This is a genomic window from Fibrella aquatilis (genome assembly GCF_017353255.1).
GTDB classification, from domain to species: Bacteria; Bacteroidota; Bacteroidia; order Cytophagales; family Spirosomataceae; genus Fibrella; species Fibrella aquatilis.
Map to the genome: position 1 here is coordinate 1 of NZ_JAFMYU010000004.1, position 371,375 is coordinate 371,375.

Here is a 371,375-nt window from a genome sequence, read left to right on the forward strand (position 1 = left end):
AAGCCCGCGTCGACGGTGGTGTTGTTCTCCCCTGAGGTCAGCGTCACACTGCCCGAGCGGCCCGTGAGCAGATCAGCGTCCGAGTCCAGGGCCTTGTCCGTACCTGAGAGCGGCGTGGTGGTGCTGAAGTTGGCCGGTGGGGTGAAGCCCACGACATAGCTGTTGCTGACGCCCGGCGTCAGACCCGTAAAGCTGTAGAGGCCCGACCCGTTGGTGGTGGTGGTGGCCACGGCCGACCCATTGAGGTAGAGCGTGACGAGCACACCCGGAATGGGGGTGTCACCCGCATTCTGCACACCGTCTTTGTTCTTATCGTTAAAGACGTAGTCGCCAATTGAAGCAGGCTTGATGTAGCCAGCGTCCAGATCAGGGTTGAACTCACCGGGAGCCAACGTAACTGAAGCAGTCTTACCCGTAACTGGGTTGACGTCCGAATCAATCGCGCCATTGCTACCTACCAACGGCGAGGTAGTGGTGAAGCCGGTTGGCGTGGCAAACCCAACGGCATAGCTGTTGCTGCTGCCGGGGGTCAGACCCGTGAAACTATAGAAGCCCGTGGCATCGGTGGTGGTTGTCGCTACGGCACTACCATTTTGGAAAAGCGTGACCAGCACACCCTGGATAGGCGTATCGACACCTGCATCCTGGAGACCGTTAGCATTTTTATCCTCAAAGACGTAATTGCCCAAACCTGCGGTTCTGCCAGGTTGAACGATAATGTTACAGCAGTTGCTGACGGGGCACGCATTGCGGGTGGCCGCAAACGAGAAAATGCCGGGTCCTTTGATGACCAGGTTGCCGTTGGCGTCTACGCTAGCTACTGTGCTCGACGCTGAAATGGGTTGGCCACCGGCCAGCCAGGTGAAACTCGTAAAGCCTGTTGGCTTGTCGACCGTATACTCGTCGCCAGGGTACCAGGTAATGGGTACCGAGAAGCAGGCATTATCATAATCATCTTCCAGCAGATCGCCGTTGCCGGGAATCGAGTTGGCATCGGTACCATCCATCGACTTCACCTCGGCGGCGTTGAAGGCCACGCCCTCTGCGTCTACCCGCGCCTTCACCAGCAGGGTTACGGTTTGGTTGGGAGCAATGGAACCAATCGTCCAGGTGCCCAACCCTGTGGCAGCCGTGGCACTATACGTACCAACCGAAGCCGTCGACGACTGCATGGTACTGTAGCCCAGCGCCATCGAGTCGCTTACCACCACACTTGTGGCCGTAGCCGAACCGGTGTTGGTAACTGCTACAGTATACGTAACGACCTCGCCCAATGCAGGCGAGGCATTACTGATAGATTTGGTGAGGCTTAGATTGACCTGGCTACTTTGAGCAAATGCCCCAGTAAGCAGCCCGGTCAATGACAGCAACCCCGCCAGCATTATCTGGCGATAAAACCTTAGCCCACTTGTGCGCTGAGGAGGTACTGACATGGCTGAAAAAGCCAACAAATAGGCCATATATGTGCCTATTCGGTGCCAGACCTGATTAAGTAAAGATCGATCATTCATTGTAAGTGGACTTATTAAGAGGCTTAAAAACTGGACTAGCGGCATATATCTGGATCGCCTGTCGGGGGGTTCAGCTCGATGAGGTGGTTTATCAGCCTCGTGAGATGGCCTTCGTACAAAAGCCCGCCGGGCCGCTGTAGCCTGAAATGCTGGTGTATATTGAGTAAAAAACCGCCACACAGGCAGTATGCACAGCAGTTGTGCGGCCACCTGCCAAATGAAACGGAGCAGTGTACTCCCGTTGGCAGGAATCATGGCGTAACGCCGAGGCATGTTCTGTTCTGAATACGTCCGAATCAGGCCGGATTTCAGCGTAGAGATTACGTTCATCTGCAACTAATTTGTGGCGGTTAACTCACTATTGACCTCCATACAAGCGCAGCCAATTATTTCGACTGCCCCACCCGTAAAAGTCACGGGGGCCAGACTGAATGGCTTGTATGAATTACACAATGCTTATTTATCTAAAACTATGCCAAAGGGATAGTTAATCAGTTCGATTCGTTACTTAGATCGTTAATGATCTCATATTAAGCTGATTACGGTATTTTCCCTTAGCGAGGCTTTTATCGACCCCGCAACAGATATGGCTGGCGGTGAGCCAACATTGGATGGGCCTGCGTTTTGGGGGTTAAGCTAAAACTATGCCAAATAACCCGCCAGTGGTGGATGCTTCCGAATCGTTTTGGCCAAAAGAGATTAGCCAACAAGTAGCTAAATCGTAATTGATGGCACCTATTTTACTTAAGTCTTTATACGGTAACCAGCTATAGTTACGTGCTTATCTCAACAGCATGTTCACAAAAAAAGCCCCGTTCTCACGGGGCTTTTTCACAATATTAAAGACGGCATTTGTTAAAAATCGTACCCCAGCGTCAAGTAGCCAATAGGCTTGTTGACCACATTGTTTTCCAGGCCCCAGGCATAATCAAACTTCACATAGTAGCCCAGCAGCATAGTGCGGGCACCCACGCCGTAGCCAATCAGGAAGGGGTTTTTGAAGTTGGTCACCTTGGCGCGGAAAGGGCTGCTACTACCAACCGGAGCTTCAATCACGGTGGTATTCAAACTATTTTCCCGGCTGAGTGGGCCACTGCCGCCCGTCCAGGCGGTACCAATATCGCTGAAGCCCACAAACTGTAAATTACGCAGGAAATTAGAGGTGATATTACCTTGGTACAACAACCGAACCAGCGGAAAACGAAGCTCGGCATTAGCCAGCAAATGGCTGGTACCCGTAACCTTACCCAGGGCAAAACCCCGTAGCGGTGCTACGAATTCAAGGAAAAACGCGTTGCGCACATTGTAGCCAACAGGCAGTAGCAGGGGGTTACGGCTAGTGGGTTCTTTGCTGTTATTGACCCAGTTTTCCATACCACCCAGTACGCTCTCTTTGGGTGCTGCCCCACCGGACTGACTGTACGATAGCCGCAGAGCTAGAACCAGGTCACGGTAGATGCGCTGGTAGTGGCGCACGTCGGCGGTGATCCGGTTGAATGATTCCCGCGACGATGCCAGCCCGGCATAGTTATCATACCGGAGTTTAAACCGGCTGCCCTCCAGCATATTCATGCCATTAATTTTAGTGTTGTCGAATACCAATTCGGCCCGCGCACCGGCATAGTCCGACACCCGGTCGGGCTTACCCTGAAACGACAAATCAATTTGCCGCGTCATGGTGAAATTGGGTGATACGCTAAGCCGGGTGTTGACCGAAATTGGGTACGAAGCCGTCAGCGCTACCCGATTATACCGATACCGCTGACTGAATTCGTTCGCATCGACAAAAAGGGTATTGCGGTCTACGCGCAGCCCAAAGTCTACCCGGTGCGTTAGGTTTTGGTACTCAAACCAGAGGTCGCTATTACGCAGTTGGTTAAACGTGACAAAGAAACCAGCCTTCACAATGTGGTTTTCGAGCAAGTCATTGAGGGCAATATTCTGCGAATAACCAAAGCCCCGAATCGGGTCTACGCGAAATGCGGACTTAGAATCGCTGGCCACAAATAGGCCATTATAGTTAAACGGGCCCCGCACAGTCACGTTTTCACGCCGCCGCGAACGGGGCAGCCCAGGGCTTTGGGTGGTTGTGCTGCCCAGCGTGGTGGCTGCCGTGCGGCGCTGCCGGTACTCGGCCGCCTTCAGCACGTCGGGGTCAAATTCGTAATTCTCGGTGTCTACCTCGCCGGGGGCCAGGGTCATGCGGGGGGGCAGCGAGGGGGCAACGGCGCTCTGTGGCTGGGGCTTAGCCACCGCCACAGTGTCGCGACGAGGCACGGCCGTGGTGTCACGTTGGGCAACCGGAGCAGCTTTCGGCACTGGTTTCACGTTCAACCCCAGACTAATGGCCCGCTGGGTCATGGGTACGTCGGCGGACGATTCGGTGAGTTTAGCCCGGAAACCAATATGTATGGCCCCATTTTGCATGGCGCTATACACAAAGCCGCCGTTGGCTGGCACGTAGTCGTAGTGCATGATGCTGGTAGGCAACGACGTCACCACGGCGTCGGTTTGTTCCTCTATAGATCGTTTGTAGAGCGTCCTGATGCCATTCCGGTCAGAGAGATAATAGACTTGATTCTCGTTCAGGGGCAGGGGCATGGTAGCCCGCGCCAGCGAGTCGGTAATGCGTCGCACTGACGTAGTACGGGGTGTGGCCTCCATGGCATACAAACTAAACTGGTCACGGATGGTCTTATACGACCCCTTGTCTACATTGAGCGTGTCCTGATACCGGTTCGACGAAAACACGATCTGCCGACCTGACCGGCCCACAAAGCGCGGGTTCAGGTCGTCGTAGAGATCGTTGGTCAATTGCTGGTAGTTGTTGCGATTTAGGCTGTAGAGAAACAGATCGTTTTGTCCCTTGCGAACGGCACTCAAAATCAGACTCCCCCCGTCGACCGAGGCATCGATGCTGCTGATCTGCGACAGCCCGCTGATCTGCTGATTCAGCACCAGTTTGGGACGCTTGTCGAGATCTGCATATATATATAGGTATGGATGCCCGCGCTCTTCTACCAAAATCACCAGCCGGTTGTCCCGTTGCCAAGAGATCAACGGGGTGTTGGGCCGGTAGCTGATGCCATCCAGACGATAGCCGCCGCTGAGTATCGAGAATGATTTTTTGGTGGTCGTGTTGACTACTTCCACCTTGTACTTGCCATCACGAACGGTTGAATAAGCGAAGTACTGCTTGTCGGGGCTTAATTTTAGGCTGTTTAATTGAACGGGCGTTTTAGAATTCGACAGCGTAATTCGAAAATCGTCAGGGTTGGCTTTAAATGCAGCCGTAAACGGACTTGCCTGATTAGTATAGTAGTCGCGCCAGTCGCGCAGGAACCGGTTGTAGGGAATGCCCAGTGTGCTCTGAATGCTGCTCTGCTCGTTGCGGATGATCCGGGTCAGGTTCAGGATGTTCGATATATTGTCGCGGCCGTATTTCTGACCGATGTAATTCCAGATTGACTGCCCTACGCGCTCAGCCTCAATGCCCGTCAGATTCGACGGTTTACGGATGGGGCGGTTGATCGATGCGTCGCGGATGTAGTCGTCCAGTTCAGCACTCCAGCCTTCGGCCACGTAAGCTGCCATGCCGGGCATAAACCAGTCGGGTAGGGTAAGCAACAGCGAACTTTGGAGTGCATCCTTCAGGCTACCCCCATAGAGCATGTCATAGACGTAGAGCATCGACACGTCGCGGAGCAGCTGCCGCCGGAAGCTGACCTGATCGCCGGTGAAGGCCAATTCAACCCGCGATTTCGACAAATCGACTTCTTTGCGGTTCAGATCGCCCAGGGGTGCCGCGCCAATATTGCTTTGGGCCAGTTCTTCGGGCGAATTATACAGAAATAGCTTAATCCGGTTGTAGGGGGTATAGCCCAGCAGTTCGGTGATGCGGTCGAAATCTGATTCGGCGTACTGCGCGGCTAGGTTGGCGATCTGCTCACCGTCTTCGTAGAAATAAATTTCGAAGTTCGACGTCCGCACAATCTTCCAGTCGAAGGTGCGGTATTGAATCCGGTTTTTGCCGAACTGTTCCATCGAGGGGTAATTCTGCGCAACGGCGGCGGTACCCAGCCCCAAACACAACAAAAGGAGATATAACTGACGCATACTGAGCGAGCTAACTAACGTTTTGGAGTAACTTACTTATAACGAATGAAAACGGCTAATATTTACGGCCTCATTTATTTCTTGCCCTGCCCACAAGGCACCCGCAAAGTGATTGGCCAGGTAGGGCGCGAGCGATACGCCTTTGGTACCCATACCCCCAAAAATACCGATTCGTGGCAACTGAGGGTGTATACCCACAAACGGGCGACGGTCTTTGGTAGATGGCCGGATGCCCGCCTGCTGCTGGGTAACGGTAAACGGAATGCGCAGCAACGCACGGGCCTTTGTCTCTAGAAACGTACGCCCCGCCCCGGTTGTTTGCCAGTCTAGTTCATGCCACGAATACGTAGCCCCAATACGAATGGTGGTGGCGTTAATGGGCATGATGAAAATGCCCTGGTTGATGATATCCCGAACGGGGTAGTCGGCCACGGTGGCAGTCAGGATTTCGCCTTTCACCACGTTATAGGGCAGGTACGAAAACAGCGGATTAGCCTTGCCATGCGGGCCTTCGCAGAAGAGTACATACCGGTAGCGAACGCCCGCATACGTCACCGAGTCTGCGCCAATAGTCAGGCTATCTAACTGAATGTCAGCGGATAAGAACCGGTTTTTTGCTACGAAATACGCCCGCACGGCTCCCACAAACGCGGGCAAATCGACCCAACCGGCCTGCGTAACGCGCAACCCACCATAAGGATTGCTGACCACAGCACCGTAGACCGTTTCGTCGCCGGGTTCGCCAACGTACGCCGCCAGGTCTGAGTTAGCGGCAATGGCCTGATAGTCAGACCGCTCTTTCTCGTCGCGATACGGGCGGTAGATGCACAGCGGAGTAAAAAACGACCGGTTTAGCTGCTGTTCGGCGGCGGTGTAGAACTCATGTAGATAGGGAAACAGGCGGTCAGCCTCCCAGGTGCGCACCAGTTTCCGGCCCGTGAGGGGGTTCACGATGCCCGCCGCTACTGCCGATGCCGCCGGTAACGCTGCCGATGAGGCCACCGTGACTGAGCAGCCGTAGCGTTCCAGCGTGAGAGCCAGCACTGACCCGGCCACCCCCTGCCCCACCACGAGCACGTCGGCCACGCTCATGAAGTGAAGGGTTCGCGGTCACGCCCGAAATGACCCCGGCGGTGCAGCTTGGCAATGTGCCGGTCGGCCAGTTCTACCACCCATTCCACCTGCTCATCAATCATCATAAACGAGGTGTCGAGCAGGATAGCATCGGCGGCCTGCGTGAGCGGACTTTCGGAGCGGGTGCTGTCGATATGATCGCGCTTTTCCAGGTTGCGCACAATGTCGTCGAGGTTGACGAGTTCGCCTTTTTCGAGCAGTTCCACCTGCCGCCGCTTAGCCCGAATGAAGGTGTCGGCGGTCATAAACACTTTCACCTCAGCATCGGGGAAAACTTTGGTGCCAATGTCGCGGCCGTCCATGACCACGCCCCGTTTGCGGCCCATGCGCTGCTGCTGCGCCACCATAGCCCGCCGCACTTCTACGATGGTGCTGACTTCAGAGACCATATTGGAAATGTACATTTTCCGGATCTCGTCTTCCACGTTCAGCCCGTTGAGGCAGGTTTCATTGCGGCCCGTCTTTTCATTGAAATTAAACGATACGTGCAGGTTTTCCAGCGCCGTGGCAATGGCCCTGGGGTCGGTATGCGAAACGCTGTTCTGGTGAAAGTACAAACTCACGGCGCGGTACATGGCCCCGGTGTCGATGTAGGCATAGCCCATGCGGGCGGCAACCGCTTTGGCCGTGGTGCTTTTCCCACAACTGGAATACCCGTCTATGGCAATGATTATTTTCGACATGAATCTCCGTTGAACTGGCCCGCAAAGAAACCACAATCGGGGCGTTTATGAAAGTTGGCCCTGCTGCTGAAGGTACTCGTCGCGCAGGATGGCGTAGATGTGTTCGTCCACAAATTTGTTGTTCTTGATGGCCCCTTGCAGCAGCGTGGCCTCGTGCCGGAAGTGGGCGCGTTCCAGCACTTTCATCGAGCCAATGTTGCCATCTAACACGCAGGCAAACACCCGGTTAACCTGCGTATTGTTGAAGATGTAGTTGACCATTACGGGCATTACTTCTGTGATGATACCCCGCCCCCAGTAGGGTTCGGCCAGCCAGTAGCCTACCTCGGCGTTGTAGCGGTAGAGATCGTCGCGAACGGTATAACCCACGTTACCCACGGCCTCACCGTCGACCTCAATGGCCAGGTTAGTAGGCAGTTGATACGTTTTGTTCGAGCGCACCCAGGAGGTGGCATCGCGTAGGGTATAGGGATAAGGAAAAAAATCGCGCACCCAGTTCCAGATGTTGCGGTTGCTGGCGTGCCGCGACAGGGCCTCTTCATCGCCCTCGCGCCAGGAACGCAGTCGGCAGGTGGTTAAATCGATGCTGGTCAACGGAATAGTCTTATGGCGGGCAAATAGGGGGTTGTCTCGCGAAATAACAACCCTACGGCCTGTTTGTTACCCGAACATTACCCAGCAGGCACCCTACAGGTCGCGGGCTTTCACATGCACGATCTTGCCATCCCGCACAATCACCAGCGTCTCATCATCACGCTTGGCCCGCTCAACCAGCTTTTTGTGTGCCAGACGAAACCCTGTCAATACTTTCTCAGAAAGGTCTTTCTTATTCTGAATATCCATCGTGATTCATGATTTGCGTCCAGCAGTCTAGATCAAAAACAACCGTTTCTTCACCAAGTCCACCAGCAGCTACTTCTATTACAGCTTCTTCACCATTGTTTAGCACGATGAAATAATCGCAGACGGGTATGTATAGCGTTAGCAAGTTATGCAATGCCCGGTCATACCGACGGCGAATAACGGCCTCTGGTATATTATGACCGCCCGCAGCTACTCGTTTTGCCACCCCTTCAACGGCTACCTCTGGCGAGGAGAGATACACAAAAACTAGCGTAACCGTATACCCCAACGCCCTGGCTCGCCGAATGGTTTGGACGTACGACCGTGTCGACAACGTAGTTTCTATGGCAAAGTCAGCGCCGTTAGAGCGTAGCGTAATGACCAGTTAATCAACATCTTCCAGACTAAACAAAGCCTCTACTGACTGGGTAAATACGGCGGCTAATTTAAGAGCCAGCACGGTTGAAGGCACGTACCGGCCCGTTTCGATGGAGTTGATCGTTTGCCGACTCACACCGATCCGTTCGGCCAGTTCCGCCTGCGACAGGTTATGCTCGGCCCGTGCCACTTTGAGTCTGTTTTTCATGCCGTCAGCAGTTTATCATTCTTGTAAATAAGCCACCGAAAACGCGCAATGAACACCAGCAACACGGTGAACATATTATAAATCATGACGTTGAAAAATGCTACATCGTATAGCGTTAGAATAGCGACAGCCAGTATCAAATAGTTGGCATATACGCTCCATTGCAATGCTTTAAGGCGTAGCTGACTAATCATTTCATCTTCTGTTTTTTCTTTTGAAAAAGCAATCAATAAAAGACCAACGATGAGGCCAATCCCGGCTAACTCATCGACCATATTGCCGTGAGCAATGCTAAGCATATTGTTGAGTGCCGATGTGCTATCTGTAGTCCTCCCTATCACATCGGCTGTATACAGATTCACCAGACCCACAAAAGCCGACGGCAGGAAAATCAACCAGCCAATAAGCCGGTAACGATGCGGAAATAACAAGCGTGTGTTCATGATGATGTAAAGTATGTTTGACAGCACAAGTATCAAACAAGTTTTCCTTATTGTCAAGTATTCTTGTCATAATTTTTCAAACCTATAAGGAAAAGGAAACCTTATAGGTTGCATCGGCGTAGACTGCTGTAGCTCAACCTATAAGGTCTCCTTCTCCTTATAGGTTTACAAAGCGTAAATCTGCTTCATCAACACCCATTTCTCGCCGGGCTGGGCAAAGGGCAGGGCTTGTTGATAGGTCCACATCAGGGCTTCCCACTCCTGCACCATTGGGTTGTCGGCGTCCATCTGCGCCTTTCGCTCAAAGGAAAATGTATCGTCGGTCTCCATGAGCATCACCAGCCGGTTGCCTGCCCGGTAGAGATCCATACCGGTGATGCCAGCCGCCCGGATCGTAGCCTCTATTTCGGGCCGCATCGTGGCGTGGTAGTGTTCATACTCGGCAATTAGCGCCGGGTCATCTTTTAAATCGAGAGCAAGGACGTGGAGCATGTGGTGAAAGAGCGAATTGTGAAAGAGCGAAAGAGTGAATAGTGAAGGAGCGAAAGAGTGTGGTCCGGTTGGAGTACGCTCGCGTCAGTCGGACCACACTCTTTCGCTCTTTCACCATTCACTCTTTCACCAAATGCCCCCGCCAGCCGTACCAGGCTACGACCAGGAAGCATAGCAGGGGGACAATGTAGGCCAGTTGGATATTGCTTTGGTCGGAGATGAGGCCCATGAACAGGGGAAAGAACGCGCCACCCGCCACCGACATCACCAGTAGCGACGAACCAAACTCACGGTCCTGACCCAGTTTGTTGATACCCAGCGCGAAAATGGTGGGAAACATGACAGATTCGAAGAAGGGCACAGCGAACACCGCCAGCACGGCCAGTTCTGACTTGAACGTGAGCGCCCCCAGCAACAGCACCATACAGGCTAATGAGCAGATCATGAGCAGGCGGTTTGCAGGTATAAAGCGCGTCAGGTATGTACCCACAAACCGGCCGATCAGGAAACCCAGCAGCGCATAACCCAACCAGGCAGCCGCCTGTTTCTCGGGTATATTGCTGGTGTATTTGGCAAACCGGATAAAGAAACTTGTAACGCATACCTGCGCCCCGACGTAGAAAAACTGGGCAATTACCGCGCCCGACAAATGCCGGTGCCGCCACGCCGACCGCAACGATGATACCCGACCGGTTACCTGCTCCTGCACGGCGGGCAGTTTGGTAAACATGAAAAAGGCCATCACCGCCAGCACTACCAGCGCAATAATGATGTAGGGTAGTTTGACCGAATCGGCTTCCGATTGCAGGTACTGATTCAGCGCCGTGGGCGTCATGGCAGCTAGTTCGGCGGGGGTGTGCTCAACGCCGCTCAGGATGAACTTACCCCCCAAAAACGGCGCCACAAACGACCCCAGCCCGTTGAACGACTGGCTTAGGTTCAGCCGCGTTGTGGCCGATTCGGGCGGGCCTAGCAGGGTAACGTAGGGGTTGGCGGCCGTTTCGAGAAACGCACAGCCCGACGCAATGATAAACAACGCGCCCAGAAATAGCATATACAGCCGGGTGTTGGCAGCTGGCACAAACAGCAACGCGCCAATGACGTACAGGCCCAATCCCATCAGAATACCCTGTTTGTATCCGTATTTCCGCATCACCAACCCCGCCGGAATAGCCATGATGAAATAAGCCAGATACACTGACGAGTCGATCAGGGCCGACTGTAAGTCAGTGAGTTGACACGCTTTCTTCAGGTGTGGAATCAGGATCGGCTCCAGGTTATGGACAAAGGCCCACAGGAAAAACAGGCTCGTAATGAGTGCAAACGCCAGCTTAACGTTGCCGGTCGGAGTGGCAGTGGTGGCAGTGGTGGGATGGGTCATGGGAGTAGGTTAAATAGCTCTGTCTAAATGCGTATAGCCTCCATCCACGTGGATGAGTTGGCCGGTGGTGTGGCTGGAGCGGTCAGAGAGTAAGAAAGCAACCGTATTGGCAACTTCGGTGGGGGTAGTCATCCGGTTTTCCAATGGAATATTGGCGGTAATCTGTTGCAATTTGGCGGCGGGGTCGGGTAGGGTGTTAAGCCAATTTTCGTAGAGCGGTGTCCAGCATTCGGCCACCACCACAGCGTTGACCCGAATGCCGTTGGGCAGGAGTTCCACGGCCCATTCGCGGGTGAGGGCATTACGTCCCCCGTTGGCGGCGGCATAGGCCGAGGTGCCCCCCTGACCCGTTTCAGCCACTTTCGAAGTGATATTCACAATAGCCCCGCGCGACATTTTCAGGGCGGGCAAGGCATGATGTGCCATGAGGTAATAATGTACTACGTTGCGGTGCAATGAGGTCATAAATGCATCGTAACTACCTGACGTTAAGCTCACGCCATCGTTCACGCCCGCGTTGTTGACCAGCCCGTGCAACTGCCCGCCAGTTTGTGCCAGCACATCATCTACCGCCCGTTGGCAGTCGTCGGGCCTGGTTAAATCAGCAACGGCCCCGATAGCCCGGCCACCGCCAGTGGTCAGGTTGGCAAGCGTTTGTTGCAGGGCGGCTTCGTCACGGTCTACCAGCGCCACCGTGGCACCCTCCCCCACCAGCACCCGCGCAATGCCCTCGCCAATGCCCTTGGCCCCGCCCGTGATGAGAATGACTTTGTCTTGTAGGTTCAGGTTCATGGCTTTTTATAGTTTGTAAAACCGTTGTGCATTGCCGCCAAACACCTTTGCCCGGGCCTCGTCGCCCCACTTCGACACGTATTCTTCTACTACGGTTTTCACCTGCGTATAGTCAGCAGCGGTAAGACAAACGGGCCAATCAGAACCAAATAGGAGCCGGTCAGGGCCGAAATGTTCAAAGACCACGTCGAGGTAGGGAAACAGGTCGGCTTTGCTCCAGTTTTGCCAGTCGGCCTCGGTCACAATGCCCGACACTTTGCACGATACATTGGGCTGCTTGGCAATCTCGGCCATGAAGTTCGACCAGCGGCTGATCTCTTGCTTCCGAATCACGGGCTTAGCCAGATGGTCGATCACGAAGTTGACCTCCGGTATGGCCCGCACCAGGTGCAGCGCAGCTTTCAATTGGCTGGGGTAGATGAGAATATCGTAGGTAAAATCGAAGGCGGCGAGTTGCCGAATGCCCCGAACAACATCCGGGCGCGTCAGGAAATCATCGGGTTCGGCCTGCGCCACGTGCCGAAATCCCCGGATCTCTTCATACTGCGAATAAGCCTCCAGCCGGTCGTAGATATCGTTGGCCTGCAAATCGACCCAACCCACCACGCCCCGGACAAAACCATAGGCCTGCATCATATTAACCAGAAACAAGGTCTCTTCGTCAGACTGACTGGCCTGCACAGCCACGCACCCGTCTATGCCATTGGCACGAAGAACAGGCTCCAGATCGGCCGGCATGAAATCACGCCGCAACACGGCCATCTCGTCGGTGAGCCAGGTGTCACGGTCGGGGTTATAAACCCAGAAATGTTGGTGTGCGTCGATGGTCATGGAAGGACGTTAGATGTTGGACGTTGGACAATCCTTTACACTAGATTTGAATGATTTAACCACCGTATCATAATGCACAACTTTAAGGAACTTAGGATATGGCAGCAAGCCATGGATATTGCTCGTTTCTCTTACCAAATCACCAAAGAATTTCCTCGTGAAGAAGTTTTTGGACTCACATCACAAATGAAGATATCTTCTGTTTCAATACCATCTAACATTGCAGAGGGGTGTGGCAGAGGAACAAACGCCCAACTAATTCATTTTTTAGACATTTCAATTGGATCTTCCTGCGAATTGGAAACGCAAATTATCCTGGATAAAGATTTTGATTTTTGTTCGAAAGAAAAGTTTGACCAATGGACAAGTCAAGTAAATTCCTTCCAGCGTCAGACCCGCGTATTTAGAGAACGCCTGGCCAAAAACAACTTTGAGGACGTTGGAAAATGGATGATAGACGTTGGATATTGGACACTGGACTACGTTAAGTAACTTATAACCAGCGTTCAATGTCCAATGTCCAGCATCCATTATCCAACGTCCTCATTCATAAGACACCGCCATCTGCTGCTGCTCACCCAGCCCCTCGATGCCCAGGGTTACTACGTCGCCGGGCTTCAAGTAGCGGGGTGGTTTAAAGCCCAGGCCAACACCAGAGGGAGTACCGGTGGAGATGACATCGCCGGGAAGCAGGGTCATGAATTGGCTGATGTAACTGACGAGGGTGCGTACGTCGAAAATCATATCGTCGGTGTTTGAGTCCTGGAGTTTTTCGCCGTTTACGCTTAGCCAGAGGTTCAAGGCATTGGGGTTAGAAACTTGGTCTGCCGTGACCAGGTAGGGACCCAGCGGCGCGAAGGTGTCGCAGCCTTTGCCTTTGTCCCACTGCCCGCCGCGCTCCAGTTGAAATGCCCGTTCGCTGTAGTCGTTCAGCACGGCATAGCCTGCCACATAGTCCAAGGCATCGTCAAGCGCCACGTAGCTCGCCCGCTTGCCAATGACCACGGCCAATTCCACTTCCCAGTCGGTCTTTTCAGAGCGCTTGGGTATCACCACATTGTCGTTGGGTCCGCAGAGTGAGGTGGTGGCTTTGAAAAACAAAATCGGCTCTGCGGGGGGCGTAGCCCCGGTTTCGGCGGCGTGTTTGGCGTAGTTGAGGCCCACGCAAATGATCTTCGACGGGCGTTTCAAACAGGGGCCAAAGCGCGAATCAGCGGGCACGTCGGGGCAGTGGGGTGCGTGGGCGGTGAGCCAATGCGCCAGGCGGGCGGGGCCGTCGGTCTCGAAAAATGTTTCGTCAAAATCGCCTCCAAAATGCGTCACGTCGATGTGGCGACCATCGGGCAGCAGCACGCCGGGGTGTTCGTGGCCGTCGGGGCCAAAGCGGAATAGTTTCATAGGGAAACAAAGCAACTAAGCCGGAAAAGATACCGCTACACGCTCAGACTCCATAACCTACTTCATACCGCCACTTGTTTTACCGGCATGGATAAGAAAACCGTCATCATCACCGGAGCCGGGCAGGGTATTGGCCGCGCTACCGCCGAGTTTTTGCTCAATCACGACTACGCTGTTTCGATCTGGGAAAACAACCCCGACGCCCTCGCCGAAGTACAAACCGAACTGGCCGCAGCCCTCCCCGACGCGCAGTTTCTGCGCTGCGACGTATCGGACGAAAAGTCGGTTAAAAAGGCCGTTTCCGATACGGTAAAGCACTTTGGCCGCATCGACGCACTTATCAATAACGCGGCCGTGATGCAGGAAAAATCGCTTGACGAACTGACTTTTGCCGAATGGAACGAGGCCATTGGTGTGAACCTGTCGGGGGCTTTTCTGTGCGCCAAATACGCCGTGCCGCACCTGCGCGAAAACCGGGGGACCATTATCAGCCTTTGCTCAACGCGGGCGTTCCAGTCTGAGCCAGACACGTTTGGTTATTCGGCCTCGAAGGGCGGCATTTTTGCTCTCACGCACTCGCTCGCCATGAGTCTCGGCCCTGATGTACGCGCCAACTGCATCAGCCCCGGCTGGATCGACGTGTCGGGCCTGAAAACCGGCCACCCGGACGCGGAAAAACTCAGCACCGCTGACCACAGCCAACACCCCGCCGGGCGCGTGGGTCGCCCCGCCGACATTGCCCGGATGATCCTGTTTCTGCTCGACGATGCCAACGATTTTATTACCGGACAGAACTTCATCATCGACGGCGGCATGACCCGAAAAATGATCTATGTGTGACGTCCCACTACTCCATTCACCTGACCGGATACGTGATAACCTATTGGATTATAAAGCCGAATTCATAGATTTAGCATAAGCACGCCGGTTGGTGTTGCCGTCCTAAATCGACGTTGTTATGATACGCTTTACCACTCGTTTTAGCCTGATTAGTGCGCTTTTTTTAAGCGTATTCAGCGGCCTGATGGCCCAATCACCAACGCCTGTTGCGGCCAATGGGCAGCTTAAAGTACTGAACCGGCAACTTTGTAATGCGGCGGGCAACCCCGTTCAACTGCGGGGTATGAGTTCGCATGGTCTGCAATGGTTTGGCAACTGCTATTCGCAGGCATCGGTGCAGGCCCTCGCTACGCAGTGGGGTGCCGACGTTTTCCGGGCCGCCATGTACGTAGACGAAGGCGGCTACCTGTCGAACAAAACCGGCATTCAGGCGCAGGTTGATCAGCTGGTCGATTGGACCGGGCAGGCGGGCATTTATTGCATCATCGACTGGCACGTGCTTAACCCCGGCGACCCAAATGTGCATCTGAGCGACGCCAAAGCATTTTTTGGGGCAAATGCGCAGAAACACGCGGGCAAAAAACACGTCATCTACGAAATCTGCAACGAACCCAACGGCGTAGACTGGAACACCGTAAAAGCCTACGCCGACCAGGTTATTCCCGTCATTCGCCAATACGACAGTCAGGCCATTATCCTGGTTGGTACCCCCACCTGGTCGGGTACGCCCGGCGACGTGCGGGCTAATCCTCTGACGGGTGCCAACGCCGCCAACGTGCTTTACACGTTCCACTTCTACGCCGGGTCGCACTACACGCAAGCGTATATGGACGACGTGATGAAGACGCTGCCCATTTTCGTGTCGGAATGGGGCACAAGCAATTATTCGGGCAATGGCGGCAACGATTACACCAACGCCCAAAAGTGGCTGGACCTGTTTGCCGGGCAAAACACGTCGGGTCAGAAAGTGAGCTGGTGCAACTGGAGTTTCGCCGACAAAGCCGAATCGTCGGCGGCGTTGAACCCCGGTGCGTGTGGCAACGGCGGCTGGAACAACACCTCCGAGTCGGGTACGTGGGTGAAAAATCACCTGCTCAGCCCCGCCGATAGCTGGGCTACCACCACACCGCCCCCGCCGGGTAATCAAGCTCCCACGGTGGCCCTCAGCAGCCCGGCCAACAACGCCACGTTTACGGCCCCCGCCACCGTTGCTCTAACCGCCAACGCCGCCGATGCCGACGGTACCGTTGCCAAAGTCGAGTTCTTTAGCGGAGCCACGAAACTGGGGGAAAGCCTCGCCACACCCTACGCCTACAACTGGACTAACGTAACGGCGGGCACCTATGCCCTCACGGCCAAAGCCACTGATAATAAAGGCGCTACGACTACGTCGGCCACCGTCACGATCACCATAAAATCCGGCAGTACCCCGCCCCCGCCGCCACCCACCGGCGATCTGCTTGGTGCCGACTGTGCCCGGATTAATGACATAAAAAGCTATACGTTGAGCGCGGCGAAGATGACCAATGCCACGGCCTTTTCATGGTGGGTAAACGGGTCTACGCAGAGCATCACGCCCACGCAGCCGGGGCGGGCCACCATCAATTTCGGACCGTCGTTTACGGGTGGGCAGGTGTGCGTGGGGGTCAACTATTCGGTGTCGCCCTGGTATCAGCAGATTTGCAAATCGGTAACGGTTTGTGCGCCCGGTGCCCGCATCGCCGCCGCCGAAACAGCCGACAACGTGGTCTACCCCAACCCTACCCGCGACCAGTTTTCGTTCACCACCGAACGCTCCGTACAGGCCATGACCGTGGTTGACCTGACCGGGAAAACCCATCTGCGCCTCGGCACGGCCAAAGCCGACCAGACTATTACTTTCGGCGAGACACTGCCAAGCGGCGTGTATGTGCTTCGTATTCAATACGATACGCAGCGCCAGCGCACCGTGAAGCTGTTAAAAAGTGAATGATCACCACCCGCAACGGCGGACCGCCCCTCCCCCCTCCTTGGTAAGGAGGGGGAGGGGCGGTCCGCCGTTGCGGGTGGTACTACGTACTCAGCCGTACCACGCCGCCGTCGATGGGGTAGTCGCAGCCGGTGACGAAACCCGCCTCGTCGGAGCAGAGGTAGAGGGCCAGGGCGGCAATCTCGTCGGGGGTACCCATGCGGCCAATGGGTTGTGCTTTTGCCAGTTTGTCGAACATCTCGGCCTCCTTGCCAGCATAGTTTTTGGCAATAAACCCATCCACAAACGGCGTATGCACCCGCGCTGGGCTGATGCAGTTGCAGCGGATGTTGTGAGGCAAATAATCTTTGGCCACCGACAGCGTCATGCTCAGCACGGCACCTTTGCTCATAGAATAGGCAAAACGGTCGTTCAGACCCAGCGTGGCAGCAATGGAAGCCATATTTAGGATCACCCCGCCACCCGCAGCCCGCATATGGGGCAAGATGGCGTTCAGACAGTTATATACGCCCTTCACGTTCACCGAAAATACCCGGTCAAAGTCGGCTTCGGTGGTGGTCTCGGCGTTGCCGATGTGGGCAATACCAGCGTTGTTGACCAGTATATGTACCGGTCCTTCGCCGGCTATCTCACCGATCACACGCTGCACGTCGGCCTGATCCGTCACGTCGACGGCATGGAGCGACACACCACCAGCATTGTGGCTAATAGCGGTAAAGAGGGTCTCTGGGTTATCCATTGACCGGTCCAGCACATGCACGTGCGCCCCGGCCTGCACAAACGCCCGGCAAATAGCTAGCCCAATGCCACTAGCCCCACCCGTCACGATGGCTGTCTTGTTTTGAAGTGAGAACATGAATGTGATTTACGACTTACGATGTACGATTTACGATTTGTTGCTGACGCACGAATATTGCTAATACGAAGATTCGTGCGTCAGCAACAAATCGTAAATCGTACATCGTAAGTCGTAAATTTTTAAAGGGAAACCCCCCGTTTCCAGGGGATGAAATCGTTTTGTCCGAGTTGTTCGGCTTTGGTCAGGTAGGTGCCGGAGGCCAGGCCAATGAGCCAGTCGAGGAGGGCGTCGCCGTTTTGTTCAATGGTCTGCTCACCGCGAATGATCGGGCCGCTGTCGAAGTCAATTACGTCGGGCATCCGGGTTTGTAGGGCGGTGTTGGTCGATATTTTTACGACGGGACAAATAGGGTTGCCCGTGGGGGTGCCCAGGCCCGTGGTAAACAAGATCAGGTTAGCCCCCGACCCCGCCATGCCCGTAGTGGCTTCCACGTCGTTGCCCGGTGTACAAAGCAGATTCAGACCCGGCGCGGTGATCGGTTCGGCGTAATCGAGCACGTCGGCCACCCAGGCTAGCCCCCCCTTCTTGGCCGCCCCCGCCGACTTGATGGCGTCGGTGATCAGCCCGTCTTTGATGTTGCCGGGCGAGGGGTTCATGTCGAACCCCGACCCGGCGGCTTCGGCCTGGGCGGCGTAGGTTTCCATCAGGCCAATGAACTTCTCGGCCTGGGCATCATCGCGCATCCGGTCGATCAGGTTTTGTTCGGCCCCGCAGAGTTCGGGAAATTCGGCCAGCACCGTGCGCCCGCCCAACGCCCCCAGCACGTCGGACAAATGCCCGATGGCGGGGTTGGCCGACAGACCCGAAAATCCGTCGGACCCACCGCATTTCAGTCCTACACATAGCTGACTCAGGGGCGCGGGCTGCCGCTCGATTTTGTTTATGTCAATCAGGTGCAGAAACGTTTCTTTAATGGCCTGCGAGAGCATATCGTACTCGGTACCGGCCTGTTGCTCATAAATCAGCATGGGCTTTTTGCCGTGCGGATTCTGGCGTTTTACGGCGTGGACGAGCATGTCGCCCTGTAAGTGCTGGCACCCCAGGCTTAGCACGGTAGCGCCGGCCACGTTGGGGTTGTTGATGTAGCCCGCCAGCAATTCGCACAACATGGCCGAATCTTGTCGGGTGCCGCCGCAGCCCATCTCGTGGGTCAGGAATCGGATACCATCCACGTTTTTGAAGGGCCTTTCGGGGGCCTGCGTCAGCGTTTTGTTCTGCTCGGCATCTACAAAGGGCTGCATCTTTTTGATCACTTCGATCTGCCCATGCTGGTAAAGGTGCAACAGTTCACGCACCTGATCGCGGTAGCGGTCGGTTTGACCGTAGCCCAGTTCGCGCTCAAAGGCCTCTTTCATCATCAGCACATTGCGGTTTTCACAAAACACCAGCGGAATCACGAGCCAGTAGTTGCGCGTACCCACCCGGCCGTCGGCGCGGGGGTAGCCCATAAAGGTTTTTCCGGCGAACGCCGATACGTCAGGGGCCTCATACGTATAGGGGTGGCGTTTGTCAATGCCATAGGCATCGGCCTCGTGTTTGAGGTTGAACGTAGTGATCATTTCGCCCCGCGCAATGGGCTGCGTGGCCCGCCCCACCGTAACGCCATACATCCGCACGGGGTCGCCGGGCTGGCGGTCTTCGGTCATGAATTTGTGCTTGGCGCGGGCACCATTGGGCAGCGTATAAGTTTCTGCCCCCAGCGACACCTGCCCACCAGCGGGCAAATCTTGGAGCGCCACAATCACATTGTCGGTAGACTGTAATTTAAGAATCTGGTCTGGCATGGGCATGAAGATTGCCTGAATAAGACTATTGGTAAAAAAGCAGTGGGCCAGTTTGGTATACCTACTGTTACGTAGGCTAAAACTTTACGGTTTCGTTTGGTTATCTACCAGCCAATGTAAACATTTGACTTCCGAACCCCACCCATCTGTATATGCTTACGGCCAACATTCTGAATTTATTCGATAAGTCGATCTATTATGGAACCATCCACCTCGACCACGGCCGTATTCTCCGCATTGACCGCCTCGGCCCCGAACGGCCCGAAGAGCCTTATATCCTGCCCGGCTTCATCGACGCCCACGTCCATATAGAAAGTTCGCTGCTGACACCCGCTCAGTTTGCCCGGCTGGCGGTGGTGCATGGTACGATAGCCACGGTGTCGGACCCCCACGAAATTGGCAATGTGCTGGGCGTACCGGGCGTGGAATATATGCTGGCCGACGGCCAGCGCACACCGTTTAAATTCTGCTTTGGGGCACCCTCCTGCGTACCCGCTACCACGTTTGAGACCGCCGGGGCCGTTATCAGCGTGAAAGACGTGCGTTATTTGCTTGGCCTGCGCGACATTGGCTATCTGGCCGAGATGATGAATTTCCCCGGTGTGCTGAATGAAGACCCCGACGTAATGATGAAGATCGCGTACGCCAAAGCCTTCAGCAAGCCCGTGGATGGCCATGCCCCCGGCCTGCGCGGCAACGATGCTCAACGCTACATCGACGCGGGCATTGAAACCGACCACGAATGCACCACCTACGACGAAGGTCTCGACAAAGCCCGGCGGGGCATGAACATCCTGATTCGGGAGGGTAGCGCGGCCAAAAACTTCGATGCCCTCATTCCACTCATCGACGAGTTTCCACAGTTGGTCATGTTCTGTTCTGACGACAAACACCCCGATACACTGGCCGAAGGACACATTAACCAGCTAGTTGTCAGAGCTATTACGGCGGGTTATAACCGCTGGAACGTGTTGCGGGCCGCCTGTATCAACCCTATTTTGCACTACCGCCTCAACGTGGGTCTTCTCCGCGAAGGCGACCCCGCCGACTATATTGTGGTGGCTGACCTGACCAGCTTCCGAGTGCTCGAAACCATCATCAACGGAAACATCGTGGCTCAGCACGGGCAGTCGCTCCTGCCCGACCTGCGCTCTGAGTACGTGAATCAGTTTGCCTGTTCGCCCAAAGAACCAGCCGATTTCTGGGTACCTGCCCACCGCCCCTACGGTCAGCTACGGGTGATCGAAGCCATTGATGGTCAACTCATTACCAATGAATTGCACCTGGACGGAACCGTCCGGAACGGTGCCTACGTGGCCGACCCTAGCCGTGATCTGCTCAAGATTGCCGTGGTCAATCGCTACACCGATGCCCCGGTATCGGTTGGTTTCATCAAAAATTTCGGATTAAAACACGGAGCCATTGCCTCGTCGGTGGGGCACGATTCGCACAATATCACGGCCGTGGGTTGCGACGATGACAGCCTTTGTCATGCCGTCAATGCGGTGATTATGGCGCGGGGAGGCCTGTCGGCGGTCGATGTGGTGAGTCAAGATAGTACAGTATTACACATCAAAAAGCTGTTGCCCCTGCCCGTGGCGGGCCTCATGACCGACGTAGACGGCTATGACGTGGCTGCGCAATATGCCGAACTTGACCACTTTGTGAAACATACGCTGGGCAGTACGCTGGGCGCGCCCTTTATGACGCTTTCGTTTATGGCACTGCTGGTTATCCCCTCATTGAAATTAAGCGACAAGGGTCTATTCGACGGGCAGCAGTTCAAATTCACGCCGCTAACTCTGGCTAAGTAGACGTCTTTTTGTCACAGAGAGCAACCTAATTCTGTACAATTCTTTCCATCTATTGCGCTATTTGTACATTGTTGAATTCAGGTACTATTTTTTTGTACTTTCCCTATAGATATAAACGCACCGATACTAAGTTTACGGTGAACTCTCAACTAACTCATTCATAAAACAATGGCCCGTCAGCGCAATACGCCCAAAATCGACGAAGTTAAACTGTGGGATGAATTCAGAGGTGGCGATCAGTCTGCCTTTGCTCTACTCTATCAGGAATACGTCAATGTGCTTTTTCATTATTGCGTTCACTTTTCGCCCGACCGGGCACTGATCAAAGACTGTATTCACGACCTGTTTGTGGAACTCTGGCGGCACCGGCAAAATATTGGTCCTACTACGTCGGTCCGGTTCTACCTGATGGCTTCCATCAAACGGAAACTCGTTCGTCACATCACCGCCGACCAGAAATTCTGCAACCCCGATGACCTGCGCCCCGGCGAAGGCTTCACCGACAGCGACCGGTCGCACGAGATGACGCTGGTGCACATTGAAGAAGAGACACACATCAACGATTGCCTGGGCCGCGCCATGGAACGCCTGCCCCGCCGTCAGCGTGAGGCCGTTTACCTGAAGTTCTACGAGAACATGGGTAACGAAGAGATCTCGAAGATGATGAATATCAATATCCAGTCGGTCTATAACCTGATCTTCGGTGCCCTCTGCAACCTTAAAAAGCACGTTTCTACAGACAATGTGCTGCTATAATGTAGAGCCAAGAGGTGAGAGGCAAGAGACAAGATAGCATCTGTCCGCAAACAAAGTCTTATTTCTTGCTTCTCATCTCTTGCTTCTCATTTTGACTCTTTGCTCTATTCCTAAATCTCCCTTGCGGGGCCAGCGGTTCGACCGACTGGCCCCGTTCGTTTTGGTACCTTTGTGGTATGAATACAGCCACGATTCCCCTGCCCGAACGGATTCGGCCACGCACGCTGGACGAGGTGATTGGACAACGAAAGCTGATTGGTCCCGGCGGGTCACTGCGCATGGCCGTGGCGTCGGGGCGGTTGCCATCCATGATCTTGTGGGGCCCACCCGGCGTGGGCAAAACCACCCTGGCCCTGCTCCTGGCCGAGGCCGTAAAACGCCCATTTGTGGCCCTCAGCGCCATCAATGCCGGGGTAAAAGAGATCCGCGACGTGCTGGCCCGGCCCTCCGGTATGTTCCCGCCCGTGGTGTTCATCGACGAGATTCACCGGTTTAACAAAGGGCAGCAGGACGCCTTGTTGGGGGCCGTAGAAAAAGGGCAGATCACGCTCATTGGGGCCACCACCGAGAACCCGTCGTTTGAAGTAAATGGTGCCCTGCTCTCCCGCTGTCAGGTCTACGTGCTGGAGGCCCTGGACCGCGACGACCTGGTGCTACTCGTGGACCGGGCACTGCGAAATGATACGGTATTAAAACAACGCCCGGTGCGTATGGAGCAGTACGACGCGCTGTTGCGGCTGTCGGGTGGTGATGGTCGAAAGCTGCTTAACCTGCTTGAGTTGGTCGTGTTGAACCACGTCGGCACCGACGAACTGGTCGTCACCGACGAGTATGTCACGAGCGTGGCGCAGCAGAACATTACCCGCTACGACAAGTCGGGCGAGCAGCATTACGACATCATTTCGGCGTTTATCAAATCGCTGCGCGGCTCGGACCCCAACGCGGCGCTCTACTGGATGGCCCGGATGCTGGTGGCGGGCGAAGACCCCGTTTTCATTGCCCGGCGGATGCTGATCCTGGCGTCGGAAGACATTGGCAATGCCAACCCCACGGCTCTGATTATGGCCACCGAAGCCATGCAGGCGATCCGCGTGATCGGCATGCCCGAAGGCCGCATCATTCTCTCGCAGGTGGCGGTGTATTTGGCCACGTCGCCGAAGAGCAACGCGAGCTACGTGGCTATTGACGCCGCAATGGAATTGGCCTCAACAACGGCCCACCTGCCCGTGCCGCTGCACCTACGCAACGCCCCTACCAAGCTGATGAAGCAGTTGGACTACGGCAAAGGCTACCAGTATGCCCACGATTACAACGGCAATTTCAGCCAGCAGAACTACCTCCCCGACGAGCTGGAAGGCCACAAACTCTATGAACCCGGCCAAAACCCGCGCGAAAACGATATCCGCAAAACCCTCCGCGCCTGGTGGGGCGAGTGGTATGGGTACTGACTAGTTCACTAATCCTCTTACCGCACTCGTACCAGCACACCCGCCTCGTCAAGTTCGCCATTTTGGTAGCCATTGCCGGGGGTGGCGTTACTGACGGGTTCGGCCACGTCGAGGACTTGCGCCTGCACCGCGCCGTTGCCTGTGCTTACCTGCACGGGCAGCACCAGTACCGTTTGCCCATTGGGGGCCAGTTGGTTCACGTAGGCTTTCACGGTTTGCCCGCTGACAATAAAACCCGTGCTGTTGGTCAGTTGCCAACCTGCAGGCAGCAGCGTTTGCACCACCAGGTTGTTGGCCGTGGCCCCACCCCGGTTACCCACCGCCAGGCTTAGGCTGATCACGTCGCCAGCTTTAGGGGTCAGGCTACTGCTCCGTAGGGTCAGCGACAGTTCCACGGCCGTAAGCGACACCGGGGGCTGGTTGACCTGCACACGCGGCAACGGCACCTGATTAGGGTTGGCCGACGCCACCAGCGCTCCTCCGGCATCGACGGTACGGAGATCAACCGAGGCCACGTCGTCCTGCCCGTCGCCGGTGCCGGAGTTGGGTTGGCTGTCGGGGTCAGGCGTGGTGGTATTGACCACCTGGGCGGCGGTGAAGAACATGCCCGGCTGGGTAATGCGCAGGCGATAGGTTATTGTGGTGGTCATACCCACCGGTACCGTGCCCACATTACCGCCCACCACACCATTGACTGCACTGACCCCCGGCGAACTGGCATCGATAAACTCAACGCCAGCCGGTAATCGGCTCGAAACCTGCACATTATCGGCCTGTTGCGGACCCGCGTTGGTCACCAGCAATGAATAGGTAACGACGTCATTGACCCGTGGTGTCCGACTGCTGACCTGCGCCGCCAACGACACGTCGGCCTGCCCCGACCCCACCGTTACCGTGGCCTGCCCCACCGCCGTACCCGTTCCGCAGGCATTCTCAATACCCACAATAGAATAGGACGAAGTAGCCATGGCCGTCACCGACAGCAGGTACGGGTTCAGGTACGTATTCTGCACCGACTGCCCATTACTCAACGTAAACGACCACGGCGCAGGCCCTGTAAACGCTACCGGCAATTGAACCGCCTGCCCCGTATTTACCAGCGCATTACCCGTTAACGTAGCCGCAGTTGGTTCACCAATTTTGATCTCGACGGGGTCGGATTCACGCCAACACCCATCGTAAGTGTAGGCGATAGTATATCTGCCCGATTCCGATGGATAATAGATATAGCTGGTTTCATCAGGAATATCAACACCATTGCGTCGCCACTGTCCTGGAGAACCTTCGTAAGACCTGAGCGCAACTACCGTGTTAAGGCATCGTTGCGCTGGAGTGGGCAGAATACTTGGTTTCATATGTTGGCCAACCGTAACCGACACCGGACGAGACATACCATCACAAGCCCCGTTTGTTATAGAAACACTATATACACCTGATTGATAAGCGTATAAATCCCTATTCGTCACTCCTGACAGCAGCAGGCCGTTTCTATACCATTGGTACTGATATGGGTTTGGAGTGTAATCATCAACGTACATATAGGCGTATCTACAGCCAATAAACGATGACCTTATCATTGGCTTAATCTGATTGTTGAACGTGAAGGATAGCGGGTTAGAAGTAGACGAACATGATCCCGCCGCTACTTTTACAGTATAAATGCCCGTGGAAGAGAAGCTGTAAGTTTGCGACGTTTCACCTGGCAAATCAATTCCATCCTTCTGCCACTGATAATTACTCACCAAGGATTGGGCGGCAATCCAACGTGTCTCTCCCACACAAACATTCATGTTGACATTATTGGGGTACCATGCCCTAACAGTCAATCGATCTGACAGAGCAATCTTGATTGGATTACTCACTGTTTCGCAGGTGCCGACTTTCACTTTAACTGTGTACACACCCGGCTCATTAGCATAAACTGAAAGACCATTTTGTCCAGCGAGTAGCAAACCATCTCGGTACCACTGAAGCACCGAATTACTTGCTCCCTTGAAGGTGATTGGTGTAGCGTATGGACGACAAATAGTAGTGTCAGTGCACTGGATCTCAGCTAAAATAGCACTGCTAAATTGAAGATTAATCCGTTGTGACATACCCCGGCATGTACCTAAACTAAAGGAGTACGAATAAGCACCTGTTTGGTTAGCTTGATAAAGAGACAGACTGGCGTTTGGTATGATTACGCCATCTTTCATCCACTGTATAGTAGCGTTCTCTCCAAAATAGCTTGCCCCAATAGTCAATGTCTGGTTAACACACTGAGGTGATGTGTCAGGTGTTTCCAAATAAGGCTGGGGTGCTGTCGAATACCTTAAAGAATAGCCGTTAACAATTCTTATACAACCGTTTCGTGAGAGTACCACGCCATATGTACCTGCTTGCTGTGCCAGCAATGTTGCCGATGTAGCACCACTGATTTGTTGTCCATTAAATGTCCATTGATACGAATCGATTGTTGCTGGCGTACCATTATAACTACGCAAGGAAGTAGACGATAATACCGCCACATCACCTGGGCATAACGTTCCTCCTGAAACCGTTGCTATACGCCTGTCTTTGATGCCACCCGTGGAAATATCTCCGATTGATAATGAGATTTCGTTGGCCGATATAAGTGCAGGATCAGTTGACACCACTCTGAGCTTGTAAGCAGGACTATCTAGGTTAGGGGGAATTTGGGCCGTTAAGGTTGTACTGGTCCCTGTTGTGAGCACCAAAGGATTACTAAAATTACCGGCGGCGTCTGACAACAATAATTTAAACGTATTGCTCCCAGAGGCAACGCTTCCAACTAGTGAGAATGAAACAGTTATAGAACTGTTGGCACATATACTTACGGCTAATGCAGAAGTAACAGATAGGTAAGGAACCGCTAATGCATTGGTCTCGAAAATGCCTCGGCCAGCAGTGGCAGCCAATAAGCGACCATCAGAGGCACGATAAGAGAGTTGAGAGATCTTAAGTAGTCCTAAACCCGCGCTACTCAACGTCCAGCCGGGGTTAGTAGCTGTAATGTCGTTGCTAGACCAAATTCCCAGGTCTGTTCCCAGAATCACTTGTTTCCTATTTTGTGGGTTGAACATCCCCATCCGTACTGGTACATCGGGTAGCCCTGATCCAGCCGCGTCTTTACTTACCCAAGTGGCTCCACCATTGTTTGTATACCACACCGATGAGGCACCATAATTTGCAAGGGTGACCAACAATTCATTATCACTGGCCCCTATGTCAATGCTTGAAACAGAAAGATATTGTTGTGGGAAGAATCCCCTTCCAACAATGGTTGTGGCTGTAGGTACTGTCTGAGAGAGATTCGTGTATTTTACAATTGCGCACTTATCATAGCCAATAAACAGGCTATTCTGATTAGTACCTAGTTTTAAAAAATAAGCGTTTTCAGGAAGTAAAAATTTCGAATAGTTAACTGTTCCACCGATGCCTGTATACCGCCTAACCTCTTCAGAAATATCAGAGTAATGAACTGTGTATAGAATGTTATTCTGACTATCATATTCCGCCTGCTGGGTGTACGGAATACCATTTGGGAGTAGTTGAGTAACTGTATTTCCGTTATACCTATACCATGTGCTACCGTCTCCTATTAACTGTATTTCAGGTTCATTTGTATCGATAATTAGTCTCTCTGGATTACTATTCCCATCGTAGTTAGGATAGGGTAAAAGCGTTACTTCGCTTAATCCACTAGCGGTAAGAGAAAATGGCCCAATTCCAAACGTTGAGCTTAATAGGTAATCATTGCTAGGAATTCCCTTCATCGCCACATTATATATGGCTCCCACCCGATATCCCTTGTTACGTTTGACAACGGTTGGATTAACCTGGCTAGTGGCTGTGTGCCAGTTTGATGTCCAATTAGCGCCAAGGCTGGTAATCAAAACTGCGTTATTTACACTTCCTGGCTGAAAAATTAAGCTGAACTGAGCCACATCCGCGTTAGTATTACCAAACAGAGTAGCCCAAGATGAGCCACCGTTCGTTGATAAATACCAAGCGGTTTTAAAGCCTCCTGCTACATAAATTCTGTCTGGATCAGACGGATCAACAACTAAGGAAATGCAGTAGTCACCCCTACCATTAGTGAAGTGAGAGGGTGGGCCGGATACGCCAAACGATGGAATAGCAACTGATACCCAGGTCATCCCGTCATCAACACTCTTACGAAACCATCGAACATCCTGGGTATATTCCGCATTGCTTTCTGCTGCCATCGCTGCATAGATTACTTGTCCAGAGCCAGCGGTCGACGGCGCAAGGGCTAATTCTGTACGAACGCCATCTGTTGAATTTCCCATTGGAGAAATCTCAGTCCAGCTTGTACCTGCTGATGTTGTTGACTTAAAAATCTGACCCTGCATAAACGCAGCGTATAGGATGCCACTACTACTGATTTCTAGATCAAAAGCTACATCGTATGTGCTGACCGGTGGACTGCTACTTCCAATACCCCGGCTGGGAGCCAGCACATATGACCACGTTGTGCCACCATCCACAGAGCGAAGAATCCCATTGGCTGTGGCCGCGAAAACATGCCCATTGCTATTAACAGCTAATCGTTGCGTATAGTAGAAGCTGTTCTTAGTGGAGAGATCTATATCATCAGGTATCGTTGCTGGAAGCCTTGACCATGTCTGGCCACCATTGGTGGTTTTCCAAATGCCACCTCCGGGTAAACTGTTAAACCACAAATAGCGTCCTGTGCCAGCATACATCACCTGCGGATTAGAAGGATCAGCAGCCAGACAAATCACAGCCGTATTTTCCCAATCATCGCTCACACATGTCCAGGGGGTATTTATGTCCGTAATATCATTTGTATACCAAAGGCCGCCCATTGGACCGCCGATCCACACTTTCTTATGTGCGGCATCATTAGGATCAAAAAGGGCTGTATAGGTACGCCCTCCGGCGTTGCTGGGGCCGCGCTCCTGCCAGGTCATGCCGGGGATGGCGGAAGCGGTGCTGAGGTTGCCCGATTTCTGTAATTTGAAAATTCGTTCGCGCTCCTGCGCCAGACGTTCGTAGGGCACCCGGCCCAGCGCGGGGTCTATTGTACTGCGATCTTCAGCCTCTTGCTGTCGGCCCGGCGTGTCGCGGGGATCAGATGTGTAGGAGAAGGGCGTTGTGGTTTGAGCGAAACCCTGAACGGCGAATAGGCAGGTACAGAGCAAAGTTATGCTCCAACGAAGAACAGTATAAATACGCATCAGGCAGAGGTGAGTGGGCAGGTATATATAATCAGGTGACAATATAGATCATATGTCGCTCATCTTACAGAGTACGTTCCTTACTGCTGCAAATAATATGGCGACTTTCCCCTACAGGGCTTATGCGTACCTTTGCGGCATGAAATCCCACCGCCCCGGCGACGCCAACTACGTTAAGCCCAAGAAACACTTAGGCCAGCATTTTCTGACCGACATGAGCGTGTCAGCGCGTATTGCCGGGCTGCTCAGCGGCCACGGCGGCTACCGCAACGTGCTCGAAATTGGCCCTGGAACGGGCGTACTGACACAGTTTCTGCTTCAGAATGATCAGATTGACCTCGACGTGGTCGAGATCGATACCGAGTCGGTGGCGTACCTGAAAAAGAACATGCCGCAGCTTAACGGACATATCATCGAGGGTGATTTCCTGCAAATGGAGTCGGCGCAGTTGTACGGCGACACCCAGGCCAAGTTTGCCGTAATCGGCAACTTCCCGTACAATATCTCCAGCCAGATTTTCTTCAAGGTGCTCGAAATGCGCGACCGGGTGCCCGAAGTGGTAGGCATGTTGCAGCGCGAAGTGGCTGAGCGCCTCGCCTCCTGCCCCGGTGGCCGCGACTACGGCATCCTGAGTGTTTTTCTGCAAGCCTGGTATGACGTCACCTATGAATTTACCGTTGGCCCGGAGGTGTTCAACCCACCGCCCAAAGTGCATTCGGGCGTGATCCGCTGCCGCCGTAACGACAAGACTGACCTGGGCTGCAACGAACGCGGGTTCATTATGGTGGTCAAAGCCGGGTTCAACCAACGCCGCAAAACCCTGCGCAACGCCCTGAAGCCCTTGGGCATACCCGAAGCCGCCGCCGAGAGTCCCTACATGGACAAACGCGCCGAGCAACTATCCGTGGCTGATTTCGTCACGCTCACCCTGCTGATGGACAGAGGTTAACACGCGAGGACAACGCGGGCACGGAACAGGCCCAGGCAAACGGGCGTTACCTGATCAGTACATTGCCCGCCGTTATTGATCCAGTTATCGTACCGCTTCTCCCGCCGACATCATGACTTTTGAGCTGACCAAAGACTATCTCGACCGGATTCAGACGGCTATCGACGTCGGCGACGAGACCACGCTCCGTGCCGAGATGGACGAGTTGTACCCGGCCGATATTTCGGGAATTCTTTATGAGTTAGAAACCGAGTCGGCGCGGTACCTGCTCAGCTTACTCGACCGGGGCGTAGGGGCCGAAATCCTGGCTAACCTCGACGAGTCAGACCGGAGCAAATTCATCGCTTCGTTTACCTCTGCCGATCTGGCCCCCTTCGTAGACCGCATGGACTCCGATGATGCCGTGGATTTGCTCAACGAGCAGTCTGTTCAGGTGCGCGAAGAGGTAATTGGCCTGCTGGAAGACCGCGAACAAGCCCGCTTCATCATCGACCTGCTGCACTACGACGAAGACGTGGCCGGGGGCCTGATGCAGAAGGAGTTGGTGAAGATTAACGTCAACACCAACGTCAATCAGTGCATTGAAGAAATCCGGCAGCAGGCCGAAAACGTCGAGAAAGTCTACGCCGTGTATGTGGTGGATGATGCGGGTAAGTTGCTTGGTTTCGTCTCGCTGAAGAAGATCGTGCTGGCCCGGAAATACGCCAAGATCGCCGATATCTACGAGGCCGACGTAGTGTCGGTAGAGACCTACCGTCCGGTGGAAGAGGTAGCCGAGATCATGCAGAAGTATGACCTCGACGCCATTCCGGTGGTCAACGTGCAGGGCCGGTTGCTGGGCCGCATCACCATCGATGACGTGGTGGACGTGATTACCGAACAAGCTGAAGACGATTTACAAGCTATTTCCGGCCTGTCGGGCGAAGTAGAGGAAGATGACAGCATCTGGCTACGGGCCAAGGCGCAACTGCCCTGGCTGGTGGCGGGGGCGGCGGGTAGCCTCATGGCCGCCACGGTTATCAACGGTTTTCAGAGCGAGTTAGGCAAGGTGGCGGCGCTGGCCGCGTTTATCCCCATTATTGGGTCTACGGGTGGCAACGTGGGCATCCAAACCGCCTCGCTGATTGTGCAAAGCCTGTCTGATACCTCCGGCCTGACCGCTACACTGGGCCAACGCCTCTTGCGCACACTGCTACTGGCCCTGCTGAACGGAGCCGTGGTAGGCCTCATGGCGGGGTGCTACACCCTGCTCATCGGCGAACCGCGCCTATTTCCGGTGGTGGGGTTGTCATTGCTGGCCGTGGTCATGCTGGCTTCGTTTATGGGCACCATCACCCCACTCTTGCTCGACCGCATTGGTATTAACCCAGCGGTGGCATCTGGCCCGTTTATCACCACCGCCAATGACCTCATCGGCATTGGCGTCTACTTTCTCATCGCCGATTTTCTACTGGCCGAATTATAGCTTTCTAGCCCACTTTACCTCTTGCCCCTTTCTACTCGCGTTACTGGTTCGCTTCGGCATGGCCCCGTCCAGGGGTTTCAGGTTGGCTATTCGCGGTTGCCGTGGCCCCGGCCTATTCCGGTGTGGACGTATTATGTCGATGGCCTACTGATCGATACCGGGTCGCGGCAGATGCAGCGTGAGGTGCTGACCCACTATGCCTCCTACCCCATTGCGCAAATTGCGCTGACGCATTTCCACGAAGACCATGCCGCCAACGCCGCTGCCCTGGCCCGGCAGCACGGTTGCCCGGTGTATTGCGGCCCGGAAACGGCCCGGCTCATTGAACAGCCGTATCACCTGCTGCCCTACGAGCACTACTGGTTTGGCCCCATTGACCCCTGTTCGGCCAAGGTAGGGGTAACGGTGCTACCCACGTTTCCGGCCCCGCTTCAGACGGAGCATCACCGGTTTACCCCCATCCCTACGTTGGGCCATTCCGACGATCATTTTGTGTTGCTGGAACCCGATAAAGGCTGGCTCTTTTCGGGCGATTTCTACGTGGGCAACCTGCGGGTGTTCCGGCGGGGAGAGAACATTTACCAGCAGATCGAAGCCGCCCAGCAGGTGCTAACCCTCCCCTTCGACACGCTTTTTTGTGGCCATCGCCCCACGCTCACCAAGGGAAAAAGCGCCGTTCAACGCAAACTGGATTACCTGCAACGTATTGTCGATCAGTCGCTCACTGGTAATAAACAAGGCCTGTCAGAAGCCGCCATTGTGCGCAGTCTGGGTATGCGCGAAGACTGGTTCATGCGGGCTTTCACCAGCAACGACGTAGCCGTAACGTACCTGGTGCGGTCGGCATTAACCGACGGGCCGGTCTAGTTAATCCCATCACCGCCGCCAGCCGCCTTTGGCTTGTTGTTGCTGAAGGATCGCTGTCGTTTCGAGCTTGATGATGCCCGGATCGCGGGTCAGGATGTCGTGTACGATAGGCAATTTCCCCTCTTTTTTGGCCAGAAAAGCCTGCACAGCCGGGTGCTGCCGGGCGTTGGCCGCCAAAGACCATTTGGCGGTTTGCGCGGCCAGGAAAGGCATCAGATACGTTCGCTCGGCATCATAGCGGACAGCATTAGTCAGAATGCGACCAATGTAAGCAGTATCGCCGGTGGCGAAAAACGAAGCCCAGTACATGTCGTTTTGGCCGGGGCCAACGGGTTCTTCGGCATGGAGTGAGTCGATGGGGTGTTTGGCCAGAAAATCAAGCAGGCGTCTACCGTTTTCACCCATCGTGGACCGTTTGCCGTAGAAGGCTTTTTTAATGGTACTGTCCTGCTTGAACAACGCACCAAACCAGGCAATCAGCATGGGATAGTGGTTGGCCATAACGCCCGCTTCGTCCAGATGCGCCACCATAACAGGCACAAGCCGGGGGTCGTGGGTTGGGTTTGGTAGTAGGTATGTATGATTACGTTGGCAAGAGAATCAGTACTGGACTTAGCCTGTTGGGCCATTGATAGCGTAGCAACAGACAGTAAGGCAAATAGGAAAAGCGTTTTCATGACGAGTATTGGTTTGTCGGACAAAAGTGAAGCCCCGCTGCAGCCCGAACATTGACCGATATCAATTTCTGCTGAATCCTGCACCCAATGTTTGTCCTGCTTCCTGATGCCGTTTAGCGATATATTTGGTTCACGAATCAACCGCACGTTTATGCTTGTTACCACTACGTCTACGCTCGAGGGCAAACGCATTGTCAACTACATCGGTCTGGTCAATGGCGAGGCCATTATTGGGGCCAATCTGGTAAAAGATTTTTTTGCAGGCATCACCGACATCGTGGGTGGCCGGGCGGGGGCGTATGAACAAGGGCTGCGCGAGGCCAAGAGCATTGCCATCAAAGAAATGATTGACCAAGCCACGCGGTTGGGGGCCAACGCCATTATTGGCGTAGACCTTGATTATGAGTCACTTAACGGCACTATGCTCATGGTGTCGGCCAATGGTACCGCAGTTATTATTGAGGGTTAACCAATATCAACACGTTATGAAAACGATACCTACCTTATTTGACTGGGCGGGCGGCCAGGAAGCTCTGGAAAAGCTCACCCGCGTTTTCTACGAACGGGTAGCCGACGACGAACTGATCGGACCTGTTTTTGCGCACATGAGTCCTGAACATAGCAGGCACGTAGCCCATTTCATTGGTGAAGTTTTTGGTGGGCCAACCCTCTACACGCAGGCCGACGGTGGTAGTCATGCTAGCATGGTGGCACACCACATTGGAAAAAATCTTACCGAACCCCAACGTAAGCGCTGGATGCAACTATTACTCGACAGCGCCGATGCCATTGGCCTTGCCGACGACCCCGAATTCCGATCAGCCCTGGTTGGCTATCTGGAGTGGGGCAGTCGCCTTGCTGTGTTAAATTCGGCCGAGACTGAAAACCCCATTAGTAACCACGAACCCATGCCGCGCTGGGGTTGGGGTGAAACAAAAGGCCCCTACCAGCCATAGCTACAGAAGGGGTATTTCGTGCAATTAAATACTCTTTCTGTCCGATGAATTTTGTAGCCTGATTACCTGTTTTCTTTGTAGACTCGTCCCCCACCATACTCTCTGCATCGACAACCCAATTCATCACCTTAAGCCACCGTTTTACCCAACTATGCACGTAGCCATTCCGATCAGTTCCGATGGGGAGGAACCGATGGAGAATCAACCCATTACCTACACAACTACGACAAGAGAACGAGCCGAAGCCGCCAATGAGCGCTTCGACGAACTGGTTAAACAGTACCTCCGCGATTGGATCAGTCACGGTACGGTAACGCATTTATCCGACGATCTGTCCAGCGGTGACGCTGCGCATGACCTCGACGAATTTATTGAAACCGGTGCCCTGCGCAGTTTTTTCAAACACCACGACGACCCGCTGGCTCTGCTGCTGGCCCACGACGGCATTGCCGACCACCTGCTTCGTACGGGCTGCGACGTGTATTTTGAACCCGACGCCTACGAGCCGTTGCTGGCCAAATTCGAGCGGCGTATCTATAACCTGGCTGCCCACCGCGAACACCGCGAGGTACCGTTTCGCTATAGCCCTACCAGCCGACAAGGTGCTCACGGCGACTCCATTGGCTGGACAGACCTACCCCTCGACCATACCGTGCGGGAAGATATTGGTTACTATTTCGGCACGCGGCGATCTGACGAAACGGCCCTGAACATCTTGGCCCGGCAGCTGCATCGCGAAGCCGATCTGGCCCACGAAATGCCGGTCTACGCCATTACGGAAGGTTACATGCTGGAATCGTTGCAAGCCATAAAAACCGCTGCCGAATGTTTGCTAGCTACTGACAATGAACAGTTTCACTGTTTTGTCGTGCAACGCCGTCACGCGGCTAACGACCGCCATCTGGGGGCCGCGCTTGTCTTAATGCACCCCGCCCAGCCTCACACCCCACAGCGGGTTATTTTCTGCGACACGCTCTCGCCCAACGGCCAACCACCCTGGTGGAATACGTTTCGGAACACCGTCGACGCGGTGTTTCCGCAGCCTGAGGGAGCCGCGCCGGTATCGGACAGGCTGGAAGATGGCGCGCTGAACCTGCAACGGCTGCACGAGGGTGTACCCGTTCGGCATCAGGACATCGACTGCGCGTTTTACAGTGCCTCTATTGCCCGTGCCCTTATTCAGTTGGCCGTGCAATTTCCCGACCTGATCCTGAGTGGCTCTATGGAGGCCATCGTTCATGAAATGACCGCCCGTATGCCCGACTACTTCGTGGAAGCTAACATACCCAAGCCGCCCACTATAGTCCGCGAAATCAACGTAATCCGCCGCTGGAATACCGGCCGTGAAGCGCTGATGCAAATAAGTGGTAAGTGATGAGTGGTGAGAGGTAAGTCTGCTTACGCAAGAATGGATGCATCAGCAAACTTACCTCTCACCACTCATCACTTACCACTTATTTTCAATACCTCTCGCCAGCGTTTGTAGCCAGTTGTGTTTAGGTGCAGGCCGTCGGCTTCGTAGAGGGTCATGTCGGGCTTGCCGTTGGGGGTGAGCATGGCGTTAGTAGCGTCAACAAACTGAAAACCAGCTCGTTGCCTAATAGCCAAGGCAATAAACTGGTTCGCCAGCCGGATAGGCTCCACGATATGCCAGCGGGCGGGGCTTGGTTTTATGGAGAGAAACGTGACCGGAACGCCCGGTAGCTGCCGCTCAATTTTCTCAGCCAGGGCATTGAAAAACAGGCATACTTCTTCAGGCTGTCGGCCTTCGCCGAGGTCATTATCTCCGGCATAGAGCACCAGGGCACGAGGCTTAGCAGGGGGCACCAGTCGCTCGAAATGCCAGGCGCAGGCTGCCAGCGTGGCCCCGCCAAACCCCAGATTAAGAGGTTGCTGGTCGGGAAAGTCGGTTTCCAGGGTGGTCCATAGCCGAATCGATGAGCTACCGTAAAAGACGGTGCCACCCGGCGTATTTGTCCGTGCTTTTGTTTCCAACGCACGAACTTCTTCGTCAAACAAATTCATATTGACAACCTAACCCGCCACCCAGGGCAACAGGTTCAGCCATTGGTCTACTAAACTAACCGATTTAGTAGCGACACAAAGGCGTGAACTGATTATACGGGCAAAAAAGTGGGGGGAGTTTGTGGTTGGGCAAATCCTGTTTTTACAAGAAAGCCTTGATGAAGGTAGTTAGGCAACTGCTTTAAGCTTCTTGCCGAATAAGTGTTTTCAACCCTGCGGCCAGTTCGGGAGTGACCGTTACGCCGTGTACCGTGCTAGCGTGTTCAGCGGCCTGGGCGAGCACTTCCTCGTCGGTTTCGGCCTGGATTTGGGCAGTACAATCGAAGCCGGCATCGCGGCACTTGAGCGTTTTCATGGTGGTTTGTATGTTAGGCAACTGCTCTACCTTGCTATTTCATGCGGTGTAATACAACTGATTAGGGCCAACTATGTAGCAGATCCCACTTGTTACTGGCATCGCTGAGTACAAACTGCCCTTGTTCGATGGCCATATCGCCCAATTCTTCGAGCAAAAGTGGCCTCGAAGGCATCGCTGCAGCGACGAAGTTGCTGCTCGATAGGCTTGCCCTGCGTTTGCATGGTATGTATGGTTTACGGGGCAGACATCGGTCAACTCAGACACGACAAATGTTGGCATAGCTACCCTCGTTGGCAATACCGTGAAAGGGGTATTTTGCGTGAGTATGCAATGGCTTTACCTTCGCCGGGTACTCAGCCCTGTCGCCTATGCGAACCTACCTGACGATTGGCCTTCTCTGCGTTACCTCGCTGGCTGGGTGGGCGCAACCCATCGGTCCGATCCGGCTAAGTAACGAACCGGCGTGGCCGCTCAGTCAGCGGGCATACCTTTACAAAACACCCAACCCACTCACGCCCGCCCAGTTCTTTGCGGTAGCACCCACATGCGGGTCAGCCGTTATCAGCAGCGAGCATATCAATTTAGGATTGGAACCCAACGACGTCTGGCTGTATTTCCGCCTCCGAAACGATGGCACCGCCCGAACTGTGCTGTTCACCCTTGATCGCATCGACATCCACCAGGTGCATTGCTTTCGGCGACGGGGGGCACGTATTGACACCCTCGCGCTCACGGGCGATGCCAGGCCATTCAACAGCCGACCGGTACAACTCAACTACTTCGCCATCCCGATACCAATGCTTGCCCATGAAGAGGCCGAGATCGGGGTGCTTCTGGAGAAGCATAATGAGTTTATTTCAGGCAATATAAAGCTACTTTCAGCAGCTCAATTCCTCCAACAAGTACGTTCCGACTCGGCCCTAATTGCGGGTTTTCTGGGTGTAGCGGGCTTTTTGTTTGTTTTCAATCTCTTCCTGTGGTACTCCCTCCGTGACCGCGTACACCTATTTTTCATGGCCCACCAAATCGGAATAGTGCTGTACGTGTTGAGCAGCGTCGGTTATGGTTACGAGTTTATATGGCCCAACTACCCCTACAGTAATTCACTGATTATGACCATGCTGTCGGGGGTTTGGGCGGCTACGGACCTGTTTCTGCTGAAACGATTTCTAAACCTGACCCCCGCCACAAGCCGCTTCGCCAAAACCACCGACGGGCTGGCATGGTTTATTCTGCTGATTTCGCTTATAGGCTGCTCGCTGGCACTGCACCGGCCCGAAACCCTGCCGTTGCCAATTCTGAACCTTGGCCTGGTACTACTCATGGGATGGCTTGTGGCCAATGCGGCATTGCTCGTCGCTATTTTCATTGAACAAATCAGGTTGCGTAATCAGGCTGCTTACGTTTACGCCGCCGCCCTAAGCTTTCTGCTGGTGGGTAGTGTGATCTATGTGCTCACGATGCTCAATCTGATGAATGCGGGCCACTTCACCATCATCTGGCTAATACCCGGTTTTCTGTGGGAAGAAATCATCATCGCCTTTGGCCTCACAGTGCGCTATAACCGTTTTAGGCAGCAGAATTTTAATCTGCAACTGTCACTGGCTGAAACACGCCAATCGGCTACCCAACAGATACTGCTTGCCCAGGAAACCGAACGGCAACGCCTGGCCGCCGACCTCCACGATGACCTCGGCGGTACGCTTGCCACCATCCGCCAACGCCTCTCGGCCATTCGGCATGACCTCAGCGACCCACAAGCTACCAGGCAACTCGATGCGCTCGAGCCGCTGATCCAGAAAAGCGGTCACGACCTGCGGCGAATTGCCCACAACCTCATGCCGCCCGATTTTGGCCGGTTAGGCCTTCTGGCTGCGCTGGAGCAGTTAGTCAACAACCAGCCCGCCCAGCCAACCCGCTTCGCCTTCATCGTGGCCGGGCAGGTACGTTCATTACCCACCGAGCTAGAGTTGAATGCCTACCGAATCGTGTCAGAACTGGTGCAGAACATTCACAAGCACGCGCAGGCAGAACGTGCTGCGGTGCAGTTGCTCTATCAGGCCGATTCAGTGATCATTACCGTGGAGGATGATGGGCTGGGTAACCGTTTTGTAGAAAAGACAAGCGGCTCAGCTGGTATAGGCCTCAAGACCAGCTACTTACGAGCCGATTACATCGGTGCAACGCTGCGGCGTGAAGCGAGTGAGGCAGGTACGTTGGTCATTCTGGATATTCCCTATCCGATAGCAACGAATACTGTTTAGACCTCAACCTCTACTCAGTCAGCAACTTACTCTCCACGAGTTGCCCGGCGGCGGCGGGCCTTATGACTAGGCTGTAATCATCTGCTTTTACGTCCAGCACTTTTCCTACCATACCGTCTTCGGGGTATTTTTTATCGTCGGCTCACTGCCTTACTTTGTCAGTAACCTCCACACGCAATGGTACGTCGACAATGAAATCGGGCTGGCTTCTCTGTTGGTTACTGCCGCTCGCGCTGACCGGCATGGCGCAAACCGTGCTGCCATTACCGGCTGACTTTGAGCAGGTTACCATTGAGAAACCCTTTCTTTACCAGCTTGTTCAACCACCAGCCCGGCTAGGTGCGGCTGGTGAGCTGCCTGCTGATCTGGCCTACTGGCAGTCGGTAGGCAGTATTAATTACGGGCGGGGTTCGGCAACGGGCTGGGCGCGGTTTTCGGTACGCTCTGAGCAGGACCGCACCTATTGGCTGGAGTTGACTACCCATTTCATGGACTCGGTAGCAGTATGGGTACAGTCGGAACGGGGGCCGCTGCAACGGGTAGGCGGACCAGCTATGCACCGCGATCAGGCCACGCCACTGGCCCCCGTCAACCACCACTATTTTCTGTATGCCCTGCCCCTGCCCGCTCACCAGACCACCACCGTCTGGGTGCGGGGTTGGGTTATTCCCGGCGATGCCCTAAAGTTTGGCGTACGGCTCTACACGCCCAACCGATTTCTGGCCCAGCAACAGCGCGACCTTTGGGGGTGGGCCATGTACGTGGGCGTGGTGCTGGCCATTTTGGGGGGCGTTGTTATTGCGTTTGTATTCTCACAGCGCACCATCTACCTGCTCTACGCAGCCTATGTCGTCTGCCTGTCGGCCTATGCGCTACTCAACGACGGTTGGGGGGCCTTCCTGCCCAACTCACTGGCCTGGTTCGACCAGATCACCACCATCGTGCATTGGCTCAACCTGGGCTTTGGGGCCTTCGTCATGTTCAGCAGGCGGTTTCTGGTCGTATCGGTTGGCACCCGAAAAAGTCTCATTTTTCGTTGGCCCGAAGGGTTACCGATGGTTGTTATCTGCGGGCTTATTTTTTGGGTAGAACAAGCACACCGTTCTGACAATGAGTTACTTGCCCGAACGCTTTACGTAGTCGGCTTTGTCTGTTTTGGGGGGTATGCCTACATCTGGTACCGGTACCTGGCCGATGCTTTTAGCCGCCAGTCGAAGCTGGTTTGGCTGCTGATCGGGGCGGTATCGGCCGTGCTGGGGTTCTTTGCCATTAACGCCGTGCTCATCAATTTCGGCCTTATCCAGAACCCTCTGCCCGACATGGTGTCTCTGCGTATTGCGTTGCTGGTAGAATTTGGCATCCTGTCGGCGGGCTGGCTCTACCGCCGCAAACTAATGCAACAGGCCCGTCAACAACTCGAAATCCAGAACCACCAGTTGCAGTTGGACGTGATACAGACGCAGGAAGCCGAACGCCAGCGCATTGCTGCCGACCTCCACGACGACCTGGGCGGTACGCTGGCTACCCTCCGCCGCCGCCTGACCGACATCAGTCAGCGCACCACCGACACCAATACCCAACGGGCTTTTGCCGACGCCGAACCACTGATCCAGAAAAGCAGTGACGACCTGCGCCGCATTTCACATAACCTGATGCCGCCCGAATTTGCCCGCCTGGGGCTGGCTCCAGCCTTGGCTCAACTCGTGCGACAACAACCGCCACAGCCTACGCAGTTCAGCTTTGTGCTGTCGGGACAGGAAACCAGGTTGCCGCTTGACCTGGAACTAAATGCATATCGCATCGTATCAGAGCTAATTCAAAACATCCACAAACATGCTCAGGCTCAACGTGCTGCCGTGCAGGTGCTGTATCAGGCCGATAAAGTAACCATTACCGTAGAAGATGATGGACTAGGCAACCGCTCAGTGACTAAACCCACCCACTCTACAGGTATTGGGCTGAAAAATAGTAGTTTACGAGCGGAATATATCGGCGCAACATTGTGGCGCGACGTGAGTGAAGCGGGTACGCTGGTCGTGCTGGATATTCCTTATCCATCACCGCTCTATGCTGCCCGAACCAGTCTCCCGAATTCTCCTAATTGATGACCATCGGCTCTTCAACGACGCCCTGAAAAGCCTGCTCAACGAACAGCCCGACCTAACCATCTGCGGGCAGGTATTTAAAGCAAGCGACGCCATTCATGCCGTTCATCGCAGCAGTCCACACCTGATTTTGATGGACATCAACCTTCAGGGTTCCAATGGCATTGACCTCGGCAAAGCTATCGTGAGCGACTATCCGACGGTTCGAATCATTATGCTGACGATGTATAACCAGCCTAAGCTGCTGGACGAAACCCGCCGCGCCGGGCTGCACGGGTATTTGCTCAAAGACGCGGGCACTACCGAACTGCTCCGGGCCATCAGAGACGTGCTGGGTGGCACTACCTCCTTCGACACCAGCGTATCCAGTTCACCAACCCCCACCGATGACCCCTTCGGCGACCGGTTTGCCAGCCGCCTGAACCTTACGTTCCGCGAAGTAGAGATCATTGCCCTAATCCGGGAGGGCCTCAGCAACGAACAAATCGCCGACCGCATCCACCTCAGCCCCGAAACGGTGAAGACCCACCGAAAAAATATTCACTTCAAACTCGGCATCAGCAAGGTAACCGAGCTAGTGCAGTTTGCGATTAAGAATGGGATATAGCGATCAAACGTTAGACGATGGATATTGGACGTTGGATCTGTCAGTCCAGCAACGGGCTGATCTGTCCACAATCCAACGTCCAATATCCATCGTCTAATTAGTACCGATCATCATCGTCCTCGTCATCTTCCTCACCAAAGTGCTTGGTGGGGTCGAACATCGAACCGACGAGGTCTTTGAATTGCAGGCCGGTATCGAGGGCTTTTTTGCCAACCAGCGAATATTCGGCGATGCCGTGGAGGGCAAATTCCATCATAAACACGCGCTCCTGTTTACTGAGGCGCGGGTGAAACTGATCCACAAGATCATCCAGCCCGTCGATAGTGCGGAGGCGGCTTTCGTAGTCGCGGTTAGGCAGGTCGTTCAGGATATCCATCGTGTTGCCGTCGCCAAACCAGTCGGTGATTTTTTTGTAGGGATTGCCACGCTTGTCTTTCTTGGCTTTCTCCGGGTTGGGGAAGAAGTTCAGAAACTGCGTACGGATGGCCTTGCCAATCAGGTTTTGAGCCACAATAACGGGGCCTTCCACTTCGCCTTCGTACACCAACTCTACCTTACCACAAATGGCCGGCACCACGCCATAGAGGTCGGCAATGCGGACGTAGGTCTCTTTTTCGCTGTTGAGCAAGGTACGGCGCTCCGCCGACGATAGCAGGTTTTCAAAGGCCGAAATGGTCATCCGGGCCGACACGCCACTTTTGGCATCGACGTATTCGCTCTCGCGGGCTTCCACGGCAATCTGCTCGATCAGGTCGGCCACGAGATCATTGGTTTTCACCAGGCCCTTCTGCTCGGTTTTCACCACGGCTTCCTGCTCGGTAATCTTCCGCCCCGTGGCAATGCTCTTGGGGTAGTGAGTCACAATCTGGCTGTCGATCCGGTCTTTCAACGGCGTTACAATGCTACCCCGGTTCGTATAGTCTTCAGGGTTAGCCGTAAATACAAACTGAATGTCGAGCGGCAGACGCAGTTTGAATCCCCGAATCTGGATATCACCTTCCTGCAAAATATTGAACAGCGACACCTGAATCCGGGCCTGCAAGTCGGGCAGTTCGTTGATCACGAAAATGCACCGGTGCGACCGGGGAATGAGGCCGAAGTGAATCGTGCGCTCGTCGGAATAAGGCAGCTTCAGCGTGGCCGCTTTGATGGGGTCCACGTCGCCCACGAGGTCAGCCACCGATACGTCGGGTGTGGCCAATTTTTCGGTGTAGCGGTCGTTGCGGTGCATCCACGAAACGGGCGTGGCATCGCCGTGCTGCGCTATGAGATCCAAGGCAAACCGCGACAGGGGCTGCATAGGATCATCATTCAGTTCGGACCCCGCCACTACCGGGATGTATTCATCTAACAGGTTGACCATCAGGCGGGCAATGCGGGTTTTGGCTTGTCCGCGCAGGCCTAGCAGGTTGATGTGGTGCATGGACAAAATGGCCCGCTCCACATCGGGAATAACCGTTTCTTCGTAACCCCAGATGCCCGGAAATACTGCTTCTTTCGCCTTGATCTTCTGGATCAGATTCTCGCGTAGTTCCTGTTTAATAGCCCTGGGCTGATACCCGGCTGCTTTCAGCTCGCCAAGGGTGTGTATCGCCAATAATTCCTTTGCTTTCAGGTTGTGGTAACTCATGTATGAGAGATTTACGATGTACGACTTACGATGTACGATTTATTGCTGAAGCTGACAGGCCACAGCCAGGGTGCTCCTGCGTCAGCAATAAATCGTACATCGTAAGTCGTACATCGTAAATCAGAACAGCCTTTTCCGGCAAATGGTTTGGGGGCAGGGCTGGGGGCGAGACATTTGGCCTGCCCACCTAAATGGGCTAAATTTGACTACGCTTATCATGTTCTGATGTTGATGAAAAACGGGTTACCTGTCCTCTTTTGGAGTTTTATTCTTGTGTGCATAGCCTGGGGCTGTAAGGTAGAACAGTACCCGCCCGAACTCTGGAGCGTATCGCCGAACCGGTTTGAAATCGGGCGGACAGTGGAAGTAAAGGGAGCCCAGTTTGGCGACTCGCCCCGCGTCACGTTCGGTCAGGCCGAGACCGCCGTGCAGGCCGTCGTTCAGTCGAAAACAGAGCAGTCGCTGGTCGTGATTGTGCCCCGTATGACTACCGGCCCCACCCAGATTCAGGTAGCCAACAGTCAGGGCATGACCCCGCCACTGTCGTTTACGGTACTGCAACCTCAACCCGCGCTGGGCAGTGTTTTGCCTGCAAACGCCCCCCCCGGTGCTATCATCCGCATTTTAGGCGAGAACTTGAATCTGCTTCAAAGCCTGAAATTCGATACTACCCGCGTTACTTCTTTTACGGTGGTGTCGCCCAACGAGCTACAGGTTGTTATTCCGCCGAAGCTGAATCGCGGGCAGTCGACAATCCTGGTCGTGACCGAAGGGGGGCAGTTTCGCTTCCCTTATCTGGTGGCGGGAACGCCCGAAATTACTGGCTTCACTCCCAAACGCAGCCGCGCCGGGCAGGAGATCACCATCACGGGCCGCTACTTTACCGATGGCACCGTGCGCATTAACCGGGGCCTGGTAGACCCCGCCACCATCCGCATCACCGACACCGAAATTAAAGGCATCATCCCTAAGGAAGCCACCACGGGGCGAATCACCGTCACCACCTTCGATAGGCTCATTGGCACCAGCGCTGACAGCATTTACATTGCCGGACAACCAGTGATCACGTCGGGCGGACTGGCACAAACGGAAGGCATTGTTGGCGACAAATTCCTGATCACGGGCTTCGGCTTCACCGATGTCACGAGCGTGAGCTTCGGCCCCACCACTGCCGTCTTTCGCCTTGTCAGCGACAGCCAAATTGAGGTGACGGTACCGGCCCGCACCCAACCCGGCGAGGTAGCCATTACGCTCAGCGGCCTGGGTGGGTCGGTGAGCAGCACCCAGCCGTTTCTGTACATTCTGCCACCGGCCAACCTGACGTTTTCGCCCCTGCGCCGGGGCAAAACCAAGCTGGTGTCAGTGACGGGTCAGAATCTCACGCGCATCACGCAGGTGACGCTCAATGGTAAGCCCGTAGGCATCCACACCCGTACCGAAGGCACTGACCTTCAATTCTTTGTACCAACGGATGCCACCACCGGCCCCATTGCCGTTACCAACCGCGCAGGCACGACCACCTCAGCCCGGTCACTCACGGTGGTGTTGCCCCCCGTCCTCACCGACTACCCCCGACGGGCGGCCGTGGGGCGGCGGATGGTGCTCAAGGGCCAGAATCTGAAAGACGGCGTAGTGCAGTTTGCCGGTGCCGCCAACCCTGCCGTCAACGATGGCCGCAACGACGATACCGAACTGTGGGTGATTGTGCCCAACGATGCGCAGGCGGGCCAGTTTACCGTCACCACCGACGCGCCCGAAGTGTTTCCGTCGGAGTTGTTCACGCCCATCAGGCCCGTGACAAACATTGCCTTTACGCCTGCTGCGGGTAAAGCGGGGGCCGAAATTATCGTGACCGGGCAGGTTATCGACGACGTGACCGATATTCGGTTTGGGGGCGGGGCTTCTTTGCCGGCATCGTTCCGGCGAGAGGCTACTTCGCTGCGCGTAATTGTGCCTGCCAACGCCGTAGATGGCACTATTTGTCTTACCAACCCCGGCGGGCTGGCCTGTTCGGTAGCCAAATTCGATGTGTATCAGCTGGTGAGCGGGCTGTCGTTTTCGCCCAAAACGGGTAAAGCAGGGGCCGAAATCACGTTCACCGGTCAGAACCTGTCTGACGTGACGGAGGTACGTTTCGGCGCGGGCAATTCATCACTGGCCCCCTTCCGCTTGGTGGGCAACACACTCATTGTCACCCTCCCCGCCGATGCCACCACCGGCACCGTCTGCCTCACCACCCCCGCCGGTACCATCTGCACGCTGGAGACGTTTGGGGTGGTAAATTAGTTTACTGCACCACCTTCCACCGCAACGCGTTGATGTTCTGGCCAATGAGGCGGCCTTCTTTTAGGCCGGCTTCGTTGTCCTGACGGGTGTGGATACCGCCCAGAATGCGAGACCAGCCCGATTCTTCAGCAGCTTCCCAAAACGACTTGTAGGTACGAGATTTGAAATCAACATTACGCTTGGCATCGCGCACCCGCCCCAAGTGCGAATCGTCGGTGAAGGCGAACGCAGAACCGTACATATCGGTGAGCACAATGGCCGTGGCAGCCGACTGCGTGGAGTGGCCCGACGAGAAGCCCGGAAACGGTGGCGCAGGCCAGAATGGCACCCAGTTGGGGTCGATAGCGCGACGGACGAAGGTGTAGGGGCGCTCGTTATTGTAGGTGAATTTGCACTTCCAGCAGGCCACAAAGGCATCGGAAACGGCAATGCCCACGCGGGCAAAGGTCTCGGCGGCTTTGGCCAAGTTGGCTTTGTCGGCCTGAACGGCAATGCGGGCCAGGTTATACGAGTGGCCGGGGGGCGTGAAGGTCTCGCTCGGGTCGTCGGCCCACCAAACGGCAATCTCTTTTTCTTCCTGCGACAGGCTTGTGTTTTTGGCATATACCTCCAGGTACTGCGCAAAATAGCTCGACGTGGTCTGGGTAGACATAGGCAGCGGCGCGGGCATGGGCAGGGTTTGGGTGCTGCTCAGGAACGTCCGGTTTTTGCCCCAATAGGGCTGCATGGGTATTTTACGACCATTTTCGGTCGTTTGCCAAGCCCCCGGATCGGTAGGCACTACGTAGTCGGTGGGGAAATTGCGGTTATAACCTTCATGTCCGCCGTCTGTTTTCGACCAGTCAAAAACAGCTGCCCCGACGGCTTTTCCGTAGGCCAACGAACGGGTATCCTGCTCGGCGTCGGTACTCTTGAACTGGTTGGTGTAGAGCGTCTCCAGCGAATCAATCTTCTTTTTGTAAGTGGCGCTTGTGTTGGCAAATAGCCCGCGCAGCACCTCGGCCTGGGCGGCGTTGGCGCTGAGCGCCCAGTTGTAAGTCTTACTAGCCTCGGTAACGGGCAAGCTGGTGAGGCCCTGCACCTGCCGCAACAGCGACTGGTTGGCGGGCATACCCGCCACCACGGCTTCATACATGGCAATGCCCGCGTAACCAAACGTACGCGAAGCTACGGGGGGCGTGAAGCCGGGACTGTTACGAATCAGCTTCAGGTGCATGTCGGTCCAGCCAAGCAGCACCTGACTGCTGTAACTGGTAGCGTTGTTTACCTGTGGGGCCACCGGCGTGGTGACGTCGCTGGGGCGACAGGCCTGAAGCAGGACGACTGCCAACAGCACAGGCAGGGCGCGTTTTCGGAAGGTAACTGCCTGATTAACGGGCCGAAAGAACGAGGATAGTTGTTGCGTCATAAAAAGAGTATTGCCAGCTACCTGTGGCCGGCGTCACTCAATTTTTAGCAAAAACGAGGCCAAAAAATTGACTGCTCCGGCGGGCTCATCACCACTCACAGCACCAGATTAGGTCGAAAAGGCCTTAATTCGCGCTCTCCGTTACCATAACTCAATTCCTCACAATGCTACGTTGCTTGTTTATATGCCTGCTGGCGGGCTACAGCCTTACCGGAATGGCCCAGTCGCGGCGGCGGCTCAACGCCATGCCCCCTGTCACTACCAGCGCTCCCATGCCCGTAATGACGGCCCCGCAACCTCACCTGCTCGAGGGCATTACCCACAATAGTTCGCTGTTGAACAGGGGAGTACGTTACTCGGTCATTTTGCCGCCCGACTATTACACCTCCAACCGCCGCTATCCGGTGGTTTACCTGCTGCACGGCTATTCGGACGATGAGACGGGCTGGACTCAGTTTGGCGAGGCTGACCGCATCATCGACGAAGGTGTGCGCAAGGGTACCCTGCCCCCCATGATTGTGGTCATGCCCGACGCGGGCGTGACCTGGTACATGAACGATTACCAGAACAAGACCCGCTACGAAGACATGTTCGTGACCGAGTTCATCCCCCACATCGACTCGACCTACCGCACCCGCACCAAACGCGAGTTTCGGGGCATATCGGGCCTGAGCATGGGCGGGCACGGTGCCCTGCTGCTGGCCATGCACCACCCCGATTTATTTGGTAGTTGCGCAGCCCTGAGCGCGGCCGTATTCACCGACAAAGACATCATCAACACGCCCGAAGACCGTTATAACAACGTGTTTAGTTTCCTGTTTAGCGGCCCCGTTACGGGCGAGGCCCGGCTGACGGCGCATTACAAGCGCAACAGCCCCATGATTCTGTCCATGTCGGCACCAGAGAATGACCTGAAAAAAATACGCTGGTACCTCGACTGCGGCGATGACGACTTTCTCTCTGCCGCTAATGCCCAACTGCACATGAACCTGCTGGACCGGAAAATTCCGCACGAGTACCGCGTCCGCGACGGTGCCCACACCTGGTCCTACTGGCGCACCGGCCTCTCCGACGCGCTGAACTTCATAGCAACGAGCTTTCACCGATAAAAAAAAGTGGCAGTGGGCAGTGGCAGTAGGCAGATCTGACGCAAGCGTAATGTGCTGGCGTAAGCTACTGCTTACTGCCACTGCCCACTGCCCACTTCGTTTTCATGGTTCTCACCATCGACATTGGCAATTCAGACATCGTGGTTGGCTACTATGCTAATCAGGCCTGGCAGCATGTGTGGCGCGTTCCCAGCCGGCCAGCCCAGCCACCCGCTTTCTACCAGCGTCAACTGCGCATGTGGCTCCTGGAGGCCGATTTGCCCCTGAGCAGTATCCGACGGGCGGTGATTAGCAGCGTGGTACCGGCGCTCACGGCCAACGTGCGCGAGGCTGTGGGTGAACTGTTCGCGCTCTCGCCCGTGGTAGTGGGACCGAGCGTGTATCCCTACCTGCCCGTGGAAGTAGTACGCCCACAAGAAGTAGGCACCGATCTGGTTGCCAACGCCGTGGCGGCACTAGCCCGCTATAACCGCAACTGTGTGGTGGTCGATTTTGGCACCGCGCTGACGTTCACTACCATATCGGCTACGGGCAAAATGCTGGGTATTGCCATTACGCCTGGTTTGAAAACGGCCATTCGGTCGTTGTTTGCCAATACGGCCCAACTGCCCGAAGTGCCTATTGAAATGCCCCCGTCGGCGCTGGGGACAAATACCGTGCTGGCCATTCAGGCCGGGGTGGTTATGGGCTACGAAAGCCTGGTGCGCGGCATGATAGCCCGTATCCGCGCCGAACTCAACGGCGACTGCATTGCCGTGGCCACGGGCGGCCTGGCGCAGGCTATTCCCAGCCTGCATACTGAGTTTGTCGATGTGCTACCCTCATTAACCCTCGACGGCATCCGGCTCATTGGCGAGTACGTTCCCGCTGAGCTAAATTGACGCTGAGGAAATGGCACCTTACTACTGATCTACCACATCGTAGAATGGTTTCTACAACAAGCTGACAAGCAAGTGTTTATCTAAAATTATTATACGGATTAGTGATGAATAATTTAATGAATCAGAAACGGGTTTTCTGGTATATCAAACCCGATTTTATCTAATTCCGGACGTGAGTTTCCTGCATTTATTTATTCAATAACCCGCCTGGTTGTTTCAGCTTTTCAACTGGCACGACTTTATCATGTGTGTTGACGTGAACCTGATACAATGCTGTTTGAAGCAGCATCAGTATATGGTATAAACGCTCAACTATCATGAAAAATAGTCTCCTCATACTCCTGATCTGGAGCCTGTCGGTGTCTGGCACACTGGCGCATAACGACACCTGGAATACAGGGCATGCAACACTGCCTGACGGACAGCGGGTAGAAGGGCAACTCAACTATAACTGGAAGGCCGAAGTGCTTCAGGTAAAACTGGCCGATGGCACCGTGAGGGCTTTCTCGGCGGGACGTATCAGCTCGTTTACCTATTTTGATAATGAGCAGGACTTGTTGCGCAAATTTTGCTCAATCGGTTTTGCAGGTCCTGACGACACGCAACGCTTTGTTTTCATGGAAGAGTGCACCACTGGCAAGCTATCTGTATACCGTCGGTTGCGGCACTCGCACGAGCTTATCAAGATAGCCCGCCCGTCGATGTTTGGCACTGACCGGGAAATGACCAAAGACTACGACAATTTTGACTACATTGTACTTGACGACAATCAGGTGACTGACCTTCAACAATTTGGTACACACCTTTGGCCTCAGATGCATGACGAGTTCAGCAAGCCGCTCACCGAATACATGAAGGTCCGCCAGTTAGACATTACCTCAACGGTGGCTAAGTTGATGCTCATCAACCAATATAACTATTTAAAAATCAAGGCGGAGCGAGACGTAGTGGCAGATCAGGAGCAGGCCGTTCCCACTGAACAAGCAGAACCCGCGTCAGCCATTAACAGCGCACAGGACTAGCCCGTCACAACAAGCTAAGCCTCAGCAACCGGGGGCGTCCGGCTTGGTATCTTTAGCGTCTTTGGGCGTACTCTTTCTACGCCTGCGTAGCGCCTCAGCCAACAGGTATTCGATCTGCCCGTTCACGCTCCTAAACTCGGCCTGCGCCCAGCGTTCCAGTTCAGCCAGCGTTTCGGGGCTAATCCGCAGTAGGAATCCTTTTTTTTCGGCCATAAGTAAAGAGTGGTAAGTGCTGAGTGGTAAACCACTCAGCACTTACCACTAATAGAGTGAACCCGCATTTACCACTGGGTTGACGTTCTTTTCGCCGCAGAGTACCACCAGCAGGTTACTCACCATAGCGGCTTTGCGTTCTTCGTCGAGGGTCACTACGTTTTTTTCGGCAAGCCGGGCCAGGGCCATTTCTACCATGCCCACGGCCCCATCTACGATTTGCCGACGAGCTGCTACCACCGCCGATGCCTGCTGCCGTTGCAACATAGCCCCCGCAATTTCGGGCGAATAGGCCAGGTGGCTAATCCGGGCTTCAATGATGGTTACCCCCGCCCGCGACAGCCGCTCGTTCAGCTCAACCTCCAGCACGTCGTTGATGTGGCCCGTGTTGTCACGCAGCGTTACGTCGCCATCCTCGGCGTTGTCATAGGCGTGTGAATTGGCTAGATGTCGCACCGCCGCCTCCGACTGAATTTGCACGAACAGCGTGTAATCATCGACGGAAAACAAAGCCCTGGCGGTATCGGCCACCTGCCAGACCACCACCGCAGCAATGTCGATGGGGTTGCCCATTTTGTCGTTCACTTTTAGGGTCTGTCCGTTCAGGTTTCGGGCGCGGAGGCTGATTTTCTTTTTGGTATAAAACGGATTGACCCACCGTAGCCCATTCTGTTTCATCGTGCCGACGTAATCGCCGAAAAAGGTGGTTACGATGGCCTCGTTGGGGTTAATAACCGACAGGCCAATCAACACAATCCAAGCACCAATGAATATAACAAAGGCCAAAACGCCCAACCCAAAGCTGGCTTGTTTTAAGGCGTAGATAAAAAGAGCAGGACCAACAAGTAGTCCAAGTAAGCCAATCAACAGGGCGATGTAGCCCGAAATGGAGGTAAGTGGTTTTTCAGTCATGGTTCAGTTGCGTTATCAAAATGATAGCACAATAGTAGCGCCCTAAACAAACGAACCTGCTGATTTATAGACCAGCGGGTTCGTTTATTGTTGAACGGTATTCAGGAAGTTATTATAGGTGTTTTTGTCATCCCGACGACAGGAGGGATCTACTTTCCTTCAGACAGATTCCGAGTTAAGAAAGTAGATCCCTCCTGTCGTCGGGATGACAAAGACATCCACGACTGGATTACATGATTTAAGTATGAATTACTGAAAGTAAATTAGTTAGATGCATCCGGGTCAGTCGTCTTTATGTCTCGGATTCAGATTCGGCCCGTTTTCGGAAATAGAGGGTAGCTGACGTACTTTTGCACCCTAAATTTTTCGAGAATACTGCCGGGTGGCCGGTACCCTATTGATGTTAAGCGAACAAGAAGTAAACAGACGACATAAGCGCGAAGAACTCATGCGGATGGGCATTGACCCCTACCCCGCCGACCTCTTCGACGTGACCCATACCATTGCCCAGATTCGCGATGCCTTTGCCGATAAGTCGGGGCAGGAAACCCAGGGCGGCTACGAACCCCACCTCGATTTTGCCGGAGATCCCACCTGGGGCACCGTGCGGCTGGCCGGTCGGCTGATGGGCTTCCGCATCATGGGTGCGGCGGCCTTCGCCGAAATGCAGGACAGCACCACCCGGATGCAGTTGTATTTTAAACGCGACGACATTTGCCCCAGCGACGACAAAACGATGTATAACACCGTGTTCAAGAAGCTCCTGGACATCGGCGACATCATTGGCGTGGAGGGCAACGTGTTCACCACCCAAACCGGCGAACTGTCGATCTACGTGCGGTCGTTCAAGGTGCTCACCAAATCGCTGCGGCCCCTGCCTGTGGTGAAGGAGGTGATCAACGAAGCCACCGGCGAGAAAGAAACTTACGATGCCTTCACCGACCCCGAACTGCGTTACCGCCAGCGCTACGTAGACCTGATCGTGAATCCGCAGGTGCGCGAGGTGTTTATCAAACGCAGCAAGCTGGTCAACTCCATTCGCCAATACCTGAGCGGCAAGGGTTACCTGGAAGTAGAGACGCCCATTTTGCAGCCCATTCACGGTGGGGCTACGGCACGGCCATTCCAGACGCACCACAATACGCTGGATATGACGCTCTACCTGCGCATTGCTAACGAACTGTATCTCAAACGGTTGATTGTGGGTGGCTACGACGGTGTGTTCGAATTTGCCAAAGATTTCCGCAACGAAGGCATGGACCGGACGCACAACCCGGAGTTCACGCAGGTGGAGTTTTACGTGGCCTACAAAGACTATAACTGGATGATGGACACCATTGAAGAGATGGTGGAAAAGGTGGCCATCGACGTAGCGGGCACCACTCAAGTGACCGTGGGCGAGAACGTTATTGATTTCAAACGCCCCTGGAAACGCCTCACCATGTTCGAGGCCATTCAAGAATACACCGGCGTGGATGTGTCGGCGATGGACGAAGCCGCGCTGCGCGAAACCGCCGAAAGTCGGGGCATTAAAACCGACCCAAGCATGGGCAAATCGAAGCTGATTGACGAACTGTTTGGTGAAGCCTGTGAGCCAAACATGATCCAGCCCACGTTCATCACCGATTACCCCGTCGAGATGTCGCCGCTAACCAAAAAGCACCGCAGCAAGCCGGGGCTGGTGGAGCGGTTCGAGGCTATCTGTAACGGCAAAGAGATTGCCAATGCCTATTCGGAGTTGAACGACCCCCTCGATCAGCGGGCGCGGTTTGAAGAGCAACTGGAACTAGCCAAACGCGGCGACACCGAAGCCATGGCTATGGACGAAGACTTTTTGCGAGCGCTTGAGTACGGTATGCCTCCCACGGCGGGCGTGGGCCTGGGCATCGACCGGCTGGCTATGATTATGACCAACCAGCCCAGCATTCAGGAGGTGCTTTTCTTCCCCCAAATGCGCCCCGAAAGGAAAGAAGACGTCTCGACCGAAGCCGATTTTGTGGCGGCGGGCGTTCCCGAAGCCTGGGTGCCGGCCCTGCAAAAGCTGGGTTACCTAACCATTGCGCAACTCCACGCCGCCAGTCCCAACAAGCTCTTCAACGACCTCGGCGGCGTGCGCAAGAAGCTGAAAATGACCGACGTACCCATGCCCTCCATTGCCGACGTGCATACCTGGACGGGACACAAGTGAGTTTACAGTTTGGAGTTTAGCGTTTTGAGTTGGCTGACGCAGGAGTACGCGAGCGTCAGCCAACTCAAAACGTTAAACTCCAAACTGTAAACTCAAAACTCTAAACAGCCCTAAAATCAGAAAGCCCACAACCTTGCGATTGTGGGCTTTCTCATTTTAGGGCTGTTTAGTCAATCTTGCGAACCTTGACTGCGTTGAGGCCTTTTTTGCCTTCAACGACTTCAAACTCAACCCGGTCTTTTTCGCGAATGGTTGTACCGTTCAATCCGGTAATGTGAACAAAAATGTCACGGCCATCAGCGTCGTCAACGATAAAGCCGAAGCCTTTGCTTTCGTTGAAGAATTTAACCACACCTGTTTGCATGATAATTGGTAGAAATTAATGGGGTAAAAAATATCAAATTAACGGCTAACAAAGCACGCGAAACAGGTACCAATGCACACGCAAGACGGCGTACCGGGTAAAACGCACTGAACTTTGTAGAAAAAATCGTCAAAAATCCGGTCGGATTAATCACGATGACGAAACACAAACATAAAAAATTAGTTCAAGTGACACGACTAAAGGCCACGGAAAATGCCTAGCTTAGGCAAATCGTCGGCGACCAAATGAGCATACGGTCCTAAGAAAGAGGCCCGCACGTGTTATTTTTGTACTGAATTGGTTCGGCAAACCAACTAATAGACGTAACAGACAATGGATCAGGGAATCAATAAGCTTCGTTACTTCGTTGAGCAGCAGGCCTTCGGTGTCTGTGCCAGGCTGGGTGCGCGGATGAACATTTCCGCCAGCAGTATCCGTCTGTACTTTATCTACACGTCGTGCCTCACCCTCGGCTCACCCGTGGTGCTGTACCTCATCGCGGCCTTCTGGCTCGAAATGCGCACCCACGTCCGCCGCAACGCTAACCCTACGGTTTGGGAGTTTTAGGTTAGAGACAAGAGCTGAGAGGTTAGAGCTAAGAGCCAAGAAATAAGAAGGGGGGCTTCGCCAATAGACGATTACGTCTCTTAGCGAAGCCCCCCTTCTTATTTCTTGGCTCTTAGCTCTAACCTCTCAGCTTTTGGCTCTAACCTCTTAGCTCTTTCTCTTAAATAAAGGAACCGTACTACAAGGCTCGCCAAACAGCAGGCTTTGCACCACAGGGGCAAGTACCCGCGTGATTTCGACGTAGGCCGCCGTGGGGACGGGCACTTTGCTACAGCCTTTTACCACCACTTTTGCCCCGCGGTAGGCCTCCGGGTCGATGGTGGTGATGGCGTCGAAATAAAGTTTCTCGGCCAGGTCGTCCAGTGTTCCGTACACTACGGTATGCGCGTGGGGTTGCAGTTGCAGCGTCAGCAGCATATAGGCCCAAGTGGGGATAATGGCGTCTTCGGTGCAGGTTATAGCCACATTCTTGCCTGCATATTGGCTCCAGTCGTGCTCTTTCAGGAAGGCCCGGAAGTCTTTCTCCTTCAGAATAAGCCCCATAAAGAGGTTGTCTTTCAGATCATACACCACGCGTTCGCCAGTGTGGTAGAAGTCTTCCAGATCAAGTGTGACCAAGCCACTGCTGGCCACCCGGTTAATGATAACGTCTGCTTCCATGCAGGAACAACAGTGAGTTCGAGGTCTAAAGTTTAACGTCCAATGTTCAAAGTTGTTCTTGCTCAGGCGGGCACTACCTCTCCCCCGGCCCCTCCCCTTTGGGAGAGGGGCCGGGGGAGAGGTAGTGCCCGCACCCTGGCCTGTGTCCTCACAGGCCTACGCAGGCGTAAGCAGCGCAAACCATTTGGACGAGTAGGCCTGTGAGGACACAGGCCAGGGTGCGGAACCTTGGACTTTAGACTTTGAACTCAGACCTTGAACCTTGAACTTTAGACCTTGAACCTACCCTACTGTATGGCTAACCTAAATACGACCGTCAACAAAACCCACCGCTACGACGCCATCGTGATTGGCTCGGGCATGAGTGGGGGCTGGGCGGCAAAAGAACTGTGTGAAAAAGGACTGAACACGCTGGTGCTAGAAAAAGGCCGCATGGTCAACCACGTAGAAGACTATCCCACCATGATGAAAGATCATTGGGAGTTCGACCATCGAGGCGGCCTCAGCTACAAAGACCAACAGAAATACCACATCCAGACCCGCAGCGGCTTTGTGGGTGAGGGTACCAAGCACTTTTTCACCGACGACCTGGCCAACCCCTACGAAGAAACCAAACGCTTCGACTGGATTCGGGGCAACCAAACCGGCGGACGGTCGCTGACCTGGGGCAAACACTGCTACCGCTGGAGCGACCTCGACTTTACGGCCAACGCCCGCGAAGGCATCGCCGTTGACTGGCCCATTCGCTACAAAGACATTGCGCCCTGGTATAGCTACGTCGAAAAGTTTGTGGGCATCAGCGGCGAAAAGCTCGGACTCGACCACCTGCCCGATGGTGAGTTTTTACCCCCAATACCCCTCAACTGTCTGGAAACACACTTTAAACAGGCAATGGTGAAGAAATACGGCAACAGTCGGCATGTAACGCCGGGGCGCGTGGCTCACCTTACCGACCCCCAGCCCTGGCACCTGGCGCTGGGCCGGGGGCAGTGCCAAAACCGGAATCGCTGTTCGCGGGGGTGCCCCTACGGTGCCTATTTCAGCAGCAACGCCGCCACGCTGCCCGCCGCCAACAACACCGGCAAGTTTGCCATCAGGCCGCAGTCGGTGGTGCATTCGATCATCTACGACGAGAAGACGAACAGGGCCACGGGCGTGCGGGTGGTCGATGCAGAGACGAAGGAGATGACCGAGTTCTACGCCAACCTGATCTTCTGTTGCGCTTCATCCATGGCCACGACCCAGATTTTGCTGCATTCTACCTCCACGCGGTTTCCTAACGGCATGGGCAACGACAGCGGCGAACTGGGCCACAACATCATGGACCACCACTACCACGTGGGGGCCATGGGCAGCTACGATGGCCTGGAGGACCAATACTACAAAGGCCGCAAACCAGCCGGGCTGTTTATTCCGCGCTATGTAAACCTCGACGAGAAATCGCGGAACCCAAATTTTGTGCGGGGCTACGACTATCAGGGTGCGGGCGCAGGCCGGGGCAACTGGGGCAGCGGCGTGAACACACCCGGCGTGGGATCGGCGTTTAAAGAGTCCTTGTTTAAACCCGGTGGCTGGGGCATGGGCCTGATGGGCTTCGGCGAAGTGCTGCCCAACCACGACAACAAAGTGACCCTGCACCCGGACAAAAAAGACCAGTGGGGCCTGCCCGTGCTGGTTTTCGACGCCGAGTTCAAGCAAAACGAGCTGGCCATGCGCAAGCAGATCATGGCCGACGCCGCCGAGATGCTGGAGGCGTCGGGCTTCCAAAACATCACCACCTTCGACTATTCGGGGGGCATTGGCGTGGGGGTTCACGAGATGGGCACCGCCCGTATGGGCCGCAACCCCAAAACGTCGGTGCTGAACGGCAATAACCAACTCCATAGCATACCCAACGTATTTGTTACCGATGGGGCCTGCATGACCTCGTCGTCGTGCGTGAACCCGTCGATCACCTACATGGCCCTCACCGCCCGCGCCGTCGATTTCGCCACCAAAGCCCTGAACCGCCACGACCTATGAACCGCCGCGAAGCCCTCAAAAATTCAGCCCTGTTTGTGGGCTATGCCGTATCGGCCACGGCCCTGACCGAGACGTTTGTGGCCTGCTCGAAAACGGCCCACCTGAGTTGGAAACCCGTTTTTTTGTCGGAGAATCAAGCCAATACTATTGCCGAAATCACGGAGACGATTCTGCCCAAAACCACCACGCCCGGTGCCAAAGAACTAGGCGTACCCCAGTTTGTCGACAAGATGCTCCACGACCTGCTGTCTAAAGAAGATCAAGCCAATTTCCTGACTGGACTGGAAGCCCTGGAGAATCGTTGCGAGAAAGAAACCGGCAAGGCTTTTGTGGATTGTACACCCGCACAGCGCGAGGTTTTTCTATTAAAAATAGATCAGGAGGCCCCTCCCCTGCCGCCCTCGCTCTGGGGTATTACGCTGAAGCCGTCAGGCCCGCCCGCGTTCTTCCGCCGCCTGAAAAGCCTGACCCTGCTGGGCTACTACACCAGCGAACAGATTGGCAAAAACGTGCTGGCCTACGACCCCGTACCGGGTACTTACGTGCCCTGTATGCCGCTAAATGGCCAGAATGCCTGGAATGAATAAGGCGGCAGACGATACATTTCCGGCCATCAGCCCGGCCATGGCCCGCGAGCGTTTTCTGGTGAAAGATGAGTTGTGGGAAAGCCGGTTTCGGCCTAATTTCAACCAGTTCATTATCGCTTCATTCGAGTTTGCCCGGCCCGTTATTAAGCTGCCCATGCCAGCCGGGCGTACCGGCAACCACGCCGTTTTTTTGCTCACGGGCGGGCAGGTAGAGCTGACCATTGGGCATCAGGCCTACAGCGTTGGTGCTCAGGAACTGGTCGTTATTCCTGCTTTGCAGATATTCTCGCTACATACAATTCGGGAAGATACCACCGGCTTCCTGTGCTTCTTCAGCAACGAAACGCTACGGGGTACCACCAGTGAAGCAAACTTCGATTTTTTGCGCCTGACGAGTCACCCAATAACCGCATTGTCGGACCAGCAGACCAGTTTTTTGGCGCAACTGCTGGCCCGGCTCCTCGTTGAATACACCGAATCGGGTGCCAGCCGAACCGATATCATTCATCCGTATTTACTAGCCCTGCTAGCCGAGATCAACCGGCAGTATGCCAGCCAAACGCCCGCTAAAACCGACGTGGGTGATCGGCTCGTGCAGGGCTTCATGAGCTTACTCAACGAGAACAGTCGGCAGAAAAGTCAGGTGGCAGACTACGCTAACCTACTGAATATTAGCCCTAATCACCTGAACAAGGTCATTAGAGCCAGAACCGGGAAGTCGCCATCTCGCTGGATCGACGAGCGGCGGGTACTGGAAGCCAAGGTACTGCTCTACCAGTCGGCGTTGAGTATTGGGCAGATCGCCGCCGAACTGGGCTTTACTGACCAGACCAGTTTCGGCAAGTTGTTTCGCCGGTATGCACAAGTTAGCCCGTCGGCTTTTCGGAAAATGATTGATGCTGACTAATTTTTGCCGAATTTGACCTAACAATGCGGGTGGGTTGAGCGCGACCTTTGAGGGCACAACATGCTGCTTCACTGTATGCTTTATTCTGTCATTCTGTTGCTTCATAATGCCCTGCGCTGGCTTGTGCTGGGCAGTTTGTTGGGCGTACTCGTCAGTGCCTACTCAGGACTTTTGCGCCGTCGCCCCTACACCCCCACCGACCAGACGTTACGGATTGTGGCTACTTCCATTGCGCACACACAACTGCTGCTGGGCATATACCTGTATACCATTAGCCCCATCATTCGGTATTACTGGCAAACGAAACCCAGTTTTGGCCAGGCCCCTGAACTATCTTTTTTCGCCCTGATTCACCTTAGCCTGATGCTCACGGCCGTGGTGCTACTAACCATCGGATCGAGCAAGGCTAAGCGCCAGACCAGCGCCCCGGACCAGTTTCGAACCACGGCTATTTATTTCACCATCGGTCTCGTGCTAATTCTGGCGGCTATTCCCTGGCCATTTTCACCCCTTGCTGCCCGCCCCTGGGTGCGTTTGCTCAACTAAACACAGCGTATGAATACGTTCATCAACTCCCCAAAAATTCGCCTTCGGGTAGTCGGCATTACCGAAGGCGTGTCGCTTTTAATACTGGTGCTGGTGGGTGTTCCGCTCAAACACATGGCCAATTACCCCAACGTAGTACAACTGATGGGGCCAATTCACGGGCTACTGTTCGTGCTCTATGTGCTGACCATTATTCAGGCTAAAACCGAGTATGACTGGCCGCTGGGCAAAACGCTTTTGGCCATACTGGCTTCGTTTATTCCCGGCGGCACATTCTACGCCGACTACACCATCTTTCGCCACCTGCGCGCCCTACCCGAACAGCCATGACCCACCTTAATTATGACCAGCTACGCGGTTTGTGGCTTCGCGCATCGCGCCCTTCGACAGGCTCAGGGTGACAGGCCAGTAGAGCAATATCAAAGAGTTGAATCAAGGTCGTTGTCACCCTGAGCCTGTCGAAGGGCGCGATGCGCGAAGCCACAAAGCGCCTATCAGGCCCCCGCAATCCGATTAATTAACGACCATACCGGGCACCGACACAGGCCCTGACAACTGGCTAATGAAATTCGGGAAGTAATAAACCCGGAACTGACCGTTGTCGTTGACTACCCACCGCTCGCGGCGGGCAATACGAAACAGCCAACTGGATACATCGGCCTGGGTGGCGCGGTAATCCTGATCACGGAGGTACGCTTTTACATGAAGCGTAGTGGTGCTGCCTTCGGCCAGCATCAGGGTAGTGGCGGCCATCCGTACCGCCTGCCGGGTTAATGATTTGAGTTTCATAGAGCGAAAGAGTGGAAGGGTGAAAGAGCGAAAAGGTGAAAAGAGAAAGTCTGAAAGAGTGAAGGAGCAGAAGGAAAGCCACTCTTTCGCCCTTTCAGACTTTCACTCTTTCACTTATACCTTCACCCGCACCAGGTAGCGGATGGTGCTTTGGTTCTGGTTGTAAACGATAAACTCGTTTTTCAACAGACTCTTGCCCCGTTGCGCGTAGACCGAATCGTGCTGTTTGCCGCGCTGCAGGAGGGTGTCGGCGTTGAGGTCATAGCACCAGGTTTCGTGCTGGTCAATGACGAGTTGCTTGCCCACGTGTACTTCATAAATAGCCAGATAGGCCTCTTTCTGCCGACCACCCGCCCATACCGAACCTGATAGCGAGGTGTAGTTCAGCGACTTGCTGAACTGATCGGCGAAATAGACGCCGTAGCCAAACATCTTGCCCGTGATGACCGCGTTGGTGGGGCGCAGCACAAGGCCCGTTTTAAGAATCGACATCCAGTTTTCGCTGCGGCTACCATGCCAGAGCAACTGCGTTTTGGGGTTGCGGGCTTCGGCTTTGTGGAGCGCAAATGCCACCTCGGTCCGGGCCTGACTTACGGCAAAGGCCGCATCGAACTTGTCGGCGTCAGTGCCCATCATCCGTTTGATCAACGTCAGCACCCGGTCGTCGGCAACGGGTTCTACGATCAGGCCAAGGCTGTCGAGCAGCGAAGGTGGGGCTGTATCGGGGCCATCGTCGGTGGTTTGCTGATTCATTTCCACCTGACTACGCATCACGTCGAGGGTGTCCTGTTCGGCGGCGAGGCGGTCGCGGAGGGGCTGCAAGTCGGCATCGGTCCGGGGGGCCTGCGCCATCAGGTGTTGACTCACGCGCCCCATTTTGCGCGGAATTGTCTGGAACAACGTCAGCAACAGGTCGTTGTAAGTAGCTGGGTCAACGTTCAGGGCAAGCTTACCGGCCAGTTCGTCGAGTAGTTGCTGCGCCTTTTGCACCTGTTGGCTCGTTACCTGCTGCGCCGTTACCACATAGTTCTGATAAATCGACTCGCGGGCGAAACCAATGAGCTTGTCAATCAGCGACTTAACGGCCTGGTCGGTAATAGTTTCGGTGCCGGTCGCGGCGGGCTTGTCGGCATAGAGGTACGTCTGGTCAACGTAGCCTTTGGCTTTCTTTTCCCGGATTTTGCTATCCCACAAGGTCAGCGGATAGGTGGCGGTGCTTTTGGTACTGCCCACCCGCCCATATTCCACGGTGAATGTACCCGAAGCGGTTTCGCGCATTTCGTAGTACTTATTGTTGTTGTTGGCCGTCACCATGATCAGCTTCACAGTGCGGAGAGCCGTTGTATCCTCCGCTACCATGGGCGCGGGGGTGGATGTAGCCGTGACCACAGTCGGTGTGGTGGGCGCGGTTAAGGTGGTGGCCTGAAGGGCGTTGGCTGGATTGAGCAGGCCGGTTACCTGCTGAAGGAAGTTGTTTAGAAGCTGAGGACGCTGTGTATGGCTCATGTTGATCTTTGGTTATGTCCTACACAAAGATTCAGCCCACAGAACGTATTCTTTTTACGTTGATCTAGAAATACTACTTTTTTTATAGAAACTAAGACTACCCCACCGCCTGCCGGGGCTTGGTTGTCATGAACTCTTTCAGGTAATACGGTTCAAACGCAACCAGGTCCTCAAATTCGCCAGCAGCGTAAGCCCGAAGGGCCAACGCACCCACCGTGCGGGCCGAGGGACGTACCGGCATGTCAGGGAAAAGGGCGTTTGGATGAGTCAACACCGGTTGGGCTTTGGTGGCTCCATCGCCGAAGAAAACAACGGGGTGGTCGGCCAGTAGGCCAGCAAAAGACGTATCATCCAACACCAGGGCCTGCGTAGACTGTTTTTCAGACCCATCCTGCTCATACACAGCGCAATACACTTCCATCCGACGGGCATCGATCATGGGACATAACAGGGTATTAGCTGGGTAAAATGCCCGAATTTGTTCGGTCATGGCGGCCAGTGTGTTGATGCCGATGAGCGGTTTATCCAGCGCATAACAGAGGCCCTTGGCCGTAGACACACCAATGCGCAAACCCGTATACGACCCCGGCCCCTTCGCCACGGCAATAGCCGACAAATCGGCCAGGGTATAGCCTGCGTGGGTCACCACATCCTGCACGAGCATGGTCAGCCGCGACGAAGCCGTGCGTTCGGTGTAGAGTTCATAGCAACCCAGCAAGGCCCCATCAGGGGTATGCAGAGCTACGGAACAAACGGTGGTGGACGTGTCGAGGGAGAGGATCATAACAGTAGTGGTAAGTGCTAAGCGGTAAGCGGCCCGCCGCCCGGTGATGAGTTTGCTTACGCCAGCGTAAATGCTTCTGCGTAAGCAAACTCATCACCGGGCGGCGGGCCGCTTACCGCTTAGCACTTACCACTATTTATTTTTTAAAATCGCCTGATACTTAGCCATATCACCAAACAGCTTCAGGGCGGCTTTTAGGTCGGGATCGGTGCCGAACGATGATTCTTTGATACCCTTCTGGAGGTAATACTGCCCGGCGATTTCCCCTTCCAGCAGCATTTTGATCTCCTCTTTGAAGGTTTTCATGTCGGCGTCTTTGCTGTGCGACATTTTTGATTTCAGGGCCTTCAACTGATCCTGAATCTGATCGAAGTATTTCTCTTTCTTAGCCGACGCCTCCAGCGTGCCGAGGTCCTTTTCTACCTGCGTGGTGTAGTCGTAGTCTTTGTCGCCGGCCCACTTCACAAAGTCCTGGTATTCAGCGTCGGTCAGCCGGAACTCACGGGCAGGTTTGATTGTGGGGTGGTCGTGATGGTACTTCACGGCATAGTCGAAGATAAGGCCTTTGCTACTCAGGCTCTGGGCCAGGGGCGTAGGCGTGGGGGCCTCTGTTTCAATGTCGGGTGTAACGCCGCCACCGTCATAGACCACCCGTCCGGCTTTGGTTTTGAAGGCTGTGCGCAACGAATCGGCAATCTTGCCCGCGCTGCCGTCGGCGTTGCGGTGGCTGTAGTCGATAGCCTGAATGCACCGTCCGCTGGGGATGTAATATTTGGCCGTCGTGATCTTCATCCGGGTGCCAAACGACAGCGGCCGCGTGGTCTGCACCAGCCCCTTGCCGTAGGTACGCTGCCCGATCAAAACGCCCCGGTCATAATCCTGAATCACCCCCGATACGATCTCCGCCGCCGACGCCGAGTGGTTATTGGTTAGCACAATCACGGGCATGTCGGTGTCCAAAGCGGGCGAGAGTGCGGCGTAGGATTTGTTCCACTCCGTCACCTTACCCTTGGTCGTTACCACTTCTGAACCCCTGGGAATGAACACGTTAGAAATATCAATGGCCTGATCGAGCAGCCCGCCGGGGTTTTCGCGCAGGTCGAGCACGAGTTTTTTCATACCCTTGCCCTTCAAATCCTGATACGCTGCCCGCACTTCGCGGCCCGCCGCCGCCATAAAATCTTTCAGATCGATGTAGCCCACCTCGTCGTTGAGCATGCCGTGGTAGGGTACGTTGGTCATCTTCACCACGTCGCGCATCACCGATACGTCGATGGGATCTTTCTGGCCAAACCGCTTCACGGTCAGTTTCACGGCGGTGCCTGTTTGCCCACGCAGCAGCTTGCTGGCATCTACGTCGCGCCGGGTCTTAATATCAACGCCGTCGATTTTCACAATCTCGTCGCCGATCTGCAAACCCGACTTTTCGGCGGGGGTACCTTCATACAGCATCATCACGATGCTCTTGTCTTGCCGCGACCCGATCATGGCCCCGATACCGTTGTAGCGGCCGGTGGTCATGGTCATGTAGTCTTCAATGTCGTCTTCGGCGTAGAAGTTCGTGTACGGATCGAGCGATTTCAGCATGGCGTCGATGCTGGTTTTCACCATCCGGTTGGGGTTCACCTCGTCGACGTAATACATGTTCAGTTCTTTGAACATGGTGGCGTAGATGTCGAGGTTACGGGCGATCTCGAAAAAGCGGTCGTCCTGTTTGTAAGCCGTCAGGCCGCCCGCAACGAGCAGCGCCGAGGCACCGAGTATAAGTTTCTTGCGGAGGCGCATGGGAATTCAATTAAGAATTAAGAATTAAGAATGGCTCCGCCAGCGTGTAGTATGCTAGTTGGCAGGTCCATTCTTAATTCTTAATTCATCATTCTTAATTCTTTTCAAAGCCAATTTCATACCTTTTTCTATCTCTTCAAACGAAATCTTAGCCTTGGCGGTATAGAGAAACGCGATAGAAGCTGGGGGTTGCATCAGAGTATGCTTATGCAGCCGGTACGCCTCCCGAATACGCCGCCGGATGGCGTTGCGATCAACGGCTTTTTTGAAGGCTCGTTTGGGTACGCTAAACAATACTTGCGGCGGGGCTAACGCAGGCGTTTCGGGCTTATTAACACCCTCAGCAACAGCAGCATCCGGCATCGGTGGTATCGGTTGCCGGAAATAGATAACCCGAAACGGAAACAGGTAAAACGTCTCTGGTGGCTCGTCAGGGCCATTCTTCGCCCGCACCGGAGCCGCCTCACCCGGCTTTGGCCGGTGAAACAATCGGTCGATGACCTTCTTGCTGGTCAGTCGTTCGGTTTTGGGGAAAGTGAAGCGCATATGCGTACATTATCGTACTGATTAGTACGCTAATTTAGATAAAGTCGTTCGTAGCGGAAGCCGACGAAGTCAACAGACAGGGATGAAATGCCAAAGCCGCAACATTCTCCAGCAGCTATCATCCTAACCAACCGATATTCCTGTTTTTGAGCCGATTGACCTGGCCCACTTGCCAGTTGCCTCTGTATCTTGTTGTTTGGCAGTACGTTAACTACACCCAAAACACCTAGTCGCTATGACCGCCGATGAATGGTATGCCAAAGGCTTTGAAGCTTATGAGAACGGTCATTCTAAAGAAGCCATCAATGCATATGGACAAGCTATTGCACTTCGACCTGACCACGTCAATGCTCACAACGCCATAGGCGTTATATACTACGAGCAAGGGCATTACAAAGAAGCTATTGAAGCCTACCAAACCGCCATCAATTACCAAGCTAACCTTTCCTTTGCCCTTCATAATTTAGGAGCTGTATATATAATGCAAGGGCAGTACGAGAAGGCTATTGAAGCTTTTAAGACTGCCATTCATTACCAGCCTGATTACGCAAATGCACACAAAAGTTTAGGTATTGCATACAAAAACCAAGGACATTACGAAAAGGCTATTGAAGCTTACCAAACTGCTATTGAATACCATCCTGACTACGCCGATGCTTATTACTCCTTAGGCAATGTGTATAAAGATCAGGAGCACCACAAAGAAGCTGTTGAAGCCTACCAAGCTGCCATTCATTGCCAGCCCAACTACTCCAGTGCTCACACCAATTTGGGAACTGTATATATAAAGCAAGGGCAGTACGAAAGGGCTATTGAAGCTTTTAAAACTGCCATTCATTACCAGCCTGACAACCACACTGCTTACTTAAATTTAGGCCTCGAGTATTACAGACAGGAGAGATATGAAGAGGCCATTACCTTCTACAAAACTGCCGTTCGACATCAGGATAGTTGTGCTGAGGCTCACAACAACTTAGGCTTAGTTTATGCTGAACAGAATCGGTATGAAGAAGCCATTGAATCCTACAAAACCGCTATTCATCACCAACCTAATTTTAGCGCAATACACATTAATTTAGGTATCGCCCACAAGGAGCAAGGCAACTATCTGGAGGCTCAATACCATTTCAACCGAGCCTTGTTCATGGCAGAAGATCCGCGCCAGCGCCAGATATCAGAGTTCTTCTCAACTGTTGTCCCCTTCTTTCGTGAGTATGCCGATGCGCCCTACGTACTCAAGGCATTGTTTGCGCGGTTTCCATATGTCGATAATTTAGAGAGCTATAAAAAGGCAATCCTCCAAACGGAACGCCAATGCGCCGCTGTTGATACCCTATTAGGCTACTACGCCAGCCTAACCGATGAACAGGGCGAAGATTACGGGTACGCCCTCGCGCTCACCAGTTACTTTATGGGTCATACCGCCGAAGCGTTTAGGCTATACGACGATGTACTGGACAAGGAGTTTTCGCTTAGCCTGATGGGGCAGTTTTATTACCTCTGCGCGTGGGCCGATTTTCTGGAGCCAAAACTCGATGCGGCTCTGCTCGATGCGCTGACAAAGAAGGTTGAGCCGTATGTCATCAGCTTCGACCGAGACATACAGCCCGTCAGTGAGTTATACTACGCCGGTTTAATTTACTACTGGGCGTGGCAACAGGTTAACGAACCCACGTACCTACAAGCCGCCGACACCATATTCCGCAAGGCCGACTATTACGTTCCTGCCCAATATATGCGGCTACTCACGCTCGACGCCCTTAACGACGCCGAGGGAAAACAGCGGCAACTGGAGAAAATACAGCGGAGTCGGTTGCGGGTCTATGAAGACGGCTTCAAGCAACAAACCATTGACTTCGCGCAGCCACTCCTGCCGCAGTTGATGCACTACGCCCACTTCCGCGAGATTCAGGCGGCTATCGAACTGGCAACTGGTAACGGTGCGCCTGTCCCGCCTTTTTATGAAGCCTGGCGGATAGACCTCACCAAAACACAACGGGAAAAGGCGGCTGAGTACCAACGGCAAAAAGCTTCTGCAACCGCATTGGGTGCGATTCAGGACAATGCCCGGCAGCAAGAGTCGGCGTTTAGCACGCAAAGCCAGGACGAACGTACCCAACGCCTCACCAACGATGAAAGCATTGCCGAGGCCTTGCACCGCCTGACCCACCCTGCCCCGCACGATACTCACTTACTCGAAGAACGGCTGGCGCGGTTCATCAACAGTTGGCAGCTCACGATTCCCAAGCAGGCCCGCCTCGACAAAGCATGTGTATATGCCGATTTTGTAAAATATTTCTTCTGCGAAAAACACTACGACCTGCCTACGATGCTGCGGCTACTGCATTATGTGTATCACCACGCAGCCGAAGAGGCACAAAAAAGCGGTGTCTTCAGCAAGACCAAGGAACAGGCAATTCAATCGGGTGTTTCGTCGGGTGTAGGCGAAGTCGCAACTGTTGCTGGATTTGTGACGGGCTTCACCCTACCCGCGCTATTAGTCAATCTGCTGACTAAACCGTTCAGCGACAAAATGGGAAGTAAGTGCGAAGAATGGCTTTCCAAGGATAAAACGCACCTAACGGGTATTGGGCATTACCGGGATTTCTGCGAGCATTACCACGAAAACCTCGGTGATTACTTGGGTACGTTGGAACACGACGACTTGTTCGATGAGGATGTCATCCGATACTGGAATGAGTGGCATGCCCACCAGGTACGTTTGCTGCATGACGATCTGCCAACAAAGGCCGATGAGGTGCGTTAATCGGTTAGGCATTTAAGCAAAAAGCCGCTCCTGATAATCAGGAGCGGCTTTTTGTTGGCCTCTACGGCAAGCATTACATCTTGAACCGGTTGCCTTTCTTCTCGTCCGAAACGGTCAGTTTCCAACGGCCTTTGGCGCGGCGGCGGGCCAGTACATTTTGCCCGTTGGGCGTTGACATCCGCTCGCGGAAGCCGTGCTTATTGCGGCGCTTGCGGTTCGACGGTTGATACGTTCTTTTCATTGTATGATTCGGTAAATATGCCTGTTCCTGAATTGAGTGCGCAAAAATAACAGATTCAATCGAGAAGGCAAAACAGTGGCTTAACTGTTTGTGTGTTTGTCTGTTTGGTTGTTGGCCTGTTGAGCAGATAACAGACAAACAGACCAACAACCAAACAGACAAACCGTATTTTTGCGGTCGATACGTTCAGCATCAGCCCCTTCTTCAGTTACTCCATGTTTAAACGAACAAAGATTGTTGCCACCGTTGGTCCGGCCTCAGACACCAAAGACCAACTGCTGGCCCTTGCCCACGCGGGCGTCAACGTATTCCGGCTCAACTTTTCGCACGGCACCCACGACGACCACCTGCAACGGTTGACCCGCATCCGCGAAATCAACGAAGAGCATAACCTCAACCTGTGCGTGTTGCAGGATTTACAAGGCCCGAAAATCCGCATCGGGGCCGTTGAAGACCCCGTCAATGGCGTTCAGATTGTGGCCGGGCAGCAACTAGTGTTCACCAACGACGAAATGATTGGGACGGCCAACCGCGTCAGTACGCCCTATAAAGGCATGTACCGCGATGTGCGCCCCGGCGAACGCATCCTGCTCGACGATGGCAAACTGGAAGTGAAAGTGGTAGGCGTGGATGGTACCGACGTCGTGACCGAGGTAGTCTACGGCGGGCCAATGAAGTCGAAAAAAGGGGTGAATCTGCCCAACACGAAGGTATCCATGCCCTCGGTAACGGATAAAGATTGGGCCGACCTTGACTTTGGGCTGGAGCACGACGTAGAATGGATCGCCCTCTCGTTTGTGCGGGAAGCGCAGGAGATTCTGGAGATCAAAGACTACATTAAATCGAAAGGCAAGCTGGCCCGCGTGGTGGCCAAGATCGAGAAGCCCGAAGCCATCGTTAACATCGACGCCATTATTGAAGCCACCGACGCCATTATGGTAGCCCGCGGTGACCTGGGCGTGGAACTCCCCGCCGAAGAGGTGCCCATGATTCAGAAGATGCTGGTGGAGAAGTGCAACCGGGCCGCTAAGCCCGTGATTGTGGCCACCCAGATGCTGGAAAGCATGATTGACGCCCCCCGCCCCACCCGCGCCGAAATCAACGACGTGGCCAACTCGGTACTCGACGGGGCCGATGCCGTGATGCTCTCGGCCGAAACGGCGTCGGGTAAATACCCTGTGCTGGCCGTAGAAAACATGACCGCCACGATTCGCAACGTAGAGGCCAAGTCGGAGAAAATCTATTACCGTTACCACACGCAGGTAAATGATTTCCCCAGCGAAAACGTGCTTAACGACAACGTGGTGATGAGCGCCTGCCGCCTTGCCCGCGACACCCACGCCAGAGCCGTGATTGGCATTACCACGTCGGGCTACACGGCCGTGCGGCTTAGCCACCACCGGCCCAAAGCGAGCATCTTCGTGTTCTCGCCCGATGCCCGTTTGCGCAATGTGCTGGGTCTATACTGGGGTGTTCAGGTGATCCCGTTCACCCCCCAAACCGAGCTTACCGTAGATCAGACCGTGGAAAGTATCAAGCAAACGCTCATTGCCCGCGGCGAGCTGGAATCAGGCGATATTTTCATCAACACCCTGAGCATGCCTCTCGCCCAGCAGCGCAAAACCAACACCGTCAAGCTAAGCATTGTGGATTAGAATACCCCTCGTTCTTCACATAAAAAGGCCCCACAGACTGTCTGTGGGGCCTTTTTATGTGAAGAACGACATTCACAAGACGGCTTTACGCATCATCCGGTTGCGGAGGCGGCTAAGCGATTCAGGGCGTATACCTAAGTAGGAAGCGATGTAATGTTGCGGTACACGCTCAAAATAATGCCGGTTGTCGGCCAGCGTCTTTTCGTACCGTTCCTCTGGGGTTTTCAGCAGCAAGCTCGCCATTCGGTCGCCGAAACAGGTTAGCAGGTGCTCGGCAATGAGCCGACCGAAACGCTCGAACATGGGGTGTTTTTGATACAGGGCCTGCATGTCATCATAAGACAATACCAGCAACTCACTCGTTTCCATCGCCTCAATAGTGACCTCACTGGGCGACTGCCGAACAAAGTCAGCGTAGGCCCCTATCCAATCGTTCTCGAACGAAAAGTAGGTGGTTACTTCTTCGCCATCAATATCCTTATGATAGCGAAATGCCCCACAAACTACAAAGGCAATTTCCCGGCTCAGCTGCCCCTCGGCTATCAGCACCTGCCGTTTTTGATAGATACGGTAGTGGAGTCGCTGTTGCAGGTCGGCCCAGAGGGCCTCGTCAAGAGGTATCCACTGCTGCATAGACGCACGCAGAACGTCGAGTTGATTTTGCATAGTCTGAGGCATTGATTTCTTAACCATCGTCAACGAATTGGGCTTTAAGGTGCCGGTAGCTTTGCAGTGTAATATAACAAACACAGAGCAACATCATGAGCACATTCAGCGCAGCCCCCAGCCTCCAAAACACCAGCCAGGCTACTTTCGTTAGCCAGCAGGTGGTATTCCCCCACATTGTTGAACCCGAAGAATTTATTCTCCAGCGCCACACTCTGCCCCACCCGGCAGCAGGGCAGGTGGTTGTCCGGATCGAAGCCAGTGGCATTTCCTTCGCCGAACAGTCAATGCGCCGGGGACGTTATCCGGGCCAACCGAAATTTCCGTTCACGCCGGGCTATGACCTCGTGGGCACGGTTGCCGCCGTTGGTCCCGGCCTTGATGCATCATTGATAGGCCAACGCGTGGCGGCTCTGACCAAAACCGGGGGTTGGGCCAGCTATGCCCTGCTTGCCGCCAGTGACCTGTTGCCCGTTCCAGCGGGTATTGACCCCGCCGATGCCGAGACACTGGTAGTAAACGGCATCACCGCCTGGCAAATGCTACACCGCACGGCCTACGTTCAGCAGGGACAAACCATTCTGGTGCATGGGGCCAACGGCGGCGTGGGCAGCATTTTAACGCAATTAGCCCGTCACGCTGGTGTCCGGGTAATTGGCACGGCCTCGCCCCGGCACCACGCCACACTCCGGGCGCAGGGTGTGGAACCCGTTGACTACAATGATGTGAACCTGGTTCAACGCGTTCGTGAGCTTGCCCCCGACGGTATCGATGCGGCGTTTGACAACGTGGGTGGGGCAAGTGTAAACCGGTCCTTTAGCCTGCTGAAGTCAGGGGGTACACTAGTTTGTTACGCCATTGCTTCTGCCAAAAACAGCACAGAATCGATTGTGCCAAAATTCATTGCGCTACTGGCTAAACTAACCTGGTGGACCCTGATGCCTAACGGCCGAAAAGTAGGTTTCTATAATGTCCTGGCCGGGCGGGGTAGCAAGGCCTTTCAATCTCGCCTGCGCGATGACTTCGCCCAGCTGATGAGCCTGCTGGCCAAAGGAGCAATCACCCCAAAAATAGCTGACCGCTTTCCCTTAGAGCAGATCACCGTCGCCATGAAACTCGCCGAATCACGCACTGTCTACGGCAAAGTGATCTTGCAACCAAAGCATGAGGAGTAGGTTATGATGACCAGACAATACCTACCTGGCAACCTAAAATCCCTAAGCTCGGTAAATCCTACTTACTTGCTAGACATGAAACTAATCGGTTTTTAACGGCGGTTGATACGTATTGGCCCCTGGCTTTTCTGGGGGTCGTCAATTGAATACTAACCGATTTACTCCATGTTATTTCAGTACAAACCAGGCCGGTGGGGGGCAGTTGCCCTTCTTTGGCTTCTCAGCGTGGCCGTGGGCTTCGCGCAGGGCGTGCAGGGGCGCGTTACCGACACCAAAAACAGTTCTTCACTGCCCGGCGTGACCGTTTTTGTGGTTGGCACCAACACGGGCGCATCTACCGATGCCGACGGCAATTACGCTATCAGGCTAAGCCCCGGCAACTATACTCTCCGCTTTTCTTTTGTGGGGTACGACAGCGTAGAACGCCCCGTCACCGTAGCCGAGTCGGGCACTGCAACCGTCGATATGGCGCTGGGCGAAGGGCTGGCCAGCCTGAGCGAAGTAGTGGTCATTGGCTCACGCGCCGCCACCGCCCGCAGCAACATTCAAACACCCGTGCCCGTTGATGTGATCGGCGCGAAAGAGATGCGGTCCTACGCCCAAACCGACGTGACGCAGATTCTGAATTTCATTGCCCCCTCATTCAGCTCCAACCGGCAGGCCGTTTCCGACGGCACCGACCACATCGACCCGGCATCGTTACGCGGCCTGGGTCCCGACCAAGTGCTCGTGCTGGTGAACGGCAAGCGGCGGCACAATACGGCCCTGGTGAACATCAACGGCACCTTTGGCCGGGGCACCGTGGGTACCGACATGAACGCCATTCCGGTGGCGGCCATCGAGCGCGTGGAGGTGCTGCGCGACGGGGCAGCGGCGCAATACGGCTCAGATGCCATTGCAGGCGTGATCAACATTGTGCTAAAGAAAAACACGCCCTGGAGCGTCTCAGCGCAATATGGACAGTCGGCCAGCCATAGTGATGCGTTAAACAAGTCGTTCACAGATGGCAAGACCGTGCAGGTTGATTTGAGCAAAGGCTTCCAGATTGGTCAGAAAGGCTTCATCAACGTCGGCGCGCAATACCTCGACCGGGGGGCTACCAACCGGGGCGGTATCGACACGCGGCCTTTGCTGTATACCAGCCTGCCCAGTCGCAGTTCGGGCGAAACTCCTGACGCGTTTGTTGCCCGCTATGAAGGTCTAGTGAACGCTACGACCAAAGCCGCCGATGACCAGAAAGCGCAGGCGGGCGGCCTTGACCGGAACAACATGCGGGTGGGTAACGCCGAACTACGCAACATTGGCTTCATGGCCAACGGACAGTTTGGCGTAGGCAACGGCAGCACGGAAGTGTATTTCCAGACTGGCCTGACCAACAAACTGGGCACAGGCGCGGCTTTCTACCGGCTGCCTTCGCAGGCCACACAGGTTGACCTGACGCTATACCCGAACGGATTCCTACCCCTGATCAACACCAGCGTCTATGACCTATCGGGATCGGTGGGGGCGCGTGGGCAACTGGCATCGGGCTGGCGGTGGGATTTGAGCAACACCTATGGCGGCAACAGCATCCGGTTCGACATCAGCAACACCCTCAACGCATCGCTGCCGTTGGGCACCAGTCCCAGTTCGTTTTACGCAGGCACGTTGCAGTTCCGGCAAAACACCAGCAACCTCGACTTCAGCCGCCGCTATGCCCTGGGCGGGGGCACCACGCGGAGCATCAACACGGCTTTTGGCGTGGAACACCGGATCGATAATTTCGAGATCACGCCGGGCGAAGAACGGTCGTACTCGCGTGGTTTCCCCGACGGGCAGAATTTCCGGGGCAATAACGCCGCCGGCGCGCAGGGTTTTCCGGGTTACAAACCATCGAACGCCCTGAACAAGTCGCGCAATAACACGGGCATCTATGCCGATATAGAGGCTGAACTGGGGCCGCGTGTGTTGCTGGAAGCGGCGGGACGCTACGAGAACTACAGCGATTTTGGGTCAAACTTTTCCTACAAAGCCACAGGCCGACTGTCTATCATTGACGACCTGGCCCTGCGCGGGGCGGTGGCAACGGGGTTCCGGGCACCGAGTTTGCACCAGCGGTATTTCAACAGTGAGAGTACGCAATTCGTCAATAGCGTACCCCGGCAGGTGCTGACCGTTAACAACGACAGTCCCATTGTGGGCCTGTTTGGCGTTGGCAACCTCCGTGCCGAACTCTCGAAAAGCTACAGCTTGGGCCTGGCTGGTAAGCGGGGATCGTTTTCTTTTACGGTAGACGCCTACCAAATCGACATCACAAACCGGATTGTGTTTTCGAGCCAGTTCAACCGCGAGTCGGGCAACCTGACCACGGGCACCGTCAACCAGATTCTGAACACCGTTGACCCTGTCCAGATCACCACGCAACCCAGCGGTACCACGGCGCAGGTGGCCAACATCAACACGGTTCAGTTCTTCACCAACGCTATCAACACCACTACGCGGGGCATCGACCTTGTCCTGAACGAACGGATACGCATTGGGGCAAACACCTTAACCCTTACTGCCGCCGCCAATTTCAACAAGACGCTGGTGACCAACATTGCCGTGCCAACGGAGATTTCGAGCAACACTGCCGTCACCAACAGCCTATTCGATAGGCAGGAACGGTCGCGGTTCGAGAGTTCAGTGCCACGCAGCAAAATCAACCTCAGCGGGAGTTACGGCTTTGGCCGCTGGAATGTATTTGCCCGGTCGGTGCGGTTTGGCGAGGTTACCTACCTCAGTCCTACCTCGCCCTACCTGCCCAACGGCACCCGCACGCAGGTAGCAGGTCAGGATTTTCCAGTTGAAAACGATCAGACGTTTTCAGCCAAATGGATCACCGATCTGACCGTAAGCTATAACGTCACCAAAGCCGCGCAGCTTCAGGTAGGGGCCAACAACCTCTTCGACGTCTACCCCGATGTACTGTATGTAAATCCGCGCAACAACGCCAACAACCTCACGGGCAACCCCGCCACCAGCTATTCGGGCGGGCTTGACAATACATCTAACGGGCGGTTTGTTTATAGCCGAGCTGTGCAGCAGTTTGGTTTCAATGGTCGATTCCTGTTCGCACGGGCTTCATATACGTTTTAGGCCAAAGCCAGTTTTTCTGCTACCAAAAAGCCCCATAGCAAACGCTGTGGGGCTTTTTAGTGAAAACTTGGTCAGATTGATAGTCCTTACTGTAATGCATCGTTGAGGTAGTTTCCCTTCTCCGTCACTTCACCGTCGGCATCATATAGGGTACCCGGCCCGGTGCGCCTACCACTGCGGAAGGTACCCACAAACCTATCACCGTCGGCAAAATAATAAGTGCCCTTACCGTGCGGTTGGTCATAGGCAAACTGCCCGGCATAGCGGTTAGTAGTAGGTGCCGTAACCGGTTCGAAGATTCATCAACACACCGCCTTTGTACTTCAGCCGACCGTCAGTATAAAACTGCGTCACCAGCGTAGGCGCAACGCCAGCTGTCACCTCGGCCAACTGCCCTCTTGGCGCAGCAGACACAAGTGGTGCTGCCGGACGGCTGGGGTCTACTGGTTTAGTGCGTGGATAAAGTGCATCGGCCTCGGCCCAGCCTTTCTGAATTGCCTCCAGCCGGGTGGCGCGGGCGGGGTGCGTAGCCGAAGCATTCACCGCCCCAATTGCCCGAATAGCAATTAATGCCTCGTCGAGGGTAGCGCCAAGTTGATGCAACACGAACCCCGAAAACCGGTCGGCTTCCAGTTCTTTCTGGTGTGTGCTGCCACCCGTGGTCAGCGTGTGGCCCTGCAAATGGTGCCCAATTTCGTGCGCCATCACGCTGGTAGCCGTCCAGTCGGTTTCGGTGGCCTCTTCAAGTTGCTGCATAAATGCGGCATCGTAGATGATGTAGCGCTGCCCGTTCAGCACGGCGGCAAAGCAGTTTTGGGTGTTGGCACACTCCATCACCTTAAAATTCCGCATCAGCCCAATTGGCTTCAAAATGCGGTCTACCACCCGTCCGGCATGGCCAATGCTAGCCGCCTGCGGATCATAACTGCATTCAATTGACGGCGCCCGCCCACCAGTATAGTTGCAAATAAATGAAGCTGGTTTTGGGGACGGTAACTGGGCTAAAACGGGTGTAACCGCCAGCAATAAGCTTAAGCACAAGGGCATTTTTATCAACATGAGCAAGCAGAAGATAGCTGCTTATAAAACGACGCGGTAGGTGACTTCATTATAATACAGAACGAAGCCCAGTCTTGGCCTGATCGACCAGCAGACTGGACTTCGTAAATCATTAGACTAGACACTAAAAACCAGCTTATTAATTTTTTCGCCATGCCACAAGCTCCCCACTGGCAGTGTTGACACGTGTATAGCCGTTGATGGTGAAGGTGTTTAGATCAACAGGACTTAACAGACCTGTTATGCCTGTATCAAGTTGCCCTGTAAAACAGTGTGTCCGGCCTCTGTCGAGCGGATCTTGCGTAAATGGGTTGATGGCTACATCTGTGCGGACCAGAATATTTCTACCGCGAATAATGAATGCGTCACGGGTCCCACCAAGCGACGCTTGTGCATCGACATTGGTGATATTTTGCACCACATACAGTGTGCCATTTATTCGACGAGCTTCAATGGGGCAGCTAACCGAAGAGTTAATAACCCAATTGCCGATTAGACGGCGATCATGTGCACCATCCGATATACCATCAAACCGGGGACTACACTTTACCCTATACGCAGGAGAACCGTCATTAGCATTAAACTGCTCAAACTGAGGGCCCAAATCACCAACACTAAACCCCGGCACAAACCAGCCTGGGCCACCGCCTGTGAATCCTCGAAAACAAGACGCGCTAGCATTGATCGCGCCTGTTTTGTCTATATCTCCTCGGTTTAAAAAGTCACCGCTACGTATGATGAAGTTGCCACTGTTACCGTTATTTTCTTCTGTTATTTGGGCAACAAACAACCCACCCGCTCCCTCAACCACTTGGAGGCGACTGCCGGTTGCTGTCCAGGTGCCTAAAAATTGCCCGCTAACGTAGTCGAATCCGCCACACGAAACACGGGCACCGGCATCACCAGCCGTTTTTGATTGAGCATCACTCTTTGGTGAAACACTTTCTCCTGTCTGCTGATCGCAGCTAATGGGGATAGTCAACAAGCCGCCTAACAGGGCGTAGATGCCTGCACGCAGCAGGCCTTTTTTGTAGAAATGCATGATTTAGCTGAGTTAAAGATGTTAGCGCCCAGCCAGCGGCCATTCTGACTAGGCAACGATTTGCGTGAATCGATTCGCCAGTCAAAGGTCTACTAATAAATTAATGGCATCAATACGTAAATTCTCTGATATATTAATAAACAATAAGGGTTTACCCTTACCTTATTCATAACCCCCGGCCAATAGTAATGGCCAGATGACGCAACTCGCTGGATGACTGTACTGCCAACTTATGAATCAATTTCAATTTATGCGTCTCTACTGTCTTCACACTAATAAACAGCAGGTCTGCTATCTCCTTATTTGAATAACCCTGCCCAATTAGCTTAACTACTTCTTTTTCGCGCTCCGTTAACTGGCTAATTAGTTGTCTTTGGCAAGGCAGATGAGCCAGTTTAGCCTGTCTATCTCCAGTATACCGATAACCTTTGGCCAGGGCAGTCAGGCAGTCTAGCAGTTCATTATCTGTAAAATCAATGGGTAGATACCCGCTCAGATCAAGCGCGTTATACTGTTGGCTGACTAATTCAGATGCATTAAGCAGTGCTATGCATTTGGTGGCCAATTTGGGGATAGCCCGAATCTGCTTCAACAGTTCAAACCCACCCGACAGAACCTGTGCGCTGAATCCCTGGATGATTAAGTAGTCAGGGGCCAGGTAACTGACAGTTCTGGGAATGTCATCGCCATAACGACTTACATCGATGGTGTAGTAATCTACCGCCAGTGAGGTTAAGTATACGCGCTGTTTGACAGGTAAAGTGGGCGAAAAATAGGCAATTGTAAGCGGTGGCGTTAGTAATGACATACATCCGATGACAAATGTGCTAACTAGTAAAACTTATCATGTCATAGGTCAAAAGCAGGCACCACACATAAGGCAGATATACCTATTTATATGCGGGTTATGACAAAACGATTGCAGGCAAGATTGGTTTAGATGTAACCACCTTTTACGTTAATCAATGTAGTCCGATCCTTCATCATTAATCGCGACACTGGTCGTTTGTAACCTAATCAGAAAACTAAAAAGGGCCAACAAACCGTAGTTGTTGACCCTTTTTAGGAAATGACGATGCCCAATCAATCCTTCAGCAATTCTTGCGACTCTTTTAAACGCGTCCGTTGTATAGAAGCCGACACCAGAATACTGATCTCATAGAGGATTACCAATGGAAAGGCCACCAGCAATTGGCTATACACGTCGGGGGAGGGAGTAATAATACCAGCCACCACCAGAATCACAATCCAGGCGTGCTTGCGGAACGTACGCATAAACGACGGCGTGAGCACACCCACTTTCGAGAGGACAAACGCGATCATAGGCATCTGAAACATCAGCGCACAACCCAACGACAGCGTAGCCAGAATAGAGATGTAAGACGTAATATCGTACTGGTTTTTTATCTCCGGCGATAGCTGCCAGTTAGCTAAGAAGTTGATAGCCAACGGCGAAGCCACGAAGTAGCCAAACATTAGGCCAATGAAAAACAACAACGACACAAAGAACACAGCACCACGCGCTGCCCGCTTTTCGGTTATCCGCAGGCCCGGCTTAATGAACCGCCAGATTTCCCAAAAGGCATACGGAAACGCAAACGACAGCCCGATAATAAACGAGATGGTAATGCCCATCGTGAAGTTGTCAGACATCCCCAGCGCCTGCAACTGGAAGTCCAGTTTCTTCACACACAGGTCGGCATAACCCGTCAAGTCCGACAGTCGGCAAAGTTGGCGGTAGGCCCAGAAGTCCGGGCGCGAGGGGGCCAAAATAACGTAATCGAAAATCTCGTGAATGTAAATGAACGCGATAATGGCAAACACAAAGATTGATGCGAACGCCCGTATCAGGTTCCATCGGAGCTCTTCTAGGTGCTCCAGAAAGGTCATCTCGGTACCATCGCTACTTTCGCCCGCCTCGTCTTCGTCCTCGTCGTAACCCCGCTGGTCAAATGCCTGATCTAATGCCATGTGGTGAAAGAGTGAAAGAGCGAAAGAGTGAAAGAGTGAATGGCCTTCGATACAGGAAAGTGCCTGATATATTGTAATGCAAAATTCACTCTTTCACTCTCTCGCTCTTTCACCATTAATTTATGCGTATAACGGAAATGCCTTCATCCAGGCGTTAATTTCTGTCTTAATGGTACTGATTTTGGCCTCGTTATCGTGGTTGGTCAGTACTTCATCAATGTAGGTAACAATCTGAACCATGTCGGTTTCTTTCATGCCCCGCGTGGTCATGGCCGCCGTACCAACGCGCATTCCCGACGTTACCATCGGCGATTTATCGTCAAACGGCACCATGTTTTTGTTAATCGTAATGTCGGCTTTAATCAAGGTGTTTTCAGCCAGTTTGCCCGTTAGGTTCGTGGTCTGTCCGCCCTTTGTACGCAGGTCAATGAGCATCAGGTGGTTATCCGTCCCACCCGAAATGATCTGGTAGCCTTTGTCTACAAATGCACTCGCCATAGCCTGCGCGTTGGCTTTCACTTGTACAGCGTAGTCGTAAAACTCGTCGGTCAGGGCCTCACCGAAGGCAATGGCTTTGGCTGCAATGATATGCTCCAGCGGCCCACCCTGCGTACCCGGAAACACCCCCGAATCGAGCAGCGACGACATCATGCGTAGTTCGCCTTTTGGTGTTTTAATACCAAGCGTATTCTCGAAATCGTTGCGCAGCATGATCAGCCCGCCCCGCGTACCGCGTAGTGTTTTGTGGGTGGTGGTGGTCACGATGTGGGCGTACGCCAGTGGGTCATTCAGCAGGCCTTTGGCAATAAGCCCCGCCGGGTGGCTTACGTCGGCCAGCATCAGAGCCCCTACCGAGTCGGCAATGGCGCGGAGACGTTCGTAGTCCCAGTCACGGCTATAGGCCGAGGCACCGCAGATCAGCATTTTGGGCTTCTCGCGGTGAGCCGTTTCTTCCACAACGTCGTAATTAATCACACCCGTCTCGCGCTCTACACCGTAGAACGTTGGCCGGAAATACTTACCCGAAATATTGACCGGCGACCCGTGGGTAAGGTGCCCGCCGTGGCTCAGGTCGAAACCCAGAATGGTATCACCCGGTTTAAGCGTGGCCAGAAAAACGGCCGTGTTGGCATTGGCACCTGAGTGCGGCTGCACATTGGCCCACGACGCGCCAAAGAGTTCTTTCACGCGGTCAATGGCTACCTGTTCCACTTCGTCAACTACCTCACAACCACCATAATATCGCTTACCCGGTAGTCCCTCGGCATATTTGTTTGTCAAGACGCTCCCGGCTGCTTCCATCACTTGTGGCGACACGAAGTTTTCCGAAGCAATCAGTTCAATACCCGACTCCTGCCGGTGCTGTTCTTTGGCAATCAAATCAAAAATTTGCGTGTCGCGAGTACGGGAGGTGGTGGTCGTCATTTCGAACTGTTTTTGTACTCACCAAAGGTACGGCGTTTCGGGCAGATGCGATTTGGCGGGCACGAAAAAAGCCCCCCATTTGAGTGGGAGGCTTTTCTAAATTTACACACCGCTTTTGGTCCAGCAACGCGGCCAAGGGGTAAAACCTGAACACCAGAATAATCTGATTGCCAAGCCTTTGGGCCAGCGCATTTGCTAGAACCGGAAGTGTGAGAACGCTTTGTTTGCTTCGGCCATGCGGTGCGTATCGTCTTTCTTCTTAACGGCAGCACCTTCGCCCTTGGCAGCGGCAACGATTTCGGCGGCAAGCCGGTCAACCATTGTCTTTTCACCGCGTGAACGCGCAAAACGGATCAGCCATTTCATGCCTACCGAGACTTTCCGGTCAGCGCGTACTTCGGTGGGGACCTGAAAGGTAGCCCCACCAACACGGCGGCTTTTTACTTCAACCGATGGCATTACGTTGTTCAACGCTTTCTTCCACACGTCGAGGCCATTTTCGCTGGTGCGTTTCCCCACCACTTCCAGGGCATCATAGAAGATTGCATACGACAGCGACTTTTTGCCTTCGTACATCAGATTGTTAACAAACTTGGTTACCAGCACCTCCTTGTATTTAGGATCGGGCAATACGTAACGCTTGGGTGGTTTCGACTTTCTCATTGTATGTCTTCAGATTGCTCTTACTCTGCCGTGATCTTTCAACGGGCAGTTAATTTGATTTTGGATTGGGGATTTCGGATTTGGGATTGTTGCTGACGCCAGAGTACGTTTGCGCTAGCGTCAGCAACAATCCCAAATCCCCAATCCAAAATCATTTTACTTTTTCTTCTTAGCAGGTGCGCCTTTTTTGGCAACCGGAGCCTGACCTGGTTTGGGCCGTTTGGCACCGTATTTCGAGCGGCTTTGCAGACGACCGCTTACGCCAGCCGTATCCAGGGCACCCCGAACAATGTGGTAACGTACACCCGGCAGGTCTTTCACCCGGCCACCGCGGATCAGCACGATTGAGTGCTCTTGCAGGTTGTGGCCTTCGCCCGGAATGTAGGCGTTAACTTCTTTCCCGTTCGATAACCGAACACGGGCAACTTTACGAAGAGCCGAGTTGGGCTTCTTCGGGGTGGTGGTGTACACGCGCGTGCATACACCCCGACGCTGTGGGCAAGCGTCCAAGGCTGGCGACTTCGATTTAAAGTCCAGCTTTTCGCGGCCCTTGCGAACTAACTGTTGTATGGTAGGCATTACTGTTTGTTTATAAGAGACTTACTAGGCGCAACCCCTTGCGCCATTCCGAAAAATCGGACTGCAAAGGTAGCAAAAAAAATTTACTGTTTTTACGCTTCTCCTACCGGGCCGCCAAAGCCGCCGCTGGGAAAACGGAATGTGTCGTCGGGCTGGCTGATGGGACCAAAACTCTCTTCATATTTGCGAATGTTTTCTTTCAGCGCTAACAGCAGGCGTTTGGCGTGTTCGGGTGTCAGAATAATACGTGACTTCACTTTTGCCTTAGGTACGCCAGGCATCAGTCGTATAAAATCGACAATAAACTCGCTGTTTGAATGAGCAATCATGGCCAAATTAGCATAAATGCCTTCGGCTATTTCTTCGCTAAGCTCAACGTCGATAGAGCTGTCGTTATTAAAATTCTGCTGTTCCATGGGTCAAAATTAGGGTATAACTACCGGCAATAAAATAGCCCTGACACCAGGGGTGTCAGGGCTAACCTTTACAAGTGGGGAAGGTTGAAACTATAAACAAGGCTAGCCGGAGCTTCACCGTTGTTTTTACATGAATAATACTTGTTTTATCAAGTATGGTAACAAAGATACAAAATCTTACCTGAAGCGCCAAAGCCTGTGTCCCGTTTCGAGGTAGCGGTATGCTAGTAGTCTCTTATGCCTCAACCTGCGCTGGTGCCGACGTCATAGGGGCGGGTACAGCGGCTCCGGCCAACTCAATCTCATCGCCCGATTTGTTCTGGAATTTGAATTCAGTGATACCCAGTGAACTGTCTTTGATGAGCGTAACCCAGGTTTTGTATTTCAGATACCAGCGACGTTGTTTCGACAGAATGCCCTTGGTGAAGTAAGCATGAAGGAATGGGTGGAGTACGATCTGAATACCCCGTTCATTCTGTTTAGTCAGGATGTAATCGAGGTTACCCTCAATCACGTCGGTGATCAACACGCTGGCCTGAATAGTGCCCGTACCACCGCAGGTGGGACATACCTCCCGCGTGACGATGTTCATTTCGGGCCGCACCCGTTGCCGGGTAATCTGCATCAGGCCAAACTTGGTTAGGGGCAGAATCGTAAACTTAGACCGGTCGCCCTTCATCTCGTCGCGCATGATGTCGAAGATCATCTTCTTATTATCGGCCTTCTTCATGTCGATGAAGTCAATAACGATGATTCCGCCCATATCGCGCAGCCGAAGCTGACGGGCAATTTCGCGGGCGGCTTCGCGGTTCACGCTGATAGCCGTGGCTTCCTGATCTTCCTCCGAATTAGACTTATTGCCGCTGTTGACATCGATTACGTGCAGGGCTTCGGTATGTTCGATAATCAGGTACCCACCGCCCGGCAAACTCACTGACCGGCCAAAGAGCGACTTAATTTGTTTTTCCAGGCCTAAGGCCTCAAACATCTTGGTCTTACCCGTGAAGAGCTTTACGATTTTCTCTTTCTCCGGGGCAATGGTATGGATAAACTCGCGCGTCTGGTTGAAGCTCTCTTGCGTATCGACGGTGATACTGTCGAAAGATTCGTTCAGCATATCGCGCAGGATCGACGAGGCGCGGTTCATTTCGCTCAGCACCCGGTCGCGGGGTTTAGCGTCGCGCAGGGTCTGCATGGCGCGGTCCCACTTGTCAATCGAATTCTGGAGGTCGCTATCTAATTCCTCCACCTCTTTTCCCTGCGCCACCGTACGTACGATGACACCGAAATTTTGGGGTTTGATAGACGACATCAGGCGCAGGAGGCGGTTTCGTTCGCCCCGGTCGGTGATTTTCTTGGAGAGGTTAACCCCGTTTGAAAAAGGCACCAGCACCAAATACCGACCGGCAATGGAAATGTCGCATGAGAGGCGCGGTCCTTTTGTGGAGATGGGTTCTTTCACCACCTGCACCAAAATGGACTGCCCTTTGGTCAATACTTTGTCGATCTTCCCGATCTTCTCGATGTCTGGTTCCATTTCGAAACCCGACAACCTGCCCGTATTGACCCGTTTGGCGATTACATCTTTAGTTAACTTGTTTAGGGAGTTGATATGCTGACCAAGGTCCTGGTAATGCAGGAACCCGTCTTTTTCATGACCCACGTCGACAAAAGCGGCGTTGAGGCCCGAAGACAACTTCTTAACGGTACCTAAATATAGATCGCCAACCGTAAAGCTGCTTTCCGACTCATCGAGGTGGTACTCTAGCAGGCGCTTATCCTGCAACAGAGCAATCCGATCCCCTTTTTGAGTCGAACTGATAACTATTTCGTTGCTCACAAGCTGATGGCACGGTTAGAATGGCGTATGATAAAACAAAGAAGCCACGCACGCAAAAGACGGCGGGGCTTCTTAATAACGGTAAGTGGTGAGTGGTAAACGGTAAGTGTAACAATCTGCTTAAGCTGGCGCAGGCAAACTCACCCGCACCGGCGGACCGGTTTATCGTTCACCACTCATCACTATTTTTTCTTGTGCCGATTTTTTCTTAGCCGTTTTTTCCGCTTGTGGGTGGCAATCTTGTGCCGCTTCCGTTTCTTTCCGCAAGGCATAATGCTGTGGGGTTAATGAGTTAAACTAGATGTCGGCCCGCCACTCGGCAAGCCCTATTTTTTGAGTTTACAGTTTTCAGTTGCTTCATTGAGGTTGCTGCTTCCCCAGCGAAGCAACTAAAGACCGCAAACTGAAAACTGTAAACTCTTATTTTACCCGTTCTTCCAACTCCTTGATCGCCGCCTGAATTTGCGGGTCTTTTTCGTTGGCTTTCACGTCGGCCAAAACCGTTTTGGCTTCCTCTTTCTGGTTTGTTTCTACCAAACTGACACCCAGATAAAACTGAGCGCGGCGGTTGGTGGGATCGTTAACCAGAATTTGCCGAAACCGGTCGATGGCTTTGCTGTACTGCCCTGAACGCATAGATAGCATACCCAGGTTAAACAAAGCCAGTTCGTTGGTGGGGTCCTGTTGAAGCACCTCGCGAAGCAGCATAATACCCTGCATCGGCGTTTGGGTGTTCACGTAGGTCATCGCCATATTGGCTTTGGCCGCCAGCAGATTTGGGTTTTTGTCGAGCGCTTTTTGATAAAACTCCCGTGTCTTTTCACCCAGATAAGCTGTCTTTTTCTCGTTTACGGCAAACCCGTAAGCTTCAAAGTACTGGTCGCCGGCACGTAGGTAGTTTTGTTCGGTGGGGGCCAACTGCGCCAGGATACCCGTATAGTGAGCAGCACTGTCGAACCGGCTGGCCGACCGAAAAAAGGAAACCAGACGCTGAGCGACGGCGGGACGAGTAGCGGGCGTTGCCGTGGCGTAGGCCTGTTGCAATGTCTCTACCTGCTTCTGCTGACCGGGTGTAAGTGGCTGATTATGCTCAATAGTCGACTCGTCTTTAGTGCCTGTGTTAGCCACTACGTTCATCGAATCGGACACGGGCGTTGCCGTTGAACGACCACCCGGCGCATTACCCAATTGCTTGGTTTTGTTCTGCACTACCCATCGGGGCAGACTGTACAGACCAGCACTTAAGCCAACCGTAGCTACCAGCACATACAGCGTGGATGCTTTCATATCGCTAACTACCTGGTCACCTGCTTAGTACCTGTTTGGTTAGGCTTGCCTAGGATGCTGCCTAACCAAACAGGTAGTGTGTTACTCAGCCGATACTTTGGCTTTGTCGCTGGTTTTTACCTGCTCAACGAAGACTTTAGCCGGCTTGAAGCTGGGGATAAAGTGCTCGTCGATGACCATAGCGGTGTTCTTCGAGATGTTCCGGGCAACCTTCTTTGCTCGTTTCTTATTGATGAAGCTGCCGAAGCCCCTCACATAAATGTTCTCTCCTTCAGATAGCGAGTTTTTGATTACCGCAAAAAATTGCTCCAGGGTAGAGGTTACATCTGCCTTGTCAATTCCGGTTTTATCTGAAATTTCGGCGATTACGTCTGCTTTCGTCACGACTTTACTAAACTTTAGCGTTTACTTGAATGTTGATTTTCTGGCACCCAAAAAGGAGTACAAAGGTAGAGCTTTTCAATTGAAAATGAAACCCTTCGCTCCTTTATTCACTACCAACGCCAAAACTCAACGCTTTATTTTGGACTGGCAATCAGACACAAACGCATCGGAAAGCGCCGATGTTCACCTTCGCTTTGCGCCTACCCTTGAACGCTGGTATGACCATCACCGGCGCGATCTTCCTTGGCGACATACCACCGATCCGTACCGCATTTGGCTGTCGGAAATCATTCTGCAACAAACGCGTGTAGTCCAGGGACTTCCGTACTATCTCCGTTTTGTTGAAGCCTACCCAACCCTGCCCGACCTGGCACAGGCCGACGAGCAGGCTCTGCTGCGACTCTGGCAGGGACTGGGCTACTACTCCCGCGCCCGCAACCTGCATCAGACCGCCAAACACATCCATACTGCGCTTAACGGCTCATTCCCGACCACGTACCGCGACTTACTCAGCCTGAAAGGTATTGGTGCCTACACGGCGGCGGCGGTAGCTTCTTTTGCCTACGGCGAACGGGTAGCAGTGGTAGATGGCAACGTGTATCGGGTACTGGCGCGGGTGTTTGGGATCGAGGAAGATATTATGAGCACGGGGGCCAAAAAAACATTTGCCGCTTTGGCCACGAGGTTGATAGCTCATGCCATCGACCCGGCTACGTATAACCAAGCCGTTATGGAGTTCGGGGCCATTCAATGCACACCTGTGGCCCCCGACTGCCTTATTTGCCCCCTACAGCAGCAGTGTGTAGCCTACCAGACCGGGAGGCAGCGGGTATTGCCGGTAAAGAAAAAGAAAGCGGCCGTGCGGGCGCGTTTTTTTCTTTACTTGGTCTTTTGCACTCACCAAAGCGGCGAGCTTCGGGTGGCCATGCATGAGCGCGTGGGCCGCGATATCTGGCAAAACCTGCACGAATTCTACCTGCTGGAAACCGACGAGCCTAAGGCTACCCTAAGCGATTTATCCTTGCCGACGGAGGTGAACGATTTGGCAAAACGGGGCGTTTTTCATGGCCCGGCGGCAACGGGTAGGCAGCTACTGTCGCACCAGCGGATCGAGGCCGTTTTCTATAAAATCGATCTGCCAGCAGCGCTTTCCGAAGCCCTGCCCGACGGTTTTCGTTGGTACAGTATGCAGCAGATCAGCCAGTTACCCAAGCCCGTGCTGATTACAGAGTATTTGGTCAGCGCGTTTGCATAAGTCGCCGAAAATCGGTAAATTTATTTCTCTAAACCCACGTAAACCATCTGTTATTCTAACACACAGCACAATGGCAAGCTTGAACAAAGTCACACTTATTGGCAACTTGGGGGCAGACCCGGAAGTCCGTTATCTGGACGGCGGGACTGTAGTTGCACAGTTTAACGTTGCTACAACCGAAAAGTACACGAACCGCAGTGGCGAGCGCGTGGAACAGACCGAATGGTTCCGGGTTGAACTCTGGAACGATCAGGCCAAAGTAGCCGAGAAGTATTTGCGTAAAGGTAATCCCGTATATATCGAAGGGCGTCTGCGCACCGAAACATGGGTTGACAAAGAAGGTAAAGAGCGTTTTTCGCTGCGCGTGCGGGCCAACACCATGCAACTGCTGGGTAGCCGCAACGACGAAGCAGGCGGCGATTATCAGGAGACCCCGGCACCACGTCAGCAGCAGGCTGCTCCGGCCGCGCAGGCACCCCGCCCACAGGCGGCGGCACCCGCCGCGCAGCCCGCTGCCCCGGCCCGCCCGGCAGCCAAACCTGCTCCGGCTCCCGCCGCCTCGTTTGATGCCGGTGGTGCCGACGATGATTTGCCCTTTTAACTATGGACCCAGGCGACCCCTCTTCCACACAGGTGCTTCCAGTTGGCAACGACTGGGGCACCTATTTTAGTTTTTATGGCCCCTACGTGGCTGTAGTGTTGCTTTTGCTGGTCGTTGCCGCCCTGGCCTCTGCCGCCGAAGCCGCCTTTTTCTCCTTGTCGGCGCAGGATAGGCTCCGTTGCCGCGACAGTGAAGACCCCGCCGAGCGACGCATTGCGGTGCTGTTGGAGCGCCCCAAGCGGCTGCTGGCGTCGCTGGTCATTCTCAATAACCTGTTCAATATCGCCATTGTCCTCATCGTCACCTACGTGACCTGGCTGGTGTCGGGCTGGGCGCACGCGTCGGGCTGGTTGCTGGTGGGCGTTACGTTAGCCACGGCGCTCATGATTGTGTTGTTTGGCGAAATGGTGCCCAAAATCTACGCCTCTCAGTACGCGCTGGCTATCAGCAAACGCACCCAATGGCTGGCACGTACGGCCCTGGTTGTCTTTGCGCCGCTGGCTGCCCTGCTGGTGAACCTAAGCAATCAGGTTGACAAGCGCATTCGGCGGCGTGGGTACAAACTGTCGGCTGAGGAGCTAAGCGAAGCCGTTGAACTGACCGGGGCCGATGCCACCGCCGAAGAGAAAGAGATACTGAAGGGCATCGTGAATTTTAGCAACCTGGCCGCCCGACAGGTGATGCGCGCCCGGATGGACATCACGGCGTTTCCCAATGATTTGACGTTTACGGAACTGCTGGCCCAACTCAACGAAGCGGGCTATTCGCGGGTGCCGATCTACAGCGAAACCATCGACCAGATCGAGGGAATTTTGTACCTGAAAGACCTGCTCCCCCACCTCAACGCCGATGATTCGTTCGACTGGACATCGCTGCAACGACCCGTTTATTTTATACCAGAGACCAAAAAAGTAGACGATCTGCTTCAGGATTTTCAGAAAAAGCGTGTACACATTGCCATTGTCATTGACGAATACGGCGGTACGCGGGGCCTGGTAACGCTGGAAGATATCATTGAAGAAATCTTCGGCGACATCAACGATGAGTTCGATGAAGAAACGCCAACGGGCTACCAGCGCATCGACGACCATACGGTCATTTTTGAAGGCCGCACCCCCCTCACCGACGTCTGCCGGGTACTCGATGTAGACCCTACCACCTTCGACGACGTACGTGGCGACAGTGAATCGTTGGGTGGTTTGCTGCTCGAACTGTTCAGCCGCCTCCCCCGCCCCGGCGACGAAGTAAACGTGGAGTCGTTCACCTTCCACGTGCTCGCCGCCGACGACAAGCGCATCAGCGAAGTGCGCGTGACCCAGCAGGATTTGACAGAAAAGTAGAGTCTTTTTTTCTCAACGCACTGGTAATCAACTACTAAAAAAGGGATAGCCCCGCTACCATTGGTAGCGGGGCTATCCCTTTTTGCTGAAATACCTTCGCTTAATATCCTTCGTTTTGAACGAGCGACGGGTTTACGTCCACTTCGCGCTTAGGTATTGGCAGCACCAGACGGGGTGAGTTCCAGACGAACGTACCCACGCTTTGACGGAAGCGTTTGATATCGTGAAGGCGGTGTCCCTCAAAAGCCAGTTCCCAGCGACGTTCCTGAAGGATTTGCGCCAGCGTGGGTACGGCGATGGGACCAATGCCCGCCCGCGCCCGAATCAAGCTGATGTCGTCGCCGGGGGCAGCGCCTACTTTCGAGTTCAGGCGCGTGTTGGCTTCGGCCCGGATTAGGTACAGTTCGGCCAACCGGATAACTGGGATGTTGGCACCAAACTCAGTGTATTTGCCCGAATAAACGCGGTTACCTCCTTTGTAGCCAATGTACAACAGCTCGTTGCGGCGGGCATCGGCAGGGTCGAACGTGGCCACAAACGTATTGCTCACCTGCACGTCACCGCGCCCAATTGGAGCTGCATCGGTAGGTATACTGGCGTAGAAGGTAGTGAGGCCATCATTGGCGGTACCAGCGTTGTTCTGGTCGTTTTGCTGGATTTCGAAGATACTCTCCGGCGTGTTACGGTTCCGAAAAACGGCGTCTACAGCAGGATTTAACCGGTAGAAACCTGTCTGAATTACGGCATTGGCAGCGGCCAGAGCACCCGCGTAATTTTCCTGTTGCAGGTATACTCGCGCCAAAAATGCCTGTGCTGTGTACTTATCGGCACGAGTGGTGTTGTCTTCGGGTAGCAGTGCAACAGCCTTGGTCAGGTCGTCGATCACCTGCTTGTATGTATCGGCCACCGAAGCGCGGGGCACCTGAGCAGCGGCTTGCTCAACGGTGAGGCTGGGCGTAAGTACCAATGGAACGCCCGGCTGCTGATTTTGCGTACCAGTGGTCCAGGGCAAGGCATAGAGGCGCACCAGTTCAAAAAACAGAATACCCCGAATGAAACGAGCTTCGCCTTCCAATGTTTTGCGCAGGGTGGCATCTTTCACAGACCCAATAGATGCTAGCGCATTGTTGACCGTATTGATGGCGCCATAGGCCGACAGCCATATTCGTTGCGCTTCGGCGTTGGCGTTTGTCTGTGTTTTCAGGGCCAACTCGCGGTATGAAGCAAATGTGCCCCGCCAGGTAACGTAGTTGTCAGGGGCGTAGATGTCGGGCACCAGCAGCAGGTTGGTACCATACAACGCCCCACCACCCAACTGGCCGTAGGCACCAATGATAGCTGAGGCTACACCCTGGTCATTGTTGAGCGCCGTGGCTGCGTCGATGCTTTGGCGGGGTTGCAGATCAAGGCTATTCTGGCAGGCCGACAGGCTGATGAGCAGCGCCGTGAGGCTATAAATCAGTTGTTTTTTCATGATGCTGAGGGGTCTTTTAGAAACCGATGTTGATACCGAAGGTGATGGTGCGCTGTTGTGGCGGGGTGTAAAAATCATGACCCAGCGTTACATTGGCCGACTGGTTACTGGTCGACGCATACTGCGTGTTTACTTCGGGATCATAGCCGGTGTATTTGGTAAATGTGAGTAGGTTCAGGCCCGTTACATACACCCGCGCTGTTTGCAGGTACACTTTTTTCAGCAAGGTCGACGGGATGGTGTAGCCTAGCGATGCTGTCTTCAGGCGAACGAACGTGCCGTCCTGCACCCACCGCGACGAGGGCTGACTTCCGTTGGCACCATAGAGCCGTACCTGCGGCACCATAGTGATGTCGCCGGGTTTCTGCCAGCGGTTCAACTGATCAACAGTCTGATTATCAAAGTAATCAGCGCTTACCGACTGGTAGAAGCCCGCTACGTTATAAAGATCGTTGCCGAAAACGCCTTGAAACAGGAAGCTCAGATCGATACCCTTATACGAGAACGAGTTGGTCACGCCCGCAATAAATTTAGGGTTGGGATCACCTACTTTAGTCAGCGCTGCAGCGGCGTAATCGTTGGTAGGTTTACCGTCGGGGCCTTCGTAGATCGCGTCGCCGTTCTGGGGGTCGGCACCCAGGAATTTTTTGCCATAGAAATACCCCAACGGCTCGCCCACGGCCACCCGACCCAGAAAACGCGAACCGGGTTCGATAGGTTGGCCGTTTAGTTTTGTCACCGTATTGCGGTTGAGCGAGATGTTGAAATTGGTCGACCAACGGAAGGCTTTGATCGTGTTCTGCGAGGTAAAGCTGAACTCGATACCTCGGTTGCGCAGGCTACCCACGTTTTGAGCAATGGTGGTGAAACCATTCACGCCCGGCAGGGGACGATTCAGCAGCAGATCGCGGGTATCTTTGCTATACACATCGATCTGACCGTTGATGCGGTTGCGCAGAATACCAAATTCAAGTCCAATATCAACCTGCGCCGAGGTTTCCCAACCCAGGTTCGGGTTAGCTAATTGTGTGGGGCGAATACCAGCCTGATCGGCGTAGAAGATGGCACTGTATAGACCCCGTGATGAGAAATTGCCGATCTCCGAGTTACCCGTGAGGCCATAGCTGGCCCGCAGCTTCAGCAGGCTAAGGGTCTGATTACCCTTCAGGAAGCCTTCTTCGTTAATCAGCCAACCTACCGACACCGCCGGAAAAACACCGTAACGGTTGCTGGCCCCGAACCGGCTCGACCCGTCTATCCGGCCCGACAGGCTAAGCAGGTACCGCTCACGAAAGCGGTAGTTAACCCGGGCGATGTACGACAGAATGCTGTAGCCGGTCTCTGACGAACTACCCCCCACAATCCGGGCGGCACTGGCCAGTTTGGTAAACTGGTCGTTGGGGAAACCACGGCCCGTGGCGTTTACATCCTGCGTATTAGCTTCCTGATACGTAATCCCCGCCAGGGCATCTATGGCATGTTCGCCAAAGGTGTTGATGTAGCCCAGCGTATTGTTGGTGGTCCAGTTTAACGCCCGAATCTGGTTCTGGTATCCGAATCCCGACGGCGAACCGCTTTCGGTGCGGCGGGTGCGGTAGATTTCTTCCTGCTGGTTGAGCAGATCATACCCAAACTCCGACCGGAAGTTTAGCCCCTTGGCCAGCCGCAGCGTGCCGTTGAGGTTACCAAATGACCGGTAGGACGTAGCCCGGTTGGTAGCGTCGGTGATTTCGATCAGCGCGTTGTAATAGAGCGTACGGTTGTTCAGCTCGCCAGTGGTGGGGTCAATAACGGGTTGCAGGGGTGGCAGCGCGTTGAGCTGCACCGGGTTAGCAAAGTCGTTGTCGTCGGGCGTTTTGTTGTTGATGGTGCGGGCAATGGCAAATTTAGCCCCAAAGCTCAGTCGGTCACTGGCCGTGTGATTTAAGTTCAGCAGCAGGTTGTTACGCTGAAATTCATTAGCCTTAATGATACCCAGTTGCTTGTTGGCCGAGCCGCTGAGGTAGAACTGCGTCTTGTCGGTACCACCGTTCACGTTGAAATTCAACTGGTTGATGTTACCCCGGCGGAACGCCTGCTCAGACCAAAGAACATCGTCTTTTGAATTGATATCAATACCATTGCCGTCAAATTCTTCGGCGGGCACCAAACCCTCATTCTTGGCAGCCTCTGAAAACAACTCGATGTACTGATCGCGGTTCAGAAATTTGCGCAGGCGGGTAGGATCGCTGATGCCTGTATAGTAGCCGATGTTTACATTGGTCCGACCAGCCTTTCCACGCTTAGTGGTAATCAGCACTACGCCGTTTGATGCCCTTGAGCCGTAGATAGACGAAGCCGAGGCATCTTTCAGGATGTCGATGCTCTCAATATCGTTGGGGTCAATGTCGGCTAGTGGGCTGTATGGTTCGGTGGTGGTGGTCCCTATGTCTTGCGAGGTAATGGGAATACCGTCGATGACGTAGAGCGGTTCGTTACCAGCCGAAATAGAGGCCGCACCCCGCACCCGAATCTGAAGACCTGCCCCTAGTTTACCGCTGCTTTGCGTTACCTGTACCCCCGGTGCACGGCCTTGGAGGGCTTGCTCGAAAGTTTGTACGGGCAGGTTGGCAATATCGGCCGATTTAACCGTAGCCATCGAGCCGGTCACGTCGCGGCGTTGTTGCGTACCATAGCCCGTTACCACTACCTCGTTGAGTGAACGGGTATCTCCAGCCAAAGATACGTTGATGACCGACTGATTACCGATGATGATCTCTTGCGAGGCATAGCCAATGAAGCTGATAACCAGTATGTTGCTCTGCGCCGGAACCGATATCGAGTAGTTACCGCTGGCATCAGATTGGGTGCCACGGGTGGTGCCTTTCACCTGGATGGTTGCTCCTGGAATGCCGTTGTTGTCGTCGGCTTGGGTTACACGGCCGGTCACGCGCCGTTCCTGCGCCAATGCCGGGGTAGCCAAGAGGGCACCATAGAAAAGTAGAAACAGTAGGATGTTCTTCATGCAATTGGTTGTTTAAAAAATTGAGTAAGTGAAAAAGTAAACATACGTATTAAAGCTCTATTAACCGGTTGGGCTGGTATTTTTCATAGCTTTCTGTAAAATAGATACGATTCCAGGTGCGAAGCGGTTGCTTACAAACAGGTAAGTAATAAATAACCAGGTTTGGCAAATGACTGTTTGGTCTTTTTTTCCGCGTCAGGCAACGGCTATGGTCATTGGGAACGTTATTTTTACGAACCGCTCGTTCCGCAGCCCTGCCCTCAACCCATGTCGCAAACTACCACAGCTTCGTCTCGCCAGAATACGCCCCGTTCCGATCAGGCTGCCCCGTCGAAGCGGGCTGGGCGGCGGGAAAAAACCAACACCCCGCCCCGCGCCTGGACCCTGTCCTTCGAGCGTGTGCGCAACGATCAGCGTACCAATCTCACCATGGGTGTGCTATTGATGCTGCTGGCCGTTGGACTGATGGTGGCTTTTGTCTCCTACCTCTTCACCGGCCCCGCCGACCAAAGCCTGCTCGGCTCTGACGAGTCGGTGAAGGAGGCGGGTAAAGACGTGCAAAACTGGGTAGGGTTGCTTGGTGCCCATGTAGCCCACGTATTTCTGTTCCGCTGGTTTGGTATTGGGGCGCTGGGTTTGCCCGTTATTGTGTTTTTGGCAGGATTCAAGCTTACGTCGGGTCGTGAGCCGTTACCCTTGGCCCGCACCACGCAGGTGATCCTGTTTTTGGCCGTCTGGGTTAGCCTGGTGCTGGGTTATGTGGTTATGGCCACCAACTCGGTCAGTGCGGGTAGCGTATGGTGTGGCGGCGTGGGCTACGAGATAAACCGGCTGCTCTACGGCCTGCTGGGTTTTGGCAGTATCGTACTGATTGGCTTTCTGGGCTTCGCCTTCGCCGTTTTTTACTTCGACATCACCAACCTGGCCCTCTTTAACCGCTTCACCCATCCGACCGCCGACGACAGTGACTCCGTTGCTCCCAGTGCGCCCAAATCGGCGGGTAAGCAGCGGCAGTACGACGACGAAAACGACCCCTATGACAGTATAACGCCCGAACCCGTTGATGAGGCGGCGGATGCGTATGAAGAACCCGTTGCTACCCCCGCCAGCCTACTTCACGACCCCCTACCCGACCGGAATGGTGCCACGCTGCCCCTTACCCTGACTGATCCCCCGCCAGCCTTGACGCCAGTCGTCAATGGCCGTGGCGACCTGGTCATGACCGTAACTGAGGGGCTGGAACTGACCGACACCGAACACCCCTCGGCGGTGACGCCTCCGTTTGAACCCGACATGTTTGTGGAAGGCGACCTGGTAGCGCAACACGGCCTCTACGACCCCACGCTGGATCTGCCTTACTACCAGATTCCTACCATCGACCTGCTCACGAATTACCCGGAGAATCAGAAAGCGCAGGTGTCGGCTGATGAGCTGGAGGCCAATAAAGACCGCATTGTCGACACGCTGGGCAAGTTTAACATTGGCATTCAGCGCATTCACGCCACCATTGGCCCCACCGTAACGCTCTACGAAATTGTGCCCGCCGATGGGGTGCGGATCTCAAAAATCAAGAGCCTCGAAGACGACATTGCCCTGAACCTGGCGGCGTTGGGAATCCGTATCATCGCGCCTATGCCCGGCAAAGGCACCATTGGTATTGAAGTGCCCAACAAAAACCGCGAGATGGTGTCGATGCGGTCCATGATTGCGTCGGAGAAATTCCAAAAGGCCAGCATGGACCTGCCCGTGGTACTGGGTAAAACCATTGCCAACGAAGTGCTGGTGGTGGACCTGGCCAAAATGCCCCACCTGCTCATGGCCGGGGCTACGGGTCAAGGCAAATCAGTAGGACTTAACGTGCTGTTAACCAGCCTTTTGTACAAAAAACACCCCGCTCAACTGAAGTTTGTGCTGGTTGACCCGAAGAAGGTAGAACTGACCCTGTTCAACAAAATAGAACGCCATTTTCTGGCCAAACTGCCCGACGCCGAAGAAGCCATCATTACCGATACCAAGAAGGTGGTGAACACGCTGAACTCGCTTTGTATTGAGATGGACAACCGCTATAATCTGCTGAAAGATGCCGAGGTGCGGAACATTAAAGAATACAACGCCAAGTTCGTCAATCGCCGCCTGAACCCCGAAAAAGGCCACGCCTACCTGCCCTACATCGTCCTGATTATTGACGAATTGGCCGACCTGATGATGACCGCCGGCAAGGAGGTAGAGCAGCCTATCGCCCGCCTGGCGCAGTTGGCGCGGGCTATTGGCATTCACCTGGTGGTGGCCACGCAACGACCTTCGGTCAACGTGATTACGGGCCTGATTAAAGCCAACTTCCCGGCGCGACTGTCGTTTAAGGTAACCTCTAAAATAGACTCGCGCACTATTCTTGACGCGGGTGGTGCCGAACAACTCGTGGGCATGGGCGACATGCTGCTCTCGTCTAATTCCGACATTATCCGGCTGCAATGCCCCTTTGTGGACACTAATGAGATTGAAGAAATCTGCGGCTTTGTGGGGGCGCAGCGCGGCTACGACGAGGCCTATCCCCTCCCCGAATTCTACGGCGACGATGCGGGCAACAGCAGTATGGATGAAAAAGACGTGGACCTTGCCAACCGCGATGCTATGTTCGACGAAGCAGCACGGCTAATTGTGACGCACCAACAGGGCAGCACCTCGCTCATTCAGCGGCGGTTAAAACTAGGCTATAACCGCGCCGGTCGCCTGATCGACCAACTGGAAAAAGCGGGTATTGTTGGCCCCTTCGAAGGCAGCAAAGCCCGCGACGTGCTGGTCCATGACCTGGGCCATTTGGAAGAAATGCTGAAGAATCTGAATTGATGAAATAGGCGTGCTATAGGCCCTAAACCTGGACTGCTATGGAATATGAGCTTAAGACCGTAGGGCATTTGCCAGACGATGCTATATTAAAAGCTGTCAAGGGGTTTCTACAGTCACGGTCAGGCTTGCCCATGGGCTTCTTACCTGACTATGAGCCTATCCTGGTTGCTATACCAGGCCCAACACCGACTTCCTCGCGTAACGCGTTGGCCATGCTAGGGCCAGGCAGAATAACGACTATAAAACCGGTTAATCCCTTTGCCCGAAGGCCGGTTAGCCCGGGCATCAGCGGTCCGCATATTGAGTTTACGCAACGGAGTAACTGGGGTGGTACCAGTCAATACTATTTCCTGGTAGGTCCCCGTCGTATGCTCGTCGTCACGGCGGGTTCGTGGCAACACCGGTGGGTTACCATTCCTCCCGGCTGGCATCGACCCATCGTCATCCGCCCGCAGCTCATGCCAACGGCTAAGGCGGCTCCGGTAGTGAAGTCAGTGGCGCAAATGAGCCATACAGAGCGCCTGGAAGAAGCCATACTACGGTCTATTCACCGGTTCCCCAACCACCTTGCCAATGTAGCCAAAGAGCTATTTACCCCCGCCAACATCATCACTTTTGTGGGCCTCACAGTAGCCCTGATGGCATCGGGCGTGGGGGAGGTGCTGGGACTGGGCTTGCTCGTGTTTGGGGCCGTAGTGGGCGGTTTAGACCTGTGCATCGATGTGTTGCGAATGCTGGTCGATTTTTACCATAAGGCCATCAATGCCCAAACCGACCCAGAGTTAGATGAAGCCGCCGATCTTTTTGCTGCTGCTGTCACCCGTGGCGGCTTCGACATCATCGACATCGTTATTGGCCGACGGGCCGCAGGCAAACTAGCCGGGCGGGGCCTGCGTGGCGTTGGGGAATACTTTGCGTATCTGGAACGGGAGATGAAGCTCTGGCGGGGCCGACAGGTCAATAACGGCGCATCGAGCCAGCGAATGACTGCCCCCGCAAAAGCACCGCCCAAACTCAAGCCAGCAGCTAAAGCAGAAAACCCCGCTTCGACAACTACGCAGACAAGTCAGGGGAACAAGCCAAACACCCCTCCGCAACCCAAATCGGGAAAAGGCAAAAATAAGCTTGAACCAAACAAAGATGCTCAGGGCGACCACACTGTGTATGAACGAGACCAGAATGGAAACGTTTATAAATACGAGACATACGAGAAAACTTCATCAGGCCATTACAACCCCAAGGGTCGTTATGATGGTGGCAAACCTGATGGTACGCCAGGCGCACCTCATGTGAATAAACAGACGAAGAAACCAATTCCAACACCACATATGCAAGGCAAGCACATACCTGGTGGCGTAAGACCAGCGGAACCAGCTGAAATTCCTAAAATAAACCCTAAGCTAAAATGAACGAACTTCAATCAACACTTCAATGGATCAGTGACTGGTTTAAAGTCAACTGTGACGGTGATTGGGAGCATGAAAATCAGATTATGATTCAAACTATTAGTAACCCAGGATGGCTACTTACAGTTGATCTTTCTGACACTACTTTGGAAAATATAGAGCGGGAAGAAACCTTTGACAACAGCGAAACAGACTGGTATTTTTATACAATTAGTGAGAAAAAATTCACAGGTAGTGGTGACCTTTCCAAGTTACCATCTTTACTGTATGCTTTTCAGGAAAACGCACTTTTGAGTCAAGAATAGCTATAAAGCAGCAGTGCGGGGATTTACATAGTGTTGCCCGCCGGGCGGGGCCTGCGTGGCGTTGGGGAATACTTTGCGTATCTGAAACGGGAGATGAAGCTCTGGCGGGGGCATCAGATCGACAACGGCGCAACAAACCAGTGGATTGGTACCTTTGAAGAACCATCAAATTCCAAACCGTATCAGAAGCCTTCTTTCTCGTCTTCCTTGTCTTTCTTTTCCTCCTTCTTAACCGGCTCTTTCTTGGCTACTTTGGCGGGTTCGCCCTTCACGGGCTTACCTTTGGCAGCAGCTTTGGGCTTGGCGGTTTCTTTGGCTACGGGGGTCGTTTCACCAGCCGTTACCTCCGTTTCGCCGGGGGTAGTTTCGGCAGTGGCAGCTACGCGCTCAGGCTTGGTTTTGGCTGTTTTACCCTTGCCTTTGGTAGGTTTGGCGGGGGCTTCCTCAGCGCCGAATCCCGTATCAGCAGCCGGTTCGGTTTCTTTGGCTACGGTCGGTTCGGGCTTGGCGGCGGGTTTCGCTTTCTGAACGGGCTTGGCAGGCCGCACCCGCACCCGGTATTGGGACTCGTAACGCTCCACAAACAGCGACTTCTCATCTTCCGTCCCCGGCACTACTTCCAGCGTTGTCTTGCTTTTGTTGTTGCTCAGCAGGGCCGTTATGCGGTCGTTGATATCCTGTTCTGAGGTCACAACGGCCAGTTGCCCGCCCGATGTGCCCCCCGGTTTGTAGTCGTAAAACACCCACACCTCCGGCGACGATTCGATGTATACGCTCAGTTCGGCGCCATTGCCACCTTTTCGAATTTCCAGCAGGCCCGTCATCTGCGCATTAATGTCTGTCGCCATAATGTTCGATACACCCAGCTTGCCGACTGTATAGAACGCGCTGAACTTATCCGACCAGCGCAGGTTGGCATTGGCCAGCACCAGCGCGGTATTCAGCTTGGGCGATGCCTGCGCCAGCGACACGTGCTGATTCTGGGCCTTATTGCGGTAATCATCCACAGCCTTTTGCCCAATCAGCGGCAGCAGTTTATCTGAAATTCGGTTCAGGTCATCGTCGGCGGGTTCATCGTTTTTCTCCTCCAGATTACCCTCCACCAGTTTAGCCGCAATGGCCTGATTGATCTGTTCGGGCAAGGCAAACGTCAGCGCCAACAAAGCGTTGATGCGGTATTGCACGCTATCGACATTAACCCGCGCCGATCCACTGGCCAGCATATGCTGATTGGGGCGGGTGCTGAGCAGGTTCATTGCCCCCCGGAAAGTCATAATGCCTTTGTCGTCGTTGAATAAAAAGCTGCTCTCGAAGGCATCGTTCAACCCCTCGGACCCCACTTTAGGACCAATGACAAAGGTTTTTTCCTTTTCGTCATAATGCATTACCCCCGCCGCCCGGAAAATGTCGTCGTCGCGGCTGTCTTCTTTGGGCGACAAAAACGACGGATAAATGCCGGGGCTACCGTAGCGCGAATGAATGCCCGCCACCAGCACCTGATCGCCTTCGTTCTTGAGTTTGTCATTCACGGGTACTTCAATAGTTTCCAGCACCTTTTCCTTAAACGGAATCCAGCCGCTGACCAGATCTGGGCGTTTCTTCAGCAGGGGTTTGATGTAGCCGTCAAGCGCCAGATCCTTATCGGGGGCGCGCATCAGAATATCGCCCTTGAATTGAATCTTGGGAGCCAGGATGAGCCGGTCAGCCTCCTGAATGTCGGCGCGGGCCACGGTATAGAACGTAGCCAGGGGTTGCGAAGAGGCCTTCGCACCGCCCCGTTTGCGAGCACGGCTGGCCACGGCGCGGGTGGGGGTTGTTACTACCGGTCCGGCTTCTTTCAGTTCAAAACTACCCATTTTGATGGCCGCCGTGTCGCCTTTAGCCGTGGTGAACAAGTAGGTAGCATCGCCCGAAAAGCGCGTACGCGACTGCACCTGGATGTTGCCGTTGCGCAGGCGGTGGTGCAGGCTGGTGGTATCCAGTTCAAGCCGGGCATTGGTAAAGGGCAGCATGTCGCCGTTGCGCCGCACCGTCACCAGGCCTTTGTTGGGATAAATTCGTGCATCGGCAGCCGTCACATACGGCACACCGCTGATGTTGAGCGTCATTTTATCAATATCATACAAAGCCGAAGTAGCGTTGAAGGTCAACCCCTCCTGCTCATCGGCAGTGGCTGTGAAAAGCGACGTTTTAACATCACCTTTCATGGCAATGGTTTTGCCCGACACGTTCCAAACCGCCCGGTTGATGTTGGTTTTGTAGGCCGTATACGGAAACTCCATGCTTGAGCTGAGCGTGTCGTCTACACTCCGGTTGTCGCGGTTGATGGCCAAATCGACAATACCCTTGGCCTGATCAAAGTCAACGTCGATAGCCGTTCCTAGCAAGACAGGCTTGTTGGCCACACCCCGAACTTCGGTGTTCGAGAGTACCTTCAGTTTGGCATTATCGGCCAGGAAACCGTCTTTGTTAAACTTGATGCTTTCCGATACCACCTCGGCATCGTTGCGAGTAAGCATCCCATTTCCAAATAACCCCGACGCCCGCACCAGCAGGTTACCCTCTAGTTTGGTGGTGCCGTTGAAAAAGTTGAAGCTGTTTTTCTGGGTGGCAATCACCATGCTGTCGGCTTGTGGCCACCACTTCATGGTGTAGTTATTCAAGGCCACGTTGGGGTAATAAGCTGCCGTAGTGGCCGTGGGGCGCTGCCCTTTTTTGGTCGTTGCCGCTGCCAGCTTGGTTGCCTGCGATTCCACAATCTGCCCGGTTTCACCAGTAGCCATCACCGAATCGGGCATAAACGTGAGCTGTTTGGCGTTGAGCGTGGCAGCCAGGTGGGTGATCGTGCCGGTGGTATGGAGGCCGGTTTTGTCCATCACCAGTTCGCTGGTAGTTTTCACCGTCGACTTGCTGTTGTAGATCGGGTAAGTGCCCAGCATAGGCGGCGTGTGGGTAAAACCCAGCGTCTGGTCGGGCATGGTTTTCAGCTCGGCCCGAAACGGCGGGAAGATGCCATCGGAATGGAATGTGCCAATAAACGAAATGTCACCCTTGCCCACGCTGTCGTTGTCGATGGCCGGAATCTTGAAATACACCTTCCGATTGTATTTGTAGTCGCCCCGAACATCCTGATCAAAATACACCGTCATGCCTTCGGGCATCACCAGCCGCTGCGTGGTCTTCTTGCCCTTCACTTTACCCGATTTATTGTCGGCGGCGGCGAAGAGTACCGAACCCGGTTTTTCGTATTTAATGTCGCCCCCAATTTCGTCGGTACGGCCCTGCGCGGCCAGTTTTTCGGGCGTGAACGTGATCGACTCGATCTTGTTCATATTCAGGGCAAACTTGTCGTAGTCGAAAGCCAGGTCATTGCCATTGTAGCGCATATTGCCCGACTTCATTTGCCCCGTAAACACCAGCGACCGGCCCTTGCCAATATAGATGATATTGTTGGTGGGTAAGCCAAAAATTCGGAGCGAGTCGCTGATTACGAATCGACTTACTCCTCTCACTGTCATCACTTTGCCTTTATTATTCAGGTCAATCGTCGCGTTTTTGGTTGAATCGTTACTGCCAAAAAACGAGTTGATCTGGAAGTTGTCGAAGTCTTTTTTCTCGTTGTAGGCCAGCACGTACAGGATGCCTTTCCGGCTCAGGCGCATCTGCTGGGTCCGTTCGTCGCGGTCAACGTAGCCCTCCAGCACCATACGGCTTAGGGCACCCCGCAGCACCTGCGGGTTTATATTGGGCGCAAACCGCGTGATGTCATCGTCGAGAAACGACTGCTGCTTGGTCTTGGTAATGTAGTTGCCAATGATCTGCAATGGATGAAAGCCGTAGTCGGTGGCGATGTCGGAGTAGCGTTGTGGCTGGAAATAATCGTACGACTCCATCCGCACGGGCACTTCGCGCTTGGCGCCCACCTGGTAGAAGTCAATCTTCTTGCGGGGCACGTCCCAGCGCGCCACTTCGGGCTGAATGTAGAATTTATGGTAGGTATCGGAAAAGGGCACCCGGCCATAGTCGAGCCGGTCTACTTTGTTAAACCAGGCCACCCGCGTTTCCTTGTCGAACTTAAACTGCACGGCGGGGTGCGTGATCGAGTCAGCCACGTCGATATAGCCCGTTAGTTGCGCTACCGGGGCCGTAATGAGCGAATCGCGAAACTCAAACTTGCGGCTTTTCACCCGAAACGCCGTTTTCCCATCACGGTCGGCCACGGTCAGCGTAGCCGGTTGCCCACTCGCCGACGCCCCAATCAGTTGCTTACCCGCCAGCGCCAGGCCACCCCGGTACGTGAGGCCACTGCCCAGGCCCGGAATAGATTCGGCGTTTTGGTACGACGCAAACCGCGGGTATTGATCCAGCACGTTGCTGAACCGTTTTTTGCTTTGGTACTCAAACACACCCCGAATGGGTTTGGCCCCTTTTTGCATGGTCAGGGTCACTTCGTCGGCCAGCAGGCGCGGGTTCATCACCACCATGCTGTAATCAGACAGGGTTACGTAGCGGTCGGCCAGGCCCTGCAAGGCCCACGAGAACGTGCCGCCTTTTCCTACCCAAACACCATCGCGCAGCATGTAGTCGCCCGCCGTGCCGTCTACCATAGCCGAATCGCCGTTGGCTACAATGGCCACAATGGCGTTGGTAATCGTAATCACCGGCCCCGACACCGTGGGAATGGGCCGCCGCTGAATGGGTTTGTAGTTCACATCGATCTCTTTCGGCTGCGTGGTGTCGACACCAACGGGCGCATCCCACCCATCGAAATTCGACTTCGCGGGAGCCGCAACGGCCGTGGCACTCGTAGCTGACGTTGACTCTGTAGCCGTGGCCGCCTGTCCGTTTTCTATGTACCGAAAAGCAAACGTGCCACCCAGCAGATAGGTCTTGTTGAATTTGGCGCTGTATAGTTCGCGCCGCTCCAGAAATGCCCATGCCCCGTCCATGGTCCGGGCAAAGGCTTTAGCATCGTTAGCCTCGAACTGTTTTTCGGCAATCAGAAGCAGGTTATCAATGTCGGGGGCCGTTACAGCGGGCTTGGCCGTATAGATGGCGTGGTAGAGCGACTCGAACAGGGGCGCAAAATGGGCTACGGGCGCGTATCGTTTCTGATTCATTTTCCGGCAAAGCACCATCAGCCGGTCGCGCTGTTTGGCATCCAGCCGCGACTCGCCCAGTACGGCGTTTAGGTCGTTGGCGGCTTTCACGGCCACCGCCCCGCCCGTGGCCATCAGTTTCTGCACGTCGGTCGCAAACTGTTCGGGATTATCGGACAGCTTTATCACCTGCGCTGAGGCCACCAACGTGGTCAGGCACAGCAAACAACAACTATATAGGATACGTATCATGCTCAACTTATGGCTTCTCACTATAGAACGCTGAACAGGCCCTTTTCTATAATGTTCCGGTCAAAATTTCAGGGTAATACTGGCACTGACCGCCTTGCTACTTCCTAAACCCGATAGATGCCCATTGATTGCGCGTGAGGTAGCCCACTCGTACCAGACCGACCTCTTCTGCTTTGGCCTGAATGTCGGGCGCGTCAGTCTCGTAGAACCCACTCACCAGCAGCAAGCCGCCGGGTTTCAGATGATTTACATAGGTCGGAATTTCGGCCAGGAGCACGTTGCGGTTGATGTTGGCCAGGATTATCTCAAAGCGTTCGTCAGCAGCTACACCCGCGATGGTACCCTGAAAAACGCGTAGCTGGGGGCAGTCATTGAGCGCCGCATTTTCAATGGCGTTTTCCACGGCCCATTCCTCAATATCAAACGCCAAGGCATCGGTAGCGCCCAGTTTCAGCCCCAGAATAGCCAGAATGCCCGTGCCACTCCCCACGTCGAGAATGGCTTTGTCGGTATGGTCCAGCCCCAGTTGGTGCTGCATCATCATGTGGGTGGTCTCATGGTGTCCCGTCCCGAACGACATCTTTGGGTTAATAACCAAGTCGTAGGTAAACGCCGCATCAGGTTCATGGAACGACGCCCGCACCCGCACCGACGGACCCGCTTCCGTTCTGACCTCAATAGGCTGGTAGTTCTGTTCCCACTGGGCGTTCCAGTTCGTCTTCTCCAGCGAGGTAATGGTGTAAGAAATGGCCGTCTGCGGGGCATACCGTGACACAATTTCGGCTACGGCATCGGCATCAAAATCGGGTTCAGGAATATAGGCGTTGATACCCTCGTCGGTTTCGGTGAACGATTCAAAACCAAGCTCGGCCAGTTCAGCAGTCAGGATATCGGCAAAATCAGGATCAAGCGTGAGTTGCAATTCGGTGTAATTCATACATCAAAATTACAACAACACAGGCCATTTTGCGGGTTGACAAGAATGTTGCAGTACTTGCTACAATAGTCCCAGGCGAATCATTTCCATTCTCTCGATAATGGCATCTGGGTGATTTAAGCCAAGAATCTTAATTGTGGCCCTCCCTATATCCGTTTTATCATTCAGTAGGCCCGTTTTATCTACGCTGAAATGGTCTTGCCACGAATCAATGCGGGGATTATAAAAACGGATGGCCGTTCGTATATCATCTAAGAATGTGGCTACGTCTGGCCCTTTCGCGATGTTACAAATTGGGCAAGCATAAGCCAGATTGTTTAACGTAGTTTCACCACTATGTTTTAAGCTTACGACGTGATCAATATGGAATGTAAAGAAAGATGCGGTATCTGGAAGCTTGCAATATTCACATTGCCAGTTAGCACGGTCAATTACTTTACGTCTTAATGAGTCGGAGATATAATCGCTCATAGTTAAGCAGTAGCACGCAGTTTGGCCAACCGGATAAGGCGCTCCAGCACAATATAATGATCCAACTCGTCTTTATCTTTCGAGCTGATTTGTGCCTGTTTCGCCTGATTCGCCAGTTGTTCAAACCGTTGCTGCATGGCAGGCGTGGCTTTCAGCGACATAAGCTTATCTATGTCTAATCCGGCCATCAGCGTGGCTACTTCGTCATACATATTGTAGATCGTCATCAGCTTGAGTGTTTACCAAATATAACAAAAAAGGCAGCCTCATTGCTGAGACTGCCTTTTCCTTAATGCGGTTGCACCCTATGCCGCTAAAACGGCTTCAGCCAACACCAGCACTTTATTGCGGAGTACTTCCACCACGCCACCATCAACGGTGAACGTTTGCTGACCGGTTGCCGTGGCAATGGTCACCGGCCCGCGCGCCAGTGTACTCACCAGCGGAGCGTGGTCGTTGAGCACCTGAAACTGCCCTTCCGTACCCGGAAACGTCACCGACGAAGCCTCGCCAGAGAACACTTTCCGATCTGGGGTAATGATGTCGAGTTGCACGTTGTGATTTACGATTTACGAAGTACGAATTACGATTTAGCTAACGCACGAGTATAAATCGTACATCGTAAATCGTAATTCGTAAATCAGTTTATTGTCCTGCTTCCTTAATCAGGCGTTCGCCTTTTACAACGGCGTCTTCAATGGTGCCGACGAGGTTGAAGGCGGCTTCGGGCAGGTGGTCATACTTGCCATCGATGATTTCATTGAAGCCTTTAATCGTGTCTTCAATGTTTACCAACACCCCTTTCAAGCCCGTAAACTGCTCGGCCACGAAGAACGGCTGCGACAGGAAGCGCTGCACCCGACGGGCGCGGCTTACCACCAGCTTGTCATCTTCCGAAAGTTCTTCCAGACCCAGGATGGCGATGATGTCCTGCAATTCTTTGTAGCGTTGCAGAATCTCTTTCACGCGCTGAGCCGTGCCATAGTGCTTCTCGCCCAGTACGTCGGCGCTCAGGATACGCGAGGTAGAATCGAGCGGGTCAACGGCGGGGTAGATACCTAACTCGGCTACTTTACGGCTCAATACCGTGGTGGCATCAAGGTGAGCAAAGGTTGTAGCCGGGGCGGGGTCAGTCAAGTCATCGGCAGGTACATAAACAGCTTGTACTGAGGTGATTGACCCACGCTTGGTTGAGGTAATACGCTCCTGCATGGCACCCATTTCGGTGGCCAGCGTGGGCTGATACCCTACCGCCGATGGCATCCGACCCAGCAGGGCGGACACTTCTGAACCGGCCTGCGTGAAGCGGAAGATGTTGTCGATAAAGAACAGGATATCACGACCCTGACCTTCGGCGTCATCACCACCGTCGCGGAAATATTCGGCAATTGTCAAACCCGACAGGGCTACGCGGGCACGTGCTCCGGGTGGTTCGTTCATCTGACCGAACACAAACGTGGCCTGCGATTTCTTCAGCTCTTCAAAGTCAACTTTGCTCAGGTCCCAGCCGCCTTCTTCCATGCTGTGCTTGAACTCGTCGCCGTATTTGATGATACCGGCTTCGATCATTTCGCGCATGAGGTCATTGCCTTCGCGGGTACGTTCGCCCACACCGGCAAACACCGATAGCCCTTCGTAGGCTTTGGCGATGTTGTTGATGAGTTCCTGAATCAATACGGTCTTGCCCACACCGGCACCACCGAAGAGACCAATCTTACCACCTTTTACGTAAGGGGCCAGCAGGTCGATCACCTTGATACCCGTGTAGAGTACTTCGGTTGAGGTAGCGAGGTCTTCAAAACGGGGGGCAGCCCGGTGAATAGATGAACGGCTGGCGTTGGGCAGGGCACCCAGGCCGTCGATAGCCTCACCTACCACGTTGAACAGACGACCTTTGATACCGTCGCCGATGGGCATGGTGATGGGGCCGCCCAGGTCAACAACCTCCATGCCCCGTTGCAGGCCTTCAGTAGAATCCATGGCGATGGCGCGAACGCGGTCTTCGCCGAGGTGCTGCTGGCACTCCATAATAACGACCTGGCCATTGGCGCGGGTCACTTGCAGGGCATCGAGAATGGCCGGGATGCGAGAGCCTTCGGCCTCGAAACTCACGTCCACCACTGGTCCAATCACCTGGGTGATTTTACCTGTATTGACTGCCGTTTCCGTAATCATTGTATATGACGAGCTAAGAAATTGTGTACGTATTGAGGCCGCAAAAGTAGGAATAAAACCGCGAAAATACAACTATCCCAAAAAGCATATCCAGACCACATATGGCCTAAACAGGTCGTTTACAAGGTTTTTAGCGTAGAAAGAAGCATTTTAGGCAGCATATGCGTTTTGGACAAAACGTAGAGACGCAACACTTTGCGTCTCAAGCGCGTCAGCAACGCTAGGGATGATTCATGGCTGACGCATGGGAGACGCAAAGGGTTGCGTCTCTACATTTGCCCTATGGGAATCCGTTCGATTTTTAGCAAACCGCTGGCCCGGTGGGTGCGGCAACGGCAGCAGCCCTGGCGCGAACAGCCGGGCGAGACGCAACAACGCTGGCTACACCACCTGGTTAGCCGTGCTGCCACCACGCAGTTTGGCCGTGATCACCACTTTACCGACATCCGTACCCAAGCCGATTTTCAACAGGCGGTGCCCATTCGGGACTATGAAATCCTGAAGCCGTACGTAGAGCGGGTGGTGCATGGCGAACCTGATATTCTCTGGCCCGGTAAGCCCGCTTATTTCGCCAAAACGTCGGGCACCACGTCGGGCACGAAATACATTCCGCTGACGAATGAATCACTGCCGAACCACATTAATTCGGCCCGCGACGCGCTGCTTTGTTACGTAGATGAAACGGGTAAATCGGCCTTTCTGGATCAGAAGCTGATCTTTTTGTCGGGTAGCCCCGAACTGGAGCAGAAAGCGGGTATTTACACCGGGCGACTGTCGGGCATTGTGAACCACCACGTCCCGGCCTACCTCCGGTCGAACCAAATGCCGAGCTACGAGACCAACACGATTGAGGATTGGGAAACTAAACTCGACCGCATCATCGACGAAACCATCGACCAGCCGATGTCGCTCATTTCGGGTATTCCGCCCTGGGTGCAGATGTATTTCGACCGGATTCAGGTACGGACGGGCAAGGCCATCAAAGACGTATTTCCGCAGTTTTCGCTATTTGTGTATGGTGGCGTCAATTTCGAGCCATACCGGGCGCGGCTGTTCGAGAGCATCGGCAAGCGCATTGACAGCATCGAGACCTACCCCGCCTCTGAAGGCTTTATTGCCTATCAGGATTCGCAGGACGCCGAGGGACTGCTTTTGCTGGTAGACAGCGGCATTTTTTACGAGTTCGTCCCCGCCGACCAATACTTTACCGAAAACCCACCCCGCCTGACCGTCGATGAAGTAGAACTGGGTGTGAACTACGCCGTCATCATCAACAACAACGCGGGCCTGTGGGGCTATTCCCTGGGCGACACGGTGAAGTTTGTGAGCCGCCACCCCCACCGGATTGTGGTGACGGGGCGGATAAAGCATTTCATCTCGGCCTTTGGTGAGCACGTCATTGGCGAAGAAGTAGAGAAGGCGTTGCAGTACGCCATGCAGCAACAGCCCGGCACCGAAGTGGTTGAGTTTACCGTGGCCCCCATGGTGACGCCCGCCGAGGGTCTCCCCTACCACGAATGGCTGATCGAGTTTGCCCAGCCCCCCGCCGATACCACCCGTTTCGCCCACGACCTCAACACCCGCCTTGCCCAGTTGAACGTGTATTATGACGACCTCATGCAGGGTAACATCCTGCGCCCGCTGGTACTCACCCCGCTACCACGCGGCGCGTTCCAGCGATACATGAAAGCACAAGGCAAGCTAGGCGGCCAAAACAAAGTCCCCCGCCTCAGCAACGACCGCGCCCTGGCCGACGGGCTTTTGCAGGTAATGCGTTAGCTTTGAGTCATGGAAGCGCAATTGATTGCCCCCGACCGACTGGCCCACATACCTGACCATGTTCGCCATGTGTTAGCGCAGGTGAAACGTGAACTTGTTGATTACTACGGCGATAGGCTACAAAAATTGGTTCTTTTCGGTTCATACGCACGGGGCGATTTTCACGACGAGTCAGATATTGATCTGATGCCTGTAATAGATGGCACGTCAAAGGACGATCTAAAATCGGAGGGTCTGTTCGACATCATGTACCCACATTTGCTCCAAGATGGCATAAAGGTGTCTGTTATTCCGTCTTTGGCCCACCAGTACGAATGTGCCAATACTTTCCTGCTCATGTTTATTCATAAAGACGGTATCGAGTTGTGAAAGGATAAACTAAAAACTATGAAGATCACCGGCATCGAGATTGGTGAGTACCGCCAGTTCAAAAACATCAAGTTCGATTTCACCTACCCAGCAGACTTTCACGACAAATCAAAAGCAGGGAAGGCGCTGGAGAAGGTATGTTTCATTGGGCAAAGTGGAACGGGGAAGACGACATTATTGAATGCTATTGAGGATCATATATCAGTTTTGAACCAAGCGTTAAAAAGAAATACCTCAGATCACATTCCATACGAGGAGCTGTCTAACTACTCTTATATTTCTTCTTCATTTCAGTTCCAATTTGCTTTAAATCAAAAAAACACTATAATTCCCCCACATAAAGGGTTAGGAAGATTTGATCCTGAGTATATTGAAAAAAGTATTTTAAATAGCTTAGATAAAAAATCAATAGACTCTTTACTTGAAACTAATAAGCTGTGTATCTGCCTTAGGGAATCCATCGCAAGAGAGGCCGATGCATTCCTTGCCGACCAATCAGAAGCTCCTCAGTTTTTTTCAGATTTTGTAAAAACTACTACTCAAATTGAGAGGGAGAAAGAAGCATTAAAGAAGCGTTTAAGAGATGCAGGAGACAGGAAAGTAATTTCACTGGGTGATATGAATTCTCTTTCTATCTGGCAATACCTGCTCGAAGACATCAGCGATTTTGACGAAGTTAGCCTAGTACTATTTAATGAATTGATTAAAAACATTGAAGACCCTTCTGCGGTAGCACAGACAGCACAAATACAAGAACGCATACGGTCCAAGGAAAATCCTCGTAATAAACTATATGATAATTGCCTTAAATCTGTTCTTGATAACTTCTTTTTAGAGATAGACCCTAACTATGCGAAAGTCCCTATTGCTTTGCAAACTAAGCAAGGGGTGAAAATCAATGGTGGTAGCCTTAGCACAGGCACTCGTCAGCTTCTTGCTACGTCCATTCCAATATACAAGTTTGATACGACTGATACAATAATTCTGTTTGACGAACCGGAACGGTCGCTATTCCCTGACATTCAACGTCAATTAATCAAACACTACACCTCACTTGCCCCCAAAGCACAATTTTTCTTTGCAACCCACTCCCCTATAATTGCAGCTTCGTTTGAGCCTGAAGAACGGTTTATTCTCCATTTTGACGAAGAAGGCAATGTAAAGTGCCGTAAGGGAGTTGCGCCAATTGGTGACGACCCAAATGACATTTTGAGCGAAGATTTTGGTTTAAATGAGTTGATGCTGGATGAGGGATTAGAAGCTTATGCTCAATATCGAAATTTATTTGTTAAAATAAAAAACGAACAAGATCAGAATCGAAAGAATAAACTTATTGCTGAACAAGCTCATCTTGGCAACAAGTATAATTTTTGATTTTCATGAGAAGAGTAATAAAGTTTGATAATTCAGAAATTATCAACAAGAAAATTTCGTATAAAGATGGTGATAATGACGGACTTAGAGAAGCACTAGCTACGGAGCAGAATAGGCTTTGTGCTTATACTGAGACGTACCTCGGCGCATCAGATGACGCACACATTGAACATTTTAATCCTACACTAAAAAAAACACCTCGTGACAGTTACACCAACTGGTTTTTAGTAAAGGCACTGTGGAATACGAGAAAATCGACCAAATGGGAAGAGTATCAACCCATATTGTCTCCCACTGCTGAAGATCTGGAAGACCGCATTCTCTACATTCAAGGAAATTATGTAGTTGATTGGGACGATGAAGAAGCTACCCATCTTTTCGACTTACTCAACCTAGGTAATGAGCGGCTGGCTGAAGAGCGAAAAAGGTACATAAAACGTTTGCAAAAGCATATAACAGGCTTACATCAAAACCCGCAACAATATATTGACACGTTGCTGGCTGAATGCCCCGAAGATGTCTATTTCATCCGGGCCATTCAGGAGGAACTGAACGTAACGGTCAATTTTGATCTGTTAAAGACTAAATGACAACTAATCCTAAACGCCGCATTGCCATTTTGGGGTCTACCGGCTCCATTGGTACGCAGGCCATTGACGTGGTGCTGGCGCATCCCGATCAGTTTGAGGTCGAGGTGCTGACCGCCAACCACAACGCCGAGCTGCTAATTGAACAGGCCCGGCTGGTGCGGCCTAAGGTAGTCGTAATCTGCGACGAATCTCGCTACCACCAGGTGTTTGCGGGGCTCGATCCGCTTGATATCAAGGTTTATGCCGGGCTGGCGGCCATTGCCTCGGTGGTGCAGATGGATAGTATCGACATTGTGCTCACAGCCATGGTGGGCTACGCCGGGCTGCTGCCGACCATGAAGGCCATTGAGGCGGGGAAGCACATTGCCCTGGCCAACAAGGAGACGCTGGTGGTGGCGGGCGAACTGATTACGCAGATGGCCGCCGCCAAGGGCGTGAACATCTACCCCGTCGACTCCGAACATTCGGCCATTTTTCAGTGCCTGGTGGGCGAGTTTCACAACCCTATCGAAAAGATCATCCTGACGGCGTCGGGTGGGCCGTTTCGGGGGAAAGACCGGGCGTTTCTGGCGGGCGTAACCAAAGCACAGGCCCTGAAACACCCTAACTGGACCATGGGCGCGAAAATTACCATCGACTCGGCGACGCTCATGAACAAGGGGTTAGAGGTCATCGAAGCCAAATGGCTTTTTGCGCTACGCCCCGATCAGATCGACGTGGTGGTGCATCCGCAGAGCATCGTGCATTCGCTGGTGCAGTTTGAAGACGGTAGCCTGAAAGCGCAAATGGGCCTGCCCGACATGAAACTGCCCATTCAGTTTGCCCTCGGCTACCCCAATCGGCTAAAGTCGGACTTCCCCCGGTTCAACTTCGCCAACTACCCGTCGCTCAACTTCGAACAGCCCGACCCGAAGACATTCCGCAACCTGCAACTGGCCTACGACGCACTGGAACGGGGGGGCAACATGCCCTGCATTGTCAACGCCGCCAACGAAATCGCGGTGGAGGCTTTCCTCCACGACCGGGTGAGTTTCCTCGGCATTTCCGACGTCATTGAAGACGCCATGCAGCGGGCCACATTCGTAGCCAGGCCAACGTATGATGATTACGTGACCTCCGACAGAGAAACCCGCCGGTTAGCGACCGAAAAGATTGGTACTTTTGTTGTAAAATAGACGTTAGAACTTGGATGTTGGACCCTGGACTTTGCCTGTTGGCCCTGTAATCCAAAACCCAGCGTCCATTGTCCAAATACCTTTAGATGGAAACAGTAATCATGGTTGGTCAGCTGTTGCTGGCCTTGTCAATTTTGGTAGGTCTCCACGAGTTGGGGCATCTGGTAGCCGCCCGTATGTTTGGCATGCGGGTGGAGCAATATTTTATTGGCTTCCCACCCAAAGTATTCAGCTTCAAAAAAGGCGACACCGAATACGGCCTCGGCGCTATTCCGCTGGGGGGATTCGTGAAAATTTCGGGCATGATCGACGAGTCGCTGGATACCGAGGCGATGGCGCAGGAGCCGAAGCCGTATGAGTTCCGGGCTAAACCCGCCTGGCAGCGGCTGGTGGTCATGCTGGGCGGCATTATCGTCAACATCATCACAGGCATTGTCATCTTCGTGTCGCTGATCTACAGCCTCGGGAGTACCTACATTGCCTCACGCGATGCCAAATTCGGCATTGTGGCCCTGGAGTACGGCAAACAAATTGGTCTGAAAACCGGCGACCACATTGTTGAGATCAACGGCAAACCCTTCGATAACATTGCCGATGTGACCAGCCCCGACGTGCTACTGGGCAACAACAGCTACTACACGATTGAGCGCCCCACGGCTGGTGGCAGTCTGGAGCAGATTCGGGTCGACGTGCCCAATGATATGGTGGCTAAGTTCTCGGACAAAGAGAGCGCCGCGAATTTTATTCAGCCCATCTTTCCGTTCAATATCGGCGAAGTAGAACCCGGTTCTGCGGCCGCCAAAGCCGGTTTAAAAGCTGATGACCGCATTACGAGTGTCAATGGCAAACCCACTGCCTTTTTCCACGAAGTGCAGGAGGTTATCCGGGCCAATAAAGGCAAGCAAATCACGCTTGGTGTGCAGCGCGGTACCCAGTCGCTCACCCTTAAGCCTACCGTTTCGGCGGAGGGTACAGTTGGTTTTCGCCCCAATTCGCTGTTGAAAGAAACCCACGTCGATTACACCTTCGGCGAAGCCCTGAGCAAGGGCACCGAGCGGGCTTTTGGCGTGATTTATGACAACATCCGGGGCTTTGGCAAAATCTTCAAGGGTCAGATTTCACCCTCGAAGGCACTCAGCGGCCCCGTGGGCATTGCCAAAATGTTTGGTGGTGTCTGGGACTGGACCCGGTTCTGGTCACTGGCGGGCCTACTCTCTATGGCGCTGGCGTTTATGAATGCCCTGCCCATCCCCGCCCTCGACGGTGGCCACGCCACGATGTTGCTCTACGAAATCGTATCGGGCCGCAAACCGTCTGATAAATTCGTAGAAGGTGCCCAACGCGTAGGCATGGTGTTGCTGCTGGGCCTGATGGCGTTTGCGTTCCTGAATGATATCTTTTTTAAGTAGGTGGGAATGAGAAAAACAATAAACAATGAACAATGTACAATGCACAATGTACAATGGGCTGACCGGTCCGCCGGCGCGGCGGGAGTTTGCTTGCGTCAGCCCATTGTACATTGTGCATTGTTCATTGTTCATTGTTTATTGTTCATTCTCTTCTCCTGCTTCACCTTCCACCCCTTCCACACCAGCCTGACGCAAATGGAGTTTGACCCTAAGAGTCAAACTTTCGAGATCAGTGTGCGGGTGTTTACGGATGATTTCGAGACAGCACTCACCAAAGAGAATGGTGGCAAACCCCTGCACCTCAACCTAGGGCAGAAGCAGGATAAGCTCGTTGAGCAGTATGTACGCAAGCATTTTGCTGTGGCTGGTGCCGACCGTAAACCTATACCTGTCACTTACGTGGGTTACGAGCAGGAAGCCGACGCCCAGTGGGTTTATCTGGAAATGCCGTATGCTGGCAAATCACAGAACGTATTCATAAAACAAGATTTATTCATAGATTTATTCGCAGATCAGGTTAACTTGGTGACGATTCAACTAAATCAAGTCAAGAAAACAGTTGTGTTCCGAAACAATCAGCCGGTGCAGGCGGTAACGCTTTAATGTTACCTTGCACTATATACACTCGTCAACAGATACAGTGCGCGTAATTAAGCAATGCGTCAGTTGAAACAGGCTGGCACACTCCTTGACGCCCTTATTGGTCCTTGCCCACTCATCACAGTTTTCCTCTTTCCATGTAAATACACTGCCAGTTTGGCAGGCGTACTATGATGTTTCCCCACAATATGGCATCAGACTTATTTCTGGCCGACAATGATTTAGATAGTATTGAAATGATTCCGCTTGGTTCGCCCGATGGCGACGACGCGGATTATGAAATACCCGAAAACCTACCCATTCTGCCCGTTCGTAACACCGTACTCTTTCCCGGTATGGTGGTGCCTGTTACCGTTGGACGGCAAAAATCGGTGCGGTTGGTGAAGAAAGCGTATAAGGGCAACCGGATTATTGGCGTGGTAGCGCAGGCCAATCAGCAAAAAGACGAACCTACCCCCGACGACCTTTACCGGTTAGGTACGGTGGCTTATATCATCAAGATGATTACCCTGCCCGATGGCAATATCACGATCATCATCCAGGGCAAAAAGCGGTTTGAAATTGGCAAGATCACCCAGGAAGACCCCTTCATGACGGCCAACGTGCGGCCCATTGACGATTCGTTTAGTAATTCAGGCAAAAAAGAAGGTAAAGCCCTGATTCAGACCCTGAAAGAAGCCGCCTACAAGATTTTGCGCCTCAATCCCGAAATCCCTCAGGAGGCCCGCATTGCGCTCGACAACATTGAAAGCCCTATGTTTCTGGTGCATTTCCTGTCGTCGAACATCAACGCCGACGTGGCCGACAAACAGCGGCTGCTCGAAAAAACCGAGGGTGCCCAACAGGCGCAGCTCCTGCTCGAATACATGCTGAAGGAGGTACAGTTGCTGGAACTGAAACGCGAAATTCAGAGCAAAGCCAGCCTCGACCTCGATCAGCAACAGCGCGACTACTACCTGCGGCAACAGATGAAAGTGCTTCAGGATGAGCTGGGTATGGACACACCCGACCGTGAGCTGGACGAACTCCGGGCCAAAGCCGCCAAGAAAAATTGGTCGAAGCCCATCCGGGAGCATTTTGACAAAGAACTGGCTAAACTCCAGCGCAGCAACCCTATGGCCCCCGAATACCCGGTTACGATGAACTACATCGAACTGATGGTAGACCTACCCTGGAACGAGTACACGAAAGATAATTTTGACCTGAAACGGGCGCAGAAAATCCTGGACGGCGACCACTTCGGGCTGGAAAAAGTAAAAGAACGCATCATTGAATATCTGGCCGTGCTAAAGCTCAAATCCGAGCGGCAGTCGGAGGCACTGGCCGCGCAGGAGGCCGCCCACGAAGCAGCCGGTACGGCTGCCAACGGGGTAAATGGCCGCAGCCGCGACGCCAAACACCGGCACAACCCAGAGGCGATGAAAGCACCGATTCTGTGTTTGTATGGTCCGCCGGGCGTGGGTAAAACCTCACTGGGGCGGTCTATTGCCAAAGCGCTGGGCCGCAAATACAGCCGGATGGCCCTGGGTGGCGTACACGACGAAGCCGAAATTCGGGGGCACCGAAAGACCTACATCGGGGCCATGCCAGGCAAAATTATCCAGAACATCCGCAAAACGGGTGCGTCGAACCCGGTATTCATCCTGGACGAAATAGACAAAGTAAGCAGCGATTTCCGGGGTGATCCCTCGTCGGCGTTACTGGAAGTGCTTGATCCTGAGCAGAATTCAACGTTTGTGGATAATTACCTCGACGTGGAGTTTGACCTCTCGAAAGTTTTGTTTATTGCCACTGCCAACTCGCTTGACACCATCCACCCCGCCCTGCGCGACCGGATGGAGATCATCGACATTACGGGCTATACCGTGGAAGAGAAAGTGCAGATTGCCAAGAAGTACCTCGTGCCCAAGCAACGCAAAGAACACGGCCTGAAAACGAAAGATCTTCAGATCGACGACAAGGCTGTGGTGAAGATTGTGGAAGGTTACACCCGGGAGTCGGGCGTACGGAACCTGGAGCAGAAAATTGGTGCGATGGTACGCAAGATTGCCAAATCAATCGCCATGGATGAGACCTACGAACACCACATTCGCCCCACCGACGTGACGCGCCTGTTGGGTACGGAAGTGTTCGATAAGGACATCTATTCCGACGACGACATTGCGGGCATCGTGACGGGCCTGGCCTGGACACAGGTGGGTGGCGAGATTTTGCTCATCGAGAGTAGTCTGAGCCGGGGTAAAGGTGCCCTGACGCTCTCGGGACAGCTCGGCGACGTGATGAAAGAGTCGGCCATGACGGCCCTCTCCTACCTCAAAGCCCATGCCGATGACCTAGGCATCGACTACCGCATTTTCAGCCATTACGACCTCCACGTCCACGTACCGGCGGGCGCCGTACCGAAAGACGGACCTTCGGCGGGGATTACGATGGTCACGTCGATGGCCTCAATCTATACGCAGCGCAAGGTGAGGCCCTTTTTGGCCATGACCGGCGAGGTAACCCTGCGCGGCAAGGTGCTACCCGTGGGGGGTATTAAAGAGAAGATTCTGGCAGCTAACCGGGCGGGGGTGAAAGAGATCATTCTCTGCACCAAAAACCGTAAGGACATTGAAGAAATCAACTCAGCTTATATTAAAGAACTTACCTTCCATTACGCCGACACCGTAGGTCAGGTGCTGGACATAGCGCTGTTACCCCAAACCGTCAGCCGTCCCCTGAAATTCATCTTACCTGAAGAAAAACCAGAGACAGATAAGGCATATTGAGCATTCATTTTTAGGTATAAGTAAAAGAGGGAACCGGCTAGCTAGCCGGTTCCCTCTTTTACTGGTGTCAGGTCGGGAATCTGATGACACCCTTACCACATCATTCTGTTTTAGAATGGGTCAGTCAACTACACCTACCAATTCCACGACAGCGTGGCCGATACCTGGCGTGGGGCGATGGGGTTGATACTATTGTCGTCGTGGACGTTGTAGCTCAGGGCGTTGAGTAGGTTCGTTGCGCTGGCACGAATGGCATAGCGGGTCTTAACATAGCCTACCGAGGCGTTTAGCTGCGTGTAGGCGGGCAGCGGGATCAGCCGGTAGGCATCGTTGGCCACGGTAACGCGGGTAGACCGGCCCGCCACGCGCTCACCCATATAGAAGGCCGTGAGACCCAGTTGTACGCCCTTGCCGAAACCCATCCGCTGCACGGTGTAGAATACGCTGGCGTTGGCAGTGTGGTTGGGGTTATAGCGCAACAGGCTGCCCACCACAAACGTATTGCTTTGCGTATAGCGAGTTTCGTTGTAGCTGTAGCCCGCCAAAAACGAGATACCCTGCATAGTCTTGCTCTTCACGTCGATTTCCAGACCACGGCTGGTTACCTCCCCGGCTAGCTCTTTAATGTTGGTGTTGGTATTGCCATTCTGAAGGCTCGTCTGGGCAAGGTTGCTGTTCCTGATCTGGTATACCGTGGCGTTGGCCGACAGGAATCCGTTGAACAGATCATTTTTGATACCCGCCTCATACTGGTTTATAAATGAAGGCGGCAGGGCGTTACCCGCTATGTCGACACCCGTGTTCACGGCAAACGAGTTGGCATAGCTCACAAACAGAGCTGTGGTTTGGCGGGGTTGATACACCAGGCCCAGGCGGGGGGTAAAGGCATCGTCGAAGGTAGTGGCGGTAGTGGCTTTTTTGTCGGCCAGCGTCGTGACGGTGCTGCTCGTTTGCTGGTAGCTCCAGCGCATCCCGGCCAGCAGTTTCCATTGCTCCGACAGCGCAACCAGGTCCTGCACATAGACCCCGGCGCGGTTGATGGGGGCCTCAGTTAGTTGGCGGGTAGTCAGCGTGGGAATGTCCTGACGAAGGCGGAATTTGGCAGGGTTAAACACGTTGACGGTATCATAAACAGCCAGTGGATTATAGGCCGTGGTGTTAGTACGGTACTGATCGGCATCGGCACCCAGCAGCAGGGTGTGCTTAATACGGCCCGTGCTGACGTTGCCGGTAAAATCGACCTGACCGATCCAATAGGTTTCGTTGATGCCGGTACGTTGCAGCCCCCGCACCCAGTCGCCGTTGGTTTTAATCAACTGGTTGCTGGCGTTGGGGCGGTTGGTGCCAAACAGATCATTGTTGAAACGCTGTACTGAGCCAGTAGCCCGCACCTGCCAGGCATCGGTCAGGCGGTGGGTCAGCGTGGCGGTGCTGCTGGCTTGTTCCGTCCGAATATAGCCCCAGGACGTGCCCAGGAAGCGGTTTCGGGGCAGATCGGGAATGGCATAGTTGATCGCGCCAATACCGAAATCAAGCGTACGGTTGTCCTTCAGGTAGTCGGCTTCGAGCAGGAACTCGGTGCGATTACCCAGCTTTATCAGCAGCGAAGGGTTCACGTAGATGCGTTCGCCGTTCACCTCATCGCGGAAACTGCGGCTGTTCTCATAGGTGCCATTCAGCCGGAAGGCCACATGCTGCGTAATGCCGCCATAGACGTCGAACGATGGTTTGTAGAAGCCGAAGCTCCCCACCCGCATGGCCACCTGCCCACCCCCGTCGAAGCGCGGTTTCTTGGTTACTAGGTTCAAAATGCCACCCGCTGCCACGTTACCAAACAAGATGGCCGACGAGCCTTTTAGCACCTCCACCCGCTCCAGCGACGAGATTTCGGGCATGGCGCTGTTGTTGTACCGGGCACCGTTTTTAAACGTATTGCTACTGTTGAAGGCAAACCCGCGGGCAGCAATTTCTTCCTGGTAGCCCCCCGTGGTGCCCATCACATAAACGCCGTTGGTATTCATGAGTACGTCGCTGAGGCGCAGTGTCTGCTGCCGGTCCAGCACGTCGCGGTCAATGACGGCTACGCTCTGGGGCAGGTCCATGGGTTTAATAGCTACCTTACCTACGCTCACCGGCACCTGATTGGCCGATTTGTAGCCCCGTACCTGTACCTCATCCAGTTGGCGAGCCGTTTCCTGAAGCGTCAGGTCCAGTTGCGTGGTTTGCCCCGGCTGAATAGTAATTGCCTGTTCCAACGTTTGCAGCCCTACAAATGACACCACCAGCGTGTGCTCACCAACGGGCAAATGCCGAAGCTGATAGCTGCCATCTTCGGCGGTAGTGGTGCCTTTGGTACGGGTCGACGGGTCGGTACCCTTCACCAAGATCGTGACAAAGGCAGCCGGACGGCCATCCTGTGTTACAACGTGGCCTTTAACACTCCCATGTTGGCCATCATCGTCATCGTTATTAACAGCTGCTGCCCGTAGGGTTCTCAGCGGATTATCATGAGCAGAAAGAAGCGTTGGCAAGCAAAGCGATAAAGCAATGAGTGAGGCAATGAAGCGTATGTGTTGAGCCATGACAGCGTGATTCCTTGTTTAGAATCTTTATTGATAGCGCAAAGGTTGGTCTTATTTAGATTAAATCAAAATAACTGGACGAATTTATGTTTCGCCCTGCCACATCACATCGCTCAGGATATAAGTTGAAATAAACCCACCACGCCACGCATCCTTTGGCTTGTGTTTGTCGTAGTTGGTAGGTATGAACAGTATCATCAATTGCCAGTTTATGTAGAGGAATCTGCTTCTGGCGCTTTTGTGCCTGCTAACCGTTTTTTCAAAAAATCCCAATCATTCAGTATGTCACTACGATCTACTTACCTACCCGCCATGGCGCTTGCTATGGGTGCGTTACTCACCGCCTGTGATCACCGCGAACTCAATATTTCAGCTACACTTGCCTCCAACGCTCAGGTACCGCTGGTAGCCACTCTGAGTGGTGCTGCCGAACGTCCAACGCCGGTTTCGTCGCCGGGAACGGGTACATTCATGGGTATGCTTGACCGTTCTACTCGCGTACTGAGCTACACTGTGACCTACTCGGGTATCACACCCACGGCGGGTCACCTACACCGGATCACGCCCAACTCGGCCACCGGCACTGGCCCTGTCGAGGTGCCGTTTGCCGCTCTTGGGTCGCCCATCATTGGCACCGTCACGCTGGCATCACAAGGCCGCGCTGACAGCCTTATCAATGGCTTCTATTACGCCAACCTCCACACACCAGCCAACCCCAGCGGCGAAATCCGGGGTAATATTCGCGTGGCAGGTCCGGTACGGTTGCGGGCTGCCATGAACGGTGCGGCTGAAAAACCTACGCCAAACTCATCGTTGGCAACGGGTATGTTCACCGGGGTTGTTGACCCGGCTACCCGCGTGTTGAGCTACACCGTGACGTATTCGGGGCTCACCCCTACAGCAGGCCACCTGCACCGGGTTAACAACTCAACCACCGGCGTTGGCCCCGTCGAAATTCCGTTTGCCGCTCTGGGATCGCCCATTATTGGCACGGCCACACTCACTACTGCCAGCCGTGTCGACAGCCTGCTAAATGGTTTCTACTATTCGAACCTGCATACGCCAGCCTTCCCGGGTGGCGAAATCCGGGGCGATATCAAACCCTTCTAGCTGCTCTATTTTCGACAAAAAACCCCATCAGGTGCTTCTGATGGGGTTTTTTATTGACGACAGAGCCATAGCACCCGTTACCTGACTATTACTGGCTGAATGACCAGACACAAATGGTACCGGCACCCACCGATCAGGTTCGGCCTCGACCGCGTTGAGCAGGTCGCCATTACGCTCTACAAAAAATGGCTGTTACCTGTTGTGCTCGCTGTCAACTGTATTATTGGCAGCACTTAGTTTGCTGATGGTAATAAGACTGGCAAGTTGGTCGATTGACGCTGGTTTGGTCATGAACGCACAGGCCCCCAGCGCCTCACTTCGGTTTCGGTCTTCAGGGCTGCTTGACGTGGTTAGGATCGCAACAGGAATTCGCTGCCAGTTTGGATTTTGCTTTAACAGGGCCAGCGCCTCGAAGCCAGTTAGGCGGGGCATGTTAAGATCCAGAATAATAAGGTCTGGCAGGGGTTGTGTGGTGTGTTCTGACACGTAATCTACCAATTCCTGACCATCACTAAAACTGGTCAGTTTCCAGTCAGGAAAATGTTCACTGAACGTGAGTCGTGCCAGGTAAATATCGTCTTCATCGTCATCAACTAAAAAGAGGTTATTTTGAGACATGCCTGAGTAGTTGTTGTTACGGGAGCTAGTTATGCATCAGCTAAGTTACAAAAAATAGGTTAAAATTTGGCACTAACCAAGCCACCAGTGATACCTATTAGCCGCGTTTTTAAACTTTCCCACCTCGAAAAGCGTCTAAGAATAGATTAACTCGCCAATGTTGGCAGTTTGCCCGCCCGCGTTGGGCATTGAATTCGTTCCAATGAAACAAGTAGTGTATATGACCCTGTTGGTGCTTGGCGCTATGGGGTCGGCGTTGGCTCAGAAAGACAAACGAGCCGAAACTATTCTGGACGCTATGAGCGCCAAATATAAAGCCTTAGCCAGCTACCAGGCTGCTTTTAGCTACATCAGCGGGCGCGAAACCTATACCGGCGATATATCGGTGAAAGGTCGCATGTTTCGCCTGAAAACCGCCGGGCAGGAGGTCTTCACCGATGGCACCGTGATGTCAACCTACGTGAAAGAGTCGAACGAGGTGAACATACAGGACTACGACGCCAGCGCATCGGGCGATTTCAACCCCACCAAAATCTATTCGATTTACAAGAAAGGCTTCACCTATAGCTACCTGCGCGAACAGAAAGTAGGGGGCCGCACTGCCGACGTGATCGAGCTGAAGCCTGACAAGAAAAATGCCCAGATTGCCAACGTTCAGATCAGCGTAGACCGGGCCGACAAATCGGTGCGGAACTGGCAGATTACGGACAAAAACGGCAAGAAGACAAGCTACGTCATCAGCAAATTCACCCCCAACCCCACCCTACCCGACAGCTATTTCGTTTTCGACAAAAGCAAGTACCCCGGCGTGGAAGTGGTAGATTTGCGGTGATTACCTTTGCCTCATGAAAATCCACTCGGCTGAGTTCGTTATCAGCAATACTGACCCGGCCAAATGCCCCAAACCCGACCGGCCCGAATACGCGTTCATTGGCCGCTCGAACGTGGGCAAATCGTCGTTGATAAACCGGCTGGTGCAGAAGAACGACCTGGCCAAAACGTCGGGGAAGCCAGGGAAGACGCAGCTCATTAACCACTTCAGCATCAACGCCAATACCAAGCTCGAAAAGCCCTGGTACCTGGTCGATTTGCCCGGTTTTGGGTTCGCCAAAGTACCCAAAACCATCCGTGAGCAGTTTGCTTCTATCATTTCGGGCTACCTCACCACCCGGCCCAACATTCAGTGCATTTTCGTGCTGATCGACATGCGCATTCCGCCGCAGCAGATCGACCTTGATTTCATGACCCGGCTGGGCGAACAGGAACTACCCTTTGCCATGGTTTTCACCAAAACCGAGAAGCTGAAATCGGGCGGGCGGCAAATGGCGCTCGATGCCTACCGGCTGGCCATGTCCGAAATCTTCGACACGTTTCCGCTTTACTTCATCACCTCGGCTGTCTCTGGCGAGGGCCGCGACGAGGTACTGAACTACATCGACGAGCTAAATCAGGCCTACGTAGGGAGTGTAACGCGCAAGTAAGTGGAGTGTTCTTTATTGATGCCATCGCTTAGAGCGATGGCATCAATAGACGGCCTGAATCCTGAACACCACGACGTTCCTCACTGTCATTTCCCCCGCCCAGGTTGTACCTTTGCCCCTACGTATGGAAGCATTAAAAACCATAGCCAATGTCTCTGGCTACCCCGGCCTGTACCGGATTCTGAAACCGGGCCGTTCAGGCGTTATTGTCGAAACTATCGACGCTAAAAAAACCAAAACCATGATGGGTCCGCAGGCCCGCGTATCGGTACTGAACGACATTTCGATGTACGTTGACCGCCCCGATGCCGCCCAGGCCGACCAGTCGGTACCTCTCGGCGAGGTGTTTATGGCCGTGGCCAGCACCTTCGGCGACAGCCTGCCCGTGACCTCGAAAGCCGATGGCTCGGAACTTGCCAATTTCATGGGTCAGGTCCTGCCCGACTATGACCGTGAGCGCGTGCGCGATACCGACATCCGTAAACTCATTAGCTGGTACGGTATTCTGCGCGAGTTCGCCCCAGAAGTATTTACCGTGACCGAACCCGCAGCTCCCACCGCCGACGAAGCCGAAGCAGCACCGGAAGCAGCCGCCAGCACCGACGAATCTCCTGCCGCCAGCGAAGCACCCGTTGCTGCCGCTCCTGCTGAAGAGAAGGCTACCGAGTAAGCAATAAACGGCTTAGCAAACACATCAAAACCCCACCAGAACGAGTCTGGTGGGGTTTTGGCATTTTGTATGGGCTGGGTTTTGTGACCACTAGTTACCTATGCGTCAAGAAGTAGCGTAGTGCATAACCCATAGACGATTTGACGAAATGTTTACCTCACCCTCTGGCCTGAACACCCGGCGCTGGCAACGCATTCTATCCATACTAATTGGTTGGCTGGTGGCTACTTCGCTACATGGCCAGTCGCTCCCCACCGGATTTTCCAACAGCAAAACGCAGGAAGGCTACATTGCGCCAATGGGCGTGCTCTTCACACCCGACGGACAGCGGCAGTTTATCTGGGACAAGGCTGGGCGCGTGTATGTGTCGTCCTGGAACGGCGTACAGTATATTCAGCAAACCACGCCCGCCCTCGACATCAGCGAAGAAGTTGGCAACTGGCGCGACTTTGGTCTGCTCAGCCTCTGCCTCGACCCCAACTACGCCCAAAACGGCCTGGTGTATCTCTACTACATGGTCGACCGGCACCATTTGATGAACGCGGGCACGGCCGCGTATTCGGCCACCAAAGACGAGTACTTCAACGCCACCATCAGCCGTGTTACCCGCTATAAACTGCTTACCGTCAATGGCTTGCTAACCACTGACGCCACCAGCCGGAAGGTGCTGCTGGGCGAAAGCCCCAGCACGGGCGTACCGCTGTTGCACGAGTCGCACGCGGGCGGTACGCTGGTATTTGGCCGCGACGGCACGCTGATGCTGTCAACAGGCGATAATGCCAGTTATAACGTCACGGATATTGGCAGTGCAGCCGACACCTATTTTCAGGCGGCACTCAACGATGGCATCATTCGCCCTAACGAGAACGTAGGGGCCTTCCGGGCGCAGTTGCTCAACTCGCACTGCGGCAAGGTGCTGCGTATAGACCCCGCCACGGGCGACGGCCTGCCCAGCAACCCCTTCTACGACGCCACCAAGCCCCGGTCGGCGCAGTCGCGGGTGTGGACATTGGGGCTGCGCAACCCCTACCGCATGACCTTTCAGCCCGGCACCGGCAGTACCCTGGCCACTGACGGCAACCCTGGCACACTGCTCATCGGCGACGTGGGTTGGGGCACCTGGGAAGACATGCACATCGTGCAGCGGGGCGGCGAAAACGCGGGATGGCCCATCTACGAAGGCCTCACCGAACATTCGGGCTACGCCGCCGCCGCCCAGACACTGGAAAACAAAGACGAACCCAACCCAGCATCGACAGGGACAACCGGTGCATGCCCGAAGCCGTTTTTAACCTTTGCCAACCTGCTAAAGCAAGCCACCAACCCCAACTCCATCACGGTGGCCGTGACCAACCCGTGCAGCAACCTGCCCCTGCCCGGTCTGCAACGACGCTACATCCACAGCCGCCCCGCCCTGGACTGGAATCATGGCCAGGACATTGCCAGAAGCCCCACGTTCAGCGGCACCCTGGCCACCGCCACCACCATCAGCGAAACCGCCACTACGGGTACGGTGGGTACGCCCTTTCGGGGAAACGCCTCGACAGCAGGCGCCTTTTATAACGGTACGGTATACCCCGCCATCTGGCAAAACACCTATTTTTTTGCCGACTACGGGGCCAACTGGATCAGATCGGCGACGCTCAACACCAACGGCACGGTAGGTACTGTGCGTGATTTCCTACCCAATGGTGCCGGCAAAGGCATTGTCGACGTGGAAATGAACCCGCTCGATGGGGCGCTGTATTACGTAAACATCAATACCGGCGAGATTATGAAAATCGCCTATGGTGGCAACCGCCCGCCGGTGGCCGTGGCTACGTCTACCTCGCTGACGGGCACCTCGCCACTGAGCGTCACCTTCACGGGCAGCAACTCAACCGACCCCGACGGCGACGCACTCACCTACGAATGGGACTTTGGCGATGGTAGTACATTTGGCACTACAGCCAACCCTACCCATGTGTTTGTGGCCAAACCGGGTAAGCTGGGGCAGGGGCTTATTTTGAGCTATACCGTGCAACTAAAAGTGACCGACAGCAAAGGGCTGGCAGCAACCACCACCCTGCGGGTATCGCTCAACAACCTTCCCCCTACCGCCAAAATTACCAGTCCGGTAGCCAACGCCCTTTACCCGCTCGACAAGGCCACCAGCTACACCCTCACGGCCAACATCACCGACGAAGTGCCCACCACGGCTATCTCGGAATGGCAGGTGAGCTTGCGGCACAACAACCATGAACACCGCGAACCCGTCATGAGCGGCGTGGGCATTACACCCGTAGTGACCGTCTCGCCGGTAGGGTGCGACGGCGAAACGTACTACTACTTCATCACGCTGAAAGTGACCGATGCCGGTGGGCTGGTGGCGCAGGATTCGGTGAAAATTTACCCCGACTGCAACTCGCCCAAACTGGCTATCACGGGCCTGACCGCCACCACCTTGACCAACGCCGTGCGGCTGAACTGGACCAACCCCACCGTGGCGTTCGATAACGTACTGGTGGTGGCCAAAGCCGGTTCGGGTTTTATTAACCGCCCCGTAGACCTGGCCTACACCGCCAACAGCAGCTTCACGGCCACCGGGGCAGCCTTTGACGGCGGCAAAGTGATGTACCAGGGGTTGTCTACCTCGCTGGTGGTTACCGACCTTGCGCCGGGGCAGCTCTATTATTTTCGCGTATTTACCCGACGGGGCAGCGCCTGGACGGGGGGCGTGGAAGTCAGCGCGACGCCAGCGACACCACCCGCGTCGGCATCGGTGGTGATTACGTCTGGCAGTTGCTACCGCCTAACGGCGCGGGTGAGTGGAAAAGTGCTGGGCGTCGAAGCGGGTGACCAAACCGACGGGGGTACCGTGCGGCAGCGCACCGATGCCAATCAGGCGTGGCAGCAATGGAAATTCACCCCCACCTCCGACGGCTATTATCAGCTCATAGCCACCCACAGCAACAAGGTGCTGGACGTACAGTGGGGGCTTACCAGCGACGGTGCGCCCGTGCAACAGTGGGCCTATGCGGGGGCGTATCAGCAGCAGTGGACTATCCGTCGCGACGCCGAGGGCTATTACCAGTTGGTAGCACGGCATTCGGGCAAGCTGCTCAACGTGGACGGCAACAGTCAAGCCGACGGGGGCGTTGTTTCGCAGTATACCGCCAACAGCACTCAGGCCCAGCAATGGCGCATTGAGCAAGCTACCTGCGCGGTATCCTCGACGGTGGTGTCTACCACGGCTACCCAGATAGACCCTATTGCCTGCTACAGTATCCAGTCGCGGAGTAGCGCCAAGGTACTGGGCGTCACCACAGGGCAACCCAACGACGGGGCGCTGATTCGGCAGTATGCCAACACCAGCCAGATGTGGCAGCAGTGGAAAATTCAGCCCACCGACCCTGGCTTCTATCGCATCACGGTGCTACACACGGGTAAAAGCATCGACGTACCCAACGCCTCTACCGCCGACCAAAGCCCGTTGCAACAGTGGACATTTTGGGGCGGCAGTTTCCAGCAATGGGCCATTCAGCGCAACACAAGCGGTTTTTTCACCTTCACCAACCGAAATTCGGGTAAGGCCATCGAGGTAAAAGGGGCCAACACCACCGAGGGCGGCGACATTGTGCAGGCCACGTCGAGCACGGCCACCAGCCAACAGTGGATACTCGTAACGGTAGGCTGCCCAGCCAACAGTGGCCGATTAGCAACAAACGCTGAGTCTGGTTCACTATTCCGTATCTGGCCCAACCCGGCGCAGGACGTGGTGCTGATTGACCTCCAGGCCGCAGCGGGCACGCCAACCACCATCGGCCTGACCGATTTGGCGGGCCGGTCACTGCTCGTGAACCAGGTAGATGCCCCCACCGACGGGCCCTATCGGTTCGGCACCGCCGCGCTGCCCAACGGGTTATACCTCATGAGTATCACCCCCACCGGCCAGCCCGCCACCACCACCCGCCTCCTAATTCAGCGGTGATAAGTGATCTTGGTCAAAAGGCTGTTCATGTTAAAGGCGTTTTTTGTCATCCCTCCTTCCGTCGGGATGGCAAAAAACGCCTTTAACCTCATTGCCATTACTCCTCTCCTACGCCAGCTTCTTATACCGAATCCGCTTGGGCGTGGCGTCGGTGCCGAGGCGTTTGCGGCGGTTTTCTTCGTAGTCGGAGAAATTACCTTCAAACCAATAAACTTGGCTGTCGCCCTCGAAGGCAAGGATGTGCGTGGCGACACGGTCTAGGAACCAGCGGTCGTGGCTGATGATCACGGCGCAACCGGCGAAGTTCTCCAGACCCTCTTCCAACGCCCGTAATGTGTTCACGTCGAGGTCGTTGGTTGGTTCGTCCATCAGCAGCAGGTTGGCCCCTTCTTTCAGCGTCATGGCCAGGTGCACCCGGTTGCGCTCCCCACCCGACAGCGTCCCGATTTTCTTTTCCTGATCGGCCCCGGCAAAGTTGAACCGGCTGCAATAGGCGCGGGCGTTGGCCTGCTTACCGCCCAGCATGATCCAGTCGTTTCCGTCGGCGATGGTCTGGTACACGGTCTTGTTGGGGTCGAGGCCGTCGTGTTCCTGATCGACGTAAGCCACCTTCACGGTCTCGCCCACCTCAAACGTACCGGCGTCGGGTTTGTAGGCGTCGGTGATGAGTTTGAAGAGCGTAGTCTTGCCTGCGCCGTTGGGGCCAATGATGCCCACAATGCCCGCCTGTGGCAGCTTAAACTCAAGGTGCTCAAACAGCAGCCGGTCGCCAAAGGCTTTGGCAACATCCTGAGCTTCAATTACTTTGTTACCCAGGCGCGGACCGGCGGGGATGAAGATTTCGAGCTTCTCGTCGCGCTGTTTCGAGTCTTCGTCCAGCAGACGCTCATAGGCACCGAGGCGAGCTTTCGACTTGGCCTGCCGGGCTTTGGGAGCCATGCGCACCCATTCCAGTTCGCGTTGCAGGGTCTTTTGCCGCTTCGATTCGGTTTTCTCTTCTTTCGCTAGTCGTTGTTGTTTCTGATCGAGCCACGAACTGTAGTTGCCTTTCCAGGGGATACCCTCGCCGCGGTCAAGCTCCAGAATCCAGCCCGCTACGTTGTCGAGGAAATACCGGTCGTGGGTAACGGCGATGACCGTACCCTTATACTGCCGCAGGTGCTCCTCCAGCCACAGCACCGACTCGGCGTCGAGGTGGTTGGTAGGTTCGTCGAGCAGCAGCACGTCGGGTTCTTTCAGCAGCAGGCGGCACAGGGCCACGCGGCGTTTTTCACCACCCGACAACGTACCCACGAGGGCGTCGGACGGGGGCGTGCGGAGGGCATCCATAGCCCGTTCCAGCTTGGTGTCGAGTTCCCAGGCGTTGTGGTGGTCGAGTTTTTCCTGCACCTCGGCCTGCCGGGCAATGAGCTTGTCGAAATCGGCGTCGGCATCACCAAAGGCTTCGTTGATCTGATCAAATTCTTTTAGCAGATCAACCACCTCCTGCACGCCCTCTTCCACTACTTCGCGGACGGTTTTGGTGGGGTCGAGCAGGGGTTCCTGCTCCAACATACCGACCGAATAACCGGGTGAAAATACGACCTCGCCGTTGTAACTTTTATCGATTCCGGCGATGATACGGAGCAGCGTAGATTTGCCGGAACCGTTGAGTCCCAGCACCCCTATTTTGGCGCCGTAAAAGAAGGAAAGGTATATGTTCTTTAGGATTTGTCGGTTGGGGGGAATAATTTTACTCACACCCGCCATAGAAAAGATAATGGTTTCCTGGCTCATTTTTTGTCTATGTTTGTGGTGGGGCAAATATCGGTAAATAACCCCAGAAGGACCCTTCAGTAAGGAAAAATGGAAAACGCTTCATTGGTAGATGAATACGGTTACGTCGCAGACGGAAAGGTATTTTTGAAAGGCTACCTCGACTATCCAGACCGCCAGATCGGCGAAGTGAAACGCACCGAGCAAGAAGCACTCGATTACTTTAAGAACCGCTTTATCATTGCTCAAAGTAAGGTTGCCCAGTTGGAGGAGGAAGTGACGGACGCCCAAAACAAAGGCTCGTACCTCACTAAACTGCTGCAACTCAGGAAGAAGCTACTCAGCTTCGATGCCATAGGCGACTTCCCCCCCCTGCTTGACCGGCTCGATCAGCTCGAAGACGTACTCTCAGGACTGATCCACACGAACCAGCTCAAGAACCTGGAAATCAAGCGTGCGCTGATTGGTGAAGCCGAGGTGATTGCGGGTAGCGATGACTGGAAACCCACCGCTGAAGCGCTCCAGGAAATCAAGACGAAATGGATCAAAACAGGCCCCGTCGACAAGTCGGTAGAGGCCGAAGTGGAGACCCAGTTTCAGGAATTGATGGACGGTTTTTTCCAGCGCCGCCGCGAGTTCTTCAACGAGCAAAACAAGGTTATCCAGGAACGTCTCGACCAGTATGACGAACTCATTCGGCTGGTGGAACGCGCCGCACGGGGTAACGATCTGGAGGTGTCGTACCAGGAGATTCGGAAGCTCAATAACACCTGGAAAACGGTGGGCGAAGTGCCGATCAAGAAAGGCGGCAAGCTCTTCAAACGCTTTAAGCGCACCGTGCAATATGTCTTCAACCGCTATAACGAGTCGAAGGGTATTGTGTATGAGAAAAAGGTTGACCCCCGCATTGAGGCGCAGATGAAAATGGCCGACGAAGCCGAAAAACTCGCCAAAGCCCAGGGCAAAGCCATCTTCGATTCGGCCAACCGCGCCAAGGAACTGCTCAATGCCTGGAAGGAGGTGAAAGTACCGTTTAAGCTGCAAGACAAGCAGATCAACGAACGCTTCCGCGCTGCCTGCGACAAGATTTTTGAGCTAAGCTACCTGGGCCGCGTCCTCGACCGCAAATACCCTGCTTTCGACCTGAAAAGTCAGGCAGAACAACTGCGGACCAAGATCAGGGAGATGGAATACCTGGTGAAACGGGAGAAAAACGATCTTCATTTTGCCATGCAGGATGCCGACGGACTGGACCCCGAAATTCCTGAAGACAAGCAGATTTTGAACAAAATCAACACGCAAAAGCGGAAGATTGCCATGAAAGAGGTGATCCTCCGCGAGTTTACGAAAGCCCTCGAAACGGCCGACTAAATCCGCGTATACCCCCTACCGTTGAGCCGGTCATCTATGCAACTAGTTGACCGGCTCTTTTTGTTTGATGAGAAACAAGAGGTGAGAAGCAAGAGACAAGATGTAATCGCTCAAAATCTTGCCTCTTGCTTCTCACCTCTTGTTTCTTCCTTCTATGACAACCACAGATATCACCGACTTTAAGGCAGCCATTGAACCCCGCAAATATGTCCGGCTCGAATACCTGACTGACCTCAACGAATTTATCAAAGCCGACGCAATGGTAGTTGGCATCAACGCGCAAAACGGCCTGGAAACGCTTGTTCTGACCGACGGTCAACAGATTCCGCTCGACCGGGTGGTGAGCATTGACGGTCGGCTGTCGCCGCTTTATCCGGGTTATGCCAACTACTCCTGCGATTGCTAAAGCGCCATAGCGCCGTGTTGGGCAATGCTATGGGAGACGTATATATTTGAGCATTTTTACGGTCAAACTACAGACATATGCTCAGATTCTTTACCCGTCTCTTTCCCATTTATTTGCTTGTGACTGTCATTGCCTCAGCAGGTGTAATGGCCCAGAAAGTCGACCTCGACAAGTTTTCGTTCGACGTAAGCTACATTCAGCTGCCCCGCGAGTATGTGCCTGTCGATCAGCGCACGTTTGGCATTCGACTGGAAGTATCGCCCATTATTTCAGAGGCTTATCCGTCAGATGATGTCTATGAAAAAATCAATCTGTCGGGCTTTGGCAAGGTGCAACAGGCCCCAACGGTTGGTATCACTGTTCGGCTGACTGATTTTCGTTTTCTGAAATCGGAGGTCGAAACCCGCACAGAGCAGGTCAAAGATAAAGACGGCAAGGTGACGGGGACCAACTACTACTACCGCCAGGTAGCCACCTACGAAGGGCTGGGCACTTACCAGATTAACGGCCCCAAAACCAGCGATCAGGTTAGTGCCAAAGCCCCCCCGGCCGACGCACCCACCAACCGATTTTTAGCCAAAGCCACCACACCCGCCACCGCCGATGCCCAAGCGTTACCCAGTGTGGTTGTCAATAAAGGCTGGCTCAACCAGACGCTTACCTACCGGTCAGACGAATATCGGAACTCGTACGATGCCTCGCGGGCATTTCGCGATGGACAGCTATCAATCCGTCGCAACCTGATTAACGACTTCGTAAATGTCGGCATTAATACGGTGAACTATGCCCTGGCCAACAATTACGGCTACGTACCCATCAGCGACCGCGACCATTTGTGGATTCTGGATTCGAAGAAGCATCCCGAATATGATGTGCAGCAGGAAGCCATCAGGGCCGTACAGACGCTGATGAAGGGAATGAAAGCTACCGAGCCGCTCACGACGCTGTCGGCCAACCTGCAACCCCTGATCGACTATTTCGAGTCGCTCAAAGGCAAGTATACGCAGGACGAAAAGCCCGACCGGAAAATGCGGTACTCAGCTTATTTCAACCTCGGCAAGCTCTACCTCCTCCTCGACCAGCCCGACAAGGCCATTGCTGAGGGCAACGCGCTGATTAAGAACGATTACGACACCAAAGACGGTGAACGCATCATTGAAGCGGCCGAACAGATCAGGCAGCAACTCAGCTACCACCACATGACCGAGCGGCACTTGAAACTTTGACAGTATGCAGTTCTACAGTATGCAGTATTGCTTACTCCAGAGCGCTGCATACTGTAGAACTGCATACTGTTATGAGATTACCTCGAACCCACAATACGGCACCAGCACGGCGGGGATGCGAATGCCTTCGGGTGTCTGGTTGTTTTCCAGAATAGAAGCAACAATGCGCGGCAGAGCCAGCGCCGAGCCGTTGAGGGTGTGCAGCAAAGTGGGTTTGTTGCCGTCGAGTTTGGCGCGGAGTTTCAGACGGTTGGCCTGATAGGTCTCGAAATTACTGACTGAGCTTACTTCCAGCCACCGCCCCTGCGCCGCCGACCATACTTCCATATCATACGTCAACGCCGACGTGAAGCCCATGTCGCCCCCGCAGAGACGCAGCACGCGGTAGGGCAACTCCAGCTTTTGCAGCAGCCCCTGCACATATTGGCTCATCTGCTCCAAGGCCGCGTATGAGTTTTCGGGCCGCTCGATCCGCACGATCTCTACTTTGTCGAACTGATGGAGCCGGTTCAGCCCTCGTACGTGTGCCCCCCACGAACCGGCTTCGCGCCGGAAACAGGGTGTATACCCCACATGCCTAATGGGCAGTTCGGCCTCGGCTACCAGCACGTCGCGGTAGAGGTTGGTAATGGGCACCTCGGCGGTAGGTATCAGGTAGAGTTCATCGGCGGTGGCGTAGTACATTTGTCCCTCTTTATCAGGCAGTTGACCCGTACCAAAGCCCGACGCCTCGTTGATGACAATGGGCGGTTGCACTTCGCTGTAGTCCGCCGCCAGGGCCTCGTCCAGGAAGAAATTGATCATGGCACGTTGCAGCCGGGCCGCCTTACCCTTGTACACCGGAAAGCCTGCACCCGAAATCTTGTTACCCAGGTCAAAATCAATCATCGGACCACCGTTGGGGCCGTAACGTTTTATCAGTTCCCAGTGCGGTTGCGCGTCGGCGTGGAGGATAGGCTTTTCGCCCCATTCCAATACCACCTCATTGTCTTCGGCAGAGCGGCCCACAGGAACGCTGCTGTGGGGTAGGTTGGGGACCGTGACCAGGATAGCCTGTAACTGCTGTTCCAGATCGGCGAGTTGGTCGGTCAGCGTTTTCGATTGCGCTTTCAGATCGGCGGTTTCGGCCTTAGCGGCTTCTGCGGCCTCTTTCTGACCAGTTTTCATCAACTGCCCAATCTCTTTGGCAATAGCGTTTTGACGGGCCAGTCCATCGTCGAGGGTCTTCTGCGTATCGCGCCGCTGCTGATCGAGGTCCAGCAGCTGCTCAACAACGGCTTCAGCATTGGCAAAATTGCGTTTGCGAAGACCCGCCAGCGTCAGTTCCTTGTTGTCGCGGATGAAGGGTATTTGTAGCATAGCTAAAGAAATTCTAGGAGTACAAAACTTTTATTGTATTGGATCCGTTTCTGGTTCGGAGGCTTTGATCGGGAAACTGGCATTGCCTTTTTTGTTTTCTATTAGAGCTATACTTGATGTTCGCTGCTTCTCGCCATTGAACACACGCTCTGTAATATAACTCATCTGCTTAACTAGCTTCGATAGAGTATCTAGCTCCGCTCTACGTTCTTTTGTCATTCGTTTCAGGCGCAACCCCCACGATATAATATAAGCGACTAAGTCAGCAAGTTGAACACCCGTCGTTAAATCGCTATGAACAAAAAACGGCTCTGGCAATACAAGTGTTGATCGTAGAATACCTTTTTCTGTTCGTTTAAAATAGGTGTCCATTTGGTTTATAATAGTGTAACTTCTCGTTTTGTCAAGCTCATCGAACACGATAATTCCCTGCTGCTCATGCTGACAATCTTCCAAGAAATAAAAAAAACGCTCAAATAAATAAATGTAATCTTTTCGCAAGTAGGATACATTTAACTCATTGTTTTCAAGTTTTCTTAAAAGGATTGAGGCAAAAATCTTACAACCATATTTATCACACAGTTTTAAGACCTGATCAACATAATCGAGCTTAGCCTGTGCCATTGCAGTCAGCTCATCTTTCGTTGTTGACTCCCCAGTTAACAGACACGATTTCACCAATTCAGACTTCTGAAAAGGATCTAAATGAGCAAGTTGTCCTTGTTTAGCTAGTCTAAATACTTTTGTCTTCAGAAACTTTTTTGCCTTGATTTCATCACCAACGGATTGTTTATACCTTATTCCAAATAACCGTATTTCTAACAAATGAATTTCTTTAATCAGTTTCCATAAATTTTTATCCTCAATCGCTACTCCAGCCAATACTTCGTAAGGTGAAACATTGTCTGTACCGCTTTCATCAATGAAAAGTAAGTAAGCCATTTTAGTGAATTATGAATATGTTGATTTTGAATGACAAATCTAAGTCATAGCTTTTTACCTTCCTCAACAACGTTCTGATACAATTCAGTGACCATCCAGAAAGGGGAATCAGTTGTGGATTGAATGACTGTACTAATTATGTGATTGGTACGGAATCCGATCTCATAAAGCTGGTCACGTACCTGACTTTTAAAACCCCAGTTAACGTGCTTCTCGGTCAAGACCAGAAAATCCCAATCTGAGTCGGGGCGGGCGTCGCCACGGGCACGGGAGCCGAAGAGCCACACCTCGGCCTGCGGGTCGATCTCAAGGACTGACCGCTTCACAGCTTGCAGAAATTCGGGGTCTGTCATGGCTTTAATAAACCTGCAAGGTTGAAGGAAACCTTACAGGTTCTGGCTCTTAGTGGTTCGTAAACAGGCCTTCGTTTAGGGCGTTTAGGGCTTCGTTTTTATAACGACCGTGCATTAGCAATGAGATATTATGCTCGGTGCCGCCGTAAGAAATCATGCGAATTGGAATGCCTTTCATGGCCTCCAATACCCGCAGGGCAATGCCGGGGTGGTCGGAGCTAAAGTTGCCTACGATACACACAATCGTCTGGTCATAATCAGGCTCTTCCAACTCGCAAAACTGACTTAGCTCGGCCTGAATAGCCGCCAAGTTATCGGTATTGTCAATCGTAACCGAGACCGACACTTCCGAAGTGGCAATCAAATCAATAGGCGTTTTGAACCGCTCGAAGATCTCAAAAATACGGCGCAAAAAGCCATAAGCATTGAGCATCCGGGTCGAGTGGATATACAGCGCCGTGATGCCGTCTTTCGCTGCTATAGCTTTAAACACCTGGCCATCAGTGGCTTGCGCAATCTGGTCGGAGATTAAGGTACCGGGTGCGTCAGGGTCCATCGTATTTTTTAGCCGGACGGGTACGCCGCGCAGTTTGGCGGGCGTAATGGTGGAGGGGTGCAGAATCTTCGCGCCGAAATACGCCAGTTCAGCCGCTTCGTTAAACGTCAATTCCCGAATGGGGAACGTGTTTTTCACAATGCGCGGGTCATTGTTATGCATCCCGTCGATATCGGTCCAGATCTGGATTTCGTCGGCCCGGATAGCCCCACCAATCAGCGACGCCGTATAGTCGGAGCCGCCGCGCTTGAGGTTGTCTACTTCGCCACGGGGGTTGCGGCATATGAAGCCCTGCGTTACGATGATCTGCTTATCGGCGTGGGGCGGCAGCATCTCGCGCAGGTTTTGCTCGATCTTGTCCAGTTCAGGCTCATTGTCGGCATCAATCCGCATGAACTCCAGCGCGGGCAACAGCACCGACGACACGCCCTCTTCGGCCAGGTAAGCCGCAAAAAGTTGGGTGCTGAGCAGCTCACCTTCGGCCACCAGTTCTTTTTCCTGCTTTAGTGTGAACGGCTTGATGCGTGTCAGCGACCGGATAAACGAAAACTCGTTCTCCACGATCCGCTGCCCGGCGGCCAAACCATCGGACGTTTTGTAGAGGTCGCGCACGAAATTGTCGTAGTGCGCTTTGAGGTGTTCGATCTTCTCAAACGCCTCGTCGTCGGCCCCGTTTTTCAACGACTCACCAAATGACAATAGCGCATTGGTTGTGCCCGACAGCGCCGAGAGCACAACTACTTTCCGGCTGGCATCAGCCGTAATCAATTTTCGAATCGAGTGCATCCGCTCGGGTTTTCCAACCGAGGTTCCGCCAAATTTCCAGACGTACATAGTGAAAGAGTGAAAGAATGAATGAGTGAAAGAGCGAAAAAGTAAAAAAGCAGTTGCCTCAGCTATACGCCGTTGCGAACACTCTTTCACTCATTCACGCTTTCGCTCTTTAATCCCAGCATCTTGATAGCCGTGATGGCGGCCTCGTCGCCTTTGTTACCGTGGATGCCGCCTGCCCGGTCGAGAGCCTGCTGCTGGGTGTTGGGGGTTAATACACCGAAAATGACGGGCTTGTTGGTCTTCAGCGAGACGTTGGTCAGGCCCTGCGCCACGGCGTGGTTGATGTAGTCGTTATGCTTGGTTTCGCCCTGAATGACGCAGCCAATACAAATAACGGCGTCAATATCAGCCCGTTGTGCGTACCACTGCGCGGCCAGCGTGAGCTCGTAACTACCCGGCACATTACCACGAACCACGTTTTCGGCAACGGCCCCGTACTGGATAAGCCTATTATAAGCTCCCTGAAACAGGGCTTCGGTCACTTCGGTATTCCATTCGGCCACCACAATGGCGAACCGCCGCCCGCTCACGTCGGGCAACTCGTTGGTGGTGAATACACTAAGGTTCTTATCGGCAGAAGACATAGAAGAGAGTTTTCAGTTTTCTGTTGGTCCCGCGTCCGGGCGGGGGGATACACCGAGACCAACAGAAAACTCCTTAAACTAAAAAAAGGGACGAACCCGATGCGGCTTCGTCCCTTTCACTGTGTTATACTGACACGCGTTTGCGACTACTCACCGGCCTGGGCTTCCAGTACGGATTTGTATTTTTTCGCATTAGGGGCCTCAGCAGCATTAGGATACTTATCCAAAATCTGCTGGTAAGCGTCGGTGGCATTTTTGTTGTCTTTGGCCTGCTCATAGGCAAGGGCCAGTTTCATCAGATAACCCGCCGTGAAAAACTTATTGGGCTTGTATTCAGCCGCTTTTTTATAGTAGTCAGCCGCGTCGCCGTAGCTTTTCTTTTCCATGTAAGCATCGCCGATGAGGGCATAAGCGCGGCCTTGTACCAACAGGTCCGACGAGCTGAAGTCTTTCAACTGCTCAATGGCCTGATCGTATTTTCCGTCTTTCAACAGGGCAATACCAGCGTACAGGTGCGCCAGATTACCCGCTTTAGTCGAACCGTATTCGTCGGCTACGGCCAACAGACCGGGTGATTGCCGGGTGCCGTTGAGGGCCAGTTTCAGCGAGTCCTGCTCGAACTTCATCACGGGCGCAAACAGTTTGGCCTGCGCCTCGTCGTTGCGGGTGCTCTGGTAATAGCGGTAGCCAAAGAAGAGGGCAATAATAGCCACAACGCCCACGGCGGCACCAATGAGGATGTTTCGGTTCTTTTCTACGAAGTCTTCGGCCTGCTCTAATTTGTTGGCTAGCAGGTCAGGGTCTTCAATGTACTCCAGACCCGAGTTTTTCTTACTCATACAAGTTGCAATTTAAGGCGCAAAAGTAGGAATTATTCTCCTCTTTACTCCATCAAAAACGGATAATCTTTCTGCATGTACACGTCCTTGAAGGCTTCTTCGGCGGGCGGGTACGGCGACTCTTCGGCAAACTTCACTGACTCGTCTACCGTGGCTTTAATTTTCTGATCAATAGCTGCCAGGTCTTCTTCCGTGGCCAGGCCGTTTTTCAGGATATGCTGCTTTACGGTCTCGATGGGGTCGCGCTGCTTATAGGTTTCCACCTCGTCTTTGCTGCGATATTTCTGCGGGTCAGACATCGAGTGGCCCCGGTAACGATACGTGCGAAACTCCAGGAAAGTTGGCCCTTCGCCAGCGCGTGCCCGTTCGGCAGCGCGGCTCACAGCCTCATGTACTGCTTCAACATCCATGCCATCTACGGGTTCGGCGGGCATATCGTAGGCTTCACCAATGGTATACAGCTCCGTCACGTTCGAGGTTCGGGCTACCGACGTACCCATAGCGTAGCCGTTGTTTTCGACCACGAAGATCACTGGCAGCTTCCAGAGCATGGCCATGTTAAACGCCTCATGCAACGCACCTTGCCGCACGGCACCGTCGCCGAAGAAGCAGATGCAGAGGTTGCCGGTTTTGTTATATTTCTCGGCGAAAGCGATGCCAGCGCCCATCGGAATCTGCGCACCAACGATGCCGTGACCACCAATAAAATTGACTGATTTATCGAAAATGTGCATCGAACCGCCCTTACCTTTCGACGATCCCGTCTGCTTGGCATATAGTTCGGCCATGACGGCCTTGGGGTCGCTGCCCAGGGCTAGTGGAATGCCGTGGTCACGGTAGGCAGTGATCCATTTATCGTCTTTGGTAAGAGCCGTGTATGACCCCGACGAGCAGGCTTCCTGCCCGATGTAGAGGTGGCAAAACCCTTTAATTTTCTGCTGTCCGTAGAGTTGACCGGCCTTCTCTTCAAACTTGCGCTGAAGCTGCATCGACTCGTACCAATACATATACCGCTCCTTGGGGTGCTGCGTTTTTGCGGGGGCCGCGGCAGGTGCTTTGCCGTTGCTCTTGTTCCCGGCGCCATTGGCCGTAGTCTTGTCTTTAACGGTTGCCATTCTGAATGCTGAAGTAGAGGTAAATTGCCCGTCCGCAGGGAGAACAAAGCGGGTCTATCTTTGTTGCTTTCTGGGGCAAAATGCTTGCAAAAGTAATGATAAAGGAGGAAAGGGAAAAAGGAGGAAGGGAGCGGTCCGCCGTCGCGGAAAGGGATTGCTAACGCAAGCGTATTGCTTTGGCGTCAGCAATCCCTTTCCGCGACGGCGGACCGCTCCCTTCCTCCTTTCTTCCTGTACTCCATAGCCTTTATGTACCTCGATAAACTAAGCCTCACCAATTTTAAGAATTACGAAGATGCCCTCTTCACGTTTAGCCCGCAGGTGAACGTGCTTGTGGGTCCAAACGGGAGTGGGAAAACTAATTTGCTCGACGCCATCTATTTTCTGGCCCTCTCGAAAAGCGCCTTTCAGACCCTCGATGCCCTCAGCGTTACCCACGACGAAGACTATTTCATTCTCGACGGCATTTTTGTTCGTCCCGACACCGACCACGACCGCACGACCCAAATCACCATTAGCCTGCAACGGGGGCAGCGCAAGGTGATTTTAGCCGATAAAAAGCCCTACGAACGTCTGAGCGAGCATATTGGCCGGTTTCCGGTGGTGCTCATGATTCCGAATGATACCGACCTGGTGCGCGGTCATAGCGAGGAACGTCGCCAGTTTGTGGATGCCGTACTGTCGCAGCTTGACCCTGAATACCTCCAGGATTACCTCCAGTACCAATATGTGCTGAAGCAGCGCAACAGCCTGCTCAAGCTATTTTCAGATCGCAATGGTCGACCCGTTGACCACGATTTGCTCGACACCTACGACGAACCGCTACTGTATATAGGTCAGCGGATTTACGAACGCCGACAACGTTTCATCACCGAGCTGCTGCCCGACGTACAGTCGCATTACACCTACCTGAGCGATGCCCGCGAGGCTATCACCATCGTGTATGACTCGGACGTAAGCAAGATGGGGTTCGATGACCTGTTTGTACAAAACCGGAGCCGCGACATTGCCATGCAACGCACCACCATGGGTATTCACCGCGACGATTTCGAGTTCTTAATCGATGGCATGGCGCTGAAACGGTTTGGGTCGCAGGGACAGCAAAAGACGTTTGTGATTGCTCTCCGGCTGGGGCAGTTCGACCAACTGATGGCCGCCAAGCAGACCAAACCCATTTTGCTGCTCGACGACATCTTTGACAAACTTGACGACGGGCGTATTGCCAAGCTCATTCAGCGCATTACGGAAGGCTCCTTCGGCCAGCTTTTCATCACCGACGCCCGCCCCGAACGTACCGAGCAACTTCTGGCCACTGTCCCCGGCGACGTGCGATACTACAGAACAGTGAACAGTATGTAGTGATTACAGTATGCAGTTCTACAGTATGCAGTATGCAGTATGCAGTGTTGCTGACGCGAACATCCACTTGCGTCAGCAACACTGCATACTGCATACTGTAGAACTGCACACTGTAATCACGCCCTTCCGAACAACAAGTTGCTGGTGAGTGAGTTGACTTCAGCGTCTTGCGGGGTTCTGGGGGGCTGGTAGGCCGTGGGGACCGTGCTGGTGGGCGTGGTCATTGGGCCGGACAACAGCGACGGAACGTCCTCTTCCTCCACCGTAATTTTTACTTTGTGGCCTGCGTAGAAGGTACACAGGCGTTGCACGAACTGCTCGTTGAGTTCATTAGCATCTAATTGGAAAATAGTTTGCATAGCGATGAGATGTTGTTCATCAGCTATAACACGGTACATAGCAAAAAGTGTTGACGGTCAATACTTTCTGAGCGTAGAACGGCATACTGTCTAGATGTAGCGCAGCCAGGTTAATTGAGGGTGGTTGGCTTTGTAACGTCCGTACCAATGGCAAAGGGGGTAGAGCAACGCGACCAGTAGCAGCCAGACCACGTAGACCACTGGCAATGACACCCCGGCTGCGGGCGGACGACCAAAATTGAGTGGTCCAAGCGGCATGTCGTGCAGCGCATAGCCCTGGATCAGGATCGTAAGAATCATGGCCAGTTTTACCAGATACCAATGGATGAGGTAATAGAATAATGGTACGTTGCCATAGACCCTCAGCAGGCGCGTAAACCTATTATCAGGTCCATCGGCTAGCCAGAGCAAACCGCACATGATGCCCAACATCAGCGCCGTATACAGTAGCGAGGGTGGATATTTACTGACGTTCAGGAAAGATAAGATTGTAAATAAGGGGCTTTTCTGAATGGTCCACGGAGTCGGATCACCATATAGGTTCAGCAGACGTAGCGCCAGGAAAACACCCAGGCAAATGGCCCCTGCCTGCAAAAGACGCATCTTTCTGACTGTTACAGGCTGGTTTATAAATGGACCGCAGGCATACCCCAGCAGCATAATCCCAAACCACGGGATTATGGGATATGCCACCAACAGGATGAAATCGGTTCCAAAAGGAAACACATCCGTTCGGAATAGTAGTGACCACGCCAGCCGCGCAGGAGCACTGGCAAAGGGCGACAGGGACGTAAGCAGATCATGGCCAAACACGATCACCAGCCCAGCCACAGCCAGCCAGCGAACAGGAAATTTAGACAGCCACGATAGCAGGATCAGCCCCGTGCCAATCACAAAAATAACTTGCAACATCAGCGACCGGAACTGGATATCGGTCCAGAATGCGAAGTTGATCAGGGTAAGCTCCAGCAAAATCAGCACCAGCCCGCGCCGAAGCAAAAAAGCGCTTGACGATGAACTAATAAACTGATTGTCAGTCAATTTTATATCTTGTAGACTGCGTTTTCGAAGTGATAAAAAAGCCGATGTGCCTGACAAGAAAACAAAGGTGGGTGCACAGAGGTGGGTAACCCAGCGGGTTAAGAAAATAGGCGCGGTGGTTGTGGTCAGGTCGGTGGGGTTTTGCGTAAGAGCAGGAAGATGTAGTAAATCGCGGACGTGATCCAGCGCCATGATCACCATCACTAATCCCCGCACCACATCAATGGCAACAATGCGCCCGGTTTCTGTATTATTTGTCTGCATAGACTACCAACATACGCATTTACGGCCAATGACTTAGCTAGTATTCGCTCATTCACTCATTAGATACGCTCAATCCACGCACGAAGCCGTATTTTCGTTTTTCCCGAATGATACACTTCTCCTTCGTGCCATGACTGCTCCTTTATTCCCCATTTTTCGCCGACATAGCCTAATGGCTTTGCTCTGTGTGCTGTTAACTAACTCCACCGCCAGGGCCCAAACTTCCGACGAAACGCGACTGCTGCGGCAACCCAGTTTGTCGAAAACACATATTGCCTTCAGCTACGGCGGTGACCTCTGGGTGGCCAACCGCGACGGGTCACAGCCCCGCCGCCTCACGGTGGCTCCCGGCCCCGAAACCGCCCCCCTGTTTTCGCCCGATGGGCAGCAGCTTGCCTTTACGGCTACCTACGACGGCAATATGGACGTGTATGTAGTGGGCATCAATGGAGGCATGCCCCGCCGCCTAACCTTCCACCCCAGCATGGAGGCAGCCAAAGGTTGGTCGCCAGATGGGCAACGCATTGTGTTTGTCTCCAACGCTACGTCGGCGGTGGCGCGGGCACCCAAGTTGTTTACGGTTTCGCTGAAGGGAGAGCTGCCGCAGGAACTACCCGTACCCATGACCGGTAACTGGGCCAAGCTATCGCCCGACGGGAAAGAGTTGGCCTACACGATCATTACCGATGCGTTTGGCACCTGGAAACGCTACCGGGGCGGCATGACCACGCCCATTCGGCTACTAAACTTACAAACGCTTGATTTTGAGCTGATTCCGCACAAAAATGCATCGGATGTGCAGCCGGTCTACGTAGGCAACGTGGTCTATTTCCTCTCGGACCGCAACCGGACCATGAACGTGTTTGCCTATGACCGGACTACCAAACAGGTACGGCAGGTAACGAAGCACGACGATTTCGACGTAAAAAACCTGGGCACCGATGGGCAGCAACTGGTGTATGAACAGGCCGGACGGCTGCACCTCCTGGCCCCACAGAACAACCAGACGCAGACCCTGCGCATTGCCATTCAGCCCGATATGCTCACCATGCGACCCACCTGGAAACCCGTGGGCAGCATGGTCCGGGCCATGCACCTCTCGCCCACGGGCGTACGGGCGGTGGTGGAAGCGCGCGGCGACATTTACACGCTGCCATCTAAAAAAGGCGATTGGCGCAACCTCACGCTCAGCGACGGTGCCCACGACCGCAACCCGCTCTGGTCGCCCGACGGCAGCCGCATTGCCTACGTCTCTGACCAGTCGGGGGAGTATCAACTCATGCTCCGCGATGCTAAAGGCGACAAACCTGCCGAAGCGGTTTCATTGGGAGAACCCTCTTTTTATACCCTCAACAAATGGTCGCCCGACGGGAAGAAGCTCTTGTATCAGGATAAGAAGCTGAACCTCTGGTACATGGACATGACCACGCGCAAGCCCGTGAAGATCACGACCGATACCTACGGCCCCAATTCGAGCATCGAAGCCGACTGGTCGCCGGACTCACGGTGGGTGGCTTTTTCGCGAAAGATGGACAACTACCTCAACCGGGTTCACCTCTACGAACTGGCTTCGGGCACTACCACGCCCGTGACCGACGGGGCCAGCCATGCCGATAATCTGGCCTTCAGCCGTGATGGTAAGTACCTCATATTCAGTGCCAGTACCAACGTGGGCAACTCGTTTGCCTGGCTCGACATGGCGGGGCTGGACCGGCGCGGGCTGGTAACGCAGAACCTATATGCCGTGGTGCTGAACGCCAAAGACCTCAGCCCGTTTTCGCCCGAATCGGATGAGGAAAAGGGAAGCGACACTCCCGCCAAACCCGCTGGTGATACCACGCTGAAAGCATCGAAAGCCAAAACAGCTACCCTTGCAGCACCCACCTCGGCCACCACAAGCGCTGTGGTAGCAGTGTCCAAAACGGTGATCGATCTGGCCAACATTGGTCAGCGGATTGTAGCCCTGCCCGTACCCGCCGGCAACATGGGCAAGCTCGCCTTTGCCGACGGGGGCAAACTTTTTTACATTGGCTACACCCCCGCCGCCGCCAAACCCAGCCTTTACCGATTTGATTTTAAAGAGCGCAAAAACGAGCTGCTCATGCCCGACGTGGCTGATTATGTGGTTTCGGCCGATGGTAAAAAGCTGCTCTACATGGCCGGTTCAGACAAATTCGGTATCGTGGACGTAACGGGCAAACCGGCACCCGGCGATGGTAAGGTAGACGTGGGTGTGTTGCAGGCGCTGATTGACCCCCGCCACGAATGGGCGCAGATGGTGAACGAGTTCTGGCGCATTGAGCGCGATTATTTCTACATGCCCAACTACCACGGTGCCGATTGGCAGGCGGTGAAGGCCAAGTATACCCCCCTGCTGCCCCACGTAGCCCACCGCGCCGACCTGAACTACCTCATTAGCGAGATGATGGGCGAAATGGTGGTGGGCCATAACTACGTCCGCGGCGGCGACATTCCTGACAGCAAACCCGTTCCGGTGGGCATGTTGGGCGCTGATTATGAACTGGTTGACGGAAAATACCGTGTCAAAAAAGTGTATAACGGCGAAAACTGGAACCCCTCACTCCGCGCGCCCCTGACCGAACCGGGCGTGGGTGTGCAGGCGGGCGAGTTTCTGCTAGCCATTAACGGTCAACCTCTCACAGCCACCGATAACGTGTATCAGCGGCTCGAAAACACCGTAGACCGGCAGATCACGCTCACCATTGGCCCCAATGCGGGCGGAACGGGCAGCAGGCAGGTAACGGTAGTACCCATCGCCGAAGAATCTGGCCTCCGGCTGATGGATTGGGTAGAGGGCAACCGCCGCAAGGTGAGCGCCGCCACGGGGGGCAAAGTGGCCTATGTGTATCTGCCCAACACTGGTCAGCAGGGCTACGACTATTTCAACCGCTATTACTTCAGCCAGGTAGATAAGCAGGCCGTGATTGTGGACGAACGTTTCAACGGCGGCGGCTTCGTGGCCGACTACGTGATCGACATGCTGAACCGGCCCTTGCTGAGCTACTGGTCGTCGCGTGAGGGCAAGCCCTTTACCAGCCCCGCCGCTTCGATCTACGGGCCGAAGGTGATGCTCGTCAACGAATACGCCGGCTCAGGGGGTGATGCGCTGCCCGCCTTTTTCCGTCGCCGGGGTCTTGGCACCATCATCGGGAAACGTACCTGGGGCGGTCTGGTGGGCATTTCGGGCTACCCCACGCTCATGGACGGTGGCTCGGTAACGTCGCCCAGCTTCGGTATTTACAGCCCCGACGGTAAGTGGGAAATCGAAAACGTCGGCGTCTCGCCCGACATTGACGTAGACATGCTGCCCAAACTAAGCCAGAATGGTGCCGACCCCCAATTGGAAAAAGCCATCGAGGTAGTGCAGGCGCAACTCCAAAAAGCCCCCGTCGCGCAGTTGCCAAGTCCAAAGCCAGACCGGAGAGCAGTGGAATGATTTACGATGTACGATTTACGAATTACGATTTGTTGCTGACGCCAGAGCAAACCCTGGCGTCAGCAACAAATCGTAATTCGTAAATCGTACATCGTAAATCAAAGCCTAACTCCCAGCACCCGCACGGGCCTTCGCTCAAACCTTGTTTTTACGAAGCGTTTTTGGCGAGGGCTGTAGCGGTAATAGTGGGTGCCAACGCGGATAAATGTGCTTCTGGTGAGTTGGTTAGGTTCAACATCGTCTTCGAGCGTGTGGATGCTGCCACCCGTTTGCTGGGCAATCTGGTAGTGCTCGGGATGGAAAGGATTGGCGTTGTTGAGCGGTTCGCCGCAGGCAATCACATGCACCGGCTTTTTCAGGCCCGCCAGCAACGGCATGTCTTTTACCCCGCTGCCATTATCGGCCAGCAGAATCAGGTGTTTGCTTTGTGGGAACGTGCGTTGCGCATAGCGCAGGGCCTCCACCACGTTTTCGTCGCCGTCGCGGTTATTGGCTGTATTGCGGGCTGCCGCTAGTAGGGTGGGTAGGGCCGCGCGGGGGTCACGTTCGCGGGTGGTGAAAAAAGCTCCCGGTGGGCCATTGGGGCGTGTTTGCTGCCCCAGGCTGTCGCAGTCGGTGAAGAAGACCACGCCATTTACGTTTGGTTTTTTGGCGTTGCGCCGAAACCAGGCGTAAATCTGGGCAGCATAGGGATCCATACTGGTGGTTAAGTCGCAAACAATGACCGCGTTGGGCCACTGCCGCAAATTGCGCGACAAGGCCGCAAACACGGTAGAATCAGCCCCGATCTCTCCCGAAAGCAGTTTATTTTCCAAATCCTGCTCCTTTGGCGACAATGGCCGTTGCGTCACGGCGGGCCAGGTTTGCGGGGGTGTTTTCACGATCCATAGCCCCGTCATCGGTCTCAGACCGGGCGCCGCGGGGGCTTCAGCTACCACGGTTTCTTGGGGGAAAACACGTGGCTCAGGTGGTACCGAAGTGCCCGTATTTACTGTTCGCAAAGCCAGATGGCGAGGCGACGCGATAGGCTTCTGCGCGAGTATTCTTATGGGCGAACTGATCGGCGTTTCAGGCAATGAGCTTATCGAAGTAGCAGGCCGCTCAGAAACTGAAATAGGCTCTTTTGAGATAATAGGGGCTTTTTTTGGGGGTTCATTGTCCAGAAAATACCAGCCTAGGCCACCTACCAGGCCGACTAGTGCCAGCAACCAAACCCAGCTCAATGGCCGCTGTTTGTGGGGAAACAGGCGCGGACGCAGCAACAGCCAGTCCTGCCCCGACTCGTGGGGGTCAACGGCGGGTTCATGCTCGGTCAGCGACTGCCGCACCCGGTTGTGCAGGGGGTTATCGGTTAGGTCGTTCATGGGTCAGGTTGGTTTGCGAGGTCAGGGCGCGGCGCAGCAGGCGGTTGGCTTCGGTGAGGTGAGCGCGGGAGGTGCTTTCGGTAATGTGCAGTTGCTGGGCAATGTCGCGGTGGGCATAGCCTTCCAGCACGTTCAGGCTAAACACCAGGCGGTAGGCCGGGGGCAGCGTGTGGAGTATGGCCAAAATATGGTCGGCAGAGAGTTGCGCCAGAATGGCCTCGTCGTTCTGGTATGGTTCGGCCACGGTCTGCTCAATATGCTCGGTCGAGAGGGTTGTGGGCAGCTTCTTTTTTCGGTAGTGGTCAATGGCCGTGTTGACCATAATTTTCCGCAGCCACGGCTTCACCGACGCTTCGTTCTTGAGGTCGGCCATGCGGCTAAAAGCTTTCAAAAAACCATCGTTCAGCAGCTCACGGGCATCTTCGCGGTCATTAGCGTAGGCTAGACAAACCGACAGCGCATAGCCGTAGAACCTGCCATAGAAGGCACTCATGGCGGCCTCCTGCCGTTGGCGGCACCCCTCAATCAGGCTGTTGGTGGTCGCGTTAGTCACAAGTGCCGTCGTAGGTGTAGGTCTGGGTATTCTTACGAATGCGGGGGGTGGGTGGCACGGGAAGGCCGTTTCGTTGGGTATCGGTTGTTTCAGCCGTTTGTTGGTAGCCCGCGCCGGTCAGTTTATACTGCGTCTGGGCATCATTGGTCAGGTAGAAGGTAGGGGTATTCATGTCAAAGCGCCAGAACGTTTTGTAGCTGGCCGGGGCCGATGGTTCTCCCGCAGGATTGGCCATAACCGGAAACCCTTTCTTGGCAGGCAATGACTGCGTAGGTAATCTGGCCGACGACGGGGTGAACTCCGTATAATATTTTAGCTTACCATCTCGCCAATATTCATCTTTCGTTAGCCGTCGTTGCGCATCATAGGTATATACGCTAGCCGAGCCAGACAAATCGTGCTCCATGCGCACAAACAGACCGTTTTGTAGGGTATAGGGCCTTTTCTCAACCCCATCTACTTTCAGCACATAGGCGGTGGCTTTGCCGTCCTTATAAGTCCATGTTGTGCTATAGCCATCGGGGTATAACGTTTGTTTCCGCAACGAATCGGGCAGGTTCAGGTAGGTGGTCACCTCCGTCAGTTGGGTAAGCTGGCCGTTCGCATCATACGTGTATTGACTGGCCACCTTTGTTTGCGCGTTGTTTGGTGCTACGGTGGTGAGCAACGCTTGGGTTAGCCGACCGGCATCGTAACCGTACGTCGTCCGTTCGGTGATAGCCCCGGCATCATACTCCGTTTTCCATTGCGCTTTCGATGAGCGAACAATGGCATACCCGGCAGCGTCATACGTGTAGCTATCGTCGTAGGAATAGGTGTTGACCACCTTGCCCTTTTCCCGCTGTTCGTAGTTCACCAGTGTCTGAGCTAAATCGCCGTTGGGTGTATAGGCATAGGTGGTTTGGCGGGTGTTGGTCTGGAGCGTAGCGGTGCCTTCAGTAATGGTTTCCAGTTCGGCTTCCGTTTTTATCCGGCATGGGCCGTCGGCCTTTTTCTCAACCGCCTGCTGCGTACACTGGCTGCCCAAGCCGAGAAGACAAATCAACAGCACAATCTGCTGCCCCCCAACCACTAATCTATTCTTCTTTGTCATAACGCGGTCCGTTTAATCCGTTTACTATTCAGACGCAATTGCCCATTGAAACGCTGGGTCTGGTGCTTTCTTTTGTCAATCACAGCCACCACTATACACATAGTTGATGGTCATGGCAATGGGGTACGTCAAAGGTTTGGGACTATTGCGGGTAATGGTAATGGCGGCGACCGATTCCCTCACATAACCACTACCCGTTAGGACATACTTCGTCTGCCAATCGGATGTCAGGTTGACTATGCCGTTGCTCGATAGGGTATAGATTCGATACGCCGTAGTGGGCCCCGTTTGGCCGTATGGGTCAGCCACAACCGGAAAACCTTTAAACAGGGGCAGGCTGCTTTCGGGCGTTTTTGCGGGTCCGTACACCAGTTCCGTGTAGCCCGTTCGCGCACCGTTGGTCAGGTAATCCACCCCGACAACGCGGCGCTGACTGTCGTAGGTATACCGGGTCTGGTCGCTATTGCTGGTTAGGGCCGAGGTAATCAATCCATTCTGAAAGGTATAGGGCTTTGTGGTCTGCCCGCCTGCTTGCTGCACACAGTCTGTTGCCTGGCCATTTTTGTAAAACCACGTCTGGGTAAACCCGTCGGGGTATTTTGGCTTGCCTGGCGTAGGAATAACCGGGTAGGTGGTAGCATCGGTCCGTTGACTGAGCATTCCGGCCTCGTCGTGTGTGTACGTCTGTACCAGCTTCGTTTGCCACCCGATGTAGTCCAGCTTGTCGGTAGTAGCCTGCGCCAAACGGCCATTGGCGTAGGTGTAGACCCGGCGAACGGTACTGTTCCGAACAACCCCACTATCAGTATCCTGACTCGTGATGGCTTCGCTGATGAGCAGCCCCGACGCATCGTACATAAGCACACGAGCAGTGGTAGAAACGCTCGAATCAGCTGGGCTATATCGGTAAGCGGTTCGGTCGGTTTGGCCCACCAGTTGCCCGGCGGCATCATAGGTGTAGACCGTTTTTTCGGTGATATCGGAGTCATTAGTACCTGAACCGGTTGTGACCATATGGCACGTCATCTGCTCTAGCCGACAAGGACTATCGACCTGCCTGTCTACGGCCTTCGGTGTGCATTGGCTCAACAGGGCGAGGAGGCAGAGGGAGATAATATAGCGTAAAGCCCCACCCCTACTTTGTATCTTTTTTTCCATAATGTCGCTGGTTTAAATCGTCATAAACCAGGACGCAGTAGCCAACCCAAACGCTGGTAAGGGCTGGTTAACTTTTATATTAAGGCCAGGGAGTGGGTTATAAAAGGAACATTTGTTGCTTTCTCCTTCACCAACTAGCCACACGGGCTATTAAACAAGGTAAATAAACCCTTTTCGTCAATGAAAAACGGCACTGTTCTCTCACTAGCTACCACCGCCTTAGCCCTCGCCATGGGCCTCTCGGCCAACGCCCAGGTAGGCCTGGGTACCAAAGCGCCCAAGGGTGCCAAAGTTTATTTCGATGGTACGCGCCAGAGCATCGACAAAAACTGGATGTACTGGCAGGGACCGGGCTTTGAAGCGGCCATGCCCATTAAATGGCAGATCGTGAAAGACCCTGTTGACGGCGGTACGGCCATGAGCAGCAACGACCCCACCTCGGCAGGTGGTAAATATGGCTCGGCCGATATTGTCACGAAAGATGAGTTTAAAGACGCCCGTATACACGTCGAATTTCTAGTGCCGAAGGCGGGGGGTAACAGCGGCGTATACCTGCAAAACCGCTACGAAATTCAGATTTTCGACGGCGATACTACCCACCACGGCCTCGGCGCAGTGATCAACGAGTCACCCTCGCCCTACTACGCCTATGCTGGTGTAGGCAAGTGGAATGCGTATGACATTGTGTTTCGCGCCGCCCGCTTCGCCGACGGCAAAAAAACCGAACCCGCACAGGTGACGATGTATTTCAACGGTAAAAAGGTACACACCAAACAGAACATCAGCCAGGTATGGGGAGGCCCAAAATCGGGTGTCGACGGGGGTAACGACGGCGGGAAAGGCATCACTGACGCACCCGCAGGCCTGAAACTACAAGCTGAAGGCCACGACGTGATGTACCGCAACATCTGGATTAAACCGCTGGACCTGAAGAAGGACACCGACATCGCGTTTTAATCTAAGAAGATGAAAGGGGACCGCAGATGACGCGGATCAGGCGGGTTTACACAGATTTTCTTTTTTACTCTGGTCCATTCGTACTGTTCAGAGTAAAAGAAAATCTGTGTAAACCCGCCTGATCCGCGTCACCTGCGGTCCCCTTAATCTTTCACCGCAGCAACTCAATCACCGCGTTATGCTGCGGGAACTGCGTCAGCATTACGTCAGCGTCGGCTAGTTCAAAATCGGCGAAGTCAAAGCCGGGGGCCACAGTGCAGCCTACCAGCGAAAAGGGCGGGTCGTTGGGAGCACCAATGGGTTTCGACCCAAACCAGCAGCCTGCCGGTACTACCGCCTGAAATACCTCGCCCGCATCGAGGCGATTACCCAGCCGGATGGTGGTTAGGCCACCCGTCTGAGGATCAATCACATAAATCAGCAACGGTCCACCGGCATAAAAGTGCCAGACCTCGTCGCTCTGAATACGGTGCAGGGCAGACCGATTCTGGTTTTCCAGCAAGAAATAGATTGCCGTGCTAAACGAACGGTCACCTGAAAAGCGGCTTGGCAACGCCTCCTGAGCCACTTTTTCAGCCGCCTCGTATGTCTGCGCGTAGTAGCCCCCTTCTGGGTGCGGTTGCAAGTTCAGCGCGGCGATATAATCAGAGGCGGTCATCAGGCAGCTTTCACTACCGTCAGAAAGTCGCGCGATTTTAGCGACGCGCCGCCGATGAGGCCCCCGTCAACGTCGGGTTGACTGAAGAGTTCGGCAGCGTTCTGGGCGTTGGCGCTGCCGCCGTAGAGGATGCTGGTGTTTTGCGCTACCCCGTCGCCGTACTTACCAGCCAGGTGTTGCCGCAGTTCGTAGTGCATGTCCTGCGCCTGCGCCGACGAAGCCGTCAGGCCCGTGCCAATGGCCCAGATGGGTTCATAGGCAATCACGATGTTGGCCATCTGTTCGGCCGAGAGGTGAAAGAGGCTGTCGGTAAGCTGACCTTTCACAAAGCCCACGTAGTCACCATTTTCGCGCATCTCCTGCGACTCGCCGCAGCAGAAAATAGGGGTCAGGCCGTTTTCCAGGGCTATGTTCACTTTCTCAGCCAGTTGGGCGTTGGTTTCGCCGAAATATTGCCGCCGTTCGCTGTGGCCCAGAATCACATACTCTACCCCTACCGACTTCAGCATCGGGGCCGAAATCTCGCCCGTGTAGGCACCAGCGGCTTTTTCGTGGCAGTTCTGCGCACCCAGGGCCAGCTTGCTGCCAGTCAGGTACGGTTTGATCGTGGTCAGGTAGAGAGCCGGTGGGCAGAGCACTACCGTAACGGGGGCCGTCACTTCTGCATTGACCATATTCACCACCTCCGACACCAAGGCCAAGCCCTCGTCGGCGGTTTTGTTCATCTTCCAGTTACCGGCAACTAGTTTCTTCCGCATTTTGCTAAAAAAGTAAGTAAATCTGTCGTCCCTTCACCTCGAAAACAGGCCTAGAGGGGGCTAAAATACGTGTTTTCGCCCGAACCTTATAAAGCCATCTAAATCAGTAGAATAGGCTGCAACTTTTTGTAGATTAATCTGATTTTTAATAGTAAATTTCTGATACTTACACAAAAGGTCATGAAACGGGTTGGTTTGGCACTACTGCTGATATTGGGTTGGCTCTCAACCGTGGCCGGACTACGCCCACATCCCAGTGCCAAAGATCGTCCCGACCCTGACACTGAGCGATTTGGCTACTACTTGGCCAAGGGGCATTCATCGGTTCGGCTACCGTTTGAACTGCACTCTAACCTGATTATCATGAAGATGCGCGTCAATGATTCAGACACGCTCAACTTCATCCTCGACACAGGGGTAAGCAACACCATCATCACCGACCCGCTGGCCTTGCGTCGGCAGCCGCTGAAACTGGCACGGCAGGTGAAACTTAGCGGCGTAGGCGAAGGTCTTCAGCTAACAGCCTCTGTGTCTATTGATAACAAGCTGAGCATGGGTATCCTGCGGGCTACCCACCAAAACCTGGTTATCCTCAACGACGACGTGCTGCGGCTGTCCGAATACGTAGGTATTCCTATTCACGGCATCTTCGGCTACGAACTCTTCAGCCAGTTTGTGGTCACTATCGACTTCAGAAACCGCGAACTAACGCTGACTGTCCCCCCAAAATATACCTACCGCAAACGCTTCGGAGACCGTTATCCGATACTGATTCAGAACACTAAACCCTACCTCGACGTAACGGCCCAACTGGGCGGCGACCGCACTGTGCCCCTACGCGTAGTGCTCGACACGGGCGCGGGTCACGCCCTAATGCTCGACGGGCAGCAGCGTGAGTGTGCCCTGCCTCGCCCCGAAAAAGTAATTCGGGCGCAGTTGGGTCGGGGGTTAAACGGGGTCATCAACGGCAGCCTGGGTCGGATTGAGGGCATAAAGCTCGGGCGACATCAGTTGCTCGATGTAATCGCGTCGTTTCCCGATAGTGCCTCTTTCGGCATGAAAATCGTGAACACCGCCGACCGGCAGGGCAACATTGGCTGCGAATTGCTGCGGCGGTTTCGGGTCACGTTCAACTATCCCGAACAGTATATTGTGCTGAAGCCAGTGCGGAGCCTGCTGCGCGAACGCTTCGAGCACGACATGAGTGGCCTGGAACTGAAAGCCAAGGGCCTGGACCTACGCACCTACGTTATCGAAAAAATTTCGGCCCGTTCTCCAGCTGACCTTGCCGGTTTGCAGGAAGGTGACGAGCTGTTGTTTGTGAACAGCGACCTGGCTACATCGCTGAGTATCAGCGATATTTACAAAACCCTGCAACGGGGCGAAGGCAAAGAAGTAACGCTGGTCGTACGCCGATCAGGCCGGATTGTAGTGGCTAATTTCGCCCTGAAACGGATTATTTGAGAGGGCTTTTTTATTAGTTTAAGGTCTAAAGTTGGCTGACGCACGCTACTCATGCGTCAGCCAACTTTAGACCTTAAACTAATAAAAAAGCCCCCCTGCTTACTGGCGGGGAGGCTTTATCGGACGTGCACGCAGCGGGTGCTACGGTCGCTTAAAGCGACAACGTGCCTTTTTTGTAGGCAGCTACGAGTGTTGCTTCCAGACCTTTCTTGTTGATAGTCTTGATGGCCGACGTCGCAACTTTCAGCGTGATCCACTCCCCCGTCGATTCAACGAAGAACCGCTTCTTTTGAAGGTTGGGGAAAAATTTACGCCGCGTTCTGTTGTTGGCGTGCGACACGTTGTTTCCAACCTGCGTCCGCTTTCCTGTAATTTGACAAACTCTGGCCATAACTGTACTCGTTTTCCGTATTAGGGTGCAAATTTGCGGAAAAGGCTGTAAATGTGCAAACTATTTTTCCTTTTTGAACCCATACGGGCAGTGCAAACAACCGTTCTTGCAGCAGTAGCCCCGCTTTTGGTGGTAGGCTGCCGTGAAAACAACAAACCCCTGTGGGCTAAAATAGTAGTCGTCATCGGCCAAACCCGGCATCTTTCGCTTTCTCTCCACAGGCTTCATCATCTTGTACGGCTAGGCTTAATTGGGTACATTTAAGCACGCAACGGGCTGTTCATACAAATGGTTTTACCTTATTTTACGGCCCTTTTTCACCCCATTCACTTTATCGCAGTATGACTATCGTTTCTCCCGTGTCGCTTGCCGAGCAGGCCATTCAGCTTGAAGATCAATATGGTGCGCACAACTACCATCCGCTACCGGTGGTGCTCACGCGCGGCGAAGGGGTGTTTGTCTGGGACGTAGACGGGCGGCGGTATTTCGATTTTCTGTCAGCCTATAGTGCCGTGAGTCAGGGCCACTGCCACCCGCGCATTATTGGCGCGTTGGTGCAGCAGGCCCAACGCCTCACCCTCACCTCGCGGGCGTTTCATAACGATCAGTTGGGCAAGTGCGAACAATATCTCTGCACCTACTTCGGCTACGACAAAACGCTGCTGATGAATTCGGGCGTGGAAGCGGGCGAAACCGCCCTGAAACTGACCCGCAAATGGGCCTATAAAGTAAAGGGTATTGCGCAGGATCAGGCGGTTATGGTCTTCGCCGAAGGCAACTTCTGGGGCCGCACCCTCGCCGCCATTTCCTCGTCAACCGACCCCAGCAGTACCAACGACTACGGCCCCTTACTGCCTGGTTATCAGTTGGTTCCTTATAATGACCTCGCCGCGCTAGAAGCTACCTTTCAGGCTAACCCCAATATTGCGGGCTTCATGGTGGAACCCATTCAGGGCGAGGCAGGCGTGCTGGTGCCCGACGAAGGTTACCTGCGCGGGGTACGTGAACTCTGCACCCGCTATAACGTGCTTTTTATTGCCGACGAAGTACAAACCGGCATTGGTCGCACCGGCAAACGCCTGGCCTGTGATCACGAAGACGTAAAGCCCGATATCCTGGTGCTGGGCAAGGCGCTTTCCGGCGGTGTCATGCCCGTGTCGGCGGTGCTGGCCTCCGACGAGATTATGCTCACGATCCGCCCCGGCGAGCACGGTAGCACCTTTGGTGGTAATCCGCTGGGGTGTGCCGTGGCTATGGCGGCGCTAGACGTGATGCAGGATGAGCACCTGGCCGAAAACGCCGAGGCGATGGGGCAGCTATTCCGCCACCGGATGAACGCCCTCCGCGTCCACACCGACCTGATTCAGCTGGTACGCGGCAAGGGTCTGCTCAATGCCATCGTGATTAAGGAACGTCCCGCTTTCGGTGAAGAAACCGCCTGGGAACTGTGTCTGCGGCTCAGCGACAACGGCCTGCTGTGCAAACCCACCCACGGCGACAAGATTCGTTTTGCCCCACCCCTGGTTATCACCGAGGCGCAGATGAACGAAGCCTGCGATATTATTGAGCGAACAGTTAAAGCGTTTTAAGTAGTAGAGAAGCCAATAGACGGAGTGATCAATCGGGGAAAAACGGGGAAATCACGTTTGGTAAATAGGTGAATTACACGGCTGTAGATCAGCCCGATATGACTCATATTTGCCTGACAAACAGCCGTTTACTTGCACCTTTAACTCCCCCTCGTTATGCTACGCGTCATTTTCCTGGCGGCTATCGCCTTCTTTTTGCTCTATCTGTATGCCTACGCCACGTGGTATGCCATACAGGTACTGAAGTGCCTGAATACACCGGGATGTGTGGCCTTCGCATATCCAGCAAAATCGCCCGACACGCCGCTTTCGTTCTTACCCCTGGTGGGGGGACTGGTTTCTGCACTGGTTATCAGCGTATTAGCCATTACACCTCCTAAAGATTCACCCGACACGACGATTGTGAGCAGCGTGCAAAACATGAGCCGCGCCGAGGCCGAAGGCGTAGTAGACTGGGCCAAAGTGGTCACGCAGGTGCTGACCTACGTTTATTTGTTAGGCTGGTTTGTGTGTGGTGTGGCGTCGGTGTATTACGTCTACATGAAAGGCAATACCATACCATTACCCGAATTCACCGCCGCTGCCAAATCATGGATGGGTCTGGCCATTGCATCGGCTTATGCCTTCTTCGGGTTAAGGCCTAGCGCATAAGTCATTGGTCATTTCGCGCGAAAAAACGCGTCGGTTTTGCGGTTGAACTCGTCGGCATGGTCGATAAGCGTGGCGTGGCCGCTGTTGGGTAGTATCCACAGTTGGGCACCGGGAATGTGCTGCTGAATAGCTACTGTATGCTGAGTCACGATCACGTCGCGGTCACCAGCCACAATAAGCGCCGGGCAACGAACGGCCTGCAATGCACTCATTGGAATGTTGGGTTGCAGCATGTCGAGCATAAAAACTTTCCAGTCGTTTTTCTCTTTGGCGGTAGTCCGGGGCTTGTTGTGGTCGGCGGCATAGATTCGCTGCATATCCTTCCACGAAGCCGGTATCAAGGCAGTTGAATCGGGCGTTAGGTTGGCGCCTGTCGAGACGAAGCTGTGGACTTTTTTGGGATGGCGCATGGCTAATAAAATCGCGTTGATGCCGCCGTCGCTCCAGCCAATCACATCGACCGAATCCAGTTTGAGGGTAGTAAGCAGAGCCGCAAAATCGTCGGCCATTTGCTCGAAGCTAAGCGAATCGCCCAGGTCAACCGATTTCCCCTGCGCCCGACTATCTACGGCAATGACGCGGCGGCTTTTGGCGAAATATGGGATGGTTTTGCTGAAGGCTTCTATGCTGCCGCCGTTGCCATGAATCAGCAGCAACGGCTTTCCCCGACCATATTCTTCCACATACAGTTTCACGCCATTAACGGCATAGTATTTTCCCGCAGCGGGGTTACTCCCGTACCGAATCTGGGCTACCGATGGTAAGGTTATCAGCAGCAAAAGAATAGCAATGGCGTGTTTCATTGTACTGATTATCAGTTATTTGTAATGCTTTTAGATCGAAACGGTTTTATCCTAGAAACTTATCCTGCTCATTCGTCTTTCGTGCTGTTTCTACAAACCGCAAAAACACCAATCTATGCTGGCATTGAGGACAAAATTTGTCCAATTCAGGCTGTGGATCTATCAGTTGCCTAATGAAAGCGAACTTCCCTACATGCCATCGCACGTCCTTTTTTAAATCAAAATAGGCAGGTGGATACCTTGCAAATTCAAGATCGCAGATATTACACAGTGTCAATCTGAGACCAGGCATGATCTCATAAATGGTGTATGTATGTTGTCCTTCCGTCAGATGATTTATTTCAGCGGGCACATTCCAGCCACAGTCATGGCATGGCGCACATAACCGTGGCTCAAGAGGGGTAAAACAAAGTGGACACTGCTTCATGGTTCATCTTAGTCAGTCAACCCCAACCGCATGACCTGATCATAGTACCGGTCGATGTGGAATCGGGCGGCGTATACGTCGTGCAGAAGTTGGTTGATGTGGTTCATGGTGGTGAATTTTCTGCCTAATTACCGTTTTTCGCGTTTCATTGCAACGCACTCCTTATAAAGCGTACCTCCATGCCCCTTTCCGTGTATATCGGCGTCGACCTTGGCACCACCAACCTGAAAGCGCTGGCCATTGATGCCCGCAGCAGCGCTATTGTGGCCCATGCTGCCCGACCCGTAGCCACACTGTCGCCGAAACCGGATGTTGCCGAACAAGACGCTGACCAGTTATGGACGCTATTTCTGGACATGATGGCTGAGTTGGCCAGAGAACTACCTGCTGAGGTGGCCATTGGTGGCGTTTCATTTAGTACGGCTATGCACAGCCTATTGGCCGTCGACGAAGCGGGCAAGCCCCTGACCAACGCCCTGATCTGGTCGGACAACCGCGCTGCTACAGATGCTGCTACGATTAAACAAGAGCACCCCGACCTATACCAGATTGTTGGCGTACCCATCCACCCCATGCTGCCCCTATGCAAACTGGCCTGGTTTAAACGCACCAACCCACGTTTGCTGAAACGGGCTAGTCGGTGGGTGTCGGTGAAGGATTATTTCTGGTGGAAACTGACCGGCCGCTACGAAATAGACTATGCGATGGCCGGGGCCACGGGTATGTTCAACAGCACCAAAACGGCCTGGCACCTGCCCGCCCTCGCCCTGGCCGGCATACGCCCCGATCAGTTGTCTACCCCCGTGGACACTACCCAGACGGTGCCGTATGTACCACCCGCAACGGGAGCCGTGCCGGGCCTACGGGCGGGGGTGCCGCTGGTCATTGGGGCGTCGGACGGGTGTTTGGCGAATATTGGCGCGGGGGCCTTGGAGCCGGGCATCACCACCATCACCATTGGCACTAGCGGGGCCGTGCGGCGCACCAGCCCGCGCCCCGTGCGCGATGGTCAGGCGCGGCTGTTCTCGTACATGATGCACCACGGCAACCGACAGCAGCCCACACTCTATGCTGTGGGCGGACCGACCAACAACGGGGCCAATGTACTGCAATGGGTGTCGGAGAAAATCATGCATCTGCCTGTCGATGGGGTACTTAAACAAGCAGCCACCGTACCCGCCGGGGCCGACGGACTGTTGTTCCTGCCCTACCTCCACGGCGAACGGGCACCACTCTGGGATGCGTCGGTAAGGGGGTCATTTCAGGGGCTTGATTACGTCCACACCTCGGCGCATATGGCGCGGGCGGCGCTGGAAGGGGTGCTGTTTAACCTCCGCCGCATTGAACTTCTGCTGGCCCGCCACGCCGGACCCACACATGTGATTCATGCTAACGGTGGCTTTGCGCAATCGCCATTCTGGGTGCAACTCATGGCCGACATTTTCGCCGTGCCCGTGCGGCTCAACGCCAGCAACGAAAGCAGCGGTATTGGTGCGGCTCTGCTGGCCCATTTCGCCCTTGCCAACCCACCCACCTCCCTGGCCGAGTTAGCCCAAACCGTCCAGTTCGGCCAGATGTTTACTCCCAACCCCGACGCCGTCAAAATCTACCGCCAGCATTACAACCAGTTCGCCGCGCTCATTGAAGGAAGTAGCAGTGGGCAGTAGCAGTAGGCAGTACCACTTTCTCCGTATCTTCCCCCGTTGAACCTAACCCCCGTAGCACGCATGGATTTTCTCAATACCCTCTTACTCCTGACCGTCGGTGTGGCGGGGGGCGTTGGCCTTACCACATTCCTGCGCCGTAAAACCCAGGCTCCCGTAACCGACGTGCGCCACGAGTCGACGTTGTTACTGGAACGGATAGAGAAGGTGTTTAAGGTGGTTATGGCCGAGGGGTACTTTTCGGAGATCTACAACTACCAGGACCAGAAGAAAATTCTTTACGTATTCAACGACCCCAAAAAGGCCATGATTATTGCCAAATCGAAGGTGCTGGTGGGGTTCGATTTCCAGAAAGTGCGCTTCCGCCTGCCCGAATCCGGGGACAAAACGCTGGTGGTCGAGGCCTTCCCCGCCCCCGAAATCCTGTCGGTCGATACCGATTATAAGTTTTACGATATCCAGTCGGGCATCCTGAATTATTTCGATAGTGAGACGTACACGGGCATTTTAGAAGATGCCAAACAGGCCATGCAAGCCCGCGCCATGGACAGCGACTTGCCCCGCATTGCCAACAACCAGATTCAGTACATGATGTACCAACTCGCCGGGTCGATGGGCTGGGCACTGCAACTCCCCGAAGGCGACCAAAAAAAGATTGAGGCGCTGGAGGAAGGGAAAGAGAATGTACAATGAACATTGTTCATTGTACATTCCTCATTCTCTTCCTTTCCTGCCAACAACCCGAAACCCGGCACTCGCCCCCGCCTGAGCCTGCGTTTTATCACTGGAAAAGCACCTTTGCCCCTACCCCTGCTGACAGCGCGGTATTGCGCGAAACAGGCGTGCAGACGCTGTATGTGCGGTTTTTCGATGTTGACTGGGATGAGACCACCCGCCAGCCTGTGCCCAAAGCGGCGGTGGTCTTTCGGGAGAAACCGGCTGTGGCTACGGTGGTGCCGGTGGTGTTTATCACGAACCGAACACTGTTGAACCTGTCGCCAGCGGAGGTGCCGAGTCTGGCGCAAAAGCTGGTGCAAAAAGTGGCGCAACTAGCTAAAGACCAGGGCATCCGACACCACGAAATTCAACTCGACTGCGACTGGACACGCAGCACCCGAAGCCGTTATTTCGCCCTGTTGCGGGCCATTCAGCAGGAGGCAAAAATGCCCCTTTCGGCCACGATTCGGCTGCATCAGGTGAAGTTTGTGGCGCAGACGGGGGTGCCGCCCGTGGCGCGGGGGCTGCTCATGACCTACAACCTCACCGACTGGAAACGCCCTGAAACCCGCAACTCTATCCTCGACCTGACCGAACTACGCCGCTACACGCCCTACCTGCCCGGCTATCCCCTGCCGCTCGATCTGGCCCTGCCCCTGTTTCGGTGGACGGTGGTGTTCCGCAACAACCGGGTGATGACCCTGCTCAACAACGTAGACCGGCAAACGCTGCTGACCCTGCCCGCGCTCACGCCCCAGCCCGACTCTATGCGCTTTGTGGTGGCCCGCGATACCATGGCTTTGGGGCTGTCGTTGCGGCGCGGTGATCTGCTGCGGGCCGAAGCCTGTTCGATGATTGATTTACAGAGGGCCAAAGAAGAAATTTTGGCGCAGCTGGCCACCCAACCGCGTACATTTATCCTCTATCATCTTGACGCCCCTGTTCTTCATGCATACCCCTCTGCTGCCCTTAAAGCCCTCCTTTCGTCAACGCCTCACCAAACTCCGTAGACCCCTGTTGCTGGGCGCCATTCTCATCGGTTTCGCCTGTGCGGGTGGTGATGAGTCGTACTTCAAAAGCTTCTTCCAGCCCGAAGCCGCCACCACCAAACCCGACGACCGGGGTTATTTTTTCACCCCCCTGCTCTACAATTCAGACTACGCTGGCTATGACGATGGGCAAATGGACGACTCACTATCGAACGAAGCAAATGCAGCAGCATGGGCGGCGTATCTGGGTAGCGGTTACACGAACAGCCAGATAAACAAGGCATTAACTGATTCAGTAGCAGGCGAACAACTGCATAGCAAGCTGGCAAACAGCAAGCCAGCGGCAGCCGATTACCTGCGGTTTACCCTCGATGCGCAGCATTCTGAACCAACGGGCGATGCCTGGAATCGCACACCGGGCGATACGGTTCAACTGGCTCAACTGGCCAAACAGGCCCGCGACCTGGCGGCATCCACCACCGATGCCTTTTTGAAAGAACGGTATGCATTCCAGGCAGTAAAACTCGCCGACGAGGCCCATGATTTTGCCCAAAGCCGCGACTACTACGCGCAGTTGATTGCCCCTCTGAAAACCAGAACGTTCATCAGCGAATGGGCACGGTGTCGGCAGGCGGGGGCGCTGCTGTCGCTGGGCGAAAAAGACCAGGCCGTGTTTGAGTTTGCGCAGGTGTTCGCCAACTGCCCCAGTCGTCGCCACGCCGCCGAACGAAGTCTCCGCATCTATGGCCTGCGCTTCACGGAGCAGGCACTGGCCCTGGCCAAAACCGATGCCGAACGGGTAGCAGTCTACGCCATCTGTGCCATTCAGCCCAAACAGGACGCCCTGCCCTTACTGGAAAAAATGGTCGCCCTCGACCCTAAAAACTCCCTCAACGAGCTGGTTTTTGCCCGCGAGATCAATCGAAACGAATATTATTTCGATCAGAAAACGTACCCCGGCTACGTAGATACCGACCAAAACCGGGCCGATTCAGTGGCCTTCGTTAATCGTCGCCAGTCTCTGCCCGACTATTCGCAGAAGCTGCTGGCGTTTGCGCAGGAGGCGGCCAAAAACGCGGCCCTGGGCAACCCGGCGTTTTACCTCACCGCCACCGCTTACCTCCAATACCTTGCTGGTGACTACACCAATGCCAAAACCACCCTCGACGAAGCTGCCAAACAGCCTAACACGAACAGGGCGCTGTCGCAGCAAATGGCCCTGCAAAACATGCTGCTGCTGTCGGCGCAACCGGGCGTACCCGATGCCACCACCGAGACCCAGTTTGTGAGTTACCTAACGCAATTCAAGCAGGCCGTTGCCCCCAAAAACAAGGAGGAATACAACCCTTTCGAGGCCAATTTTCGGTTCACCAACGCCCTCACAGCGGCTAGTCAGCAGATGGCCAACCGGTATTTGAGTCATGGCGAAACGGGCAAATCGTCGGGCGGGTGGCTGTCGGGGTGTAGCTCGAAAAAGGCCGAAACGGTGATCTCCGGGCCGAATCTGGCCAAGGCATACGTGCTGCGGGTGATCTCGGCGGGGGGCAACGACAACTTTTTTTACAGCTACGGCGGGGAAGTGCCCATCCTGGAAGATACCACCAGCGCCCAAACCGCCCAGGCCGTGGCCGAGTACGTGACAAGTCCCACCGGCGAGTATGACGAGCGCCTAACAAAACTGGCCGGCATCGACGCCGACTATGCCAATCAGTTGTTGGGACGGCGGCATATGGCCGAGGGTAATTACGAGGCAGCTGTGACGGCGTTCAACAAGGTGAAGCCCGCCGTTTGGCAGGGCGAAGCGTTTACGCAGTTCATGACCGTAAACCCTTTTACGGTGAATATGCCCGGCGAAGGCAAGCCCCAAACGCCCTATGCGCCGCTTCAGTTTGCGCAGCGCATGGCCGACCTGCAAGCTAAAGCCAAACAGGCCGAAGCCGCTAACAAAACCGGCGATGACATAGCGAAACTGCACTACGAACTGGGTTGCGGGGCCTACAATCTCAGCTACTGGGGTAATGCCTGGCTCATGAACCACCGCCGCTGGAGCGGCGGCGAAGCCCATTTCTACAGCGCCTCCCCCGCCGACATAGCCCGCACGCTGGCCGACCCATACTATACCAATAGCCTGGCCCAGAGCCACTTTGAGCAAGCCGCCAAACTGGCCAAAACCGACGAGCTGGCCGCCAAAGCCACCTACATGGCCGCCCGCTGCCAGGACGATGCCCTGCGCGTTCGCCGCGAAGCCGAGCGTGAAAAAACCGGCACTTACATAGCCGATGATGACCCGGCGTTTATGGAAAAAATGGCCAATATAGCTCAGACGGAGTACGGCATGCAGAAAGCCGCCTATCGCCAGCGCTACCTCAACACCCGCTTCGCCAACGACATGCAAACCCACTGCGCCCTGTATCGGGATATTGTGAAAGAGTGAATGGTGAAAGAGTGTGGTCCGGCACTCTTTCACCATTCACTCTTTCACAATAGTCTGAAACTCAGCCGGTGGTGTTCGGTGATGCCGTGTTCGCGGAGGGCGGCGCGGTGGTGGGCGGTGGGGTAGCCTGCGTTTTTCGCCCAGTTGTAGGCGGGAAATTGCAGTCCTAGTTGCTCCATCAGCTCGTCGCGGTAAGTTTTGGCCAGGACCGATGCGGCGGCGATGCTCAGGTAAAGGGAATCGCCTTTGATGACACAGGTGTGCGGCACCATGGGGTAGGGCACAAACCGGTTACCGTCGACCAGCAGGTGTTCGGGCCGGAGGGTCAGCGCGTCGGTGGCGCGGTGCATGGCGAGGTAGCTGGCCTGGGCAATGTTGATCCGGTCAATGTCGGCGGGCGACACTTCGGCAATAGCCCATGCCAGCGCATCACGGCGAATGTCGGCCTGGATACGGTCGCGTTGGTTGCGGGTAAGTTGCTTGGAGTCGGTGAGGGTTGGGTGGGTATAGTTGGGCGGCAGGATCACTGCCGCCGCTACCACCGGCCCTGCTAAACACCCCCGCCCCACCTCGTCGAGGCCCGCTTCTATCAAACCAGGCGTATAATGTGATTTTAGCATCCTTCAGTCTTCCAAGCTATTACCCAACACCGTATTCTTCAATAGCAGCGAGACGAGTAAAAACACCACGCCCCAATATAGATACGGGCGGTATTGGTCCTGAATGTCCTCGTAGGTACGCACCTGTACAGGCACGCGTTCGAGGCGGTCTATCTGGGCGAACACCTGCCGGAGTTGGTCGGCGTCGGTGGCGCGGAAGAAGGAACCCCGGCCCACTTTGGCAATAGACTGTAAAATCCCTTCGTCGAATTGCCCTGCCGTGCTCAGCGTATCGCGCGTTCGGGCGGGGCGCTTACCCACGGCAATGGTGTAGAGCCTCACGTTGAAACCCGTGGCCAGCCGCGCCACGGTGATCGGGTCGAGGTTACCGGCCGTGTTGTCGCCGTCGCTGAGCAGCACCAGCACCCGGCTCTTGGCGGGCGAATCACGCAGGCGGTTGATACCCCGCGCCAGCGCGTCGCCGATGGCCGTGCCGGTGGTGCGTATCAGCGCCGGGCTAAGGTCGCGGAGGTACTGGCGGAGCAGGGCATAGTCGGTGGTGAGGGGGCAGAGCGAGTAGGCTTCTCCGGCAAAGACCACCAGCCCAATTCGGTCGTTGCGGCGTCGGGCCAGAAACCCCTGCGCCACCTGCCGCGCCGCCGCCAGCCGGTTGGGCTTCAGATCGGTCTCGGTCATAGACGACGACACGTCGATGGCCAGCATAATGTCGATACCCGCCGACTCTTCCTGCCGAAGTTGCCGCACCAGTTGGGGACGGGCCAGCGCCACAAGCAACAACCCAATAGACACCCACAGGCTCAGCGGCATGGCAAACCGCAGGTAACTCAGCAGCTTACCCCATCGGCTGGGCGTGCCCACAGCCCCCGTCAGTGACATCCGTAGCCGCTGCTGCCCGCGCCTGCCCAGCACCTGACGTAGCACAAACAGCCCCGCTACCGCCGGAATCAGCCACAAGGCCCACCGGTGCTCAAACTGAAACGTCCGCCACGTCGACGGCAAAAACCAATACAGTGCGTACCAGGGCATAGGCGAATGATATTCTAGTGATGAGTGAATTTCTAGTGGTGAGTGGTGAACGGTGATTGATGAGTTTGCTTCCGCCAGAGCAGTTACGCTGGCGGAAGCAAACTCATCAATCATCGTTTACCACTCATCTCTAAACCTTCACTCAATTGTTAATTTTCGTTCATAAGCGCTCACGGCCACGTCGCGCAGGGTGCGCAGGGCCAGGGGCGATTGGTCGGTGAAGGAGCCGCCGTAAACAATGCGGTCGGTTTCGCGGAGGGCATCGGCTAGGCGGTCGTCCTGAATACGATCGGCTATTTCGCGGCTTGTCAATGACGTGTAAGGCTGACTTTCAACGTTTTCCAAATATTGTTTCCAAATCACAATCGCTTCATTTGATGTTTCCTGGGCCGATTCTGGCCCAAGGTTGCGGGTCAGGCGATTATAGGTAGCTAGAAACTGAGCATGTCGCCGGGCCAGTTGAAATCGTCGCCAGCGGCGTTGCAGCACTTTCCCAAACAAGATATAAATAGCCCCTAGCAGCACCCCGATACCCGTGCTTACCAGCGCCAGATACGAGTAGTTGAACTGCTGCGGCAACGGAACGGGTTCGGTTCGGGTAGCCAGCTGAAGCGTATCGGGCCGGTTGGTAATGGGTAAACTCGACCGCAAAAATACAGTATCGGCCAGCGAGAGTACGGCGGTGCAGTCCTGCTTGTTGGCCAGATACACCGGCACTTGCAACACCCGCGCCCGGCTTACTTCAAATGACACCAGCGTATACACGGCACTGTCGGTGCTGATGTCGGCCTGGGTGCGGGTGGGGAAAACGGCCACTTTCTGCACCAGAAATGGCGCAAACTGCCGAGCCGTATCGGGAAAAAACACGTCCTGCGTAACCGGGTGTCGCACCGTCAGCGCATACTGAAACGGCCTGCCTAGTTCAATAGTGTCAGTTAGGAAACGACCAACGGGCTGGGCCTGAGAGGAAGAATGTACAATGATGTATAATGTACAATGTACAATGATCCAAAGAAAGCGTAATCCCACCCAACGGCGAACCACAACTACTCGATTAATAGCAGTACAAAACAGACTCTGTTCACTACTCATCAGCCATTCAACCGCGACATTCATTGTACATTGTACATTATTCATTGTACATTCCCTACTTTCTCCCCCTATGCTTCCTGGCTCTGAACAGTTCGGCGAGGGTGGGGACAAAGTCGGCCTGGGCGTTGAGAGGTACGTAGTCGGCGTCGTATTGGCGGCAGAGGCGTTCGAGGCGGGTGCGGCTTTGGGCAAACTGCTCGTGCAAGGCCTTCCGAAACTGCGCCGACGAGGTGTTGAGCCAGACCGTGCGGCGCGTTTCGTTGTCATACACCGGAATGATGCCCAGCCTCGGCAGGTTTACCTCGCGGGGTTCGTAGAAATGGATCACCACCAGGTCGTGCTTGCGAGCCAGGGCTTTCAGGTTATGCTCATAGCCCTCGTCAATAAAATCAGACAATACAAATACTAAGCTTCTGCGTTTCAGCACGTTAAGTGTGAACAGCAACGCCTCGGCCACGTTAGTGCGTAGCGATTCGGGTTGCAGTTTGCCCAGCGCTGTCACGAGCTGATACCCTTGCTTCAGGGTGTTGGCGGGCTTGAGGTACTGCTCTTTCTGGTCCGAAAAGCAGTAGAGTCCCACGTGGCTGGCCTCGTGCAAGGCCGACAAGGCCAACGCCCCGCAGACCTCCTTAGTAGTGTCGAGTTTTGACCGTTGGTAGGTGCCTACCTGTTGCGACGCGCTCACGTCGACCACGAAGAAAACGGTCTGGTCTTTTTCCTCCCGAAACACCTTTACAAATGCCCCATGACCTTTCGACGACACGTTCCAGTCGATAGCCCGCACGTCGTCCCCGTACTGGTAGGGCCGCAGGTCAGCAAATTCGAGGCCGGAGCCTTTGAACACCGACCGGAAATTGCCCTTCAGCTGCGAGTTGACGGCTTTACGAATGCGAATCTCGAACTCGCGGACCTTAGCCAGAAAATCATCCATAGTCGGGCAACGTTAACGATTTTTACGTCCCCGCCGCAAACGTTTTGCCCGGCAGCAGGGGTTATTGAGTAAAAGTAAATCATGATCCGTCAACTTGCCCTTTTTCTGTGCGTGGGCCTGCTGTTTGCGCAGTGTGGTTCGGGTAAAAACGAGCTGGGTGATGCCCCCGCCAACCTGATTCCGCCTAACAAGATGGCCGACCTGCTGACCGACATACACCTGGCCGAAGCCCGCGTGGCCAAGCTAAATATTGGCAACAGCGATTCAGCATCTATTGTCTTTAAACGCCTGCAAGGCAAGATCTTCGCCAAAGCCCAGGTTGACACGTCGGCCTATGCCAAGAGCTACGTCTACTACTCATCGCACCCCTCCGAACTGGCCGGTATCTACGAACAGGTGATTGAGAAACTGAAAACCGGACAGCAGAAGAAAGAGGAAGAGTTGCGGAAAAATCCGCCTAAACGCCCCATGATCTGATGACGACCGGCATCATCGGCGCGGGTATTTCGGGTCTCACGCTGGCCTATGAACTGCAACAAGCCGGGCAGGACTACCACCTCTGGGAAGCCACCGGTCAGCCAGGCGGTTACATAAAATCGGTGCGCGACGGTGTTGCTGACACCCACCCCGGCTACCTCCGCGAACTAGGTCCCAACTCGCTCCTGGGCGATCAGGCACTGCTGGACTGGCTCGACGGCCTGGGCCTCACGCCCGACCTGGTGTTTGCCAACGACGTGAGCAAATCGCGCTTTATTTTCCGCAACGGTGCCTACCAAGAACTACCCGGAACGCCCCCTGCGCTACTCCTGGGGTCTTTTTTTTCTTGGAAAACCAAATGGAAAGTCTTCCGTGAGCTAAGCAACAAGACCACCTCACCGCCGGGCGAGACGCTCGGCCAGTTTTTTCGGCGGCGTTTTTCCGACGAAATCGTAGACTATGCCCTGGGGCCTTTTGTGGCGGGTATCTACGCCGGTGACCCCGAACGGCTATTGGTTTCGGAGACGTTTCCGGTGCTGTTACAGTATGAACGCGAGTACGGCTCGGTGCTGCGTGGGTTAATCAAAAACCAAAGCAAAACGGGTCGGCGGCAGTCGTTCAGTTTCCGCGAAGGCATGCAGATGCTGCCCAACGCGCTGGCTGCCCGGCTGGAGCATCTTCAGTTCAACAGCCCCGTTGTTTCGCTAGAGCGCACGGACCGAAGCTGGACGGTGCATACCGCCACGGGCAGCGAGGCAGTGGACCGGCTGGTGCTGGCCGTAGGCACCGATGCTGCCGCCCGCTTGCTCGAAGGCCATTTTCCAGCATTCGCTGCTGCGCTTGAACAAATTGAGTACCCGCCCATGGTAGCGGTGCATTCGGCCTACAAACGTGCCGACGTGGCGCACCCGCTCAACGGTTTCGGTGGCCTGAACCCCGCCGTGGAGGGTCGGTTTTCGGCGGGGCATATCTGGAGCAGTTCCAGCTTCGCAGGCCGCTGCCCCACCGACGAAGTCCTGATTACGACCTTCGTGGGTGGCCAACAACGCGCCGACAACGCCCGCCTGCCCGAAGCCGACATCCGCGCCCAAGTACACAAGGAATTAGTAGAATCGTTTGGCATCAGTGCCACCAAACCCATTTTTCAGCAGTCGTTTTCATGGCCCCGCGCCATTCCTCAATACGATGCTAAGCTACTGACTGTGAAGCAACTAGTTGTTAACCTGGAAGCACAAAACCTCTTCATCTGCGCCAACTGGTACGGCGGCGTTTCGCTCTCAGACTGCATCGGCAAAGCGAGGAAAATGGGGGAAAGTTAGTTGGTGGTTGGCTTCGCGCTGTGAGTTGCTGTCGCGCGGCCGGAACGCCGGACCGCCCTCAACTGCGCTCGGGGTGACAGGCCACTAGAGTAAGTATCCTAGCTTGAGTCAAGGTCGTTGTCACCCCGAGCGCAGTTGAGGGCGGTCCGGCGTTCCGGCCGCGCGACAGCAACTCACAGCGCGAAGCCAACCACCAACTAACTCTTTCCCCTTACCGACTCAAAATCAGACTTGATACGGCCTACGGTCTGAGCTAAGAACGTCTGTAGCTGCTGGTTGAAACTGGCTTGTTCGTCGGGGGGCAGGGCGGCGTAGAGGTCTTTTAGCTCCTGATTGATGGCGGCCCGTTCGGCGGGGGTGGCGGCGTTGATAGACCGGGTATGGTAGGTCTTGAAATCGTAGGTAATCATGCCGGGAAAACGGGTAGGCAATGTCCTGAGTTCAGCGAATCAGATTTTGGGGTTTCACTAAACCTTTTGGGTAAAAAAAAGTCATATTAACGTTTAAGGAAGGACAGGTTTGGCCTATTATTGGGGTTTGGACCGTCTGCCATACCTTTACAGTTCAGTGTTTTACTACAACCAATTGCTTGTTTAACCCATTTGCCAATCAATCATTTCTGATGAAAAAAACGTTAGGCTTCCTTCTCGCCACTGCCAGTTTGGCCACGGCATCGTTTACGGCACAGGCGCAGGACAATATTCCTGACGACATGAAAGCCCTGATGTCTAAATATACCTGTATTGCCTGTCACCGGGTAGACGTCAAACTAGTTGGTCCGGCTTACAAAGACGTGGCCAAGCGTAATTATACAAACGACCAAATCGTTGAGCTGATTTATAATCCCAAGCCTAGCAACTGGCCGGGCTACATTGCGATGGCTCCCATGAAACAAGTACCCAAAGAAGATGCCCTGAAACTGGCCGGCTGGATCAACACCCTCGACGGTACCCCTGGCTTAGGCCCCGCCAAAGGCGCTAAAAAAGGCGCCTCCAAGAAGGGGAAGAAAGCATAAGGATAATTAAGAATTAAGAATTGTAAATTAAGAATGGCGGTTCCGGTTCGGGCTGACACAAGAGCGAGTTCTCCTGCGTCAGCCCGAACCGGAACCGCCATTCTTAATTTACAATTCTTAATTCTTAATTACATTCCCTGATCGCTGCCGCACCACTTCATAGAGCATCACGCCGGTGGCGACGGAGACGTTGAGGGAGCCGACGGTGCCGAGGAGGGGGATTTTGATGTGGCCGTCTACGGCGCGGAGAATTTCGGGCGAGATGCCGTCTTCTTCCGACCCCATCACAATGGCCAACGGACCCGTGAGGTCGTTGTTGAGCGTATACAGATCACGGTGCGATTTTTCGGTACAGGCCACCACCTGCACGCCCGACTTTTGCAGGAACCCAATCGTATCGACCAGGTCAAATTCGCGGCAGACCGAGATGTGGTTCAGGGCACCCGACGAGGTCTTCATGGCGTCGGAGTTGATGGCCGCTGAGCCTTTGCCGGGTATCACAATACACTGAACACCAGCGCATTCGGCCGTGCGGGCAATGGCGCCGAAGTTGCGCACGTCGGTGATGCGGTCGAGCAGGAGCAGGAACGGGGTTTCGCCGCGCTCGTGTACGTCGGCCATCACGTTCGAGAGTTTCACGTAGGTGACGGCCGCCACCAGACACACCACACCCTGATGATTCTTGCGCGTGAGGCGGTTTAGTTTATCTACCGGCACCCGCTGAATGGTGACGCGGTTCTGAAACGCCAGGTTCTGAATGTCGGGGTTGCTCATCCCGATCTCCATATACAGCTTGTCAATCTGCTGATCAGACTTCAATGTCTCGATCACCGACTGTATCCCGTAGACCATCTCTTCCGGCGACGGCCCAGTGCTGTTTTCCTCAAAACGTGGCCCCTGCTGTTCACGGCGGGGTTTATCGTGCCCCTGCCGATCCTGGCTGGGGCGGCTGTTGTACGGTTTTTTTGGCCCGGAACGATCTGACTGATATCCACCCGACCGCGGTTGTTCGCGCCGATCACCTCCCGACTGCGGGCGTTTGGGCCGGTCATTGTTGCGGTCATTGCTGTACGGGCGACGTTCGGGGCGGGCCTCATCACCATCCGTTGCGGGGCGACCACGGAACTCATCACCGGGACCTTCTGCTGGGGCGGGGCGCGACCGGCCCACTGCCGAACGGCTTCGGTCAATATCGGGCTGGTCGGTAGCGGACCGGGTAAAATCGCGGGGACGGCGGGCGTCGGCGGACTCGTCGGGCGACGAATCGTCGGGACGGGTGGTGGGTTTGTTTAGTCGCGTATTGCGCCGGTTCTCCATGCTTCGACAATCGGGAACCAAACGGGGCGGTACTCTTCATAGCGTACCAGCTCGTAATGGTCATCGACAAATTGATTTTGCTTTCTATTAAAGGTAAAATTCACTTCCGACTGGTTGTTGCGGCGGTTGTAGACCCACACTTCGCGGTCTCGGCTACGCTGCACCCGGTCGGGGGCACCCAGAATGATGTAGATCATCCCCTTGTCGGTTTTCCAGCCTTCTTTGTAGGTGGTAAACAACTGGTTGGCTTCTTCCACCCGGCCATAATAGGCCCTGATGGCCCTTTTCGCCACCTCTTCACTACCCGACATCAGCGACAGCCAATACCGGTCCAGGGCCTTTTTCACTTCTTTTGAACTGTTCAGTTCGGCCATTTCGGTACCGGTACTCATGTACAAAAGGGGCCGAATAAGGCGTTCGGGACGGGTCAGGCGGGGGAAACGCGTGTCGGTCACCACCAGCCCCAACCCGGCCACGTCGTTGGTGTCGGCCACGAAATAATACAGGCCTTCGCCGGGTAGGCGAATAGGTTCGTTGGTACGCACGGTCATGGTGGTGTCTACATTCAGCGTACGTGGGGCGGGCCGCTGCGACGAACTCATGGGCGGCAGGGCCGGGTCGAACTCGTGTTTGTAGCGGAAAACGGTCAGCGTCTGCGGCGTACGGTTCACGTCGCGGATCACCACCGTGTCCTGCACCTGCACAAAGTTGCGCAGCAGGGGTTGCCCACCGGCCGCGTCATATATGGCGAATTGGTCCGACAATTTAGTGGGCTTAAATCGCAAAGGCAGGTCGTTGAGGGCCTTTTTACCCGTTGCCGACTCTGAAATTTCGGTCAGCAGCACGGCGTTGGTAGCACCTTTGGGCCGGTTGATCTGGAACGTCATCCGCAAATGATCGCCCTCGCGCACTACTGATTCGGGCGTGACAGGGATGTTGCCATAGCCCAGCCGTTCACGGTTGTTATAGTCGGGGTACATGACGTAGTTGACAATAAACCGCTCCTGAAAGGTGGCTACCGACATGGGCTGATTGTTGGGCTGGCTGGTGGTGATGTTCAGAAACACCCGAACGCCCGTGGTATCGATGGCCAGGAATTTCCCCTTGATCGCCGTGACTACCCACTCGCTGGTCACTGGTTCAGCAGCCATAGGCGCACTGCCCATGGGCGTAGATGGCACTGAGGCTGAACGCGTTGCTGGCCGCGACGATGGGCGGGAGTCAGCTTGCCGCACATCACCTTGCCGCGCCGTGCTGGGCGTTTCTACCCGGTCGCGGGCCGTGGGCATCGGAAACTGCGGCTTCGACGGCGCGCAGGCAGCCAGTAAAGCCACTATAGGAAGGAAACGTAGACTACGCATGAATGTGTCAGTTGGTCAATAGCACAGCACAGTATAAACGAACAACCATACCTGTTTCGTTTGGTTCGGCGGGCAATGCAGTGCCCTCTATAAATGAACCATCAATGGCAAACGCGAAGAGATACCCGGCCAGTTGTCCACAGGCGCTACCGGGGTTGGGCGCCATTCAGTATAAAGTGGTAAGTTGTGCTTCGGTTAAGTCAAATATACAACATGCGCCTTCTTATTCTGCTGGCTACGTTTTCCGTTAGCCTTGTTGCTAAGCCACCTGGCGGGCGGTTTTTTTATGTGGCTAACAGTGGCAGCGATGCCAACGACGGACGAACTGCCCAAACCCCCTTCCGGAGCATTGGCAAACTCAACGAGATCGACTTTGAGCCTGGCGACCATATTGCCTTCAGGGGCGGCGACACCTTTGTGGGTCACCTCCAGCTAAGCCACGAAGACGAGGGCACGCCAGCTAACCCGGTGCAGATAGAAAGCTACGGCGCGGATAGAGCTGTGCTCCAAAATGCCGACACGTCGACCATCAGTATTCAAGATGCAGGCGGGATCGTTGTGCAGCAGTTGACGTTGACCGGCGTAAACCGAACCACTAACCGAGGGCGCGGTTTGCACCTGCTCAACACCCGCCCCAAGGCCGATAAGCGGCCATTTATTCAGCTGAAAAATATCAGCGCTTCGTCGTTTGGGCTAGACGGTATCTGCCTGGCCGGGCAACCAACCGATAGCAGTCAGAGTGGTTTTGAAAACGTACTGATTACCCAGTGCGACCTGTTCGACAACCAGTATCACGGCTTGTTTGTAACCGGCTTTTGGGATACTAACGCGGCAGGTTATGCCAACAAACACATCAAAATTGACCACTGCGTTGCCTACGAGAACACTGGCAACCCGCTGTTTATGACCAACCACAGTGGCAGCGGCATGGAAATAGACGACGTTGAAGATGCCGTTATTGAGTATTGCGAAGCCTACAACAACGGCTATTTGTGCAACTCACGCGTTGGTGGCCCCTGCGGCATTTGGCTTCATGCCGCCAACCGATCTGTTATTCAGTATTGTGTGGCTATCAATAACCGAACGGGCAGGGGCTTAGACGGGGCTGGTTTTGATCTTGACGGCGGCACTACCAACTGCATTATTCAATACTGCTACGCCCGCGACAACGACGGAGCCGGTATTCTGCTATGGAATTATGAGCAGGCACCCCACACCCTGGAAAACAACGTCCTGCGATTCAACATTCTGGAAAACAACGGGCGGCGCAATGATTACGCCGATATCTACATTGGCTCAAGCGGTACGCCCATTCGAGGTATTCAGGTCTACAACAACACTATTGCTACCAGTCAGCAACCGCGCACAAAAGCCGCCGCAATCCGAGTGACAAGTGGGGTAAACGTTGGGTTTACATTTGCCAACAACCTGATTATCACCAACAACTGCCTTGACAAAGATGTACAGCCCCAAAACAAAGACATTGTTTTCGAGGGGAACAAGTGGTATCACTACCCAACTCAACGGCCACCGATATCGGGCGTTTTTACGTCTGAATCGCCTCAGCCAACAGCCTTTGCGCAGCTAAAAGGCTATCGGCCCATTCAGCAAGCAGCTTCTGTGTTGATGGGCAAAACAAAAGCACCCAACGCAGCCAAAGGACTACGCGATTTTGCCGGTCAGCCGGTGCCGGTTGGGTTAGTAGGTGCATTGGCCAGGTAGGTAAGGCCTGTCGGAGTATAGCCACCTGCATGGCTCGAATAAACTCACCTATTTCCGATACTTACCCCCACTTTTTCTGACTTTCGCCGCCAAATTTTCCTGTGCGTAATTCGGCTGGTAATCACCCACCAGGCGTTTGGCTAAGTCGTTGCGGTTGAGACGGGTAAGGCGGTTTTTTATCCAGCGTTTGAACTCCGGTTTGTACCAGAAAAAGTAATTGTTCTGGTTCTGTTTTTCCTCTTTCGTCTTGGCCGTGTATACCGGTTGCAGCGTGTAGGGATGCACACCCGTATAGTAGATCACCTCGGCCACGGTCATGGGCGTGGGCGTGAAATCCTGCACCTGCTCCAGCCGGAAACCCAGGTCTTTAGTCTCGGCGGCGAGGTTGGCCATGTCCTGCTCTTCGCAGCCGGGGTGTGAACTGATGAAGTACGGAATCAGGGGCTGATTGAGGTTGTGCTTGTCCTGAATCTGATCGTATTTCTCTTTGAACTTCTTGAAATACTTGAACGACGGCTTCCGCATCACCTTCAGCGTGGCATCTGACGTGTGTTCGGGGGCCACTTTCAACCGGCCCGACACGTGGCGCGTCACCAGTTGCTCCATGTACTCGTCGTGGTTGCCGTCGGCGTTGTTTTTGTTGAAATCATCGACCAGCAAATCGTAGCGAACGCCGGAGCCGACGAAGGCTTTTTTGATGTCGGGGTGGGCGTCTACTTTCTGGTAAATGCTCGTCAGCGGCTTGTGCGACGTATCCAGGTTTGAGCAGATGACGGGGTTGATGCAGCTGGGAGCCTGGCAACGGGCGCAGATGGACTCGTCCTTACCCTTCATCCGGTACATATTCGCCGAGGGGCCGCCGAGGTCAGAAATGTAGCCCTTGAATTCGGGGTGTTTCGCAATCTCGTCGACCTCCTTCATGATCGACTCTTCCGACCGCGACGCTACGAACTTGCCCTGGTGCGCCGAGATGGTGCAGAAGCTACAGCCGCCGAAACAGCCCCGGTGCATATTGACCGAAAACTTGATCATGTCGTAGGCTGGAATAGGTCCGCGATTTTTGTATTTGGGGTGCGGCAACCGCGTGTAGGGCAGATCGAACGAGCGGTCCATTTCAGCTTCGTCCATGGTCTTGAACGGCGGGTTGATCACCAGCGTCCGCTTGCCCACTTGCTGCACAATCCGGTTCGCCTGCCACTTATTCGACTCTACTTCAACGATTTTGAAGTTCGACGCATACTTGATTTTGTCCCCTAAACACACTTCATGACTCGCCAGGGCCACCGTGCTCCAGGTTTCATGCTCCGGCACCAATGGCGTATTGTCCATGTACGCGATCTGATTCACGTCGCGGATTTCGTTGAGGGGTACGCCACTTTTCACCAGCCGCAGAATTTCGCGCAGGGGTTGTTCGCCCATGCCATACACGAGCAAATCGGCCCCGGAATCTTCCAGAATGGTGGGCATGAGCCGGTCGGCCCAGTAGTCATAATGCGTGACGCGCCGGAGCGACGCCTCGATACCGCCAATGAGCACGGGCACGTCGGGGTAGATGGCTTTGAGGATTTTGGTATAGACCGTGGTGGCGTAGTCGGGCCGGAAACCCGCCTCCCCACCGGGCGTGTAGGAGTCGTTCGACCGCAGGCGTTTGTTGGCCGTGTAGTGGTTCACCATCGAGTCCATGCAGCCAGCGGTGACCCCAAAGAAATACTTCGGTTTGCCGAGCTTTTTGAAATCGCGGAGGTCATCGCGCCAGTTGGGCTGGGGGATGATGGCCACTCGAAAGCCCTCACTCTCAATGATGCGCCCAATGACGGCGGTACCAAACGAGGGGTGGTCTACGTAGGCATCTCCCGAGATCAGGATCACGTCTACATCGTCCCAGCCCCGCTGTTCGACCTCTTTCTTCGTAATGGGCAACCAATGAGTAATGGGCCGTTCGCGGATGGTTATCATAGTACAAAAATACGTCTGCTGATGCTATATTGGTTCCGGTCTAGTACATTGCCACTCAGGCACATCGTCACTGTTTCAGCCCTCCCGTAAGTAGTCAACAAAGCCTAACCCGCAGATGTGCCACTAGCTATGAATATTTATCCACTGCAATCCGTGCTCCTAAGAAGCCCCATTGCATGAAACCATTGCTCTTCATCGTCTTCTTTCTACTTAGCTTCATGGAGCAGAGAACGGATGCATTGTGGTATATAAAAGTATTTAAGGCAAAAGGTCTTGATAAGAAATATCAATTGAGCAGTTTTTTGCAACCTACTTATATCCGAGCGGATTTTAACGGAGACTCACTAGAAGACGTAGCCCTGACGATTACCGAGAAATCAACAAACAGGAAAGGTATTCTGTTAATTCATAAGAAATCTAATAACATCTATATTTTTGGTGCAGGAACAAACTTTGGCAGCGGAGGAAATAATTTTAAATGGATAGATAGATGGGGACTATATAATAATAAAACAGCATCCGAGGCACAGTTTGATGAAGCAACTGGTGATATGATTGATGGCAAAGAAATAAAATTAAATCATCCAGGTATATTGTTAGAAGATCATGAAGATGGTGCATTCATCTCTGGTGGAATCCTATATTGGAATGGAAAAAACTATAGTTGGATACATCAGGGAGAATAAGGAAAACAAATCGTAATTATTATCGATCATTTTTTCGCAAATTACTCACATCTCTATTACTCAAATCACCATCTATTTCCCTATTAACCGCTTGGCCTCCTGCGGAAATTTCTGGATTAGCCAGGCCAGTACGTCGATTTGTGCCGCTTTGGGGGCGAGGCGGGTTTGGATGAGTAAGGTGCGTGAGTCGGGGCGGATCAAGGTCAAGTTGGAGAATGAATAATGTAATGCGAACTGTGGGACTATAGGCTTACTTAGCCTTGGGTAGCTCAGGCCCAAGGGCGGTCGGCCGCTGCCGCCCCTGGGCCTGAGCTACCCAAGGTTGAAAGTGTGTTTATTATACCATGTATTGACAGTCAATTAGATGCCTAGTTTTAAAACCTCATAGTTCGCGTTAATATAGTACACTGCGATACTCAAGGTTACGCTCCCTTATTTCTTCAACTCCGTCCAATGGCCCGCCATATAATTCGGGCGTGGCTTAGGAGGGTGGGGAGCAGGCCGAAATGCGTGGTCAGGACTTTGAACCGGTCGGTTAAGGAGCGGCGGTGTTGCTGCACAGAGAGGCCCCCGACGAGGTACTTACACAGCGTAAATGGCAAGTAGTCAATACGTTGCGCGGCTTTGAGGCAGCGGATTTCCCAGTCGAGGTCGGCGCTGAGGTTGGTGATGTCGTAGTCAGGGGCAATGGCGCGGCGGGCCACGAAGGCCTGATGACTCACTTTCATACCCAGGGCCATATCCTGCCAGCGGAGGGCCATCGGCAGTGTGTGCGGCGTGACTTCGCTACGCAGGCCTACGGGCGGGCCGGAGTGGGTGGTGCCGTTGTCGCTCACAAACAGGGCATCGCTATAATAGACGTCGGCGTGGGTGGTGCGTATGGCCATTAGCAACTTCGACAGCACAGCAGGGTCATGGATTTCGTCGCCGGCATTCATGAACCAGACATAGTCGCCGGTGGCCAGGTGCAGGCCTTTGTTCATGGCGTCATAGAGGCCGCGGTCGGGTTCAGACACCCAGCGCGTGAGCTGTTTTTCGTGCTGCCGGATGATGTTCAGCGTCCCGTCCTTCGAAGCTCCGTCTACGATAATGTACTCATAATCAGCCCCCAAGACGCACCCCTCCTGCCCCATGATGCTGTCTATCGTGCGCTCCAGAAACCGCTCGGCGTTGTAGGTGATAGTGATAATGGAGATCATTCACTCATTCACTAATTGACTGTAGAGACTCGCATATTGCCCGGCTACGACGGCTTCGTCGTAGTGGGTCAGCACGTGTTGGCGGGCGGCGTGAGCAATGGCGGCGTAGTCGTGGGGGGGTAGTTGCAGGAGCCACTGCATGCCCGCGCCCAAGTCTTCGGCCGATTTGTACTGCGCCAAATAGCCCGACTCGCGGTGCTGAATCATTTCGGGAATACCCCCCACCGAAAATCCCACGGCGGGGGTGCCGCAGGCCATCGCCTCCATAATGGTGTTGGGCAGGTTTTCGGCCAGCGACGGGATCACGAACATATCGGCGGCGTTATAGGCCTGACCAATCCTGGTCATGTCGCTCAGCGGACCCAGGAAATGGTACTGAAACGGCAGTTCGTGCAGTAGCCCCTTGTCGCCCGCGCCGAAGATCAGCAATTCCACTTCACGGGGATTTTCCAGTTGGCTATGTAGCTGATGGAGCGCACGTTGGAAATAGGTAAACCCCTTGCCCGCCGTGCTTACTTTGGCCGCCGCAAACAGGATCAGCCGTTTGTTGGTGGGCAAGCCCAGCGCCTGCCGGGATTGGGCTTTGTCTACGGGGCTAAACTGCTCGGTATCAATGGCATTGGGAATACTCAGCACCGAAAACGGCTGGAACAACCGGCTTTGGCGGGCGCGGTGCGTAAGCCAGTCGCTGCACCCCACCGGTACCAGATGCGCGGTTTCGTAGGCCTGTTGTTTCCGTTGCCATACCGAATGCGACAGATCGTTGGGGCCGGGGTTGCGCAGAAAGGGCACGCAGTTACCGCAGTCGCGCTGGTAGTTTTCGCAGGTGCCGCTGTGGTGGCAGCCCCCCGTAAACGGCCACATGTCGTGCATGGTCCAAACCACGGGCTTACCCAGGCGCATGAGACTACCCAGCCCTTCCACCGAAAAAAAGCCGAAGTTGACCCAGTGCAGATGCAGCACGTCGGCCTGCATGATAAGGGAATTGTAGGTGAGGTCGACACCCGTAACGGCGGGCGAAAACTGGAACCGCACGGCCTTGTCTTTCTCAAACGGCAGAAACGCCAGTCGCTCAGCACCGAAACGGGCAAAGGCCATTTTCTTGGCCAGAAAACTCGTTGCCAGGGCCTCCACGCCTGGTTCAGGTCGGGTTTCTTCCTGCACCAGCAACGTGCTGTCGATGCCCTGCTTTTGCAACGCCCGGTTTAGCCGCCCAGCCGCAACGGCCGCGCCGCCCGTGGTGTGGTATGTATTTAGGTGAACGACGCGCATAAAACTGTTTAGTGTTTTCTGTTTGCTTCGGCGTAGCCCCCCGCCCTAAAGGGGGCCTTGCTGGCGCAAAACCTCTAGCGGGAGTTACTCCTGCGCGAGCAAGGCCCCCTTTAGGGCGGGGGGCTACGCCGAAGCAAACAGAAAACCATGTAATCAATCCCGTTTGATGAAACGAGTCACTATATCATTGAGGTCAGGATAAATGCGGAGGGCGAAGATAAGGCCCATGTAGAGGGTCACAATGCCCGCCGACCGAATGGCGATGTCGAGTAGTGTAATAACCTTCGTGCCGGTGGCGTAGGGGGGCCAGACGGCCAGCGCCCAGACCAGCAGGCCAATACCCACCACGGCCAGGTTTCGCCACGTAAACGGTTGTAGGCCAAAGCGATACCAGACAAACAACGTCCGCGACAGGTTGAATAAGCCGATGGTGATGGCTGCGCCAATGGCCGCGCCCTCCAGCCCGTAGCTGCGCAGGAGCGCGGGCGTGATCATGATGGTTAGCACCACCATCATCAGGTTGAAGAGCGAATCATAGGCGTAGTGCTGCGACGTAACGATGATCTGCCCGTTTACGCCCGTGGCCATGTCGAAGAGTTTGCTCAGGCCCACCCACAAGATGACGTAATAGCCCGCCTCGTAGCCTTTCGGCAAAAACGTGAACAGGCTGTTCAGGTTGGCAGCAATGCCCACAAACACCAGCCCACCAATGATGAGCTGGCTGAGGCAGCTTTTTTCGTAAACCAGCCTGATGTTGGCCAGGTCGTTGCGCTTCCACGAGTCGGCGATGACCACGCCGCTGACTTTGTAGAGCATCATGGCGGGGGCGGCAATAACGGCCCCGAAGTTGGCGCTGATGCCATACACGCCGGTGTTGGTCAGCCCCAGCGAATCATTCACCAGCACCTTATCAATATGCAAAATTACCTGCGACGACAGGCCCGTGAGGAGCGTCAGGCCCGCATACCGGATCAGCGACCGGCGCAGATCAGGCGGGAGGGCGAGGTGGGCGGGGTCGAGAGTGAAGTGGCCGTTGCGCACCAGGCTCAGCACCATTAATACCAACGGAATCAGGTATGAGGCCAGCCACCACCAAAGCAGGGTGTAGAAGTCGATGAGGTGGACAGAATAAGCCACCACTGCCAGCAAAAACCCCACGCGCTGCCCGATATCGCGCAGAAACGTGCCCGTCACGCTGTCGTAGAGCAGGCGGGCATAGGTATCGAAAAGGTTGAAAAAGAGCGTGAAAAAAGTGAGCGGCAACAGCAGGTAATAGTATTCCACAAACAGGGCCGACTTAGCCTGATTCTGTTCGACCATCCACGGTCGAGCGGCCCACAGCACCCCCGCGCACCCCAAAAAACCCACCGCCGACACCCCCACCGCCAGCAGCAAAAACCCGCCATGCCCCCGCTCGTAGTCGCGGAAGTACGGAAAATACCGCCCCCCCGCCCCGTTGATGCCGAGGTTGGCAAACTGCGTCAGGATAATGGCCAGGCTGCTCAATAACTGAATCAGGCCGTTCTGGTCTTTAGTCAGAAAATTAGGCAGCAAGAACCCCGCCGTCAGGAATCCAACGACAATGCCGACGTACGAAATCGCCGTGCCCTGAAGGGTTTGTTTCTGAATGAGGCCCATGTAGAAATGTACAATGGATAATGAACAATGCACAATGTTGCTTACGCCTAAGTAGTACTATAGCGTAAGCAACATTGTGCATTGTTCATTATCCATTGTACATTATTTATTTTATCAATTCCCACGCCAATGCCGTGCCAGCTTTGATGGGTTTGGCGGCGGTTTTGGTAAGAATTTCGTCGTAATGGCGGGTGTGGAGGCCATTGGCGGGGCGGATGCTGCGAACGTTGTCGGGAGTGAAGGATTCGCCCTCGGCTATGTCGCGGACCACGTAGAGCGACCGCTTGAATTGCAGGCTCTTAAGTTCTTTGGGTGTGGGGATGTAGCTCACCTGCCCCAGGGCCAAAAACGCCCGTTCCGACTCAACAACAAGGTTTTTAAGCTCGTCGGGTTCCAGCGAAAAGGCCGAATCGACGCCCCCATCGGCGCGGCGGAGGGTGAAATGCTTCTCCAACACCACCGCCCCCAACGCCGTAGCCGCCACCGACGCGCCAATGCCCATGGTGTGGTCAGAGAGGCCCACGGGCACGTTGAAGAGCGTACTCATGTGCGGAATGGTGAGCAGGTTGGTGCTTTCGGGCGTAGCGGGGTAGGTGCTGGTGCATTTAAGCAAAATCAACTGCTCGCACCCATGATCGCGCAACACCTTCACCGACTCGGCAATGTCGGCCACGGTAGCCACGCCGGTGCTCATAATCACAGGCTTACCCGTCTGGGCTACTTTTTTGAGCAGGATATGATCAGTGTTTTCAAACGAAGCAATCTTATACAGCGGCACATGCAGCGACTCCAGAAAATCAACCGCCGTGGTATCGAATGGTGAGCTAAACGCCACCATGCCATGCTCTCTTGCCCGGTCGAAAATGGGGCCGTGCCATTCCCAGGGCGTGTAGGCATCCTGATAGAGTTTGTACAGGTTCTTATCAGCCCAGAGGGATTGGTTGTCGCGGATGAAAAACTCGTCGCTCTGCCCGTTGAAGGTGATCGTATCGGGCGTGTAGGTCTGGAGTTTCAGGGCGTGGGCACCCGCCTCGGCCGCCGCATCGACCAGCGCCAGCGCCCGGTCGAGCGACTGATTATGATTCCCCGACATCTCGGCGATGACAAAGGGCTTATGCTGCGGGGAAATAGTATACTGAGCAACCTGAATGGGTTGGAACATAGGAGTTGGGAATCAGTTCAACGTTTAAACCTTGAACATCAAACACAATGCATTTACCCCAAATTTACGGCTTTCGTGGTCGAAATGGAATCCGGCGCGCTCGAAGGCCCGGACCGAGGCCTTGTTGTCGGGCTTGATGTGGGCCGCTATCGGGGTGTTGCCCCACTGCTCCTGGCATTGGCTAACGGCCGCCCGAATCAGCGTCGAGGCCAGCCCTTTTCCCCGAAAATAGGCATCGAGCGAAACACCAATAACGACTTCACCATCAGCCTGTTTTTCGAATCTAACCTGCCCAATAGGGTCGCCGCTTTGCACCTCAAACACTAGCATCAACGCGTTAGGATCAGTCAGTTTCCGGGTAAACCAAGCCTCGTGATTTTCCCACAAAATGGGTTCCGAATTGAACGACTGCTGCCGGGTAACGGGATCGTTAGCCCACTCGAAGTAAAGCTGAGCATCGGCAGGTGTGGCTAAACGGGCGTGATAAGGAGGCGGTGTGACCATAAGCAGGGATGTGTTGACGTGCATTGGTCGATGCTTGATAGACCCAGATTGTTTACGCGCACAACTGACTGAAAACCTGCTGATAACGGGTGGTCGCTTTGCCGTCGAAGACAATGCGCTGCTTGAAAACGGAGGGCGTGAGGCGGGATTTTTTTACGGCCAGAGCCAGCTTCTCGGCATCGATGGGCAGGGTCAACGCGCCTACAACCAGATGCCGGTCGCGCATGAACGACACCATACGCGACTGGTTATCAGCCGTTTGAATAATAATCATTGGCCTGCTTATGGTGGCTACTTCGTAGGCAATGGTGCTGGCAGCTACCACGCTCAGGCCACTGCCGCCAATAACGCGGGCCATCTGCTTGGCGCTCAAATTCTGCTGTACACTTACATTGTCTTTCGGAAAATCAGCGAAGGTGTCGGCGTGGGGGTTGGCCGCACCCAGGGCCACCGTGATGCGCAGACCGGGGTTGATGCTCAGCAGCAGATCGACAACCCGGTGGCTGACGTTGTGCAGATCGGCCCCACCCATGTTTACAAACGCTTTGTTCTCGCCGTCTTTGGGCTGCGTTTTTTGCACGAAGGCGGGGTTCACCAGGGCGTAGTTAGCCCCCAGCAGCAGCGTGGTATAAGGCTCGGTCTGGTATTCGGTGGCGGTTACGTCGCCCGCGTGGTTGATGACCACGTCGGCCACCTGAGGCCCCTGCATGAGGTCGTCAATGAAGACCAGCTTGTGTGCTTTTTCACGCACGGCCCGCTGAAACGTTTCGTCGAACTGATACCCATCCAGCACTACCACATCCTCAGTAGACACCTGCGTCAGCAGTTCAGCCATCTCGCCCGATTGAAGCGTGACCACTGGCATATTTTGTTTAGCCAGCAGCTTCAGTACGGCATCGGATGGGTTTTGAATGGCAAACCGCCGGTCGAAGCTGTCGCCAAGCATATCGGCCAGCGCCAGGCTGCGCATAATGTGGCCCAGGCCGGTTTGGGTGGTGCCATCGGCGCGGAAGAGTAACTTTTTCATGTGAGGCTAACCGTTACGGTGTCGATAGAGCGTGGTATGCTATGACAAAGCTACTACAGGAACGGCGTTCTACTCGCCAGCGTGTAGACTTGTGATAAAGCGGTCTACATATCGGCCCGTTGCTGCCACAGAAGGCGGTATTTCAGTTCGGCCAGGTCCCAGTCTGTTGTGGTATCAATGTCCTGCGCCTCCAGTTCCGACAGTTCAATACCACTGCTGTTGGCGGTAATGAGCTGCCCCGTTTGCCGAAAACGGGGGACGTTAAAGAAATAAAACTGCCCAGCATCGTGAAAAACGGGCTGTAAATCCTGCGACCGGGTCAGGGCATGTTCGGGTTGCAGCCAGGCTAGTCGGTCGTTCTGGAACGTGACGGCCCGCTGCACCGGAAAACCGTAACGCACTACGGGAAAAACCGTATCGAACCCGCCCGTTTCGAGCTTGCCGAAGGCCTCCCGCAGCCGCTCGGCAGCTACCAGCGGGGCCGTGGCGTAAAGGCAGCAGGCACGGTCGAAGGTGTGTCCGTGGGTGGCGTAGGTGGTCAAGACCTCGGTGAGCACAGCGGCCGTAGTAGCGCGGTCATTGGCGGTTTCAGCCGACCGGGCAAAGGGCACCACAGCCCCGTAGAACTGCGCCATCTGAGCAATTTCGGCATCATCGGTCGAGACCATCACCTCGTCAAACAAGCCCGATTCCTGCGCGGCTTTGATAGAATAGGCAATGATGGGTGTACCTAAAAACGTCCGGATGTTTTTCCGTGGAATGCGTTTGCTGCCCCCACGGGCTGGAATGATGCAGATGGCTGACATAAATGTAAAGCTGAAGAACGGCCTGATTTTACGAAGATAGCTACGGTTGGCATAGTGCCCTTGTAGGGAATAATGGCCGTAAAGCCGGTGTCTTTGTCGTTGGCAGAATCGGCTTTGTCAAGGCGTTGGTGGAATAGCGTGGTGTAGTACTGCCAGCCCGCGGGAGTCTGAATACCAACAAACGTATCGTTGAAATTCGCCTTCCGGCCCGCCACTTTCGCCCAACCGCTTATGACCAGATAACCCGCATCAATCAGTTGAATATCAATGCCGTAGACTAGTGAATCGCCAGGAGTTGCGGTAGGCACAATGACCACCGGGCGACTTTGTAGTGAAGCCAGCGATGCTGTTTCTGGCTTAAAAATACCCCGCAGGGCCAATTGCTGAAGGTGTTGCACAGGCCGGTATTGCGGAGCCGAAGCCCGGATCTGACCATAGCGTTGCCACAGCAGGTTATCGGTCTGTTTCAACTCCTGAAACCGCACTATTTTACTGTGGTAAGTTATATTGGAAACCAGCCAAAGTCCCGCCGTTGCCAGAGTGGCCGTTCCCACAAACCAGTTAACCGCCCGACGGCTTTGCCAGCGGGCGTTGTAACGCACCAGCACAGCTACCATAGTCAGGTAAACCGCTGCCATGTGCAGGGCCGTGATGTTGCGATAGCGTGAGGCAAAAACAATACTTGTATCATTCTGAATCCGATTGACGGCCAGCATCAACCCCGACAGGTGGAGGAAAATGAGCAACCAGAACAGGGTCGGATTTTGCCTGTCGAAGCGGATCCGTAGTAAATAGATTGTCCAGATAATGGTGAGGATACCGAGCAGAATAGGCAACCAAGGCACAGCCGGATGGTATACCAGCGCGCCCAGAAACGCCGTATCCAGTGCCAGCGGATGCCCTATCTTCGCCGGACTAAAAAGGGCTGAAATAGCGCTACCAGCCGGGTTTTGGTAGTTCTGGAAATAGAAAAGCAGCGCCGGAATTGTCACAGCCGCAGTGGCCAGCACCCACCGCCACCGCAGTTGTAACGCCCAGCAAACGGCCAGCAAAGGCAGCACCAAAATGCCGTTTCCGTTGGTAAACAGGGCCACCAACCCCACCACCACAGCCCACCCCTCACGCTGTCGATTGGCCAGAAAAAACGCCAGCAATGCCAACGCCGGTGCTCCCACGTTCGACACCGCCACAATGCTCCAGAAAGCGATGTTCCACCCCTGAAATTGGAAGAGCAGGAAGAGAACGGGAAGGGATGGTAGCACCGAAGCTCCAGCTTCGGTAGTAAGCGAGGTGTTACTGACTACCGAAGCTGGAGCTTCGGTGCTACGCCACAGCAACCAGGCCGTGAGCAGCAGGAAAAGCAGCCCTACGTACTGCAAAACGCGAAAATCGACGGAGCCGGTGAGTAGCACGTTGGCCCAGGCAAGGCCTTTGGCTAGCACCAGCCGGTGGAAATTGTTCTGCTCCATCAGCAGCGCCACCTTCTCCCCCACCGACGTAGCAGCGGGCAGCCGGTTCAAAAAATCGACCACCACGGGGTAATCGTCCATGTAGGGGAAATCGTAGGCGTACCAAAGCACCGTGCCTGCGTAATAGCCCACTACCAAAGCAGCTATGAGCAACGTCAGCCAGTACAACGCCCGTTTCATCGACCTACGAAAGCCAGAACCTCGTTGATGACGTACTGCTGCTCGTCGTCGGTGAGGGTGGGGTACATGGGCAGGCTTAGGCAGCGGCTGTAGTAGCGTTCGGCCAGTGGGTAATCGCCGGGTTGGTTACCCTGCTGCTGATAGTACGGCATCGTATGCACCGGAATGTAGTGTACCTGCGCGAAGATATTTTTCGTCCGCAGATAGTCGTATAACCCTTTCCGGTTATCAGTTTGAATCACGTACAAATGATACGCGTGACCCACATTGGCCGGTGGTACAATAGTTTGCACTGGGGTCTGGGCGAAGGCGGCATCATAGCGGGCAGCGATTTCACGGCGACGGGCCAGCATAGCATCGGCACGTTGCAACTGACTTAAGCCCAATGCAGCCTGCATGTCGGTGAGGCGGTAATTATAGCCAAGCTCCTGCAACTGCATATACCAGCCGCCCCGCTCAGGTTCGCCGTCGTAGGGGGGGGTGAAGTCGCCGGGTTTGTTGGTGATGCCGTGGGTACGTAGCCGCATGAGGTGGTTATACAGTGCCTCGGTACCCGCCGTAATCATGCCGCCCTCACCACAGGCAATGTGCTTTACAGGGTGAAAACTGAAGATAGCCAGATCAGCCAGCGATGCGTCGCCACACCGGTGGGTTTTTCCGTCGGTAGCCTCAAACGACCCGCCCGGCGAGTGGCAACTGTCTTCCAGCAGCCACAGTCCATGCTCGTCGGCCAGTGCCCGAAACGCCACCATATCAACGGGGTAGCCCGCGAAATCGACAGGAATAATGCCCGAAAAATAGCCGCGTGGATGTGCTTCGATCAACCGTCGAACGGCGTTTACATCCAGCAAAACGGTATCGGGATCAATATCGGCGAAGAACACCTCGCCACCGCAATAGCGAACACAGTTGGCTGATGCTGAGAACGTTATAGGTGTAGTGATGACCCGCGTGCCGGGGCCAACACCCAGCGCCATGGCGCACAGATGCAGCGCAGCCGTACCGTTGGAAACCGCTACGGCATAGGGCGCACCAATGTAATCGGCGAAGGCTTTCTCAAACGCGCCAATGCTCGGCCCCTGCGTGAGCATAGGACCACGCAGTACCTCGGCCACGGCGGCAATGTCTTCCTCCGTAATATGTTGCCTGCCGTAGGGAATGGGGTTATTCATTGGACGTTGGATATTGGATATTGGATATTGGACCATCAAATGTCCGGCATCCAACATCCAGTGTCATTTACACATTAAATGCTGGATCAACATGCTCCCGAATCTGCTCCCGAATCTGCTCGACGTCGAGCCATTCGTCGTTGGTGCCGGAGTTGTATTTGAATCCCTCGACTACGCGCTTGCCGTCGAAGGCTTTCAGGTAATCATCTACTTCCCAGGTAGGTGTTGAGGGTGTGATAACGTAATACCGGGCCGTCTCGACGGTGTTGAGCGAGTCGGTTTCGGTAATCATTTCCTCATGGAGCTTCTCACCGGGCCGAACGCCCACCAGCTTCTGTTCGCAATTGGGGCCAATGGCCGTGGCAAGTTCGGTGATGCGGTACGACGGGATCTTGGGTACGTAAATTTCACCACCCCAGGCGTGTTCCAGGGCATATAGCACCATCTCAACCCCATCTTCGAGCGAGATGTTAAACCGCGTCATATCGGGGTGAGTAATGGGCAGCACACCCTCTTTGCGCTTTTCCAGGAAAAACGGCACCACCGACCCCCGTGAACCGATGACGTTGCCATAGCGCACCACCGAAAAGGTCAGATCGCGGCTGCCTTTCATATTGTTGGCCGCTACAAACAGTTTATCCGAACACAGTTTCGTGGCCCCGTATAGGTTAATGGGCGCAGCAGCTTTGTCGGTCGAAAGGGCCACCACACGCTGCACACCATTGTCGAGGGCTGCGTTGATCACATTTTCGGCCCCGAAGACATTGGTTTTTATGCACTCCATCGGGTTGTATTCGGCGGCAGGCACCTGTTTCAGCGCGGCGGCATGGATAATGATGTCGACACCCTCACAGGCCCGTTTTAAACGTTCGCCGTCGCGCACGTCGCCGATGAAGTAGCGCATAGCTTTATACTTGCTGGTGGGAAACGTCTGACTCATCTCGAACTGCTTCAGCTCGTCGCGCGAATAGACAACCAGGCGTTTGATGTTCGGGTGGCGATGGAGCACTATCTCGACGAATTTTTTCCCAAACGAGCCGGTCCCGCCGGTAATGAGAATGGATTTATTGGTTAGATCAAGCATGCTAGGGTAATGTACAATGAACAATGTATAATGTACAATGAGCTGTGCTAATGGCAAGCGCTCAGCATACATCAGGTTTCATTGTACATTATACATTGTTCATTATACATTAAATTTTGACTCGTGTAAACGCATCAACGTAGCTTTTGGCGCTGGCGTTCAGGACGCGGACGTGCATGAACTGGGCGTAATCGCGGAGGATTTCGTAGCTAAAAAAGGCTTTGGAGAGGGAGGCAAACTGCGCCGACATCCGCGAGGTTTCTTTCTTTACTACGTCATAAACGGCAACGTGCGTGGCATCGCCGGGTTTATCGTAGAAGTGTTCCTGCTTCATTAACAGCTCATTCGTGTCGGAAACGCGGATTTCTTCGTGCCATGAATGGTCGGCGCCGAAGAGGTAAATATCGGTAAACCGGCGCGTGATGGCGAGGTAAAGCGAGGCAGCCAGAATATTCTGTGATTGCGGCATCCCCCACCCCTTCCGGAAAACAATGTGCCGGAACCAGGCGTAGCCCCGCACCACCGTATAATTATAAAAAATGACCCTGACTGTAGCGTGTTTCCCCGCCAGTTGCTTCACCAGATAACACCCCCGCGCCGACTGTGGCACAAACAGGTTCATGGGCCAGGTGGTGAGGTTAACCAGACACCGGATGGTCTTTTCTACGTCCTTGCGGCCACTGTTCTGTTCATTATATAGAAAGAACGCTGGGTCGAGCAAGGCATAGTTAGCGGGCTGTAAGAGGGCGTATTCGGGCGAAGAGGCAAAATTATTGACGCAGTATAATTCGGCCTGTTGAATAAAAGCCAGGTCATTCTCCAGCGACTGCCGTAATGAGGGGCCATTGCCCAGAATAGCACAAACCGGTCGTTGGGGTGCCGGAATTTCTACCGAAAAGCGCGATTTGATCAGGATTTTCAGCAACGAAGCCAGCGTATTGATGAACGTAGTTACCTGTTCACTGACTGCATTGACGAGATTTTCTAACATGAATGGTTTACGAAACTACACCGATAGCCTGTTACAAAGTTCGCAATAAACGGTATACCTCAGAACTGGAAATAGATGAACTGATTGGAGGTGAATACGCCGAAGATATAGGTGGCGAAACAGATTAGGGTGATAATGGCAAAGAAGAGTGGTGTGCTGCGGGTGGGGATCACCAAATAGCGCGATTCTTTCACCAGCAAAAACCCAATCAGCAACAGGCTAAACCATAGCTCGGTGGCATTGAGGGGTGTTTTGAGGGCGTCTAAAGGCGACAGCGTACCAATCTTTTTAAGAATTAACAAAGCTGACCGGACGCTCGTAGCCCGGAAGAACACCCACGTCAGCATGACCAACCCAAACGTAATCAGTACATTACCAACGTGCCACAGCCGCTTTGGTAGCATAAAGCCGGCTTGTTGGGGCATAACATGTTCTGTACCGCCCGACCGCGTTGTGCCACCATTTCTCCCTTCCTCCTTTCTTCCTGTCAACCATTTGTCTCTTAGGCCTGCTGCTACCTGATATAGGCCATGTAAACCGCCCCAGATTACGTAGGTCCAGTTGGCACCATGCCAAAGACCGCTGGCCAGAAATACCAGCATCTGGTTCACGTTGCGCCGGGTCTCACCCTTGCGATTGCCACCAAGCGGTATATATAAGTAGTCGCGGAACCAAGTAGAGAGTGAAATATGCCACCGCCGCCAGAACTCGGTGATCGACCAGGCCATGTAGGGTGCCCTGAAGTTTTCCATCAGGTTGAAGCCCATGACCCGCGCCGCCCCAATGGCGATGTCTGAATAGGCCGAAAAGTCGCAGTAGATCTGGAAGGTGTAAAGGAACGTGGCCATCAGCAGTGTCAGGCCGTTGTGATTGGCAGGGTCGGCATAGGCAGGGTCGACCATCATGGCGAGGCGGTCACCGATGACGCATTTTTTGAAGAAGCCAAAGGCCATCCGCATCAGACCCGCTTTGATGTTCTCGAAGTCGTAGGCAAAGTGCGTATGGAACTGATGCAGTACATTCTGCGGACGTTCGATAGGCCCGGCCACCAGTTGCGGATAAAACATTACGTAAAGCGCATAGATGCCAAAGTGCCGCTCTGCTTTCTGGTTGCCCCGGTACACCTCGATGGTATAGCTCATAGCCTGAAACGTATGAAACGATAGCCCAATGGGCAGAATGTTCAGCTTGTCTTTATAGGAAGTAACGCCACTTTGCCCAAACACCGAGATTACCTTCAAAAACACTCGATTGGCCAATGAAGTCACCTGCACGGCCAACTCAGGCTGATAGAGATGACGGAGTACGCTGGCAATATTTTCAGTGAAGAAGCCGAGGTATTTAAAGAACGCCAGAATGCCCAAATTGGAGATCAGCGAGATGATTAGCAGCCACTTACGCTTTGGCCCAATTGGTGTTTTCTCTAACCAGATGCCCGCGATATAATCGATCACGATGGTTAGAAACAAGATGAAGATGTAGGTTGGCTGGAAGACTGCGTAGAAGTAGCAGGAAGCTATCAGCAGTAACGACCAACGCCCATTACCCTTCGGCAGGCTATAGTAGGTCAGCGTGACGGCCGTAAAAAAAAGTAAAAATTGAAGCGAATTAAACAGCATAGATGGTGGGCAAAGACTTTGCTACGAGGCTGACGAAACAACTGGCGCCGGTGTACTTACAATGGGTAGGCTATCAACGCGCTCAATAAAATCGCGATACTGATTGGCGGGCATAAAATGCTGCTGCGTTCGGTAGCTCAGCACCATAAAAATCAGCAATATAGAGATCAAAAATGCCTGTAGAATAACCACAAAAAACGACAACACCAGAAAACTGGCCCAGCCGGGTACATCAACGTTGGTAAACAAATGCAGATAAGCCACCGCGGCCATTCCCAACAGCGAAACGCCGGTAGCCAACACGCAAAATAAAGCAATGCGTACAGCAGTCGTATCCATCAATACCGATATCGTACTCAAGCCATGTAGGACCAATGACACAAAATTCATCTTGGAATTACCCGCCAGCCGGTTGCCCCGTTCAATGGGTATGGCCATGTATGATAACCTCGACCGGATAACCCCACCTGGGTAGTTATTCCAGATTTCGGATACGTGCACCAGTTTCTGCAACTGGTGCGGGGGTATCAAACTGAAATTACCGAACGTGATGATCCGCCCGGTGAGCAGCCGAAAAATGGTTTTATAAATAAGATAAAAGAACCGAAAAATAACCCCTTCGTGGCGCTGCGACCGGTGCGCAAACACAATTTTGTTGGGTTGCTGCGTAGATGCCTCCATCAGCTTAGCGATGTCAGCAGGCAGGTCTTCGCCATCGCTATCCATAACCACCGTAGGGTACTGGTCGGGCTGGTCAGCAAGATAGGCAAGGCCCAGCGCAATGGCTTTCTGATGCCCCACATTGCGCCAAAGCCGTAGTATCGACAGCGACTGCCCTACGTAGCTCTGAGTAGGTTGCTTCAGGGTAGCGTCGGAGCAGTCGTCGACTACCAAAAAAGCAAAACGCCCGTATAGCACGGGATCAACGGTGCTGCTTATCTGCTGCATGAGCAGCATAAGTGCTTCCCAGTCATTAAACAGCGGGATGACTACATTAATGCGTGGGGATAGGTTGTTGGGCAACTGATTCAAGGCAGTATAAGGTTAAGGTTATAAAAGTACGCGTTTAAGCTGCGCCAGACCTGTTTGATCGAGATTACGGATGAAAGCCAGCCGGTTGGTCTATATCCAGAAAACACATTCTGTATGTTCCCTCTTATCTTTGCGCGCGTTTAATCAAACTAACTAAGGTTGTTTGATAACCACTTTATGGAAGATAAAAAGCATATAGATACCGTGTCGGCAGCCGGACTGCTGGTGGCACTCGGTATCATCTACGGCGACATCGGTACGTCTCCGCTCTACACCCTTCGGGCCATTGTTGGGCCTACCAGCGTTATTAACGCGGAAGTAGTCAAGGGAGCACTCTCCTGTATTTTCTGGACCCTAACCCTCCAAACAACCATTAAATACGTGGTGCTCATCCTGCGGGCCGACAACCGGGGTGAAGGAGGGATTTTCGCCTTGTATGCCCTGGTGCGTCGCCATGCCCGCTGGCTTACCTTGCCTGCTATCATTGGTGGCTCAGCCCTATTGGCCGACGGCATCATTACGCCACCTATTTCAGTAACATCGGCCGTAGAGGGGCTGCGGCAACTTTACCCTACCATTACCGAATGGCAGATCATTACTATCGTGATTGGTATCCTGTCGGTGTTGTTTCTGATTCAGGCGTTCGGTACCAGCGTGGTAGGTACTGCCTTCGGCCCTATCATGATCGTCTGGTTCGGTATGCTGGCCGTGCTGGGTATTGGCAGTATTGCCCTTGATCCCACTATTCTGTCGGCTGTGAATCCTTACTATGCCTATCAGTTACTGGTCGAATATCCGGGTGGCTTCTGGCTGCTGGGGTCCGTTTTTTTGTGTACCACGGGGGCCGAAGCACTTTACTCCGATATGGGCCACTGTGGCCGGGCCAACATTCGGGTTAGCTGGGGATTCGTGAAAGTGTGCCTGCTGCTCAATTATTTTGGGCAGGGCGTGTGGCTGATGAGCCATGCCGGCGAGAACCTCAACGAGCGCATCCCGTTTTATCAGCTGATGCCGTCCTGGTTTCTCACCATCGGTATTGTCATTGCCACCTCAGCCACGGTTATTGCTTCGCAAGCTCTTATCAGTGGTTCATTTACGCTCATCAGCGAGGCCATCCGGCTTAATTTCTGGCCCAAAGTACGGCTGCGGTACCCATCTGTGCAGAAAGGGCAGATCTACGTACCCAGTGTGAACGGCCTGCTCTGGATGGGCTGTGTGGGGGTGGTGTTGTACTTCCGCGAATCGAGCAATATGGAAGGTGCTTATGGCCTGGCTATTACGCTGACCATGCTGATGACCACCATGCTCATGGCCTATTACCTCTACAGCAAAAAGTATCAGGCCTGGGGCGTGGTGCTTTTTTTAACTGTTTATGTGGCCATCGAAGGGTCTTTTCTGGTCGCCAACCTGATCAAGTTCATGCACGGCGGTTATGTGTCGCTGCTATTGGGAGCTACTATCGCGGGCGTCATGTACATCTGGTTACAGGCTTTTCAGATCAAGCTTCGGCTCACCGAATACGTTCGCATCGACCACTATCTCACCTCGCTGAAAGAACTAAGCCGCGACATCAGTATTCCTAAATATGCCACCCACATTGTGTTTATGAGCAACGCGGCGCGGCAGTCAGAGATTGAGTCGAAAATTATTTATTCCATCTTTCAGAAACGCCCCAAACGCGCCGACATCTACTGGTTTGTGCATGTCGATACCACCGACGACCCATACACGATGGAGTATAAGGTGAACACGATTGCCTCTGATGATGCCTACAAGATCACGTTCAAGCTGGGTTTCCGGGTCGAGCAACGCATTAACCTGTTTCTACGGAAAGTGATCGAAGACATGGTGCGCAATAAGGAAGTAGACATCACCAGCCGATATGAGTCGCTAAACCGGCAAAACGTGATCGGCGATTTCCGGTTTGTGGTGCTCGAGAAATTCCTTTCGTTCGAAAACGACCTGCCCACCTTCGAGCGGATCATTATGAACACCTACTTCTCTATTAAAGGCTTCACTACCTCCGAAGACCGCTGGTTTGGCCTCGACAGTAGTTCCGTGAAAATCGAGAAGGTCCCCCTCGTGATCCGCCCCGTCGAAAACATTTCTCTCAAACGTATACCTAGCTAATCGTGAATGAGTGGATAAGCGAATGAGTAAATAACTTGGAGTGCTTCGCGCATATAAAAAGCACATGTGCGAAGCACTCCAAGTTATTTACTCATTCGCTTATCCACTCATTTGCTCATTAATCTATGAAACTACTAATTACCGGCGGTGCCGGATTTGTTGGTTCGGCGCTGGCCATGTCGCTCAAGCGCAACTACCCCGATTATACCATTTATGCCCTCGACAATCTGAAACGGCGCGGGTCTGAACTGAATATCGCGCGGCTACGGCAGGCGGGCGTTGAATTCGTACATGGCGATATTCGTAGCAAAGAAGATTTCGACGTCATTCCCGCCGTCGACGCGGTCATCGAAGCCTCGGCAGAGCCATCGGTACTGGCCGGCCTGGATGGTACACCCGACTACCTGATCAATACCAACCTGTTTGGCACGGTCAACTGCCTCAACTTTGCCCTGAAGCACAAAGCGGCATTTATTTTCCTCTCTACGAGCCGGATTTATCCCATTAAGGCACTGGAAAATCTGAACTTCAAGGAGGGCGCTACCCGCTTTGAACTAACCGATGATCAGCCGGTTCCGGGTGTGTCGAGCCGAGGTATTGCCGAGAATTTCCCCCTCGACGGTGCCCGGTCGCTCTATGGCACCACCAAGCTGGCCTCGGAACTGCTCATTCAGGAATATAACGAGTTTTATGGCCTCAAAACCGTCATTAACCGCTGCGGCGTGATTACCGGCCCCTGGCAGATGGGTAAGATCGATCAGGGCGTGATGGTGCTGTGGGTAGCCAAACACTATTTCGAGCAACAACTGGCCTACATTGGCTACGGCGGCACCGGTAAGCAAACCCGCGACATGCTCCACGTGGACGACCTCTACCGACTCATCGACTGGCAGTTGCACAATCTAGACAAAGTCAATGGCGAGATCCTGAACGCGGGCGGTGGCGTAGACAGCAGCGCCTCGTTGCAGGAGCTAACTAAGATTTGTCAGGAGGTAACGGGCAAGACCATCCCAATCCGCGAAGTGGCCGAAAACCGCACTGCCGACATTCGCCTTTACATCACCGACAACACCAAGGTAACAGCCCTTACCGGCTGGAAACCCGAAAAAGGGATGCGCGAAATTGTGGCTGACATCCACGTTTGGCTCGACGAAAACCGCGCCGCACTAGAGCCAATCCTGAAGTGACAGTACCCCTTGTTTTTATTAATGAAAAAGGGCCAATCCGTAGCGGATTGGCCCTTTTTCATTTAAAATTGGCCGAGATAACTGCATAGATTATCACGCTAAATGCCTACATTGGAGTACTGCTGCACCCGCAAGAGACATACCTTTTTAACCTCTTTTTTCAACCTAACTTTTATGAAAACCATCTCACTACTTGTGTACGAAGATGCAGTACTCTCGTCGGTATCAGGGGCCGTAGACCTGTTGGCCGCTACTAACGCTTACCTGCAACAAATGGGCGAACCACCCGCCTTTCTGATAGAACTGGTTAGCGAGAAAGAGCGGCATATTCAGCTAAACGTGCCTGCCCAGTTTGTCTGCACTAAAACGCTGAGTGAGGTGACCGACACATCGCTAATTCTGGTGCCCGCCTTCTACACCGCTCCCGATGAGACATTAGCCAAAAATACGGCCATAATCGACTGGCTGAAAGCCAGGCACACCGCAGGAGTTGAAATAGCCAGCCTCTGCAAGGGCAGTTATTTTCTGGCCGAGGCGGGTATACTTTCAGGCAAAAGCTGCACCTCGCACTGGATGTCGCTCGATGACATGCAACGCCGCTACGCCGACGTGCAGGTGCTCAAAGACAGCGTCATGACCGACCATGAGGGTATCTATACCAGCGGGGGTGCGCTGCTCTCCTGGAACCTGATTCTGTACCTGGTTGAGAAATTTTGTGGCCGTGAGGTAAGTATTGGCGTGAGTCGCATGTTCAACATCGACCTTGACCGGGCCAGCCAATCACATTTCGTGGTATTCCAGGGACAACGTCAGCACAACGACGACGACATTTTGAAGGCGCAGACGTTTATTGAGCAAAATTTCCACCTCCCTATGTCCGTCGACCAGATTGCCGAGCGCAGCAACATGAGTAAGCGCAATTTCATTCGCCGGTTTAAAAGTGCTACGCAGAATACCCCACTCGAATACCTGCAACGCGTAAAGGTAGAGTCGGCCAAAAAAGCCCTCGAAAAAAACACCGATGATGTGGCTTCGGTCATGTATAACGCAGGCTATAACGACACCAAGACCTTTCGCAAGGTCTTCAAACAGGTTACTGGACTAACCCCACAGGCTTACCGCAAAAAGTACAACCGTGACGGCATCTTGACCAAATGAAGCTTCGTTTTTTAACTACAAGCTATCTTTGCCTGTGCCTTTAACTGTATGATTATCATGACAACAACTAAGTTCAACCCCGTTCAACTCCATCTGCTCCAGCTATTTGCTCACGAACTTGGGCAAAATGAACTGGCAGATATCAAGGCACTACTGGCCGACTATTTTGTGCGTAAAGCTGACGAGGAGATGCAGCGTTTACAACAACGAAACCCAACAACGCAAGCAGACTTAGATGCACTATTGAACACACACCTACGTACTCCTTATAAAAAACCATGAGGGTAGTCCTTGACACTACTATTCTGTTGGTCATTGCCCATACTTCTCTGCTTATCGGTGGGTATATGACGAACTTCGACAGGGAACATTTGAACTGGTCGTGTCAACTGAAATTCTTGACGAGTACGCGGAAATTCTTGAAAGGCACTATTCAGCCGCCTTTGGGGAACGTACTTTATTGGCTATAGACAATTTCTCTACGGTTATTCGTACAGAAACTGCTTATCGTTTCCTGCTTATTGAAGTCGACGCTGACGATAATAAATTTGTAGACGCGGCTATAGCGGGTAATGCTGATTTTATCGTCACAAACGACCGCCATTTTAACTGCTTGCACGATATAGATTTTCCTAAAATTGGCCTGCTAGATTTTTCAAGTTTCTGCACACTCCTACAGCAGTCGATGTAGGCATCTGGTTTCCTATAACAATAAAAAAAGGCCAATCCTGTACAGGATTGGCCTTTTTTGTATTCTCAATAGCCTGCTTAGTCATTAAACGGTTGCCCGCTTTTTGCTTTTGGCAGTCGTAAACTGATCTTTCGATTCGGTGATCACATCCATCTCGTCCTGCGAACCAACAATGGTTTGCAGATACTTGCGCGTACCCGTACCAGCTGGGATCAGGTGACCCACAATCACGTTCTCTTTCAGGCCTTCCAGGTGATCCTGCTTACCCCGGATCGAGGCTTCGCTAAGCACCTTGGTCGTCTCCTGGAAAGAAGCGGCCGAAATGAAGCTGTCCGTACCGAGCGATGCCTGCGTAATACCCTGCAACACCGGCTGCGACACCGCCGTCATGGCATCACGTACCGTCACCGTTTTCAGGTCGCGGCGTTTCAGACTTGAGTTCTCATCGCGCAAACGACGAGCCGACACGATCTGACCAGGCTTCAGGTTCTCCGAATCACCGGCTTCCATCACCACTTTGGCGTCCATCATCTTATCGTTTTCCTGACGGAACAACCACTTGTCCACCACTTGCCCCTCCAAGAAGTTAGTGTCGCCAGAGTCGGTGATCTCCACTTTCTGCATCATCTGCCGAACAATCGACTCGATGTGCTTGTCGTTGATTTTCACCCCTTGCAGGCGGTATACCTCCTGAATTTCGTTCACCAGGTACTCCTGAACGGCGGTTGGGCCTTTGATAGCCAAAATGTCGCTTGGCGTAATGGCTCCGTCAGACAGCGGTGCCCCCGCCCGAACAAAGTCATTATCCTGCACCAGAATGAACTTGGCCAGCGGCACAAAGTACTTCTTCTTCGTGCCATCGCGCGACTCGATAAAGATTTCGCGGTTACCACGCTTGATCGTACCGTACGTAACAACACCGTCGATCTCCGAAACGACCGCCGGGTTCGACGGGTTACGGGCTTCAAACAGTTCCGTTACGCGAGGCAGACCACCCGTAATGTCGCGCGTTTTACCCACGTTACGCGGAATCTTCGCCAGCGGCTGACCAGCCAGAATCTTCTGACCTGCTTTCACCACCAAACGAGCACCCACTGGCAGGTTATAGCCTTTCTCAGTTACGTCTTCCAGCAGTGTTGTTGTGCCATTGACAACAATAGAGGGGTTCTTTGCCTTGTCACGCGTTTCAATTATCACCATCTCCTGGAAGCCCGTCTGTTCGTCGAACTCTTCGCGGTAGGTGATACCGTCTTCGATAGCATCAAATGAAACCGCACCACTCAACTCCGACAGGATCACGGCGTTGTAAGGATCCCAAACGCAAAGCTCGTCACCCTTCTTCACCACGTCACCTTCTTTTACCCGCAGGAAAGCGCCATAGGGCACGTTATTGCTAATGAAGATCAGGTTCGGATCAGTTGGCGAAACGATTTTCACTTCACCCGAACGACCCATCACCACCGTCTGATCATTGCCTTCGCTGTCTTTAGAAGCCACCGTACGCATTTCTTCAAACTGCACGATACCGTCGAACTTAGCCCGAATTGACGCATCAACGGCGATGTTCGAGGCCGTACCACCCACGTGGAAGGTACGAAGGGTCAACTGCGTACCTGGCTCACCGATTGACTGTGAAGCAATCACGCCCACGGCCTCGCCAATATCGACCATGCGACCCGTGGCCAGGTTGCGGCCATAACACTTGGCGCACACACCGACTTTGGCTTCGCAGGTCAACACCGAACGGATTTCCACCATTTCAATGCTGGTCTCGTCGATCTGAGCGGCAATTTCTTCCGAGATCAACTCACCCGCACCGATGATGAGCAGAGGCTCACCGTTAGCGTCTTTGTTCAGCGGATCGTAGATATTGTGTACCGATGTCCGGCCCAGAATACGCTCCGACAGCGGCTCAACAATATCTTCGTTGTCTTTCAGCGCCAGCGTCTGAATACCCCGAAGCGTACCACAGTCGTTTTCGCTTACAATTACATCCTGCGCTACGTCGTGCAAACGACGGGTCAGGTAACCGGCATCGGCCGTTTTCAGGGCAGTATCGGCCAGACCTTTCCGGGCACCGTGCGTCGAGATAAAGTACTCCAACACGTCGAGACCTTCTTTGAAGTTCGACAAAATTGGGTTTTCAATGATCTCACCCACAGAGCCTTGCAAGTTTTTCTGTGGCTTGGCCATCAGACCCCGCATACCACCCAACTGACGAATCTGCTCCCGCGAACCACGTGCGCCTGAGTGCATCATCATGTAGATCGAGTTGAACCCTTGCTGGTCTGCCTCAAGCTGCTTCATGAGCGTCTCTGTTACCCGAGAATTCACGCGCGTCCAGATGTCGATAACCTGGTTGTAACGTTCATTTTCCGTAATTAGACCCATCAGGTAGTTATCCCAAACGCCCTGTACGTCGTTCTTTGCTTCGTCTACCAATCCCTGCTTTGCTTCAGGAATCTTTACGTCGCTCAGACCAATTGACAGACCGCCTTTGAAAGCCTGCTGGAAACCAAGTTCCTTAATATCGTCAAGGAAAGCCGCCGTTTTAGCCACGCCCGCAATCTTGAAGATCAGGGCAATGATTTGTTGCAGCTTCTTTTTGGTCAACAGTTCATTGATGAAACCAACTTCGGCAGGCACCCGCTGATTGAACAGCAGACGACCAGCTACGGTCTCAATAATCTTCGACTCCAGTTCGCCCTGCTCGTTCCGCACGTTCACGCGGCACTTGATGTTGGCGTGCTTCGATACTTTGCCTTCGTTGATGGCAATCACCACCTCTTCAGCACCGTAGAAGGTCATGCCCTCACCAACAATGGGGTACTCCGGCGTTGATTTCCGACCCTTTGTCACATAATACAGACCCAACACCATGTCCTGCGACGGTACCGTAATGGGCGCGCCGTTGGCAGGGTTCAGAATGTTATGCGAGGCCAGCATCAGCAGCGACGCTTCCAAAACGGCTTCCTGACCCAGTGGCACGTGAACGGCCATTTGGTCACCGTCAAAGTCAGCGTTGAAGGCCGTCGTTACCAACGGGTGCAACTGAATAGCTTTACCTTCAATCAGCTTCGGCTGGAACGCCTGAATACCCAGACGGTGCAGCGTTGGTGCCCGGTTCAGCAATACAGGGTGTCCTTTCAGTACATTTTCCAGAATGTCCCAGATAACAGGGTCTTTCCGGTCAACGATCTTCTTCGCCGACTTCACCGTTTTCACAATACCGCGCTCAATAAGTTTGCGGATAATGAACGGCTTAAACAACTCAGCGGCCATGTCTTTCGGCAGACCACATTCGTGCATTTTCAACTCAGGACCTACCACAATAACTGACCGGCCAGAGTAGTCAACACGCTTACCGAGCAGGTTCTGCCGGAACCGACCCTGTTTGCCTTTCAGCATGTCAGACAGCGATTTCAGAGCACGGTTGCCTTCCGAACGCACAGCATTTACTTTCCGCGAGTTGTCGAAGAGCGAATCCACGGCTTCTTGAAGCATCCGCTTCTCGTTCCGCAAAATCACTTCGGGTGCCTTAATCTCGATCAGACGCTTTAGACGGTTATTCCGAATGATAACGCGACGGTAGAGGTCGTTCAAGTCAGACGTAGCAAAACGTCCACCATCCAGCGGCACAAGCGGGCGCAGTTCGGGCGGAATAACCGGCACCATGCGGATCACCATCCACTCGGGGCGGTTTTCTACGCGTGTGTTGGCTTCCCGGAATGCTTCTACTACTTTCAACCGCTTCAGCGCTTCAGCCTTTCGCTGTTGCGAGGTATCGGTGGCCGCAGCATGGCGCAAGCTGAACGATAGCTCGTCCAGGTGCACGCGTGACAACAGCATCTCCAGCGCATCGGCCCCCATTTTGGCAATAAATTTATTGGGGTCTTTATCGTCGAGGTGCTGATTAGTGGCGGGCAGTTTGTCGATGATATCGAGGTACTCGTCTTCCGTTAAGAAATCAAGTTCGTTGATACCATCGGCGGCTTTGATACCGGCCTGAACCACCACATAGCGTTCGTAGTAAATGATTTGGTCTAACTTCTTGGTCGACATGCCAAGCAGGTAACCGATTTTGTTAGGCAAACTGCGGAAGTACCAGATATGGGCAACGGGCACTACCAGTTCGATGTGGCCCATGCGCTCACGGCGCACCTTTTTCTCGGTTACTTCTACCCCACAGCGATCACAGATGATGCCCTTGTAGCGAATACGCTTGTATTTGCCGCAGTGACACTCCCAGTCTTTCACCGGCCCGAAGATCCGCTCGCAGAACAACCCGCCCATTTCGGGCTTGTATGTTCGGTAATTGATGGTTTCGGGCTGGGTAACCTCGCCGTATGAACTCTCCAGAATTGACTCGGGCGATGCCAGGCTAATGATAACGCTGGAAAAATCGCTGTTGAGCTTCTTGTTCTTTTTGAACGACATGTGTTGGAGATTGTATAGTTGAAAAGGGTTCAAAGTCTAAAGTCCAATGTTTAAAGTCGCTCTGCACATTGACTGATGCGAAGCAACTTTAAACCTTAGACATTGAACATTGAACTTTACTCTAACGTAATTTCAAGCGCCAGACCACGCAACTCGTGAACGAGTACGTTGAACGACTCAGGAATATTTGGTTTCGGCATATTCTCGCCTTTCACAATGGCTTCGTATGCCTTAGCGCGGCCTACCACGTCGTCCGATTTCACAGTCAGGATTTCTTGCAGGATGTTGGCCGCCCCGAAGGCTTCCAACGCCCACACTTCCATCTCGCCAAACCGCTGACCACCAAACTGCGCTTTACCACCCAGCGGCTGCTGCGTAATGAGCGAGTAAGGTCCGATAGAACGGGCGTGCATCTTGTCGTCAACCAGGTGACCCAGTTTCAGCATGTAGATGATACCCACTGTTACTTTCTGATCGAAACGCTCACCCGACAAACCGTCGTAGAGGTATGTCCGGCCAAATTCGGGTAGACCAGCCGCCGTTAACTCATCAGACACCTGCTGCTCGGTAGCCCCATCGAAAATTGGCGTGGCGTACTTGCGGCCCAGCTTCTGACCGGCCCAGGCCAGTACGGTCTCATAAATCTGACCAAGGTTCATCCGGGATGGTACACCCAGTGGGTTCAGCACGATATCAACTGGCGTACCGTCTTCCAGGAAGGGCATGTCTTCGTCACGAACAATACGGGCAACTACACCCTTGTTACCGTGACGACCGGCCATCTTATCACCCACCTTCAGCTTACGCTTCTTGGCGATGTATACTTTGGCCAGCTTCACAATACCCGCGGGCAGTTCGTCGCCCACTTCGAGCGTAAACCGTTCCCGCTTAAACCGACCCGTGATCTCGTTGCGGCGCGTGTTGTAGTTTTTCACCAACTTCACCAGCAACTGATTCGTGTGTTCGTCTTCGGTCCAGTTATCAAGCACCAAATCCGACAGTAGGTTCACCTCTTCAGGCACCGCATAGCCACTTTCGTCGCGATACGGGTTCTTGTCGGGGAACAGGTTTTCGGTGATGTTCTTGCGCGTGAACTTGGTGCCCTTGCTGAAGATCTCGTCGCCGAAACGGTGCTTAACGCTGTTGCTGGTTTTGCCGTCAAGCAGTTCCACCAGTTTGTCAATACCCCGCGTACGGAACGTGTTTAAGTCACGGCCATACTTCTTCATCAGCACCTTCAACTCTTCTTTGTGCTTACCCCGATCTTCTTTCGAAGGGCGGGCAAACAACTTGGTGTCGATAACAACGCCTTTCAACGATGGTGGTGCCTTTTTCGAGGCATCCTTCACGTCGCCAGCCTTGTCGCCGAAGATGGCGCGGAGCAGTTTTTCTTCCGGCGTCGGGTCACTTTCTCCTTTTGGCGTAATCTTACCAATCAGGATATCGCCTTCCTTCACCTCAGTTCCCACGCGAACAATACCGTTTTCGTCGAGGTTACGAACTGTCTCTTCCGATACGTTCGGAATCTCTGAGGTCAGTTCCTCTTCGCCCCGCTTTGTGTCGCGTACTTCCAGTTCAAACTCTTCGATGTGGATCGACGTGAAAATGTCTTCGCGCACGACCCGCTCCGAGATCACAATAGCATCTTCGAAGTTGTATCCCTGCCAAGGCATAAATGCCACTTTCATGTTCCGACCCAAGGCCAGTTCACCCGTTTGCGTGGCATAGCCTTCGCAAAGCACATCGCCTTTCTTCACCTTCTGGCCTTTCAGCACAATCGGTTTCAGGTTGATGCAGGTATCCTGGTTCGTGCGGCGGAACTTGATCAGGTTGTACGTTTTGACGTCTTCGTCGAACGTGACCGAATCCGTGTCTTTGTCCAGAATGTAGCGAACCACAATCTTGGTCGAATCCACAAAGTCAATTGAGCCATCGTTTTCGGCAATCACCAGCGCACGTGAGTCAGTGGCTACCCGACCTTCCAGACCCGTGCCCACAATGGGGGCCTCAGGGCGGAGCAGGGGCACTGCTTGACGTTGCATGTTCGAACCCATCAGGGCACGGTTAGCATCATCATGCTCCAGGAACGGAATCATCGACGCGGCCACCGACACAATCTGGTTGGGGGCAATATCCATGAACGTTACGCTGGATGGCTCCGAAATGGGGAAGTCACCTTCAAAACGCGCCTTCAGCTTATCAACTTTAAAGTTGCCTTTATTGTCGAGTGCCGAACTGGCTTGGGCAATGTAGTGTGTATCTTCTTCTTCGGCCGTCAGATACATCACTGGCTTGTCGGGCACTTTACCGTTTTCAACAACCCGATAAGGCGTTTCGATAAAGCCCATGCTGTTCACTTTCGCAAACACGCACAATGATGAAATCAGACCAATGTTTGGCCCTTCAGGCGTTTCAATCGTGCACAACCGACCGTAGTGGGTGTAGTGAACGTCACGTACTTCGAAACCCGCCCGTTCCCGCGACAGACCACCCGGTCCGAGTGCCGACATGCGACGCTTGTGCGTCACTTCGGCCAGCGGGTTCGTCTGGTCCATAAACTGCGAAAGCTGGTTGGTACCAAAGAACGAGTTGATTACCGACGACAGTGTCCGGGCGTTGATCAGATCAACCGGCTTGAAATCTTCGTTATCCCGCACGTTCATCCGCTCTTTGATGGTCCGGGCCATACGAGCCAGACCAACCCCAAATTGCGCATACAACTGCTCACCCACCGTGCGCACACGACGGTTGCTCAGGTGGTCAATATCATCGACAACCGCTTTGGCGTTGATCAGACCAATCAGGTACTTCACAATCGAGACGATATCACGAGTGGTGAGTACTTTGGTATCCGAGGCTACGTCCAGACCCAGCTTTTTGTTAATCCGGTACCGGCCAACATCGCCCAAGTCATAGCGTTTGTCTGAGAAGAACAGGCTCTGTATCACTTCCCGCGCAGCCTGTTCGTCAGGTGCTTCGGTGTTCCGCAGTTGCCGGTAAATCTGCTCAACAGCCTCCTTCTCCGAATTCGAGCTATCCTTCTGGAGGGTGTTGTATATAATGTTGTAATCGGCCATGTTCATATCTTCCTTGTGCAGGATGATCGATTTCTGACCCGATTCTGTAATCGTATCAATATCACTGGCAGCCACCACCGAGTCGCGCTCCAGGAGCACTTCATTCCGGCTGATCGACACTACCTCACCGGTATCTTCGTCAACGAAATCTTCCGTCCACGTGCGCAATACCCGCGCCGCCAGCCGACGGCCAATGGCTTTCTTCAGGGTTACCGGCGTGGCAGAAATTTCTTCCGACAAACCAAACAGATCCAGAATGTCTTTGTCTGAACCAAAGCCGATAGCCCGTAACAGCGTTGTTACAGGAAACTTCTTTTTCCGGTCGATATAAGCATACATGACGTTATTCACGTCAGTAGAAAACTCAATCCAGGACCCCTTAAAGGGTATAATCCGGGCTGAGTAAAGCTTCGTACCGTTGGTATGCTTGCTCATCGAGAAAAACACACCCGGCGAACGGTGTAGTTGTGAAACAATGACCCGCTCGGCCCCGTTTATGACAAACGATGCCTTTCCGGTCATATAAGGGATGTTTCCCAAGAACACTTCCTGCTCAATCGTCTCGAAGTCTTCGTTATCCTGATCATTATTGATGAGGCGAAGTTTCGCTTTGAGCGGTACAGAATAGGTTAAGCCCCGGTCAATACATTCGTCGACCGAGTACTTTGGTGGATCTACCGAATAGTCGATAAACTCCAGAACGAAGTTTTCGCGCGAATCAGAGATAGGGAAATTTTCCTGAAACACCTTGTACAGACCTTCCTGCGAACGGCTGTCTGAAGGGGTATCAAGTTGGAAGAAGTCACGGAATGACTTAAGCTGAATATCCAAGAAATCAGGATAGTCAACTACAGGCTGAATCGTCGCAAAGTTTTTGCGAGTGTTGTTGTTTTTAGCGTTTGTAGCCAAGGCTCGTCTGCGTTTAGTTGAGCGACTGATTCCTAATCAAATAAGCCCTATTCAAAAAATAACCGAACGAATAGTGAAAAGGGCGTAAAAAAGCAACACTGTCGCCGAAAAATAAGTTTTTCGGTATGACGTATATAGATAAAAAAGTCTCCAAGCGGAAAAAGACCTGACAATTAGCCAGGCCCTTCTCTGCTTGGAGTACCAGATAAGCTAATCTGCTTATTTAACTTCTACTTCAGCACCAGCTTCTTCCAGTTGCTTACGCAGGGCTTCCGCTTCGTCTTTAGCAACACCTTCTTTTACTGGCTTCGGAGCTGTGTCAACCAGTTCTTTGGCTTCTTTCAGGCCCAGACCCGTCAGGTCTTTCACCAGTTTCACCACGGCCAGTTTGCTGGCACCTGCCGACTTTAGTACTACGTCGAATGAGGTTTTTTCAGCAGCTGCAGGAGCGGCTTCGTCGCCACCGCCACCACCGGCCATCATAACGGGTGCCGCAGCAGCAGGCTCGATGCCATACTCATCTTTCAGGATAGCAGCCAGCTCGTTTACTTCTTTAACGGTAAGGTTGACAAGCTGCTCAGCGAATGCTTTCAAATCTGCCATTTCAGTATTGAAAATTAGTTGTTACAAGATTGATTGAAAAATGAACGTCGGGCTTAGTTTTCTTCGCGCTCCGACAGCGTTTTCAGGATACCAGCCAGTTTGCTTCCGCCGCTTGTCAACGCAGATACTACGTTTTTCGCAGGTGATTGCAGCAAGCCAATGATTTCGCCAATCAACTCATTCTTGCTCTTCAGGTTGATGAGCGTATCCAGTTGGTCAGCACCAATGAACAGGCTGTAGTTAACCGAAGCGCCCTTCAGTTTCAGCTTGTCATTTGTTCTACGGAATTCTTTAATCAATTGAGCAGCGGCCTTACCGTTCTCAGGGTGAAACATCACACCAGAAAAACCGGTCAGTACTGTACCATCAAATGATGAATAATCCGTATCGTTTACTGTCTCAAGAGCCTTCCTGATAAGGGTGTTCTTAACAACCACATATTCAATACCCCGCTCAAAACATAGGCGACGGAGCTGATTGGTTTCAGCAACCGACATGCCGTTAGCATCGGTGATATAGAAATAGGGGATGGTTTGGAACTTCTGGCTCAGTTCGTCGATGATCGCGCCTTTCTCTTCCCTTGTCATAATTACAGGCCCGCAACGGTGGCTTTATCGATGTTCACACTCGGACTCATCGTGCTTGACAAATAGATTGTCTGCACGTAAGTACCTTTAGATGAAGAAGGCTTCAACCGAACTAGCGTAGCGATAACCTCCTGGGCATTCTCAACTAGTTTTTCGGGGGTGAAAGACACCTTGCCAATGCTAGTGTGAATGATACCGGTCTTGTCAACTTTGAAGTCGATTTTACCAGCTTTCACCTCTGTCACGGCTTTGCCTACTTCTGGCGTTACTGTACCCGATTTCGGGTTAGGCATCAGACCACGGGGACCAAGCACCCGACCCAAACGACCAACTTTGGCCATCACGCTAGGCATGGTAATGATCACGTCTACATCTGTCCAACCTTGCTCGATTTTCTGAATGTAGTCGTCAAGGCCAACATAGTCGGCACCCGCTTCTTTTGCTTCGTTCTCTTTGTCGGGTGTGCAAAGCACCAATACCCGAACATTCTTACCTGTACCGTGGGGCAGGGTAGCCACGCCGCGAACCATTTGGTCTGCTTTGCGTGGGTCAACGCCCAACCGCACGTCGATGTCTACAGAAGCGTCGAATTTGGTGTATGAAATCTCTTTCAAGACTTCAGCCGCCTGCTGCAACGAGTATGCTTTCGTTCCATCAAACTTCGACTGTGCTTCTTTTTGTTTTTTTGTCAACTTTGCCATGATTCGTTAAGATGCCTTCGGCAAGTTTACTAATTGTCCCAGGGGGCTGCGCCTGATACGGTGATACCCATGCTACGAGCCGTACCCGCAATCATCTTCATAGCCGACTCGACCGTGAAGCAATTCAAATCGGGCATTTTCGTCTCGGCAATTACACGTACCTGATCCCAGTTAACAGACCCTACTTTGTTCCGGTTTGGCTGAGCCGATCCACCTTTCAGTTTAGCAGCTTCCATCAGCATGATCGGAGCAGGAGGCGTCTTGATAACAAAATCAAACGACTTGTCTTTGTAGTACGTAATCAGTACTGGCAAGACTATGCCCATTTTATCCTGCGTACGGCCATTAAACTGCTTGCAGAATTCCATGATATTTAAACCCTTGGAACCCAGCGCAGGACCGATTGGAGGAGAGGGATTGGCTTGACCGCCCTTTACCTGCAACTTAACGTAGCCAGCTACTTCTTTTGCCATTGTTCGTACTTGTTTTACGACCCTTGCCCGGCATCTGTCTCAACTGTGCGTGTCATACCAACACAACCGCCGATTACCTTGCTGAAGTCACTTTTTGTGCCAGCCACGTCTGTAGGAAGCATCAGTGGCCAACGTGAGTGCTAACAGTGCGTTAGTCCTCTTTATCAACTTGTGCGTAACTCAATTCAACTGGGGTGCTACGACCAAAGATTTTAACGACCACATTCAGCTTCTTGCGATCATCAAATACTTCTTCAACCGTGCCAATGAAGCCACTAAACGGTCCGTCTACGACCTTCACTGACTCACCCCGCAGATAACCAACTACAGGGGCGGCTGCCTCCTGCGTTTCTTCATCTACTTTACCCAAAATCCGTTTCACCTCGGCCTCGCGCAGGGGCACCGGAATTTTGGAATTACCTGACCCTGTATTGCCTAAAAACCCAATCACGCCGGGCATATTGGTAATCAGTGCCAAGGCACGTGCATTACTCAAATCGGCGGAAATAAGAATATAGCCAGGGAAAAACGACTTCTCACGTACACGCTTCTTGCCATTACGCATTTCATACACCTTCTCAGAAGGAATAAGTACCTGGGTGATGACCTCAGACAGTTGTTGCCGATGGATTTCGTTGTCCAGGTAAGATTTTACTTTCTTTTCCTGACCCGAAACAGCCCGAATAACATACCAATTGATGCCTGTTGTCATCTGCGTAGTGCGGTTAAAATGCCTAACCTGTTGCCTGCACAAAAGCAAAAGATGTGCATGATCAATCTGATTGGCAGCGTATTAGAATGAGCGATAGAAGAAATTCAACGCGTTTTCAAACACGTAATCGATTAGTCCAACCAGCAAGGCAAAAATCAGAGAAGCGATCAACACCAGCGATGAGCTAGCTTGCAGATCGCTGAACTTTGGCCAGGTCACGTTATGCTGAACCTCTTCCCAGGAGTGTTTTAGGAAGGTTGTAACTTTTTCCATGTCAGTAAGGATTGGCACGGGTGGAGAGATTCGAACTCCCATCAACGGTTTTGGAGACCGCTATTCTACCCTTGAACTACACCCGTGTATGTTAGTAGAAGCAAGCAATAAGAAATGAGAAGCAAGATTTTTTGAACTGAACTATCCTGTTTCTTGTCTCCTATATCTTTTTTCCGTAATTGGCCTATTCCCGTTTTGGGACTGCAAAGATCCGAAAATCTTATCAAAAAACAAGTGCACCCCCTTTCGGAAATGCACTTGCTATTGATTTTTGACAAACTTAGTCGAGGATTTCAGTCACCTGACCGGCACCTACGGTACGGCCACCTTCGCGGATAGCGAAACGAAGACCTTTTTCCATAGCGATCTTGTTGATCAGCGTTACCTCAATAGTGATGTTATCACCGGGCATTACCATCTCAACACCGGCTGGCAGTACAATCTCACCCGTTACGTCTGTGGTACGGAAGTAGAACTGAGGACGGTACTTGTTAAAGAATGGCGTGTGACGGCCACCTTCTTCTTTCGACAGTACGTATACCTCGGCTTTGAATTTAGCGTGTGGAGTTACTGAACCTGGCTTACAAATAACCATACCACGACGGATATCGGTTTTTTCGATACCACGGAGCAGCAGACCTACGTTGTCACCGGCTTCGCCACGGTCCAGAATTTTCCGGAACATTTCAACACCCGTCACAACTGACTTCAGGTTTTCAGCACCCATACCCAGAATCTCAACAGGCTCACCTGAGTTGATCACGCCCCGCTCAATACGACCGGTGGCAACCGTACCACGACCTGTGATCGAGAACACGTCCTCCACAGGCATCAGGAACGGAAGATCCGTCTGACGGGGAGGCAGGGGAATGAATGAGTCTACTGAATCCATCAATTCTTCGATGGTAGAAACCCATTTGGCTTCGCCATTCAGGCCACCCAGTGCAGAACCTTGGATAACAGGAATGTTATCGCCGTCGAATTTGTAGAAGCTCAACAGCTCGCGGATTTCCATCTCAACGAGTTCGAGCAGTTCGGGGTCATCTACCATGTCAACTTTGTTCATGAAGACAACCAGTTGGGGTACACCTACCTGACGAGCCAGCAGAATGTGCTCACGCGTTTGGGGCATTGGACCGTCGGTGGCAGCAACTACTAGGATGGCACCGTCCATTTGCGCGGCACCCGTTACCATGTTCTTCACATAGTCGGCGTGGCCTGGGCAATCAACGTGTGCATAGTGACGATTTTCCGTTGCATATTCCACGTGTGAGGTGTTGATCGTGATACCACGCTCTTTTTCCTCAGGGGCATTGTCAATAGACGAGAAGTCACGCATAGCAGCAAGTCCCTTGCCGGCGAGTACTTTCGTAATGGCTGCCGTCAGCGTCGTTTTGCCGTGGTCAACGTGACCAATCGTACCGATGTTGACGTGCGGTTTCGAGCGGTCAAAATTCTCTTTTGCCATGTCTTAAAAACGCTTTAGTTAACTATAGTTAGTGTTAGTTGATTTGCCCTTACGCAAAAGGTGCCCAAACAGAGCACCTCCTAAAAAGCCACCTCAACAGAGCAACATTTGGCAGCTTAGAGCCTTCTATCGGATTTGAACCGACGACCTCTTCCTTACCAAGGAAGTGCTCTACCACTGAGCTAAGAAGGCAGGTAATAAGTTAACAACGTGGAGCGGGAGACGAGGTTCGAACTCGCGACCTATAGCTTGGAAGGCTATCGCTCTACCAACTGAGCTACTCCCGCAATCACTCAGCTTTCAGTTAGAAAGTTTTTGGTTCTCGGTTGTAAACGAATGCTTACACTGAAAACTGTAAACCACAAAACTGAAAACTGTTTTGGTGGGGAGTGGAGGATTCGAACCTCCGAAGGCGTACGCCAGCAGATTTACAGTCTGATCCATTTGGCCACTCTGGAAACTCCCCAAAAAACACTTGCAAAGAACATTTTCCGCCCCGTATCTCAGTTTGGAGTTGCAAAATTACGCCGTTTTTGTCCGTTGTCAACAGGGGGACCAAAAAATTCTTTTCGATTTCAACAAAAGAGGCCCCTTTGGTGTAGTAGGGGCCTCTTCGGGTTATACTTGTATTTACCTTACAAGCTTGTAGTCAGATCGTGATGCCAAAACTTAGCGGGCGCACAGCTGGGCCGCGACCATCCTGAAAACTGTTGTTAAGATTGTATTTGACAAAGAAATTGAGGTTAGCAATGCCAATGTTGCCTTGCAGGCCATACTGAAGGTTGTTCAGGTAGAAGCTGTTGTGGTCGTGAAACTTGTCGCCATTGTCTAGCTTGATCTTCGTATAACTGTCGAGACGGTAGCCTACGAACCCACCAAAACCGATGTTGAATGCCCGCTTGCGGCTGTTATTATATACCGAGAATTGAGGAACAAAAGGCAATTCGAGGTTGCAGACAGTTAGTTTACTTTTCGTTAAGTGGCTGGGGTAGGTGGCAAATGCAACAACATCGGGGCCACGCTCAACTTTGACGTTCTCCTGGAACATGAAATTGTTCCAGGCTATCTGCAAGCCATAGCGGATGCTTATTTTCAGTTTGCTATTCCGCACAATAGCTGGGTTCTGCGTGAAACTAAGCGCGGCATATCGCGACCCTAGTGGGTCAAGTTCATAAGAAGCGCCATTGTATCTTGGGGTAGACGTGGCACCAGTCCATGTGTTCAGTCCGAAATGGAAGTCGGTGCTTACCCGCCAGTTGTTGCTAGAGTAATTCCTGTTTCTTCGGGTTTTCCGGTCACTGGGCTGGTTGCTATAGCTGTTGGTGTTGTCTGACGACTCACCTGTTTTAACCGTTACCGTTACGTTACCGTCTGTTTTTTCCACCACGATCAGCGTGTCGCGGAGGTAACGCTTACCGTTCTGTTCGTTTACAGCATAGACCTGACCCTCTGGCACCGAATCGAGCTTAGAGACCATATCGTTAACGATTCGGTTCAGGTCATACTTCGTAATTTCTTTTAACTGTCCTTTCGTTGGTGCATAGATGGCCACGCGGGATGCTTTACCAAACCGAATGATGAGCGAATCGGCAGGATTTATAGCGGCCGTGGCTACATGAGCACACAGCAGGCTGGTGAGGATAGTGAGCATTTTCATTGGTCAGCGGTGTTATCATTCTTAAGACTTTCTTTCATGCCTTCGAATACACGGCCAAAACGGCTGCGTGCGTCTGAATGGCGTTTTACAGGTGTAGCGCGGGCCAGGGCATCACCATTTTTCAATTGCTTCACTTTGGCAAACAGGCCAGCCAGGCTACCCGTCTGTGCAGGCGACATTGATGCGACCTTTGTAGGCTGCATATCTGGCGCGCTCTCAGCAGATTCTGGTTCATCGATGGTTAGCACAACTACCCGTTGCTGGTCTGCCAGATGCGTGCTCACAGAAACTGTCTGTGGTACTTCCTGAACAGGATGGGCCAATTTGCTAGTGGCGACTGTAGCTAATGCCTCAACTTTTATCGCTGTCGGTTCAGGTGTAATAGAAGAAATAGCTACCTGTTCATCAACCCTGGTGGCGGTCCTCGGTGTGGCAGATTGGGTTGCATTTTTAGCTATTACTGCCTTTTCGGCAACCTCCGGCATTGGCACACGTTGTTTATTCGTTATGACCACCGTCCCTCTTTCCTCTTCTAGTATCTGCTGTTTTCGGCCCGGTTTGGCACCCTCTCCTACCTTGGCAATAAGCGGTACAGGCACCTCTGTATGGTTGGGTGCGGCGGTTAGCTTTTTAGTCTGTGCGGTGAGTGAGGTTGACTCTGCCGATTTGATCGAACGATTGTTTTGGTAAGAGAACAGGGCAACCAAGATCAGACTGGCTGCGGCTACCCCATACCACCACACAGCCACTCGCCGTCTTTGAGTAGGCAACGGGACACTATTCAGCCGGCTTTGCAGTCGGCTCAAGGCATCAGGGCTGGGAGGTAGTTCAGCCTCACGCAGCTTCCGGGCAAAAAGATCATCTATTGGCTGCTTTTCCATATTGGTTTGCTGGCTTATGTCCTGTTTCCATGCTACGGACTTTCTGTTGTAGTAAAGCCCGGGCACGTGATAATTGTGATTTTGAAGTGCCTTCACTAATGCCCGTCAGTTCGGCAATTTCGGCGTGATTATATCCTTCAATGGCATAGAGGTTGAACACGGTACGGTAGCCGTCGGGTAGCTGTGCCACGAGCCGGATCAGGTCTTCGCTTTGCAGGTTGGCATCGGCCCATTCGTAGTCAGGTTCGACGGTGATGGTGTCGAGCGGAAGCTCTTGGCGCCAGGCTTTATTCTTTCGGAGGTACATCAGTGATTCCGTGACCATTACCCGACGAACCCAACCTTCAAAACTACCATCGCCCCTGAACTGATCGATTCGATTAAAGACCCGCATAAATCCATCAATCAACACTTCTTCGGCATCATCGCGATTGCCCACATAGCGCATACAGACAGCCATCATTTTGCCGCCAAACCGCTCATAGACCACCCGCTGGGCACGGGCCTCCTGCTGTTGCAGGGCAGCAACCAGTCGGCTTTCCGTGAGGTAGTATGGTAGAGTTATGGCCATATGGCTAAGCATTTGCCCTGAAGATGCAGCTACTTTGCTTCCGGGTTGCACGGCACAAAAAAAATCCTGACCGTAGGTCAGGATTTCCAATAAGCTTAAAGGGCTATCAGAGCGCCGGATCGTAACGTATACCTGCTACGTAATGCAGCCAGATAACGCGCGACAGCCGGAAGTTGATAGTTGAAATTACCACCACACCTACCGACACAATCAGGGCATACACCCAACCGGGTGGATTATTGAATCCATAGAAGAGTAGAAAGCCTAGGATCAGCGCAAGGCCACCTGAAAAGGCATAGCTGACGTACATGGCTCCGATGAAATAACCTGGTTCAACCTCGAATCGGAGTCCGCAGTGCGGGCAGAATTCGTTCATTTCCCCAAACCCAATTGGGTTGTAGAGGGCGGTTTTAAATATTTTACCCTGCCTGCATCTAGGACATAGCCCGGCGGACACGGCTTGAAATTTTGAGACGTTGGCCATGTTCTTTTTTACTGGTACGATACCACAAATAGCTGACCGTAGCTACGATCAGGTAGGGGGCGGCCAACAAATAAAGGATACCCAAATTGAGGTTCGATGCTACCACACTACGCCCGTTACTAACGGTACTTTCAATTACCCCACGACACATGGCGCATTGCGCAAACAAATCAGGACCAGCGAAGAGAATCAATCCCAGTACCACTAGCCAACTCCACTTTTTCATAGCTTGTTGTCATTAATTAGTGATTGTAATAGGGCCTAATCATCAGGTAGACGATTACCCCAGTCGTACTCACATATAACCAAATGGGCAAGGCCCATCGCGTCATCTGCTTGTGCTGTACAAACTGCTTCGTGAGCGCGAAATACACCGCCCGCAACACAAACCAGAGGACAACAACTGAAAGAGAGATGTGAGAGATGAGCAGGAAATAATACACAGGCCGAATCCACCCCTGACCACCAAACGTGGTAGATGGGTTAGAGATGTGATACAAGACATAACCAACCAGAAAAAAGGCACCCAACGTAAAAGCGGCCAGCATCGTAAGGCGGTGGGCAGCTACATTTTTTTGCCGGATGAAGTAATAACCAACTACCAGCAGCACCGACGTGATCGAATTAATCACACCGTTGATATGGGGCAAATACGTCGTCCAGCTACCCAGATCGAATTTTTGCCGGATACCCAACATAAGCGCCACTACAACCGGTACGGCGATAGAAACGGTATTGATGAACCGGTTGGCATTGCGTTCACTCTTCACTAACTCGACAGTTTCCATGAGGTCAAGCTTGTTTCCTATAACCATCAATCAGTACCCTGATTTCCAGTATCAAGCGTTCGATATCTTTCTTGTCGGTACCATCGTAAAAACCACGAATAACACCCTCCTTATCTACTAAAACTAACTTTTCGCTGTGGATAAAAGTTTCGTCGGGCGACCCGTAGCTCACCCCATGATCGACCACCGGCAGGAAGTAGCCGTGCTGCCCCAGGTTATAAATCTGGGCCTTGTCGCCCGTCAGGAAATACCACTTTCCGGGCAGGGCGTGCATCTTCTTCGCGTAGGCAGTCAGCTCGGCCGTCTTGTCATTAACGGGATCAACGCTGAAGGACAGAAACACCAGATCCTGCCTATCTTTAAAGATATCCTGCACCCGAGACAGGTTGGTGTTCATTTTTGGGCAGATGGTGCCACAGCGCGTGAAGAAGAAATTGGCTACGTGAATTTTCCCTTTTCGCAGTGCCCCGGTAGCGGGTTTGCCATCTTGATCGGTTAGCGTGAAGTCCGGTACTTTTCGGAATAAGGTATCGGTATGCTCACCAAATTGATCAGTGACCTTCTGCATGACCGGCTCATTGGTGGTTGAGTCAATGACGGGTATGAACCGGGGCAGGGTGTAATAATTGGTCGTACCAAACCTGTAGATTATGTACGACAAAGCCGGGACCATCAACACGAAGAAGAGGATCCCGGCCTTTCGGAATGAAGCCATAGTTGCTTACCTGGTCATAAAGATGGAACCGCCTTCATACATCAAGGCTAACAAAAGCCACATTACAAAAATGACGGGTAACATGATAAACCAGATCAGGCTTTTCACTTCGTGCTTTAGGTGCATAAACTCACCCACGATGTAAAACGCCTTAATGATTGTCATGCCTACGAAAATGGAGACCCGCAGATAACCAGCTTTCATGGTAAAAGCAATCAAAAACTCAAAGGCAGTAATAACGCATAAGATCAGGAACGTACGCCAGATGATCTTTGTGTTGGCAGGTGGTGGCGCAACGTCGGTGCCGCCGTGATTATCAGTGTATGGTGTATTGGCCATGACGACAAAAAAATTAAACCAGGTAGAAGAAGGTAAATACGAAGACCCAGACAAGATCTACAAAGTGCCAGTAGAGCCCTACTTTCTCCACCATTTCGTAGCTACCCCGACGGTCATACATACCCGTAGACGACCGGTAGAAAATCAGGATATTTAGCAGTACACCAGAGAAAACGTGCGTACCGTGGAACCCGGTGATGAAGAAAAACAAATCGGCGAAGGCAGGTGGGCCATACTGATTTTCGGCCAGGTTAGCCCCAAAGATGGTATGCTGTGTCCACTGACCCGCTACCAGTTCCCTGATGGTGCTACCCTCTTCCGTACCGTGGATAAAGTGTGACCACTCCCAAGCCTGACTGCTCAGAAAAGCAAAACCACCTAGGATTGTCCAGAGCATGTATTTCTCTACATCCTGCCGGTCGCGCCGGTGGCCTGCCTCAACAGCAAGTACCATCGTTACCGATGAGAAGATCAGGATAAAGGTCATCAGGCCCACGAAAATCAGAGGAGCGTTCAGGCCATGCAGAAACGGCAGTGCGTTGAATACATGGTCAGGCACGGGCCAATAGGTATTTGAGAAATGGAACGGAACGCCGTGAATTTCGGGCGAATAAGCTGGCCAGCTATACCGAATTAGGCCATAGGTAACCAATAAAGCCGAGAAGGTGAAGGTATCTGATATGAGGAAGAACCACATCATCAGCTTACCGTAGCTGGCGTTCATTGGTTCAACGCCGCCCATCCACGCCTTCTTGTCAAATACTACTGACTCGTCAGTTGTTGCTGCTGTAGCCGCCATGCGATTTTAAACGTATTAATGGAAATAAAGTAAAAAGAAAAACAAGTAAAGCCAGAGTATATCCAGAAAATGCCAGTAAACGGTCGCAATGTGTATCTGATCGAGCGACTTGGCATGTATCCTCAACCGAAACGCAGCCACCAACGCAAAGACCAGCACAATCAGTCCCGATATCAGGTGAAACGCGTGCATTCCTGTAAACACATAGATGAACGAGCCAGCGGGGTTGCCAACGAAATACACATCGCTTTTCACCAGTTCGACCCATCCCTGGAACTGCATGTACAGGAATATCATTCCGAGCACAAAAGTAACAGTAATCGCTATCCTGAGGGCATTGAAATTGTCTTTTTTGGCGGCCAGATAGGCCCAGTGCATCGTTATACTGCTCACAATAAGCACCCCTGTGCTGTAGGCAAACACAGGCGGCATGACAAAATCAAGCCAGTTGCCCTCTGCCCTACGCACCAGATAAGCACTAGTAAAGGAGGCAAATAACATCAGTATGCTCACGATGAATAACCACAGAATAAACCGTTTAGGGTTCACCGAGAGGGTTTCTTCCGGCTCTTCTTCGAGCCATTTTATTTCTTCTGTTTCCTCTTTCATGTCAGATGCGATCTAGAACAAACGCAATTTGAACAATCGGTAAATAAGCAAATGCTGAAAACATGAGGCGCTTAGCTGTTGCCACGGTTGGGCTACGCACTAGTGCCACGTTAAATACAATGAGCACCACAGCCATCACTACAGCTATTAGTGTTGACACTAACCCCACGTAGCCCATCAGATAAGGCACAATAGCCAGCGGTACCAGCCAGATAGTAAACAACAAAATAATAGTAGCCGTGCGGCTAGAGGGTGGCCTTTTCAAGGGTAGCAATTTGAAGCCTGCTTTTGCATAATCCTGGTCTAGTACCCAAGCCACAGCCCAAAAGTGCGTGAACTGCCAGACAAACTGGAGTGCAAACAACCACCACGCCTCGCCATTGACGGTGCCAGTGGCGGCTATCCAGCCAATGAGTGGCGGCAAACCGCCGGGTATAGCCCCTACGTATACGGCAATTGATCCTACACGTTTCAATGGTGTGTAAACAAAGCCGTAGAGCAAAAAAGAGACGAACGAGACACCAGCCGTAAGTGGATTGAAGCTATTGGTCTGGATGAATAAACCAAGAAAGAGTGTTACCGCTACAAAGATCAAGGCCTTTTGCTTGCTCAACCGGCCCGATGGCAAAGGGCGATCTCCAGTGCGTTGCATCAGCCGGTCAAATTCTACTTCAAGCACCTGATTAACCGCATTAGCTGCACCTGTAACTAGTAAACCACTAATACTGAACAAAGCCATCGCCCAAAGCGAATAAGGTCTTTCGGCAGCCATCATGTAGCCCAGTACGCCTGAAAACGCAACCAGGAACGAGAGCCGGAACTTGAGTAGTTCAAAATAGGTATACCACCAAGGTTTACGCACAGGCTTTGGGCGTTGCTCGGTAGCTACTTCCACAGGTGTGCTCATAACATTGGGGTATCTGCACGTTGTATCGTGCTACTGTTTTTGGGCAGGACGGGCAATAGCCGGTCAGCGTATAAAAACAGGATGATAATGAATTGTAACCCAAGGACCGTAACCGCCAGCGTCAGATGAACAGGCTGTGCCCATCCGGGAATGGCAAAGTAGCCCATTATGGCTCCGGTTAGTATCTCCATCAAAACGAGAGAGACAATGGCCAGTGACAGTATATAGGTGATGTCTCGCTGCTTTGCCTCCTTACGAAAAGGAAGAATCCAGGCCAGTTGGCTTGCTAGCACTACCAAGGAAAGCGAACGGTGCACGTAGAACCGTACGCCAAGCTCATCGATCCAGCGATAGCGCTGCTGCTGCCCAAACTGATTGGCTACTTCGTCGACCATTTCGCGCACCTGCGTACCAAGCAACAGTTGAAACAGCAACAGTCCTGTACTAATCCAAAGCCATCGATAGACGGTGGGCTTCGCCGTTACAGGCACTACTGATTTCACATGAGCCTGACTCCGTGCTGCAACGTATAGCAACACCCCAACAATGATGAGGGCTAACAGCATATGCAGCGTAATAAGCCAGCCAGACAATACACTTGCCACAACTTTCGCACCCAACCAGCCCTGAAAACCAACTAACAGGAAAGCCAAAAAACTAAAGCCTACAATGGGGCGATCCCGCCGCCAGTAGGCTTTAATTGAGGCTGCAAAAGTGAGAAAGATAAATAGGCCTATCAGAGCACCCAACAATCGGTTCAGATACTCAATCCAAGTCTTAGTGGCGTTGAACTGAACGTCTTTATAACCTCTGTGAGCGTAGATCTGCTGGTAATTGGCTGGCAACTCTGACACGTCCGTAGGCGGTACCCATTGCCCAAAACATTTAGGCCAGTCAGGGCAACCCATTCCAGATCCTGTGCTCCTAACTACTCCGCCGACGAGTATTAATAAAAAAACCGACAGAACAGTTAGGAGCGCCAGACGCCTAAACGAACGCTCATTAATGAGGTTGCTTAAACTGGTCATTATAGTTTTGTGCTTCAATCGCTTTTTCCAGCGAAATCAACTCATTCTCATGCGGAAGGTTTGATTCTGGCGTAGCCGAGTAGGGCACGTTTTGCGGAATGAAATCGTCTTTTGCACCTGGCTTGCTGTAATCATAGGGCCAACGATACACCGCTGGAATCTCGCCAGGCCAGTTACCATGCCCAGGTACAATTGGCGTGGTCCACTCCAGCGTGTTCGACTGCCAGGGGTTCTGCGTTGCTTTTTTACCCTTGATCAAGCTATACACAAAGTTGTATAGGAACAGGAATTGCGCTGAGAACGTGACAATGGCCATTACGCTGATGAAGGCGTTCATATCGTGGAAGATATTCTTCGTAAAGTCGTTCGCGCTGAACGCGTAGTAACGCCGTGGGAAACCAGCAATACCGATATAGTGCATTGGGAAGAAGATGCAATAGATACCGATGAATGTGAGCCAGAAGTGTATATAGCCCAGTTTCTCGTTCATCATGCGACCAAACATCTTGGGGAACCAGTGATACACACCAGCCAGCAAACCAAACGCTGACGAAGCACCCATTACCAAGTGAAAGTGAGCAACTACGAAGTAGGTATCGTGTAGTTGAATATCCAGTGCCGAGTTGCCAAGAATGAGACCCGTAACACCACCCGATATGAAGAACGACACTAAACCAATAGAGAACAACATGGCTGGTGTAAACCGGATGTTACCGCGCCACAGCGTAGTGATGTAGTTGAACGCCTTTACCGCTGAAGGTACCGCAATAATGAGCGTCAGAAACATGAACACAGACCCAAGGAATGGGTTCATACCCGTCACAAACATATGGTGCGCCCACACGATGAAAGCCAGAAAGGCAATACCCATCATAGACGCAATCATAGCCCGGTAGCCAAAGATTGGCTTACGCGAGTTTGTAGCGATGATCTCTGACGTGATACCCAACGCAGGCAGCATCACGATATATACCTCTGGGTGACCTAAGAACCAGAACAAGTGCTGAAACAGAATAGGGCTACCACCAACGTTCGGTAGGGCTTCGCCAGCAATGTATATCTCTGAGAGGAAGAAGCTCGTACCAAAACTACGGTCGAAGATCAAAAGCAATGCCGCTGACAACAAAACCGGGAACGAAATCAGGCCAAGGATGGCCGTTAGGAAAAACGCCCAGATAGTCAGTGGCAACTTGCTGAACGACATGCCCCGGGTACGTAGGTTAATTACTGTGGTGATATAGTTAATACCACCCAGTAGTTGCGACACAATGAACAGTGCCATGCTGCTCAACCACAGCGTCATACCTAACTCAGAACCCATGTGAGCTTGTGGCAGTGCACTCAACGGTGGGTACACTACCCAACCACCAGCCGCTGGCCCTGTTTCCAAAAACAACGAGACAAACATGAGCATACTGGCCAGGAAGAAAAACCAATACGACAGCATGTTCAGAAACCCAGATGCCATATCACGGGCACCAACCTGTAGGGGAATCAAGAAGTTACTAAATGTACCACTCAAACCGGCTGTCAACACAAAAAATACCATGATGGTACCGTGCATAGTGACAAGAGCCAGATAGAAGTTAGGATCTAGTTTACCACTCTCGTCAATCCAATTGCCAATAATCGGACGTAGAAACTCCAGCTTCATTTGGGGGAAACCCAGTTGAAGACGGAACATCACCGAGAAGGAGATACCAATGATTGCCCAGACAATACCTGATATCAAGTATTGCTTGGCGATAGTTTTATGATCTTCCGCGAAAATGTATTTTCGCCAAAAGCTCAATTCTTCATGATGGTCATGCTCGGCGTCATGAACCGATAGAGTCGAGACAGCGCTTTCAGTTGCCATAGTTAGTTGTTGTTGTCGATTGGAATATTAACGCAGAGAAGCATTTCCTGAAGCAGCTACACCACCTGCCGATGCCGTAGCGGTGCTATCTGCACTGGGCAAATACTTGGCCGCCTTGGCTTTCAGGTTGGCAGGAATGCGTGAAGCATATTCAGGGAAAGAAGTCAGCAGAGGCTTTTGTTCAGCACACCACTTTTTCCAAGAATCTTCGTCTTCAACAACCAGGTTCAAACGCATGGCAAAGTGGTTGCGACCACACACTTCCGTACAGGCAATCTCATATTTGAAATTCTGATTACCAGTCTCGTTGCGCATCTGTTCGGTGGTCTTCTCTGGCTTGAACCAAAACCGCGTCGGCATACCTGGCACTGCGTCCATCTTCACCCGCATGTGGGGAATAAACACACTGTGAAGCACATCACGCGCACGAATACGGATCAGCACAGGCTTACCCACCGGAATATGCAATTCGGTGGTATTCGTGAAGTCATCAAACGCGTTTTCGTCCGAGAAGTCAATACCTGTGTCGTTATTGTTATCAATCAGTTTGTAATTGTAATTGCCAAGCTTGTTATTATCAACGCCGGGGTAGCGGGCAATCCAGTTAAACTGCTTACCAATTAGCTCTACTTCTTGCGCACCAGCGGGGGCCTCCGACATGATGTCACGCCACGCCTGCCAGCCGGTAAACACCATCAGCGCCATAACGATGGCGGGCGTAACCGTCCAGTACAGCTCCAGCTTGTGGTTTTCAGGATAATACGTTGCCCGCTTACCATTTTTGTACTGGTATTTAAATGCGAAATAAAACAGAAAGATATTGGTCAGCAGAGCCGAGCCGGTCACAATTGCCATCGACACCCAGAAGAGCGTGTCAGTGCGACGACCGTGTTCTGAAGATGCTTGTGGCAAAAAATATTGGGTCGAGTGAATAAACGACCATGTTGCCGCCACAACGCCCAAAATCAGGAACACCATAAACATGGCTCCGTTGATTTTGTTGCTGGTGCTGCCATACTGCTCTTCACCCTCCTGAGGGTTGCTTACCCCTTTCATTACATTGGTCAGCCGACCAAATACCATGAAGGCAAGCGCTAGAAAAACAATCGAGAGAAGTCCTACGATGTATACCATGTGATAACGTGCTTTAGATAAAGTCTAAATGTCGTGATGCAATGCTTCTTCAAGCAGCGGATGATTTTTTGCAATCAAATTTGCTTTGGTCAACTGTGTCGATACAGACCAGATAAATGCACAGGCAAAAATCAAGATCATACCAAACTCAATCGGGCCAAATCCACCATGCTCGCCAACGGTTCCGGGCATAATGTTCGTGTAGAAATCGAAGTAGTGACCTACAAGAACACCCCAGCAAGCGACCTTCAAAATAAGGTTTGTGCGTTTCGCATCCCTTGTCATGAGAACGAGGAATGGAAAGACAAAGTTTAGGAACAGGTTGACAAAGAAAGGGGCCAAATAAATGCCGCCATACCCGCTGAATCGCTGACGATAGTAAATAGTCTCTTCTGGCAAGTTGGCGTAATAGATCAGCATAAATTGAGCGAACCACACGTAGGTCCAGAAAATGCTGAACGCAAAGACGAACTTACCCAGATCATGCAGATGACTCTCATTTACCGCTTTGAGATAACCCTGTTCCTTTAGCATCACCACCACCAAGGTCATCGTTGCCAAACCTGCTACATGCCAGCTTGCCAGGGTATACCACCCAAACATCGTGCTGAACCAGTGCGTATCGATTGACATGATCAGGTCCCAGGCAGCCGTTGATGAGGTTACAGCAAAAACAACCAGAAATACCACACCAAACTTCATGCTCTTGTAGTAATACTCCGTTCCTCCATTTAAGTCTTCCTGCAACGAATAGTTACGCAGAATACGCCATAGGAAATACCAGGAAACAAAGTAGAAAACCAGTCGTCCCAGGAAGAACGGTGTATTTAAGAAGCCACGCTTACCAGCAATAATTGCATCATAGCTCTCACCGCCTTTTTCATATAGCTCAGCATGTGTCCAGTGAAAAAGATCATGCCCAGCAATGAAGAAAGTAGCCAGCATGATGACGCCTGTCACTGGCAAGAAAGCAGGCATAGCTTCTGGCACACGTTTGATAACTGATGACCAACCCGCCTGTGCCAAATAATTATAGGACAGGAAGAACATACCTGCCACGGCTATACCGGTGAAGTAAACACTGTTTACCCATACGTTGGCCCAGAAACGTGTCATCCAGGTGTAATGGCCGTGAGCGCCTTCATGTCCTTCGCTAAGACCGTGACCCTGTACGGCTTCATGGGCGTGTTCACCTACGCCCGATGCAAGTAAAAATGATCCAATTGCGACCAAAGCGACGCCAACAACGCCTCCGATAATCAACCGCCGCTTTGCATCAGCTGTGAATTCGTATTGTTCGTCTAGAGAAGGTATCGCGTGTACTGATGCCATTACCGACAATTTTAACTGTTAAAAAAAGCCCCAACATGCATGAACAGATTGAGGCTGTTTATCTAAATCTTATCCTTGTTGAAGCTTGTGTACGTAGAGCACAATCTTCCACCGTTCTTCGGGAGTCATCTGTGAGCCGTGCGGCCACATACGGCCTTTACCATGTGTGATGACGTGGAAAATGTGGCCATCATTCATCGTTTTGTAATCGCCAACCGAGTAATTAGGCACACCCGCATACTCTTTACCAACTAGCCCATCACCTTTGCCATTCTCACCGTGGCAGTGAATGCAGAACCGGCCATAAAGAATTTTGCCTTCATCGAGATTGGCTGCGTTGGATGCAATGGGATTCACTAAGGTGCGCTCAGCAATGGCAATGCTATCCTTAGGAATGTTATAGATCATCAGATCTTTGGTGGTACTATCTCCTTTGCCAAAGCTAGTGTGATAGTTTGGCCGGGCCACTGTTCCACGAGCCGGATCACGCATATTCAACCCGTAGGGGTTAATCGTATTTGCCTTTACCTGCCTATATGGCTCATAACCAACAGCATCATACATCTGAGGCGCATATTGCGTCCCTGTATCGTTGTGGTCATCTCCACATGAGCTAAGCAACAGTGTACCAAATGTACCTACTGCCAAAAGAGCTATGTGATTAAACTTCATGGTCTGTGCTTAAAACTGCTTTACGTTTACTTCTGCGGCTCCTGATCGTTTCAAAATAGACTCAATAGCCGTTTCCTGCAATGAGTTCTTTTCCAGATCAATGGCCATCGCAAACTTGTTATCCGTGGTCCGGAGGTCAAACATTAATGGTTTCACCGTGGGACCCATGTTGTTCGAAATGATGAACGTAGACACCATCCCAAGCGCAGTAAACAGCACTGTCAACTCAAACGTGATGGGTATGTAGATGGGGAAAGAGAATGAATCCTTACCACCAACGATCATAGGCCAATCGAACTTTTCGGTGTATGACATCAACAACAAAGCCGTGATACAACCAGTGAGGCCAAACATAAATGCTGCAATACCGAGGCGCGAACGAGGATGGCCCAATGCTACGTCAAGCCCGTGGATCGGGAATGGCGTATACACTTCGTGAATACGAACACCCGAATCACGTACTTCCCGTACCGCTTTGAGTACTACATCGTCGTCATCGAAAATGCCGACCAAAAATTTACTATTTACTGGCGTTGCCATATAGTCTAAAAATTAATCGACGTTTTTGTTAAACGTTGGGTTAGTTACACGCTCACCTTTAGCAACACCAGATACGGACTGTGGCAGTCGCTCTGACGACGACTTGATGATTGCTTTTACTTCGGCCATGTTTACCACAGGCAGGAATTTGGCAAACAACAGGAAGAGTGTAAAGAAGAGACCAAACGAGAAGATATAGTCACTGATGTCGAATAGTGTTGGGTGGAACATAGCCCAGCTCGAAGGCAGGTAGTCGCGGTGCAGCGACGTCACGATGATGACAAACCGCTCGAACCACATGCCAATGTTCACCACCACAGATAGCACGAATGTCCAAACAACAGAGGTCCGAATTGTCTTCGACCAGAACAGTTGTGGCGAGATAACATTGCAGGTCATCATTGCCCAGTAAGCCCACCAATATGGCCCAGATGCCCGGTTGATAAACGCGTAGCTTTCAAACTCGCTACCAGAGTACCAGGCAATGAAGAACTCGGTGATATAGGCTACACCCACAATAGAACCCGTGAGCGTGATGATCTTGTTCATCGACTCAATGTGCTCTGTGGTGATGTAATCTTCCAGTTTAAATACGACCCGGATAATCAGCATCAGGTTCTGCACCATAGCAAAACCCGAGAAAATAGCACCAGCTACGAAGTAAGGCGGAAAGATGGTAGTGTGCCAGCCGGGAATCACCGACGTAGCGAAGTCCATACTTACAATGGTGTGTACCGAGAGTACCAGAGGTGTAGAGATACCGGCCAAAATAAGGCTCATGTATTCGTACCGCGCCCATGTTTTGGCTGAACCGTTCCATCCTAGTGACAGCGCACCATAGATATACCGACTCACTTTAGAACGGGCACGGTCACGAATGGTGGCCAGGTCAGGCACCAGACCCATATACCAAAATACTAGCGATACAGTGAAATAGGTACTGATGGCGAATACGTCCCAGACCAGTGGCGACTTGAAGTTTACCCACAGTGAGCCAAACGTGTTTGGCAGGGGAAGCGCCCAATAGGCCATCCAGGGACGACCCATGTGCATAAAGATGAACATTGCCGCACAGACTACAGCGAAAATGGTCATGGCTTCGGCAGCCCGGTTCACTGAGGTCCGCCATTTCTGACGGAACAGCAGCAGGATAGCAGAGATCAGCGTACCAGCGTGACCAATACCTACCCACCATACGAAGTTAGTAATATCCCAGGCCCAGCCAACGGTTTTGTTTAAGCCCCAAACACCAAGACCTTCCCACCAGGTATAGAACACACAAGCAGAACCATAAACCAGCACCAAAGCAGAAATAGTAAACGCAATGGTCCACTCACGGGTGGGCTTGCCTTCTACCTGCCTGCAAACGTCTTCGGTAACGTCGGCATATGTCTTACCGCCAGATACCAGCGGTGTACGTACGGCTGAAGTGATATGCATTTTAGTTAATTTTAATCAGTTAGTACGTTGATACTTACGCGGCAGTTTCTTGAGTGCTTTCTTGCTTAGGACCTTCATCTTTGTTACGGATCTTGGTCAGATAAGCAATTTGTGGCCGTACGTTGATTTCCTCGAGTACGTGGAAAGCACGCTCGTTTAACTCGGTACTCAACACCTTCGAGATTGTGCTCTCTGGGTTATTCATATCACCAAAGATGATGGCATCCGTTGGGCAAGCCTGCGCACAAGCTGATTGAATCTCGTCTGGCAATGGCCGACGGCGTTCCTTCTTGGCTGTCAGCTTGCCTTCCTGAATACGCTGTACGCAGAATGAGCATTTTTCAATAACACCCCGCGACCGAACCGTAACGTCTGGGTTAATGACCATTTTGCCCAAATCGTTATTGAACTGATAGTCAAACTTGTCCTCATCATGGTATTTAAACCAATTGAAGCGGCGGACTTTGTATGGACAGTTGTTAGCGCAATAACGGGTACCAATACACCGGTTATAGGTCATTTGGTTCAATCCTTCTGTGCTATGGGTCGTTGCCAATACCGGGCAAACCGTTTCGCAAGGAGCGTTGCTACAATGCTGGCAAAGCATAGGCTGAAACGTGACCTCAGGATTGGCCGAAGCAACCTCCAACGCTTTGTACCCAGCGATAGCACCCATCTTTTCCGGTTCGGCATCGCTACTGTAATACCGGTCGATCCGCATCCAATGCATCTCGCGACGAGCAAGCACCTCATCACGACCAACTGTGGGCGTGTTATTCTCAGAGATACAACCTACTACACAGGCGCCACAGCCAATACATGAGTTCAGGTCAATAACCATACCCCATGAGTGGTTTGGCTTGCCATAGCCATGCCAGAGCGTAATGTCGGTGGCTGGAACCGGGCCTTTAGCCGTTTCCACTTTGGGTTCATAGCGACCCTCGCGCGGATTTTTCTGGTAACGAGCCAAAATACCTTCTTGGAGCACCGCCTTACGGCCCATCACTGTTTCGTGGGTCTGAGTCTGGGCAATTTCGTGACGACCGCTACGTTTAGCAACTGTAGCAACAGGTGCAGCCATCTGAACAAATCCGCCCGCCAATGTAGCCAGCGGGTACGCATTCTGACCAACGCCATCAGCGCAACGACCTGCTTTTGACCGACCATAACCAATAGCTACTGCCACGGTTTGATCTGCCTGACCAGGCTGAATCAGGATAGGTAATTCAATCGACTTACCAGCTACGTCAATGCTGACCAACTCATTTTGTTCAACGCCTAGGTCAGCAGCTGTTTTCTGCGATACGGCAGCGTAGTTATCCCAACAGGCCTTAGAGACCGGATCTGGGAACTCCTGTAGCCAGGGGTTATTAGCTTGCGAACCAGTACCGATACCCACTTTTTCGTACAGCGCCACTTCCATACCCGTGGTAGGCTTGTAGCGGGTGGCAATGGCAGCACCAGCAGCGGCTAGGTTACCAGCAAAAGTGGCAGCAACGGGAATAATTGCAATAGCAGGCTCGAAAACACCATCGTGTAAAGCCTTGATCCAGAAAGCGTCAAAGCTAACAAAACCAGTTGCTTTTGGATATTGGTTGGCTTTCCACTGACGCTTCACGTACTCCTGATAATCGTTTGGCAAACCCGCCCACGTTAGCAGGCTCGTCTGCATCTGACGGGTTTTGTAGATGTGCGTAATGGCTGGCTGCGTCAGGCTGTAGTGGCCCGTTATTGGCTCAGCATCGTTCCACGATTCCAGAAAGTGAGGCGCAGGCGTAATATATTTCGTTAATGAGCCAGTTTCATCGGCACGGTCGCCGAAGTAAACAGACAGAGGCACCTTCGCAAGAGCTTGTGCAATTTCGGCACCACGAGGATGGTCGTATACCGGGTTGGCAGCGAAGAACATAACGCCCTGTACCTGACCAGCCTTTAGCTCATTTACAAAGGCATTCATCTGCTGATCATTGCCCTGGCGGGTGTTGACCGCAACAGCTAGGTTAATAGTCGATGCATAGCTACCAAGGAGGCTGTTCAGGGCATTAACAACGACCTGCACGTTAGGATCATTCGATCCGGCTACTACCAGCGCCCGCCCACGTGAGGCGATCAGGTCCGCAGCGGCTTTGTCCAGATATTGAACCGTCACGGCTGGCGCACTGATAGGCGTGGCACCCAACTTAGCAGCTACCTTATTATACAAACTGGCAACAACCAGACCCTCCTGCGAAGGCTTATACGTACCACGGTAGTCAGCGTTAGAACCAGTCATTGATAGAATCGTCTCAAACTGGTAGTGACGCGACATTTGTTTGTTGCCCCCTCCTACTGCACCAATCTTACGCGTTTTAGCGTAATCTTTCATGTAGTTCAGCGGGGCAATCCAGGTACCCAAAAAGTCAGCACCAATGCTAACAATAGTTTTGGCCTTGCTGAAGTCATAAGTAGGTACAACCGCACGACCAAATGAGGCTTGGTTAGCCTGTACAATGCCCGATGCCGAATTGGCATCGTACATGACGTGCTTAACCGTAGGGTATTTTGTGGCAAAATCAGCGATCACCGCTTTCGTCGATGGGCTAATGATAGTAGACGTCACTAACCGGATGGCACCACCTTTTGCAGCAATGGCCGCTAATTGGCTCGTGATTTCTTTATCAACAGTTTCCCACTTGGCATCATTAGCCCCCTTCTTTGGTCCTTTCAGTTTGTCGATGTCATACAACGACAGCACAGCAGCCTGAACGCGGGCTGTTGTGCCACCCTTAGTAACACTCGACAGTGGGTTGCCCTCAATCTTGATGGGTCGACCTTCCCGCGTTTCTACCAGAATACTGGCATACTCACCACCATCTGTGTAGGTCGACGCGTAATAGTCTGAGATTGATGGAAACGTCCCCTCTGGCTTATTGAGGTATGGGATTGCTTTATGTACAGGGGTTTCGCAGGCGGCTAACGATACAGCAGCCATACCGAAACCAATTGTCTTCAAAAAATCGCGGCGGGGGGCATTTGAACCATCAAATATGCTTTGCAAATCGTTTGCCGAAGGTTCAACGAACTCCGACTGCGAATGCTTCACGAAGGTTGCGTCGTTACGCAGTTCCTCTACACCCTTCCAGTACCGCTTGGTTACTTGTTCCATATAGTCATTGTTCCAACCAGAAAACCCCTGTGGTTGGGCTGAGAGATTAATAGTGGCACTTTGAACATTCAAGACCGCCAATGTTGGCCACCTTCAATGGCTCCCTTGATTCTTTGCGGTGCAGGGCAACCAGCTTATCGTAATAAGCATTGTCTTTGGTATTCACCTCCGTCTTACGATGGCAGTCGATACACCAACCCATAGTCAATGATGAGCGCTGCTCAACAACCTCCATTTTCTGAATTTCACCGTGGCAGCTTTGGCATTGAACGTTACCCACATTTACGTGCTGAGCGTGGTTGAAATACGCCAGGTCGGGTAGGTTATGGACCCGAATCCACTCGATCGGTTGGTTGTTTTCAATGGCTGCGTAGATCTTCTGAATCTCTGGCGACTCTTTCTTGATGACGCCATGGCAGTTCATACAGATGTTGGCCGCCGGAATGGTGGCCGACTTGCCCTTGTTCACGCCTGTATGGCAGTAGTTACAATCGATCTTGTATTGACCGGCGTGTAGTTTGTGCGAATAGGCTATGGGTTGCTTTGGCGCGTAACCCTGCTGAATACCAATAGAATAAAGACCGTCGATAGACATCTTGGTAGCCACAAATAAGAACAGCCAAATAGCTACCGAACGAACTGTCGAGTTGCTGACGGTATTGGTCAATCCTTCACGCAGGCGCTGAACAAGCGGTACGGTTGGTGTCGTAGAATCCAGCCCTACGGCCTGTGGGCTAACGGCTTTCGACAGAATGTTGACGATGACAAACAAAACGCCCAGTACCAATAACATGACAACCAGCAGAGCCACCAACACAAGGGTGAATAGCTCTGATGGGCCAGATGAGGCGGCGGCTGTAGTAGTACCACCAGAGGCGGCACCACCTGCTGGAGTTGCAGCAACTGCTGCTTTTGGTGCACTCTCTGAATCGATGTAATCCAGAATACCATCAATATCTTTATCGGTCAGATTGGGAAACGAAGACATCTGCACCTTATTATATTGATTGTAAATCTTCACCGCGTAGGCATCTCCAGATGCAACCACAGCAGACGAGTTACGAATCCATTTATGGAGCCAGTCGGCACTAGGCGTGCGCTGACGAACGCCTTTCAAACCTGGTCCCACCAGCGCTACTTCGCTGGTATTGTGGCACTGTTGACAGTTATTGGTAAAGAGTTCTTTTCCCTTTGCCACGTCCCCTCCACCTCCGGCGGCGGGTGCTGCTGCGGCCACTGCTGGCCCGCCCCCACCTTGTGCTGCCGACGAGTCCTGCGCATTGACTTGACCTCCATTGACTAATAGAGTCGTCGCCAGAGCAAATGCTCCGCAAAACTTACCTAAACGGCTCATAACGAATGATTTATGATCTTGATTTACTTGCATGATGTGCCTCCGTAAAGCATTGGCCCACAAAAGTAAGCCACGATTGCCACAATACAAAAGCCGCTCCAAAGCTATTTCAAAGGGGTTTTTTGATTGGGCGTAAGCCTACTTAACTACTAAACTAAGCCGACCTCCAATAGGCTAAAAAGTTCACGGAATTTTATCAAAAAAAGAGCCGCCATCGCAAAAACACGATGGCGGCTTCGGAAAACGGTGAGGTTCCGAGCGGATTCGAACCGCTGTAGCAGCTTTTGCAGAGCTGAGCCTAGCCACTCGGCCACGGAACCTTATTTACTGATGTTGCAAAGGTACTCCTTTACCCGTTAAGGACAAAAGCGTTTCCCAACTTTATGCCAGGAAACGCTTTTGTACTGTACTCAATTACTAGACCAGCAGGCTGCTTAGTTACGGCCTTCCATCTGCTCTTTCAGCGCAGCCAGTGCGTCGAGATCGCCGAGGGTAGCGCCGCGCTGATCACCCTGCGCTGCCGAAGTAGCAGGAGCTTTGTCGGCCTTGGCGGCTTTGGGCTTTGCGTCTTTGTTGGCAGAAGCAGGCTCACTCTTCTCCTGCCAGGTGCGCGTGTGTGACAGCATGATCCGCTTGTCTTCCTTCGAGAACTCGGTCACGCGGAAGTCGAGCGACTCGCCGACTTCAGCGAACGACCCGTCTTCCTTAGCCAGGTTCCGCAGGGTGCAGAAGCCTTCGATACCGTAGGGCAGTTCCAGCGTGGCCATCTTGTCGTTTTTCGACAGAACGGTGCAGCGGTGAACCGAGCCTACGGTGAAGGTATCTTCAAACGTATCCCAGGGGTTTTCTTCGAGTTGCTTGTGACCCAGTGCCAAACGACGGTTGTCTACGTCCAGCTCAAGTACTACCACGTCGAGGTTCTCACCTGCTTTGGTGAAGTCTGATGGGTGCTTGATTTTCTTGGTCCATGACAGATCTGACACGTGTACCAGACCGTCGATGCCCTCTTCCAGTTCGAGGAACAGGCCGAAGTTGGTCAGGTTACGCACAATACCCGTGTGGCGGCTGCCAACGGCATATTTGGTGGTCAGGTCTGGGCGCGTCCAGGGGTCAGCCGAGAGTTGCTTAATGCCCAACGACATTTTCCGGTCTTGCCGGTCGAGCGTAAGTACGACAGCTTCTACTTCGTCGCCCACTTTCAGAAATTCCTGTGGGTTACGCAGGTGCTGCGACCATGACATTTCCGACACGTGGATCAGGCCTTCTACACCCGGCATAATTTCGAGGAAGGCACCGTAATCGGCAACGTTCACGATGCGGCCTTTCACTTTTGAACCAACCTGAATGTCTTCGGTGAGGGCATCCCACGGGTGAGCCTGAAGTTGCTTCATGCCCAGTGAAATACGCTTCTTCTCTTCGTCGAAATCCAGCACCACCACGTTCACACGCTGATCGAGGTTGAGGACTTCCGATGGGTGGCTGATACGGCCCCACGAGATATCGGTAATGTGCAGCAGACCATCTACACCACCCAGATCGATAAATACACCGAAGTTGGTCATGTTTTTGATCACGCCTTCTAGTACCTGACCTTTTTCGAGGTTGTTAAGGATTTGGGCGCGTTGTGCTTCCAGATCTTTTTCGATCAGGACTTTGTGCGAAACCACCACGTTATCATTGGCGTAGTTGATTTTCACCACTTTCACTTCCATCTTCTTGCCAACGTAGATGTCGAAGTCACGAATGGGCTTCACATCAATCTGCGAACCAGGCAGGAAGGCTTCAACGCCATAGATGTCAACGATCAGACCGCCTTTGGTGCGGCGCTTCACAAAGCCGTCGATCACCAGATCATCATCGAGGGCTTTCTGAATATTTTTCCAGGCAGTGATTACTTTGGCTTTCTTACGCGACAGCACCAGTTGCCCGTTGGGGTCTTCCTGATTCTCTACGTATACGTCAACCTGATCGCCAACTTTCAGGTCAGGCAGATCCCGGAATTCGGATGAGGGCACCAAGCCGTCCGATTTAAAGCCGATGTTGAGGAGGATTTCACGGTCTGTAATCCCTACAACCGTTCCTAGCACTACATCTTTCTCATTTACCTCGGTCAGTGTACCGTCGTACATCTGCTCTAGGCTCTCCCGCTCAGCGGCGGAGTAGCCGCTACCGAACCCTTTGTTGTCTGCCCGATCCCAATCAAATTCGGGCAAGTTTGCAGTCTGCTGCGATTTGCTCATAAAATGGTTTTACCTGACCCACTCATACATCCACCTGCCGGGTCGTGACAAATAGACTTTAGTTTAAAATTAGATGGGCCTTAATCAGCCCTGTTTGTCATTTACCTTCTCTTTTACGAAAAGGACTGCAAAGATAGTGATTACATGACAAAAAAAAGCCCGGCGTTTCGGCCGGACTTCTGTGTTACTTGTGTATTAATCGTAAATGCGTTCTCGCTTCGATGTTAAGAAAGGCATCCAGCTATCGTCAAGTACGCCAGAGAATTCTCGGAGGAAGACAATGAACGATGGCTTAAAGGGCTTGTGCCGCATTTTCATGTTGGCCTCCTCCGGGGTGAAATCGCCTTTTCGCGAGTTGCATCGTTTGCAGGCGGTAATCAGATTATCCCAGTTAGTCTTGCCACCGCGCGATTTGGGCATTACGTGGTCCAGGGTCAGTTCATCGGAGGTGCCGCAGTACTGGCAATGATGCCCGTCGCGTTTGAAGATATTCTGCCGGGTGAGCATAACGCCTTTGTAGGGCAGATGAACGTAACGATGTAGCCGGATAACCGTTGGCATTGGATACTCTTTGTCGATTGTCCGAAGGGCGAGTGCTTCGGCTTCGGCCACCAGTTCTGCTTTACTAAGGTAAACCAGCAAAAATGCTTTAGGAACAGAACAAATGCTCAGCGCACTGTAATCTTGATTTAAGACTAATACTTTCCTGCCCATATAGTGGTTGTAGGTCCTCTGTTTGGTAGCAATTTACTCACTTTTCAACATTTCTACAACCATGTTTGCCGGGCCGGAAAGACAACCTTATCAGGCGGCTTTAGTCCTCGTACTGACCGCGTTGCATGTTTCGGGTAGCATCGCGTTCCTTGATGCTATCGCGCTTGTCATACAGCTTCTTACCCTTCGCCAGCGCAATGTCGATTTTGGCAAATCCACGCGGGTTGGTATACAGGCGAATGGGCACGATGGTTAGCCCCTGATCTTTCAAATTTTCGATTAAACGCCGCAGTTCACGTTTGGTGAGCAGCAATTTCCGGTCACGCAGGGGGTCGTGGTTATTGTAAGTGCCTTCTGTATACGTGGAAATGCTCATTTGGCGGATGAACAGTTCGGTACCTAGAAACAGGCAATAGGCATCCTGCAAGTTTACCTTGCCCTGCCGGATGGACTTTATCTCCGTACCCGTCAAAACCAAACCGGCTGTGAAGGTATCGACAAACGAATATTCAAACGAAGCACGACGATTACGAATATCGACTTGCTTAACAATAGAGACTGAGGCCATACTGAAAAAAGGGAAATGGGTAATTAGGGGACCGCCCCCCTTGGGGTAGCAGGACAACGTTAAACTGGCTGTATAAACGAAAACCCCGGTCGGTGGACCAGGGTTCGGGAAGTTAATCAATAAACAGACTATTCGATTAGAGAGTCGCCTAACTGGCCAACGTTTCATAAGCAAACTTGCGCTTACTTATGGCATTGAAGCCACAGCCTCAGGACCCAATACGGCATTGACCAGTCAGAGCGATGTATACAAGACGAAGCGGAGATTTTCACTCCTCTTGCCTTGTGAGGCATCTAAGAATGGGCAAAAACAATGCCTAACCGTGCCATGCGGGGCGGATGCACAGGAAAATCGTTAAAAAAAGATCATTCCGGTGAGCAAAGCAGGTTTTTAGTTACTGCTTAAACTAATACGCACACTTCTACAAAAAACGTGCCAACAAAAAAGTCAGCTCATCTATAGGCTGACTTCTTAGCAAACGAGTTTGGCACGATTATTTCTTGGTCGCCGCAGCCTGTTTTTCTTTGTAGGCTTTGTTCAACCCATCAATGATGCGTTTGGTAGCGTCGTTGCCGCCGTCGGCATACAGGATACTGCCGCCTTTCTGGTACCCCAACACAAACTCATACTTGTTTTGGGCGTTCTCTTTTTTGAGGTAATCAAAAATCTGGTTGTACAGCGCCTCTTCTTCTTTCGCTTTTTCAACAGCCAGCCCCTGTGCGGCGCGTTCGCGGTAGGCCATCAGGTCCTGCTGTTTCTTTTGCAACGAAGCCTCGGTAGCCCGGCCCTGTTCCATGGTCATGGTTTGGGCACGTTGCTGGAAGAAGGCAGCTTCGTTTTGCAACGACCGGGCGCGGTTTTGCAGGTCGTTCTGCAATTGAAATTCTTTGCTCTCCAGCACTTTGCGGGTGTCTTTGAAATACTCATAATTCGTCACCAGCGAATCGACGTTCACATAGACCACTTTGCGGCCTTCCACTACAGTGGGGGTGACTTTGGTGGGAGTGGCGGGGGTGGCACTTTTGAAATGGAGGTAGTACAGTACGGCAACAGCGATGGCCAGGACGGCGTTGATCGCCAGGGATGCATTCTTCACGAGAAACTTGGTTATTGATTGATTTTAGGACAAAGCTACGACTTTACGGCTACGGTCGGCATGAGCGCCTGCCGGGTGAAGTAACCCGCCATTCCGGCCAAGCCTGCCACCAGCCCACCCACCAAGGGGGTGATTACCAGCAAAAAGACAGGGTTGGCGGGCAGTTTCAGCACCTCGCTAATGCGGCTGGTGAGTACGCCATCGGTCTGAACGTGTTGCAGCAACGCATAACCAAACCAGACCAGCGCCACCCCCACAAAGCTGTATGGAAACGCCCGGCCACTGCTCTGTGGCCGACCAAAACAAAACGCAAAAGCCACGAGCGCCATGCTCCACCAGGGCAACACCAGTTGGGCCACTGCGCTGAGCAGGGCAATTAATAGAATCGAGATCATGGGTTAGTTTAGTTTCCAGCGCACGTAGGTACCGGGCGCTTTGGGTGAAGTGAGGTATTGTAGTTTGGTAAACTGGCCTCTACGCCACGTTTCCAGCATATTCAGGTAATAGTGGCTGCCCGGATTGCCCGACTGACCACCCGGCACAGCGGCATAGCCCGTGGGCATTGGTCCCAGCTCAACCACTAACCGCCACGACGGGCCCGTACGGCTGGTGATGGCGTTGACTACAGTGGCCCCTCCCCCAACCTGCACGTTCAGCGCACTAAGGGCATCGAGACGGGCCAGGTGGCTGATTTTGGTGGCTTTGGTAGTAGCCCATTGCCAGCCTGTGCCCTGCGGCCCATGACGTTTGGTGAGCGTATCGACGGTGGCGCGGAAACTCTGTGTTACAATGTCGGCCACGGTTTCCTTGGCGGGCGTGCGTACGTCATCGAACCAGCGGGCGGTGGGGGCTTCTTCCAGCATACGGATGGTGCGGTCGGCGCTGGGTTTGCGGAGTGGCAGTGAATCAGAATCGGGCAGTTCATCACCCCAAAGCGCGTCCATAAACCGCTTTTCCCACTCCACAAAAATGGTTGGTCCCAACTCGGCGGTGGTCTGGTTATAACTCCATTGTTGCAGGGTGGTCAGCGCCTGCTTTTGCGCGGCCGAAAGGCTCCCCGACTGTACGTGGCTAAGCAGTTTCGGCAGTAGTTCGGCAGCCCGTATATTATAGGTATCGGATTGCAGGTTTCGGATGCTGTCGGCGGTGGCGTGTTGCATAGCCGTGAGTCGCTGATTGATGCGCGACCCACGCTCATGGGGAGCAAACTGCCAGTTGAGGTAGTACGGGTACGTGGGGTCGGTTGAGGACTGGTTGGCCGAACTGACAAACCCACGGGGCGGATTTTTCACGTGCGGATTCTGGTCGGCGGGAATGTAAGCCCGCCAGTCGTCATCGGGGTTGGTGCCGTCGAGCAGGAACTTGCCTTGAAGCTTCTTTTTCAACGGAAAACGGCCATTGGGCGCAATGGCGATATCTTTGTTTACGTCGGCAAAGACAAAATTCTGCGCCGGAGCACCATAATAGGTCAGGGCTTCGCGGTAGTCGGCGTGGTTCTTGGCGCGGTTTAGCAGGTAGAAGCACTTCAGTTCATTGGCCGGGTCGTGGGCTACCCACCGCACGGCATAACCCACGGGGAAATTTTTGGCGAATGACTTCTGCCCCGGCTCGTACATCACCGGTCCATGGTGGGTGTACAAGACTGTATCGATTAGATCGGGCTTGCCTTTGATCTTGACCACCTCAATACGGCGGGTTACGGGCTTCCACTTGTTGTCGTGCCAGTATTCGCGGCGGGTATTGTCTTTGAACTTGATCTTATAGAAATCGAGCACGTCAGACCCCACGTTGGTTTCACCCCAGGCAATGTGCTGGTTGAACCCGCCGATGATCCCCGGCGAACCGGGCATGGAGGCACCCATCACGTTGAGCGTGGGAGTGTGCAACTGAATCAGGTACCAGATAGAGGGCAGGCTGAGGTTCAGGTGCGGGTCGTTGGCCAGGATAGGGTAGCCCGTGGCCGATTTGGTAGCCGCCACGGCCCAGTTGTTCGACCCAATGGCCGGATCGTGACGGGGCCAGTTGAGGGCGAACCCATTCTTTCCCGGCACCGGATTCTGCGGCGATTTGATGTAATAGACCGGCAGGAAATCCCACTTGGTACCCGGCGGAATGATGGGATCTTCGTGGCGGGGGTAGTTGGGAAACAGGTCATTGGTGACCTCCGGGCCGTATTTCGCCAGAATATTGGTCATGGCCACGTCGTCGGCACCCAGAGCCAATACGCCCGACATGTATTTCAGAAAATAGGCGCACTTAAGTGGCGTCCATGGTTCGGGGGCGTAGCCTAACAGCTTGTATTCCAGCGGGTACTGGGCGGGTTTAAGCCCGTTGATGTAGGCATTGACCCCCGCCGAATAGGCCTCCAGCGACTCCCGCGTGACAGAATCTTCCATCATGAATTTAACCGACTGCTCAGCGGCGAAGCCCATGCCGAGACGGCGATTGTAGCGGTCAAGCTCCGTGGCGCGGTCGCCCACAATCTCGGCTACGCGGCCGGCGGCGGCGTGGGTTTGGAACTCCATCTGCCAAAGCCGGTCGCGGGCCGTGAGGTACCCCTGCGCGAAGTAGGCGTCGTGGTCGTTTTGGGCAAATACGTGGGGAATGTGCAGGCTGTCGAACAGCACCTCGACGGGTTGCTGCGTACCGCCAATGGTCAGGTCCTGTGCCTGAAGCTGATCGGGCTTTTCGGCGTTTTGCCAAAAACCGGTGAACGGACTAATGAAGGAACCAAGGGCGGGAACAACACCCCAGCTTCGGTTTAAGGCGTAAATGAGGGCTACGGCTAGTATAGTAGTTACCAGTGCTTTAAGTATGCGCATGAAGCAGACGTTTAGGAAGCCTCGAAATTGCGCAAAACTTATAACAGTTTACAGTTTTCTGTTTACTGTCTTCTGTTGGCTGGCGCGTCTATACACTTGCGCCAGCCAACAGAAGACAGTAAACAGAAAACTGTAAACTCCCTTCTACGCCGTTTGCACGCGTCCTGCCCGGCGCGACGATTTGCTGGAGGTGGGGGTGGCAGCGCGGTGGAGGGCAGCCAGAAACATACCACCCACCCGGCTGTGCCATTGATGGAAATTGGTTTGAACGGCGGGGCTGTAGGTGGGCAGGTGGTTCAGGAAGCCGTCTAGGTCGAACGATTCGGCGGCGAGGCCCGCCCCGGCACGTTGGCCGTCTTGGGCATTACAGGCCTGTTCGTAGTGGTTGGGTTGCGGCATCATTAGCACGGGTTTACCCAGGTACATAGCCTCGCAGACGGACTCAAAACCCGCTGTGGTTACCACCGCCGAACAACGCGCCATGTCGGTCAGGTAGCGTTGGCCATCCAGCTTGCACTCTGTAAACGCCTCATCTACAACCTGTTCTGCATTAGCAGCGCCAGCATGATAGTACCGAATAGCCTGGTTTGGGTGCTGTTTGTGCGCCGCCAACACCTGCGACCGGAGGCCTGGCTGCGTGGTATAGGCCAGAAAAAAAGGCTCGGTAGTTGGCTTTAGCTTGCCCAGTTCCTGCCGAAGCAACGGCGGCACCACGCGCAACCGGCGGTCGGGTGCATCGGGTTGCTGATCGAACGAGAGGCCGAGCACTTCTGATGAGCCAATGGCATTCATCCGCACCAGGGCCAGAAAGCTGAGTTTATCGGCCCGTTTTTTGGCGGGAAACGGGAAGTCGGGGTGCAGGGCCATGAACTGATGGGCCACGCTGACCACCGGGGCCTGAGGCCGATAGAAGGCATACGTCAGCCCGCAAAGCAGTTCAAAAAAATTGACCACCACGTCGGGCTGATGGGTTTCGATAGCCTCGTTTAGCTGACGCATGCTTTGCCGGAAGGTGCCGATTTTTCCCAGGCTCTGCCAAACCGTAGCCCCCACATTGAGGCGGTTGGTGTTGGGGCAGTAGACCATGGCGGGCGTGGTAATCGTGGTGTGTGGTGCCGGAAACTGTTCGGCAAAAAACGCGGGAATGGGCCTGCCGGGCGCGAGGCCCACCACTGCCGTGGCCACCGTATGCCCCGCCGCCTGCACGATCTGCGCCAGCGAAATAGCCTGCGTCAAATGGCCGCGTCCTTCGCCCTGAATCACAAATAAGAAGCGCATAGCCTATTTCGTTGAGGTGAACAGATCGGTTAAAATTGTTTGCTGAATGGGCTGATCGGCTGGTATAAACACATCGTCGTCAGCACTATTCAACTCATTATCAGGCCCTTCCGAAGCCATATCGTCTGAGTAATAGAGCAGATGCCAGCCGCCTTTGTGGTCTTCTACCAGCGCACTCATTGACTCAACCCAGTCGCCGGAGTTCATGTAGGCGATGCCGTCGATATCGCGGATGGCGGGTTGGTGGATATGGCCGCAGATGATGCCGTCGCAACCGCGGGCGCGAGCTAGTTCGGTGAGTTTCTCTTCAAAATCAGAGATATAGCTCACCGCCGTTTTGATCCGCTGCTTTACCACTTGCGACAGCGAATAGTAGCTCAGCCCCCGCCAGGCCCGGTATTGGTTATAGAACTTGTTTACCCAAAGCAAGAACGTGTAGCCAATGTCGCCGAGGTGGGCTAGCCACTTCATGTGCGACGTAATGGAATCGAACACATCGCCGTGGGTGACGTAGAAGGTCTTTTTGCCCGATTTGAGCAGGTATTCGCGCTGAATGGCGAAGTTCTTGCCCACTTGAAGGGGTAGCACCTGATCCAGAAAATCATCGTGGTTGCCGCGCAGGTAGATGACTTTGGTATCGTGGTGAACGATTTGCTTTAAAACGACCTTAAAAAAGGCGGTGTGCTTTTTTTTCCAGACCCCCTGTTGGCGCAATTGCCAGCCGTCGATGATGTCTCCGTTGAGAATAAGCTTCTGGCAGGAGTGGTATTTGAGGAAGTCAGTGGCCTCTTTGGCGCGCGAACCTGCCGTTCCCAGATGAAGGTCCGAAAGGACAATGGTTCTGAACAGCGTTGCCTGTTTCATAACCCAAAGGTGCAGTCTACGTATGATGTAGAGTTTATGCACTGATTACTAAATCAAGACGATACAATCATCAATATTGCCTACTTATTAAGCATGGAGAACCCAGTAATGATTTTTGGTGCCGGTAGCTTGGGGCTAACCGCCTTAGATATTTTTCAACGGAATGAGGTGGTCGTCTACGGTTTTCTGGACGACAACAAAGCCCTGCACGGCCAGGAATTTGGCGACGTGAGCGTATTGGGCGATACCGACGACGATGGATTTCTAAAGATTATTGGCCCCAAAACAGAGGCCTGCATTGCCATTAGCGATGGCCGGGTGCGGAAACAGTTGGTGAAGCTGCTCAACGAACGCCGCAAAACGCAGCCCGTCAACGCCATTCACGACACGGCAGTGGTGTCGAAATTGGCCACCATTGGCCACGGCAACCTGATTGCGGCACGGGCCGTCATCAACCCAATGGCTACCGTGGGCCAGCATTGCCTGATTTTGACCGGAGCCATTGTTGACTCCCGCGCCACCCTCGCCGACTTTGTGCAACTAGGGCCGGGAGCCATCATCAACAGCGGGGTACAGATAGAAGAAAGTGCCTATATCGGCGCGGGGGCTGTGTTGGTATCGGGTATCACCGTCGGCAAAGGTGCCCGCATTGGGGCCGGTTCGGTAGTCGTAGAAAACGTGCCTGCTAACAGCACGGTATTCGGCAATCCGGCGAAGGGAATCTAACAAACCTATAAACGGTCCGCCGCTGCGGGTCGAAAAAGACCTTATAGGTTGCACTACAGCAGTTGAGCCGATGCAACCTATAAGGTCTTTTTCGACCCGCAGCGGCGGACCGTTTATAGGTTTGTTAAACCGCGTAAACTTCCTCGTTTTGGAGGAAATCCTGGTAGGTGTGTTCCAGGCCCTCGCGGAGTTCGATGCGGTGTTTCCAGCCCATCGCGTGCAGTTTCGACACATCCATCAGCTTACGGGGGGTGCCGTCGGGCTTGTCGGTGTTCCAGACCAGATCGCCCTGGAAGCCAACGACGTCTTTCACCAGTTCGGCCAGTTCCTTGATGGTTACGTCTTCGCCGGTGCCCACGTTCACAAACTGTTCACCGTCGTAGTTATTCATCAGGTAAATGCAGGCCTCGGCCAGGTCATCAGCGTGGAGGAACTCACGCATGGGTGAGCCGGTGCCCCAGATTTCTACCGTGGGTTGGTTGTTGACCTTTGCCTCGTGAAACTTCCGGATCAGGGCGGGCAACACGTGCGACCCTTGCAGGTTATAATTGTCGTTGGGGCCGTAGAGGTTGGTGGGCATCACCGAAATATAGTTGTCGCCATATTGGCTCCGGTAGGCTTCGCAGAGCTTGATACCCGCAATTTTGGCAATGGCATACGGCTCGTTAGTGGACTCCAGTAAGCCACTGAGCAGGTATTCTTCCTTCAATGGCTGCGGGGCCATTTTCGGGTAAATGCACGACGACCCCAGGAAAAGCAGCTTCTTCACCCCGCTCTGGTGAGCACTGTGGATGATGTTGGCTTCGATGACCAAGTTTTCGTACAAAAATTCGGCACGGTAGATGTTGTTGGCCAGGATACCACCCACTTTGGCAGCGGCCAGAAACACGTAATCCGGCTTTTCCTGAGCAAAGAAATCGGCCACCGCCGCCTGATTGCGCAGGTCCAGCTCCGACGACGTGCGGGCCACGATGTTGGTGTAGCCAATGGCTTTCAAATGGCGAACCAGCGCGGAACCGACCATTCCGCGGTGTCCGGCAACATAGATTTTAGCGTCTTTTTCCACTGTGTTGACAGGAACAGCCGCCACCCCGTTGGGCCGACCGTTCGTTTGTATACTTTTCAGACTTTACAAGCGTTGCAAAACTAACAAAGTTCGTCCGTCTGTCTGTCCCGCCTACTCATTGGTTGGTTGTGCAGTCACTCTTTTATCTACCTATGCGTTCGCTATTGCTTGTCTGTTTTTTGCTATCTGCTGGTCTTCAGACCTTGGCCCAGACGGCTCCCTCTGCCCTTACCACGGCGGCGGGGCCTCCCGTGGCTATTCCAAAAAAGCAGAAGGGCAGTTTTCTGAAAAAAGTAGCCGAGCAGGCCGGTGTACCCTCGGCAGTGGCCAGCAATCCCCTCTCAACCACATCATACGGCCTGCCTGGCAGCCTACCCAAAGCCGATTCATTGAAGGGTATGATGAGCGATATGCTGGGGTCGAGCATTCCTGACCTGGGCCTGAAAATCAAGTCGTTCGTCAAGAAAAGCGATAAGCGGGGCAAGAAAAAGGAGTCTAAGACAGACTACAAAGGCCTGTCTATGATTAAACAGTATACCAAAATTGGCAGCGGCGACCGGGCCATTGTGGAGGAATTTCACGTGCTGAAAACCTGGCAGGACCCCAGCCCCTACGTGCGCGAGGTGTGGTCGTACAGTGCCAAAGAAGGCCGGATTAAGCCCATGCCGAAAGACATGTCGGGGGTTTATTTGCTGCACGGCCCCTACAAACGCTACCAAAACGGCGAGCTAATGGAGGAAGGCTACTACTTCGCCGGTACGCGTGACGGCCGCTGGGAAAAGTACGATGCCAAGTTTATGCTAATCGACAAGACGCACTACCACCGTGGCTTCCCCGCCGATTCGCGCATTGTCTATTACGATTCCACGCACACCAAGATTAAAGAGGTCTTTCCGTATGTCTACGGCAAGCTAACGGGCACCTACGTGGCGTTTCACCCCAATGGGCAAATTGCCGAAGAAGGCAAATACGATAATGGTGTGAAAGTTGGCCGCTGGACCGAGTGGTATCCTATTAAAACAAACCGCTTCCGCAAGCGCGTGACCCAGTACGCCGCCGACCGCTGGGACGAAGCCGCCGAACCCATTGTACTCTCAGAGTGGGACGAGCGCGGCAAAAAAACCTTCGACCGACCCAAGGAAAAAGCAGAAGCGACAGAGGAGGAAGAGGGGCAGTAATTAGTCATTTCGCTGCTCTGTCATTGGTCATTAGGTCGTTGCTTGGCTGACTTCGAGCTGTAAGTTGCTGACACGCGGCCCCTCGACTGCGCTCGGGGTGACAGGCAGTTAGATTCAGGTTCTTGAATTGATTCAAGGTGGTTGTCACCCCGAGCGCAGTCGAGGGGCCACGCGTCAGCAACTTACAGCCCGAAGCCGACCAGCTATCAATGGCCGCACAGCATAATGACCAATCACTTAAACAACCCAACCGGGTCAGGTTGTTTCAGGAGCAGTTCGTGGATGTAATCCAGATCGACTGAGGAGATGTTGGTGGTGTAGGCTTTGTGGACGTAGAGCCAGGCATCGCCGTAGTTGGCTTCGAGGTAATTGGCCAACGAGAGTTTCATGTAGGCCGTGGCGTGGTCGGGGCGGAGGAAGATGGCTTTGGCCAGGTGCTCACGGGCATCTACCATACTGGCGGTGTCCTGCTTAGCCTGATACTGCTCCAGCTCTACCGTGGCCAGGTCGGTTAACAAAACGGCATTGGTATCGGCCAGGCTGGCACCGCGCTTCAGCATCTTGATGGCCGTTCCTAACTGGTTGCGCTGGTAAGAAACCACCCCTAGTCCCCAAAACGCATCGGCGTTTTTATCGTCGAGCAGGTTGGCCAGGTTGAATCGATAGGCGGCGGTATCTAGCTGTGCTTCAGCCACATACTCCCAACCACGGGCCGCAAAAAACTGGCTGGCTTCGGTGCGGTTGGTGAAATTCTGGTCGCAATCGTTCAGGAACCGGATCTCCTCTTCAATCTGCGACGGCGACTTTGACCGTTCACCGAAGAGGGGCAAAATCTTGCTATCAATAACGCGCTCCGGGGCTTTTTCAACAACATCAGCGGTTGGGGCCACCTCTTTCGGAGTCACCGCCTTTGGATTGGTAGCCGCCTTGGCTGCCCGCGACGCCGACACCATCACGGGAGTCTGTGCCTGCCCAACCGCCAGTACCGGCAACAACAACAGGCTCCACACCAACGGGTGCGGCGTGAGCAGGATGCGTGGAGTAACGTAGCGTGAAAGGGGGCCGTTGTTATGCATAGTTATCGTAAAAACGACGGGGCATCCAAGTTAGTACATTGCGGGCAATTACCGTTTGCTCGAACCCCGTTTACCCGTGTTTTTGGGTCCTGAGCCTGAGCGGGTTGCTGGCTTTCGACCCGGATTGGCGGGCTTCTTTTTTAATCCGCTGGCCGCTGCTGCCGCCTGCCCCGCCCGGCTGTGTCGCGCTGCGCCACCCAGGCGTTCCTGTTTGGCACGAGCCGCCGCCTTCGGGTCTTTCTTTTCGTGGAAAGCACCCTTGAACGTAGGGTCATCTTTGCGGCGTTGCTCATCTATTTCGCGCAGCATATCCTGCTGCTCCTCTTTCGGCGTTTCCACCTGCTCAACCTCCCGCGGAATAGGCAGGCGGTTGATCTTTTGCCGGATGATGCCCTCAATCTTGTCGATGTGGTACGCCTCAGCGATGGTCACAAACGTGATGGCCTCGCCCGCGTGATTCGCCCGACCGGTGCGGCCAATGCGGTGTACGTAGTCTTCGTAGATGATGGGCACGTCGAAATTAATCACGTGCGACACCTCAGCCACGTCGATACCCCGCGCGGCCACGTCAGTAGCAACCAACACCCGGATGTTGCCTTCCTTAAATGCCTCCATCGAATTGATGCGCGTGTTCTGGCCTTTGTTGGCGTGAATTACCCGGATGTTCCTGTCATCCACCACTTTACGTGCCAAAAATTTATAGATATTCTCGGCGGTCTGTTTTGTGCGGGTGAACACAATCACGCGCTGGGCGTCTTCCCGCGTAACGAGGTGGGCCAGCAGGTTGATCTTCGTGCGGAAGTTGGGCACCTCATAAATCGCCTGATCCACCATTTCGGCAGTCATGTTCTGCGGCGTTACCTCAATGCGGATGGGCGCTTCCAGAAACTCCGCCGAAAACCGTTCTACCTTATCGGGGAACGTGGCCGAGAAGAGCAGGTTCTGCCGTTTGCGGGGAATAACCTCCAAAATAGCCCGAATCTGGGGCATGAATCCCATATCGAGCATTTTGTCGGCCTCATCCAGGATCATGGTTTTGAGGTCTTTGGTCACGATCTCGCCTGCCCGGTAGAGGTCATTAAACCGGCCCGGCGTGGCTACAATGATGTCGACGCCCTCCTGTAACCGGGCTATCTGCGCCTTCGGACCCAGGCCACCATATACGGCCACGTGCCGGATGTCGGTATGCACAGCAAACTGCGCAATGGCTTTGTCTATCTGCATGGCCAGTTCGCGCGTGGGGGCCAAAATAAGGGCGCGGGGGTTGGTGCCCTGCGCGTATTTCACTTTCATCAGCAGGGGCAACACATACGCCGCCGTCTTGCCCGTACCCGTTTGGGCAATACCCAGCACGTCATGATTGCCCAGCACCACTGGAATGGCCTTTTCCTGAATGGGTGTCGGCTCAGTGTACCCCGCCTCGGCCACCGCGTTGAGTAACTGCCGGTTCAGCGCAAAGGCTTCAAAGGTTTTTTCTTCCATACCGCAAAGGTAGGCAGGGAGTTTTCAGTTTAGAGTTTTGAGTTGCTTCGCGCTTTAGCGTAGCCCGGACGCGGGACCACCCCCGCCCTAAAGGGTGCCTGCTGGCGCACTAATACGCCTTTGGCAGTTTACTCATGCGCCAGCAGGCACCCTTTAGGGCGGGGGTGGTCCCGCGTCCGGGCTACGCTAAAGCGCGAAGCAAACTCAAAACTCTAAACTGAAAACTTAAAACTTAAACCCCAACTCCAGCGCTACGGTGTTATTCCGTGACTCCAGCTCATTGGCACGCATCACGTTGATGAGGCCGCGCTGGTAGCTGAGGCCTACGTTGACGGCGTTGACGTTGTTGATCTTATACTGCATACCGGCACCCAGCAACACGCCGAAGTCCATAAGCCCGTATTGCCGCTGGTAGCTGCCGCCCGCATTGGCGAACTTATATAGGGCGTTGGTGGTAGGGTCGAGGGCTTTTTCGGCCAGCTTAACGTCGAGCAGGCCACCGCACTGAATGTAGCCGCGCAGGTCGGGGCCAATGTTGTTGGCGTACATTTTCACCGTCAGCGGAATCTGGAGATACTGCAAATTATACACCGACTCGCCCACGGGGGCACCCGGCTTAAACCGGTCCTGCCCAAAAGAACCCGGAATAATGAACGACGACCGTTTGATGGTGTACCATAGCCCCGAACTGAAAGCGTAGCGGTCTTTGAAGAAAAAATAATCGAGTGATGGTCCCACGCTCATACGCACACCTACGCCATTGGTCTGAAACTGACTGTACGACCCCGTACCGTCGGCCGAGTTGAACCCAAAGCCGGGAGCCACCCGAAAACTCATCTCGATCAGGTGCGCCGGGCGTTCATAGTCGGGCAATTGGTCTTCGGTATAGCCGTTACTTCCCTGGCGGCGGGCATCGCTTTCGCGCTTGTAGTCGCGCAGGGTTTGTTTAGCCGCTTTAGCGCTGCCTTTGGGGTAATAAACGGCCGGTTTTCGAGCTTGTGCGCACCCTACCTGGCCAGTACCGATCAGCAGGCATATCGTCGCCACAGTAGCCAGCCAACCCATTGCTGCAACTTTTTTCATAATTTTGTACGTTTTCAAGATAGCAAAAGAGCCATCCGTATGGGAGTTAGGGAACGCTTGGGCCAGTTGACCAACGGATTGGTAATTGGCGCAGGCTTTATAGGTAGCGTACTGTTTACTTCTTGTACCAAAACCGAGCCAGTCTCTGTTGAGCGACTTGAGGAAGGCCTTTTCGCAGCACAGTCTCCTGCTCAAATGAGGCAGTTTTTGGCTAGTCATTCCGGTACCGCTCAATTGTACTTTAACGCGAATGACCCCGCTTCTGATACAGCCCTGATCGCAGAATTGACCAACCGGGTCAACAACCCCGAACTGCGGGCACTTTATGCGCAAACGAAAGCCGAATTTGGCGACGCTGCTGCGCTGAAAGCGGGTCTTGCCCAAGCGTTTACCAACATTCAGAAAGACTTTCCCAGCTTCAGACCACCCCGAGTAGCCACCATTGCAACTGGCTTTATGGGACCTGATTTGCTGGTGACCGACAGCCTGATCGTTATAGCACTCGACTATTTCGCTGGACCTAAAGCCAAATATCGGCCTATCGGTCCTGAATTTCCGCAATATGTGCTTCGGCGCTACCAGCAGGCCTACATCGTGCCTACCGTTGTGCGCATGATTTCGGACCGTTTCAACGCCACCGACCCCGCCGACCAAACTCTTCTGGCCGACATGATCCACAGCGGCAAGGGCCTGTTGTTTACCCGCACCATCCTGCCCGAAACACCCGACAGCCTGATCATTGGTTATTCAGACCGGCAACTGACCCAAACGTTTAATTCACAGGACCAGGTTTGGGCACATTTCATCGACAATCAATTACTGTACAATACAAGCGGCGAAATAAAGCAGCGGTATATGGAAGAACGACCCTTCACCGCCGAAATCGGCACAGCCTGTCCGGGACGGATCGGGCAGTGGCTCGGCTGGCGAATCGTGTCGTACTACCAAACCCGCCAGAAGGCTTCGCTGTCCGACATTATGCAGCTTAAAAACGCACAGACAATCTTCCAACAGTCTGGTTATAAAGGGCAGAAGGAGGAAGAATAGTCATTTCGCCTGCGTAACCCCCCGCCCTGAAGGGGGCCTGCTGGCGCGTTCACAACACCTACATATATTTTGATATTGCGCCAGCAGGCCCCCTTCAGGGCGGGGGGTTACGCAGGCGAAAGCAATTGACTAAAGTTACAGTGCGTCTTTCACGCACACCAGACGATGGCACAACGAAGACGAAATTTTGGGGAAGAGACGCCCGAAGAAGATAAAAAGAAGCTGAGCGGGCAGGCATTGCGCCGGGCGTCGCGGCTGTTTGGGTTTGTGAAACCCTATTGGGCATATTATGCCGTTGGCTTTGTGTTCTTGGGACTGTCAACGGCCACTACGCTCAGCTTTAGTTTGATAATCAGGGAAGTAACAAACGTGCTAGATGGCAAATCGCCGTACAGCCTGAATCAGATCATTGCCTTTTTTGTGGCGGTGCTGGCTGGGCAGGCGGTGTTTTCATTCTTCCGCATCTACTATTTCGCGCAGGTCAGCGAACGCTCCATGGCCGATATCCGGCGGGCGGTGTATGACAAGATGGTATCCCTGCCGATTACTTTTTTCGAGCAGCGGCGCGTGGGTGAACTCACCAGCCGGCTGTCGTCGGACGTGACGCAGTTGCAGGATGTGCTGTCAATTACGCTGGCTGAGTTTTTCCGGCAGATTGCCACACTCATTTTTGGTACGGCGGCTATTTTGTATTTGTCCTGGAAGCTCACCCTGTTTATGCTGGCTACGTTTCCGCTGCTGATTGTGTCAGCCATGTTTTTCGGGCGATTCATTCGCAAGCTCTCGAAACAGGCGCAGGACGAGCTGGCCAACGCCAGCGTGGTGGTGGAAGAAACCTTGCAGGCCATTAACGTGGTGAAGGCCTTTACCAACGAACGCTACGAAAGCAACCGCTATGCTAACGCTCTAAGCCGAATGGTGAGTATTGCCCTCAGAACAGCTACCTACCGGGGGGCCTTTGTGTCGTTTGTGATTACGGCCCTGTTTGGCTCTATCGTGGGCGTATTGTGGTACGGCGGCAACCTGGTGTTGCAGCACGAAATGAACCTCGCCGACCTTATCACCTTCCTGTTTTTGATGGCCTTCATTGGCGGGTCGGTGGCGGGCATGGGCGATATGTATGCGCAGATTCAGCGCACGCTGGGTGCCTCGGAGCGGATTCTGGATATCCTGGAAGAAACCCCCGAAGTGCAGCTTGACCAGGCCCCCGCAGCGCTTGCCGCCCCCATCGAGGGCGACATTGTCTTCGACGACGTGCATTTCTCGTACCCCACCCGGCCTGATATTGAAGTGCTGAAAGGTGTTTCGCTGCGGGTAAAATCGGGGCAGAAAATTGCGCTGGTGGGTCAAAGCGGCGCGGGCAAATCGACTATCGTGCAACTGCTGATGCGGTACTACCCACTGGCCGAGGGGCAGATTACGGTAGATGACCGGGCTATTTCGAGCTACGATATCACCAACCTGCGGCAGCACATAGCCATTGTCCCTCAGGAGGTTATGCTGTTTGGCGGCACTATTGAAGAGAACATTCGCTATGGTAAACCCGACGCCACCGCTGAAGAAATCAACGAAGCCGCCCGCCGCGCCAACGCCCTAGAGTTTATCAACTCGTTTCCCGAAGGCCTCGGCACGGTGGTGGGCGAACGCGGTGTGAAACTGTCGGGTGGTCAGCGGCAGCGCATCGCCATTGCGCGGGCTATCCTGAAAGACCCCGCCATCCTGATTTTGGACGAAGCCACCTCGTCGCTCGATGCCGAATCGGAACGGCTGGTACAGGAAGCACTGGATGAGCTGATGCAAAACCGCACCACGCTCATCATTGCCCACCGCCTCGCCACCATCCGGCAGGTAGACCAGATATACGTCCTCCGCGACGGCCAAATCGCCGAGCAAGGTACCCACGACGAACTAGCCACCCGCGAAGCCGGCCTCTACGCAAACCTAGTTAAATTGCAGTTTGAGATGCAGGAGAAAGGATAAGGTTGCTTCGCGCGTTGTGGCTTCGCACTACGTGCCCGGACGCGGGACCGCCTTCGACAAGCTCAGGGTGACAACAACCTTGAGGCAACTCAAGGGCACATATAAAGTTCCCTGTCACCCTGTGAGCTTGTCGAAGGCGGTCACGCGTCCGGGCACGTAGCGCGAAGCTCTGTGTTAACTCAGTTAATAGTTTCACTTTCGAGGTTTTAACCAATGAATCAAGCCAAAATCATTCTACTAATGCTGTTTTCGCTCTTTTGCGGTACGGTTTGCTTTGGCCAGACAGGAGTTAGTGCTGCAAAAGTTGAACAACTATCTGCAAAGAACAGCGAGAGAGTTTATAACGAGGATGAGGTTTCGCGAAAGCCAGAATTTGTAGGTGGAGTAGCTAGGATGTATGCTTACTTGGGCAAGCATATCAGATATACCAAGGAAGCTGAGAAGGCTAACGTAGCAGGGAAGCTTTTTACACGCTTTGTAGTAAACACTGATGGGTCCATCAGCGATATTTCAATATTGAAGGGTTTTGGTTTCGGAATGGATGAAATGCTGATTGATGTCATTAGTAAAATGCCCAGATGGAAGCCCGGAGAATTAGCCAGTAAGCCTGTGCGCACTATGTATAATTTACCAGTAACTATATGTGGTCTAGATTAACCCCCACCCCATGACCGCCACACAGACACTGAAAGATCATAACCTGCGGCATACTAATAACCGCGAGGAACTGCTCGACCTGTTTATTCAGACCGACCACGCACTGGCGCATGGCACCATCGAAGAACGCCTTGGCCCCGACCACGACCGCGTCACGATCTACCGCACCCTGCGCACCTTTGTCGATAAGGGCATTGTACACAAGGTGCTCGACGATACCGGCGACCCCAAGTATGCGCTGTGTCGGCATACCTGCGCCAAAGACGACCACCACCACGACCACGTGCATTTCAAGTGTCAGCAGTGCGGGCAAACCACCTGCCTTGACCACGTACAGATTCCTGCTATTTCGTTGCCAGATGGCTACAGCCGGGTCGAAACCAACCTGCTGATTCAGGGCACCTGTCCAGAATGCGTTTAGCCCATCTCAATGACCACCTTCCCTACTCGACAAGCCCATTTTCAACAACTGGCCGACAGTGCTCAACAACGATACAACCAACTGGCAATCATCCGGTTGATTTGGTTTCTCGGCGCAATTTTCGGCGTCTTTTTCCTATATAAAATTGAACAATCGGGCTTCGCAGCGGGCCTTGGAGCTATTGGGCTGGTTGGCTTTGCGTGGTTGCTAAAACGGCATCAGCGCATCAGGCGTGAGCGCGACCTGAACCGGCAACTGGTGTTTATCAACGAAGACGAACAGGCACGTCTTGACCGTACCTACCTCCGCCCTGAAACTGGCCTCGCCTTTGCCCCGTCCGATCATGCCTACGCGCAGGACCTGGACGTTTTTGGCAAGCAATCACTTTTCAAACTCCTCAACCGCACCCACACGCACGATGGCTCGGCCCGGCTGGCGCAATACCTGTTGCACCCCGCCCTACCTGCCACCATTATGCTGCGACAGGAGGCAGCGGCGGCCCTGAAACCCCATATCGACTGGCGGCAAGAGGCCGAAGCGCTGGCCCGTCTGAACGAACGCGTGGCCGAGTCGCCGGAGGGGTTGCGCGAATGGGCTAATACACCCACGCCCCTGCCCGTCTGGACTAATCTGGTGCGATTTCTATTGCCCATAATTACCCTAGGCGTGTTGGCGGCCTGGATGCTTGGCTACCTGCCGGGGCTAGCCGTCATCATCTGCCTGGCAGTACATGGCGTAGTGCTGGGGCAGACCAACAAGCTGGCTCTGCTGGTGGGCGAACAAACCAATACCGTCAGCCAAACCCTGCTGGCTTATACCGATCTACTCCGCCACGCCGAACAAATGCCCGGCGATACCCGGATGCTTCAAGACCTGCGCCGACGGCTAAATACCCCCAACGGGACAGCCTCGACGGCCATTGCCCGGCTGGCGCGGTTGGTAGAAAACCTCAATTTCCGCCAAAACGTGTATTTCATGTTGTTTGTAGGGCTGCCCACGCTCTGGGACCTGCATTACCTGCAAGCACTAAACCGCTGGAAAGCCCAATACGGCCCGCTGTTGGCCGATTGGCTAGCCGTAGAAGCTGAGATCGAAGCTATCAATAGCCTGGCCGGCTTAGCCTATGCCCATCCAGACTACGCCACCCCCGAACTGGTAGAAGACAACGGTATCTATCTGGAGGCCGACACCGTGGCGCACCCGCTGCTACCACCAACCCGCGCCATTGCCAATACATTATCGCTGATTGGGTCGGGCAAAACCGTATTGATTACCGGCTCGAATATGTCGGGGAAAAGTACATTTCTGCGTACGCTGGGGCTGAATGTGGTGCTGGCGCAGGCGGGGGCGGTCACGTCGGCAAGGCGGTTTGCGTGTTCGCCGGTGCAGGTATACACTAGTATGCGCACGCAGGATTCGCTGGAAGAAAACACATCGTCGTTCTATGCCGAACTGAAACGGCTACGCACGCTGATTCGCCTAGCCAAGCCCAGCGGCGATCCTGCCCAACTGCCTGTGCTGTATTTCTTGGATGAAATTTTGAAAGGTACTAACTCCGCTGACCGCCATAAGGGTGCTGAGGCGCTAATCCGTCAGTTACACCGCACCACGGCATCGGGCTTTGTATCAACTCACGACGTGGAACTAGGCAGCATGGCCAACGCCGATGGGTTTGTGACCAACTACCATTTCCGCTCTGACATCGACGCCGGGCAGGTCACCTTCGACTACCACCTGCGCACCGGCGTCTGCGAAAGCTTCAACGCTAGTCAATTGATGCAGGCGATGGGGATAGAGGTGTAGTGAAAGAGTGACTGGCGAAAGAGTGAAAGAGCGAAGATTGCTCACGCGAGGTTTATTCCTGCGTGAGCAATCTTCGCTCTTTCACTCTTTTGCCAGTCACTCTTTCACTTCTTAAACTCCCCCTTATAGGTGTCAAACACGAGGGCGTTGATCCAGTAGGCGTCGCGGGTGAAGTAGAACGTCTTAGTATTGAGGTTGCCGATTTCGCGGAACACCTGCTGGGCCAGCAGCGTACCCGCCAGGCAACCCTCGCGGTTATAAACACGCTTGGTGGCCTTGACGTGGTCTTTTTCAACGAGTTCGCGTAGTTTCGGATCGTCAATCTTGGTGAACGTTTTGCCTTGCCAGTCGATCCAGCCCGTTGGTGAACTAAGCATGTCGATAAATTGATAGAAGTCGTTCATGGTAAATTCAACGATCTCTTCACGTACTTTTTCGGGGTATTTCCAAGTGATGAACTGATAAGCAGCCCCGCCCGTAAGGTACACGATAGAGCGGCTGATTGTCTTTATCTCCGGGTTGTCGTTGAGCGACATCCGGATCAGAGGTGAGATAGAGTCTTCGACCATCACCCGAAGTTCATTTTGATACTCAGCGGGGTCCGTTTTGCGCATCATGATCCGCTCAGCAATGCGCCGCGCACCATATTCAATGCTATATGATTTAAACGTGTACCGAACTGCTCCTGACGCACTGGTGTAGGGCTGGAGGATCCCTCCTTTCAGGTTACCCCCACCCACATCGACCAGTATGGCTTTGTCGAAGTCTTCACGGGCCAGCCCTGCCCGGACGCTATAGGTAGCCTCTACCTTAGTGGGCATACTCGTCACGGTGGGCATGTTCAGAATCTTCTGCGTCAGCGCATCGATATCAGCCACATTGCTAGCCAGATTCACACCCGACGATGTGTAGATAACAAAGTCGCGGTTCGACATGCCGTAGGTTTCGCTGGCATCCTTTAGCATTTCCTGCACAGTAGCTACCGCATCCTGAATGTCGGCAGAGCGGAGTTTGCCGTTATTCAATTCCATGCCTTTCACTAGGCCAACGGTTTCCTGACGGTCATAGACTAGTCGGTACTTCAGTTTACCATCGCGATGATAAAAACCAATGATAGACAGCTTCACACCCTGTGAACCAATGTCGAATCCACCCCGGTAACCATCGTAGACAATAGGGCTAGGGATTTCCTGCGCTCTAGAAACCGTAACAACAACGGTTAGGCAGCATGTTAATAGCCAAAGAAGCTGGCGAGTAAATAAGTACTGCATTGAGATATAAAATGCTGGTTAAGAAAAGGACAAGTCACGGAAACAATAACAACTAGGGGTCTATCTCGACATCTTCGTCATTCTTCGCTTTACGTTTGGGTACGGGGGCAGCACTGGCTGTGAGTGGTATTGGCACTGATGTAGATACAGGCGTTGAGACAGCGGCCACTGGCACCGGAATGGGTTGTACTACAGGTTTAAGCTCAGTTTGCACCATAGCTGGCGCGATGTCAGGCGCTTTCGAACGAGTATCGGCCGTTAACGGCGCAGCCTCAACCTGAACAGCTGGCACAACAGCTGGCCGTTCAACCGGAGGAAGCGCTTTCGCCGCAGTGGGGGGTGTTTTTGACACAACCGGTTCAGCAGCGGCAACAACGTAAACCTCATCGCGCTCTTTTGCTAATTTGGTGGGTCGCTTGATTAGAGTGGGTTTGCTTACCGGTACATCTACAGGCAAACTTTGTGCCGAATCTGCTTTAGGCGCAGCAACTACTACTTCAGATGGTGACGAGACAGGCTGCTCTATAACGGGCGCAACCTCATTGATTACCAAGGGTTTAGCAGGTACCTCGATACGCTGTTGCCAATATAAACCACCCAAAACAAGTAGCACTAAAAGGCCAATTAGTAGAATACGTTTGCTCCAACGGCGCGGTTGTAGCTTTTCAGGTTCAGTAAGCATGAATCTGTTCTAAGTTAAAATATGAGGTCTGTCATTAACTGCAAAAATAACTAAATAGCTAGATTTCTTGCTGCCGGGCGCATACGTTAGATAAATAATCAGTTACATTAATTACTTGGAAAAGGCTGCTTGTAACTCTCTGATAGATAGACTGTCATGTCATTGACTCATAGAAAAAGCCCATTCGCTAAATAGTGAATGGGCTTTTTCCGTTACTCGGTTTCCTTATTAAACCATGTGTATTTCTACAGATGAATGGCTTCATCATAAGCCGCCTCAGTAGCGTCTTTAATGGCTTCAGACATAGTAGGGTGTGGGTGTACCGTGTTTAGGATCTCGTGGCCGGTTGTTTCCAGGCGACGGGCGGCTACCACTTCGGCAATCATTTCCGTCACATTGGCTCCGATAAAGTGAGCACCCAAAAACTCGCCATACTTGGCGTCGAAAATAACCTTGACGAAACCTTCTGGCGCACCAGCCGCTTTGGCCTTGCCCGATGCCGAAAAGGGAAACTTACCCACTTTCAATTCATAACCAGCCTCGCGAGCGGCTTTCTCGGTATACCCTACTGAGGCAATCTCCGGCGTACAGTACGTGCAACCAGGAATGTTGTTGTAGTTAAGCGGCTCAACGTGGGGCAGACCAGCAATTTTCTCCACACAAATGATGGCTTCGGCCGAGGCTACGTGCGCCAGTGCCTGCCCTTTCGTTACGTCGCCGATGGCGTAATAACCGTCTACATTGGTTTTGTAGAAATCGTCGGTAACAATCTTGCCGCGCTCGGTTTTAATGCCCGTTTCTTCCAGACCAATGTTCTCGATGTTGGCCACTACACCCGCCGCCGAAAGTACAATGTCGGCCTCGAACGTCTTCTCACCTTCGGGGGTTTTCACCGCCACTTTGCAGCCTTTGCCGCTCGTATCTACGTTCAGTACCTCTGAATTAGTGAAAATCTGAACACCCATTTTCTTGTACTGACGCAACAGTTCTTTCGAAATGTCTTCGTCTTCAACGGGCACAATGGTGGGCATAAACTCCACAATAGTCACTTTAGTACCCATGCTGGCATAGACATAGGCAAACTCGACGCCAATGGCCCCTGAGCCAATGATGAGCATCGAATCGGGCCGATTGGCCAGGGTCATGGCCTTGCGGTATTCAATCACTTTTTCGCCGTCGAGGGGTACCGTGGGTAACTGCCGGGCACGTCCGCCGGTGGCGATGATGATGTTTTTGGCCTCATAATCAGTGGCTTTGCCGTCGGCACCCGTCACGGTCACTTTCTTGCCGGGCTTTACCACGCCGTTGCCGCTGAGCACGTCGATCTTATTTTTCTTCATCAAGAACTGAACGCCCTTACTCATGGCATCGGCCACGCCACGACTGCGCTTAATGACCGCACCAAAATCGGCCGACGAGTCGCCTACGGTGATACCGTAATCTTTTGAGTGCTTAATGTATTCAAACACCTGTGCGCTTTTCAGCAGGGCTTTGGTGGGAATACAGCCCCAGTTAAGGCAGATGCCACCCAGGCTTTCCCGTTCAACAACGGCCGTTTTCAGCCCTAATTGCGAAGCCCGAATGGCTGCTACGTAGCCGCCGGGTCCGCTTCCAACCACGATCAAATCGTACTGTGAAGCCATTTTTACTGGTTATAATATATGAGTAACGCTTACTGAAGGAACGCAAAGGTAGGCCTAAAAGTTGACGGGAACCGTGCCAGGCCAAACCCAACCCGCCCCTGTCTTTGTTGTATCTTTGACGATTCAATGATTCTCAGAGGGAACGCTTTTTGTCATTCCGAAGCATGAGCGGTCCGCCGTTGCGAGATGGCAAAAAGCGTTCCCCTGCATTATATATGACGACTGAACAATTACAAGACCTGCGGGAGCGTGTCGAAGCGTTGCGGGGCTACCTAGACTACGATAATAAGAAACAACAGCTTGCCGAGTTGGAGCAACAGACGTTTCAGCCCGAATTCTGGACCGATGCCGCCCGCGCCGAAGGCGTAATGAAGCAGGTGCGAGGCCTCAAAGGATGGATCAGCGGCTACGAAAAGCTCCTCGGCGAGTTTGGCGACCTAGAAACGCTCTACGAATTCTACACCGGCGGCGACGTCACCGAAGAAGAGGTTGACGCTGAGGGTCAGAAGCTACAAGTAACCCTCGACGAGCTGGAGCTGAAGAAGATGCTTAGCAACGAAGAAGATCAATTGTCGGCAGTGCTGGAAATCAACTCTGGCGCGGGTGGTACCGAAAGTCAGGACTGGGCCGACATGCTCTACCGGATGTATATGCGTTGGGCCGAAAAGCATGGCTACGGCGTGAAACAGGTTGACTATCAGGACGGCGACACGGCGGGCATCAAATCAGCTACGATTGAAATAGATGGTCCACTGGCTTATGGTTTCCTGAAATCGGAAAACGGCGTACACCGGCTGGTACGTATCTCGCCCTTCGATTCCAACGCCCGGCGGCATACGTCCTTTGCGTCGGTCTACGCCTACCCGCTGGTAGACGACAGCATTGAAATTGAAGTGAACCCCGCCGATATTACCTGGGATACGTTCCGGTCGGGCGGGGCTGGTGGACAGAACGTAAACAAGGTGGAGACCGCCGTACGGCTGCGGCACAGACCGTCGGGCCTGATTATCGAATGCCAGCAGGAGCGCAGTCAGCTCATGAACAAGGAAGTAGCCCTGCGGCTGCTGAAATCAAAACTGTATCAGATTGAAGTAGAGAAGCGCAATGCCGCCCGCGCCGAGATTGAGGCCAGCAAACAAAAGATTGAGTGGGGGTCGCAGATACGCTCGTACGTGCTGGACGACCGCCGCGTGAAAGACCACCGCACCGGCTACCAAACCTCCAACACCGAAGCCGTACTAGACGGCGACATTGACGGGTTTATTAAAGCTTATCTGCTGGAGCAGTAAATGGGTTACAGAACATGAGTTTCGGGGATTCTCCAAAACTCAGTTCTGCCGGTTCTCCAAGTTGATAGCGCTTTTCGCCAGTTGCTGTTGAATAGCTTTAATTTCATCAGCGTCGAGCGTGATGCCGATAGCCAGTAGTTTCTCATACATCTCATACAGGGTATCAATCCGCTGCGAGAGTTCTACCAGGCGTAATTCAAGTCTATCAATACGTTCGTCGATTGTCATAGGATCAGTCATTTACGGTTGGCGAATTAATCAATTCACACTACCACCAGTACCTTTCCCATCACTTTACGGCCCAGCATGTCGTTGAGCGCATCGGCGGCGTGTTCCAGCGGATAGGTGGCGTGAATGTGGGGGACCAACTGCCCCTGCTGCCAGAACTGGAGCAGCTCACGGATATTCTGGGCGCTGTCTTTGGGCTGTTTTTCAGCGAAAGCACCCCAGAAAACGCCCACAATAGAGCAGCCTTTGAGCAAGGGCAAATTGAACGGCAGCGCCGGAATAGGCCCCGCCGCAAAGCCCACCACCAAATACCGCCCGCCCCAAGCCATGCTGCGCAACGCAGGTTCGGCCAGGTCGCCACCCACGGGGTCATACACCACGTCGACTCCCTTCTTGCCCACTAGTCCGGCCAGGGTTTCGCGGAGGGGTTGGGTGGTATAGTTGATGGTTTCGTCGGCACCGTGGTCGCGGCAAAGGGCCAGTTTCTCGTCGGTGCTGGCCGCGGCAATCACGCGGGCACCCATCAGCTTGCCCAGCGTAACGGCGGCTAGCCCTACCCCACCCGCCGCGCCCAGCACCAGCAGGGTTTCGCCGGGTTGCAGGTTGGACCGCTGTTTCAGGGCGTGGTAGGAGGTGCCGTAGGTATACATGAGCGCCGCCGCCGTGGTGTAGTCCATACCGGGGGGCATGGGAAACGTCTTGTAGGCATCGGCCACCACACCTTCGGCAAAGCCACCCCAGCCTGTGAGAGCAAAGACATTGTCGCCGGGTTTCAGGTGCGCGACGCCCTCCCCCACTTCGCGCACAGTGCCTGCTACTTCACCGCCGGGTGCAAACGGAAAGTCGGGTTTGAACTGGTATTTGCCTTCGATAATGAGCGTATCGGGGAAATTAACCCCGCAGGCTTTCACATCGATGACCACCTTACCCGGTGCTGCATCGGGCCAGGCAACATCATCGACAACAAGGGTTTCAGGCGGGCCAAACTGGCGGCAGAGAACGGATTTCAAAGTGAGTTTACTGTTTAAGTCTAATGTCTAAAGTTGCGCTGCCAGATGCAATCTTCATGTCCCGGCAGTGCAACTTTAGACATTAGACTTAAACAGTAAACTCACCTATGCGTACATCTTCACGTCGTCGAGGGTGATGACGTCGCCGCACATGATGACCAGTCGCTCCACTACGTTGCGCAGTTCGCGCACATTGCCCGTCCAGGGCATCTGTTGCAGGTAGCCCATCGCCTCTGGCTCAATGGCTTTGGCGGGGGCGTTGTATTCACCGCTGATGTCGTGGAGGAATTTCTCGGCTAGCAGCGGGATGTCTTCTTTGCGGTCAGACAGGGCAGGCACGTGAATCACGATCACGCTGAGGCGGTGGAATAAGTCTTCGCGGAAGTTACCGTCGGCAATTTCGCGGCGAAGGTCTTTGTTCGTGGCCGCAATCACGCGCACGTTGACCTTGATCTCTTTGTCGCCACCCACGCGGGTGATTTTGCTTTCCTGCAACGCCCGTAGCACTTTGGCCTGCGCCGAGAGGCTCATGTCGCCAATTTCGTCCAGAAACAAGGTACCACCGTCGGCCTGCTCAAACTTGCCGATGCGGCGGGCGGCGGCTCCGGTGAAGGCCCCTTTCTCGTGGCCAAATAGCTCGCTCTCAATAAGCTCGCCCGGGATAGCAGCACAGTTGACCTCTACCAGCGACATGGCCGACCGGTTGCCTTTTTCGTGGATGCCCTTAGCCACCATCTCCTTACCCGACCCGTTTGGTCCCGTCACCAGCACCCGCGCTTCGGTGGCAGCCACGCGATTGATGGTTTCCTTCACCTTCCGAATTGGCTCAGAGTCGCCAACGATCTCGTTGATTTTGTAGATCCGCCGCTTTAGCGACTTAGTCTCCTGCACCAGTTTCGACCGGTCGATGGCGTTGCGAACGGTGATCAGTAAACGGTTCAGATCGGGTGGCTTGGTGATGAAATCGAAGGCACCGTGCTTGGTCGCTTCTACGGCATTTTCGACATTACCGAAAGCCGAAATCATAATAATCTGGGTGCCGCGTTCGGCTTCGCTGATTTTCTTCAGCATTTCCAGACCGTCCATTTTGGGCATCTTAATGTCGCACAAAGCCACGTCGTAGCGGGTCTTCATGAGCATATCAAGGCCTTCTTCGCCGTCTTTGGCTTCGTCGACTTCGTAACCCTCATACTCTAAAATGTCGCGCAGGGCGGCCCGGATGCTCTTTTCGTCATCAATGATGATGAGTTTGGCCATAATTAAGCGGTATAACTGGATCGACTAATGGGACGTTTTGTTTGTGAACAGATCGTATGTAAGCTGCTGGGTAAACAGAACAGCCACGACCCCACAGCCGAAAATACGGTCTTTACTGCGCAGGAAACAACTGCGATCTGATATTTTTGGCACCGTATGAATCGCCTCGACCGACTGACCGCCATCCTGATCCATCTGCAAACCAAGCGCGTGGTGCGGGCGCAGGAACTCGCCGACCGCTTTGGCACCAGCCTCCGCACCATCTACCGCGATGTGCGGTCGCTGGAAGAAGCGGGCATACCCATTGGGGCTGAGGCAGGCGTAGGTTATTTTCTGGAGAACTACCACCTGCCGCCGGTGATGTTTACCAACGCCGAAGCCAGTGCGCTGGTATTTGGGGCTAAACTCGTAGCACAATACGCCGACGCCTCGGTGCAGCAGGGGTTCGATTCGGCCCTGTACAAGATTAAATCGGTGCTGAAAGGGTCAGAAAAGGAGCATCTCGATGACCTCGACAGTCAGCTCACGGTACTGCGACCCGCTACTCATGCCGCCCCCACCGATCAGTTGCTGAATACACTGCAAGCGGCCATCGTGGGGCGTAAGTGTCTACTGATCAGCTACCAGGCTCAGTATAGCGATGTGGCAACCGAGCGCGAAGTAGACCCCATTGGACTGGTACACTATAGCGGTGGCTGGCACCTGATTGCGCATTGCCAGCTTCGGCAGGATTACCGCGACTTTCGTACCGACCGCATTAAGCAGATCAACGTGACTGGCCGTCTATTTCAGGCACCCGACCGACTATCGTTGACTAATTATTTGGAACGGTTAAGAAGCACCGCCGAACTCACTGAAGTATGGATTAGCATGGAACCACGAATGGCCCGCTTTGCCCACCGGGAGCGCTATGGCTATGGGTTCATCAAAGAAGAGACCCGCGGTGATCGGGTACATATGCAGTTTCTGACCCAATACACAGGCGGGCTGTGCCGGTGGCTGCTGATGTACGGGCAGTACGTGCGGCTCGAATCGCCCGATACATTGCGTACCCAAATACAACAACTAGCACAAGAGGCCGTGGCTCATTGGCAATGATTTTTGTCGGGGCATATTGCCTACTGACATATAGCTGTCACCACGCTCATTGATCTTCGACCTGTTGTTTCACCAAAACCAGTTCACTCATGATTACTGAACCAATCACGATTTCGACCATGCCAGTGCTGACCACCGGGCCATTCACTGGCCTGTGTTTCCAGATGCGCACTACGCTGGCAAACATGAAACAGGGTGTAGGCGACATACCAGGACGGATGTATGCCGAAGCAGGCCGTTTGGGGCTTACAATTACCGGCCCTATGGCGTTCCACTATAATGGCGCGACGGGCGACCCGACAAACGAGTTTGACTTAACAATTGTAGTACCCATTGCTACCGAAGGGACCGAACCAACCGGGTTTACCTATCAGACCATTGCGCCTTTCCATTGCACCCAATATACCTATAAAGGCCCCTGGGAAGGCCTCAGCGCTACGTACGATGCCCTTTTTCCCGCCTTTTACGCCCAGGGTCATACCTACAACAAGCAGGTTCGGGAGGTGTATGCCGTGGTTGACTTCGACAATACCAACAACCACGTAACGGAAATTCAGGTAGGGCTGGGTGTGTAATGGTAAGTGGTAAACGATAAGTGGTGAGTTTGCTTTCGCAAGAACAGATGCGAAAGCAAACTCACCACTTATCGTTTACCACTTACCATTACTTACTACTGAACTCCCATCTTGCCCTCCATGTCGCGGGCTACTTTCAGGTGGGTTTTCACCAGCGGGTGCGCGGCTTTGGCCACGGCGGTCAGGTTGTCGTCGGTGCCTTTCATTTTCACCTTCGACATCACTTTGTCTAATTTCTCGTGGCCTTTTACGCCATGTTCTTTAATGTAGTGACGGTCTAGCGCGGCACCCGACATACCCTGCATTTTCGACACCATCTGCTGCGTTTCGGCGTCGGGTGTGGCGGGTAGGGTAATGCCCTTGGCCGAGGCAATGGCCTTCAGCTTATCAGAAAGGCCCGTTTGCTCGTCTACTTCGCCCTGGGCAAATTCACGTACGGCAGGGTCGGTTGATTTCTGCACAGCTACTTTGCTCGTTTCCAGTTGCATCATACCACCCATGGCTACTTCCTTCATCAGGGCTTCGTCGGCGGCCGAGAGTTTTTTGCTGTTGGGCATGATTGAGGCCACAGTGGCGGCTCCTTCTTTATTCTTGCGCTCAAAATCGACTTTGGTCATCTTGCCGACCATATTGTTGTCCATGCGGCTCTGAGCCTGAACGGTGCCCATGGTCAATAATGCCGCCACCAGGCTTACGCTTACCAGTACTTTTTTCATAACGTTGTTGATTGTGTATGTACTAGGTCAACAACACCTAATGATGACAAGTGTTTGATCCGATTGAGCAAATTACTTTTAGTCCATAGATTTTAAGAAGTAAAACAAAACAACAGTCCCTACTTCTATTTTTACCCTACCTCATTTGTCGTCTTTCTATGACCATTCAAGACCTCCGCGACCGTAACCTGATTGTGTTTGAAACCGTTAGCGGCAGCAAAGCCTACGGCACCAACCTGCCCCATTCAGACACCGATATCCGCGGGGTGTTTATACTGCCCCAAACCGACCTTTACGGCCTCACCTATACCGAGCAGGTCAACGACCGCACTAACGACATAATCTTTTATGAGCTTGGGCGGTTTGTGGATCTTTTGTCAAAAAATAATCCTAATATCCTCGGACTGCTCTGCGCCCCCGCCGACTGCATCATCCACCGCGACCCAATCATGGACCATATCCGGGTGGCTGATTTCCTGTCGAAACTATGCCGCGATACGTTTGCGGGCTATGCCATCAGCCAGATAAAAAAGGCGCGGGGACTGAACAAAAAGATTGTGAACCCCGTGGAAAAAGAGCGCAAATCGCTACTCAATTTCTGCCACGTACTCGTTGGCGACGGGACCGTGCCGGTGCTGACGTGGCTGGAAAGGCAGGGCCTTACTCAGGAGCAATGTGGGCTGGTTAACCTGACTCATGCCCGCGATGTATTCGCCCTGCACATTGATAAAACGGACCTGCTGGGATTCAGGGGCATTGTTTTGTCCGACGAATCGAATCAGGTGGCCCTCAGCAGCATTCCGGAGAGGCACCCGGTTGAAGCACACCTGTATGTGAACCACGACGGCTATTCGTACTACTGCAAAAGCTACCGCGAGTACTGGGAATGGGTTTCGACACGTAACGATGCCCGCTACCAAAATACGCTCGACCATGGCAAGAATTACGATGCCAAAAACATGATGCATACCATCCGGCTGCTCGACATGGCCGCCGAGATTCTGGAGCGGGGCGAGGTTATCGTGCGCCGCCCCAACCGCGACTATCTCTTGCAGGTCCGTGTCGGCGGCTTCGACTACGCCGACTTACTGGAACAGGCCGAAGCACGGGTAGCCCAAATCGACACCCTCGCCGCCAACAGCCCCCTCCCCGATGCACCCGACCTGGCTCAGATTGAAAAAACGCTGATCATTATGAGGCAAACGTGGTACGGGAAATAAGCTTACAACACCAGCAGATTACAGCCCCTCACGTCGGAATTGTCGAACCGGCCGATGATGCGGAAATGGCCCTCGGTACCCACGTACTGGCCCAAATCCTGGGTTTCAATGAAGGCGCACGAGTCAAGGTTAGCCAGGTCGATCACGTTTACGCCCCCTGTTTGGCGGGCGGAGGTTTGGGTGGGTGGGTAGATATGGAACGGGTCGTTGAGGTCGCGGAGGAAAACGCGCAGTGTGGCGCTGGGTGCGAAAATGCCCTCGCCCGTGGAGTAGGCCTGCGAAAGCAGTTCGGTCATGCCGTATTCCGAGTGAATGGTCGGCCGGTGCAATGCCTGAGTCAGTTCGGCGTGGACCTCATTGCGGAGCATCTCGCGGCGGCGTCCTTTCATGCCCCCCGTTTCCATCACAATCAACTCCCTGTTCTGCGCCAAAAAAGCCAGATCGGGCGTTTGCTCTACCCAATCGAGCAGGCCGAAGGTGACACCGATAAGCAGGATTTTCCGGCCGTCGGGCTGCCCGGTGAGCTGGCGCAGGTGGTGCGTAAGGGCATCGAAATCAGCCAGATAAAACCCCGACACAGCCGAGCCGGACTGCTCCATAAACCGCTGAACCATATACACCAGCGACGAGTTATTTCGTTCAAGATACGACGGCAGCAACCCCAGCACATAGTAGTGGCTCAGCGGTCCATAAACGGCCTCGAACGTGCTGGTACAAACGGCATCGTAAAGGGCCAGATCCGTCACAAAATGACGACTGGTGGCGGGGCCGGTGGTGCCGCTGCTGGCAAACACCGTGGCTGGCAGATCGGGCGTTAGTTCAGGAATCAGCAGCTGGTGCGATTTGAAAAACCGGATCGGCATAAATGGAATCTGCTCCAGGGTAGTTACCGTTTCGGGGTCTCGGCGCAGGTGATGCAGGTACTCGGCATAGGTGGCGTTATGGCAGGCCTGATACCGAAACAGGTCGAGCGCCAGTTGAGTAAAAGTGGCCTCCGTAACGGTCAGGATGCGTTTTCTAAGTTCAGAACGCTGATTGGATAGGGGCAAAAGCACAGTAAATTTGGATCAGAAGAAGCGATATTGATCAATCAACAGGATGCGTAAACAACTAATTCAGGGCTTGGTAGTACTGGGCGTACTGGGCACGGCCGCCACCGCTTGTTTTGTGGAACCCAACTACAGCGACACCCCGGAAATCCGGTTTCTGTCGGTCACGAAACAAACCCTTGAAGCAGGCACGGGCGTAGGCCGTCCCCGGCGCGATTCGGTGATTGTAACCATCAATTTCCAGGACGGCACCGGCGACCTCGGCGAGAACACGCAGGATACCACCCGGCAGCGAGTGGTGTTTGGTAAAGAAACCTGGGGCAACTACGAGATCAAGACGTTCCAGCTGGTGAGTGGCAAATATGAAGAACTGCCCCTGGCCGTTTTGTCGAAATTATACTTCCCCCGCCTCACCCGCGAAGGTCAGAAAGGCTCTATCGAGGGTGTGCTCGATTTCAGCCAGATATTTCCCTACCAGCGCAATTTCAAGATGGTGCCGGTCAAATTCCAGATCCGCATCCGCGACCGCGGCCTCCGGATCAGTAACACCATCGAAACCGACACGCTGTCCGTGCCGATCAATGGAAGGTGAAATGATTTACGATGTACGAATTACGATGTACGATTTGAGCTGACGCACGAATAGGCTAAGACATGAGTGTTCGTGCGTCAGCCCAAATCGTACATCGTAATTCGTACATCGTAAATCATTTCACCTTCGGTCCTCGCAACTTCAATAATGATGGTCGTTTGCGGCGGGGTTCGTCTATTTCAGGGAGCGGGCCGGGTTCGCGGTGGAGCACGATGCGGAAGGTGGTGCCCTTGCCAATTTCTGAGCTTTTCACAAACAGACGCCCGTTGTGGTAATCTTCCACAATACGCTTGGCCAGCGTGAGGCCCAGACCCCACCCTCGTTTTTTGGTGCTATAGCCTGGTGCAAACACCTTGGTCATACTGGCCTTGCTCATGCCCTTCCCCGTATCGGTAATATCGATGGCTACCTCGTCGTGGGGCAGGGGTAGTAGCCGGATGCGTAGTTCGCCTACTCCGGCCATGGCATCGACGGCGTTCTTGCAGATATTCTCGATCACCCACTCGAACAGCAACCGGTTGATGCGCACCATCAGCGAGGCAGGCAGGTTGCTTTCCACGGTCATTTTCACCTTCGTCGAAATGCGCCGGGCCAGGTAGTCGGTGAAGTGGGTTACTACCTCGTCGATGTTCTCGTCTTTGAGCGTGGGCACCGACCCGATGCTGGAGAAACGGGCTGTGATGGTTTCCAGCCGGTTCACGTCTTTCTCAATCTCGTCGGTCACCTCGGCTTCGTAATGATCCGGGTCGGTGCGCATATAATCGACCCAGGCCATTAGTGACGAGAGCGGCGTGCCCAACTGGTGAGCCGTTTCTTTGGCCAGCCCCACCCACACGCGGTTTTGTTCGGCCCGCCGCGACGAACTGAATGACAGGTAGGCTAGTACGCCCAGGGCTGTGAGCGTGGCAATGAGAGCAAACGGAAAATAGTTTAACTGCTTCAGCAGCAGTGAATTGTCGTAGTAGATAAGCCCGAAGTTGCCGTCTTTCAAATCGACCCGGATGGGGTAGTGATTGCGGCGCATCTTCTCTTTTTGCTCCAGCAAATACAGCCGCGTCTCTTTGGCCGACAATCCCGTTGGCAAGTCAATGTTCTTACTTTGTACAGGCTCGTTATGCTCATCGACGTAGATAGCAGGAATGGCGTTGTTCTGGTTGGCCTGAAGAATGCCGTCTACAATCAGGTTTATATTCTCCTCATTGTCAGCCGTTTGAAAGACATATTTCAACGCACTGGCATACAACTGCATATATTGCTCCTCGCGGGCTTCCAGCTTATTGATAATGCGGTTGGTAAACAGCAACGACCCCGTACCGACCAACAAAAGGTTGACGGCAACAATGATCTTGAGAACGTTATTCTGATTGTAAATATCGAATGACTTCAGCATGGGCATCAGGCAGCGGTACCGCTGTTGCGATCGGCTACCTACGTTAAATCAACAGCTACTACGTTTGCTCTCTTTCCTAACGTACAGACGAACCGTAACGTACCTTAGGGTGTTTTTTAGGCAGGGAAGTTAGTTGGATTTATCGAAGAAACGAATTGCTATTTGTACTCTTTCTAAATAAACTCCGATTACCTGCTTTGGTTTACTCTACTCCATTTGTGGCGTAATTTTGTTTTCACGTTTAGCAGTTGCCTGAGCGTATTAGCTATGTTCGACGTTTTTAAATCGATAAGTCTGTCGCACAAAACAGCCCCCCTGGCTGTTCGTGAACAAATTGCACTCAACGAAGAAGAAGCCAAACGGCTCATGCTTCGTTTACGCGATATACTCGGCCTGTCTGAGTTGCTGGTGGTCTCTACCTGCAACCGCACCGAAGTATACTACACTGCCCCGGAAGATCATAACGACACCATCATCAGGCTGTTGCTTATCGAGAAAGGGCTGACCGATACCGCCGACTATCTCCCCTATTTTCACCAAATGGCCAACCACGACGAAGCCGTGCGCCATTTGTTTGCCGTTTGCGTAGGGCTGCACTCGCAGGTCATCGGCGACATGCAGATTCCAAATCAGGTGAAGCACGCCTACCAATGGTCGGCTGATCTGGACCTGGCCGGGCCGTTTCTGCACCGCCTGATGCATACTATCTTTTTCACCAACAAGCGCGTTGCTCAGGAAACAGCCTTCCGCGACGGAGCCGCTTCGGTGTCCTACGCTGCCGTTGACCTGATCGACGAGCTAGCAGGCGAACGCACCAACCCGTCGGTATTGGTGGTGGGGCTGGGCGAAATCGGGGCCGACGTTTGCCGTAACTTGGTAACGCGGGGCATCAAAAACATTACGCTCTGCAACCGCACCCGTTCTAAGGCCGAAGATTTGGCTCAGGAACTGCACGTGCGCTTTGCCGATTTCGATCAGTTAAGCACCGAAATTGCCCGCGCCGATGTCGTGATTTCGGCGGTGCAACGCAACGAACCACTCTTCACGCCCGAACTGCTGGGCGACTTGCAGGTACTGACGTTCAAGTACTTCATCGACTTGTCGGTGCCACGTAGCGTCGACGCCGCCGTTGAGCAGATTCCGGGGGTGCTGGTCTACAACATCGACCACATTCGCAACCGCGCCGACGAAGCCCTGAACCGCCGCATTGCTTCTATTCCGAAAGTAGAAAGCCTGGTCGATCAGTCCGTTGCTGAGTTCGGCGACTGGTCGAAGGAGATGATGGTGTCGCCCACGATCAACAAGCTGAAGAATGCGCTCGAGCAGATTCGGAAAGAAGAGATTGCCCGGCACCTGAAAACACTCAGCCCCGACGAGTCGGAGCGTGTAGAGAAGATTACGCGGGGCATTATGCAGAAGGTGTTAAAACTGCCCGTGCTGCAACTCAAAGCCGCCTGCAAACGCGGTGAGGCCGAAACGCTGATTGACGTGTTGAATGACCTCTTCAACCTCGACAATCAACCGGTCGATACCACCGATGACCACCATTAACCGTAACCTATGATGTACTGAAAAGCCCCTGCCACGCCGGTTTGGGGCTTTTTTATGCCCAAAGCGCTATGACTTCCCCCTTCCCCACCACGCCACTGACCGGTACCCCGATTTGGCTCCATCACCTCGACCTGGCTACCTATGCGCGGCTGGCTCAGGGGCAGGACATGACCTTTTTCTGCCAAAATCTCACCAACTACCACGAAGCACGGGGCGAACGAATTATTCATTTGTGGGACGATGTGACGCGCCAGAAACCCGCCGTAGTGGCCTCGCGCTTGCAGGCGTTGCAAGGGCAATCTGTGCGGGTGCCAGGGCGGCTGATGCAGGCAAGGCGTATTGACAAAGCAGTAGCCGTGGCGTTTCTGGAAACGAATCATTTGCAGGCCGCTTTGCCCGGTAAGGTGCGCTATGGCCTGTTTTTACCCGAACGCTACTACCGCGTCCTGCCTCCGGCTGGATTGCCCCCGGCTGGATTGCCCGACCACTACCGCGCCGACCTCCCCCCCACCGAGGTTTTGCTGGCCGTAGCCACGTTTGCCCAGCCCCGGCAGATGACCCGCCAACAGCCCCCCACCCGCTCGGCTGAGTTGCTGCGTTTGGCCAACCGGCTGGGCTGTACCGTGGTAGGTGGCGTTGACAAGCTGCTGAAAGCCTACCTCACCAACCACCCCGCCGACAACCTAATGACCTATGCCGACCGGGACTGGTCAGATGGGGGTAGCTACCGCAAGCTGGGGTTCGAGGCCGTGGGCGACACGCCCCCACAGGAGTTCTGGATTCACCCCGATGAAGGTATTCGGTACCCCCCCGCTACCCTGCCCCCCGGCGTTACCGAAGCCAACGCCCGCATACTGGGATACGTGCCCATTTACAACGCGGGTAGTCGTAAGTTTGTCAGATGACCCGTCCCATACCCACCTCCGAATACATCAAGGGATTTTTGCGCCTCGTGCGGGTGCAAAACCTGCTGATTGTGGTGGGAACGCAGTATTTGGCACGGGTGGCGCTTATTGGCCCACGGCAAGACTGGCCCCGCCTGCTGCTGGAACCCCGGTTGTTTATCCTGACCCTCAGCACGGTCTGCATTGCGGCGGCGGGGTACATCATCAATGATTATTTCGACGTAAAAATAGACATTGTCAATAAGCCCGACCGAGTGGTGATTGGGCGGTACCTGAAACGGCGCTGGGCCATGACCGCGCATCAGGCGCTGAATGTGCTAGGTTGCGCCCTGGGGCTACTCTTGAGCCGCTGGGTATTTGCCATCGACGTGCTGTCGGTATCGCTGCTGTGGTTCTATTCGGCCAATCTGAAGCGGCAACCCTTTGTGGGCAATTTCACGGTATCATCCCTGACGGCCCTCTCGCTGGTGATTATGGCTGTTTACTACCGCCAAAACACCGATCTTCTCCTGATTTACGCGGCCTTCGCGTTTGTGGTGACGCTGGTGCGCGAGGTTATTAAAGACATGGAAGATGTGCGGGGCGATGCGCGTTATGGCTGCCGCACACTGCCAATCATCTGGGGCCTGCGCCGCACCAAGCAGTTTTTGTATATACTGATTGCCTCGTTTATCAGCACCCTGTTTCTCATCGCCGATTCGCTTCATAACCCTAATCTGGGCTGGATATTCATGCTGCTACTGATTCCGGTAGCTTGGCTGGTATATTGCCTGGTGCGGGCCGACACCCGCCGTGACTTTGCTTACCTCAGCAACCTCTGCAAGCTAATTATGCTTATGGGCGTGGTAAGCATGGTCTGGGCTTAGTCGCCAATTTCATCGAGGCCATCTACCAGATCCTTCAGATCGTCGATCAGGCGGTCAAGGCGCTCCTGCCCAATAATGGTTGTGAAATGGTCGTGGGCTTCTTTCATGCAGTCATGTACGGCGTGCAATAACTCGAAACCACGCTCATTTAGAAAAATCCGGCTGGCCCGGCAGTCCTGCACATCTTTTTGTGTGTAGATATAACCCTGCTCCTCCAGTAAGCTGACCACCTTACTCATCATCTGCTTGGTCACGTCGGCTTTGCGAGCAAGCTCGTTGTTGGTAATGCCATTTTCCTCAATGTTGGTAACCAAACGCAGGTAACTGAGTTTAAAATCAGTGAAGCCCCGTTGATGCAACTGAGGCTCCATGAAGCCATCCATGTACCGCTTGAACCGCCAGGAAATACGCCCCAACGACCGGCCACGTACCTGCCGGAAGTAAGCAAAATCGAAGGCTTTGTTATCTATGCCCATAACTGCATTGGTCATTACGCTGCGCGGTCACTGGTCATTTCGCTGCGCGGTCATTGGTCATTAGTTGTATCCAGCCGACCCGTCGGACCGTACCAATGGCTAATGACAGCGCAGTACAATGACCAATGACTAAGAACTAACCACCTAAAATAGGTCAATCCAAAATAAAGGGTCAAATATAGTCAACTTACTTGACTTTTATAGTCAACTCGGTTTACCTTTGTTTATCATCAACGAATTAATAGCAAGCACCATTACATCAGCGGCTCATTTTCCACTGCAATACAACCAACTATGGCAACAGATAATGCATCTCCGGTTAAAACTTACTTACCCCGCGTAATCGGATTAATTGCGCTTTTGGCTGGTCTCTACTGGGGTTTCACGGCCTATCGTCGTGGGCAGCAGTTCGAGTCGACTGACAACGCGCAAATTGAAGGCACTTCGGCACCCGTGCTGGCTCGTGTAGCGGGCTATGTGCAGGAAGTCAACGTGAATGACTATGCCGTGGTGAAACGCGGGCAGCCCCTGCTCACCATCGACCCGCTGGAATATACCGTGGCCCTGCAACAGGCCGAAGCCGATTACCAGTCTACCCTGGCCGACATCAGAACGGCGCAGGCCGACCTGGCCACGGCGCAGGCTAACTCACGGCAAGTGGTGCAGAACCTGCGGGTGGCTCAGTCTAACGCCGACGTGCAGGCTGCCCGTCGCGCCAAAGCCCAGGCCGATTTGCAGCGCGACCAGAACCTGTATAACGACCAGTCGTTGACCCGCAAGCAACTCGACGACTCGAAAAGCACCGTCGACATTCAGGCGCGGACCTATTCCGCCAACGAAGAGCAGGTGGGCCTGGCCCGGTCGCAGCAGGGTGTAGCGCAGGCGGGTATCCAGAAAGCACAGGCCGCCATTCAGAAAATGCAGGCTGTCCTAAAGGTGAAAGCCGCCGCCGTAGAAGCCGCTAAACTGCGCCTCAGCTACGCCAAACTGACGGCTCCCATTACGGGTAAAATTGGCAAGAAGAGCGTGGTTATGGGCCAATACGTGCAGCCAGGGCAGAATCTGATGACCATCGTCAACGATAGTACGTTCTGGGTGGTAGCCAATTTCAAGGAAACACAACTAGACAAAATTCGTATGGGTCAGGAAGTAGACATCAAGCTTGATGCCTACCCCGACCTCGACATTAAAGGCCGCGTTGCCTCACTGTCTGAAGCTACCGGTGCCCGGTTTGCCCTGCTCCCCCCCGATAACTCGTCGGGCAACTTCGTGAAGATTACCCAGCGGGTGCCCGTGAAGATTGAGATCCTGAATCCCGAAAAATACAAAGAACAACTCCGTGCCGGTCTCAGCGTAGATGCCGCCGTTCACGTGGCGAAATAGAATTAGCCATGACAACCTCTCTTCCCGCACCCGCGCCGAGTTATCCGGTGGGCATTCGGCGGTGGATCATCGTGCTGACGGCTGTCACGGCGGCCATTATGGAGCTGATCGACACCTCGATTGTCAACGTGGGCCTCACCGACATTGCCGGTAGCCTGGGGGCTACCATCGAAGATGCCGCCTGGGTGGTTACGTCCTACGGCATTGCCAACGTGATTGTGATTCCGATGACGGGCTTTTTGCAGCGCTATTTTGGCCGGAAGAACTACTACATCAGCTCTATCATTCTGTTTACCGTGGCCTCGTATGGCTGTGGCATTGCCCCCGACCTTTGGACCCTGGTCTTCTTCCGGTTTATGCAGGGCGTGGGGGGCGGGGCGCTGCTCTCTACCTCGCAGGGCCTCATGTTCGACGCCTTTCCGCCCAAGCAACGTCCGCTGGCTTCAGCTCTGTTTGGGCTGGGCATTGTGCTGGGTCCTACGTTTGGCCCTACGCTGGGTGGCTACATCATTGACAATTTTCACTGGAGCTGGATGTTCTACATCAACATCCCGGTGGGCATTGCAGCTACATTTCTGAGCCTGAGTTTTATCGACAAAAAGGAGGACGAGTACGATATTGACCGAAAGAGCATCAACATCGACTGGCTGGGCATTATGCTTCTGGCGGTCAGTGTGGGCAGTTTACAGTATGTGCTGGAGCGTGGCGAAAGTGATGACTGGTTCGACGATCAGTTGATCCGCTACCTCACGGGGGCGGTTGTGCTGGCGTTGCCCTTGTTTATCTGGTGGCAGTTGCGCGGAACCAAAACGCCCGTGCTCGACCTGCGGGTGCTGAAAAACCGGAACCTGGCCGTTGGTTCGATCCTGATGTTTATTGTGGGCTACGGCCTGTTCACGTCGGTGTTGTTGTACCCCCTGTTTGTGCAACGGGTATCGGGCTTTACGGCTACCAAAACCGGGCAGTTGCTCATTCCTGGCGGGGCCATTGCGGCCATCTGCTTTCCGCTGGTGGGGCGCATTTTGTCGAAAGGCGTGTCGCCGCGTTACATCGTTATGGCAGGCTATGTGGCCTTTGCCGTATTCTGTTTTGTCATGTCAACTTTCACCGCCGACACCACCGACGGCTACTTTGTGCAGGCGCTGCTGATTCGGGGGGTGGGGCTGGCCTTTGTTAACGTGCCACTCATCAACTCGTCGGTGTCGGGGCTGAAACCGCAGGAGCTACCAGCGGGCATCGCCTTCACCAACATGATGCGGCAACTAGGTGGCGCGTTTGGCGTGGCCATCACCAATACCTATGTAGCCCAGCGGGTGGCCTATCACCGGGTTGATCTGGTGTCGAACATCACGCCCGACAACCCCCTGGCTACTGACCGCATCAATGGCATGACCCAGACGCTGACAGCCAAAGGTATGAACGCCCTGGATGCCGTAGGCGGTGCTTACCGAACGCTGGAACTGGCCGTACAGAAACAGTCGCTACTATTGGCTTACCTCGATACGTTCCGGCTGGCGGGGCTGTTTTTCGTAGTCTCGTTCCCTCTCTTGTTCCTACTCAAACGTGTAAAAATGGATGCTGCCACGGCCAAAGCCGCCGCGGATGCAGCACACTAAAAGGGATTTGGGATTGTGGATTTCGGATTGTGGATTGAGCTAACGCCGGTCCGAAATCCGAAATCCCCAATCCAAAATCCCAAATCATTTATGAAACCATACCACCTATTCCTTCTTACGTTGTTGCCGGGCTTGTCGCTGGCGCAAAATCCTGCGGCGCTGCCCGGCGATTTGCGGGCGTTGTTGCAACAGGCCACGGCCAATTATCCGGTGCTGAAACAGCAGGAGCAGCAGATCCAGGCAGCTGGTCTGCAAGCCGACATCGCCCGCACAGCTCTGCGCCCGCAGGTAGCAGCCAATGGGTCGTACCTCTACCTTACGCCCGTGGCCAAGGCTACCCTGCCCGTGGCCGGTCGCGAGGTGGAATTGCAGTTTCAGCCCAACCACAACATCAACGCCAACGTATCAGTATCGCAGTCGATCTATGATTTTGGCCGTACCAATGCCAACATTCAGCGGGCAGGCGACAACCTACAGGTGCAACGCCGACAGCAGGAGCTTACCCGCCATAACCTGACCTACCAGGTGGCAGCGGCGTATTACGGCATTGGTTATCTCCACAAAAGCATGGTAGTGCAGGATTCGGTGATCCGGACGGCGGCGGCTAACGTACGCGTACTGGGTGCCCGCCTGCAAAACGGCGATGCCCTGCAATATGACGTGCTGTCGCAGCAGGTGCGGCTGAAAACGGCCCAGAACCGTAAGATTGATCTGCAAAATCAGCTAGACCGTCAGTTAGCCCTGCTCACCTACCTGACCGGCAACGGCAACCCTGAGATTGGCCCCGAAGCGTTGCAATTTGGCGAACCCGTGCAGCCCTTTAACCTCGACGGCCAATTACAAACGGCATTGGCCAGCAATAAAGACGTACTGGCTGCACAGGATCGGGTGCGGGCGGCGCAGACCGACATTCGGATCGATGAGTTATCGGGGCGGCCCAGCATCGGCTTTTCGGGCAACACCGGCTACCGCAACGGCTACGTACCCGACGTGAATCAGTTGCGCTACAATGTGGCGGCGGGGGTGTCTATAACGGCCCCAATTTATGCTGGTCGGCGGTACCGGTTGCAAAATCAGGCGGCTAGGTATAACCTCAACGCCAATCAATATGCCGTGGAAAACGCCTCAGCGCAGCTTCGGCAGCAGTTGTCACAACTCAACGCCGACATTGTGGCTAACCAAACGCGGCTGCAAAATCTGGAGACGCAGGTGCTTCAGGCCCGCAAAGCCCTAGAGATAGCCCAAACCCGGTTGCGCAACGGCGTCATCACCAGCGTTGAACTGGAGAGCGCCGAAACAGGCATTGAAGAAGCGCAACTGGCACAGGTACTCTATCAATACCAGTTGCTGCTAAACCGCCTGGAAATAAAACGCTTACTGGGTGAAGCGCTCTGATGGTTTAAGTGGGTTGTTGGTGGGGTGGTCCCTCGTGGGGAAACAACCTACCCACCCAACCCCCAATCCTTAAAATTTACAAAAAACACGACGAACCGCATTTTGTAGCAACAACAAATTCAACAAGTTGGCAGTTAGTCAGGAAAGACCAGTCACTAATAAACACAAGTTCGCACTTGCATCAACATGGATACGAAATCACGCGTTACTGACATCTTAGCCTCGTTTGGCATTAATGCATCGCAGTTGAGTGGCGATGCGCATTTCACACGTGACCTCGGCCTCGACAGCCTCGACACGGTTGATCTGATTATGCAACTAGAGCAGACGTTTGGTATTCGAATCCCCGACGAAGACTACCCCAAACTCACTACCTTCCAGGGTGTGCTGGATTACCTCGCCCAGGAACACCACGCCGAAGTTGCAGCTTAACCGTATACTGTTCTCAGATACTAAAAAAGGCCCCTGACACGCGTCAGGGGCCTTTTTTGTACAGTTTATCCTAACGTATACTAAAGTATAATTACTGCTCGAGTTAAAATAAATACTTATAGTAGTAGAGGCCGATTAATAGATAATAAACGACTATTATTTCAGCACTTAAATTTTTAGCTACGTTTAGGCGTTTACTCAAACCAAATCTGTTTACTAATGAAAAACTTTTCGCTTTTCGGTTGGCTTCTATTGCTTACCATTCTCTGCACCGCCATTACCTGCGCTGACCACCGCGACCAACCTGCCTTACGCTACCGGCTCAAGACGGTAGCGCACACCTACCCCCTTCCAGATCCGTACACGCCGTATACGCGTGAATTCACATTGATATATAATGCCAAGGGTCAGCTAGAATCGTATATCCGACCTGGCAACAGGCAATATTCACCAGTTTATGAAAATGGGCGCATCAGCTCCGTAACTATTAAAGTAGACGATTTTGTTTTTCATACGACAAGGTACAAGTATGATGCTCAAGGTCGGGTCAGCAGTATTACTCTGTACGTTGATAAAATCAAGACTAAAAGCGAAGATAAAGTAGTGTCCATATACAACTATGAGGGCAATAATACTTTGCCCTCATCACAGACAGTAACCCGCTTTGAAAACATGATAAGCATTGGTAGTAGAACAGAAACCTACGCGTTTGCAGGCGGCAATGCTACCACTATCAATGGTACTTCCTATTCCTACGACAACACACCTAACCCATACCGGGGCTTGTTGGGATTCAGCATTTACTACTCACTGTCGAATGATTATGAGAGTCCTAGTGATGGCACAGCAAATGCCTTAAACCGACCTTTTAATATCGGTGAGGCCTTTGCAGACCAATCTGTAAAGGTGTTTAATCAGAACAATCGCACTACCGGCGCCCAACTGACGTATAACAGCAACGGCCTTGTGTCGAAGATTGCCTACGATAACGGGAACATCGAAGAATTCACCTACGAAACGTATTAATTTCGTTACGGAACCTACGAAAAATGCCCCTGACACGTGTCAGGGGCATTTTTCGTGCTTGCTATTTCACTCGGGCATTAGGTGCGGGGTCGCCGACAAAGCGCTCGAAGAACTCCCAGATGCGGAGCAGGCGGTCTATGCGTTGCCGCACGTTACCCGACCGGCTTAGCTCGTGGGTAGCTCCGGGCATACGGACATATTCGACGGGGCGGTTCAGGATTTTCAGGCTCTTATACATCATCTCCGACTGAATGATGCCCGTGCGGAGGTCGTTTTCGCCGTGCTTGATGAGCAGCGGCGTTTTAATGTTTTGCACAAAACTGTAGGGCGAATTGGCATCTAGAATGGCTTTAGCACCCGCATCCCAGGGATAGCCGAAGTAGTTGGGCACCAGGTTATATGCGTTGCCTTCGCCCATGAACGTGGTGAGGTCGTAAACGCCCCGCTGGGCAAAAGCGGCCTTGAACCGGTTGTCGTGCGCTACAATCCAGGCTGTCAGGTAACCCGCATACGACCCACCCGTGATCACCTGCCGGGTGGTGTCGACCCAGGCTTCGCGGGCGGCGGCGGTGGCAGCGGCCAGTACGTCTTCGGCGGGGCCGGTACCCCAGTCGCGGACGTTGGCTCGTTGAAACGCCTGCCCATACCCACCCGACCCGCGCGGATTAGCGTAGACCACGCCGTAGCCCTGGGCGCAGAGGTACTGCAATTCGTGCCACATCGAGACCTCACCCGGCCCCCACATGGCCGTAGGGCCGCCATGCATATTGAGCACCAGCGGGTAGGTTTTCCCAGCCTGCAACCCGGCGGGTTTCATGATCCAGTAGTCGATGGCCTGCCCTTTCGAGTTCGTATAAACACGCTTTTCGGGGTAACTGAGCACTTTTCCGGTTAGCCAGCCTGCGTTGGGTTGCTCCAGCACCTGCGCATTCTTTCCCGAAACAGCCGCCATTTCCAGCGCCGACGGGTCAGCTACCGCCGTAGTGGCATACACCAGCCAGTTTTGGTCGGCGGCGAAAGCCGTAATGCCCCGCTCCGGCGCGGTTAGCTTATCAATAGTGCCAGTTGTTGGGTTGAGGCGGTATAAGGGGACGTCGCCGTTGGTGGGGGCGGTGAAATAAAGGCCTTCGTCGTTCGGGGTAGTGGTTTTGGCACCCCGGCGTTGCTGACCAGCAGTGGCCACGGTAGCCCAGGCCATGCCACCCGCTGCCCGGTCGAAGGCCACCTGTTTTGGGTTGGTGGCGGTGGTTCCGTTGAGCGTGGCTAGACCCAGTTGGGCAAAACCCACGTCGCGCGATTGCCCCACGCTGTAGGCCAGCCACGCGCCCGATGGCGAAGGCGTGGGGTTGCCAAATGACTTACCTGCCTCGCTCAGCACCGGCGTGGTCGTGCCCGACCCGTCGGCGGAAATGGCCACAATGGCACTGTCATATTCCCGGTCGGGGTGCTGGGCGGGGTCGCGGTCGGTAACGGCCAGAATGGTTTGGCCGTTGGGCAACCAGACCGGCGCCAGGTACGACGCAAAGCCCCGCGTGAGGGGCCGTGGCGTGGCTCCCTCGCGCACGTCGATCACGTAGACGTGCTGGAACGACAGCATTGGCTCGGTGGTGGCTTCGCCCTGGAAATTCATTCGGGTGATGACCTTGGCCTTCTTGTCGGTCTCGTCTTTGGTCAGATACGCCCGCACTTCGGCCAGTGACCCGTCGGGGTTGGGTTTGGCAGTACTACCCGTTAGCGCCGACAGCGACAGCCCCGGTTTTTCAATAGACCATAGCGGCCCGCGCTTGCCCGGATTAAGGAGCGTGTCGGCCTGGAGTTCGGCGAAGGTGACGTTGGCGGTGAACAGCAGCCGCTTGCCATCGGGCGAAAAAACGGGGTTAGTGGCCCCGTAGGGCACATTGGTGAGCGCATAGGCCTCACCACCCGCCAGGGGCATAATGAAAATCTGGGGCTTGCCTTTCACGTTGCGCACAAAGGCAATCTGCTGACTGGTGGCAGTGCCATTGGCTGATTTAGCAGGTTGCCAAACGGGTTGCCGGGCGCTTTCGGTACCCCGCGTGAGCGCTACCGCGCTGTTGGGTGTGAGGCCGCTGAGGTAGATGTGGGTGCGGTAGTCGAACTCGTCGGGGGCATCGGGCTGAGGCTCGGTGGTGGTGAGCGTATAGAGTGCCCGGCTGCTGCCGTCGGGGGCCAGTTGGATGCCACCCACCTGCTTAATCCGGGTCAAGTCGGTAACGAGCACCTTGGCCGTTTTGACACTCAGGGGGCGGGCTGTTGATGACGATTGGGGCGGTGTTTGCGCCAGGGCCAGTTGACCACCAAACAGGCCCAACAGCAGCCACAAAGATAGATTTCGGTTCATAGCTGCAAGATACAGTCCATGCCCTTGCCAGAATTAGTAGCCCAAGTCTATGGGAAAATTATCTATTCACCTCAGGTTTAGTCCCTTTCATCGCCGAATGGGTTATCTGCTGCAACAGAAAGGCCTTTCGTCACGTAACAGACAAGGCAATGGCACTATACCGTACAGCCGTTGTACTGCGCTGCCTACCCAGCTTCATACTGATTTACAACCGGTTACCAACAAGCAATGAAGACGAATTTTTTCTACCGCAACCTGCTGTTGCTGAGCCTCTTGCTGGCACTGCTGGCCATTGATGCCTGCAAAACCACCACCGACCCCGTAGTTACCTCAGGGGCTTCTATCTCGACTATCGCCTGTGCGTCAGCCACGTTTTCGACCACGGCGGTGAGCGGTGCTACCTACACCGGCACAGCCACGGTACCCTACACGGGCGGCAACGGCGTAGCCTACGGTGCAGGCACGGCGGTTGGCTCAACGGGGGTAACCGGGCTGAACGCTATACTTCAGGCGGGTACGCTGGCTAGTGGCGCGGGCAACCTGACCTACAGTATCAACGGTACGCCTTCAAGCAGTGGTATTGCCGCTTTTGCGCTGAGCTTCGGCGGACAAACCTGTACCCTCTCGCTGGCCGTGGGCGGAACGAGTTCTGGCACGGTCACAGCCAACTCGTCGGCCGTAACGACGGCCCTTTCGGTCACGGCATCAGCCAATGCCACCTGTAATGCCCAGACTGGGCTGGCTAAAGTAGTTTGTCTGACGGAGGCCTTCAAAGCCACCCTGACCGCCACCCAACTGGCCACCACCCAGTTAACCTATAGCAAGGCCAACGCCCAGAAATGGTCGAACCTGCCCGCGTCACTCTCCAGCCGGATCGGTATTAGCTTAGGATCGCTCAACAGCACCCAGCTTGCCGCTTTCCGCGATCTGATGGTGGCCGTTTTAACCACAGGTGGCCTTGACGAAGGCTATGACGAAATGCTCGGCAACATGGTGGCCGACGATTACCTGGCCACGATTGGCGGCGGGTCGGGCTACGGCGCGGCCAATTTTTATATCGCTGTTTTGGGTACACCGAGCACTACGGGGTTATGGTCTATTCTGTTTACAGGCCACCACTACACTCAGCCGTTTACCTTCAACGCGGGGGCCGTTACGGGGGTTACGCCAGCGTTTCGGGCTGTGGAGCCAGCCGCAGTCGTGACGGGTGCCAACCGCAGCTACCAGCCCATTGAACAGGAACGTGCCGCCTTCGCGGCTATGCTCACGGGCCTAAGCAGCACGGAACAAACTACGGCCAAGCTCTCATCTACGTTTAGCGATGTGGTGTTGGGGCCTGGCAAAGACGGGCAGTTTCCCGCCATTAAAGCAGGCCTGCGAGTAGGTGATCTGAGCGCCGCTAAACAGGCACTGGTGCTGAATGCGATCAAGCTCTATGTCAGCGACTTAGATGCCAATACAGCTACCGCTAGTACCATTCTCGCCAAATACACGTCGGACCTGGCCAACACCTACATCGCTTATTCGGGCACTACGGCGGTGGCTTCGCAAAACGACTACGTGCGCATTGACGGGCCGGGCGTCTGGATCGAATTCTCGTATCAGGGCGGGGTTATCGTTCGCAACACACCCCACCCCCACTCCGTCTGGCGCGACCATACCGGTGATTATGGGGGGAACTAGGAATGTACAATGAATAATGAACAATGTACAATGAATGGTCAGTTTGCCGATGTGGTACAATGGTTTTGCCGGAGAACCATAGGGAGGTTGAGGCGCTGGCCCTCACTATTCCGCATCAGCAGATTAGCGGTGGCTGCTCGTTGTACATTGTTCATTATACATTGTACATTAATTCCGCAAGCCACCGCCCACCCCATGCCCAATTCGGTGGTGCTGCTGAACGTACATGCTGACCGAATTGATGCAGAGGTGCAGATTCCGCTGAGCGAGTTGCAGGCGGCGTTTGGCTACGCGGTCAATGATTCGTCGGCAGGGCTGGTGGACCGGCTGGGTTCGCAACTGCGCAGTTACCTGGCTAAGCACATCCGCCCTCAGACACCCGATGGACGCTATTGGGTCGTGAATGTGGGTGCGCTGGGCGTACAGGAAACCCAAAACGCGATCAACGGCCCTTACCGTGAATTGACGGCACAGATCAGGCTAATTCCCCCACCCGGTGCCGACATTCGGCGGTTTACGTTTTACTACGACGTGGTGCTGCATCAGGTGGTGACGCACAAAATTCTGGTGTCTGTGCGGCAGGACTGGGCGCGGGGCCTGCTACCCGAATCGGGGGCCGACGCCCCTCTAGATCAAGTAGGTGCCATTGAACTGGATATTGTCAATAACCGAATCCTGCCGCTGTCGGTCAACTTGGCCACGGGCAGCGTCTGGACGGGGTTTGTGAGCATGGTCAGGCTGGGCATGAATCACATTGCCGAAGGCACCGATCACCTGCTGTTTTTACTGGTGTTGCTACTACCCGCGCCGCTGCTGGTGCAGCGCAAAACGGGCCGAAGGGCCAGTTGGGGCCGTTTTGGGGGTGTTCGCTACAGTCTGCGGCGGTTACTGCTGATTATCACGGCCTTCACGCTGGGACACTCGCTGACCCTGCTGGCCGGGGCAACGGGCTGGGTGCGGTTGCCCGGCCAACCCGTTGAAATGCTTATTGCCGTGTCTATTCTGGTGTCGGCTATTCACGCCGTTCGGCCCTTATTTCCGGGGCGGGAAGTGTGGGTGGCGGCGGGATTTGGGCTAGTGCATGGGCTGGCCTTTGCCAGTACGCTCGCCAACCTCGACCTCGACGGAGGGCGCATGGCCCTGAGCATTCTGGGTTTCAACGTAGGCATCGAACTCATGCAACTCATTGTGATTGCCCTCACTATGCCGTGGCTGATTTTACTAAGTCTGGGAACGTTCTACAGCACAGTGCGGGTAACAGGAGCCATTTTGGCGGGCATTGCTGCGCTGGCCTGGCTCACCGAACGCGCCACCGGACAACCCAATCCGTTGACGGTGCTGGTGGCCAGCCTAACCCAGTTTGCCCCCTGGTTGCTGGGGGCACTGGCGTTGCTGGCATTGGTAAGCTGGTGGCTACCTGTAATCAGAAAACCGTCATCGCTCTAGCCCAATCTGGCCCGGAAGCAACGCACCAACCTTAGTCGTTGATCGACTTATCAATCGTGTTCTTGATGTCGCCAGTAGCGTCTTTGAATTTGCGGATGCCTTTGCCCAGTCCGCGGGCGAGGTCGGGGAGTTGCTTGGCTCCAAAAAAGAGCAGCAATACGCCTACAATGAGTACAACTTCAGAAGCGCCTAGTCCGAGCATGGTTTGTCGAGCACCACCTTGACTCATTATCCCTCAAAAGCTCAGCAAAACAGCCAGCCACGCGCTCCGGCCAACGCCATCTACGCCAGAGCCATGGGTGCGGTAGGCTTCGTTGGTCAGGTTGTGCAGTTCGGCACTTAGGGTCATCTGCTGCTGGAAGCGATACCCCGCGCTGATGTTGATAATCTGCCAAGCGGGTGTGCCTCCCTTTTGGATCCGGTTATCGTCTTTATCGCCCTGCGCCAGCCGGGCTTGCGCCCTGGCATAGAGCAACTCGGCCCGTGCCCAAATGGATGTAGCCGGTTGGTAGCTGATGCCCACGCGGCCGTTTAGCGGGGGAATGCGGCGGAAAGGTTCATTCGCCGTTATATTCTGCCCATACGTGTATGTCAGGCTGCCATACACCAGCCACTTGCGAACAACTTCAATTTCGGCTTCGGCTTCGATACCCTGGATAAACGACTCTGAACTGTTTTGTTTCAGATACACCGGATAGCCCTGAATGGAATCCCGGCCAACACGGACCCGCGTGATAAAGTCCGTCAGGCGGTTGTGATACCCCAGCAACGAAGCCGATATACGGCCAGTACGGACTTTAATGCCCGCTTCGATGGTAATTGACCGTTCCGGTTTAAGGTTACTATTTGGCGTTTCGTAGCGAAAATCGACAATGCCGAGCGTCCCCATATCGTCGATGTTTGGAGCACGGAAAGCGGATTGAACCGAGCCTACCAGCCGCACAGCTGGCAACACAGCGTAGGAAAAACCGGCATTACCTACTAACGCCGACGGGTTGATGGTGGCTTCACCAACGGTTTGCTCAGGAATGGTAATCGTGTAGCCGTTATAGCGTGCGCCACCGGTTAATGTCAACTTGTTGAACGTCAGCGTGTGCAGCGAATACACGGCTAAACTGCTCATCGTGGCCTGATCGGGGTATAGCCCACGTCGATTTACGACCACGTTTGTAACGGTATTTACCTCCCGGCGGGTACTACCCACGCGGTCATGGTAGTAATCCAGGCCGGTCTGAATAGTCCAGTACGTAGTGGGGGCTGAACGGGCGATGAGCGTCAGGCCTGTTGAGGCGGTGCCGTCCCGTTCAGACACGACCGTTGGGTTTCCATTGCGCTGACTTTGCCGCCCTTCAATTTGGCGTTGCCACGAACCCGTAACCTGTACCGATTCGAGCCAGCGCATCCCGTAAAAGCCTTCTAGCCGGGTGTAGGCTAACTGCCGCCGTTGTGGGTCGAACTGATAGAACCGAAAATTTTCGAGTTTCACGCGGTGATATAAGGGTACGCTGTCCTGCCGTACGTCCTGATAAGCGAACGTGGCGACATACCGATTCGATACTTGAACACGGGCTTTCACATCGCCCGATACCTGATTATAGCCCGTTGGCGTTTGCCGCCCCAGCCCTGTACCCGCAATTAAATCGCCAAAGTTCCGGTAAGCGAAACCACCTAGTACCGCCACTACCCTCGATTGATAACCCAACTCAGCGCGACCGGCGTACTCCATATCTCGCGTCATGGCTTTGCCATATAGCCTACCCGTGAAACCGGCTTTCTGGCTAAACTGAGGGGAGGTTGTCAGCACATTCACAACACCACCGATAGCATCGCTGCCGTACGCAACGGAACCCGTACTACGGACAACCTCGATTTGATCCAGACTTTGAGCGTCGATGGTTGTCAGGTACTGATTGGGGCCAGCGCGGAACGTGGCATTATTGAGACGGATACCATCTACCAGCAATAGCGTCTGCTGACCTGTCAGGCCACGCACAAACGGGGAGCCACCACCATGATTAGTCTTTTGTAAAAACACACCCGTCATGCCGAACAACGCTTCGGGTATCGTCCGAGATGCCCGCTGCCGTATGTCTTTTTTGGTTAGTACGCTAGTAAATTCGGGCCGCACAAAATCCGGCGTTTCGGCCCGTTGCGTGGTTGTTATGGTTTGTTCATTGAGTTGAACTACGGCTGGCCTGAGCACAACATCCAGTTCTGACGACTGCGCCGTAACCAAAACGTCGGTTGTACAATAGCCCACTGAGCTGATTATCAGGCTGATCGTGGTTTTTGATGGGTTGCGAAACTCGAAGTGACCATTTATATCTGTGGTGGTGCCCAATGCAGATGACTGTAACCGGATATTGGCACCAGAAAGGGGTTGTTGGGTTTGCTGATCACGAACGGTGCCACTAATGGATTGGCCCGATACTGACGCCGTGAGCCAGCAGAAAAGAAGACAGCAGAGTAGACGCATGAGTAAATACGGGGTTAAAAACTAAATGTCTCACCTTAAGCCCGTATTGCAGGTCTTCGCTATATTATACTTTAGTTATGTCGTGGTAATAGGACTCGACAAACTACCCAGCAACCTATCCACCTAACAAGCTGATCTGAAAAGCGCTACCATTATAAGAGTCGCTTAACTGATCACACACAAGACAGTAAATGGACGAGTCTTTTCAAATACGGACAAACAGTTTCCGCCGATATAGCCACACCATCAGCCACCACGCCAGCACAAAGGCAATCAGGCCAATGATGCCGAACTGAACACCTTCTGGCAGGGCCGTGAGCCAGTAGCCGATGTTGGTACGTACGTTGGCCACCAGCCAACTATGGATAGTCCAGTGGAGCAGGTAAGCCGCCATGGAGTTGGCCCCGACTGCTATAAACCAGAACGCACCCCGCCGCCACTGCCACAATTCCACGGCGGCAATGCACAGGGCCAGCAGCAGCAACACCAGCCCACCGCTGAAGAGGGTCCAGGCGGGGGCCCAGATGCGTTTCACGATGGGGCAAATACCGGCGTACTGAGCCACTAACCCCAGCAAAATGGCCCCTGCGCCCCAGATGAGCATTGTCTGCACCTGTTGCCGAATGGGTCTTTCCAGCCGAAGCAACTGCCCCGCCCGCAGCCCCAGCAACATAGTCCCCAGTGAGGGAATGAAGCTGAGCGTAACGTAGCCACCACCATTTGTCACGAACGGCTGCTCACGCGGAAACAAATTCAGAAACCACTGATCGAAGTAATTGGCGGGGTTAGAGTGGATGTTCCAATGGGCGAAAAAGCCCGTCAGTGGCATGTATGGCTTCTTTTCCAGCAACACCTCAGGCATTGCGCTGGCCGCATCGGGCAGGGGCCAGAACGCGAATAGTGCCCAGTAGCCCACCAGGATAACGGCCAGGGCCGCCCACTGCACCCGCGCCGACAGGAACGCCAGCCAGAACAAAATCGGGTAGCCCAGCCCAATCTGCGAGATCACGTCTTCAAACGTGAAATACGTCTGCGCCCGCCCCATCGACCGGAGCAGAATACCAAGGCCAACCAAAATGGCCGCCCGCCGCCAGGTGTGCTGCCAAAGCTGGGCATGGGTAGCGCCTTTGGCTAGCCGCGATGCAATAGAAAACGGCACCGCCACCCCCACCATGAGCATAAACGACGGCTGAATCATGTCCCACAGCCGACAGCCCACCCACCGTTCGTGCGAGGTCTGGTAGCCCACAAATTGCCAAAACGCACTGTCGGGGTAAAACGCCGCCAGCTGGGGCAACTCCAGCGTGGCCTCGGTCATAAGCAAGACCATGACAAGGCCACGAAACACGTCGAGAGAGAGGAAACGGGAAGTCATACAGTATGCAGTGAAGATCAGTATGCAGTGTTTATTGCGATCCAACGTCTCAGCGCGCCAGTATCTACATGTGCAAGCAACCACTGCATACTGCATACTGATCTTCACTGCATACTGTATTTAATCAAGCAGCACCATCACATCCTCCTTGGTCAGCGACTTCATGAAGCTTTCTTCTGTTGTAACCAGTTCACTGGCAAGGCGTTGCTTGCTGCGCTGGAGGGCTAGGATCTTTTCCTCTACGCTGTTTTTGGTGATGAACTTGTAGGTAAACACCGGCTTCTGCTGACCAATGCGGTGCGCCCGGTCAACGGCCTGCGCTTCAATGGCGGGGTTCCACCAGGGGTCGAGCAGAAAGACGTAGTCGGCGGCGGTGAGGTTGTGACCCAGGCCCCCGGCTTTGAGCGAGATTAGGAACAACTGCACCGTCTCGTCGGTCTGGAAACGAGCCACCTGTTCGGGGCGGTCGGTGCTCGAGCCGTCGAGGTAGGCATAGCGGATATTGCGGCTGGTGAGGTACTGCTTTATTACGGCCAAGTGCTTAATAAACTGACTGAATATCAGAATCTTATGTCCTTCCATGATAGCCGTTTCCAGGCGCATCCTGACGTCGTCGAGCTTGCCCGAATCACCTTCGTAGGCCTGATCTACCAGGCGGGGGTGGTTGGCAATCTGCCGCAGCTTGGTCAGGCCCTGCAATACCACCATCTGCGACTTGGCCAGACCCTCTTCTTCAATGCGCTCCAGAATCAGGTTGCGGTAGTACGACTTGGCCTCTTCGTAGGTTTTTTCCTGTTCGGGGGTCATTTCGCAGAAAAGCACCGTCTCCACTTTTTCAGGCAAATCGGTGGCCACCTGCGCCTTGTTCCGCCGCAACATAAACGGCTTGATGAGGCCGTAAAGCTTATGCATCTTCTGCTCATCGTTGCGCTTCTCGATAGGCACCTGATACGTGTTTCGGAAAAACGACTGACTGCCCAGCAACCCCGGATTGATGAACGTCATCTGCGTCCAGAGGTCCATGGTGCTGTTTTCCAGGGGCGTACCCGTCAGGATGAGCCGGTGCGCCGACTGCACCTGCATGATGGCCCGCGTTACGTAGGAGTTCGGGTTTTTAATGGCCTGCGACTCGTCCAGAATCACGTAATCGAAGCGGTACTGCTGCAACAACTCAATGTCGATCCGCACAATGCCGTAGGAGGTCAGCACCAGGTCATAGTGGTCAAAGAGGGCCGTGTTTTTGTCGCGGTAGGTGCCCGTGTAGATCAGCACGCGCAGGTCGGGCGTGAAGCGGCGGGCTTCCAGTTCCCAGTTGTAAATCAGCGACGTGGGCATCACCAGCAGACTGGGGCCGGGCCGCGATAGGCCGGGTTCGCCGACGTTGGCTTCCTTGCGGCTCTGCAACATGGCCAGGGTCATCACGGTTTTGCCCAAGCCCATGTCGTCGGCGAGGCAACCGCCAAAGTGGTACTGCCGCAGAAAATTCATCCAGTCATAGCCCGCTTTCTGGTAAGGGCGCAGGGTGCCCCTGAAGCCCGTTGGCAGCGGAAACTCGTCGATCCGTTCAAATTCGCGCAGCCCCTCCAGCCGACGGCTCATCACCGTGTCGGCCAGCGATTCTTTGTCCAGGTCCTGCACCAGGGCCAGGTGGTGTTTTTGCAGCACCAGTTGATCGGCTCCGTCGGGGTCTACCGTGGTTTCGATAAAGCCCAGCAGCTCAGCGTACTTGGCAAACCAGGCATCGGGAATCACCGCGATCTCGCCGTTGGGCAGGGTAAACTCGTGTTTGTTGTTCAGAATCAGCGACCGCAGCTTGATAAACGGAATCTCGAACTCGCCGAACCGCACGTTGGCGTAGATATCGAACCAGTCGCGGCCTTCACGGATGGAGATGGACAGGTCTGAGTAACCCAGAAAATAACGGCGGGTGTCTTCGGCATGCTGACGAAGCTGAAAACCGGCTTCGGTCAGGGGCTGTACCTGCTCGGCCAGCCACGAAAACGCCTGCGATTTAGGCAACGCCAGCCGACCGTTGCGCAGGTCGAGGCCATGTTCACGCAGAAACGTAAACCGCTGACGTTCAAGCCGCAAGTCGCGCTTTATTTTGTGAAAAATATAGTCGTCGCCTACTTTTTCCAGGCTCACGTTGGCCGTTTGCGAGAAGCTGTCGAACCGGAACGTATGGTCGCCGTATTGAAACGACAGATCGAGCACCACCTGGTTGTGGGCCGTGTCGTCGGCCACGTCGACGGGGTCGCCGAAGAGCGAGGCAGGCACCTTTTGCGCCCCCACCTGCTCCGACAGCGTTAGTACCGGCGCGGGCGTCACCGACTCGGTCCTGATCTCGAACCCCTTGGCGAAAACGTCATACTGGGCAATAAGCGGCACCATAAAGCGCTCATAATACTGGGCTTCCATCTTTTTGGGCACCACAATATTGTTCTTGTTGAGAAAGGGCCGCAGCTTTTTGCCATCTACCTCTGCTCCCTCGCCTTCCGTGCGGTTCACCACGTTGCGGTTCAGCTTGGCGAAGTGATAAAGCCGGTTGTTGACCAGCAGCCAGGCGGGTTCATCGCACAGAATCAGGGCATTACGATGCTGAAAGTCAACGCGTTCCGTTTGCGGCGTACCATCGGCGGCGGGCGGAACGGGGTAGCGGATAACGGGAAAATAGGTGGTCGACTCGTCGGTGCGGACAAAGTGAAAATACACGCGGGCGGGTTCGGGCATGTAGGTGATGGGGTCACCCACGGCGTTGCCGTCGTTGCTCATGGCGAAGAGCGGCTTCCCGGCCAGCAGGGGCAAAATCTGCGCTTTGGTGTGTTGCACGTAATCGCAGATAGCCTCCTGCGTCACTTTGTCGCCCTTTTGGGCGTCAAACGTTTTCAGAAAAAAATCGACCGCCGACTGTTTGCGGTGGTTAAACCGCCGCAGCAACGCATCCTGACTGATTTGGTCGGTGAGGCGCACGAGTTCAAAATCGCGTTCATCGAGGCTTGCCGAAAACTCGGCCACGTTTTGCGGCGATAGGCTCTGCACCTGCAAGGTTAGCTCTCCTTTGGCGTTGAGTTGCACCACAAATGCCTCGACCAGATAGCCGACGTATTCATGTTGCAGTAGCGAATAGATGACCTGAAAGGGTTCGGAAGGGGAAACTTTCATATACAACTGTACGAGACGACCTCAAATATACGATTGCCTGCCAACGCCGCAAATCGAATTACTGAGTGTTTTCCGCCAATTGTATATTAACAAATTGTTTCGCCGCCCCTTGACCCCGTTTCGGTAACGCTTACTATATACGTCAGGGCTTATTTAACGGTGTAACGTACCGATGTGCCAATTGATTAGGGAGTCGGTTTGATAACGGTACGTTTTGTAATCCCTAGCGAAATCGCCAAAAACCAGGAAGGCCGTAGTGCCCGGTCTGTCACCTCATCGATCTTGACAGCGGGATATGATGTACCGACCACGTATTGTCCTTCTTTCAGACGGCTAATCGGCAGATAGCTAACCCCAGTTGATACAATGACTTTCTGCGAGCGCCCAAAAATGGCCGAAACGCCCGTTAGGAAGCCCAGTTTAATATCCGTAAACTCCTTGAAACCCGCATTGATCCCAAATAGCCCACCAACAGCAAATCCTGTATGGCTGCGTTTGAATACGTGCATCATTGAGGAAACGGTCGGTGTGATGGTACTGAATAACCCCCCTTTATCGCGTTGACGCAGTGTATTTTTATCACCGCTCACCTCGAAGAAAAACTGGTCATCGGCAATGAAGTTCGCCACCGGCCCCACACTGTAGTCAATTTTCCAGCCGCCCTTAACGGGGAAAGGATCGATAAACTGTTGATCGTCTATGTTGACTTCGTACTCCACCTCATCGGCATCGCCTGCTTTGCCCGCCAATTTCACGGGCAACGATTTCACAGAATAGTTAGCCGAATTAATAGCGTCGGTGAATAGTTGACCGATGTCGGCTAGTGTGTTTTTGTATTTTTTCTCCAGTTCGCGGTACGACTTATCAACCTGGTTTAATGCAGTGCTGATCCGGGCTTCTTTATCTTTTTCGTTAGCGTTGTGTGCTGCTTTGATAGCCGCTTGATATTGAGTCGCTACTTTATCGTAAGCTTTATCAAAAGCCTCAAAATCAGCTTTTAATGTATTGATTGTATCCTGATTAATCTCTCGGTTAGCCAATGCTGTTTGCATAGTGACAGCGTCATAGAAGCGCTTATCGCCCATAGTACCAATCAAGCGTTCCTTGACAAAAAGAGCATCATCAATCTTTCTGGCTTTTCTGTAGTAGTCTCTGCATTCGGCAATCAACGAATCCATGGCGGTTTTTAACTTGCCTGCACCTCCTGCATCCTTTTCTACATTTACCATTTCCTTTACCTGCTCATCGGTATTGGTCAGCTCCTTAGCTGCTTCCAGCTTGATGCTAAACAGCGCCAGTAGCTGAGCAGGTATGGGTGTAGTCATACTGTACAACTTAGTGTTTATGAGCACCTTCTGCGCAAACGGGTTGATATTAAGGAGACAGTAGCTGCTATTAGTACCATATAGCAAATGCAGTTTGCTAGTGTCCGGTACAGGTATGTATTTACCTGTACCGGGATTGAGTGAGACGTACGTCCGGGCTGCATAATCGTACGTGATGACTTGGGCGCGGAGAGTCAGCGCTGCTCCGAGGAGCAGTAGCATTAGTAGCGTTTTCATGGTTGTGAGAGAGGTAAATGGTGTGGATGGTATTCACAGAAATAGAAAATTCAAATGTTCTCTAAAAACGTCATGCTTGGCGCGAAGAAGTACTCGCCGCCTTTCATGTTCACGAACTGGGCAAACGTGGCGGGGGACATCGAACCAGAATCGCCCCAGGTTGTAGCGTACTTACCCGTGCGGGTGCCGTCGCCTTGACCAATCACCAGGTCGACACCGATAGCAGGCACACTACCGTTAGGATTAGTGTTGTCAGGCATGTTAGGGCTATTGGCCCAGTTGCGCTGAATAACCTCAAACTGCTTTTCGAGACTGGCCTGGTAGCTCATAAACAGCAACCCCACGCCGCCTTCGGGTTTGTTGTAAATCTGCCCGTCGTTGGGTCCGTCGGTACGGGGGGGGCCAAACGGGATGCCGCGCCGGGCCATAATGTGCTTTTTAGCCTCTGCCATACCCCCATTCAGCAAACCCGAACGTGGGTTCACCTTACGGATGTGCGCGTGAAACGGGCATCTGCTTCCATCGGCAATGGCATCTCCCTTGGCCGTTTTGTAATCGAAATTGTTGATCGTTGCACTATCGATCATGCCTTCTTCATCGCTGGCCTGCACGGGCGTACCGTCTTCAAAACGCCCAACGATCATAGCTCCGGCCCGCTCGCGATCATCGCCTTTCAGGTTCAGTGTAGTAGCTAAATTGGCCTCTTCCTGCTTGAATCCTTTCACGTTTTGTTCGAGCTTTCTAAACACAAAGTAGCTACCTCTGCCTTCTGTATTGCCTTTGGCAAAAGGATCGTTTACTAACACTAACTTTTTATCGGCGCGAGGGTCGAATAGCACATTCTTGTCCGCTTTTATGTGATTCTGCTCCTTGTAGGTGTCCCATTCATCCTCGAAAAACAGGGGCTGCGATACTCCATCTACGTAGCCAAAATGCTCGATACCCGCTTCGGCATGGTTAAACAGCGCATTGCCCGGCTCCAGGGTCGTGATAAAGCCGAAGGCACAAACCGCCTGCTGAACATCGACGATGGCTTTTTCCAGCTCATTCGGTTTCGCATGGGCCAGCAGCAGCATAAACTCAGGCTGTTGATGGAAGCCTACCTCCCAGTCCTCGCGGGCCGGGTCGCCAAGGTCAGCGCTGTCCATCCCATCTATGAATGTCTTCTCAAACTTTTTTAGCCGGGCATCACCCGGAAACAGGTATTTGTAGCCTGCTGCGCTGATGTGAATGCAGGCAAACAGGCCAGTATCGACCTTGCCGCCACTTGATTTAAACAGTGCGTTGCTGCGTAGGTGTGCATAGGCTGACTTCACTACTTCGGTAGCTACCAGACTTTTAAGCCACGCTTTGGCGTTGGCCCTGGAATCGTCGTCGGGGTTGCAACGGATAAAGATGTTGGCGGTGTGGTGCCGCCCGTGGGCTTTCAGAATGTTGCCCTGAATGCCCTCCAGCATAGGCCGGTTGTTGGGGTCGAATTGGTTAATCATCGGATAGGGGGGGGTGGTTATTGGCCATTCAATGGTCATTCAGTAGTCATTCATTGTCTTTGCGACTAATCACCATTGAATGACTACTGAATGACCATTGAATGACCAATGACCAACTACTTACATGATGTGGATAGAGTCGGAAAGCCGCCGAGATGGCTTGTCAACCCGCTGTTTTAGCATACCAAAGGTCAGCAGACCTATAGGGAGGAGAAATCCCTGATTAGCACGATTTTCCATCCTAGAATTAGAGGATATTGCAGATAAATACGTCCTGCCAGCGCATTTAGTTGGGGAATTAAGGTCTGTGTACGTACGTTTATCCGAACAGCTAAGCCATTAATACTCAGCCAGTCATGAATAAACTATTGCTGGTTTTGTGTTTACTGGCATCTCCCGGCTTCGCCCAGAAAAGCCGCCTCGACAGCCTCAAAAAAGTGCTGACACGGCTGGCCACACGATCAGCAGACCACGTCACCGACACGTTGCGTTGCCGGACTACCAAAGCTCTTGTACGTGCCTACCTAAACCTAAACGTCGACTCGTCGGCGCATTATAACGAACAGTTGATTGGCCTGTGTCTGCGGGCAAACATGCCGAAAGAACTGATCCACGCCTACCAGTATGCAGGGTACCTCTATCAGATAAAAGGCGATTACTACCAGAGCATCCGGTTTCACTATAAAGCCCTGCCCCTGACCGAAAAACAAAAAGAATACACGCTCATGGCGGCTTCGTACGGCTGGCTGGCCCACGCCTACTTCAGTCTTAAAGACTACAAACGAGCCTACGCTTTTTGCCAGCAGGGCATTGATACCCTACAGCATCACCCCGCCGCCTACGATGTCTACGTCCACGCCACAATACTGAATACGCTGGGGGCCACCTACCGGGAGCAGGGTAAACTGACACAGGCGCTGAAAACCAACCAGGACCTATACACGATGGCCAAAAAAGCCGGTGTTAGTACCCAGTGGTATGAAGTACAGGGGCTAAACGCCATTGGGCAACTCTATAATGAACTGGGTGACACGACAAACGCCTGGCTTCACTACAGGCAAGCCCTGCCACTCAGCCGCGCACTGGGCAGCGTTGACCTTGAGTGCAGCCTGCTGCTCAACATGGGGCAATTGTGCCTGAAGCAAAAAAACTGGCAGCAGGCACTCATCTATGCCAATATGGCCCGGGCGAAAGCGGTTCGAACCAAGAACAGCAGCAATGTGGCCGAGGCCGACGAAACCCTTTACAAAACGTATCGGCAAACCGGCGAAACCGCCAAAGCCCTGCAAGCCTATGAACGGTTTGTGCTGCTGAAAGACAGTTTGCAGAAGGAAAAGAACGAACATCGAATCGAAACGTTACAGGCCGAATACGATAACGTACAGAAAACCAGCACCTTACAACAGCAACAGGTTGAAATGCTGTCGCAACGGGTAAATAACCAGCAGTTAACCCAGACTCGCAACGGCCTGTTTGCCACCGTGGCTATTATCCTGGTGGTGGCGGGGCTACTGCTGTGGAACAACCGCCGCTTGCAGGCCAAGAACCGCGAGATTGACCTTCAGCGCGGCCTGCTCGAAACCGCCCGCGCCGACCTGGCCAACAGCAACAAAAACCTGGAACACCGCGTGGCCGAACGCACCGCCGAACTCCTGAGCGCCAACCAGTCGCTGCTACAGAAAAATGCCGAGATCAAACAGGCGCTCTTTAAAGGGCAAACCATTGAGCGTAAGCGCGTTGCTCTGGAACTGCACGACAACCTGAGCAGCCTGCTCAGCGCCGTCAACATGAGCATTCAGTCGCTTAATCCGCACAACCTGTCGGAACCCGAACAGTCACTGTACCGGAGTGTGAAGCAGCTCATCCAGAACGCCTACGCCGAGGTCCGCAACATTTCGCACAATATTTTGCCCGCCGAACTCGACCGCGATGGGTTGGCCCCCACGCTGACTACCTTCCTCGATCAACTGAATCATAGTTTAGCCATCCGGTTTTCGCTGGTACTCACCGGCCTCTCGGCGCGGCTGCCCGTCGAGATCGAGTTCAACGTCTACAGCATTGTGCTGGAACTGGTCAACAACGCTATCAAACACGCCAACGCCACGGCCGTGCGGGTTGAACTGACCCGCACCGACGAAGGTATCGCCATTGCCGTCTCTGACGATGGCGTGGGCATGGGGCAGCAAACGGGCAAACGGGGCGTGGGGCTTCAAAACATTCAGGCCCGCCTCGACTCACTGGGCGGCACTTTCAGCGTGCTGCAACCCCACGAACCCGGTACCCGGATCCGCATCCACATTCCCGTTGATATAGTCGATGCGTAGCTGCTCCTACTGCCTGTTACCTCGGTGGTGGTCCTGTGGGCGTCATGCCACCCAAACCTTCTGATCTTTCCAGCTTATCCCATCCTTCCACCATTGGGTCAACAACCTGCAACGTAGCTTTATTACGGATATAACCTCCTTCAGTAAATGAAGCAATCATGTGCAGGTGATGGCACATCAGGCGCAGGCCCTCGGTCTCATCAGCATAGACAAACAAGGGGTTTGTACCAACCAGCGGCTTGAATTCACCATCTACGAACGTAACCTGCAGCACAGCTTCGCCAGATTCGGGATCTGTGAAAGGCCGCACGATGGCCCGCCCCTCCAGGTGAACATACCGGCGTTCTACTACAGCACTGACAGCCCCGTTGCTTGCAGCGCCATTGTTTTGTGTATTCATCTTTTAAAGATTTGAGTGTGAATAGATCAATTAAACGAGTTGGTATTTAAGGGCATATTTCACCAAACCAATGGTAGTCTGCACCCCCAATTTCTGCATCAGGTGCTTGCGGTGCGTTTCAACGGTGGTAGGGCTGATGAACAGTATCTCGGCAATGACCGTCCCCGAATGTTCCTGCACAATGAGCCGCAGCACGTCCAGTTCGCGCTTGGTGAGCGTTATTTTCTGGGGTTTGTCCACATCGGGCGTAAATTCAATAGTGGGGTCTCTGGCCAGGAGCATCAGCACCTGCTCGCTGTAATACTTGTTACCCTGGGCAATGTTCTTGATGGCCGTTTCGAGTTCGGCCCGTTCGGCACTCTTCAACACGTAGCCATCAGCCCCGGCCCGGATGGCCTCTTTGATGGCTTCGGGCTGGTCGGCCACGGTGAGCAGGCATATTTTTACGCCCGGAAACCGCTGCCGTAGTTGCAGCGTCAGCTCGATGCCGCCCATGACCGGCATCTGCACGTCCGACACGATCATGTCAATGGCAGGGTCGTGTTCCAGCGCCGCCAACGCCTGCCGTCCGTTGGTATGCTTCGAAACCACCTCCAGTCCATCGATGCTGGCCAGGAGTAGCGCAATGCTTTCCAGTAAAATTCGGTGGTCTTCAACAACAAGGATACGCATAGTGCTGGTAATCAATGGTTAATCAGATGCAAGCTGACGTTTTCGTCCTGACTACCAAACAGATTACTGCAAAAGTCTGCTCTATTGCTCCCACCGACAATCCTTCAGTTCCATGATTTTACATCCTTAAATTATAGGATGCACACCGTTGATGCGCCACCATGGGCGCTTCCCGCCCGCCATTTGCAACTGACCCAGGCAACGCCCTGACAAAGGTGATACGCGGGCAGAGTAGGTCATCCAGGTAATCTCCCGTTTGCGGCGGGGTATTTTTCCCGTTTATCGGCGCTGCAAAACCAAGCTGCAGCCAGTTACGTACATGCACATATCTTTACCTGTTATGAAAAAAATCTTCCTGCTAAGCGGCCTCTTTCTGGCCCTGTGTTGCATCCGGGCAGTTGCCCAAACCACCGACATCGATGTATCGGTGCGTGAACTGACTCGTCAGCAACCCATTGTGGGCGTGACGGTCTACCTGGAAAACCCCGCCATTGGCCTCAGCCGCCAGGCTCAGACCGACGCCAATGGGCAAGTGCGGTTCGGAGCCGTTTCGCTCAATGGTGCCTACCGCGTATCTACCCGTGAGGACGCCAACTACCTGGAAACCAGCGCTGACAATATCATTCTTCGGGCCAACGCCCAGCGGAGCGTAGCCTTGTTTCTGGCCAATAAACGCGAGATCAACCTCAGCGAAGTGCAGGTACGGGGCCGGAGCACGTCGCAGATCAACACGGTCAACGCCGAGGTATCGTCGCAACTGACGATCCGGCAGGTGGAGGAACTGCCCGTAGAAGGCCGCGACATCACGCGGGTGCTCTACCGGCTACCCAACGTGAGTCAGGCCACGGGCTTCTACCCCGAAGCTCCCAACGTGAGCATCAACGGAGCCAACGGCCTGTTTAACAATTACTTGATCGACGGCATGGACAACAACGAGCGCTTTCTGGGTGGGCAGAAATTCGCCATTCCGGTGGGGTTCACGCGCAACGTATCTGTGTTGACCAACAACTATTCGGTGGAGTTTGGCAACACCGGCAACGGCATCATCAACATCACCAGCAAGTCGGGCAGCAACAACACCACCGGCGAGGTATTCCTGCTCAGCCGCCCCGGTGCCGCCCTCGACGCCCAAACCAGCTACCCCCTCCGCGACTTGTCGGGCAACCAGGTGAAAGATGGCTTTCAGCGCTACCAGGGTGGTTTTGGCCTTGGCGGGGCTATTGTAAAAAACAAGACTTTCTACTACCTCAACGCCGAACACACTACCGACGTGAAAGACAACCTGCTGCTGTCGCCGCAGTTGGGCGTGAACCAAACCGTGCGCGGCACCAACCAGTTCACCTACCTGTCGGGCAAGATTGACCAGTTCTGGACCGACCGGTTCAAATCATCCTTGCGGGTAAACGTGGGGCAGGTGGCCATTGGGCGGCAGGCGGGTGGCCTCAGCGGGGGCAACGCATTTCCTTCGGCAACGAACTATCAGGACCGGAATTCGCTGCTGATTGCTTCGCGCAATACCTACGCCACGGCCCGGTTTGCGTCGGAAACGAACCTGCAATACAGCAGCTTCCGCTGGAATTATGCCCGCGCTGAAAACCCCAACAGCCCCAACGTGACTGTACTGGACCCCACGGGCCTGAACATTGCCAACCTCGGCCACCCTGGCTACCTGTTCGATTCGCACGAAAACACAGTGCAGTTTCAGCAGAAAATATCGCTCTACCGGGGCAACCACACCCTCCGGGCGGGGGTAGAACTGATCTCGGCACGGCACCGGCTCTTCGGCGGTGGCAATCCCAACGGCAGCTACACCGTGCAGCTGACTGCGGGCCAGTTAGCTGCCCTGCGTGAGAAAAACCTGGGCATAAACCTGGGCATAACCGACCTCCCCACCGACGCCCAGGTGCTGGGCTACTCGGTAGAATTGCGGCCCGCCTCGTTTGGCACCACGCAAACGGTTTATACGGGCTACCTGGAAGACCAATGGGCCGCCAGCAGTCGCCTGAATCTGTCGCTAGGCCTGCGCTATGATTATGACAACCTGACCCAGGGCGGAGCCGAAAACGGCGACTATAACAACGTGGCGCCACGTTTCAGCTTCAACTACAAAACCGGGAGCCGGTCGGCGGTGCGCGGGGGTGTGGGGGTCTTTTACGACAAAATCCTGTACACGATCTACAGCGACGCCCTACAACAAAACAACACCAGCCCCGACTTCCGCCGGGAGCTTCAATATTTCGTTGACAAAGGCATTTTGCCCGCCAGCACCAACCTTGACCGCGTCACCTTCGACGGCAACCTGGGCGTGGGTGGCACCAACAACGCGGGGGTGCCCGTGCGGTATTTGCAGGGACCATCGGCGGCGAGTTTTGCCGGGCAGCGCAACCTGCCCAGTGGCGAACGCCGCATCCTGAACCCCAACGGCTACCAGAACCCCTATACGATTCAGAGTACGCTGGGCTACCAGTATCAGGTGAGTGACCAGGTGCTGATCTACGCCGACCTGGTCTATAATGAGTCGTATAACCTGTTCCGTACACGCAACCTGAACGCCCCGGCCCCGTACGATTATACCCTCAGCGCCCAAAGCGGCACGGCCCGGTCGGGCGACGTGGCCAACCTAAGCCGCCCGCTGCCTATTGCGGGCGGGGTGGGCCTGCTGGGCGACGTACTGCTGCCAGGTGCTGCGCAGAGCGTGGTCATGACCGAAACGGCCGGGCGGTCGCGCTACACAGCCCTGAGCCTGAACGTGCAACGCGACCGGGGTACCAGCCCCGTGGGCTACCGCCTGATTTATACCCTCTCGCGGCTCTATAACGACACCGAAGATGTGAACTTCCGGGCCATGGATGCCAACAATTTTGCCGCCGAATGGGGTCCGAGCATCAATGACCGCACCCACATTATCAACGGCATTGTCAATTTTTACGCCGGTAAGTCATTGGTTATCACAGCAGCGGCCCTAATTCAGAGCGGTCAGCCCATCAACCGCATTCCCAACGCCTCGCTCTACCGGATCGTGGATGCGCAGGGGCGTCCGCTGCTGAACGCCCAAGGTCAGCGCCTTACCACCAATGATCTGAACGGCGATGGCTCGGCTTTTGGCGATGCCTACGTAGGCAATTCAGACCGGCAGCCCGGCGAGAGCCGCAACTCTGACCGCCTGCCGTGGTCGAAGGTAGTAGACCTGAGTGCGCAGTACAGCATTCCGTTTGGTGGTGATCGCGGGCAGCGGATCGAACTGCGCGCTGACGTATTTAACGTGTTGAATACCAATAATTTAAGTGGCTATTCAAACAACGCCAACCAGAGCAATCAGATTCAGGTTGGGCCACGGGGCAGCGGCATTGTGCAGCGTAACGCCGGGGCACCAAGGCAGTTTCAGTTTGGGGTTAGGTACGCTTTCTAAATGTATGAGGGGAAGAAGACAGTAGTAGTGTCAGAAGCAGGACCGAGATTTAATATAAAATTTACGGATGCTGCTTAAAGAAAACACCTATGTTTAAGCACTCATTATTTGATGAGCCACTTCCCACTACTAAAACATGAGTAAGCGATCAATTACCGTGGGCCTTGCTGCCCTGGCGATGACCACCCTGATGTCATCCTGCTTTACGTATACTACCGTTGTCGGCAAAGGCGGCCAAAGCGGTCAGAGCGTCAGCAAATGGAACAATTACGTGATTGGCGGCCTTATACCGGTTGGTGTATCTGACCCCAAAATGATGGCCAACGGTGCTACCGACTACACCGTTGTTACCAGCCATTCGTTTGTTAATCTGCTGGTTCAGGGCATCACTTTCGGCATCTACGCGCCTACCACTACTACCGTAACCAAGTAGTTGATGCAATCTAGTACAATGGGTCGGTTTTGTACAAAACCGACCCATTGTACTGAACCTGCCATGAACGCTTGTGCGTCATTCACCCCCAATCAGCAGTACCCAGTCGTCTTGCATGGGCAATGGTGGCGACAATTTTTTGATGCCCTGATTCGGCATTGACGTAGATTGGCTGTATTGACCCTTGCGGGGGTCGTACCAACGAACGGATAACTGCGGCTTTTTGAACTGGCTCAGGTCAACACCCACAGCGTTGGTAGCGCGGGGTAGGTAGGCCACCATCAGCGTTTTGTCTTCCGACATGGCCGCCGCCACGTAGTTGTCCTTCATAAACTCACCATAGCCACTCACCAGCACCGTATGCCGTTGATCGGGTTGGAGGGTCCACCAGGGGAGCGCCTCGAACAGCTGCCTCACGTGGCCCATATGCTGCGCGCCGCCGGGGTACTGCAAGATCGTGCGCCAGTCATAGGCCCTACCTTTGGCCGTGCCCAGCTTTGGAAAATCCCAGCCCTCGTGGCCGTAGGCGTGGCCCGCGCCGCCGCAGAGCATGGTCCAGTAGGCTTGTCGGCGCACTTGTTGCGGGGTGCCGATGTCGTTGGCGTAGCGACTGCCGTCACCCTCATACTGTGATTCACCCAGCACAAAGGGCATCCGGTCGCTTTTGTTGTATTCCTCCAGCGCTGCTTCGTATACGTGTTTCTGGTGTTGCGGGTCGGTCCACTCGTTTGGTTTTTCGCGCCAGTAGGTATAGATCATGCTAAACCCAAGCCAGGGTGCATACTGAAACAGGTCGGTGCTGCTGTGAGGCGGCGAGGCGTGGAATGTCTTCAACTGCCCTGGTAGAGCGGCGTGCAGGCCTTCAGCAAGCGCCACAATTTCGGCTCGTATAGACTTGGGGTCGTTATCGCCGCCGAGGTTCCAGGTTAGGTTGTTGTATTTGCCAAATCGCCTTCCTAAATACAGGCCCATCTGTTTTGCCTTGGTCGGCCCGTTGGCTTTGTACACCTCGTGCTTCCCACCAATGCCGTAGGCCTCGCCACAACAGCCAATCCAAAACGGCGTGATGTTGAGCAGCAGCCCGAGCGAGTCGGCCAGTTGAATGCCGCGTTCCACCTGCGCAAAGTAGTTCTCGTCGGGCTTTGTGAAGTCATAATCAACCAGCGCTCTGTGGCCCGCCCGGTTCACAGAGTCGGGGTTCATAGACAATTGAACCTGGATGGTGTTGAAACCCTGCTGCTGCCGCTTGGTGAAGTACTCGCGGGTTTCGGCGGTGGTGAGGCGCGAGAAAACCTGCCAGCCAGTATCGGCATGGTACAGAAACGGTTTGCCGGCTTGGTCGACGAAGTAACGCCCGTTGTTGCTCACTTTAATCGGAAAAGCTGGTTTGGTTGCCGGTGGCTGCGTCAGGGCAGTAATGGGAAGGAGCAGCAGTAGCAGCAGGCGCATAAGGATAGCTAGTTTGGTCAATTTACGTAAAGCGGCAAACTACCTTTATTTCCCCGTCAGCCACTCGTCCACATCTGGACGATCCTTGTCCGATTGCGGACAAGGATCCATCGCGAAAACAGCGCATATAGCTGATAAACAGCGCTTTTAGCATTTTGGCACGTCAATTGGCTACTGAGTAATTGTCGAATCAGGTCGACTTCCGATATTACAGGACCAACACCTGATTTGGCTGCTTACTGTTTAGCCTACACATTATGGACCGCGCCTTACCCAAACGCTTCTGGACGCAACAACGCCTCATCTTATCTGGGGGTGGCCTGTTGCTGGCAGGGCTACTGGCCTACACGTTTTTCTTTGCCGACAAACGCTCGAAACTGAACGTCGAGCGCGAGAAAATCACCGTCTCACCCGTTAAAGTGGGGGCGTTTGAAGAATTCATTGCCGTTACGGGCGTAGTACAACCCCTGAAGACCATCCGCCTCGATGCTATTGAGGGGGGGTACGTAACCCAGAAACTGGTGGAAGGCGGCACTCAGGTAACACAGGGACAGGTACTGCTGAAACTGGAGAATCAGGGTCTTAAGCTCAGCTTTCTACAGTCTGAAACGGAAGCCAACCGCCTGGTCAATGACCTGCAAAACACCCGGCAGCGACTGCGTGTGGAACGATTCGCCCTGCGCAAGACCCTCGCCGACCTCGACGCGCAACTCGATCAGACTAAAGACACGTATGAACGGCAGGCCAAGTTGTATAAAGACAAAGTGGTGTCGGAAGAAGATTACCTGAAAGCGAAGCGGGCCTATGAGCGGCTGCTGAAGCAACGCGAGATCGAAGCCGAATCGCAGAAGTACCAGGAAGATAACTCGGCCCTGCAAATCAAGCAGTTGGAAGGTACTCTGGCTCGCACACAGCGCAACGTGGCCCTCTGGCAGCAAACGCTGGAGAACCTGGTGGTCAAGGCACCCGTGTCTGGGCAGTTATCGAGCATCGACGTGGAGGTGGGTTCCAATATTAACCGGGGACAGAACATCGGGCAGATCGATGACCTAAACGGCTTTAAGATGCGGGTAGGCGTTGACGAGCATTATATCAGCCGGGTGTTTCCGGGCCTGGGCGGCTCGTTCGAGTTTAACGGTCAGGACTATACGTTGAGCATCAGCCGGGTCTATCCTGAAGTGCGCAATGGCCGTTTCGACGTCGACATGATCTTCCCAAAGGGTGTGCCGCAGGGCATTAAGCGCGGGCAATCGTCGCCCATCAGGCTGGAACTTGGCAAAGCGGCTAAAGCCACACTGCTGCCCGTAGGTGGCTTCTTCTCCGATACCGGCGGCAACTGGGTCTATGTGCTGGACAATTCGGGCAAACGCGCCACCAAACGTACCATCACCCTGGGCCGCAAAAATCCTGAATTCTACGAAGTGCTGGAAGGACTACAGCCTGGTGAACAAGTGATTACGTCGAGTTATGAGAATTTCGGCGACAACGAAGTTTTAGAATTTTAGAAAGAGGGGAGGAAAGGGAGCTGACGCATGAGCAGCTTCGCGTACAATCCCCCTTCCTTCCTTTCGTCCCCCTTTTCCCTTTCCTCCCCTCTTTTTATGTAAACTTCTCTTCTCGTGTCTTGATGAGATTTTGTAACATAGATGAAATAATGCGACTCTTCGACAGCGGATCTTCACCAACCACAATGTCTAAAATTCCAACCCCGACGGCTATGTGAATCTGAGTTCTAAGCTCACCATTTGACCCTTTAGCGATGCGCAGATATCGAATGAACTCCTTATTAGTGTGCCGTTCAAACCCCTCAGCTACGTTGGAAGGGACGGAAACTGCCGAACGGCGCATCTGATCTCGCAGACTATAATCAGTACAAGTAGCCATCAACTTATACAAATCGATTGCCTGAGATAAACCCTTCTGCCAGACCAGCAGGTCTTCAAATTTGTCAACTTTAGCCATGAATTTAGGAGTGTAGGTGAGTGAATACGGACAAAACTATCAAAATCCCTTTCGTCCCTTTCTTCCCCCTCCTCCCTTTCCTCCCAAAACAATGATCCAAACTGTCAACCTGCAAAAACTCTTCGCTACGGAAGAAGTAGAAACCACCGCCCTCAACGGCATCAACATGGATGTTAAAGACGGTGAGTTTGTGGCCATTATGGGGCCATCGGGCTGTGGAAAATCCACGCTGCTCAACATCATCGGTCTGCTCGACAACCCCTCCGACGGGCAATACAACTTCTACGGCACGGAGGTGTCGAAGATGACCGAGCGCGAGCGGGCGCAACTTCGCAAAGGCAGCATCGGCTTTGTGTTTCAGAGTTTCAATCTCATCGACGAACTAACTGTTTATGAGAACGTTGAACTTCCGTTACTGTACCTAAAGACACCCGCCGAGGAGCGCAAAACGCGGGTAGAAGAGGCGCTGAACCGGATGAACATCATGCACCGGCGCAACCACTTTCCGCAGCAACTATCGGGTGGTCAGCAGCAGCGCACCGCCATTGCCCGCGCCGTGGTGGCTAAACCCAAGCTGATCCTGGCCGATGAACCAACGGGTAACCTCGACTCGAAAAACGGCGAGGAAGTAATGAAGCTCCTGGGTGAACTAAACGACGAAGGCACTACAATCATCATGGTAACGCACTCACCCTACGACGCCGGCTTTGCCCACCGCACCGTGAACCTGTTCGACGGAAAAGTGGTGACGGAGAATATCCGGGTGTGAGTTAAAAAAGGAGAAAGGAGGAAGGGTAAGAAAGGAGGAACGGAGTGTGCAGTTCTCTTTTCCTCCTTTCTTACCTTTCCTCCTTTCCTACCATTCCTTCTTTTCTCCCTACTCCCTATGCTCACCAACACACTCAAATTGGCCTGGCGCAACCTGACCGCAGGTGGCTGGTACTCAGTGCTTAATGTAGGCGGACTGGCCGTGGTGCTGGCCGTATCGGTGCTGCTGTTGTGGTGGGTGAAAGACGAACTGACCTTCGACCGGTTCCACCCCGCCGCCGACCGGATTTACCGGATTAACTCGCGCCATGGCACCGGTGCCGATGAGCAATATTGGCAAAGCTGTCCCGCCCCCATTGGTGTGGCGGCTATGAGCGGACGGGTGCCGGGCATAGAAAAGGCCACCCGGCTGGCGGGGCTGTACGACTTCAACAGCCTGCGGGCGGGCAACCAGACCTACGCCGAAAAAAGCAACGACCTGGGTTACGCCGACGAGAATTTCCTGGACGTGTTTGGGGGGTTCCGGGTGCTGTATGGCAACATCGCACAGCCCTTCCCCACGCCCAACTCGGTGGTGCTGACCGAGGCCATGGCCCTAAAGTATTTTGGTACCGCCAACGCCGTGGGCAAGACCCTCACGGTGGTTGATAGTAACCGCGTCTTCAGCGTGGGGGCCGTGCTGGCTGACCTGCCCGATAACTCGTCGTACCACCGGAAAATCATTTTTCCGATGAGCCTACGGAAGCGGCTGTTTACCGGAAACGGCCCCTGGAAGCTCATGGACGACGATTGGGGTAATTTTTCGTTTGCCACCTACGTGAAAGTAGCCCCCGGCGTTGACCCCGCCCGTGTGGCCAAAACCCTGACCGACATCCAGAACAAAGCCCGTAACACCTCAGAGCCGGGTCAGCTAAGTACCTACACCACGCAGGCACTCACCACCTTGCATTTGTACGAACCCGATGGCCACGACACAGGCCTGCAGCAGGTGCGAATGATGGGCCTCATCGCCCTGCTGCTGCTCAGCATTGGCTGCATCAACTACGTGAATCTCACCACCGCCCGCGCCACGCGCCGCGCCCGCGAAGTAGGCGTACGCAAGGTAGTCGGGGCTGAGTCGGGGCATCTGATGGGGCAACTGCTGGTGGAGTCGCTGCTTACGCTGGCCCTATCGCTGGTGCTGGCCGTGGGGCTTATTCAACTCATGATCCCGTTCTACCGCGACCTCACGGGCAAGACCCTTGGTTTCTCCCTGCTCGACCCGCAGGTGTGGCTGTTTCTGGTGGGGGCACTGCTGGTCACGCTGCTGCTGGCGGGGGTGTATCCGGCCCTGCTCATTGCCCGGTTCGACCCTATCCGGTCGTTGCGGGGGCGCGGGGTCACGGGCAGTCAGGCGGGGTTGCGGCGGGTGCTGGTGGTCACGCAGTTTGCGCTGGCCACGGGCCTCATTTTCAGCACGTTGGTGATTGGCAATCAGTTGTCTTTTCTACAAAAGCGCGAACTGGGTTTCAACAAAACGCACATTTTTACGATTCAGACCAACGACAAAACAGAGGCATTCCGCAAGGCGCTAGCCAACGAAAGCAGCGTTGAACACACCGCCTCGGCTACCACCGAACTCACCAGCGGCATGGGGTCTACGAGCGACACCGAGTGGGACGAAAAAACACCAGGCCGGAATTTCATGATGAACCAGATGAGCGTGAGCCACAACTTCGTTCAGGATATGGGCATGACACTGGTGGCGGGCCGCAACTTCCGCGAAGGCAAAGCCGACTCGCTGTCGTTTATCGTCAACGAAACCGCCATTCGGGATATGGGCATATCGAACCCCATTGGCAAACGATTCAAACTCCACGACTGGAACGGGCAGATCATTGGCGTGGTGAAGGACTTTGTGTTCAGTTCGGCGCGGGAGAAAGTGCCGCCCACCATCCTGTTTCTTCGCCCCGAATGGAACGGCACCCTCTACGTGCGGGCCACGGGCCAGAATACTAAACAGGCCTTGGCCACCGCCGAACGTATCTGGAAACAAAACAGCCCACAGTACCCCTTTGAATACCGTTTTCTGGACGACGCCTACGATCAACTCTACAAGGCCGAACAGCGCACCGGGCAGTTGTTCCGGTTTTTTGCGGGCATTGCCATCCTGATCTCATGCCTCGGTCTGTTTGGCCTCGCCGCCTACACCGCCGAGCAGCGCACCAAAGAAATCGGCGTTCGTAAAGTACTGGGGGCCAGTATTCCTAGCATTGTGGGGCTGCTGAGCAAAGACTTCCTGACGCTGGTGGGGGTGGCTATCGTGATTGCGTCGCCGGTGGCGTGGTGGGCCATGAACAACTGGCTGCACGAGTTCGCCTACCAGATCAGCATCGAGTGGTGGGTATTTGCCCTGGCTGGTCTACTGGCGGTGGGTATTGCCCTGCTCACAGTCTCGTTCCAAAGTATCCGCGCTGCCCTGATGGACCCGGTGAAGAGCCTGCGGAGTGAGTAAACCTATAAGGTTCTCTAAACCTTATAGGTTGCGTCAGCTTAGGCAAAAACGGTGGCCAAGGGCAGTTCGAAACCTGTTTGGGGGTCAACCAGCGTATCGTCGTGGTGGAAGAATTGATATTGACCCGGTGCGGTGAATACCATCACGGCCCGAAGGCTAGGCAACACCACCCAGCATGATTTCACGCCAAACCGGAAATAGATATTGGTTTTGGCCACCATCTCTTCATTGCTTTGAGAGGGGGATTGTATCTCAATGCAGGTCAGCGGTGGGTCAGTTCGTTTAGCTGGCTCGTTCTCGTAATCCAATACAATACTGGGGTAAATCACTACGTCGGGCGTTGTTCCGTCAGGCTGAGTCGCCAAGGAAATTTCTGACATGATCCGATAGGATTCACGGTAACGCAATTTCAGTTCAAACGACAGGTTAGCTTGAATAGAACCATGAATAGCATTAGGCATTGGCTTTCCTCTTTCGAGTTCGTAAGCTGACACATCTACGACTGCTTCCATAATCGTTAGAACCGCTAAGACGGACGAGTTTTTTTCAAATATAACCAAAATCAGCTAGGCCATCTAAGGCACTGCTGCCCAAAAACCTAACCGCACATGCTCACGAACTACCTCAAAATCGCCCTGCGCCAATTGTGGCGGAATCGGTTGCTGACGACTATCAACGTGCTGGGGCTGGCTGTGGGGCTGGCCTGCGTGGTAGTGCTGATCCTGTTTGCCCAAAAGGGCCTCTCCTGGGACTCGTTCCACCCCAACAACGACCGGATCTACGCCGTGCAGACGCAGGACGGCAAGAGCGGCGAGTCCTACAACCAAACGGTGTATCCGCTGCTTGATCAGCTGCTGCGCGACTACCCGGAGATTGAGGCGGGAACGCATGTGCAAAACTGGAACCGACCCTGGATCAGCTACAGCGGCAAGGACGTGCAGGAAGCCACCGACTATGTAGACTCGACGTTTTTCCGGGTGTTTCAGCTACCGCTAAAATACGGCAACGCCACCACCGCCCTGCAAAACCGGTACTCAGTGGTGCTAAGCGAAAAAACGGCGCAGAAGATCTTCGGCGAAATCAACCCCGTGGGCAAGCGCGTTACGCTCAACGACACCTTGCAATACACCGTCACGGGTGTGCTGGCCCCGATTCCGGGCAATTCGTCGTTGCAGTTTGAGGTGATGCTGCCCGCCGCCAACCTGCTGGCTGATGCCGGTTTCCGCGAAAATGCCAACTGGTACAACACCTTCGCTACCATTTTTGTCTTGCTGAAACCCGGTACTGATAAAGCCCGGCTGGAGGCTAAGTTTCCGCAGTTGGTGAAAGCGCATTTTGCCGCCGAAGCCCAAAACCGCACCATCAGCCTGGGATTGTTCAAGAATTTCATCCACACAGAAAACCCGACGTTCAAAAACCTCATTGGCGGGGCCATTGCCATTGCTGTTTTCCTGCTGCTGATCCTGAGCATCAACCTCGTGAACCTCAATACGGCCTCGGCCCTGCCCCGAGCCAAAGAGGTAGCCATGCGGCAGGTGGTGGGTGCCACCAAACAGCTGGTGTTAAGGCAGTTCTGGATCGAATCGGGGGTGGTGGTGGGGTTGTCGTTGCTGCTGTCGGTGCCATTTGCGGTCTATTACCTCATTCCCCGCTTCAACGCCCTGCGCGACGGCAACATGCAACTGGTGCTGAGTTGGGCTGCCGACTACCCTACCATCCTGACCGTGCTGGGTCTTGCCCTAGCTGTGGCCGTAGTGGCGGGTACCTACCCAGCCCTGTACCTGATGAGCCTCAAAACCACCGACGCCGTGAAGGGTAAGCTATCGACCAACCCGAAACAGGGACGGCTACGGCAGAACGTGCTCATTGTGTTACAGTTTACGCTGGCGGTGCTGCTCATGCTGGGCACCATCGGCATGCGCGAACAGCTTCAGTACATGAAACGCGCCAACCTCGGCTATGACCAGGCCAACGTACTGGTGTTCAAAACCGACCTGGCCTACCGCAACCCCACAGCGGCCCAGTCGCAGGGCAAGGCCATTTTCAACCGACTCCGGCAAAACCCTGACGTGGTGTCGTTCACCAGTTCGGAACTGACCCCGGTCTATTACTGGAACAACTTCAACCAATATTACCCTGACGGCGACGAGGCCCGCAAAATCCGTGTACGGCACGTGACGGGGGCAGTCAACTACACCCAGACGTTCAGGATACCCATGCTGGAAGGCCGCAACTTTGCCGACACTACCCCCGCCGACTCGGCCAACCGGGCAGTGGTGGTCAACGAGTCGCTGATGAAGGCGCTGGGCTGGACAACGGCGGTAGGCAGAAAGCTGCGGCAGCAAAGCGACCCCAACGTGTATACCATCATCGGCGTCACCAAAGATTACCACTACCGCGACCTGAGCGACAAGGTGGAGCCAATGTTGCAATGGTATCCGGGCCGCGAGCAGCTTAGCAACTTCCTATCAGTGCGTCTTACCGACGAAGCCAAAGCGCCCGCGCTGATTCGGGAACTGGAAGGGCAGTTCAAGAAAATCCCCGCCCGCCGCGCCCTCTCCTACACCTACCTGACCGACGAGGTGGTCAAAGCTTACAAACCCATCGACAATATCTGGCAGATGATCAGTTTCGTCACGTTTATCGCCATTATGACGGCCTGCGCGGGCATTTTCGGGTTGATTACACTCGTGGCCCGGCAGCGCACCAAAGAGATTGGCGTACGTAGAGTACTGGGCGCCAGCGTAGCCAGCATCACGACCCTGCTGTCGTCTGATTTCCTGAAGCTGGTAGGTATCGCCATCCTAATTGCTGCCCCCGTTGGCTGGTGGCTGGGTCAGCAGATGCTGGGCTATTTCGCCTATCATACCGCCATTCAGTGGTGGTACATCGCAGTAGCAGCAGCCCTGGCCATTGGTATTGCGCTGGCCTCGGTCCTTTTCCAGGCCCTCCGCGCCGCTTTGGCCAACCCGGTGCAGAGCTTACGGAGTGAGTAAAACATTCTGAAAGTCAGGATGTTATGCACAATAAACAATAGACTAGTATTTCTATTAATTCAATGCATTAAAAGCTTTTAATGTGGGTAGAAGCGATTAAGTATATTTGTTACCTGATCGCTCCCGTTTATGGCTATTCCTACTCAACCTGCAAGCCTTATTCTTCAATCTACCGAACTGTTAGCCAGTTTGCTGGATAGCTCACCGCAGGCAATGGCGTATTTCGAGGTAATCGCCCAGGCCGATGGCTCACCTGCCGACTTCCGTCTGGTGCTGGCCAATCGAGCGGCTATGAACTGGCTGGCGATGGCGGGGTACGTTAGGGCTGGCAGCACCTTCACTTCGCTGCACCCCTGGGCCACCGAAACCGGCTGGCTGGGTGAGTTGCTCCAGGTTTTCGAATCGAGCCAACCGGCTCAGCGCGATCTCCGCCACCCGGCCGTTGGTCAATGGCTACGGGTTTCGGCCCGGCCACTGGCCAACGGTATCGTGTTGGATTACAGCGATATAACCGAACTAAAGCAACACGGAACGACGCTCCGCAAGGCCGAACTGGTGCAAAGTGTGCTAGACGAAACGCCAGCCGGCATGATTGCCTCCGAGGCCATCCGGGGTGTAGACGGCCAGATCACAGACCTGCTTTTTGTACATGTAAACCGGCAGGTAGAGCGGCTGCTGGGGCTAACCCCCGCGCAGCTTATCGACAAGCTCAACTCCGACGTATTTCCCGAAAGCATGGTCAATGGCATCTTCGACCGGTACGTAGAGGTGATCGAATCGGGTTCACCACAGGTATTTGATTGCGAATACCGGGCCGACGGCGTTGATGGCTGGTATCGGGTTACGGCCCGTAGACTAAACGACGGGCTGGTGGTGTCATTTCTGGACATAACGACTCTCAAAGAAGCCGAAGCCATTTACGCCCAGCAAACTGATCTGCTCCAGATGGTGCTCGACAACGCGCCGGCGGGAATGGTACTCTGGGAAGCCGTACGCGACACCACGGCTGAACGCACCATCATTGATTTCCGGTTCCGGCTGGCCAACCGTATGAACGCCTTCCTGATGGGTCATAGCGACTCATCGCCGGTGGGAAAACGGCTGTTGAAACAGTTTCCCCGGTTTGAGAATAGTGCGCTGGTGACGGCCCTACATGAGGTGTTTGCCTCACGCCGGGCAACAGGCATGATTTTTTCAGACTACGGGGCGCAACCGGGAGGCTGGTTCGACTCACAATTGATACCCGTTGGCAACGAAGTGCTCATGATTTGCCTGAACGTGACCGAACAGCATACCAGTCAGCGCACCCAGAAAGAGATGGCCGATCTCATGCAGGCCATCGTGGTCAACTCGCCTGTGGGGCTGGCTCTGCTAAGTCCTCAGCACAACGCAGAAGGAGATTTTCTTGATTTCACCTACCGCCTGGCCAACGACACATTAGCGGCACTGAGCGGCCGGACCCCCGCCCAACTCATCGGCAAACAGCTTCTGGAACTGTTCCCTGGTTTGCAGGATTCCGACTACTACCGGGGTATCATGCACGTTATGCAAACCGGCGAACCCCGGCGGGTCACTATTCCGTATTACCAGGATGGCGCGGCGGGCTGGTTCGATAACCTGCTCATCAGGCAGGGCGACGACCTGCTGCTTTGCGTAACCGACGTAACCGAACGCCAGAACCACCAGCAGCAATTGGAACTACTGAATGGGGCGCTGCAACAGTCAAACGAAAACCTCCAGCAGTTTGCCTTCATTGCCAGCCACGACTTACAGGAGCCCTTGCGCAAGGTGCAGTCGTTTGGCACGTTGCTACGCACCCAATACGCAAGTCAACTCAACGACGCAGGCGTTGACCTCATCCGACGCATGGAAGCATCGGCCCTGCGCATGTCAGTATTAATTCGGGATCTGCTCGAATTTTCGCGTCTCTCTACCCGTCAGGAGCCAACCAAGGCCATTTCGCTGAATAAACTCATGGCCAACGTCGTCACCGACCTTGACCTGGTAATCCGCGAAACCGGTGCCAAGGTAATCATTGATCCGCTGCCTACACTCCCCGGCGATCTCAGCCAGTTGACACAACTGTTTCAAAACCTGTTGACCAACGCCCTAAAGTTCCATCAACCCGGCAGCACACCCGTCATACGGCTAAGCCACCGGAAGGTGTCAGCCAATACGCTTGCACCCAACCCGTTGTTTCCCTTCCTGACCGTTGGTGATACCTCGGCTGGATCGCCGCGTCTGTTTCACGAGATCAGCATAGCAGATAATGGTATTGGTTTCGACACAAAGTACACCGACCGCATCTTTGGCGTATTCCAGCGACTGCATGGCCGGACGCAATTTCCGGGCTCCGGCATCGGGCTATCTATTTGCAAGAAAGTAGCCGAAAACCACGGCGGGGCCATTTCCGTAGACAGCACCCCCGGCCAAGGCACTACCTTCCGGGTGTATTTGCCTGTTTAGGAGCCAAGAGGTGAGAGCCAAGAGCCAAGAGTGGCTGACGCATAAGTATGCTTGCGTCAGCCACTCTTGGCTCTTGGCTCTCACCTCTTAGCTCCTAATACAGGTACAAATGCCGGGGGATTTCGGGGGCGGTGAGGTGGTCGTGAAGCCATTGGCGGCAGGCTTCCTGGTTGGCAGCACTGTTGTGCCGTAACCGCACGGCTCCGTAAAGTTGCACCGTGCCTCCGTCGCCTTTAGCGTGAATGTCGCAATCAGCCACGAGTGGGCAAGCCAGCACCACCTGCCTGATGTGGTCGGGGTAAACGTTGACACCCGCGATAGCCACGGCCTCGTCGCGCCGCCCCAGCACCCGCAGTTGCCGGGGCGCAGGCTGGTCTACCCGGTCGGGTAAGGTGTAGCACTCGTTGGTGTCGGTGCGGCGTATTACCATAGGGTCGCTATCGGGTAGCAGTGTATGGTAAGGCAGCAGCGTAAACGGCTGGTCGGGATGGTGACGGTATGCAATACCCGCCGTTTCCGACGACCCATACACCTCCGTTAGCTCAACGCCCGCGCCAATCAGCTGCTGCGCCAGATCGGGGGCCATGGGGGCCGTTGACGTAACGCCACTGCACTGCCGCAATTGCCCCGCCCCTACCGACCGCAGCAGGTATTCCCACATGAACGGCGTGCCTACCACCAGCACACCAGCTACCAAGGCCGTGGTACCTGACTGGGCAAACGGCAGCACAGGCCGCGCCCAGACGTGGGGCAGCAACACCGTAAACATGAACCCGTAGATGTGTTGTCCCCCCACCAAGCTCACCACCTGATTAGGCTGAGGCAGGTAATCGGACCAGAAACGCGCTTCGGCCAGCAGATCGGTCAGGCGGTGCCGCACAGCGCGCGAACTGCCCCCAGTGCCGGAGGTACGGAACGTGATAAACTCGTCGGACTCCTGCCGGGCGTGTATGATCTTTTGCACCCAATTGTCCAGTAGCGTATCGGCCAGCAGGTAATGATTAGCGGCGGAGTTGAAGAGGCCAAAAAACTCGTTGAGGCGAGCAGCCAGTTCCAGGCGAGTGATGGAGTCAACGCCCATGTCGCGATACAGATCGGCCCCGGCCGTGATTCCACCCGGCGGCAGCCCCAGCAGCCCCGCCAGCATGTCGAGCACCAGGCGGCGAACGGTATCGGGCGTCCAGTTCATGAGGGCTAATGGGCTAGCAGGTTGGCCTTATGCAGGTAAGTAGTTATGTCGTCTGTTGTCTATTTCCACCACGCCAACCGGTAGCCGGGCAAAAAGGGGAAGTAGCTGAGCTTGAAAATGGGTGGTTTGCTCTGGTGTCATTCGGTCCAGCGACGGTCAACCAGAAAATATTGGTACTTGCTGCTGGGCGATTTCAACAACCGCAGCCTCACTTTGGTAGGCTGGCTCACGTAGGTCAGTACGTAGTCGAGTTCTTCATCAAGCGTTGGCTGGGCGTACTTGGCCGCCACCAGAAAATTGTTGGCACAGGGGGCTATCTGCGTAAAATAGTACTTACCCACAGCATACTCAGGCGTGATACCGGTTATGTGCGATTCTGACTTGCAGTAGGCTATTACCACACCATCGCGACTCATGCGCACTACCCCAAACGGGGCTTCGTCTAGTTGCCCGTTGGTTTGGTGTTCCAACCAGTCGAGCAGGTGCGGATCAGAGAAATGAATCATTAGGTTAAATCTTTCTTAGAAGTAAGGTTCGGGGTATTTTTCCTTACAAATAACTACCACACACTACTAGACATTGTTTATTGCCAAATACGGACAAACGTAACCAACATGTAGCAAAAAAGGCCCTCATTGTTGCACAATTATACCACCATTTTTTGCAGGATAATCTATTCATTTAAGCTGTCAGCAGCAATATTAAGTACTGTCACTTAAAAAGGGGTTTTAGCTATTTAGATCACACTAAGTAGCCACCACACAACCGCACCAACGTGCCTTGGTAGTATGCAATAGCGTGTAATGAGGTTGCCTGCAACCCATACGGCTTTAATCGGGTCTATGATCAAACATCAACGCGCAGTACCATGAAAATCAAGGTTTTACCTCTCCTGGTGGGCCTGTCTTGTCTAGGCTGTAAAAACGACCCTATACCCAACGCGGCCGACCTCGCCAACCGGCTGACCGACCAGAGAGACTGGCTTATCACCGAACGCCAGGGTAGCACCCCGACCGCCAGCAACATCCGTTTTCTGTCGCTGATCACCTATGACCCAGCCCGGCCCGTGCCAACGTATCAGTATGATCACCTGACGTTTGAGGCAGGCGGCAAACTAACCCTGCACGCACCCAATCAGTCGGCGGGGGGCGTGGCCGACAAGGTAGTCCGCTGGTCGGTGTCGGCTACCAATGCGCAGTTGATCGTGTTCGATTTCAGCACCTCAACCAGCACCTGGAAGGTCCTCGACCAAACCCCAACAAAACTCAGCATCGAAACGATTGATTAAAGAGGGGGTGGGTGGGGTGTAGTTTGTGGTTGCTGACGCCCACAAACTACACCCCACCCACCCCCTCTTTAATCAATCCTGTAAAAAAAGCTTGCATTTTTGGTTTCGCTGATTCTATATTTGTAGAATAAAAACTACAACTATAGAATGAAACTATCTCCTGCCGAAGAAACCCTGATGCAACACCTCTGGAGCCGGGGTGAAGCGTATATGAAAGACCTCATCGATGCTTATGAGGATCCCAAACCGGCCGCCACTACCGTGGCCACGTTGCTGAAACGCATGATCGACAAAGGCTTTGTGGCCTACCGCGAACGGGGTAACTCGCGGGAATACTATGCATTGGTAAGCCGCAATGACTACTTCGCCAAGCACGTCAACGGGTTGATTAAGAACTTCTTCAACAACTCGGCAGCGCAGTTTGCTTCGTTTTTCACCACCCAAACCAACCTCTCGGCCGCCGAACTGGCCGAACTTCGTAAGCTCATTGATGAACAGATAGACCGCCAACAGCCATGACCCTGTACCTACTCCAATCGGGTTTGAGTTTACTGGTGCTGCTGGGTGTCTACAAGCTATGGCTGGAGAATCAACCTATGCACTGCCTCAAACGAGCCTACCTACTGGGTACGCTCGTGGTCTCGCTAACGGCCCCGCTCATCACCCTGAACGTGCCGGTAGGTACCTTGCCCGTCCTGAATACGCTGGCTAGCCAACAAGTTGACAACCAACTGTTTCCCAGAAATTTACAGCTCGTTCGGCAAGCCGATGCCGTGGCTGTTAGCAGTCTGCCAAACCAGCGCTCTTTCACCCTTCGGGACGCCGGACCACCGCCGTTCACTCTTTCACTTTGTACTCTTTCAGTCTACGCCGCCGTCACGCTGCTGATGCTGCTGCGCTTTGGCCGGAACCTGTACCGGCTGTTCCGACAAGTTGTTCGCAACCCGACCGAGCCGTTTCGTGGGGCGATGCTGGTGCGACTACCCAGCGAAGTCATTGGCTCGGGGTTACCCTACACGTTCTTGCACTACCTCTTTGTGCCCGGCGAGGCCTATGAACGCGGCGAAATCGAGGGCGAACTGTTCACTCATGAACTGGCTCATATCCGGCAACGGCATTCGCTGGATGTGCTGCTGATAGAATTGTTGCTGTGCTTCGGCTGGTTCAATCCGTTGCTGTTCTGGCTAAAACGAGCCATGCAACTCAACCATGAATTTCTGGCCGACGAAGCCGTAAACCGTACTCATGGCAACGTGACGGACTATCAGAAATTACTCGTCAGCAAATTAACCTGCTCATTTTCTGAACTTTCGTTAACTAGCACATTTACTTTTCAAACCACTAAACAACGATTGACGATGATGACCAAGCAAGATTCCGCGTTCCGCACCTGGCTGGTTGGGGGTGCCACTACTTTGCTCTTCGGTGCCATGACCGTGCTGCTCAGTACCCGCACTGTGGCGCAACAGGCACCGGCTATTTCGACCCCAAAAGCCTCTGCCAAAACCCAGCCTGCTCAAACCAACGACATAGCCGAGATAGAACGCCTTTACGGCGAAAAGCTGGTATCTATACCAACGCGCATTGGTGCACCACTGAAAGAGCAGTACAAGAAATTCAACGACCTGACACCGGACGAAAAAGCACGAGTGATCGTTCTGAAGCCTGACGCCCGCAAAACACCCACCGAAGCCGAGTGGAACGACTTCAAAAACACCAGGAAGTACGGCATTTGGGTGAATGGCAAACGCCGCCGCGACAACCCGATGGCTAAATACAAACGGACAGATATTGTGTCATACTCGTACAGTTTTGTGCATAAAAATGCCCGGCAACCAGAAGGTTATCTGTATCAACTGGAGTTAGATACGGAAGAAGGCTACCAACAGACCCTGCGCGATTGGGAGGCGAAGCCGTGGATGGCTTTAATGACTAAAGGAGAGAAAGAAAAGTTTGAGAAGCGGCAAAAAGCGCGTTCAGGAAAGTAAGTGGCCCCGTCCGAAACTGTACTGAAAACTGTCCGGTAGCGGACAAGGTAATCAACCAAAAATGCCGTTTCTGATTCAGAGGCGGCATTTTTTTGTTTAGGCACGGCTGTTGAACACCCATACACGCACCCAAGCAATGCCTGCTATGAAAAGCCTGCTCACCCTCCTCTGTTGCGCCAACGCCCTGCTGGCTGCTGCCCAAACCACCACATCGACCAGCAACAATTTTAACGTGACAGTGAGTACCACCAAAACTGAAAACGGCAAGACAACCCACCACCAACAGGCGCTGACGGGCGACGATTTGAGCCTGGTCAAGCTTGCCAGCCTGTCGGGTGGGCTGCTGGATACAGTCCGGTTTGAGTGCCCCAAATGCAATGGTAACATGAAGCTGTTGGTGAATGGCAACGGCACCAACATGACCTACGAACAAAAGAGCAGCCACAAGACCAACACCCTGTTTCCGGTGGCTATGCCCCTACCCCCCGGCAATTACGTGTACACCTATTGGCAGAATGGCGTAGAGCAAATGAAGCTGCCCTTCACCGTAAAAGCAGGCGAGAAAAACGTAGTAACCGTCAAATAGACCCATGCTCCAATCCTACCTTAAAATAGCCCTCCGCACGCTTTGGAAGCACCGCACCCACACGCTCATCAACGTGGTTGGGCTGGCAGTGGCATCGGCGGCTTGTCTGCTGCTGTTTCTGACGGCCTCCTTCCACCTTTCCTATGACCGGTTTCATACCAAAGCAGACCGCATTTTTCGACCCTATTTTTTGTCGAATGACCGGGCGGGCAATGAGGGCCTTAGCGGCAGTATGCCATACCCGATGCTACCTGCCCTAAAAGCTGAATTACCCGAAATCGTGGGGGCTTCGCTTATCCGGTGGAGCAGCGGCGGGGTTCGCTATGGCGACAAGTCGTTTAGCAAGATGATCCGCACCTGCGACCCGGATTTCCTGACCATGTTTACCTTTCCGATGCTGAAAGGCAACCCCAAAACGGCCTTGAACGACCTGGGCAATATTGTTATTAGCGAGAACATGGCGAAAGACGTGTTCGGCAAAACAGACCCAATGGGTAAGTCGCTGTTGCTGAACCAAAACGGCACCTGGAAGAACTTCGTGGTAACGGGCCTTATCGCCGATTTTCCCGACAATTCGACCGAACAATACGATGCCTTTATCCGAACCGAAAACATAGTCGAATACGGGCAATACAAAGCCGACTGGAGCCACAGCGACAGTGGTATGTATGTTGAATTGGCACCAACGGCTGACCGTGGGGCTGTTGAAAAAAAGCTGAGCCTGTTTGTGCAGAAATATATGGCTGGCACTATCAAGCAGCAACGGGAGAATGGCTACCCAAAAAATACCCGTGGCGAGTATGTCAGTCTCCTACTGGAACCCTTACCCGACGTGCATTTCGACACCGTGATGACGGGCGGGCAGGGCACTAGTAAAACCTATGTCTACGCCCTGCTCATCATCGGGCTGTTTATTCTGGCTATTGCCTGCATCAACTTCATCAACCTCACCATTGCGCAGTCGGTAACGCGGTCGCGGGAGGTGGGCGTGCGGAAGTCGCTGGGGGCCGGGCAGGGGCAACTGATGGGGCAGGTTTGGGGCGAAACGGGCCTGCTCTGCCTAGTGTCGCTGGCCTTAGGCCTGGGGCTTGCTTATGGCCTCATGCCTGAATTCAACAAGTTGTTGCAGGCAAAATTGTCACTGGCAAACTTCCTCACCCCTAGTGCATTGCTGGCCATTCTGGGCGGTTTTGTGGTGGTGGTGCTGGCCGTGGGGGGTTACCCGTCGTGGGTGGTGGCACGGTTCAACGCCGTGGAGGTGCTGAAGGGTAAAATCCAACTCAACCGCCCCGGCTTACTGCGCAATGCACTGATTGTGACGCAGTTTACCATTGCTTGTTTGCTCACCGCCTGCACACTAGTGATGGTGCAGCAATTGAGCTACCTCCGCGCAAAACCCATTGGACTCAACCAGGATCAGGTGGTCAGCATCCCCATCGGCAGTACCCTCGATGGCCAAACTGCTCTGCGCCAGCTCCGCAACCAACTCGCCGACAAGCCCGGTATCGTGTCGGTATCGGGTACGGGCGTTAACATCGGGGCCGGGCTGGACGGCAGCAGTTCGCGCATGGTATACGGGTTTATGTACAATAAGCGCGAACTGATGTGCGACTGGCTGCGGGTAGATTTCGATTACCTAAAAACTATGCAGATCAAGCTGTTGCAGGGCCGCGATGTAAACCCCACTTTCAGTACCGACTCATCAACTGCCATATTGGTGTCACAGAGTTTTGCCAAACAAATGGGCGACAAAGACCCCGTCGGAAAGTTTATTCAGCCCGACTCGGCGGGGCGCAAATTTCAGGTGGTGGGTGTGGTAGCTGATTTTAACCTGTATTCGCTTCATCAGCAACCCAAACCGATTGTGTTGCACCTCGACAAAAGATGGGCTTTGAGCTATATGCTGGTGCGGGTGATGCCCAAAAACCTAACTGGTGCCATGGAAACAGTGAAATTGGCCTGGAAAACCATTGCGCCAAAACAAGAATTCAACGGCTCATTTGTGAGTGAGAACACCGAGCGCTGGTACCGCAAAGAGCAGCGGCTGTCAACTATTTTCAGCACGGCGGCGGGCATTGCCATTTTGCTCTCGTGCATGGGTTTGTTTGCTGTAGCACTCATCAGCATCGAGCAGCGGACGAAGGAGATCGGGGTGCGTAAGGTGCTGGGAGCCAGTATCGGTAGCCTGGTGGCGTTGCTCAGCAAAGACTTCCTGCGGCTGGTAATTGTGGCCATTGTGCTCGCCACCCCGCTAGCCTGGTGGGCCATGACCAACTGGCTCGGCAACTTCGCTTACAAGATTACCATGCCGTGGTGGGTCTTCGCCCTCACCGGCGGCTTGGCCATAGTCATCGCTTTTGTCACCATCGCCTTCCAGAGCGTGCGGGCAGCGTTGATGAACCCCGTGAAGAGTCTGCGAAGCGAATAAACAACCAACGGTATGCTCTCAAACTATTTTAAGATCGCCTGGCGAAATCTGCGGAAACAGCCAGGCTTTACGCTTATCAACATAATTGGCCTGGCGGCTGGGTTGGTTAGTTTCGCTTTCATAGCGCTATGGGTCAATGATGAACTAAGCTACGACCGTTTTAACCAGCATTATGGTCGTGTTGTACGGTTGCTCAGGCTCGAAACAGCCGAAACCAGCGGCTTGCCTTCGGCACAGACGGGGGCTATAACCGCCCAGGTATTTAAAGACAAGTTTGCGGAGATCGAGCATACCGTTCGACTCAGAAAACACGCCGAGGAAATTGTGCACATGGGTCGCACGCAACGGCTGCAGCCCACTATTCTTCTGACGGAACCGTCGTTTTTCTCCGTCTTCAGCTACCGGCTGAGCAAAGGAAACCCCCAGACAGCGCTGCAACGACCATACACAATTGTCCTGACCGAGTCAACGGCACGACTTTATTTTGGCGATACTGATCCGATGGGGAAAGTGCTGACGATCAGCATGTACGACAGTACGGGCCGGGGTGCTCAGTACACCGTAACGGGCGTTTGCCCCGATCCGCCCCGCAACGCGCATTTTACGTTTACCATGCTCGGCTCCATAGCCACCGCAGAAGCCGCCCACCCTGAGCTAATCGCCGCCGAGGGCTGGACCGAAACCAAGTTCTACACGTATTTCCTGCTCAGAGAGGGCGTTGATGCTGAAGCGTTTTCTGCCAAAGTAGCCCGGTTCCAGCCCGACGTATTGAACAGGTCAGCCAACGCGGAGCGGGTTGCGCAGCGGTTCATCACGCACCCACTGGCCGACATCCACCTACGATCTGGGGCCGACAATGAACTGGCACCAACCGGCGATGTGAAGCAGGTCTATATTTTCGCGACCATTGGGCTGTTTATCCTGCTGCTGGCCGGTATCAACTACACTAATCTGGCAACGGCCCGTGCGGCAGACCGGGCCAGGGAAGTAGGCGTAAAAAAAGTAATGGGCGCAACGTTGCCGGAACTGATGACGCAATACCTGACCGAGTCGGTGCTGCTAACGTTGGTCGGGCTGGTGCTTGCTGGCGGGCTGGCCTTTTTACTTCAACCCATCTTTACGGCGCTGACCAACAAGCCTTTATCTGTGTTTTCATCGCCGCTTCTGCTGTTGTTTTTATTGGTCGTTGCCGTGGCGTTGGGCCTACTTTCCGGGTTATATCCCGCGTTGGTGTTGGCCTCCTTTAAGCCGATTCGCGTACTGAGCGGCACGTTCAAGATCAGCACGGCGGGTAATTGGTCGAGGCAATCATTGGTTGTGGTGCAGTTTGTGGTCAGTTTGCTGCTCATCATCAGCGTCCTTGTCATTCACGCGCAGATGGCGTTTGTGCAGCACAAAGACCTCGGCTACGCGAAAGATGCCCTGCTGTTTGTGCGCGTCAACGGTAGCGCCGATGTGATCAACGGATACGCAGCCTTCAGACATGACATTACGGGCAGTCCACGGGTAAACGGGGTTGCTACCTCAAACTCGATGATCGTGAATGGGTTAGACATGGAGGATGCCCAAACCACCGATGCCCAGGGCAAGCCAATTACGATCAGGGCCGCCCGCCTTCAGATAGATACTGCGTATTTGAGCGTGTATGGGGTGAGGTTGCTGGCGGGTCAGGACGTCGGGAACACTACCGGGAGCGACAGGCAGCGTATTCTGCTGAACGAACAGGCCGTAAAGCAATGCGGTTGGCCCAATGCTTACGCTGCGCTTGGAAAGCCGTTCACCTTAGACGGGCGACCCGGAACCGTGGTGGGCGTGGTACGCGATTTTCACTATAATTCATTGCAGCACGCGATTGAACCCCTGGCGATTACGCCCGACGCTGGTTATTTCTCCCGAATCTCAATCAGAGTCGATCCCCGGCAGATCAGCCAGAGTGTTGCTTTTCTGAAAGCGAAATGGGCGAGCCATTTCCCCGACGCGCTCTTCGATTACGGCTTTGTAGACAGCGCATTTGACGCGCAATACCAGTCCGAAACACGTTTTGCCACTGTCGTTAACTACTTCTCGCTGTTAGCCTTATTGATTGCCTGCCTGGGTCTATACGGCCTGATTGCCTACGCTACGGTGCAGCGGAGGAAAGAAATTGGTGTTCGTAAAGTACTGGGAGCCAGCGTCGCCAGCGTCGTTGGTTTGCTTTCCAAAGACTTCTTAAAACTGGTGCTCATCGCCATCGTGCTGGCTAGTCCTGTTGCCTGGTACGCGATGAACCGCTGGCTGGAAAGCTTCGCCTACCGCATCACCATCGGCTGGTGGGTATTCGCCCTGGCGGGTCTACTGGCGGTGGGGGTGGCGCTGCTGACGGTGAGCTTCCAGGCCATCAAAGCCGCCCTGATGAACCCGGTGAAATCATTGCGCAGCGAGTAAACCACAAACACTCTTTTTATGAAAACGATCTTGCTCACTATCGCTTTGTTATCGTCAGCGACCCTTTATGCCCAACGGGCCAAATACGATTCTTCGCAGGAGTTACGTGGTAGCGGGCGGCTTATACGGGAAACCAAATCGGTGGTATCCTTCACCAGGATTCAGACACAGCAGTTTCCAGCAAACACAACCGTTGAGGTCGGCGGCGATGAATCGTCGGTGGACATCAGCCTTGATGATAACCTGCGTCCGTTCCTGCAAATCGACGAGCAAAATGGCGTGCTGAAATTATCATTCGCCGAGCCATCGGGCAAACCGTTCTGGATCAGCAAATCAACCATCAGTGTCACCATCCGAACGCCCCGGCTCATTGGGTTCAAACACGGGTCCAACAGCAACGTGGACATAAACGGCTTGAACGGTGAGCGCTTCGACTTAGCCAACCAGGCCAACGGGAACGTAACGCTGCGGGGAAAAGTCACGACGCTCAACGTGGTCAGTGCCGCCAACGGCGACGTGCAGGCGGACGACCTGATTGCGCAAACGGCCAACGTGGTATCGACGGCCAACGCCAATTTACGAATCAACGCACAGACCGTCAACGAGGTCAACTCCGGGAATGGTCAGGTTATCAACGTCGCCAAACGCGCCAAATAAGCCTTCGTCATGCTCACAAACTATCTTAAAATCGCCTGGCGGAACTTGCTTCGCAACAAAGCCTTTTCGGCCATCAACATCGTTGGGCTGGCCCTGGGCATGGCTACGTGCCTGCTAATTGGCCTGTTTGTTCTAGATGAGTTGAGCTACGACCGCTTCCACGAAAAAGCCGACCGGATCGTTCGGGTTGTGCTGCGGGGAACCTTAAACGGCGAACAAGTTCGCGAAGCCAACGTGATGCCCCCTGTGGCCTACGCCTTGCAAAGTCGCTTTCCCGAAATTAACAGAACGACGCGCCTGCGAACTGCCGGGAAACCGCCCATTGCTTACGGCGATAAACTCTTTCGTACGAATCAATTAGCCTTCGCCGATTCGACGCTGTTCCGGGTATTCACGCTGCCGTTGGTAAAAGGTGATGCCCGTACCGCGCTTGTAAGCCCCAATACGATTGTTGTCAGCGAAAGCATGGCGCGTCAGTTTTTCGGTAGCGAAAACCCCATTGGCAAAGTGGTGCTTGTATTTGGGGACAAGGTAGCCTACACGGTCACGGGCGTTATAGCCGACGTACCGGCGCATTCTCACTTTCGGTTTGATGCGTTCGCGTCAATGACGGGCGTAGCTGAGGCCAATCAGGATAACTGGTTACAATCGGGCTTTTTTACGTACCTGTTGCTACCCGATGGCTACGATTACCGGCAGTTGGAAGACAAACTTCAGCCGATCATTGATGCCAACATGTTGCCGCCCCTAGAGAAAATGATGGGCACCACCAGTGCCGAATTTAAAAAGAAAGGCGGGCAGCTTGGCCTGTTTCTGCAACCCCTGACCGATATACACCTGCACTCAGACCTAAAGCCTGAAACCGAGTTGGAGCCGGGCGGAGACATTCGCTATGTTTATCTGTTCGGTGCTATTGCGGTGTTCATGTTGTTGCTGGCCTGCATCAACTTCATAAACCTCAGCACGGCCAGCTCAACGAAGCGGGCCAAAGAGGTAGGCATTCGCAAGGCGTTGGGATCAGAACGCGCTACGCTGATCGGGCAGTTTCTGATTGAGTCAAGCTTACTCACCACATTATCACTGGTGCTGGCGGTAGGGTTGGTGATCGTACTACTGCCCGCCTTCAACCGCCTGTCGGGTAAAGCACTTAGTTTGACATCAATAAATGGGTATGGACTATTGCCCGGTCTGCTCGGATTTGGATTGGTGGTAAGCATCCTGGCCGGAAGTTACCCGGCGTTTTCCCTGTCGTCGTTTCGCCCGATTGCGACCTTGAAAGGAGCCGTTGTAACGCCTGGCAACTGGCGTATTGGCCTGCGGGGTGGGCTGGTAGTTTTCCAGTTCTTCGTGTCGATTAGCTTACTCATCGGCACAACGGTTGTGTACCGGCAACTTCACTACATCCAGACCATGAAACTTGGCTACGACAAAGAACAGGTACTGGTGCTGGAACGAACCGGCGTACTGGGCCAAAATGAAGCGGTATGGCGGCAAAAACTGGCTCAGGATGCCCGTGTTGTCCATGCGAGCGTGTCAGGTTTTTTGCCAAACAACAAGCTGAACACGGGCATTATTGCCATGCACCCCACGCGGGAGAGTGCCCGGTTAACGCGCCTGTCTCTTTTCGGCATCGACCAGCACTATGTACCCACGCTGGGCATGAAGGTGGTCGCCGGGCGAAACTTTTCGGCTACCTTTCCCAGTGATTCCTCGGCGGTGCTCATCAACGAAGCAACCGCCCGTCTTTTCAACTGGCGCGGGGATGCCGTTGGTCAAACACTCGTTTCTCCTGCCCTTCCCGGCTCCGGCAATCCCGATAAAACCTTCCGGGTGATTGGTGTGGTGCAGGACTTTCACTTCCGGTCGCTGCACGAGCCAGTTGCGCCCGCCGTGATGCTACTCGGCAACAACTCTGGGGGCATTCTCCTCAAAACCAGAACCAGCAACGTCGCGAACCTGCTGGCAGCTCTGAAAGACCAGTGGTCGGCGTTCAAAACGGATGCCCCGTTTACCTACTCCTTTTTGGACGAGAGTTATCAGGCTACGTATCAGGCCGAACTAAAAACAGGGCAGATTCTCTCCCTGTTCGCCGGATTAACCATCTTCATCGCTTGTCTCGGTCTGTTCGGCCTCGCTACGTTCACCGCCGAGCAACGAACCAAAGAGATCGGCGTTCGGAAGGTGCTGGGGGCCAGCGTGACAAGCATCGTCGCTTTGCTTTCCAAGGATTTCCTCAAACTGGTACTCATCGCCATTGTCATTGCCTCGCCCCTGGCCTGGTATGCCATGACCTGGTGGCTACAGGACTTTGCCTATCGTATCAACATCGAGTGGTGGGTATTTGTGCTGGCGGGGGCGCTGGCGGTGGGTATTGCCTTGCTGACTGTCTCATTTCAGAGCATCAAAGCCGCGTTGATGAATCCAGTGAAGAGTTTGAGAAGTGAATAAACAACTAACGTTATGCTACGCAACTATCTCAAAATCGCCATGCGCAACTTGGTTCGCAACAAGGTTTATTCGGCCATTAACGTCATCGGTCTGGCGATTGGTATGGCCGTAGCGATATTGATCGGCCTGTGGATCTACGATGAGCTGTCGGTCAATACATACCATCAGCATTATAATCGTATTGCCCAGGTGATGCGAAACCGGACGGTTAATGGGCAGGTCGATACCAAATCGAACGTACCTATCCCGCTGGCAACCAGTCTGCAAACTGACTACGGTGATGTGTTCAGCCATGTCGTGCTAGCATGGTGGACTACCAGGCATACACTTTCGTTCAAAAATCAGGTGTTCTCCAAAAGCGGCAAGTTCATGACACCGGGCGCACCCGATATGCTCTCGCTGAAGATGCTGAAGGGGAGCTTGGATGGATTGACAGAACCTGCCTCTATCTTGTTGTCAGCGTCAGTGGCCGAAGCATTGTTTGGTGAGGCAAACCCGCTGCACAAAACCATTACGATTGACAATACCATGACGGTCAGCGTGACGGGTGTGTATGAAGATATACCCACCGGAAACAGCTTAGCTGATGTGCTATTCATTGCGCCCTGGGACCTTTACGCCGCCTCGACCGGCTGGGTGAATGAGTCAAAGAATGACTGGACCCAAACCTCGTTCGAGATTTTCGTGCAACTCGCTCCGCAGGTTACGGCGGAACAGGCATCCGCTAAAATTAAGAACCTACTCGCGGGCAAAAGCGGCACCGATCCGGCCCTGAAGCCTGAACTCGTCGTGCATCCCATGTCACGCTGGCATTTGTATTCCGATTGGGAAAACGGGGTCAATGCCGGCGGTCGGATTCAGTTTGTCTGGCTGTTCGGCATTATCGGCGGGTTTGTGCTGCTGCTGGCCTGCATCAACTTTATGAACCTCAGCACCGCCCGTTCCATTAAGCGGGCGAAGGAAGTCGGCATTCGGAAGGTGATCGGCTCACGGCGAAGCGAGTTGATTGCTCAGTTTTTTGGCGAGTCGCTGCTGGTTGTAGGGATAGCCTATGCCATCGCGCTGCTCTTCGTCATACTAACCCTTCCTATATTTAACCAGATGGCCGACAAGCAATTGGCTATTCCTTGGGAAAATCCCGTTTTCTGGTTGTTGGGGCTGGGTTTCGCTCTCCTAACGGGCCTTGTTGCCGGTAGCTACCCTGCCCTTTACCTATCGTCGTTCCAACCGATTTCCGTGCTGAAAGGGACGTTACGGCTCGGAACAGGCAGCAGCACGGTCACACCCCGTCGGGTGTTAGTTGTGCTTCAATTTGCCGTGTCCATCACGCTGATTATCGGCACGCTGGTCGTTTACCGGCAGATTCAATACGCCAAAAGTCGGCCCATCGGGTACAGTCGGGAGGGGCTGATTTCCTTGCTGCTGAACGTACCCAACTATGAGCAGCACCGGGAGACGGTCAGAACGGAGTTGCTGAAAACGGGCGCGGTACTCGAAGTGGGCGAGTCGGCAAGTCCGCTGACCGAAGTTCGTTCGACCAACGGCGGATTCAGTTGGGCGGGCAAAAATCCGGCTCTTCAAACCAACTTCGCGACGATCAACATCACGCACGAATTTGGCAAAACCGTTGGCTGGCAATTTAAACAGGGCCGTGATTTCTCCCGGCAGTTGGCCTCCGACTCGCTGGGGCTGGTTCTGAACGAATCGGCGGTGGCGTTTATGGGGGTGCATGATGTGATTGGCCAAACCGTAACCTGGCAGGGTGCAGGCTTCAACGTCAGCTTTCACGTAATCGGGGTGATCCGCGATATGGTCATGGATTCGCCCTATGAGCCGGTAAAACCGTCCGTCTTTTTCATCAGCCAGCAGCCCGGCAAGTTCCTGACCATGCGGCTCAACCCCCGCCAACGGGTCGACGCCTCGCTGAAGGCAATCGGGGCCGTGTTGAAAGAACATCTGCCCGAAGCCCCGTTCAACTACACCTTCGTTGATGATGAATATGACGAGAAATTTCGGAGCGAAGAGCGCATCGGGCAACTGGCCAGCCTCTTTGCCGGACTGGCTATTTTCATTTCCTGCCTGGGCTTGTTTGGGATGGCTTCGTTCATAGCCGAGCAACGGACCAAAGAGATCGGTGTACGTAAAGTACTGGGAGCCAGCGTGGGCAGCATCATCACGTTGCTCAGCAAAGACTTTCTGACGTTGGTGCTGATCGCTATTGTCATTGCTTCGCCCATTGCCTGGTACGCCATGACTCGCTGGCTACAGGATTATGCTTACAAGATCACCATCGAGTGGTGGGTATTTGCCTTAGCGGGTTTGCTGGCAGTGGGCATTGCCTTGTTGACTGTCTCATTTCAGAGCATCAAAGCCGCCCTGATGAACCCCGTCAAGAGCCTGCGGAGTGAATAAACGCCTTAATATCGTGCTCAAAAACTATCTCAAAATCGCCTGGCGGAGCCTAATCCGTAACAAAGTTTACTCGGCCATCAACATTGGCGGACTAGCCGTGGGTATGGCCGTGGCTATGCTCATCGGGTTGTGGGTTTGGGATGAGCTGTCGTTTAATAAACATCACCAGAATTACGACCAGATTGCGCAGGTTAGGGAGCTTGGTATCTGGAAAGATGGAAGACACTATTCAAACACATCGCTGCCTTATCCGCTGGCGGCTGAATTGAAAAACAATTATCAACGCTTCTTTAAACACATTCTGATTGCCAACGACCCGTATGAGTACATCCTCACTACCGGCGAAATGAAGCTGACTCAAAAAGGTCAGTTTATTGAAGCGGGCGCGCCTGAAATGCTCACCTTAACGATGCTCAAAGGAACATGGGCCGGACTAGCAGACCCACACTCGATTTTGCTTTCTGCATCGGCAGCCACGGCCTTGTTTGGCAATGAAGACCCAATGGGCAAACCCGTCAACATCAACGCGGATATGGTAGCTAACGTGACGGGCGTTTATCTGGACTTACCCCAGAACTCGGAGTTTCACCCGATAAAATTCTTTGCTCCGTTCGACTTGTGGACGTCGGCAAACCCTTGGGTCAAAGAGCAGCAGTGGAATAACTGGTTTCTTTCCATATATGCTCAGGTTCAGCCAAATACAAACTTCGATCAGATTTCCGCCATCATCAAAAATAGTGAGATCAACCAGATCAAAAACCTGGCAGACGGGCAGGAACAGGTAGCCCGGCAACCGCAAATAGCCCTGCTGCCGATGAGTCGCTGGCATCTGTACGGTAGTTATTATGTAGATGACAACGGGCCGGTACAACTGGTCTGGCTAATTGGTCTGATTGGCGCCTTCGTATTGCTGTTGGCGTGCATCAATTTTATGAATCTGAGCACGGCCCGGTCGGTGAAGCGGGCAAAAGAAGTAGGTATTCGTAAAGCCGTCGGTTCGTTGCGCGGGCAATTGGTGAGTCAATTTTTCAGTGAATCCTTTTTGGTTGTTTTACTGGCTTTTGTGTTGTCCTTGTTGCTGGTCGGTGGTTCGTTGCCGTGGTTTAATGACATTGCCGACAAACAACTCACTATCCCCTGGACGACCTCTCTCTTCTGGCTCACGTGCCTTCTGTTTGTACTGACAACTGGGTTTGCAGCGGGCAGTTACCCGGCACTTTATCTCTCTTCGTTTCAACCAGTCAAGGTTCTCAAAGGAGTCGTCATACCGGGGCGTTTTGCGGCCGTTCCCCGAAAGCTTTTGATTGTGTTGCAGTTCACTGTTTCGGTAACGTTGGTCATTGGTACCCTTCTTGTTTACCGGCAGATTCAACACGCTAAAAACCGGCCAATTGGATATGACAAAGCAGGCCTGTTGATGGTCGAGAAGAAAACGGCTGATTTCAACGGCAAGCAAGAGCTACTCCGAAGTGAGTTGAAAAATACGGGCATGGTTGTCGAGGTAGCTGAATCGAGGAGTTCGCCGACTGGCATTACGATGTGGAACGGCGGTTTTTCACAAAAAGATACTGCTTTCGACTGTCCGAATGGGTGCGGCACCCTGCCCGTTAGCCCCGAATATGGCCAAACGGTGGGCTGGCAATTTGTGGAGGGCCGGGACTTCAGTAAAACCCTGGCAACTGATTCATCGGGGTTTATTATAAACGAATCATTTGCTAAACTGCTTGGGCTAAAAACACCCGTCGGTAGGCGGGTTACGTGGAGTCCGGGGCATCGCCCGCCAAAAACATACACCGTTTTGGGTGTTGTAAAAGACATGGTTGCTCTGTCGCCCTACACACCAACCATCCCAACTGTCTTCTTTTTAGAAGATAATTACAGTTGGATCAATATCCGGCTCAATCCGGCCGTCAGTGCCAGCGAAGCGTTACCCAAAATTGAAGCTGTCTTCAAAAAACTGATCCCGACGGCTCCCTTCGACTACAAATTTGCTGACCAGGAATATGCCGCCAAATTCGCGGCAGAGGAACGTATTGGCACCCTCGCCCTGGTCTTCACTATCCTCGCCATTTTCATTTCCTGTCTGGGTGTATTCGGGCTGGCTTCATTCATGGCCGAGGCTCGCACCAAAGAAATCGGCGTGCGCAAAGTGCTGGGTGCCAGTGTGCTGAACCTGTGGGGATTGCTCTCCCAAGACTTCGTGGTGCTGGTCGGGATTGCGGTTGGAATCGACACGCCCATTGCCTACTACTTCTTGAATAGCTGGCTCCAGAAGTACGACTACCGCACCGAACTGTCGTGGTGGATTTTTGCCGTGTCGGGCGCAGGCGCACTAGCCATCACGTTGTTAACAGTTTCCTTCCAAAGCATCAAGGCCGCCATGATGAACCCCGTCAAGAGCCTGCGGAGTGAATAGCACCACGACAAACTTTTGTTACCGTCGTTTGGCCCGAACCATGCTGATCGCCTGCGCGGTCATGCCCAGAAAGGAGGCGATGTGGGTGAGTGAAACGCGCTGAAACAGTTCAGGGCGGGTGCGTTGCAGGGTGTCGTAGCGCTGCTCTGTGCTGTGAAAACGCAGCGAAAAACTGTGGTCGCGGAGTTGGATGGCGTATCGCTCAATAAGCAGGCGCCCAACCCGGTCAATAGCCGCAAACTGGTCATACAGTCCCTGAAGGCGATCATAGTGCACGGCGTAGAGTTCAGTGTCTTCCAGGCAACGAATAGAGTCGGCACTGGGGGTGCGCTGAATGAAGCTGCTGAGCGCCACCACCATTTCGCCGTCCAGCCCCAGAAAGAGTGTGCAGTCGGTGGCCTCAACGGTGGTGTAGACCCGGAGCACGCCTGTCTGGATGAAATACAGGTGATTGGCTACATCACCGGCTTGTAGCAGGTAGTCGCCCCGGCGGTAGGTCTGCCGCACAAACGCGCTGCTTATGGCTGCCTGAGCTTCGTCGGTCAGCGGTACAAACCGGGAAAAATAAGTGAGCAGGTTCTGGGGCATTCGATCTTCAAAAAGTTGAAGGAAAATTAACCCATTCCGGGCTATTCTTGTACTCGATCAAGAATAGCCACTATGAAGACACCTCACGAGCTATTGACTTTTCTGGCCGACATGGCCCACGACGGTAGCATCTTCTTCCGGTTGGTGCTGCCCCTGTACGTGGGCATGATCATCCTCGAATTTGGCATGACCGCCTGGCGAATGCGGCAGAAGCCAGGTGCCTACCGATGGAGCCACCGCGACGGTTGGACCAACGTGGCTGTGTCATCTATGAACATGACCTACGACGTGGTCATTGGCATTCTGCTGCCGTTTGGCCTCTATTACCTGCTCTACACGCAGTACCGGGTGTTTACCCTGCCTTCCAGCGTATGGGGCTGGGTGGCGGCCTTCCTGATCCATGACCTGATCTATTATGTCGACCACCGGATTTCGCACCGTACGGGCCTATTTTGGGCGTTTCATTCCGTGCACCATTCCTCGCAGGAGTATAACGTTACGGTAGCCGCACGGGGCTTTTTTCTGAATGGCACCCTGACCATGCCGCTGTATTACCTGATGCCCATCCTGGGTATGTCGCCATTCATGATTCTGGTGGTGAACGTGGTGGCGAGCCTGTTTGGCATTTTCAACCATACCCGGCTGGTCAAGCACATGGGCTGGCTGGAATACGTGCTCTGTACGCCGTCTAACCACCGCGTTCACCACGGCACCGACGCCAAATACCTGGATCGTAACTACGGACAGGTGTTTATCATCTGGGATTATCTGTTTGGCAGCTACCAACGGGAGGAAGAAGAACCTACCTACGGCCTTACCACCCAGTTGCAGACCAACAACCCCTTTGCCATTCAGTGGGCCGGCATTCGCTGGTTATGGCAGCAGATGAAAGCGGCCAACCGCCTGTCTGACAAACTGCGCTATCTCTGGATGCCTCCCGGCTGGCGACATGATGGCCCCGGCCAAACCGCCGAAGAAATCCGCGCCCGCACTACTCAGCCGCAGAATGTGGTGCTCACCACGCCCTGACCGTCTATTTTCTTAGAAAACGATCCGACAATTAGCTAAATAGCTTGCGCGCAATTAGTTGCCTAAGCCCCTGGGGTACCCTGATAAGCCTCATGATTTTTGACCTCAACAGTGATGTAATCGGAATGGAGCACAACTAGCCAACGAGTTAACGCCGGACAACTACTCCTACTTTGGTCGCCCCCTTGTCTTCCGTACCATTTCGGACGGTCACTTGTCCGGAACTGGACAATGCTTTTTTTGCGAAAGCTCGTTTCTGATTCAAAAACGAGCTTTTTGCTTTTTGGCACCTACCTTGTATAACATAGTACCAACCAGCAATGGTGTCAAACTCAACCGGTCATGTTTAGAAACTACCTCAAAATCGCCTGGCGGAACCTGGTCCGTAACAAAGCCTTTTCGGCTATCAACATTGTTGGGCTGGCAGTCGGCCTGGCTACCTGTTTACTCATCGGCCTGTTTGTACTGGACGAGTTGAGTTATGACCGCTTCAATGAAAAGGCCGACCGAATTGTTCGGGTGTGGTTTGAGGGCAAGATACAAGGCAACTCAGTGAACGAGGCTCACGTGATGCCGCCCGTGGCCGCCACCCTCCGCGCCAACTACCCCGACGTACAGGAGGCTACGCGGCTCCGGCGCATGGGAACGCCCGACATCACCTACGGCCAAAAGACGTTTCGCAACAACGACGTGGCCTTTGTCGATGCTAATTTTTTCCACGTGTTTACCCTGCCCCTGCTGAAAGGCGATCCCAAAACCGCTCTCACGCAGCCCAATACGGTCATTGTGACCCAGGCCTTCGCCCAGACTTACTTTGGCAACGCCGACCCAATGGGTAAAGTCATTACGCTCAAAACAGACAACAAGCCTTATACCGTTACGGGCCTTATTGACCGGGTGCCGTCAAATGCCCACTTCCATTTCGATGTGTTTGCCTCGCTGGCTTCGCTCCCCGACGCCAGCGCGCCCGACTGGATGCGCTCGGAGTATTTTACGTACCTGGTCTTGCCCGACGGCTACGACTACCGGCAATTAGAAGCCAAGCTGCCGCAGGTGGTGGAGAAGTACATCAGCCCGCAGCTACAGCAGGCTATGGGCATGACAATCAGTCAGTTTCGACAAAAAGGCAACAACCTCAGCCTACACCTGCAACCCCTCACCGACATTCATCTGCACGGTGATTTTACAGGCGATCTTTCGCCCGTTGGCGACATCCGCTACGTGTACTTGTTTGGGGCCATTGCCCTGTTCATGCTGCTCATTGCCTGCATCAATTTCATGAACCTGAGCACCGCCACGGCCACCAAACGGGCGCGGGAAGTGGGCGTTCGGAAAGTGATGGGGTCGTCGAAATGGGGACTGGTGGGGCAGTTTATGGGTGAGTCGGTCCTGCTGACGGTGGTGTCGCTGCTGCTGGCGGTGGGGCTGGTGTGGGCTACGCTGCCTTTTTTCGGGCGGTTGGCAGGGAAAACGCTGTCGCTCAATTTTCTGGCAACGCCCTGGCTCCTGCTGGTAGTGATCGGTTTTGGCGGGCTGGTCAGTTTGCTGGCGGGGTTATACCCCTCGGTGGTGCTGGCCTCGTTTAAACCCGTAGCGGTGCTAAAAGGCGCGGGCAATCTGGCGGGTACCAAACGGGGGGTGGGCCTGCGGGGTGGGCTGGTGGTGTTTCAGTTTCTGGTCTCTATCATCCTCATGGTCGGGGCCACGGTGGTGTACCGGCAGTTACAATTTATTCAGGACAAAAAGCTGGGCTACGATAAAGAGCAGGTCATTGTGTTGCCCGAAACGGGCTATCTGGGTCAGCAGGAGGCTTTTTTCCGCGATCAGTTGCGTCAGGACTCCCGTATTGCCCACGTCAGCGCGTCGGGGTATTTGCCCGCCGGTCCATCCAACAACAACAACTTTGTGGTCTATCCCGACGGCAAATCCACGCAGGTTGTCATGACCCTCCGCTACGACGTCGACGACCAATACCTGCCCGCAATGGGGATGCAGCTGGTGGCGGGGCGCAACTTCTCGCCTGCGTTCGCCACCGATTCGTCGGGGGCAATTCTGAATCAGACGGCAGCGCAGGCACTGGGTCTGGGCCGCAATCCGCTGGGGCACACGATTTCGCAGAATGACAATCGGGGCGGTGTACGCACCTACCGGGTCATCGGCGTGGTGCGCGACTTTCATTTCCGGTCGTTGCGCGAACGCATTTCGCCACTGGTAATGGTGCTCGACAAAAGCCCCGGTACACTGATTGTGAAAGCCAGAGCCACCGACGTGGCCAGCCTGCTTGCCACCATGCAACAGCAGTGGGCCGCCCTGATGCCCGACCGACCGTTTGCCTACTCGTTTCTAAACGAACGGTATCAGGAAACCTACGTGGCCGAACGCCGCACGGGGCAGATTCTGGGCTTCTTTGCCGGGTTAACCATCTTCGTGGCCTGCCTGGGTCTGTTTGGCCTGGCTACCTTCACCGCCGAGCAGCGCACGAAGGAGATTGGCGTACGCAAAGTGCTGGGAGCCAGCGTACTGAGCGTAGTAGCACTCCTGTCTAAAGACTTCCTAAAACTGGTCCTGGTTGCTATAGTCATTGCTTCGCCGCTGGCCTGGTACGCCATGACCTGGTGGTTACAGGACTTTGCTTATCGTATCAACATCGAGTGGTGGGTATTTACCCTGGCGGGGCTGCTGGCCGTGGGCATTGCCCTGCTCACGGTGAGTTTCCAGAGCGTGAAAGCGGCCCTGATGAATCCGGTGAAATCGTTGCGGAGTGAGTGAAGATACCCTATTATCATGATCAACAAACTGACAATTGCCTGGCGCGGCTACCTGCGCGACCCGGCCTTCACGGGCCTAAACCTGCTAAGCCTGACCATTGGGTTGTTTGTGGCTTACACCGCCATCAGCTACATCCGGTTTGAACTGAGTTACGATGCGTTCCACCAACAAGCCAGTTCGATTTATCGGCTCATTCGCACCTATCGGTCACAGGACTACAGCGTGGTTGGCTTTTCGCGGTGGGACGGAGCCACCGATAAAGAACAGGCACAACAACTCGACGCGCTCAGAAAGGCCACCGGAGTTGTAGACGCCGCCCAGTTTATCGTATCTAATGTACCCGCGTTTTTGGAAGCCAACGGTCGGCGAATTCAGGCAACCAACCTCTTAACCACCAATACGCCGGGGGCATTTTGCTCACTATTTACCTGGACATTGCAACAGGGAGCTTTTCAGGATTTTACCGACGGCACCAACAAGGCCATCCTGACGGCCCGTACGGCCCACAACCTGTTTGGCGATGACCTGACCAATGCCGTGCAGAAACGGCTGAAAATTGGCCCTGATTATTATACAGTTGCGGCCGTCATCGACGATGTCCCGGTAAATTCGCACGTCGATTTTACGGTGGCCCTGAGTAAGTCACGCCTGCCCTACTGGGGGAGCCGGGTATATATTCGGGTCGAAGAAAACGCTGATTCTAGAACGGTTACGGCCAACATCAACGCGGCCATAGCCTCGTTCAACCCAAAACTGGCTGCTGACCCACTCTACAAGCAACATTATTTGCAACGCCTAACTGACATTCACTCAACACCGGGCATTCTCTACGATTTAAAACCACCGGGCAACCGGCTTTACCTAATCCTGGTTGGGTGTTTTGCGGTATTCATTTGCCTCATCACGCTGTTCAACTACGCTAACCTCTCGCTGGCGATTAAGTCGAAACAAAGTAAATCAATCGGGATGCGGAAGGCGTTGGGTGCATTGACCTCGTCTATTGTGGTTCAATTTATGGTAGAGGGGGTACTGTTGGCGCTGCTGGGGTTGCCGTTGGTGGCCGGGCTAATGGCCGTTTGCCTGCCCTTGTTCAACCACCTCATGGGCGTGGCCATTCCAACTACCCTGCTTGCCAACCCGCAAACGCTGCTCATACTAGTGTCGCTGGCGGTGGTATTGGGCGCGTTGTCGAGTAGTCTGACGGCGGTTAATCTGGCCTGGCGAAACATCCTAACCCTGTTTAAAGATAACCTCCGGGGTAAGCAACATGGGCGTTTTCCAGTTCGTAATTACCTGATCGTTAGCCAGTTTGTACTACTTATTGGCATTACGGCCGTGTCGTATTTCATCACGAAGCAAATTAACTTTGTAGAACATAAAGACCTCGGTTTCCGGCAGGAGGGCATCCTGTATGCCTACTCATCGCCCGAAAAGCAGACCCTGTTCCAGCAACAACTCCGGCAACTGCCCGGCATTAAAGCAGTGGGTAATGGTTCTTCATTTGGTATTGAACCATTTAACCAGTTGACCTACAAATTGCAGGGGTCGGATGTGGTGTTCGATGATGCACGGCAACTGTACCTCGACCCAAGCGCGCTGACCGCCTACGGCCTCAAAACCACCCTGAGCAAAACCGGCAAGCTACCCGAACCATTCACGCTGATCAACCGAACGGCGGCTGAAAAACTCGCGGCCAACCAGCACCTGCCAGTCGATGCTCTGATTGGTAAAGTCATTATCACCGAACCGGAATACGTGGATGAGAATCGGCGGGCAGGTTTTCCGTTTACCGTGGCGGGCATTTTCGAGGATATCAACGTGTTTTCGCTGCATCAGCAGGTGGAGCCGTACTTTATTACGGTCTCCGGCAGCCTGCGTATGGACGGCCGCACTATTATCTACTACGACCCCAATACAACCGCCAAAACGCTGGCGGGTATCCAGGCGGTATATGCCCGTTTGAACGAGCAAAGTCCACTGGAGATCGATTATTTATCGGAGCAGGTTGCGGCCCTCTACGCACAGGATCGCCAAACGGCCAGCCTCTTGGTCTGGTTCAACCTCATTGCTGTTCTGCTGGCGGCCATCGGTATTGTGGGCATCACCGTTTTCCTGACCATGGCCCGCACCAAAGAAATTGGCATACGCCGGGTGCTGGGGGCCTCGCCACTGTCAATCATGCTGTCGGCTACGCGAGAATACACGTATCTGATCGGCATTGCTTGGCTCATTAGCTGGCCCATTGCCGCCTATGTAATCAATAAATGGCTAGCTAGCTTCGCCTATCACATTGATATACAACAGGTTGCTATTATAACCATTGGCCTGCTCACTTTTGGGTTTGCCGCCGCCATCGTGGCCCTGATTGCTTACCGGGCCGCGTTGATGAACCCCGTGAAGAGCCTGCGGAGTGAGTGAAGGAAGGGAATGTACAATGTACAATGTATAATGAACAATCGGTCCGCCGATGCGGTACAATGGCTTTTTCGCCAAATAAAACACTGATAATCAATTCATTGTACCGCATCGGCGGACCAATTGTACATTGTTCATTATACATTGTACATTCCTTTCATATGCTAACGAACTACCTCAACATCGCCTGGCGGAATTTGGTCCGCCACAAGACCAACACGGGCATCAACGTCATTGGCCTGGCCATGGGGCTGGCGGCGTGTCTGCTGCTGGTTACCTACCTGAAACACGAGCTGAGCTACGACGCTTTCCACGCCAACGCCAACCGCCTGGTGCGCGTGACAATGGAGTACAGCGCCGACGGACAGGTGGGCAAGGTACCTACCACCGGCACCAAAGTGGCACCCGAACTGGGCCGCCAGTTTAGCGAAATCGAATCGGGCGTGCGGCTCATCAATGCCGAGGGCGTGGTGCAGGTGGGCGACAAGCAGTTTAGCGAAAAAGCCCTCCTCTACGCCGATTCGGCCTTTTTCTCCCTATTCACCTTCCCGCTGCTGAAAGGAAATGCCCAACAGGCCCTGGCCGGACCAAACCTGGTGGTGCTGTCGGAAGCCACGGCGGCGAAGTATTTCGGTACGCAGAACCCGGTGGGTAAGGTGCTGAAAGTGAACACCGGTGGCCCCGCCGACAAGTATTTTACCGTAACGGGCGTGGTGGCCAACTGCCCCGCCAATTCGCAGATAAAGTATGACCTGGTGGCCTCGTTCACCACGCTGCGGGCCTCGAAAACCGAAGAGTGGTGGTCGGCCAACTACGGCACCTACCTCCTGCTGCGGTCGCCCGAGGCGCTGGCCCCGCTTCAGGCCAAAATTGGGCCGTTTATGAAGTCGCCCGCGGCGGCTACTGAGATGACCGGCGGCGACTACCTCACCTACAACCTCGAACCCATCCGGCGGGTACACTTGCAGTCGGAGGTGGGGGGGCTGTTTGAACCCAACGGCGACCTGACGTATGTGTATGTGTTCGGCATCATTTCGCTGCTGATTTTGCTCATTGCCTGCGTCAACTACATCAACCTGGCCACGGCGCGGGCCGTTGAGCGGGCGCAGGAAGTGGGCGTGCGGAAGGTGCTGGGGGCCGAACAGAGCCAACTTTTCGGGCAGTTTATGGGCGAATCGCTACTGGTGACGGGGGCGGCCCTGGGGCTGGGCCTGCTGCTGGCCGGGCTGCTGCTGCCCCTCTTCAACGACCTCTCCGACCGGCGTTTTACGGTGGCGGGCTGGCTCAACCCCGGCTGGGTGGGGCTGGTGCTGGGCATTGGCCTGGTGGTGGCCCTGGTGGCGGGGGGCTACCCGGCCCTGCTCCTGGCCCGTTTTCGGCCCATGCAGGCCTTGCAGGGGCGGATGGCGCTGGGCGGCAACAGCCTGCGGCGGGGGCTGATTGTGTTTCAGTTTGCCATCACGGCCTTCCTCATCGTGAGCACGCTGGTGGTGCGCAATCAGCTCAGCTTCATCCAAACCAAAAAGCTGGGCTACAACCGCGACCGGGTTCTGGTGCTGCCCGCCACCCAGCAGGTGGCCGACAAGATCAGCACGCTGAAAAGCGAGTTCAAGCGCAACGCGGGGGTAGCGCAGGTATCGCTGGCCTACGAGTCGCCGGTGTTTGTGAACGGAGGTTACAGTATGCACCGCGCCGACAGGCCCGAAAGTCAGAACAAGCTGGTGACAGGCCTGGTGATCGACGCCGATTTTATTAAAACGATGGGCATTAGGCTATTAACCGGCGAGGACCTCACCACCGCCGACATGGCGCGGGTGAACGACCTGGCCGTAGACAGCCTGGATCGGTTCCGGTTCATCCTTAACGAGGCGGGTGCCAGGGCAATGGGTTGGACACCCCAAACCGCTCTTGGTCAGGCCATGAACGTCAACGGCCGGGCGGGCAAGGTGAAAGCCGTGGTGGCCGATTTCCACTTTGCCTCCCTGAAGCAGCAGATCGGGCCGCTGGTACTCTTTCATCAGGGCGGCGGCAACGTCATCCTTGTGAAAACGGGCGGCGGTCAACTACCCGAAACCCTGGCCGCGCTGGAACGCACCTGGAAGCAGTTGCTGCCCAACCAGCCGTTTGCCTACCAGTTTATGGACCAGGAATTCAACAGCCTCTACACCAGCGAACTACGCACGGGCCGCATCTTCAGCGTGTTTGCGTTCCTGTCTATTTTTCTGGGTTGCCTGGGCCTGTTTGGCCTCTCGGCCTACACCACGGCGCAACGCACGAAGGAGATCGGCGTACGGAAAGTGCTGGGGGCCAGCGTGATGAGCATCGTGACCCTGCTCTCGAAAGATTTCCTGACGCTCGTAGGCATTGCCTTTGTGGTGGCGGCTCCCCTGGCCTGGTGGGCCATGCACCGCTGGCTTCAGGATTTCGCCTACCGCGTCGATATAGCCTGGTGGGTCTTCGCGCTGGCCGGTGTGCTAGCCGTGGGTATTGCCCTGCTGACGGTGAGTTTCCAGAGCGTGAAAGCCGCGCTGATGAACCCGGTGAAGAGTTTGCGGAGTGAGTAAACCTATAAGGAGAAGGAAACCTTATAGGTTGAGCTACAGCAGGCTACGCCGAGGCAACCTATAAGGTTTCCTTCTCCTTATAGATTTACCGGACAAACAGTTGTCCACTTTCGGACAGTATTTTCCCTAAAAAGCCCATTTCTGAGCCAGAAATGGGCTTTTTTTGTCGTGGCACGGCCATTGACATAGTCTATCTAACAAACTGCCGCTACTAACCAATACCGCCTTATGTTCAGAAATTACGTCAAAATCGCCTGGCGCAGTTTGGTCAATAACCGGCTGTTTTCGCTCATAAACATAGTTGGGTTGGCGGGTGGACTGGCCGTGTGCCTGCTCAACATCGCCCACATCAGGAGCGTGTTTCAAACGGATTCCTTCCAGCTAAAAGGCGACCGGATTGTCCGCATCCTGACCGACGTGACGGACCTCAACGGCAACAAACAAGTCTGGGCCGCGTCGCCTATTCCCCTGGCCGAACAACTTCAGCGCGACTATCCGTTTGTAGAAAGCACCGCCCGCGTGATCCGCACCTACGGCAACCTTAACGCCAACAAACATAAGTTCGACGATGTGGCCGTGTATGCCGTCGATTCGTCGTTTTTCTCCATTTTCAGCTTTCCGCTGGCGCAGGGTCACCCCGCTACGCAGCCCGGCACGGCGGTGCTGACGCACGAAACGGCCGTTCGCTTTTTTGGCAAGACATCACCACTGGGTAAGGTGATTCAGCAGGAAGGAACCTCGCCAACGGTGGTGACGGGGGTGCTGGCCAAATTCCCCAACGCATCGCACCTCCGCTTCGACGTGCTGGTGTCGACGGGGTCGGTCAAGCCAACACCGTCGTGGCAAGACTGGCGGACGTATTCGGAAGGGAACACCTATGTGCTGCTCCGGTCAGGCGTACCGGTCGAGAAACTGGCCGGGGTGCTGCCTTCGGTGGTGAAACGGGCCACGCAGGGCATGCAGCTTAGGAGCGAGAAAGGCTATAGTCTTCGGGCGCAGCCGCTTATGAGCATTTCACCCGCCCGCGAAAACGTGGTGGGTATGGCGCGGGGTGTGCCCATGTGGGTATTGCTCGTGGAGATGGGCATTGGGTTGATTGCCCTGCTCATGGCGGCGTTCAACTACATCAACCTCACGCTGGCCCGGTCGTTGAGCCGCGCCCGCGAGGTGGGTGTGCGAAAAGCTGCCGGAGCCACGCGGGGGCAGGTAGTGGGGCAGTTCATGGCCGAGTCGGCATTGTTGGCCTTGCTCAGTGCCGGGCTGGCGTTCGGGCTGTTTGGTCTCATGGAAAACATGGCCTTTGTGCAACGGTGGCTAGAGGGTGGCGTTCGGTGGGATGCCACGCTGGTGGGGTCGTTCCTGGGCTTTAGCCTGGCGGCGGGGCTATTGGCGGGTTTTTTTCCGGGGCGGATTCTGTCGGGTTTCCAGGCCGCCGAGGTACTGCGCAGTCACTCCGGGCTACGCTTAATTCGAGGACTTTCGCTCCGTAAAATCCTGATCGTGACGCAGTTCAGCATTGCACTCGTGGCCATGATTGCTCTGCTCAGTACGCGCCGACAAATGAGTTTCATGATCACCGGCGACTACGGGTTCCGCCGCGACCGCATCCTGAATGTTCCCCTGAACGACATTCCCTTCGACCGCTACGCCAACGAGCTGGCCAACCTGCCGGGCATCGAACACGTGGCGGCCACCTCAGGCCTCTTCGGCGATTTTGGCTCAGCCATTGCCTTCCTAAAACGAAGCCGTAGCAGCACTGACTCGATCATGGCAGATACCTACGCCGTGCATCCCGAACTGGCCCCGGCCATGAGCCTGTCGCTGCTGGCCGGGCGCGAACTGCCACCGTTGACTGGTCAGCAAACTGGCAATCAGGTACTTATTAACGAAGAGGCCGTGCGTACGTTGAAGCTGGGTAGTCCCGGCACGGCAGTGGGGCAGGCACTGTGGCTCACCGACAGTACCGAAGTGCGGGTGGCCGGGGTGCTGAAAGACTTCCGATACCTTCCGTTTACGTTCACTATCAGGCCGTTGGTGCTGCGGCCTCAGCCCAGCGGGTTCCGGTTTGTGAGCATAGCCGTGGCACCAGGGCAGGAACAGGCCGTGCTGGCGGGCGTAACCCGGCTTTGGCATCGGCTCCACCCCTATGATCCGTTCGACGGGCAATGGCAGGATGATTTCCTGAAAAACAGGCAGGGCAGTGCCGCCGACGACATCCAGTTTCTGGGGTTGCTGGTGGTGCTGGCGTTCCTGATTAGCTGCCTCGGTTTGTTGGGCATCGTAACCTACACTACTCAGACCCGCACCAAAGAAATTGGCGTACGAAAAGTACTGGGGGCAGAGGTAGGGCAGTTGGTGTGGCTGCTGGCGCGGGGTTTTGCGGGCTTGCTCCTCATTGCCAGCGTCATTGCGCTGCCGCTGGGCTACCTGGCGGGCACGGCTATCCTGTCTAATTTCGCTTACCACACCACCGTGGGCATTGGTACTATGCTGGCCTGCGTGGGTACGTTGTTGGCCCTGGGTGCCCTGAGCATTGGTTTCCAAACTTACAGAGCCGCCCAGATGGACCCGGTGAAGAGTTTGCGGAGCGAGTAGGAAAGGGAATGTACAATGTATAATGTACAATGTACAATGGCTCCGCCGATGCGGTACAATGGCCCTTTACCCACATAGAATACTGACAGTCAATACATTGTACATTGTCCATTATTCATTGTACATTAAAACTATGTTCACGAACTACGTCAAAATCGCGTTCCGCAACTTGTGGAAAAACCGCGTCTACAGTGGCATTAACGTGTTTGGCCTGGCGGTGGGGCTGGCCACCTGCCTGCTCATTGCGCTCTATGTGGCCGACGAATTGAGCTACGACCGCCACCACGAGCGGGCTAACCGGATCTATCGGTTTGTGCACCGCACGCAGTGGGACGGCGGCGACATGAACGTGGCCATCACCTCAGCTCCCTACGCGGCGGCGTTGAAACAGATGTACCCGGAGATCGAGCAGACCGTGCGTGTCTTTCGCGAAGGAGGCGGCATCATTCAGGCCGGGCAAACAAAGCTCAATGCCGACGATATCGTGTTTGCCGATGCCAGCCTCTTTAAGGTGTTTACCCATCCGTTTCTGGCTGGCGACCCCAACACCGCCCTCAGCAAACCACAGTCTATCGTACTCACCAACGATCTGGCCACCCGCCTCTTCGGCAGCGCCACCAATGCTCTGGGCAAAACGGTGCTGTTTGAAAACAATTTCCCCAACCTGGTTACGGGTGTCATCGACGACGTACCGGCTAATTCGCACCTGACATTCAGCGCTATACGTTCGCTGAAAGCCGACTATACCAGTGGCTGGCAGGACTTCACCCTCTATACGTACCTCCTGCTAAAAGCCGACCGGTCTGGTGCCGCACCCGACCCGGCGAAGCTGTCCGCCAAATTCCCGGCTTTTTACAAGCGCTACGTCAAACCAGAAATGGGCGACGTCAAGTACACCATCACGCTCCAACCGCTGACGTCCATTCACCTGCACTCGAACCTGGATTATGAGATTGGCCCCAACGGCAACAGCCAAACGGTGCTGGTGTTTAGTCTCATTGGCGGGCTGATTTTGCTGCTGGCGGGCATCAACTACATGAACCTGGCCACGGCGCGGTCCATCATCCGTATCCGGGAGGTGGGCGTGCGGCAGGCCATTGGCTCCGGGCGTAGTCAGTTGGCGGGCCTGTTCCTGACCGAAACCCTGCTGCTGACGGTGGTGGCCACGTCAGTGGGCGTATTGTTGGCCTATGCGGCCCTGCCCATTTTCAACCAGTTAACGGGTAAGTCGCTGTCTATCTGGCGGTTTGGCGTGGGCTATAGCCTGCTGGCGGTGCTTGGCTTTGCGTTGCTCACGGGCTTGCTGAGCGGCACCTATCCCGCCGTGTTCCTGTCGGGATCGCGCACGGTGGCGGCGTTGCGGGGGCAGTTGGGCAATCAGGCGGGCACATTGCGGTTTCGGAAGCTGCTGGTTACGGGGCAGTTTGTAGTCACGGTGGCACTCATCGCGGCGTCGGGAATCATCTACCAGCAGCTTCGCTACACGCTGACCAAAGACCTGGGTTTCAACAAAGAGCAGGTGCTCACGGTGCATCTGCATAATGAACAAACCCGCACTCAGCTACCGGCCATGAAGGCGCAATTGCTGGGCAGTTCGGTCATCAACGGGGTGGCGGCGGCCAGCAACCCCATTGGCGTTAACAGCCTGGGCAGCAGCGGGTATTTTTTTGAAGTAGACGGAAAAATGACTCAATCAACCCGGATGACCAAGACACTTCAGGTAGATGCCGATTTCTTGCCCACCATGGAAATCAAGCTGGTGCAGGGCCGCAACTTCTCAGAAGCCAACCCCGCCGACCGGGCCAACGCAATCCTGGTCAACGAATCGCTGGTGAAGGCCATTGGCTGGCAGAACCCGCTGGGTAAGCGCGTGAAGTTCTTTACCAAAGACGGCCCCGCCGAACGCCGGGTGGTGGGTGTAGTCCGCGATTTCCATACGCACTCGCTGCAACACAAAATTGAGCCGCTGGCTCTACAACTGCCCCCCTCGCCCGACGAGCAGGACAACCTGTATATCAACGTCAGGGCGGGACAGACCAGAGCGGCGCTGGCCCTAATCGAAAAAACGTACCGGCAGTTTGAACCCGGCAGTGTGTTCGACTACCAGTTTCTGGACCAGAATTTCGCCAAACAATATGCTACCGAACAGAAGCAGAGTCAGTTGCTGCTGATTTTCACCGCCCTCGCTATCCTCATTGCCTGCCTGGGTCTGTTCGGCCTCACTACGTTCATGGCCGAGCAGCGTACCAAAGAGATCGGCGTGCGTAAAGTGCTGGGGGCTAGCGTGACCAGCATTGTCGCGCTGCTAAGCAAAGACTTTCTCAAGTTAGTGCTGGTGGCCATTGTCATCGCCTCGCCCCTGGCCAACTACGCCATGACCAAATGGCTGAACACCTTCGCCTACAAGATCACCCCCGGCTGGGATGTCTTCGCCCTGGCGGGTATACTGGCCATAGGCATTGCCCTGATCACGGTGAGTTTCCAGAGCATCCGCGCCGCCCTGACAAACCCCGTGAAGAGTTTACGAAGTGAATAGAATCATGCTCAAAAACTACATCCTCCTTGCCTGGCGGAGTGCCCGCCGCAACCGCGCATCGGCCCTGGTCAATGTGGCGGGCCTCACGCTCGGCCTTACCTGCTGCCTGCTCATCACGGCCTATGTGCTGGATGAACTGAGCTATGATCGTTTCCACCAAAAAGCTGACCGGATCGTGCTCCTGCAACAGTTTGAGAACTCGGCCGGTAGCGGCGGTAAACTGGCTACTGATTTTAAGCAGCGCTTTTCGCAGGTAGAAAACGTGGCGCGGCTGCACCGGGCGCAGCCGCTGCTGGGTAGTCAGGCCACGGCTGCGTATGAAGAAAACTTTGCCTTCGCCGACAGCACCGTCTTCGACGTGTTTACCCTGCCGCTGACCCTGGGCAACCCGAAAACGGCTCTCACCGAGCAATATGGCGTGGTATTGACCGAACGCATGGCCGAAAAGTATTTTCCGAAGCAAAATCCGCTGGGGCAGCCGCTGCGCTACAACAACAAACAAACGCTGCACGTAACGGGCGTACTGCGTGAATTGCCGGGCCATTCGCACCAGAGAATCGACTTCCTCGCCAACTACGCCAATGCCAACGAACTGCTGGGCTACGACGTGACAACCAACCTCTGGGGCGGCAACGCCTGGACCTACCTGCTGATGGCCCCCGGCACCTCGGGCATCTCGGCCAACGTGGCTGCGCTGACTGCCCAATTTCCAACCTACCTGAAACAACTCAACGACCCCAACGTGGGCGTCTGGAAATTACGCCTTATTCCCCTCACCGATCTCTACCTGAAAACCGACCTGATTGCGCCCAACCGGCAAACCTACGTCACCATTTTTTCGGTGGTAGCCCTGCTCATTCTGGCGCTGGCGGGCTTCAACTATGTCAACCTCGCCACGGCTCAGGCTACCACGCGGGCGCGCGAAGTGGGCGTACGTAAGGTGCTCGGGTCTACCTTCGGGCAGTTGTGGCGGCAGTTTTTGGGCGAAACGGCCCTATTTGTGGGCCTCTCCGTCGTGTTAACGCTGCTGCTGGTACCTGCGTTGCTGCCTGCCTTCAACACGTTGACCGACAAACAGATACTGCTCAGCGATCTGCTTACCCTACCCCGGCTGCTCGGCCTGGCGGGTGGGCTGTTGGGACTGTGCCTACTGGCGGGAAGCTACCCCGCCCTTGTGCTGGCTCGATTCAGGCCGGTGGCGGTGCTCAAGGGTGTCAACCCCACCACGGCGGGGCAACGACCCAAACTCCGTCAACTGCTGGTGGTGGGGCAGTTTACGGTGTCGGTGGTGATGCTGGTGGCTACGCTGGTGATCTACAACCAACTTCGTTACGTGCAGCATAAAAACCTGGGCTACAGCCGCGATCAGGTGCTGGTGCTCAATTTCCACGATGCCAGTACCGAGGCCAAACGGCAGTTTAACCAGCAAGTGCAATCGCTGGCGGGGGTGCGGGTGGCGTCGCAGAGTTTCACCGTGCCCGGCAGCGGTATGCTTATTAATGACAAACTCGTGAGCGACTATGCACCCAAAGGCTCTACCAACCTCAACATTAGCCGGTTAACAATTGACGATAAGTTTCTGAATACGTTCGACATCCGCCTGCTACAGGGCCGCAACCTCGACAATAACCGCCCCGCCGACGGCAAGTCGTTTTTGATTAATCAGGCCGCGATGGCCTATTTCGGCTGGACCACCATCAGCGGCAAAATGCTGGGATACTACACCTTCGAGTACGATGGGTCGGGGGGGTACCGCGAGGTGCCGCAGCGCGGGCCGGTGGTGGGTGTGGTGGCCGATTACCACCAGAAGAACCTGAAAAACACCATCCCGCCCCTGCTCTTCACGCTAGGCAGCGGCAACGAGGGTTTTCTGTCGGTGAAGCTACAGGCGGGTAGTGTACCAGCCACGGTCAAAAGCATCGAAGCACTCTGGCAAAAGTCCTTCCCCAATACGCCTTTCGACTATGAGTTTATGGACGATTTTTTCACCCGCTCTTACCGCGCCGACGAGCGCGCCGGGCAGGTATTTGGTCTGTTTGCGGGCCTGGCGGTGCTCATTTCGTGCCTGGGTTTGTTTGGGCTGGCCGCGTTCATGGCCGAGCAGCGCACCAAAGAAATTGGCGTACGCAAAGTGCTGGGGGCCAGCGTCTACAGCATCATCGCCCTGCTCTCCGGCGACTTCCTCAAGCTAGTGCTCATTGCCATCCTCATGGCCACCCCCCTGGCCTGGTACGCCATGACCCGCTGGCTGGAAGACTTCGCCTATAAGATCACCATCGAGTGGTGGATTTTTGCCCTGGCGGGCCTGTTGGCCGTGACTATTGCTTTACTCACGGTAAGCTTCCAGAGCATCCGCGCCGCGCTGATGAACCCGGTAAAAAGTTTGCGCAGTGAGTGAAGGTAATGTAGATGAATCTCGTTCCAGGCCGGACATGTCCTGTCCGATTTTGGACAGGACATGTCCGGCCATGTTTCATAAAAATGCTTTTTTGGGTCACAGAGGGTCTTTTTACAAATTGGCAAGGCATTTGACATACCGAAATAGATGAAATAATGTGTAGCCCATCAACCCTACGTACTGGCCATGCGACGAAGTGATTTAGGTGAGTTTGAAGAAGTGGTTTTGCTGGCCGTGGCAGTGCTGTCGCCGGGGGCTTATTCGGTGGTTATTGCCGAAGAACTAGAGCACGAAACGGGCCAAACCGTCAGCACGGGAGCCGTACACGCAGCCCTGCAACGGCTGGAGACCAAGGGGTATCTCACCTCCTTGCTAGGCGAAGCCACCGCCGAACGTGGCGGCCGACGCAAGCGGCTCTTTACTGTAACGCCCCTGGGCGGTCGTGTTCTGAGCGAGGTACAGGCGGTACGTACCCGCCTATGGGATCGTATTGTGCCCCACACAGTCCTGACATGGAAATAGAGGCGGTTCAGGGAAACGTTAAACCTTAGACTTTAAGCTCAACCTATGCAACCCCCTCCCCCACCCCGCTGGCTCGACCGGCTGCTGACGTGGCTGGTGGCCCCCCACCTGCACGAAGAGGTGCTGGGCGACCTCCACGAACGCTACCACCGCCGCACCCAACGCCTGGGCTACGCCGCCGCCCGCCGCCGATACCTCCGCGAAGTGCTGGCCTATTGTCGGCCTTCACTCATCAGGCGTAAACCACAGGTGTACCCTTCTCCTTTTTTTCTCAACCCCGATATGCTACGCAACTATTTCACCGTCGCCTGGCGGACGTTAACCAAAAGCCCTACCTATTCGCTCGTCAACCTGATCGGACTGGCCCTGGGCATGGCATGTAGTCTGCTGATTGGCCTGTGGATTTACGACGAACTAAGCTACGACCGTTTTCTGCCCCACCATGAGCAGATTCACTTTGTGCGGGTCAACTATAATTTTCGGGGTGGCGAAACGCAGACCGCTTTTGCCACACCCGGTCCCCTCGCCGACGTCATCGACCGTGATATTCCGTCTGTAGCGGCCACCACCATTCTTTCATGGCCGTCGGAAACACTGGTTAGGGTGGGTGATAAGGTGGCAAAAGAAACCGGACAATACGCTTCTGTCGGCTTTTTCGATGTGTTCGAGCTACCGGCCGTGCAGGGTAATGCCAAAACTGCGTTGGCCAACCTGAACCAAATTGTTATCAGCCAAAAAATGGCCGCAACGTACTTTCCAGAAGGGCAGGCGGTAGGCAAAACCCTTCAACTCGACAACAAGAGGGTGTTTGTGGTAGGTGCCGTGCTGGAAAACCTGCCCGCCAACTCGACACTACAGTTCGATTGGCTTGTCAACTTCACCGTGGAGGAAAAAGAATGGCAAAGTGCCTGGACGTACAACGCCGTGATGACGTACTTACGCCTCCGCCCCGATGCTTCTCCCGCGCAGGCCGAAACCGCCATGAAAGGCCTGTTCCGTCGATATGCCACCTTCGACAACAAAGAGCGCGTTATTTTACAACCCATCACGCAGCTACACCTGTGGGGTGATTACAAAAATGGCGTGGCCGTTGGCGGGCAAATCGAATACGTCCGGCTGTTTGGCAGTATGGCGCTGTTTATCCTGCTCATCGCCTGCATCAACTTCATGAACCTCAGCACCGCCCGGTCGGCCATGAGGACCAAAGAAGTAGGTGTCAGGAAGGTAGTGGGAGCAGGCCGGTTGGCGCTGATGGGCCAATTCCTGAGCGAATCGCTGCTGATGAGTTTGCTGGGGGCCGTGGTAGCGCTGGGTCTGGTATGGCTATTACTCCCCCCGTTCAACGCCATCTTCGACAAACGCCTTGCCCTTGACCTTGCTGATCCGGCGCGTTGGGTAGGTTTGTTGGGGCTGATCTTGCTCACGGGGTTATTGTCGGGCAGTTACCCGGCATTGTTTCTGTCGGGGTTGCGGCCTGTTCGCATTCTGAAAAGTGCAGGCTGGCGGGCAGGCACCGGCCCGGCGCAGTTCAGGCGGGCGCTGGTGGTCTTCCAGTTTGCGCTGTCGGTGTTCCTCATCGTGGGCATGCTGACGGTGGGGCAGCAGATGCATTACCTCCGCACCAAGCACCTGGGCCTCGACCGCGACAATGTAGCCTACGTTACGCTGGAGGGCGCCCTGAACGACTACGAAAAAACGGAACAACTTCGGCAGCAACTACTCCAAACCACGTCGGTAGCCATGGCGACCACCACCGCACAGTTGCCACTGAACATCCGCAACACCAGCACCGACCTACATTGGCCGGGACAGCCGCAGAAGCAGCTGGTGAGTGTGGCGACCATGTCGGTGGGCAATGACTTCATTAAAACGATGGGCATCAAGCTCGTAGCCGGACGTGATTTCCGGACTAACAGCATTGCCGATACCTCGTGTTATCTCGTCAACGAAGCAGCGGCCAAACTGATGGGCATAAAGGAGCCGGTGGGGCGCGAGATCACGTTTTGGTTTGGGAAAGGCCCAATTATTGGCCTGATGAAAGACTTTCACCTTGGCTCCATGCACCAGGCCATTCAGCCACTGGTGGTGACCTTTATGCCGCCCAATACGCAATACCTGCTCATCAGACCCCGCGCCGGACAAACCCCGCAGGCCCTTGCCGACCTGGAGCGGCTGGTGAAGCAGGCTAACCCCAACTACCCGTTTGCCTATCATTTTCTGGACGAAGCCTACGAAGACCTGTATCAACGCGAACAACAGGTCAGTACGCTTATCAACTATGCCGGGGCATTGGCCATTTTGATCTCGTGCCTGGGCCTGTTCGGGCTGGCTACCTTCACCGCCGAACAGCGCACTAAAGAAATTGGCGTACGCAAAGTACTCGGTGCCTCAGTGGCCAGCATTGTGGCACTGCTGGGTGGAGACTTCCTCAGGCTCGTGCTGGTGGCCATCCTCATTGCCTCGCCCCTGGCCTGGTGGGCCATGCACTACTGGCTGGCCGACTTCGCCTACAAGATCACCATCGAGTGGTGGGTCTTTGCCCTGGCGGGGGTACTGGCCGTGGGCATTGCCTTGCTCACGGTGAGCTTCCAGAGCATCCGGGCGGCAGTAGCCAATCCCGTAAAATCATTACGTACCGAATAAATCATAAAGCTATGAACACGTACATGAAAATTGCCCTGCTGCTGTGCCCGTTGGCAGGTTCAGCGCAAACCGTCGTGACCAGTATGCAAACAGCAAACAACCCCGACATGCTGTCGATGAACGTAGCCGGTACGCGGGATGGTCGGCCTTTTCGACACACGCTTCGCCACAACGTAGCAGGCCTGACTCAAGCCCAACGCGATTCACTGTATGAGCAGAGCAGGCAGGCACTCGCCGCGCTGGGTATCACCAACGTACCTGGCCTGAAAACACCTGACGACCAACGGCTAAGCACCGAATCTGGTACCACCGTAACCATTACCTGCGAGACTTGCACCCGCAAAGGTCAGTTGGAACTCTTTGACGCAAGTACCGTGCGGGCTGGCAAAAAGCGTTATTACAACTATTACCAGTCCCTTGTTCCTCATTTTCCGGTAACGATACCGCTGGCGGCGGGCAACTACCAATTGGTGTATAAGCAACGAGGTCACCGGGCGGTTGAGCTACCTCTGACGATAACCGAAGGTGAGAAGAAGCAACTTACGTTGCCTTTATCTCTCAATTGATGGTCTTGATGAAGAGCCTGATGAACGCCGTGAAAAGTTTGCGTAGCGAACAGTGGTGTGGCATGTAAAGATTTCAGTTAGAGAAGCACCGTCGGCTGGCGGTGCTTTTTGTTGTCCGGCCAGCTACGCTGGCTGTCCGATTCTGGACAACTTAAAGCGGCGCGTTCGCCACAAAACAGGCCATAGCTTAGCAGCAGGGCCTGTTTTTGATTCTGGCAAGGCATTTGTTATACATATACATAATAAATAAACAGCCATGAAAGGCACCTACCTGGGCGAGTTTGAAGAAGTGGTATTGCTGGCCGTCGCCATCCAGTCAGGCGAGGCTTACGGGGCGGCGGTGGTCTCGGAAATTGAGCAACAGATGAACCGTCCGGTCAACCTGGGGGCGGTACATGCGGTCCTCTGTCGGCTTCAGGAAAAAGGGCTGGTCAGTTCGCACCTGGGTGGTGCAACGCCAGAACGGGGCGGGCGGCGTAAGCGGCTCTACGCCATGACGGGTGCTGGCCGACGGGCGCTGGAGGAAATCCGGCAGTTGCGGAACCAGATGTGGGCCGCCATTCCTAACCCAGCTTTATCATGAACACCTCAACGCCACAACCACCGCGCTGGGCCACGCGGCTGCTACACTGGTTTTGTAGCCCACACCGACTGGAGGAAATGGACGGTGATCTGGACGAATTGTTCCAGCAACGCCTAGCCACGGTGGGTGTACGCGAAGCCCGCTGGCGCTACATACGCGACGTATTGAGCCTATTGCAGCCCTCGCTACTGACCCGACAAGCCACTGATTATTCAACCCCGGCCACAACGACCATGCTACGCAACTACCTGATGATCGCCTTCCGCAGTTTGTGGAAAAACCGCGTATACAGTGCCATCAGCACTGTTGGGTTGGCCACTGGCCTTACCGTTACGCTGCTGATTGTCCTGTATGTGGCCCATGAATACAGTTTCGACCGGTTTCATACGCAGGGCGACCACATCGTAAAAGTCGAGTTATCGCATACCGATGGCGACCGTTCATATACCATTCCCTGGATGTCATACCGGTTTGGTGAGGCCGTAAAAAACGCCTGTCCGGAAGTGGCCGATGTGGCCCGGATTCGTAATGAGCAATCAAGCTCAGTGCCCGTGCAGAGCGACAACCAGCACCATTTCTTTGAAGCCGATTTCCGCTTCGCCGATGCTGGTTTTGTGCGCCTATTCAGTTTCTCCTTTGTGGCCGGCGACCCAAAAACGGCCTTAACGCGCCCTGCCACCGTGTTGCTGACCGAGCGCATGGCCCGTAAGTATTTTGGAAATGCCGACCCCATCGGCAGGACGATTCAGTATGACAAAAAATATAGCTTCGAGGTGGTTGGCGTTGTGAAAGATCCACCGCCTAACTCCAGTATTCACTTCGATTTTTTGGCGCAAATCGATGCCAGCCGGGCTATTGACAAGGCCAGATACACTGAATTTGGCTTTGGTTCAGCCAAAGAAATAACCGAGCAGTTGGAAAGCGTGGGTGCCGACGGGTCTTATCACACGTATTTTCTGCTACACCCAGCGGCCTCACTGACAAATGTGTTGGCCAAAATACCAACGGTGCTCACGCCAAAGCAACGGCTGAAGGATACCAACGACCACTTTAAGCTGTACCCACTGTTCGACGTTCACTTTACTGTTGATCAGCCTGCGGCAAAAGCGCGTGCCACCATTTTCGCCGTTGTAGCCCTGTTTGTGCTGGCGTTAGCCCTCATTAATTACGTGAACCTGGCCACGGCCCGCGCCACCAACCGCGCCAAAGAAGTGTCGGTCAGGAAAGTGGCGGGGGCGGGACGCAGCAGCCTCATGGCCCAGTTTTATGTAGAGTCGACGGTGCAGATTGTGCTGGCGTTTGTACTGGCTATGGTTCTTTTTGCGCTGCTGCTACCCCTTTTTGCCGACATCATGCAGCTACAGTTCGATGTCTCTTTTTTACAAACGCGCTTTTTCGTCATTCCTGCTGTTTTCTTTTTTGGCTGTTGCGTGTTGTTGTCGGGCGGTTACCCGGCTTTGGTACTAGCTTATTTCCCCGTTGTTTTTGGCTTAAAAAGTCGGTCGGGATCGCGGCAATCAACGGGTAGGGTTCGGGCGGGGCTAACGGTGTTTCAGTTTGTGGTATCTATCGCGCTGATTATCGGCTCGATGCTCATGAAACAACAGCTCGATCTTTTCCTCAACAAAGACATCGGTGTGAATCGTGACCGGGTGCTAACCATCCCGCTGAACCGGGAAGAAGGGCTGGCAACGCATTTCAAGGCGATCCGGCAGGACATCAGCCAGTTGCCAGGCGTAGAACGAGTCACGGCATCGTCGCTGGTGATGTATGATAACTACATGAATGGCTGGGAGTTAATCCGCAAAGATGTACTCAGAAAAGTAAGCGTAAACACCTTTGTTGTTGATGACCAGTTTATAGCCACGATGCAGTTGGCATGGGCCATTCCCCCACCAGACGGCATACCCCACGGAGAGCAGCTTATCATCAACGAGACCGCCGCCCGGCAGCTAGGCATCAACGCCAAAAACTACAGGCAGACACTCGACATAGGTAACGGGATGACCAAAGAGTTAGTCGGGGTAGTCAAAGACTTCAATTATTCGGCTCTCCACCGGGCCATTGGACCAATGGCATTCTTTGTCACTCATGACACCACGGCTCAGAATTACCTCTATGTCAAGCTGGCTCGCAACGCCCCCGCCGCCCAAACGCTGGCCGGTCTCAACCAGGTGTATGACCGCTACAAAAAAGAGCGCCCTTTCGATTACGCGTACCTCGACAACACCTACCGGAAATTGTACCAGTACGAGATCAGTACTGGCCGCATCATACTGGCATTCACCTTATTTGCCATCCTGATCTCGTGCCTGGGCCTATTCGGCTTGGCTACCTTCACCGCCGAACAGCGCACTAAAGAAATTGGCGTACGCAAAGTACTCGGTGCTTCGGTGGCCAGCATTGTGGCCCTGCTGGGTGGGGACTTCCTCAGGCTCGTGCTGGTGGCCATCCTCATTGCCTCGCCTCTGGCCTGGTGGGCCATGCACCACTGGCTGGCCGACTTCGCCTACAAGATCACCATCGAGTGGTGGGTCTTTGCCCTGGCGGGGGTACTGGCCGTGGGCATTGCCTTGCTCACGGTGAGCTTCCAGAGCATCCGCGCCGCCCTGATGAATCCGGTCAAGAGCTTACGGAGTGAGTAGCACCGTAGCCGTTAAGCAAAGACAACGGCTAACTCTAGGTCGATATTCAGCGCGGCATTAAGACCTCGGTAATTCACCGAGGTCTCTGTGTTTTTTGCAACAATACAGTTACAACCAAAGCACCTCCGCCCCGAGCGTGTCCGCCAGCTTCAGCGTCAGTAGTAGCAGCACTTTCGTTTTCATGTCAACATCACCGCCGGTGAGGATTTCGCGACTTTTCCGTCGTCGTTTGTCTTGTGGTCGACAACAGCGTTAAGCATCGTATCTGATAGCAGTGTGTAGCAGGCCTGCCAGGCTGCCTGCACCTCGGGTGTCCAGGCACTGCCCAGGCCCTGCTCCAGTGTCCAGAGCAAGGCTTGCCCCACCACAACGTAATGGTGCTCCTGAACGCCGTAGTGCATATGTCGGCGGGCAAGGGCTTCTACGTCAGCCACCACCGTGTCGAGCTGGTCGAGCCGGGTGATGACGTAGGTGAACGTGGCCAGCAGCTTTTTCGACTGCTCAGGTACCGACGTGCGAATGAACAACGGACGAACCTCCGGTGCGATGCCAAACAGCCGACCGTAGAAGAGTTGCCCTACGGCATCAGCGGGCAGAGCAGCTACCCGCTGATAGGAATCTTTGACGAGTTGAATTTGCTGAAACGTCATGGTTGTGGTGTGGGTTAAAGTGCTTCCGTAGCGAGCGTTTCCGCCAGCTTTAGAATGATGGGCAGCAGCACAAACGTTTTCATTTCAACGTCACCGCCCGTGCGCATTTCTTTCGTGCTTTGGTGCGATAGCTCGTCGGCACGTTTGACTTTTCCAGTACCCACCTCCACGAGCCGGGTTTTGAGTATGGCAGAGCCTTGCGTATTGTATTCTTCGACGGTCCCCGTCAGCACGTAACTGACCCGGAGTTGCTTGCCAACTCGCACCGCAGCGGCCGTCGACCCCCCGTTTATCGCTACCAGATCGGCTTGCGATGTCCTTCGCGTGTTTTGGATATCCACGACCTTAAACTTCTTGGTCTCCATAAGCCGGAACGCGATGCTGGCCTGAAGTTGCCGCTTACTCTCCGGGGTCATTCCCGACGCGTTGGGGCCGGGCGTGAATTCGATTACCGCCACCTGGGTCTTGGGTGGTATCGTGGACGGGTTCGACATAGCCTGCCCGAACGCTTCGTTTGCCAGGCCGATACCCAGCAAAACGGTTGCAAGTAGTGTTTTCATGATTTTCTGTTAGTGTACTGGTTTATTGCTTCAGGATTTTGGTCGTGAACGTCTGCCGTCCGTCGTTCACGCTGATAATGTACAGCCCGGTCGGTACCGGCGTTCCGTTCTGGTTGGTGCCGTTCCAGTACACCCCGTTCTGGCCAGACGCGGCACTGCTGACGTTGAACGTAGCGACGGATACACCCGCCGTGTTGAGGATGTTTACCGACACGGGGCCTCCCTCTGCAAACGGGTACTTAATTTCGGTCTGCTCCCGGAACGGATTCGGGTAAGCCCGCACCTTCGCAACCATTTCCGGGTTTTCGAGCCGCGACTGGTTGCCCATGCTTTCGGCAATCGCTACGTTTCGGGCAATGGATGATTCAGCGGCTTTCCGAAATTGAGACAGGGGTACCCCCATCGTGACCTTGCCGACTGGTGCCCGCAGGGTCATGGGCCGGTTGAAGTTGGCTGGCCCATAGTACTCGCCCCGGGCAAAGTACACCTGCGCCCCGGCGGGGGCATCGGTGGCTGCTTGGTTCTGGGTACGAAACGGTTTGTGAATCTCCCCGGTACCGGGGTCATACAGCCCTTCGGGGTCTACGTAAACGGAGTTGGATGCATAGAAATCGCTTACCTCATTCCGAAATGCTTCATCCCGAAAGCCTAAGCCGTGGCCCGGAAAGCCAAACCCAGAAATGACGCCGGCTTGCTCGTTGTGTATCCCAATCGCCACGTTCGACCCTGCGTAGGTGACAGGGGCACCATCGTCGCTACCTATGAAAAGTGGCGTGTTATAAAGCAGAAACCGGTCGCGGTCGCCGTTTCCGCCCGCTTCAAGGTACTCGTTCTGCTTCAACAGCGACGTTTCCAGTAGCTGCAAGGTTCGATAGATGGTTCGACCCTCCAGATTGTCCCCGTTAACGTTTCCGTAATGAAAAATATCTACCGGTATATTCCCGCTCCCCTTCGCGTCGATGGTGAAATTGCCAGGATTCTCAGCAATGCGAAAGTATTCCTGCTGGCGTTCGCCGGGCCGCAGGCCAGTGCCGTTGGGCAGCGGTTCAAAAATCACCCAACCGTACCAAAAAAAATGACCTGAAGCTTTGGGCTCGTCTTTAAAGTATACCAAGCTCGAACGAGGCAGATTTCGGTTTTTCAGTGGATACTGATCCTGGGGTGCCGGGTGCATGACTGTGCCGCCGAGTGAGGGCGGCACATTGAACTCGATGACGTCATAAGGATCGGGGTAAAAATAATAGTCATACATCCTGTAAGCCGTCACAATGGCTCCATTTGGTGCGATCCAGCCCGTGCCGTACGAATCCGTACCGTTGGTAAACCGACCTACTGCTTTGGCATACGGGTACGTTTCGGTGAGGCTCTCCGGGATGGAAACCGCCTGCCGCGCCCCCGGCTGTGTGGGCGCTGCCTGACGGCCATTTCTGGCCAGACGGTCCGATTCATCGCTTACCTTCATGCCACTGACCGTAACCGTGTTGCGGTCGCCGGGGGCCTCGAACAGCGATACATTTACGGATTGGCCATTGAAGTAGGCCGAGCTGTACCGCCAGTTTTCAAGGTCCTGCTTTCTGAGTTCCTGCCGGGTGCCATCGGTGCCTTCGAGCACTAGATAACTGCCTTCGCCGAGTTGCGTACCCGCAAAATACAGCCGCAGAAAGGTTGTGTTGGGCTGCGTTACCTGCGTCAGGAAACGGAGTTGGTCGCGGCCTGACGTATCTACCTGATACCGGAACGAATGCGGTACTATTTTCTGAGCCAGCACCGGCACACCGACCGGGCAGAGCAGAATGAAGAGCAAGAGTTTGATTGGATTCATGGTTGCTGTGTGGTTAACGTACCTTATTGAAGACTCACCAACACCAGCACCAACCCTTTGCCTGCTTCCAGCGTCGTCATGGCCTTGCCGAGGATGGCCCCCTGTGCCCGCCCGCCGTCCGACGCCTTCATGGCATGGCCTGCTGTGGGCGAGGTGGTGAGCAGGTCGCCGGGACAAATGGCCCCGTACTGCGCATCGACCCGGCAATAGACCCGCCCTGTCAGGGCCACGGGGTGCTGCCCGCTGGCGAGCGTACCGACCTGCCCCATCAGCATACCGGGCTGCACGTCGCCCGCCCCGCTCACGATACCGGCTACCGTTTTGTCGTAGGCGGCATTCGCTACCCGCAGTTGCCCCGGCTTGTTGGGGTCGATGCTGACCACCGTACCCGGCAGCAGGGTTCCGGCGGGGTCGATGTCGAAGTGCTCAGCGAGGTCGGCACCACCCGTGATTTCGAGGATTTTCGTGCTGATGGTGCCGTTGACCTGCAAGGTTTTGGAGGGCGTTGTGAGGCCGATGCCTACGTTCCCGGCGGGGGTAATCACCATCGTAGCATCGTTGGAACTGGCCGTTTTGGAGAAGACCAATTTACCGGCCCCGGCACCCCAGTTGCTGTTACCCACGCCAATCCGCCAGGCAGCACCGCCACCACCCGGATTGATCAGCTTCAGTTGCATATCACTTTCCGACGCTACGCTGAGCCGGGCTTCATTGTCAGTCGTGCCGACTTTCACGCGCCCTCCGCCATTGGCGAGATGGATGTCCTTGTCTGACTCATTGTTCAGATACAACGGGTCGGTACTTTCCATCTGATTGCCGTCCACGAAAAGCGTATGCACGTTGTCGCCGGCCTTCGAATACAGCCGTAAGGCCCCACCGGTGAACGAGCTACCGCTTCTGTTCACGTTTTGACCATAGACGTGCAATTCGGTAGGGTCATTGATCGCACTACCGAAACGGGCCACCGAGGGTGACATCGACAATATAGAGTTGCCGTTATGCCGGATACGGAACGTCGATTCATTGATGATTGACCACGTCGTAGCCGTGCCGTTGAACAGGCTTCTCCGCAGTTCAATACCGGCTATCTGATCGTCTATCTGATTCCCGCCCATTGAGCCGACCCGCAGGTACGTGTCCACCGTGTTCTGTACGTCTAAGCTACGTTGGGGCGTTGATGTGCCGACGCCTACTTTCACCGTAGGGAGTACATACTGGTTGCCGTTGGCCGACAACCATTGGGCCATCAGTGGATTGGAGCTGAACAGAAGGCCCACGAAGGAGGCTTTTACAAAAAGGTGTGTGAACGAGGTACGCATGATTTGTAAGTGTATTGGTTTGGATTTGAACATTCAGGACATAGCTCCCCCAACCCAGAGCAGATGTCTGCTCCGGCAAAACGGTTAGTGCGTTGCGGGGAAGCGGTTTGGCCGACTTAGTTATTGGGTACGGCCAGGTACACCTCGATGATACGCGGTGTCATCGAGACGATGCGGATACCGCCGTAGCGGTTTGCAGCCATCGGTTTCATCACTTTAAAGAGGAAGATATCGCCCTGCTGATACACCGGGGGTTCCTGGTTGTTATCCACCCAGTTGATTTCAAACAGGCTTGGCCGATCTTTCACCCACCCCTCGATAGTCTTGGCTGAGTGGTTGGTTTTGTTGAACCAGACGGTTTCCATTTCATCGCCCGCCCCAAAATTGTAGGTCAGTTCGTCCCACATCGTTCGGGCCATTTCTAGCTGCGCGTTGTGGTACAGATTGACATGGGTCTTGTAGGTGGTGGAAGCCGGTTGGCCGTTCAGGTAATCGAAACTGTTGAGCGCACCGTTCGACAGCGTGAACACCGTCGGAATCTTGTTGGGGTCTGTACCAACCGGGTAGTTCGGCCATTCGATCCGCCAGGTGTGGCATTTGGTGTGGGCAAACAGCTCACGCTCTGGAATGAACGTCTGCTTGGTAATCGTCGGGTAGGGCAGACCGCCGGGGATGGGTACGTACCCGCCGGGACCCTCCAGGGGTACGTTGAGCCTAAATCCGTCGGCCTGTGCCGATGGGGCTTGCCGCTCAATGAAGCTGTTTTCGCATCCGCAAAGCGCCATCATGAGCGATGCGAACACGGTTACTACGGTTACTCGTTGCATCTGTGTGTGGGTTAAAAAAGAGGAAAAACGTTGCCGAGTGCTTGCAGGTGATTCGGCGATTACCTTACGATGACAAAGGTATCGGCGATGCTTCGGCGGGGACTAACACGCATTTCCCAGAAACTAGCACGGATGTAACATGAGTGTTATTTTAAATTTAAACTACTGATTTGCAGTAATTTATATTGAGTCATTGACAACTTTTTCGCCTTTCTGTTTGGCAAATTCGGAGGGCTGCATTCCAAACTGTTCTTTGAAGCACTTCGAGAAATACGACAGGTGATTGAAACCCGACAGGTAAGCAGCCTCGGCGATCTGGATGCCGGGCTGCTGCAACAGATCGGCGGCCCGCTGAAGCCGGATGTGGCGGATAAAGTCGGAGGCCGATTGGTCGGTGAGGGCCTTCAGCTTGCGGTGCAACTGCATCCGGCTCATGCCCATTTCGCGCTGGAGAGCTTCTACGCTGAAGGCGTCGTCGGCCATGTACTGTTCGATGACGCCGATAACCTTCTCCAGAAACTCGGCCTCCCGGTCGCGGATGGGCGCGCCGGTTGGTTGCAAGACGACCTCGCGGCTGTACTTTTTCCGTAACAAATCGCGCTGCGTGAGTACGCTACTGATGCGCGCTACCAGTTCATCCAACGCAAACGGTTTGGCCAAATACTGCTCAGCCCCGCCCTCAAAACCCTCTGTGCGGGAATCGACGTCGTCTTTGGCCGTGAGCAAAATAACTGGAATATGGCTGGTGAGGTCGTCTTCCTTCAGGTGGCGGGTCATCGAAAAACCGTCCATCACCGGCATCATCACGTCGGATACGATGACGTCGGGGACAAGCTTCCGGGCGGTTTGCAACCCATCGAGGCCCTGCATCGCCTGAATAACACGGTACTGGTCGGCCAACTGTTTCTGGAGATAATTGCTCAACTCAGGGTGATCCTCCACCAACAGCAGGGTGGGTTTGTCGTCGCGACTCGTTTCGGCCAGATCTTCCGGCGAATTGGCCGGGGTGAAAAACTCCGCTAACACAGGGCTGCCTGGAAAGGTACCGGTGACAGGATCTACCCGAGGAACGTTTGGGTATCGAAGCGCATTTATCAATAGCGGCAGCCGCACCACGAACGTACTCCCCGCTCCTTCCCGGCTATCTACCTGAATCGAGCCTTTGTGCAGTTCTACCAGTTCTTTGGTGAGTGTCAGGCCCAGGCCCGTTCCATCAAAAGCTCTGGTCTGCGAATCGTCGGCCTGGTAAAAACGGTCAAAAATTCGGGCATGCAACGGCTCAGGAATGCCCACCCCCGTGTCGGCTACCTCGATCCTGAGGCCATACATGGGTTCAACAACCACCCGAAAGCTAACGCTGCCCCCCGTCGGCGTGAATTTGATAGCATTCGCCAGGAGGTTGTAGATGATTTTTTCCAGTTTATCCCGGTCAAACGGCACATCCAGTTTCACGGCTGGCAGGTCGACAACGTAGCGCACTTCCTTGTTGTCGGCCAGTGACCAGAACGAATGAGCCAGTTGGCTGATGAACTCGATCACATCATCTGTTCGCATTCGTAATGTAAGCTGACCCATTTCGGCCTTTGCCAGATCTAGCAGCTGGTTCACCAACCGAAGCAGCCGGTTAGCGTTCCGTTCCATCATGCGGGTTTCCTCTGGGCTAATGGCTTTCCGTTTCTGTAGTGGTGCCAGAATGAGTTGCAGGGGCGTTCGGAACTCGTGTGAGATGTTAGCAAAAAACTGCGACTTCACCCGGTCGAGTTTCTTGATGTAATCTGCTTCAATTTGCAGGATTTTGGCTTCTTTGGCGGCCTCATCGGCCAGCACCTGGGCAATTTTGCTACTACAGATGGCCGCAATGGTTTGCAGGGCCTCCCGGTGGTGTTCCTGAAAAAAGCCTTTCTGGGGGTGTTCCGAGTCGATCACGCCAATGACCTTATTTTGGAGCAGCAGCGGTACGGCCAGTTCGGCGTAACGTACCTCGTCATCCACAATGTAGCGCGGGTCCTGCGTGGTGTCGGCAATGGTTTCGGGCTTACCCGTTACGGCCACCGTCCCGACGATGCCCGTACCGAGCGGAATCTCGATTGGGTTGAAGATGGCGTAGGCTTCCGGGTTTTTGTTGCCGTAGGCGGCTTTCTGAATGAGGGCCGTTTGTTCGTCGTTGAGCAGGTAAATCACGCAATCCACGAAGCCCAGCCGGGCAATGCAGTTTTTGGCCACGTCCCACAGGATTTCGTCTACCGTGTTTTTGCCGTAGAGCGACGTGGCGAAGTAGTTGATCGTTCCGTCGATATCCTGCCGGAGTTGCAGACTGCGCGAAAGATGGTACTGCTCGTTTTCCAGCGAAAGCTGCTGATTCCGTTGCTGAAGCTTGTACCGGTTAAACAGCAGGTAGCCAATCAACCCGGCCAGTAAAGCCAGAGCAACCAGCGCAACAATCAGCGTGTGTTGCTGACTGAGCGACGCCTGTTGGGTCGCCAGGCGAAGTTTCTGAACACCCAGTTCGCGGTCTTTCTGTTCGCCCTGATACCGCGCCTGCATGTCGGCAATCTGCTTCGACAACTCCGCCGACTGCAAACTATCGGTTAGGTATTGGTACTGCTCTTGGGCTGCGACGGCTTCTTTAGGCTTCCCCAACACACCATAAATCAAGGGCAAATTAGCCAGAACCTGCTGCTGAATATTTTTGGATTCGATTCGTTTGGCGATAGCTAGTGCCCGTTGTGAATACTGTAAGGCTTGCCGAAAATCGCCCATGTCTCTGAAAAGCAGGGCTAAATCCAGGTAAGAGCCGCTGATATTCAGTTGATTGTCGTTTTTTAGGTCGATAGCCAGCGATTTGTTGTAGAAGGCAAGTGCTTTGCCGAACTCCCGGCGAATGCGGTAGACTCTCGCCAGGTTATGAAACGTATTGCTCATCGCCTGCGTGTCGCGCTGAGCCGTTTGGATGGTCAGCGCCTTCAGGCCTAATTGTAAAGACTGGTCGTACTCTTTTTTGTCGAAGTACACATTCCCCAGGTTGCCATAGATAGACCCAAGCATGCCCGTGTCCTGCCGCGCCTCCGCGATCTTCTGGGCTTGCAGGTTCGCTTCGATACTCGCGTCATACAGCTTCATGTATCGGTTGACGATGCCCACGGCGAGGTATGACCGGCAAATCTCCTCCTGCTCGCCCAACTTATGAAAAATTGAAAGCCCAGCTTTGGCTGCATCAAGGGCACTGACGTAGTCGTCCCGTTCAGCATAGATGCGGGTCAGCCGCTGGTAGGCTTTGCCTTCCGACAAGGTCAGCTGGTTTTTCTGCGCCAGCGACAGGGCAGAGCGGGCGGCTGTCAACGCCTGTTCGGGTTGGGAAGAGGTGAGTTTTTTAGCCCGGTCGAGTTGCCGATCCACAGCCTTTTGTACGGCTGACTGAGCCAACAACGGTGCATCTACTGTACAAAAGTGAAAACAAAGCAGGAGCAAAAAGCGTACAGCCATACTTGCCAGCTTAGACCATCGTGTGCATAGGGTTCAGCTAACAGAAATGTCGCAAGTTTTTCAATGAGTACAAATTCGACTTCGTAATCGGCAGCGAGTTAGCCTATCTAGTGGGTGTTCACTAAAGGCCCGTCTAACCTCAATACACAGTAACAATTTGACTACTAAACTAATACGTACCCCAAAACCTCAACTAGATACGTGCCGGTTTATGCCTCAGAGTTACCTCCTCATCGCCAGCGGAATGTGTAGGTCAACAGCAAGCAGTTACATGCTGCCCAATGTAGCGATTGGTCAACGTATTTACTGGCCCTACTGATCGCTTCGCCGTTGGCATGGTGAGCTATACCGCTGGCTCCAGTACTTCGCCTACCGTGTCGATAGCGAGTGGTGTGGCTTTGCCCTGACGGGGGCGTTGGCGGTGGGTATTGCCTTGGTCACGGTGAGCTATCAGAGCATCCGCGCCGCCCTGATGAACCCGGTGAAGGCGTTGCGGAGTAAGTAGCCCCCCTACTCGCTCCGCAAGCTCCTGATCGGATTGGTCAGGGCTGTTCGGATGCTCTGGAAGCTCACCGTGGCGAAGGCAATCAGCAGGGCCAACAGAGCGGCAATCACAAACGTCCAGACGCTGATGTCGATCCGATAGGGGTAGTTTTGGAGCCACTGCCGCATGGCGTACCAGGCCGCCGGGAAAGCCACCACAAACGAAAGCACGACCAGCTTCAGGAAATCGGACGAGAGGAGTTGAATGATGCTCGTCACCGACGCGCCGAGCACTTTACGGATGCCGATTTCTTTGGTGCGCCGTTCGGCCGAGAGCGTAGCCAGCCCGAAAAGGCCAATGCAGGAGATAAAGATGGTCAGGATGGCCCCGAACAACATGATCTGCTTCCATTTGGCTTCTGCCTCATAACGTTTCAGGTTGTCTTCGTCGACAAACGAAAAAGCGTACGGGTTGATCGGAAACAGCCGTTTAAACGTACGCTCGATGTGTTGCAGGCTGGCCGAGGCGGTGTTGGGCCTGATCTTGATGAAGGCTTTGCCATACTGATTGCCCGGCTTGGTAGTAAACAGTTGTGGCCCAATTTCCTGACTCAGCCCGTTGAAATGATGGTCTTTCACCACGCCCACTACCGTGTATTTTTCGCCCTTGTTATACCAGAAATCAACGGGCTGCCCAATGGGATTTTTCCAGCCCGCCTGCTTCACAAACCGTTCGTTTACCAGCACCGATTGGGTGGAATCGGCGGGGAAATCAGGCGAGAAGTTGCGCCCCTGCCGAACGGGAATCTTCAGCAGCGGCAGGTACGTGGGGTCGATGGTTTCGTAGGTGAAATTAATCTCCGTACCGCCGTTGACCTTGGCCACGGTGCCCCACTGCCCGCCATTTTTAGGAGCCACGCCCACAATGTTCGGGTTTTTCAGCAGTTCATCGCGCAGCAGTTTGGCTTCACGCCGGGTCAACCCCGATTTCTCGATGCTCACCACGTCTTTGTCATCGTACCCCAAATTCTTGGTAGTCAGATAGTTAAACTGCGAATAGATCGTCAGGGTGGCAATGACCAGAAACGACGCCAGTGCAAACTGCACCACCACCAGCGACTGTTGCAGGTAGTTCTTGCCCGACAGGCTGACCCGGTTGTAGAGCGTCTGAACGGGATTGTAGCGCGACAGCACCAGGGCCGGATAAAACCCCGCCAAAAGTCCCGTCAGCAGAAACAACGCCACATAGCCCAGCACCAGCCGGGCGTCGAACAGGTAGGCCAACGCCAGCGATTTGTTGGCCAGCAAATTGAACGTAGGCAGCACCAGTTGCACCAGTACCAGCGCCAGCACAAAGGCCCCGAAACACAGCAGAAACGATTCGCCCAGAAACTGTACCGTTAGTTGCAACTGCCCGCTGCCCACCACCTTCCGCACGCCAATTTCCTTAGCCCGCTTCAGTGACCGCGCCACGGTCAGGTTCACAAAATTGATGCAGGCAATGAGCAGAATAAACAGGGCAATGCCCGTCAGGATGTACGAAAACAACGGGTTGCTTCCGCCAACAAGGCCATTGTCGGCGCGCAGGTCCTGACTCAGGTGCATAGCCGTGAACGGCTGAAGAGCGTACTCTACCTTACTTTTGAAGCTAAACTTTTCGGCCATCATCTTAATCGCCGACGCGGCATCGGCCCGGTAGATCTGATTCATCTTCGCCTCAACAGCCTGAAGGTTAGCACCCGGCGTAAGTAGCACAAAGGTGTTTTCGAAAATATTGAACCAGTTTTCGGGGTTAGTCATCTCCTGGGCTGTTACCACCATGGGCATGAGTACATCAAACCGAATAGATGAATTCAGGGGTGTTTGCTGGGCCACGCCCATCACGGTATACGGCTCAAACGCCTCACCATTACCGAAGGCCAGTTTAAACGAAATGGTCTTGCCCAGCGCGTCGATAGTGCCAAACTGTTTCATGGCCATTTCTTCCGAGATCACCACCGAATGGGGCTGTTGCAGGGCCGTTCGGGGATTACCGCTCAGCAGCGGAAACGTGAAGACCGAAAAAAAACTGGTGTCGGCCACAAACACGGTCTGACTGACGATGTCGGTGCCCAGTTTCATGTCGTGCCGGTCTTCTTTATACCGCACAAACGACTGTATCTCAGGCACACTAGCTGCAAACTTGGGGCCCTGCAACAGGCCGGTGTTGCCCTGCCTGTTTTCTACCTTACCCGCCGACGATAGTTCGCGGCTGGTGATGCGGTATAGGCGGGGGACATTGGCATGAAACCGGTCGTAGCTCACTTCGTCTTTGGTATAGAGAATAATGAGCATAGCCGCCGCCAGCCCGATGCTCAGGCCAACGATATTAATGACCGAATAGGCTTTGTTGTGGGCCAGCGTCCGGAGCGCGATGGTGATGTAGTTGCGTAGCATGTCGGGGTTGAGTGAGGAGGGTGATGGGTATTGGCCAGGGCGGAGAACGGTTTTTTTTCGTCTGACAAAAAAGGGCGTGAGGTGGTATAGTACGGCCACGACAAACTCGCGTCGGGCTTTGGCGGGTCCGACCTGGGTCAGCCGCTTCTGAAATACCTCGTGCAGATCGCCCTGCACATCTTCGAGGAGGTGGGGCGCGCAACACCACGTCAGTAGCCGGTCGGCCCATTGGGGGGCGGCGGTCCGACGGTTCGGGTGGGGTGGGTTTGTTCCGTTGGTCATAGCGTGGAGAAACGGGTTAGCCAACAATGAGTTGAAACTTGTCTTGTGGAATGGCGTGCCAGAGCCGGTCACGTACCGCCTGAATGTCCTGCAAAGCCCTCACACCCAGTGCCGTTAGCGTAAAAAAGCGTTTGCGCCGTCCGCCCCGCTCGGCCGTGGCCCCGCCCAGCACCGACGACAGGTAGCCTTTTTCTTCCAGCCGGTAGAGGGTGGTGTGTACGGCGCTCATGGTGATGGCGCGGCCCGTTTGCTGCTGCACATCTTCCCAGACATTAACGCCGTAGGCCTCGGTAGGGCAGGCCGCCACCACCAGCAGTATGATTTCTTCAAACTCTCCCAGAAAGGCTCTACGCATGGTTTCGGCAGGCAAGGATGATTAGTTACAATTTTGCTAAACAAACCAAGTGCCAACGTCAAAAAAAGCCTATTGAGTACGTTCAGGGCCTTTTCACCACCGATGTGTGTACGATTTCGGACAATGCCTGTCCGGGAACAGGAGACAGCGATAAGCGCCGTAGGGTTGCCGTCAAATTTTCTAATCTTTAATCTCTAGGCATTTGATTCTGCAACTAGACGACTAATAGAAACGTCTTTTCCCGTAGCTTAGAGAGATACAATGCCCCCTACCCGCACATGTCTACACCCCGCGAAGCCATCGCCATTATTGAAAAAGCCTACGCCGAAAATGCGACCTTTGTTGATCTAGGAAATTGTGGTTTAACCGAGTTGCCAGAGGAACTGTTCATGTTGACCAAGTTGGAAAAATTGAACCTGGCAAGCTTCTACTACCAACAGGAGAAAGGGTGGGAAAAAACAGCAAACAATGGAGTACCAAACCAATTAGAAACATCTGATTTAGAGAGGATACGTACATTTAAGCATATCCTTCGAGAGCTATATCTAAGTAACACAGGTATCACCAATGTAAGCGCACTAGCTGAACTGACTCAGTTACAAAAGCTATACCTAAATGATACAGGCATTACTGATTTAAGCGAACTTGTCGGATTGATCCGGTTACGGATCTTGGACATAAGTAGTACAGGCATCACTGATATTGGCCCATTAGCCAATCTGACTCAGCTTGAAAAGTTATATCTAAGTAATACAGCCATTACTGATATCAGCCCATTAGCCAAGCTGGCCCGGCTATGGGTCCTGTACTTAATAAAAACCAGTATTACAGATCTAACTCCATTAATCGGCCTAACTCAGCTACGTGTCATTAACCTAAGTGGTATGCACATTGAGGATGGCGCAGTGATTGGCCAGGTGCTTCGTAACAACCCACACTTGGTACGCTTATGGCTTGATAGGGGAGTTCCTGGTATCCCAGAAGGATTAGAGAGAGATACTGAAGGACTAATTGATTATTTCCAGAAGCAGCATGACGCGTTGAGCCGCACAGAGCCGAACCGGTCATTGAAACTAATTCTAATGGGTAACACCCGGGCGGGGAAGAGTCAATTACTTAATCGGCTACTGGAGCAAGCCTACGAATCTAATTCAGCCAGCACCGACGGTCTCAATGTCGCAGTTTGGTCACCGCGCATTAATGGCGTTGCCTACCGGATTACATGCTTTGACTTCGGTGGGCAAGATTTCTACCACGCTACTCATAACCTTTATCTCGATAATCGCGCGCTCTATCTCGTGCTATGGCATCCGCAGGTAGTGGAGCAAAGCCAGCACCTACCCCTAGGCTATTGGCTGGGCAACATCGACTATTTCACAGACGGCCAAATCGACCATAATATGTCTATTTGGAGCATTCAAAGTCGAGCTGATGAAGCTCCTCGTGAATGGACAAATAGCAATCATGTGATTCTTTACAATACTGACGCCGATGGGCAATTCTACCTTAGCATTCAGGAAGCTAGAAATGCAAAAAGCCGCTGGAAGGTCGAATGGGACTATTTTCGGCAACGCTTAGACCGTAAGATAGAGGCGCTTGCTGAGAAGGCCACTCCGTCTAACTATGAGATTATTGCTGTGCGTGACGAGGTGCTACCCCGATTGCGAAAGCAAAAACGAATAGTATTGCTACGGGCCGATTTTGATGCCCAATGTCTCGAAAACGACACGCTGAAGCAAGCTGGCGAGAGTAATTACGACTCGACCTTGACGGTGTTAAAGGCTGCCGGTGAACTGCTTTGGTATCCTAACATAGCAGATGTGGCCAACTACATAATTGTCAATCCCAGCCGATGGGCCAAATTTATTTTTAGTATGCTGGGGCGCGATAGCATGGCGCAGGGTGATGGCGAATTCACCCTGCACGATCTGGATCAGGCTATTGATGCCAGCGAGGTACATACTGATGAAAAGGAATGGCTACCGACGTTGTTCATAACACTCTTGCAAGAATACCAACTCATTTTTGAGAAACCTGACGTACTTGGGCGTTATGTGGTACCACAGTATCTACCCAATCAACCGTTAGAGCACTACCTGAAAAGCCTGCTTCCGATCACACTTGTAGTGCAATATGAACATTACATCCCCTTCTGGCGCATTACGCATTTTATTACTCAAAAAGCTACCGCAACAGCGACCCAAAAACCGCACTACTGGCGTTACGGCATCATTTACTATGAGCAAGACTGCACGGTAATGGTACGCTTACAGCGGCCATTACTGGGTGGAGAGATATCAGAAATGCAAGCAAAACTGTACATACACGTTGATGGCCCCGTAGAAGTGCGTATTCAAATGTTGACCGAAATTCTCGACTTCTTTGGCCGGGTGCATCAGTTTATCTCACCCAACTCGCCAAAGCTCTTATTGCCTGAGAAGACGAAGTCAGATATATTGGACTCTGGCTTATCATATTGGTTTGAGCAACACGAAAAGCCCGCTTTCATCAAGCAGATACGATTTTCGGTTAATGATAAGCAATTTTTCTCTGTAGAAGACTTGCTTAAAACTCTGAGAAACGGGCAGAAACTAATGAAGTGTTCAGCGGGCGAGGTATTACCTATTCCTGCGCTATTCTATCCACTCCTAAACAGCCAAAACACCATGCCCAAACGCATTTTCTTCTCTTACGCCCACGCCGATGCCCAATACCGTCGGGAGTTAGATGTTCACTTTGCCGCCCTTAAACGCGGTCAGTATGTAGAAACTTGGCATGATATGGAGATTACGCCAGGCGAAGACTGGGATAAGCGTATCAAAGACGAAATTGACCGCGCCGATCTGGTGCTGGCGCTCATCAGCCCTGACTTCATGAACTCGTCGTACATCTGGGACCAGGAGCTACCCAGAATGGCTGAGAAATTCGTGCCTATTTTCCTCCGCCCTTGCGACTTCGACGAAACGCTCATTGCGCCCGTGCAAGGCTTACCTAAGCATTATGAAACTGGTGATAATAGCGTTGAAAAGGGAATACGTTGGATTGTCAGCAGCAAATGGGCATACCGTGATGAAGCCTATCTGGCCGTTATTGAGGGGCTAAAACGCCTGCTGAAAAAATAGAATGATGCGGAGCGTAAAAGCCTTCCTGAATAAGAATTGTAGAAAATTTATGGGGCGAGTACTTCCTTACACTATTGCCCAAATGCATCGTAAAAAAATACGTTGGTGTCTAGTATTAGCCGTAGCTTATTCATTCAGCCACTGGTCGAGAGTTGCCTCTGTGATCCCTTTTTCATCGACAGACTCTTGTACTTTGCTGATAAGTTTAGCCGAGAAATAGTTTGCTAATAATTGACGAATAGCCAGCAGGTCTTCTTCGCTGGGCTGAAAAGAGTAGACTTTCAGCAGATCGAGTTGTAGGACACTAAGCTTTGATGGTTGCATAATAGATCGGCCTGTTTATTAACTGCACAAATAACGAAATAAGTGGACAATTGTGCTTAGATAGTTCGAGCAGTCATTTTATAAGGCAAATATCCCCTTCACAATCAGCAACTTACGCACTTTTACATTTCCTTTACATTGTTTTACCTGTTATTTGCCTATGGTATGTAGCGCAGCGCATAGCTTTGCTTCGTTACCAAACCAGAACAGCTAACGCTATGAAAAAAAGCCTGTTATCGCCACTGCTTGCCGCCGGGGTATGCCTCACAACGTTGGCCATTGCCCAGCAGCCATTTACCAATTGTGCCGCTGCCTTTGTGGGCAACAAGATGGTGGTCGATTCTTATACGCCGAAGGCGCACTGCCAACTGTCGGGGAAAGCTACGGGGTTACTCACCGTACAGACGGTTGAACTCTCCTCTACCCAAGCCAAGGCTGTCGACAAGATCGATTTCAAGGTGGCTATCCGTGATAAAGCCACCGGTACGTTGCACCTGTTTTCAGGCGAGACGTATAAGCAACTGCCCGTGCAGGACGTGCTCACCGCCTGTAAGAAAGGTGACCACATTGTGCTGCTGACCGTAGACAACCACTATGCCCTACCCCATAACGAAATCGTAGTACAGTAATAAACCAAACCAGCATGAAGACGTACCTGCTTATTTCCGCTTTAGTGGTGCTCACCAAATTCGGTAGCGCCCACCTGCAACCCACGCTCTATTGCAGCCCCGTCACGCTGAACGGGCAACCCCTCGCCGAGGCCTCGGTCGAGTTTGGAACGCCGGGGGTGCTGGCCATCATTCAGGGCGATCCCGACCTGCCCAAATACAACAAGCCTATGGCCTTCCGGGTGATGGTCCGCCGCGCCAACGTGGTGGTGAAGCAATGGTCTGGCGAAGCAAAGCCCGTCTATTCGCTGCAACTAGGCGACCTGTGGCCGTCTGTTCAGTTTGGCGATGAACTGGTGCTGAGCGCCGTGCCCGTCAGTGAAGAGCAGGTAGTGCCCAACGCCGTTATCAAGATCAAGGCCATCAACTGGCTGGTGATGAAACCCAAAAAAGACGGCTGTTAACGGGCCGCACCACCCATGCAACGCCCTATTCGCCCCAACGCCACGTTTCGGCTGCTGCTCGTCGGCTTGCTGACGGGGGCGTTGGGGCTGCTTTTTGTGCAGCTCACCAGTACGACCCCGGTTACGACCGGGGGGCGTTCGTCGGAAAAAGTCAATTTGGCCCTGCGCCGCACGGCCCACCACCTGCTCCGGGCGGCAGGCGATTCAACGTCGACCATTGCAGCGGTGGAGCAATCCAACGCCCAGACCTACCGCCTCCGGCTCGACCATGCCTTCGATTATGACCGCCTGCCGGGGCTGTTACAGGCCTCGTTTCGGGTGCATCAGATTACAGACCCGTATGACGTGGCCGTGCTGAACTGCGCCACGGGTGCGCTGCAACTGGGCTATAGCGTTACTGATTTAACTGACAATCAGACAGTTCCCTGTAGGGGTCGGTTGGCACAGGCGGGTTGTTATGTGTTACGGGTCACGTTTGCCACGCCCCCCGCCGCCACCCCTCAACGCACCAACGCCTGGCCACTGCTGGCGCTGGTGGGGGCATTGGTGGGGTTGCTGGTGATTGGCTGGCGGCAACAGACGCGGCTACCACCTGCTGCGCCCCTTGCCGGCAAAACCACCGACAACCCCAACCGCCTCCAATTCGGGCAGTCGTACCTCGACGTGATGGGGCAGACGCTCATATCAGGCACACATCAGCATAGCCTGACCTACCGCGAAACCAAGCTACTCCGAATGCTGGTCGGCCACGCCAATGAGGTGCTGGACCGTGACCATATTCTGAAACAGGTATGGGAAGATGAGGGCATCACCGTAAGCCACCGTAGCGTCGACGTGTTTATCTCGCGCCTCCGCAAGCTACTCCAGGATGACCCCACCGTGAAGATTACAGCCGTGCATGGTGTGGGCTACCGGCTGGAAGTGAGCTGACGGGTTGCAACGCCGAACAAAAACTGTCCGTGAATGAACGTCTTACGTCCATTTACGGACAGTTTTTGTTTTACAGCTTTTTCACAACTAGTTGATTAACAACTGATTATCCTTTTGGTATGCTACTTGACCAAGCAACAGCAGCACTTACCACTTACCACTCATCGTTCACCACTTATTCCCATGCTACGCAACTACCTCAAAATCGCCTTTCGCAACCTGGTCAACAACAAGGCGTACTCAGCTATCAACATTGGCGGGCTGGCGATGGGCATGGCGGCTACGCTGCTCATTATTCAATACGTGGCCTTTGAACGGAGCTACGACCGGTTCCACCATCACGCTGACCGTATTTTTCGGGTTAAAGCCGAACGCTATGAAAAAGGCGTGCTCTCGACCGAATGGGCGGGTGGCCCCTTTGCGGTGGGCAATCACCTGAAGGCCGCTTTCCAGGAAGTAGACGATTACACCCGTGTCTACATTCGCAACAAGCTACTGCTGGAAGCCAACGACCGTAAGTATAAAGTAGAGCAGGGCGCATTCGTTACGCCGTCGTTTTTCAGCGTCTTCTCCTATTCGCTGCTGAGCGGCAACGCCAAAACGGCCCTCACCGACCCCAACACGGGCGTGATTTCGGTTTCGCTGGCGAAGCGGTTGTTTGGCACAAAGAACCCACTGGGACAGGTGATCACCATCGAGCGCGAATTTCCGATCAGGATAACGGGCGTGTATCAGGACTTCCCCAAAAACTCACACCTGGCCGCCGATTACCTCATGTCGTTCAGCACGTTTCAGCGGCTGTTTAATCCCAAAAATGAACCCAATAAAAACTTCGACAACACCTGGAACTGGGACGGGTGCCTGACTTACCTGCTGCTGCGACCCGATGCAGATCCCGACAAGCTCGCGGCCAAATTCCCGGCTTTCCTAATAGCCAGCAAACAACACGACCCAAAGACCAACGATGGTCTTGCCCTGCGGCTGCAGCCGCTGCCCGATATCCACCTCTATTCGCATTACATGATGGAGGCCACCCCCAACGGCGACGGCAACTCGGTGTATGTGCTGCTGTGTGTGGCCTTTTTCATCATCGCCATTGCCTGGATCAACTACGTCAACCTGGCCACAGCCCGCGCCATTGGCCGGGCCAAGGAAGTGGGCGTACGCAAGGCCGTAGGGTCGTACCGCAGTCAGTTGATCGGGCAGTTTATGATCGAGTCGGCGCTGCTCAACTTCCTGGCCGTGGTGCTGGCGTTTTTGGGCATTGTAGTAGCTCTTCCGCTGTTTAACCAGTTTACCGATCAGCAACTGACGCTGGCGTTTGTGTGGTCGGGGCGTTTCTGGCTGGGGCTAGGCACGATGTATGTTGTTGGCACGCTGCTATCCGGGGCCTATCCGGCGTTTGTGCTGTCTGATTTTAGCCCCATCGCGGTGCTCAAAAATGGCGTTTCGGCGTTCAGGGAGGGTGTTTTCCTCAGAAAATCGCTGGTGGTGGTGCAGTTTGCGGCCTCCGTTTTTCTGCTGGTGGGCACTATCACGGTGTTTCGGCAATTGCAGTTTATGCGCAGCCAGAACCTGGGCATCGACATTGCCCAGACCCTGGTGCTCGACAAGCCCATGAACGATTCTACGCGGGTATCCCAAACCAAGGCATTCAAGACGTATTTGCTGGGGCAGTCGGTTATTAAACGGGTGGCCGTGGCGGGTTCTGTTCCCGGCGAAAAGGTAGACTTCAACGCGGGCGGCATCCGGCTGGTGGGTGCCCCCGACGCCGACGGCAAGCAGTACCGCGTCATTGGGGCCGACTATGACTTTATCGACGCGTTTGGCATGACGGTGCTGGCCGGGCGCAACTTCAACGAAAAGCTGGGTGAGAAAGACGCCGTGGTCTTCAACCGCACCGGCATCCGGCAGTTGGGCTTCACCGACCCGCAGAAAGCGCTGGGCCAGAAAATCGACTTCTGGGGCGACAAGCTCACCATTGTCGGCGTGGTCGATGACTTCCATCAGCAGTCGCTCCGCGAAGCCTACGAGCCGCTTATTCTCCGACTCGACCCCGGCGTAAACGGGCAGGTGCTGATCAAACTGGCCGACGGCAATCCCGGTCCGGCTATTGCCGCCGTGCAAAAAGCGTGGTTGCAGTTTTTCCCCACCGACCCGTTCGTTTATTCATTTCTGGACGAACGCTACAACAAGCAGTACCGCGCCGACGAGCGCTTCGGGCAGGTGTTTGGCTTCTTTACATTAATCGCCATTCTGGTGGCCTGTCTGGGCTTGCTGGGCCTCGCCACGTTCACGGCGCAGCAGCGCACCAAAGAGATTGGCGTACGTAAAGTGTTGGGGGCCAGCGTAGGCAGCCTCGTGGCGTTGCTTTCGAAAGATTTTCTAAAACTGGTGGGCATTGCCATTGTTGTGGCCTCGCCCGTAGCCTGGTATGCCATGCACCGCTGGTTGCAGGACTTCGCCACCAGGATTACCCTCGACTGGTGGATTTTTGCCCTGGCAGGGTTGTTTGCCGTAGGCATTGCCCTGCTCACGGTGAGCTTCCAAAGCATCAAAGCCGCGTTGCTCAACCCTGTAAAATCGCTACGAAGTGAATAACCCCAATAAACTATGAAAACGCTGTTCATTGCCCTCGCCTTCGTGCTATCGAT

301 protein-coding genes, 5 tRNA genes and 1 pseudogene are annotated in these 371,375 nt (G+C 53.9%); 130 read left to right on the forward strand and 177 right to left on the reverse strand.

Annotation, left to right across the window (positions count from 1 at the left end; all coding sequences use genetic code 11):
* From J2I48_RS06195 to J2I48_RS06255, 13 genes are all read right to left on the reverse strand, one after another.
* Positions 1-1,433: SdrD B-like domain-containing protein (locus J2I48_RS06195; RefSeq protein ID WP_207334547.1), on the reverse strand; the 1,433-nt coding region annotated here is incomplete at its 3' end.
* A 933-nt stretch (positions 1,434-2,366) separates the two neighbouring features.
* Complete coding sequence (locus tag J2I48_RS06200; RefSeq protein ID WP_207334548.1) at positions 2,367-5,627, reverse strand: hypothetical protein; 3,261 nt, start codon at positions 5,625-5,627, stop codon at positions 2,367-2,369.
* A 36-nt stretch (positions 5,628-5,663) separates the two neighbouring features.
* A complete protein-coding gene (locus J2I48_RS06205; RefSeq protein WP_207334549.1) occupies positions 5,664-6,719 on the reverse strand; it encodes an NAD(P)/FAD-dependent oxidoreductase in 1,056 nt (351 codons plus the stop codon).
* Positions 6,716-7,444 (reverse strand): (d)CMP kinase, encoded by a 729-nt coding sequence (gene cmk, locus J2I48_RS06210; protein ID WP_207334550.1) that lies wholly within the window; start codon positions 7,442-7,444, stop codon positions 6,716-6,718. The genes J2I48_RS06205 and cmk overlap by 4 nt, the downstream gene beginning before the upstream one ends.
* 45 nt (positions 7,445-7,489) lie before the next feature.
* Positions 7,490-8,038, reverse strand: coding sequence for a GNAT family N-acetyltransferase (locus tag J2I48_RS06215; protein WP_207334551.1), 549 nt, complete (start codon positions 8,036-8,038; stop codon positions 7,490-7,492).
* A 93-nt stretch (positions 8,039-8,131) separates the two neighbouring features.
* Entirely contained in the window at positions 8,132-8,287 is a 156-nt protein-coding gene (locus J2I48_RS06220) for a DUF8506 family protein (RefSeq protein ID WP_207334552.1), read from the reverse strand.
* A complete protein-coding gene (locus tag J2I48_RS06225) occupies positions 8,271-8,621 on the reverse strand; it encodes a hypothetical protein (protein ID WP_229375851.1) in 351 nt (116 codons plus the stop codon). The genes J2I48_RS06220 and J2I48_RS06225 overlap by 17 nt, the downstream gene beginning before the upstream one ends.
* Positions 8,622-8,672: 51 nt before the next feature.
* Positions 8,673-8,873, reverse strand: coding sequence for a helix-turn-helix transcriptional regulator (locus J2I48_RS06230; protein ID WP_207334553.1), 201 nt, complete (start codon positions 8,871-8,873; stop codon positions 8,673-8,675).
* The gene (locus tag J2I48_RS06235) at positions 8,870-9,316 is read right to left on the reverse strand and encodes a hypothetical protein (protein WP_207334554.1); all 447 of its coding nucleotides are present in this window, start codon (positions 9,314-9,316) and stop codon (positions 8,870-8,872) included. The genes J2I48_RS06230 and J2I48_RS06235 overlap by 4 nt, the downstream gene beginning before the upstream one ends.
* Before the next feature lie 165 nt (positions 9,317-9,481).
* Entirely contained in the window at positions 9,482-9,808 is a 327-nt protein-coding gene (locus J2I48_RS06240) for an L-rhamnose mutarotase (protein ID WP_207334555.1), read from the reverse strand.
* A gap of 118 nt (positions 9,809-9,926) precedes the next feature.
* Positions 9,927-11,189 carry an L-fucose:H+ symporter permease gene (gene fucP, locus J2I48_RS06245; RefSeq protein WP_207334556.1) on the reverse strand — a complete coding sequence of 421 codons (1,263 nt, stop codon included), beginning with the start codon at positions 11,187-11,189 and terminating at the stop codon, positions 9,927-9,929.
* A gap of 9 nt (positions 11,190-11,198) precedes the next feature.
* Complete coding sequence (locus tag J2I48_RS06250) at positions 11,199-11,981, reverse strand: L-fucose dehydrogenase (RefSeq protein ID WP_207334557.1); 783 nt, start codon at positions 11,979-11,981, stop codon at positions 11,199-11,201.
* A gap of 6 nt (positions 11,982-11,987) precedes the next feature.
* Complete coding sequence (locus J2I48_RS06255) at positions 11,988-12,812, reverse strand: amidohydrolase family protein (protein ID WP_207334558.1); 825 nt, start codon at positions 12,810-12,812, stop codon at positions 11,988-11,990.
* 72 nt (positions 12,813-12,884) lie between these two features.
* Here J2I48_RS06255 and J2I48_RS06260 point away from each other — a divergent pair, with 72 nt between their 5' ends.
* Positions 12,885-13,304, forward strand: a complete 420-nt coding sequence (locus J2I48_RS06260; RefSeq protein ID WP_229375852.1) for a four helix bundle protein — start codon at positions 12,885-12,887, stop codon at positions 13,302-13,304.
* A 51-nt stretch (positions 13,305-13,355) separates the two neighbouring features.
* Here the strand turns inward: J2I48_RS06260 and J2I48_RS06265 are convergent, their stop codons facing one another.
* Complete coding sequence (locus tag J2I48_RS06265) at positions 13,356-14,210, reverse strand: fumarylacetoacetate hydrolase family protein (RefSeq protein ID WP_207334559.1); 855 nt, start codon at positions 14,208-14,210, stop codon at positions 13,356-13,358.
* An 87-nt stretch (positions 14,211-14,297) separates the two neighbouring features.
* Here J2I48_RS06265 and J2I48_RS06270 point away from each other — a divergent pair, with 87 nt between their 5' ends.
* Both J2I48_RS06270 and J2I48_RS06275 read left to right on the forward strand, forming a co-directional pair.
* A complete protein-coding gene (locus J2I48_RS06270) occupies positions 14,298-15,050 on the forward strand; it encodes an SDR family oxidoreductase (protein ID WP_207334560.1) in 753 nt (250 codons plus the stop codon).
* 118 nt (positions 15,051-15,168) lie between these two features.
* Positions 15,169-17,022: a cellulase family glycosylhydrolase gene (locus tag J2I48_RS06275; RefSeq protein ID WP_207334561.1), complete on the forward strand. Its 1,854-nt coding sequence runs from the start codon at positions 15,169-15,171 to the stop codon at positions 17,020-17,022.
* Positions 17,023-17,101: 79 nt separating this feature from the next.
* Here the strand turns inward: J2I48_RS06275 and J2I48_RS06280 are convergent, their stop codons facing one another.
* Both J2I48_RS06280 and J2I48_RS06285 read right to left on the reverse strand, forming a co-directional pair.
* A complete protein-coding gene (locus J2I48_RS06280; RefSeq protein WP_207334562.1) occupies positions 17,102-17,875 on the reverse strand; it encodes an SDR family NAD(P)-dependent oxidoreductase in 774 nt (257 codons plus the stop codon).
* A gap of 122 nt (positions 17,876-17,997) precedes the next feature.
* Positions 17,998-19,662 carry a UxaA family hydrolase gene (locus tag J2I48_RS06285; protein ID WP_207334820.1) on the reverse strand — a complete coding sequence of 555 codons (1,665 nt, stop codon included), beginning with the start codon at positions 19,660-19,662 and terminating at the stop codon, positions 17,998-18,000.
* 152 nt (positions 19,663-19,814) lie between these two features.
* On the opposite strand from J2I48_RS06285, the gene ade reads away from it, so the two are divergent.
* The 3 genes from ade to J2I48_RS06300 all read left to right on the forward strand — a co-directional run bounded on the left by ade (position 19,815) and on the right by J2I48_RS06300 (position 23,680).
* Positions 19,815-21,476 (forward strand): adenine deaminase, encoded by a 1,662-nt coding sequence (gene ade, locus J2I48_RS06290; RefSeq protein ID WP_207334563.1) that lies wholly within the window; start codon positions 19,815-19,817, stop codon positions 21,474-21,476.
* A gap of 168 nt (positions 21,477-21,644) precedes the next feature.
* The gene (locus J2I48_RS06295; RefSeq protein ID WP_207334564.1) at positions 21,645-22,232 is read left to right on the forward strand and encodes an RNA polymerase sigma factor; all 588 of its coding nucleotides are present in this window, start codon (positions 21,645-21,647) and stop codon (positions 22,230-22,232) included.
* Between the two features lie 176 nt (positions 22,233-22,408).
* Positions 22,409-23,680 carry a replication-associated recombination protein A gene (locus J2I48_RS06300; protein WP_207334565.1) on the forward strand — a complete coding sequence of 424 codons (1,272 nt, stop codon included), beginning with the start codon at positions 22,409-22,411 and terminating at the stop codon, positions 23,678-23,680.
* A 17-nt stretch (positions 23,681-23,697) separates the two neighbouring features.
* Here the strand turns inward: J2I48_RS06300 and J2I48_RS06305 are convergent, their stop codons facing one another.
* Positions 23,698-25,035, reverse strand: a complete 1,338-nt coding sequence (locus J2I48_RS06305) for a DUF11 domain-containing protein (protein WP_207334566.1) — start codon at positions 25,033-25,035, stop codon at positions 23,698-23,700.
* A gap of 4,012 nt (positions 25,036-29,047) precedes the next feature.
* Between J2I48_RS06305 and rsmA the strand changes: the two genes are divergently transcribed.
* The 3 genes from rsmA to J2I48_RS06320 all read left to right on the forward strand — a co-directional run bounded on the left by rsmA (position 29,048) and on the right by J2I48_RS06320 (position 32,189).
* Entirely contained in the window at positions 29,048-29,857 is an 810-nt protein-coding gene (rsmA, locus tag J2I48_RS06310; RefSeq protein WP_207334567.1) for a 16S rRNA (adenine(1518)-N(6)/adenine(1519)-N(6))-dimethyltransferase RsmA, read from the forward strand.
* A gap of 112 nt (positions 29,858-29,969) precedes the next feature.
* On the forward strand, positions 29,970-31,322 hold the full coding sequence (gene mgtE, locus J2I48_RS06315; protein WP_207334568.1) for a magnesium transporter: 1,353 nt from the start codon (positions 29,970-29,972) through the stop codon (positions 31,320-31,322).
* Between the two features lie 21 nt (positions 31,323-31,343).
* Positions 31,344-32,189: an MBL fold metallo-hydrolase gene (locus J2I48_RS06320; RefSeq protein WP_207334569.1), complete on the forward strand. Its 846-nt coding sequence runs from the start codon at positions 31,344-31,346 to the stop codon at positions 32,187-32,189.
* A gap of 9 nt (positions 32,190-32,198) precedes the next feature.
* Here the strand turns inward: J2I48_RS06320 and J2I48_RS06325 are convergent, their stop codons facing one another.
* Positions 32,199-32,720 carry a hypothetical protein gene (locus J2I48_RS06325; protein WP_207334570.1) on the reverse strand — a complete coding sequence of 174 codons (522 nt, stop codon included), beginning with the start codon at positions 32,718-32,720 and terminating at the stop codon, positions 32,199-32,201.
* A gap of 297 nt (positions 32,721-33,017) precedes the next feature.
* Here J2I48_RS06325 and J2I48_RS06330 point away from each other — a divergent pair, with 297 nt between their 5' ends.
* The 3 genes from J2I48_RS06330 (at position 33,018) to J2I48_RS06340 (ending at position 35,197) form a co-directional block, all read left to right on the forward strand.
* Positions 33,018-33,335 carry a YbjQ family protein gene (locus tag J2I48_RS06330; protein ID WP_207334571.1) on the forward strand — a complete coding sequence of 106 codons (318 nt, stop codon included), beginning with the start codon at positions 33,018-33,020 and terminating at the stop codon, positions 33,333-33,335.
* A gap of 16 nt (positions 33,336-33,351) precedes the next feature.
* Positions 33,352-33,822: a group II truncated hemoglobin gene (locus J2I48_RS06335; protein WP_207334572.1), complete on the forward strand. Its 471-nt coding sequence runs from the start codon at positions 33,352-33,354 to the stop codon at positions 33,820-33,822.
* Between the two features lie 151 nt (positions 33,823-33,973).
* Positions 33,974-35,197 (forward strand): hypothetical protein, encoded by a 1,224-nt coding sequence (locus J2I48_RS06340; protein ID WP_229375854.1) that lies wholly within the window; start codon positions 33,974-33,976, stop codon positions 35,195-35,197.
* A gap of 68 nt (positions 35,198-35,265) precedes the next feature.
* Here the strand turns inward: J2I48_RS06340 and J2I48_RS06345 are convergent, their stop codons facing one another.
* Together J2I48_RS06345 and J2I48_RS06350 are read right to left on the reverse strand one after the other, a co-directional pair.
* Positions 35,266-35,847 (reverse strand): SGNH/GDSL hydrolase family protein, encoded by a 582-nt coding sequence (locus tag J2I48_RS06345; RefSeq protein WP_207334573.1) that lies wholly within the window; start codon positions 35,845-35,847, stop codon positions 35,266-35,268.
* Positions 35,848-36,028: 181 nt separating this feature from the next.
* Positions 36,029-36,202, reverse strand: a complete 174-nt coding sequence (locus J2I48_RS06350) for a DUF1059 domain-containing protein (protein ID WP_207334574.1) — start codon at positions 36,200-36,202, stop codon at positions 36,029-36,031.
* 371 nt (positions 36,203-36,573) lie between these two features.
* Between J2I48_RS06350 and J2I48_RS06355 the strand changes: the two genes are divergently transcribed.
* The 3 genes from J2I48_RS06355 to J2I48_RS06365 all read left to right on the forward strand — a co-directional run bounded on the left by J2I48_RS06355 (position 36,574) and on the right by J2I48_RS06365 (position 41,181).
* Entirely contained in the window at positions 36,574-38,469 is a 1,896-nt protein-coding gene (locus J2I48_RS06355) for a sensor histidine kinase (protein WP_207334575.1), read from the forward strand.
* A gap of 191 nt (positions 38,470-38,660) precedes the next feature.
* Entirely contained in the window at positions 38,661-40,574 is a 1,914-nt protein-coding gene (locus tag J2I48_RS06360) for a sensor histidine kinase (RefSeq protein WP_207334576.1), read from the forward strand.
* Positions 40,537-41,181 (forward strand): response regulator, encoded by a 645-nt coding sequence (locus J2I48_RS06365; protein WP_207334577.1) that lies wholly within the window; start codon positions 40,537-40,539, stop codon positions 41,179-41,181. Before J2I48_RS06360 ends, J2I48_RS06365 begins: the two co-directional genes overlap by 38 nt.
* 97 nt (positions 41,182-41,278) lie before the next feature.
* Here J2I48_RS06365 and J2I48_RS06370 read toward each other — a convergent pair whose 3' ends face one another.
* Positions 41,279-42,811, reverse strand: coding sequence for a P-loop NTPase family protein (locus tag J2I48_RS06370; protein WP_207334578.1), 1,533 nt, complete (start codon positions 42,809-42,811; stop codon positions 41,279-41,281).
* Positions 42,812-43,084: 273 nt separating this feature from the next.
* Here J2I48_RS06370 and J2I48_RS06375 point away from each other — a divergent pair, with 273 nt between their 5' ends.
* Positions 43,085-45,097 (forward strand): IPT/TIG domain-containing protein, encoded by a 2,013-nt coding sequence (locus tag J2I48_RS06375; RefSeq protein ID WP_207334579.1) that lies wholly within the window; start codon positions 43,085-43,087, stop codon positions 45,095-45,097.
* A gap of 1 nt (position 45,098) precedes the next feature.
* On the opposite strand, the gene J2I48_RS06380 is transcribed toward J2I48_RS06375, so the two are convergent.
* On the reverse strand, positions 45,099-46,505 hold the full coding sequence (locus tag J2I48_RS06380) for a vanadium-dependent haloperoxidase (RefSeq protein ID WP_207334580.1): 1,407 nt from the start codon (positions 46,503-46,505) through the stop codon (positions 45,099-45,101).
* 164 nt (positions 46,506-46,669) lie between these two features.
* Between J2I48_RS06380 and J2I48_RS06385 the strand changes: the two genes are divergently transcribed.
* The 3 genes from J2I48_RS06385 (at position 46,670) to J2I48_RS06395 (ending at position 49,517) form a co-directional block, all read left to right on the forward strand.
* The gene (locus tag J2I48_RS06385) at positions 46,670-47,614 is read left to right on the forward strand and encodes an alpha/beta hydrolase (protein WP_207334581.1); all 945 of its coding nucleotides are present in this window, start codon (positions 46,670-46,672) and stop codon (positions 47,612-47,614) included.
* Between the two features lie 104 nt (positions 47,615-47,718).
* A complete protein-coding gene (locus J2I48_RS06390) occupies positions 47,719-48,495 on the forward strand; it encodes a type III pantothenate kinase (RefSeq protein WP_207334582.1) in 777 nt (258 codons plus the stop codon).
* A 317-nt stretch (positions 48,496-48,812) separates the two neighbouring features.
* Positions 48,813-49,517, forward strand: coding sequence for a hypothetical protein (locus tag J2I48_RS06395; protein ID WP_207334583.1), 705 nt, complete (start codon positions 48,813-48,815; stop codon positions 49,515-49,517).
* A 21-nt stretch (positions 49,518-49,538) separates the two neighbouring features.
* Here the strand turns inward: J2I48_RS06395 and J2I48_RS06400 are convergent, their stop codons facing one another.
* Both J2I48_RS06400 and J2I48_RS06405 read right to left on the reverse strand, forming a co-directional pair.
* Entirely contained in the window at positions 49,539-49,730 is a 192-nt protein-coding gene (locus tag J2I48_RS06400) for a type II toxin-antitoxin system antitoxin (protein WP_207334584.1), read from the reverse strand.
* A gap of 48 nt (positions 49,731-49,778) precedes the next feature.
* Positions 49,779-50,642 carry an SPFH domain-containing protein gene (locus tag J2I48_RS06405; protein ID WP_207334585.1) on the reverse strand — a complete coding sequence of 288 codons (864 nt, stop codon included), beginning with the start codon at positions 50,640-50,642 and terminating at the stop codon, positions 49,779-49,781.
* A 400-nt stretch (positions 50,643-51,042) separates the two neighbouring features.
* Between J2I48_RS06405 and lysS the strand changes: the two genes are divergently transcribed.
* A complete protein-coding gene (gene lysS, locus J2I48_RS06410) occupies positions 51,043-52,830 on the forward strand; it encodes a lysine--tRNA ligase (protein ID WP_229375857.1) in 1,788 nt (595 codons plus the stop codon).
* 166 nt (positions 52,831-52,996) lie between these two features.
* Here lysS and J2I48_RS06415 read toward each other — a convergent pair whose 3' ends face one another.
* A complete protein-coding gene (locus J2I48_RS06415; RefSeq protein ID WP_207334586.1) occupies positions 52,997-53,194 on the reverse strand; it encodes a cold-shock protein in 198 nt (65 codons plus the stop codon).
* 333 nt (positions 53,195-53,527) lie between these two features.
* Between J2I48_RS06415 and J2I48_RS06420 the strand changes: the two genes are divergently transcribed.
* Positions 53,528-53,761 carry a PspC domain-containing protein gene (locus tag J2I48_RS06420; protein ID WP_229375859.1) on the forward strand — a complete coding sequence of 78 codons (234 nt, stop codon included), beginning with the start codon at positions 53,528-53,530 and terminating at the stop codon, positions 53,759-53,761.
* 147 nt (positions 53,762-53,908) lie between these two features.
* Here J2I48_RS06420 and J2I48_RS06425 read toward each other — a convergent pair whose 3' ends face one another.
* Positions 53,909-54,421 carry a DUF2480 family protein gene (locus tag J2I48_RS06425; protein ID WP_207334587.1) on the reverse strand — a complete coding sequence of 171 codons (513 nt, stop codon included), beginning with the start codon at positions 54,419-54,421 and terminating at the stop codon, positions 53,909-53,911.
* Between the two features lie 294 nt (positions 54,422-54,715).
* Here J2I48_RS06425 and J2I48_RS06430 point away from each other — a divergent pair, with 294 nt between their 5' ends.
* The 5 genes from J2I48_RS06430 to J2I48_RS06450 all read left to right on the forward strand — a co-directional run bounded on the left by J2I48_RS06430 (position 54,716) and on the right by J2I48_RS06450 (position 58,813).
* On the forward strand, positions 54,716-56,443 hold the full coding sequence (locus tag J2I48_RS06430; RefSeq protein WP_207334588.1) for a GMC oxidoreductase: 1,728 nt from the start codon (positions 54,716-54,718) through the stop codon (positions 56,441-56,443).
* Entirely contained in the window at positions 56,440-57,030 is a 591-nt protein-coding gene (locus J2I48_RS06435) for a gluconate 2-dehydrogenase subunit 3 family protein (protein WP_207334589.1), read from the forward strand. The genes J2I48_RS06430 and J2I48_RS06435 overlap by 4 nt, the downstream gene beginning before the upstream one ends.
* Positions 57,014-57,937: a helix-turn-helix domain-containing protein gene (locus J2I48_RS06440; protein WP_229375861.1), complete on the forward strand. Its 924-nt coding sequence runs from the start codon at positions 57,014-57,016 to the stop codon at positions 57,935-57,937. The genes J2I48_RS06435 and J2I48_RS06440 overlap by 17 nt, the downstream gene beginning before the upstream one ends.
* Positions 57,938-58,012: 75 nt before the next feature.
* Entirely contained in the window at positions 58,013-58,483 is a 471-nt protein-coding gene (locus J2I48_RS06445; RefSeq protein ID WP_207334590.1) for a hypothetical protein, read from the forward strand.
* Between the two features lie 9 nt (positions 58,484-58,492).
* On the forward strand, positions 58,493-58,813 hold the full coding sequence (locus tag J2I48_RS06450) for a DUF3817 domain-containing protein (RefSeq protein ID WP_207334591.1): 321 nt from the start codon (positions 58,493-58,495) through the stop codon (positions 58,811-58,813).
* Between the two features lie 183 nt (positions 58,814-58,996).
* On the opposite strand, the gene J2I48_RS06455 is transcribed toward J2I48_RS06450, so the two are convergent.
* The 5 genes from J2I48_RS06455 to J2I48_RS06475 form a co-directional block, all read right to left on the reverse strand.
* The gene (locus J2I48_RS06455; RefSeq protein ID WP_207334592.1) at positions 58,997-59,272 is read right to left on the reverse strand and encodes a hypothetical protein; all 276 of its coding nucleotides are present in this window, start codon (positions 59,270-59,272) and stop codon (positions 58,997-58,999) included.
* Between the two features lie 114 nt (positions 59,273-59,386).
* Positions 59,387-60,778, reverse strand: coding sequence for an ADP-ribose polymerase (locus J2I48_RS06460; RefSeq protein ID WP_207334593.1), 1,392 nt, complete (start codon positions 60,776-60,778; stop codon positions 59,387-59,389).
* A gap of 97 nt (positions 60,779-60,875) precedes the next feature.
* Positions 60,876-61,562: a tRNA (adenosine(37)-N6)-threonylcarbamoyltransferase complex dimerization subunit type 1 TsaB gene (gene tsaB / locus J2I48_RS06465; RefSeq protein WP_207334594.1), complete on the reverse strand. Its 687-nt coding sequence runs from the start codon at positions 61,560-61,562 to the stop codon at positions 60,876-60,878.
* A gap of 132 nt (positions 61,563-61,694) precedes the next feature.
* Complete coding sequence (locus J2I48_RS06470) at positions 61,695-63,347, reverse strand: S41 family peptidase (protein ID WP_207334595.1); 1,653 nt, start codon at positions 63,345-63,347, stop codon at positions 61,695-61,697.
* A 54-nt stretch (positions 63,348-63,401) separates the two neighbouring features.
* Positions 63,402-63,893 (reverse strand): ribonuclease P protein component, encoded by a 492-nt coding sequence (locus J2I48_RS06475; protein WP_207334596.1) that lies wholly within the window; start codon positions 63,891-63,893, stop codon positions 63,402-63,404.
* Between the two features lie 235 nt (positions 63,894-64,128).
* Here J2I48_RS06475 and J2I48_RS06480 point away from each other — a divergent pair, with 235 nt between their 5' ends.
* The gene (locus J2I48_RS06480; RefSeq protein WP_207334597.1) at positions 64,129-66,660 is read left to right on the forward strand and encodes a tetratricopeptide repeat protein; all 2,532 of its coding nucleotides are present in this window, start codon (positions 64,129-64,131) and stop codon (positions 66,658-66,660) included.
* A gap of 73 nt (positions 66,661-66,733) precedes the next feature.
* Here J2I48_RS06480 and rpmH read toward each other — a convergent pair whose 3' ends face one another.
* A complete protein-coding gene (gene rpmH, locus J2I48_RS06485; RefSeq protein ID WP_207334598.1) occupies positions 66,734-66,901 on the reverse strand; it encodes a 50S ribosomal protein L34 in 168 nt (55 codons plus the stop codon).
* A gap of 215 nt (positions 66,902-67,116) precedes the next feature.
* Here rpmH and pyk point away from each other — a divergent pair, with 215 nt between their 5' ends.
* Positions 67,117-68,556: a pyruvate kinase gene (pyk, locus tag J2I48_RS06490; RefSeq protein ID WP_207334599.1), complete on the forward strand. Its 1,440-nt coding sequence runs from the start codon at positions 67,117-67,119 to the stop codon at positions 68,554-68,556.
* A 72-nt stretch (positions 68,557-68,628) separates the two neighbouring features.
* Here pyk and J2I48_RS06495 read toward each other — a convergent pair whose 3' ends face one another.
* On the reverse strand, positions 68,629-69,222 hold the full coding sequence (locus tag J2I48_RS06495; RefSeq protein WP_207334600.1) for a Crp/Fnr family transcriptional regulator: 594 nt from the start codon (positions 69,220-69,222) through the stop codon (positions 68,629-68,631).
* 95 nt (positions 69,223-69,317) lie between these two features.
* Between J2I48_RS06495 and J2I48_RS06500 the strand changes: the two genes are divergently transcribed.
* Together J2I48_RS06500 and J2I48_RS06505 are read left to right on the forward strand one after the other, a co-directional pair.
* Positions 69,318-70,397, forward strand: coding sequence for a medium chain dehydrogenase/reductase family protein (locus J2I48_RS06500; RefSeq protein ID WP_207334601.1), 1,080 nt, complete (start codon positions 69,318-69,320; stop codon positions 70,395-70,397).
* 165 nt (positions 70,398-70,562) lie between these two features.
* Positions 70,563-73,514, forward strand: a complete 2,952-nt coding sequence (locus J2I48_RS06505) for a TonB-dependent receptor (protein WP_207334602.1) — start codon at positions 70,563-70,565, stop codon at positions 73,512-73,514.
* A gap of 86 nt (positions 73,515-73,600) precedes the next feature.
* Here J2I48_RS06505 and J2I48_RS28640 read toward each other — a convergent pair whose 3' ends face one another.
* From J2I48_RS28640 to J2I48_RS06560, 12 genes are all read right to left on the reverse strand, one after another.
* On the reverse strand, positions 73,601-73,813 hold the full coding sequence (locus J2I48_RS28640; protein WP_374758153.1) for an MORN repeat-containing protein: 213 nt from the start codon (positions 73,811-73,813) through the stop codon (positions 73,601-73,603).
* Positions 73,782-74,561, reverse strand: a complete 780-nt coding sequence (locus J2I48_RS06510) for a M48 family metalloprotease (protein WP_229375865.1) — start codon at positions 74,559-74,561, stop codon at positions 73,782-73,784. Before J2I48_RS06510 ends, J2I48_RS28640 begins: the two co-directional genes overlap by 32 nt.
* A 151-nt stretch (positions 74,562-74,712) precedes the next feature.
* On the reverse strand, positions 74,713-75,615 hold the full coding sequence (locus tag J2I48_RS06515) for a hypothetical protein (protein ID WP_207334603.1): 903 nt from the start codon (positions 75,613-75,615) through the stop codon (positions 74,713-74,715).
* A 166-nt stretch (positions 75,616-75,781) separates the two neighbouring features.
* Positions 75,782-76,423, reverse strand: a complete 642-nt coding sequence (locus J2I48_RS28435; RefSeq protein WP_207334604.1) for a response regulator transcription factor — start codon at positions 76,421-76,423, stop codon at positions 75,782-75,784.
* 275 nt (positions 76,424-76,698) lie between these two features.
* Positions 76,699-77,586, reverse strand: a complete 888-nt coding sequence (gene tatC / locus J2I48_RS06525) for a twin-arginine translocase subunit TatC (RefSeq protein ID WP_207334605.1) — start codon at positions 77,584-77,586, stop codon at positions 76,699-76,701.
* A gap of 120 nt (positions 77,587-77,706) precedes the next feature.
* A complete protein-coding gene (gene glyA / locus J2I48_RS06530; RefSeq protein WP_207334606.1) occupies positions 77,707-79,011 on the reverse strand; it encodes a serine hydroxymethyltransferase in 1,305 nt (434 codons plus the stop codon).
* A gap of 195 nt (positions 79,012-79,206) precedes the next feature.
* Positions 79,207-79,674, reverse strand: coding sequence for a 30S ribosomal protein S7 (gene rpsG / locus J2I48_RS06535; protein ID WP_207334607.1), 468 nt, complete (start codon positions 79,672-79,674; stop codon positions 79,207-79,209).
* Positions 79,675-79,830: 156 nt separating this feature from the next.
* Complete coding sequence (gene rpsL / locus J2I48_RS06540; protein WP_207334608.1) at positions 79,831-80,253, reverse strand: 30S ribosomal protein S12; 423 nt, start codon at positions 80,251-80,253, stop codon at positions 79,831-79,833.
* Between the two features lie 92 nt (positions 80,254-80,345).
* Positions 80,346-80,669, reverse strand: a complete 324-nt coding sequence (locus J2I48_RS06545) for a DUF3467 domain-containing protein (protein WP_207334609.1) — start codon at positions 80,667-80,669, stop codon at positions 80,346-80,348.
* 235 nt (positions 80,670-80,904) lie between these two features.
* Complete coding sequence (locus tag J2I48_RS06550; RefSeq protein WP_207334610.1) at positions 80,905-82,509, reverse strand: Rne/Rng family ribonuclease; 1,605 nt, start codon at positions 82,507-82,509, stop codon at positions 80,905-80,907.
* Between the two features lie 420 nt (positions 82,510-82,929).
* Positions 82,930-83,796: a tetratricopeptide repeat protein gene (locus J2I48_RS06555; protein WP_207334611.1), complete on the reverse strand. Its 867-nt coding sequence runs from the start codon at positions 83,794-83,796 to the stop codon at positions 82,930-82,932.
* A gap of 81 nt (positions 83,797-83,877) precedes the next feature.
* On the reverse strand, positions 83,878-84,180 hold the full coding sequence (locus tag J2I48_RS06560; RefSeq protein WP_207334612.1) for an HU family DNA-binding protein: 303 nt from the start codon (positions 84,178-84,180) through the stop codon (positions 83,878-83,880).
* A gap of 85 nt (positions 84,181-84,265) precedes the next feature.
* On the opposite strand from J2I48_RS06560, the gene mutY reads away from it, so the two are divergent.
* From mutY to gldE, 3 genes are all read left to right on the forward strand, one after another.
* A complete protein-coding gene (gene mutY, locus J2I48_RS06565; RefSeq protein ID WP_207334613.1) occupies positions 84,266-85,435 on the forward strand; it encodes an A/G-specific adenine glycosylase in 1,170 nt (389 codons plus the stop codon).
* Positions 85,436-85,505: 70 nt separating this feature from the next.
* Positions 85,506-86,036, forward strand: a complete 531-nt coding sequence (locus J2I48_RS06570) for a single-stranded DNA-binding protein (RefSeq protein ID WP_207334614.1) — start codon at positions 85,506-85,508, stop codon at positions 86,034-86,036.
* Positions 86,037-86,038: 2 nt separating this feature from the next.
* The gene (gene gldE, locus J2I48_RS06575; protein ID WP_207334615.1) at positions 86,039-87,376 is read left to right on the forward strand and encodes a gliding motility-associated protein GldE; all 1,338 of its coding nucleotides are present in this window, start codon (positions 86,039-86,041) and stop codon (positions 87,374-87,376) included.
* Positions 87,377-87,476: 100 nt separating this feature from the next.
* On the opposite strand, the gene J2I48_RS06580 is transcribed toward gldE, so the two are convergent.
* Together J2I48_RS06580 and J2I48_RS06585 are read right to left on the reverse strand one after the other, a co-directional pair.
* Positions 87,477-88,850, reverse strand: coding sequence for a RagB/SusD family nutrient uptake outer membrane protein (locus J2I48_RS06580; protein ID WP_207334616.1), 1,374 nt, complete (start codon positions 88,848-88,850; stop codon positions 87,477-87,479).
* Between the two features lie 16 nt (positions 88,851-88,866).
* Complete coding sequence (locus J2I48_RS06585; RefSeq protein WP_207334617.1) at positions 88,867-91,854, reverse strand: SusC/RagA family TonB-linked outer membrane protein; 2,988 nt, start codon at positions 91,852-91,854, stop codon at positions 88,867-88,869.
* A 267-nt stretch (positions 91,855-92,121) separates the two neighbouring features.
* Between J2I48_RS06585 and J2I48_RS06590 the strand changes: the two genes are divergently transcribed.
* The 3 genes from J2I48_RS06590 (at position 92,122) to J2I48_RS06600 (ending at position 96,412) form a co-directional block, all read left to right on the forward strand.
* A complete protein-coding gene (locus J2I48_RS06590) occupies positions 92,122-94,701 on the forward strand; it encodes an FtsK/SpoIIIE family DNA translocase (protein WP_207334618.1) in 2,580 nt (859 codons plus the stop codon).
* 368 nt (positions 94,702-95,069) lie between these two features.
* Complete coding sequence (locus tag J2I48_RS06595) at positions 95,070-96,110, forward strand: polymorphic toxin type 24 domain-containing protein (protein ID WP_207334619.1); 1,041 nt, start codon at positions 95,070-95,072, stop codon at positions 96,108-96,110.
* A complete protein-coding gene (locus J2I48_RS06600) occupies positions 96,107-96,412 on the forward strand; it encodes an immunity 53 family protein (RefSeq protein ID WP_207334620.1) in 306 nt (101 codons plus the stop codon). The genes J2I48_RS06595 and J2I48_RS06600 overlap by 4 nt, the downstream gene beginning before the upstream one ends.
* Positions 96,413-96,594: 182 nt before the next feature.
* Here J2I48_RS06600 and J2I48_RS06605 read toward each other — a convergent pair whose 3' ends face one another.
* The 6 genes from J2I48_RS06605 to atpD all read right to left on the reverse strand — a co-directional run bounded on the left by J2I48_RS06605 (position 96,595) and on the right by atpD (position 105,346).
* Entirely contained in the window at positions 96,595-101,763 is a 5,169-nt protein-coding gene (locus tag J2I48_RS06605; protein ID WP_207334621.1) for a hypothetical protein, read from the reverse strand.
* A 97-nt stretch (positions 101,764-101,860) separates the two neighbouring features.
* Positions 101,861-102,700, reverse strand: a complete 840-nt coding sequence (gene prmA, locus J2I48_RS06610) for a 50S ribosomal protein L11 methyltransferase (RefSeq protein WP_207334622.1) — start codon at positions 102,698-102,700, stop codon at positions 101,861-101,863.
* A 60-nt stretch (positions 102,701-102,760) separates the two neighbouring features.
* Entirely contained in the window at positions 102,761-103,171 is a 411-nt protein-coding gene (locus J2I48_RS06615) for an HNH endonuclease (RefSeq protein WP_207334623.1), read from the reverse strand.
* 2 nt (positions 103,172-103,173) lie between these two features.
* On the reverse strand, positions 103,174-103,398 hold the full coding sequence (locus J2I48_RS06620) for a hypothetical protein (protein ID WP_207334624.1): 225 nt from the start codon (positions 103,396-103,398) through the stop codon (positions 103,174-103,176).
* A gap of 78 nt (positions 103,399-103,476) precedes the next feature.
* On the reverse strand, positions 103,477-103,725 hold the full coding sequence (atpC, locus tag J2I48_RS06625; protein ID WP_207334625.1) for an ATP synthase F1 subunit epsilon: 249 nt from the start codon (positions 103,723-103,725) through the stop codon (positions 103,477-103,479).
* A gap of 91 nt (positions 103,726-103,816) precedes the next feature.
* Positions 103,817-105,346, reverse strand: coding sequence for a F0F1 ATP synthase subunit beta (gene atpD, locus J2I48_RS06630; RefSeq protein ID WP_207334626.1), 1,530 nt, complete (start codon positions 105,344-105,346; stop codon positions 103,817-103,819).
* A 282-nt stretch (positions 105,347-105,628) separates the two neighbouring features.
* On the opposite strand from atpD, the gene J2I48_RS06635 reads away from it, so the two are divergent.
* From J2I48_RS06635 to lon, 8 genes are all read left to right on the forward strand, one after another.
* A complete protein-coding gene (locus J2I48_RS06635; protein WP_207334627.1) occupies positions 105,629-107,125 on the forward strand; it encodes a GH3 auxin-responsive promoter family protein in 1,497 nt (498 codons plus the stop codon).
* 9 nt (positions 107,126-107,134) lie between these two features.
* Complete coding sequence (locus tag J2I48_RS06640) at positions 107,135-107,494, forward strand: nucleotidyltransferase family protein (RefSeq protein ID WP_207334628.1); 360 nt, start codon at positions 107,135-107,137, stop codon at positions 107,492-107,494.
* 18 nt (positions 107,495-107,512) lie between these two features.
* Entirely contained in the window at positions 107,513-108,868 is a 1,356-nt protein-coding gene (locus tag J2I48_RS06645; RefSeq protein ID WP_207334629.1) for an AAA family ATPase, read from the forward strand.
* A 5-nt stretch (positions 108,869-108,873) separates the two neighbouring features.
* Entirely contained in the window at positions 108,874-109,458 is a 585-nt protein-coding gene (locus J2I48_RS06650) for an HNH endonuclease family protein (protein WP_207334630.1), read from the forward strand.
* Entirely contained in the window at positions 109,455-110,633 is a 1,179-nt protein-coding gene (locus J2I48_RS06655; RefSeq protein WP_207334631.1) for a 1-deoxy-D-xylulose-5-phosphate reductoisomerase, read from the forward strand. Before J2I48_RS06650 ends, J2I48_RS06655 begins: the two co-directional genes overlap by 4 nt.
* A gap of 86 nt (positions 110,634-110,719) precedes the next feature.
* Positions 110,720-112,042 carry an RIP metalloprotease RseP gene (gene rseP / locus J2I48_RS06660; protein ID WP_207334632.1) on the forward strand — a complete coding sequence of 441 codons (1,323 nt, stop codon included), beginning with the start codon at positions 110,720-110,722 and terminating at the stop codon, positions 112,040-112,042.
* 39 nt (positions 112,043-112,081) lie between these two features.
* The gene (locus tag J2I48_RS06665; protein ID WP_229375867.1) at positions 112,082-112,645 is read left to right on the forward strand and encodes a DUF6702 family protein; all 564 of its coding nucleotides are present in this window, start codon (positions 112,082-112,084) and stop codon (positions 112,643-112,645) included.
* A gap of 185 nt (positions 112,646-112,830) precedes the next feature.
* The gene (lon, locus tag J2I48_RS06670) at positions 112,831-115,410 is read left to right on the forward strand and encodes an endopeptidase La (protein ID WP_374758152.1); all 2,580 of its coding nucleotides are present in this window, start codon (positions 112,831-112,833) and stop codon (positions 115,408-115,410) included.
* A gap of 134 nt (positions 115,411-115,544) precedes the next feature.
* Here the strand turns inward: lon and J2I48_RS06675 are convergent, their stop codons facing one another.
* Positions 115,545-117,992 carry a TonB-dependent receptor gene (locus J2I48_RS06675; protein WP_207334633.1) on the reverse strand — a complete coding sequence of 816 codons (2,448 nt, stop codon included), beginning with the start codon at positions 117,990-117,992 and terminating at the stop codon, positions 115,545-115,547.
* Between the two features lie 282 nt (positions 117,993-118,274).
* Here J2I48_RS06675 and J2I48_RS06680 point away from each other — a divergent pair, with 282 nt between their 5' ends.
* Positions 118,275-119,102 (forward strand): CHRD domain-containing protein, encoded by an 828-nt coding sequence (locus J2I48_RS06680; protein WP_207334634.1) that lies wholly within the window; start codon positions 118,275-118,277, stop codon positions 119,100-119,102.
* Positions 119,103-119,294: 192 nt separating this feature from the next.
* On the opposite strand, the gene J2I48_RS06685 is transcribed toward J2I48_RS06680, so the two are convergent.
* Positions 119,295-119,720, reverse strand: coding sequence for a response regulator (locus J2I48_RS06685; protein WP_207334635.1), 426 nt, complete (start codon positions 119,718-119,720; stop codon positions 119,295-119,297).
* Between the two features lie 202 nt (positions 119,721-119,922).
* On the opposite strand from J2I48_RS06685, the gene lolA1 reads away from it, so the two are divergent.
* The 4 genes from lolA1 (at position 119,923) to J2I48_RS06705 (ending at position 125,841) form a co-directional block, all read left to right on the forward strand.
* The gene (lolA1, locus tag J2I48_RS06690; protein WP_207334636.1) at positions 119,923-120,552 is read left to right on the forward strand and encodes an outer membrane lipoprotein periplasmic chaperone LolA1; all 630 of its coding nucleotides are present in this window, start codon (positions 119,923-119,925) and stop codon (positions 120,550-120,552) included.
* Between the two features lie 13 nt (positions 120,553-120,565).
* Positions 120,566-121,201, forward strand: a complete 636-nt coding sequence (yihA, locus tag J2I48_RS06695) for a ribosome biogenesis GTP-binding protein YihA/YsxC (RefSeq protein WP_207334637.1) — start codon at positions 120,566-120,568, stop codon at positions 121,199-121,201.
* Between the two features lie 124 nt (positions 121,202-121,325).
* Positions 121,326-121,871, forward strand: a complete 546-nt coding sequence (locus J2I48_RS06700) for a DUF5606 family protein (RefSeq protein WP_207334638.1) — start codon at positions 121,326-121,328, stop codon at positions 121,869-121,871.
* Between the two features lie 148 nt (positions 121,872-122,019).
* Complete coding sequence (locus J2I48_RS06705; protein WP_207334639.1) at positions 122,020-125,841, forward strand: RICIN domain-containing protein; 3,822 nt, start codon at positions 122,020-122,022, stop codon at positions 125,839-125,841.
* A gap of 108 nt (positions 125,842-125,949) precedes the next feature.
* Here J2I48_RS06705 and ettA read toward each other — a convergent pair whose 3' ends face one another.
* Positions 125,950-127,617 (reverse strand): energy-dependent translational throttle protein EttA, encoded by a 1,668-nt coding sequence (gene ettA / locus J2I48_RS06710; RefSeq protein ID WP_207334640.1) that lies wholly within the window; start codon positions 127,615-127,617, stop codon positions 125,950-125,952.
* Positions 127,618-127,686: 69 nt separating this feature from the next.
* Here ettA and J2I48_RS06715 point away from each other — a divergent pair, with 69 nt between their 5' ends.
* The 3 genes from J2I48_RS06715 to J2I48_RS06725 all read left to right on the forward strand — a co-directional run bounded on the left by J2I48_RS06715 (position 127,687) and on the right by J2I48_RS06725 (position 130,599).
* A complete protein-coding gene (locus J2I48_RS06715) occupies positions 127,687-128,967 on the forward strand; it encodes a DUF349 domain-containing protein (RefSeq protein ID WP_207334641.1) in 1,281 nt (426 codons plus the stop codon).
* 154 nt (positions 128,968-129,121) lie between these two features.
* Positions 129,122-129,373 (forward strand): hypothetical protein, encoded by a 252-nt coding sequence (locus tag J2I48_RS06720; RefSeq protein WP_207334642.1) that lies wholly within the window; start codon positions 129,122-129,124, stop codon positions 129,371-129,373.
* 77 nt (positions 129,374-129,450) lie between these two features.
* On the forward strand, positions 129,451-130,599 hold the full coding sequence (locus J2I48_RS06725) for a hypothetical protein (protein ID WP_207334643.1): 1,149 nt from the start codon (positions 129,451-129,453) through the stop codon (positions 130,597-130,599).
* Positions 130,600-130,668: 69 nt separating this feature from the next.
* Here the strand turns inward: J2I48_RS06725 and serS are convergent, their stop codons facing one another.
* The 7 genes from serS to pdhA form a co-directional block, all read right to left on the reverse strand.
* Entirely contained in the window at positions 130,669-131,958 is a 1,290-nt protein-coding gene (gene serS, locus J2I48_RS06730) for a serine--tRNA ligase (RefSeq protein WP_207334644.1), read from the reverse strand.
* Between the two features lie 30 nt (positions 131,959-131,988).
* Positions 131,989-132,900, reverse strand: coding sequence for a DUF3800 domain-containing protein (locus tag J2I48_RS06735; protein WP_207334645.1), 912 nt, complete (start codon positions 132,898-132,900; stop codon positions 131,989-131,991).
* Between the two features lie 44 nt (positions 132,901-132,944).
* On the reverse strand, positions 132,945-133,253 hold the full coding sequence (locus tag J2I48_RS06740; RefSeq protein ID WP_207334646.1) for a nucleotidyltransferase domain-containing protein: 309 nt from the start codon (positions 133,251-133,253) through the stop codon (positions 132,945-132,947).
* Positions 133,254-133,302: 49 nt separating this feature from the next.
* A complete protein-coding gene (locus tag J2I48_RS06745) occupies positions 133,303-134,643 on the reverse strand; it encodes an aspartate kinase (RefSeq protein WP_207334647.1) in 1,341 nt (446 codons plus the stop codon).
* An 86-nt stretch (positions 134,644-134,729) separates the two neighbouring features.
* Positions 134,730-135,227, reverse strand: coding sequence for a 6,7-dimethyl-8-ribityllumazine synthase (gene ribH, locus J2I48_RS06750; protein WP_207334648.1), 498 nt, complete (start codon positions 135,225-135,227; stop codon positions 134,730-134,732).
* A gap of 146 nt (positions 135,228-135,373) precedes the next feature.
* Positions 135,374-136,066, reverse strand: coding sequence for a tetratricopeptide repeat protein (locus tag J2I48_RS06755; RefSeq protein WP_207334649.1), 693 nt, complete (start codon positions 136,064-136,066; stop codon positions 135,374-135,376).
* Between the two features lie 44 nt (positions 136,067-136,110).
* Entirely contained in the window at positions 136,111-137,181 is a 1,071-nt protein-coding gene (gene pdhA / locus J2I48_RS06760) for a pyruvate dehydrogenase (acetyl-transferring) E1 component subunit alpha (RefSeq protein ID WP_207334650.1), read from the reverse strand.
* Positions 137,182-137,430: 249 nt separating this feature from the next.
* On the opposite strand from pdhA, the gene recF reads away from it, so the two are divergent.
* On the forward strand, positions 137,431-138,540 hold the full coding sequence (gene recF / locus J2I48_RS06765; RefSeq protein ID WP_207334651.1) for a DNA replication/repair protein RecF: 1,110 nt from the start codon (positions 137,431-137,433) through the stop codon (positions 138,538-138,540).
* Between the two features lie 116 nt (positions 138,541-138,656).
* Here the strand turns inward: recF and J2I48_RS06770 are convergent, their stop codons facing one another.
* Positions 138,657-138,899 carry a hypothetical protein gene (locus J2I48_RS06770; protein ID WP_207334652.1) on the reverse strand — a complete coding sequence of 81 codons (243 nt, stop codon included), beginning with the start codon at positions 138,897-138,899 and terminating at the stop codon, positions 138,657-138,659.
* Positions 138,900-138,989: 90 nt separating this feature from the next.
* A complete protein-coding gene (locus J2I48_RS06775; RefSeq protein ID WP_207334653.1) occupies positions 138,990-140,204 on the reverse strand; it encodes an acetyltransferase domain-containing protein in 1,215 nt (404 codons plus the stop codon).
* A gap of 130 nt (positions 140,205-140,334) precedes the next feature.
* Here J2I48_RS06775 and J2I48_RS06780 point away from each other — a divergent pair, with 130 nt between their 5' ends.
* The gene (locus tag J2I48_RS06780) at positions 140,335-143,661 is read left to right on the forward strand and encodes a S41 family peptidase (protein ID WP_207334654.1); all 3,327 of its coding nucleotides are present in this window, start codon (positions 140,335-140,337) and stop codon (positions 143,659-143,661) included.
* Positions 143,662-143,759: 98 nt separating this feature from the next.
* Here the strand turns inward: J2I48_RS06780 and J2I48_RS06785 are convergent, their stop codons facing one another.
* The 4 genes from J2I48_RS06785 to J2I48_RS06800 form a co-directional block, all read right to left on the reverse strand.
* On the reverse strand, positions 143,760-145,025 hold the full coding sequence (locus tag J2I48_RS06785) for a hypothetical protein (RefSeq protein ID WP_207334655.1): 1,266 nt from the start codon (positions 145,023-145,025) through the stop codon (positions 143,760-143,762).
* Complete coding sequence (locus J2I48_RS06790) at positions 145,006-145,578, reverse strand: RNA polymerase sigma factor (RefSeq protein ID WP_207334656.1); 573 nt, start codon at positions 145,576-145,578, stop codon at positions 145,006-145,008. Before J2I48_RS06790 ends, J2I48_RS06785 begins: the two co-directional genes overlap by 20 nt.
* Complete coding sequence (locus tag J2I48_RS06795) at positions 145,571-146,671, reverse strand: hypothetical protein (RefSeq protein WP_207334657.1); 1,101 nt, start codon at positions 146,669-146,671, stop codon at positions 145,571-145,573. Before J2I48_RS06795 ends, J2I48_RS06790 begins: the two co-directional genes overlap by 8 nt.
* Before the next feature lie 75 nt (positions 146,672-146,746).
* On the reverse strand, positions 146,747-147,829 hold the full coding sequence (locus J2I48_RS06800; protein ID WP_207334658.1) for a hypothetical protein: 1,083 nt from the start codon (positions 147,827-147,829) through the stop codon (positions 146,747-146,749).
* 180 nt (positions 147,830-148,009) lie between these two features.
* On the opposite strand from J2I48_RS06800, the gene J2I48_RS06805 reads away from it, so the two are divergent.
* Complete coding sequence (locus J2I48_RS06805; RefSeq protein WP_207334659.1) at positions 148,010-148,786, forward strand: 3-keto-disaccharide hydrolase; 777 nt, start codon at positions 148,010-148,012, stop codon at positions 148,784-148,786.
* Between the two features lie 151 nt (positions 148,787-148,937).
* On the opposite strand, the gene J2I48_RS06810 is transcribed toward J2I48_RS06805, so the two are convergent.
* Together J2I48_RS06810 and tpiA are read right to left on the reverse strand one after the other, a co-directional pair.
* A complete protein-coding gene (locus J2I48_RS06810; RefSeq protein ID WP_207334660.1) occupies positions 148,938-149,444 on the reverse strand; it encodes a cupin domain-containing protein in 507 nt (168 codons plus the stop codon).
* Complete coding sequence (tpiA, locus tag J2I48_RS06815; protein WP_207334661.1) at positions 149,444-150,202, reverse strand: triose-phosphate isomerase; 759 nt, start codon at positions 150,200-150,202, stop codon at positions 149,444-149,446. The genes J2I48_RS06810 and tpiA overlap by 1 nt, the downstream gene beginning before the upstream one ends.
* A gap of 180 nt (positions 150,203-150,382) precedes the next feature.
* On the opposite strand from tpiA, the gene J2I48_RS06820 reads away from it, so the two are divergent.
* Entirely contained in the window at positions 150,383-151,666 is a 1,284-nt protein-coding gene (locus tag J2I48_RS06820) for an aspartyl protease family protein (protein WP_207334662.1), read from the forward strand.
* Positions 151,667-151,817: 151 nt separating this feature from the next.
* Here the strand turns inward: J2I48_RS06820 and rpmB are convergent, their stop codons facing one another.
* Together rpmB and J2I48_RS06830 are read right to left on the reverse strand one after the other, a co-directional pair.
* A complete protein-coding gene (gene rpmB / locus J2I48_RS06825) occupies positions 151,818-152,057 on the reverse strand; it encodes a 50S ribosomal protein L28 (protein WP_207334663.1) in 240 nt (79 codons plus the stop codon).
* A 60-nt stretch (positions 152,058-152,117) separates the two neighbouring features.
* On the reverse strand, positions 152,118-152,288 hold the full coding sequence (locus tag J2I48_RS06830) for a C1orf53 family protein (protein ID WP_310587255.1): 171 nt from the start codon (positions 152,286-152,288) through the stop codon (positions 152,118-152,120).
* Positions 152,289-152,398: 110 nt separating this feature from the next.
* Between J2I48_RS06830 and rocD the strand changes: the two genes are divergently transcribed.
* On the forward strand, positions 152,399-153,646 hold the full coding sequence (gene rocD, locus J2I48_RS06835; protein ID WP_207334664.1) for an ornithine--oxo-acid transaminase: 1,248 nt from the start codon (positions 152,399-152,401) through the stop codon (positions 153,644-153,646).
* 156 nt (positions 153,647-153,802) lie between these two features.
* Positions 153,803-154,297: a hypothetical protein gene (locus tag J2I48_RS06840; RefSeq protein WP_207334665.1), complete on the forward strand. Its 495-nt coding sequence runs from the start codon at positions 153,803-153,805 to the stop codon at positions 154,295-154,297.
* 8 nt (positions 154,298-154,305) lie between these two features.
* On the opposite strand, the gene J2I48_RS06845 is transcribed toward J2I48_RS06840, so the two are convergent.
* Positions 154,306-155,100: an alpha/beta fold hydrolase gene (locus tag J2I48_RS06845; RefSeq protein ID WP_207334666.1), complete on the reverse strand. Its 795-nt coding sequence runs from the start codon at positions 155,098-155,100 to the stop codon at positions 154,306-154,308.
* Between the two features lie 606 nt (positions 155,101-155,706).
* On the opposite strand from J2I48_RS06845, the gene J2I48_RS06850 reads away from it, so the two are divergent.
* The 4 genes from J2I48_RS06850 to J2I48_RS06865 are packed head-to-tail and all read left to right on the forward strand — an operon-like array spanning position 155,707 to position 161,331.
* The gene (locus tag J2I48_RS06850; RefSeq protein ID WP_207334667.1) at positions 155,707-157,194 is read left to right on the forward strand and encodes a gluconokinase; all 1,488 of its coding nucleotides are present in this window, start codon (positions 155,707-155,709) and stop codon (positions 157,192-157,194) included.
* 60 nt (positions 157,195-157,254) lie between these two features.
* Positions 157,255-157,884 carry a DUF4230 domain-containing protein gene (locus J2I48_RS06855; RefSeq protein ID WP_207334668.1) on the forward strand — a complete coding sequence of 210 codons (630 nt, stop codon included), beginning with the start codon at positions 157,255-157,257 and terminating at the stop codon, positions 157,882-157,884.
* Positions 157,881-158,918 carry a hypothetical protein gene (locus tag J2I48_RS06860; RefSeq protein WP_207334669.1) on the forward strand — a complete coding sequence of 346 codons (1,038 nt, stop codon included), beginning with the start codon at positions 157,881-157,883 and terminating at the stop codon, positions 158,916-158,918. Before J2I48_RS06855 ends, J2I48_RS06860 begins: the two co-directional genes overlap by 4 nt.
* Positions 158,857-161,331 carry a hypothetical protein gene (locus J2I48_RS06865; protein ID WP_207334670.1) on the forward strand — a complete coding sequence of 825 codons (2,475 nt, stop codon included), beginning with the start codon at positions 158,857-158,859 and terminating at the stop codon, positions 161,329-161,331. The genes J2I48_RS06860 and J2I48_RS06865 overlap by 62 nt, the downstream gene beginning before the upstream one ends.
* Positions 161,332-161,375: 44 nt before the next feature.
* On the opposite strand, the gene rnhB is transcribed toward J2I48_RS06865, so the two are convergent.
* The 4 genes from rnhB to J2I48_RS06885 form a co-directional block, all read right to left on the reverse strand.
* The gene (rnhB, locus tag J2I48_RS06870) at positions 161,376-161,951 is read right to left on the reverse strand and encodes a ribonuclease HII (protein WP_207334671.1); all 576 of its coding nucleotides are present in this window, start codon (positions 161,949-161,951) and stop codon (positions 161,376-161,378) included.
* A gap of 3 nt (positions 161,952-161,954) precedes the next feature.
* Positions 161,955-162,977: a vWA domain-containing protein gene (locus J2I48_RS06875; RefSeq protein ID WP_207334672.1), complete on the reverse strand. Its 1,023-nt coding sequence runs from the start codon at positions 162,975-162,977 to the stop codon at positions 161,955-161,957.
* Positions 162,978-163,115: 138 nt separating this feature from the next.
* Positions 163,116-163,868 carry a hypothetical protein gene (locus J2I48_RS06880; protein WP_207334673.1) on the reverse strand — a complete coding sequence of 251 codons (753 nt, stop codon included), beginning with the start codon at positions 163,866-163,868 and terminating at the stop codon, positions 163,116-163,118.
* Positions 163,869-164,124: 256 nt separating this feature from the next.
* Entirely contained in the window at positions 164,125-165,000 is an 876-nt protein-coding gene (locus tag J2I48_RS06885; RefSeq protein ID WP_207334674.1) for a DUF58 domain-containing protein, read from the reverse strand.
* Between the two features lie 81 nt (positions 165,001-165,081).
* Between J2I48_RS06885 and J2I48_RS06890 the strand changes: the two genes are divergently transcribed.
* Entirely contained in the window at positions 165,082-165,477 is a 396-nt protein-coding gene (locus J2I48_RS06890) for a DUF4296 domain-containing protein (protein ID WP_207334675.1), read from the forward strand.
* On the forward strand, positions 165,477-166,796 hold the full coding sequence (hemG, locus tag J2I48_RS06895; RefSeq protein ID WP_207334676.1) for a protoporphyrinogen oxidase: 1,320 nt from the start codon (positions 165,477-165,479) through the stop codon (positions 166,794-166,796). Before J2I48_RS06890 ends, hemG begins: the two co-directional genes overlap by 1 nt.
* 197 nt (positions 166,797-166,993) lie before the next feature.
* On the opposite strand, the gene J2I48_RS06900 is transcribed toward hemG, so the two are convergent.
* Positions 166,994-167,206: a hypothetical protein gene (locus tag J2I48_RS06900; RefSeq protein ID WP_207334677.1), complete on the reverse strand. Its 213-nt coding sequence runs from the start codon at positions 167,204-167,206 to the stop codon at positions 166,994-166,996.
* A gap of 212 nt (positions 167,207-167,418) precedes the next feature.
* Between J2I48_RS06900 and J2I48_RS06905 the strand changes: the two genes are divergently transcribed.
* Entirely contained in the window at positions 167,419-167,811 is a 393-nt protein-coding gene (locus tag J2I48_RS06905) for a c-type cytochrome (RefSeq protein ID WP_207334678.1), read from the forward strand.
* Between the two features lie 117 nt (positions 167,812-167,928).
* Here the strand turns inward: J2I48_RS06905 and rlmB are convergent, their stop codons facing one another.
* From rlmB to J2I48_RS06920, 3 genes are read right to left on the reverse strand one after another with little or no spacing between them, the layout of a single operon-like run.
* The gene (gene rlmB, locus J2I48_RS28205) at positions 167,929-169,128 is read right to left on the reverse strand and encodes a 23S rRNA (guanosine(2251)-2'-O)-methyltransferase RlmB (protein WP_229375870.1); all 1,200 of its coding nucleotides are present in this window, start codon (positions 169,126-169,128) and stop codon (positions 167,929-167,931) included.
* The gene (locus J2I48_RS06915) at positions 169,101-170,489 is read right to left on the reverse strand and encodes a GWxTD domain-containing protein (protein WP_207334679.1); all 1,389 of its coding nucleotides are present in this window, start codon (positions 170,487-170,489) and stop codon (positions 169,101-169,103) included. The genes rlmB and J2I48_RS06915 overlap by 28 nt, the downstream gene beginning before the upstream one ends.
* Before the next feature lie 7 nt (positions 170,490-170,496).
* Complete coding sequence (locus tag J2I48_RS06920; RefSeq protein WP_207334680.1) at positions 170,497-170,655, reverse strand: hypothetical protein; 159 nt, start codon at positions 170,653-170,655, stop codon at positions 170,497-170,499.
* Between the two features lie 47 nt (positions 170,656-170,702).
* On the opposite strand from J2I48_RS06920, the gene J2I48_RS06925 reads away from it, so the two are divergent.
* Positions 170,703-172,211: a right-handed parallel beta-helix repeat-containing protein gene (locus tag J2I48_RS06925; RefSeq protein ID WP_207334681.1), complete on the forward strand. Its 1,509-nt coding sequence runs from the start codon at positions 170,703-170,705 to the stop codon at positions 172,209-172,211.
* A gap of 48 nt (positions 172,212-172,259) precedes the next feature.
* Here the strand turns inward: J2I48_RS06925 and J2I48_RS06930 are convergent, their stop codons facing one another.
* A complete protein-coding gene (locus J2I48_RS06930; RefSeq protein ID WP_229375873.1) occupies positions 172,260-174,167 on the reverse strand; it encodes a YgiQ family radical SAM protein in 1,908 nt (635 codons plus the stop codon).
* A gap of 176 nt (positions 174,168-174,343) precedes the next feature.
* Between J2I48_RS06930 and J2I48_RS06935 the strand changes: the two genes are divergently transcribed.
* Entirely contained in the window at positions 174,344-174,853 is a 510-nt protein-coding gene (locus J2I48_RS06935) for a hypothetical protein (RefSeq protein ID WP_207334682.1), read from the forward strand.
* Between the two features lie 72 nt (positions 174,854-174,925).
* Here J2I48_RS06935 and J2I48_RS28440 read toward each other — a convergent pair whose 3' ends face one another.
* From J2I48_RS28440 to J2I48_RS07000, 14 genes are all read right to left on the reverse strand, one after another.
* Positions 174,926-175,060, reverse strand: coding sequence for a hypothetical protein (locus J2I48_RS28440; RefSeq protein ID WP_262899084.1), 135 nt, complete (start codon positions 175,058-175,060; stop codon positions 174,926-174,928).
* A gap of 233 nt (positions 175,061-175,293) precedes the next feature.
* A complete protein-coding gene (locus tag J2I48_RS06940) occupies positions 175,294-176,052 on the reverse strand; it encodes a glycosyltransferase family 2 protein (RefSeq protein WP_207334683.1) in 759 nt (252 codons plus the stop codon).
* On the reverse strand, positions 176,053-177,324 hold the full coding sequence (locus tag J2I48_RS06945) for a glycosyltransferase family 4 protein (protein WP_207334684.1): 1,272 nt from the start codon (positions 177,322-177,324) through the stop codon (positions 176,053-176,055).
* A gap of 153 nt (positions 177,325-177,477) precedes the next feature.
* Complete coding sequence (locus J2I48_RS06950) at positions 177,478-178,962, reverse strand: lipopolysaccharide biosynthesis protein (RefSeq protein WP_207334685.1); 1,485 nt, start codon at positions 178,960-178,962, stop codon at positions 177,478-177,480.
* Between the two features lie 106 nt (positions 178,963-179,068).
* Positions 179,069-180,124 (reverse strand): pseudaminic acid synthase, encoded by a 1,056-nt coding sequence (gene pseI, locus J2I48_RS06955; protein ID WP_207334686.1) that lies wholly within the window; start codon positions 180,122-180,124, stop codon positions 179,069-179,071.
* A gap of 24 nt (positions 180,125-180,148) precedes the next feature.
* Complete coding sequence (locus J2I48_RS06960; protein WP_207334687.1) at positions 180,149-180,628, reverse strand: GNAT family N-acetyltransferase; 480 nt, start codon at positions 180,626-180,628, stop codon at positions 180,149-180,151.
* Between the two features lie 52 nt (positions 180,629-180,680).
* Entirely contained in the window at positions 180,681-181,655 is a 975-nt protein-coding gene (gene pseG / locus J2I48_RS06965) for a UDP-2,4-diacetamido-2,4,6-trideoxy-beta-L-altropyranose hydrolase (RefSeq protein WP_207334688.1), read from the reverse strand.
* A gap of 104 nt (positions 181,656-181,759) precedes the next feature.
* On the reverse strand, positions 181,760-182,461 hold the full coding sequence (gene pseF / locus J2I48_RS06970; protein ID WP_207334689.1) for a pseudaminic acid cytidylyltransferase: 702 nt from the start codon (positions 182,459-182,461) through the stop codon (positions 181,760-181,762).
* The gene (locus J2I48_RS06975; protein WP_207334690.1) at positions 182,386-184,110 is read right to left on the reverse strand and encodes a hypothetical protein; all 1,725 of its coding nucleotides are present in this window, start codon (positions 184,108-184,110) and stop codon (positions 182,386-182,388) included. The genes pseF and J2I48_RS06975 overlap by 76 nt, the downstream gene beginning before the upstream one ends.
* Positions 184,107-185,282, reverse strand: coding sequence for a UDP-4-amino-4,6-dideoxy-N-acetyl-beta-L-altrosamine transaminase (gene pseC, locus J2I48_RS06980; protein ID WP_207334691.1), 1,176 nt, complete (start codon positions 185,280-185,282; stop codon positions 184,107-184,109). The genes J2I48_RS06975 and pseC overlap by 4 nt, the downstream gene beginning before the upstream one ends.
* Before the next feature lie 67 nt (positions 185,283-185,349).
* The gene (pseB, locus tag J2I48_RS06985; protein ID WP_207334692.1) at positions 185,350-186,366 is read right to left on the reverse strand and encodes a UDP-N-acetylglucosamine 4,6-dehydratase (inverting); all 1,017 of its coding nucleotides are present in this window, start codon (positions 186,364-186,366) and stop codon (positions 185,350-185,352) included.
* Positions 186,367-186,475: 109 nt separating this feature from the next.
* Positions 186,476-187,357 carry a hypothetical protein gene (locus J2I48_RS06990; protein WP_207334693.1) on the reverse strand — a complete coding sequence of 294 codons (882 nt, stop codon included), beginning with the start codon at positions 187,355-187,357 and terminating at the stop codon, positions 186,476-186,478.
* Positions 187,358-187,416: 59 nt separating this feature from the next.
* Positions 187,417-188,976 (reverse strand): MBOAT family O-acyltransferase, encoded by a 1,560-nt coding sequence (locus tag J2I48_RS06995; protein ID WP_207334694.1) that lies wholly within the window; start codon positions 188,974-188,976, stop codon positions 187,417-187,419.
* Between the two features lie 21 nt (positions 188,977-188,997).
* Entirely contained in the window at positions 188,998-190,008 is a 1,011-nt protein-coding gene (locus tag J2I48_RS07000; RefSeq protein WP_229375877.1) for a glycosyltransferase, read from the reverse strand.
* A gap of 177 nt (positions 190,009-190,185) precedes the next feature.
* Here J2I48_RS07000 and J2I48_RS07005 point away from each other — a divergent pair, with 177 nt between their 5' ends.
* From J2I48_RS07005 to J2I48_RS07025, 5 genes are all read left to right on the forward strand, one after another.
* The gene (locus J2I48_RS07005) at positions 190,186-192,138 is read left to right on the forward strand and encodes a KUP/HAK/KT family potassium transporter (protein ID WP_207334695.1); all 1,953 of its coding nucleotides are present in this window, start codon (positions 190,186-190,188) and stop codon (positions 192,136-192,138) included.
* 125 nt (positions 192,139-192,263) lie between these two features.
* On the forward strand, positions 192,264-193,325 hold the full coding sequence (locus J2I48_RS07010) for an NAD-dependent epimerase/dehydratase family protein (RefSeq protein WP_207334696.1): 1,062 nt from the start codon (positions 192,264-192,266) through the stop codon (positions 193,323-193,325).
* Positions 193,326-193,499: 174 nt separating this feature from the next.
* Complete coding sequence (locus tag J2I48_RS07015) at positions 193,500-194,483, forward strand: GlxA family transcriptional regulator (RefSeq protein WP_207334697.1); 984 nt, start codon at positions 193,500-193,502, stop codon at positions 194,481-194,483.
* A 48-nt stretch (positions 194,484-194,531) separates the two neighbouring features.
* Positions 194,532-194,765 (forward strand): DUF8507 family protein, encoded by a 234-nt coding sequence (locus J2I48_RS07020; protein ID WP_229375880.1) that lies wholly within the window; start codon positions 194,532-194,534, stop codon positions 194,763-194,765.
* Positions 194,766-194,859: 94 nt separating this feature from the next.
* Positions 194,860-195,174: a putative toxin-antitoxin system toxin component, PIN family gene (locus J2I48_RS07025; protein ID WP_229375942.1), complete on the forward strand. Its 315-nt coding sequence runs from the start codon at positions 194,860-194,862 to the stop codon at positions 195,172-195,174.
* Positions 195,175-195,258: 84 nt separating this feature from the next.
* Here the strand turns inward: J2I48_RS07025 and rpoC are convergent, their stop codons facing one another.
* From rpoC to J2I48_RS07230, 42 genes are all read right to left on the reverse strand, one after another.
* A complete protein-coding gene (gene rpoC, locus J2I48_RS07030; protein ID WP_207334698.1) occupies positions 195,259-199,611 on the reverse strand; it encodes a DNA-directed RNA polymerase subunit beta' in 4,353 nt (1,450 codons plus the stop codon).
* A gap of 116 nt (positions 199,612-199,727) precedes the next feature.
* Positions 199,728-203,597 (reverse strand): DNA-directed RNA polymerase subunit beta, encoded by a 3,870-nt coding sequence (gene rpoB / locus J2I48_RS07035; protein WP_207334699.1) that lies wholly within the window; start codon positions 203,595-203,597, stop codon positions 199,728-199,730.
* A 219-nt stretch (positions 203,598-203,816) separates the two neighbouring features.
* Positions 203,817-204,200 (reverse strand): 50S ribosomal protein L7/L12, encoded by a 384-nt coding sequence (rplL, locus tag J2I48_RS07040; protein ID WP_207334700.1) that lies wholly within the window; start codon positions 204,198-204,200, stop codon positions 203,817-203,819.
* 53 nt (positions 204,201-204,253) lie between these two features.
* A complete protein-coding gene (rplJ, locus tag J2I48_RS07045; RefSeq protein ID WP_207334701.1) occupies positions 204,254-204,787 on the reverse strand; it encodes a 50S ribosomal protein L10 in 534 nt (177 codons plus the stop codon).
* A 2-nt stretch (positions 204,788-204,789) separates the two neighbouring features.
* Positions 204,790-205,488: a 50S ribosomal protein L1 gene (rplA, locus tag J2I48_RS07050; RefSeq protein WP_207334702.1), complete on the reverse strand. Its 699-nt coding sequence runs from the start codon at positions 205,486-205,488 to the stop codon at positions 204,790-204,792.
* 29 nt (positions 205,489-205,517) lie between these two features.
* The gene (gene rplK, locus J2I48_RS07055; RefSeq protein WP_207334703.1) at positions 205,518-205,961 is read right to left on the reverse strand and encodes a 50S ribosomal protein L11; all 444 of its coding nucleotides are present in this window, start codon (positions 205,959-205,961) and stop codon (positions 205,518-205,520) included.
* Between the two features lie 151 nt (positions 205,962-206,112).
* Positions 206,113-206,673: a transcription termination/antitermination protein NusG gene (nusG, locus tag J2I48_RS07060; protein ID WP_207334704.1), complete on the reverse strand. Its 561-nt coding sequence runs from the start codon at positions 206,671-206,673 to the stop codon at positions 206,113-206,115.
* Positions 206,674-206,754: 81 nt separating this feature from the next.
* Positions 206,755-206,946, reverse strand: a complete 192-nt coding sequence (gene secE / locus J2I48_RS07065) for a preprotein translocase subunit SecE (protein WP_207334705.1) — start codon at positions 206,944-206,946, stop codon at positions 206,755-206,757.
* A gap of 12 nt (positions 206,947-206,958) precedes the next feature.
* Positions 206,959-207,032, reverse strand: a tRNA-Trp gene (locus J2I48_RS07070).
* 194 nt (positions 207,033-207,226) lie between these two features.
* On the reverse strand, positions 207,227-208,414 hold the full coding sequence (tuf, locus tag J2I48_RS07075) for an elongation factor Tu (protein WP_207334706.1): 1,188 nt from the start codon (positions 208,412-208,414) through the stop codon (positions 207,227-207,229).
* Between the two features lie 120 nt (positions 208,415-208,534).
* Positions 208,535-208,606 (reverse strand) — tRNA-Thr (locus J2I48_RS07080).
* Positions 208,607-208,625: 19 nt separating this feature from the next.
* Positions 208,626-208,701, reverse strand: a tRNA-Gly gene (locus tag J2I48_RS07085).
* A 93-nt stretch (positions 208,702-208,794) separates the two neighbouring features.
* Positions 208,795-208,880: transfer RNA gene (locus tag J2I48_RS07090), tRNA-Tyr, on the reverse strand.
* A 183-nt stretch (positions 208,881-209,063) separates the two neighbouring features.
* Entirely contained in the window at positions 209,064-210,071 is a 1,008-nt protein-coding gene (locus tag J2I48_RS07095; protein ID WP_207334707.1) for a porin family protein, read from the reverse strand.
* Positions 210,068-210,952: a hypothetical protein gene (locus J2I48_RS07100; RefSeq protein ID WP_207334708.1), complete on the reverse strand. Its 885-nt coding sequence runs from the start codon at positions 210,950-210,952 to the stop codon at positions 210,068-210,070. The genes J2I48_RS07095 and J2I48_RS07100 overlap by 4 nt, the downstream gene beginning before the upstream one ends.
* Positions 210,930-211,523, reverse strand: coding sequence for an RNA polymerase sigma factor (locus J2I48_RS07105; RefSeq protein ID WP_207334709.1), 594 nt, complete (start codon positions 211,521-211,523; stop codon positions 210,930-210,932). Before J2I48_RS07105 ends, J2I48_RS07100 begins: the two co-directional genes overlap by 23 nt.
* 106 nt (positions 211,524-211,629) lie before the next feature.
* Positions 211,630-211,899 (reverse strand): DUF983 domain-containing protein, encoded by a 270-nt coding sequence (locus J2I48_RS07110; protein ID WP_229375882.1) that lies wholly within the window; start codon positions 211,897-211,899, stop codon positions 211,630-211,632.
* A 58-nt stretch (positions 211,900-211,957) separates the two neighbouring features.
* Entirely contained in the window at positions 211,958-212,233 is a 276-nt protein-coding gene (locus tag J2I48_RS28740) for a CAMCR motif-containing small membrane protein (RefSeq protein ID WP_229375889.1), read from the reverse strand.
* 16 nt (positions 212,234-212,249) lie between these two features.
* Positions 212,250-212,795 (reverse strand): DUF420 domain-containing protein, encoded by a 546-nt coding sequence (locus tag J2I48_RS07115; RefSeq protein ID WP_207334711.1) that lies wholly within the window; start codon positions 212,793-212,795, stop codon positions 212,250-212,252.
* Positions 212,796-212,799: 4 nt separating this feature from the next.
* On the reverse strand, positions 212,800-213,510 hold the full coding sequence (locus tag J2I48_RS07120; protein WP_207334712.1) for an SCO family protein: 711 nt from the start codon (positions 213,508-213,510) through the stop codon (positions 212,800-212,802).
* 6 nt (positions 213,511-213,516) lie between these two features.
* Positions 213,517-213,849: a cytochrome C oxidase subunit IV family protein gene (locus J2I48_RS07125; protein WP_207334713.1), complete on the reverse strand. Its 333-nt coding sequence runs from the start codon at positions 213,847-213,849 to the stop codon at positions 213,517-213,519.
* A 13-nt stretch (positions 213,850-213,862) separates the two neighbouring features.
* Positions 213,863-214,648, reverse strand: coding sequence for a cytochrome c oxidase subunit 3 (locus J2I48_RS07130; protein WP_207334714.1), 786 nt, complete (start codon positions 214,646-214,648; stop codon positions 213,863-213,865).
* A gap of 15 nt (positions 214,649-214,663) precedes the next feature.
* Positions 214,664-215,257 (reverse strand): cytochrome c oxidase subunit 3, encoded by a 594-nt coding sequence (locus J2I48_RS07135; RefSeq protein WP_207334715.1) that lies wholly within the window; start codon positions 215,255-215,257, stop codon positions 214,664-214,666.
* Between the two features lies 1 nt (position 215,258).
* Positions 215,259-216,164: a heme o synthase gene (gene cyoE / locus J2I48_RS07140; RefSeq protein WP_207334716.1), complete on the reverse strand. Its 906-nt coding sequence runs from the start codon at positions 216,162-216,164 to the stop codon at positions 215,259-215,261.
* Positions 216,161-217,192: a COX15/CtaA family protein gene (locus J2I48_RS07145; RefSeq protein ID WP_207334717.1), complete on the reverse strand. Its 1,032-nt coding sequence runs from the start codon at positions 217,190-217,192 to the stop codon at positions 216,161-216,163. Before J2I48_RS07145 ends, cyoE begins: the two co-directional genes overlap by 4 nt.
* Positions 217,167-219,050, reverse strand: coding sequence for a cytochrome c oxidase subunit I (locus J2I48_RS07150; RefSeq protein ID WP_207334718.1), 1,884 nt, complete (start codon positions 219,048-219,050; stop codon positions 217,167-217,169). Before J2I48_RS07150 ends, J2I48_RS07145 begins: the two co-directional genes overlap by 26 nt.
* 27 nt (positions 219,051-219,077) lie before the next feature.
* Positions 219,078-220,184 (reverse strand): cytochrome c oxidase subunit II, encoded by a 1,107-nt coding sequence (locus tag J2I48_RS07155; protein ID WP_207334719.1) that lies wholly within the window; start codon positions 220,182-220,184, stop codon positions 219,078-219,080.
* 24 nt (positions 220,185-220,208) lie between these two features.
* Complete coding sequence (locus J2I48_RS07160; protein ID WP_207334720.1) at positions 220,209-221,516, reverse strand: quinol:cytochrome C oxidoreductase; 1,308 nt, start codon at positions 221,514-221,516, stop codon at positions 220,209-220,211.
* Positions 221,517-221,585: 69 nt separating this feature from the next.
* The gene (locus tag J2I48_RS07165; RefSeq protein ID WP_207334721.1) at positions 221,586-222,188 is read right to left on the reverse strand and encodes a c-type cytochrome; all 603 of its coding nucleotides are present in this window, start codon (positions 222,186-222,188) and stop codon (positions 221,586-221,588) included.
* A 9-nt stretch (positions 222,189-222,197) separates the two neighbouring features.
* Positions 222,198-222,728, reverse strand: a complete 531-nt coding sequence (locus tag J2I48_RS07170) for a DUF3341 domain-containing protein (RefSeq protein WP_207334722.1) — start codon at positions 222,726-222,728, stop codon at positions 222,198-222,200.
* Positions 222,729-222,740: 12 nt separating this feature from the next.
* Entirely contained in the window at positions 222,741-224,168 is a 1,428-nt protein-coding gene (gene nrfD / locus J2I48_RS07175; RefSeq protein WP_207334723.1) for an NrfD/PsrC family molybdoenzyme membrane anchor subunit, read from the reverse strand.
* 34 nt (positions 224,169-224,202) lie between these two features.
* Entirely contained in the window at positions 224,203-227,313 is a 3,111-nt protein-coding gene (locus J2I48_RS07180) for a TAT-variant-translocated molybdopterin oxidoreductase (protein ID WP_207334832.1), read from the reverse strand.
* Positions 227,314-227,359: 46 nt separating this feature from the next.
* A complete protein-coding gene (locus J2I48_RS07185) occupies positions 227,360-228,700 on the reverse strand; it encodes a c-type cytochrome (protein ID WP_229375891.1) in 1,341 nt (446 codons plus the stop codon).
* Positions 228,701-228,916: 216 nt separating this feature from the next.
* Positions 228,917-228,987, reverse strand: a tRNA-Cys gene (locus tag J2I48_RS07190).
* Between the two features lie 114 nt (positions 228,988-229,101).
* Positions 229,102-230,907, reverse strand: a complete 1,806-nt coding sequence (gene rpsA, locus J2I48_RS07195; protein ID WP_207334724.1) for a 30S ribosomal protein S1 — start codon at positions 230,905-230,907, stop codon at positions 229,102-229,104.
* Between the two features lie 195 nt (positions 230,908-231,102).
* Positions 231,103-231,621, reverse strand: a complete 519-nt coding sequence (locus J2I48_RS07200) for an HNH endonuclease (protein WP_207334725.1) — start codon at positions 231,619-231,621, stop codon at positions 231,103-231,105.
* Positions 231,622-231,721: 100 nt separating this feature from the next.
* Positions 231,722-232,189 carry an SsrA-binding protein SmpB gene (smpB, locus tag J2I48_RS07205; protein WP_207334726.1) on the reverse strand — a complete coding sequence of 156 codons (468 nt, stop codon included), beginning with the start codon at positions 232,187-232,189 and terminating at the stop codon, positions 231,722-231,724.
* A 493-nt stretch (positions 232,190-232,682) separates the two neighbouring features.
* Positions 232,683-233,285 (reverse strand): OmpH/Skp family outer membrane protein, encoded by a 603-nt coding sequence (locus J2I48_RS07210; protein WP_207334727.1) that lies wholly within the window; start codon positions 233,283-233,285, stop codon positions 232,683-232,685.
* A gap of 35 nt (positions 233,286-233,320) precedes the next feature.
* The gene (locus tag J2I48_RS07215; RefSeq protein ID WP_207334728.1) at positions 233,321-233,680 is read right to left on the reverse strand and encodes a hypothetical protein; all 360 of its coding nucleotides are present in this window, start codon (positions 233,678-233,680) and stop codon (positions 233,321-233,323) included.
* 3 nt (positions 233,681-233,683) lie between these two features.
* On the reverse strand, positions 233,684-236,107 hold the full coding sequence (locus J2I48_RS07220; protein ID WP_207334729.1) for a penicillin acylase family protein: 2,424 nt from the start codon (positions 236,105-236,107) through the stop codon (positions 233,684-233,686).
* Between the two features lie 144 nt (positions 236,108-236,251).
* The gene (locus tag J2I48_RS07225) at positions 236,252-237,385 is read right to left on the reverse strand and encodes a glycosyltransferase family protein (RefSeq protein ID WP_207334730.1); all 1,134 of its coding nucleotides are present in this window, start codon (positions 237,383-237,385) and stop codon (positions 236,252-236,254) included.
* A 3-nt stretch (positions 237,386-237,388) separates the two neighbouring features.
* A complete protein-coding gene (locus J2I48_RS07230; protein ID WP_207334731.1) occupies positions 237,389-238,249 on the reverse strand; it encodes a UDP-2,3-diacylglucosamine diphosphatase in 861 nt (286 codons plus the stop codon).
* Between the two features lie 93 nt (positions 238,250-238,342).
* Between J2I48_RS07230 and J2I48_RS07235 the strand changes: the two genes are divergently transcribed.
* Positions 238,343-238,975 (forward strand): acetyltransferase, encoded by a 633-nt coding sequence (locus J2I48_RS07235; RefSeq protein WP_207334732.1) that lies wholly within the window; start codon positions 238,343-238,345, stop codon positions 238,973-238,975.
* Positions 238,976-239,099: 124 nt separating this feature from the next.
* Here J2I48_RS07235 and fcl read toward each other — a convergent pair whose 3' ends face one another.
* Positions 239,100-240,041 carry a GDP-L-fucose synthase gene (fcl, locus tag J2I48_RS07240; protein WP_207334733.1) on the reverse strand — a complete coding sequence of 314 codons (942 nt, stop codon included), beginning with the start codon at positions 240,039-240,041 and terminating at the stop codon, positions 239,100-239,102.
* Positions 240,042-240,193: 152 nt separating this feature from the next.
* Here fcl and J2I48_RS07245 point away from each other — a divergent pair, with 152 nt between their 5' ends.
* Entirely contained in the window at positions 240,194-241,219 is a 1,026-nt protein-coding gene (locus J2I48_RS07245) for a toxin-antitoxin system YwqK family antitoxin (RefSeq protein ID WP_229375901.1), read from the forward strand.
* Between the two features lie 233 nt (positions 241,220-241,452).
* Here J2I48_RS07245 and J2I48_RS07250 read toward each other — a convergent pair whose 3' ends face one another.
* The 3 genes from J2I48_RS07250 to J2I48_RS07260 all read right to left on the reverse strand — a co-directional run bounded on the left by J2I48_RS07250 (position 241,453) and on the right by J2I48_RS07260 (position 244,860).
* Positions 241,453-242,295 (reverse strand): tetratricopeptide repeat protein, encoded by an 843-nt coding sequence (locus tag J2I48_RS07250; RefSeq protein WP_229375903.1) that lies wholly within the window; start codon positions 242,293-242,295, stop codon positions 241,453-241,455.
* A gap of 48 nt (positions 242,296-242,343) precedes the next feature.
* Positions 242,344-243,777, reverse strand: coding sequence for a DEAD/DEAH box helicase (locus J2I48_RS07255; RefSeq protein WP_207334734.1), 1,434 nt, complete (start codon positions 243,775-243,777; stop codon positions 242,344-242,346).
* Positions 243,778-244,002: 225 nt separating this feature from the next.
* Positions 244,003-244,860, reverse strand: a complete 858-nt coding sequence (locus J2I48_RS07260) for a porin family protein (RefSeq protein WP_229375905.1) — start codon at positions 244,858-244,860, stop codon at positions 244,003-244,005.
* A 39-nt stretch (positions 244,861-244,899) separates the two neighbouring features.
* On the opposite strand from J2I48_RS07260, the gene J2I48_RS07265 reads away from it, so the two are divergent.
* The 5 genes from J2I48_RS07265 (at position 244,900) to J2I48_RS07285 (ending at position 250,768) form a co-directional block, all read left to right on the forward strand.
* Positions 244,900-245,907, forward strand: coding sequence for a gliding motility protein GldB-related protein (locus J2I48_RS07265; protein WP_445451881.1), 1,008 nt, complete (start codon positions 244,900-244,902; stop codon positions 245,905-245,907).
* Between the two features lie 165 nt (positions 245,908-246,072).
* Positions 246,073-247,887 carry an ABC transporter ATP-binding protein gene (locus J2I48_RS07270; protein WP_207334735.1) on the forward strand — a complete coding sequence of 605 codons (1,815 nt, stop codon included), beginning with the start codon at positions 246,073-246,075 and terminating at the stop codon, positions 247,885-247,887.
* Positions 247,888-248,100: 213 nt separating this feature from the next.
* Positions 248,101-248,544, forward strand: coding sequence for an energy transducer TonB (locus J2I48_RS07275; protein WP_207334736.1), 444 nt, complete (start codon positions 248,101-248,103; stop codon positions 248,542-248,544).
* A gap of 10 nt (positions 248,545-248,554) precedes the next feature.
* Positions 248,555-248,965 (forward strand): Fur family transcriptional regulator, encoded by a 411-nt coding sequence (locus J2I48_RS07280; RefSeq protein WP_207334737.1) that lies wholly within the window; start codon positions 248,555-248,557, stop codon positions 248,963-248,965.
* Between the two features lie 9 nt (positions 248,966-248,974).
* Positions 248,975-250,768, forward strand: a complete 1,794-nt coding sequence (locus J2I48_RS07285) for a MutS-related protein (RefSeq protein ID WP_207334738.1) — start codon at positions 248,975-248,977, stop codon at positions 250,766-250,768.
* Positions 250,769-250,872: 104 nt separating this feature from the next.
* On the opposite strand, the gene J2I48_RS07290 is transcribed toward J2I48_RS07285, so the two are convergent.
* From J2I48_RS07290 to lpdA, 3 genes are all read right to left on the reverse strand, one after another.
* Entirely contained in the window at positions 250,873-252,039 is a 1,167-nt protein-coding gene (locus J2I48_RS07290) for a hypothetical protein (protein WP_207334739.1), read from the reverse strand.
* 52 nt (positions 252,040-252,091) lie between these two features.
* Positions 252,092-252,721: a hypothetical protein gene (locus tag J2I48_RS07295; RefSeq protein WP_207334740.1), complete on the reverse strand. Its 630-nt coding sequence runs from the start codon at positions 252,719-252,721 to the stop codon at positions 252,092-252,094.
* Positions 252,722-252,966: 245 nt separating this feature from the next.
* The gene (gene lpdA / locus J2I48_RS07300) at positions 252,967-254,364 is read right to left on the reverse strand and encodes a dihydrolipoyl dehydrogenase (protein WP_207334741.1); all 1,398 of its coding nucleotides are present in this window, start codon (positions 254,362-254,364) and stop codon (positions 252,967-252,969) included.
* A 215-nt stretch (positions 254,365-254,579) separates the two neighbouring features.
* Between lpdA and prfB the strand changes: the two genes are divergently transcribed.
* Positions 254,580-255,653 (forward strand): peptide chain release factor 2, encoded by a 1,074-nt coding sequence (gene prfB / locus J2I48_RS07305; RefSeq protein WP_207334742.1) that lies wholly within the window; start codon positions 254,580-254,582, stop codon positions 255,651-255,653.
* 39 nt (positions 255,654-255,692) lie between these two features.
* On the opposite strand, the gene J2I48_RS07310 is transcribed toward prfB, so the two are convergent.
* The 3 genes from J2I48_RS07310 to J2I48_RS07320 form a co-directional block, all read right to left on the reverse strand.
* On the reverse strand, positions 255,693-255,881 hold the full coding sequence (locus tag J2I48_RS07310) for a hypothetical protein (protein WP_207334743.1): 189 nt from the start codon (positions 255,879-255,881) through the stop codon (positions 255,693-255,695).
* Between the two features lie 35 nt (positions 255,882-255,916).
* Positions 255,917-256,891 (reverse strand): NADPH:quinone oxidoreductase family protein, encoded by a 975-nt coding sequence (locus tag J2I48_RS07315; RefSeq protein ID WP_207334744.1) that lies wholly within the window; start codon positions 256,889-256,891, stop codon positions 255,917-255,919.
* Positions 256,892-256,996: 105 nt separating this feature from the next.
* Complete coding sequence (locus J2I48_RS07320) at positions 256,997-258,148, reverse strand: sigma-54-dependent transcriptional regulator (protein ID WP_207334745.1); 1,152 nt, start codon at positions 258,146-258,148, stop codon at positions 256,997-256,999.
* Between the two features lie 156 nt (positions 258,149-258,304).
* Here J2I48_RS07320 and J2I48_RS07325 point away from each other — a divergent pair, with 156 nt between their 5' ends.
* Positions 258,305-259,246, forward strand: a complete 942-nt coding sequence (locus tag J2I48_RS07325) for a helix-turn-helix transcriptional regulator (RefSeq protein WP_207334746.1) — start codon at positions 258,305-258,307, stop codon at positions 259,244-259,246.
* 89 nt (positions 259,247-259,335) lie between these two features.
* Positions 259,336-259,821 carry a GyrI-like domain-containing protein gene (locus J2I48_RS07330; RefSeq protein WP_207334747.1) on the forward strand — a complete coding sequence of 162 codons (486 nt, stop codon included), beginning with the start codon at positions 259,336-259,338 and terminating at the stop codon, positions 259,819-259,821.
* Positions 259,822-259,916: 95 nt separating this feature from the next.
* Here the strand turns inward: J2I48_RS07330 and J2I48_RS07335 are convergent, their stop codons facing one another.
* A complete protein-coding gene (locus J2I48_RS07335) occupies positions 259,917-260,537 on the reverse strand; it encodes a DUF4142 domain-containing protein (RefSeq protein WP_229375909.1) in 621 nt (206 codons plus the stop codon).
* Between the two features lie 158 nt (positions 260,538-260,695).
* Here J2I48_RS07335 and J2I48_RS07340 point away from each other — a divergent pair, with 158 nt between their 5' ends.
* Positions 260,696-261,757, forward strand: coding sequence for a DNA polymerase beta superfamily protein (locus J2I48_RS07340; protein WP_207334748.1), 1,062 nt, complete (start codon positions 260,696-260,698; stop codon positions 261,755-261,757).
* 2 nt (positions 261,758-261,759) lie between these two features.
* Here the strand turns inward: J2I48_RS07340 and J2I48_RS07345 are convergent, their stop codons facing one another.
* Positions 261,760-262,812: a long-chain-fatty-acid--protein ligase gene (locus J2I48_RS07345; RefSeq protein ID WP_207334749.1), complete on the reverse strand. Its 1,053-nt coding sequence runs from the start codon at positions 262,810-262,812 to the stop codon at positions 261,760-261,762.
* 43 nt (positions 262,813-262,855) lie between these two features.
* On the opposite strand from J2I48_RS07345, the gene J2I48_RS07350 reads away from it, so the two are divergent.
* Entirely contained in the window at positions 262,856-263,398 is a 543-nt protein-coding gene (locus tag J2I48_RS07350; RefSeq protein WP_207334750.1) for a hypothetical protein, read from the forward strand.
* A 115-nt stretch (positions 263,399-263,513) separates the two neighbouring features.
* Here the strand turns inward: J2I48_RS07350 and J2I48_RS07355 are convergent, their stop codons facing one another.
* On the reverse strand, positions 263,514-264,788 hold the full coding sequence (locus J2I48_RS07355) for a sensor histidine kinase (RefSeq protein ID WP_207334751.1): 1,275 nt from the start codon (positions 264,786-264,788) through the stop codon (positions 263,514-263,516).
* Positions 264,789-265,055: 267 nt separating this feature from the next.
* On the opposite strand from J2I48_RS07355, the gene hemA reads away from it, so the two are divergent.
* The 3 genes from hemA (at position 265,056) to J2I48_RS07370 (ending at position 268,110) form a co-directional block, all read left to right on the forward strand.
* The gene (hemA, locus tag J2I48_RS07360; RefSeq protein ID WP_207334752.1) at positions 265,056-266,339 is read left to right on the forward strand and encodes a glutamyl-tRNA reductase; all 1,284 of its coding nucleotides are present in this window, start codon (positions 265,056-265,058) and stop codon (positions 266,337-266,339) included.
* Positions 266,340-266,407: 68 nt separating this feature from the next.
* Positions 266,408-267,244 (forward strand): hypothetical protein, encoded by an 837-nt coding sequence (locus J2I48_RS07365; protein WP_207334753.1) that lies wholly within the window; start codon positions 266,408-266,410, stop codon positions 267,242-267,244.
* Entirely contained in the window at positions 267,241-268,110 is an 870-nt protein-coding gene (locus J2I48_RS07370) for a geranylgeranylglycerol-phosphate geranylgeranyltransferase (protein ID WP_207334754.1), read from the forward strand. Before J2I48_RS07365 ends, J2I48_RS07370 begins: the two co-directional genes overlap by 4 nt.
* Here the strand turns inward: J2I48_RS07370 and J2I48_RS07375 are convergent.
* The gene (locus J2I48_RS07375; RefSeq protein ID WP_229375913.1) at positions 268,107-268,601 is read right to left on the reverse strand and encodes a MarR family winged helix-turn-helix transcriptional regulator; all 495 of its coding nucleotides are present in this window, start codon (positions 268,599-268,601) and stop codon (positions 268,107-268,109) included. The genes J2I48_RS07370 and J2I48_RS07375 overlap by 4 nt on opposite strands.
* Before the next feature lie 279 nt (positions 268,602-268,880).
* Here J2I48_RS07375 and J2I48_RS07380 point away from each other — a divergent pair, with 279 nt between their 5' ends.
* From J2I48_RS07380 to J2I48_RS07400, 5 genes are all read left to right on the forward strand, one after another.
* Complete coding sequence (locus tag J2I48_RS07380; RefSeq protein ID WP_207334755.1) at positions 268,881-269,969, forward strand: HlyD family secretion protein; 1,089 nt, start codon at positions 268,881-268,883, stop codon at positions 269,967-269,969.
* An 8-nt stretch (positions 269,970-269,977) separates the two neighbouring features.
* Entirely contained in the window at positions 269,978-271,585 is a 1,608-nt protein-coding gene (locus J2I48_RS07385) for a DHA2 family efflux MFS transporter permease subunit (protein WP_207334756.1), read from the forward strand.
* A gap of 90 nt (positions 271,586-271,675) precedes the next feature.
* A complete protein-coding gene (locus J2I48_RS07390) occupies positions 271,676-272,980 on the forward strand; it encodes a TolC family protein (RefSeq protein WP_207334757.1) in 1,305 nt (434 codons plus the stop codon).
* Between the two features lie 186 nt (positions 272,981-273,166).
* Positions 273,167-273,412, forward strand: coding sequence for an acyl carrier protein (locus J2I48_RS07395; protein ID WP_207334758.1), 246 nt, complete (start codon positions 273,167-273,169; stop codon positions 273,410-273,412).
* Between the two features lie 219 nt (positions 273,413-273,631).
* Complete coding sequence (locus J2I48_RS07400) at positions 273,632-274,438, forward strand: hypothetical protein (protein ID WP_207334759.1); 807 nt, start codon at positions 273,632-273,634, stop codon at positions 274,436-274,438.
* 61 nt (positions 274,439-274,499) lie between these two features.
* Here the strand turns inward: J2I48_RS07400 and J2I48_RS07405 are convergent, their stop codons facing one another.
* Complete coding sequence (locus J2I48_RS07405; RefSeq protein ID WP_207334760.1) at positions 274,500-276,800, reverse strand: S9 family peptidase; 2,301 nt, start codon at positions 276,798-276,800, stop codon at positions 274,500-274,502.
* A gap of 228 nt (positions 276,801-277,028) precedes the next feature.
* Between J2I48_RS07405 and J2I48_RS07410 the strand changes: the two genes are divergently transcribed.
* Together J2I48_RS07410 and J2I48_RS07415 are read left to right on the forward strand one after the other, a co-directional pair.
* Positions 277,029-278,483 carry a DUF3500 domain-containing protein gene (locus J2I48_RS07410; RefSeq protein ID WP_207334761.1) on the forward strand — a complete coding sequence of 485 codons (1,455 nt, stop codon included), beginning with the start codon at positions 277,029-277,031 and terminating at the stop codon, positions 278,481-278,483.
* Between the two features lie 195 nt (positions 278,484-278,678).
* Complete coding sequence (locus J2I48_RS07415; protein WP_207334762.1) at positions 278,679-279,929, forward strand: HupE/UreJ family protein; 1,251 nt, start codon at positions 278,679-278,681, stop codon at positions 279,927-279,929.
* 31 nt (positions 279,930-279,960) lie between these two features.
* Here the strand turns inward: J2I48_RS07415 and J2I48_RS07420 are convergent, their stop codons facing one another.
* From J2I48_RS07420 to J2I48_RS07445, 6 genes are all read right to left on the reverse strand, one after another.
* Positions 279,961-280,131: a Sec-independent protein translocase subunit TatA/TatB gene (locus J2I48_RS07420; RefSeq protein WP_207334763.1), complete on the reverse strand. Its 171-nt coding sequence runs from the start codon at positions 280,129-280,131 to the stop codon at positions 279,961-279,963.
* Positions 280,132-280,164: 33 nt separating this feature from the next.
* Entirely contained in the window at positions 280,165-282,405 is a 2,241-nt protein-coding gene (locus J2I48_RS07425) for a TonB-dependent receptor (RefSeq protein ID WP_207334764.1), read from the reverse strand.
* A 205-nt stretch (positions 282,406-282,610) separates the two neighbouring features.
* A complete protein-coding gene (locus tag J2I48_RS07430; protein ID WP_207334765.1) occupies positions 282,611-283,780 on the reverse strand; it encodes an acyltransferase family protein in 1,170 nt (389 codons plus the stop codon).
* Positions 283,781-283,900: 120 nt separating this feature from the next.
* Complete coding sequence (locus J2I48_RS07435) at positions 283,901-286,942, reverse strand: DEAD/DEAH box helicase (RefSeq protein ID WP_207334766.1); 3,042 nt, start codon at positions 286,940-286,942, stop codon at positions 283,901-283,903.
* A 185-nt stretch (positions 286,943-287,127) separates the two neighbouring features.
* A complete protein-coding gene (locus tag J2I48_RS07440) occupies positions 287,128-288,504 on the reverse strand; it encodes a hypothetical protein (RefSeq protein WP_207334767.1) in 1,377 nt (458 codons plus the stop codon).
* A 50-nt stretch (positions 288,505-288,554) separates the two neighbouring features.
* On the reverse strand, positions 288,555-289,994 hold the full coding sequence (locus J2I48_RS07445) for a Dyp-type peroxidase (RefSeq protein WP_207334768.1): 1,440 nt from the start codon (positions 289,992-289,994) through the stop codon (positions 288,555-288,557).
* Between the two features lie 356 nt (positions 289,995-290,350).
* Here J2I48_RS07445 and J2I48_RS07450 point away from each other — a divergent pair, with 356 nt between their 5' ends.
* Positions 290,351-292,318, forward strand: a complete 1,968-nt coding sequence (locus J2I48_RS07450) for an ATP-binding protein (protein WP_207334769.1) — start codon at positions 290,351-290,353, stop codon at positions 292,316-292,318.
* A 16-nt stretch (positions 292,319-292,334) separates the two neighbouring features.
* Here J2I48_RS07450 and J2I48_RS07455 read toward each other — a convergent pair whose 3' ends face one another.
* Both J2I48_RS07455 and J2I48_RS07460 read right to left on the reverse strand, forming a co-directional pair.
* The gene (locus J2I48_RS07455; RefSeq protein WP_207334770.1) at positions 292,335-292,718 is read right to left on the reverse strand and encodes a hypothetical protein; all 384 of its coding nucleotides are present in this window, start codon (positions 292,716-292,718) and stop codon (positions 292,335-292,337) included.
* A 30-nt stretch (positions 292,719-292,748) separates the two neighbouring features.
* The gene (locus J2I48_RS07460; RefSeq protein ID WP_207334771.1) at positions 292,749-293,390 is read right to left on the reverse strand and encodes a response regulator; all 642 of its coding nucleotides are present in this window, start codon (positions 293,388-293,390) and stop codon (positions 292,749-292,751) included.
* Between the two features lie 340 nt (positions 293,391-293,730).
* Here J2I48_RS07460 and J2I48_RS07465 point away from each other — a divergent pair, with 340 nt between their 5' ends.
* Both J2I48_RS07465 and J2I48_RS07470 read left to right on the forward strand, forming a co-directional pair.
* Positions 293,731-296,799 (forward strand): TonB-dependent receptor, encoded by a 3,069-nt coding sequence (locus J2I48_RS07465; protein ID WP_207334772.1) that lies wholly within the window; start codon positions 293,731-293,733, stop codon positions 296,797-296,799.
* Between the two features lie 136 nt (positions 296,800-296,935).
* On the forward strand, positions 296,936-297,232 hold the full coding sequence (locus tag J2I48_RS07470; RefSeq protein WP_229375915.1) for a Bor family protein: 297 nt from the start codon (positions 296,936-296,938) through the stop codon (positions 297,230-297,232).
* A 78-nt stretch (positions 297,233-297,310) separates the two neighbouring features.
* Here J2I48_RS07470 and J2I48_RS07475 read toward each other — a convergent pair whose 3' ends face one another.
* Positions 297,311-298,681, reverse strand: a complete 1,371-nt coding sequence (locus tag J2I48_RS07475) for a glycoside hydrolase family 140 protein (RefSeq protein WP_207334773.1) — start codon at positions 298,679-298,681, stop codon at positions 297,311-297,313.
* Between the two features lie 257 nt (positions 298,682-298,938).
* Between J2I48_RS07475 and J2I48_RS07480 the strand changes: the two genes are divergently transcribed.
* On the forward strand, positions 298,939-300,186 hold the full coding sequence (locus tag J2I48_RS07480) for an efflux RND transporter periplasmic adaptor subunit (protein ID WP_207334774.1): 1,248 nt from the start codon (positions 298,939-298,941) through the stop codon (positions 300,184-300,186).
* Between the two features lie 94 nt (positions 300,187-300,280).
* Here J2I48_RS07480 and J2I48_RS07485 read toward each other — a convergent pair whose 3' ends face one another.
* Entirely contained in the window at positions 300,281-300,643 is a 363-nt protein-coding gene (locus tag J2I48_RS07485; RefSeq protein ID WP_207334775.1) for a four helix bundle protein, read from the reverse strand.
* Between the two features lie 91 nt (positions 300,644-300,734).
* On the opposite strand from J2I48_RS07485, the gene J2I48_RS07490 reads away from it, so the two are divergent.
* Together J2I48_RS07490 and J2I48_RS07495 are read left to right on the forward strand one after the other, a co-directional pair.
* Positions 300,735-301,412, forward strand: coding sequence for an ABC transporter ATP-binding protein (locus J2I48_RS07490; protein WP_207334776.1), 678 nt, complete (start codon positions 300,735-300,737; stop codon positions 301,410-301,412).
* 117 nt (positions 301,413-301,529) lie between these two features.
* Positions 301,530-303,905, forward strand: coding sequence for an ABC transporter permease (locus J2I48_RS07495; RefSeq protein ID WP_207334777.1), 2,376 nt, complete (start codon positions 301,530-301,532; stop codon positions 303,903-303,905).
* 38 nt (positions 303,906-303,943) lie between these two features.
* Here J2I48_RS07495 and J2I48_RS07500 read toward each other — a convergent pair whose 3' ends face one another.
* Complete coding sequence (locus J2I48_RS07500) at positions 303,944-304,417, reverse strand: Uma2 family endonuclease (protein WP_229375917.1); 474 nt, start codon at positions 304,415-304,417, stop codon at positions 303,944-303,946.
* 96 nt (positions 304,418-304,513) lie between these two features.
* On the opposite strand from J2I48_RS07500, the gene J2I48_RS07505 reads away from it, so the two are divergent.
* Positions 304,514-306,901: an ABC transporter permease gene (locus J2I48_RS07505; protein WP_207334778.1), complete on the forward strand. Its 2,388-nt coding sequence runs from the start codon at positions 304,514-304,516 to the stop codon at positions 306,899-306,901.
* A gap of 129 nt (positions 306,902-307,030) precedes the next feature.
* Positions 307,031-309,367: a PAS domain-containing sensor histidine kinase gene (locus J2I48_RS07510; protein ID WP_207334779.1), complete on the forward strand. Its 2,337-nt coding sequence runs from the start codon at positions 307,031-307,033 to the stop codon at positions 309,365-309,367.
* A gap of 94 nt (positions 309,368-309,461) precedes the next feature.
* On the opposite strand, the gene J2I48_RS07515 is transcribed toward J2I48_RS07510, so the two are convergent.
* Positions 309,462-310,556 carry a phosphopantetheine-binding protein gene (locus J2I48_RS07515; protein WP_207334780.1) on the reverse strand — a complete coding sequence of 365 codons (1,095 nt, stop codon included), beginning with the start codon at positions 310,554-310,556 and terminating at the stop codon, positions 309,462-309,464.
* Positions 310,557-310,693: 137 nt separating this feature from the next.
* Positions 310,694-311,062 (reverse strand): photoactive yellow protein, encoded by a 369-nt coding sequence (locus J2I48_RS07520; protein ID WP_207334781.1) that lies wholly within the window; start codon positions 311,060-311,062, stop codon positions 310,694-310,696.
* Between the two features lie 362 nt (positions 311,063-311,424).
* Here J2I48_RS07520 and J2I48_RS07525 point away from each other — a divergent pair, with 362 nt between their 5' ends.
* From J2I48_RS07525 to J2I48_RS07570, 10 genes are all read left to right on the forward strand, one after another.
* Positions 311,425-311,844, forward strand: a complete 420-nt coding sequence (locus tag J2I48_RS07525) for a hypothetical protein (protein WP_207334782.1) — start codon at positions 311,425-311,427, stop codon at positions 311,842-311,844.
* Between the two features lie 147 nt (positions 311,845-311,991).
* Positions 311,992-312,363, forward strand: a complete 372-nt coding sequence (locus J2I48_RS07530; protein ID WP_207334783.1) for a BlaI/MecI/CopY family transcriptional regulator — start codon at positions 311,992-311,994, stop codon at positions 312,361-312,363.
* The gene (locus J2I48_RS07535; protein WP_207334784.1) at positions 312,360-313,832 is read left to right on the forward strand and encodes a M56 family metallopeptidase; all 1,473 of its coding nucleotides are present in this window, start codon (positions 312,360-312,362) and stop codon (positions 313,830-313,832) included. The genes J2I48_RS07530 and J2I48_RS07535 overlap by 4 nt, the downstream gene beginning before the upstream one ends.
* 136 nt (positions 313,833-313,968) lie before the next feature.
* The gene (locus J2I48_RS07540) at positions 313,969-314,418 is read left to right on the forward strand and encodes a hypothetical protein (RefSeq protein ID WP_207334785.1); all 450 of its coding nucleotides are present in this window, start codon (positions 313,969-313,971) and stop codon (positions 314,416-314,418) included.
* A gap of 4 nt (positions 314,419-314,422) precedes the next feature.
* The gene (locus tag J2I48_RS07545; RefSeq protein WP_207334786.1) at positions 314,423-316,846 is read left to right on the forward strand and encodes an ABC transporter permease; all 2,424 of its coding nucleotides are present in this window, start codon (positions 314,423-314,425) and stop codon (positions 316,844-316,846) included.
* Between the two features lie 12 nt (positions 316,847-316,858).
* Positions 316,859-319,270, forward strand: coding sequence for an ABC transporter permease (locus J2I48_RS07550; protein WP_207334787.1), 2,412 nt, complete (start codon positions 316,859-316,861; stop codon positions 319,268-319,270).
* 18 nt (positions 319,271-319,288) lie between these two features.
* A complete protein-coding gene (locus tag J2I48_RS07555; RefSeq protein WP_207334788.1) occupies positions 319,289-319,927 on the forward strand; it encodes a GIN domain-containing protein in 639 nt (212 codons plus the stop codon).
* Between the two features lie 9 nt (positions 319,928-319,936).
* The gene (locus J2I48_RS07560) at positions 319,937-322,375 is read left to right on the forward strand and encodes an ABC transporter permease (RefSeq protein ID WP_207334789.1); all 2,439 of its coding nucleotides are present in this window, start codon (positions 319,937-319,939) and stop codon (positions 322,373-322,375) included.
* A 12-nt stretch (positions 322,376-322,387) separates the two neighbouring features.
* Positions 322,388-324,787 carry an FtsX-like permease family protein gene (locus J2I48_RS07565; RefSeq protein ID WP_207334790.1) on the forward strand — a complete coding sequence of 800 codons (2,400 nt, stop codon included), beginning with the start codon at positions 322,388-322,390 and terminating at the stop codon, positions 324,785-324,787.
* A 13-nt stretch (positions 324,788-324,800) separates the two neighbouring features.
* Entirely contained in the window at positions 324,801-327,203 is a 2,403-nt protein-coding gene (locus J2I48_RS07570) for an ABC transporter permease (RefSeq protein ID WP_207334791.1), read from the forward strand.
* A gap of 18 nt (positions 327,204-327,221) precedes the next feature.
* Here J2I48_RS07570 and J2I48_RS07575 read toward each other — a convergent pair whose 3' ends face one another.
* Positions 327,222-327,791 carry a Crp/Fnr family transcriptional regulator gene (locus J2I48_RS07575; RefSeq protein ID WP_207334792.1) on the reverse strand — a complete coding sequence of 190 codons (570 nt, stop codon included), beginning with the start codon at positions 327,789-327,791 and terminating at the stop codon, positions 327,222-327,224.
* Positions 327,792-327,863: 72 nt separating this feature from the next.
* Between J2I48_RS07575 and J2I48_RS07580 the strand changes: the two genes are divergently transcribed.
* The 12 genes from J2I48_RS07580 (at position 327,864) to J2I48_RS07635 (ending at position 351,056) form a co-directional block, all read left to right on the forward strand.
* Complete coding sequence (locus J2I48_RS07580; protein ID WP_207334793.1) at positions 327,864-328,820, forward strand: sterol desaturase family protein; 957 nt, start codon at positions 327,864-327,866, stop codon at positions 328,818-328,820.
* 342 nt (positions 328,821-329,162) lie between these two features.
* Positions 329,163-331,589 carry an ABC transporter permease gene (locus J2I48_RS07585; protein WP_207334794.1) on the forward strand — a complete coding sequence of 809 codons (2,427 nt, stop codon included), beginning with the start codon at positions 329,163-329,165 and terminating at the stop codon, positions 331,587-331,589.
* 15 nt (positions 331,590-331,604) lie between these two features.
* Positions 331,605-334,007, forward strand: coding sequence for an ABC transporter permease (locus tag J2I48_RS07590; RefSeq protein ID WP_207334795.1), 2,403 nt, complete (start codon positions 331,605-331,607; stop codon positions 334,005-334,007).
* A gap of 158 nt (positions 334,008-334,165) precedes the next feature.
* The gene (locus J2I48_RS07595; RefSeq protein ID WP_207334796.1) at positions 334,166-336,568 is read left to right on the forward strand and encodes an ABC transporter permease; all 2,403 of its coding nucleotides are present in this window, start codon (positions 334,166-334,168) and stop codon (positions 336,566-336,568) included.
* A gap of 228 nt (positions 336,569-336,796) precedes the next feature.
* Positions 336,797-339,163, forward strand: coding sequence for an ABC transporter permease (locus J2I48_RS07600; protein ID WP_207334797.1), 2,367 nt, complete (start codon positions 336,797-336,799; stop codon positions 339,161-339,163).
* 133 nt (positions 339,164-339,296) lie between these two features.
* Positions 339,297-341,699, forward strand: coding sequence for an ABC transporter permease (locus J2I48_RS07605; RefSeq protein WP_207334798.1), 2,403 nt, complete (start codon positions 339,297-339,299; stop codon positions 341,697-341,699).
* Between the two features lie 4 nt (positions 341,700-341,703).
* Positions 341,704-344,097: an ABC transporter permease gene (locus J2I48_RS07610; RefSeq protein ID WP_207334799.1), complete on the forward strand. Its 2,394-nt coding sequence runs from the start codon at positions 341,704-341,706 to the stop codon at positions 344,095-344,097.
* A gap of 186 nt (positions 344,098-344,283) precedes the next feature.
* Positions 344,284-344,619: a PadR family transcriptional regulator gene (locus J2I48_RS07615; protein WP_207334800.1), complete on the forward strand. Its 336-nt coding sequence runs from the start codon at positions 344,284-344,286 to the stop codon at positions 344,617-344,619.
* Between the two features lie 45 nt (positions 344,620-344,664).
* A complete protein-coding gene (locus J2I48_RS07620; protein WP_229375931.1) occupies positions 344,665-347,262 on the forward strand; it encodes an ABC transporter permease in 2,598 nt (865 codons plus the stop codon).
* A gap of 11 nt (positions 347,263-347,273) precedes the next feature.
* Positions 347,274-347,828 carry a hypothetical protein gene (locus J2I48_RS07625; RefSeq protein ID WP_207334801.1) on the forward strand — a complete coding sequence of 185 codons (555 nt, stop codon included), beginning with the start codon at positions 347,274-347,276 and terminating at the stop codon, positions 347,826-347,828.
* Between the two features lie 256 nt (positions 347,829-348,084).
* Positions 348,085-348,411: a PadR family transcriptional regulator gene (locus J2I48_RS07630; protein ID WP_207334802.1), complete on the forward strand. Its 327-nt coding sequence runs from the start codon at positions 348,085-348,087 to the stop codon at positions 348,409-348,411.
* Positions 348,408-351,056 carry a permease prefix domain 2-containing transporter gene (locus J2I48_RS07635; protein ID WP_207334803.1) on the forward strand — a complete coding sequence of 883 codons (2,649 nt, stop codon included), beginning with the start codon at positions 348,408-348,410 and terminating at the stop codon, positions 351,054-351,056. The genes J2I48_RS07630 and J2I48_RS07635 overlap by 4 nt, the downstream gene beginning before the upstream one ends.
* 179 nt (positions 351,057-351,235) lie before the next feature.
* Here J2I48_RS07635 and J2I48_RS07640 read toward each other — a convergent pair whose 3' ends face one another.
* The 6 genes from J2I48_RS07640 to J2I48_RS07665 form a co-directional block, all read right to left on the reverse strand.
* Entirely contained in the window at positions 351,236-351,706 is a 471-nt protein-coding gene (locus J2I48_RS07640) for a globin family protein (protein ID WP_207334804.1), read from the reverse strand.
* A 14-nt stretch (positions 351,707-351,720) separates the two neighbouring features.
* Positions 351,721-352,266: a hypothetical protein gene (locus J2I48_RS07645; protein ID WP_207334805.1), complete on the reverse strand. Its 546-nt coding sequence runs from the start codon at positions 352,264-352,266 to the stop codon at positions 351,721-351,723.
* Positions 352,267-352,288: 22 nt separating this feature from the next.
* Complete coding sequence (locus tag J2I48_RS07650; protein ID WP_207334806.1) at positions 352,289-354,088, reverse strand: T9SS type A sorting domain-containing protein; 1,800 nt, start codon at positions 354,086-354,088, stop codon at positions 352,289-352,291.
* 23 nt (positions 354,089-354,111) lie between these two features.
* Positions 354,112-355,407, reverse strand: a complete 1,296-nt coding sequence (locus tag J2I48_RS07655; protein WP_207334807.1) for a hypothetical protein — start codon at positions 355,405-355,407, stop codon at positions 354,112-354,114.
* Positions 355,408-355,523: 116 nt separating this feature from the next.
* Positions 355,524-356,234 carry a hypothetical protein gene (locus J2I48_RS07660; protein ID WP_207334808.1) on the reverse strand — a complete coding sequence of 237 codons (711 nt, stop codon included), beginning with the start codon at positions 356,232-356,234 and terminating at the stop codon, positions 355,524-355,526.
* A gap of 180 nt (positions 356,235-356,414) precedes the next feature.
* Positions 356,415-359,630, reverse strand: coding sequence for an ATP-binding protein (locus J2I48_RS07665; RefSeq protein ID WP_310587257.1), 3,216 nt, complete (start codon positions 359,628-359,630; stop codon positions 356,415-356,417).
* A 390-nt stretch (positions 359,631-360,020) separates the two neighbouring features.
* Here J2I48_RS07665 and J2I48_RS28645 point away from each other — a divergent pair.
* Positions 360,021-360,222, forward strand: a pseudogene (locus J2I48_RS28645) (ABC transporter permease); the annotation flags it as partial.
* Positions 360,223-360,227: 5 nt separating this feature from the next.
* On the opposite strand, the gene J2I48_RS07670 reads toward J2I48_RS28645, so the two are convergent.
* Positions 360,228-362,918, reverse strand: a complete 2,691-nt coding sequence (locus tag J2I48_RS07670) for an ABC transporter permease (protein ID WP_207334810.1) — start codon at positions 362,916-362,918, stop codon at positions 360,228-360,230.
* A 16-nt stretch (positions 362,919-362,934) separates the two neighbouring features.
* On the reverse strand, positions 362,935-363,273 hold the full coding sequence (locus J2I48_RS07675) for a PadR family transcriptional regulator (RefSeq protein WP_207334811.1): 339 nt from the start codon (positions 363,271-363,273) through the stop codon (positions 362,935-362,937).
* Positions 363,274-363,551: 278 nt separating this feature from the next.
* Here J2I48_RS07675 and J2I48_RS07680 point away from each other — a divergent pair, with 278 nt between their 5' ends.
* A complete protein-coding gene (locus J2I48_RS07680) occupies positions 363,552-366,395 on the forward strand; it encodes a leucine-rich repeat domain-containing protein (RefSeq protein ID WP_207334812.1) in 2,844 nt (947 codons plus the stop codon).
* A gap of 126 nt (positions 366,396-366,521) precedes the next feature.
* Here the strand turns inward: J2I48_RS07680 and J2I48_RS07685 are convergent, their stop codons facing one another.
* Positions 366,522-366,719: a DUF8507 family protein gene (locus tag J2I48_RS07685; RefSeq protein WP_207334813.1), complete on the reverse strand. Its 198-nt coding sequence runs from the start codon at positions 366,717-366,719 to the stop codon at positions 366,522-366,524.
* Positions 366,720-366,937: 218 nt separating this feature from the next.
* Here J2I48_RS07685 and J2I48_RS07690 point away from each other — a divergent pair, with 218 nt between their 5' ends.
* The 4 genes from J2I48_RS07690 (at position 366,938) to J2I48_RS07705 (ending at position 371,322) form a co-directional block, all read left to right on the forward strand.
* Positions 366,938-367,348: a hypothetical protein gene (locus J2I48_RS07690; RefSeq protein WP_207334814.1), complete on the forward strand. Its 411-nt coding sequence runs from the start codon at positions 366,938-366,940 to the stop codon at positions 367,346-367,348.
* Positions 367,349-367,362: 14 nt separating this feature from the next.
* On the forward strand, positions 367,363-367,791 hold the full coding sequence (locus tag J2I48_RS07695) for a hypothetical protein (protein ID WP_207334815.1): 429 nt from the start codon (positions 367,363-367,365) through the stop codon (positions 367,789-367,791).
* A gap of 15 nt (positions 367,792-367,806) precedes the next feature.
* A complete protein-coding gene (locus tag J2I48_RS07700) occupies positions 367,807-368,721 on the forward strand; it encodes a winged helix-turn-helix domain-containing protein (RefSeq protein ID WP_207334816.1) in 915 nt (304 codons plus the stop codon).
* Between the two features lie 183 nt (positions 368,722-368,904).
* A complete protein-coding gene (locus tag J2I48_RS07705; RefSeq protein WP_207334817.1) occupies positions 368,905-371,322 on the forward strand; it encodes an ABC transporter permease in 2,418 nt (805 codons plus the stop codon).
* The last annotated feature ends 53 nt before the right edge of the window (positions 371,323-371,375 follow it).

Excerpts from the sequence above, each read along its gene's own strand:
- J2I48_RS06255 (WP_207334558.1), bottom strand. The coding sequence starts at position 12,812 with ATGACCATCGACGCACACCAACATTTCTGGGTTTATAACCCCGACCGT.
- tuf (WP_207334706.1), bottom strand. The coding sequence starts at position 208,414 with ATGGCAAAAGAGAATTTTGACCGCTCGAAACCGCACGTCAACATCGGT.
- J2I48_RS06435 (WP_207334589.1), top strand. The coding sequence starts at position 56,440 with ATGAACCGCCGCGAAGCCCTCAAAAATTCAGCCCTGTTTGTGGGCTAT.
- J2I48_RS07630 (WP_207334802.1), top strand. The coding sequence starts at position 348,085 with ATGAAAGGCACCTACCTGGGCGAGTTTGAAGAAGTGGTATTGCTGGCC.
- J2I48_RS07650 (WP_207334806.1), bottom strand. The coding sequence starts at position 354,088 with ATGAATCCAATCAAACTCTTGCTCTTCATTCTGCTCTGCCCGGTCGGT.
- J2I48_RS07385 (WP_207334756.1), top strand. The coding sequence starts at position 269,978 with ATGACAACCTCTCTTCCCGCACCCGCGCCGAGTTATCCGGTGGGCATT.
- J2I48_RS06720 (WP_207334642.1), top strand. The coding sequence starts at position 129,122 with ATGACAACCACAGATATCACCGACTTTAAGGCAGCCATTGAACCCCGC.
- J2I48_RS28740 (WP_229375889.1), bottom strand. The coding sequence starts at position 212,233 with ATGAAAAAGTGGAGTTGGCTAGTGGTACTGGGATTGATTCTCTTCGCT.
- J2I48_RS06510 (WP_229375865.1), bottom strand. The coding sequence starts at position 74,561 with ATGCCCTTGTGCTTAAGCTTATTGCTGGCGGTTACACCCGTTTTAGCC.
- J2I48_RS07455 (WP_207334770.1), bottom strand. The coding sequence starts at position 292,718 with ATGAATACACAAAACAATGGCGCTGCAAGCAACGGGGCTGTCAGTGCT.
- J2I48_RS06400 (WP_207334584.1), bottom strand. The coding sequence starts at position 49,730 with ATGGCCGAAAAAAAAGGATTCCTACTGCGGATTAGCCCCGAAACGCTG.
- J2I48_RS07160 (WP_207334720.1), bottom strand. The coding sequence starts at position 221,516 with ATGGCATCAGTACACGCGATACCTTCTCTAGACGAACAATACGAATTC.
- J2I48_RS07660 (WP_207334808.1), bottom strand. The coding sequence starts at position 356,234 with ATGCAACGAGTAACCGTAGTAACCGTGTTCGCATCGCTCATGATGGCG.
- J2I48_RS06200 (WP_207334548.1), bottom strand. The coding sequence starts at position 5,627 with ATGCGTCAGTTATATCTCCTTTTGTTGTGTTTGGGGCTGGGTACCGCC.
- J2I48_RS06945 (WP_207334684.1), bottom strand. The coding sequence starts at position 177,324 with ATGCGCGTCGTTCACCTAAATACATACCACACCACGGGCGGCGCGGCC.
- J2I48_RS07155 (WP_207334719.1), bottom strand. The coding sequence starts at position 220,184 with ATGGTATACATCGTAGGACTTCTCTCGATTGTTTTTCTAGCGCTTGCC.
- ade (WP_207334563.1), top strand. The coding sequence starts at position 19,815 with ATGCTTACGGCCAACATTCTGAATTTATTCGATAAGTCGATCTATTAT.
- J2I48_RS06205 (WP_207334549.1), bottom strand. The coding sequence starts at position 6,719 with ATGAGCGTGGCCGACGTGCTCGTGGTGGGGCAGGGGGTGGCCGGGTCA.
- lysS (WP_229375857.1), top strand. The coding sequence starts at position 51,043 with ATGTTAAGCGAACAAGAAGTAAACAGACGACATAAGCGCGAAGAACTC.
- J2I48_RS07125 (WP_207334713.1), bottom strand. The coding sequence starts at position 213,849 with ATGGCCAATACACCATACACTGATAATCACGGCGGCACCGACGTTGCG.
- pseI (WP_207334686.1), bottom strand. The coding sequence starts at position 180,124 with ATGTTCCAACCCATTCAGGTTGCTCAGTATACTATTTCCCCGCAGCAT.
- rplK (WP_207334703.1), bottom strand. The coding sequence starts at position 205,961 with ATGGCAAAAGAAGTAGCTGGCTACGTTAAGTTGCAGGTAAAGGGCGGT.
- lon (WP_374758152.1), top strand. The coding sequence starts at position 112,831 with ATGGCATCAGACTTATTTCTGGCCGACAATGATTTAGATAGTATTGAA.
- rocD (WP_207334664.1), top strand. The coding sequence starts at position 152,399 with ATGACTATCGTTTCTCCCGTGTCGCTTGCCGAGCAGGCCATTCAGCTT.
- J2I48_RS06240 (WP_207334555.1), bottom strand. The coding sequence starts at position 9,808 with ATGCTCCACGTCCTTGCTCTCGATTTAAAAGATGACCCGGCGCTAATT.
- J2I48_RS06665 (WP_229375867.1), top strand. The coding sequence starts at position 112,082 with ATGCACAATGTACAATGGGCTGACCGGTCCGCCGGCGCGGCGGGAGTT.
- J2I48_RS07285 (WP_207334738.1), top strand. The coding sequence starts at position 248,975 with ATGACCACCTTCCCTACTCGACAAGCCCATTTTCAACAACTGGCCGAC.
- J2I48_RS06675 (WP_207334633.1), bottom strand. The coding sequence starts at position 117,992 with ATGGCTCAACACATACGCTTCATTGCCTCACTCATTGCTTTATCGCTT.
- J2I48_RS06260 (WP_229375852.1), top strand. The coding sequence starts at position 12,885 with ATGCACAACTTTAAGGAACTTAGGATATGGCAGCAAGCCATGGATATT.
- J2I48_RS07465 (WP_207334772.1), top strand. The coding sequence starts at position 293,731 with ATGAAAAAAATCTTCCTGCTAAGCGGCCTCTTTCTGGCCCTGTGTTGC.
- J2I48_RS07265 (WP_445451881.1), top strand. The coding sequence starts at position 244,900 with ATGGGAGTTAGGGAACGCTTGGGCCAGTTGACCAACGGATTGGTAATT.
- J2I48_RS07375 (WP_229375913.1), bottom strand. The coding sequence starts at position 268,601 with ATGACCAATGCAGTTATGGGCATAGATAACAAAGCCTTCGATTTTGCT.
- atpD (WP_207334626.1), bottom strand. The coding sequence starts at position 105,346 with ATGATTACGGAAACGGCAGTCAATACAGGTAAAATCACCCAGGTGATT.
- J2I48_RS06655 (WP_207334631.1), top strand. The coding sequence starts at position 109,455 with ATGACAACTAATCCTAAACGCCGCATTGCCATTTTGGGGTCTACCGGC.
- J2I48_RS06805 (WP_207334659.1), top strand. The coding sequence starts at position 148,010 with ATGAAAAACGGCACTGTTCTCTCACTAGCTACCACCGCCTTAGCCCTC.
- secE (WP_207334705.1), bottom strand. The coding sequence starts at position 206,946 with ATGGAAAAAGTTACAACCTTCCTAAAACACTCCTGGGAAGAGGTTCAG.
- rsmA (WP_207334567.1), top strand. The coding sequence starts at position 29,048 with ATGAAATCCCACCGCCCCGGCGACGCCAACTACGTTAAGCCCAAGAAA.
- J2I48_RS07335 (WP_229375909.1), bottom strand. The coding sequence starts at position 260,537 with ATGAAAAAAGTACTGGTAAGCGTAAGCCTGGTGGCGGCATTATTGACC.
- rplL (WP_207334700.1), bottom strand. The coding sequence starts at position 204,200 with ATGGCAGATTTGAAAGCATTCGCTGAGCAGCTTGTCAACCTTACCGTT.
- J2I48_RS07135 (WP_207334715.1), bottom strand. The coding sequence starts at position 215,257 with ATGAAAGAGGAAACAGAAGAAATAAAATGGCTCGAAGAAGAGCCGGAA.
- J2I48_RS06680 (WP_207334634.1), top strand. The coding sequence starts at position 118,275 with ATGTCACTACGATCTACTTACCTACCCGCCATGGCGCTTGCTATGGGT.
- J2I48_RS06700 (WP_207334638.1), top strand. The coding sequence starts at position 121,326 with ATGGAAGCATTAAAAACCATAGCCAATGTCTCTGGCTACCCCGGCCTG.
- rplA (WP_207334702.1), bottom strand. The coding sequence starts at position 205,488 with ATGGCAAAGTTGACAAAAAAACAAAAAGAAGCACAGTCGAAGTTTGAT.
- J2I48_RS07215 (WP_207334728.1), bottom strand. The coding sequence starts at position 233,680 with ATGATCTCGATTCTATTAATTGCCCTGCTCAGCGCAGTGGCCCAACTG.
- J2I48_RS07625 (WP_207334801.1), top strand. The coding sequence starts at position 347,274 with ATGAACACGTACATGAAAATTGCCCTGCTGCTGTGCCCGTTGGCAGGT.
- J2I48_RS07525 (WP_207334782.1), top strand. The coding sequence starts at position 311,425 with ATGAAAATCAAGGTTTTACCTCTCCTGGTGGGCCTGTCTTGTCTAGGC.
- J2I48_RS07560 (WP_207334789.1), top strand. The coding sequence starts at position 319,937 with ATGCTCACAAACTATCTTAAAATCGCCTGGCGGAACTTGCTTCGCAAC.
- J2I48_RS07170 (WP_207334722.1), bottom strand. The coding sequence starts at position 222,728 with ATGGCAACGCCAGTAAATAGTAAATTTTTGGTCGGCATTTTCGATGAC.
- nusG (WP_207334704.1), bottom strand. The coding sequence starts at position 206,673 with ATGACAACAGGCATCAATTGGTATGTTATTCGGGCTGTTTCGGGTCAG.
- J2I48_RS07435 (WP_207334766.1), bottom strand. The coding sequence starts at position 286,942 with ATGAAAGTTTCCCCTTCCGAACCCTTTCAGGTCATCTATTCGCTACTG.
- J2I48_RS07325 (WP_207334746.1), top strand. The coding sequence starts at position 258,305 with ATGAATCGCCTCGACCGACTGACCGCCATCCTGATCCATCTGCAAACC.
- J2I48_RS07480 (WP_207334774.1), top strand. The coding sequence starts at position 298,939 with ATGGACCGCGCCTTACCCAAACGCTTCTGGACGCAACAACGCCTCATC.
- J2I48_RS06940 (WP_207334683.1), bottom strand. The coding sequence starts at position 176,052 with ATGATCTCCATTATCACTATCACCTACAACGCCGAGCGGTTTCTGGAG.
- pseB (WP_207334692.1), bottom strand. The coding sequence starts at position 186,366 with ATGCTTGATCTAACCAATAAATCCATTCTCATTACCGGCGGGACCGGC.
- J2I48_RS07700 (WP_207334816.1), top strand. The coding sequence starts at position 367,807 with ATGCAACGCCCTATTCGCCCCAACGCCACGTTTCGGCTGCTGCTCGTC.
- J2I48_RS06820 (WP_207334662.1), top strand. The coding sequence starts at position 150,383 with ATGAAACGGGTTGGTTTGGCACTACTGCTGATATTGGGTTGGCTCTCA.
- J2I48_RS06890 (WP_207334675.1), top strand. The coding sequence starts at position 165,082 with ATGATCCGTCAACTTGCCCTTTTTCTGTGCGTGGGCCTGCTGTTTGCG.
- J2I48_RS06475 (WP_207334596.1), bottom strand. The coding sequence starts at position 63,893 with ATGCGCTTCACTTTCCCCAAAACCGAACGACTGACCAGCAAGAAGGTC.
- J2I48_RS06295 (WP_207334564.1), top strand. The coding sequence starts at position 21,645 with ATGGCCCGTCAGCGCAATACGCCCAAAATCGACGAAGTTAAACTGTGG.
- J2I48_RS07100 (WP_207334708.1), bottom strand. The coding sequence starts at position 210,952 with ATGGAAAAGCAGCCAATAGATGATCTTTTTGCCCGGAAGCTGCGTGAG.
- J2I48_RS07510 (WP_207334779.1), top strand. The coding sequence starts at position 307,031 with ATGGCTATTCCTACTCAACCTGCAAGCCTTATTCTTCAATCTACCGAA.
- J2I48_RS07595 (WP_207334796.1), top strand. The coding sequence starts at position 334,166 with ATGCTAACGAACTACCTCAACATCGCCTGGCGGAATTTGGTCCGCCAC.
- J2I48_RS07110 (WP_229375882.1), bottom strand. The coding sequence starts at position 211,899 with ATGAACGAATTCTGCCCGCACTGCGGACTCCGATTCGAGGTTGAACCA.
- J2I48_RS06470 (WP_207334595.1), bottom strand. The coding sequence starts at position 63,347 with ATGCGCCTCCGCAAGAAACTTATACTCGGTGCCTCGGCGCTGCTCGTT.
- J2I48_RS07220 (WP_207334729.1), bottom strand. The coding sequence starts at position 236,107 with ATGCGCATACTTAAAGCACTGGTAACTACTATACTAGCCGTAGCCCTC.
- J2I48_RS07635 (WP_207334803.1), top strand. The coding sequence starts at position 348,408 with ATGAACACCTCAACGCCACAACCACCGCGCTGGGCCACGCGGCTGCTA.
- J2I48_RS06930 (WP_229375873.1), bottom strand. The coding sequence starts at position 174,167 with ATGATAACCATCCGCGAACGGCCCATTACTCATTGGTTGCCCATTACG.
- J2I48_RS06950 (WP_207334685.1), bottom strand. The coding sequence starts at position 178,962 with ATGGGCCTCATTCAGAAACAAACCCTTCAGGGCACGGCGATTTCGTAC.
- prmA (WP_207334622.1), bottom strand. The coding sequence starts at position 102,700 with ATGAATTACACCGAATTGCAACTCACGCTTGATCCTGATTTTGCCGAT.
- J2I48_RS07410 (WP_207334761.1), top strand. The coding sequence starts at position 277,029 with ATGAAGACGAATTTTTTCTACCGCAACCTGCTGTTGCTGAGCCTCTTG.
- J2I48_RS06445 (WP_207334590.1), top strand. The coding sequence starts at position 58,013 with ATGCTTTATTCTGTCATTCTGTTGCTTCATAATGCCCTGCGCTGGCTT.
- J2I48_RS07250 (WP_229375903.1), bottom strand. The coding sequence starts at position 242,295 with ATGCATAACAACGGCCCCCTTTCACGCTACGTTACTCCACGCATCCTG.
- ettA (WP_207334640.1), bottom strand. The coding sequence starts at position 127,617 with ATGAGCCAGGAAACCATTATCTTTTCTATGGCGGGTGTGAGTAAAATT.
- rpsL (WP_207334608.1), bottom strand. The coding sequence starts at position 80,253 with ATGCCTACCATACAACAGTTAGTTCGCAAGGGCCGCGAAAAGCTGGAC.
- rpoC (WP_207334698.1), bottom strand. The coding sequence starts at position 199,611 with ATGTCGTTCAAAAAGAACAAGAAGCTCAACAGCGATTTTTCCAGCGTT.
- J2I48_RS06250 (WP_207334557.1), bottom strand. The coding sequence starts at position 11,981 with ATGAACCTGAACCTACAAGACAAAGTCATTCTCATCACGGGCGGGGCC.
- J2I48_RS06305 (WP_207334566.1), bottom strand. The coding sequence starts at position 25,035 with ATGAAACCAAGTATTCTGCCCACTCCAGCGCAACGATGCCTTAACACG.
- J2I48_RS06935 (WP_207334682.1), top strand. The coding sequence starts at position 174,344 with ATGAAACCATTGCTCTTCATCGTCTTCTTTCTACTTAGCTTCATGGAG.
- J2I48_RS07690 (WP_207334814.1), top strand. The coding sequence starts at position 366,938 with ATGAAAAAAAGCCTGTTATCGCCACTGCTTGCCGCCGGGGTATGCCTC.
- J2I48_RS06405 (WP_207334585.1), bottom strand. The coding sequence starts at position 50,642 with ATGACTGAAAAACCACTTACCTCCATTTCGGGCTACATCGCCCTGTTG.
- rpmB (WP_207334663.1), bottom strand. The coding sequence starts at position 152,057 with ATGGCCAGAGTTTGTCAAATTACAGGAAAGCGGACGCAGGTTGGAAAC.
- J2I48_RS06285 (WP_207334820.1), bottom strand. The coding sequence starts at position 19,662 with ATGCCAGACCAGATTCTTAAATTACAGTCTACCGACAATGTGATTGTG.
- prfB (WP_207334742.1), top strand. The coding sequence starts at position 254,580 with ATGACGACTGAACAATTACAAGACCTGCGGGAGCGTGTCGAAGCGTTG.
- J2I48_RS07005 (WP_207334695.1), top strand. The coding sequence starts at position 190,186 with ATGGAAGATAAAAAGCATATAGATACCGTGTCGGCAGCCGGACTGCTG.
- J2I48_RS06830 (WP_310587255.1), bottom strand. The coding sequence starts at position 152,288 with ATGATGAAGCCTGTGGAGAGAAAGCGAAAGATGCCGGGTTTGGCCGAT.
- J2I48_RS06595 (WP_207334619.1), top strand. The coding sequence starts at position 95,070 with ATGCTCGTCGTCACGGCGGGTTCGTGGCAACACCGGTGGGTTACCATT.
- ribH (WP_207334648.1), bottom strand. The coding sequence starts at position 135,227 with ATGTCTTCTGCCGATAAGAACCTTAGTGTATTCACCACCAACGAGTTG.
- J2I48_RS06715 (WP_207334641.1), top strand. The coding sequence starts at position 127,687 with ATGGAAAACGCTTCATTGGTAGATGAATACGGTTACGTCGCAGACGGA.
- J2I48_RS06220 (WP_207334552.1), bottom strand. The coding sequence starts at position 8,287 with ATGGATATTCAGAATAAGAAAGACCTTTCTGAGAAAGTATTGACAGGG.
- J2I48_RS06385 (WP_207334581.1), top strand. The coding sequence starts at position 46,670 with ATGCTACGTTGCTTGTTTATATGCCTGCTGGCGGGCTACAGCCTTACC.
- J2I48_RS07610 (WP_207334799.1), top strand. The coding sequence starts at position 341,704 with ATGCTCAAAAACTACATCCTCCTTGCCTGGCGGAGTGCCCGCCGCAAC.
- J2I48_RS06620 (WP_207334624.1), bottom strand. The coding sequence starts at position 103,398 with ATGACGATCTACAATATGTATGACGAAGTAGCCACGCTGATGGCCGGA.
- J2I48_RS06395 (WP_207334583.1), top strand. The coding sequence starts at position 48,813 with ATGAAAAATAGTCTCCTCATACTCCTGATCTGGAGCCTGTCGGTGTCT.
- rnhB (WP_207334671.1), bottom strand. The coding sequence starts at position 161,951 with ATGCTAAAATCACATTATACGCCTGGTTTGATAGAAGCGGGCCTCGAC.
- J2I48_RS07460 (WP_207334771.1), bottom strand. The coding sequence starts at position 293,390 with ATGCGTATCCTTGTTGTTGAAGACCACCGAATTTTACTGGAAAGCATT.
- J2I48_RS06725 (WP_207334643.1), top strand. The coding sequence starts at position 129,451 with ATGCTCAGATTCTTTACCCGTCTCTTTCCCATTTATTTGCTTGTGACT.
- J2I48_RS07530 (WP_207334783.1), top strand. The coding sequence starts at position 311,992 with ATGAAACTATCTCCTGCCGAAGAAACCCTGATGCAACACCTCTGGAGC.
- J2I48_RS06330 (WP_207334571.1), top strand. The coding sequence starts at position 33,018 with ATGCTTGTTACCACTACGTCTACGCTCGAGGGCAAACGCATTGTCAAC.
- J2I48_RS07010 (WP_207334696.1), top strand. The coding sequence starts at position 192,264 with ATGAAACTACTAATTACCGGCGGTGCCGGATTTGTTGGTTCGGCGCTG.
- J2I48_RS06605 (WP_207334621.1), bottom strand. The coding sequence starts at position 101,763 with ATGATACGTATCCTATATAGTTGTTGTTTGCTGTGCCTGACCACGTTG.
- J2I48_RS06960 (WP_207334687.1), bottom strand. The coding sequence starts at position 180,628 with ATGGTCACACCGCCTCCTTATCACGCCCGTTTAGCCACACCTGCCGAT.
- J2I48_RS06430 (WP_207334588.1), top strand. The coding sequence starts at position 54,716 with ATGGCTAACCTAAATACGACCGTCAACAAAACCCACCGCTACGACGCC.
- rlmB (WP_229375870.1), bottom strand. The coding sequence starts at position 169,128 with ATGGAGAACCGGCGCAATACGCGACTAAACAAACCCACCACCCGTCCC.
- lpdA (WP_207334741.1), bottom strand. The coding sequence starts at position 254,364 with ATGGCTTCACAGTACGATTTGATCGTGGTTGGAAGCGGACCCGGCGGC.
- J2I48_RS07645 (WP_207334805.1), bottom strand. The coding sequence starts at position 352,266 with ATGAAAACACTACTTGCAACCGTTTTGCTGGGTATCGGCCTGGCAAAC.
- J2I48_RS07115 (WP_207334711.1), bottom strand. The coding sequence starts at position 212,795 with ATGGAAACTGTCGAGTTAGTGAAGAGTGAACGCAATGCCAACCGGTTC.
- J2I48_RS07535 (WP_207334784.1), top strand. The coding sequence starts at position 312,360 with ATGACCCTGTACCTACTCCAATCGGGTTTGAGTTTACTGGTGCTGCTG.
- rpsA (WP_207334724.1), bottom strand. The coding sequence starts at position 230,907 with ATGAGCAAATCGCAGCAGACTGCAAACTTGCCCGAATTTGATTGGGAT.
- J2I48_RS07355 (WP_207334751.1), bottom strand. The coding sequence starts at position 264,788 with ATGCTGAAGTCATTCGATATTTACAATCAGAATAACGTTCTCAAGATC.
- smpB (WP_207334726.1), bottom strand. The coding sequence starts at position 232,189 with ATGGCCTCAGTCTCTATTGTTAAGCAAGTCGATATTCGTAATCGTCGT.
- J2I48_RS07235 (WP_207334732.1), top strand. The coding sequence starts at position 238,343 with ATGGAGAACCCAGTAATGATTTTTGGTGCCGGTAGCTTGGGGCTAACC.
- J2I48_RS06270 (WP_207334560.1), top strand. The coding sequence starts at position 14,298 with ATGGATAAGAAAACCGTCATCATCACCGGAGCCGGGCAGGGTATTGGC.
- J2I48_RS07340 (WP_207334748.1), top strand. The coding sequence starts at position 260,696 with ATGACCATTCAAGACCTCCGCGACCGTAACCTGATTGTGTTTGAAACC.
- J2I48_RS06635 (WP_207334627.1), top strand. The coding sequence starts at position 105,629 with ATGGGAATCCGTTCGATTTTTAGCAAACCGCTGGCCCGGTGGGTGCGG.
- J2I48_RS06845 (WP_207334666.1), bottom strand. The coding sequence starts at position 155,100 with ATGAAACACGCCATTGCTATTCTTTTGCTGCTGATAACCTTACCATCG.
- J2I48_RS07590 (WP_207334795.1), top strand. The coding sequence starts at position 331,605 with ATGATCAACAAACTGACAATTGCCTGGCGCGGCTACCTGCGCGACCCG.
- J2I48_RS07440 (WP_207334767.1), bottom strand. The coding sequence starts at position 288,504 with ATGAAAACGCTACTAATGCTACTGCTCCTCGGAGCAGCGCTGACTCTC.
- rseP (WP_207334632.1), top strand. The coding sequence starts at position 110,720 with ATGGAAACAGTAATCATGGTTGGTCAGCTGTTGCTGGCCTTGTCAATT.
- J2I48_RS07415 (WP_207334762.1), top strand. The coding sequence starts at position 278,679 with ATGCCCAATTCGGTGGTGCTGCTGAACGTACATGCTGACCGAATTGAT.
- J2I48_RS06345 (WP_207334573.1), bottom strand. The coding sequence starts at position 35,847 with ATGAATTTGTTTGACGAAGAAGTTCGTGCGTTGGAAACAAAAGCACGG.
- rpsG (WP_207334607.1), bottom strand. The coding sequence starts at position 79,674 with ATGAGAAAGTCGAAACCACCCAAGCGTTACGTATTGCCCGATCCTAAA.
- nrfD (WP_207334723.1), bottom strand. The coding sequence starts at position 224,168 with ATGCATATCACTTCAGCCGTACGTACACCGCTGGTATCTGGCGGTAAG.
- J2I48_RS07230 (WP_207334731.1), bottom strand. The coding sequence starts at position 238,249 with ATGAAACAGGCAACGCTGTTCAGAACCATTGTCCTTTCGGACCTTCAT.
- tatC (WP_207334605.1), bottom strand. The coding sequence starts at position 77,586 with ATGGCATTAGATCAGGCATTTGACCAGCGGGGTTACGACGAGGACGAA.
- pseG (WP_207334688.1), bottom strand. The coding sequence starts at position 181,655 with ATGAAAAAGTTACTCTTCCGCGCCGATGGCACCACCCAAACCGGCCTG.
- J2I48_RS06740 (WP_207334646.1), bottom strand. The coding sequence starts at position 133,253 with ATGACAGACCCCGAATTTCTGCAAGCTGTGAAGCGGTCAGTCCTTGAG.
- J2I48_RS06480 (WP_207334597.1), top strand. The coding sequence starts at position 64,129 with ATGACCGCCGATGAATGGTATGCCAAAGGCTTTGAAGCTTATGAGAAC.
- J2I48_RS06500 (WP_207334601.1), top strand. The coding sequence starts at position 69,318 with ATGAGCACATTCAGCGCAGCCCCCAGCCTCCAAAACACCAGCCAGGCT.
- J2I48_RS06415 (WP_207334586.1), bottom strand. The coding sequence starts at position 53,194 with ATGCAAACAGGTGTGGTTAAATTCTTCAACGAAAGCAAAGGCTTCGGC.
- J2I48_RS06745 (WP_207334647.1), bottom strand. The coding sequence starts at position 134,643 with ATGTACGTCTGGAAATTTGGCGGAACCTCGGTTGGAAAACCCGAGCGG.
- J2I48_RS07515 (WP_207334780.1), bottom strand. The coding sequence starts at position 310,556 with ATGAACTGGACGCCCGATACCGTTCGCCGCCTGGTGCTCGACATGCTG.
- J2I48_RS07545 (WP_207334786.1), top strand. The coding sequence starts at position 314,423 with ATGCTCCAATCCTACCTTAAAATAGCCCTCCGCACGCTTTGGAAGCAC.
- J2I48_RS06275 (WP_207334561.1), top strand. The coding sequence starts at position 15,169 with ATGATACGCTTTACCACTCGTTTTAGCCTGATTAGTGCGCTTTTTTTA.
- J2I48_RS07020 (WP_229375880.1), top strand. The coding sequence starts at position 194,532 with ATGATTATCATGACAACAACTAAGTTCAACCCCGTTCAACTCCATCTG.
- cyoE (WP_207334716.1), bottom strand. The coding sequence starts at position 216,164 with ATGAGCACACCTGTGGAAGTAGCTACCGAGCAACGCCCAAAGCCTGTG.
- J2I48_RS07165 (WP_207334721.1), bottom strand. The coding sequence starts at position 222,188 with ATGAAGTTTAATCACATAGCTCTTTTGGCAGTAGGTACATTTGGTACA.
- J2I48_RS06650 (WP_207334630.1), top strand. The coding sequence starts at position 108,874 with ATGAGAAGAGTAATAAAGTTTGATAATTCAGAAATTATCAACAAGAAA.
- J2I48_RS07500 (WP_229375917.1), bottom strand. The coding sequence starts at position 304,417 with ATGGAAGCAGTCGTAGATGTGTCAGCTTACGAACTCGAAAGAGGAAAG.
- J2I48_RS06900 (WP_207334677.1), bottom strand. The coding sequence starts at position 167,206 with ATGATTACCTACGATTTCAAGACCTACCATACCCGGTCTATCAACGCC.
- J2I48_RS06875 (WP_207334672.1), bottom strand. The coding sequence starts at position 162,977 with ATGCCCTGGTACGCACTGTATTGGTTTTTGCCGTCGACGTGGCGGACG.
- J2I48_RS06905 (WP_207334678.1), top strand. The coding sequence starts at position 167,419 with ATGAAAAAAACGTTAGGCTTCCTTCTCGCCACTGCCAGTTTGGCCACG.
- J2I48_RS06645 (WP_207334629.1), top strand. The coding sequence starts at position 107,513 with ATGAAGATCACCGGCATCGAGATTGGTGAGTACCGCCAGTTCAAAAAC.
- J2I48_RS07680 (WP_207334812.1), top strand. The coding sequence starts at position 363,552 with ATGTCTACACCCCGCGAAGCCATCGCCATTATTGAAAAAGCCTACGCC.
- J2I48_RS07505 (WP_207334778.1), top strand. The coding sequence starts at position 304,514 with ATGCTCACGAACTACCTCAAAATCGCCCTGCGCCAATTGTGGCGGAAT.
- J2I48_RS06325 (WP_207334570.1), bottom strand. The coding sequence starts at position 32,720 with ATGGTGGCGCATCTGGACGAAGCGGGCGTTATGGCCAACCACTATCCC.
- J2I48_RS07675 (WP_207334811.1), bottom strand. The coding sequence starts at position 363,273 with ATGCGTAGAGCCTTTCTGGGAGAGTTTGAAGAAATCATACTGCTGGTG.
- J2I48_RS07450 (WP_207334769.1), top strand. The coding sequence starts at position 290,351 with ATGAATAAACTATTGCTGGTTTTGTGTTTACTGGCATCTCCCGGCTTC.
- J2I48_RS06640 (WP_207334628.1), top strand. The coding sequence starts at position 107,135 with ATGGAAGCGCAATTGATTGCCCCCGACCGACTGGCCCACATACCTGAC.
- rplJ (WP_207334701.1), bottom strand. The coding sequence starts at position 204,787 with ATGACAAGGGAAGAGAAAGGCGCGATCATCGACGAACTGAGCCAGAAG.
- J2I48_RS07585 (WP_207334794.1), top strand. The coding sequence starts at position 329,163 with ATGTTTAGAAACTACCTCAAAATCGCCTGGCGGAACCTGGTCCGTAAC.
- J2I48_RS07490 (WP_207334776.1), top strand. The coding sequence starts at position 300,735 with ATGATCCAAACTGTCAACCTGCAAAAACTCTTCGCTACGGAAGAAGTA.
- rpmH (WP_207334598.1), bottom strand. The coding sequence starts at position 66,901 with ATGAAAAGAACGTATCAACCGTCGAACCGCAAGCGCCGCAATAAGCAC.
- J2I48_RS07290 (WP_207334739.1), bottom strand. The coding sequence starts at position 252,039 with ATGCAGTACTTATTTACTCGCCAGCTTCTTTGGCTATTAACATGCTGC.
- J2I48_RS06340 (WP_229375854.1), top strand. The coding sequence starts at position 33,974 with ATGCACGTAGCCATTCCGATCAGTTCCGATGGGGAGGAACCGATGGAG.
- J2I48_RS06975 (WP_207334690.1), bottom strand. The coding sequence starts at position 184,110 with ATGAAACGGGCGTTGTACTGGCTGACGTTGCTCATAGCTGCTTTGGTA.
- J2I48_RS06570 (WP_207334614.1), top strand. The coding sequence starts at position 85,506 with ATGGCAAGCTTGAACAAAGTCACACTTATTGGCAACTTGGGGGCAGAC.
- hemG (WP_207334676.1), top strand. The coding sequence starts at position 165,477 with ATGACGACCGGCATCATCGGCGCGGGTATTTCGGGTCTCACGCTGGCC.
- J2I48_RS07150 (WP_207334718.1), bottom strand. The coding sequence starts at position 219,050 with ATGGCAACTGAAAGCGCTGTCTCGACTCTATCGGTTCATGACGCCGAG.
- recF (WP_207334651.1), top strand. The coding sequence starts at position 137,431 with ATGTACCTCGATAAACTAAGCCTCACCAATTTTAAGAATTACGAAGAT.
- tsaB (WP_207334594.1), bottom strand. The coding sequence starts at position 61,562 with ATGATCCTCTCCCTCGACACGTCCACCACCGTTTGTTCCGTAGCTCTG.
- J2I48_RS07475 (WP_207334773.1), bottom strand. The coding sequence starts at position 298,681 with ATGCGCCTGCTGCTACTGCTGCTCCTTCCCATTACTGCCCTGACGCAG.
- J2I48_RS06420 (WP_229375859.1), top strand. The coding sequence starts at position 53,528 with ATGGATCAGGGAATCAATAAGCTTCGTTACTTCGTTGAGCAGCAGGCC.
- J2I48_RS07245 (WP_229375901.1), top strand. The coding sequence starts at position 240,194 with ATGCGTTCGCTATTGCTTGTCTGTTTTTTGCTATCTGCTGGTCTTCAG.
- J2I48_RS07400 (WP_207334759.1), top strand. The coding sequence starts at position 273,632 with ATGAAAAACTTTTCGCTTTTCGGTTGGCTTCTATTGCTTACCATTCTC.
- J2I48_RS07485 (WP_207334775.1), bottom strand. The coding sequence starts at position 300,643 with ATGGCTAAAGTTGACAAATTTGAAGACCTGCTGGTCTGGCAGAAGGGT.
- J2I48_RS06780 (WP_207334654.1), top strand. The coding sequence starts at position 140,335 with ATGACTGCTCCTTTATTCCCCATTTTTCGCCGACATAGCCTAATGGCT.
- J2I48_RS07280 (WP_207334737.1), top strand. The coding sequence starts at position 248,555 with ATGACCGCCACACAGACACTGAAAGATCATAACCTGCGGCATACTAAT.
- J2I48_RS06390 (WP_207334582.1), top strand. The coding sequence starts at position 47,719 with ATGGTTCTCACCATCGACATTGGCAATTCAGACATCGTGGTTGGCTAC.
- J2I48_RS06350 (WP_207334574.1), bottom strand. The coding sequence starts at position 36,202 with ATGAAAACGCTCAAGTGCCGCGATGCCGGCTTCGATTGTACTGCCCAA.
- glyA (WP_207334606.1), bottom strand. The coding sequence starts at position 79,011 with ATGACGACCACCACCTCCCGTACTCGCGACACGCAAATTTTTGATTTG.
- J2I48_RS06580 (WP_207334616.1), bottom strand. The coding sequence starts at position 88,850 with ATGAAAAAACAACTGATTTATAGCCTCACGGCGCTGCTCATCAGCCTG.
- J2I48_RS06300 (WP_207334565.1), top strand. The coding sequence starts at position 22,409 with ATGAATACAGCCACGATTCCCCTGCCCGAACGGATTCGGCCACGCACG.
- J2I48_RS06755 (WP_207334649.1), bottom strand. The coding sequence starts at position 136,066 with ATGAGTAAGAAAAACTCGGGTCTGGAGTACATTGAAGACCCTGACCTG.
- J2I48_RS07575 (WP_207334792.1), bottom strand. The coding sequence starts at position 327,791 with ATGCCCCAGAACCTGCTCACTTATTTTTCCCGGTTTGTACCGCTGACC.
- J2I48_RS07445 (WP_207334768.1), bottom strand. The coding sequence starts at position 289,994 with ATGATTAACCAATTCGACCCCAACAACCGGCCTATGCTGGAGGGCATT.
- J2I48_RS06795 (WP_207334657.1), bottom strand. The coding sequence starts at position 146,671 with ATGACAAAGAAGAATAGATTAGTGGTTGGGGGGCAGCAGATTGTGCTG.
- J2I48_RS06425 (WP_207334587.1), bottom strand. The coding sequence starts at position 54,421 with ATGGAAGCAGACGTTATCATTAACCGGGTGGCCAGCAGTGGCTTGGTC.
- J2I48_RS07470 (WP_229375915.1), top strand. The coding sequence starts at position 296,936 with ATGAGTAAGCGATCAATTACCGTGGGCCTTGCTGCCCTGGCGATGACC.
- serS (WP_207334644.1), bottom strand. The coding sequence starts at position 131,958 with ATGCTACAAATACCCTTCATCCGCGACAACAAGGAACTGACGCTGGCG.
- tpiA (WP_207334661.1), bottom strand. The coding sequence starts at position 150,202 with ATGCGGAAGAAACTAGTTGCCGGTAACTGGAAGATGAACAAAACCGCC.
- J2I48_RS06235 (WP_207334554.1), bottom strand. The coding sequence starts at position 9,316 with ATGAACACACGCTTGTTATTTCCGCATCGTTACCGGCTTATTGGCTGG.
- J2I48_RS06515 (WP_207334603.1), bottom strand. The coding sequence starts at position 75,615 with ATGCATTTCTACAAAAAAGGCCTGCTGCGTGCAGGCATCTACGCCCTG.
- J2I48_RS07565 (WP_207334790.1), top strand. The coding sequence starts at position 322,388 with ATGCTACGCAACTATCTCAAAATCGCCATGCGCAACTTGGTTCGCAAC.
- J2I48_RS07695 (WP_207334815.1), top strand. The coding sequence starts at position 367,363 with ATGAAGACGTACCTGCTTATTTCCGCTTTAGTGGTGCTCACCAAATTC.
- fucP (WP_207334556.1), bottom strand. The coding sequence starts at position 11,189 with ATGACCCATCCCACCACTGCCACCACTGCCACTCCGACCGGCAACGTT.
- lolA1 (WP_207334636.1), top strand. The coding sequence starts at position 119,923 with ATGAAACAAGTAGTGTATATGACCCTGTTGGTGCTTGGCGCTATGGGG.
- J2I48_RS06915 (WP_207334679.1), bottom strand. The coding sequence starts at position 170,489 with ATGCGTAGTCTACGTTTCCTTCCTATAGTGGCTTTACTGGCTGCCTGC.
- J2I48_RS06455 (WP_207334592.1), bottom strand. The coding sequence starts at position 59,272 with ATGAAACTCAAATCATTAACCCGGCAGGCGGTACGGATGGCCGCCACT.
- J2I48_RS07370 (WP_207334754.1), top strand. The coding sequence starts at position 267,241 with ATGACCCGTCCCATACCCACCTCCGAATACATCAAGGGATTTTTGCGC.
- J2I48_RS07600 (WP_207334797.1), top strand. The coding sequence starts at position 336,797 with ATGTTCAGAAATTACGTCAAAATCGCCTGGCGCAGTTTGGTCAATAAC.
- J2I48_RS06925 (WP_207334681.1), top strand. The coding sequence starts at position 170,703 with ATGCGCCTTCTTATTCTGCTGGCTACGTTTTCCGTTAGCCTTGTTGCT.
- gldE (WP_207334615.1), top strand. The coding sequence starts at position 86,039 with ATGGACCCAGGCGACCCCTCTTCCACACAGGTGCTTCCAGTTGGCAAC.
- J2I48_RS06705 (WP_207334639.1), top strand. The coding sequence starts at position 122,020 with ATGTTTACCTCACCCTCTGGCCTGAACACCCGGCGCTGGCAACGCATT.
- J2I48_RS06770 (WP_207334652.1), bottom strand. The coding sequence starts at position 138,899 with ATGCAAACTATTTTCCAATTAGATGCTAATGAACTCAACGAGCAGTTC.
- J2I48_RS06370 (WP_207334578.1), bottom strand. The coding sequence starts at position 42,811 with ATGAGTTACCACAACCTGAAAGCAAAGGAATTATTGGCGATACACACC.
- J2I48_RS06555 (WP_207334611.1), bottom strand. The coding sequence starts at position 83,796 with ATGAAAGCATCCACGCTGTATGTGCTGGTAGCTACGGTTGGCTTAAGT.
- J2I48_RS07605 (WP_207334798.1), top strand. The coding sequence starts at position 339,297 with ATGTTCACGAACTACGTCAAAATCGCGTTCCGCAACTTGTGGAAAAAC.
- J2I48_RS28435 (WP_207334604.1), bottom strand. The coding sequence starts at position 76,423 with ATGTCATTACTAACGCCACCGCTTACAATTGCCTATTTTTCGCCCACT.
- pdhA (WP_207334650.1), bottom strand. The coding sequence starts at position 137,181 with ATGGCAACCGTTAAAGACAAGACTACGGCCAATGGCGCCGGGAACAAG.
- J2I48_RS06850 (WP_207334667.1), top strand. The coding sequence starts at position 155,707 with ATGCCCCTTTCCGTGTATATCGGCGTCGACCTTGGCACCACCAACCTG.
- J2I48_RS06265 (WP_207334559.1), bottom strand. The coding sequence starts at position 14,210 with ATGAAACTATTCCGCTTTGGCCCCGACGGCCACGAACACCCCGGCGTG.
- mgtE (WP_207334568.1), top strand. The coding sequence starts at position 29,970 with ATGACTTTTGAGCTGACCAAAGACTATCTCGACCGGATTCAGACGGCT.
- J2I48_RS06380 (WP_207334580.1), bottom strand. The coding sequence starts at position 46,505 with ATGACGCAACAACTATCCTCGTTCTTTCGGCCCGTTAATCAGGCAGTT.
- J2I48_RS06460 (WP_207334593.1), bottom strand. The coding sequence starts at position 60,778 with ATGAGCCATACACAGCGTCCTCAGCTTCTAAACAACTTCCTTCAGCAG.
- J2I48_RS06280 (WP_207334562.1), bottom strand. The coding sequence starts at position 17,875 with ATGTTCTCACTTCAAAACAAGACAGCCATCGTGACGGGTGGGGCTAGT.
- J2I48_RS07550 (WP_207334787.1), top strand. The coding sequence starts at position 316,859 with ATGCTCTCAAACTATTTTAAGATCGCCTGGCGAAATCTGCGGAAACAG.
- J2I48_RS06685 (WP_207334635.1), bottom strand. The coding sequence starts at position 119,720 with ATGTCTCAAAATAACCTCTTTTTAGTTGATGACGATGAAGACGATATT.
- J2I48_RS06990 (WP_207334693.1), bottom strand. The coding sequence starts at position 187,357 with ATGTTAGAAAATCTCGTCAATGCAGTCAGTGAACAGGTAACTACGTTC.
- J2I48_RS06885 (WP_207334674.1), bottom strand. The coding sequence starts at position 165,000 with ATGGATGATTTTCTGGCTAAGGTCCGCGAGTTCGAGATTCGCATTCGT.
- J2I48_RS07180 (WP_207334832.1), bottom strand. The coding sequence starts at position 227,313 with ATGGAACAAGTAACCAAGCGGTACTGGAAGGGTGTAGAGGAACTGCGT.
- J2I48_RS07705 (WP_207334817.1), top strand. The coding sequence starts at position 368,905 with ATGCTACGCAACTACCTCAAAATCGCCTTTCGCAACCTGGTCAACAAC.
- J2I48_RS07580 (WP_207334793.1), top strand. The coding sequence starts at position 327,864 with ATGAAGACACCTCACGAGCTATTGACTTTTCTGGCCGACATGGCCCAC.
- J2I48_RS06855 (WP_207334668.1), top strand. The coding sequence starts at position 157,255 with ATGGATTTTCTCAATACCCTCTTACTCCTGACCGTCGGTGTGGCGGGG.
- J2I48_RS07145 (WP_207334717.1), bottom strand. The coding sequence starts at position 217,192 with ATGACCAGTTTAAGCAACCTCATTAATGAGCGTTCGTTTAGGCGTCTG.
- J2I48_RS07555 (WP_207334788.1), top strand. The coding sequence starts at position 319,289 with ATGAAAACGATCTTGCTCACTATCGCTTTGTTATCGTCAGCGACCCTT.
- J2I48_RS06600 (WP_207334620.1), top strand. The coding sequence starts at position 96,107 with ATGAACGAACTTCAATCAACACTTCAATGGATCAGTGACTGGTTTAAA.
- J2I48_RS07275 (WP_207334736.1), top strand. The coding sequence starts at position 248,101 with ATGAATCAAGCCAAAATCATTCTACTAATGCTGTTTTCGCTCTTTTGC.
- J2I48_RS06800 (WP_207334658.1), bottom strand. The coding sequence starts at position 147,829 with ATGGAAAAAAAGATACAAAGTAGGGGTGGGGCTTTACGCTATATTATC.
- J2I48_RS06545 (WP_207334609.1), bottom strand. The coding sequence starts at position 80,669 with ATGGAACAGCAGAATTTTAATAACGACAGCTCTATCGACGTTGAGCTT.
- J2I48_RS07615 (WP_207334800.1), top strand. The coding sequence starts at position 344,284 with ATGCGACGAAGTGATTTAGGTGAGTTTGAAGAAGTGGTTTTGCTGGCC.
- J2I48_RS07225 (WP_207334730.1), bottom strand. The coding sequence starts at position 237,385 with ATGCGCTTCTTATTTGTGATTCAGGGCGAAGGACGCGGCCATTTGACG.
- J2I48_RS06505 (WP_207334602.1), top strand. The coding sequence starts at position 70,563 with ATGTTATTTCAGTACAAACCAGGCCGGTGGGGGGCAGTTGCCCTTCTT.
- J2I48_RS06360 (WP_207334576.1), top strand. The coding sequence starts at position 38,661 with ATGAAATCGGGCTGGCTTCTCTGTTGGTTACTGCCGCTCGCGCTGACC.
- J2I48_RS06335 (WP_207334572.1), top strand. The coding sequence starts at position 33,352 with ATGAAAACGATACCTACCTTATTTGACTGGGCGGGCGGCCAGGAAGCT.
- J2I48_RS07270 (WP_207334735.1), top strand. The coding sequence starts at position 246,073 with ATGGCACAACGAAGACGAAATTTTGGGGAAGAGACGCCCGAAGAAGAT.
- mutY (WP_207334613.1), top strand. The coding sequence starts at position 84,266 with ATGAAACCCTTCGCTCCTTTATTCACTACCAACGCCAAAACTCAACGC.
- J2I48_RS07200 (WP_207334725.1), bottom strand. The coding sequence starts at position 231,621 with ATGGGCAGGAAAGTATTAGTCTTAAATCAAGATTACAGTGCGCTGAGC.
- J2I48_RS06615 (WP_207334623.1), bottom strand. The coding sequence starts at position 103,171 with ATGAGCGATTATATCTCCGACTCATTAAGACGTAAAGTAATTGACCGT.
- J2I48_RS07260 (WP_229375905.1), bottom strand. The coding sequence starts at position 244,860 with ATGAAAAAAGTTGCAGCAATGGGTTGGCTGGCTACTGTGGCGACGATA.
- J2I48_RS06450 (WP_207334591.1), top strand. The coding sequence starts at position 58,493 with ATGAATACGTTCATCAACTCCCCAAAAATTCGCCTTCGGGTAGTCGGC.
- J2I48_RS06355 (WP_207334575.1), top strand. The coding sequence starts at position 36,574 with ATGCGAACCTACCTGACGATTGGCCTTCTCTGCGTTACCTCGCTGGCT.
- J2I48_RS07120 (WP_207334712.1), bottom strand. The coding sequence starts at position 213,510 with ATGGCTTCATTCCGAAAGGCCGGGATCCTCTTCTTCGTGTTGATGGTC.
- J2I48_RS07395 (WP_207334758.1), top strand. The coding sequence starts at position 273,167 with ATGGATACGAAATCACGCGTTACTGACATCTTAGCCTCGTTTGGCATT.
- J2I48_RS07425 (WP_207334764.1), bottom strand. The coding sequence starts at position 282,405 with ATGCGTCTACTCTGCTGTCTTCTTTTCTGCTGGCTCACGGCGTCAGTA.
- J2I48_RS07310 (WP_207334743.1), bottom strand. The coding sequence starts at position 255,881 with ATGACAATCGACGAACGTATTGATAGACTTGAATTACGCCTGGTAGAA.
- J2I48_RS06995 (WP_207334694.1), bottom strand. The coding sequence starts at position 188,976 with ATGCTGTTTAATTCGCTTCAATTTTTACTTTTTTTTACGGCCGTCACG.
- J2I48_RS06810 (WP_207334660.1), bottom strand. The coding sequence starts at position 149,444 with ATGACCGCCTCTGATTATATCGCCGCGCTGAACTTGCAACCGCACCCA.
- J2I48_RS06590 (WP_207334618.1), top strand. The coding sequence starts at position 92,122 with ATGTCGCAAACTACCACAGCTTCGTCTCGCCAGAATACGCCCCGTTCC.
- J2I48_RS07185 (WP_229375891.1), bottom strand. The coding sequence starts at position 228,700 with ATGCAAGTAAATCAAGATCATAAATCATTCGTTATGAGCCGTTTAGGT.
- J2I48_RS06840 (WP_207334665.1), top strand. The coding sequence starts at position 153,803 with ATGCTACGCGTCATTTTCCTGGCGGCTATCGCCTTCTTTTTGCTCTAT.
- J2I48_RS06585 (WP_207334617.1), bottom strand. The coding sequence starts at position 91,854 with ATGAAGAACATCCTACTGTTTCTACTTTTCTATGGTGCCCTCTTGGCT.
- J2I48_RS07495 (WP_207334777.1), top strand. The coding sequence starts at position 301,530 with ATGCTCACCAACACACTCAAATTGGCCTGGCGCAACCTGACCGCAGGT.
- pyk (WP_207334599.1), top strand. The coding sequence starts at position 67,117 with ATGTTTAAACGAACAAAGATTGTTGCCACCGTTGGTCCGGCCTCAGAC.
- J2I48_RS07420 (WP_207334763.1), bottom strand. The coding sequence starts at position 280,131 with ATGCTCGGACTAGGCGCTTCTGAAGTTGTACTCATTGTAGGCGTATTG.
- J2I48_RS07520 (WP_207334781.1), bottom strand. The coding sequence starts at position 311,062 with ATGATTCATTTCTCTGATCCGCACCTGCTCGACTGGTTGGAACACCAA.
- pseC (WP_207334691.1), bottom strand. The coding sequence starts at position 185,282 with ATGAATAACCCCATTCCCTACGGCAGGCAACATATTACGGAGGAAGAC.
- J2I48_RS07095 (WP_207334707.1), bottom strand. The coding sequence starts at position 210,071 with ATGAAAATGCTCACTATCCTCACCAGCCTGCTGTGTGCTCATGTAGCC.
- J2I48_RS07380 (WP_207334755.1), top strand. The coding sequence starts at position 268,881 with ATGGCAACAGATAATGCATCTCCGGTTAAAACTTACTTACCCCGCGTA.
- pseF (WP_207334689.1), bottom strand. The coding sequence starts at position 182,461 with ATGTCAGCCATCTGCATCATTCCAGCCCGTGGGGGCAGCAAACGCATT.
- J2I48_RS06785 (WP_207334655.1), bottom strand. The coding sequence starts at position 145,025 with ATGAACGACCTAACCGATAACCCCCTGCACAACCGGGTGCGGCAGTCG.
- J2I48_RS07670 (WP_207334810.1), bottom strand. The coding sequence starts at position 362,918 with ATGACCAACGGAACAAACCCACCCCACCCGAACCGTCGGACCGCCGCC.
- J2I48_RS07655 (WP_207334807.1), bottom strand. The coding sequence starts at position 355,407 with ATGCGTACCTCGTTCACACACCTTTTTGTAAAAGCCTCCTTCGTGGGC.
- J2I48_RS06365 (WP_207334577.1), top strand. The coding sequence starts at position 40,537 with ATGCTGCCCGAACCAGTCTCCCGAATTCTCCTAATTGATGACCATCGG.
- J2I48_RS06865 (WP_207334670.1), top strand. The coding sequence starts at position 158,857 with ATGCATACCCCTCTGCTGCCCTTAAAGCCCTCCTTTCGTCAACGCCTC.
- J2I48_RS07685 (WP_207334813.1), bottom strand. The coding sequence starts at position 366,719 with ATGCAACCATCAAAGCTTAGTGTCCTACAACTCGATCTGCTGAAAGTC.
- J2I48_RS07295 (WP_207334740.1), bottom strand. The coding sequence starts at position 252,721 with ATGCTTACTGAACCTGAAAAGCTACAACCGCGCCGTTGGAGCAAACGT.
- J2I48_RS07540 (WP_207334785.1), top strand. The coding sequence starts at position 313,969 with ATGCCTGCTATGAAAAGCCTGCTCACCCTCCTCTGTTGCGCCAACGCC.
- J2I48_RS06920 (WP_207334680.1), bottom strand. The coding sequence starts at position 170,655 with ATGGCGCCCAACCCCGGTAGCGCCTGTGGACAACTGGCCGGGTATCTC.
- yihA (WP_207334637.1), top strand. The coding sequence starts at position 120,566 with ATGAAAATCCACTCGGCTGAGTTCGTTATCAGCAATACTGACCCGGCC.
- J2I48_RS07015 (WP_207334697.1), top strand. The coding sequence starts at position 193,500 with ATGAAAACCATCTCACTACTTGTGTACGAAGATGCAGTACTCTCGTCG.
- J2I48_RS06495 (WP_207334600.1), bottom strand. The coding sequence starts at position 69,222 with ATGCAAAATCAACTCGACGTTCTGCGTGCGTCTATGCAGCAGTGGATA.
- J2I48_RS06230 (WP_207334553.1), bottom strand. The coding sequence starts at position 8,873 with ATGAAAAACAGACTCAAAGTGGCACGGGCCGAGCATAACCTGTCGCAG.
- J2I48_RS06860 (WP_207334669.1), top strand. The coding sequence starts at position 157,881 with ATGAACATTGTTCATTGTACATTCCTCATTCTCTTCCTTTCCTGCCAA.
- J2I48_RS06735 (WP_207334645.1), bottom strand. The coding sequence starts at position 132,900 with ATGGCTTACTTACTTTTCATTGATGAAAGCGGTACAGACAATGTTTCA.
- J2I48_RS07640 (WP_207334804.1), bottom strand. The coding sequence starts at position 351,706 with ATGACGTTTCAGCAAATTCAACTCGTCAAAGATTCCTATCAGCGGGTA.
- J2I48_RS07350 (WP_207334750.1), top strand. The coding sequence starts at position 262,856 with ATGCGTAAACAACTAATTCAGGGCTTGGTAGTACTGGGCGTACTGGGC.
- J2I48_RS07330 (WP_207334747.1), top strand. The coding sequence starts at position 259,336 with ATGATTACTGAACCAATCACGATTTCGACCATGCCAGTGCTGACCACC.
- J2I48_RS07620 (WP_229375931.1), top strand. The coding sequence starts at position 344,665 with ATGCAACCCCCTCCCCCACCCCGCTGGCTCGACCGGCTGCTGACGTGG.
- J2I48_RS06440 (WP_229375861.1), top strand. The coding sequence starts at position 57,014 with ATGCCTGGAATGAATAAGGCGGCAGACGATACATTTCCGGCCATCAGC.
- J2I48_RS07390 (WP_207334757.1), top strand. The coding sequence starts at position 271,676 with ATGAAACCATACCACCTATTCCTTCTTACGTTGTTGCCGGGCTTGTCG.
- cmk (WP_207334550.1), bottom strand. The coding sequence starts at position 7,444 with ATGTCGAAAATAATCATTGCCATAGACGGGTATTCCAGTTGTGGGAAA.
- J2I48_RS07105 (WP_207334709.1), bottom strand. The coding sequence starts at position 211,523 with ATGGCCATAACTCTACCATACTACCTCACGGAAAGCCGACTGGTTGCT.
- J2I48_RS07365 (WP_207334753.1), top strand. The coding sequence starts at position 266,408 with ATGACTTCCCCCTTCCCCACCACGCCACTGACCGGTACCCCGATTTGG.
- J2I48_RS07130 (WP_207334714.1), bottom strand. The coding sequence starts at position 214,648 with ATGGCGGCTACAGCAGCAACAACTGACGAGTCAGTAGTATTTGACAAG.
- J2I48_RS06775 (WP_207334653.1), bottom strand. The coding sequence starts at position 140,204 with ATGCAGACAAATAATACAGAAACCGGGCGCATTGTTGCCATTGATGTG.
- J2I48_RS07255 (WP_207334734.1), bottom strand. The coding sequence starts at position 243,777 with ATGGAAGAAAAAACCTTTGAAGCCTTTGCGCTGAACCGGCAGTTACTC.
- J2I48_RS07320 (WP_207334745.1), bottom strand. The coding sequence starts at position 258,148 with ATGGCCAAACTCATCATCATTGATGACGAAAAGAGCATCCGGGCCGCC.
- J2I48_RS07430 (WP_207334765.1), bottom strand. The coding sequence starts at position 283,780 with ATGACTTCCCGTTTCCTCTCTCTCGACGTGTTTCGTGGCCTTGTCATG.
- hemA (WP_207334752.1), top strand. The coding sequence starts at position 265,056 with ATGTTCGACGTTTTTAAATCGATAAGTCTGTCGCACAAAACAGCCCCC.
- J2I48_RS07405 (WP_207334760.1), bottom strand. The coding sequence starts at position 276,800 with ATGAACCGAAATCTATCTTTGTGGCTGCTGTTGGGCCTGTTTGGTGGT.